This is a genomic window from Leptospira biflexa serovar Patoc strain 'Patoc 1 (Paris)', assembly GCF_000017685.1.
GTDB classification, from domain to species: domain Bacteria; phylum Spirochaetota; class Leptospiria; order Leptospirales; family Leptospiraceae; genus Leptospira_A; species Leptospira_A biflexa.
Map to the genome: position 1 here is coordinate 2061720 of NC_010602.1, position 461373 is coordinate 2523092.

Annotated in this window: 440 protein-coding genes, 4 tRNA genes, 3 pseudogenes and 1 riboswitch (2 of these 448 running past the window's edge); of the genes and pseudogenes, 223 read left to right on the forward strand and 224 right to left on the reverse strand. The window is 37.5% G+C overall.

Annotated elements, in window-relative coordinates:
- Nucleotides 1-828, reverse strand: the start of a protein-coding gene (locus LEPBI_RS09805) for a UbiD family decarboxylase (protein WP_012388955.1). 945 nt of this gene lie to the left of the window's left edge; 828 of the gene's 1773 nt are visible here — the first part of the coding sequence; it begins with the start codon at nt 826-828; its stop codon lies off the left edge, out of view.
- 44 nt (nt 829-872) lie between these two features.
- On the opposite strand from LEPBI_RS09805, the gene LEPBI_RS09810 reads away from it, so the two are divergent.
- Nucleotides 873-2426, forward strand: coding sequence for a phosphatase domain-containing protein (locus LEPBI_RS09810; RefSeq protein ID WP_420804600.1), 1554 nt, complete (start codon nt 873-875; stop codon nt 2424-2426).
- A 25-nt stretch (nt 2427-2451) separates the two neighbouring features.
- Here the strand turns inward: LEPBI_RS09810 and LEPBI_RS09815 are convergent, their stop codons facing one another.
- Nucleotides 2452-3924 (reverse strand): acyltransferase family protein, encoded by a 1473-nt coding sequence (locus tag LEPBI_RS09815; protein WP_012388957.1) that lies wholly within the window; start codon nt 3922-3924, stop codon nt 2452-2454.
- A 109-nt stretch (nt 3925-4033) separates the two neighbouring features.
- Between LEPBI_RS09815 and LEPBI_RS09820 the strand changes: the two genes are divergently transcribed.
- Entirely contained in the window at nt 4034-5626 is a 1593-nt protein-coding gene (locus LEPBI_RS09820; RefSeq protein WP_012388958.1) for an LA_3751/LA_3752 family putative glycosyltransferase, read from the forward strand.
- A gap of 5 nt (nt 5627-5631) precedes the next feature.
- Nucleotides 5632-7140, forward strand: coding sequence for an LA_3751/LA_3752 family putative glycosyltransferase (locus tag LEPBI_RS09825; RefSeq protein ID WP_012388959.1), 1509 nt, complete (start codon nt 5632-5634; stop codon nt 7138-7140).
- Between the two features lie 287 nt (nt 7141-7427).
- Here LEPBI_RS09825 and LEPBI_RS09830 read toward each other — a convergent pair whose 3' ends face one another.
- The 53 genes and pseudogenes from LEPBI_RS09830 to LEPBI_RS10080 all read right to left on the reverse strand — a co-directional run bounded on the left by LEPBI_RS09830 (nt 7428) and on the right by LEPBI_RS10080 (nt 60775).
- Nucleotides 7428-8933, reverse strand: a complete 1506-nt coding sequence (locus LEPBI_RS09830) for a hypothetical protein (RefSeq protein WP_012476299.1) — start codon at nt 8931-8933, stop codon at nt 7428-7430.
- A 179-nt stretch (nt 8934-9112) separates the two neighbouring features.
- Nucleotides 9113-10102 (reverse strand): glycosyltransferase family 2 protein, encoded by a 990-nt coding sequence (locus LEPBI_RS09835; protein WP_012388963.1) that lies wholly within the window; start codon nt 10100-10102, stop codon nt 9113-9115.
- A 98-nt stretch (nt 10103-10200) separates the two neighbouring features.
- Nucleotides 10201-10938 carry a hypothetical protein gene (locus LEPBI_RS19225; protein ID WP_226992742.1) on the reverse strand — a complete coding sequence of 246 codons (738 nt, stop codon included), beginning with the start codon at nt 10936-10938 and terminating at the stop codon, nt 10201-10203.
- 662 nt (nt 10939-11600) lie between these two features.
- Nucleotides 11601-13136 (reverse strand): LA_3751/LA_3752 family putative glycosyltransferase, encoded by a 1536-nt coding sequence (locus LEPBI_RS09845; protein ID WP_012388965.1) that lies wholly within the window; start codon nt 13134-13136, stop codon nt 11601-11603.
- Between the two features lie 2 nt (nt 13137-13138).
- Nucleotides 13139-14278 (reverse strand): glycosyltransferase family 2 protein, encoded by a 1140-nt coding sequence (locus LEPBI_RS09850; protein ID WP_012388966.1) that lies wholly within the window; start codon nt 14276-14278, stop codon nt 13139-13141.
- A complete protein-coding gene (locus tag LEPBI_RS09855; protein WP_012388967.1) occupies nt 14275-16221 on the reverse strand; it encodes an O-antigen ligase family protein in 1947 nt (648 codons plus the stop codon). Before LEPBI_RS09855 ends, LEPBI_RS09850 begins: the two co-directional genes overlap by 4 nt.
- A 4-nt stretch (nt 16222-16225) precedes the next feature.
- Nucleotides 16226-17020 carry a glycosyltransferase family 2 protein gene (locus LEPBI_RS09860; RefSeq protein ID WP_012476300.1) on the reverse strand — a complete coding sequence of 265 codons (795 nt, stop codon included), beginning with the start codon at nt 17018-17020 and terminating at the stop codon, nt 16226-16228.
- Between the two features lie 70 nt (nt 17021-17090).
- Entirely contained in the window at nt 17091-17855 is a 765-nt protein-coding gene (locus LEPBI_RS09865; RefSeq protein WP_012388969.1) for a glycosyltransferase family 2 protein, read from the reverse strand.
- 54 nt (nt 17856-17909) lie between these two features.
- Nucleotides 17910-19034: a UDP-galactopyranose mutase gene (gene glf, locus LEPBI_RS09870; RefSeq protein WP_012388970.1), complete on the reverse strand. Its 1125-nt coding sequence runs from the start codon at nt 19032-19034 to the stop codon at nt 17910-17912.
- Entirely contained in the window at nt 19031-19960 is a 930-nt protein-coding gene (locus tag LEPBI_RS09875) for a glycosyltransferase family 2 protein (protein WP_012388971.1), read from the reverse strand. Before LEPBI_RS09875 ends, glf begins: the two co-directional genes overlap by 4 nt.
- A complete protein-coding gene (locus LEPBI_RS09880) occupies nt 19950-21170 on the reverse strand; it encodes a glycosyltransferase family 4 protein (RefSeq protein ID WP_012388972.1) in 1221 nt (406 codons plus the stop codon). The genes LEPBI_RS09875 and LEPBI_RS09880 overlap by 11 nt, the downstream gene beginning before the upstream one ends.
- A complete protein-coding gene (locus LEPBI_RS09885; protein WP_012476301.1) occupies nt 21154-22458 on the reverse strand; it encodes a glycosyltransferase family 4 protein in 1305 nt (434 codons plus the stop codon). The genes LEPBI_RS09880 and LEPBI_RS09885 overlap by 17 nt, the downstream gene beginning before the upstream one ends.
- Nucleotides 22442-22669, reverse strand: a complete 228-nt coding sequence (locus LEPBI_RS09890) for a hypothetical protein (protein ID WP_012388974.1) — start codon at nt 22667-22669, stop codon at nt 22442-22444. Before LEPBI_RS09890 ends, LEPBI_RS09885 begins: the two co-directional genes overlap by 17 nt.
- Before the next feature lie 7 nt (nt 22670-22676).
- Entirely contained in the window at nt 22677-23588 is a 912-nt protein-coding gene (locus LEPBI_RS09895) for a glycosyltransferase family 2 protein (protein WP_012388975.1), read from the reverse strand.
- Nucleotides 23589-23594: 6 nt separating this feature from the next.
- Complete coding sequence (locus LEPBI_RS09900; RefSeq protein ID WP_226992743.1) at nt 23595-24773, reverse strand: hypothetical protein; 1179 nt, start codon at nt 24771-24773, stop codon at nt 23595-23597.
- Between the two features lie 101 nt (nt 24774-24874).
- A complete protein-coding gene (locus tag LEPBI_RS09905; RefSeq protein WP_012388977.1) occupies nt 24875-25861 on the reverse strand; it encodes a phosphoglycerate dehydrogenase in 987 nt (328 codons plus the stop codon).
- A gap of 41 nt (nt 25862-25902) precedes the next feature.
- Nucleotides 25903-26943: an alginate O-acetyltransferase AlgX-related protein gene (locus tag LEPBI_RS09910; protein ID WP_012388978.1), complete on the reverse strand. Its 1041-nt coding sequence runs from the start codon at nt 26941-26943 to the stop codon at nt 25903-25905.
- The gene (locus LEPBI_RS19465) at nt 26943-27494 is read right to left on the reverse strand and encodes an MBOAT family O-acyltransferase (protein ID WP_081431664.1); all 552 of its coding nucleotides are present in this window, start codon (nt 27492-27494) and stop codon (nt 26943-26945) included. The genes LEPBI_RS09910 and LEPBI_RS19465 overlap by 1 nt, the downstream gene beginning before the upstream one ends.
- Nucleotides 27440-28315 carry an MBOAT family O-acyltransferase gene (locus tag LEPBI_RS19385; protein ID WP_012388980.1) on the reverse strand — a complete coding sequence of 292 codons (876 nt, stop codon included), beginning with the start codon at nt 28313-28315 and terminating at the stop codon, nt 27440-27442. The genes LEPBI_RS19465 and LEPBI_RS19385 overlap by 55 nt, the downstream gene beginning before the upstream one ends.
- A gap of 58 nt (nt 28316-28373) precedes the next feature.
- Nucleotides 28374-29339, reverse strand: coding sequence for a glycosyltransferase (locus tag LEPBI_RS09920; RefSeq protein WP_012388981.1), 966 nt, complete (start codon nt 29337-29339; stop codon nt 28374-28376).
- Nucleotides 29326-30537, reverse strand: a complete 1212-nt coding sequence (locus tag LEPBI_RS09925; protein ID WP_012388982.1) for a glycosyltransferase family 4 protein — start codon at nt 30535-30537, stop codon at nt 29326-29328. The genes LEPBI_RS09920 and LEPBI_RS09925 overlap by 14 nt, the downstream gene beginning before the upstream one ends.
- 6 nt (nt 30538-30543) lie before the next feature.
- Nucleotides 30544-31905 carry a hypothetical protein gene (locus tag LEPBI_RS09930; RefSeq protein ID WP_226992744.1) on the reverse strand — a complete coding sequence of 454 codons (1362 nt, stop codon included), beginning with the start codon at nt 31903-31905 and terminating at the stop codon, nt 30544-30546.
- A 75-nt stretch (nt 31906-31980) separates the two neighbouring features.
- The gene (locus LEPBI_RS09935; RefSeq protein ID WP_012388984.1) at nt 31981-33093 is read right to left on the reverse strand and encodes a DegT/DnrJ/EryC1/StrS family aminotransferase; all 1113 of its coding nucleotides are present in this window, start codon (nt 33091-33093) and stop codon (nt 31981-31983) included.
- Nucleotides 33086-33520: a sugar 3,4-ketoisomerase gene (locus LEPBI_RS09940; protein ID WP_012388985.1), complete on the reverse strand. Its 435-nt coding sequence runs from the start codon at nt 33518-33520 to the stop codon at nt 33086-33088. The genes LEPBI_RS09935 and LEPBI_RS09940 overlap by 8 nt, the downstream gene beginning before the upstream one ends.
- An 8-nt stretch (nt 33521-33528) precedes the next feature.
- The gene (locus tag LEPBI_RS09945) at nt 33529-34221 is read right to left on the reverse strand and encodes a class I SAM-dependent methyltransferase (RefSeq protein ID WP_012388986.1); all 693 of its coding nucleotides are present in this window, start codon (nt 34219-34221) and stop codon (nt 33529-33531) included.
- Nucleotides 34218-35009 carry a methyltransferase, TIGR04325 family gene (locus LEPBI_RS19470; RefSeq protein ID WP_420804601.1) on the reverse strand — a complete coding sequence of 264 codons (792 nt, stop codon included), beginning with the start codon at nt 35007-35009 and terminating at the stop codon, nt 34218-34220. The genes LEPBI_RS09945 and LEPBI_RS19470 overlap by 4 nt, the downstream gene beginning before the upstream one ends.
- A pseudogene (locus LEPBI_RS19475) lies at nt 34995-35930 on the reverse strand (glycosyltransferase family 2 protein); the annotation flags it as partial. The pseudogene LEPBI_RS19475 and the gene LEPBI_RS19470, both read right to left, overlap by 15 nt.
- 38 nt (nt 35931-35968) lie before the next feature.
- Nucleotides 35969-36646 carry an FkbM family methyltransferase gene (locus LEPBI_RS09955; RefSeq protein WP_012388988.1) on the reverse strand — a complete coding sequence of 226 codons (678 nt, stop codon included), beginning with the start codon at nt 36644-36646 and terminating at the stop codon, nt 35969-35971.
- A gap of 27 nt (nt 36647-36673) precedes the next feature.
- Nucleotides 36674-37954 (reverse strand): ABC transporter ATP-binding protein, encoded by a 1281-nt coding sequence (locus tag LEPBI_RS09960; RefSeq protein ID WP_012388989.1) that lies wholly within the window; start codon nt 37952-37954, stop codon nt 36674-36676.
- Between the two features lie 31 nt (nt 37955-37985).
- The gene (locus LEPBI_RS09965; protein ID WP_012388990.1) at nt 37986-38861 is read right to left on the reverse strand and encodes an ABC transporter permease; all 876 of its coding nucleotides are present in this window, start codon (nt 38859-38861) and stop codon (nt 37986-37988) included.
- A 77-nt stretch (nt 38862-38938) separates the two neighbouring features.
- Nucleotides 38939-39934 carry an acyltransferase gene (locus LEPBI_RS09970; RefSeq protein ID WP_012388991.1) on the reverse strand — a complete coding sequence of 332 codons (996 nt, stop codon included), beginning with the start codon at nt 39932-39934 and terminating at the stop codon, nt 38939-38941.
- Entirely contained in the window at nt 39931-40863 is a 933-nt protein-coding gene (locus LEPBI_RS09975; RefSeq protein WP_226992746.1) for a phytanoyl-CoA dioxygenase family protein, read from the reverse strand. The genes LEPBI_RS09970 and LEPBI_RS09975 overlap by 4 nt, the downstream gene beginning before the upstream one ends.
- 157 nt (nt 40864-41020) lie before the next feature.
- The gene (locus LEPBI_RS09980; RefSeq protein ID WP_012388993.1) at nt 41021-42772 is read right to left on the reverse strand and encodes a capsular polysaccharide synthesis protein; all 1752 of its coding nucleotides are present in this window, start codon (nt 42770-42772) and stop codon (nt 41021-41023) included.
- 65 nt (nt 42773-42837) lie between these two features.
- Complete coding sequence (locus LEPBI_RS09985) at nt 42838-43383, reverse strand: GNAT family N-acetyltransferase (protein WP_012388994.1); 546 nt, start codon at nt 43381-43383, stop codon at nt 42838-42840.
- Nucleotides 43380-44369, reverse strand: a complete 990-nt coding sequence (locus LEPBI_RS09990; protein ID WP_226992747.1) for a CDP-glycerol glycerophosphotransferase family protein — start codon at nt 44367-44369, stop codon at nt 43380-43382. Before LEPBI_RS09990 ends, LEPBI_RS09985 begins: the two co-directional genes overlap by 4 nt.
- Before the next feature lie 11 nt (nt 44370-44380).
- Nucleotides 44381-45655, reverse strand: coding sequence for a DegT/DnrJ/EryC1/StrS family aminotransferase (locus LEPBI_RS09995; RefSeq protein ID WP_012388996.1), 1275 nt, complete (start codon nt 45653-45655; stop codon nt 44381-44383).
- The gene (locus tag LEPBI_RS10000; protein WP_012388997.1) at nt 45656-46648 is read right to left on the reverse strand and encodes a Gfo/Idh/MocA family protein; all 993 of its coding nucleotides are present in this window, start codon (nt 46646-46648) and stop codon (nt 45656-45658) included.
- The gene (locus LEPBI_RS10005) at nt 46645-47394 is read right to left on the reverse strand and encodes a cytidylyltransferase domain-containing protein (protein WP_012388998.1); all 750 of its coding nucleotides are present in this window, start codon (nt 47392-47394) and stop codon (nt 46645-46647) included. Before LEPBI_RS10005 ends, LEPBI_RS10000 begins: the two co-directional genes overlap by 4 nt.
- Nucleotides 47395-47397: 3 nt before the next feature.
- On the reverse strand, nt 47398-48444 hold the full coding sequence (gene pseI, locus LEPBI_RS10010; protein ID WP_012388999.1) for a pseudaminic acid synthase: 1047 nt from the start codon (nt 48442-48444) through the stop codon (nt 47398-47400).
- Nucleotides 48441-49121: a formyl transferase gene (locus tag LEPBI_RS10015; protein WP_012389000.1), complete on the reverse strand. Its 681-nt coding sequence runs from the start codon at nt 49119-49121 to the stop codon at nt 48441-48443. The genes pseI and LEPBI_RS10015 overlap by 4 nt, the downstream gene beginning before the upstream one ends.
- Before the next feature lie 5 nt (nt 49122-49126).
- On the reverse strand, nt 49127-49822 hold the full coding sequence (locus tag LEPBI_RS10020) for a PIG-L deacetylase family protein (protein WP_012476302.1): 696 nt from the start codon (nt 49820-49822) through the stop codon (nt 49127-49129).
- Nucleotides 49815-50276 carry a GNAT family N-acetyltransferase gene (locus LEPBI_RS10025; RefSeq protein WP_012389002.1) on the reverse strand — a complete coding sequence of 154 codons (462 nt, stop codon included), beginning with the start codon at nt 50274-50276 and terminating at the stop codon, nt 49815-49817. The genes LEPBI_RS10020 and LEPBI_RS10025 overlap by 8 nt, the downstream gene beginning before the upstream one ends.
- Before the next feature lie 27 nt (nt 50277-50303).
- Nucleotides 50304-50765, reverse strand: a complete 462-nt coding sequence (locus LEPBI_RS10030) for a hypothetical protein (RefSeq protein WP_012389003.1) — start codon at nt 50763-50765, stop codon at nt 50304-50306.
- Between the two features lie 167 nt (nt 50766-50932).
- On the reverse strand, nt 50933-51847 hold the full coding sequence (locus tag LEPBI_RS10035) for a glycosyl transferase (RefSeq protein ID WP_012389004.1): 915 nt from the start codon (nt 51845-51847) through the stop codon (nt 50933-50935).
- On the reverse strand, nt 51844-53871 hold the full coding sequence (locus LEPBI_RS10040; protein ID WP_012389005.1) for an aminotransferase class III-fold pyridoxal phosphate-dependent enzyme: 2028 nt from the start codon (nt 53869-53871) through the stop codon (nt 51844-51846). The genes LEPBI_RS10035 and LEPBI_RS10040 overlap by 4 nt, the downstream gene beginning before the upstream one ends.
- 50 nt (nt 53872-53921) lie before the next feature.
- Nucleotides 53922-54473 carry a GNAT family N-acetyltransferase gene (locus LEPBI_RS10045; protein ID WP_012389006.1) on the reverse strand — a complete coding sequence of 184 codons (552 nt, stop codon included), beginning with the start codon at nt 54471-54473 and terminating at the stop codon, nt 53922-53924.
- Nucleotides 54470-55369, reverse strand: coding sequence for an aldo/keto reductase (locus tag LEPBI_RS10050; protein WP_338033408.1), 900 nt, complete (start codon nt 55367-55369; stop codon nt 54470-54472). The genes LEPBI_RS10045 and LEPBI_RS10050 overlap by 4 nt, the downstream gene beginning before the upstream one ends.
- Complete coding sequence (gene pseC / locus LEPBI_RS10055; protein ID WP_012389008.1) at nt 55354-56514, reverse strand: UDP-4-amino-4,6-dideoxy-N-acetyl-beta-L-altrosamine transaminase; 1161 nt, start codon at nt 56512-56514, stop codon at nt 55354-55356. The genes LEPBI_RS10050 and pseC overlap by 16 nt, the downstream gene beginning before the upstream one ends.
- Nucleotides 56515-56516: 2 nt before the next feature.
- Nucleotides 56517-57524 (reverse strand): UDP-N-acetylglucosamine 4,6-dehydratase (inverting), encoded by a 1008-nt coding sequence (gene pseB, locus LEPBI_RS10060; protein WP_012389009.1) that lies wholly within the window; start codon nt 57522-57524, stop codon nt 56517-56519.
- An 11-nt stretch (nt 57525-57535) separates the two neighbouring features.
- Nucleotides 57536-58492, reverse strand: a complete 957-nt coding sequence (gene fcl, locus LEPBI_RS10065) for a GDP-L-fucose synthase (RefSeq protein ID WP_012389010.1) — start codon at nt 58490-58492, stop codon at nt 57536-57538.
- 40 nt (nt 58493-58532) lie between these two features.
- Entirely contained in the window at nt 58533-59555 is a 1023-nt protein-coding gene (gene rfbB, locus LEPBI_RS10070; protein ID WP_012389011.1) for a dTDP-glucose 4,6-dehydratase, read from the reverse strand.
- On the reverse strand, nt 59556-60440 hold the full coding sequence (rfbA, locus tag LEPBI_RS10075) for a glucose-1-phosphate thymidylyltransferase RfbA (RefSeq protein WP_012389012.1): 885 nt from the start codon (nt 60438-60440) through the stop codon (nt 59556-59558).
- Entirely contained in the window at nt 60437-60775 is a 339-nt protein-coding gene (locus LEPBI_RS10080; RefSeq protein ID WP_012389013.1) for a MarR family EPS-associated transcriptional regulator, read from the reverse strand. Before LEPBI_RS10080 ends, rfbA begins: the two co-directional genes overlap by 4 nt.
- A gap of 187 nt (nt 60776-60962) precedes the next feature.
- On the opposite strand from LEPBI_RS10080, the gene LEPBI_RS10085 reads away from it, so the two are divergent.
- The 3 genes from LEPBI_RS10085 to LEPBI_RS10095 are packed head-to-tail and all read left to right on the forward strand — an operon-like array spanning nt 60963 to nt 64379.
- Nucleotides 60963-63017 (forward strand): acyltransferase family protein, encoded by a 2055-nt coding sequence (locus LEPBI_RS10085; RefSeq protein WP_012476303.1) that lies wholly within the window; start codon nt 60963-60965, stop codon nt 63015-63017.
- 58 nt (nt 63018-63075) lie between these two features.
- Nucleotides 63076-64188 carry a lysophospholipid acyltransferase family protein gene (locus LEPBI_RS10090; protein WP_041769856.1) on the forward strand — a complete coding sequence of 371 codons (1113 nt, stop codon included), beginning with the start codon at nt 63076-63078 and terminating at the stop codon, nt 64186-64188.
- Nucleotides 64185-64379: a hypothetical protein gene (locus LEPBI_RS10095; protein WP_012389016.1), complete on the forward strand. Its 195-nt coding sequence runs from the start codon at nt 64185-64187 to the stop codon at nt 64377-64379. The genes LEPBI_RS10090 and LEPBI_RS10095 overlap by 4 nt, the downstream gene beginning before the upstream one ends.
- A 40-nt stretch (nt 64380-64419) precedes the next feature.
- Here the strand turns inward: LEPBI_RS10095 and LEPBI_RS10100 are convergent, their stop codons facing one another.
- Nucleotides 64420-65277, reverse strand: coding sequence for a TrmH family RNA methyltransferase (locus LEPBI_RS10100; protein WP_012389017.1), 858 nt, complete (start codon nt 65275-65277; stop codon nt 64420-64422).
- Between the two features lie 27 nt (nt 65278-65304).
- Nucleotides 65305-67323, reverse strand: a complete 2019-nt coding sequence (locus tag LEPBI_RS10105; protein ID WP_012389018.1) for an oxidoreductase — start codon at nt 67321-67323, stop codon at nt 65305-65307.
- Between the two features lie 79 nt (nt 67324-67402).
- Here LEPBI_RS10105 and LEPBI_RS10110 point away from each other — a divergent pair, with 79 nt between their 5' ends.
- Complete coding sequence (locus tag LEPBI_RS10110) at nt 67403-67819, forward strand: response regulator (protein ID WP_012389019.1); 417 nt, start codon at nt 67403-67405, stop codon at nt 67817-67819.
- Here the strand turns inward: LEPBI_RS10110 and LEPBI_RS10115 are convergent.
- Complete coding sequence (locus LEPBI_RS10115) at nt 67816-70485, reverse strand: PAS domain S-box protein (RefSeq protein WP_012476304.1); 2670 nt, start codon at nt 70483-70485, stop codon at nt 67816-67818. The two genes, LEPBI_RS10110 and LEPBI_RS10115, sit on opposite strands and share 4 nt — an antisense overlap.
- 21 nt (nt 70486-70506) lie before the next feature.
- The gene (locus LEPBI_RS10120) at nt 70507-71265 is read right to left on the reverse strand and encodes an SDR family NAD(P)-dependent oxidoreductase (RefSeq protein WP_012389021.1); all 759 of its coding nucleotides are present in this window, start codon (nt 71263-71265) and stop codon (nt 70507-70509) included.
- 134 nt (nt 71266-71399) lie between these two features.
- Here LEPBI_RS10120 and LEPBI_RS10125 point away from each other — a divergent pair, with 134 nt between their 5' ends.
- The 13 genes from LEPBI_RS10125 (at nt 71400) to lpxB (ending at nt 90350) form a co-directional block, all read left to right on the forward strand.
- Nucleotides 71400-73712, forward strand: coding sequence for a PP2C family protein-serine/threonine phosphatase (locus LEPBI_RS10125; RefSeq protein ID WP_012476305.1), 2313 nt, complete (start codon nt 71400-71402; stop codon nt 73710-73712).
- A gap of 37 nt (nt 73713-73749) precedes the next feature.
- Nucleotides 73750-75159, forward strand: coding sequence for an Lcl C-terminal domain-containing protein (locus LEPBI_RS10130; RefSeq protein ID WP_012389023.1), 1410 nt, complete (start codon nt 73750-73752; stop codon nt 75157-75159).
- 3 nt (nt 75160-75162) lie between these two features.
- A complete protein-coding gene (locus LEPBI_RS10135; protein ID WP_012389024.1) occupies nt 75163-75861 on the forward strand; it encodes a hypothetical protein in 699 nt (232 codons plus the stop codon).
- Nucleotides 75862-76126: 265 nt separating this feature from the next.
- A complete protein-coding gene (locus LEPBI_RS10140; RefSeq protein WP_012476306.1) occupies nt 76127-79291 on the forward strand; it encodes a hypothetical protein in 3165 nt (1054 codons plus the stop codon).
- Between the two features lie 178 nt (nt 79292-79469).
- The gene (locus tag LEPBI_RS10145) at nt 79470-80741 is read left to right on the forward strand and encodes a Vgb family protein (RefSeq protein WP_012389026.1); all 1272 of its coding nucleotides are present in this window, start codon (nt 79470-79472) and stop codon (nt 80739-80741) included.
- Nucleotides 80742-80829: 88 nt separating this feature from the next.
- On the forward strand, nt 80830-82737 hold the full coding sequence (locus tag LEPBI_RS10150; protein WP_226992748.1) for a sensor histidine kinase: 1908 nt from the start codon (nt 80830-80832) through the stop codon (nt 82735-82737).
- Between the two features lie 160 nt (nt 82738-82897).
- Nucleotides 82898-84067, forward strand: coding sequence for an ADP-forming succinate--CoA ligase subunit beta (gene sucC, locus LEPBI_RS10155; protein WP_012476307.1), 1170 nt, complete (start codon nt 82898-82900; stop codon nt 84065-84067).
- Nucleotides 84068-84079: 12 nt separating this feature from the next.
- Complete coding sequence (sucD, locus tag LEPBI_RS10160; protein ID WP_012389029.1) at nt 84080-84970, forward strand: succinate--CoA ligase subunit alpha; 891 nt, start codon at nt 84080-84082, stop codon at nt 84968-84970.
- Between the two features lie 58 nt (nt 84971-85028).
- Entirely contained in the window at nt 85029-86570 is a 1542-nt protein-coding gene (locus LEPBI_RS10165; protein ID WP_012389030.1) for a TolC family protein, read from the forward strand.
- A 21-nt stretch (nt 86571-86591) separates the two neighbouring features.
- On the forward strand, nt 86592-88046 hold the full coding sequence (locus LEPBI_RS10170; protein WP_012389031.1) for an SH3 domain-containing protein: 1455 nt from the start codon (nt 86592-86594) through the stop codon (nt 88044-88046).
- A 10-nt stretch (nt 88047-88056) separates the two neighbouring features.
- On the forward strand, nt 88057-88287 hold the full coding sequence (locus LEPBI_RS10175) for an FmdB family zinc ribbon protein (protein ID WP_012389032.1): 231 nt from the start codon (nt 88057-88059) through the stop codon (nt 88285-88287).
- 13 nt (nt 88288-88300) lie between these two features.
- Nucleotides 88301-89167 (forward strand): LpxI family protein, encoded by an 867-nt coding sequence (locus LEPBI_RS10180; RefSeq protein ID WP_012389033.1) that lies wholly within the window; start codon nt 88301-88303, stop codon nt 89165-89167.
- The gene (gene lpxB / locus LEPBI_RS10185; RefSeq protein ID WP_012476308.1) at nt 89136-90350 is read left to right on the forward strand and encodes a lipid-A-disaccharide synthase; all 1215 of its coding nucleotides are present in this window, start codon (nt 89136-89138) and stop codon (nt 90348-90350) included. Before LEPBI_RS10180 ends, lpxB begins: the two co-directional genes overlap by 32 nt.
- Here lpxB and LEPBI_RS10190 read toward each other — a convergent pair.
- From LEPBI_RS10190 to LEPBI_RS10210, 5 genes are all read right to left on the reverse strand, one after another.
- A complete protein-coding gene (locus LEPBI_RS10190) occupies nt 90333-90695 on the reverse strand; it encodes a hypothetical protein (protein WP_041769857.1) in 363 nt (120 codons plus the stop codon). The genes lpxB and LEPBI_RS10190 overlap by 18 nt on opposite strands.
- Nucleotides 90680-92863, reverse strand: coding sequence for an LIC_12586 family protein (locus LEPBI_RS10195; RefSeq protein WP_012389036.1), 2184 nt, complete (start codon nt 92861-92863; stop codon nt 90680-90682). The genes LEPBI_RS10190 and LEPBI_RS10195 overlap by 16 nt, the downstream gene beginning before the upstream one ends.
- Nucleotides 92864-92869: 6 nt before the next feature.
- Complete coding sequence (locus LEPBI_RS10200; RefSeq protein ID WP_012389037.1) at nt 92870-93559, reverse strand: tetratricopeptide repeat protein; 690 nt, start codon at nt 93557-93559, stop codon at nt 92870-92872.
- Entirely contained in the window at nt 93559-95574 is a 2016-nt protein-coding gene (locus tag LEPBI_RS10205) for an ATP-dependent helicase (RefSeq protein WP_012476309.1), read from the reverse strand. Before LEPBI_RS10205 ends, LEPBI_RS10200 begins: the two co-directional genes overlap by 1 nt.
- Nucleotides 95575-95642: 68 nt before the next feature.
- On the reverse strand, nt 95643-96239 hold the full coding sequence (locus LEPBI_RS10210; RefSeq protein ID WP_012389039.1) for a glutathione S-transferase family protein: 597 nt from the start codon (nt 96237-96239) through the stop codon (nt 95643-95645).
- Nucleotides 96240-96371: 132 nt separating this feature from the next.
- On the opposite strand from LEPBI_RS10210, the gene LEPBI_RS10215 reads away from it, so the two are divergent.
- The 5 genes from LEPBI_RS10215 (at nt 96372) to LEPBI_RS10235 (ending at nt 100416) form a co-directional block, all read left to right on the forward strand.
- A complete protein-coding gene (locus LEPBI_RS10215) occupies nt 96372-96914 on the forward strand; it encodes an NUDIX hydrolase (protein WP_012389040.1) in 543 nt (180 codons plus the stop codon).
- A gap of 190 nt (nt 96915-97104) precedes the next feature.
- Nucleotides 97105-97893: a FecR family protein gene (locus LEPBI_RS10220; protein ID WP_012389041.1), complete on the forward strand. Its 789-nt coding sequence runs from the start codon at nt 97105-97107 to the stop codon at nt 97891-97893.
- A gap of 7 nt (nt 97894-97900) precedes the next feature.
- Entirely contained in the window at nt 97901-98884 is a 984-nt protein-coding gene (locus LEPBI_RS10225) for an LBF_2017 N-terminal domain-containing protein (RefSeq protein ID WP_012389042.1), read from the forward strand.
- A gap of 61 nt (nt 98885-98945) precedes the next feature.
- Nucleotides 98946-100187, forward strand: coding sequence for an MFS transporter (locus tag LEPBI_RS10230; RefSeq protein ID WP_012389043.1), 1242 nt, complete (start codon nt 98946-98948; stop codon nt 100185-100187).
- A 43-nt stretch (nt 100188-100230) separates the two neighbouring features.
- Nucleotides 100231-100416 (forward strand): hypothetical protein, encoded by a 186-nt coding sequence (locus LEPBI_RS10235; RefSeq protein ID WP_012389044.1) that lies wholly within the window; start codon nt 100231-100233, stop codon nt 100414-100416.
- Here the strand turns inward: LEPBI_RS10235 and LEPBI_RS10240 are convergent, their stop codons facing one another.
- From LEPBI_RS10240 to uvrC, 4 genes are read right to left on the reverse strand one after another with little or no spacing between them, the layout of a single operon-like run.
- Nucleotides 100417-102051, reverse strand: coding sequence for a phospholipase D-like domain-containing protein (locus LEPBI_RS10240; protein ID WP_012389045.1), 1635 nt, complete (start codon nt 102049-102051; stop codon nt 100417-100419). It lies immediately after the preceding gene.
- The gene (locus LEPBI_RS10245; protein WP_012389046.1) at nt 102048-103475 is read right to left on the reverse strand and encodes an LA_2168 family protein; all 1428 of its coding nucleotides are present in this window, start codon (nt 103473-103475) and stop codon (nt 102048-102050) included. The genes LEPBI_RS10240 and LEPBI_RS10245 overlap by 4 nt, the downstream gene beginning before the upstream one ends.
- On the reverse strand, nt 103472-106297 hold the full coding sequence (locus LEPBI_RS10250; protein WP_012389047.1) for an LIC11755 family lipoprotein: 2826 nt from the start codon (nt 106295-106297) through the stop codon (nt 103472-103474). Before LEPBI_RS10250 ends, LEPBI_RS10245 begins: the two co-directional genes overlap by 4 nt.
- Before the next feature lie 33 nt (nt 106298-106330).
- On the reverse strand, nt 106331-108175 hold the full coding sequence (gene uvrC, locus LEPBI_RS10255; RefSeq protein WP_012389048.1) for an excinuclease ABC subunit UvrC: 1845 nt from the start codon (nt 108173-108175) through the stop codon (nt 106331-106333).
- Nucleotides 108176-108249: 74 nt separating this feature from the next.
- On the opposite strand from uvrC, the gene LEPBI_RS10260 reads away from it, so the two are divergent.
- Nucleotides 108250-110745 (forward strand): methyl-accepting chemotaxis protein, encoded by a 2496-nt coding sequence (locus LEPBI_RS10260; RefSeq protein ID WP_041769858.1) that lies wholly within the window; start codon nt 108250-108252, stop codon nt 110743-110745.
- Nucleotides 110738-111268, forward strand: coding sequence for a signal peptidase I (lepB, locus tag LEPBI_RS10265; RefSeq protein WP_012389050.1), 531 nt, complete (start codon nt 110738-110740; stop codon nt 111266-111268). The genes LEPBI_RS10260 and lepB overlap by 8 nt, the downstream gene beginning before the upstream one ends.
- On the opposite strand, the gene LEPBI_RS10270 is transcribed toward lepB, so the two are convergent.
- Nucleotides 111242-112942, reverse strand: a complete 1701-nt coding sequence (locus LEPBI_RS10270) for a GAF domain-containing sensor histidine kinase (RefSeq protein WP_012389051.1) — start codon at nt 112940-112942, stop codon at nt 111242-111244. The two genes, lepB and LEPBI_RS10270, sit on opposite strands and share 27 nt — an antisense overlap.
- A 190-nt stretch (nt 112943-113132) precedes the next feature.
- Between LEPBI_RS10270 and gap the strand changes: the two genes are divergently transcribed.
- The 7 genes from gap to LEPBI_RS10305 are packed head-to-tail and all read left to right on the forward strand — an operon-like array spanning nt 113133 to nt 119210.
- Nucleotides 113133-114140, forward strand: a complete 1008-nt coding sequence (gene gap, locus LEPBI_RS10275) for a type I glyceraldehyde-3-phosphate dehydrogenase (protein ID WP_012389052.1) — start codon at nt 113133-113135, stop codon at nt 114138-114140.
- Between the two features lies 1 nt (nt 114141).
- On the forward strand, nt 114142-115332 hold the full coding sequence (locus tag LEPBI_RS10280; protein ID WP_012389053.1) for a phosphoglycerate kinase: 1191 nt from the start codon (nt 114142-114144) through the stop codon (nt 115330-115332).
- A 1-nt stretch (nt 115333) separates the two neighbouring features.
- The gene (gene tpiA / locus LEPBI_RS10285; protein ID WP_012389054.1) at nt 115334-116083 is read left to right on the forward strand and encodes a triose-phosphate isomerase; all 750 of its coding nucleotides are present in this window, start codon (nt 115334-115336) and stop codon (nt 116081-116083) included.
- 9 nt (nt 116084-116092) lie between these two features.
- Nucleotides 116093-116425, forward strand: coding sequence for a preprotein translocase subunit SecG (secG, locus tag LEPBI_RS10290; protein ID WP_012389055.1), 333 nt, complete (start codon nt 116093-116095; stop codon nt 116423-116425).
- The gene (locus LEPBI_RS10295) at nt 116385-117053 is read left to right on the forward strand and encodes an LIC_12096 family protein (RefSeq protein WP_012476310.1); all 669 of its coding nucleotides are present in this window, start codon (nt 116385-116387) and stop codon (nt 117051-117053) included. The genes secG and LEPBI_RS10295 overlap by 41 nt, the downstream gene beginning before the upstream one ends.
- Before the next feature lies 1 nt (nt 117054).
- Nucleotides 117055-118209: an LIC_12097 family sensor histidine kinase gene (locus LEPBI_RS10300; protein ID WP_012389057.1), complete on the forward strand. Its 1155-nt coding sequence runs from the start codon at nt 117055-117057 to the stop codon at nt 118207-118209.
- Nucleotides 118206-119210 carry a response regulator transcription factor gene (locus tag LEPBI_RS10305; RefSeq protein WP_012389058.1) on the forward strand — a complete coding sequence of 335 codons (1005 nt, stop codon included), beginning with the start codon at nt 118206-118208 and terminating at the stop codon, nt 119208-119210. The genes LEPBI_RS10300 and LEPBI_RS10305 overlap by 4 nt, the downstream gene beginning before the upstream one ends.
- Before the next feature lie 8 nt (nt 119211-119218).
- On the opposite strand, the gene LEPBI_RS10310 is transcribed toward LEPBI_RS10305, so the two are convergent.
- The 14 genes from LEPBI_RS10310 to rpsF all read right to left on the reverse strand — a co-directional run bounded on the left by LEPBI_RS10310 (nt 119219) and on the right by rpsF (nt 132866).
- Nucleotides 119219-120286, reverse strand: coding sequence for a hypothetical protein (locus LEPBI_RS10310; RefSeq protein ID WP_012389059.1), 1068 nt, complete (start codon nt 120284-120286; stop codon nt 119219-119221).
- 2 nt (nt 120287-120288) lie between these two features.
- Nucleotides 120289-121542 (reverse strand): nicotinamide-nucleotide amidohydrolase family protein, encoded by a 1254-nt coding sequence (locus tag LEPBI_RS10315; RefSeq protein WP_012389060.1) that lies wholly within the window; start codon nt 121540-121542, stop codon nt 120289-120291.
- Nucleotides 121539-123323 carry an arginine--tRNA ligase gene (argS, locus tag LEPBI_RS10320; protein ID WP_012389061.1) on the reverse strand — a complete coding sequence of 595 codons (1785 nt, stop codon included), beginning with the start codon at nt 123321-123323 and terminating at the stop codon, nt 121539-121541. Before argS ends, LEPBI_RS10315 begins: the two co-directional genes overlap by 4 nt.
- A complete protein-coding gene (locus LEPBI_RS10325) occupies nt 123320-123580 on the reverse strand; it encodes a hypothetical protein (protein WP_012389062.1) in 261 nt (86 codons plus the stop codon). Before LEPBI_RS10325 ends, argS begins: the two co-directional genes overlap by 4 nt.
- The gene (gene recO, locus LEPBI_RS10330; protein WP_012389063.1) at nt 123577-124326 is read right to left on the reverse strand and encodes a DNA repair protein RecO; all 750 of its coding nucleotides are present in this window, start codon (nt 124324-124326) and stop codon (nt 123577-123579) included. Before recO ends, LEPBI_RS10325 begins: the two co-directional genes overlap by 4 nt.
- On the reverse strand, nt 124327-124791 hold the full coding sequence (gene ybeY / locus LEPBI_RS10335; RefSeq protein ID WP_012389064.1) for an rRNA maturation RNase YbeY: 465 nt from the start codon (nt 124789-124791) through the stop codon (nt 124327-124329). It abuts the gene before it with no gap.
- Nucleotides 124788-127154: an HD family phosphohydrolase gene (locus tag LEPBI_RS10340; RefSeq protein ID WP_012389065.1), complete on the reverse strand. Its 2367-nt coding sequence runs from the start codon at nt 127152-127154 to the stop codon at nt 124788-124790. Before LEPBI_RS10340 ends, ybeY begins: the two co-directional genes overlap by 4 nt.
- Nucleotides 127151-128158, reverse strand: a complete 1008-nt coding sequence (locus LEPBI_RS10345) for a PhoH family protein (protein WP_012389066.1) — start codon at nt 128156-128158, stop codon at nt 127151-127153. The genes LEPBI_RS10340 and LEPBI_RS10345 overlap by 4 nt, the downstream gene beginning before the upstream one ends.
- A gap of 1 nt (nt 128159) precedes the next feature.
- Nucleotides 128160-129965, reverse strand: coding sequence for an aspartate--tRNA ligase (gene aspS, locus LEPBI_RS10350; RefSeq protein ID WP_012389067.1), 1806 nt, complete (start codon nt 129963-129965; stop codon nt 128160-128162).
- A 12-nt stretch (nt 129966-129977) separates the two neighbouring features.
- On the reverse strand, nt 129978-131321 hold the full coding sequence (dnaB, locus tag LEPBI_RS10355) for a replicative DNA helicase (RefSeq protein ID WP_012389068.1): 1344 nt from the start codon (nt 131319-131321) through the stop codon (nt 129978-129980).
- 21 nt (nt 131322-131342) lie between these two features.
- Nucleotides 131343-131789, reverse strand: a complete 447-nt coding sequence (rplI, locus tag LEPBI_RS10360) for a 50S ribosomal protein L9 (RefSeq protein ID WP_012389069.1) — start codon at nt 131787-131789, stop codon at nt 131343-131345.
- Between the two features lie 8 nt (nt 131790-131797).
- Nucleotides 131798-132082: a 30S ribosomal protein S18 gene (gene rpsR, locus LEPBI_RS10365; protein ID WP_012389070.1), complete on the reverse strand. Its 285-nt coding sequence runs from the start codon at nt 132080-132082 to the stop codon at nt 131798-131800.
- Nucleotides 132083-132154: 72 nt separating this feature from the next.
- Nucleotides 132155-132598: a single-stranded DNA-binding protein gene (locus LEPBI_RS10370; protein ID WP_012389071.1), complete on the reverse strand. Its 444-nt coding sequence runs from the start codon at nt 132596-132598 to the stop codon at nt 132155-132157.
- Nucleotides 132591-132866 carry a 30S ribosomal protein S6 gene (rpsF, locus tag LEPBI_RS10375; RefSeq protein ID WP_012389072.1) on the reverse strand — a complete coding sequence of 92 codons (276 nt, stop codon included), beginning with the start codon at nt 132864-132866 and terminating at the stop codon, nt 132591-132593. The genes LEPBI_RS10370 and rpsF overlap by 8 nt, the downstream gene beginning before the upstream one ends.
- A 92-nt stretch (nt 132867-132958) precedes the next feature.
- Here rpsF and LEPBI_RS10380 point away from each other — a divergent pair, with 92 nt between their 5' ends.
- On the forward strand, nt 132959-133741 hold the full coding sequence (locus tag LEPBI_RS10380; protein WP_012389073.1) for a hypothetical protein: 783 nt from the start codon (nt 132959-132961) through the stop codon (nt 133739-133741).
- Here LEPBI_RS10380 and LEPBI_RS10385 read toward each other — a convergent pair.
- From LEPBI_RS10385 to LEPBI_RS10395, 3 genes are read right to left on the reverse strand one after another with little or no spacing between them, the layout of a single operon-like run.
- Entirely contained in the window at nt 133696-134838 is a 1143-nt protein-coding gene (locus tag LEPBI_RS10385) for a CapA family protein (protein WP_012389074.1), read from the reverse strand. The genes LEPBI_RS10380 and LEPBI_RS10385 overlap by 46 nt on opposite strands.
- A gap of 3 nt (nt 134839-134841) precedes the next feature.
- Nucleotides 134842-135630 (reverse strand): hypothetical protein, encoded by a 789-nt coding sequence (locus tag LEPBI_RS10390; RefSeq protein ID WP_012389075.1) that lies wholly within the window; start codon nt 135628-135630, stop codon nt 134842-134844.
- On the reverse strand, nt 135627-137621 hold the full coding sequence (locus tag LEPBI_RS10395) for a tetratricopeptide repeat protein (protein WP_012476311.1): 1995 nt from the start codon (nt 137619-137621) through the stop codon (nt 135627-135629). The genes LEPBI_RS10390 and LEPBI_RS10395 overlap by 4 nt, the downstream gene beginning before the upstream one ends.
- A 38-nt stretch (nt 137622-137659) precedes the next feature.
- On the opposite strand from LEPBI_RS10395, the gene LEPBI_RS10400 reads away from it, so the two are divergent.
- Genes LEPBI_RS10400 through LEPBI_RS10425 form a run of 6 tightly spaced genes read left to right on the forward strand, consistent with a single transcriptional unit; the run spans nt 137660 to nt 143527 of the window.
- Nucleotides 137660-138916, forward strand: a complete 1257-nt coding sequence (locus tag LEPBI_RS10400) for a hypothetical protein (RefSeq protein ID WP_012389077.1) — start codon at nt 137660-137662, stop codon at nt 138914-138916.
- On the forward strand, nt 138894-140024 hold the full coding sequence (locus LEPBI_RS10405) for a cysteine desulfurase family protein (protein WP_012389078.1): 1131 nt from the start codon (nt 138894-138896) through the stop codon (nt 140022-140024). The genes LEPBI_RS10400 and LEPBI_RS10405 overlap by 23 nt, the downstream gene beginning before the upstream one ends.
- A gap of 7 nt (nt 140025-140031) precedes the next feature.
- Nucleotides 140032-141387: a CHAT domain-containing protein gene (locus tag LEPBI_RS10410; RefSeq protein WP_012389079.1), complete on the forward strand. Its 1356-nt coding sequence runs from the start codon at nt 140032-140034 to the stop codon at nt 141385-141387.
- Nucleotides 141384-142412 (forward strand): hypothetical protein, encoded by a 1029-nt coding sequence (locus LEPBI_RS10415; RefSeq protein ID WP_012389080.1) that lies wholly within the window; start codon nt 141384-141386, stop codon nt 142410-142412. The genes LEPBI_RS10410 and LEPBI_RS10415 overlap by 4 nt, the downstream gene beginning before the upstream one ends.
- Nucleotides 142409-142978, forward strand: a complete 570-nt coding sequence (locus tag LEPBI_RS10420; RefSeq protein WP_012389081.1) for an RNA polymerase sigma factor — start codon at nt 142409-142411, stop codon at nt 142976-142978. Before LEPBI_RS10415 ends, LEPBI_RS10420 begins: the two co-directional genes overlap by 4 nt.
- Nucleotides 142979-142996: 18 nt before the next feature.
- A complete protein-coding gene (locus tag LEPBI_RS10425) occupies nt 142997-143527 on the forward strand; it encodes a hypothetical protein (protein WP_012389082.1) in 531 nt (176 codons plus the stop codon).
- A gap of 139 nt (nt 143528-143666) precedes the next feature.
- Here the strand turns inward: LEPBI_RS10425 and ychF are convergent, their stop codons facing one another.
- Genes ychF through LEPBI_RS10455 form a run of 6 tightly spaced genes read right to left on the reverse strand, consistent with a single transcriptional unit; the run spans nt 143667 to nt 148709 of the window.
- Nucleotides 143667-144764 carry a redox-regulated ATPase YchF gene (ychF, locus tag LEPBI_RS10430; RefSeq protein WP_012389083.1) on the reverse strand — a complete coding sequence of 366 codons (1098 nt, stop codon included), beginning with the start codon at nt 144762-144764 and terminating at the stop codon, nt 143667-143669.
- 48 nt (nt 144765-144812) lie between these two features.
- On the reverse strand, nt 144813-145304 hold the full coding sequence (locus LEPBI_RS10435) for a hypothetical protein (RefSeq protein WP_012389084.1): 492 nt from the start codon (nt 145302-145304) through the stop codon (nt 144813-144815).
- Nucleotides 145301-145996 (reverse strand): pseudouridine synthase family protein, encoded by a 696-nt coding sequence (locus tag LEPBI_RS10440; protein ID WP_012389085.1) that lies wholly within the window; start codon nt 145994-145996, stop codon nt 145301-145303. The genes LEPBI_RS10435 and LEPBI_RS10440 overlap by 4 nt, the downstream gene beginning before the upstream one ends.
- Complete coding sequence (locus LEPBI_RS10445) at nt 145980-146855, reverse strand: DUF2797 domain-containing protein (protein WP_012389086.1); 876 nt, start codon at nt 146853-146855, stop codon at nt 145980-145982. The genes LEPBI_RS10440 and LEPBI_RS10445 overlap by 17 nt, the downstream gene beginning before the upstream one ends.
- A 3-nt stretch (nt 146856-146858) precedes the next feature.
- Nucleotides 146859-147455, reverse strand: coding sequence for an LIC_11883 family protein (locus LEPBI_RS10450; protein ID WP_012389087.1), 597 nt, complete (start codon nt 147453-147455; stop codon nt 146859-146861).
- Between the two features lie 9 nt (nt 147456-147464).
- On the reverse strand, nt 147465-148709 hold the full coding sequence (locus LEPBI_RS10455; protein ID WP_012476313.1) for an exo-beta-N-acetylmuramidase NamZ family protein: 1245 nt from the start codon (nt 148707-148709) through the stop codon (nt 147465-147467).
- Between the two features lie 51 nt (nt 148710-148760).
- Here LEPBI_RS10455 and LEPBI_RS10460 point away from each other — a divergent pair, with 51 nt between their 5' ends.
- A complete protein-coding gene (locus LEPBI_RS10460; RefSeq protein ID WP_012389089.1) occupies nt 148761-149987 on the forward strand; it encodes a lipoprotein LipL46 in 1227 nt (408 codons plus the stop codon).
- Between the two features lie 18 nt (nt 149988-150005).
- On the opposite strand, the gene LEPBI_RS10465 is transcribed toward LEPBI_RS10460, so the two are convergent.
- Genes LEPBI_RS10465 through LEPBI_RS10475 form a run of 3 tightly spaced genes read right to left on the reverse strand, consistent with a single transcriptional unit; the run spans nt 150006 to nt 152246 of the window.
- Nucleotides 150006-150365 (reverse strand): response regulator, encoded by a 360-nt coding sequence (locus LEPBI_RS10465; protein ID WP_012389090.1) that lies wholly within the window; start codon nt 150363-150365, stop codon nt 150006-150008.
- Between the two features lie 3 nt (nt 150366-150368).
- Nucleotides 150369-151643 carry a GAF domain-containing sensor histidine kinase gene (locus LEPBI_RS10470; RefSeq protein WP_012389091.1) on the reverse strand — a complete coding sequence of 425 codons (1275 nt, stop codon included), beginning with the start codon at nt 151641-151643 and terminating at the stop codon, nt 150369-150371.
- A gap of 45 nt (nt 151644-151688) precedes the next feature.
- On the reverse strand, nt 151689-152246 hold the full coding sequence (locus tag LEPBI_RS10475; protein WP_041770016.1) for a rhodanese-like domain-containing protein: 558 nt from the start codon (nt 152244-152246) through the stop codon (nt 151689-151691).
- Between the two features lie 105 nt (nt 152247-152351).
- On the opposite strand from LEPBI_RS10475, the gene LEPBI_RS10480 reads away from it, so the two are divergent.
- Complete coding sequence (locus tag LEPBI_RS10480; RefSeq protein ID WP_041769860.1) at nt 152352-152864, forward strand: peptidylprolyl isomerase; 513 nt, start codon at nt 152352-152354, stop codon at nt 152862-152864.
- A gap of 297 nt (nt 152865-153161) precedes the next feature.
- On the opposite strand, the gene LEPBI_RS10485 is transcribed toward LEPBI_RS10480, so the two are convergent.
- Both LEPBI_RS10485 and LEPBI_RS10490 read right to left on the reverse strand, forming a co-directional pair.
- Entirely contained in the window at nt 153162-154979 is a 1818-nt protein-coding gene (locus LEPBI_RS10485; protein WP_012389095.1) for a monovalent cation:proton antiporter-2 (CPA2) family protein, read from the reverse strand.
- Entirely contained in the window at nt 154972-155574 is a 603-nt protein-coding gene (locus LEPBI_RS10490; RefSeq protein ID WP_226992751.1) for an NAD(P)H-dependent oxidoreductase, read from the reverse strand. Before LEPBI_RS10490 ends, LEPBI_RS10485 begins: the two co-directional genes overlap by 8 nt.
- A gap of 36 nt (nt 155575-155610) precedes the next feature.
- Here LEPBI_RS10490 and LEPBI_RS10495 point away from each other — a divergent pair, with 36 nt between their 5' ends.
- The gene (locus tag LEPBI_RS10495) at nt 155611-157215 is read left to right on the forward strand and encodes a DedA family protein (protein ID WP_012389097.1); all 1605 of its coding nucleotides are present in this window, start codon (nt 155611-155613) and stop codon (nt 157213-157215) included.
- Here the strand turns inward: LEPBI_RS10495 and LEPBI_RS10500 are convergent.
- Genes LEPBI_RS10500 through LEPBI_RS10510 form a run of 3 tightly spaced genes read right to left on the reverse strand, consistent with a single transcriptional unit; the run spans nt 157190 to nt 159742 of the window.
- On the reverse strand, nt 157190-157597 hold the full coding sequence (locus LEPBI_RS10500; protein ID WP_012389098.1) for a hypothetical protein: 408 nt from the start codon (nt 157595-157597) through the stop codon (nt 157190-157192). The genes LEPBI_RS10495 and LEPBI_RS10500 overlap by 26 nt on opposite strands.
- The gene (locus LEPBI_RS10505; RefSeq protein ID WP_012476314.1) at nt 157597-158466 is read right to left on the reverse strand and encodes an alpha/beta fold hydrolase; all 870 of its coding nucleotides are present in this window, start codon (nt 158464-158466) and stop codon (nt 157597-157599) included. Before LEPBI_RS10505 ends, LEPBI_RS10500 begins: the two co-directional genes overlap by 1 nt.
- A complete protein-coding gene (locus LEPBI_RS10510) occupies nt 158450-159742 on the reverse strand; it encodes an adenylate/guanylate cyclase domain-containing protein (protein WP_012389100.1) in 1293 nt (430 codons plus the stop codon). Before LEPBI_RS10510 ends, LEPBI_RS10505 begins: the two co-directional genes overlap by 17 nt.
- 162 nt (nt 159743-159904) lie before the next feature.
- On the opposite strand from LEPBI_RS10510, the gene LEPBI_RS10515 reads away from it, so the two are divergent.
- The 3 genes from LEPBI_RS10515 to LEPBI_RS10525 all read left to right on the forward strand — a co-directional run bounded on the left by LEPBI_RS10515 (nt 159905) and on the right by LEPBI_RS10525 (nt 162283).
- Nucleotides 159905-160783 carry an LA_0442/LA_0875 N-terminal domain-containing protein gene (locus LEPBI_RS10515; RefSeq protein ID WP_012389101.1) on the forward strand — a complete coding sequence of 293 codons (879 nt, stop codon included), beginning with the start codon at nt 159905-159907 and terminating at the stop codon, nt 160781-160783.
- Nucleotides 160784-160785: 2 nt separating this feature from the next.
- Nucleotides 160786-161793 carry a hypothetical protein gene (locus LEPBI_RS10520; RefSeq protein ID WP_012389102.1) on the forward strand — a complete coding sequence of 336 codons (1008 nt, stop codon included), beginning with the start codon at nt 160786-160788 and terminating at the stop codon, nt 161791-161793.
- 112 nt (nt 161794-161905) lie between these two features.
- The gene (locus LEPBI_RS10525; RefSeq protein ID WP_226992752.1) at nt 161906-162283 is read left to right on the forward strand and encodes a tetratricopeptide repeat protein; all 378 of its coding nucleotides are present in this window, start codon (nt 161906-161908) and stop codon (nt 162281-162283) included.
- A gap of 70 nt (nt 162284-162353) precedes the next feature.
- On the opposite strand, the gene LEPBI_RS10530 is transcribed toward LEPBI_RS10525, so the two are convergent.
- From LEPBI_RS10530 to LEPBI_RS19140, 10 genes are all read right to left on the reverse strand, one after another.
- The gene (locus LEPBI_RS10530) at nt 162354-163202 is read right to left on the reverse strand and encodes a flagellin N-terminal helical domain-containing protein (RefSeq protein ID WP_012389104.1); all 849 of its coding nucleotides are present in this window, start codon (nt 163200-163202) and stop codon (nt 162354-162356) included.
- A gap of 174 nt (nt 163203-163376) precedes the next feature.
- Complete coding sequence (locus tag LEPBI_RS10535) at nt 163377-164222, reverse strand: flagellin N-terminal helical domain-containing protein (protein ID WP_012389105.1); 846 nt, start codon at nt 164220-164222, stop codon at nt 163377-163379.
- A gap of 330 nt (nt 164223-164552) precedes the next feature.
- Nucleotides 164553-165380, reverse strand: coding sequence for an LIC_10740 family protein (locus LEPBI_RS10540; RefSeq protein ID WP_041769861.1), 828 nt, complete (start codon nt 165378-165380; stop codon nt 164553-164555).
- Nucleotides 165355-166467: an N-acetylmuramoyl-L-alanine amidase family protein gene (locus tag LEPBI_RS10545; protein WP_012476315.1), complete on the reverse strand. Its 1113-nt coding sequence runs from the start codon at nt 166465-166467 to the stop codon at nt 165355-165357. Before LEPBI_RS10545 ends, LEPBI_RS10540 begins: the two co-directional genes overlap by 26 nt.
- Nucleotides 166431-168020, reverse strand: a complete 1590-nt coding sequence (locus LEPBI_RS10550) for a DEAD/DEAH box helicase (RefSeq protein ID WP_012389108.1) — start codon at nt 168018-168020, stop codon at nt 166431-166433. The genes LEPBI_RS10545 and LEPBI_RS10550 overlap by 37 nt, the downstream gene beginning before the upstream one ends.
- Before the next feature lie 8 nt (nt 168021-168028).
- The gene (locus LEPBI_RS10555; RefSeq protein ID WP_012389109.1) at nt 168029-168853 is read right to left on the reverse strand and encodes a class I SAM-dependent methyltransferase; all 825 of its coding nucleotides are present in this window, start codon (nt 168851-168853) and stop codon (nt 168029-168031) included.
- On the reverse strand, nt 168850-170952 hold the full coding sequence (locus tag LEPBI_RS10560) for a tetratricopeptide repeat protein (protein WP_012389110.1): 2103 nt from the start codon (nt 170950-170952) through the stop codon (nt 168850-168852). Before LEPBI_RS10560 ends, LEPBI_RS10555 begins: the two co-directional genes overlap by 4 nt.
- An 8-nt stretch (nt 170953-170960) precedes the next feature.
- Nucleotides 170961-171383 carry a transcription antitermination factor NusB gene (gene nusB / locus LEPBI_RS10565; protein WP_012389111.1) on the reverse strand — a complete coding sequence of 141 codons (423 nt, stop codon included), beginning with the start codon at nt 171381-171383 and terminating at the stop codon, nt 170961-170963.
- On the reverse strand, nt 171380-171847 hold the full coding sequence (gene ribH, locus LEPBI_RS10570; protein WP_012389112.1) for a 6,7-dimethyl-8-ribityllumazine synthase: 468 nt from the start codon (nt 171845-171847) through the stop codon (nt 171380-171382). Before ribH ends, nusB begins: the two co-directional genes overlap by 4 nt.
- A gap of 23 nt (nt 171848-171870) precedes the next feature.
- Nucleotides 171871-172023: a hypothetical protein gene (locus LEPBI_RS19140; protein ID WP_012389113.1), complete on the reverse strand. Its 153-nt coding sequence runs from the start codon at nt 172021-172023 to the stop codon at nt 171871-171873.
- 105 nt (nt 172024-172128) lie between these two features.
- Between LEPBI_RS19140 and LEPBI_RS10575 the strand changes: the two genes are divergently transcribed.
- Complete coding sequence (locus LEPBI_RS10575) at nt 172129-172566, forward strand: SET domain-containing protein (RefSeq protein WP_012389114.1); 438 nt, start codon at nt 172129-172131, stop codon at nt 172564-172566.
- 106 nt (nt 172567-172672) lie between these two features.
- On the opposite strand, the gene LEPBI_RS10580 is transcribed toward LEPBI_RS10575, so the two are convergent.
- The 3 genes from LEPBI_RS10580 to LEPBI_RS10590 form a co-directional block, all read right to left on the reverse strand.
- A complete protein-coding gene (locus LEPBI_RS10580) occupies nt 172673-172879 on the reverse strand; it encodes a hypothetical protein (protein ID WP_012389115.1) in 207 nt (68 codons plus the stop codon).
- A gap of 67 nt (nt 172880-172946) precedes the next feature.
- Nucleotides 172947-174533, reverse strand: coding sequence for a glycoside hydrolase family 57 protein (locus LEPBI_RS10585; protein WP_012389116.1), 1587 nt, complete (start codon nt 174531-174533; stop codon nt 172947-172949).
- A complete protein-coding gene (locus LEPBI_RS10590) occupies nt 174530-175336 on the reverse strand; it encodes a hypothetical protein (protein WP_012389117.1) in 807 nt (268 codons plus the stop codon). The genes LEPBI_RS10585 and LEPBI_RS10590 overlap by 4 nt, the downstream gene beginning before the upstream one ends.
- Nucleotides 175337-175413: 77 nt before the next feature.
- On the opposite strand from LEPBI_RS10590, the gene hpf reads away from it, so the two are divergent.
- The 3 genes from hpf to LEPBI_RS19240 all read left to right on the forward strand — a co-directional run bounded on the left by hpf (nt 175414) and on the right by LEPBI_RS19240 (nt 176581).
- Nucleotides 175414-175701 carry a ribosome hibernation-promoting factor, HPF/YfiA family gene (hpf, locus tag LEPBI_RS10595; RefSeq protein ID WP_012389118.1) on the forward strand — a complete coding sequence of 96 codons (288 nt, stop codon included), beginning with the start codon at nt 175414-175416 and terminating at the stop codon, nt 175699-175701.
- A gap of 6 nt (nt 175702-175707) precedes the next feature.
- Complete coding sequence (locus tag LEPBI_RS19235; RefSeq protein ID WP_012389119.1) at nt 175708-175932, forward strand: hypothetical protein; 225 nt, start codon at nt 175708-175710, stop codon at nt 175930-175932.
- 181 nt (nt 175933-176113) lie between these two features.
- A complete protein-coding gene (locus LEPBI_RS19240; protein ID WP_012389120.1) occupies nt 176114-176581 on the forward strand; it encodes a hypothetical protein in 468 nt (155 codons plus the stop codon).
- Nucleotides 176582-176646: 65 nt separating this feature from the next.
- Here LEPBI_RS19240 and LEPBI_RS10605 read toward each other — a convergent pair whose 3' ends face one another.
- The 4 genes from LEPBI_RS10605 to LEPBI_RS10620 are packed head-to-tail and all read right to left on the reverse strand — an operon-like array spanning nt 176647 to nt 180134.
- Nucleotides 176647-177201 (reverse strand): LIMLP_12425 family protein, encoded by a 555-nt coding sequence (locus LEPBI_RS10605; RefSeq protein WP_012389121.1) that lies wholly within the window; start codon nt 177199-177201, stop codon nt 176647-176649.
- A gap of 4 nt (nt 177202-177205) precedes the next feature.
- Entirely contained in the window at nt 177206-177811 is a 606-nt protein-coding gene (locus LEPBI_RS10610) for an RNA polymerase sigma factor (protein WP_012476317.1), read from the reverse strand.
- Between the two features lie 60 nt (nt 177812-177871).
- Nucleotides 177872-179716, reverse strand: a complete 1845-nt coding sequence (gene mutL, locus LEPBI_RS10615) for a DNA mismatch repair endonuclease MutL (RefSeq protein WP_012389123.1) — start codon at nt 179714-179716, stop codon at nt 177872-177874.
- Nucleotides 179717-179759: 43 nt separating this feature from the next.
- Complete coding sequence (locus LEPBI_RS10620; RefSeq protein ID WP_012389124.1) at nt 179760-180134, reverse strand: Fur family transcriptional regulator; 375 nt, start codon at nt 180132-180134, stop codon at nt 179760-179762.
- Nucleotides 180135-180240: 106 nt separating this feature from the next.
- Between LEPBI_RS10620 and LEPBI_RS10625 the strand changes: the two genes are divergently transcribed.
- From LEPBI_RS10625 to LEPBI_RS10635, 3 genes are read left to right on the forward strand one after another with little or no spacing between them, the layout of a single operon-like run.
- Complete coding sequence (locus tag LEPBI_RS10625; protein WP_012389125.1) at nt 180241-180720, forward strand: flavin reductase family protein; 480 nt, start codon at nt 180241-180243, stop codon at nt 180718-180720.
- Nucleotides 180721-180730: 10 nt separating this feature from the next.
- Nucleotides 180731-182977: a phosphoribosylformylglycinamidine synthase subunit PurL gene (gene purL, locus LEPBI_RS10630; protein ID WP_012389126.1), complete on the forward strand. Its 2247-nt coding sequence runs from the start codon at nt 180731-180733 to the stop codon at nt 182975-182977.
- Nucleotides 182978-183009: 32 nt separating this feature from the next.
- Entirely contained in the window at nt 183010-184296 is a 1287-nt protein-coding gene (locus LEPBI_RS10635; protein ID WP_012389127.1) for a hypothetical protein, read from the forward strand.
- Here the strand turns inward: LEPBI_RS10635 and LEPBI_RS10640 are convergent.
- Nucleotides 184284-184850, reverse strand: coding sequence for a penicillin-binding protein activator LpoB (locus LEPBI_RS10640; protein ID WP_012389128.1), 567 nt, complete (start codon nt 184848-184850; stop codon nt 184284-184286). The two genes, LEPBI_RS10635 and LEPBI_RS10640, sit on opposite strands and share 13 nt — an antisense overlap.
- 416 nt (nt 184851-185266) lie before the next feature.
- On the opposite strand from LEPBI_RS10640, the gene LEPBI_RS10650 reads away from it, so the two are divergent.
- The 28 genes from LEPBI_RS10650 (at nt 185267) to LEPBI_RS10790 (ending at nt 213072) form a co-directional block, all read left to right on the forward strand.
- Entirely contained in the window at nt 185267-185644 is a 378-nt protein-coding gene (locus tag LEPBI_RS10650; protein WP_041769863.1) for a hypothetical protein, read from the forward strand.
- Between the two features lie 737 nt (nt 185645-186381).
- The gene (locus tag LEPBI_RS10655; RefSeq protein ID WP_012389130.1) at nt 186382-186993 is read left to right on the forward strand and encodes a hypothetical protein; all 612 of its coding nucleotides are present in this window, start codon (nt 186382-186384) and stop codon (nt 186991-186993) included.
- Between the two features lies 1 nt (nt 186994).
- On the forward strand, nt 186995-187264 hold the full coding sequence (locus LEPBI_RS10660; RefSeq protein WP_012389131.1) for a DUF8156 family protein: 270 nt from the start codon (nt 186995-186997) through the stop codon (nt 187262-187264).
- 36 nt (nt 187265-187300) lie between these two features.
- Nucleotides 187301-189964 (forward strand): DNA polymerase domain-containing protein, encoded by a 2664-nt coding sequence (locus LEPBI_RS10665; RefSeq protein WP_012389132.1) that lies wholly within the window; start codon nt 187301-187303, stop codon nt 189962-189964.
- A 417-nt stretch (nt 189965-190381) separates the two neighbouring features.
- Nucleotides 190382-191062: a hypothetical protein gene (locus LEPBI_RS10670; RefSeq protein WP_012389133.1), complete on the forward strand. Its 681-nt coding sequence runs from the start codon at nt 190382-190384 to the stop codon at nt 191060-191062.
- A 200-nt stretch (nt 191063-191262) separates the two neighbouring features.
- Nucleotides 191263-191724 carry a hypothetical protein gene (locus LEPBI_RS10675; RefSeq protein ID WP_226992753.1) on the forward strand — a complete coding sequence of 154 codons (462 nt, stop codon included), beginning with the start codon at nt 191263-191265 and terminating at the stop codon, nt 191722-191724.
- Nucleotides 191725-192099: 375 nt separating this feature from the next.
- On the forward strand, nt 192100-192492 hold the full coding sequence (locus tag LEPBI_RS10680; RefSeq protein ID WP_012389135.1) for a VOC family protein: 393 nt from the start codon (nt 192100-192102) through the stop codon (nt 192490-192492).
- Between the two features lie 73 nt (nt 192493-192565).
- Nucleotides 192566-192916, forward strand: a complete 351-nt coding sequence (locus LEPBI_RS10685) for a DUF1801 domain-containing protein (RefSeq protein WP_012389136.1) — start codon at nt 192566-192568, stop codon at nt 192914-192916.
- A 275-nt stretch (nt 192917-193191) separates the two neighbouring features.
- A complete protein-coding gene (locus LEPBI_RS10690) occupies nt 193192-193635 on the forward strand; it encodes a DUF4262 domain-containing protein (RefSeq protein WP_012389137.1) in 444 nt (147 codons plus the stop codon).
- A 645-nt stretch (nt 193636-194280) separates the two neighbouring features.
- Entirely contained in the window at nt 194281-195657 is a 1377-nt protein-coding gene (locus tag LEPBI_RS10700) for an ATP-dependent nuclease (protein WP_012389139.1), read from the forward strand.
- Between the two features lie 18 nt (nt 195658-195675).
- Nucleotides 195676-195942 carry a hypothetical protein gene (locus LEPBI_RS10705; protein WP_012389140.1) on the forward strand — a complete coding sequence of 89 codons (267 nt, stop codon included), beginning with the start codon at nt 195676-195678 and terminating at the stop codon, nt 195940-195942.
- 212 nt (nt 195943-196154) lie between these two features.
- Entirely contained in the window at nt 196155-196901 is a 747-nt protein-coding gene (locus tag LEPBI_RS10710) for a hypothetical protein (RefSeq protein ID WP_012389141.1), read from the forward strand.
- 712 nt (nt 196902-197613) lie between these two features.
- Nucleotides 197614-198222, forward strand: coding sequence for a hypothetical protein (locus tag LEPBI_RS10715; protein WP_012389142.1), 609 nt, complete (start codon nt 197614-197616; stop codon nt 198220-198222).
- A gap of 220 nt (nt 198223-198442) precedes the next feature.
- Nucleotides 198443-199276, forward strand: coding sequence for a hypothetical protein (locus tag LEPBI_RS10720; RefSeq protein WP_012389143.1), 834 nt, complete (start codon nt 198443-198445; stop codon nt 199274-199276).
- Nucleotides 199277-199952: 676 nt separating this feature from the next.
- Nucleotides 199953-201416, forward strand: coding sequence for an ATP-dependent nuclease (locus LEPBI_RS10725; RefSeq protein WP_012389144.1), 1464 nt, complete (start codon nt 199953-199955; stop codon nt 201414-201416).
- Nucleotides 201417-201595: 179 nt separating this feature from the next.
- Nucleotides 201596-202264 carry a hypothetical protein gene (locus tag LEPBI_RS10730; protein ID WP_012389145.1) on the forward strand — a complete coding sequence of 223 codons (669 nt, stop codon included), beginning with the start codon at nt 201596-201598 and terminating at the stop codon, nt 202262-202264.
- 285 nt (nt 202265-202549) lie between these two features.
- Complete coding sequence (locus LEPBI_RS10735) at nt 202550-203260, forward strand: SH3 domain-containing protein (protein WP_012389146.1); 711 nt, start codon at nt 202550-202552, stop codon at nt 203258-203260.
- A 353-nt stretch (nt 203261-203613) separates the two neighbouring features.
- On the forward strand, nt 203614-204117 hold the full coding sequence (locus LEPBI_RS10740; RefSeq protein WP_226992754.1) for a hypothetical protein: 504 nt from the start codon (nt 203614-203616) through the stop codon (nt 204115-204117).
- Nucleotides 204107-204748 carry a hypothetical protein gene (locus LEPBI_RS10745; RefSeq protein WP_012389148.1) on the forward strand — a complete coding sequence of 214 codons (642 nt, stop codon included), beginning with the start codon at nt 204107-204109 and terminating at the stop codon, nt 204746-204748. The genes LEPBI_RS10740 and LEPBI_RS10745 overlap by 11 nt, the downstream gene beginning before the upstream one ends.
- 223 nt (nt 204749-204971) lie before the next feature.
- Nucleotides 204972-205700 (forward strand): hypothetical protein, encoded by a 729-nt coding sequence (locus LEPBI_RS10750; RefSeq protein WP_012389149.1) that lies wholly within the window; start codon nt 204972-204974, stop codon nt 205698-205700.
- Nucleotides 205701-205921: 221 nt separating this feature from the next.
- Nucleotides 205922-206284, forward strand: a complete 363-nt coding sequence (locus LEPBI_RS10755; RefSeq protein ID WP_012389150.1) for a nuclear transport factor 2 family protein — start codon at nt 205922-205924, stop codon at nt 206282-206284.
- A 6-nt stretch (nt 206285-206290) separates the two neighbouring features.
- Nucleotides 206291-206785: a hypothetical protein gene (locus tag LEPBI_RS10760; RefSeq protein WP_012389151.1), complete on the forward strand. Its 495-nt coding sequence runs from the start codon at nt 206291-206293 to the stop codon at nt 206783-206785.
- Between the two features lie 736 nt (nt 206786-207521).
- Nucleotides 207522-208175, forward strand: coding sequence for a hypothetical protein (locus LEPBI_RS10765; RefSeq protein ID WP_012389152.1), 654 nt, complete (start codon nt 207522-207524; stop codon nt 208173-208175).
- A gap of 8 nt (nt 208176-208183) precedes the next feature.
- On the forward strand, nt 208184-208576 hold the full coding sequence (locus LEPBI_RS10770) for a hypothetical protein (protein WP_226992755.1): 393 nt from the start codon (nt 208184-208186) through the stop codon (nt 208574-208576).
- Between the two features lie 195 nt (nt 208577-208771).
- On the forward strand, nt 208772-209563 hold the full coding sequence (locus tag LEPBI_RS10775) for a class I SAM-dependent methyltransferase (RefSeq protein WP_012389154.1): 792 nt from the start codon (nt 208772-208774) through the stop codon (nt 209561-209563).
- 200 nt (nt 209564-209763) lie between these two features.
- A complete protein-coding gene (locus tag LEPBI_RS10780) occupies nt 209764-210849 on the forward strand; it encodes a TFIIB-type zinc ribbon-containing protein (RefSeq protein WP_012389155.1) in 1086 nt (361 codons plus the stop codon).
- 217 nt (nt 210850-211066) lie between these two features.
- Nucleotides 211067-212275, forward strand: coding sequence for an adenylate/guanylate cyclase domain-containing protein (locus LEPBI_RS10785; RefSeq protein WP_012389156.1), 1209 nt, complete (start codon nt 211067-211069; stop codon nt 212273-212275).
- 206 nt (nt 212276-212481) lie between these two features.
- On the forward strand, nt 212482-213072 hold the full coding sequence (locus LEPBI_RS10790; RefSeq protein WP_012476320.1) for an LBF_2127 family putative lipoprotein: 591 nt from the start codon (nt 212482-212484) through the stop codon (nt 213070-213072).
- Between the two features lie 484 nt (nt 213073-213556).
- Here the strand turns inward: LEPBI_RS10790 and LEPBI_RS19360 are convergent, their stop codons facing one another.
- Nucleotides 213557-213760, reverse strand: coding sequence for a GDCCVxC domain-containing (seleno)protein (locus LEPBI_RS19360; RefSeq protein WP_081431666.1), 204 nt, complete (start codon nt 213758-213760; stop codon nt 213557-213559).
- Nucleotides 213751-214380: a mercuric transport protein MerTP gene (merTP, locus tag LEPBI_RS10800; protein WP_012476322.1), complete on the reverse strand. Its 630-nt coding sequence runs from the start codon at nt 214378-214380 to the stop codon at nt 213751-213753. The genes LEPBI_RS19360 and merTP (LEPBI_RS10800) overlap by 10 nt, the downstream gene beginning before the upstream one ends.
- 103 nt (nt 214381-214483) lie before the next feature.
- Here merTP (LEPBI_RS10800) and LEPBI_RS10805 point away from each other — a divergent pair, with 103 nt between their 5' ends.
- The 37 genes from LEPBI_RS10805 (at nt 214484) to LEPBI_RS11015 (ending at nt 251039) form a co-directional block, all read left to right on the forward strand.
- Nucleotides 214484-214867: a MerR family transcriptional regulator gene (locus tag LEPBI_RS10805; RefSeq protein ID WP_012389160.1), complete on the forward strand. Its 384-nt coding sequence runs from the start codon at nt 214484-214486 to the stop codon at nt 214865-214867.
- Between the two features lie 257 nt (nt 214868-215124).
- Nucleotides 215125-215892, forward strand: coding sequence for a hypothetical protein (locus LEPBI_RS10810; protein ID WP_012389161.1), 768 nt, complete (start codon nt 215125-215127; stop codon nt 215890-215892).
- A gap of 208 nt (nt 215893-216100) precedes the next feature.
- On the forward strand, nt 216101-217828 hold the full coding sequence (locus tag LEPBI_RS10815; RefSeq protein ID WP_012389162.1) for a DUF4209 domain-containing protein: 1728 nt from the start codon (nt 216101-216103) through the stop codon (nt 217826-217828).
- Nucleotides 217829-219388: 1560 nt separating this feature from the next.
- Entirely contained in the window at nt 219389-220357 is a 969-nt protein-coding gene (locus LEPBI_RS10825) for a hypothetical protein (RefSeq protein WP_012389164.1), read from the forward strand.
- A 292-nt stretch (nt 220358-220649) separates the two neighbouring features.
- Nucleotides 220650-221042: a hypothetical protein gene (locus LEPBI_RS10830; RefSeq protein ID WP_226992756.1), complete on the forward strand. Its 393-nt coding sequence runs from the start codon at nt 220650-220652 to the stop codon at nt 221040-221042.
- Between the two features lie 554 nt (nt 221043-221596).
- Nucleotides 221597-222286, forward strand: coding sequence for a hypothetical protein (locus LEPBI_RS10835; protein ID WP_012389167.1), 690 nt, complete (start codon nt 221597-221599; stop codon nt 222284-222286).
- 758 nt (nt 222287-223044) lie between these two features.
- The gene (locus LEPBI_RS10840) at nt 223045-223317 is read left to right on the forward strand and encodes a type II toxin-antitoxin system HigB family toxin (protein ID WP_002987690.1); all 273 of its coding nucleotides are present in this window, start codon (nt 223045-223047) and stop codon (nt 223315-223317) included.
- Complete coding sequence (locus tag LEPBI_RS10845; RefSeq protein ID WP_002987684.1) at nt 223314-223715, forward strand: helix-turn-helix domain-containing protein; 402 nt, start codon at nt 223314-223316, stop codon at nt 223713-223715. The genes LEPBI_RS10840 and LEPBI_RS10845 overlap by 4 nt, the downstream gene beginning before the upstream one ends.
- A 212-nt stretch (nt 223716-223927) precedes the next feature.
- Nucleotides 223928-224512, forward strand: a complete 585-nt coding sequence (locus LEPBI_RS10850; protein WP_012389169.1) for a hypothetical protein — start codon at nt 223928-223930, stop codon at nt 224510-224512.
- Between the two features lie 131 nt (nt 224513-224643).
- Entirely contained in the window at nt 224644-225081 is a 438-nt protein-coding gene (locus tag LEPBI_RS10855) for a hypothetical protein (protein WP_226992757.1), read from the forward strand.
- Between the two features lie 292 nt (nt 225082-225373).
- Entirely contained in the window at nt 225374-225604 is a 231-nt protein-coding gene (locus tag LEPBI_RS10860; protein WP_012389171.1) for a UPF0175 family protein, read from the forward strand.
- Nucleotides 225597-226055, forward strand: coding sequence for a PIN domain-containing protein (locus LEPBI_RS10865; RefSeq protein WP_012389172.1), 459 nt, complete (start codon nt 225597-225599; stop codon nt 226053-226055). The genes LEPBI_RS10860 and LEPBI_RS10865 overlap by 8 nt, the downstream gene beginning before the upstream one ends.
- 688 nt (nt 226056-226743) lie before the next feature.
- Nucleotides 226744-227340, forward strand: coding sequence for a DUF559 domain-containing protein (locus LEPBI_RS10870; protein WP_012389173.1), 597 nt, complete (start codon nt 226744-226746; stop codon nt 227338-227340).
- 29 nt (nt 227341-227369) lie between these two features.
- Nucleotides 227370-227663, forward strand: a complete 294-nt coding sequence (locus LEPBI_RS10875; protein WP_226992758.1) for an HNH endonuclease — start codon at nt 227370-227372, stop codon at nt 227661-227663.
- 195 nt (nt 227664-227858) lie between these two features.
- Nucleotides 227859-228767 carry a DUF3800 domain-containing protein gene (locus LEPBI_RS10880; protein ID WP_012389174.1) on the forward strand — a complete coding sequence of 303 codons (909 nt, stop codon included), beginning with the start codon at nt 227859-227861 and terminating at the stop codon, nt 228765-228767.
- Nucleotides 228768-228971: 204 nt separating this feature from the next.
- Nucleotides 228972-230222 (forward strand): ATP-binding protein, encoded by a 1251-nt coding sequence (locus LEPBI_RS10885; RefSeq protein ID WP_012389175.1) that lies wholly within the window; start codon nt 228972-228974, stop codon nt 230220-230222.
- A gap of 681 nt (nt 230223-230903) precedes the next feature.
- On the forward strand, nt 230904-231707 hold the full coding sequence (locus LEPBI_RS10890; RefSeq protein WP_012389176.1) for an NADase-type glycan-binding domain-containing protein: 804 nt from the start codon (nt 230904-230906) through the stop codon (nt 231705-231707).
- Nucleotides 231708-232071: 364 nt separating this feature from the next.
- Nucleotides 232072-232371: a hypothetical protein gene (locus tag LEPBI_RS10895; RefSeq protein ID WP_012389177.1), complete on the forward strand. Its 300-nt coding sequence runs from the start codon at nt 232072-232074 to the stop codon at nt 232369-232371.
- 1078 nt (nt 232372-233449) lie between these two features.
- On the forward strand, nt 233450-233932 hold the full coding sequence (locus LEPBI_RS10900; RefSeq protein WP_002983863.1) for a hypothetical protein: 483 nt from the start codon (nt 233450-233452) through the stop codon (nt 233930-233932).
- A gap of 674 nt (nt 233933-234606) precedes the next feature.
- The gene (locus tag LEPBI_RS10910) at nt 234607-235452 is read left to right on the forward strand and encodes a DUF5677 domain-containing protein (RefSeq protein ID WP_012389178.1); all 846 of its coding nucleotides are present in this window, start codon (nt 234607-234609) and stop codon (nt 235450-235452) included.
- A 199-nt stretch (nt 235453-235651) separates the two neighbouring features.
- A complete protein-coding gene (locus LEPBI_RS10915) occupies nt 235652-236104 on the forward strand; it encodes a hypothetical protein (RefSeq protein WP_012389179.1) in 453 nt (150 codons plus the stop codon).
- Between the two features lie 330 nt (nt 236105-236434).
- Nucleotides 236435-237910 carry a hypothetical protein gene (locus LEPBI_RS10920; RefSeq protein WP_012389180.1) on the forward strand — a complete coding sequence of 492 codons (1476 nt, stop codon included), beginning with the start codon at nt 236435-236437 and terminating at the stop codon, nt 237908-237910.
- Nucleotides 237911-238121: 211 nt separating this feature from the next.
- Nucleotides 238122-238874: a hypothetical protein gene (locus LEPBI_RS10925; protein WP_012389181.1), complete on the forward strand. Its 753-nt coding sequence runs from the start codon at nt 238122-238124 to the stop codon at nt 238872-238874.
- 200 nt (nt 238875-239074) lie between these two features.
- Nucleotides 239075-239713, forward strand: coding sequence for a hypothetical protein (locus LEPBI_RS10930; protein WP_012389182.1), 639 nt, complete (start codon nt 239075-239077; stop codon nt 239711-239713).
- A gap of 243 nt (nt 239714-239956) precedes the next feature.
- Nucleotides 239957-240340, forward strand: coding sequence for a type II toxin-antitoxin system RelE/ParE family toxin (locus tag LEPBI_RS10935; RefSeq protein ID WP_012389183.1), 384 nt, complete (start codon nt 239957-239959; stop codon nt 240338-240340).
- Nucleotides 240337-240618: a helix-turn-helix domain-containing protein gene (locus LEPBI_RS10940; RefSeq protein WP_012389184.1), complete on the forward strand. Its 282-nt coding sequence runs from the start codon at nt 240337-240339 to the stop codon at nt 240616-240618. Before LEPBI_RS10935 ends, LEPBI_RS10940 begins: the two co-directional genes overlap by 4 nt.
- Nucleotides 240619-240825: 207 nt before the next feature.
- Nucleotides 240826-241188 carry a nuclear transport factor 2 family protein gene (locus LEPBI_RS10945; protein ID WP_012389185.1) on the forward strand — a complete coding sequence of 121 codons (363 nt, stop codon included), beginning with the start codon at nt 240826-240828 and terminating at the stop codon, nt 241186-241188.
- Nucleotides 241189-241194: 6 nt separating this feature from the next.
- Nucleotides 241195-241689 (forward strand): hypothetical protein, encoded by a 495-nt coding sequence (locus LEPBI_RS10950; protein WP_012389186.1) that lies wholly within the window; start codon nt 241195-241197, stop codon nt 241687-241689.
- A 1116-nt stretch (nt 241690-242805) separates the two neighbouring features.
- Entirely contained in the window at nt 242806-243462 is a 657-nt protein-coding gene (locus tag LEPBI_RS10960; RefSeq protein WP_012389188.1) for an HAD-IA family hydrolase, read from the forward strand.
- A gap of 188 nt (nt 243463-243650) precedes the next feature.
- A complete protein-coding gene (locus LEPBI_RS10965; RefSeq protein WP_012389189.1) occupies nt 243651-245063 on the forward strand; it encodes an ATP-binding protein in 1413 nt (470 codons plus the stop codon).
- Nucleotides 245064-245558: 495 nt separating this feature from the next.
- On the forward strand, nt 245559-245972 hold the full coding sequence (locus LEPBI_RS10975; protein ID WP_012476324.1) for a hypothetical protein: 414 nt from the start codon (nt 245559-245561) through the stop codon (nt 245970-245972).
- 345 nt (nt 245973-246317) lie between these two features.
- Entirely contained in the window at nt 246318-246692 is a 375-nt protein-coding gene (locus tag LEPBI_RS10980; RefSeq protein WP_012389191.1) for an SMI1/KNR4 family protein, read from the forward strand.
- Between the two features lie 428 nt (nt 246693-247120).
- On the forward strand, nt 247121-247333 hold the full coding sequence (locus LEPBI_RS10985) for a hypothetical protein (RefSeq protein WP_041770020.1): 213 nt from the start codon (nt 247121-247123) through the stop codon (nt 247331-247333).
- On the forward strand, nt 247333-247710 hold the full coding sequence (locus LEPBI_RS10990; RefSeq protein WP_012389193.1) for a PIN domain-containing protein: 378 nt from the start codon (nt 247333-247335) through the stop codon (nt 247708-247710). The genes LEPBI_RS10985 and LEPBI_RS10990 overlap by 1 nt, the downstream gene beginning before the upstream one ends.
- Nucleotides 247711-249387: 1677 nt before the next feature.
- On the forward strand, nt 249388-250110 hold the full coding sequence (locus LEPBI_RS11005) for a hypothetical protein (protein ID WP_012389194.1): 723 nt from the start codon (nt 249388-249390) through the stop codon (nt 250108-250110).
- Nucleotides 250111-250402: 292 nt separating this feature from the next.
- Nucleotides 250403-250684 carry a type II toxin-antitoxin system RelE/ParE family toxin gene (locus LEPBI_RS11010; RefSeq protein ID WP_012389195.1) on the forward strand — a complete coding sequence of 94 codons (282 nt, stop codon included), beginning with the start codon at nt 250403-250405 and terminating at the stop codon, nt 250682-250684.
- A gap of 13 nt (nt 250685-250697) precedes the next feature.
- Complete coding sequence (locus LEPBI_RS11015; RefSeq protein ID WP_012389196.1) at nt 250698-251039, forward strand: HigA family addiction module antitoxin; 342 nt, start codon at nt 250698-250700, stop codon at nt 251037-251039.
- 224 nt (nt 251040-251263) lie between these two features.
- Here LEPBI_RS11015 and LEPBI_RS19365 read toward each other — a convergent pair whose 3' ends face one another.
- A complete protein-coding gene (locus tag LEPBI_RS19365) occupies nt 251264-251467 on the reverse strand; it encodes a GDCCVxC domain-containing (seleno)protein (RefSeq protein ID WP_081431666.1) in 204 nt (67 codons plus the stop codon).
- Nucleotides 251458-252087 carry a mercuric transport protein MerTP gene (gene merTP / locus LEPBI_RS11020; protein WP_012476322.1) on the reverse strand — a complete coding sequence of 210 codons (630 nt, stop codon included), beginning with the start codon at nt 252085-252087 and terminating at the stop codon, nt 251458-251460. The genes LEPBI_RS19365 and merTP (LEPBI_RS11020) overlap by 10 nt, the downstream gene beginning before the upstream one ends.
- Before the next feature lie 103 nt (nt 252088-252190).
- Here merTP (LEPBI_RS11020) and LEPBI_RS11025 point away from each other — a divergent pair, with 103 nt between their 5' ends.
- The 29 genes from LEPBI_RS11025 (at nt 252191) to LEPBI_RS11190 (ending at nt 274303) form a co-directional block, all read left to right on the forward strand.
- Nucleotides 252191-252574, forward strand: a complete 384-nt coding sequence (locus LEPBI_RS11025; RefSeq protein WP_012389160.1) for a MerR family transcriptional regulator — start codon at nt 252191-252193, stop codon at nt 252572-252574.
- 2053 nt (nt 252575-254627) lie between these two features.
- Nucleotides 254628-255293: a hypothetical protein gene (locus LEPBI_RS11035; protein ID WP_012389200.1), complete on the forward strand. Its 666-nt coding sequence runs from the start codon at nt 254628-254630 to the stop codon at nt 255291-255293.
- A 291-nt stretch (nt 255294-255584) separates the two neighbouring features.
- Complete coding sequence (locus tag LEPBI_RS11040) at nt 255585-255833, forward strand: DUF6364 family protein (RefSeq protein WP_012389201.1); 249 nt, start codon at nt 255585-255587, stop codon at nt 255831-255833.
- On the forward strand, nt 255830-256249 hold the full coding sequence (locus LEPBI_RS11045; protein ID WP_012389202.1) for a type II toxin-antitoxin system VapC family toxin: 420 nt from the start codon (nt 255830-255832) through the stop codon (nt 256247-256249). Before LEPBI_RS11040 ends, LEPBI_RS11045 begins: the two co-directional genes overlap by 4 nt.
- Before the next feature lie 224 nt (nt 256250-256473).
- Nucleotides 256474-257430, forward strand: coding sequence for a zincin-like metallopeptidase domain-containing protein (locus LEPBI_RS11050; RefSeq protein WP_012389203.1), 957 nt, complete (start codon nt 256474-256476; stop codon nt 257428-257430).
- 202 nt (nt 257431-257632) lie between these two features.
- Nucleotides 257633-258310: a YdcF family protein gene (locus LEPBI_RS11055; protein WP_012389204.1), complete on the forward strand. Its 678-nt coding sequence runs from the start codon at nt 257633-257635 to the stop codon at nt 258308-258310.
- A 509-nt stretch (nt 258311-258819) separates the two neighbouring features.
- Entirely contained in the window at nt 258820-259032 is a 213-nt protein-coding gene (locus LEPBI_RS11060) for an AbrB/MazE/SpoVT family DNA-binding domain-containing protein (protein ID WP_012389205.1), read from the forward strand.
- The gene (locus tag LEPBI_RS11065; RefSeq protein ID WP_012389206.1) at nt 259033-259431 is read left to right on the forward strand and encodes a type II toxin-antitoxin system death-on-curing family toxin; all 399 of its coding nucleotides are present in this window, start codon (nt 259033-259035) and stop codon (nt 259429-259431) included.
- 195 nt (nt 259432-259626) lie between these two features.
- Nucleotides 259627-260505, forward strand: a complete 879-nt coding sequence (locus LEPBI_RS11070) for a hypothetical protein (RefSeq protein ID WP_012389207.1) — start codon at nt 259627-259629, stop codon at nt 260503-260505.
- A gap of 1167 nt (nt 260506-261672) precedes the next feature.
- A complete protein-coding gene (locus tag LEPBI_RS11080; protein WP_012389209.1) occupies nt 261673-261918 on the forward strand; it encodes a CopG family ribbon-helix-helix protein in 246 nt (81 codons plus the stop codon).
- Complete coding sequence (locus tag LEPBI_RS11085) at nt 261918-262334, forward strand: putative toxin-antitoxin system toxin component, PIN family (protein WP_012389210.1); 417 nt, start codon at nt 261918-261920, stop codon at nt 262332-262334. Before LEPBI_RS11080 ends, LEPBI_RS11085 begins: the two co-directional genes overlap by 1 nt.
- 282 nt (nt 262335-262616) lie before the next feature.
- Nucleotides 262617-262847, forward strand: a complete 231-nt coding sequence (gene vapB / locus LEPBI_RS11090; protein WP_012389211.1) for a type II toxin-antitoxin system antitoxin VapB — start codon at nt 262617-262619, stop codon at nt 262845-262847.
- Entirely contained in the window at nt 262847-263245 is a 399-nt protein-coding gene (gene vapC, locus LEPBI_RS11095; RefSeq protein ID WP_012389212.1) for a type II toxin-antitoxin system tRNA(fMet)-specific endonuclease VapC, read from the forward strand. Before vapB ends, vapC begins: the two co-directional genes overlap by 1 nt.
- Before the next feature lie 270 nt (nt 263246-263515).
- Nucleotides 263516-263893 (forward strand): type II toxin-antitoxin system RelE/ParE family toxin, encoded by a 378-nt coding sequence (locus LEPBI_RS11100; RefSeq protein WP_012389213.1) that lies wholly within the window; start codon nt 263516-263518, stop codon nt 263891-263893.
- The gene (locus LEPBI_RS11105) at nt 263859-264176 is read left to right on the forward strand and encodes a helix-turn-helix domain-containing protein (protein ID WP_012476326.1); all 318 of its coding nucleotides are present in this window, start codon (nt 263859-263861) and stop codon (nt 264174-264176) included. The genes LEPBI_RS11100 and LEPBI_RS11105 overlap by 35 nt, the downstream gene beginning before the upstream one ends.
- Nucleotides 264177-264386: 210 nt before the next feature.
- Nucleotides 264387-265052, forward strand: coding sequence for a GDSL-type esterase/lipase family protein (locus LEPBI_RS11110; RefSeq protein WP_012389215.1), 666 nt, complete (start codon nt 264387-264389; stop codon nt 265050-265052).
- Between the two features lie 455 nt (nt 265053-265507).
- Nucleotides 265508-266035, forward strand: coding sequence for a hypothetical protein (locus LEPBI_RS11115; RefSeq protein ID WP_012389217.1), 528 nt, complete (start codon nt 265508-265510; stop codon nt 266033-266035).
- Nucleotides 266036-267444: 1409 nt separating this feature from the next.
- Complete coding sequence (locus LEPBI_RS11125) at nt 267445-267726, forward strand: type II toxin-antitoxin system RelE/ParE family toxin (protein ID WP_012476327.1); 282 nt, start codon at nt 267445-267447, stop codon at nt 267724-267726.
- A gap of 11 nt (nt 267727-267737) precedes the next feature.
- Nucleotides 267738-268043 carry a HigA family addiction module antitoxin gene (locus tag LEPBI_RS11130; RefSeq protein WP_012389218.1) on the forward strand — a complete coding sequence of 102 codons (306 nt, stop codon included), beginning with the start codon at nt 267738-267740 and terminating at the stop codon, nt 268041-268043.
- A gap of 197 nt (nt 268044-268240) precedes the next feature.
- Nucleotides 268241-268609 carry a hypothetical protein gene (locus LEPBI_RS11135; protein ID WP_012476328.1) on the forward strand — a complete coding sequence of 123 codons (369 nt, stop codon included), beginning with the start codon at nt 268241-268243 and terminating at the stop codon, nt 268607-268609.
- A gap of 176 nt (nt 268610-268785) precedes the next feature.
- Nucleotides 268786-269247 (forward strand): hypothetical protein, encoded by a 462-nt coding sequence (locus LEPBI_RS11140; protein ID WP_226992759.1) that lies wholly within the window; start codon nt 268786-268788, stop codon nt 269245-269247.
- A 274-nt stretch (nt 269248-269521) separates the two neighbouring features.
- Nucleotides 269522-269821 (forward strand): type II toxin-antitoxin system HigB family toxin, encoded by a 300-nt coding sequence (locus LEPBI_RS11145; protein ID WP_012476329.1) that lies wholly within the window; start codon nt 269522-269524, stop codon nt 269819-269821.
- Nucleotides 269822-270226, forward strand: a complete 405-nt coding sequence (locus tag LEPBI_RS11150) for a helix-turn-helix domain-containing protein (RefSeq protein WP_004787073.1) — start codon at nt 269822-269824, stop codon at nt 270224-270226.
- 545 nt (nt 270227-270771) lie between these two features.
- Nucleotides 270772-271164 (forward strand): MerR family transcriptional regulator, encoded by a 393-nt coding sequence (locus tag LEPBI_RS11160; protein WP_012389221.1) that lies wholly within the window; start codon nt 270772-270774, stop codon nt 271162-271164.
- Complete coding sequence (locus LEPBI_RS11165; RefSeq protein WP_187148054.1) at nt 271149-271505, forward strand: YnfA family protein; 357 nt, start codon at nt 271149-271151, stop codon at nt 271503-271505. Before LEPBI_RS11160 ends, LEPBI_RS11165 begins: the two co-directional genes overlap by 16 nt.
- 299 nt (nt 271506-271804) lie before the next feature.
- Nucleotides 271805-272251, forward strand: a complete 447-nt coding sequence (locus tag LEPBI_RS19245; protein ID WP_041769868.1) for a helix-turn-helix domain-containing protein — start codon at nt 271805-271807, stop codon at nt 272249-272251.
- 245 nt (nt 272252-272496) lie between these two features.
- Nucleotides 272497-272751 (forward strand): hypothetical protein, encoded by a 255-nt coding sequence (locus tag LEPBI_RS11175; protein WP_012389224.1) that lies wholly within the window; start codon nt 272497-272499, stop codon nt 272749-272751.
- Between the two features lie 419 nt (nt 272752-273170).
- On the forward strand, nt 273171-273620 hold the full coding sequence (locus tag LEPBI_RS11185; RefSeq protein WP_012389226.1) for a hypothetical protein: 450 nt from the start codon (nt 273171-273173) through the stop codon (nt 273618-273620).
- Between the two features lie 92 nt (nt 273621-273712).
- Nucleotides 273713-274303: a DJ-1/PfpI family protein gene (locus LEPBI_RS11190; protein WP_012389227.1), complete on the forward strand. Its 591-nt coding sequence runs from the start codon at nt 273713-273715 to the stop codon at nt 274301-274303.
- A gap of 429 nt (nt 274304-274732) precedes the next feature.
- Here the strand turns inward: LEPBI_RS11190 and LEPBI_RS11195 are convergent, their stop codons facing one another.
- Nucleotides 274733-275326 (reverse strand): glutathione S-transferase family protein, encoded by a 594-nt coding sequence (locus LEPBI_RS11195; protein ID WP_012389228.1) that lies wholly within the window; start codon nt 275324-275326, stop codon nt 274733-274735.
- A gap of 406 nt (nt 275327-275732) precedes the next feature.
- Here LEPBI_RS11195 and LEPBI_RS11200 point away from each other — a divergent pair, with 406 nt between their 5' ends.
- From LEPBI_RS11200 to LEPBI_RS11210, 3 genes are all read left to right on the forward strand, one after another.
- Nucleotides 275733-276059, forward strand: a complete 327-nt coding sequence (locus LEPBI_RS11200) for a DMT family transporter (RefSeq protein WP_012389229.1) — start codon at nt 275733-275735, stop codon at nt 276057-276059.
- A 24-nt stretch (nt 276060-276083) separates the two neighbouring features.
- Nucleotides 276084-276587, forward strand: coding sequence for a MepB family protein (locus tag LEPBI_RS11205; protein WP_012389230.1), 504 nt, complete (start codon nt 276084-276086; stop codon nt 276585-276587).
- Nucleotides 276588-276813: 226 nt separating this feature from the next.
- Nucleotides 276814-277647 (forward strand): acyl-CoA thioesterase, encoded by an 834-nt coding sequence (locus LEPBI_RS11210; protein WP_012389231.1) that lies wholly within the window; start codon nt 276814-276816, stop codon nt 277645-277647.
- Here the strand turns inward: LEPBI_RS11210 and LEPBI_RS11215 are convergent.
- Nucleotides 277637-278368 carry a pseudouridine synthase gene (locus LEPBI_RS11215; RefSeq protein ID WP_012389232.1) on the reverse strand — a complete coding sequence of 244 codons (732 nt, stop codon included), beginning with the start codon at nt 278366-278368 and terminating at the stop codon, nt 277637-277639. The two genes, LEPBI_RS11210 and LEPBI_RS11215, sit on opposite strands and share 11 nt — an antisense overlap.
- 115 nt (nt 278369-278483) lie before the next feature.
- Here LEPBI_RS11215 and LEPBI_RS11220 point away from each other — a divergent pair, with 115 nt between their 5' ends.
- Genes LEPBI_RS11220 through LEPBI_RS11240 form a run of 5 tightly spaced genes read left to right on the forward strand, consistent with a single transcriptional unit; the run spans nt 278484 to nt 284001 of the window.
- Nucleotides 278484-280286, forward strand: a complete 1803-nt coding sequence (locus tag LEPBI_RS11220; protein ID WP_012389233.1) for an ABC transporter ATP-binding protein — start codon at nt 278484-278486, stop codon at nt 280284-280286.
- A 60-nt stretch (nt 280287-280346) separates the two neighbouring features.
- Nucleotides 280347-281471, forward strand: coding sequence for a methyl-accepting chemotaxis protein (locus LEPBI_RS11225; protein WP_012389234.1), 1125 nt, complete (start codon nt 280347-280349; stop codon nt 281469-281471).
- A 15-nt stretch (nt 281472-281486) separates the two neighbouring features.
- The gene (locus tag LEPBI_RS11230) at nt 281487-281744 is read left to right on the forward strand and encodes a hypothetical protein (protein WP_012389235.1); all 258 of its coding nucleotides are present in this window, start codon (nt 281487-281489) and stop codon (nt 281742-281744) included.
- A 9-nt stretch (nt 281745-281753) separates the two neighbouring features.
- Complete coding sequence (locus LEPBI_RS11235; protein ID WP_012389236.1) at nt 281754-282434, forward strand: hypothetical protein; 681 nt, start codon at nt 281754-281756, stop codon at nt 282432-282434.
- A gap of 46 nt (nt 282435-282480) precedes the next feature.
- On the forward strand, nt 282481-284001 hold the full coding sequence (locus tag LEPBI_RS11240) for an SDR family oxidoreductase (protein ID WP_012389237.1): 1521 nt from the start codon (nt 282481-282483) through the stop codon (nt 283999-284001).
- Nucleotides 284002-284117: 116 nt separating this feature from the next.
- On the opposite strand, the gene LEPBI_RS11245 is transcribed toward LEPBI_RS11240, so the two are convergent.
- Nucleotides 284118-284618 carry a DinB family protein gene (locus LEPBI_RS11245; RefSeq protein WP_012389238.1) on the reverse strand — a complete coding sequence of 167 codons (501 nt, stop codon included), beginning with the start codon at nt 284616-284618 and terminating at the stop codon, nt 284118-284120.
- 239 nt (nt 284619-284857) lie between these two features.
- Between LEPBI_RS11245 and LEPBI_RS11250 the strand changes: the two genes are divergently transcribed.
- From LEPBI_RS11250 to LEPBI_RS11265, 4 genes are all read left to right on the forward strand, one after another.
- The gene (locus LEPBI_RS11250; RefSeq protein WP_338033411.1) at nt 284858-286468 is read left to right on the forward strand and encodes an ArnT family glycosyltransferase; all 1611 of its coding nucleotides are present in this window, start codon (nt 284858-284860) and stop codon (nt 286466-286468) included.
- Entirely contained in the window at nt 286465-286779 is a 315-nt protein-coding gene (locus LEPBI_RS11255) for a hypothetical protein (RefSeq protein ID WP_012389240.1), read from the forward strand. The genes LEPBI_RS11250 and LEPBI_RS11255 overlap by 4 nt, the downstream gene beginning before the upstream one ends.
- 25 nt (nt 286780-286804) lie before the next feature.
- Nucleotides 286805-287563: a polyprenol monophosphomannose synthase gene (locus LEPBI_RS11260; protein ID WP_012389241.1), complete on the forward strand. Its 759-nt coding sequence runs from the start codon at nt 286805-286807 to the stop codon at nt 287561-287563.
- A gap of 66 nt (nt 287564-287629) precedes the next feature.
- On the forward strand, nt 287630-287977 hold the full coding sequence (locus LEPBI_RS11265; RefSeq protein WP_012389242.1) for an STAS domain-containing protein: 348 nt from the start codon (nt 287630-287632) through the stop codon (nt 287975-287977).
- Here LEPBI_RS11265 and LEPBI_RS19250 read toward each other — a convergent pair.
- Together LEPBI_RS19250 and LEPBI_RS11270 are read right to left on the reverse strand one after the other, a co-directional pair.
- On the reverse strand, nt 287966-288202 hold the full coding sequence (locus LEPBI_RS19250) for an alpha-glucosidase C-terminal domain-containing protein (RefSeq protein ID WP_264365794.1): 237 nt from the start codon (nt 288200-288202) through the stop codon (nt 287966-287968). The two genes, LEPBI_RS11265 and LEPBI_RS19250, sit on opposite strands and share 12 nt — an antisense overlap.
- Complete coding sequence (locus LEPBI_RS11270) at nt 288159-289610, reverse strand: alpha-glucosidase (RefSeq protein ID WP_012389244.1); 1452 nt, start codon at nt 289608-289610, stop codon at nt 288159-288161. Before LEPBI_RS11270 ends, LEPBI_RS19250 begins: the two co-directional genes overlap by 44 nt.
- An 81-nt stretch (nt 289611-289691) precedes the next feature.
- Between LEPBI_RS11270 and speD the strand changes: the two genes are divergently transcribed.
- Nucleotides 289692-290453 carry an adenosylmethionine decarboxylase gene (gene speD, locus LEPBI_RS11275; RefSeq protein WP_012389245.1) on the forward strand — a complete coding sequence of 254 codons (762 nt, stop codon included), beginning with the start codon at nt 289692-289694 and terminating at the stop codon, nt 290451-290453.
- Here speD and LEPBI_RS11280 read toward each other — a convergent pair.
- Both LEPBI_RS11280 and LEPBI_RS11285 read right to left on the reverse strand, forming a co-directional pair.
- A complete protein-coding gene (locus LEPBI_RS11280) occupies nt 290450-291022 on the reverse strand; it encodes a thioredoxin domain-containing protein (protein WP_012476330.1) in 573 nt (190 codons plus the stop codon). The two genes, speD and LEPBI_RS11280, sit on opposite strands and share 4 nt — an antisense overlap.
- Nucleotides 291009-292538 (reverse strand): methyl-accepting chemotaxis protein, encoded by a 1530-nt coding sequence (locus LEPBI_RS11285; protein WP_187148055.1) that lies wholly within the window; start codon nt 292536-292538, stop codon nt 291009-291011. Before LEPBI_RS11285 ends, LEPBI_RS11280 begins: the two co-directional genes overlap by 14 nt.
- Before the next feature lie 283 nt (nt 292539-292821).
- Between LEPBI_RS11285 and LEPBI_RS11290 the strand changes: the two genes are divergently transcribed.
- From LEPBI_RS11290 to ileS, 3 genes are all read left to right on the forward strand, one after another.
- Nucleotides 292822-294996: a hypothetical protein gene (locus LEPBI_RS11290; RefSeq protein WP_012389248.1), complete on the forward strand. Its 2175-nt coding sequence runs from the start codon at nt 292822-292824 to the stop codon at nt 294994-294996.
- Nucleotides 294997-295009: 13 nt separating this feature from the next.
- Entirely contained in the window at nt 295010-295639 is a 630-nt protein-coding gene (locus LEPBI_RS11295; protein ID WP_012389249.1) for a leucine-rich repeat domain-containing protein, read from the forward strand.
- Nucleotides 295640-295700: 61 nt separating this feature from the next.
- Nucleotides 295701-298448: an isoleucine--tRNA ligase gene (gene ileS, locus LEPBI_RS11300; protein WP_012389250.1), complete on the forward strand. Its 2748-nt coding sequence runs from the start codon at nt 295701-295703 to the stop codon at nt 298446-298448.
- Nucleotides 298449-298601: 153 nt separating this feature from the next.
- Here the strand turns inward: ileS and murJ are convergent, their stop codons facing one another.
- The 4 genes from murJ to lipB are packed head-to-tail and all read right to left on the reverse strand — an operon-like array spanning nt 298602 to nt 302814.
- Nucleotides 298602-300230 (reverse strand): murein biosynthesis integral membrane protein MurJ, encoded by a 1629-nt coding sequence (gene murJ / locus LEPBI_RS11305; RefSeq protein ID WP_012389251.1) that lies wholly within the window; start codon nt 300228-300230, stop codon nt 298602-298604.
- An 11-nt stretch (nt 300231-300241) separates the two neighbouring features.
- A complete protein-coding gene (locus tag LEPBI_RS11310) occupies nt 300242-301111 on the reverse strand; it encodes an STAS domain-containing protein (RefSeq protein ID WP_012389252.1) in 870 nt (289 codons plus the stop codon).
- A 3-nt stretch (nt 301112-301114) separates the two neighbouring features.
- The gene (locus tag LEPBI_RS11315) at nt 301115-302101 is read right to left on the reverse strand and encodes an LIC_12071 family protein (RefSeq protein WP_012389253.1); all 987 of its coding nucleotides are present in this window, start codon (nt 302099-302101) and stop codon (nt 301115-301117) included.
- 56 nt (nt 302102-302157) lie between these two features.
- Complete coding sequence (lipB, locus tag LEPBI_RS11320) at nt 302158-302814, reverse strand: lipoyl(octanoyl) transferase LipB (RefSeq protein WP_012476331.1); 657 nt, start codon at nt 302812-302814, stop codon at nt 302158-302160.
- On the opposite strand from lipB, the gene LEPBI_RS11325 reads away from it, so the two are divergent.
- The 3 genes from LEPBI_RS11325 (at nt 302797) to LEPBI_RS11335 (ending at nt 304603) form a co-directional block, all read left to right on the forward strand.
- On the forward strand, nt 302797-303330 hold the full coding sequence (locus tag LEPBI_RS11325; RefSeq protein ID WP_012476332.1) for a type II toxin-antitoxin system antitoxin SocA domain-containing protein: 534 nt from the start codon (nt 302797-302799) through the stop codon (nt 303328-303330). The two genes, lipB and LEPBI_RS11325, sit on opposite strands and share 18 nt — an antisense overlap.
- Nucleotides 303327-303683: an aspartate 1-decarboxylase gene (panD, locus tag LEPBI_RS11330; RefSeq protein ID WP_012389256.1), complete on the forward strand. Its 357-nt coding sequence runs from the start codon at nt 303327-303329 to the stop codon at nt 303681-303683. The genes LEPBI_RS11325 and panD overlap by 4 nt, the downstream gene beginning before the upstream one ends.
- Nucleotides 303684-303748: 65 nt before the next feature.
- Nucleotides 303749-304603: a hypothetical protein gene (locus LEPBI_RS11335; protein ID WP_012389257.1), complete on the forward strand. Its 855-nt coding sequence runs from the start codon at nt 303749-303751 to the stop codon at nt 304601-304603.
- A gap of 294 nt (nt 304604-304897) precedes the next feature.
- Here LEPBI_RS11335 and LEPBI_RS18940 read toward each other — a convergent pair whose 3' ends face one another.
- Complete coding sequence (locus tag LEPBI_RS18940; RefSeq protein ID WP_012389258.1) at nt 304898-305110, reverse strand: hypothetical protein; 213 nt, start codon at nt 305108-305110, stop codon at nt 304898-304900.
- Nucleotides 305111-305195: 85 nt separating this feature from the next.
- Between LEPBI_RS18940 and LEPBI_RS11345 the strand changes: the two genes are divergently transcribed.
- The 4 genes from LEPBI_RS11345 to LEPBI_RS11360 all read left to right on the forward strand — a co-directional run bounded on the left by LEPBI_RS11345 (nt 305196) and on the right by LEPBI_RS11360 (nt 309743).
- Nucleotides 305196-306005, forward strand: a complete 810-nt coding sequence (locus LEPBI_RS11345; RefSeq protein ID WP_041769871.1) for a hypothetical protein — start codon at nt 305196-305198, stop codon at nt 306003-306005.
- A 72-nt stretch (nt 306006-306077) separates the two neighbouring features.
- Nucleotides 306078-306389, forward strand: coding sequence for a thioredoxin (gene trxA / locus LEPBI_RS11350; RefSeq protein ID WP_012389260.1), 312 nt, complete (start codon nt 306078-306080; stop codon nt 306387-306389).
- An 18-nt stretch (nt 306390-306407) separates the two neighbouring features.
- Complete coding sequence (locus tag LEPBI_RS11355) at nt 306408-308561, forward strand: cAMP/cGMP-dependent 3',5'-cyclic-AMP/GMP phosphodiesterase (RefSeq protein ID WP_012389261.1); 2154 nt, start codon at nt 306408-306410, stop codon at nt 308559-308561.
- Between the two features lie 51 nt (nt 308562-308612).
- Nucleotides 308613-309743 (forward strand): acyl-CoA dehydrogenase family protein, encoded by a 1131-nt coding sequence (locus LEPBI_RS11360; RefSeq protein WP_012389262.1) that lies wholly within the window; start codon nt 308613-308615, stop codon nt 309741-309743.
- A gap of 212 nt (nt 309744-309955) precedes the next feature.
- On the opposite strand, the gene thiC is transcribed toward LEPBI_RS11360, so the two are convergent.
- The 3 genes from thiC to LEPBI_RS11375 all read right to left on the reverse strand — a co-directional run bounded on the left by thiC (nt 309956) and on the right by LEPBI_RS11375 (nt 313913).
- Nucleotides 309956-311503, reverse strand: coding sequence for a phosphomethylpyrimidine synthase ThiC (thiC, locus tag LEPBI_RS11365; RefSeq protein WP_012476333.1), 1548 nt, complete (start codon nt 311501-311503; stop codon nt 309956-309958).
- A 118-nt stretch (nt 311504-311621) separates the two neighbouring features.
- A riboswitch (TPP riboswitch) is annotated at nt 311622-311734 on the reverse strand.
- Nucleotides 311735-311800: 66 nt separating this feature from the next.
- Nucleotides 311801-313309, reverse strand: a complete 1509-nt coding sequence (locus LEPBI_RS11370; protein ID WP_012389264.1) for a hypothetical protein — start codon at nt 313307-313309, stop codon at nt 311801-311803.
- 232 nt (nt 313310-313541) lie between these two features.
- Complete coding sequence (locus LEPBI_RS11375; RefSeq protein ID WP_012389265.1) at nt 313542-313913, reverse strand: PilZ domain-containing protein; 372 nt, start codon at nt 313911-313913, stop codon at nt 313542-313544.
- Nucleotides 313914-314022: 109 nt separating this feature from the next.
- On the opposite strand from LEPBI_RS11375, the gene LEPBI_RS11380 reads away from it, so the two are divergent.
- Together LEPBI_RS11380 and LEPBI_RS11385 are read left to right on the forward strand one after the other, a co-directional pair.
- Nucleotides 314023-315180 (forward strand): Lsa36 family surface (lipo)protein, encoded by a 1158-nt coding sequence (locus LEPBI_RS11380; RefSeq protein ID WP_012476334.1) that lies wholly within the window; start codon nt 314023-314025, stop codon nt 315178-315180.
- Nucleotides 315181-315301: 121 nt separating this feature from the next.
- A complete protein-coding gene (locus tag LEPBI_RS11385) occupies nt 315302-315925 on the forward strand; it encodes a hypothetical protein (RefSeq protein WP_012389267.1) in 624 nt (207 codons plus the stop codon).
- Here LEPBI_RS11385 and LEPBI_RS11390 read toward each other — a convergent pair.
- From LEPBI_RS11390 to LEPBI_RS11410, 5 genes are all read right to left on the reverse strand, one after another.
- Nucleotides 315922-317202, reverse strand: a complete 1281-nt coding sequence (locus tag LEPBI_RS11390) for an MFS transporter (protein WP_012389268.1) — start codon at nt 317200-317202, stop codon at nt 315922-315924. The two genes, LEPBI_RS11385 and LEPBI_RS11390, sit on opposite strands and share 4 nt — an antisense overlap.
- Nucleotides 317203-317282: 80 nt before the next feature.
- Nucleotides 317283-317651, reverse strand: a complete 369-nt coding sequence (locus tag LEPBI_RS11395; RefSeq protein WP_012389269.1) for a phasin-related domain-containing protein — start codon at nt 317649-317651, stop codon at nt 317283-317285.
- A gap of 129 nt (nt 317652-317780) precedes the next feature.
- Nucleotides 317781-318356 (reverse strand): bifunctional nuclease family protein, encoded by a 576-nt coding sequence (locus LEPBI_RS11400; protein WP_012389270.1) that lies wholly within the window; start codon nt 318354-318356, stop codon nt 317781-317783.
- A 26-nt stretch (nt 318357-318382) separates the two neighbouring features.
- Nucleotides 318383-318456, reverse strand: a tRNA-Ile gene (locus tag LEPBI_RS11405).
- A 61-nt stretch (nt 318457-318517) separates the two neighbouring features.
- Nucleotides 318518-319000, reverse strand: a complete 483-nt coding sequence (locus LEPBI_RS11410; protein WP_041770024.1) for a hypothetical protein — start codon at nt 318998-319000, stop codon at nt 318518-318520.
- A 3-nt stretch (nt 319001-319003) separates the two neighbouring features.
- On the opposite strand from LEPBI_RS11410, the gene hemW reads away from it, so the two are divergent.
- The 4 genes from hemW (at nt 319004) to LEPBI_RS11430 (ending at nt 320921) form a co-directional block, all read left to right on the forward strand.
- Nucleotides 319004-320176 (forward strand): radical SAM family heme chaperone HemW, encoded by a 1173-nt coding sequence (gene hemW, locus LEPBI_RS11415; protein ID WP_012476337.1) that lies wholly within the window; start codon nt 319004-319006, stop codon nt 320174-320176.
- A 79-nt stretch (nt 320177-320255) separates the two neighbouring features.
- Nucleotides 320256-320329: transfer RNA gene (locus tag LEPBI_RS11420), tRNA-Ile, on the forward strand.
- Nucleotides 320330-320340: 11 nt separating this feature from the next.
- Nucleotides 320341-320413: transfer RNA gene (locus LEPBI_RS11425), tRNA-Ala, on the forward strand.
- Between the two features lie 76 nt (nt 320414-320489).
- On the forward strand, nt 320490-320921 hold the full coding sequence (locus tag LEPBI_RS11430; protein WP_012389272.1) for a CBS domain-containing protein: 432 nt from the start codon (nt 320490-320492) through the stop codon (nt 320919-320921).
- Here the strand turns inward: LEPBI_RS11430 and LEPBI_RS11435 are convergent.
- On the reverse strand, nt 320918-321676 hold the full coding sequence (locus tag LEPBI_RS11435) for a ribonuclease H-like domain-containing protein (protein WP_012476338.1): 759 nt from the start codon (nt 321674-321676) through the stop codon (nt 320918-320920). The two genes, LEPBI_RS11430 and LEPBI_RS11435, sit on opposite strands and share 4 nt — an antisense overlap.
- On the reverse strand, nt 321658-322746 hold the full coding sequence (locus tag LEPBI_RS11440; RefSeq protein WP_012389274.1) for a pyridoxal phosphate-dependent aminotransferase: 1089 nt from the start codon (nt 322744-322746) through the stop codon (nt 321658-321660). Before LEPBI_RS11440 ends, LEPBI_RS11435 begins: the two co-directional genes overlap by 19 nt.
- Before the next feature lie 46 nt (nt 322747-322792).
- On the opposite strand from LEPBI_RS11440, the gene LEPBI_RS11445 reads away from it, so the two are divergent.
- From LEPBI_RS11445 to LEPBI_RS11460, 4 genes are read left to right on the forward strand one after another with little or no spacing between them, the layout of a single operon-like run.
- Nucleotides 322793-324547 (forward strand): phospho-sugar mutase, encoded by a 1755-nt coding sequence (locus LEPBI_RS11445; protein WP_012389275.1) that lies wholly within the window; start codon nt 322793-322795, stop codon nt 324545-324547.
- Nucleotides 324544-325761 carry an aspartate aminotransferase family protein gene (locus LEPBI_RS11450; RefSeq protein ID WP_012389276.1) on the forward strand — a complete coding sequence of 406 codons (1218 nt, stop codon included), beginning with the start codon at nt 324544-324546 and terminating at the stop codon, nt 325759-325761. Before LEPBI_RS11445 ends, LEPBI_RS11450 begins: the two co-directional genes overlap by 4 nt.
- On the forward strand, nt 325758-326837 hold the full coding sequence (leuB, locus tag LEPBI_RS11455; protein ID WP_012389277.1) for a 3-isopropylmalate dehydrogenase: 1080 nt from the start codon (nt 325758-325760) through the stop codon (nt 326835-326837). Before LEPBI_RS11450 ends, leuB begins: the two co-directional genes overlap by 4 nt.
- A 12-nt stretch (nt 326838-326849) precedes the next feature.
- The gene (locus LEPBI_RS11460) at nt 326850-327260 is read left to right on the forward strand and encodes a response regulator (protein WP_012389278.1); all 411 of its coding nucleotides are present in this window, start codon (nt 326850-326852) and stop codon (nt 327258-327260) included.
- Here the strand turns inward: LEPBI_RS11460 and LEPBI_RS11465 are convergent.
- Genes LEPBI_RS11465 through LEPBI_RS11480 form a run of 4 tightly spaced genes read right to left on the reverse strand, consistent with a single transcriptional unit; the run spans nt 327241 to nt 332504 of the window.
- Nucleotides 327241-327996 (reverse strand): purine nucleoside phosphorylase YfiH/LACC1 family protein, encoded by a 756-nt coding sequence (locus tag LEPBI_RS11465; RefSeq protein ID WP_012389279.1) that lies wholly within the window; start codon nt 327994-327996, stop codon nt 327241-327243. The two genes, LEPBI_RS11460 and LEPBI_RS11465, sit on opposite strands and share 20 nt — an antisense overlap.
- Nucleotides 327993-329561 carry a hypothetical protein gene (locus tag LEPBI_RS11470; protein ID WP_012389280.1) on the reverse strand — a complete coding sequence of 523 codons (1569 nt, stop codon included), beginning with the start codon at nt 329559-329561 and terminating at the stop codon, nt 327993-327995. Before LEPBI_RS11470 ends, LEPBI_RS11465 begins: the two co-directional genes overlap by 4 nt.
- A gap of 3 nt (nt 329562-329564) precedes the next feature.
- Complete coding sequence (locus LEPBI_RS11475; RefSeq protein WP_226992934.1) at nt 329565-330626, reverse strand: hypothetical protein; 1062 nt, start codon at nt 330624-330626, stop codon at nt 329565-329567.
- Nucleotides 330627-330656: 30 nt separating this feature from the next.
- A complete protein-coding gene (locus LEPBI_RS11480) occupies nt 330657-332504 on the reverse strand; it encodes an extracellular solute-binding protein (protein WP_012389282.1) in 1848 nt (615 codons plus the stop codon).
- Between LEPBI_RS11480 and LEPBI_RS11485 the strand changes: the two genes are divergently transcribed.
- Nucleotides 332496-333887, forward strand: a complete 1392-nt coding sequence (locus LEPBI_RS11485; protein ID WP_012389283.1) for an alpha-amylase family protein — start codon at nt 332496-332498, stop codon at nt 333885-333887. The genes LEPBI_RS11480 and LEPBI_RS11485 overlap by 9 nt on opposite strands.
- Here the strand turns inward: LEPBI_RS11485 and LEPBI_RS11490 are convergent.
- From LEPBI_RS11490 to LEPBI_RS11520, 7 genes and pseudogenes are all read right to left on the reverse strand, one after another.
- A pseudogene (locus tag LEPBI_RS11490) lies at nt 333877-335931 on the reverse strand (RelA/SpoT family protein). The gene LEPBI_RS11485 and the pseudogene LEPBI_RS11490 overlap by 11 nt on opposite strands.
- Entirely contained in the window at nt 335931-336794 is an 864-nt protein-coding gene (gene nadC / locus LEPBI_RS11495) for a carboxylating nicotinate-nucleotide diphosphorylase (RefSeq protein ID WP_012389284.1), read from the reverse strand. Before nadC ends, LEPBI_RS11490 begins: the two are co-directional and overlap by 1 nt.
- Before the next feature lie 72 nt (nt 336795-336866).
- Nucleotides 336867-338264 carry a lipoprotein LipL71 gene (locus LEPBI_RS11500; protein ID WP_012389285.1) on the reverse strand — a complete coding sequence of 466 codons (1398 nt, stop codon included), beginning with the start codon at nt 338262-338264 and terminating at the stop codon, nt 336867-336869.
- A 66-nt stretch (nt 338265-338330) separates the two neighbouring features.
- Nucleotides 338331-338666 (reverse strand): STAS domain-containing protein, encoded by a 336-nt coding sequence (locus LEPBI_RS11505; protein WP_002975418.1) that lies wholly within the window; start codon nt 338664-338666, stop codon nt 338331-338333.
- A gap of 93 nt (nt 338667-338759) precedes the next feature.
- Complete coding sequence (gene tgt, locus LEPBI_RS11510) at nt 338760-339875, reverse strand: tRNA guanosine(34) transglycosylase Tgt (RefSeq protein ID WP_012389286.1); 1116 nt, start codon at nt 339873-339875, stop codon at nt 338760-338762.
- On the reverse strand, nt 339875-340312 hold the full coding sequence (locus tag LEPBI_RS11515; protein ID WP_049756727.1) for a Fur family transcriptional regulator: 438 nt from the start codon (nt 340310-340312) through the stop codon (nt 339875-339877). The genes tgt and LEPBI_RS11515 overlap by 1 nt, the downstream gene beginning before the upstream one ends.
- Before the next feature lie 67 nt (nt 340313-340379).
- The gene (locus tag LEPBI_RS11520; RefSeq protein ID WP_012389288.1) at nt 340380-340931 is read right to left on the reverse strand and encodes an LPS assembly lipoprotein LptE; all 552 of its coding nucleotides are present in this window, start codon (nt 340929-340931) and stop codon (nt 340380-340382) included.
- A 124-nt stretch (nt 340932-341055) separates the two neighbouring features.
- On the opposite strand from LEPBI_RS11520, the gene LEPBI_RS11525 reads away from it, so the two are divergent.
- Nucleotides 341056-342870: a M23 family metallopeptidase gene (locus LEPBI_RS11525; RefSeq protein WP_012389289.1), complete on the forward strand. Its 1815-nt coding sequence runs from the start codon at nt 341056-341058 to the stop codon at nt 342868-342870.
- On the opposite strand, the gene greA is transcribed toward LEPBI_RS11525, so the two are convergent.
- The 5 genes from greA to LEPBI_RS11550 all read right to left on the reverse strand — a co-directional run bounded on the left by greA (nt 342843) and on the right by LEPBI_RS11550 (nt 348405).
- Complete coding sequence (gene greA / locus LEPBI_RS11530) at nt 342843-345608, reverse strand: transcription elongation factor GreA (protein WP_012389290.1); 2766 nt, start codon at nt 345606-345608, stop codon at nt 342843-342845. The two genes, LEPBI_RS11525 and greA, sit on opposite strands and share 28 nt — an antisense overlap.
- A 204-nt stretch (nt 345609-345812) precedes the next feature.
- Complete coding sequence (gene flaA1 / locus LEPBI_RS11535) at nt 345813-346799, reverse strand: flagellar filament outer layer protein FlaA1 (RefSeq protein ID WP_012389291.1); 987 nt, start codon at nt 346797-346799, stop codon at nt 345813-345815.
- 16 nt (nt 346800-346815) lie between these two features.
- A complete protein-coding gene (gene flaA2, locus LEPBI_RS11540) occupies nt 346816-347532 on the reverse strand; it encodes a flagellar filament outer layer protein FlaA2 (RefSeq protein WP_012476342.1) in 717 nt (238 codons plus the stop codon).
- An 11-nt stretch (nt 347533-347543) separates the two neighbouring features.
- Nucleotides 347544-347780: a PurA ssDNA and RNA-binding domain protein gene (locus LEPBI_RS11545; RefSeq protein WP_015678642.1), complete on the reverse strand. Its 237-nt coding sequence runs from the start codon at nt 347778-347780 to the stop codon at nt 347544-347546.
- Nucleotides 347781-347934: 154 nt separating this feature from the next.
- Complete coding sequence (locus LEPBI_RS11550) at nt 347935-348405, reverse strand: cyclic nucleotide-binding domain-containing protein (RefSeq protein WP_012389294.1); 471 nt, start codon at nt 348403-348405, stop codon at nt 347935-347937.
- Between the two features lie 189 nt (nt 348406-348594).
- Between LEPBI_RS11550 and LEPBI_RS11555 the strand changes: the two genes are divergently transcribed.
- Nucleotides 348595-349215, forward strand: a complete 621-nt coding sequence (locus tag LEPBI_RS11555; RefSeq protein ID WP_012389295.1) for a response regulator transcription factor — start codon at nt 348595-348597, stop codon at nt 349213-349215.
- Between the two features lie 3 nt (nt 349216-349218).
- Here the strand turns inward: LEPBI_RS11555 and LEPBI_RS11560 are convergent, their stop codons facing one another.
- Nucleotides 349219-351630, reverse strand: coding sequence for a hybrid sensor histidine kinase/response regulator (locus LEPBI_RS11560; protein WP_012389296.1), 2412 nt, complete (start codon nt 351628-351630; stop codon nt 349219-349221).
- Between the two features lie 180 nt (nt 351631-351810).
- On the opposite strand from LEPBI_RS11560, the gene LEPBI_RS11565 reads away from it, so the two are divergent.
- The 5 genes from LEPBI_RS11565 to LEPBI_RS11585 all read left to right on the forward strand — a co-directional run bounded on the left by LEPBI_RS11565 (nt 351811) and on the right by LEPBI_RS11585 (nt 356395).
- A complete protein-coding gene (locus LEPBI_RS11565) occupies nt 351811-353394 on the forward strand; it encodes a helicase HerA-like domain-containing protein (protein ID WP_012389297.1) in 1584 nt (527 codons plus the stop codon).
- A 138-nt stretch (nt 353395-353532) separates the two neighbouring features.
- Nucleotides 353533-353823, forward strand: a complete 291-nt coding sequence (locus LEPBI_RS11570) for a co-chaperone GroES (protein ID WP_012389298.1) — start codon at nt 353533-353535, stop codon at nt 353821-353823.
- A gap of 22 nt (nt 353824-353845) precedes the next feature.
- Nucleotides 353846-355495, forward strand: coding sequence for a chaperonin GroEL (groL, locus tag LEPBI_RS11575; RefSeq protein ID WP_012389299.1), 1650 nt, complete (start codon nt 353846-353848; stop codon nt 355493-355495).
- A 239-nt stretch (nt 355496-355734) separates the two neighbouring features.
- Nucleotides 355735-356013, forward strand: a complete 279-nt coding sequence (locus LEPBI_RS11580; protein ID WP_041770027.1) for a FitA-like ribbon-helix-helix domain-containing protein — start codon at nt 355735-355737, stop codon at nt 356011-356013.
- Nucleotides 355997-356395 carry a type II toxin-antitoxin system VapC family toxin gene (locus LEPBI_RS11585; RefSeq protein WP_012476343.1) on the forward strand — a complete coding sequence of 133 codons (399 nt, stop codon included), beginning with the start codon at nt 355997-355999 and terminating at the stop codon, nt 356393-356395. Before LEPBI_RS11580 ends, LEPBI_RS11585 begins: the two co-directional genes overlap by 17 nt.
- A gap of 99 nt (nt 356396-356494) precedes the next feature.
- Here LEPBI_RS11585 and LEPBI_RS11590 read toward each other — a convergent pair whose 3' ends face one another.
- Genes LEPBI_RS11590 through LEPBI_RS11610 form a run of 5 tightly spaced genes read right to left on the reverse strand, consistent with a single transcriptional unit; the run spans nt 356495 to nt 359776 of the window.
- Nucleotides 356495-356827 (reverse strand): peptide chain release factor family protein, encoded by a 333-nt coding sequence (locus LEPBI_RS11590; protein WP_012389302.1) that lies wholly within the window; start codon nt 356825-356827, stop codon nt 356495-356497.
- A 43-nt stretch (nt 356828-356870) separates the two neighbouring features.
- Entirely contained in the window at nt 356871-357563 is a 693-nt protein-coding gene (locus LEPBI_RS11595; protein ID WP_012389303.1) for a hypothetical protein, read from the reverse strand.
- Between the two features lie 47 nt (nt 357564-357610).
- Nucleotides 357611-358663: an Mrp/NBP35 family ATP-binding protein gene (locus LEPBI_RS11600; RefSeq protein WP_012389304.1), complete on the reverse strand. Its 1053-nt coding sequence runs from the start codon at nt 358661-358663 to the stop codon at nt 357611-357613.
- A gap of 10 nt (nt 358664-358673) precedes the next feature.
- On the reverse strand, nt 358674-359537 hold the full coding sequence (locus tag LEPBI_RS11605) for a metallophosphoesterase family protein (protein WP_012389305.1): 864 nt from the start codon (nt 359535-359537) through the stop codon (nt 358674-358676).
- A complete protein-coding gene (locus tag LEPBI_RS11610) occupies nt 359534-359776 on the reverse strand; it encodes a biotin/lipoyl-containing protein (RefSeq protein WP_041769872.1) in 243 nt (80 codons plus the stop codon). The genes LEPBI_RS11605 and LEPBI_RS11610 overlap by 4 nt, the downstream gene beginning before the upstream one ends.
- Before the next feature lie 89 nt (nt 359777-359865).
- Between LEPBI_RS11610 and LEPBI_RS11615 the strand changes: the two genes are divergently transcribed.
- Nucleotides 359866-360702, forward strand: coding sequence for a hypothetical protein (locus LEPBI_RS11615; RefSeq protein ID WP_012389307.1), 837 nt, complete (start codon nt 359866-359868; stop codon nt 360700-360702).
- On the forward strand, nt 360699-362564 hold the full coding sequence (locus tag LEPBI_RS11620; protein WP_012389308.1) for a chorismate-binding protein: 1866 nt from the start codon (nt 360699-360701) through the stop codon (nt 362562-362564). The genes LEPBI_RS11615 and LEPBI_RS11620 overlap by 4 nt, the downstream gene beginning before the upstream one ends.
- On the opposite strand, the gene hslU is transcribed toward LEPBI_RS11620, so the two are convergent.
- Genes hslU through xerD form a run of 4 tightly spaced genes read right to left on the reverse strand, consistent with a single transcriptional unit; the run spans nt 362554 to nt 365893 of the window.
- Entirely contained in the window at nt 362554-363972 is a 1419-nt protein-coding gene (gene hslU / locus LEPBI_RS11625) for an ATP-dependent protease ATPase subunit HslU (protein WP_012389309.1), read from the reverse strand. The two genes, LEPBI_RS11620 and hslU, sit on opposite strands and share 11 nt — an antisense overlap.
- A 1-nt stretch (nt 363973) precedes the next feature.
- A complete protein-coding gene (gene hslV, locus LEPBI_RS11630) occupies nt 363974-364507 on the reverse strand; it encodes an ATP-dependent protease subunit HslV (protein ID WP_012389310.1) in 534 nt (177 codons plus the stop codon).
- Between the two features lie 46 nt (nt 364508-364553).
- Nucleotides 364554-364985, reverse strand: a complete 432-nt coding sequence (locus LEPBI_RS11635) for an ATP-binding protein (protein WP_012389311.1) — start codon at nt 364983-364985, stop codon at nt 364554-364556.
- Nucleotides 364985-365893, reverse strand: a complete 909-nt coding sequence (gene xerD / locus LEPBI_RS11640) for a site-specific tyrosine recombinase XerD (protein ID WP_012389312.1) — start codon at nt 365891-365893, stop codon at nt 364985-364987. The genes LEPBI_RS11635 and xerD overlap by 1 nt, the downstream gene beginning before the upstream one ends.
- Before the next feature lie 97 nt (nt 365894-365990).
- On the opposite strand from xerD, the gene LEPBI_RS11645 reads away from it, so the two are divergent.
- Together LEPBI_RS11645 and trxB are read left to right on the forward strand one after the other, a co-directional pair.
- Entirely contained in the window at nt 365991-366512 is a 522-nt protein-coding gene (locus tag LEPBI_RS11645; RefSeq protein WP_012389313.1) for a tetratricopeptide repeat protein, read from the forward strand.
- 60 nt (nt 366513-366572) lie between these two features.
- Nucleotides 366573-367514, forward strand: coding sequence for a thioredoxin-disulfide reductase (gene trxB / locus LEPBI_RS11650; RefSeq protein WP_012389314.1), 942 nt, complete (start codon nt 366573-366575; stop codon nt 367512-367514).
- 136 nt (nt 367515-367650) lie between these two features.
- Here trxB and LEPBI_RS11655 read toward each other — a convergent pair whose 3' ends face one another.
- The 3 genes from LEPBI_RS11655 to ilvB all read right to left on the reverse strand — a co-directional run bounded on the left by LEPBI_RS11655 (nt 367651) and on the right by ilvB (nt 371641).
- On the reverse strand, nt 367651-369387 hold the full coding sequence (locus LEPBI_RS11655; RefSeq protein ID WP_012476346.1) for a hypothetical protein: 1737 nt from the start codon (nt 369385-369387) through the stop codon (nt 367651-367653).
- A gap of 62 nt (nt 369388-369449) precedes the next feature.
- Nucleotides 369450-369938 carry an acetolactate synthase small subunit gene (gene ilvN / locus LEPBI_RS11660; protein WP_012389316.1) on the reverse strand — a complete coding sequence of 163 codons (489 nt, stop codon included), beginning with the start codon at nt 369936-369938 and terminating at the stop codon, nt 369450-369452.
- Nucleotides 369935-371641, reverse strand: coding sequence for a biosynthetic-type acetolactate synthase large subunit (ilvB, locus tag LEPBI_RS11665; protein WP_012476347.1), 1707 nt, complete (start codon nt 371639-371641; stop codon nt 369935-369937). Before ilvB ends, ilvN begins: the two co-directional genes overlap by 4 nt.
- A gap of 111 nt (nt 371642-371752) precedes the next feature.
- Between ilvB and LEPBI_RS11670 the strand changes: the two genes are divergently transcribed.
- Nucleotides 371753-372859 (forward strand): tetratricopeptide repeat protein, encoded by a 1107-nt coding sequence (locus LEPBI_RS11670; RefSeq protein ID WP_041770029.1) that lies wholly within the window; start codon nt 371753-371755, stop codon nt 372857-372859.
- Nucleotides 372860-373095: 236 nt separating this feature from the next.
- Here the strand turns inward: LEPBI_RS11670 and LEPBI_RS11675 are convergent, their stop codons facing one another.
- Both LEPBI_RS11675 and LEPBI_RS11680 read right to left on the reverse strand, forming a co-directional pair.
- Nucleotides 373096-374274, reverse strand: coding sequence for an MFS transporter (locus LEPBI_RS11675; protein ID WP_012389319.1), 1179 nt, complete (start codon nt 374272-374274; stop codon nt 373096-373098).
- Between the two features lie 176 nt (nt 374275-374450).
- Nucleotides 374451-376130: a P83/100 family protein gene (locus tag LEPBI_RS11680; protein WP_012389320.1), complete on the reverse strand. Its 1680-nt coding sequence runs from the start codon at nt 376128-376130 to the stop codon at nt 374451-374453.
- Between the two features lie 122 nt (nt 376131-376252).
- Here LEPBI_RS11680 and serC point away from each other — a divergent pair, with 122 nt between their 5' ends.
- Genes serC through LEPBI_RS11700 form a run of 4 tightly spaced genes read left to right on the forward strand, consistent with a single transcriptional unit; the run spans nt 376253 to nt 380076 of the window.
- On the forward strand, nt 376253-377350 hold the full coding sequence (gene serC, locus LEPBI_RS11685) for a 3-phosphoserine/phosphohydroxythreonine transaminase (protein WP_012389321.1): 1098 nt from the start codon (nt 376253-376255) through the stop codon (nt 377348-377350).
- Nucleotides 377343-377981, forward strand: coding sequence for a hypothetical protein (locus LEPBI_RS11690; protein WP_012389322.1), 639 nt, complete (start codon nt 377343-377345; stop codon nt 377979-377981). Before serC ends, LEPBI_RS11690 begins: the two co-directional genes overlap by 8 nt.
- The gene (gene rpiB, locus LEPBI_RS11695; RefSeq protein ID WP_012389323.1) at nt 377978-378415 is read left to right on the forward strand and encodes a ribose 5-phosphate isomerase B; all 438 of its coding nucleotides are present in this window, start codon (nt 377978-377980) and stop codon (nt 378413-378415) included. The genes LEPBI_RS11690 and rpiB overlap by 4 nt, the downstream gene beginning before the upstream one ends.
- Nucleotides 378346-380076 (forward strand): hypothetical protein, encoded by a 1731-nt coding sequence (locus LEPBI_RS11700; protein WP_012476348.1) that lies wholly within the window; start codon nt 378346-378348, stop codon nt 380074-380076. The genes rpiB and LEPBI_RS11700 overlap by 70 nt, the downstream gene beginning before the upstream one ends.
- Here LEPBI_RS11700 and LEPBI_RS11705 read toward each other — a convergent pair.
- From LEPBI_RS11705 to LEPBI_RS11720, 4 genes are read right to left on the reverse strand one after another with little or no spacing between them, the layout of a single operon-like run.
- Complete coding sequence (locus LEPBI_RS11705; protein ID WP_012389325.1) at nt 380041-380430, reverse strand: hypothetical protein; 390 nt, start codon at nt 380428-380430, stop codon at nt 380041-380043. The two genes, LEPBI_RS11700 and LEPBI_RS11705, sit on opposite strands and share 36 nt — an antisense overlap.
- Nucleotides 380427-380618, reverse strand: coding sequence for a ribbon-helix-helix domain-containing protein (locus tag LEPBI_RS11710; protein ID WP_012389326.1), 192 nt, complete (start codon nt 380616-380618; stop codon nt 380427-380429). Before LEPBI_RS11710 ends, LEPBI_RS11705 begins: the two co-directional genes overlap by 4 nt.
- Nucleotides 380618-381226, reverse strand: coding sequence for a hypothetical protein (locus LEPBI_RS11715; protein ID WP_012476349.1), 609 nt, complete (start codon nt 381224-381226; stop codon nt 380618-380620). The genes LEPBI_RS11710 and LEPBI_RS11715 overlap by 1 nt, the downstream gene beginning before the upstream one ends.
- Nucleotides 381198-383969 carry a hypothetical protein gene (locus tag LEPBI_RS11720; RefSeq protein WP_012476350.1) on the reverse strand — a complete coding sequence of 924 codons (2772 nt, stop codon included), beginning with the start codon at nt 383967-383969 and terminating at the stop codon, nt 381198-381200. Before LEPBI_RS11720 ends, LEPBI_RS11715 begins: the two co-directional genes overlap by 29 nt.
- Before the next feature lie 51 nt (nt 383970-384020).
- Here LEPBI_RS11720 and LEPBI_RS11725 point away from each other — a divergent pair, with 51 nt between their 5' ends.
- Nucleotides 384021-384995, forward strand: coding sequence for an alkaline phosphatase family protein (locus LEPBI_RS11725; protein ID WP_012389329.1), 975 nt, complete (start codon nt 384021-384023; stop codon nt 384993-384995).
- On the opposite strand, the gene LEPBI_RS11730 is transcribed toward LEPBI_RS11725, so the two are convergent.
- Entirely contained in the window at nt 384992-386161 is a 1170-nt protein-coding gene (locus LEPBI_RS11730; RefSeq protein ID WP_012389330.1) for a tetratricopeptide repeat protein, read from the reverse strand. The genes LEPBI_RS11725 and LEPBI_RS11730 overlap by 4 nt on opposite strands.
- A complete protein-coding gene (locus tag LEPBI_RS11735) occupies nt 386158-387843 on the reverse strand; it encodes a tetratricopeptide repeat protein (protein ID WP_012389331.1) in 1686 nt (561 codons plus the stop codon). The genes LEPBI_RS11730 and LEPBI_RS11735 overlap by 4 nt, the downstream gene beginning before the upstream one ends.
- A gap of 80 nt (nt 387844-387923) precedes the next feature.
- Between LEPBI_RS11735 and LEPBI_RS11740 the strand changes: the two genes are divergently transcribed.
- The 7 genes from LEPBI_RS11740 (at nt 387924) to LEPBI_RS11770 (ending at nt 394442) form a co-directional block, all read left to right on the forward strand.
- Entirely contained in the window at nt 387924-388583 is a 660-nt protein-coding gene (locus LEPBI_RS11740; RefSeq protein WP_012476351.1) for a class I SAM-dependent methyltransferase, read from the forward strand.
- Nucleotides 388584-388625: 42 nt separating this feature from the next.
- Complete coding sequence (locus tag LEPBI_RS11745; protein ID WP_012389333.1) at nt 388626-389909, forward strand: UvrD-helicase domain-containing protein; 1284 nt, start codon at nt 388626-388628, stop codon at nt 389907-389909.
- A 14-nt stretch (nt 389910-389923) separates the two neighbouring features.
- Nucleotides 389924-389997, forward strand: a tRNA-Val gene (locus LEPBI_RS11750).
- Nucleotides 389998-390108: 111 nt separating this feature from the next.
- Nucleotides 390109-390789, forward strand: a complete 681-nt coding sequence (locus tag LEPBI_RS11755) for a DUF6989 domain-containing protein (RefSeq protein WP_012476352.1) — start codon at nt 390109-390111, stop codon at nt 390787-390789.
- A 28-nt stretch (nt 390790-390817) separates the two neighbouring features.
- Nucleotides 390818-391729: a hypothetical protein gene (locus LEPBI_RS11760; protein ID WP_226992762.1), complete on the forward strand. Its 912-nt coding sequence runs from the start codon at nt 390818-390820 to the stop codon at nt 391727-391729.
- A 42-nt stretch (nt 391730-391771) separates the two neighbouring features.
- Nucleotides 391772-393022 (forward strand): LA_2490 family SGNH/GDSL-type esterase, encoded by a 1251-nt coding sequence (locus tag LEPBI_RS11765; RefSeq protein WP_012389336.1) that lies wholly within the window; start codon nt 391772-391774, stop codon nt 393020-393022.
- The gene (locus LEPBI_RS11770) at nt 393012-394442 is read left to right on the forward strand and encodes an MBOAT family O-acyltransferase (RefSeq protein ID WP_012389337.1); all 1431 of its coding nucleotides are present in this window, start codon (nt 393012-393014) and stop codon (nt 394440-394442) included. Before LEPBI_RS11765 ends, LEPBI_RS11770 begins: the two co-directional genes overlap by 11 nt.
- A gap of 136 nt (nt 394443-394578) precedes the next feature.
- Here the strand turns inward: LEPBI_RS11770 and LEPBI_RS11775 are convergent, their stop codons facing one another.
- From LEPBI_RS11775 to LEPBI_RS11870, 20 genes and pseudogenes are all read right to left on the reverse strand, one after another.
- A complete protein-coding gene (locus LEPBI_RS11775; RefSeq protein WP_041770032.1) occupies nt 394579-395169 on the reverse strand; it encodes a LemA family protein in 591 nt (196 codons plus the stop codon).
- 54 nt (nt 395170-395223) lie between these two features.
- On the reverse strand, nt 395224-396381 hold the full coding sequence (locus tag LEPBI_RS11780; RefSeq protein WP_012389339.1) for a DUF1343 domain-containing protein: 1158 nt from the start codon (nt 396379-396381) through the stop codon (nt 395224-395226).
- Nucleotides 396378-397271 (reverse strand): prephenate dehydrogenase, encoded by an 894-nt coding sequence (locus LEPBI_RS11785; protein ID WP_012389340.1) that lies wholly within the window; start codon nt 397269-397271, stop codon nt 396378-396380. Before LEPBI_RS11785 ends, LEPBI_RS11780 begins: the two co-directional genes overlap by 4 nt.
- On the reverse strand, nt 397268-398359 hold the full coding sequence (pheA, locus tag LEPBI_RS11790) for a prephenate dehydratase (protein WP_012389341.1): 1092 nt from the start codon (nt 398357-398359) through the stop codon (nt 397268-397270). The genes LEPBI_RS11785 and pheA overlap by 4 nt, the downstream gene beginning before the upstream one ends.
- Nucleotides 398352-398990, reverse strand: coding sequence for an SMC-Scp complex subunit ScpB (gene scpB / locus LEPBI_RS11795; RefSeq protein WP_012389342.1), 639 nt, complete (start codon nt 398988-398990; stop codon nt 398352-398354). The genes pheA and scpB overlap by 8 nt, the downstream gene beginning before the upstream one ends.
- A 6-nt stretch (nt 398991-398996) precedes the next feature.
- Nucleotides 398997-399740 (reverse strand): segregation and condensation protein A, encoded by a 744-nt coding sequence (locus LEPBI_RS11800; RefSeq protein ID WP_012389343.1) that lies wholly within the window; start codon nt 399738-399740, stop codon nt 398997-398999.
- Nucleotides 399741-399743: 3 nt separating this feature from the next.
- A complete protein-coding gene (locus LEPBI_RS11805; RefSeq protein ID WP_002975323.1) occupies nt 399744-400106 on the reverse strand; it encodes a response regulator in 363 nt (120 codons plus the stop codon).
- 1 nt (nt 400107) lies between these two features.
- A complete protein-coding gene (locus LEPBI_RS11810) occupies nt 400108-401175 on the reverse strand; it encodes a protein-glutamate methylesterase/protein-glutamine glutaminase (protein ID WP_012389344.1) in 1068 nt (355 codons plus the stop codon).
- Nucleotides 401172-404402, reverse strand: a complete 3231-nt coding sequence (locus tag LEPBI_RS11815) for a chemotaxis protein CheW (RefSeq protein WP_012389345.1) — start codon at nt 404400-404402, stop codon at nt 401172-401174. Before LEPBI_RS11815 ends, LEPBI_RS11810 begins: the two co-directional genes overlap by 4 nt.
- A gap of 18 nt (nt 404403-404420) precedes the next feature.
- Complete coding sequence (locus LEPBI_RS11820) at nt 404421-404924, reverse strand: chemotaxis protein CheW (protein WP_012389346.1); 504 nt, start codon at nt 404922-404924, stop codon at nt 404421-404423.
- A gap of 36 nt (nt 404925-404960) precedes the next feature.
- A complete protein-coding gene (locus LEPBI_RS11825) occupies nt 404961-405545 on the reverse strand; it encodes a 5-formyltetrahydrofolate cyclo-ligase (RefSeq protein WP_012389347.1) in 585 nt (194 codons plus the stop codon).
- Nucleotides 405542-405859: a cell division protein ZapA gene (locus LEPBI_RS11830; protein WP_012389348.1), complete on the reverse strand. Its 318-nt coding sequence runs from the start codon at nt 405857-405859 to the stop codon at nt 405542-405544. The genes LEPBI_RS11825 and LEPBI_RS11830 overlap by 4 nt, the downstream gene beginning before the upstream one ends.
- Before the next feature lie 5 nt (nt 405860-405864).
- Nucleotides 405865-406511 (reverse strand): annotated as a pseudogene (locus LEPBI_RS11835) (hypothetical protein).
- 57 nt (nt 406512-406568) lie between these two features.
- A complete protein-coding gene (gene rplT, locus LEPBI_RS11840; RefSeq protein WP_002975326.1) occupies nt 406569-406922 on the reverse strand; it encodes a 50S ribosomal protein L20 in 354 nt (117 codons plus the stop codon).
- A 3-nt stretch (nt 406923-406925) separates the two neighbouring features.
- A complete protein-coding gene (gene rpmI, locus LEPBI_RS11845; protein ID WP_002975302.1) occupies nt 406926-407126 on the reverse strand; it encodes a 50S ribosomal protein L35 in 201 nt (66 codons plus the stop codon).
- Between the two features lie 8 nt (nt 407127-407134).
- On the reverse strand, nt 407135-407698 hold the full coding sequence (gene infC / locus LEPBI_RS11850) for a translation initiation factor IF-3 (RefSeq protein ID WP_012389351.1): 564 nt from the start codon (nt 407696-407698) through the stop codon (nt 407135-407137).
- An 89-nt stretch (nt 407699-407787) separates the two neighbouring features.
- Nucleotides 407788-408675: a hypothetical protein gene (locus tag LEPBI_RS11855; protein WP_226992763.1), complete on the reverse strand. Its 888-nt coding sequence runs from the start codon at nt 408673-408675 to the stop codon at nt 407788-407790.
- A 45-nt stretch (nt 408676-408720) separates the two neighbouring features.
- Complete coding sequence (thrS, locus tag LEPBI_RS11860; protein WP_012389353.1) at nt 408721-410637, reverse strand: threonine--tRNA ligase; 1917 nt, start codon at nt 410635-410637, stop codon at nt 408721-408723.
- A gap of 49 nt (nt 410638-410686) precedes the next feature.
- On the reverse strand, nt 410687-411280 hold the full coding sequence (locus LEPBI_RS11865) for a TetR/AcrR family transcriptional regulator (protein WP_012389354.1): 594 nt from the start codon (nt 411278-411280) through the stop codon (nt 410687-410689).
- Complete coding sequence (locus LEPBI_RS11870) at nt 411265-412155, reverse strand: alpha/beta fold hydrolase (RefSeq protein WP_143708650.1); 891 nt, start codon at nt 412153-412155, stop codon at nt 411265-411267. The genes LEPBI_RS11865 and LEPBI_RS11870 overlap by 16 nt, the downstream gene beginning before the upstream one ends.
- Nucleotides 412156-412362: 207 nt before the next feature.
- Here LEPBI_RS11870 and LEPBI_RS11875 point away from each other — a divergent pair, with 207 nt between their 5' ends.
- Nucleotides 412363-414063 carry an ABC transporter ATP-binding protein/permease gene (locus LEPBI_RS11875; RefSeq protein WP_012389356.1) on the forward strand — a complete coding sequence of 567 codons (1701 nt, stop codon included), beginning with the start codon at nt 412363-412365 and terminating at the stop codon, nt 414061-414063.
- Nucleotides 414063-417341, forward strand: coding sequence for a GH36-type glycosyl hydrolase domain-containing protein (locus tag LEPBI_RS11880; protein ID WP_226992765.1), 3279 nt, complete (start codon nt 414063-414065; stop codon nt 417339-417341). The genes LEPBI_RS11875 and LEPBI_RS11880 overlap by 1 nt, the downstream gene beginning before the upstream one ends.
- A 63-nt stretch (nt 417342-417404) precedes the next feature.
- Here LEPBI_RS11880 and LEPBI_RS11885 read toward each other — a convergent pair whose 3' ends face one another.
- Nucleotides 417405-417749 (reverse strand): P-II family nitrogen regulator, encoded by a 345-nt coding sequence (locus LEPBI_RS11885; RefSeq protein ID WP_012389358.1) that lies wholly within the window; start codon nt 417747-417749, stop codon nt 417405-417407.
- A 20-nt stretch (nt 417750-417769) separates the two neighbouring features.
- On the reverse strand, nt 417770-419158 hold the full coding sequence (locus tag LEPBI_RS11890; RefSeq protein WP_012476355.1) for an ammonium transporter: 1389 nt from the start codon (nt 419156-419158) through the stop codon (nt 417770-417772).
- 362 nt (nt 419159-419520) lie between these two features.
- Between LEPBI_RS11890 and LEPBI_RS11895 the strand changes: the two genes are divergently transcribed.
- From LEPBI_RS11895 to LEPBI_RS11905, 3 genes are read left to right on the forward strand one after another with little or no spacing between them, the layout of a single operon-like run.
- The gene (locus LEPBI_RS11895) at nt 419521-420939 is read left to right on the forward strand and encodes a cryptochrome/DNA photolyase family protein (RefSeq protein ID WP_041770033.1); all 1419 of its coding nucleotides are present in this window, start codon (nt 419521-419523) and stop codon (nt 420937-420939) included.
- Nucleotides 420936-421220: an ATP-dependent Clp protease adaptor ClpS gene (locus tag LEPBI_RS11900; protein ID WP_012389361.1), complete on the forward strand. Its 285-nt coding sequence runs from the start codon at nt 420936-420938 to the stop codon at nt 421218-421220. Before LEPBI_RS11895 ends, LEPBI_RS11900 begins: the two co-directional genes overlap by 4 nt.
- The gene (locus LEPBI_RS11905) at nt 421217-421942 is read left to right on the forward strand and encodes a DNA alkylation repair protein (RefSeq protein WP_012389362.1); all 726 of its coding nucleotides are present in this window, start codon (nt 421217-421219) and stop codon (nt 421940-421942) included. Before LEPBI_RS11900 ends, LEPBI_RS11905 begins: the two co-directional genes overlap by 4 nt.
- On the opposite strand, the gene LEPBI_RS11910 is transcribed toward LEPBI_RS11905, so the two are convergent.
- Nucleotides 421939-423993 (reverse strand): adenylate/guanylate cyclase domain-containing protein, encoded by a 2055-nt coding sequence (locus LEPBI_RS11910; RefSeq protein ID WP_012389363.1) that lies wholly within the window; start codon nt 423991-423993, stop codon nt 421939-421941. The two genes, LEPBI_RS11905 and LEPBI_RS11910, sit on opposite strands and share 4 nt — an antisense overlap.
- A 46-nt stretch (nt 423994-424039) precedes the next feature.
- On the opposite strand from LEPBI_RS11910, the gene LEPBI_RS11915 reads away from it, so the two are divergent.
- The 3 genes from LEPBI_RS11915 to LEPBI_RS11925 all read left to right on the forward strand — a co-directional run bounded on the left by LEPBI_RS11915 (nt 424040) and on the right by LEPBI_RS11925 (nt 427443).
- Nucleotides 424040-425359: a class I SAM-dependent RNA methyltransferase gene (locus tag LEPBI_RS11915; protein ID WP_012389364.1), complete on the forward strand. Its 1320-nt coding sequence runs from the start codon at nt 424040-424042 to the stop codon at nt 425357-425359.
- Between the two features lie 50 nt (nt 425360-425409).
- A complete protein-coding gene (locus LEPBI_RS11920) occupies nt 425410-426537 on the forward strand; it encodes a SpoIID/LytB domain-containing protein (protein ID WP_012389365.1) in 1128 nt (375 codons plus the stop codon).
- Between the two features lie 63 nt (nt 426538-426600).
- A complete protein-coding gene (locus tag LEPBI_RS11925) occupies nt 426601-427443 on the forward strand; it encodes an HDOD domain-containing protein (RefSeq protein ID WP_012389366.1) in 843 nt (280 codons plus the stop codon).
- Between the two features lie 6 nt (nt 427444-427449).
- Here LEPBI_RS11925 and LEPBI_RS11930 read toward each other — a convergent pair whose 3' ends face one another.
- From LEPBI_RS11930 to LEPBI_RS11960, 7 genes are read right to left on the reverse strand one after another with little or no spacing between them, the layout of a single operon-like run.
- Nucleotides 427450-428682 (reverse strand): adenylate/guanylate cyclase domain-containing protein, encoded by a 1233-nt coding sequence (locus LEPBI_RS11930; protein WP_012389367.1) that lies wholly within the window; start codon nt 428680-428682, stop codon nt 427450-427452.
- A gap of 5 nt (nt 428683-428687) precedes the next feature.
- On the reverse strand, nt 428688-429509 hold the full coding sequence (locus LEPBI_RS11935) for an NADH-quinone oxidoreductase subunit B family protein (RefSeq protein WP_012389368.1): 822 nt from the start codon (nt 429507-429509) through the stop codon (nt 428688-428690).
- Entirely contained in the window at nt 429506-430933 is a 1428-nt protein-coding gene (locus LEPBI_RS11940) for a hydrogenase large subunit (RefSeq protein WP_012389369.1), read from the reverse strand. Before LEPBI_RS11940 ends, LEPBI_RS11935 begins: the two co-directional genes overlap by 4 nt.
- Nucleotides 430930-432138: a proton-conducting transporter transmembrane domain-containing protein gene (locus LEPBI_RS11945; protein WP_012389370.1), complete on the reverse strand. Its 1209-nt coding sequence runs from the start codon at nt 432136-432138 to the stop codon at nt 430930-430932. The genes LEPBI_RS11940 and LEPBI_RS11945 overlap by 4 nt, the downstream gene beginning before the upstream one ends.
- Entirely contained in the window at nt 432135-432746 is a 612-nt protein-coding gene (locus LEPBI_RS11950; protein WP_012389371.1) for a formate hydrogenase, read from the reverse strand. Before LEPBI_RS11950 ends, LEPBI_RS11945 begins: the two co-directional genes overlap by 4 nt.
- 9 nt (nt 432747-432755) lie before the next feature.
- Complete coding sequence (locus LEPBI_RS11955; RefSeq protein WP_012389372.1) at nt 432756-433634, reverse strand: respiratory chain complex I subunit 1 family protein; 879 nt, start codon at nt 433632-433634, stop codon at nt 432756-432758.
- A gap of 8 nt (nt 433635-433642) precedes the next feature.
- Nucleotides 433643-435379: a proton-conducting transporter transmembrane domain-containing protein gene (locus LEPBI_RS11960; protein ID WP_012389373.1), complete on the reverse strand. Its 1737-nt coding sequence runs from the start codon at nt 435377-435379 to the stop codon at nt 433643-433645.
- A 377-nt stretch (nt 435380-435756) separates the two neighbouring features.
- On the opposite strand from LEPBI_RS11960, the gene LEPBI_RS11970 reads away from it, so the two are divergent.
- The 3 genes from LEPBI_RS11970 (at nt 435757) to LEPBI_RS11980 (ending at nt 439867) form a co-directional block, all read left to right on the forward strand.
- Nucleotides 435757-436461, forward strand: coding sequence for an ABC transporter ATP-binding protein (locus LEPBI_RS11970; RefSeq protein ID WP_012389374.1), 705 nt, complete (start codon nt 435757-435759; stop codon nt 436459-436461).
- A 656-nt stretch (nt 436462-437117) separates the two neighbouring features.
- Nucleotides 437118-438929 (forward strand): ABC transporter permease, encoded by a 1812-nt coding sequence (locus LEPBI_RS11975; RefSeq protein ID WP_226992766.1) that lies wholly within the window; start codon nt 437118-437120, stop codon nt 438927-438929.
- Nucleotides 438930-438967: 38 nt separating this feature from the next.
- Nucleotides 438968-439867, forward strand: coding sequence for a hypothetical protein (locus tag LEPBI_RS11980; RefSeq protein ID WP_012389376.1), 900 nt, complete (start codon nt 438968-438970; stop codon nt 439865-439867).
- A 21-nt stretch (nt 439868-439888) separates the two neighbouring features.
- Here the strand turns inward: LEPBI_RS11980 and LEPBI_RS11985 are convergent, their stop codons facing one another.
- The gene (locus LEPBI_RS11985; RefSeq protein WP_012389377.1) at nt 439889-440641 is read right to left on the reverse strand and encodes a hypothetical protein; all 753 of its coding nucleotides are present in this window, start codon (nt 440639-440641) and stop codon (nt 439889-439891) included.
- On the reverse strand, nt 440641-441198 hold the full coding sequence (gene pyrE, locus LEPBI_RS11990) for an orotate phosphoribosyltransferase (RefSeq protein ID WP_012389378.1): 558 nt from the start codon (nt 441196-441198) through the stop codon (nt 440641-440643). Before pyrE ends, LEPBI_RS11985 begins: the two co-directional genes overlap by 1 nt.
- Before the next feature lie 420 nt (nt 441199-441618).
- On the opposite strand from pyrE, the gene LEPBI_RS11995 reads away from it, so the two are divergent.
- Nucleotides 441619-442287 (forward strand): TetR/AcrR family transcriptional regulator, encoded by a 669-nt coding sequence (locus LEPBI_RS11995; protein ID WP_012389379.1) that lies wholly within the window; start codon nt 441619-441621, stop codon nt 442285-442287.
- Here the strand turns inward: LEPBI_RS11995 and LEPBI_RS12000 are convergent, their stop codons facing one another.
- Nucleotides 442288-443274 (reverse strand): cytochrome-c peroxidase, encoded by a 987-nt coding sequence (locus LEPBI_RS12000; RefSeq protein WP_012389380.1) that lies wholly within the window; start codon nt 443272-443274, stop codon nt 442288-442290.
- A gap of 293 nt (nt 443275-443567) precedes the next feature.
- Between LEPBI_RS12000 and LEPBI_RS12005 the strand changes: the two genes are divergently transcribed.
- On the forward strand, nt 443568-443915 hold the full coding sequence (locus LEPBI_RS12005; RefSeq protein ID WP_041769874.1) for an LEPBI_I2431 family sigma-54 regulated protein: 348 nt from the start codon (nt 443568-443570) through the stop codon (nt 443913-443915).
- Nucleotides 443916-443996: 81 nt separating this feature from the next.
- Entirely contained in the window at nt 443997-444929 is a 933-nt protein-coding gene (locus tag LEPBI_RS12010; protein ID WP_012389382.1) for an ornithine carbamoyltransferase, read from the forward strand.
- 116 nt (nt 444930-445045) lie between these two features.
- Here the strand turns inward: LEPBI_RS12010 and LEPBI_RS12015 are convergent, their stop codons facing one another.
- Nucleotides 445046-445510, reverse strand: a complete 465-nt coding sequence (locus tag LEPBI_RS12015; protein WP_012389383.1) for a globin domain-containing protein — start codon at nt 445508-445510, stop codon at nt 445046-445048.
- 261 nt (nt 445511-445771) lie between these two features.
- Between LEPBI_RS12015 and LEPBI_RS12020 the strand changes: the two genes are divergently transcribed.
- Entirely contained in the window at nt 445772-446764 is a 993-nt protein-coding gene (locus LEPBI_RS12020) for an HpcH/HpaI aldolase/citrate lyase family protein (RefSeq protein WP_012389385.1), read from the forward strand.
- A 57-nt stretch (nt 446765-446821) separates the two neighbouring features.
- Here the strand turns inward: LEPBI_RS12020 and LEPBI_RS12025 are convergent, their stop codons facing one another.
- The 9 genes from LEPBI_RS12025 to xerA all read right to left on the reverse strand — a co-directional run bounded on the left by LEPBI_RS12025 (nt 446822) and on the right by xerA (nt 458953).
- Entirely contained in the window at nt 446822-448894 is a 2073-nt protein-coding gene (locus tag LEPBI_RS12025) for a methyl-accepting chemotaxis protein (RefSeq protein ID WP_012389386.1), read from the reverse strand.
- Nucleotides 448895-449051: 157 nt separating this feature from the next.
- Nucleotides 449052-450191, reverse strand: coding sequence for a FecR family protein (locus LEPBI_RS12030; protein WP_012476357.1), 1140 nt, complete (start codon nt 450189-450191; stop codon nt 449052-449054).
- A gap of 74 nt (nt 450192-450265) precedes the next feature.
- Complete coding sequence (locus LEPBI_RS12035; protein ID WP_226992767.1) at nt 450266-450874, reverse strand: hypothetical protein; 609 nt, start codon at nt 450872-450874, stop codon at nt 450266-450268.
- A gap of 99 nt (nt 450875-450973) precedes the next feature.
- Nucleotides 450974-452236, reverse strand: a complete 1263-nt coding sequence (locus LEPBI_RS12040; protein ID WP_012389389.1) for a chloride channel protein — start codon at nt 452234-452236, stop codon at nt 450974-450976.
- A gap of 269 nt (nt 452237-452505) precedes the next feature.
- The gene (locus LEPBI_RS12045; RefSeq protein WP_226992768.1) at nt 452506-453087 is read right to left on the reverse strand and encodes a 1-acyl-sn-glycerol-3-phosphate acyltransferase; all 582 of its coding nucleotides are present in this window, start codon (nt 453085-453087) and stop codon (nt 452506-452508) included.
- Between the two features lie 262 nt (nt 453088-453349).
- The gene (locus tag LEPBI_RS12050) at nt 453350-455506 is read right to left on the reverse strand and encodes a PAS domain S-box protein (RefSeq protein ID WP_012389392.1); all 2157 of its coding nucleotides are present in this window, start codon (nt 455504-455506) and stop codon (nt 453350-453352) included.
- Between the two features lie 142 nt (nt 455507-455648).
- Nucleotides 455649-457094, reverse strand: a complete 1446-nt coding sequence (locus LEPBI_RS12055) for a nitrilase-related carbon-nitrogen hydrolase (protein WP_012389393.1) — start codon at nt 457092-457094, stop codon at nt 455649-455651.
- The gene (locus tag LEPBI_RS12060; protein WP_012389394.1) at nt 457091-457804 is read right to left on the reverse strand and encodes a TetR/AcrR family transcriptional regulator; all 714 of its coding nucleotides are present in this window, start codon (nt 457802-457804) and stop codon (nt 457091-457093) included. Before LEPBI_RS12060 ends, LEPBI_RS12055 begins: the two co-directional genes overlap by 4 nt.
- Before the next feature lie 213 nt (nt 457805-458017).
- Nucleotides 458018-458953 carry a site-specific tyrosine recombinase/integron integrase gene (gene xerA, locus LEPBI_RS12065; protein ID WP_012389395.1) on the reverse strand — a complete coding sequence of 312 codons (936 nt, stop codon included), beginning with the start codon at nt 458951-458953 and terminating at the stop codon, nt 458018-458020.
- Nucleotides 458954-459250: 297 nt separating this feature from the next.
- Between xerA and recA the strand changes: the two genes are divergently transcribed.
- Complete coding sequence (gene recA, locus LEPBI_RS12070; protein WP_012389396.1) at nt 459251-460414, forward strand: recombinase RecA; 1164 nt, start codon at nt 459251-459253, stop codon at nt 460412-460414.
- A 179-nt stretch (nt 460415-460593) separates the two neighbouring features.
- A protein-coding gene (locus LEPBI_RS12075) for a hypothetical protein (protein ID WP_012389397.1) crosses the window boundary here: on the forward strand, nt 460594-461373 show its 5' portion. The gene runs 270 nt beyond the window's last position; the window shows 780 of its 1050 coding nt (coding positions 1-780); the start codon lies at nt 460594-460596; its stop codon lies off the right edge, out of view.

Below are 461373 nucleotides of genomic sequence, written 5' to 3' on the forward strand. Positions count from 1 at the left end.
GGGACCTTCTGGTCTTCGTAATTTAGGAGGGATGGTCCCAATGAGAGCAAAATCTGCATCGGCAACAATGGGATACGGAGATACCAATTTGTCCCGTTTCATCCGGAGTTTTTCTCCCATCAAAAAAGAAGCAAAGACAAGTTCTGGGATCTCTTCTGGGAGTGGTGCCACTGCGGCTATCGTGAGTGCTGGTGGACCGCCGATATACACATGGGCTTGGAGCGCTTGTCCTTGTTTTTCCGCTTCATAGTAATGGAACCCACCCCCTCTATGGATTTGGATGTGCATTCCGACAGTCTTTTCACCAAACAACTGCACACGGTACATTCCCAAATTGCCATTGCCTGATTCGGGATGCTCCGTATACACAAGTGGCAGGGTGACAAAGGGACCACCATCTTTTGGCCAAGAGACAAGCTGTGGGAGCTCTTCCACACGCGAAACGGAACCTTGGAGTATGGGAGCACGGCGGACTTGTTTTAAACCCACTTGGAAGGGCAAAAGGCCGAGAGATCGTTCTTTCCAGAGTTTGGAAAGACGAGGAGGAAACATTTCTTTGGCAAGTTTGGCAAGCCTTGCTATCGTTTGGACTGGTTTCGGGCCAAAGGCAAGATGGATTCGTTTTTCAGATCCATAGAGGTTGGTTGCTACGGGAAATTTTGTGCCTTTGACATTTGTGAAAAGCAGTGCTGGTCCTTTTTTGGCGACCACTCGCCTTTGGATTTCTGCAAGTTCCAGATACGGATCCACCAGGTCAGAAATGACATGGAGTTCCCCCTCCTTTTGCAAAAGTTGTACAAAATCATTCGTAGATCGTAGTGATGCCATAAAAAGGAATAGACGGCTCCTTATTTTCTTAGACGCTTAGGGGCATAAATTCTATGTCCCAAGAACCAAATACTTCACAACCTATCATTACCGATATCAAAAGAATTGCAGTCTGTGGCGGATCACTTGGAAGAGAACGAAGGTCCTATGTACGTGGACAGGTGGTCGATGTAGGGATCACCGATCTCATGAAAGCAGATGGCCTTTGGGATTTAGTCACTGGTTTATTCATAGGTGAAGAGACAAAAATTACACCCTTTCTCGATTTTTCACTGGCTCCAGTCCGAAAACCAATTCTGAAACTCGAAGTCTATGATTCTACAGGCAAATTGATTTATACATCAGGGAAAATCAAAGCGGACGAAGATGGTTTTTTTTCCTGTGAAATCCGAGACAAACTACCCGTTGGTTTTCATGATTTCCAAGTGATCCTCGAAGGGTTAGATAGTTTTCGGCAATACTCAAAAGACTTGGCTCACCTCAATGCGACCGAAAATTCAATCCTTGGAAAAACAACCATTGTGGGAAAAGGGAAACTTCGAATTTTACCTGAGGATTACCAAGGGATCGTCACAACATCTGATATCGACCAAACGTATCTTGCCACAGACATCCACTCCGGAAAAGGAAAGTTCACGGCCTTATTTGAAACACCAAACCAAAAACAGGCATTGCCTGGAATGCCTGAATTGTACCGAGAATTACGAATCGCACTCGAAAATGCACCACTCGCTTTCATTTCAGCAAGCCCACATTTTTTTAGACGCACGATGCTTGCAACCATTGCCAAGGACAATATCCAAATTGAATCCCTCCATCTAAAGTATTTAGAAGGAACCATCAAAGGTGTATTCGATAAAGTGATCGATACCATTTTTAATCCTTTAGAATTCTTTCAAAATGGATTCAAACCTGCATGGTCACGGACTAAAAAATTCCTTGGTGCATCCTACCAAAGTTTATTCGACCAAATGTCCTACAAACTTTCCATCCTACTTTATGATCGAATTTATTTACCGACCCAAGCAAAAGAAATTTTACTCGGTGATAATACGGAATCTGATTATATGATTTTTACACTCTACCAATTGATTTGTATGGGAAAACTTTCTGGAGATGAACTGGAAGAATACTTATATAAATTAAACTTTTTAGGACGAGACGCCATCACAAGAGATGCGGCAAAAAAAATTCGTTTGTATTCGGAAGAAATCCTTCGCATCCATGGACCAAAGAACCCAGTGGTACTCAGTCTCATCAATCGAACAACCCACGGTCCAAATGAATCGGATATGTTACAAAAAGTAAAGGAAGCTTTACCTGAGGGTTGTTACGAAAAGGAATTTGGGACAAAACAAGCATTTTATGGAACTGAGGGAGCGATTGGAATGGCAATCATACTAGAAAAATATGGATTCCTTGATTCCAACCAAATCCTAACAGTGATTGCAGGTATGATTGGTAAAGTTCTGGAAGGCAAATTAGTCGACGAAACATATTTGATGAAACAACTCGAAGAATTAACGCTCCCGAAAGATACAGAAGGAACAAGAGCCAAAATCAAAGAAAGTTTGACAGCAGCATTCCAGAAGGAATAAACTTGGACGGACTTTTTTTAATTGCTTAACTATCTTGAAAACGATGTAGGTATTGATAAAAAAACAATCTCTTATATTTCCAGAGAGAAACTGCATTAAATCCAACTGGAAGAATCAATATAAAATTCAGAATCAAATTGGAAACTGGTGAATTTGGAACAAAGTCAACGGAAATCATTTGTTTTAAAATAAGATAAGGTAAAAACGAAATAAAGGTTAGCAAAACTGAAACTAACTTCCGCTCTTTTATGTTCCCCTTCACGTAATAAAATGTATTGGTGGAAATATCAAATCGAGCCTGCGTCCACTCTCTAATCTTTAAAAAAGGTTTTTCAATGAGTAAATAACTTACAAGTGCAATCAAAGCAGAAATGAAAAGGCTTAATGCAGATGCTTTCAAAAGTTGATTGAAACCATTGGCATCTCGATTTAGGTGGTTGAGTAAATTCAACATCACAGTGGTATTGACAAGCATGTGAACCAAATAGATCCCATAACTAAGTTTACCAATAAACACAAGAACTGGATTGGCTAAAAACCAAGCAATCTTCGAGAAAAAACCACCCACAGCACCATATACTACTACAAACGCAAATAGTGAATAAAAGCTAATTCGAAAAACGGTAAAATAAATTTTGGATTCCCAGAATTCCAATGTCGAAAGGTAACAAAAAATAAAAAACAAAACTGCAAAAACGAAATAGAACTTCGATTTTGCATTTGGAAGTTCTTTCGAAATTTTTCCCGAACGCCATAACTCCATTAATAGAATACCATAAACAAAAGGCTCAAAATGTGTATGAATCGGGTGAAACAAATGCATAACCGATTCATCAAATCCATTGATTGGTACATATAGATGATAATAGAAACGAATGAAGTTTGGTAATATGAGTAATAGAATTAGAAACGAATATTTTTGACGTGATGTGGACAAGGCCTTTGTATAAAACAAAAATGCAAACGGCATCGCCAAATAAAATTGTTCTTCCATGGAGAGGGACCAACCATGAACCATGATCCGCTTTGGAAAATAATTTGAAATGTAAGCAAAATCTGTCCACCAATAGGATAACTTTACTTTTAAATCAGCGAGACCTCCCGCAAATTCTCCTGTTACTCCGTGTGCTTCCGTTTTTTTTAAGATACCTGCCATAATCAAAATCGTGATCGAAAGAATCACATAAAAAGCAGGAAAGATTCTAAGAGATCGTTTGATTACAAAATTTTTCCAACTAACAAAAAAACTAGCTCGTTCCAATTCTCTAGAAAAAGACGTTGATACTAAAAAAGCACTGATCACGAAAAAAAGACTCATCAGAAATTCAACATTCTGAGCATTCGGCAGATAATCGCTGTAATGCTTTGGAAAAGCATCAATCGAAAATGCAAAACAATGGAATAATATTACGAAGTAACAACTTAAAGCCCGAATGCCGTATAATTCATTAATTTCTTTTTTGTTTTTCTTAAATATTTCTAGAAAATATTCTTTCATAATCTCACTGTTTTGGAAATACTGTTTTTGAGATTCTATATAAAGCAATCTATTTTTACTTGATTCAAAGGATTAAGAATCTGGATCAGAAAGGAAAGGCTAAATCTAAATGGTGATCATGCGAAAACTTTCAACTTATCAATCTTGGATCAAATGGATCTTTTTTTTAAGTTTCGTTTTTTTATCCATTCAGTATACATCTCCACAATATTCCTACTTTCAAGATAGCCACGATAAACTAATTCAAACCTATTCCATTTGGAAAAATCATTTCCTATCCGACGCTCTGTATTATCCCGCGAAAGTTTTTGATTCAAATTATGAATACATCCACCTCACCAAAAACTTATTTCTAAAAATTGACGAAAGACTCGTGAGTGCGTTTCCGATTCAGTTTGCCTATTTGATGGCACCTTTTTTATTCGTCTTTCCGCTTTCTAGTTTGGTTTATACATCTCTTTTATTCTTAATATTATCTTTTTTCCTATTAAGAAGGTATTACCAGTTTTCATTTTTGTTATTGTGGATTAGTTTCTTCGGTACTTTCCTTTGGCCACTTAGTTGGGAATATTCCGAACTACCTGCAATATTTGCTTTTTCAGTATTTTGCCTTTTACCAATTCTAAAACGAAAAAAAGAAACTATCTTCCAATTGTTAGGTGGAATTGGACTCTCTTGGATCGTGATGGTTCGCCTAGATACCCTTCCATTCTTTCTCCTATTTTTTTTGAGTTACTTTTATTTCATTTGGAAAGATAAAAACCGAAATGGATTCTTTAAGGAAATTTTATCCTTAAAAATTCTCATATTTTCCGGCATCATCGGGATCTTATTTCAATTTTTAATTAATACTATTCTTGTTCACCATTTTCTTGGATCGAGATACTTGGCAAACATGAATGGATTTTCGGTGGAAATGTCCACTAGACTTCAATGGTTTCAAAGCCTACTCTTTTATGGTGAGAAAAAAATTGGATTCTTTGTATATTTACCAATCACTGTATTTCTTCTAATTTTTTATGGGATCAAATTTAACAAAATCAATAGAACAAAAAAATCTTTGTTTCTATCAATGACTATGACAATATTTCTAATTCCATTCCTTGCCCCAAACGACGGATTTAACAATTGGGGACCGCGTTATTTCACAGTATTATTGATACCGTATCTACTCTTATTAAAACCAATTTTGTCGATCGTTTTCAAAAAAAGAAAATGGATATATTCAATTTTCTTCTCTCTCTTATTCCTATATTCGGGTACGTTAGGATTGATCGGTGCAAAAATTCAAAAATCGAAAACAAATTTAATCAAAAAATTCCAATCCGTCACAAATACGATCAAACCAGATATTATCGTATTCACCGACTATCTAAATTTATATTCAATGGGAAGCGATTACATCAAACTTATGGCAATTGTTTCCTACACAACAGAATCCAATACAAAGCTCATCCATAGTATTAGTGAAATGATGCCAAATAAAAAAATAGCCTTCGTTGACTGGCACCCTTCTATTTTAACTCAAGAAATCAGAAGAACAATGAATGCAGAAAAATTAAAAGGTGGATTTCCCATTTCAGATTGGAACTCTGATCTGCTAGAAAACACACTTAAAAATTTTACCTTCGATTACCAGAGAATCGACATTCAAACTTACCGTATTTGGTTGGGAACTATTGCTGAGAAGGAATCGAAGTGAATCACATGAATAGAAAAGATTTCAATTTATTGTTTATCTTCTTTGTATCAATTTTATGTCTACAATTGTTTCTTTCGGCTAAAAACAGTTTTATATCCGATTCATTGGCAAAAGCCTTTCAAATTGAATCTGCAAAAACACTCAAGTCAGACATTATTTATCCAGCAAACTTGTTAGATGCTGAAAAAAATCATCATCCAGTATTATTTATAATCAAAAATAAAGAAGAATTAAAATCGGTATTTTCCCAAACATTTGCATCGATTTATGCGTTTATTTTTTATTTTATACCCGTTCAATTAATGTTATTTTTTAATGGTTTCTTTCTTTTGCTAAGTGCGTATACTCTAAATCGATATGCAAATATTTCTATAAAAGTAAGTCTCCTTCTTTTTGTTTGCTCCATTGTTCTCACTCAGGTAATTGATTTATCCGAGGTTCCCTTTACTCTGTTCTATGTTAGTTTTTGTTATGCTATATGGACAAAATCAATACAACAAAAGAATGAATTTCTCACTGCAATCACGCTCTTATTATTTGTTTTAGGAAGTTTTCTACGTTTAGAAATTCTTCTGTTATCAAGTTTAGTATTTTTAAATTCCATGATTCAAACTTCATTAGACAAAAGTTTCAAAAATGGATTCCTTTATCTAATCTCCTACACTCTTGCAATTTCTATATTCCTTATTTGGAATTATCATGAATTTGGCCACCCTTTTGGTATCCGATATTTATTCAACTATAGCACTGGAAGTAACTTAACTCTGATATCAAGAGTTTCCAATTTGTTTCATATCCTATTTTCAGGTAACCCTACCTTAGGTTTTAAATTTGGATTCTTTTTATTTTCTCCTTATTTTATCTATCTTTGTATAAAATATTGGAAACAGATGTACCCCAAAAAAGAGAATTATATTATATCATTTCATTTTATTGTTTTTTTAATTTATCCCATACTAGTTGGTCTTTCCGCTCCGAATGACGGTATCACCATTACTGGAAGATATGCCCTTTTTACAATTATCCCTGGTATTTTCATTCTCAATCATTTTTGGGATAAAATCAAATCAGACAAATTTTTTCTTACTCTTTTGTTATTTTCATTTTTCCTTAATATCTTTGTTTTAAAAATTTCAAAAGAAAGTTTCAAAATGATTAAAAAAACGAACAAAATTTATGAGTCTTTCAAAGCCGACTTATGGATTTTTTATGATCAGAATATTAGTGGTACAGCAGGAGTGCATTTACTCACGCAAAAAAGTTTATCATTTCAAGAATTCTCAGATATTGAAAAAAGAAAACAATTACTTGAGGTATTGAAAAAAAATCAAATCAAGTCCGTTTATACCTTTGATTTTTCAAAAACAGTTCCAAATTCCTTTATGAATTTAAAAAGAGAGATTGAATTATCTAACGTGGATTTTGTTAAATTTTGGGAGTTGGAAGGATATACATGTCATTCTTACCAAGAAGTTGCCTTTATTGGCTACCGGCAGTGCTCACTTAAAGAATAAGATGGTTTTTGAAATATACAGATAATATCAATTTTAGCCAACGCTTATCAAGATGGAATCACTCACTGTAGGTTGTAGGTTTTCATTATTTGAGTGACCAATTTTTCACTTGGTGAACGAAGTTTCCATAATACCAGAAAATATTCTTTAATTGTCTCATCAAGAATCATATCCGATAATGTTCGCCACTCTTCATTAGAAATAGTTTTTTTCAAAATAGATATAAATCGATAAACGTTTCTAGCTACAGGAAGGCAATATTTCTTATCCTCATTACATAATATAAATTAAGTTTTTAATTGTTGATAAGATAAATCTTTTACAAATTGATCATAGATTTTCCTATCTAATGTATTTGCATTCTGTTCCATACTACGATTTAAATAAATACCAGAGTGGATCTTACCACCATCGGGACATCTCGCAATTGGAATCTCTTCCGAATTCTCATATACCAAACGATAATCCTTTAATAACATGCGATCATTCATCAGATCTGAATAAACACAGTTCCAAGGGAAATGAATTTCCAAAATCTCGGGCTTTTGCAAAGAGATGTAACTCTTAATTAATTTCGAATCATTTTTATTTCTGGCTAAAAATTGATTCCCTAGATATCCTAAGTCCAACACATTTAATTTCTTTTCAAAGCTCATCACATCTAAGTCAGCAATCGCAACTAAAGGTAATTGAATTTCAGTTTGTTTCGAAATGGACAAAATCGTTTCTTTTCTATCTTCAAATATTTTCGCACTACAACAAAGATCGTACGATTTCAATTTGTAGTTTTTGTATGATATAAAACATGTTAGAAGAAAAACCAAAATAAAAATAAATTTCTTTTGTTTAAATATTGAACCTATACTTGCAATAAATAACACACTCGAGATAGCTAACATCCAAGTCATAGGCCTTGCTGGATCGAGTCTGAAATTACCAATGAGAAATGGATGAAAAATTCCTGGTAACAGGAAAGCGAAAGATAAATAGAAAAAATTCAATTCCCGATTACTTCTTCTGAAAAACAAAAACAGTCCCAAATTTATTGGAATAAGTAACAATAAATTTTGTTTAAATCCTATTTTGAATATTTCCCAATTTTTGATTAAACTGGGATTAAAAGTGAATAGATGATTTAGATTTTCCAATAGAGATAAATCTTGTGCTGTAGATGTATTAGGAAATATTTTCCCAAAATATAGAGATCGTATTACAAAAAATATTACCCAAAGGATAATAGCCATAAGAACGGGGTATATCTTTCGCACTGAGCTTCTTTGTCGATACAGGATGACAAAGAAAATAATAAATACAAATGAAAGATGATAGACACTTTCGATTCTTACTATGCTCGCAAAGAATAAAAGAATTGAATTTTTTGCAAGAGACAACTCTTTACCTTCAACTAAGCCGAATAAGATCAGTAGACAAAGGAGATAAAAGAAATGAAGCCAAGGGTTCTCCATTCCAGAAGAATGCCATGTTAAAAAAGTATAGGAAATAGAAAGCAAAACGGAACATAAAAAAACTAAAAATAGAACGAATGAATCTGATTCAGAAAGTATAGTTTTGAATATATAGTAAATGACGAAACCGAATAGAAAAGTTGTAAACCACCATTGAATGATAAAAAAATCAGAATAATGCATTGGAATGGTTTGATATACCAATGCAAACAACAGAAACTCAAACGGAGAAGAAAAACCCTCTTCGATCTCGCCACTTGGATTCACACCAATGAATCCAAAATCGATCCAATTTTTTTGCATGACTAAGCGTAATGATTCCATCATCTCGATTCAAATAAAAACTCTCAGGATAAAAACTGAGTCCTATTTTAAATACAATGATTGTAATAAAACCTGATATGGTGGGAAATAAAAATTTCTTAAACCATACTGCAGAATTTATTCTTTTGAAAAGACTCATATTTTATTTATTTAACTTTCTTATCTGATGAAAATTTATGATGTTAACGCTTCTGTTTCTGTTGTGATTTTACAAATTCTACAACATACAAAGGCCGACCTTTGGATTCCTCGAAAATTCTAGCTACGTACTCGCCTAGAATCCCTATGGAAATTAAAATTGAACCGCCGATGAGGCAGATAAGTGTCACAATTGTGGCCCAACCTGGATTGTAAACAATTGGCATATGAAGTATAAAATGTTGAAAAGCACGGTAGAGAGCATACATACCGACCGCAAAGCCAATGAAGGCCACAAAAATACCCAGACCTAAACTAAACCTCAAGGGAAGTGGTGAAAACGATACAGCAGCATTCATAGCCAACTTTAACATTTTTTGAAGCGGATATTTTGTTTCTCCAGCTACACGAGGATCACGCTTATAATAAACTGGAATTTGTGGAAATCCAATCCAAGCGTTCATTCCCCGTAGAAATCGATGATTTTCTCTTAGGCCATTCAAAGCATCCAAACATCTCCTCGAAATCAATCGGAAGTCTCCTGAATCTAATGGTAAATCCTTATGAACCAAAACCTTCATGAGTCGATAAAAAATCCATGCTGTTATTTTCTTAAACCAAGACTCACCAGAGCGAGTTAGTCTTTGTCCATAAACCACATCATATCCATCTTGGAAACGGTTTAACATTTCGAGAATTACTTCTGGTGGATCCTGTAAATCAGCATCCATGATCACAACGGCATCCCCTTTTGCATAATCCATACCCGCCGTCACTGCGATTTGATGACCAAAATTCCGAGAAAGACTCACAATTTTCACCCTGGAATCTTTATTTGCCCAATCAACCAATTCAAAAATCGTATGGTCGCTACTGCCATCATTGACTAAGATTAGTTCCACTTTTGAAGGTAACTTAGGTAAGAATGAATCTAATCGTTCTCTCAAAATGGGAAGAACCGATTCCTCATTATAACAAGGAATAATAATCGAAAGTAGTTTCGGGAAATTGCGTTTTTCTAAATAATATTTCATTTTCTTTCTTAATCTACTTGAGTAACCTTATTTATAACTTATACTTTAATATTTAAATCCATTTCATAGGTATGCTTCGCTAATTAAAGAATTCATATTTAATATTTGATAAATTCTTCGATGCTAAAACCATACAAAGCAGTCTCTTTTTGCTTTTTCCACAGATCGGAGTTCTCAAAACTTTTTCCGTTTCCGCCCATAAATCTTTTTACTACACAAGTCTCTTTCTGTTGCAAATCAACATTATTTCCGAGTATAGTCGGTGTTAACCGCTGATTGCCTTGCCAATTCAAGTAGAGCGAGATATATTCAGGTGTTGCATCGGAAAAGACAACCGGACCGGCACAATGCTCAATGAGATAAGAAGTTGTACCTCGCCAGTCCTCTTTGAATTGAATGTAGAAATTCTTCTTAAAATCGATAAAGGAAAGACTTAAAAATAGAATTAATCCCAAAAGAATTTTTTTATTCTGAATTTGATTTCTTAAATTTTCACTGGCAAATAAATACACCAATGGTAATGTTACAATCCAATTTCTGTTAGTTGCAATTGGTTTAATATAAGAAAATAAAGTTGTAGAAACTACAATCAAAATGGCTACAAATAGTGACAATTCACCAAATGTTAAATAAAATTTTTGTTTATGATTTCTTTTGGTTTGAATCGATCCAACCAGCGAATAGATGAAAAAGAGCACAGGCAAAAGTGCTGTCAGGAAAAAATATTTTTTTGAAGTATATAAGAACAGAGATCCATATGTTAATAATAATACGATCCCAGGAGGATCGATCCAAGAAGCTGTTTGTATCCTAGAAGTAATGAATAACTGAAACAAAAATGGCAAATAAAAGCAAAAAGATATAAACCCAAGAAAAAATATTACCTTGGAAATTGGATCTTTATGATAGAAATAATAAACAAAACAAACAAAATACAAACTTCCAATGAATATAAATCCGAATAAATGAACATAAGAAATCGTTACGGAAAGGACACTTAATATGCACAAATGCATAATCTTCTTTGGTTCCGAAATCAATTTCTCAAAAAATATCAAAATCAATGAAGATAAACATAAAAGTAGGCTATATGATCGAACTTCTTGGGCATAATATATTGCGCCTGGTGACAAAGAGAACAAACAAAGAAACAAAAATCGTTTCTTTGAATCCCAAGCGCGAGTGAAAATACCTATCAGTATTAAGTTGAATATGGATATGATTGCAGGAAATAATTTAATTGTAATCTCACTCATTCCTGGGATGAGTCGAATCCAAAGTCGAAGTAAAATTTGAAATAAAGGAGGATGAGGATCATCTGCCAAATAAACCCAAAATTCAGACCAATTCTGAATCGAAGATGCATATACAGAATATAATTCATCTGTCCATAAACTTTGTCGATCAATAGAAAAGAGTCGTAAAAAAATGCCAATTGAAATCAATAAGTAGGTTAAAATTTCTATCTTCCAATTTTTTATGCGTTCCCTCTCGATTTTCACCTTTTCTTCTCCAAAAGAAAACCTTGGAAATGTGCAATTTTATGCTCAGAAGTTACCTGATATTCGTTAGGTTTTAATTGGAAATTGATATCAAACTTTTCCTTCCAAATTTTGCTTGGGAATTCATCATTCACCAATCGATTGCCTTCCCATTGTAAAAAAAGAACACTGATTTTTTTGTCTTTCAGAATCTCTTCTAATTTTAGCCAATCTCCATTTGAATAAACAGCAACTTGTGGATATGTAATGTAAGTATCACCCATTAGATAAGATAAAGACAAACCTCTATGAACAATTAAATCTGGTTTAACTTTTTGAATTTCAGATACCATTTCATGATACAACTTAGAAGAAGATGACCACTGTTTTGTGGCTCTTGTATCAGATTTGTAAGAAAAATAGAGAAAAGGTAAAATGACAAAAAATGATACAAGTTTTGGAGAATGTTTCAACAGAGTGAGAACTGTAGCGATTAAGATTAAATAAACTCCACTTTCATAATATCGCATACCAAAAATATCAACACCTGCTCGGTACGGGGAAAGAATCGGAAGTAAAATGATAAAAAATAGTCCTGCGATGAAAAATGGAAAGAGCTCTTCTGATTTCTTTTTCCAAATGAGAGCCAAAGGTGAAAGAAAAAGGATCGGATAACCTTTAAAAATTCCAATCTTAAATTCATTTCCCCACAAATCAGCAATCCATTCTACAAGATAATTCCTTTTCATATCATCAGATCCGATGTCATTGAAGGTATTCAACCCGCGCATTCCCAAAACGTGACCATAAATCGAATGATTCCAATAGAAAAAGAGAACTTGCAGTAAAATTGCCAAACAAATATACGGTATCAATTGTTTTAGTAATTCTAACTTATGATTGGATAAAAGATACGAAGCACTCAAAAAAAACAAAAGAGTAATCGTCGATTCAGGACGTAATTGAAAATTAAGAACAACACAGAGTGCCAATAATAATCCAAAAAAAGCATTCGCTTTGGTTTGAAATTTCAAATAGGAATAAACGGAAACTAATAGGAAAAAATTTGTAAGCGTTAGTTCCGAATAGTCCAAAGCAGATAAAAAAATTGGAGAGAAACATTGTATTAGAATTGATGCAATTAAAATAATGGACGAACGGTTTTCAAATTCCTGAATGATCTTATCTAAAATTAAAAAATTTAGAAAAAAGAAAAATATTGGAATGTAGGTGAGACTCAGATTTGAAAACAAAAAACCAAAGATCTTTTGAATCCAAACAAATAAAACAGGATATTGGAATACACATTTCCCATTTTCTAAAAAAAATGCCCACGGGTATCCTATAGGAATCATTTCCAAAGGAAAACCTAATTTTTTTGCAGGGAAATAACAACTTTCCGGGCTGTTTCCTTCGATTACACCAATGACTTGGTAGTATTTTATTTGTGGATCACTCGAAATAAAAACAGAAGCATCATTCCACTTCAATCGAAAGAAAACCGGAACTAAAATGATTAGAAAATAAATGAAATAACGATAATAAAATTTCACATTTAATCTCTTTTGATAATATGAGCAGTAAGAGCCTGTAAACTGAAAATCAACAATGTAAGGCTTATATTGGAAGCTACAATAAATTCACGTTCAAAATTAATAAAAACAAACCCCGATTTATACCACTGAAAAATTAACCAAACAAGCGTTAACCCAATGATTGCAAATCCAGTGATCAATACAAAAAAAAGTCGATCCTCTTCCATTGCTAGAATATTTTGGTATAGCTTACTTACCCTTGGTTGTTTAGTTGCAATCAGGAGTCCAGTTCCCCAAAGACTTAAACCTAATATGGTCAAAAAAGAAAATAAGATCATTGAATGAATTCCGTACAAATTGAATCCAGCGATGGATATCACACCCTGAGCGAAAAAACCGATCAATAATTGGAGCCAAAAAAACGCAAAAAAAACAAAACCAACCCTTTCAAATAAATGCGGTCCATAAAATAAAATACGGAGTAAATGTCTCATTCCATCTCTCCATGTTTTCAAATGAGGGATTCTTCCTTCTTTATCAGGAGAAAGAGAAACGGGAACATGCGCCATTTTTGCATCATGAATTAATGCTTTGATTAACAATTCTGATGCAAATTCCATACCTTTACTTTTGATTTCCCAAGAAAGATATTTTTCTTTCTTAAAACATCGAAATCCAGAATTACTATCACGAATTTTAGTTTTTTTCGCATAAAGTAAATTGATGATCCAATTGATCACTGGCGTTCCCAAATAACGATGTAAAAAAGGCATTGCTCCATTATAAATGGTGCCATCCAAACGAGACCCAATCACCATATCATAATCACCAGATACAAGTTTGTTGATCAACAATGGAGCTTCCAAAAAATCATAAGTGTCATCCGCATCTGCAAAAACTACGATTTCACCTTTTGCATTACGAATTCCAGAATCCAATGCGGCACCATATCCCCTGTCTTTTGCAGGAACAACCCTTGCTCCAAATTGCTTAGCGATACTTACAGATTTATCGGTACTTCCATTATCAGAAACGAGGATTTCAATCTCGTAGACCTTTGAATTCTCTTTTTTAACTTGCACCAATTTCTTTAAAACGTAAGGTAACGTTAGTTCTTCATTAAGACAAGGAATGACAATCGTTACAGTAGTTTTTTTCATAATTCGCCTCGTTTATATATAGCAAAAGGATCATACATATCCAAAAAAAATTCGAAATAAGGTTTTAATTCCGGGAAATATCGATTCCCAGTTTGGAACTGATTTAATTTTGAATAACAAATAGCTGGATAAGACTGCAGATCAAAACAATATCTTAATAGTTTTAACTTTGATTCAAAGTTTTGTTCAATTGCATAATGATAAAAAAACAGTTTATTACCAAAAAAGATATTTTCGGCAAATGACATCGGAGTGTTCACCTGTGTTTGATTTAATTCTTCTTTTTTGGAAATATAATATTCGAAATTATTCGGTGTGACCAATTTTGCGTATTTCAAAGTATAATGATCAATGTAAGCAAATCGAACCGAAACAATTGTTAAGAAAATCAAAACAAAACCAATAATCATTTTAGGGAGTAAATTATAATTATTGCTTCTGAATATTTCTTGATTCTTTTCCGGAACTTTATATAAAACGAGAAGACTAATTAGTAAAAATAAATTGGATATCTCGAGACTGTTAAAATCATAAAATTCATGAATCAACCAAACAAAAAAAATTAGAGTGAGCATTAAATTATTTTTTAATGCCTTTTTAAGGCTCGTTCCTTTTCTCAGAAAACTAAAACAAAGAATCGATAAAAAAGTAATACTCCCCACAATCCCAAATGATCCGAAAAATTGAATATATAAGTTGTGTGCCAATGGAAAACTTGCAAAATTATATATGTAATCTTTAATATAGTATAAAGAGCCCGAATCAAAACCAGATGTTATCACAAAAGGGATTTTGTTTTCTGGATACATTCCAAAACCGAAAAGGGGGTTTGACTGAATCGTAGCTAAAATATAATATTTCCAAATCGAGAATCGAACAGAAGTGGAACCAAGGCTTAGTATCGATTTTTCTGAATAAAATAAAAAATACGCACCGATTCCCAAAACCAGAAAGACTATCAAATAGGAAACTAGCCGTTTATTTTTAGGCTTTTGGATTAAAAAAATCACCAAAAGTAAAAATAAGAGAAAAGATCCAATTGAATTTCGAGATACCGTAATTCCGAACCAGATTAAAGAAGCTAATAAAACGAGAACGTAAAATCCTCGCTCCAATCGACTCTGATTCGTTTCAAACCAGAGCATCATTGAAATCATGATCATTAAAAGTGAATTAGAAGCAAGTAAACTTACAGGAATTAAATAAATTTCCTCATGATATGAAGTAACTTGGAAATTCGGATCTTTAAAAATCCCAAAATAGATAGAAAGAGAATTTAGTAGAAAAAATAGGAGTATTGCTTTCAAAAGATAAATCACTTGCGATCTATCCCATTTTTTAATGACACAATAAAATAAAAATGCCTCTAAAAGTAATACAGCTCTTTGTAAAGCAAAGTCATCCCACCAATCTCTTACTATGATCGCAAAAATTACGAGAATCGATAAAAGAAAAATTGTTTTTGAATTCTTTAGATCCAAATTTTTTGGATCTCTCATCGTTAAAAAAAGTGCAATAGCGATCGGAATCGAGGGATATGCCATAAAATCCACAAAGGAAATGACAGGCACAACAGCCAAAAAGGGTGCAAGAATCAAAAAAGTTTCTGTTGATACGAAATGAAAAGAAAAAAGTAAAAACAGAATCCAGGTCAGCGCAATTATTTTGATTCCAAGTTTTTGAGGAAAAAGTTGGATGGGATCATACTCTGCGATCTTAAGAAAAACAAAACTAAGTAATAAAACAGTGAGGAATAAGGTCCAAAATGGAAAGGGATTCTCTTTGAATGATTTCCATCGAATTGCCGTGTATAAAATAAATGAAAAAATGCTAATTCCAAGGATATCAATCCGGAAATTTTTTTGATTCGTATAAGATTGGAATAAAAAAGAAATTCCAAACAATAGAAACGCATCAATTAAAAAAGGGAAAAACCTTTTCATTGGTTTATAACCAATTGGCTGTCTTCGGAATGTACTTTTCTGGAAGAGTTTTTTTGAAAAAATCTCTCTTATTTGCAAAGATGTTGAAATGGATAATATGCCGAATTGCTGCAATCCCATCCTTCCAAGTTATTTTTTTTCCTTCTAAATAATTTCTCGGATAGTAAGAAATAGGAAATTCTTGTACACGAATCTTGAGCCTTGCCACTTTAGCTGTGATTTCAGGTTCGAATCCAAATCGTTTCGATTCTAAAATTATATTTTTAAGAATATCGGCACGGAAAACTTTATAACATGTTTCCATATCTGTTAAGTATAGACCACTTAAAAAATTAGATAGTATGGTTAGAATCCGATTGATTAGATAATGAAAGGTTCGATGCACTTGTCTTCCATCTTTCTTAAATCGGGACCCGAATACTACATCCGCTTTTTCCTTCGCAATGGGTTCAATGAGCACTGGAATTTCTTCCATGTCATATTCGAAATCAGCATCCTGAATGATGAGAATGTCACCGGTGGCCTCGTCAATCCCACGGTGCAGGGCAGCGCCCTTACCTTGGTTCTTTTCCTGTGCCAGGATTTTGAATTCAGATCGAAATTTGAAATTCTGAAGGATTATAAGAGATTGGTCTCTCGAAGCATCATCGATAAAAACCAGTTCTTTGGAGGTGGGTAATGTTAGAGAATCAATCTTTTGAAGAAACTCCTCCAAATGAGCTGATTCGTTGTAAACAGGAATGATGAGAGAGGTTTTGACTGTTTTTTTTGAACTACCGAGATTCCGTCTGGCGACCATAACTAATATCTAAGAATACTAGATTGGAAAGGAAGTCAAGCGCCAATTCGTTCAGAATCGTGAGTCCACATTACGATTTGATACGATATTTGCGAAGTCCTAATAGTCCGTGGATGATCGTAAGTAACAATGCGTAAAAAATATTAAGGTTCTCACGATTTCGCAACATTTTGAAATGTGCAATCATCACTTTTTTCTTGTTAGATGTTGCGGCACCCCTTCTCACTCTATATCGAGCAAGAATTTCAGAATTGGCAAAGGCGACTCGACCATCGCGTAATATATCCAACCAAAGTGCATAGTCATCTCGCAGGCTTTTGAGAGACGGATCAAAGTATTTTTTTCCCACTGTGGGAATATGGTAAATTGCTGTCAGCAAACCAACCCGATTATAATGTAATAAATTTCTATATGAAAATGACTTTTGTTCAACTAAAAATGGTTCGCAGAACTCAAATCCATTTTCGTCAATAATTCGATAGGATGAGAAAGAGAAAGAAGATTTGTTCTCCTCCATAAATGGGATCATTTTATCTAAAAAATTAGATTCCCATAAATCATCTGCATCCAAAAAAGCAATGTATTCGCCACTTGCAAGTTCAATCCCTTGATTCCGTGTATCTGCAGAGCCAGAATTTTTTTCTTTGGGAATCACACGGATTCTTTTGTCTTTCTTTGCAATGTTTTTTGCCACATCTAAAGTATGATCCTTAGAACAGTCATCAATGATCAATAGTTCCCAATCTTTGTACGACTGGCTTAATAACGAATTTACAGATTCTTCCAAATAAGAGGCTGCATTGTACGCAGGCATGATGACTGACACTTTAGGCATGATGAATGATTCCTAATCCAGATTTGAATCAGTCGACAAAAAGAAAAGTCTGATTTAAGACTGACCCTCTTTTGCTAAAAATTTTTCGGCTGAATCGAGAGCTTCTTCGATAATATGATGCATGTCTAAATAACGATAAGTTGCAAGTCGTCCAAGGAAAGTGACATTGGTCAATTTTTGAACTTCTGACTCATATTGTTTCAATATTTCCATATCTTCTTCCAAACGTTTTGGATAGTAAGGAATATCTTCTGCATCCGTTTCCTTACTATACTCCTCAAAGTAAATTGTTGCTTTATGATCTTCCCAAGGGGTAAAATGTTTATGCTCGTGCACTCTTGTATAGGGAACTTCTTCCTCCGCATAATTGATGACAGCGTTTCCTTGGAAATCTCCATCTGCTCTGTACTCTTTGAAATATACAGTCCGATAACCTAACCGTCCGAAACGAAATGAAAAGTAGGCGTCAATCGGTCCTGTATAAAAAATGTGATGATACTCGGAATTTTTATCTTTTTCTCCCGAAAAGTGATTCCCTAATTTTACCTGTACATTCGCGTGCTCTAACATCTTTTGGATGATTGCAGTGTAACCTTCTTTCGGAATTCCCTGGAATACATCATTATAATAATTGTCGTCATAATTAAATCGAACAGGCAAACGTTTCAATATGGAAGCGGGCAAATTCCGAGGTTCAGTCCCCCACTGTTTCTTCGTATATCCATAAAAGAAGGCTTTGTATAACTTTTCTCCTACAAACTTTTTTGCTTGTTCTTCGAATGTTTTGGGATCAGTAATGGATACATCACCTTGAGATTCGATCCACTTTTTAGCTTCTGCAGGTCCGAATGATTTTCCATAAAATTGATTGATTGTATGTAAGTTAATCGGCAAGGAATATACTTCGCCTTTATAAATCGATTTGACGCGATTCACAAATGGTCGAAATGAACCAAATGAGTTTACGTAGTTCCAAACTTTTTCATTGCTTGTATGAAATATATGCGGTCCGTACTTATGTACCATCACATTCGTTACCGAATCACGTTCAGTAAAACAATTACCACCAATGTGATTTCTTTCATCCACAACTTCGATTTGATATTTTCCTGTTTTTGCGAGTGTATTTGCTACGACAGCACCAGAAAAACCTGCTCCGACTATTAATACTTTTTTCATAAAACCCGTTTTGGTAATAAACTTAGAATCAAAAACACAATCCTTTTGAACATTTTGATTCCAATCGATTTATAATAATAAAATATCTTCATCAGACCAGAGGTAGATTCATAACTTACTTTTTTTCCTAAAAAAAGTATTATCATCTTCCATTGAGAATCTGAAAGTTTCATAGAAATTAATTTTTCTAAAAACGTTTCTCTTGGTAATTTCCCTTCATGGAAAACTAATCTAGCTTCACGTGCAAATTCCAAATCAGAATGTAGAAAATGAGCCATGATGGACTCTAATTCAGAGACTCCTTTTCCAACATTTTTAGTAGACAAGCCACCTAAGGAGTAATGCACAATTGAATCTTGGATTTTTTTCCCAATGTAACCTTTCTGAATCACGCGAAACATAAAATCTACATCAGCAGAATATCTATAATCCGTGTTAAATCCTTTTAACTTGGTATAAATTTCTTTTTTACACAAATACGCTTGGTGATTGGAAGGATTCCCAATCAAAAAATCAAAATCTGTAAGGGTTTTTGGTTTCCAACGCTTCAATCCAAAAAACATTTTGGCCTCGCCACATACATAATCTACTTTTGAATCCAATGTGGATAAAACTAATTTTTCAAGTGCAAGTGGGTGTAAAAAATAATCATCGGCATTTAAAAACAAAATCCATTTTCCATTGGCTAACGGCAAAGCTCGATTCATGGCATCGTATACGCCCGTATCCTTTCCTGAAAAGAACCGAATTTGATCTCCGAAAGTTTTAATTTTATCGACTGTGTGGTCAGAACTCAAACCATCCCATACCAATACTTCAAAGTTAACATTTTTTTGGATTAAGGCGGAACGGATCGTTCGAACAATTGTGTCTTCAGCATTGCGAACAACTGTTATGATGGATACTAAAGGTTTCTTATTTTGCATTTGATTGTGTTAAGGATTCATACAACTGTATATGTTCATCGGCACATTGATCCCAGGAAAAATGCTTCACTCGATTGAACCCATTTTCGATCAGTTTCTCTTTAACTTGATTTTCACTCAATATTTCTATAATTTTGTTTTTTAAATCCATTGGATCCTTTGGATCAAAATAAATAGCAGCTTCACAAGCCACCTCTCGAAAGACATCAATGTGACTACATAGAACAGGGCAACCTACAGACATAGACTCAAGTAAAGGAATTCCAAATCCTTCATAAAGCGAAGGGTAAATAAAAATGGAAGCATTTCGATAGTAAGAAGCTAGTTGGGAATCGGAAAGAATCGGTTTCCAGTGAACATAACTAGAAAGACCAAGTCGATCAATCAATTTCCGTTCCCAATATGAAAAGTTTCCTCCACCCACACATAACAAATTTACCTGTCTAGGATTCTCTTCTTGCAACAAAGAAAATGCATTGAGTAATACTGAGAAATTTTTGTAATCGGATCGATTGCCAACAAACAATAAATAATCTTTGAATGGCAAATTAGATTCTACAACCTTTTCCGTAGATAAATCACCGGCTAAATAGATAACCGATACTTTATTCATTGAAATTGATGGATACAAACGCAAAAGGTCTGCCTTTGTAGTATTAGAAATACAGATGATATGATCCGCAAGCTCACACAAAGATTTTCTGTTCTTTAATATAAAATTCGACCTTCCATAATATTCAGGAAACAATTCATGGACACAGTCATACACTGTCAGAACCATTTTTGTTTTGCTATTTCTTACGGAATCTTCAAAATAAAATTGAAAATACGTTGGATGGAATACTGTAAATTCGTTACTTAAGAGCTCATGACAAACTCTTTCATTCAATTGATCAATTTGTTTACGTAAACTGAATTTATAAATGCCTCGCTCTCGTTTTAATAGAAATTCAGGCATAGGATATCCAAAAAAAGTATATAATTTTTGGATGACTAGAAAAACGCTATAGAGGGTGAAGAAACCAGGAAGATTGATTTGTCTATCTGTCGAATGATCGATTAAAATCCCTTTTGAATATTCTTCAATTCCTACAGATGTTTGCAATTCTATATTTTTTTCCTTTAATCGACGAACTACTTCGATAAAAATTTTGGAAATACCACCGAATTTGTTTTGAAAAAAAATTTGATGGTCAATGATTATTTTCATACAATCTCTGATACACTTGTTTCGTTAGCGAAGCAGTTTTTTCCCAAGTAAATTCCCCTACTCGCTCTAACGAACGATGTGCCATCTCTTCTCTTAGTGCTTTATTTTCTATATAGTTTTCCATTCCGCGAGAAATTTCTGTTATATCATGAGGACTGGCATACATACCTGTGTCCCCCACTACCTCCGGTAAGGAGGAAGTGTTGGAAACTAAAACTGGCACGCCGCATTGCATCGCTTCAAGTGGTGGCAAACCAAAACCTTCGTAAAATGACATATATACAAAAAATTGGGAGCCGGTATAAATAGAGGCTAATAATTCATCCGATACAAATCCTACAAAAACGATTCGACTCTGCTCTTCTTTTGAAAGGTCTCCCAGTAAATTTTCTTTTTCCGGTCCCCAACCTTTTCCACCAATTAATACCAATTTTAAATCTGGATTCTTTGGTAAACACTTCATTGCAAAAAAAGCCTGGATCGTATTCTTTAAATTTTTTCGAGGTTCCAAAGTGGCAACGCTTAGTATGTATCGTCCTCGTTTTAATCCAAACTTTGTTAATACATCGATTATCTTTTGGTCAAATGTCTCCTTAAAAAAGATTTTCGACGCTGCCAGTGGGGTGACAAAAATTTGATTTTCTTTTATCGAATCCGAACATAACAGAATGTCTTTTTTACTATATTCTGAAATTGTAATCACAGAATCAGTTTTTTTTAAATCGCGAATGAGTTTCCAAACAACTTCATCTTGATTGCCTTGAAAGTATTCTGGATACTGAAGGGAAATCACATCGTAAATTGAAATGATCTTTCTGATGTTTGATTTTAATATATAACTTGGTATCGGCAAAAACGTACTATGAAAGATACATTCTATAGATAACAAATTGGTAGGAATCGGGCGAAGATACTCATTCAATCCCAATAGAAAAAGCAATGGATCTACTAATAAACAAAATATCGATTTAAGCCATTTCGATAGAAGCGGAAAATTTCTCCAATCCAGTCGATTTAAGAACCATTGGTAGTATTTAAATAAAAAATCCTTTCTGGGAGAAGGATCTTTGGGGAATAACAATTTACGTTCCTCAAGGTGGATACCATGATTCTTTAAATATTCTCGCACATCACAAATATTACCATGTATTGAACTTAAGTGAAGTTCCACAGATGGATCTTTCAATAACTGAAACAAAACATTCTCAATCACACGGAAGATACCTGTTTTTGCTTTATTACTTTTTATAGACCAAGCAAGGACAGAGATATCATAAATAATTTTCAAGTTGTTTGAACTCTTTTTCAGAACTTTGGTTGTCTGCTTGTGACTTCAGATATGAGAAATCGGCTAATTCGTGTATCAAATAAGCTTTCTTAGTGTGTTCATTATAACAAATAGCACGATTGATTTGATGACCTGTCAGTTCAAATATCTGAACCAACACTTCACCATAAGGAAGATGCGCTATTTTTTTTATGTATTCTTTGTTTTCCATAGCTTTATTATAAAAAATATTTTAGATAATAATAATAGAACCTAACGACAAGTTTCAACAGAAAAGAATGTTTCATTTTTGGAAACCGGTCCTTCATTAAATATTGAGAATAGTGAAACAACCAATGATCGGATGTTTTTCCTACCACACTCTTCTGCATTTGAACAATTTCACGATGTACATTTAAATTTTGACTGGTTTTTGTATTTTCATGGATTCGAGTGCATGCAAGAACCTCTGGCAAAAATATAAATGAATTTGTTTGCGATATTCTTAACCAATATTCGTAGTCCATACAATAACCAAGTGATTCATTGAGATAACCAACTTTATTAAGAACTTCTGATTTTAAAAAGACAGTTGGTTGGCAGATGATACAATAATCGATCAAACGTTCATTAGAAAACGATTCAACAGGATAAAACTCAAGGAATCGATCTTCCTTATCGATATGCAAACCTACTCCATACAAAGCTAAACTGTCATTTTCTATTAGAGCAGTGAATGCTTTGTTTATGGCTGACGGTAAATAGATATCATCCGAATTCAACCATGCGATGATGGAACCATTCGCTAACTTCCAACCTTTATTGATTGCATGAGTTTGCCCATTGTCTTTTTCCGAAAACCAACGATAACTAATCCCAAGGCAATTCGTCAAAAACGCAGTATCTCCAGTCAGCTTTCGAAATATCAGATCTTGGTAGATTCCTCTTTTCTCGGCATTTTGAAGTAGATCAGCATAATACCTAATTCGAGCTACCGAATCGTCTTTTGATCCACCATCCATCACGATCAAATCCAAATAGAATGAACCTTCCTGAGAAAGAATGGAACTTATGGTTCGATCAATAAACTCACCTTGGTTGTAAGATGGTGTGACAATGGATACAATTTGGTTTTTACTGATTTGGCTCATTGGTTGTTATTCAAATGGAAAAAATTGAGGTTTATTCCAATCCCAAATTCTTTCGGGGAATTCGTTTACATCTCCACCTCTGATGTTCCAAAGTTGGGTTCTTTTAGAAAATAAAGCAGATATGTGAATTGACATAGATATTGTTGCTAATATTAAAAAAGTAAGAGTAAACAAATGATTTTTTCGAAATTTCTTCCAAACTAAAGACAAAATCAAAACAAAAAAGGGAATGATATCAGTAAAAAACCTTGGCCCAACGGAATGACCGCCCCACCAATGTGGAAACATAGATATCGCAAGTGAATGTAGAATAATTATAGATACACAGAGGAGAGCAATGAGCTTATATCGGATCGAAATAAAAAATGTAAGAAAAATAATGAGTAAAACAGGTGACCATATAAAAATACCCCTATTCGGACTGAAAAGGTTTCCTAATAAAGCGATTCGAAACACATCCCAATCAAAACTCAACCGATTCGATTGATAATAAGGATGAAAAATTTCTCCGAAAGTGAAATAATTGATAAGAAAAAAAATGCAAAATGAAATTAAAAATGAACTTAAATAGTTTAATCTTTGAACTGGATAAAGATAGAATACAAAAAATGAAATGGAAACCAACGGTATAATATTCGTTGGTCTAACTACATAAGCAAAGACTAATATCACCCCAAGGAAAGTGATACTAACTTTGGTTTGCTTTTTCGATACCAACAATAACAATGCTAGTGAAAGTAACAAAACACTACCAGAATGTTGCCAGAGTGCCCGGCTTCCAGAAGACAACAATGGTGTACCGAGTCCAATCACAAATACCAAGATCGCTGCCATTCGATTCGATAGAAAATGAGTAGATAATTTATACAAAATAGAAAGCGAAAAAAGAATTAATATAGAAGCACATAACTTTTCTAAATGAGCATGATACTTAAAAAAAAGTGCTTCTTTAAAAAATAGATTTAAAACTGAAACAATTGGTGTGATCAATATGCTTATTCCATATGGAAAATAATTAAAATAGTGATTCTCCATGCGAATTGCTGCATAAGATTCCTCAAGTCCATAATTCCTATATTCATCTAAATCAAAATTCCCTTCATTCAATAAGCTTAAACTTGTAGGAATCACCCAATAGGAGTCCAAAGTTACCATTGGACGAGCAACAAAATAGATAACTGACATCAAAACGAATAAAAGAATAAAATAGGAATGTCGAAAAATATTTCTAAGCATTGATGAAGGAAGTAGGTTCGTATAGTAATGTTTATTAAGATTTAAGTTTTTCACTGATGCGAATTCTCGACTTCGAAATATGGTACTTCACTGAGTAAAGGTTGGTTTCGAAAATAACGAATTAACTCTTCTGTTGCCTGAGTTTCCATTTCCAATCGACAATCAAAAGAACAGGATCCCATATGTTGTGTGAGAACTACATTTTCAAGCTCAGTCAGCTTACCTTTGTATGGTTCTTTTTCGTAAACATCAATAGCCATACCTGCAAGATGTCCTTTTTTTAAATACTGATAAACGTCCTCTTCATTTACAATCCCTCCTCTTGCGAAATTGAATAAGTATGCAGCTTGGTTCATCTTTTTCAATTCCGGATTGCTAATTAAATTTCTTGTTTGCGGTGTTAAAGGTACATGGAGACTAACAAGATCAGAACTTTTAAGCAATTTTTGAAAGGAAACTTGTTCGATATCTAAGGCAAGTTTTCTTAACTCAGAGATCTCACTAGTCTTATCAACGATATCATGTATAAAAATCTTTCTGGGTTTAAAACTACTTAATATTCGTACAATTTTTTGACCCACTCTCCCAAATCCAACAATGCCTATTGTCGAGGATTGAATACTCAAACCGACAGGCCGGGACCAACCTTCCCTTCGCAATTCTCGATCAGCATATACCACTTGCCTAGGTAAGGTAACCATCATTCCAACGACTAATTCTGCGACAGCAAGTGTCACAGCATCAGGTGTATAGGATACGCGAATTCCTTTCCCTTTGCACATTTTTAAAGGCACCGAATCCAATCCAATTCCGACACGAGAAATCATTTTTAAATTTCTCGATTCATTTACGAGTAAATCTAAATTTTCAGTACCTGCAATGATTCCATCAGAATCTTTTGCAAATTCTAATATTTCCTCTGCAGTTAGCTTTCTACCAAGTGGATTGATTGTAAAACGAATCCCGCTTTTCCTTAAAAGATCAATAGGTCGCGGATCGTATTTTCCAAAGGGATAGGTAGAGATAAAAATATTCACGATTCTATTCCATCATTATTCTTAAACAATTTTTCGGCTCATCATAAAATCGAAAATACTCTATTATCAAAATTTCCAATATGTCTTTCCAGTGTGATAAAGAGAACAATATCTGGCTTTGAATTTAAAATATTCACCAAAGGATCCATATTCTCATTTTGAACAAAATTAAAGGCATCAACTTTTGTGAACCTTTGGTTGAAAAAAGTGTGCATAGGATAAAAATACGAGTCATGTATGACAACTATATGTAAATCAGCTACTTTTCCTTTTTCATTTTTTTTTGAAATATATAGAAATTCATCGTCCTTCAAGTAATCACCAAGAGAAAGAAAATCACCCAGGTCTTTCCCTTTCGATTGGACCTGCACGAGATCAAAATCTGATTCACGCAATTCACTAAGATTCGGAAAATCTTGCTTGATTATTGAAATAACCTTTTTAGAAGCAATGAAGGCACCATTACTATTCCAATGGGTATCCGTTTTATAATAAACATTTCTTAATGGTTTCGTTAAAAACAATTCTTCATGAAAAAAAATTGTAGGATTTTTTGATTTCCGATATTCTTCATGTATTTTGAAATATTTATCACGTTTGATGGTTGAGAAATCATCAGGCTTTAAATATTCAGGGTAAATATTGAATTTCTCTGGAACCACTGCCGAATAGAATTTGATTCCTTTATGCGTACAAAACTGTCGTAACTTTTCTACACCAATTTTGTGTATTTCAAATTCCTTTTTCTTAAACGAATAATCTCTGCCGTTTGGAGATTGACCCCAAAATATGTATAACCAATCCTCTAAACCACGAACCACCCTTCGTTTTGGACTTGAATCCAGAAGAAACCATACGAAGTAATTGTATTTTTGGATAATCCAATTTCTGGCGGGAAATCTTTTCTCAAAATAAGATTCAATCAAAATAAAACGATTATCAAAATCAGCTTTTACAATTTCATCAATCGTTACTTCATTTGCTTTTTCCGTCGATTGAATGTCTCCAACAATCCCTAATCCCAGATTAATCACAGGAAAGAAGAGCATAAAAAATACAAAATTTAAAAAGATTCTCTTCATTAAAACCTGAAATAGATAAAAGGATTATAATTATTTGCTAACAAACAAATAATCGTTACGATAAAAACAACAACTACAAACATATTCTTTAAAATTGGGATCTCGTTCAATCGACTGTAGAAATTCCAACTTCGGGAAAAAAAGATAGCGATTACTATACACAAAACCCATCTTAAATCAAAGCTTGAAATAATTTGATTCTGCTGTAAGCCGTTCTTGCCAAACATCACCTCAAAAAAATCGAAAGCATCTGTTGTAGTTTCAATTCTAAAGAACACCCATCCTACATTAACTAATCCAAACGTTATGAGTAGCTTCAAAAAAGTTGGAATCAAGTTGAATGCATTACTAAACCGTGTTCTTTCCAAAATGAGAAAAAAACCATGAAAGAGTCCCCAAATTAAAAAATTCCAGCTCGCACCATGCCAGAAACCACAAAAAATAAACACAACCAATAGATTAAAAGATTGTTTATATTGTGATACCCGATTACCGCCTAGCGGAATATATAAATAATCTCGAAACCAAGTAGAGAGGGGGATATATGCCATCGACGCCAAAAATCCTGAAAACTTAACGCGCTATAGGGATGATTGAAATTCTTAGGGAACCTAATCCCAAAGATTAGACCAAGTCCAATCGCCATATCTGAATAACCAGAAAAATCAAAATAGATTTGAAAGCTATAAGAGAAAATGGCTAACCATGCAACTCCAGACCCAAACTCATAAGTGGGTGAATTTAAAACTTCGTCTGCATACAAACCTAAGGTATTCGCTATGACTACCTTCTTCGCGAGTCCCCAAATAAATGTAGTTATACCTTCGATTTTATCATCTAAACTTGAATTAAGTTTATTTAAAGAATGAAAAACCTCAGTATAGCGAACTATCGGCCCTGCAATCAATTGCGGAAAAAATGAAATATAAAAAGAAAATCTTAAGAAACTACGATCGGCAAAAATATCCTTACGGTAGACGTCAACTAAGTATGATATTCCTTGAAAGGTAAAAAAAGATATTCCTAGAGGCAAATGAACTTCCTTAACTTCCAAATTCAATTCGATAAAGGAATTAAGAGATGATAGCAAGAAGTATGAGTATTTAAAATATATGATTAATGAAAGATTGGCTAATATTCCTAATATTAAATAACCTCGACTTCTCTTAGAAACTTCGATCAATTGGGCAAAAAAATAATTAATAAGAATTGAAAAGAAAATGACAACAATATAAACTCGCTCCCCCCAATAATAAAATATAATGCTAGCAAAAAGTAAGGTTAATAACTTATAACGATTCGAAACAACACTGTAAAATAAATATACCAAAGGAAAGAATAAAAACAGAAATAAGGGTGAACTGAATATCATAAGGGACTTAAAGCAACCTGAATTCCTGTATTATATACTCTCAATTGTCTTAGATTGATTAAGGATTCCAATGTTGCTTAGGACTTGAAAGCAAATAAGATGGGTCTACATTAAAATAGTTAATAGCTATCATTAAAATTCGAATCAGAAATCCATCCACATATCTTGAATTAAATCGAATCAAGATCCTTCCTAATTTCCCATTTCCATATCGAATGCATTCATGATACATTGCTCGCATCAATTTCAAAGATATTCTCTTTTGTTTGGATTTCATGAGCGATAAAATTTCGATATACGTTCTCAACCTCCAAGAAGATGTCTTACTTAAAGAATGAATCCTATAATCAGATAGAATATAGTTATCTAAATACTTAAATTCAAATCCTAATGAAAATAATTTTACCCAAAGAAATAGATCCATAATAGACGAATATTGCAAATCCAAAAAAAGGTCTTCTTTGGATTTAGAGCATATCAACGCGGAAGGCTGAGCAATACCGAAATTTTCAAAAATTGAATTTGATGTTACATGTGATGTTGCGTATTCTTTTAAATCAATCCCAGCCTCATTAATATACATTGATTTTCCATAAACTACTGATTTTTCTCTAGAATTCGATAACAATGTTGCTAAAACGTCTTTCGTTCGGAATCTATCATCACTACAAAGCCAATTAAAGTATCGACTTTCATCTAACATTAGTTTAATACCTTTATTGATCGCATCAGTTTGACCAAAATCATTTTCCGATTTCCAAGTAAAAGATACACCTTGGTTTCCCCCAACTGAGTGAAATGTTTTGCCGGAAATTTGAACCACAGAAGGGTATTCCTTTATTTTTTTTTCAAAATTTCCAAGAATTTCTATCGTGTTATCAGTGGAAAGACCATCTATAACTATAAAATCAATAAAAAACGAACCTTCTTGTTCTATTACAGAATTTAGTGTTTCGGAAATAAAAGCACCTTGGTTGAAGGATGGAGTGACAATTGTTATGATAGGTATGTTATTTGGATTCAAAAGAAGATGCCAATAATTGATTATAGATTTTCAGATGTTTTTCACCAGTTTTTTCCCAAGAAAATTGTTTCGATCGCTCTTTTCCTCTAGCAATCATTTTTAGTCGCAACGATTCAGAATTAAATAATCGATCGACAGAATCTCTAATCGATTCAGGATACCATGGATCAAAAGTTACAGCTGCGTCACCAACTACCTCGGGAAATGAACTAGTATTACTACATGCGACTGGACAACCGAGTGACATAGATTCTAAGAGCGGAATTCCAAATCCTTCATACATAGAAGGAAATACAAATACCAAAGCATTTTGGTAAAGTTGTTTTATTTCCGAATCAGATTGAAAAGGAATCTGAAGTGATTTTCCCAAGACATTGGCTTTTTTAAGAGTTTCTTTTTCTTCATGAGTAAATTTACCACCTCCAGCAAAAATTAGATTTACCTTATATTTTTGTATAATGGGAGAAACTCCGTGCACAAAGTTATTGAAATTTTTATAGCCACCCCTTTCTCCAACAAATAGAATATAATTTTTCCAAATCAGATTAGATTCTAAATCAAAAGCCAAATGCAAATTAGAGGCCAAATGAATGACTTCGATTTTATCATTTGGAATACCATAAAACTCCATTAAATCATTTTTGGTTGATTTCGAAATTGCAATGATTCTATCCGCCGCATAACAAAGCGATTTTCGGTTTCGTAAAGCTATATCATCCAGCTTATAATAACCGGGAAAACGTTCGTGAATCAAATCAAAAATTGTGATGACAAATTTATTTGGACCTTTCGAAATTTGATCTAAATAGTAATTATCAAAATACGTTGGATGAAAAACTTTAAATTTTTGATCCAACAATTTCTTAGTAATCAGTTTCTGATTTCTTCTATTTAAAAACCTGATAACCAACTTATTTTGGAGTTTTTTGAATGACTTATATAATGAATAAAGAAATGTCTTTCCTGAAAAACTTTTGCCCGAAAGCCAAGTTTCAATTTCAGGAACTTCCAAAGCATACTTTATTTTAAAAATTGGCTTATAGAAATCCTTTCCAATTAAATTCACATTTTCGGAGGATACAAGTGGTAATTCAAACTCGCTATCATGTTTGCTGAGATAATCCATTACTTCGACAAACAAACGAGAAATTCCACCGTATTTTTGATTTAAAAAAGTTTGAAAATCAAATAGAATCATAAAAACCTACAATCCAAATCTCTTTAGAATTCGCTTTGAAAAACTTAACTTCGAAATTTCGATAGCTGATTCGATCTGACTTATCAGTCTCCAACGGCCATTAAATTTTATATCAATCATTGTCTTCATACTTATAGGCAATTTAAGAAATCCATTGGCAGAATAAAAAGAAAAAGAACTTCCTTTTCTTTTCTGCCAATTTCCTTTTGCAAATTTATTTATATATTTTTCATCTAAATTGCATTCAACTTTTTCATCTTTTAAACTCAAACCAATGATTGAAACAGATTGAAGAACAAATTCTATAGAGCTTCCCCTGGAAGGAACGATGGTAATGCCGGAAATATTTTCACCGTCTTTGCTATATTCATTTAACGAAACTAAAAAAGAAAAATCTTGGAATTCAGCAGAGCAGGGAAAATTAAACTTATGCATTGTCTGCAAACTTTCGTTTCCATTCTTTGTAATATATATATATGTTTCGGAAAGGGAGCCAGATTTAATTGCTTTATAGTTATTTAAAGAGTTAGCAAGATCATTGAGAATTAGACTAACAGTTTCCGATTGAATATGTCTAGATTGAAGTTGGTGAAAATTTTTATTTAGAAATTCAGAATATTTGTTATATATAGATGAATAAATATCTTCATGGATAGAGTAATAATTTGAAAAAAATCTAAGCCTATTCTCAACAATTTTTACGTCATGAAAATGGTAAAATATAACTGAAAATTGTTTATTTGATCTTTTTTCTTTCAAAATGATTTCATGGTTATCTGAAACAAATTCATATTGCTGAACATTCCAAGGAGCAACTCCACCACCAAGGTGTTCTAATACGTGGACTCGATTGAATTCGGTAACCCAATGGTCTAAGTATTTCTGGTCCCCAAACTTTCCATCTTCGAAACGAGAATAACACCATTCAAGACAACGATCCGCCCACCAATGTAATATACGCATCCCATCGACGTCATTTCGAAATAAAACGAACTGAACACAATAAATTCCTGCAGTTTCAGATTGATCATATTCAGGAGAGTAACGATGTTCAGTGATGAGGACAGAAGAATTCTTAGCCTCATCCAATAAAACTTGAGGATTAGAGAAGAAAAATAAATCTGCATCGACATATGTGCAATGCTCTAACTGAAACCGATCAATACAAAAACGAATGATCCAAGGAGTGCATGTCCAGCAGTATTCCCCTTTTGTTCTTTCCTTTTTAACGCGAAGTAATTCGGGAGATTCAAATTCTCCCAAAGAAACCAATTGCACAAAATCTAAATTCAATTTTTCAAGAGATTTATAACATTCATTATCAAATGGAAACACAAAAACCTTTGCCGTAGGATCTTTATCAGCCAAGGATCGGAGCATCGAAACTGCACGAAGCAAGTAGTTCGTATCAAATAATGTACAATAATAATTAATGGACATTAATTAATTTTGCCACCTATTTAAAAGTTCAACAACTCGTTCGATTTCGGATTTTGAATGAATAAAAGAAATTGGCAAACTAAGTTCCGTTTCATGAATTTCTTCTGCAATTGGATAAGAACCAACCACCCTACCCCAATCTCCAGTTTTATAATCGTTTAAAGCTCTCTGTTTATGAGGTGGCACTGGATAGTGAATTTCTGTTTTGATTCCGTTATCCAATAGATAACTTCTTAACTTTTCTCGATGAAAAGATCTGATTGGATAAATATGATGGACTTGATAGATTTTATGATCATCAGGTAGCGGTTTGATAAACATGCTTGACAATCCAGTTTCGTAAATTTGGAAGAGTTCTTTTTTATGCTGATTGATTTTGGAAAGATGTTTTAATTTAACCGAAAGAATTGCTGCTTGAATTTCATCTAGTCTTGAATTCATTCCGACAAATTCATTATAGTATTTTACCGAAGAACCATAGTTTCGAAGTTTTCGTATTTTATCAGCGATATTCGGATCATCTGTTACAACAGCACCTGCATCTCCTAATGCACCTAAGTTTTTTGTGGGATAAAAACTAAAAGCATTTACATGACCAAATGTACCAACATTCTTTTGGTTATATTTGGCCCCATGTGCTTGCGCACAATCCTCAATTAATACTAAATTATTTACATTACAAATTTCTACAATCGGCTCCATGTCACAGGGCCTACCATAAAGATGTACCACCAACACGGCACAAGTATTCTTAGTTATCTTTTCTTTTATTTTTACAGGATCAATATTATAAGTATCCATCGAAGGTTCCACTAAAACTGGCTTAAGTCCGTTTTGAATGATAGATAAAACAGTCGCAATATAAGTATTAGAGGGAACTATTACCTCCATACCCTCTGAGAAATTATAATATTTAAGACTTAACGTCAAAGCATCTAGTCCAGAGGCAACGCCAATACAATATTTGTTACCATTAAATGCTGCAAATTCGGCTTCAAATTTTTCCAATTCCTGACCTAATATGAACCATCCACTCTTTGCTACTCGGATGATTGCCTCATTGATTTCATCTTGAAACGGCGCATTTAGCAGTTTTAAATTTTCATATTCAATCATTTCTTTTTTCGGCAATGTATTTCAAAAATTCATCGTAATGACGGAGATAATCATCTTCATCAAAATAGTCAGAAGCATATACCAACATAATGCAACCAGGGGAAATCGATTCCATGGAATGCCATAATTCTTTTCCTAGTATTACACCAAGATTACTTTCATTCATTAAAATTTTTTGCGTTTTCTCTCCATCGTTTAGATGTAAAACAAAGTTACCACTTAAACAAAAAATAACTTGGACTGTTTCTTTATGTGCGTGATTTCCTCTAGTGACATCAGAAGCATTTTTTTGAATGATATAGTATGTTCTTTTGATCTCGAAAGGAATGTCTCGATTAGATTCGGCAACAGTTAGACTCCCCTCTCTTTGATCCATAAACTGTTTCAAACGAACATAACCGGAATTTTTTACAATGAGTTCATCCATAACAAAATTTATTTTTTCTTCACCAAAAGAATATTGTCTAAGTAAAATCCGTTGTTAGATGGAAGCAGTTTAGACAAAAAAATTGTGATTAGCTGAATCGGAGCAAACACCAAAGGCAAACTTAATCTATAGATTGAGCGCTTCCTGGAAAAATAATAGTATAAATAAGTACAAAACATTTGCCCAAGAGTTAAAATAAAGTTTCCCGTTTTATGTTGTTCTAAAATTTGAAAACCATTTCGCTCCAATAATGCCTTAACTCCAAACGACGAATATCTTGCAAAATCATATGGAACTTCATGTTCATCCCAAACGAAAGGAACAGTAACAATGCCAATTCCTCCTTTTTTAAGGACTCTGTTGATTTCAAGAATGAAATCATCTGGATTAAAAACGTGTTCCAGAACTTCTGTTGCTAAAAAGTAATCAAAGGTATTGGCTTTAAATGGAAAATTCTTTCCATCATAGAAGACATCGGCAACCGGATTTGAAGAATTAATTCCATACGCATAATCCATTCCTACATATTCAGAATCTTTAAAGAAATTCTTATATGGCTTTGTGCCACATCCGATATCAAGTAACTTCCCTTTTTTTATATGAACACTTAATTTCTGGATGTTCAAAAAAAGGAATCTTCTCGTAATAAAGAAAGGATTTAGGAAGATATATTTAAAATTCGGTAAAAAGTCTCTATTCATATTTTTCTCTTAAATATCAATGCCCGATAGATAATTTCAGCGTCGACCAAAGAATAGTGGTCATTTGATTCAAAGGATTCCACCAATTCATATTTATCTGATAAATAATCCAAAAAAGTTTTATAATTAAAAAACCAAGCAGGATACTTTGCAATGTAAATTTCTGGAGGGACAGTCTCAATCGTAATGCGATCAGGTAGATCTTTTATAAAAAAAGGAGTTCGATCAACAATGATTGTTTCAAAATTAAAACTTTTGATTAACGCTAATACTTCATAAGGATTTTTGATATATGGCAAAACGCTCGACAAAATTACTGTTTTTGGCTGCCGATTCTTTACTGCCTCACCTATCGTATGAAAAAAGCGGAGTTCTTTATTTTCGAACTCTAACTTCCCAATGGAGACCATCTTCTCTTGTTCAACGATACTCCATTCTACTAAAGGTAATTTAGATAAAAACTTCCGATTCTGAAAATAACTACTACCAAGTGATCCGCCGAAATCTAAAACCTTTAGCTTCCCTCCATTCAAGGCTGATGCAAATAATAATCCTAATAAAAGTGGCTGCGAATATTCTATGTTATCAAAAATAACCGAATCACGTTCATAAATGGCTTTTCCATCTCGAACTAATTGTAAAGAAACCTTTACTTTATTGATGATTATATCCGAATCGTAACCTGAACAAATTGTCGATGCTTCGTCCCAAGTCGCATAATTACCAGTAAAAGTAATTTCTACCTTTCTCTCTTCATTCCTAAGAAATCCAAAAAGTCTTTTTAGAATTCTCTTCGCGAATCCAAGTAAACGTGCAGCAATTCTAGAAAAACGAGAATCCAAAGTTGGATTTTGCTGTTTAGAAATGGATCGAAAATAATTAACCATCCGATTTCTTGCTTCAAAATTCTCCTCGATAACCTTTGGGAAATCATGATTACTTTTTAACGAAAATTCTTTGCTCAAATAATCATTATCATCGCAGTGGGTACCAGAATTATCTAAACCAATATTTAATATTAAACTTTCTTTTGGATATAAAGTAAGTTTATTTTTTAAAAAAACCGAAGCATGCCAGCGGATTGCCCAACTATTATTTCGACCTAAAATTTGATCAGTCAGCATTTGGAAAAAAGGATACGTATTATCGTAATCAAAACGTGCTACTAAATCTTCGCTAATTAATTGATCTCGCAATTTTTTACCATCCGGTTCAAAATACTGCCAAGCCCTTCGCCAAGTAGCCCATCCCCAACAATCAGCCCCTCTTATAAAGTAAGTATCATCTAACCCAATTGTATTCATTGGGTAACTGTATCCATGGATACTGGCGACCTTTTCTTCCACTTTATACTTTTCTAAACCAGAATTCATAAACCGCAAAAAATACGGACTTACGAGAATATCGTCTTCTAAAACAATGACAGATCCAGTTTGTCCAATTACCTCAGAGACGCCACTTATGATTGATTTAGCAAGGCCATAATTTTCTATTCTTTCAACAATTCGAACTGATTTAAAACCTTTAATCTCTTTTAAATAGGATCTAACTTCATTAACTTTCATTAAATGAGTTTCTGCTTTTGCAAAATCAGAATATATAATTAAATCCGATTCAGAAGCTTCTTCATTCGCGATCAAAGAATCAATCACACGTTTCGTATGATCAGGCCTATTATATACAAATATTATGATAGGAGCGTATTTCATTGGTTAGGATTTTGGCAAAATGAATTATGCATGCTTTTTTAAGTAGAGAAGTTTTTATCTAAGTAAAAACAAGTGCGGGGAGTTTTACAATAAAATGAATATCCGATTTCATTTAATAAAAGATGGATTGGATTTTTAGCAATTGTCTCAAGCTCGAAATTTAAAATTTCTATTAAAATTACTTTCGGTCTAAACTTCTTCCAATCGCCCGATTTCAAAACCGAAATTTCATTCCATTCCACATCAATATTCATAAAATCGATCTCTTTATCCAAAGAGAACTCCTGCAACACACTTGCAAGTGGTCTTACCTTAACCTTTACGCTATCTTTTGACTTATAATTCGTGGTTTCTTCTAAGAACTTAACTCTTTCGGTATCGAAGGTATTCAAAGCAGCTTCTTCAAATCGATAATAAATTAATTCAGATTCTTCTAAACTTATCCCGATATTTAAATTTTTATCCCGCTTTCTGTGAATTTCGAACCTTTTAAATCCATCTGGAGACGGCTCAATATTAATACCAGTCCAACCCAATCCATAAAAATAATTCGTATTAGAAAACCGATACGGGTCATAAGCTCCAATGTCCACAAAATAACCATTTCTTTTATCTCCAAAAAAATCACGGAGAACCATATCCTCTCCTTCTTGGGAATAAGAACGAAAGTAGTTTTCACTTTGAAGTTTATTTACTATTCTTTTAATTAAAAACAAATTAACACCTTTAGCAGAATAAATTAGTTATTTTTCTATCTTCAATTCAAATGGGAGACTCACTAAACCCATATTGTGATGTGGATCCAGTTCGGAAGAAGTGATACTAAGCGCTGGTAAATTTATGTTATTATCAATGACGTCATACCATTTCCTTAGATCCTTATCTCCAATTGCAATGTACATTAAATATTGTCCAACACGAAGAGAATTTTTAGGAATCTTTAAGGAAAAATGGAATGGCTCCCCAACCTTTGGAGAATGTTCTGTCATACATGTTTTATAATTTGTAATCACACTCATTGCCAGAGGTTCGATTAATGCAAAATAAAATGATAGTCCATCACAATGTTCCCGAATATTTAAAGTAAAATCTAAATAAACATCAACTTTTGAATCAAAGCTCCAAGAATGTTGGTTTCCCGTTCGAGGACTCACACTCGTAAACAAAGCATTTCCATTGCTATTCGTGCGACCCAATCGATCATTAATTGCTAAATTTTCTAAATTTGCTTCTTGAAAGAGACCAGTGTATTTTTGAATGCAAACATCAATATCACTATTTTCTTCGACCATTCCATGTTTTAGCAAAATGCCTCGTTTACAAATTGCTTGAAGTGCTTGCATATTGTGACTAACAAAAAGAACTGTTCTTCCTTCGCTGGAAACATTTTGGATTTTACCTAAACATTTCTTTTGAAACTCGGCATCACCGACAGCCAACACTTCATCAACAATCAAAATCTCCGGCTCCAAATGTGCTGCAACAGCAAATCCCAAACGAACCATCATTCCAGAAGAATATCTTTTTACAGGAGTATCTATGTATTTTTCAACTCCGCTAAAGTTTATGATTTCATCAAATTTACTTTTAATCTCTGCCGAGGTCATTCCAAGTATAGCCCCATTCAGAAACACATTCTCGCGACCTGTAAGGTCAGGATGAAATCCAGTTCCAACTTCTAACAATGCAGCAACACGACCTTTAATTTTAACACTACCCTGTGTAGGCGAAGTGACCTGGGATAATATTTTCAAAAGAGTCGATTTTCCAGCACCATTCTTACCGATAATGCCAACAACATCTCCACGTTTTACATCAAAACTAACATTTTTTAACGACCATACGTATTCGCTATCACTAGCAACACTTCGGTCATTAAATTGCCCTACTTGCAAATAAGGATCTTCTTTCCCGCGGAGAAGTTTCCACCATCGGTTTAAATCATGAGCCAAAGAACCTGTGCTTATTTGACCCAATCTGTATTGTTTGGAGATATTATCTATTCGTAAAACTACATCACTCATGAATTTTGTTTCCTAAAACTCAACACTGACTCTAAACAGTATCGATAAATGATCTCTCAACTCGATTGAAAATGATTATTGAAAGAAAAACTAAAACGACGGTAAATCCCAAACTGATTCCGAGATAGACCCAATCAAAAACACCAACTCCGAGAAGGATAAAACGAAAAGCCTCGATCAAACTTGTAACTGGATTTAATAATAAAATTAATTTCATCTTCGGAAAATTATTAGTTACGATCGAAAGAGGAAAAACGATCGGTGAACAATACATCAAGAGTTGTACGCCAAAATTAACCAAAAATTTCAAATCCCGATACTTTGTTGTTAAGGATGAAATAATAATACCAAATCCTAAACCAATAATACCCATCAAAAAAATCAAAAAAGGGATTAAAAGATAGTAAAAACTTATCTTTATCTCTGTCCCTAAAAAGCTATAAAACAACATCACCCCTAATAACAAAACGAACTGCAGAAAAAATTTAACCAAATTTGAAATAGCAATTGATATTGGAACGATTAAGCGAGGAAAATAAACTTTTCCAAATATTGCAGCATTGACCACAAAAGTATCAGAAGTTTTCACTAAAGTATCAGCAAAGTAATTCCAAATTGTAATTCCACTTAAATAAAATAGAAAATTTGGAATACCATCAGTAGCAATTCCTGCTACCACGCCAAATATTACTGCAAAAGTTAAAGAGGTTAAAACTGGTTGAATAAAGAACCATATGGGGCCAAGGATTGTTTGTTTATATACAGAAACTATATCTCTTCTCACGAATAGAAAAAGTAAATCTCTATATCGAATGATTTCACCTAAACGCAAAGAATACCACTTTCTACGTGGTTCTAAAATCAAGTCCCAATCTTCGACAAGCTCAGGAGTATTAATGCTATTCATTTTTATTTGCAACCTTATTCGAACAAATTCGCTGTTAGAGAGTAATGATGAAAAATCAAAATATGATCTTTAAAGGATCATTGTTTTTTGATGGAACATGATCCAACTACAATCATAGACAAAGATTGATCCAGATTCTGATTTGGATCAATCGCAAGAGAAAAATGAATGATAGACTCTTCACTATCCAATCGAAAACTTAGATCCGTAAATTCATCAGATAACTCTTGTTTCGAATCATTATATCTTAACCAAACTTTTCCAGATACAATTTTCTTACAACGAACTACAACTACGTCCCCAGAATCGTGTTTTAATGCAATTGAGAATTGTTTTTTTGTGCCAAGACCATTCAATTCGTGATAACGTTCTCTTTCTGCATCAGAAACTAAAAAACCAGAGTAAAAATAAGGTAAATCAATACTTCGGTTACAGTCTAGTGATGTAGGTGGAATAAAATTTATTCTATTTCTAATTTTTTTTCCAGGAACGCCTGCAACAACAGAATAAGGTAAAACATCCTTTGTTATCACTGCGTTGGCTCCGATAACGCTCCCCTTACCAATTTTCAAGCCATTCATCACAAACACGTTTGCACCTAACCAACAATCATCTTCAATTACCACTGGTTTACTAAGTTGGTTTCTTAACACAGGATCCTTCAAAACTCTACGATCCTGATCTTTAATATTCAACTCAGGGAATTTATCAAAATAATGATTCCCTGAACTAATACTGATGTTTGCTGCAAATGTACAATAACGACCAATGGATACATCTCCAAGTATGGTAGTTCGATCTTGGATAGATGTATAATCGCCTATTTCAATTCGATTACCAGGTCCAATTTCCACGTTACGACCAATATAGACACCTTCACCTAGTAATAACTCGGTGCCATTTGGTATAATTAAATTCGATCCGACACCAATCGAACAACCATTTGAAGAGTAAAAAGTTCCTTCACAAACCAAATGATAACGATTCGATATCTGTTCGAATCTATCGTTCAAAAGCCGATTAAGAATCTTTATAATACGGTGAATAAAGTAACTTCTAATCTTACGAATCATTGATTAACGGAAGTTTCTAAATATTTTCTAAATATTTTCGGGTTTTTAGAAATAAATTCTTTTACTTTCGAATCAGCAAATTTCGTAAACTTCCTCTCAGGATAATTTCCTCCAAATAAATGATCACTAAAAGTTAATTGAAACAGTAATCTAGAGCCATCCACAACATGTTTGCCTTTGTGTAAACCAATTGTATCTTCAATTATTAAAGTACCTCGTTTACCAATAAATTCCCTTACCATATTCTCGGGATATGCTTCCGCAATTTCCTCATCGGTAATACGAGCATATCCTCTCTTTAATAGTTTTTTCGGAATTTTTCCAGGTTTATGGGTTCCCTCAACAAAACAATGTGGTCCGCTGTTTGTATTCACATCCGTAATATAGAAGAAATATTTAATCCATCGAACGTGGTCCATATCAAAATGCCACATTGTCGCAGCCTCATCATTTGGTGTTTTTTCAAAATCTGTTTGCCACCACATTCCTGTAACATTAGATATTGGAGTACAATTCAAATATTCCTGTGCAATTGCAATCAAAGACTTATCAGCCATCAAAGACTGGATTACCGGATCATTAATTAATGTTTCCTCGTTAAAATCATAGTGAATTGCAATTAAATTATTAAAATCGATAACGGTGTTCTTTGCTACCTGTCCCCTACCAGAATACAGAGGACGCGCACTACTCTCGGTAGTCGTTCCGAATTTATATAAATAATCACACACCTCTTCTGTTAGAACGTTCTCAAACACTACATATCCATTTTCGTCCAACTGTTTGACAACTTTCTTCAAATCAAATTTGGACTTAATCGGTACGATCCCGTCAATACTGTCTAACTTAACCTTAGAACTAATCAAACTAACAATTTTGTGGATTATTTGATTAGAACGACCTCTTGTTCGACAAAACAGGTTGATCATACTATGAAATGATTCCAGAGGAGTCCTCATCTCACGATTAACAACACGAAATCCTCTTATCACATTTAAAATGTCCTTAATAAAGAACCAGTCGATTCCGATCAAACGAAACGATTTTACGATTATTAATTTTATCAATTTCATGTCTTCATCCTCATTACTTAATATACCCAAAAATATTATTTCTTAACTTACTAGATAAATTTTCTTTCCAATTTTCACCGAACTGAACTTCACAAATTGAATTCAAAATTTCCTTCACTTCATCTAATTCTTTCTCTGGTGACAACCGCATCCTATCCACTTCCAATATTTCTTCAGTAGGTCTACCGCTAACTACTCGCTCGAACATCAGTTTTCCTTGCTTCGCAACCCTTACTTGTGGCTTTAGAAAATGATCCAATTTTAGTCGCCTCAAAACACGTCTCAAATTTCTCCAAAAAAAACTTTCAAGTAATACCAGCCTATCATCAATGATATCACTCATATCAAATACAGTATCATACATTTCAAAACCTAACCATCGAAAGGTTTTGATAATACGATCAAAGGACCAACCGTCATCTGAGATCAATTTGTCAATTTGTACAAAATATTCAGCTTTACTTTTAGCAACACTGCCAAGATCACTTCTTGGATAAAAAGAATAATCATCAAGATACGATATAAACGGTATTCCCCATACAGCCATATCTCTTCCAGCTGATGACCAGGAAATTAAACCGAAATCAATATGCTCTAATAAATCATAAAAAGAAAGATGATCGCTTGGAAGATTCACTTTAACATTTTTGGGCAAGTTATCAAATATTCTTTTTAGTTCGATATAATGTTTTGATAACACTTGATCTCTTTGATTTGGGAGTTCGCGCGGATGAATTCGTATTATCAAAAAACTTTCTGTCTTTTGTTTATAGAACTCAACAGTTTCCTTGATCCACTCTATTTGATTGGCAAATATTGCTGATTTTTCTAACGGTAATTCGTCAACCAATTGAGCAGATTTTAATTCATCATAGCTACTTGTTGCAAGTAAGGTTATTTTTGCGGTTTCTGGAATTTGAAATAAATCCCTGATTTCTTTAGCAGACTTCCTTGAAGGTTTCCCACCATACAAAAAAGAACTCTGACCTTTTAATATGAAATGCAGAAAATTTTTCACATTAGTTAGAGATTCTTTAGTAGCAGGTAGAAATCTAAATTTCTTTTTCCAAAGGTCATCTCTTTCATAAAAGTGATTAAACGAATTCTTTTTTGCGATATGAATCGTTTTAAGCCTGTTCGACCAATTGGAACCAGCAAAAACAGAAAAACAAGGTATCTGCTGCGCCTCTGCGTGCAAACGTACAACTAAATTTACGGAATAACCTGAACTATAAAAGAAAACAACATCAGGTTTATAACTCTCGATGAGTCGTTTGCCAGCAAAATAAGACCGAAGGCAAGTAATCAAATGTAACCGAACCGCATCCCATGAATCCTCATCGATAACAAATTCAATTTTTTTATGCTGAAGAAAATGATTATATAATGAATACCTTCCAAAACTCAGCCCATCCAACCGAAAATCCATTACGTTTTTAGCAGACAACGAATTCATAATTTCTTCAATCGATTCAAAATCTTCAGTTTGAAGTGTTTCTGCTATTGTTGTGTGGGAAAAATGGAAAAGGTTATCTATTTTTTTATAATTTTCCAAGCATTGAAAGCAGATTTCTTTCTTTTTTGCCTCTTCCAGTGATTCGTCAGCACCGGTCGATTCCATTGGAATACACCAGGAATTCAGTGCCTCTCCACACCCAACATACAATATTTCGGCACCCTGCGCTCGTAATGAATGCAAAACTTGAGCTTCAGGAAATGCATGTGGCCACAAATATGAATGCGGAGCAAAGGCGAGTATTTTCATAGCTTAAATTTTTAAACTACTCCAATCAATGTGATAAAACTTTGATTTAAAACGAATCTGTAATCTCAAAGAAACTCATCCCGCAAAACGCCAAACTCAATCATATCTAGGTATATGCCATTTTTATAAATAGCTTTTCTACGAACTCCCTCTTGGGTCATTTTCAATGCTTTCGCTAATTTTATCATTCCCTGATTGTTAGAAAAAGTACCACAATAAATACGATTTAAATTCATATCACTAAAACCATGATTGACGATTAAGTTTCCTGCTTGAACTGCCAACCCCTTGCCCCAATAAGATTTTTCACCGAGAAATATAGCAAATTCTGCCGTTCGGTTAATCCAATTGATACCTTGCAGAGAAATATTACCAATGTGAGTGTGGTTTTTATTCTCGATCATTGCAAAAACCAATTGTTGGTTTGATTTATAAGAATTATCGATATATTCTACCAAAGATTTTTGATTAACCGGAAAAACACCATGCGAATTTCCAAAACAAACTTCAGGATCATTAAACCATTTTAAATAGTTTCCAGCAGCATCTTCAGGTTGTAATCCTCTCAAATATAGTCCATCAGCTGATAAGAATTCATTTGGTAAAATCATTTTGAATCATCCTGGTCATTGAGGTAATTGAGAATAAGATCTTTCATTTGATTTAAATCATAGGCTGGTTCACCAACATTTTTGCCTTCGAAGGGATCATCACACTTAAGGTCGATCAAACACCGAATTACCTTCGCTCCCAATATATTACCTTCTATCAATATATTTGAAAACATACCAACAATAATGTTTGAATAGTATAATAAAGTTAAAGTATGGAACTGATCACCTATGATGACATTCGCTCCGGACTCTTTAATGAATGATAAAAAAGTTTCTTTATCCTGGTTCGGATGCATCTTAATCACAACTACATATTCTGATTGAGATTCTTTTGGTAACGCTCTTAAAAGATTTTGAAAAACACTGTATTCATCAAATCCGTATTCAGATTTTCCATAATGGTCTAAATGATTCGCACGGCTAATTGGATCTGGAGCAAAAAGTATGATTTTTTTGGTATTGGCTATTCCAAGATTTTGTAGAAATGTTTCCCTACTTACTCTAGGAATCCAATTTCGAATGTATTCTTGAAAATAATTTCCAGAAACGATAACATCTGCGTTAGGTATCTCTAACCGAACCATTTTCTCTGCAACTTCATCCAACACACAAATTACATCGGAAAAATAGTAATCCCCTTCCCACTCATATCTAGGCAAAATTCGAGTATAATGATCGATAAAAGAATAGGTTTTTATTTTCCTTTCCTTAAATGCCTTTATAAACTTAACTTCGATTGATGAATTAACTGATGTACCGGTGAATAAAAAATCTGCATCAAATGTATCACCAGTTTTTAACTCATCACCTTCCGTATAAATTGTGACCGGAACATCAAAGTCGGAGAAAAAATCATAACTTCTATCACAAAAAACTTTGTAGTTTTGAAGTTTCTGATTTAACTTCAAAAATGCTAAAACTGGCTTAGCTCCACCTGGATCACTAAATACGAACACCCCTTTGCCACTGAGATTTGGTAACAAAGAAAATTTTTTCATTTAATTAAATTTAATTGATTCCAAACTTTACGAAAGGCTGCAATTAATAAGTTTATTTCTTCATCGTCCAGAGCAAAACCGCCAAAATAAAAACCAATGTAACTCTTATCTTGGAGGTTCTCGGCAATAGGGCAGATTCCTTTTTCATAAGTAACTTTACTTGTCTCACCAGGAGAAATCCATGGAAAACCCGATTTACCATAAGCAATTCTTTTTTGGTACATGGGAAGTAGATGAATATTTAAATAACTCGGCCTTAAACTAGGGATTCCCTCTGCAGTTAAAACCTCAATTAACTTCTCTCGAGTAACACCTAACGAATCAAAATCAACAATCAAACCATACATATAATAAACGTGCGTACATCCTTCTAATGGCACTGGAAGTTTTAATCCTTTTAAATCTTTCAAACCCTCGTTTAAAAGTGCACCAGCACGAATCCGCTGTTCAGCAATTGAAGGTAGTTTTTTTAGTTGTTCAATTCCAATTGCTGACTCAATTTCTCCCAATCTAAAATTAAAACCAATCATATTCGAGATATCAATTTCACCTTTGGGACCGACTACTGCCTCCGCATGATTTCGTATCAATTGCAGTCTTTCTGCAATTTTTGCATCTGCAGTAACACAAACTCCGCCTTCTCCAGTATGGATATGTTTATGGTAATTCAAACTAAACACACCAATATCTGCGTTTGTACCTACTTTTTTTCCCTTATACATTGCTCCCGGAGCTTGTGAGGCATCTTCAATTACTTTTAAACCGAATTCTTTCGCTATTTTCAAAATTTCAGTAAGCTGAGCCGATTGACCAAAAATATCAGGTACAACAATTGCTTTCGTTTTTTTTGTGATCAATGACCTAATTTTTGTTGGATCAATATTAAAATTATCAGGATTGATATCAACAAACACTGGTATTGCATTCCAAACTAAAATAGCAGTGGCAGAAGCACACATAGTCCAAGGACTTACTAAAACCTCGTCAAAAGGTTCTACACCAACGGCTCCTAAGGCGGCTATTAAACCGGATGTTGCTGAATTTACACTTACTGAATACTCTATTCCAAATTCTTTGGACCAGTTGGATTCAAATTCCTTTACTTTCTTACCACCGAAAAAGTCTTCATGCCAAGAACCATAGAATCGAGACAATTCACCAGATTGCAAAACAGATTGAACCGAATCAATTTCCTCTTTTCCAAAGGAAATATATGGTTTTAATTCTTTATTAATAGTTTTTTTGCCACCTAAGTAAGCTAACTTTTCCATTTAATTCATTCCTTCCATATTCGAACATTGAGAGAAAATTTGATCTACTACTAACTGAGTATTTAACGCAGAACTACCGTCTGATTCACAATCAATTTCATTTTCCAAATAATTATACAGTGCATCCATTGTATACCACTGGTATCGATTGAAATCGGTAGTTACAAGCTGACTATTGAATGATTTGATTTTATAATCTTTAAATACAGAACTTGTTTCAACGGGAAAATATTCTATCTTTACTCCACCTTGTTGGTAATTGATGATTCCCTTCTCAGTTAAAAACACAATTTCCTTAACTGAAAAATCATCTTCATTCCCTGCCATAAAGTACGCATCCAATCCGTTTTCAAAATGGAGAAGAAAATCCGGTTCGAGATCTGAATTTCCCAAAACATTTCCAACTTTAAGCACCTTACAATAAGTAGGTTCTCCAAAGAAAAATGATAACAGATTTATGAAATGGGATCCGTTATTCAAAACACCTTTAGAATAAAATACTGAGACTTTTCGAATTCTCCCAAATTCATTTCTATCAAATTTTTTCTTTAATTCTACATGTCCTTTTTCAAAACGACGTATAAAGTTTACAATTAGTAGACATTGTTTTGACTGGGCTTTTTTCACCATTTCATCGGCATCGTATATACTATCAGAAATTGGTTTTTCACAAACAATGGCTTTCGGCCCGAGGTCTATTAATTCATCAAAAATAGATTTGTGCAATTGACTTGGAACACAGATAGATATGACATCTGGATTATATTTTTTTAATTCGGAAACAGTTTCAAAAGCAGGTGATTTGTATTTGGCACTGAATTTCTCCCGAAGACTGCCCAAGGTATCAACACCAGCAACCAAGCGAAATCCATTGTGTTGGAAATAAGCGGATGTATGTGTTAAACAAATATCATTTCGATCAATATCCTGATCGTAATCGAGACCCTGACCGATACTACCAAGCCCTACTACTGCAGCTGAGTATTGTTTCAATTGAGACCTTTTCTCTTTACATCCCGGTTTATATCAAGCCAAGACTCCTTCTCCTTGATTAGCGCAACGATGTCTGCACAAGAAAAATATGGATTTTTTTCATAAAAATATTCTATGATTTTTTTGATTAACTCATAATCAGAAACCTCATCCAAAGTTACCGCAAGTTCTGGCCAATAATCCAAATAAGATGACACTAAATGAACTTGTTTGAACAAATCGGGATTTTGTCTGATATGTCTTGTGACATGTTCCCTATCTAACTTGTCTTCAGTCATACTGAAAGATTTTTTAAGAGTATCTAACGAAAAAACTTGTGTATCCATTCCAATGGGATAGGAACGTACGATTACATTACTTGCATAATCACATGGATTATGTAAATATAATTGTATTGTTTGATCGACCACAGCTGGATCAATAATAGGACAGTCTGCTGTTATTTCGACAATGACATCAGCCTTAGCAGATTCTCCTGCACCTACAACTCTGGACATAACATCATCTTCACTTCCCCGAAAATAAGAAATTCCCTCAATTTTGGCAAAATCGATTAAAACATCATCCGTTTTGTTTATTGTCGTGGCTAAAACAATTTCATCAATTGAAGGAACCATTCTCAACCGTTGCACTAAATAATACAACATTGGCTTATTGAATACTTCCTTTAATACTTTCCCTGGTAATCGAGAGGAAGTCATCCTTGCTTCGATCGTAGCAACTATTTTAGTTTTAGCCTTTTCCATAAATTAATCCAATAACTCCCATTTTACGGCGGTTCCAACGGTAACATCGTGTTTCAGTTTTTTGCCAATCAATTCTTCTGCATACTTCGGAGCCAAGCCATATCCTGGACGTATTCGACGAATATCTCCCTTTTTAACCGTATCCCCGGCTTTCAAATCTTTGATAAAATATAGGGATCTTCTAAATACTAAATTTGCTTCTTCTGCAGGTTTTCGATCATAACCTGCTACACCTAACGCAAGCCATGCGTCCTTTGTTTCGCGGCATAGGGCATATAGTTCTTCAGGGGTGATAGAAAATTCAGAGTCCGGCCCCTTCTCAGATCGATCGATAATGAAGTGTTTTTCGATAACAGTCGCACCTAAAGCAACTGACGTAATGGAAGCCGTATTTGTTAGGGTATGATCAGAAAGGCCAATTTGAACCCCAAATTTCTCTCGCATATCAGGGATCGTTAGCAAATTTGATTGATCTATCGGAGCAGGATAACTGCTGATACAATGTAGCAAAATCAAATCCTTACACCCTCCACTCCTTGCTGCGTCCACCATCTCTAGTATCTCTTGATAATTGGCCATTCCAGTCGACATGATCATAGGCTTTTTTGTAGATGCTATATAACGAATCAGAGGCAAATCAGTTGCTTCAAAAGAAGCAACTTTATAAGCGGGGGCATTCAAATCTTCGAGGAGGTCAACAGCTGTCTCATCAAACGGAGTAGAAAATATTGTGATTCCAATTTTTTTTGCATAATCAAAAATCTCTTTATGCCATTCAAAAGGAGTTTCTGCCCATTTATATAGATCGTATAGTTTATATCCATCCCAAAGACCACCGTGAATCTGGAAGTCTTCTTTATCACAATCAATTGTCATTGTATCAGCAGTATATGTTTGAATTTTGATTGCATCTGCACCAGATTCTTTGGCGAATTTAATAGTTTCCAATGCACGTTCAATCTTACCATTATGATTAGCCGAAAGCTCAGCGATGATATAAGGAGGAAATTCTTTCCCAATTTTTCGTTGATTAATTGTAATTGTATTCATAATTCTTCTTTCAAAATAAAATCTACGTTAGCTGATAGTTTTCCATCAAAGTATTTTGCTTGGTTAAATTTCAGTTGGTACTTTCCAAAATTAATATGCGCATTGGGGTAACCATCAGCATCTAACATCCTTATAAAATCATAAATTTTTTCTAATTCCAATGTTTCAGGCAATTCGCTCTCTTCTGGTTTCCTGCGCTTAAAAATGACTGGCTCTCCTTCTTGTGGAGTCTCCTTCGGTTCATTCGTTACAAATTCAGAAATCATCTTCCAAGTCAAAGCAGAAGTTCGGGTATAAATTTCTTCTGCGGAACCTTTCAAATCTAACGGAAGTTTCATATACACAGGACCTGTATCCAATCCCTTCTCCATCCGAAGTGCTGTTAGGACTGTTTCCTTGTGGCCTCGAATGATTAAATTTTGCAACGGAGATCCACCTCTTCCATACGGTACATCTGTCATATGAAAACAGATACACTCATACTGGTTAAGAATCCGCGGAGGAACTATCCAGCGCCAATGTGGGAAAAAAATGTATCTTGGATTCGAGTCTGCAAGTACAAGATCTAAACTCTCCGGACTATCTACAAATTTCCATTTACCAGGGATTAACTTGGATTCATGTTCGAATAGCTCGCGATTCCACTTTCCCACCGCTGCAACAATATATTCCATCATTTGAATTATCGAATCAACCTACCGACAACAAAGGCTTCTGCAAAGGAATAACCAATATTAGCCCCTCTCCATTTTCCTAAGGCTTCAATTGCTTCAATCGAGCGTGCATGTGGGAAAGGTCTCATTTCTGATTCATAAATGGAAAGGGCATTTTTTTTCTTTTCCATCTGCTGCAAACTAAGTTTATAATAAACATTTGGTTGGAAACTGCCAAAGTTAGGCGAAATTTGCCATTCCGTGCTAGAAGCAACTTCAAAGAAAAAAAGTTCCTCAACTACTTGATTCGGATAAACTCTGCAAGCAGTAACAACTGCATCGTTTGTAATACGGTGGTCGACATTTAAATCATTTCCAAAATGAGTAAAAATTACTGAAGGCCCAATAACATCAATTTTTCGTTCAACTACCTTAATCACATCTAAACGATCAATTGAATCCATTCTGTTGTCTGGGAAATCATAAAGTTCAACAGTTTTAACACCGAGTGAAAGATTTGCCTTGTTTGCATCATTCGATAACGAATTTAATTCCGATAGTTTAGATTCCCTATCACGTTTAATTTCTCTACTAGTAAGGCCTTCAGCAAGAATCAAAACATGTACGTCATGTCCTTCTTCGGCTAAACGAGCCATTGTTCCACCACAACCTAAAACTTCGTCATCGGGGTGAGCTGCGACCACTAAAACCTTCTTTTTATTCATATACGAATTGTAAGTCTCCGTTGCCTAGTTTGGTTTCTTTAAATCCTATATTTTGAAAAACTTTTGCTGATATTAAATTTCCCTCTTTTACTCTAGCGACAACTCTAATTGATTCTTTAAATTGTGATTTAAGATTTGTAATACCTAACCTTACAATGGCATTACCAAAACCATTTCCTCGGTATTTTTTATCAATAGAGTAGTCGATTTCGAAAAATTCTCCATTTTTATCAAACCGAATTTGACCAGCTGCCTCACCATCAACTTCAAATATATAAATTATTGAATCAGGGTTTTGTAACTTTTCAGAAAACCAATTTTTATGCTCCGACCATTCGATTTTTTTGGAATGGAAAGATGCATTTCTTACTTCAGGTTCATTGGCCCATTCGAATATAAGTTTGCAGTCATCTTCGATAGCTGGCCTAACAATTAGATTCAGAAAAATCTCCAATTCGATCTAACTTGCATATATCGGCTATTAACGCAAAAGATAGTAATAAACAAAAAAGAATTTTCCAAGAAGAAAGTTTAATTCAAAGTCATTCAATTCGCTTAGTTTGAAAACAAAACTTTCCATCCCATCATCCATACTAGATTCGCAGATTGCATTGGCTGGCATCACTGCTTGATCGCCCTTCAAAAGAATTCCCTTAAGAAAGAGAGTATCAGGTATTACAATTTTACACTGTTCATAAAAATTAATTCCCGTAAATTGAAGTTCAGCATTATTTTGGTTACTGAAAACGATCGCAGATCTAACACCATCATTCAAACCTTCCTTAAGCCTCCTATCCCCATCTGTTAATCTTTGTCCCTTCTTCCAGAATAGGGTTAATCTATTTACTTCATCAGAATTGAATTCAAATATTTCTGAAAACTTTATACCGAGAAATCCCTCGCCTAGAGTTTGAATTTTTTGTTTTAAAATTTCACGATTCATTTTATTTTCTTAATTCTTTTTATTAATTTTTGCTTTCTGTTTTCGAGCTTTATTACAAATAAAGCATTAGATATTCTTTATAGTTCTTTTTAATTAAATGATACCATTCCGATTTTTATCGGAATTTTTAACGATTACATTTTTTAAATATTTCAATCAACATATTTTCATCGATTTTGAGTAGTTAATAAGTTATGAATTATACCTATAATTTCGACTGGCTGGGTAATTTCTGGGATACCTTGACACTCAAAAAATCCCCGAATATTTCCTAACTGATTTTCAAATGTTTTAATCATCACCATAGGAACACCGCATCGGTCTAATTCATAAGTCGTTTGTCCACCTGCTGTAATTGCAAAATCCATGGTTAACATCAAATCACGCATTTCCAAAGCAGATAAGTTCTTATAGAAAAAAGTTTTTGAATCCGATAAAGAAGCTAAGTTTTTTTCGTTTGAAAATCCCGGCCCGATGATCAAGTGTTTCTCTAATTCGGGAAATTCTTTACAAAGAATATTCAAAAATGCTTCTGAATATAGATTTGGATCCGCTCCCCCTAAAGTAATCAATACCTTAAGAAGAGGAATGTTTCTTTTGGGAATTACAAACTCATCGCGGAATGGTTTCCTTAAAAGAACTTCCTTTTTTCCAGTGAGAACCTTATATTTTGATTTATCGTATTCAATAAATAAACCAGGATAACCAGGATTTAAAATGGTACTCCCAATTGGATAGGGAATCCGATTGTTATCATCAATACAAATCAACTCATCAGATTGTTTCTTTAATTCTTCATAGATAGAAAAAGGAGCTAAGTAAGAATCGATATAAATGACTAAACCTTTACTAGCTTCTTTTATCAAAAAAGAATCCAGTAAACTTCGAAGATTATTTAAATCCTTCCAGTTCTCTTTGTAGATGAGACATGGGTAGAACCAATCAGGAAATGATTCATCTGTATGGAGAACAATCCGAACATCGACATTTCCTTTTTCCAAAAGTATTTCAGCTAGCGCAGTGCATCTTCCTAAATGACCAAGGCCCGTTGTCAAAAGTGCTTCAGAAAAAATTAGAATCAATTGAGCCGTTTAAATCCTGTATGACAAACCGGACCATCAAGTAGGGAAATAACATCACGCCCATTTTCACATTCCCCTATCAGCTTAAATATTGGATCAATGGTTTCAAAATAACCATCAACAACTGTTTGTTTGTGTTCCATACAAACGTAAACGGAATTTGCTGCTAAATATCCTTTTTTCAACATCTCTTGAGTAATCAATGTTTTGTATTCTAAAGTATTTTTGCTATTGATCGTAAATCCAGAAAGGGCTGGCATTCCCCATACTGAAAGATTAACATTATACTTTTTTGCCAAAGCCAACCATCGGTCTCTGATATGGATACCCATATTCGTTATATACTCCCAAGATTTTTCCTTTTCCATAACTTCTAAAGTTTTTAACGCTGCCGTTGGTCCAATACGTTCCGTCCAAAAAGTACTGCTGATAAATGTTGATTGAGCTGACTCCATTACTTCACGCCTCCCAATCACTGCTGTAATCGCATATCCATTTCCTATGGCTTTTCCAAACATTGCAATATCAGGTTCAACTCCGTATATTTTATGAAGTCCACCGAAGTTTTGGCGAAATCCAGATGTACACTCGTCAAATACCAAAACAATGTTTCTGATAGTGGCTAATTTCCTAACTTTTTCAAGAAACTGATCCTCTGGACCATGATTTCTAGATACTTCCATCACGATCACACCGATATCTTGGTTATTTACAAGAGTCTCTAATTCTTGAAATTGGTTGTAATTGAAAGGAAAAACTGTACCTGTTAGGTTCTTAGGAACTCCTTTCGGATCAAGACCTGGCAGTAGGTGGCCAGACAATCCGTCATCCTCCGATAAATTTGCAGAAAGATACCAATCATGCCATCCATGATACCCACAAATAGCTATTTTATCTTTCCCTGATGCCGCGCGAGCAATTCTAATAGCGATTGCATTTGCTTCACCACCAGTTCTTGCAAGCCGAACCATATCTGCCCATGGATGGATCTCAATTAACTTCTCAGCAAGATAAACTTCTTCAGGACAATTGAAGGTGGCCATGTTACCATTCTCAATATTCTTTTTAACAGCCTCATCTACCTCTGGGTGTCCATATCCTAATGTATTAGTTCCAATCCCCATAATAGACATGTCGATGTATTCTTTTCCATCCAAATCCCAAACGGAGCAGCCCTTCGCCTTACTAAAGTAAGAGGGCCATTGGTCAGGTAAAAACATCTCTGATCGTTTCGAAAGTAACATGTTTCCACCAGGAATAATATGTTTTGCCCTTTTCCAAAGCTTTTGTCCCGTCCCCAAATTTTGCCCCTCATTGCGAATGATTTTGTTATTCATTAAAAATAAATCAGGATATTTTGTTTTAAGCTTTAAAACATCTAACCAACTAAAATCTAATTTAGGATGAAAATGGTTAAATATCTTTGAGATCAATTGAAAGTCAGCAGGCTCGTCTACAGTCCAACGTTCTGTTGAATGATCCTCAGAAAAAACTAGATTTGATTTTTTAAACGAATCTGATTCACGAATATAAGGTGTTACGTGTTCGCGTTCTCTATCCAAAGTGGCTTCCCTGTATGCTCTTTCCAAAGCTGCAAAAGAAAAAACTTCTGTATCTAGTCCATCTGGATAAGTAGGAGGATTAATGTTTGAACAATAATCAATGCCACCTTTCAAAAATTCGGAAATTACTTCATCGACAACGTTGGGATCGATGAGTGGACAATCACCAGTGACACGAATCACTACCTCTGCCCCAGCTTCCTTTGCGGCGAAGTAATATCGTTCTAACACATTCTGTTCACTTCCACGATAGACAGTATACCCGAGTTTCTCTACAAGATTCTGAAGAGGGTCATTTTCTTCTTTAGTTGATGTAGCAAGTATTATCTGATTGATTTTTTTGGATTTTGACAATCGAGACAATAAAATCTCAATTAATGGTTTTCCATTTACTTCCTTCATTACCTTTTTCGGTAACCTTGTGGATCCCAATCTTGCCTGGATAATAGCAATTACTTTCATAAATTTCCTGAATCGTATTTAATATAAGTGCACAATCTATTTATTGAAGATTATAAACGTTTGAGTTTATAATCTTCACGGGTAAGCCCAAGAAGCACTCCATCAACATAACTTCCATTTGAATAAAAATGATTTTTTAATAATCCTTCTTGACTAAATCCATTTTTTTCAAACGACCGAATTGAACCGAGATTAGGAGAATAAGCTCCAGCTTTCACCTTGTGCAAATTTAATGTATTAAAGGCAAAATCAACGACTAAAGAAATTGATTCAGAACTATATCCTTTAAACCAGCAATCCTTTTCACCAATAAACAAACTAATATCCGCAAATCGGTGATACCAATTTATTGGTCCAAGTTTAATATTTCCAATATGGCGATTGTTTTCCTTCTCACATATTGCCCAAAGAATCTCATTTGTGCTGCCCTGTTTTGATTTTACAAAATCTGCAATTACATCCTTAGATTGTAGAAGAAATCTTGTTTCTATATATTGATTAATTTCTGGATCGCTTAACCAGGAATAGTAGCGATCTCCAACATCTTGTACCTGAAGATCCCTGAGATAAATTTTATTTCCTGTTGGGTATTTTACACTCATTTGAGTTTCCATTTGGAAGGATTGGTAATACTCTCGTCAAAAATTGCAAATTTAGAATAATCGATTCCTTCGAAATTTTTTCCGGAATGATAGGAATCGATTATTTCTAATAGTTGTGAAATATTGTTAATACCCAATATTGCAAAATCTACTTGCTTAATGGATTTGATAAAATTCAAAGAAGCTTCGAGCATTGTAACGCCCCTACTTCTCAACATTTCCTGACATTCTTGGATATGATTTTTTACTGATTTAAAATAAGCAGGCAATTCAGTGGATGACATTAATGCCAACCCCTGTAAAAATACAGATCGAACATGTATTTCAATATCGATTTCTTTCAACTTTGACAAAAATCCATTTTGCAGAAAGGAATGATCATAAATATTTAATGGAAACTGGATGATTTCAATCGGATATTTTTTTAAAATTTCTTCCGTTTGATTGAGTGAGTAAACAGAAACTCCAACTTTAGTGACTTTGTCTTCTGATTTAAGTGATACTAATTCATCCCATAAATAACCAGAATTTTCTTTTAATAGATCGGAAGAATCATGAAACATCAAACCGTATACTTTATTTAATTTCAAACGACTCAGCGATTCTAAAAAACTTTCACGAATTAATTTTGCGTCATCTTTAGTAAATGCAGTATTCCCAAACTTTCGAGTTTTTGTAATTACATCAAAGCCATTCAGTTCTTTTTGATTTTGACCAAGAACAGATTCGCTATCTCCATATAAATAAGCAGTGTCTAACTTTCGAATTCCTAACTCAAGTGCCTTATTTAAGATTAAATTCACTTCGGCTTGATTTGTTTTTCCCGTTTGGTTCGATACCCCATAATCCATACCGAATTGGACAGTACCTAATCCAATTTTCATGAACCAAGGCATACCTTTAAAGTTTCAACAACTTTATCTTGTTCTGAATCCTTTAAATCAAAATAAACCGGCAAACTAATAGCTGCCGCATAATACTTCTCTGACGCAGGGAATGAACCTATTTTAAAACCTAATGATTGATAATATGGTTGGGTATGTACTGGAATATAGTGAAGTTGGACTCCTATTCCATTTTTTCTTAAATCTGAAAAAACTTCTTTATGGCTTTTTTTACATTTTGACTCATCAATTTGAATCACAAATAGGTGGTAAGAAGAATAGTTTTTAGTTAATACAGTTGGCAACTTTATTGAAAAATCTTTTAGAAGAATATTGTATCTTTCCGCAATCTGATTTCTTCTTAAAACAAATTCATCGAGTCTTTTTAACTGTGACAATCCAAGGGCTGCCTGTAATTCTGTTAACCTGTAATTATAACCTAATTCCAATTGCTGATAATACCATTCGCCATCAGACTCTTTTGTCATTAGATCGGGATTTCTAGTTATCCCATGTGACCTAAGCCGAATCAAAAGATCATATAAATCTTTCCGATTCGTTGTAATGACTCCACCTTCACCCGTTGTAATAATTTTTACAGGGTGAAAACTAAAAACACACAAATCAGAATATTCACAACTACCAACAGGCTTATCATTATACTTTGCTCCTACCGCATGTGAAGCATCCTCGATTATATGAAACCCATATTCTTTTGATAATTGATAGATTTCTTCCATCTCACAGGATTGACCACTAAAATGTACAGGAAGCAAAACATCAGGAACTTTTCGTTTTGCTTTTGCCTCGACTAACTTTTTCCTCAATTCATCGAAAGAGATATTATAGGAATTGGGATCAATATCAACAAAATCAACCTCTGCACCTGTATACAGAACAGAATTGGGGGTTGCAACAAACGTATTCGGAGATGTCCAAGCTAATTTACCCTTACTAAGACCTAAAGCCAAACATGACAAATGAAGAGCAGCAGTTGCATTAGAAACACTAACCGCATATTTTGCATTACAATAACCAGCGATAGCTTTTTCAAAATCTTCGACAACTGGACCTTGCGTTAAAAAATCAGATTTTAAAACTTCAATTACCGAATTTATATCTGCTTCATTTATATTCTGTTTGCCATAAGGAATCATAGTCAAACCAATCCAGCACTTACTTTCGAGGTGATCAGATTACGGATTTCTTCCACACTTAACCATTCGTGATTTTCTCCACTATTATAACGAAAGTTTTCCTTACAAAAATCCCCGTTAAACTTCTTCTTAAAATCTTTGACATCCCATGAAGTTTTAAACGAAGGCAGAATGACAAAATATTTGTCGAACTCTAGCGTACTCAATGCATCCGTTTCCGTAATCATCTCCTCATGTAATTTTTCTCCCGGACGAATTCCAACTATCCTTGTTTCTAATCCAGGAGCCACTGCTTCTGCTACATCTAAGATTCGATAGCTTGGAATTTTAGGTACAAAGATCTCTCCTCCCCACATATTTTGTAGAGCATAGAATACCAAATCCACACCTTCATCTAACGTAATGTTAAAACGAGTCATCTCAGGATGAGTAATTGGCAAGAATCCTTTTTCTTTATGCTTTTGAAAAAAAGGAATCACTGAACCACGTGAACCCATAACATTTCCATAGCGAACCACAGAAAATTTAATATCATGATTTCCCTTATAAAGATTTGCAGCAATAAAGAGTTTATCACTACAAAGCTTAGTGGCACCGTACAAGTTGATAGGAGCTGCTGCTTTATCTGTGGAAAGTGCGACAACATTCTTCACACCTTTTTCAATGCACGATTCAATTAAATTCTGAGCACCCAATACATTTGTTTTGATTGCTTCAAATGGATTATACTCAGCAGCAGGAACTTGTTTTAACGCTGCTGCATGGATTACGGTATCAATCCCTTCCAAAGCATAAAGGAGTCGTGATTTATCTCTGACATCGCCAATAAAAAACCGAATTTGTGGGTATTCATCACTAGGGAACTCCATAGACATCTCATACTGTTTTAACTCATCGCGAGAAAAAACAACTACACGTTTTACATCTGGATATGCTTTGATCAATCTTGTTATAAACCTTTTTCCAAAAGATCCCGTTCCACCAGTTACTAATATCGATTTTACACTCATCTCTTATTCCCTTACCTTTCAATTCCACCATTTTGCAGGAAATCATCATATGCCAATCGAATTCCTTCTCTCAACTCCACTTCGTGTTTCCAACCCATTCTATGTAATTTAGAAACATCCAATAACTTTCTAGGCGTTCCGTCTGGTTTTGTTAAATCAAACGTAAGTTTACCATGATAACCCACTACATCTTTGAGAGTTTCGGCAAGTTCCCGAATGCTCACTTCAATCCCAGATCCAACATTTACATGTTCTCCACCACGAGATTCTTGAAACTCACTGTAGTTTTGCATCAAAAAAACACATGCCCTTGCCATATCATCCGAGTACAAAAACTCGCGAAGTGGATTGCCCGTACCCCAAATGACTACTTCAGGAAGGCCATTCACCTTTGCCTCATGAAACCTACGAAGTAATGCAGGTAAGACGTGCGAATTTTGCGGATGATAATTATCACCGGGTCCATAAAGGTTTGTTGGCATCACTGAAAAAAACTCGGTGCCGTATTGTCTATTGTAACTTTGGCACATCACAATTCCCGCAATTTTTGCCACGGCATATGGCTCATTTGTCGGTTCAAGTTTTCCATCTAACAGTTGACCTTCGTCCATAGGTTGCTTTGCAAATTTAGGGTAAATGCAAGAGGAACCTAAAAAACATAGCTTTTTGCCCTGATATCGATAGGTTGCATCAATAATATTATTTTGGATTTGTAAGTTTGAGAATATAAACTCAGCGGGGTAGGAATTATTTGCATGGATTCCACCGACTTTGGCTGCGGCAAGGAAAACATATTCAGGGCGTTCTTTTTCAAAGAATTGATTCACTTCTAATTGGTTCGTTAAATCAAGTTCACTTCTGGTTCTACCAATCACATTGGTAAATCCTTGTTGTTTTAAGACTCGGACCAATGCGGAGCCTACGAGTCCATTGTGCCCTGCGACATAGATTTTTGAGTTTTTTTTCATACTGAAAACTACTTCATTCCATTCTTCTTTTCAGAGAGTATTAATTCTTATATTTTTTCAAATACCAATCGATGGTTTTGACAATTCCAGTTTCAAATGTTTCTTCCGGAATCCAATTCAGATCTTTTTTCATTTTAGTTGCATCAATCGCATAACGTTTATCATGCCCAGGCCTATCGGACACATACATAATGAGTTCCGAATATGATTTTCCGTTTCCTCTTGGGATTACTTTATCTAAATGATTACAAATGACATTCACAACTTGGTTGTTTGTAAGTTCATTGTTTCCACCGATATTGTATGTCTCACCAAGTTTACCATATAAAATCACCTTTTCTATTCCTTTGACATGATCCATGACAAAAAGCCAGTCTCGTATATTCATTCCCGTTCCATAAATCGGAATGTTCTTGTCCTCTAGTGCGTTTCTAATAATGGTAGGGATCAATTTTTCATTATGTTGTTTTGGTCCATAATTATTGGAACAATTAGTAATGATCATCGGCAAACCATAGGTATGATAATAACTTCTTACAATATGATCTGATGAAGCCTTACTTGCGCTATATGGTGAATTTGGTTGATAAGGTGAGTCTTCTGTGAAAAACCCAGATTCACCTAAAGAACCAAAAACTTCATCTGTCGATATATGAATGAATTTAGCCGCCTCAAATCCTGGTTTTCGTTGGAACGGAGCCGAGAACCAAGTTGAATAGGCCGTCTGCAAAAGCTGAAACGTTCCAATCACATTAGTTTCTAAAAAGATCTTTGGATTTATTATGGAATTATCGACATGACTTTCCGCAGCAAAATGAACAACCAAATCAAACTTGTATGTTTCAAACAATGAGCCGACGAGTTCTGCATCACATATATCACCATTTACAAATGTATGTCGTTTTTCGGAAATAATAGAACTTAAGTTATCCAGATTCCCTGCATACGTAATTTTATCCAAACTGACAACATGAACATGGGGATGTGTTTCCAAAAAGTAAGGAACAAAATTGGATCCAATGAATCCGGCACTCCCTGTCACCAAAACATTCTTGAATTCCATTTATCTCATCACCGAATTCACAATTTCTTGCAGATAGACACCGTACTGATTTTTTTGATTCAGTGTCGCATGTTTTTTTAAAGTTTCCAAACCGATAAAACCTTTACGAAATGCGATTTCTTCTAAACAGGCAATTTTCAAACCTTGTCTTTTTTCAATCACCTCAATGAAATTAGATGCTTCCAACAAACTATCGTAAGTTCCTGTGTCGAGCCAAGCGTACCCCCGCCCCAAAAGTTTACATTTAAGTCGCGATTGTTCTAAATACAATTGGTTGAGAGATGTGATCTCTAGCTCCCCTCTTGGCGATGGAACTACATGTTTTGCCAGTTTGATTACATCCTGCGGATAAAAATACAAACCAACTACAGCGACATTACTTTTAGGCTTCAGAGGTTTTTCTTCTATTGACAAAACATTCATTTCAGAATCCAATTCTGCAACCCCATATCGTTCTGGATCCTTTACCGTATATCCGTATACGACTGCTTTTTGGGACTCTTTTACTTCCAAAATAGTATCAGATAACATCTGAATCAAACCGTCTCCGTAAAAGATATTATCACCTAATACGAGGCATGCGTCATCATTGCCTATAAAATCTTCTCCTAATAAAAAAGCTTGCGCTAGACCATCTGGAGAAGGTTGTATTATGTATTGAATTTTTAAGCCTAAATCGCTTCCATCCCCAAAAAGATCCTCGAATCGTTTCGTATCATTCGGAGTGGATATAATCAATATTTCCCTGATCCCTGCAAGCATGAGGACAGACAATGGATAATAGATCATCGGTTTGTCATACACGGGGAGTAGTTGTTTAACGACTCCCCTGGTGAGTGGATACAATCTTGTTCCAGACCCGCCTGCCAAAATAATCCCTTTCAACCCAAACCCTCCACACTTTCCCCTAACTTTTCCACTTCCGCACGAAGTTCCTCATATTCCCTTTTTTTGATTTCATAAAAATGAAGGGTCATTCTAGCCTTTTCTTCGATGCCTTGTGGTGTGAGTAAATAGGTATACGCGAGTTTATTTTTATTGTTACGAAAGTTATTCATCTTGATAAGGCCTTTGTCTAAAAAGGCTTTCAAAATATAATTCACCTTACCGAGACTTAGTCCGAGAACATCGGATGCATCCCTTTGTGATAAATGGGGATTCTCTTCTAAAAGCTGGAGAAGCTTCAGGTGATGGTCGTTGTATTGGAAATTTTCTTTCATCAGTGATGAGAAACCGAATTTAGGAACCTTAGTTGGCGCCTAGCGTGGCAGTGAAGATCCCCAGGCATAGCTTCGCCCCCTGAGTCCCATTCTTTGTCAAAATGTGTTCATCTTATGAACAAGGTCAAGTAAAATTGTTCAGCTCTTGAACACAAAGAAGTGGATTTCCGCTAAAATCAAGTGGACGATGGATCGATTGCGTCCAGCATCTCCATTACAGATGTATAGGAAGGAAATAGACGGTCTTCGGGCCATCGCAATCATCGCAGTCATTCTCAATCATATCAAACATGAAATGAGTCCGAACGGTTATTTGGGTGTCGATTTATTCTTTGTCATTTCAGGTTATGTCATCACCAAATCACTTTTAGAAAAGGAAACCACCTCTTTCGTTTCCTTTCTCAAACAATTTTGGACAAGAAGAGTCAAACGACTGTTACCTGCTCTCCTCTTCACAGTGGTGGTTTCCGTCACGATCACCTTTCTTTTCTCTTCGCACGAATCCCACCATACAACCATGAGCATCGAAACAGGATTATTTTCCCTTATTGGAATGGGTAACTTATTCCTCGCAAACATGGCGACCGATTATTTTAGTACAACAGCAGAGCTCAATGCATTCACACACACATGGTCACTTGGAGTGGAGGAACAATTTTATCTCTTTTTTCCTATTTTGTTTTGGCTTTTTTTTCACCAAAAAAAACGAGTGATCCCTTTTTTCATCATACTCTCAGCACTCACGTTACTATCGATCTTTGTTTATCGCAATAACTTTGATAAACAACCAATCAAAGCATTTTACTTTGTGCACAATCGTTTTTGGGAATTGAGTTTAGGATCTCTTGTCTTTTTGATTTGTGATGCATTGCAAAACAATTCAAATCAAATTCGAAAACTCTATCAACTGACGGCAAACGTTGTTTTACCTGTCTGCCTTGTCAGTCTTTTATACTTTTTATTGAATCCAAATGCAAAAACTCATCCATCAATCAATGATACACTTCTTGTTTCCCTTTTAACATCTGCCATTTTGTTATTCTCACATGAAACAAATAAGGTCATTGGATTTTTACAATGGAAACCTCTTCAATGGATTGGACTATTATCTTATTCTTTGTATCTTTGGCACTGGCCTGTCATCACCTTCTTTCGATGGACCTATGGTATCACCACAACATTGATTCCACTGATTCTTTTCTTATGTTTTGCTTTCGCGATGATTTCCTATTATTGGATAGAAACTCCAGCTAGAAAAAAGGAATGGAAATGGAAACATTGGAATGCAAACGGAAGATTTTCTCCCGTTTCTATAGGAATCTCAAGCTCAATCATACTCATTCTTTTAATTCGATTAGGGTTGTATCCATTTTATTTAAATGGTAAATTCTTTCTTGGTGAAACAGCCAATTTAGAATCGAAAGGAGTCCATAACCTTCTCCAGCCCGTTTCCTTTGGCGAAGAAATTTGGGATCCCAATCAATGCGTACTCGTAAACAATAAAGATCTGTCGAAACAAATATCGATGAAAACATGCACTTTGGGGAAAAAGTTCAATCACAAACGAAATTCTTTGGTCATTGGAAATTCTTATAGCGTTGCCATGGCACCAATGTTCCAATCGTTGATCGAATCAAACTCTTCTGTAACGATTACCTCGTCCTTAGGAAGCGCACCTACACCGAACCTATCCTTTACAAGCAAATGGGAAAACACGAGCCATTACTATTGGGATCAATTGATTCCAGAACTGATCAAAGAATTAAAGCCAAATGACCATGTGATTATGGTTTTTGATATCAATGGCCTCACGGATGAAGTTGAAAATATAAAATTGTTTCAGGTTGAACTCAACAATTTCATTAGTCAATTGAAAGCAAAAAAAATCAATCTCATCTTACAACATACGATTCCGTTTATGAGAGATTCAAACTGTACGCCCGACATGGCGATCAAACAATGGTGGCACTTTCACTTAGATCCTCCTTGCCACTATTTCTCCAAAGAAGAGACGATATTCAAAAGAAAACCACTCACTACGGCTCTCCAAGAACTACAAAATCGGCATTCCAATTTTTATGTTTTGGATCTATTGGATGTTTTTTGCCCAGATACAGTGTGTCGATTCCAACATCCCAATGGACAATTTTTATACCGTGATGAATTTTCTCACCCAAGTAAGGAAGCAAGTAAACTGGCAAAAGGAACCCTTTTGAAACTTGTAGAATCGATCAAAGAATGACCAGGTTCAAACCAGAATCCAATTGACCAAAACAGCTTTTTGTAAGATACCTACCTCAATGAAGCCTAAAACACATACGATCCCTTATGACTTTCTCATCAAACTTGTAAGTCTCGCGAAAGGCCTCGTATTCCATTCCATTGAAGAAAACTTTCCTGAAAATGAAGAGTTGGAAGCGCCATACCCATCCGCCCTACTATGCAATCATGTATCCGAAGCAGACGTTGTTTCCCTCTCCATGGTCTATCCAAGACTCAATCCAAAAATCAAAATGATCATTCCTGCAAGAGAAGACATTTTAAAACGTGGATTTTTACAGAAAGAATTTCGTGCCAAAGGATTCCTCAAGTGGATTCTAAAATTCATTGATGCAACCAATATCATTCCCATTTTACTGCGATACATTGGGGCGGTTCCCATCAAACGGCCGTTCCGTGACAATGCTAGAGAACTCATTAAAAAAGGAGAACTCCGCGACAAAGTGGATAGTGAATGGACTGATCTTGTGGCCCATATTCGAAAAGGACGTAATTTGTTTATGTTTCCAGAAGGAACCTATAACCATGATGGTTTTTTAAACCAAGTCAAACGAGGTGCCTACTACATCAAATCCAAAATTGACAAACTTCACTTCAATAGTTTTACATTAACCTATGATCACTTATCATACAAAAAAACTAAACTTTATATCAAATATGGTAAACCTTTTGAAATACCAAATGATATGCCGGCTGACCAAGTGGTCAAACTGGTTGCTGAAACATTGGGGAAACATTATACAGTCACTCTTGGAAATTTAACATCCTTCGTATTATTAAAATTGGGAACGGAAACAAAAATTAAAAAACAACAATTGGTTCAATTATTATCCCAGTTCAAACTCCATTTGGAAAAACAATTTCCTGAAATCACGATTGCCTCCGAATTACGCAAAGAAAACTTCCAATCACAATTGGAATTGATTTTTTCAAAATTAAAAAAGGTAAATTTTATCGATTGGGAAGATGAAGTGATCAAAACTAAAGAAATTTTGTATCATATCCCAAAATCGCTCCACAATTTAAAAAAATCAAATATCGTCTTGTACCATAAAAACCAACTCACAGCGCACTTAACAAAATTAGAACAAATTTGGAACCAACTGGCAATGGAAACAGGAGTCAAAACATGAAACACTTCACACCAATTCGGATCCTACTTTTTTCCACCTTATTTTTATTAGGTTGTGGTACCATATCGAGAGGTTGTGCCAAGTACTTTGGTTACGATGAAGTTTGTGTGGACGGGGTCAAATACATCCAATTCACATCGGGAGCGAGTGTGAAATACAACCCTGATGGCAGTATTGCCACTTGCCGTTAGTTCCAATGCAAATGTGTACGACAATCGTCATTTTTATGAATTAATTTCTGTTCCTCGTTACTTCCCATAGTAAAATCGAACCTGCGCAAGAGACGTTCAGGGAGTTGACAACTCCCAACATAGGGATTTTGACGATACGGTCACAGATAGATTGTAGTTGTACGCTCATTCCTTTTTTTTCATTACCAAGAATGAGTAAAATTGGTGTTTGGATGGATACTTCTCTTAGATTTGAATCACCACTTGAATCGCTACCGACTACAACAAGCCCATTCCGTTTTTTCTCCATTTGGACAAATCTTACGAGTGATTCAAATTCATTCACAAACACAAGTTTGGTGTGAAATAGTGTTCCTAAACTGGAACGGATGACCTTCGGATCATACACATCAATTGAATGTCCAATGACAAAAACACAATCCACTTGGAATGCATCAGCAGAACGTAATAAAGATCCGAAATTCCCTAAATCACTGGGCCTATCAAAAAGTAGGTAGAATGGTTTGTTTTGGTTTGATTGCTGTTCCGTTTTTTTGGATTGAATCGTTAACTCTGATTCCTTAATTTTTGCCGTAATGAGTAATTCGGATGGTGTTTCCTTTTCCGAAAGTTCCAAATACAATTCTTCTTTCACTTCAAACTGTTTTGCTTCTTTGTGGAGGGATAAAACTTCTTTTGCCCAACTAGATAAGGGAACATTCTCGCGGTAAAGGATCCGCGTGACCTTCCACCGAGCGGCGAGTAATTGCTTGATGGGCTCTGTTCCTTCTACAAAAACTTCCTTCTCTTGGCTTCGTTTGGTGCGATTCGTCCGGAGGGCCGAAATGATTTGGAATTCAGCATTCCGGACAGAAACTTTCAGTGCTTTCATGGGAACCGAATCAGATTTGTTTCCCATGAAACTGGGTGAGTTTCGAAGTGCAAATTAGCCAATCGAAACAGCAAGCCTTGTCCCTTGGTCAATAGCTCGTTTGGCATCTAGTTCGGAAGCAAGGTCGGCACCACCAATTAAGTGCACAGGGATTTTGGCTTTCTGTAAAGGTTCCAAAAGTGCCCGGTTCGGGTCTTGGCCTGCGCAGACAACCACTGTATCACAAGGGATTTTTTTTGTTTCCCCTTTCACCTCGATGACAACTCCATCTGACTCAATTGCTTTATACGTCACACCGGAGATTTGGTTCACCTTACGGTCTTCCAAAGAGGTTTTATGGATCCAACCTGTGGTTTTACCAAGTGTGGCTCCAAATTTACTATTCGAACGTTTTAACATGGTAACATCTCTTACACCCGTTGGCGTTTCTTTGGAACCAAGGCCACCGTTCTTTTCGATGGAGGTTTGGATCCCCCATTCCTTTAAGTAATTTTCTGTGGTAAATGCATGGCCTGGATCTGTAAGCAAAATACTCACATCAAATCCGATTCCACCTGCTCCCATGACGACTGCCCTTTTTCCAACTGGTTTGCCTTTTAATACAACGTCCACATAACTCAGAACATTCGGTCCATTGATCCCTGGAATTTCAGGAATCCTGGGAATGACTCCTGTTGCAAGTACGACTTCTTCAAAACCTTCTGCGATCAAATCTTCACTCGATACATAAGTATTCAGTTTCACATTCACTTTGAATTTTTTTAACATCGTATCAAAATAGCGAATGGTTTCTTTAAACTCTTCTTTACCAGGAATTCGTCTGGCAATGTTCAATTGACCACCTAATTCGGATTGCGCATCAAACAATGTGACGGAATGCCCACGTTCCGCAAGAGTTTTGGCACAAGACATCCCACCAGGCCCAGCTCCCACTACGGCAACTTTTTTTACATTTTTTGTTTGGGTGATGACAAGTTCCGTTTCATGGCAAGCTCTAGGGTTCACCAAACAACTTGCGGTTTTTCCTTGGAAAATATGATCAAGGCATGCTTGGTTACAAGCGATACAAGTGTTGATCTCTTCTGGTTTACCAGCTTTCGCTTTTTCCACAAAAAAGGAATCCGCAAGGAAAGGACGTGCCATAGAAACCAAATCGGCATCACCACGTGAAAGAACCTCTTCCGCAACTTCAGGAGTATTGATCCGGTTAGAAGTAACTAAGGGAATGTTGACATGTCCCTTCACTTTTGCTGTGACCCAAGTAAAAGCAGCTCTTGGTACCATCATGGCGATGGTTGGAATCCTTGCTTCATGCCAACCAATCCCTGTGTTGATGATGGTTGCTCCCGCTTTTTCAATTTCTTTTGCCAAGTGAAGGACTTCGTCTATATTTCCACCTTCCTCCACTAAGTCTAACATTGACAGACGGTAGATGATGATAAAGTCTGTACCTAATTTTTTTCGAACAGCCTTGATGATTTCAATTGGGAACTTAATTCGATTTTCAAAACTCCCTCCCCAATCATCGATTCGGTTGTTTGTCCTTTTGGCAATGAATTGGTTGATGAGGTAACCTTCGCTCCCCATAATTTCAACCCCATCATATCCAGCTAACTTTGCTAATTCGGAGCAGCGTACAAAATCTTCAATGGTTTTCCAAATTTCCTCTTCTGTGAGAGGGTGTGGTTTGAACATATTGATAGGTGCTCGGACATTGGATGCCCCAACAATTTTATCATGATACCCATACCTTCCTGTATGTAGGATTTGCATGGCAATTTTTCCACCTTCTTTATGGACAGCTTCCGTGACCACTCGGTGGTGGAGAGCCTCCTCTTCCGTGTCCATCACACTACCACCCTTTGCCACACGCCCTGCTTCATTCGGAGCAATGCCTCCTGTGACAATGAGTGCGACACCACCCTTCGCTCTTTCCCCGTAAAATGCGGCCATCCGATCGTAACCATTCGGAGCTTCCTCTAAACCAGTGTGCATGGAACCCATGATGGTTCGGTTTTTGAGTGTGGTGAATCCAAGAGATAAGGGAGAAAGTAATGTGGGATATGCTGTCATAAAGACCCAAGTGTAGAAATTCAGGGAATTTGGCAAGATTTACTTGCAATCTAATAAAGAACGGATATAACTTTGTCCTGTGGAAATTCTCACGGAGAAAAAAAATGGAAAGAAGGGAATCCTCTTTGTAGATGATGAATCCATCATTTTACTCAGTATGAAATCCCAAGTAAAACACCATTTTGGAGAAAAATTTAAGTATCTAACTGCCGAAAATGCAAAAGAAGCATGGGATCTGATTTTAGAATTTGAAGAAGAAGGAAATTCAGTTGCTGTCATCATTTCTGATTGGGCCATGCCTGGAATGAATGGGGATGAATTTTTACGCAAAGTTCACAAAAGGTTTCCTTCGATTGAAAAAGTCATCATCACTGGATTTGCAGATGAAATATTACTGGAAGCCTTAGAAAAAGAAATTGGGCTCATCACTTGTTTGAAAAAACCTTGGGACGAAAAGGAACTGATCACCGCCATCTCACAGGCCATCGAAGTTTAATTCCCTTTTGGCAAGTAAATCAAAAAAATAGTTTCACCAGGTTTGGAAGTAAGTTCAATCCTTCCCGCATGCCGTTTCACAATTTTATTCACAATATCCAGACCAAGCCCACTTCCTTCTCCCGGAGGTTTTGTTGTGAAAAAAGGTTCAAAGATTTTGGAACGAATGTCTGGGTTTATACCTGGACCTGAGTCTTGTAAGGAAACAAGGACTTCTTCCCCACAATCTTTGATCGTGATCACAAGTTTTCCTGTGAAGGACATCGCTTGTAAAGAATTATAAATCAAATTGGTCCAAACATGTAATAGATCATCCGGATAACAATCAATTGGTGGCACTTCATCATAATTTTTGATGAGAGTGATTCCTCTTTTTAATTGATTTTGATAAATGGTTAAAACGGTTTCAATTGTTTCCTGAAGGGATGCTTTGATCTTTTTCCCTGTGGAATCAAAATGGGAAAAGTTTTTTAAAGCATACATGATTTTTGATACACGATCCACAGCAAGTTGGATCGACCGAGTGTTTCGTCTAAATTGGATTTCCAATTCTAAATAATCTAAAAATACTCGAAGATAATGAGACCGAAAGAGAGGTAAATATCTGTCTTCCAATTCTCCAATTCCTAATTCCACCCAAGCTTCTGCAAACTCATCTGCATCCTGAAGGCTACATCCATATTGGATGAGGATCTCTTTGTTTTTCTTTTTCCGAAATCGTTCTTCCTTGCCAGTATAAAACTCAATCGGTTGGTCTAAATTGGATAAAATTGTTTTTAAAATGACTTGTTCTTCCCGAGGAACATTCAATATCGCTTCACGAAACAACTGTGAGGCGATTCCGTATCGTTTTTGCCAATCCATCATATTTTGATTGGAAGCTTTGACAGCTCCAATAGGATTATTGATTTCATGCGCAATCCCCGCAATCAGTTGCCCCAGGGCAGCCAATTTCTCTGATTGGACCAATTGTTCTTGCGTACGTTTTAAATTTTCAAACGCCATCTCCAGCTCAATTTTTTGTTTTTCAATGAGTTTGTTTTTTTCTCTGATTTCAGAATTGATTTGGCGGAGTTCTTCTACTTCTTTTAAGGGACTCAAATCAAAAATACTGTATGCAATGGAATTGGATTGTTTGTATTTAAATCGTTTGATGGAAATAAGTGCAGGGAATACTTCCCCATTTTTTCGTTTGCATAGTATTTCAATGGAATCACTCGAATGATCGGCAATTTTTTCACGAATTTTTTGGAGTGAATCTGGTGTGAGCAGTGAACGAATCTTTAAATTCTTTGTATCCTCAGGTGCATAACCGAATAAGTTTTGAAACGCAAAATTGGAATCCTTTGCTCGTAGAGAATTTTCATCGAAAATCAAAAATGCTTCAGTGGAAAATTGATAAAAAGCACGAAACCTTTCATCGGAAGTGCGTAAGGCCTCTTCTGCAATTTTGGCATCGGTGACATCTAAGATCGTTCCCATCAATCGAAACGGGTTGCCATCTTTGTCTCTTAGTAAATTCCCTCTAGATTCAACCCAGCGTGTACTTCCATCCTTATGAAAAATTCTATGTTGGATGATGTAACCTGATCTTGTTGGATCCTCTTTTAAACGTTGCACTTCCTCTGAAACTTTTTTTAAGTCATCTTCATTGTTCAACTTTAAATACGATTCAATGGTGATCTCTTCCAAATTAGGATCCAATCCATAAATCTCATAGGTTTGAGGTGACCAGTAAATGATCCTTCGTTCAATGTCCCAACTCCATATCCCCATTTTAACTGCATCAAGAGACATGAGAAGTCTTGATTCCGATTCTTTGAGTGCTAAATTGGCTTCAATCTGGTCTGTTCGATTGATCATAGCACCAAACATTCGATAGGCGACTCCATCTTGATCATATAAAAAAATACCGTTGTCTTCGATATAAACATAGTTTCCGTCTTTTCTTCGGTATCGATATTCACAGGAAAACTTTGTTTTATTGGCCATCGACTCATCAAATTGTTGGATGGTTTTTTCTTTGTCTTCGGGGTGGATGAGAACCATCCAAGCTTCATAACCAATGGCATTGTATTCTTCGGGTGTATATCCAGTGATTTCGTAGATCGCTCCTGCCCAATGGTTCACTCCTGTTGCGATCTCTAAATCATAAACCATACTCAAAGAAAGTTCAGTGATGGTGCGGTACTTTGCCTCGCTATCTTCTAATGCCTTTTGTTTTAAAACATTTTCCGTGATATCGGTGATGAGAAACACAAGGGAACGGATTTCACCTGCTTCATTGAAAACGGGTGAACCATTGATAGATAAATACTTTTTAGTGCCTTTCGAATCCTCTATGGCATGCCGAATGTCTGTGACAGGTTGTTTGGTTTTCAGTATGACATTAAACGGTTGGTCTTCTTCTCGCCAAGGCCCACCATCGAGAGAGGTATTTTTCCATTGGGGCGCATCATACGTCCTCGAAAGGATGTCATTCAATTTGATCCCAAGGACCAATTCGGAGGCAGGATTGGCGTAGAGGATTTGTCCTTGTGGGTTGAGTAAGACGATGGCAGTGGAACTGACATCCATGATCGTTTTCAAAAGATCTGCTTCGACATTCAAATGATCGTCTGTCGAAGCTGTTATTTGAGGCAATGATCCTTCCTGAGAAGACTGCATAGTATCCACTATGCAGTATACTTAAGATTTATGCGAATTCAATTTTACTGCTTCCATTTTTTGGTAAATTTTCAAAGGGAAAAATAAAAATCGGTCCAAGATTTGGATGAAACGAAATAAAAAGGAAGGGAAAACCTCTTTTTTGTCGCTTAAGATTCCTTTCACAATTTGTTTTGCTACTGTTTCGGCCGTTTGGCTTGGAAACGGAATAGGGACTTTTTTCCCTGCAGAGTCAAAAAATTGTGTCCTAGTCGCAATCGGGTACACGATCATCGTTCGATTTCCAGGTCTCAATTCACATTGGTAGGCATCAAGAAAGGACCGAACGGCTGCTTTCGTTGCCGAATACATGGCATATCCTGGCAGTGGCAAGTGACTCATGGCAGAGGCAGTCACGACAAAAAGACAAGGAGTGGTCCTTTGCCTGTTCAAAGTCACAAGGGTATATAATGGAGAAAATACATTGGTTCGAAAGATACGATCGATTCGATCCCAATTGGCATCAGGAATGATTTCGTAATAAGCAAATCCTGCGTTGGCAAAAAAGATATCAATGCCACCCAATTTTTTATCTGCATCCTTTATCAGTTTATCTAAGGATTCTGGTTTCGATACATCACATTTATACGGAATTACATTGGGATGAGAAACCACATTTTTTTCGTTTAAGTCACAAGCTAAAATTTTTACATTCCCATGTTTTAACATCTGTAAGACGGTTTCTTTTCCAATACCAGAACCTGCTCCAGTGACTACGATACGTTTATTTTTTAATTCCATTGTTGAAACCTAACGAACTGGACTTCTGTTGAAAGTTTTTTTTAATAAGATATCTAACTTTTTTCCTAATTCAGGAAAAATCTCTTTACGAAGCTAGTATCTTCTCCTATCTATTGTCTTCCTTGGGGATCACAATGAGTCGATTCTTTGATCAATTATTCAAATTTTTACACCGGTTCATTTCTTACAGTTTTGCGATCGTCTTCTTTTCATTACAAGGTGCCTTCTTTGGTGCTTTTTATGCTTACTTTTTTGGATCGGCACTCATTCCTGATTTTTCCATCGAGAACCACCCAGAGGTTGTGTACGTTTTTGTTTTTGCGACTCTCCTTGCAGCGATAGGGCATAGCATCGAATTTGGAATCCTGACCCCACTCGGTTACGGAGGGTTTCGAAATGACTTAAGAAAACTCAATTCATTTCTGAAACCAAATGAAACCATACGCCATAAAGACATCCTTGAATTAGAAAATAATCTAAACACACTCATCCACCTTCCCAAGGAAAATATGTATGCTGCCATTCGTTATGCGGTCATGGTATTTTTTTCCGTTTCGATTACACATCTCATTTGTAGACATCCTCTTTATGAACTTCTTTTGGTTTCAGTTGGATGGCTTTCTGCGGTTTTTGTCTACGGAGGATTTTCCTACATCATTTCTGATTATTTTACAGGAAACAAACGTGTTGAGATCAAAAAAATATTGGCATACCGAGATGTTTCTGTTCACAAGAACTATGGAATCTTAAGCCTAAAAGGAAAGTTTATCTTTTTACTTATCTTAATTCTTTTATCACTTACTGTTTTATCTGTATTTATTTCGTTTGGGAATGCAAGCCTTCTCAAAATCTCAGCCTTCATCGGGATGACATTTGTGGAAGCTGTGATCCTCATTTATATGTTTTTTCAATCCATAAATTTAACCTTAGAACAAATCAATGAATCCGCCAATAGCTTAGCCACAGGAGGTCGAGGTGCCCTCCCCATTCTATCCATTGATAAAGAATTCATTTTGTTTGCTGAAAACTATGAAAAGGCCACAAGAGAAGTAGGAAGGATCAGAGAAAACCTACAAGAATTAGTGGAAGCAAAAACCTCCGAACTTCGAAACAGTTTGGAGACAGTGGAAACTTTAAAAAAACAACAAGATGGTGATTATTTTTTAACGTCACTTCTCATCAAACCACTCAGTTTGAACAAAACTATTGGATCCCACGTCAAAACTGATTTTTTAATCAAACAGAAAAAAACTTTTTTATTCCATGGAAGAGAAAATGAAATTGGTGGTGATATTTGTATCGCTCGAACCATCACACTTCGAGGGAAAGATTATACTTTTTTTCTAAATGCCGATGCTATGGGTAAATCCTTACAAGGAGCCGGAGGAGTCCTTGTGCTAGGGGCTGCCGTTCAGTCCATCTTGGAAAGATCCACTGCAGTTGAATCTGTAAAATTATTGTATGCAGAACGTTGGATCAAAAACGCATACCAAGAACTCCATCATATTTTTGAAAGTTTCGACTGTTCCATGTTAGTTTCAATGGTCATGGGACTCATTGATGATGAAACGGGACTCATGTATTATTTGAATGCCGAACACCCCTGGTCTGTTTTGTATCGAAAAGGAACTGCTGAATTCATTAAAAATAATTCTGAACTTAGAAAATTGGGAACTCCATTTTCGGAAAAATCTTTGGAGATATCCACCTTACAACTCATCCCCGGGGATGTTTTGGTTCTTGGCTCCGATGGTCGGGATGATATTGAATTTGTGACTGAAACCACAGCAAGAAAGATCAATCACGATGAGGAACTTTTCCTTCGCCATGTCGAACGAGGCAATGGTGACCTAAAAGAAATTTACCAATCCATTTTACTGATGGGTGAATTGACCGATGATTTGAGTCTTATGCGAATCGCCTTCAAAGAAAATATACACCAACCGCCGAGAGCGATTCGAAAAGAATCGTATGAATTGATGCGAAAGGCAAAATCACAAATCAAATCAGAAGAATTAGAGGGTGCCAAAAATAGTCTACTCGAAGCAAACCGCATCAATCCAGAAAATCGAGAAATCCAAAGAGCCCTCATCCGACTTCTCGTTCGGATGAAAGAATACCAATTCGCCGCAGAAAAATTAAATACCTACATCGAAGAATACCCTGGGGACACCGATCTGATCTATTTAGCATCGTTCACATACAAACAAACCAAAGAATATGGAAAGGCGATTGATATGGGGGAGAGGATTCGGTTGCGTAACCCGGGCCACTTATCAAATTTAATACAACTTGTACAATTGTACCTCACAATCGGCAATTTGCCCAAAGCCGAAAAAACGCTACAACTAACATTCCTTATTCCCTCCGACACCAATCGCATCGAACAACTCAAATCACAAATCGAAACTTTCCGACAGAAAATTGTTGATGAAATTCCGTCATAAGTAGTTTCATAGAAATCGACCGTTTAGCATCGATTTTATGACACATATCAAATATTGGCCGATTCCACTGATTTTATGTGTCCCTATTCTCTATTCATGCCAAAACTCTGACTTATCCAACGTCTGTGATCCCAAATCCGATTTATACATAGAGAGTTTCCTGTTACGATTTGTTAATTTTGACGAAACACCACACTGTGGTGTTGTCCTAAGAGTTGACCCACCCACTTACCTAATCTGTCCAGCACTTGACCCAAAACTGAATGGGAGTTTTTTTGTGGAATCTTTTGTAACGGATGGTAACCGTCTGAGTTTTTCTAGTAACCCACCTCTCCCTTCTGGAGTGAATTTTTCTTTTTTCGGGGCTTCTTTAGAAGGAACATATACTGGTTGGAAGGCAAATCCAACCGAGTACACCATCACAGCGAGTAATCCGAAAGGAAGTGCTAGTTGTAGCTACAAACCAGCTTGGATGGGAAAACCTCCACTCAAAACCAATATCACAACTTGTTATGACGCAGCAGGAAACCAAGATCCAACTTGCACTTCTGTTCCAGGCCAAGATGGACAGTTACAAAAAGGAACAAATACAAGTTATGTGGGCCCATCACTTGTTTCCGGAGTTGAAATCACATCGGATATAGCGACTGGACTCGTTTGGACAAGTTGCATCCGAGGTAGGACTGGCATCGGTTGCTCGACAGTGGGATCCATCACTTTTACGTATGCTGCTGCGCAGACCGAATGTACAAGCTTAAACTCTGGTTCGGGATTTGCAGACCGAACGGATTGGCGTGTTCCGGAAATTGAGGAATACATTAGCACCTTCGATCATTCAACAGAAAGCCCTTCAATCAATGCAACGTATTTTCCACAAACAGAAAGTTTCAATTATAAATCAAACACATCGAATGCGGCAAGTACGGGAGCTTTTTATCCAACCTTCATCCAATCTTCGATAGGATTTGGGAACTATACTGACGGCCACCATCTGCGATGTGTTGCCACTCCCAAACATCCATTTACCAAACGTTTGGTGGACCAATTGGACGGTACCATTTTGGATTTGGACACATCCCTTGTTTGGCAAAAATGTACAGCGGGGCAACCGAATGTTCCCACTTGTACAGGCGGAACGGATGTTCTCAGTACATGGACAACAGCAATCAATTATTGCCAAACATTGACGCTTTCTGGCAAATCTTGGCGACTACCGAATGCGAATGAATTAAAAAGTATCATCGACTACCGTACGAATTTTGGAACTCCAGGATTTAATTCTGTTTTTTTTTCGAACACGGCATCTTCCGCTTTTTGGTCGTCAAGCCCTGTCCTTGGCACCCCTTCCACCTTAGCATATGCCGTAGATTTTGGAAGCTCGGGAGGAGGACCTGCCTTAAAAACTAGCAACGCAGTCCGCACTCGCTGTGTCACAGACTATCGTTAAAACATGACCCAACCATTGTTCTCAAAGTTTTGGATACGAATTTCTCTCTTCACTTCGGTTCTCTTACCATTCTCTTGCACAACAATTGGTTTCCACCAAACAAAAGTAAGAGAGTCCTTGTCCTATGGAGAACAAGCAACTGTGAGAGTTTGTGTCATCAAAGAAGAAGGAATTGAAGACAAGGATGTCTTTACACTTTTTGAAGCTTGGAATGAAGAACTCAGTTTTTACCAATTAAAGGCAGAACCGAGTATCCTTATGACCATGGAACGTCCAGGGTTTTATGGAACGGACATTTTAGAGTATCTGATTCTATTTAAGATGCCATCACAATGTGACCGTCTCCTGTATTTAAAAGGAAGGACTTGGGGGGATATTCTGTTTGAAGTTTTGACACTGGGGATTTTTGCAGGCGTGGGTGTGAAACTCGAAGTCCAAGGTGCTGTTGAAGCCAAAACAAATACCAAAGGATACATCAAAGCAAAATATATTTCCACCATTCAGCTTTTATTTACGAGTCCAAAATCCACTCTCATCCACGAAGGTTATCACATGCTTGGCTGTGGTCATCAACTGTTCATGAAAGAATGTTACGAAAGAATCCGAGACGTAAAACTATTGTTAACTGATCCAAACAGAGATCCCAATTTTTTTCCAAATATTAATTCCTCAGGAAGGAAAATACTCAAACGACCAATTTAGAATCCGAGACCAAACAAATGTCGACTCTTCAAAACATTTTCTTCTCAATGCATTCTTTCGCAAATAGTGAATCTCTCGGAAACATCAGAGACGTTTTCTTGCAGTAAATTGAACTAAGTTCAAAACGTACGCCTTAAAGGGAATTCCCTAACCTTGGATACACGTGACTCTATTTTTTTATCCCTTGTTTCGAAAATGTTCGACATCGTTAGGTGAACCGACAATTTTTGCGTTTAACAATTCGAAAACGGGAAGTAAAATCAAAGTGAAAAGAATCATTTCGACTTTCGTCATGAGCCAACTTTTGGTCTCATGTATTGCTTTTTTAGATTTTTCTAAAGAAGCAGACAAAAAATTAGAATCACTTGGCCTCGTTGCCACGTCAGCACTCAATGTTGGCTCAGCTACAGCTGGTCCTTCTGGAAAATCCATCACCTCAGATGACGGAAAATTCCAAGTGCTCATCCCACCAGGCGCGATGGATGAAGAAAAAACCTTCTCCATCAGACGGTTTGAAATAACAAACTCTAGTTTGCCAAATGGATACATTCCCACAACCGATGCCTATGAAATCACACCATCGTATCGATTCAAAAAAGATGTTGTGATCACCATCTCACAAAATGTAGAAAAAATTGAAGCTCTCAATTTAGCCAAAAACAAAGCTCAAGGTTTTGTCAATTCTACAACTTCAGATTCCGACAATTCAGGTCGGGTGAGTGGCGGATGGGACGGAAGCCTAACGACTGCTAGTTCTGATAAAATCCAATTCCAATCACGCACCTTCTCGATCTTTGGTGGTGGAACACCTCCTCCTGGAAATGGAGCTCCGAACATTGTAGGGGCTTTCTACGATTTTAAACCAGGCTCTTCTTTTTTACCATTCCGTGTTCGTGCACAAGTGATCGAACCTGATGGGGACGTTATGTCAGTGTATCTCATCACTGGTCCCGTAGGCCAAGGAACAGTCGCCATTCGCATGGTCCCAGAACCAGGCAATTGGTATTCTGCTCTCATTCCGTATGAATCAATGGTACAGGCAGGGATTCAAATCCAAGTATTGGCTGTCGATTCCTATGGAAATAACACAACAAGACCAAGTTCTGATATGTTCTTTTACCCAGTTAGCTCTGGAAACCCAGCCTTCGTCAACAATTACGATACAGACAAAGATAACGATGGTTATTTGGATGCATGGGAAGGTGACAATGGATTCAATCCAAACAATCCATCTTCTCCAAACGCAGCTTTATTTCCAGACTCTGACGGAGATGGGATTCCCAATGTTGCTGACCACACGCCTAACGGTGAAGCCAACCCTCAAATTGATTCCATCTCTGTCATTCCTAACCAAGCAAGAATGTACTTAGATGAAAAAATCACTTTTTCCATTTTGGCATCTTACCTCGGTTCTCCTCGCTATGTGCAGTCGAATTTTGTCACAACGGGAAATGCCCTCAGTGGATCACCTGTGGGGGAATTTTCTGACTCTGTTTTCCAAGCGATTGCACCAGGGATTGCAGGAGTTCAGGTAACAGTTGGTAATTTCCAAGCAACCTCTACAGTGACAGTGGTTGATACGGTTCCTCCAAATAACATCACAACGTTAACAGCAATAGCGATGTCAGCAACACGAGTTCGACTTCGTTGGCAAGCTCCAGGGAATGATGGTCCTTTTGGTAAAGTCAGCGCTTATGAAATCCGAAGGTCAAGTAACAACATCGATACGGATGCAAAATGTTCACAGGCAAGTACCATCTTTCATACCCTAACTCCAAAAAATGCTGGTTCCGTAGAAATTTGGGATGCAAATGGTCACGCACCAAACACCACTTATTACTATTGTATCCGTGCGTATGATCATAATGGAAACCGAAATGAATGGGTATCCTCAAATGTATCGGCAACAACTTACGTTGTAGGTGATACCGTTCGTCCTTCTGATGTTACTACTCTCACGGCCAATGCTTTAACTGATGAAACGGTTCAGCTTTTTTGGACCGCTGTTGGTGATGATGGAACCGTTGGAAACGCATCCTCGTATGAAATTCGAAGGTCAGCCAGTGTGATCAACACGGATGCTGATTGTGACAATAGCCATGAAGTGACAAACTCCATTAGTGCCGTGACAGTTGGAACAAATATCAATTTTCTTGTAACTCAACTCAGTGCCAATACCCAATACTACTTTTGTGTAAGAGCTTACGACGAAGTAGGAAACAAAAGTAGATGGAATGGTACTGTTTCGGCTACTACATTGCTCGGTAACATACCGCCAATAGCGAATGCTGGTCTTGACCAAATGAATGCGATGGTTGGTACACAAGTTAACCTAAATGGCACACAGTCCTATGACCCTGACTCTGGTGTTTGTTCGGCAAATCCGGCTAGTTATGTCTATCAATGGAGTATCATTTCAAAACCACCTTCCTCCAATTTGACCAATGGACAAATTAACAGTGGAAACCAATTGAATGCCTCTTTCACTCCCGATGTACCAGGACAGTATGCCCTTGAATTGAGATTTACGGATTCAAGTTCAACTTGTTTTGGAGGACCAAGAATGGGTTCAGATATTATGCAAGTGACTGCGTATGAATCAGATCTCATTCCGCCAGCACAAGTCACTTCCTTCCTTGGAACTGGTATTTCACAAGACCAAATCCAATTGACATGGTTAAACGTGGGGGATGATGGAATGACTGGGAATATCAATCGATATGAAATTGGTATCTCCATCAATCCGATCACAAACGATACAGAATGCCAAAATGCACCTTGGAAACATTCACCTAACATTAGTAACTTTGTTCCTAATGCACAAGTCTCGGCTGTTATTGGAGGTTTATTCCAAAACACAACATACCACCTTTGTATTATAGGTTTTGATGAAGTAGCCAATCGTGGCCAAGCCAACGTAGGATTATCAGTCACTACTATCGCTGGGACAAGCGGTTGGGGTGAATGGACACAATGGAGCAATTGTTCAGCTAGATGTGGCGCAGGCACTCGAACAAGAACAAGAACGTGTTTAGATCCTATAGCAGGTTGCGGTGGCACAAATACAGAGACTACTGCATGTAATCTTCGCAATTGTTATTCGAATATCTCTGTTGCAAATAATGCAGCAAATGACACATCCCATACTTTGGTTTGCCCAACAAATTATGTAAGAGGACCTAATATGTCCGTACATGTTTATACCGGTCTTTTCAAAAAGCATGTTTCGGATTGGTTTGCTCTTGGTTGTGGATTATACCGAGGTTATACAATCGTTCCAAATGAATCGACTTATACTGTTACCGATATACAGAATGGTGTTAGAATCGATTTTGCCTTACCTCATCCACCTCCTGAAGATTACCCGTGTACTTCAAATGAACTATACACAAATCGGAATACTGCGATTTACTGCTCCGAAGTACCGTAAGTATTTTTTTCCAAGGTTCCCCTCTCGGGAACCTTGGCGAATCTTCATTCTTCTTTAGGAATCTAATCACCCCTCCCCAAATTCGCTACGAAAATTACCGTAAGTCGAACTTTGGGGATTTTTCTAAACTTAATTGCGAATGGGATGAGTTTTCTGGTAGCGTCCATATCAGAACGTTATGCTTCGTTATTTTGCAATTGCATTTTCACTGATCAGTTTTGTTCATTGTTCACAAAAAAATCTCTCTAACATCTGTGATGTGAATTCGGATTCGTTTTTTAGCTCACTCTTATTTCGGATCTCAATCAAAGATCAAAGCAATCACTGCGGATACAAAGTTATCCCGGATAAAATCCCAGCCTGTTCTTTGAGTTATGAAGAGACTCACAAACCAGAAAATTGGGCACAAGTCAAACTAGAGATGGAAACTCAATTTGAACTTGGTGTGAGTGGAACAGAAAGCCTAATCCAATATTCCCTCGACTCAGTGGCGACCGTTCTCGGAACAGGATACCCAGCCTTCCAAGGGGCACTCGGTGCTCCCAATGGAAATGTCTATTTCCTTCCCTACAATGCGCCGAACATTGTCTCAGTAAATCCAATCACAAAGTTGTATGCTCTGCATACAGCTGTTCCTGGCGGAGTCGATTTCATTGGTGGAACCTTAGGACCAAGAGGACTTATCTATCTATCGCCACACCAAAACAATAATTTTTTCCAATACAATACAGCAAACAATCAAATGACGACCATAGGAAATGTGACGATGGCAGGGGCTGCGTATAACGGAGGGGTGTATGCTCCCAATGGAAAAATTTATTTTGTGCCGAGCAATGAAACAGTCATTCGTTATTATGATACCAATACAAATACAATCGGTGCTGTGGCGACGCCAGTCACTGGAGGGATTTTTGCCAATGGAGTCTTAACACCTGAAGGGAAAATTTATTTTATCCCACATGATGCGACTAATATTCATATCTTAGATACGAATACAGAATCGGTCACTGTTCATCCTTTTTCGTTTGGTGGCGCCGCGAGTTATATTTCAGGCATTTATACTCCGAATGGGCGAATTTATATGATCCCATACAACTCATCCACTTTATACTATGTGGATACTAAAAACAATGACTCCGTTGTCAACGCTGGGACCATCCCATCCCCAACAAGTAGTATGTTCAATGGTGTCGTATTATCACCGAATGGGAATTTGTATCCAATTCCTTATAATTATAGTAATTTTATTTCGATCAATCCAACCACGAACCAAATGACTGTCCTCATGGCAAATCCAGGAGTCAGTTCGTATCGGGGTGGGGCGATAGGATTTCGAGGGGAAATTTACCTCTCTCCACATAATTCCGATCGTTTTGATCTACTGGATACAAAAGCAAACGGAAATTTTTGCGATTCCTTACGACTTTCTCCGTATTGGAACAAATTTTAAAGGAAACGATTCTAAAACCAAACGATTTCATTCGTCGAATCAATTCTGAATGTGAAACAATTCTCTTATGAATTGTTTCTGCATAGTTATGAGCCAAACGATCCTTCCATCAGAGTTCTTTTTTACTTTTGCAAACACTCTCCCCTATTCTTTATTTTTATTTGAATCAAAATCCCAAACATTTGCCAAAGACAATCCCTTACATTTTTCGAACATAAAAGCAAAATCACTCCACCATTTGCTCCAAGTTCCAAATAAGACCAATACGATAGGATCCATGTTTCCTTTTTTATTTGAATCGAATCTTCAATTACAAATTCAAAGCGACATACAGAATCAAAAACCGTTTGAATCAGTCATCGCAAAAGAAAAGTTACACTTCTATGGATTTCAAAACCATCCGTATCTTTTGAAACTTACCCAACTAGATTTCAATTTTTATACGATCACCATTGAAGAATTAACGGATGCGGTACTTGCCGAAAAAATCCTAAAACAAAAAGAATCAAAACTCGATCGTTTATTAAAAACAATGATTAATGGTGTGGTTGTAGTGAACAAGGAAGGACAAATTCTCTATGCCAATGATAGTGCTTCCGAAATTTTAGAATTAGAATTGGCGAGTATCGAAAATCGTTATTTTAGTTCCAGAGAATGGAAACAAATTTATGAAGATGGTAGCCCTTATCCCACAGATAAACTTCCGTTAGCCCAAGCTCTTGGAGATCAACTCACTGTTTATAATTGTGAACACGGAATCCTTTCAGAAGAAGGTCATGTCAAATGGCTAAATGTCAATGCAACACCACTCTTTGATGAATACGGTAATTTAGAAGGGGCAACTGCGAGTTTTTTGGACATCACTGAATTAAAAAAAAACCAAACCACCATTGAACAACAAAATAAAAAATTAAAATCTGTCCTTGAGGCAATCGAAAAATCAGCCATTGTCAGTGTCACAAATCCAGATGGGATCATCATCAGGGCAAATTCAAAATTCATCCAAATCACAGGTTTTCCTGAAAATGAAATCATAGGATCTGATCATAAAATATTCAGTTCCGATTACCACAAAAAAGAATTTTGGAAAGGATTATGGAATCAGATCAAACATGGGAAAACATGGGAGGGTATCATCAAAAACAAATCCAAAGATGGGAACTATTTCTGGCTTCAAACCTTTATCCATCCATTATTTAACTCAGAAGAAAAAATTGAAGCCTATCTTTCCATTCGGTTTGATATCACAGAAGAAATTGTGGCATTAGAAAACACAAAACGAATGTTACACTTCACTGGCATTCAAAACAATCGCCTTCAAAACTTTGCATATATCCTCTCCCACAACATCAGGCAACACTCATCAAACTTCACATCCCTCATTCAATTATTAGAAGAATCCAAATCAGAAGTAGATAAAAAAAACATCGTAGAAATGTTACATGCCTCATCAGTGAAATTGGAAGAGACCATTTCCCACTTAAACGATATCATCTCTATCAACCAAACCTTAAATCAACCAATGGAAATTTGTTCATTAAAAAATGAGGTAAACAAAACGCTCTCCATCTTAAGTGGATCCATCGAACATAGAAATATAAAAATCATTACGATCATCCCTGACGAACTCAAAGTCAAAACCATACCAAATTACTTAGAAAGTATTTTACTAAACCTATTATCCAATGCTGTGAAATATGTTCGTTTGAAGGAAGGGGCTTGGATCAAAATCCAAATCGAGGAAAACCAGGACCAAATTCAAATCAAAGTCGAAGACAACGGACTGGGTATCAATTTAGAAAAACATGGAAATAAAATATTTGGTATGTTTAAAACCTTTCATCGAAATGAAGATGCAAGAGGGATTGGACTTTTCATCACAAAGTCCCAAGTGGAAGTGCTTGGAGGTAAAATCACCCTGCAAAGCGAAGAAGGAAAAGGTTCCCTTTTTTCTGTGAGCCTCCCCAAAAATCCAGAAGAAAGCCTCCGGGTTTAGGATGTTAGATTTTTAAGCAATGTTCGTCTACCGATTCTCTTTCGTCCCTCTTTCCTTACTTCCTTTCAATCCGTCTTGACAATCTCACCCAACCCTTGAGGCTTACCCTAGTGATCCGTTGGCGAAGGCCTACGGACGTACCAATGACATAAGGAAATCCATGAAAGTCCACGAATACCAGGCCAAAGAAATCCTACGTAGACACAATGCCAACGTTCCGTTCGGAAAGGTCATCGACGCTGTCGGTGATTTCGAAAAGGCATATAACGAAGTTGTCCAAAAATCACCAGTTGTTGTGGTGAAAGCCCAAATCCACGCAGGTGGACGCGGAAAAGGTGGCGGTGTGAAAGTCGCCAAAACAAAAGACGATGCAAAAGCGGCCGCAGAAAAAATTCTCGGGATGCAACTCATCACTCCGCAAACAGGACCAGAAGGGAAAAAAGTCCTCAAAGTCTATTTAGAACAAGGACTTGAAATTGCAAAGGAATACTACCTTTCTATCCTTCTTGACCGTGCCATTCGTAAAACCATCATCATGGCTTCCACAGAAGGTGGGATGGAAATTGAAGAAGTGGCAGAAACCCACCCTGAAAAAATCATCAAAATCCAAATTGATCCAGGAATTGGTATCCAAGGATCTCAAGTGAGAGAACTTGCGTTTGCTCTCGGGATTCCAACAGAAGCACAAAAATCCTTCACGGCTCTTGTGAACTCAGTTTACAACGCCTACATCAAAGAAGATGCAGCCCTACTTGAGATCAACCCCCTCATCCTCACCAAACAAAACGAAATCATCGCAGGGGACTGCAAGATGGACTTGGATGAAAACGCACTTTACCGTCATCCAGACAACGAAGCACTTCGAGATATTACAGAAGAAGATCCATACGAAGTCAAAGCCAAAGAATACAACCTCAACTATGTTAAGTTAGATGGAAACATCGGTTGTATGGTCAACGGTGCAGGTCTTGCCATGGCAACCATGGACATCGTTAAGTTAGCTGGTGCTGAACCTGCAAACTTTTTGGATGTTGGAGGTGGAGCAAACCCAACAACCGTGGAAAATGGTTTCAGACTCATTCTTTCTGATCCAAACGTAAAAGGAATTTTTGTGAACGTATTTGGTGGAATCGTACGATGTGACCGCGTTGCGGTTGGTATCATCGAAGCGACCAAAAAAGTGAACGTATCCGTTCCAGTTGTGGTTCGTTTGAAAGGAACGAACGCAGAAGAAGGGAAAAAAATCCTGAACGAATCTGGGATGAACATTGTGGGAGTCGAAGGGCTCCGTGACGCGGCAGACAAAATTGTCTCCCTAATCAAAAAATAGGAAACAGGAAACATGGCTGTATTAGTAGATGAAAATACAAGAGTAGTTGTACAGGGGATCACTGGAAAAGAAGGTTCCTTCCACGCAACACAAATGTTGGAATATGGTACAAAAGTAGTCGCAGGTGTGACTCCAGGAAAGGGTGGCCAAACTTGGACATCGGAATTTGGAAAATCGGCACCAGTTCGTAATACCATTAAAGACGCAATGAAAGAGGACGGAGCAAACGCAGCAGTGATTTTTGTTCCCCCTCCATTCGCAGCAGATGCAATTCTCGAAGGAATCTTCGCTGAGATCCCGCTTGTGGTTTGTATCACAGAAGGAATTCCAACACATGACATGTTAAAAGTGTACAGTGTCTTACGAAATTCCAAAACAAAACTCGTGGGACCAAATTGTCCAGGCGTTATTAACCCTCGTTACAATGTAAAAATGGGGATCATGCCAGGTTTCATCCACACTCCAGGGAACATTGGAATCGTATCTCGTTCTGGAACGTTGACATACGAATCCGTTGCATCCCTAACTGCGGCAGGCCTCGGCCAGTCGACTTGTATTGGGATCGGAGGAGACCCAGTTCCAGGGATGAACCATGTGGAAGCAGTTCGCCTCCTCAATGAAGACCCAGACACTGAGGGCATTGTCATGATCGGCGAGATCGGTGGAACTTCTGAAGAAGAAGCAGCCGCCTACATCAAAGCTCACGTGAAAAAACCAGTCGTTGGTTTTATCGCAGGCCAAACCGCTCCTCCAGGGAAACGAATGGGACACGCAGGTGCCATCATTTCTGGTGGAATGGGAACTGCCACTTCCAAGATTGCAGCCATGCAAGATGCTGGTGTGAGCATTTGTGCTCATATTGGAGAAGTGGGAGAAAAAATGAAGGCAGCCTTTAAAAAATAAGGGCTTTTTTCGAAAAAAAACAACTTTGCAAGGGAAATGAGGAGTCTGAATTAAGAATATGGAACGACGTTCATGGGTTTCTAGTGGATTGATTCTCTTCATTTCCTTCGGTCTTCTCGCAGCCGAATCGGATCCAAAAGGTTTTACCTTAAGTTTGAAGGATGCGGTCCAGTATGCGATCGAAAATAACCGCGAAGTGTTACAAGCACGATTGGAATTGGCGAAAGCTGATTCCAATTTAATGAAGTACGAAGCCAAATATTCTTGGCGAGCCATTTCTCGGGCCGAAATCGACCAAAAGAAATTCCCTTTCAACCAAAACAATATCTTCACGGGAACCAAAACCCAAACCAATACCTACAGTGCAGGGATTGAGAAACTGTTTACGACAGGAACTTATTTCAAATTAGAAGCCAGATCCCAAAGATTTGACTCGAACGCATTTGAAAATCCAAACCAAACTCCGGCAGGCTTTACCGCACTCGGACTTCCTCCCCTCTACACTGACTCTTTGTCTGTGACCATCGCACAAGACCTTCTCAAAAATGCCTTTGGTGCCAACGAAAGGAATATGGAAAAAATCCTCGAAAACCAAACGGAGATCATGCGGGAACAAATGGAAGACCAAGTGGCATCCAAAGTGGTTTCCACTCTTGTGGACTATTGGAATTATTCCGTCAAAGAATCAGGATTCCAAACCTTCGAACAATTATTAAAGAATACAAAAAACGTACGGGACCTCACCATCCGAAAACAAGGTTTAGGCCTATCCGAAAGTTTTGAAGTCAACCAGTGGAATGCCCTACTCTCACAAGTCGAAGGGCAAATGGCACAAGCAACCGCAGAAAAAGAGGAAGCAAGACGAAAACTGATTCGGTCTTTGAACCTTCCTGAGGACACAGTTTTCCAAAAAACGACTCCCCTTTCGGAAGTGTTACCAGAGAAACTTGATTACCAAGCAGACATTGATTACGCATACAAACATAGAGCTGATTTCCGTGCCATCCAACGGAAAAAAGAAAATGCGGAACTCGCCATGAAAATGGCAAAAAACGAAGCCTTACCTTCGTTAAAAGCTGCCGGAACATATGGATACCAAGCACAAAATACGATCAGTCCTCAAAACAATTATTCTGACGGCAGACAAGGTGTGCTCTCTTACCAATACCCTGTGATGCAAGGGTCATTGGATCTCAGTTACCCCATTATGGACAAAGGGGTAAAAGTAGGAATCCGCGATGCGGAAATCCAAAGGCGACAAGTATCCCTCGAAGAAGCAGACCTTGTAAAAGCAGTTTCCGATGACGTCAAAACAAGAATTGATATTTTAAAAGCTTCTTACCGTGTGATGGAAAATGCAAAACGAACCGAAGAAGAATCTAAAAAGTATTACAACGGAGTCCTACGATCATTCCAACAAGGAAGGTTCAATGCACTTGCAGTGAAAAATGCTTTAGACACATTGGTTCAGGATCAACTTTCCCTCGTCAGAGCGAAGGTGGATTACAACATCAATTTACATAGATACTATGTGGCAAAAAATGCATTATTCGAAGAATACGGCGTGGACCGAGCCAAACTCCTTCCTGAAAATCTTTAAGAGAACACCGGGAGGTTCCTTTTGATTCGCTCCCGAGTATTTTTTGCCGTTGGGATTCTATTCTTAATCATCATCTTTTTTACCTATACCTTTGTTGATTTCCGCGAAAGAGACGACAAAGCTTACGATTTTTACCAGTCAGAATCCTATCTAAAAGTATTTAAACTTTATGGTGAATCGGAAATCCCAACGAGTGAATTGGAATTGACCATCCTTTCCCAAGCTCTTTCCCAATTGGAAAAACAATTAAACGGAAAAGACACAGGAAAAGATCTACTGAAATACTTTCAGAAACGAAAGGATACCAAACTGATCGAATGGGAAACCACGAGAGGAACCTACTACCACATCGAAGATCCGTATTTTTCTCATTTGAAAAAACATGGAACAGGTTACAAACGAGCCCTCATCACAAAAATCAATGCGATCTCCAAACCCATTCCCAAATCGGAAGTCACACATTTTTTACTGCTTTTGATTTTGGAAGACCCAAGGGGGATGGAAGAAAGTTTCAGTGAGGCTTTATCCCATTTACTCAGTTTACCCTTTGAGCCCATTGGAGAAATTGAAACTGGATTTTTATTACAAACCTTACATTTTTTATCCCAAGTTTCAGGAACGAATCTTTACCACCAAACAGCAATCATTCGAGGAAAAAACGTCAACTTAAGAAGTGGACCAGGTCGCGAAAACGCAGAAGTAGGAAAGGTTAGCGAACCGGAACCTACAATTTGTTTGGAAGAAGATGGGACAGAAGAAACCATCGCCGGAAACATTGGCCACTGGAAACGTTGTTACTTTCCCAATACCCAAAAAACAGCTTGGATCTTTTCAGGGTTTTTGAAGGAAACCCTTGCAGAAGAAAATTTAATTTCCGAATTTGAAAAACGATTCAAGGCGGTGGACAATGAGATCCGAATCGACTTTGAAGGTTGGGATGGGAAAAAAATCCCCCAAACTTTTTTTGGGAAATACATACCACGAGAATCGATCCGAGTGTATGGAGAAACCGGATTTCCCATTTATGGAAGTTCAGGAAAAGAATCCCCATCGGAAAGGATCTGCAAAAAACTCTCAGGCAATAAAAACTACTTCGAATTTTCCTTTATGCCAACGGATTCAGATACTCCGATCCCCTTTCTCGAAATCCATTTGCAATATAATAATATAGAGCACCTAGCCTATTCCATTTCCTTAGATCACGATTCCATTTGGGTCAATAAAAATCGATATGTCCTCGACGGAGCCAAAAGGAGAGAAAATCTGTCCTTACATATCGAAAATCGAATCGGCGACAAATGGAACGCAAGCCTTTGGAGAAGGAATACTGGCCTCATCCAATCCATCCGTTCCTATCCCCAATCTGAATCGATCCTCGAGGCGGGAAAGTATTCATGGGAGATTTGTCTCCCATTGGTCACAAAGCCGAACCGTGACCATGTTTTATTGTTTGAATTGAGAACAGGAATTCATTAAAGGAGAAACTATGGCTACCTACGATTACCACTGTCACACATGCGGAAAAGACTTTGAACACGTGCAGTCCATGAAGGAAGATACTTTGACCGAATGCCTTTGTGGGGAAAAGGGATCTGTGGAAAGGCGAATCTCGGCAAGTGCCGGAATCATTTTCAAAGGATCTGGTTTTTACGTAACCGATTACAAAAAAGAAAGTGCCCCCGCTACGCCTTCTAAAAGCGAACCAAGCAGCACGTAAAAAAGGAATTTTTTTGGTTTCAAAAGGTAGATTGGCAATCATCGCTGGTGACGGAGAGCTCCCTCACATTGGAATGAAGGAGGCACTTCTTGCAGGCGAGGATCCACTCTTCCTTGGCCTCATCGAATCCGATTTTTCCCCCAGAGGACAGGAGTCTCGTACCATTCCAGTCCACATCACACAAGTGGGGAAAATTTTAAAAACCATCCAAAAGGAAAAGATCTCGCGGATCCTCATGCTTGGGAAAGTGAGAAAGGACCTTCTCTTCCAAAAACTCAAATTTGACCTCAAAGCCCTCTCTATCTTAGCAAGAACCATCAACCGCAATGACTACCCCATTTTCCTTGCCATCGCCGAGGAATTTGAAGCGATGGGGGTGAAAGTGATCTCACAAAAGATCTATCTCAAATCACTACTCCTTCCAGAAGGTCGTTACACTCCTAAAAAATTCTCAACGCAAGAGTTGAAAGACATCATGTTTGGGATGGAATACGCTGAAAAAATGGCCGATTTAGACATTGGCCAAATGGTGGTCGTGAGCGACGAATCCGTGATTGCTGTGGAAGCTGTGGAAGGCACCGATGAAACCATTCGCCGTGGTGGCCTTTACACCAAAAAAAAGGGAGATGCGGTCGTCTGCAAAAGCCCCAAAACAAAACAAGACGAACGATTTGATTTACCCACAATTGGAATTCATACCTTTCAGGTGATGTTAGAAAGTGGATGTAAAACATTATGCATCCGTGAAGGAGAAACCCTTGTGGTCAATCCCAAGGAAGTGATCGAATTTGCCACAAAACACAAATTAAACTTTTGTGTCCTCGGTAAAAATGGAAATAAGGTTCTCAATGGTAGCCAAAAAAAAATCACACCGATCTAATACAAAAAAAAATATCCTAGTCATAGCAGGCGAACATTCCGGAGACCTCATCGGTGCGGATCTTTTGTTAGAACTCAAAATGATCGAACCCGAATTCCATTTTTATGGAGTTGGGGGAGAGGGAATGATCCAAAACGGCCTCGAATCTTTAGAAGAGATGGAAAATTTAAGTGTGATTGGATTTTCAGAAGCGATCAAAAAGTATAGTTTTCTTAAAAAAGTATTCCATCGTTTATTAGAGGAAACGTCACATAGGCCCACTCAACTTGCTGTATTAATTGATTATCCTGGATTTAACCTGCGTCTAGCGGAGGAACTAAAAAAAAGAGGGATCCCAACAGTATTTTATGTTTCCCCGCAGATCTGGGCTTGGAAATTCAAACGAATCTATTTTATCAAAGAACATATCGCTCTCATGCTCACACTGTTTCGATTTGAGGAAGAGATTTACCATGAATACGGTGTGAATGCAAAATTTGTGGGCCACCCCATCACAAAACGAATCCCTGAAAAGTTAAAAAAAGAACCAAACATCCCAGAAAAATTACCAGACCCTCACCACGGTTATACGGTGGGACTATTACCCGGATCGAGAAAGGGAGAGATCCATCGACTCATTGATCCCATCCTTGGGACGGCTGTATTACTCCACGAACAATGTAAGTTAGAAAAGAAAAAAATTGTATTTTTAGTACCGAACATCAATCAAAAAGAAGAAACGTTTTTATTACAAAAAATAGAAGCAATCAAACTTTCCCACCCCGACATCCAAATCCATTACCTATGGAATTCTTCGCTCCGCGTAATGGAAGCCAGTGACCTACTCCTCATTGCCTCTGGGACAGCTACATTAGAAGGATTGTATTTTGAAACACCGATGGTGATTTTATATAAAGTAAGTTTGTTTACATATTTCCTTGGATCACTCCTGATCAAGTCCAAGTTCATTGGTTTAGCCAATATTCTTTGTGGAGAGGAAGTTTGCCGAGAGATCACTCAAAATGAATGTAGGCCAGAATACATAGTGAAGGAAGCTTGGAAAATTCTTTCCAATACAAAATTACGAAACAAAATCAAAGGGATCTTAAGAGAAGCAAAAGAAAGAGAATTGGGAACAATGAACGCATCCAAAAAAGCAGCCAAAGAAATCCAAAATCTAATCAAACTACTTCCTGCGGATTAACCTGACCACTCGATTTTCCCAAGTCCCAATCCAAGATTTGGATTTGATATCGGAATATAGGAAGTATCCTTTCACAGTCTCTTCATCATAGGCTCGGATCCGAATCCCCATAGAATCTAAGTCCAACTCCAAACCTTCATTCCCATCAAATAGGATTTTTTTCCCTTCCAGGTCTAATTGGATTTGGTGGATTCCATTCTCCCATTCCAAAGTCCATTCTCCTTCTACATTTGGTAGACTGGCAATCGTGGGAGCTGTATCGGCAGGATTTGTTTTTTCCTTACACATAAAAAATACGGTCAGTAGAACAAAAATCAGGAGTCCATATTTCATTTGATGACGCATTTGTTCTCCTCTTCTGAAATGTTCAAACTCCCTCTTGTCTCTCCAATCAATCCATACAGAGTCATTTGGTAGTTTCCATTTTTATTATTCCCATACCCTTTTAAATCAATGGTTTCACTACTGACCACCACGTCCGATAGGTAGTCCAAATCCGAATATCGATTCAAAGTGAACTCCAGATTGAATGGTAGTTTTAAAGGTTTTAGATCAAAATTTCCTTTGGAAACCAAATCTCCATCTTTGAAATTGATACCAAATAATTTCAAAGAATAAGACGTCCTCGCATCTTTATGCAACATATAATAATCACTTCCGATGCTATTAAAACTAAAATCCATACTCACATTCGTAGGTTTTAGATCGATCCCACAAACTGTCATCCATGGGTCTGACCATGGGTATTCTTTCAAATTCAGGTTCAAACTGAAGTTCGGAGTTTTACTCGCAAAATAAGAGACCATCGACAATTTAGAATCCGAATTGCCTAATCCTAGGTTCAGACTAAACCTTCCCTCTTTCACACTCAGATTCCCTTTGGATTCCCCAAGGGATTTGGAACCTCTGTAAGGATAAAAATGAGTGATTTGAATGCCTAAGTCAAAATTCATCGATTCTAGGAAGTATTTATAGAGTTTGGTTTGGTAAAAGTATTCCTCAGGGATCAGTTTTTCTTGCCTTTCCCTGATTTCTTCCATTGTGTCTTTTTTCCAATCTTCATACAAGGGTTTCCAATCATTGGCGGTGAGTTCTGTGGATTGAAAGCTGAGTTTTGTTTTGGAAGCCATGGGGTAATAATAGGAACCATCTATTTTTTTCGACCGGCTCCAATCAGCAGAACCATTTCCCAAAAGGTGAGATGGTTTGCCAAAAATTTCTCCATCTAATTTCAAATCCCATTCATTGTTTGGTTTCCATTGGAAGGATAGTTTTCCGTTTTCCAATTGGAATAAAGAAGAATCCAATTTGATTCCACTGCCTGTCACTTCACCAATCAGAGAAAACCATTTGTTTTTTTCGCCTGTTTCTTTTAACTCTAATTTCCCTTGAAGCGCACCAAACAAAGGAAAACGAACTACACCAGAAATGTCTGTAACATGTTCAAAGATATCTTCTAATGCACCAATTTGAAATTCAATCTTACGTGATAGCAATGTCTCTTTTGCCATTTGCGAAAGGACTTGCGACTTGATTTGGAAATCATTTCCGAGGAACTCACGTTCTTCTAATTCTTTTGTAAAATGGAACTTCTCTCTGAATCGAAATCCTTCGAGTAAATAATCCTCAAAAAAAGGTAATAAGATAAACGAATTTTCAAACTCAACTTCTCCATCCATCACAAAACCTGAATTCAAATTCGAAACGATTTTTCCTTCTCCTGATAAAACTGCTGATTGGACATTGGCTCCGAATAGAAAATTTGTGAGAAGGATGGCTTCTTCCGAAGGATAATTTTTCCAAAAGAATTCAAATTGGTAATCTTCTAAATTGGTTTCGGAAAACTCCCCTTCACCTTTGATCCGAGTTGTGTTCGGGACCCAAAACCATCCATTATCATATTTTAAAAAGATTCGTTTGTTTTTCCGAACCAAATCAATGTCCCATCCTTCTTTCCAGTCCACAAGCGTTGCATCGGATTTTTTAACCGTAAGTTTTGCATCATGGAATCGAATGTCTTTGATCCGGCTTGTTTGCGCGTATTCGATCAAACGATTTCGCAAATTTAAGTCTTCATTCAAAACCAAATGAGGACTATAAAAATCAATCCTTTCCACCGTGGGTGAGTCTTTGAAATAACTAGAAAGTCGAAAGGTTACTTTTTTTACCTTCAACATATGGTCGTTAAACGAAAAGTCTTCTTCGTTTGACACAACCAAATCTTCTATGATTAACCCTTCCCTAAGTGAAAAATCAAAGACACCGATATCGACTGCCTTACCTAATTCCTTATTGATGGTTTGGGAAACCACTTTGCGTAGTTTGACGAGCGGGATGCGGTAATTGCGTAGGTAATACTCAAATCCATAGTAGGAAAGGACAAAGAGGAAAAAAACGAAACCAAGTGCTAAAAATGAAAATAGAACCCGTTTGTTTTCACGGATTCTATTCAGTAGCACTTCTAAGTTTTGTTTCCCTTGTAGGAAACGATGAGTCGAAAAGAAACGTTCCAAAAAATCTTAGAGTTTGCCCTCCGGCTGTAATACTTCTAAGCATTCCTTTTGGATGGACTTTAGAGTTTCGTTGTTCGGAAATTCTTCCAGTCCTAGGTTTGCGACTTGTAAGCCTTTTTGGTAAAAACCAGTGTTTTTGTATTCAAATCCCATTTTGAGATAGGTTTTTGCCGCCGTCTCATAATAGAACTCATCCTTTTTCTGGTTTCCTTTCGTGTATGTTTTCGTAAGGGTTGCCAGTGCTGGGTAGTATTCTCTTTCCGCAACGAGTGATTGGACAACGAGTTTTTTCCGTTCCATCAGATTCGTATTTTTATCGAGTTTTTCCGATTGGTTTAAAAACTGAATCGCTTTGCTGTATTCATTTTTGCCAATATAGGCCTTTCCCATTGCCAAATTCCACTCAGACAATTGGACAGGATTTGCCTTTGCTTGGTTGACTTGGTTCAGAGTCACGATCGTTTCTTCATAACGACCTAAATCCAATAATAATTTTCCCTTTTTGATGATGAGTTTATCGCGGGATTCGTCAGATAATGCAGGGGATTTGAGATCAGCATCGATAGCTTCGATTTGGGCCAAATGGGACCCTGTATTGATTTTGGAAACTCCTGTGCGGATGGTTTCCTTGTTTGATGCGCAATTTTCAAATGCCACTACCAACAATAGGAGGGTGAGTGGGAGAATCGATTTCATTAGCCTACCTTTAGTTTGTCTAATTCCTCTAAGAAATTCTTAGTTTCTGTGTCTCTATCCTTCGTTTCCATCGGGAAAAAAAGAACAGCGTCCTGAGACAGCTCGTTTAAAAACCGAGAGGGGGCACTCTCGATTTGCTCCCCAAATTTGCGTCTTGTACGAGCCGAAGTCAAGTACAATTTTCGTCTTGGGCGAGTCATACCCACGTAGAGAAGGCGTCGTTCTTCATCGACCACTTCCCCTTCTTCTTCTATAACACGTGAGTTCGGTAAAATTCCCTCTTCTAGTCCCACTAAAAATACTAAATCGTATTCGAGTCCTTTAGACTGGTGCATCGTGAGAAGTTGCACCCGACGGTCTTCCTCGTCTTCTTTGGGTTCGTCTTCCATAAGGAGAACGAGCCTTTGCAAGAAGTCAAAGATGGTGGCCTTTCCTTCTCTGCCCTCTTCCTCTTCAAAAAAGGACAACATGTTCACAAGTTCACTCAGGTTGTAGATCCGGGCTTTCACCACCTTTTCCTCGGTCTCTTCCATGGAGATTTCCCGTTCAAACCCAATTTGGGTGATCATCTCCCGAAGCACAGGGGCCAATTTCTGCGACATCGCAAACTTTTTTTTGAAGGCATCTACCATTTCGACAAATTGGTAAATTTCTTGTCTGACCTTAGCCTTTACTTCGGGCAAATAATCAGGACTCTCAATCATTTTATGAAAGATTTCATAGAGAGAGAGTTTATGCGTAAATGCCTCTTCTTGGAGTTTTTGCATGGTCCCTGGACCAATCCCACGTTTGGGATAGTTGATGATCCGAAGGAGGGAATAATCATCTTTCGGGTTTGCGACGTACCGAAGATACGAGATACAATCCCTGATTTCCTTTCGGTCAAAAAAATTATACCCACCCACTACCTTGTACGGAATGCTTCGGTTCCGAAGTTCCTCTTCAAAAGGTCGGGATTGGAAGTTCGTTCGAAATAGGATGGCAATCTCTTTCCCTTTGAATTCGTTTTTGATGAGGAGAGTTTGGATCCTTCCTGCCACAAAAATCGCTTCTTCCCTTTCATCTGCCGTTTCATAGTATTCCACGCGTTCGGCGGAAGGGATCCGGCTATAGAGAGTTTTTTCCTTTCGGCCAATGTTGTTTTGGATGAGGGAGTTGGCGGCTTGGATGATAAGGGATGTGGAACGGTAATTTTCGAGAAGCCTCACCACTTTGGCATGAGGGAATTCCCTTTCAAAATTCAAAATGAGTTGTACGTTGGAACCGCGGAAGGCATAGATACTCTGGTCGTCATCCCCCACCACACAAAGGTTATCACTATTGCCACGAAAGAGAGATAAAAATTCATACTGCAATTGGTTCGTGTCTTGGAATTCATCCACTAGGAAGTATTCATGTTTCCTTTGGTAATAGGCAGCAATCTCTGGAAATTCAGCAAGCAGACGTTTCGGAAGTAAAATCAAATCATCAAAGTCAATGGCATTTTTTTCTTTTAAGCCATCCTCATAGAGAGGGAAAATTTCTGCGGCTACAAGGTCAAACTCTCCTGTGAGACCATTATCTTTTGGATGGACTTGTGTGTTTTTGGCATAGGAGATCCGGCGTAAAATTTCCCTGGGAGGGACTTTTTTGGGATCAAGTCGTTTGGACTTTAAAAGGTCGGAAACAAAGGCTTCTTGGTCGGTTCCATTGAAGAGTAAAAAGGTTTCGTTATACCCTAGTTTTCCGATATGTTCTTTTAATATTTTTAAACCTAACGAATGAAAGGTGGAAAGTGTGATCCCTTTCAGTTTTTCCCGAGGGACCATTTTCCGAAGGCGTTCCGCCATCTCTTTGGCACTTTTATTGGTGAAGGAAAGGGCAACAATTTTACTCGCCGGGATTTTGACCCCTTCCACCATATGTGCGATGCGGTTGGTGATGACCCTCGTTTTCCCTGACCCTGCCCCAGCAAAGACAAGAAGAGGGCCTTGGATGGTAGAGACTGCTTCCATTTGTGCCGCATTCAATTTCATAAGGGGTCCAGTAAGGGACATAATCCAGTGAAATCATCTGGGGTCGAGTGAAAAAAGACTCTGGTTGTCTACTTAGGAGCGGTTTCCATCCATGATTTGTTTGGGCCATGGAAATTTAAAAAGTTCACAAAGATTTCTTCTTCAAGGATGGGTAATACCGATCGGAAACGGATCCAATCCAGTGTGGAATAAAGAGCGATTTCAGAAAGTCCGACCTTTCCATCAGAAAAGAAAAAATTCCCACTTAACTCACGTTTGATGTAATCCAAAATGGAACTGATCCGAAGAGCATTTTTAGTTAAGTAAGGTGCGGCATCGGGTTTGATTCCTTCTTTGTTTAAATAAAAGAGAAGGATGGCGTTGTCTAGGGCTTGGTCAATCGCCGTCATAAGATTTGCCTCGCGGTAAAAATGTTCACCCAGTTTCGGGCGAAAGTTCCCACTCCCGTTAGTAGCAAACAGATAATCAGTGATGGTATGGCTATCCCAAATCTTCACATCCTCGGTTTCCAAATAAGGCACTTTCCAAAGTGGATTTTTTTCCCTTAATTCCTTTTGACCATTCTCTGTCATGGTATCCACCATTTGGAAGGGAATTCCCAGTTCCAAACATAAGAAACGAATCCGTCTGACATAGGGCGAAGTGATGCTACCGTATAATTTCATAAGGAAAGGATTTCAAAGGAGGCATTCCGAAGCAAGGAGAAAGATGGTAGGATAGAAAAAAAGGGTGGCAAAGGAAAAAACATGCGATGGAATCGAAACCACATCACTTAACGGAATTCAGGACATATCCCTTTGAAAGAACGAAAAAACTGGAAAGATCATTTCCCCACTCCGATTTATACTTTGGCTTCCTTTGATATCAAACTCCCACGTTCCGAAAAGGAAAAAACCTATTATGTGTTAAAATCAAAAAATTGGGTCAATGTCGTGCCCATCACAAAATCCGGAGACATTCTACTCATCAAACAATACAGGCATGGGATTGGAGAAGAGAGTTTGGAAATCCCTGGTGGCATCGTGGATGAAGATGGCCCCGATGCAGAATTGGATTCGGTCATTCGAGAGTTACGAGAAGAAACAGGTTATGCCACGGATCTTTCAAAGATTCAATTGTTATCGAAGTTTTCAGGAAACCCGGCTATGTTTACAAACTGGTCTTATTCCTATGTAGCAAGAGACGTAGAACCCATTCATGAAGTGGAATTTGATGAAGGGGAAGACATTGAAATTGTTTTAAAATCGCCCAAAGAAGTGAAACAACTGTTACTTGACGGGACCATCCACCACCCCCATATGGCGGCAGCACTTGGGATCTATTTTTTAAATGAGGGTTAGAACCTAACTTTGATTTTGAACAAATTGGTGGAAAGTCCGAGGATCGTCGGTGCCGATCCCAAACAAATCGGCTAAGCTATATGCTTTCTTTAGATCATTCGAATGCATGGATGAAAATCTTTGTTTAGAAAAATCCCCAAGTTTTACGAAATCGCTGGAAATTTAAACTGAAGTTTGAGAGAGTCTATATATGAGAAAGTCCATCGTACACACTATCCTAGTACTTATCATAATCTTTTGCCAATTTCCACTTTTGGCGGAACCGGAAGCGGCATTGGAACCCATCACCATCACCGTCCAAAAGGGAGAAACGCTCTCTCTCATCTCCGAGCGCCATCTCTCTGATCCCAAACGTTGGCCAGAACTTCTCAAATACAATAAAATCCCAAACCCAGATTTGATCAAACCAGGCCTTTCCCTTGTCGTTCCCGTTTTCCTTCGCAAGTCCGTTGTGGGAGTCACTGAATTTGTGATGGGACAAGTGGAATGGAATGGAACCGGTGGCAGGGGCCCTTGGGTTCCTTTAAAACTCGGACAAGAACTCCACCCCAATGACCAAATCAAAACGAGTGGCAAAGGAAAAACAGACATCCACATCAACCAAGTCGGAATGGTTCGTATCCTAAACAATAGCCATTTCGAAGTGAAAGGGGAAATGAAAAAAGGAGGGCCTGTGACCGTTGCCCTTTTTAAAGGAAGTTTGGATGCAAAAGTCACAAAGAGTAACCCACCCACAACCGAACATAAATTCAATATCGTAAGCCCCTCTTCCACAGCGGGTGTTCGCGGAACCGAATTCCGTGTGGAACTCGATGAAAAATTAAGCTCCACAATTTCTTGTTTTGAAGGAGTTGTGGATGTGAATGCACAAGGGAAAACGGTAGAACTCACCCAAGGGATGGCTACCTTTGTGGAAAAAGGAAAGTCTCCCGTACAACCTTATAAAATTCCAGAAGCACCACGAATCAAAGAAGAATAGTAGGGACATGAAACAAAAGCTAACTCTCGTTACAAGTATACTCATTTTATTATTCAGTTCCCTTGAATCCAAACCAAAAAGGGAACTGAGAATTTTAATCGATGCAGACGCAGAAGCAAAATTCGAACTAGAACTTTGGCAAGAAAAACCAAACGAAAACGAAGCATCCATTGCTCCAAAACCTCCAGAAGTGATTCAATTCAAAGGCAATCGGATCACTGTGACACCCAAAGACGATTTTGAATACTTTCGTGTGCGAAGGTTAGGTGAGTACGGCGCAAAAGGATTTTGGACCCAAGTTTTCTCAACCAATGTAGATCCAGGATCTCCTTTATCGGTTCCAAGAGAGTTTGTAACAAAAAAAACTGCTGAACCCAAACCAATTCCCAAAAAAATTGTATCTGTTGTCTCTAACGATAGTTTTCTGATTGTAAAAGAAAAAGAGGAAGGCACTCGTTTTCTAACGAAAGACCATATCACAGTGGCACCCATTGATGATGCTTCGGGAGTTGCGGAAGTGCGTTACCGGATCAATGACGGACAATGGAATTCGACAAAGTCCCTAGCCTCGATCCCCTTTACGGAAGAAGGAGAGTATAAACTATTATACTTTTCTATCGATATGGCAGGAAACAAAGAACCGGTTCAAATTGTAGATTTTATCCGTGATACAAAACCTCCTGAATCTACAGTAGAATGGATTGGAACTCTCACAAAAGGAAAAGGGAATGTCAATTTTTTATCCCCTTCATCCAAAATCAGATTGGTGGCAAAAGACAATCGCAGTGGTCTCAAAGACATTTTGTATTCGACCACTTGCCAATCAGGAACTCAGTCTGAGTTTAAATCATTCACTTCTGATTTGTCCATCGTGGATTTAAAAACAGAATGTAAAGGTTCATTTCAAATCTTTTATTATGCCGTGGACCAGGTTGGAAATCAAGAACCAGTCAAAACATTAAACTTCCAAATGGGAAGTGAATCAAATTAAACTATTTTTTGATTTTGTGAATTGCCCCAATATTCTTTGAGATAACATTGGCTGAATCGAGATGAAAAAAAATCTTTCTTTGGCCATCTTCCAACATAAGGACTTTCGATTTTTTATCGTTGCTCGATTTTTTATGGTACTTGCGATCAATATCCAAGCAACCATCGTGGGTTGGCAAGTATACGAACTCACAGGCAGTGTTCTCGATTTAGGTCTTGTTGGATTATTTGAGGCCATTCCCTCTATTCTTGTCGCATTATATGCAGGCCACCTAGCTGACCTTAGAGATCGCCGTAATATCATTGTCGTCTGTCTTTTCTTTTTATTACTCTGTTCTCTCACTTTATTTGCCTTTACAGGCCCATTGTATTATTTATTAGAAACATACAAAGCCTATCCTATCTTCCTTGTGATTCTTGTTTCAGGAATTGCGCGTGGTTTTATCTCACCTGCCATTTTTAGTTTTGTCACACAACTTGTTCCAAGAGAACATTACCCGCATTCAGCTGCTTGGATGGGAACCTCATTCCAAGCAGGGGCCGTGATTGGACCTGCTCTCGGGGGAATCGTTTATGGAAGTTTGGGTATCGAATGGGCCTATGGATTGGATTCCATTTGTATTGGACTCCCCTTTCTTTTATTCTTTTGGATCCGCAAACAAAGTTTGCCTGAACGAAAGGAAAAAGAAGCTTTAAAGGATAGTTTACTCAAAGGGTTACGATTTGTTTTAAAAAATGAAATCATGTTAGGTGCGATGGCTTTAGATATGTTTGCTGTCTTATTTGGTGGTGCCGTTGCCCTTCTCCCCGTGTTTGCAAAAGACATACTATTTGTCGGATCGGAAGGGCTTGGTTACTTGCGTGCAGCCCCATCCTTTGGTGCCCTACTCATGGCCTACTACCTGACGTATAAACCTCCCTTAGAAAAATCAGGGCGAGTCCTACTTTCCTGTGTATTTGGATTTGGAATTTGTATGTTGGTATTTGGTATCTCAACATCGTTTTATTTATCACTATTTGCCTTATTTTTGTCTGGTGTATTTGATAGTGTTTCGGTGGTTGTCAGGTCCACCATTATGCAGACGATGACGCCAGAAGAGATGCGAGGAAGAGTGAGTGCCATCAATAAAGTGTTCATAGGTTCCTCCAATGAAATTGGGGCTTTTGAATCAGGAGTCTCAGCCAAGTTTTTAGGAACTGTTGGTTCTGTTGTATTTGGAGGCACAATGACAGTTCTCATTGTCATCTTTACTTACAAAATGGCACCGAAACTAAAAGAACTCGAGCTCAAAAACTGGGTTTAAAAATGCTTGGAAATTCTCATTTCCCTGACAGACTGGACAGGCCATGTCCGATCTGATCCACGATTCAAAACTACCTGAAGATAAAAAACACACCCTCATCCTTCTCATTCAAACCATGTTAAATGATGTGAACAAACAAATCACACATTTGGGTATCAATAATTATATGAAATTACAGGAAGACATCGCAAAGATCTTAGTCCCAGTGATCGAAGACAAAATGGAATGACTAGTCGTTAGAACATAACAAATTTTGGTTCTGTTTCGTATGCAATCGATTCAATAAAAACACCATCCATTTAGGAAAACTCCCTTTTTGTTTGGTGTGACAAAATGAAATGGTTCGCTCTTCCGTTTGCACCCACATCCATAGATTTTTACCAACCCGAAAATCGGATCTCGCCATAGCAAAGGAAGAACCATCTAGGATGATGGTTTCTTTTGGGTTCGTTCCATCCCAAATGGAGACCGATACCACTCGTTCACCGTTGGAAAGAGTCACTTTCGTCCCAAAAAAATAACTTTGTAAACTAAGATTCAAATCACTGACCACACTTTCTTCCCATATCGGATCAACTGAATTGGAATTCAAAATAAATCGATTCGCACCCAATGGATCCCGCCATGCAAATCTAAGGCCATCTAAGGATAAAGAAGTTTCATATTGTTTGGATAACGCGTTTGCATTGGAATCAAGGTTTCCATTCATTTGGAAAAGTAAGTTTGTTTCAAATAAAGAATTCTGAAACCTTTGAAAAGAGTAAGCGTGTAAACCGGATTGGTTGTTTGGATTTTCCACTTCGGTAAGAAGAGAAACAGGGATCGCATTGGATCGGATCCGTTCCCACTCCATTAAAAATTCATGAGTCACCAGAGGATGGTCCATTTTGACAAAATATTCTTTGTTTTTATCGCGTGCTGAAACTGAATAATTATAAGATCCGACATAAACATCTTTCTCATCGACTAACATCGTTTTGTGGTGTAACAATCCACCACGATACGATTCGTTTTTAAAAACAAAATCCACATTTCCATCTTCCCAGATCTGTGAAGGTTGGTTTAAATTGCGTCTGAGGAACTCAGCCTCAGGATTCATCGGGACATTATAGATAGCTTGGACAATGACTCCCCTTTTCCATGCTTCCCATATTTTTAAAGTGAAAACTGGATCATAATGAGAATAAATCAAATACCGAATTGAAAACTTTGCTCCATCGATTGCATCTAATAATCTGGATTGGATTTCGAGTCCCGCTTCTGGTGCAAAGAGATACTCTAAACTTCCTAATGGTATTCTACCGAGTGGATTTTTACCAGATAAGGTAAGGATTAAATTTTCGGATTCTTCCGAAGTGAGATTCTGAATCCAATACACATTATGGTCTGTTTCCAATCCATGTGTGGTGAAATTTCCAGTTCCCATAAATAGTCTGATTCGATCAAATAGGAAAATTTTAGTATGATGGATGCCTGTTCCTTCCCAACGATTCACCTGAAATCCAAGTGATTCGACTTCCTCGTAATCTTCCTCTTTGTCACCAAAGATTTGAATGTCTAACCCAGCTCTTTTTTTCGCATATAATTCGGTGATGATTTCATAATCATCTAAAGAATAAACATACAATCGAATCGATTCCTTCGATTTTCGAATTTCGGATAAAATCACTTCTTTTACCTTCCGTTTTGTTTCGAGAGGAATATCCCGACCAGGACTCGAAAAATAAATTTCGCTGATCGGTGGATTGGAGAATAAAAAGGAAGAAAGATCGTAATTGGATTTATGTGTACGGCATTGGATCAAATGGATGCCAATTATGATCCAAACCAGACGTTGGAATTGAATCTTTGTCTTAGAGTTCAAATTTGTAACCTTCCATATACATATCCAAAATTGGAGGTGAGATTGAATGTTTCTGGTAAAAATAATTGAGAGATTCCTACACCTAACTCAAGTCCCGCTTCCTCTTTCAGAGAAACTTCCATCATTCCTTCTGCTAGGAAAAACCTTTCGAATTCTCGTCGATTGACACTGATCCTTCCGTCACTCGGAACGTTTTGTTTATATGGGACAAAATAGTTTCCTATGCATTTCACTACCAATGGAGGGAATTCAAAACTGATCACAAGCTCAGTCAAATAACCAAAGGAACGTCCTTCGATGATGGCAAAGTTCTTTTCATAACCTTTTTCAGTCACTGCCGCGGAAGGAAATACACGAAAGATTTGAGATAAGTAAGGCGTTTGACTAGGATGAGTGCCAAACGAAATGTAACCTTCCTTTACGATCTGGTGTTTTTCATTTGTTTCTGCTCGATCCGATAAAAAATGGGAACTTCTAAATTTAAAACCACCAAATCGAAGTTCGGTTCCTAACTGAATGGCTTCACCAGCGATGGGGATAGATCCAGAGTGAGCCGCTAGTTTTGATCGTGTTCTATCATTGCCTTTCGACCATAAAAAATCAAATTCAAACGAGAAGTGTTCGAAATGGGCACCAAAACCAAAATTTCCGGAGAATAACGAGTCTCCATCTGCAAAACTTTTTTTAGTTTCTGGGGGATGGTCTTTTGTATTTGGACCAAAACTTCCGAGCTCCAAATAATGAAACCCAATTCGAAGTGTCAAAAAGTCACCGTAAATCAATCCAAAACTTTGCCTTCGGTGATGGTTTCGACTAAAGCTTGTAACTTGAGTTTTTGAATTGGTTTCATATTCATCTGATACATAAAGTAAATGCCGGAATTGATCTTTGGAGAATAAAAGGGATCCCGAATAATGGTCCCAAAGGAAAAATTGGACAAGGAAGGATTTCTCTGGTTTTAATTCGAGAAAGAGGCCTTCCCCACCATCAAAAAAAGAGCTGAAACTTTTAGGGGAAAATAAATGTTCCCTTCGCCCCACTCCTAAAAAAAATACTTTGGTCTCGTAACCTAAAAAATGATTTTTCCCTAAATAATAATTTCTGAGTCCTGTCTCGGGACCAGAAGTCAGTTTTATATCCAAATCCCAATGGATTTGGTTCTTTCTGTTTTTATCTTTCAAACCGACAAACAAAGATTCGCTGGAGACTCTGTGAAGGTAGGCCTCTGATTGAAATACCTTTCCCCAGTTTCGTGTATGAAAGTCCCAACCTGGGACGACCAATTGTTTTTGGTTTTGGTTTTCTTTTAAAAATAATTCGTAACCTAAAATCCCAACCTCCCATCCCAAAGAATCAACCGAACTCATAGGTAAAAAAAACAAAAACCCAAAAACAATTGGAGTGATGGAGCGAAGGAAATTCAATTTTCCTCACGATAGATTTCAAAATCTTTTGACTTGGTCCCGTCACTGTTTTTTTTTAACCAGAGGTATTCACCTGAATTCACATACTTTCGAAACGGTGAGGCACTTTCTTTATGCCCAAAAGATGAAATGAGAATGGTCTCCCCATTCACTCTCTTTCTTAACTGAATGGATTCTCCAGAAGAAATTCCATTGCCGATGGTTTGTGTGGAAATGACGGTGAAGAGCCTATCCGATTCTGAATGGAAAATCGGAACATACCAATCACTTCCATCAGGGTCGACAATCCAAGCACAAGTTCCTTGCCAAAGGATCGTATCATTGGTAACAAATCCATATCCATTTTTAGCTTTTGGATTGGTTCCAGGAAATCGAGTTTGGTATGGCACAATTTGATCGGAAGAAGTTTCATCTTCAATGAAATATTGGCTTATGTCTTCCGGATTCATGGAACGATTGCAGATATAAATCCATTCATTCTGCGGTACGTTGGGATTCGGGTAAATCGCCTCGATTTGGACTGGACCCTTTTTTTCTAAGAAACCAATGGGTTCAATCAACATCGGATGAGAAAAATAAGAATAGATTTGTTCTTCCGAATGTTCTAAGATAACACTTGATAGGTTTAGCTGGAAGGAAAGATGGGAAAGGAAATGAATCGGAACATGGAAAATTTGCCTCAAATTTCCATATTGTACTTCCAAAAAAGAATCCAAAATCAAATTAGAATGGTAACTTTCTTCTGGTGTTAATTTTCTAAGTTCCAAACTTCTGTGTTTTTCAGAACCAGGACTCCTCCATAACCCAGGGCAATGGGGAGATGGAAACACTGAGGAAGAAAAATCAATCGGTGAAGTTTCAGGATGGAGAGAACGTGTTTCCCCAAATGATTTTTCATTTAAGGAATCTTCAGACCAACGAGACTCAACGAATGCTGAAGTCACCTGGTCCTTGTAAGTTAGGGAATTAAATTGATCAGAAAAAAAACCGGCTGGTAGATGGTAAAGATTCTCACCATTACAAACACTTGGTCCATAAGCAAAACTTAAAAGTTTGAGTGCTCTTGGTTTCCAATAAAAATATTCTTTTTGGTCCTCAGTTTGGAATGCCCCAATCCCCTCCTCAAGTTCCAAAAATCCAAAATCAAAAAAAGGATACGGATTCTTTGCAAATTCTAAAAGTTTGCTTCCGATCCAATGAATTTCTGTCTTTTGATGTTTTCCTGGACTCAACTGAAAACCAAATACCTGTAAGTTCTCGTCACTATTGGACTTCGGATGAGGAATCTCCAATCCATCGGTGTAGATGGAAATAATGTTTTGGTTTCCTTTTCTTAATAAATGGAAACGATTGGCGTTTGGTTCATAAGGTATCGATTCCTTTGATTTTCGATTTTGGATTACAAAATTCGGGATTTGGAAGGAAACTTTAGGAATGGAAAATGGTTTGACTCTTTCTAAAAAGTTCCAACCTAACCATCGTTCCCTAGTGAAAAGAATGATATCTTCTTGTTTCAGGATCTCTTCTTTGGCAGAGAATGGATAAATGGCTCCATCTAAAATCCAATTGAGAGAAGATACATCACAATCATCACCTTGGTTTTGGAATTCAAAGAAGGCAGGAAGTGGGAAATTGGTTTCCTTATGATTGCCTGGATAAAATTCAGTGAGTTTGATTTGTGTTGGTGTACAACCATTGATTTGTTCTTTGGCAGGTATTTTTTCCAACATGTTGGGAAGACCAGGATTTCCACAAAACGTTTGTTCTGTTTTCCATATGTTCAACTGATCTCTGCAGGAAGTGGAATCAGTTTGGATCGAAAAAAAATTTTCCCCTTGATGGAAAGAAAATGGCAAGTCATCATAAAAAGAATTTCCAAATTGAAATCCTTCCCTTGTACCTAGTTCAGATACAAATGTTTTGGGAATGGGGATCCCTTGGAAACGTGGGTCATCCGAAAAAAGTAAAATTCCATGAGGTAAAATCAATCGGCTTCGTTTTAAAAACTCTTCTGATTGGAAATTTGTGATTTCACCCTCTTTCTCTCTCACGATGGATTTGGCAGAGGGGCATAACACAAAATCATTTGGATTTTGCCATTCCATAAAACGTTGGTACGATGATTCGGAATGGCGGAATAATTCGGAAACGACGGGTGATTCTGTTTCGCATTGAAGAAACCAAGTTTGGTTTTGGGATAAGATGGTTTTCAAAATGGAATCGGGATTCGGGCATGGAAATTGAAATACAAGTATTGGTGTTTTATTTTCCGAAACATCCAAAACATAAGAACGAAAGATAACTTCACATTCGAACTCTTTCGTTTGAACGAAACGGGGATGTGGGATGGCGAAGGTTTGGTAGGTGACAATCCCCGATGACCATATCTGGTTTTTCCATTCTAAAATGGGTGGAAAAGGATCATGGGTCCCTTTCCATTTTCCCAATTCGGAGAGGGATAAATTCCAATCCTTTCCTTTTTCCAAAAAAGGAAGGTATTCCGTTTCCTTGGATTCTAAGTGAGTGAATCCATTTTGGATACGAACCGCACTCTTTTCATCGGTTTTCCAACAGATTCTAAATTTGGCACCTAACTCTTGATTGTATAGTTGGATGGGGATGGAAAAAACACAAAGAATTCCATTTTGGTAATGAGTGAATTCATTGGGTTTATCTGTTTCGATTGGAGTACCGATACTCCCATATTCAAAAAAAAATTCGGGAGTATCTCCCATCTCAGATGGATTCAAAAAAAAAGGATGGTTTCCTTTTGTGTGACAAGACAGAACAAAAACGATAAAAAAAAGTCTGAAAGGATTCACGTTGCCACTCCCAAGTGGTGTGGTGAAAAATCCTTATTTCGGTTCGATTTTTTTTAGGTTTTGTATATTTGTAAAAATTTTTTCAGCTAACACGGGACCAATGCCTTGGACTTTTTCCAATTCTTGTCGTGTCGCATCTGTTACTTTTTTTTTCGCTTGGAAGTACATGAGGATACTTTTCCTTCGGCTCGCACCAATGTCTGGAATATCATCCAAAATGGATTTGAGTGCTTTTTTCTTCCTTTGTAACCTTTGGAAAGTAACACCAAATCTGTGTGCTTCATCTCTTAAATTCCGAAGGAGACGCATCATAGGCGAATGTTGATCGAAACTATAGGGGTGTTTTTCACCTGGGAAATAGATCTCCTCTCGTTTTTTCGCAAGGCCTACCATAGGTATGTGACCCAAGTCCAATGCATTCGCTGCCTCCGCCGCTCGCGACAATTGAGTGAGACCTCCATCAATCACAATGAGATCTGGGAGTGGTTCCTCTTCATTTACAAGATGGCTGAGTCTCCTTGCAATGACTTCATGGATCATTCCTGGGTCATTGATCCCTTCGTAGCCACGCATTTTGTAATGCCGATACCCAGGTTTGTATGGTTTTCCCTCTACAAACATCACACCACTGGCGACAGGCAAACTACCTTGGAAATGAGAGATATCATAACATTCAATGGTCCTTGGCAAAGTCGGAAGGTTTAATTTCTCTTGGAGTTCTTTCATCGCAACCGTTTGGTCACGGAGTTTTGTGGCAAGGATCCTTTCTGTTAAACTAAGATCTGCGTTTTTTTCTGCGAGTCGGAGGAGGGATTTTTTGGGACCCATCTCTGGAAATTTGAGTTTGATGGAAGTGCCAAATTTTTCTAAGATTGCTTCTAAAAAAACATCATAGTTCCCTTTTGCCGATGTGGGCAAATACACAACACTCGGTAAGACAGTCACATTTAAATAATAATCTCTTAGAAAGGAAGTAAAAGCTTCTTCATCATCCGAAAAAGAAAGTCCAGTGAGCGGAAATGATTTTTTCCCTTCGAGTCTCCCTCCTCTGACTTCCAGGATCAAAATTTGGCCTTCATCCTCTCGTTTGCTGATCCCAAGAATGTCTTCATCTCCCCCATCCATACTCACAACTGTTTGTTTCTCTCGGAGTTGGTTGATTTTTTCAATCCTTTGTTTGAGAAATCCTGCCCTTTCATATTCCATTTTGGATGAGGCATCCATCATTGCTTTTTTTAAATCAGCGACAAGTCGTTCCTTTTTCCCTTCTAAAAATCGTAAAATCTCATCCACTAACTCTGAATAGGTATCCTTCGTGACATTCCCTTGGCATGGACCGAGACACCGACCCATATGAAAATTGAGACATGGTCTTTGTGGTTTTGGGAGAGGGAGTTTTAATTTTGTTTTGCGAATGGGAAAAATCCGGTGTATTAGCTCGAGTGTATCTCGTGCGGCTTTCACATCGGTAAAGGGACCAAAGTATCTGTCTCCATTGTCTTTGACCTTTCTTGTCAGAAATACCATCGGATAATCTTCACTTGTGGAAACACATAAGAAGGGATATTTTTTATCGTCTTTTAACCTAACATTAAACTTTGGATTGTATTTTTTAATGAGAGTGGCTTCGAGGAGAAGTGCTTCTTTTTCGGTTCCTGTGGCTATCCAATCTAGGTCATATAATTCGACAAAAAGAGCTCGAGTTTTTCTGTCTTTTTGGTTGGGATTGAGATAGGACCTAACTCGCGATTGGAGTTTGAGTGCTTTACCCACATAAATCACTTGTCCCAGTTCATTTTTCCAAAGATAACAACCAGGTAAACTACCTAAATTTTTAATTTTTTCTTGGATGGTTTTTAGTACAAGTGAGTCTTTCATAAAGAGTTGATTCAGGAATTTTACGTTTACAATTCTTAGACAATCTGTATCCCTATGGTATGGACATACGGAAAATGATCAAATTTATAATTTTTGGTCTTGAAGGTTTTAACTACTTAATTGGATTCCCGATTTTACTGTCATATATTTATTTTTTTACGCAATGGACAACCGAAGAACTTCAAATCATTCTAATTTCCACAGCGATTATCGTCGTCTTTTTACTTAGTTTTTGTATCACATTTTATTGGATTCGGTTTTCAAGCGTTTACCGTATTTTTAATGGAACTGCGACAAATAAGGACAACCACAAAGCTTACTTCTGGCTCGACCATCTCGAAAAGGTATCCATGATTGATATCATCATTCGGTATTCGGTTGGGTATCTATTTGTCCTTGTGGCCCTTCTTGTGTTCCAAAAGTCCATAAATTTTGTCCTTCTCAGTGAACTTGCCATTGGACTTGGAATGACGGTTGCCTTTACGATTTTATTCCAATCGATTTTCATTGGATATGTAGAAACCAAATTCAATACCAAAGGCATTCTTCTTTCCATACGATTGGATAAAAACTCAAGGATCAATACCAGAAGGTTATCACGAAACTTAGGTTTCCAAACTGTCCTTGCCTTTTTAGCGGCGATTCTACTTTTGTTTATCATCAATTATCGTATGAACTTCAAACAAGAGTTAGATCTTGTGAATACAACGATGCAACAATCGGTGATGGATTCGGAATCTTTGATGCGACTGACCCTTGTTGATTTTCGAGACAAATTGACAATTTCCATTTTTACGGAAAACAAACTGAAAGACCAAATCGTAAAACGGAACTTAAATGGAATACGGAATGTTCTAAATGAAATCCAACTAAGAAGTACAAATCATGCCGTGGAAGCATTATTTTATTATAAACCAGAAGATGGAATTTTTATTTCTACCAATGAATATGACAAATCCAAAACAGGTGGGATTTTTTACATTGAGGATGGTGATTTAGCAAGACAAGGGCCACTCCGACATACAAGCATTCGTTCTCGGATTTCAGGAGATATTGTTTCCCCATACACTCTACCTGTTTATGAAAACAACCAGTTCCAAGGTTATGTGGGGGGATTTCTGAATATCGGAAAACTTTCCAGTTTTATCTTAGGCAATTTAAAGATCGGAAATTCAGGAAAAGTTGGGTTTTTTGACGGTGACGGAACCATTGTTTATTTTACCGATAAAAAAGAAATTGGGAACAACGCCAAAACAATGTTAGTCTTTGATACGCCTTACCAAAGTAAGGAGGCTCTTGGATTTGTAGATTCCACAGAAGACGGATCCCAAAAACGAATCTTTTTTGTCAAAAACCCAGAATTCAATTATATCATCTATTGTATTTTTGAAAATGCAGAATTGTATGAAAAAACACTCACTAGCCTACTCATGACTCTTGGGATTTCCATTTTGGTCGTACTCATGATCGGTATTGTCACAGTGCTTGTGATTGAATCTAAACTGAAACCATTGGAACGCATCAAAGTTCGCATCAGTGAGATGGTCAAAGGAAACTTAAAATCAGATTTTTATGATGCCAGTCGGGATGAAATTGGTAGTATGGCCAACGCTATGTTTGAATTCCAAACCAAACTACGCCAAATTGTCAACCAAACTCAAAATGTATCCACAGAACTAACCAATACAAGTTCCGAAATTTATGAATCTATGTTAACACTTTCGGATGCAGCACAAAACCAAGCAGCCAGTAGCGAAGAAATTTCAGCATCCATTGAAGAAATCACAGCAGGCATTGAAAGTGTGGCGCAAAGAACAGAAACACAATCTTTCACATTAGCATCACTTATGAAAAAAATGACTGAGTTAAATCATGCAGTTTCAGAGATCGATAAAAAGTTCCAAATTGCAGATGTCCGAGTGGAAGAAATCACAAAAGATGCGAAAAAAGGAGAATCTTCACTTGGTGAAATGAAACTCTCCATGGACAAAATTTATCAGTCCTCGTCAGAAATGACAAATGTTGTCGAAATCATTCATAATATTTCAGAACAAATCAACTTACTTGCACTGAATGCCGCCATCGAAGCAGCAAGAGCGGGTGCCAGTGGCCGAGGGTTTGCCGTTGTCGCAGATGAAATTTCCAAACTCGCCGATAAAACAGCCAAATCGATCGATGACATTGAAGAACTCATCAAACAGAACGAAGTCGAAATCAACCAAGGCCAAGAAAAAATTGACCAATCCATTTCCATTTTGAGTGAGACCATCACTGGAGTGAATTCAATCAATCAAATGACGAAAGAAATCCGAACTGTGGTACAAAAACAAATTGAGACAAATGAAGAAGTGAATGAAGGTGTCACTCAAATTCGAGAACTTTCGGAAATGATCAGAGAGGCCACAGAAGAACAAAAAACGGCAATGATGGAAATCTCACGTTCGATCGCCGAAATCAATAACCATGCCCAAACCACAGCGATTTCAAGTGATGGCACAAAGTCAAATTCACAAAACATGAACCAACTCACAGAAAGTTTACGTAAAGAGATTAACTATTTCCATGTCTAAACAAAAAAGTAAAGTACCACTCAAAACAAAACTCATCGCCATTCTTTTACCGATGTCCATCGGATTAATGGGTGCGCTGTTTGTGAAATATAAGGTTCTACTTCCCGTTTCAATTTCCAATGCGTATATGGAACCCACATTAAAACAAGGGACAACTGCATACTTTATCAAATGGTTTCGGAAAGGAAATGTAGGAATCGGTGATGTGGTGATCGCAAAGTCTCCGCTTGACCCTAACTCTTATTTCATTGCAAGAATCATCGGTAAACCAGGTGATTCGATCTCCGTGCAAAAACGGATGGTCTTTCGAAATGGCACGGTCCTTGATCCAACTTTATTTCCTGAACCCACCACTCAATCGATTGCACTCATCCCTTCCGGAAAAACGGAACATGATGATATGAAGGAAGTCACCGTACCTGAAAAAAGTTTCTTTTTACTTGCTGACAACCGAGAAATCGGCGTGGACTCAAGAACTCTTGGTCCCATCCCAGAATCATTCCTCTTTGCTGTTTTGTGGTAGAGAACGATTCGAATGATCAATTGGAGATTTTACTGGTAAACCAATCGTAAAGACAGTTTTCCCAGGTATCGATTGGAATGAGATCGAACCAAAATGGCGGTCTACAATTTTACGGCAGATATCGAGCCCAAGCCCACTCCCTTCTCCCAGAGGTTTTGTTGTAAAAAATGGTTCAAAGATTCGGTTCTGGATGAATTCCGGAATTCCTGGTCCATTATCTTCTACCATTATGAATACCTTGTTTCCATCAGTTTTAGTTTGGATCAAAAGTTTCCCTTGAAAGGACATCGCCTGCAGTGCGTTATAGATGAGATTGGTCCATAGATGTAATAATTCTTCTGGGTAACCTTCAATGTAAGGTAGTTCCACAAAATCCTTCTTTAGGATTACATTTTTTTTGAATTGATTTTGGTATAAAGTGAGAACCGTTTCAATGTTTTCTAATACATTCACTTGGATCGGATCTTTCGAAATTTCATAACGTACAAAGTTTTTTAATGCAAATGTCATTTTACTCGCTCGTTCGACAGCAAGTAACATGATATGAAGGGATTGGTATACAGTGATTTCCTCAACTAAAAATTTGAGGATTCCTTCTAAATTCTCTCCGCTAAACAACTGGGGAAACAAATCCAATACATCCAAATCAAATCCAGTATCGATCAGATGAAAGGAAAAAGAATCAGAGATATGTTGGTCCACTAACCAAGCTTCGATTCGTTTTCTTCTTTGCATTCGATCTCGCCCTGAGGTGATTTCGATTCGCGATTTGAGGATTTGAATGCATTCCAAAAATTGTTTCTGGTTTTTGTCATCGGGGAGCAGTACTTTCAATTCTTTTTGGAAAACCGAAAGCTCCGATTCAAATAAAGATTCTTTCAAGTTTTCAGCAGATGCTTGGATGGCGGCGATAGGATTATTGATCTCATGCGCAATCCCTGCTACGAGTTGTCCAAGGCTTGCCATTTTTTCAGAAAGCACTAATTGGTTTTGTGCTTTTTTTAAGGTAGAGATGGTTTGTTCTAATTCTTCATTCGATGTTTTTAATTTTTTCGTTCGTTCTTCGACTAGCCGTTCCAAACTTTCATTGAGTTCCTTTAGTTCATTTTCTCTGGCAATGAGTTCATCATTGATTTCATTTTTCCTTTTGTTACTGATGGTGAGGGCTATTTGATCACCTAACTGACTACAGAATGTGATTTCATCTTCCGTCCATTCATGGATCTTTCCAACATGTTCAAAACAGAGGGTTCCGATTAGCTCTTCTCCCATCCGGATCACTCCATCTAACATAGCCGTGATTCCATTGGGTTTGAGGTAGGATTCAATAAATCCTTTGGTGCGCGGATCGGTATAGGGATCGTTTGCATCCACATATTTTTCTTTCACCAAATATTGGAACTCTTCGCGGAATTCTTTTTCCTTTAAAATGGCTCCCGTTGTATGGGACTCGTTACTCCGTATGTAGGTGGCAATATTTTTGAGTTCATTTTTAGAATCATTAAAGAGCCAAACCCCAACCCGTTCAATTTCCAAAACATCAGAAACTGATTTTGTAATGAACTCTGCCAAGGTTTGGATGTCTCCTGTCCGAGCACACGGATGGGAGGAGACTTGTGCCAAGATATTCTGCTGGAACCTGGCACGTGTGAGCTCGATTGTAAAGCGATCCATGGGAAATTTAGACAGATCGGAGTGGAAAAATCATACAAAGGCAGAGACAGAAGTCACTCCTAAAATTGCGAAAATCTCTGGTTTCCCTTACACCTTCTCCTTTTAAAATGAGTGACATAGACCCCGAACTCGAAATTCTGTAATTAAAAAATCGTTTTATCTCTAGATACGAGCCTTTTAGGAGAAACTCATGGTAAAAATCGCAATTAATGGTTTTGGTCGCATTGGACGACTTGTGCTTCGTTCCGGAATCAAAGATCCCAATTTAGAATTTGTCGCAATCAACGACCTTGTCACCCCAGACAACCTTTCTTATTTATTCAAATATGACTCTACCCATGGTCGTTTCGACGGAGACGTTTCTCACACAGACAACGAAATCATCATCGATGGCAAAAAAGTAAAAACTTTCTCCGAAAGAGACCCTGAAAAACTCCCGTGGAAAGAACTCGGAGTGGACTTTGTCATCGAATCCACAGGGCTTTTCACGGACCGAGTGGGTGCTGAAAAACACATCAAAGCGGGTGCCAAAAAAGTAGTGATCTCCGCTCCTGCCAAAGACAAAGACATCCCTACCTTTGTGATGGGTGTGAACCATGAAAAATATGATTCTGCCAAAGACAATGTTGTCTCGAACGCATCTTGTACCACAAACTGCCTTGCTCCGATCACAAAAGTGGTCCTTGACAATTTTGGAATCGTAGAAGGTCTGATGACAACGATCCATGCGATGACAGCAACCCAACCAACCGTTGACGGACCTTCCAAAAAAGACTTCCGTGGTGGACGTGGGGCAGCTCAAAACATCATCCCTGCCTCCACAGGGGCTGCCAAAGCAGTAGGACTTTGTATCCCAGAAGTGAATGGAAAACTCACTGGGATGAGTTTCCGGGTTCCCACTCCCGACGTATCGGTTGTGGACTTAACCGTTCGCACCGAAAAACCAACTAGCCTCGCTGAAATCAAAAAGAAAATGAAAGAAGCAAGTGAAGGTTCCATGAAAGGAATCCTTGGTTATACGGAAGACATGGTGGTTTCGAACGACTTCCTTGGTGACATTCGTTCTTCTATTTTTGATGCGGATGCTTGTATTGAACTAAGCCCTACTTTTTTCAAACTCGTATCTTGGTATGACAATGAAATGGGATACTCCAACCGAGTCCTCGACCTAGTTCGTTATATGGCAAAAAAAGGCTAAGATGAAATTACCTCTTCTCGAAGAACAAAATCTAAAAGGAAAACGAGTCTTTGTTCGTGTGGATTTCAATGTCCCTGTGGAAAACGGAAAAGCAACGGACAGAACTCGGATTGAAAAAACCCTCCCTACTTTGGAACTTCTGATTTCCAAAGGTGCTAAAATCATTTTGGGAAGCCACTTAGGTCGCCCGAAAGGTGGACCGGAACCGAAGTATTCCATGAAACCGGTGTTTGATGTTCTTTCCGAACTTGTCAAAACCAAAGTGAGTTTCTCGGAATCTGTGATTGGTTCCGATGTGGTGAAAATGACGAATGCGCTTGGGGAAGGTGAAATCCTACTTTTAGAAAACCTTCGGTTCCATAAGGAAGAAGAGGAAAATGTTGCCAGTTTCTGTAAGGAACTGGCAAAACTCGCTGATGTTTATGTCAATGATGCGTTCGGAACGGCACACAGAGCACATGCTTCGACAGAAGGTGTGGCCCACCTACTCCCTGCCTTTGCGGGACTACTCATGCGAAAAGAAATTGAAGTCCTCAGTGGCCTACTCGCAAAACCTGAGCGTCCTTTTGTGGCTATTGTGGGTGGATCCAAAGTCAGTTCCAAATTTGCCATTTTAAAAAACCTCCTCGAGAAGGTAGACCACCTCCTCATTGGTGGGGGTATGGCATACACGTTTTTAAAATCAAGAGCGGTTCCTGTGGGAAAATCCCTTGTGGAACCAGAATTTGAATCCCAAGCCTTCCAACTCATTGACCGAGCTGGGATCCAAGGGGTTGACCTGCAAATTCCAGTGGACCACATCATTGCGGATGCCTTTGATCCCAATGCCAAAACAAAGTCTGTGGACAAAATGGGAATCATCGATGGTTGGATGGGAATGGACATTGGACCAAAGACCATCGACAACTATGTCAAAGCGATAAAAGATGCCAAAACCATTTTATGGAACGGCCCAATGGGTGTCTTTGAAATGGATAAGTTCTCAAAAGGAACCATCGAAATCGCCAAAGCCATCAGTAAATCCAAGGCCAAAACCGTTGTGGGTGGTGGTGATTCCATTGCCGCTGTGAACAAAGCGGGAGTAGCGGACAAAATCACTCATATTTCCACAGGTGGAGGTGCTTCCTTAGAATTTTTGGAAGGACGAACTCTCCCTGGCGTACAATGTTTACTCCCAAAGGAAGAAAAATAAAATGAGAAAGAAGATCATCGCAGGGAATTGGAAAATGAACCTCACGCTAGCGGAGGCAAAAGAAATCACCAAAGGTTTACTCTCGGCTTGTGACTCTTCTTCTTATGAAATCATGGTCTTCCCGAGTGCCCTCCATTTGGAGTCAGTGGCATCCATTGCCCGAGACTCCCAACTCATCGTGGGGGCACAAAATGCCTACCAATCGGGGCTTACCGCCATGACAGGTGAAATCTCCCCAGTCCAGCTGGCAGAACTGGGCATCCAAACCGTTCTTGTGGGCCACTCGGAAAGGAGACAATTCCTCGGAGAAACATCCGAATTTGACAATACCAAAATCTCCTACTTCTTAAAACATGGACTACGAGTTGTCTATTGTGTCGGGGAAACTTGGGCCGAACGAGAAAAAGGAAACACCTTTTCTGTGTTAGAGGACCAAATTGGCAAAGGATTAAAAGGGATCACAAGTGACCTTTTCAAAAACCTCGTGATTGCCTATGAACCAGTTTGGGCCATTGGAACGGGAAAAGTAGCAACTCCCGTAGAAGCGGAAGAAGCGCATGCCTTTATCCGAAAAGAAATTGGCAAATTATTTGTTGGTGCAGACCTTGTGGCGGAGAACATTCAAATTCTTTATGGTGGTTCAGTCAAACCTGACAACATCAAGGAACTTCTCGCCAAACCAAATATTGACGGTGGCCTCGTTGGTGGAGCCAGTCAAAAATTGGATTTATTTTTAGGACTTTTAAAATAAGGATACTTTATGGGATTTTTTGCAGGAACCATTCTCACTCTATTTGTTCTTCTCTCTCTTTTTCTCATCCTACTTGTGATGATCCAAACAGGAAAAGGTGGAAGTGCAGGAATGCTCGGCGGTTCAACCGCAAGCCAATCTGTTTTTGGAGCGTCTACCGCTGATGTGATGACAAAAACAACACGAGTGGCAGCAATTTTGTTTATCGTTTTGTCACTTGCACTTTCGTTTGTGTTTGCGAAAAAAGATGAAGTATTGGTTCCCGATTTAGAACCAAGTTTGGAAGCCCCGGTAGAAACTGATGGAACAACTCCCGAAGTACCGGCACCTAGCACTCCTTAGTCTTTTTTTACTAAATGTCAGTCTTTTCGCTGAGACTGACATTATCGAAAAAGAAAATCGGTTAGACAAAGAAATTCTAAACCTTTACCGAGACATCGCAAAGGCTAGGGATCTTTTGTCTTATGAACAATTGTCATCCTTACCTGCCAATACAACAATTACTTTCATTGGGACCTATCCCAATCGAACAGGCATTCGGATCCGAAAATTCAAAGTGGACCCAGACCCACAAAATAAAAATCGAATCAAACATTCGGAAGAAAAATCCATTTTACTGGAATTCAATGGTTCCGTCTTATCCAAGGTAGAGATCCAAATCACAACGGAAGACACAGAAATTGAACAAAAAACAAAAACCAAAATTACAGATTCCACTCCTCTAGATGATTCCGTAAACGATATGGTGATCCAATTTTCTGGCATTGATGGGAGTGATAGTTTTCCACTTTCTACTTTACGAAATGATTCGATCAAACAAGAACGAAATGATTTTAAAAAAGACTTCTATATCAAATTTTTATTAGATTTTTATAGCCAACTTGCTTCCATTAATGCCCTACAAAAATCAAGTGGCAATCCCAACCAAAAGAAGATGTTCAAACAACTCAACCAATCCTTAGGTTACTAATTTGTCAGAATTTATAAATCATGGAGACTCACATTCGATCGAAAACATCGAAAAGGTCGCAGAAAAAGCGAGAGAACTGGAGGCCATTTATGATGTGGTGCAAGACCCTCTTGTACTCATCGATTCCGACTTTAATATCCAAAGGGCAAATTTAGCCACCATTCGATTCGCAAAAAACAATAAATATGATGAATTATTGGACCGAAAATGTTACGAGGTTTTATACCAACGAACAGACGTTTGCCCATATTGTCCCAAAATCAATGTCAAATCCAAGGACAAAAATCAGTCTTATTCCACACCAATCACCCGTGAAATTTTTTTCCGATCAGAAGATAAAAAACAAACCCTACTTTTGGAATTTTACCCCTACCCCAAACAAGAAGATTTGTTTTGGATGGTGGAAAAAATATCAGATGTCACAAAACAACGAGACAAGGAAGAAGAGTCATTTCGAATGCGTAACCTTGCTTCACTTGGGATTTTAATCTCAGGTATTGCACATGAGTTAAACAATCCTCTAACGGGAATTAGTTTAACATTACAAAATTTAAAAGCAAATTGGCAAAACCAACCTCCCGAACAAATTGAAAAACGTTTGGATATGATTAAAAATGATATATCTCGAGCAGCAATCATTGTCTCCGATATCATTTCATTTGCAAAAACAGACAAAGTCAAAGTCACACTCGGTGATATTGTCGAAACCATTACTCGCGCAAAAGATACGGTCATTCGATTGTATCCTCATTTGAGTAAAAATATAAATTGGCGGATCACTTGTGATCACGAGTACCAATTCCCTTTCCATCCAGGCAAGATGGAGCGCTTATTTATGAACTTATTTCGTAATTCTTTACAAGCATTCGATTATAGACCTGGGGAAATTTCGATTGAGATACGTAAGACAAAAAACTGGCTTCATATTATTATCGAAGACAATGCGGGCGGAATTCCTGACTCCATCATCCAAAAAATTTTTGATCCATTTTTTACTAGTAACAAATCAGGAACAGGAACAGGGCTTGGGCTATCCATTTGCCACTCTATTGTAAAAGAACATGATGGAAACATATCTGTCAAATCAGTAGAACAAAAGACAAGATTCACAATTTCTTTTCCGCTCACAAATGATATTACGGAGCCAAATTCATGAAACAATCCATTTTGATTGTAGAAGACATTCATTCGATACGTGAAGCGATCATGGATCTCTTGAGTACCAAATTTAATGTGTTTGGGGCGGAACATTTTGAAGAAGCCGTTTGGTATTTAACAAATGAAAAAATTGACTTAACCATAACTGATATTCGACTTCCTGGAAAATCAGGAATCGATCTTGTCAAACTCATCCAAAAAGAATTTCCACATGTATTGTATGCTCTCATGACTGCATACAATATCAATGAGTACATCAAATATGCGAAGGACCTTCAAATTTGGAATATCATTCCAAAGTATAGTTTTTTAGACATCCATCTCATTGAGGTGATGGTCCAGAAACTATTATCAAATGACATCTTTGGGATTGAAAAGTATTTTTCAAAAGACTTCCAAGTATACGACCAAAACATCAATAGTGATTTTGAAGACGCTCCAAGTAATGGCATCGTTTACAAACAGATCAAATCGGACCAAGATCGTTCCATTTTATGTGGTAAAATTTCCAAAAATTTAATCCAACTTGGTGCACCAAAGGCCATTCAACAGGTGTTAGAAGAACTCACATCCAATGCGATGATCCGTGCACCTAGGACAAATGAAGGGGAATACAAATACCAATTTGAAATTCCAAGCCATGATATGGTGGTGCCTCTTGACAATATTCAATTGATGCCTGATGATTATTTTTTAATCGGATATGGATCAACCGAAAGTACAATCTTTATAGTGGTTCGGGATCAATTTGGTTCCTTACGTAAGGAAGAGATCTTACATCGATTGGATCGTCATATCAGCATTGATGAATCAACGGGTTTTCCAAAAGGTTTGGAAGACAGCCACGGTCGGGGGCTCTACATCTGCCGTGAAATTTCTGACCAATTGATCTTTAATATCAAACCAGGTGTGTGCACAGAAACAATCGCGATGATCAACAGAGAAGGACGGACTGGATTTAAATCCTTATCCATCTACGAAGTGGATTCTAAATCATAACGATGGGGTTACAATTTTTGGAATTGGACCAAATCCGTTTTTGTTTCCATATAAAATGTAGAATCTTGTTTTCCGGGAAAAAACCGAATCGGTAATTCGGAAGCAGGGATTCTTTTTTTCCGAATGGTCTCCCCTGCTTCATTAAAGAAATGTAATTCATTGTCCAGAGCGGCAACAACAAATGTATCACTCATAAATATTGATTGGTAAACACCAGTTTGTTTGGTTTTGTTTTTTTGCCAGATCAGTTTTCCTTTTTGATAAAAATACAAAGCTTCTGGTGTCTGGATAAAAATTTGCCCCAAGTTTCCAGTGGCTAAATACAATTGGTGCGGGTAATATTGGGTCAAAGGAAACTCTTCCCTATTTTTACCGGCTTCATCCAAAACCAAAATCCAATCTTTATCTTCCACGGAATAATGAACTGATGTAAGTTTACCATCTGGGGAAAGTGATACCGATTTAAAAAATGAATTTTGTTTATCTTTCGATAAATCAAATCCAAAGATTTCATTTCCTTTTTCATCCAAACGATAGATTTCTCCACCAGAAAACAAAACCACAACCCCTTTATTCCTGATATCGAATTGGTAATCTGCTAAAAACCTTCCATTTAACTCTTGCTTACCGATTTGATTACCACTCTCATCCATCAAAAAAACGGTATTATTATCTCCAGATAAATACAAAACAGGAGAGGCAAAATACCCACTCCTTGGATACGAGTTGATCGGTTTTTTCCAATACAATTCACTACTATCAGAATAAAAATTTACCTCATCACCGATTTTTTCGTACAATAAATAACCGTTCCCCAATAAGGGAAAATCGACTAAAAACTTTGGATCCACTTCGGGTTTTGAGTTCGTTTTAAAAGAATAAAACTGTTTGTTGAATTTGTATCCGTTCAAAATTTTCAAAGGATCCTCTCCTAATTTGGGAGAGTTTGTTCCAAATTTTCCTTCTAAATTCCATATCCAAGTTTCTCGTATACTAGGAAGAAATGTGAGATCCACATCCCAACTCAAATAAAACAAAACAAAAAAACCAAGTGAATATAGGATATTTTGAAACATAATTATACGACCTTACCCTTCAATGATTGGTAAATTAAAAATAAAGCAGTGTTACTCGCATTCTCACGAATGGATTCTCGATTTCCAGGAAATAAATACCTATGTACTTTGATTTTCCCATTTGGCTCTTTTAATCCAATACAAACTGTCCCCACAGGTTTTTCTTCACTTCCACCTTCTGGTCCAGCAATGCCTGTAATCGAAACACCAAAGTCTGTTCCCGTTTTCAAACAAAGGCCATCCACCATCGCAAACGCCACCTCATCACTCACAGCACCGAAAGTTTCGATTGTTTCCTTAGGAATCCCAAGTAGGTTGGATTTCATTTCATTGGAATACGTTAAAAAACCACCCATAAAATAAGCACTAGAGCCTGCTCGCTCTGTAAGTTTTTTCCCGAGAAGTCCACCCGTACAACTTTCAACTACTGAGATGGTCCACTTTTCATATAACAATTGTTCATGTACATATTGAAATACATCATCAGAAATTAAATCTGGATATTGTTTTTCTAAACTTTTTAAGATTGTATCAAGCATAACATCATTTGTTGACTGAAAAATACACTTAATATATCCTCGATTTGCCGTAACTCCCCATTCTGTTTCTTTAAAGTATACTTCTCTGTTAGGCTCAATGAATTCGTTTTGAAATAAAGATTCTCCGATATTCCATAACCACTTTGTTTTTTGGATTAAGTTCTCACGTGGATACATTTTTTTTAATTCAGGGACTAACCGGCGTTTGAACATTTCGGTCATCTCCGATGGAACACCAGGCATACAAACCAAGTATGAATTTTCTCCTAAACTTTCGATAAATCCAACGGCTATGCCTACTGAATTATCAAGTGTTTTACATCCCTCTGGAACATTGGTTTGGCGGAATACAGTTGGTAATATATCTTTGTAATCTTTTCCTCTTGCTTCATAAATCTTAGTGAGTCGAATTTTTGCTTTTTCAACTGCATAAGAAGTTTTGCCAGTTAATTTGAGAACCGTTTCCAATGTATAATCATCTTCTGTCGGACCTAGTCCTCCCGTCATTATCGCAAGGACAGGAATTTCTTTTGCGAGACTTTGTAAGGCTTCTAATTCTTTGAAAATTAGATTTGGATCATCAGGTAAAGTGATGATTTTTTTTACCTTCCAACCCAGTTCAAACAATTGGTTGGCAATCCATCCAGAATTTGTATCCACACTCCTACCTGCAGTGAGTTCAGAGCCTGTAGATAGAATGACAATGTAAGGAGTCATGTATTGGATTCGTCTTCTTTTGACATTTTTTCAGGACTTGAAATTCCCAAAAGTTCCAAACCCGAAGCGATGGCTCGTTTGGTGAATAAAATGAGAAAGAGTAATTGTTCCCTTTCTTCCCCTTGTTTTTCTTTAATTCGATTATCCTTGTGAGAATAAAATTTGGTAAATGCTTTACTGAGTGATTGTAGATAATTAGTTAGGCGGTGTGGCTCCAAGTTTGTGGCAGTATCATACACTTCTTCCTGAAATCGAGCCACCCAAAACAAAAGTCGCAACCTCTCTTCCGATTGGAAACAATCTCCGCTGACCACTTTTGGAATACTCCAATCCGCTATTGAAATTTGTAACTCACGAAAAATGGAACAAATCCGCGCATGTGCATATTGGATATAAAATACTGGGTTTTTATCAGACTCATCTTTGGCTAAGTCCAAATCAAAATCGAGAGGAGCATCAGAACTTCTCATTAAGAAAAAATAACGTCCAACATCTTTTCCATTCTTTCCGAGATATGATAACAAATCCCGCATTGTTTGGAAAATTCCCAAACGTTTACTCATCTTAACTTTTTCTTTATTTTCAATGAGATTCACTTGTTGGGCAATGAGAATTAAAAAACTATCGTTTGATTTCCCGAAAGATAACACTGCACCTTTCAAACGAGCAATGTATCCATAATGGTCTGGTCCCCAAATATCAATTAATTTAGTAAATCCACGTTTGTATTTGTCAAAATGATACGCAATGTCTGCCATCAGATACGTTGGCCTGCCATCTTCTCTGCGAATCACTCGGTCTTTGTCATCACCATACTGCGTGGATAAAAAATGTAGTTTGCCATCGATGGTAGATACATCTTCTTTTTTTAAAAGAGTGGGCACATTTTCCACATCTCCTGCTTCGTGTAAACTTCGCTCGCTGAAAAACTGATCAAAATGAACACCAAAAAGTTTTAAATCTTCTTTTTGCCTACTTAAATTGTATTCTACTGCATATTTTGATAGATCATGAATGCACTCATCCCAATTTTTGTTTTGAATCCACTCTTCTACTTGAATTGATTTAGTTTTGTTACTAAGAACTTCCTTCGCGATATCTCTGATATATTCGCCTCGATAACTTTCTTTTGGCAATATACGTTTTTCTATAAGAGTAAAAACAGACTCCTTACTCTCATCTTCTTGGAATGATATTTTTTCCCCTTTCTCTTCGAAGATACGTAGGAGCACGGCAACTCCAAGCAAGTATACTTGGTTACCATAATCATTCACGTAAAACTCTCGTTTGACGGTATGCCCAAGACTTAAAAGTAAATTTGCCAAAGCGTCCCCATAAGCAGCGGATCGTGCCGAAACAATATTCATGGGGCCAGTCGGATTTGCAGAAACAAATTCCAGTAAAATGGATTGTTTCTCATCCGTTTTGGCAAATGTTACCATAGGCGACATGACTTGGTTTGTATATTGGATTAAAAACTGTGAGCGGATGCGGAAATTAATAAAACCTGGAGGAGAAAATGTTACAAATTCAAATAATGTTTCATTTTTGATTTCGGAGAGAACACCTTCTGCAATTTCCTTTGGATTTAATTTTAGAATATTTTTGTTTTCCAACGCAAACGGCGAAGAGTAATCACCAAATTTTTCATCCCGTGAGTATTCGATTCGGATTTTAAATTCTGTCAGTGGAAGGTCTATCTTTTGTTTTGTAAGATAGGATGAGACTGCCGATTCGAGTTCAGTGAGTACAAGATTTTTTAATAATTGATTGGCTTTCATTTTTTTATTTGTATTTCCATTTTTAATTGGTCTGCATTTTCCCATAGTTCAAAACTTTTGATTTTGAATCGTGTGACAAAATTGGGAATGGATTCCTTAGGATCTCGAAGAATCGTTTCGAAATTTTCTTTTTGAGTTTTTATGTTTTTGGAAAAAGATGTTTGTTTGAGGTTTTCCGATTTGAGTAACAATTGGAAAAGAGCAAGGAATACCGAAAAGGTCATCACAAGCAGAATGGTTTTGATGATAAAATTCATAAATCCCCAATCGTTTTATAAAATTCAAAATAAGACTTTAACTCCCTTCCCAATAGAGACCGCAAAAACTGATTGAGGATCATATCCCCTTCTCGGTATTCTGCTTCTTTTGGGAAGATGACCAAGACATTCGAAAATTTCTTAGATAACATTGTATGAAAAAGTTTTAAAACAGGCAAATGATCTTTGGTGATGGGATGGCAATCAGAGCATAAAAATTCACGTGAATCCACAGAAAAATAAGCCTTTGCTTTCGTGAGAACTTCCTCCCCGCAGGTATGACAGTAAAATTCTGTCGGGAAATGGCCCATATGAGTGAGTGCTCGGAGTTTAAAAAAAGGTAATATTTCTTTGCGGAATCCATTCTCATTACTTACCTCCAAACTGCCAGAAAGTAATTGGTATAAAAATGGATGGTTTTCTCCGTCGGGGTATAACTGGGAAGTGAGTTCCGTTAGATACAAAACAAATAAGGTTCCCACATAGTCTTTTTTCAGTTCATCGTATCGTTTGATGAGGTGGATTTCCTTGGTTGATTTCCAATCCTTTTCTACCTGGTCGTAATAATCCACCTCCACAAGACAACCGAGTTCTGTGGATATGATGGCTCTCCGTTTGGATTTACGTATCCCTTTGCTGATAAAATTCATCCGAACTTGGGTCTCTCCAGCCAAACTAATCAGCCTGTCGCTTTCCCCTATATCTTTACTTTGGATGATGATTCCAATTTCTTTTCGAATCGCCATTTATGTTGCAAAAACCAAATCCAAACATTCATCTTCCATTTTTCTCATGAGCAAAGCATCTTCCTCATTTGTCTCATGGTCATATCCAAAGTTATGTAAAATCCCATGTACTAACAATCGATAAAATTCATCAACGAGGCCATGTCCAATTTCCATTGCTTGTTTTTTACAAGTCTCCATTGAAATCACTACTTCACCTAAAATTTGAACAGGGATCGGTGGATGTTCCGAATACAATGGAAAGGATAAAACATCCGTGGTAGCAGGTTTTCCTCTTCTCTCTTCATTAATTTCAGCCATTAGCGAATCATTGACTAGATAAATTGAAAGTTCCAATGAATGTAAAAACTCAGGTGCTAAGAATCGTAATATTTTTTCACAATTGGATATCACAGGATCAGAAAAAATTTCTGATTGGTTTGATTCGTCATTCCAATGAGTGAAAACCGAAAGGGACGGGTTCATCGCTTCGTCTTTTTGGTATTCGCTGACTCTAAGGCCTTTGTATCTTCTGGTTTTGGGTATTTTGGTCTTTGGTGAAGACTGGAAAGTAATACTTCTTTGAAACTTGCTTTGATGATTTCTAAATCTCCGATTGTCAGTCCACTCTCATCCAATTGATTTTCGGCAAGCTTTGAATTGATGATTTTACGAATGAGATCATCCAAACTTTCTTGTGATACTTCATCTAACGAACGAGAGGCGGCTTCCAAAGAATCTGCGATCATCACAATAGCAGTTTCTTTACTTTGTGGTTTTGGACCTGGGTATTGAAAATCTTTTTTATTAATATTTCTACGTGCCGAACTCGAAATTTCTTGTAAGGCCTTATGGTAAAAAAAGGCCATGGTAGATGTCCCATGGTGTTCGGGAATAAAATTGATAATTTCTCGTGGAAGCCTTGCCTTTTTTGCCATCTCAATTCCATCTAACACGTGATCAATGACGGTTTTGGCAGCAAGAGCCGGATTATTTTTATCGATATGTTCTGGTTTTGGGATTAAATGTTGGTTTTCTACAAAAAAGCCAGCATTGGGAATTTTTCCAATGTCATGAAAATACACACCCACACGCACTAGAAGACGATCCAAATTGAGATTTTGTGCAGCTCTTTCGGATAGGGCTGCCACCATAAAGGTATGGGTGTAAGTCGATGGGGCCTTTGTCAAAAGTTGTTGTAATAATGGATGGCCTGTATCGGCCAGTTCGATCAATTTGAATCGAGTGGGAATATTAAAAATATACTCATATAGAGGCAGTAAAAACTGAACGGCCGTGGCACTCGCAAATCCATTCACAAAACACATTACGGTGATGCGAAATAAATTGGAATTGGAAAGATCCTTAAAAAAACCAGTGCCAGTGGAGACAAAAAACTCACGACCATCAAATAAGTAACCTGCTGTCGTCACAAGGATTTGCACAAAGGTGAGTAAAAAACCAGCTTTCAGGAAATCAATTCGTTTGAGCAAACGTCGCCCGTAAATGGAACTCATCACCGCAACAGTAAAGGCCAACATGAATGAGGTAGGATTGTATCTAGACGCAAAGAAGACAGCAAAGGACAAAAAGAAACCGATGGCGATGGAGAGTTGTTCATCATAGACAAAACCGAGTAACAAACAGAGCATCCCCACAGGAACAAACATTCCAAAATAATATACGGTCGACAAATCACTGTCAGTTGCATAGAATACCTTCGACAATAGATAAATCGAAGCGATCACAATCCAAAGTGTAAAAAAGATAATTAAGTTACTCGATAAGTCATTCAATCGATTGGGTCTGTATCGAATTAAATAAAATCCCACTATCACAATGAGAACACATTGTGTGAGAAAAATCGAAATGATAGAGGCAAGATTTGCCCTTGTAGCATATAAATTCATCATGTCCAGTTTTAACTTCACTTCTGGTGTGATGACATCACCTGCTCTTACGATGATTTCATTGGCTTGGATTCGGCTTTTTTGAACTGAAACTGCACTTGCTGCTTTCACCCTCGCATTTTCCGTTTCTTCTGGGTTATAATTGCAGGCAGGATAGGAATACACATAGTACAAACCAATCCTAGATACAGCTTTTAATAGAGAATCGGATACATTTGGTAATTTCTCAGAAGCTAACTTTGATAACACGGCAGTCACAGGTCCGTCTTTATAAATTTGAGATCTAGGGATGACCAAATTTCCGTCAATGATGGTGGTATGGTCTTGGGTTCCAATGTTTCTGATTTTGGCTCCCGTCTTGTCGAGGTCTTTGGCAAAAGGCAAATCTTCTTTGACAATACAATACTTCGAAAAAATCAAATTTGTATACTGTTGGATGAAGTTTTTTAATTTTTCTTTTTTCGGATAATCCAAGATGGCTTGGATTTCTTCGTTTGTACGATTGCGCCATCTAGGAATTCGATCTTTGACCGTTGTCGGATTTGATTTCCCTTCCTGGACAAGGACACGTAAAATTTCTAAATCTTCTGATAAATTGGTATCGATACCTGCGACTAACACACCGAAGTCTTTATCAAAAGCAAAAGGAACATTCGATTTAGCTTTTTGTTTTTCTAAATTTGTTTTTTCAGTATCTTCGTATGAAAACTCTTTGACCGACTGGATGGTTTCAGGGGCAATTTTTCCTTCTGAAAATAAGCCATCGGAGTCGGTGTTGACCTTCGATTGGCCAAAAAAAGGAATCGAAAGAACATAAGTCACAAAAAGTAAAGTCAGACAAACCAAAATGATTTGAATGTTCCGAACCACAGATACTGGCCTAACTTTTGTTAGAAAGTCGGTCACACTCGTCATCGAAGAATCAAAGATTGCTTTCATGGTTTTTTGTTAAATAAACTCTCGTTTTCTTCGAATCGTCGGACAATGGATTCCACAATCGGATGGCGGGTAATGTCTTCCCTTCCGAAAAAAATTGTCTCTATTCCATTCAAATTTCGAAGAGTGTAAACTGTTTTTTCAAGTCCAGACCTGCCATGGGCCAGGTCAATTTGGGTGGCATCCCCAGAAATCGCCATTTTGGAATTTTTTCCGAATCGAGTGAGAAACATTTTGAGTTGCGGGAGCGTACAGTTTTGCGCTTCGTCCAAAATGATAAAGGAATGGGAGAGTGTCCGGCCTCGCATAAAAGCAATGGGAGCAATCTCAATTTTACCCACCTGTAAGTATTCTGTTGTTTTTTCGAAGCCAATACATTCGTGTAACGCATCGTAGATGGGACGAAGGTATGGGTTTACTTTTTGGGTTAAGTCACCTGGTAAAAAACCAAGATTTTCCCCCGCTTCCACTGCAGGCCTTGTGAGAATCAACCTATCCACTTCTCCAGTTTGCATCATTCGACATGCTGTGGCGATGGATAAAAACGTTTTTCCCGTACCGGCAGGACCCATAGCAATGGTGATGTAGTTTTTATGAAGGCTATCCACAAAACTTTCTTGGTTTTTTGTACGGGGGAAAATGGGTTTTCCTTTGAAGGTTACAAAGATTTTATCTTTCGGAGTCCAAGTTTCCCCTTCTTTTTGGAAATCAGATGAACCAGGAGTCGGCCAACCACCACTAGAATCCTTCACTTTGTTCACTAAGTAATCGATATCAAAAAAGGAATACTCAGACTTATCAGGCCTTCGTTTGAAATTTTCTTCTACCTTCTGAAAGGTATCAAGTGCCACTTGGACATGGTCAGGGCTCCCTTGGATGATGAGAGATTTTCCACGCGGGATGAGTTTAACACTCAGTCGACTTTCCCATAACGGGAGTTTGCTGTCACTGATCCCACATACCGTCTGGTAGAGGGATTCTTCCTGAAATGTAAAACTCTCATCCATGTTAGATTGTGACTACCCTAAGTTTGAGTTCTTCTAATTGTTTTGCTTCCACAGGACCTGGCGCTTCACTCATCATACAAGTTCCTTTTTGTGTTTTTGGGAAAGCAATCACATCACGGATGGAAGTCCCACCAGTGAGTAACATCATGATCCGATCCACACCAAAGGCAATCCCACCATGAGGTGGCGCTCCAAACGAGAGTGCATCGAGTAAAAATCCAAACTTGGATTTGGCATCTTCTTCCCCAATTCCAATCGCTTCGAGTACGAGACTTTGGATTTCTGGGTTGTGGATACGAATGGATCCACCACCAATCTCTGTTCCATTCAAAACTAAATCATAAGCTTTCGCCCCAATCGAAGAAAGGTCAACTTCTTTCCCGTCCTTCCAATCTCTTAGTTTCTGAAAGTCTTCTTCCTTCGGAGATGTGAATGGATGATGAAGGAAGGTCCATGATTTGGTTGTTTCATCAATTTCAAACATAGGAAAGTCTACGACCCAATGGAAACTATAAGGGACCTTAGGTGGATCGTATTTTTCGGATAATTTCAAACGTAAGGCACCAAGAGAAGCATTCACAATTTTGGAAGAATCAGCACCAAAAAATACCATATCCCCTTCTTTGGATCCAACGGCTTTGGCAATAGCCTCAAGTGCTTCCGGGGAAAACCGTTTGGTGATGGTGGATTCCAGCCCATTTGCCCCATGTTTCATATAAGCCAGGCCTTTGGCACGGTAGTCGCGGGAAAGCCATGCCGTGAGGTCTTCAATTTCTTTTCTAGAAATCACAGATCCACCTGGAACACAAATCGCTTTGACAACTCCACCACTCGTGATGGCACCCGTAAACACTTGGAAGTCACAAGATTTCACATGTTCTGATACATTCACAAGTTTCATTCCAAAACGAATGTCTGGTTTGTCCGAACCGTATTCTTCCATCGCCACATGATACGGCATGGTCATAAAAGGTGCGTTCACTTCTAACTGGAACACTTTCTTTAAGGCAAACGCCCACATCGCTTCAATCTCACGGCGGATGTCTTCTTCTGTGACAAAGGAAAACTCCATATCGAGTTGTGTGAATTCAGGTTGGCGGTCCGCTCGTAAGTCTTCATCCCGAAAACATTTTACAATTTGGAAGTATCGTTCCATTCCACCAATCATTAGGATCTGCTTAAAAAGTTGCGGGGACTGTGGGAGTGCATAAAACTCACCTGCATTCAAACGAGAAGGCACAAGAAAGTCCCTAGCTCCTTCTGGAGTGGACTTATTTAAAATGGGGGTTTCAATTTCCAAAAATGACTTACTGTCCAAATACTCTCGCAAAGCAAAAGTTAGTTTGTGTCGCAACACTAAACGATCCCGAAGTTCTTCACGTCTCATATCAAGGTAACGATACTTCAAACGGATTTCTTCACCCGATGGATCAAACTCATCTAATGTAAAAGGAGGAGTTTTGGATGAGTTTAAAATTTCGACAGATTCGGCGATTAACTCGTATTTGCCGGTTTCCATCTTTGGATTGATAGAATCAGCATCCCTTAGGGAAAGTTTTCCCTTTACCGCAATTACGAATTCAGAACGAATTTTTTCGACTTTAGAGAAGTCATCGCCTAAGATTTCTTTTCTTGCAACAATTTGTAAGATTCCAGATCGATCACGCAGGTCAATGAAGATCACCCCCCCCTGGTCGCGGTAACGGAAAGCCCATCCAGAAAGGAATAAAGTTTTACCGACAGATGCATCCGATACACTCGTTGCACTAATTCTATTTTTGTATTCTGATGTGACCCACTGATTCAATTGAAAACCTCTTTATAATGGAACGTTATCGAAACGGCTGATCTTCGGATTGAACATCAATGGAAAATCGGCCGTTGCTCCCGCTCTGTTTTTGGCGATGATGATCTCAGCCATCCCCCTTTTATTGGGGTCTAACTCTTCGGGAGGTTTCACCATTTCTTCCCGATAAATAAAACATACAATGTCCGCATCCTGCTCAATGGCACCTGACTCCCGTAAGTCGGAAAGTTGTGGCCTTTGGTCTTTGGAGCGGTTTTCAATGGAACGATTCATCTGCGATAAAGCGATGATGGGACAACCAACTTCCCTTGCCATTTGTTTTAAGCCCCTGGAAATATTGGCAACCTCTTGTTGCCTTCCACCCATAGCGGCTTTTGGGTCACTCATAAGTTGTAAATAATCCACAATCACAAGACCCACTTCTTCAGTGGTACGAAGTTGTCGGAGTCTTGCCGAAAACTCTTGGATCGTCAAATACCCTGAGTCATCAATGTACAAACTTGCAGAAGTGATGTTTCCAATACTGTCTTTCAGTTGTGTCATTTGAGCCGAGGTTAAAGTTCCCGCCTTTAACGCATAAGAATCAATCCTTGCATCCGCACTGATGAGTTTGAGAAGTAATTCGATCCGGCTCATCTCGAGTGAGAAAATAACAACTGTTTTACGTTCTTTTAAGGCGGCATTGGCGGCAATGTTTAAGGCAAATGTAGTTTTACCATTCCCTGGACGTGCAGCAAGGATCATGAGTTCGTGTGACTTAAGACCTGTGGTAGCCATATCAAGTCCCGTAAAATGGGTTTTTAATCCATTGATCCCACCGGTTCCATTTTGACTTGCCGCGACTACATTTTTAATGTAATCAATGAGGGCATTGGCATCGTCTTTGACTTTCCGTAAACCTTTGGATCTCTCTTGGCGAGAGATATCCATCAGTGACTGTTCGATCAAACTAAATACAGAATCGTTTTCACCCGGTTCAATTTTGACTTTATCGATCGCTTGTGAGAGGGCCTCAACATATTTCCGTCTATCGGAAACACGTTTGACACGTCGCACATAATACTCTAACGGCTGAAAGGGGACTGTATCTTTATATAGGGAAGTGATGTATTCCAGATCGCGAGATTCGTCTTTAAAGAGACGTTTTTCTCGCATTTGGTTTGTGACCGTTACTAGGTCGATATTGATCCCTTCATTTATGAGGTCTGTGACCGCTTCGAAGACTCTTCTATGGGTATCCATATAAAAGTCTTCCGGGCTAAGACCTAAGTCTTCCTGCCCGGCTACCCCTCGCATGAGTAAGTAACCGATTAAGTTCTTCTCAGACTCTAATTCCTGAAGGGGGTTAGAATTCATCGAAAAAGTGTTGGTGTTAGACTATGCTTGGCCGACGACTTTTACAATGATCCCAGGAACAACACCTTCTGCCAAACGAACTTTGATTTTAAACTCACCAACAGATTTAATTGGTTCACCTAAGTCTAGTTTGCGTTTGTCGAGTTCCACACCAGTGTTTTTAATTGCGAGAGCAATATCATTCGCTGTTACAGAACCAAAAAGTTTGTCGTTCTCACCCACTTTCACTTTGATTTCGTATGTTTTACCATCGATCGAAGCAGAAAGTTCCTTCATCACTTTCACACGTTTGTCGCGTTTGAGTTCAGCAAGTCTCTTTTGGTGGATGGCGGCTTTTGTGTTTCCATCGTTTGCACGTACGGCAAGTCTTCTTGGAATGAGGAAGTTACGTGCATAACCATCAGCAACTTCTTTTACATCCCCAGCATCACCAAGATTTAATACGTCTTTTTGTAATACAACTTTCATCGTAACTCCTACAGAACTTTAAACGGTAGTAAACCGATGGATCTGGATTTTCTGATTTCACGAGCAAGGGCTCTTTGGTGTTTGCCACAAGTTCCTGTGATCCTTCTTGGAATGATTTTACCACGATTGGTCACAAATCTTTCTAAGATATCAACTCGTTTGTAATCAAGACCTGCAAGTAAGGCTTTGTCAGCACAGAACTTACATACTTTCTTTTTGTATTTTGCGTTTTTACGACCGAACTTACCTTCTCCGTCTTTACCACGGAAACCACCTTTTTCGTCGTCTTCCATCCCGTCCATACTCTCGCGGGAATCTACTCTTGTATCATCAATATTTGTCGTTTCACTCATTGTCATCACCTATCAAAAAGGAATGTCGTCATCGCCGGCTGGATAATCATCATAACCACTACTTACGCCGGAATCATAAGAATTGGAACTGTCAGTACGGTCTCCTGATCCACCACCTTGTCCTTGTCCTTGTCCACCGAGCAATTGCGCGGATTCAACATAAACGCGGATCTTTGAGGCTTTTTTGCCTTCGGGAGTTTCCCATGACTGTTGTTGGAGTCTACCTTCAATCGCTACTTGTTTTCCCTTGCCTGCATATTGTTTTAAAATGTCAGCAAGTCGGCCCCATGCAACACAGTCGAAATAATGAGTTTCCTCTTTTTTTTCGCCGTTAGTCACATAAACTCTGTTATTTGCAATTGAAAAATTGACAACAGAACTTCCGTTCACCGATTTGAATTCCGGGTCACGGGTCATACGACCGATGAGTAGTACTTTGTTTAGATCGTTAGCCATTTGCCCTAATTACGAGGGTTTTTAAGATATTCACATTGAGTTTAAACTCATGTTCAATCTTTGCGACTTCTGTAGGAGATCCAGAACACTTAATGAGTGTAAAATGGCCTTGTTCGTCTTGTCCAACGGGATGCCAGAGTCTTTTAGAACCCCAATCCTCTTCGCCTTGGATCGTGAAGTTGTATTTGGAGAGAAGCTCTTTTACGGCAGACTTCGTCTCTTCTACATTCCCTTCACGAAGAATATTCGTGATTTCGTAGTTTCTCATATTTCTCCTATGGGTATACCTACATAGAAACACTTGTAGGTAGAAGAATTTGTTAGTTTCCACTAGGGTTTTGCCAAGGGGGGCTTGGGTCAATGGAATTTCTTCTTGGTGTAGACAAACCTTTCTATTTCTATGGAATTTCTAACATTTTTATGGGTGAAAAATCAAATTTTCCAGAAGTTTGGGGCCTAGGCCTTGGTCTCTTTTTAGCGCTTTTTGCTGGTTTTTTAAACCACATCACTCCGAAAGAACCGGCTCTTGACAACCACTCTGGATTTGAATCCACTCTCCTCGGCCTGGAAATGGCAGAAACTCCGAAACAAGTCCAAGACCTCATAGGCATCCCAGATACCATTGAATTTTTCCACCTGTCCACAGAATACAGGCAAGTCCATTACCTCGACTTTGGTTTTATTTTTTGTTACCTTGCGTTTTTAACGTATACCGGGCATTATGCGGGACGAAAGGTTCGCCCCATTTTTTTAAAAATCTTTATGGGTATGATTTTACTTCTTGTGATTGCTGGTTTTGCGGACCTAATCGAAAACATTCTCATTCTCAACATTTTAGATGCAAAAACGGTAGAGGAAATGACTCCCTCTTTGGAATACCTAAAACCTACATCCCAACTCAAGTGGTTTTGTTTGTTTTCTTATGTAGCAATCGTTTCCATCTACTTTTGGTTATACGAAAAAGGTTGGATCCTCAGAAGTGCTGCCCTTTTATTCTTTACTGGATTTTTTTTACAGATCTTTTCCATCATCCGAACAAACTTACTGGAACTCAGTTTTCCCTTTTTTGCTTTGGGACTCGTTTGTACCTGGTTCCATTATGGTTTTAGTTTGGCTTTTAGTTCCTTTTCAAAAAAAACATAACCCCTTCCGCCAGAGATTACCAAATCGGTTCCCAATTGTTTGCAGAGGATCGCATACTCTTTTAAAAAATTTTCGGCTTCTTTTGGACCCAGTGGAAAAAAGTAATGATCCCCTGGCATCGATTGGTGTTTCCCAAACACAGGAATCACTTCCACAAACAGAAGTTTGTCTCCATCAAAATGGGTCACAACAGAAATATTGTGTTTTAAGTATTGGTTTTTGGAACCAAAGAAAAAATTACCAAGAGAATAAACAACAATCCCTTTGGGGAACACTTCAATCCCTTGTGGAACGTGAGGATGGTGGCCAATGATTACCTTATAACCTGCGTTAATTAAATATTTTGCCGCATTACGTTCTGTTTCCATTGGTGTCGGGTTGTATTCCACTCCCCAATGAACAGACAAAACATTCACTTGACCTGGTTTTGTTTTTTTGATGATCTTTTCTGCTGTCGCCACACGAAAGTAAGCAGCTCCAGGAGAATTTGTGCCCGAAAAAAGTCGTGTCTCACCTGTATCGGAAAAGGAAAACAAACGAAATTCTGTATTCCCTTTTTTGACTTGGATGGGCAACAAGGCTTGGTCTGTGTTTTTCCCTGCACCTGTATGTAAAATCTTAAATTCATCTAACAAATCTAAGGTTTCAAATAATCCATTTTCCCCAAAGTCCATGGTATGGTTATTCCCTAAAAACACACCATCGATTCCAAGAGACCGTAATACAGTTAGGTCCCTTCTTTCCCCATAAAATACATACGATTTCCTTTGGTCGGCAGCTGGGGTTTTGTGTAAAATTGGTGTTTCTAAATTGATGAAACGATAGTCAAACTGATCCAGGTAACGGAAAAAACTTCGAAACGAAAACATGATATCATCCGATCGCATTGCATCCCGAACTCCCCAATTAAACATAACATCCCCACCAAACCAGAGTTTTATGGAATTTGGATATTGAAGAGTCTCTCCTGATTCTGTTTGGAATTGATACAGAGAGTTTGCCGGTAGTTCTAATCTGTTTTCAGGATCTTCCGGTATGTCTGCCGAAAAAAGAAAAAGGGGGATTAATACTAACGAAACAAAATAAGATGATTTCATTTATTAAAATCGAAATACTTGGGAAGCTACTTCCGTAATTTGAGATTTTTTCAATTTGATTTGAATGAGAACATTTTCCTTTTCTGTATCCAAACTGATCACTTTAGTTGTAATTTCCTTTGGTGGATGGGTTTGTTTTTGATTGGATTTCACAATGGCAATGGCCTTTAATCCTCGTTTATTGCTTGTTAGCTCTAAGCGATCTAAATTTCCATCTTGAAAAAAATATTCATACTCTCCATCCAGTTTGGTGAGGTAAACACGCGAATCATTTGTGTTAAACCTAGCTTTTTGGTTTTGGATTTCATCGATATAGTTTCCCGTTAGATAGGAGTAGATAACAGGAAAGGGAATCGTATATTTTTTGCCAGTATTTGGATCTTGGATGAGGATGTCACCCATAGGTAGAGTTTGAATCTCTTTGGTACTTGTGGGTTTCAGTTGGATTTGGTCTGCGTTTGCAATGAGTTCGGAAAACACCATGCCAAAAAATTGGTCCATTAATTGGATTTTTATCTGTTTGGTATCTTTTGAAAAATATACCTTTCCATCTAAATACACATTTTCCTTTTTCGGAATGAAGGTTTGGATCTGCATCGAAAAATCAGATTTAAAGCTTGGGAAGTTTGGATTTTTTTCTAAAACTTGTTTTAAAAAGGTTTGGGAAGATGTATCTTTTGCAGGTAAATATTTACCTTCCGCCTTCCCTAAAAAATTTGGATCTTCTACTTCCGTCGATTGGCAAGAGACAAACAATACGATCAATACAAGAAATAAAATACGATGGATCATTCCGAAATTTCCTTTTCCACTCTTCTGATTTTTGACACCAAGTTTTTGTTAGACTTCTGTTTGTCTTTTGAAAGTGAAAGTTTATAAAATTGTACAGCATTCACAGGATCGTTTTTGGCCAAATAAACATCACCTAAGTGTTCATATATCACTGGATCTTCAAACCCTCGTTCCAAAGCCAAAGAAGCCGCAAAATTCAAATGTAAAAGAGCTAAATTGAATTCTTTTTTACGATAGTACACCCAACCCAAACTATCTTGATAAGCAGGATTGTCAGGTTCTAAGGCAATTGCTTGGTTTAAAAGTTGTTTTGCTTCTTCAGGATGAATGTCTTTTTCCGCATATAAGTATCCTAAATAGTTCATCGCATTGGAAGCATTTGGATTGAGGGAAATTGTTTTTTTAAGATCCGATTCCGTTTCAGGGAATTGTTTTAATTTATCATACGATGTGGCTCTATAAAAATACAAATTCGGATTGTTTGGTTCTAAACGAATGGCTTCTGAATAGTCTTTGATACTTTCTTGGTATTTTTCCAATTGAAAGTAAGACAATCCTCTCAGATAATAATGAGTAGGACTTGGATTTTCCGAAATTGTTTTCGATAGAATGGCGACAGAAGTTTCTTCTTTCTTTAGATTCCCTTGTAAATACAGATATGCCAATCGAAAACGCAGTCGAAACTTTTTTTCCAAATCAGAGCTCAAATTGATCGCTTCTTTGATGGAAAGGATCGAACGGTTCCATTGTCCCAACATCTCTTGGCAGGCTGAGATTTTTTCCAAATAATTGACTCTTTGTTCGATTTGATTTTGGTTTAACCGATTCATCCCACGGCGTAGGATATTTTCAGCGAGTCCATATTGACGGTATTCATATGCATACTGAGCAGTTTCTGCATTGAGTTGTTCGTATTCTGGATCATTATTTTTTTCAGCAAGTTCCAAAAGAGCCACACGAGGGGAAAGCCTTCCTGGATTTCCTTTGATGAAAGCACGAAGTTTCTCCGATAAGTCTAGGTTTGATCCATTCACCAATTGGTAAAGTAATGGCATAAAACCTTCTTTTGGAATTTTGTTTTCATTCTTTAATGTCAAAAAAAACTGAGGCGCCAAATCACGAGCATTTAGAAAATATATTTCAGCTAACATATGAGAAGCGTCAATATCTCTCGAATTTTTTTCGCGAATTTGTTCCAAATAAAATTTCGACATTTTAAAATCGCCTAACACAAAATATATTTGTGCTAATCGAAATAAAACTTCCATATCGTTTTTATTTACGGAATTGTATTCGTTATATCGTTTGATCGCAATTTTTGCATAATCCAGTTTATAATTCAATTCACCAAGAGATTTGGCAGTTATGTTTTTGTATTTGGAATGGTTGTCTCTTCTTTCAATGACAAACGAAAGTGCCGTATAATACAGAAGTGACTGGTTCCACATCTTTCGTTCAAAATACAAATTCCCAAGTAGGTATAAAAAATCGGGATCATTCGGAAAGGAAACGAGATCGTGTTCCAATACCTCTGTTGCCCGACTTAAATCCTGTTCTCTCAAACGGATCCTCATTTGTAAGATCACAATTTCTTTTGTGACTTCCTTAGAGTTCTGTTTTGCGATTTCGGACCATTCCCATGCTCCCTTTGTATTGGCTAATTCCAAATAATTTTGGGCTTGGATTTCGGCTGATTGGGCCGTGGGGCCTTTTCCTTTTTCCTTTTGGCAATCGTGGTATTTGTCCATAAACGAAACAGAGGTTTCAAACGCAAGTTTGGCTTCTGTGGCTTTCTTTCGATTGTTTGCTTGGTAGCCGTCAATTTGTTCTTGGATGGCCCGAGACAATAGGTATTCACTCGGAACACCAGGCTCCAAGTGAGAACAATCTTTTAGTTTTGGTTTTGGATCTGCCTTGGTCAGAGAAACAGAAAGAAAACATAAGAAAACAAAGAGGAATGGGTGGTTTGGAGTTTTAATTGCTTGAAACATCAGTAGATTCCGGCAAAGATCGGGTACAGGGACAATCCTTGAACCAAATCTTCCGAGAAAATTTAAAATACATTCTGGCCGTTCTCATCGTGTGGGCAATCACTTTCCCATGGATTCTGAGAAACAAGGACACGATCCTTGCCAAAATCACCCTCACCTACAATTCGTTTTTTGGTTACCCCAATCCTAGGATTGCCCACCAACTCATCGCCAAAGGGGATGCCGTTCTCGAGGGCAGAAAGGATAGTGGCACCGATCTATTCCAAACCATTCGCCAGTTTTTCACTGCTGAGGATACAAACAAAGGCACAATCCTTCCCCTAGACCTGGCTCTCATGGAAAAATCTTGTTTGTATTTTCGAAGCAAAGAACATGTGGAAGACCATTTTTTGGAACTCACTTGGCGAGAAAAAGCAAGTGAATGGGGCTCACCCCTATTCCAACGGATGGCCCCCCAAGGGGAACTTCTCCTCGGCCCCCATCCAAAAGAATACTGGAACTCTCACATTGAAGCCGTTTTGACGGCACTCGACTATTACAAACGAGCCCTCCGATTTTCAGGACCGGAGCTCATAGCTCCTAAAAAAATTGAATCGGTGGCTTGGGCCAGTTGCCGTCCGAATGAAATCTTACTCGCTTATAAAACCCATATGGTCGAAACCGAAACCTATGTTTTGAAACAATTAACCGATTTACAAAAAGTACCGAGTGGCCTGAGTGCTGTTCAAAAACGGAGTGTGGTGCTCTCGAGCATCAAACGAAGTGATTTTTCAGAAGTTTCTGCCAACGATTATTTAGAATCCCTTCTCCGCCAAATCCTCCTCACAGGGATGAAGAATTTTTCGCCAAGAGAAATGGATGATGTATACGAAAGGATTTTGTATTTTGTAGGTTCAGATGAAAAGGAATATTTAAAATTTAAATTCAGAAGAGCTGAACTTTATTTCCAATTAGGAAAAGAAGAATCCAATGATTACCAAAAGGCTGCTAATGAATTTAAGGAAGCTTCCAATATCCAACTTGCTTCTGAATTGGAAGACATCAATTTACCGGCACTGCTTGTTCATGAATTTGAATCCAAACTGAAACAAGCGGAAAGTTACCACAAACTCAAAGAAAATAACAAAAGTTTAGTGATTCTCGATTCTTTAAAATCAAAACTTCGTAATGTCGACGAACGAAGCGTTGGTGGAAAAAAAGATGAAATTCTAAAAGCATATCACAATTTAAATCGATCCGTTTTGCGTAAGCTCGGTCGTTACGAAGAAGCAGATGAAATTCCATTCAACGAATGAAATAAAGTATTTTGATTATAATTCAACCCACCCTCCCTATCACGAGATTTTAGAATCTTGTTTAGAAGAGTATTTTGATAGTTTTTACAATCCTTCTGGAATCACTCGTTTTTCCTTAAAAAACCAAGGGAAAATAGAACAAACGAGAAAGTATTTGAGCCAAATCACAGGTGGTAAAGAAAAACAATTTGTTTTTTCTTCCACGGGTACGGAAGCAAACTACGCCCTCATCCAAAGTTTACGAGTGATGCAGCCAACACTCGCTTCCGTCATCGTATCTCCCTTTGAGCATTCAAGTATGTATGCAGCGCTTGGTTCCTATGGATTTGAACCAATCCTAATCCAAACCCATCGATCTGGTGTGATTGATTTAAACCACCTTAAAACTTTATTACAAACACATCCAAGCCCTGTGATTTGTTTGTATGCAGGAAATGAAACGGGTGTCATCCAACCAGCAGAAGAGATTCGATCTCTCACAAAACAATATGGCCAGTTGTTTTTGAGTGATTTGATGCAAGCGTTTTGTAAAATCCCTGTTCCATTCCATTTATTTGACGGTTATACTTTTTCAGGTCATAAAATCGGTGCGGGAATGGGAATTGCTGTCACTTACTTTCCAGAAGAGAACAAAGAGTTTCGTTTGTTTGGTGGAGGGAACCAAGAAAATGAACATAGAGCCGGAACCGAAAATACATTTGCCATTTCTTGTTTTCAAAAAGTGACAGAAATTCAATTGGCAAATCTGGAAGAAAAAAATGTCCGCTTACAAACATTTCAAACCTTATTGGAATCAAACTTGGAATCGTTTGGCTGTGAAATCATTGCAAAAGAGGAAAGGAGACTTCCCAATACAACTTTTCTCATTTTACCGATTCAAACTGTAGATTTTTTTCTACTGGGACTAGAAGAAAAAGGAATGATTGTTTCGACAGGAAGTTCTTGTAAATCAAGGGCAAGGGAAGCATCCAAATCATTATTACATATGGGTTATTCAGAAGAAGAAGCACTTCGAGCGATCCGTATTTCAACCGGTAGTTTTACTAAATTAGAAGATGTAAATTTACTAATAGACCAAATGAACCAATTGATACAAAAATTAATATAGTCACAGTATGAAAATTCGTATCCTATCCAAATACTCCAACCAAGGAATTTCCGATGGTGAATGTTTTTGGGAAGAAAAACAAAACCAATTTGGAACAGTTGAAAAAACCACTCCCTTCTCTGGCCAATTGCTGAAGGAATTCCAAAATGATTGGTCCATTTTTGTGGAAAGAATCCTATCCCAAAATCCCAAAAAAGAAGAATTCCTCGACAAACTGGGGAAAAAATCTGATAGTTTAGAACAAATTGTTTTTGGTAATACCACTCCTTTTTGGCGGATGCCTGGGTTTTCAGGAAAAATTGAATTCCTTGTGGATCCGGAATTTTCACCAATCCCTTGGGAAATTTTGAGAACAAACAATGGTTATCTGTTCCAAAATTCAAATTTCAAACGAGGGATACGGATCCAAAAAAACCAAAAAGAAGTGACTAAAAAAACAAATTCCGCACTCATCATTTGTAATCCTGTGAAACCCAATTTGGAAAACACAGTGAACGAAGAATGTGCCACTCTCTATCCATTATTAGAAAAAAAACTCCCGCTTAGAATCCTAAAACAAAACCACTTAACTAAAATTAGATTCATAGAAGAACTAAACTCAGTGAAATACATTCACTATGCAGGTCACACTGAAAAAAATGGTATTCCAATTCCTGGCAATCAATTCATCTCAATGGACGAAATTGCATCCAGGTCCTTAAGTCATTTGGATTTAGTATTCTTTAATAGTTGTTATTCGTCCTTTGATTCGATCGACCAATCAGGACTCACCACCAGTTTTTTGAAAGCGGGAGCAAAACAAGTGATTGGTTTTTTATACCCTGTGGAAACCAATCTAGCGAAAGAAATTGGAATTTCTTTTTGGAAGTACTTTTTAGAATCCAAAAATACAGAAAAAAGCTTAGAAAAAATTAGAAAACAACTGCAAAAAGGATCTGGAAAAGAAATCATCACCGCCATCAGTTTGGTTCAATTTTCAACGATTGCCCCAAACCCGCTTCCCAAACGAATTTTCCAATTGACTTTTAGTTTGTTGTTACTTTTGTTCTTTTTGATTTTTACAAGAGAATCACCACAAAAAAACGAAGACATCCCACTTGATTTGAAATTTCCTCGAATAGAAGGATTATCTCAAAAACAACTTCCAACATCTCCACAGGAACCAAGATCCAAAGATCCTTTGGTGTTACGGATCCAAAAAATCACAAATCCTGAATTTAGGAAAAATGCATTATTATTTTTGGAAACAAAACACGCATTACTTGACGATTCGCATAAACGGGAGATTTTAGAATCTATTTTTTCAGAAGACTCCTCCGAAGAAAAAATGTATTATGAATTCAAAACAAGGAGTGGTTTTTGAAACATTGGGTATATCTGATTTTGACCTTTCTCTGTTTTGTGCCGAGGGTCAGTGCACAATGGTTTTCGAAACATCCCTCTTTCGATTCCCTTTGGTCTGAATACCAAACCTTCCAAAATTTAAAATCCGAAGCCTATACAAAAGGTCATTTCCCCATTTTGAAAGAGATAGAGGTCAAGGAAAACGAAGAATACGAATATTACTTCCAAATTTGTAAATTCCAAGAAATCCGAGAACTATCGGAAATATTAAAATTAGTATCCTTTTACGATGCCTTACTACAAATCAAACGATGTAGCGAAGCAAACAAAAATGAAATTGTAACAATCGAAAAACACGCAAAAAAGAAAATCTTTGACCTAACTGTTTTTCCAAAACTGGAAATTTTAACATCTGAAATCACAAATGCAGAAATATTAAACTTGGTCCGGAACTTACAACTCGAGTGGGAAAAAACAGTTTATGTATATTCAAATTTCTATAAACCACATGAAGTTTTATTTTTAGGAAAAGAAAGGGAATACACAACCGCAATCAATCGAATTCTATATTCGGAAATGCCCGAATCTAAACGAAAACTTTTATTACTTAGGCTTTTACAAGATATGAAAGCCAATCAAAAAGCCACCTACCAGCTGTTTTACTATTCAAATCAAAATCCTTGGAATTCGGAAGACCTGATTTCAGAAAACATCAAATCAAAATCGTATTATTTGGAAATCGTTTCGCTTTGGAAAAATGATCCTAATATTACAGATACGATCAGTTCCCAACTGAACGAATTGGAAAATTGTTTAGTTTTTCTTCCAAAGGATCAGCTGAAAATTCGAATATTCGGTTTTTTTGGTTTTTTCTCTGACTATGGAAGGTTTTCCAACGAAGACCTAACTCAGTTACAAAGGGAAAACCAAATTAAGTTGCAGTTTATCCGCAAAACGATTTTCCAATCCCATCATTTCCAAAAAAGATTAGAAAACGTATTGATATCTTGCAAAAATTCCGTCGAATCTCAAAAAGAACTATGAGTGATGAGATTAGAAGTTTGATCGATAATTGCCTTCTTGGAAAACGAGAAGCATGGCAAACCCTCATCCAAAAATTCCATCGTCTCATCATCGGAACTTGCGCCCACTATGTACCAAGGGAAGAAGTGGTGGACACTTCTCAATTGGTCTATTTAAAACTCACAGAAAATGACTACCATTTGCTTCGCAAGTTCAAAGGAGAAAGTTTACCTGCCTTCATCATCTATTTGAGTGAAATTTCCAAAAATATCAGCATGTCCCATACAAGGAGCATCCGCCGAACGGAATACAGAGAGGGCATTTCCCTCGATCTGAGTATCGATATTCTAGACGAGAGACAAACGCAAGAAGACGTCTACTTTGAATGGGAAGAGAAACAAGAGTTTTACGACCTCATTGATGCCCTAGACGAACCACACAAAGAAATCCTCATCCTCCGCTTAAAGGGTTACAAATTCAAAGAAATCGCAGAAATTTTAGAAGTTCCCATCGGAACAGTACTAGCTCGGGCCAACCGAGCCAAAGAAAAGTTAAAAAAAATACAAACCAAGGAAATAAAGCCGTAACGGGGGGTAATCAATATTATGGAGACAAAAGATCCGAACCCATTTATGAACCGACTCAAACTCAAAGAAGCCATTTACCTAATGTCCCAGGGAGAGGAAGTGGATCCTACCACTCTAGGAAGGATCTTACAGTCGGTTCTCCCAAACCCAGATTCCAAAATCCGGATCTTCCTTCAATTTTGGAATGAGTCTTGGAAAATTCTCATGAGCGATTGGGAAAACGCCACCCTCCACACCTCTCAATTGGCTCTCCGGGGTCAAGGGTCAAGCGGAGCCTTCCGAGTCCACAGACAAGTCGGAGGAAGGGATTTGGACTTTGTGTTCCAACCCAATGCAGAAAAAAACCAAGTATTTTTGTCGGTAGAAGCATCGAACGCGGAACGATTGTCCGCTAAATTGTTTTTGGACGGAACCCCAGTCGAAACCTTACCCAAACTCGGAACCCAGTCTATGTTCGACTCCCCCATCACTCTCGATTCAAGCCCTGAGCTTGCAATCTTTGAATCTGGGAAAGAAATTGGCCGGTATCATTTTATGTTACAATCGTAGTTTTTTTCCACTCGGTGCAATAAAGGATCCGTTTGGTGCAATTGATACTGTGAGAAATGGTCCCTACCTGTAGGAAACCACTTTCTTTTTCCAAACTAGTTCACACTTAAAGACATCCCGACGAAAGTCGGGATTTTTTTTAAGCATTCACTCGGAAATAAATCACATCCCCATCTTGGACTATGTATTCTTTTCCTTCCACACGGAGTTTCCCTTCGTCTTTGACTTTGGTTGCATCCCCAGTGCGATCCAGGTCTTCATACCGCATCACTTCTGCACGGATGTATCCCTTTTCAAAATCAGAATGGATCACACTGGCAGCAATAGGGCCTGTGCTTCCTTGTTTGGTAGTCCAGGCTCTCACTTCTTCCACACCCGCTGTAAAAAATGTGAGGAGGCCAAGAAGTTGGTAGGAGGCGCGGATCATTCGAGAAAGGCCAGATTCCTTTTCTCCGATCTCTTCCAAAAAGGCCAATTGGTCTTCTTTTTCCAAACCAGAAATTTCTTCTTCAAAACGACCACATAACACAACGACCGGTGCACCTTCTTTTTTTGCAAAATCTGTGATGACTTTTACGAGTGGATTTTCAGTGGATTTGACATCAGAGTCTAAAATATTAGCAACATATAACACTGGTTTAATGGTAATAAGATTAAACTTTTTGGCAATTTTGAGTTCTTCTTCCGAAAGTTCCACGGTGGAGGCTCTGTTTCCTTTTTTTAAGGCTTCTAAAATTTGATCCATAACGGATAAAATTTCTCCTGCCTCTTTATTTCCTGTTTTGGCAGTTTTGGAAACTCGTTGTTGTTGTTTTTCTAAACTATCCAAATCAGCTAAAATCAATTCATAATTGATGACAGTGATGTCTTCGATGGGATCTACTTTTCCATGAACATGCGTTATGTTCTCATCTTGGAAGGCGCGTACCACATGACAAATGGCATCCACTTCGCGGATATGGGATAAAAATTGGTTGCCTAACCCCTCTCCTTGGCTTGCCCCTTTCACAAGGCCTGCAATGTCCACAAATTCAATCATTGTGGGAACGGTTCGTTTTGGTTTATAAATTTCAGCAAGACGATTCAGTCTTTCGTCAGGTACTTCCACAACACCCGTATTTGGTTCAATGGTACAAAAAGGATAGTTGGCAGCCTGCGCGCCTGCTTTCGTGAGTGCATTAAAAATAGTCGACTTACCGACGTTCGGGAGACCTACAATTCCACAATTCAAAGCCATAGGGATAGGATTTTGGAACGAAGCACTAGGACAAGGAAAATTGTTGTCTTAGTTTTGAAATCCGGTTTCCAAATAAACAGAAGTCAGGTAATACACGGAAATCAAAATCACAACAAGGTAAAAAACTAGATAGAATTTCCCTACTGATTTCCAAGGGAATCTGTCATGTAATTGTAAGGTAGAGACAATCCAATCTGGGTTTGGATCAGTTGGTAGTTCTTCTTCCCTACCTGCCTTTCTCCAAACATATTTTTTTTCTTCACCACTCAAAAGGTAAAACGGAGATTCGGAACCCAAATCGAAAACACTGAGTAAAATAGAAGGAATTTCAAAGTATTTAAACCGAATGAGCCCCGAAAATCCAGTGAATATTGCCAAATAATTGATGACCACAATCAATGGACTTGCCGTATAACTGGAGCTAAACAATAGATATAAATATATCACTAAAAAACTAATGGATATCAGTTTGGATATGGTCGTAAGATTTTTATAGAGTTTTTGTTCTTTTAAGAAACGATGGAATTCTTCGTGGTTCATGTATCAAAAGGAAAATTAGAAATGGAGGGCATCCGTCCGATCCAATCTCTAGGCACATCTGTTTGTACCATTTGTTTTTGACCTAAAAAGTCAGTAAAGTAAAAACGAAAGGAATGGAGATACATTCGAGTCTCCGTTTTCTCTTTTTTTCCATACACAGTGTCACCTAAAATGGGAAAACCGAGCGAAGAAAGCATAACGCGGATTTGGTGTCTCCTTCCTGTCAAAATTTTCGCAAATCCAAAAGAAATGGATTCATTGGGATCTGAATGGAGGATGGAAAATTCGGTGATGGCTTTTTTTCCTCCACTTCGGACAAGGTTTACTTGTTTGTTCCCTTCCTTTAAAAAACATTCCATCCTATGTTCCCTCCAACTGGGAATCCCATCACATAAGAATATGTATGTTTTTTCTGCCTCTTTTAACAATAGATCAAGTTCTACGTTTTTGTTTTTGTTTTTTCCAAGGAGCACAATTCCACTCGTACCTAGGTCGAGTCGATTCACCGTGCGAAGTTCTGGAATTTGTAAATGGTTTGATAGTAACCTAGTAAAATCCATCCGACTCGGGTCTTTTGTTTCGTGGACGGGAATTCCTTCTGGTTTTTCAGCTAATAAAAAGTCGTCACACTCATAAAAAATTTGAGTGGTCCAATTTCCTTTCAGTCGGATGGTCCTACGCGGAAAGTTCAACCCAAAGACCACCTAAACTTCGTATGTTGATCACACCGATATCAAATAATAAATATTGGCCTTTGATCCCAACTAGGGTTCCTTCAATCGGAGTTTCTTTTGTGAGTTTGAGTGATTTGATTTTGGATGGATAGGCTTGAATGGGATATTGGATTTCCAGCTCTTTTGTCAGTGGCAACCGACTCCAGTCTAACTTCTGTTTGCTGTCAATAGGTGAAAAAAATTGATTTTTTTCCAAATGGTTTAGAAACTTTTCTGCCTCTTTTTTTAAATCAATCACAGTTGGATCCCCTGAAACCATTTTTTGCCAGGATGTTTTATCGGGTAAAAATTGACTGAGAAAATGTTCTATAATCCCTGCGTCCCTTCTGGAATTCACTTCCAAAATGGGAATGCCAAACCTTGCCCCTTGGTCTACCCAACGGTTTGTGACAGGATTTTCTTTTGTGATCCCTACTTTTAATCCACTCGAATTGGCAAAGTAAACTGTGTGTTTTTTAAAACAATGGGTACTACCCCAGTCTGCATCACGACAAGTTCCTTTATGATGGTGGCAGGTTTCTGGACGTAAAATACAAAGATCATTTTCCGCCAGACTGGAAAAACAAACAAAACAATGACCTTGGTTAAATGACTTTTTTGTTTTTTTACCACAGTGGAGACATCGAATCTCATCCGTAGTTGTTAATGTTATTTTTTTCCCGAGAAAGGTTTCCACGGGTTCCTGGGAAGTGGATTCTGAGATTTGGATTGTTTTTTCTTTTTTATCTTCTATGTAAGTGGCCGATTCCCAAAAATAAGAAACAGGATTGAATCCCTTGTGGGACATCTTTCTCACATAACCTTGGAAATTAGGCATAAATTAAAACGCAAATTCCTTCACTTCTTCAGGAAAGAAGTCACTCCCAACTTTCACAAAATAGAGGTGGGAAAGTTGCGCAGTAGGTTCGTTTTGGTTCCAAACAAAAATCACAATCATGTTTTGGTACAAATAATGTGAAATTTGACCTTTGGGAAAATAAAAAAGAGAGAGTTGGTTTTCTCCTTCTCCTAACAAAATCACATTTCCATTCAGATTCCTGGATTTGTCCTTGGATACTTTGATGCGGATTTTTCCACTCGGATTCATATCTTCAGGGTCCCTTCCTTCTGCAAACTCACCATCACTGATCTCCGATTGTACATTCACTTGGTCTGAGGTTCCAGAAAAGTCCAATAAATTACATGGAAAGTCCCCAGGCATACTTGGAAATCCATCCGAACAGGTGTTATGGTTTGTTTCTTTTTCTTCGAAGCGAGAATACGTTGCCATGACCGTGGAACGAATCGTCGCATAGGCTACTGACTTCAAAACCTTCGCTGTTTTTTGTTTCGGGATCAATTTGATTTTGGTTTCGGATGGATAAACAGCTCCCAAAAAAAATGCAAAATATAATATGAGGATCGATACTAATTTCATATTCTTTCCTTAGTACATTAAGTACGGTTTGATCCGTTTATTTTCGTTTGTTTCTTCACTCAAGTAGGTGTTATGAAACTCAGAGTACGTTTTTCCTTCATTGATTGCCGTTCGAAAATGGTCACTCCCCCACAATTGGTCAACCCAGTGGTTGACTGAACCTTTACTCCACTTAAAATCATTCGGATATGTTTCTTTCATGAGCCGAATGAGTTCGTAAGCAAGTAACATCGGATCATAATCAGGTCTGACTAAATTCATCCGAAGCCCTGAACAGATTTTTCCCTTGTGTGGACCAAAGGTTGGTTTGAAATACACTGTGGAAAAATAATAAGATTTATTTCCAAGTGTGCTGAGTTTTGAAGCGAGTTCTTCCGGGTTTGTCATCCAAGGGGCACCGAAATAAACAAAGGGAGCTTGGGTCCCTCGTCCCACTGATACGTTCACACCTTCTAAGAGCACAAGGGATAAATAATTCCTTGCCGAGTCCACCATTGGTAAGTTAGGTGAAGGAGTGGTCCAAGGGATACCTGTGTCTTCAAAGTACATCCCTCGTTTGTAGCCTTCTACAGGAATCACAACAAGATCCACCGATTCTTTTAAGTATTCTTTGTTATAAAAAATGGCCGACTCACCCGTTGTCATACCTGTGATGAGTAGGGATGGAAATTCTCCGGCAAAATTGAGGTGTTTCGGATTCATTTTTTCACCCATGGGAGGCAAATGCATCGCAACATGGATATGATCCAGAACAATAAGTTTTGTTTTTGTATTTTTGAGTGCATCCATTAGCCGCTTTAATACACTCAAATAAGTGTAACAACGCATTCCTACATCTTGCACATCAAATAAAACATAATCGACTTCCTTGACCAACTCGCGGAGTTCAGAATCTTTGATGCGATAGATATGATACAATGGTCGATTGAAGGTTGAATCCATTGTAACAGGTGTTTGGCTAAACTCTTCTTCTAAACCTAAAAATCCATGTTCCAACCCAATCAAATGTTCTAATCTGATTTTGTGTTTTTCGAAGGAAGAAATGATTTTTTTTGGATTCGTTCCAATGCCTGAGGGATTGGTTGCGAGCATTAATTTTTTTCCCGCCATCGTTGGAAGGACTTTTTCGTAAAAAATGTCCTGAGACAATCGGACATTCGAATCAGAGGGGTGGACACGGAACTGTGGAACCGTGTTCCCTTGGCAGGCGAGGACAAGAAAGCAGAGAGAAAACCTAAAAAAGTAATTGGTCATGTAAGTATATGTTTCTATAATATAGCAAATCTTCAAGGAGAAATGTCCTTCATGCTTCATAGACTTCGAATTGCTCCCTTTACTGGGATTCTAGTCCTTTCCATCTTGGCATGTGCTGGGTCCAATTCCGCGCAAAAAAACCCATCACTCCCAGACAATGTGGTCACAGCCATGGGAGAGGCCCCAATTTACCAAGGAGACTTGGCTCTTGCCCGAAATAAGGCCCTCAAAGATGCCAAACTCAATGCCATCCGGAAATTGGTGGGAGAACAGATCACAGAAAAATCGGGAGTTTCGGATGGGCAATCCCTTGGTTCCAAACTCTACGGAAAAACCGATAGTTTCGTGAAAAAATACGATATCATCAGTGAAGAACAATGGAAATTGGATACCCAAGACATGATCCGACTCAATGTCCGTTGCGAGGTGGAAGCCACAAAACTTTCGACTGCAGTTGATGCTCTCCTAGATGATGTAGGAAATCCCCGAATTGCAGTCCTTGTCCAAACCGTAGTCAATGGAAAGTCCTTCCCCATTGGATCTGCCACTAACATTGCAGAGGCGGAACTCATTGAAAAACTTCGTGCCAAAGGCAATAAGGTGGTGGATAGTTCCCAACTCACAGCCCTTCTCAAAAAAAATCCAAGCCTAGCCAAACTCGACCTCACCTCCGTTGAAGAAGGTAGCCCCCTTCTGACACTCGCACAAGATTCAGGGGCAGAAGTTTTGATCGTGGCAAAAGTGACGACAACCGACCAAAAGCCAGTGGTCCTCCCTGGTGGGAAAAAAACAGATTTTTTAAGTTCGGCGGCGACGGGTCCTTACCGTATCATCCAGTTATGGGGTGATGGAAAGATTTTTGGATCAGGGAGTTTGGAAGGCCGAGGTGCCGACATCACCCAAGAAGTTTCCAGAGAACAAGCCGTCAAAGATTGGGCCAATTTGGTTTCAGTGAAAGTCGGAAAACAAATCAAAGACGAATGGTTCAAACTCACAGAACAAAATACGGTGATTTTAAAATTCAAAGGTCTCGCCTTGGAAGATGCCATCAATTTCAAAAACGATTTGATGGAATACACTTCGGTGAAACAAGTGAATGACCGCAAAACAGAGATGAGTGGGTCGGAATGGGAACTCACTTACCCAGGAAAAGAATCCATGTTTGCGGAAGAATTGATGTACAAAAAAGATTCAAGTTTCCGTTTCTTAAGCAATAAAACGTTAAACATCAACAGTTCCAAACGCGGAGTTGTCGAAATTGAGTTTAAAAACAAGTAAGTAAAACACTTATTGGATCTACTGGCCCGCAGAGAGAAAGGTTCGAATCTCTGTGGGGTCAAATGGTTTTGCAAAATAACGAGCCACTTGTTTTGCTTCGATTGCTTTTTCAATTTCTTTGGTTAGATCGTAACCGGTTAACAAACAATACACCACTTCTGGACGAACCTTTTTCGCTTTTGAAATCAATTCGAGTCCATTCATTTCAGGCATTCTCATATCGGTAATTACATATTGGATTTCTTTTGATTCTTCCAATTCTTCTAAGGCTTCCTCCCCAGAACTTGCAATCAAAACATCAAAATCCTTTCGAAACATTTCTCGGAATAGATGTAAATTCATGACTTCATCATCCACATAAAGTAGTTTTGGTTTCAAAATTTAACCTTCATTCCATTTGGGAAGACGGATCGTAAATTTTGTCCCCTCCCCCCATTCCGATTCCACATCAATTGATGCCGAATGTTCTTTCAAAATTTTATAAGCAATGGATAGACCAAGGCCCACACCTTTGCCTGGTTCTTTTGTGGTAAAAAAAGGAATTTGAATTTGGTTTAGGTGTTCTTTTCGGATCCCAGTTCCTGTATCTTGGATCGTGACCAAAACAAAATCCCCTTCTGACTTTGCAGAAATCAAAAGTTTTCCTCTTTTGTTTTCCATAGACTGAATCGCATTGGTGAGGAGGTTCAGAAAAACCTGGTGGATTTTACCCGAGTTCCCTTGGATGAAAACTGGTTCAGAATCAAATTCTTTTTCGACAGAAATTTTATCTCGGAAAGTATGAAATAAGATCACCAAACAGTTTTCTAACATTTCTTCAATATCAATTTTTTCATCAAAGGAATCACCAGTCCTTGTATATTGGTTTAGGCCCTTGACAATTTTTGTTGTCCGTTCCACTCCCACTTTGATGGCATCTAAATACATTTCTGTTTTTTCCGATTGGATCCCTGTCGATTGAATGAAATCTTTGATGCCATAATAACCACCCGTAATGAAGTTTAATGGGTTATTGATCTCATGAGCAATGCCTGCGGATAAAAGTCCTAAACTTGCCAACTTTTCTGCTTCCACGAGTTGGTCTTGGCGTTCCTTTAGTTCCTCTAATGTTTGTTCTAACTTAAATGTTCGTTCCTTAACCAAAACTTCCAACTCTTCGTTGTATTGTTCTAGTTTTCTTTCGTAATCAAGTCGCTCTAACTCCGCAGCAATCCTACCCGAAAAAATTTGAAACAATGTCAAAGTTTCCTCTTTTTTGGGAATCTTTTGTTCAAACAAACCAACGATCAAACCCAAAATTTCTTGTTTCGAATTGATGAGAGGAGTCCCTATGTACCCATCAATTTTCATATCCACTAACAGATGGTCGTTTGGAAAAAGTTTTTGTACCTCTGTTGGATAATAACAAATTTTATTCTCAAAGACATTGGCACAAGGAGTCCCTTCCAAACTGTAATTAAAATTATCTACGACTTGGCCCTTTGCCACAAGGGAGACAGTCCTCGACTCATAATTTTTTTTATCAAAAAGTCCAATAAATGTATAATCAGCACCGATTACCGTACATAGTTTTTCGGTGAGTCGATTTAAAAATTCATTTCCATAGGTATTGGAAACAGCTTCAATGATCTCTGATAATAATGTTCCTTGTAACATAAAGTTTTAGCGGTTCAGAAAACTAGTACCAAAGATAATCTCCTTTTATTGATTTGCCTTCGGTTCTGTTTCCTTTGGTTCACTAACCAAAGGAAGTTTCGTTTGGTTGACATCAAGTAAAGGTCCCAATTCATAAATATTGGAATATCCATATGCTTTCAGCGAATTGTATGTAGAAAGATTGAGAGATGCCGCGGGACTTTTTGCAGCAAAGGCTTGTTCATTGCCTTCAAAATTATTATTACAATAAATCAATATTTTGGATTTTGGTTCCGGGATCACGGACGCCAAACTATCTTTGGTGAATTCGGTAAATGGCAAATTGATGGCACCTTTGATGTGTAACAATCGATACCTGTTTTCACTCCGAGCGTCAAGGACCACGACTCCTTCTTCGGTCATCATCTTCAAAAATTGATCTTCTGTTAGGCGGTGAGTTTCTCTTTCCCCTTCGGAACGGTTCACAATCTTTTTAAACTCTCCATAATCAATGAGCCGATTGGGAATTGGTTCCAGTTTTGGTTTTTTAGATTGTTTTTGGATGGGTTTTGCCACCAAAGAAAATACAAATAAAAAGATAAAAAACAAAGCGATTCGTTTCATCATAGTACCTCATCCAATCAAACACCAAGTATAATGGGAAAATGATAAGGAACTCAAACCTTTTTTCGACTTGCCAGGGGAAATTGAAGAAATTGAGTGAATGGTATGAGTACTTTACGCGCAGTGATCAAAACAAATAAAGGTGAAATCCGAATCGAACTTTTTCCCGAGAAAACACCAAACACGGTTGCCAATTTTGTGAATTTGGCCCAAAGGAATTTTTATAATGGTTTAAAGTTCCACCGTGTCATCGAAGATTTTATGATCCAAGGTGGTTGTCCCCAAGGAACAGGAACGGGTGGTCCAGGTTATAAGTTTCGCGATGAGTTTGACTCTAGTTTGAAACACAACAAACCAGGGATCCTTTCTATGGCAAATGCAGGCCCTGGCACCAACGGAAGTCAATTTTTTATTACCCATGTTGCAACACCTTGGCTCGATGGAAAACATTCTGTGTTTGGTGCTGTGGTGGATGCAAGTGACCAAGAAGTGGTCAATGCCATTCGCCAGGGAGATAAGATCGAAACCATCACCATCGAAGGCGATCCAACTTCTGTTTTAGAAATTGCAAAACCTTATCTCGAAGAATGGAACCAAATTTTAGATTCTAAAAAATAAAGATTGCCCCATTCCTCTCTGTTTCCAATGTCTAATCATTATGAAAGAGAAAGGAAAACCAATCAAACAAATCAAATTGGCTTCCAGGATGATCTTCACCTTGAAACCAACCAAAATCAAACCGTCCAAAAAGATTTATTCCCGAAAAGGTAAAAACGACCTTTCGGGAATTCTTTCTTACTTTCTTTCTCGCTTTTAATCCAGCTCGAATCTTTTTTCCACTTCATTAAAACAAAATCCGTTTCCGATCTCATGATTTGATTAACGTTCCATCTCACTCCAAGTATCTAATTCTAACTAGTCTTCCTTTCCTAAATCCACAAACATCAATCGTTCCAATTCTAAGTTCCTTTGTTTGGCTAGGCTTATGTATTGCACCCGATCTTTACGCAAAGAAAAAAGTTCTTGGAAGGTTTCATCATCATGGGCCAAGAATAAATTTTTGGCTCGTTCCGCAGTATAGGATCTTGTGCCTAAAATTTTTAATACATCACTTCCTAGTTTCACAGCGGTTTCCCTAGTTTCTCGGTAGATAAAGGAAAGTCCCATCTCCTTTAAATCATAGGCTTCTTCTCTGTCCCCAGCACGTGCAACAATTTTGATATTAGGGTAATGGTGTTTGACATTGCGAATGAGTTCTTGTTGTTTTTCTGGATGGTCAAGGGCCGCCACAAGAATTTTGGCATGTTCCAATCCAACATTTTCCAAAAGTTCCAAACGTGTTGCATCACCAAAGAATACCTTAAACCCAAACCGTCCAAGCATCTCCACTCGATCGGCATCGTAATCTAAAATGGTGATGCCCACACCATTGGATCGTAAAAATCGACCCACCATATTTCCAAATCGACCAAACCCACAGATGATGACGGGGTTTTCTTCTCTTTCAATTGTATTTGTTGTTTGTTTTTTGGGAGCTTTTGATTGAAGGGCTTCAAAGACTGTCTTTTCGTATAACAATAGCAATATGGGAGTAAATGCCATACTCAATGCCACACATGCAACTAGGATCACTACAGTCCCCTTATCAAAGATTCCAAGGCCTTCAGAATAACCAAACAAAACAAAGGAAAATTCACCCACTTGCGATAAGGCAAGTGACATGTATAAATTCTGATCCAAAGGGAGTTTGAATAAAAATCCAAGTGTCAGTAAAACGATGGCTTTCATGAATATGATTCCGAAAACGATGGAGATGATCTTCAAAGGTTCTTCCATTACGACAGGAAGTTCCATGGAAGCACCAACACTTAAAAAAAATAAACCGAGAAGTAATCCTTTGAAGGGTTCGATATTACTCTCCAATTCATGACGAAATTCACTACTGGCAAGCACCACTCCCGCAAGGAAAGTTCCGAGAGCTGCCGAAACACCAACAGCTCCCATAAGTACCGAGATTGCAATGACGAGTAATAAACTTGCTCCCGTAAAAATCTCACGGCTTCCCGATTTTGCAATCAATCGAAAGATGGGACTGAGAACATACCTACCAATCAAAATTATTCCCAAAACGACAAAAAGGACAACGAAAGTTTTTTGGTATCCTGGTAAATGGTCTACGAGTGAATGTCCGTGATCATTTGAGTTTATCTCACCATCACTTAACATTGGGAAAATGGCAAGTATTGGAATCACTGCCATATCTTGGAATAAAAGGATGGAAAAGGATGCTTGTCCTGATACCGATTTCATGAGTCCTTTTTCTTTTAACGTTTGTAATACGATCGCAGTCGAAGACAAAGATAAAATAAATCCAAGGGCAAGCGATGATTTCCAAGAAAATTGAAATCCGATGGAAAACAAAAAGACAAATAGAGTTGTGAGTAAAAGTTGCAAACCTCCAAGTCCAAGTAACCAAAACTTCAATCGCCAAAGTAAGTTGAGCTCTAATTCCAATCCAATGGCAAATAACATCATCACAACACCAAACTCTGCGAAGTGTAAAAGGTCTTTCCCTTCCGTACCCACAAAACCAAATACAAATGGACCGATCACGATCCCTGCCACCAAATAACCAAGCACGGAACCAAGACCCAAACGATTGGCGATTGGAACAATGATGATGGCACTTGTGAGATAGATGATGGCCTGAATGAAAAAATTAACTTCACCCATTGTAAACCTCCTCTAAATGAGAGAGAATGAAATTTCGATAACGGATGGATTCTTTTTGGAACTCCTCTTCTTTCAATTGGAATGTACCTTGGACTAAAAATGGTTTTTGGTATTCCATCTGGCAAAGTTCTGCGGTCCTTTGGAACGGCAAAAGAAACGCATCAATCAAATGACCATGGAATCCATCTTTTTGATAGGCCTTTTCGGAACCTCCAGTGGAAATCGCTTGGATCCATTTTTTACCTTTCAAAGCATTCCCATTTTTACCATAGGCCCAACCATCTTCTAAGACGGCATCGATCCATTGTTTCATGAGCGGTGGACAACTGTACCAATAAAATGGATGTTGGAATAAAATGACATCATGGTTTTGTAAGAGAGTTTGTTCTTCTTTCACATTGATAGTAAAATGAGGGTATAATTCGTATAAATCTCGTAATGTGATATTGTCAGAAACTGGTAAGGAATCTAATAACATTTGATTTGCTTTGGAACGTTCCAGATTTGGATGGACGAGTAAAATGAGAATCTTTGCCATACAAGTGCAAAGAACAAAGGATAAAATGAGAGGCAAACCATAAAATCCTGATTTCAATTGACCATTTTCAAAAAAAAACCAGTTTAGTCATGAGTGAAAAATTTATTTCTCGTTTTATTTTTTTCTACATTTGTCTCAGAAGACATCACCTGCATCACTGCAGGTATTTTTGCGAAAGAAGGGAAACTTTCACTGGTATTAGCCATTCTATTCACTGGATTTGGAATTTTTATCGGTGACCTACTCTTATATCTTGTTGGATATTCTTTCCATACCTATTTGAAACAGTGGAAACGAATCGAGAGATGGGAAAAAAAATTATCCTCTCAAAAAATTTACAAACAATGGAAATCTAATTTCGTATTTTCCATTTTGATCTCACGATTTTTACCAGGAACCAGGTTACCACTTTATCTCTTAAGTGGATACTTTCGAATGCCATTTGTAAATTTTATGATCACAAGTTTCATTGCTGTGACCATTTGGACAACAGCTTTTGTAACACTTGTTTATTTATATGGAAAATGGATTTCATCCTATTTTTTCAATTTTTCGCATTGGTGGGGTTTCATTTCCATCGGTCTTAGTTTTTATCTCATTTTCCAATTGTTTCTACTGATATTGATTCCGGAAAAAAGATCAAAACTATTTTTGCAATGCCAGAAGTTTACCAAATTGGAATTTTGGCCCAGTTATCTTTTTTATTTACCACTCGTTCCATATCTATTCTATCTCATCTTCAAATACCGGGGGATTCGATACCTAACGACAACAAACCCAGGGATCATTGCCTCAGGCATTGCTGGCGAATCCAAATCTGAAATCCTAAATCTAATCCCAAATGAATTTGTTTCCAAATCCTTACTTGTTAGAAATGAGAATCCAAAAAAAATACAAGCGGTCACCAAATGGATGAAACAAAAGAAATTGGACTTCCCCATCATCGCCAAACCAGACAAAGGGGAACGTGGGTTTCTTGTGAAAAAAATTCATTCAATTTCTGAATTGGAACAATTGTTTCAAACATACACAATTGACTGGTTACTACAAGAATGGATGAGAGGCCCCTATGAGGTGGGAATCTTTTATTATCGAAATCCAGATGAACCTCATGGCAACATATTCTCAATCACAGACAAAGTGTTTCCCAAAATTACGGGCGATGGAATTTCCACATTAGAAACATTAATTCAAAACCATCCAAGGTACCGATTCCAATGGGAGTCGCACAAAAAACACAACCAAAGATTTTTACAAAACATCATTCCAAAAGGAAAAACAATTTTCATCGGAACGATTGGGAATCACATCCAAGGATGTATGTTCCAAGACGGCGAACACTTACGAACCTCTAAATTAGAAAAACAATTGATAAGAATCGGAGACAAAACAAAAGGATTCTTTTTTGGAAGGTTTGATATACGTTATTCCCAAAAGAAAGACCTACTGGAAGGGAAAGGTCTCAAGATCATTGAGCTAAATGGAGTGACAAGTGAATCAACCAATTTGTATGATCCGAAGTTTAGTATTAGACAAAGTTATTCCATTTTATTCAGGCAATGGAAACTTATCTTTGAAATTGGATACAAAAATCATTCCCTGGGTATTCCTTTCACTCCATACCAAAAAATATTCCAATTGATCTGTGATCACAATGATTACAGGAAAAAATTCAGTTTGTTGGAAACAAATCTCTGATGTAAGGGATTTTTTTTCTTTCGAAGTACAATAAATAAATGGAAAACAAAAAAACAATGACTGCGAGAAGAAAAAGTAACCCGCCATCATCTTGAACGACAATCCCTAAAAATACGAAGTGAGAGAGAATGGCACCTAACATCAAATTAAACGCCAACAATGCACCAACCCAAACTAATTTTGGAAATAACAAGAATCCAATGCAAATGGTTTCCAATACCGCAAGCCCAATTCGACCCCAAGGTTCCATCCCAAGTATGGTGAAGATATAACGTGACTCCTCAGATCCAGTGTATTTGAAATACAAGGTTTGCCCGATGATGAAAACGATTAAAAACCGTATGACATGAAACAAATAGGTATTACGTAAAATTGATTCCATTAGAATTCCTCACTGAAAATAATATTTTTAATTTCTGAATACCGAGTCCAAGGAATGAAATGGCTTCCATCCTTGATCCTATAATATTTATGATTTCCTTTGTATTGAATCTTTTCCAAAAAATAAATGTGTTCTAAAGGAACAATTCCGTCATCCTCTCCATGGATGGTGATGACAGGAAATTGATTCTCATTGAGGACACTTCCCAAAGTTTCTAATTCCTTCTTTAATTGGAACATCTCTAGATTACTTCGAACCCAAGACCTTGGTAACATCCATTCGATGATATAATTCTTTGCAAAAAAATTATAGAACTTAAGTTCTTCGTATTTTGGGTCCATAGGTGCAGAAATCAAAACCACTTTCCAACTAGGCTGTTTTAACTTAGACAATTGAATTGTCGATTGGAAAGCAACAGGCCCCCCATAGGAATGCCCGATGATTGTTGCATTCTGAAAGGATACATGTTTCTGTTTTAGAAAAAAATGAACCATCTCTACAATCGCATCTGATTGGATTTTTAAACTTGGTTGGAAATTTTCTGAATTGGATTTTCCAAACCCTAACCGATCGGGAACTAACATACAATAATGTTTCCCATAGTCTTCATCTTCCAAGTGCATAGTAAAATCAGAACCACTCCCGGGTGAACCGTGGATCCACACCAATAATTTTGATTTTAATTCGCAATTGTTGGTGAGAACAGACATCATCCCCAATTTCGTAGGGATGGAAATTTGTTTGATTGTTTCCTTTCCTTCTTTTGAAGAGGAACATTGCCACAAGAATACACAAATCAGAATGAATGATCGTAACACTGTAGGAAGATGTGTGATTAGAATTCCAATCCTTTTACGATTCCGTATCATCTGTATAAAATAGTGCTCCTGTTTTATAAAGCCGAAGGAACAATTCATTTGGCTCTTTTGGATTGATTGGACTCACAAACTCAGGCAAAAAACCTTTCACTAAAAACATCTCGATATCGGCTTTATTTTTGATGGAAACAAACCCTCTCGATTCACATTCAAACACCTTTTGCACCTCTTCATACACAACTCTCGAGATGTTCACCTCACCGACCACACCGGAACTTTCCAATCGGCTTGCAGTATTCACTGTATCACCCCAAACGTCATAAGCAAATTTATCACTGCCCACCACTCCCGCTACAAGAGGCCCCATGTGGATTCCCAATCGGATCTCCCAAAACTCTCTCCCTTGTAAGGAATGGATCTCTTTTGGTTCGGCCATATAGGACTGGAAAGCAAGTCCGCATAACACGGCATCGACTGGGTTTGATATGTTTTCATTTGGAATCCCACCAACTGCCATATAAGCATCGCCAATTGTTTTGATTTTTTCCATTCGATACTCTTTACAAATCCGATCGAATGAACGAAAAATTTGATCCAATTCATGGACTAACACTTCCGCATTCATGGTTTCTGCAATTTTTGTAAATCCAACCATATCACAAAACAACACGGATGATTTTTCATATCGTTTTGGAATCACTCGTGCTTCTTTTTTTAATTCATCAGCGATTGGTTCGGGTAGGATATTCAACAATAATGCTTCTGATTTTTTTCGTTCGATGTTTAAATTTCGGCTTAGGATAAAAATCAAAATCCCAGTCAATATTTGCACAAATAAATAATTTCCACCAGCATCCAAGTATCGATCCATCTCACTAACATAGCCAGTTACCCAATCTTTATGAAAGTACTCCAATAGATACAGAGAGGCAGAGATTCCGATGTATAAACTATACACGATCCATACATTGTGATTTCTGATGAGAATGAGGGCAATGACGAGGGATGGGATTAAATAATAATGATTTCCTCCAATCGAACCACCGTTAAAAAACCACATAGAAGCCAAATAAAAGAGAATGGTTAAATTGAAAGGCCAATACAATATAAAATAGATACTTTTGACACGGCTCAAGTAGTACATAACGAGCATTAGGAGTCCAGATCCTACATTCAGTGAGATGAGGATCCTGTAGTTTTCTAAATAAAGAACTCCAAAAACTCCGATTAAGTTTAAAAGGCCATTGATGAGAGAAACTGTATTGAACAACCTATGTTCGAGAGAGTGTTTTTTTGGATCTCCGAGAAAAAAATATACCCAATTCATTGTAATTGGTAAGTATCACTTTGGAAACGAACCAGATTCAACCCTTTTTCTTCATTTGGAATTTGAATCCAAGATTTCATTGATGGAATTTTGGATTGGCTTGCAAGAAACCACCCTTCAATGAATTTGGTGGATTCGTATGTAGTAGTTTAGGAAGACTGATTGAAACTTAATTTAACATTCTATTGTGCCACTTTCCTTTTATTGACCATCACTGGTTCTCTATCGGCTGAAACCGTCATTTTAAAATCAGGGAAATCCTTTTATGGAAGAGTCATTGAACAAAATAGAGAGTTTCTGAAACTAAAAGAGAAAGACGGAATCATTTTACAATTTCCAAGAACTGATATCTTGAAAGTCACTTACAAGGAATTGAATGCCAAAGAAGTGAAAAAAATTGTCGAAGTGGAAATCAAAAAAAACCTATCCTCCGAGAAAACAGAGACTGAATGGAAAGAAACATCGAATTCCAATTTTGAAATAGTCAATGAATCAGAAGACTCGATGAAACATTTATCCCATGGATCTCAGAAAAAAATACGTTGGGGAGTGGTAGGAAGATCCGCGATTTTACCAGGTTTAGGACAATACCACTGGGATGAACCTGTCTGGGGTTCCCTCTATCTGATCTCATTTTTAGGGGCAGCGATCAATTACCATCATGCTTGGAACGAACATATGAATGTGAAATCAGAATACCAGAATGATACTCGGTCGCTACTCTTCTTAAGCTCCGGAAATGCTGGTTTTGCTCTCCATTTCATTGATAAAAACAATTTAGCATCCGATTACAGAACCACTGCCAATTCGTTAAACACAGCCTCAGATATCCTCATCGGAATTTTTCTCATCAATCTCATCGATGCCTTCCTCCCTCGGGAAAACAAAACGAGTTCATCTCCTACTTCTTTGGACAAAAAAGTTGGTCTCCATATCAAGGCGGATATGGTGAATCATGACCAAAACTTTTATCTGGCAAGAGACCAAAGGAATGGAATGACAAGCCTAGAATACAAACTCGGATATACTTGGGCTTTTTAATCATGAATCAAATTCGACGAAACACTTCCCTCATTCTCTGTATCATGATCTCGTTCTCAGTTTTCAATACCAATTGTCGAGTGGATCCAAACCCCAAAGGAAGCCTTTTCGATCCGGGGACCACAGGAGGACTCATCAATTCTTTTGTCCTATACGATGCATTGAGTGGCGGACCAAGTCGAACGTGGACTAGTTTTGTTTCCCCATTTGGGACAATGGATCCGACTGATTCTTTGGTGTTTGACCAACTGACAACAACGACCTATGCGATTTATATTAAAAATACAAACCTAACAACAAGGCTCTATTCAAGTTCGGATGGACTCAATTACTCTCAAGTTGGCAACCAAATCAACAATACCAATACAAATATTTTTGGTGCATTTACGAGTCGGTTTCAATTGTCGAATTATAATACAACAGATTCGGGAGTGAATTGGAATTCCAGCACGATACCTGGCTTTTGTTTGGTGAAATATAATAATACAAGCGCCTATATTTTGGATGGAACTGCTGTAGAAAGAACCATTGATTCTGGGCTTAGCACAAACACGCTCACGAGTTCCCCTGCCTATCCTTCCAGAAATTCGGGAGTGTGTAGCTTTGGGAATGGAAAAGCCTATTTACTCGGAGGAAAAAATGGATCTTCCAATCTGTTTGATTTTTGGGAGTCAACAGATGGAATCAATTGGTCCCTCCTAACGGAAAGAGTTAAACCTACGTCAGGTGGTGGTTTCAATCTTCCATGTAACGTGATCCAGAATGCAAACGATACGAGCATTCTTGGTTTGGTTTACTCTGATGTTACTACCTACAAATTTCACATCATCTTTTCCAACTTAGCCCTATTACAAAGTAATGATGGTCAAACTTGGCAATGTACGAACCCAAATCTAAATTACAATTCTGAATTCAATTCCATTGCAAATCGAGCTGTTTTGATTGGCAATCGTCTCTTTGTCTATGGAATTTCCAGTAGCGGTCCACAAAATGTCTATACTGATTTATAAGGGAAGCCTTCCTTTTGATCAGTATCCAATCCAAATTTTTAATACAATCCATACTCAAATCGGATCAATCTAAAATTGACATATTTTTTCCTATGATCAAAATTTGGTTCCCATGGAAGTAGATGGCAAAAAAGCTTTAGCAGTTTTAGACAAGGCCGAGGAAGCAAAAACAAATGGTGATTTTGAAATGGCCATTTCCTTATACAAAGAATATCTGTCTATGGTAGATCCTTCCTTCACTCATGGTGTTTGGTTTTCCATGGCCGAAATTTTATTTGAAACAAAACAATTGCAAGTATCACTCACCCACTGTGACAAAGCCCTTACCATGATGAAAGATTTTATCCCTGCCTTAGAACTTCGGATCAAAATCCAGAAGGAACTAGGAAACCCAAAAGCAGCTGAAAAAGATCAAACACTCATCGATGAGTTGGACAAAATCGAACAATCCAAATGGGATGATCCCAATCACTACTATCATTATAAATAAAAAAGCCTCTCCCCGAAGTATCCTTCGAGAAGAGGCAACCGTCTTTAAGGCAACTCTTGCCTTCTACAACTTAAGTGTTATTCAAAAGTCGTAGTACAGAATTTGGTCTGAGGCTGGCTTGCGCTAGCATTGCCGTACCGCTTTGCACGAGAATTTGTTTCGTCGTGAGCGCTACCATTTCCTCAGCCATATCTGCGTCCCTAATCCTTGATTCGGATGCTTGCATATTTTCGTATGCACCCATGAGGCCTTTTGCAGTACTTTCGAGCCTATTTTGGTAAGCTCCCATATCTGCCCTCTGCTTCATGATCTTGTTCAAGGCGAAGTCCGCTTTGGCAATCGCTTCGTCAGCTTTTCCAGGTGTCGAGAGTGCAATTTTAATTGCCCCTTCTGACATCTTAAGTGCTTTCGAAGTCATAGTTCCAATGTAGAAACGCTCTCTTTGCCTTGCGTTTGCTCCCATGTGAAACCACATCGATGCTTTTGTTGACTTTCGAGCGAAGTCTCCTTCAAACAGTTTCATTTTATTGAACTCTGCTTGCGAAGCGATTCGATCGATCTCATCCACCAGCGCAGATACTTCTACCTGCACGAGTTGCCTGTCCTCAGGTGTGTAGATTCCGTTCGAAGTCTGGATCGCTAAGGTCCGGATTCGTTGGATGATTTCAGCCGACTGGTCAAGGTAACCCTCTGCAGTCTGGATGAAACTCAGTCCATCTTCCGTATTCCTTTCCGCCTGACGTAAACCACGAATTTGTGTCCGTAGTTTTTCCGAAACAGCAAGACCAGAAGCATCATCACCGGCAAGGTTAATCCTTTGCCCAGTGGAGAGGTTCCTCATGGTCTTATCTACATCCCATTGTGTAAACTTGAGAGCACGATGTGATTGAATCGCACTCATGTTGTGATTGATAATCATTGGCCTACACTCCTTTGTGTTATAACCAAGAACGGTATATGTTTCGTTCTTAGCCGGACAATCCCTGTCCGGTGTCAAGGATGAGCTTTCATTTTGCCACCTGGCAGGGGAAAGCCGGCTGATTATCTCTTACAACTCTTCAGTTACACTAACCACTCACTTTGTTAACGGTTGTTAACGAAGGAGAGAAAGAACTCCTTGTGGACGAACATTCGCCTGAGCCAACATAGCAGTTCCAGATTGAACTAAAATCTGGTTCTTCGTGAAAGCCACAGTTTCTTCTGCCATATCCGCATCACGGATCCTAGACTCGGAGGCTTGGGTATTCTCATAAGCGTTCATGAGCCCTTTTGCAGCATGCTCAAGACGGTTAAAGTAAGCACCTAAGTTTGCCCTTTGTTTGCTAATACGTGTTAACGCAGCATCCAAAGTTCCGATCGCATCATTTGACTTGTCAGCAGTTGACAAAGACAGGAGTTCTCCACTTTGACCTTTTAGATTCAGTGAACGTGCAGTCATTGTTGCAATGAACACTCTTTCTCGTTGGTGCATGTTTGGTCCGATATGGAACCACATAGAGGTTGCTCTAGATCCACGTGCAAAATCACCTTGAAGCAAATTCATTTTATTGAATTCAGCTTGGGAAGCAATTCTATCCACTTCATCGATAAGTTGTGACACTTCGACTTGGATCATTTGTCTGTCTTCTTCAGTATAAATACCGTTAGACGATTGGATTGCAAGTGTTCGAATTCTTTGAATGATATCATTCGATTCTTGCAAAAACCCTTCCGTAGTTTGGATCAGGCTCATACCGTCTTCGGTATTTCTTTCTGCTTGTCTAAGACCATTCACCTGCGTTCTCATTTTTTCCGAAACGGCAAGGCCAGATGCATCATCACCTGCTCGGTTGATGCGCATACCTGAGGAGAGTTTTTCCATATTTTTGGAGACTTCCTCGTTTTGGAACTTGAGTACGCGATGTGAGTTGATCGCGGCTAAATTGTGGTTTATGATCATTTGGTTTCCTCCTTGAAACTTGATCTGGCAAACGAGAGAATCCCTTCTCTCGCTTTTTTTGTGTCTGGCTTTCAGGCCCCATTGGTGCCTAAAATCTCTATTTATTCCCTTAGTATGTCGGTGATCGGATAGAAGAAATTAATTCGATGAAATTAAGTAGTTTTTGAGGAATTTTGGCAGTTTTTGCCGATTTTTAGAGAATTTTGCTTACTTTAGCGTTTTATTTTTTTTTAAAAAATTTCTATTTTTCCCCATACGATCATCGGTATTTCTCCATTTTCCATGAGTACATTTTGAAAAATGGAGAAAAAGATCGGGGAAACCCCAATTTTAGCGAGAGGCGAGTGGGGAAATGGTATCCCATTGGTAAACGGGATTTAAGTTTCCTGAAAATTTATGTTCGATTGTTTTGACGTCTTTGAAGTTTTCAAAAAGCGTAGCATTTAACGCACGTAAGGTTTGTTCCATCGCTTGGATCCTACGTTTATTCAAAACTTCTTCCGATTCCTTGGGCCCTGTCTCCGTTCCACCTGTATAATAGGTGATGGTATCCACAGGTGCGTTGGGATTTTCTTCTTCTGGGTCCAAATTTTCGCCTTCCGATTTCGTGCGAGGGAGTCTATATTTTTCCATAATGGACTCCAGGCGATTGACATTCCAATCCATCACAAGTTTTTCATTTTTACCCATAAACCAGGATTGTTTTAAAGCAAAACGAATATCCAATAGTTTTTTAGGAGAAAAAAGTTTTCCATCTTTTGCCAAAGCTTCCACAGAATCGAAGTAAGGTGGTGATCCAACTTCACCTACGATTTGGTAGATGAGATCACCTATCTCTTCTCGTTTTAAAACCTTCCTTTGGATGGGGATTTGTTCCCCTTCTCCATTGGAAATATAGATGGTAATGGACTCTCTATGATCAATGGAAGGATACGAATACAATTGAAATGGGACAAGGAGTCGGAATGGGTTTTGTTCCGCTAAAATGAAAAAACTGAAAAAGAGAAGTAAACTAAACCAAGAAGCAAATAAAAAAATGAAATCACGAGTGAGTTTGGTTTCTCCGGTTCCAATTCGATAAAACTGAATGGAGATTTTTTTTAAAAACTCCCAATAGTTTTGTAACAATTCTTTAATCTTTTGAAGATGCGTATTCATGAATTCCTTTAATCACACTCCGAGCAATTTTCTTTTGGAAGGATTTGTCGCGGAGACGTTTACTTTCTTCAGGGTTTGTCAGATACCCCATTTCCACAAGTACAGCAGGCATTAGGCTTCCTCGCAAGACGGAAAAATCTGCCTTTTTCACTCCACGAGACGGAATTTCAGGACTCAAACCCTTTTCGTATTGATTGGCCACCGCATCGGCCAGTTTTTTCGAACGCCTTTGGGTCACACTGGAAAGCATTTGGGACTGGATCTGAGACACCACTGGGTTTTTGTTTTTGCCGATGTAACGATTTTCGAGAAGGGCAGTCTCTCGTGCAGCCTCAGTACTCGGACTTTGGGAAAGGTAATACACTTCGAATCCAGCGGCTTTGTCTGAGAGCGAGGCATTACAATGGAAACTAATAAAAATCACATCCCTTGTGTCACGGAGCACTTGGTTTGCAAATTTGGAACGATCTTCCAATTCCACAAACCTGTCATCCTTACGGACCATTTCCACTCGGATTTCAGGGTAGTACTTCCGTAAGTACAAATAAGTATAACGGGCCACTCCAAGACTCACTTCTTTTTCAAAATAACCTGTAGGATCGGAAGTTCCTGGGTCTTTTCCTCCATGGCCCGCATCAATGATGATTGCCTTGACAGCTAAGTTTCGTTTGGGGACAGTCTCCTTCGGCAAAAGTACCCAAAGTTCTCCTTCCTTAAATTGGTACCGAACGTCATAAGAAATCAAATTGAGAAAAACAGCTTCCACCAAATCAAGAGGTAAATACACCTCTTCCTCTTTCTTCAAAATGGCTTTGGGGACTTTTTGAATTTTACCATCCAAAGTATAAAAACTACTACCGATCCGAAAATGGATGGTTCCTTGCGGAGTGAAGATGGCCCCTACTCTTGTGAATTTTTTTAACTTGGTGGAAAGTTCGGGTAAAATGGTTTTGAGATCAGAAAAGGCAACATAATTCCCTTTCCCGTAAAGCGGAAGTTTGGCGACTTCTGCTCCTACGAGACTTGGAAAGAATAAAAGAAAAAGAAAGATTAATCTTTTTTGAAAAAAGAAAGAATTGATTTCCAAATCGATTGTTTCTGTTTTTTCGATTGTTTCACTTCGTTGATGTCGAAGAGATTTCGTCTAGGGTCATTCTTTTGGAATGATTTTTTTTGTTCGTTCTTTCTATTGTGAGGTTTGCCTTTCCCTTCTTTTGGTTGGTGACCATGTTTCAATTCATGGTGGGTCATTTTGGCTGGGTGTTTATGCTCAGGTCCTGTTTGGTGAGGATGGCCACCTGGATGGGACATCTTTGCCGGTGGGTGCCCACCTCCCGTTTTGCCTTTGTGACGATTCCTGTCACCTGACCTGTGTTCGCCACTCCCACGTTCGCCTCTTTCCCCTTGCCTTGGTTTTCCACCACGACCACCTCGTTCGCGGTCTTGGTATTTTTTTTCACCAGGGATCACTTCATCTGCGAAGACAGGAGTGAACTCACCCTTAGGGAATTCCAAATACTCTTCTCGTATCTCCGCGACAGGGATTTTGGAGTTTAGGTATTTTTCAATGCGTTCCAGTTCTGTATAATCGGTTTCGGAACAAAATCCAATGGATTGTCCTTTCCTTCCCGCACGTGCAGTACGACCGATGCGGTGTACATAATTTTCAGCATCTTGTGGTAGGTCGTAATTATAAACCACATCGATATTTTCAATGTCAATCCCACGGGAAGCTACATCGGTTGCGATGAGGTATTTGTATTTCCCTGCTTTAAAATCACGAAGCAGTCGGATTCGTTTTTTCTGGTCAAGTTCGGAAGAAAGACCAGTTGCTGTGATCCCAAAGCGACGAAGGGCCGATACAATTTTAGGGATGTTCATTTTGTAGTTGGTAAAAATGATTCCTAGGCCTTCGATTGGATAGTTTAACAGGGAATTGACGAGGTAAGGGAGTTTTTCTTCTCTTCCTAAGTGGAGTAAAGATTGGTCGATTCTTTCTGTAATGACTTTTTCCGGATTGATATGGACTTCAATCGGATCATTCAAATACTTACTAGCAAGCCTTACCACTTCGTAACTGAGTGTGGCACTAAAGAGAAGGGATTGTTTTCTATTTTTACATTTGTGAAAGATGTATTTCAGGTCTTGGACAAACCCCATATCGAACATTCTGTCCGCTTCATCCAGGATCACCACTTTGATATTTTCCAAAGAGAGACCATGGTTTTTCACAAAATCAATGAGTCGTCCTGGCGTTGCGACAATGATACAAGCTTTGTTGCCAAGTGCCTGTTCTTGGGATTTGTAATCGGTTCCTCCGATGATGGTTGCTACTCCAAGGTCTGTGAACTCGAGTAATTTTTTTGCTTCTTCTGCGATTTGGATCGTAAGTTCTCTTGTCGGTGCAAGGACAAGTGCATAGGGAAGTGCTTCCTCTTCCTCTGCGGAGAGAAGTCTGTGCAGAGTGGGAAGTAAAAAGGCCATTGTTTTTCCAGTTCCGGTTTGGGCAAGACCTGTGAGGTCATTGCCTTCCATGGCGAACGGGATGGATTTGGCTTGGATGGGAGTGAGTTCTACATAGCCGATTTTATCAAGTGCTTTAGAGAGAGACTCGTGAAAGGGTAATTCGTTAAATTTCATATTGGATTTCAGTGTTTTCTTTTTCTGGCAATCAGTTCGATGGTATCACCATAGGCGAATTGGTTTGCATACATTCGGTACAGCCATTCGGGGAATTTGCCACGAGGACTTAAGTCCCGGTAGGAGTGGTACGACATGGGTCTAACATAGTTCACGTCAAAGCCAAGGATTGACAAGAGTTTTTTCAGGGAGTGGACTGAGTAGTCAAAAAAGTGGTCAGAGGGGTGAGTGGAAAACCATTCCTTCGGATTGGTTTGGAAACTTGGCCCGAAACTAGAAGGAACGGCGAGATACAAACACCCACCCGGCACAAGCCAACGTTCCAAACGCCTCCAAATCCCTTCGATGTCTTCTATGTGTTCGATCACAAAAAAAGCCGCAATCGTATCAAAGGAATGTTGCCATTCTTCCTCACGAACACTAAGAACAGATCGCCTTTCCACGTCCAGTCCAAGCGTGGATTTTGCATATTCCACTTCCTTTGGAGAAAGTTCAAGGCCAGAGGTTTTGTAACCTGCCATCCTTGCTTCGTCTAAAAAAAATCCAGCGGCCGAACCAATCTCCAAAAGTTTTTTTTGGGTTGGATCTTTGTCCCCACCTTCTCCCAACTTCTGGAGATTTGTCAATCGGGAGAGCCTACGTTTTGCCATGTCACGTAGGTTTGTTTCATCATCGTAATAAGATTTTTTGTATTGGGACATGTATTCTTCCATGAAGTAACTGTCTCCATATTCCCTTTGTTTTGCGGGCAAATATCGCAAAACATCGGTATGTTGGCAAATCTCGTAATATTCTGGGAATTTACGATGGGGTTTAAAATCAAACAAACTCAATAAAATGTTCTCTTTTTGGATTCCAAAGTTTTTTCGTATTGGGCCCTTGCCGCACGTTTGTTTTCATATGCTTCCGACAAACTGGGGTTTAAGTCGATGGCAGTTTGAAAACTAGAAAGTGCTCGTTTAAATTCCCCATTTTTAAAATAACAAACTCCTAAATAATTATGAGCCTTGGAGGAAATGGTCGGCGTGACATCAGAGCGAGTGATGACAGTTAACTCTTCGATGGCTTTTTCACGGTCCACGAGGGATCCGGAATCGATGAGGATTTTCGATAACACAAGCCTTGATTCCATATCTTCTGGATCAATGTGGGTGGCACGAAACGCTTCTTCTTTTGCTTTTTTGGAAGAACCTACATTCCCACTACTCGCATAACTGAGAGCAAGTTTCCTATGTGCGAGTTTGATTTCTTTTGGATCTTTTGCGTTTTCCAAAACATACACTAACATCTTTTCAGCGGCCTGGTAGTTTTTGGTTTGGATGTACACATCCGCAAGTTTTAGTCTTGCTTCATAGAGTTCCGGTTTCCAAGCGATCGCCTCTTCGTATTCCGAAATCGCTTCGTTATAAAACCGATTTTCTAAATAGTAATCAGCAATCGCAAGCCTCGAGGGAACATGATTTGGATCAAGGGCCTGCGACTTTCGAAGTGATTCAATGGCCATTGTGGGTTTTCCTGCATGTAAATAGGAAAGGCCCAAATTATAATAGGCGGATTGGTTTTTAGGATTTAAGGAAAGGGCCCCTTCAAAGGCAGCGATACTTTCCGAATACCGTTCCATTTCATCTAATATGATCCCCAGGTTGACATAGGCAGTTTCGGAATAGGTATCCCCAGGTGTTAGGCGGATGATCCGGCGAAAAAGACTTTCTGCTTCGACAAGTTCCCCTTTTTTGTAATAGAGTTCGGCAAGAGCAAAAAGGGAATCCACATCCGATGGTTTCAAAAGTAATGCTTTTTTTAAGGCGGTGATGGCCATATTGGTTTGGCCCATGGACAAAAAGGCATCGGCGATATATCGATACACCTCTGGTTCATTCGCATTGGCATCAAGTGCCTTTTGGAAGTACTTGGCCGCCTCTTCTGGAACCTTTTTCTTTAGATACACCAAACCTAAGTTATAATAGGCTTTGGCATCTCCCGTTTTCAAACGGATCACTTCACGAAAGTAATACTCGGCGCGGTCATAATCTTCTCTTTGGTAAAAGATAGTTCCCAGATGGCCGTAAGACAAAACAGCCGTTTGGGAATTGGGGGCAGTTTGCACTACCTTTTGGAATTCAGAAATGGCTTCGGCAAGATTGCCTTGTTTTAAGTAACTGATGGCTAGGTTGTAAGTGAGTGTGACATCACTCGGGGCAAGAGACTGCCCTTCTTTGTAGGCTTCGATGGCACTTTGTGGATCCCCAATTTCTTGGAATAAATTCCCTTGTAAGAGCGCCACTCGGTAATCATTCGGTGCAATTTCTTTGGCACGCTGGGCGGCACGCCTTGCCTCTTCAAATTTCCCTGCATGTTTGAAGGCAAGGGACAAATTATAAAATGCAAAATAGTTTTTGGAATCGTATTGGATGGCTTTTTCCAATCGTTCGATGGCATTGATGTAACGCCCTGCTTCATCATACATCACACCGAGAACTGTTAGGGCAATGGATTTGTCTTCGTCACTCCCTGGTGAGTTTAAAAATTCCTCACAGACAGTCCCCACTCGGTTCACATAACGGTTGTGATAGGCATTGAGGCAGGCCGCCAGTTTCGGATTGACCGAATCATCTGGGAGATAGGGTTTATCGACAAGTAAATTCAGAGCTTTTTTATCTGTGGGTAGGTCTTTTAGGACTTTGGCGATATCTTCGGGGTTTTGTTTTTTTTGTAAATACCACCAGTAGGCGGCCGTTAAAAACCCAAGGATGAGGAGGACAAGAAACGACCAAAACAAAAACGATAAAACTGGTCGCCTTACCGTTGTTTCTGATTCATAGGTCGTCTCTTTTTCTTTTCCCAGGTTCCTTAAGTATGGATCTTCCTGGTAATAACTTGGCTTGGAGGTTTGTTCCTCAATGCGAAAGCGGTTTTTTTGGATGGGATCCATTTTTTATTTTAGTGGGGCTCTTTCGGTAAGATCTCCTTCTTATAGAAGGCATCGAGTAGTCCGTTGATGAATTGCGCTGATTCTTCTGTTTCAAATTCCTTTGTGAGTTCTACCGCTTCATTGATGACAACGGGTGCGGCAAGGAAAGGTTCCTTTTGCAAACTTAGGATCGATAAACGTAAGATACAACGATTGACCACGGAAATACGCGAAAGTTCCCAATTCTCCGAATACTTCTTGATTAGAGTATCGATCGCTTTTCGATTTTCGACCACTCCTTTCACAAGAAAGACAGCATAATCCTTTTCTTCTCTCGTGATTTTTTTGTCATACCAATCGAATTTCATAGCCCGGTCTGGGTCTGTCCCCACCAAATCAATTTGGTAGAGGCACATTAGGGCAAGACTTCGCCCACGGTGTCTGGAACTCATCCGATCTCTTTGAAAAGATTTGCCATTTCAATGGCTGTGGTGGCCGCTTCGTAACCCTTGTTTCCCGCTTTTGTCCCTGCCCTCTCAATGGCTTGTTCAATGGACTCCGTGGTGATGACACCAAAAATCACAGGAACCGATCCGTCTGCTACGGATCCAACTTTGGCGGCTTCCCCGGAAACCAAATCATAATGGGAAGTGGCCCCGCGGATCACTGCCCCTAGGCAAACGATGGCAGAGAATTGGTATTTTTTGGACCCAAGGACTCGTTTGACAGTTTGCGGGAGTTCAAACGCACCTGGGACATAGATCACAGTCACATCGGATTCAGCTACCCCATGTTGTCTGTATGCATCTTTTGCCCCTTTTAATAGGGACTCAGTTATGAATTCATTGAACTTTGAAACGATGACACAATGTTTTTGTCCGTTTCCGATCCTTAAGCCTTCCAATTGCGCTGTCATGTATCCAAGTTCCAAAAGAGGGGTTATTTCGCAAGACGAATGACAAGGGTAATTTTCCCGTCTGGGTTTTCGACCACTTCAAAACCATCTCGTTCCAGTGCTTTTTTGGCTCGGTAAATGGCCAAATTCACAACATTGGTTTTTTCTTCCGTCTGTAATTGTGGTTCCCGTTTCATAGGCCCCCCTATCCCTTTAAACTTCGGAGTGTGACTAGGGCAATCTTGAATGCCAATGGCTTTACAAGGGAGAATTGTTTTCCTCTTATGTCATATAGGTAGAAAATGAAGAAAAAGAAATCTGTTAAGAAGGCCAAAAAAAGAAAACCGGTAGTGTATACCGAGAAAGACTTTATCGTGAAACCTTCCTCAGTCCCGAATATTGGTATGGGACTTTTCACCAAACAAACATTATACAAAGGTGATACTGTTGGTTATTACATGGGTAAAATCATTACCGATGACCAAGCAGAATCCAATAAATACGTAGATTCAAAATACCTATTATGGATCTGTAAGGATTGGTGGATTTATGGGGAAGGTCGCGAATCGAATTACACCCGTTACATCAACCATTCATCCAAACCAAATGCAGAACTCATCACTTCTGTCAGGTGGAAAACAGCTCGATTCAAAGTATTAAAAACCATAAAGGAAGGCGAAGAAATCTTTTTTGATTATGGAAAGGATTATTGGGATAACGTAGACTTCAAACCGAAGTGAGTGAAAAAAACCTGATCCATTTCGTCAAACAAGGAAACGTAGGATACGACAATTGAAACCCATTCTCCGAAAGTGCAAAACTTTAAAGGGAATGGGTTTTTTGTTTTTATAAAATGCCTTGTCCTAACCCAGAAGGTTTTTTGACAACTTGGCCTTTCTCGGTGGCTTCTAACATCTCCACATACCGAATGACGGAATCATCCATTCGATACACCCCTTCATGGGTTTCGCGGTGGCTCCATTGGCAAAACACAAGATTCGCCAAAAGGAAAAGAACCGATAGAACTAAGGGAAAACGGTAAAATTTCGTCATAAACACCCTCCGATCTCCTCCAGTTTCCAAAATCGTCTCTGGAAAGGCAAATTATTTTAGAATCATTCTAGCGAAAATCTTCAAGTCGGATGTCTGGAAAGGCATTGTTTTCGGATTCGGCCGCTTCCAGAACCTGCCAATCGACAGGCCCCGTGAGCATGGCATCCAATGCCAAAAACAGATTGGTATGTACATTGGTGCGGCGGATCGCATAGTCCACCATGGTTCCCGTCTTCATGATAAAGGCCCAGTCACTACTTTGCAAAAGAAGTAACTCACGGCCCATTTGTTTTAAGATGCGGATTTGGTCCTCTGTACCAGACGCAAATTCGTGAACTCGTTTGTGCATCCGAATACTCAGGTCATGGATGAGAGGGTAAATCCAATCATTGGTTTCGTTCAGCCAAACCTCTCCATACCCGTTTTCTCCCCAACTTGACATCTTCATTTCCACAGATTGGACCCGTGGCAGTGCCCTCGCCGCTTCTAAGGGATGAGAGAGTTTGATGGTGTTTTGGTTGAAGTGGATTTTTTTGAATAAAAACTCGATGAACTGTGGACCTTCATACCACCAGTGACCGTATAACTCAGCATCATACGGAGATACTACAACTGACGGCTGTTTGTTTGACTCGAATAAGTGTTCTGCTTGCCTGATCCGATTCCGTAAAAAATCTTCGGCATGGTTTCCTGCCGCCTCCATCGCCCAATCCGGGTGGTAGTATCCTTTGTCGGAAGTTTTTCCCGTGATGCGGAAGTATTTGATACTGGTATTGATGCGAATCCCATTGGAGTTAAGAAAGGGTGAGATTTCCTCCCATGGAAGGTCATGCCCAATGTCACGGTAGTATTCTCTGTATCGAAAATCTCCAGGGTATCCGTCAATGGAACTCCAAACTTGTTTGCTACTTTCCGGATCACGCCCAAAGGCAAACACCCCATACCCCACTTCGACGGGTGCATACACTCCAAACTTAGGCCTTGGGTTGGCGTGTGTGATCCCATGTGTGTCCACAAAGAAGTAACGAAAACCTTCGCGGTCGAGTTCCTCTTCTAATCTTTCCGTGTACCCACATTCGGAAAGCCAGATCCCTTTTGGGTCTCGGCCCCAAATCCTTCGAAAGGTCCTTCGTCCATTTTTCAATTGGGAACGAAAAACAGACGGTTCTGAATCATAGAATGGTAAAAAGGCATGGGTGGCAGGGCTTGTCATGGCTTCCAGTTCCCCAGATTCGATAAATGGTAAAAATAACTGCGTCAAATCACCTTTCGTTTCTTCAAAGATGGATTCGGTATCGATAAAATGTTCCAGGTAACGGGTTGCCAAATAATGAAGGTGAGGATCCAATTTGGTTCTTTTGGTTTCCTGTTTGGCTAAGGATATCAGGTTTTGAATGTACTTTCGAAATTGGTTTTGTAAGTACGGGTCTGTCATCATGAGAGACAGGGTCGGAGTGAAAGACATGGTGATCCGAAACGGAACGGATTCGTTTTTTAAATTCCGAAAGACACGGACAAGTGGGATGTATGTTTCCAGGATGGCTTCATTGAACCAGTTTTCTTCAATAAAAGGAGTGTCATAACCTGGGTGCCTAACAAATGGTAGGTGGGCATGAAGGACAAACACCAAATGCCCTTTGATGGTTGGTTTCATCCGAAAAATCCCTTTCCGGAACCTGATCCATTGGCGAAGGGAAAATTCTCATTGGATTTTGGATTGGGATTCGGACTTGGTTGGGTTCCATCGTTTCTCGGATGTACATAATACCCACTTGGGTTTTCCTCTCGAAAGTAGTACTCACCAGAAGGACTTTTCACAACTTGCCCCTCTTCGATCCATTGGGGATGGATCCATTCCTTGTCCAATCGAAAGGACTCGGTGCCTTGTGGCAGATCCTTTCCTCTTGCATGCAAACAAGGGATTTCCGTTTTCTGAAACGAAACAAAAATCGTACATTGGACCATTCGAACAGGAAACATAAATTTCAAATAATAGGATTCAGTAAAAGGAGGAAGGTCATACCATTCCACTCGGTCACTGCCAAATACATTTTGGTATTCCACTTTCAAACGAAACCTAAGGCCATCTGTATTTTTGGCATCCAATTCAGAGGTGATCCGTTCCAATGTTTGTTTTGAAAATTTCCAAAAAACAAATGTTTCTTTAGGGGAACGGACAAGGACTTTGATTAGGTCATCTGTTGGGAAATTCGGATGTTTTGTGAAATTGGAATCATTGTAAATTTTGGGAAGGGATGGGGAAAACGTGGGAGGCGAGTTTGGAAGAGAACTGTCCACAGCTTGCGACTTCTTTTTTTTCGAAGCAGTCGTCTTTACTTTCTTTTTGGCAGCAGGAGTGTTTGTTATTTTTCGCTTTTTTTCAATCGCGTTTTTTTTCACACCATCCAGTTTCTTTTTTTCTTCTGCCATACCTAAGAGGAGTACGCCTCGAAACATCCCCCTTCAATTCTTTTTTATTTGACGTTAGCTTTTTTTCCAAAATACAATCATTCCATACCAAATTGGGACAAACTATGAAAATCAATTATACTTGGAAACACTTAGACCGATCCGAAGCCGCTGAAAACTATGCGGATGAAAAACTAGAACGAGTGACAAAATTCGTTCAAAAAATTGTTTCGTGCGAAGTTTCCTTTGAAACCATCCATGGGGAAATCCACGCTAACCTCAAGTTAAATGCTGATGGAAACAACTTTAACGCACACAACCAAGACAAAGACATTTACGTTTGTATTGATGGTTTAGAAGACAAAATCATTTCACAAACAAGCAAACACCACGATAAAAAAAGCCAACACTAATCTCTCATGATCCAGAAGTCGGAAGAAGCACTCACCTACCTTGGAAGTGGTGAGTTTCAAACAGCAAAATCGATCTATTCTGTGCTTCTGGATCGAGATCCCGAAGACATATCCACGATCAGTGGATTTTATATCTCCAGTTTTTGGGACCACCGACTGGATCTCATTCTAAAAACCAGAGAAGGAAAAGAACGAGGAAAACTCCTCCTCCAACTTTTTTTCCGACTTTGAATCCGAGATTCGCAAACGTGGATTCCAAAACACTGATAGTTTTTTTGTCACACAAGATTGTATCTTAAAAGAAGCAAGAGACCACCTAAAACTTGCCTACCAATGGGAAGGGTCCAATGCCCTCGACAAAGAGCTATTAGGTGACCTTGCCAGAAGCCTTATCAAAATCCAAGACTATACCATGGCGATCGAAGTCCTTCTTTACGGTGGGAACAAACAATCCCCAGTGCTTTTGTATTATTTGGCAGAATCCCAAGTGATGACAGGGAATGAACGAGATGGGATTGAAAATTACCGCACTGCCTTCTTAAATGACCCGCAACTTTTCCCCCATACCTTGGTGCGTTGGCCACCCATGGTCGACCTCATCCTAAAGGCAAAACGTCTCTCAGAAAAAGAAGAAGAGACAAAGGAACTTGTGCCTGTCCTTGCCTGGAGAGAAGGCCTCTTTCGCTCAGGTCAAAAAAAAGACGAAGCCACGATCCAAATTTGGTATGGTGAATTAAAACGACTCACTGACAGTAAAGAAAGGAGTGGTGGGAGTTTTCGATTGGAAGCAAGGATCGAACAGTTTGCCCTCGCCATCGTTTCCTCTGCCGACGAGATCCGTTCGAGGGATGCCTTTCTCTTTGCCAAAAACTTAGTCTAACAGACGCTTTTCGGCAAAAAAAATTTTGGCTTTTGGAATACAAAAGCCCGATTTGAGATTTCTGTTTAACGTTCTACTGATTCGATGAGAAGGTGGAGTTCTTCCGCGGCCGCATCTCTACCCGTTTTTGAGTAGTAGAGTTCGAGTTCACGAAGTCCATACACAGAACCTGGAGCCGAACGTAAGTGGTCGAGTAAAACACGTTTTTGGTAGGATTCACTTAAATCAATGCTTGTGGGTTCGTATTGGTAGTTGTTTTGTTCAATCACAACTCCCGCAGAATCATTTTTGGTAAAGGTTGTTTCCGATTGGGTTCGGTTCATTAAAACAAACACCAAACTCACTGCCATCACAGCAGAAAAGGAATACTGAACCGTTCGATTTTCGATGAGGTCACGCAAAGAGAAGGAGGATTTGGTCGTGGGTTGATCGATGGAAACCGATTCTAAAAGATTGAGTAACCGGACATCAAAGTCCTTGGACATTCTAGGGAGGATGGTATCTTCCTTTTCTTTTAAGTGTTGGAAAAAGGAACAAATTTTGTTCTCAAGGACCACGGAATCAGTGTCTTCTGGGAAGAGACCTGGGTATTGTGCACGAAACCAATCTTTTAAATTCATAAACCTATTTTTCAAAGAACCCCTCTCCCTTTTCATCTTTCTGGATGAGGTGCTTTAAAAACTCCTTCGCCTTAAAGAGACGGCTCTTCACAGTCCCTACATTACATTCCATGATCTCGGCAATTTCGTTATAAGAAAGATTTTCAAAATAACGAAGTTCGAGCACTTGTTTGTAGGAATCTTCTAAGAGAGCAATCTTACTCATTAGATAACTGGATTCCTCAGAAAGTTCCAATTTTTTTTCATATCCGACACGAGAATCCACAAATTGGTTATCCCCTGAGTCATCCATGGGTTTTTCGCGACCCCGTTTTTTTTTGGCGAGTAAATCCTTGGACTTATTCACCACAATGCGGTAGAGCCAGGTGTAAACACCCGCTTCGGCACGGAAATTTTGAATGGATTTGTAACCAGAAATGAGAGCATCTTGGACAATGTCTTCGGCGTCATCGCCATCTTTGACCATGGAAACTGCTTTTCGGAAAAGTCTCTCTCGGAACGGAGAGACAAGTGTCATGTAGGCAGTCGGATCCCCTGCTTTGATTTTTTGGAGGAGGATTTTTTCCTTCTCACGCAGGGTCATGTTTTTGCCTTCTAAGGGTCTTGACATCAGAACCTAGAATTTCGAAACCGATAAATCAATCAATGTTTTTCGGTATCTGCTGGCAGTTTAGATTCTATGGAACATGGTCTCTAAGTCTTTTCTTGTGAGTTTGATGAGGGTGGGCCGACCATGCGGGCAAAGGGAAGGGTTTTCACAATAGGAAAGCCTTTGTAAGAGTTCGCCAATGATGGGATCAGAGACCTGGTCCCCTTTTTTGATGGCCGACCGACAGGCGACACATTTTGCCATCTCATCATACAACTCTTTCTCTTCTGGGTCCTTGGATTTGAATCGTTCCCAAAGGTCGAGGATGGTTTCTGTTTCTTTCCCTGGATCGATATAAGACGGAACCTCGCGGATGAGGATGGTGCCACCAGAGAATGGTTCGAGTGTGATCCCAAGTTCAGAAAACCGATGTTTTTCTGCGATCATCTCCTCTGCTTCCTCTTTTGTGAGCTCGAGTCGGATGGGTGTGAGTAAACTTTGGGATTTGTAGGCTTTCGATTTTAAATCACGTAGAACCTCTTCGTAACGAATCCGTTCGTGGGCTGTGTGTTGGTCGATGATGTAGAGCCCGTCTTCTGCTTCCGCCAAAATAAAGGTTTCAAAAATCACTCCATAGTGTTTTTTCGGAACAAACAAATTGTGTTTGGTCAGATTGTCACCGAGTAAATGTAAGTTTGTTCCGGCACCAATCCCATCCAAAGAAAAACCGGCCCTTCCCTCAATGGAACTTGGTCCGAGAAGTGGGTTTCCTTCTTCATTTTGACTCCCCCACACGGCTTGTCCTCTGCCCGCCATCCCAAAGCCAAACCCAGGACCTCCCATTGACATACCTTCACCACCAAACTGTGATTTGTCGGCCGATGAATGGTATGGTATGGGCATGGAAAGCCTACGTCTCATTTCTAAAAATTCAACAGGGGTTGAGGTACGTAAAACTTCTGTGATCCCTTGGAATAAGATCCCCGTGATGGTTTCTTCTGATAAAAACCGAACTTCTTTTTTTTGGGGGTGGACATTCACATCCACAAACTCACGAGGCAGATCAAAAAACAAAAAGGCATACGGAAAGGCACCACTTGGTAATAATTCCCCGTAACAACGTTTCAAAATTTGGGCTGAAAATTTGAGTTCCACCGAACGGTTGTTCACGAAAAAAAACTGGCCCATCCGAGAAGATTTGTAAAAATCTGGATGAGAGATAAACCCACGTAAGGTCATTCCATTGCGGCTCGAGTGGACAGGCAAAAGATGGTCCCGAAGGTTTTCACCGTAAATCGAAAGCACCCGTTCCAAAGGTTCTTCTTTTTGGACATGGAACACTTCCTTTCCATTTTGTACATACCGAAACCCGATGGAAGGTTCGCCGAGTGCCATGGTTTGGACTCGGGTTCTGTTTTTTTTCTCTTCCCCCGATTCCGTTTTTAAGAACTTTCGCCTAACAGGCGTATTGTAGAATAAATCTTTGATTTCAATCTTTGTCCCTTGGAAAAATGGAATCTCTTCTTCCGATACCACCTTTCCTTCCTCTACTACCACACGTTGAGCCATGCGGTTTCCTTCTGTCCCTGACTCAATCACAAGCCTTGAAACCGAGGCAATGGACGCAAGTGCCTCCCCCCGAAACCCAAAGGTGAAGAGGTGTTCTAAGTCGTGGAAGGTTTGGATTTTACTTGTGGCATACCGTTTGATGGCAAGAGGCAAATCCTCTTTCGTAATCCCGTGCCCGTCGTCGGAAACAAGGATCCGGCCAAGGCCTGCGCTTTCGGTTGCAATTTCAATCTTCGAAGCACCCGCATCGATGGAATTTTCAATGAGTTCTTTTAGGATGGAATGAGTGGATTCAATGACTTCTCCCGCGGCAATTTGGTTGATGAGGTCGGGAGAGAGGGAATGGATGATGCCCATATAGGGCAAGCTTGGGAGGGGAAACCTCCCTATCCATTACATTTTAGAGGGATTGGCAAGACGAACAGGTGCCACTCACCACAATGTCTATGTGGTCTGCCACAAATCCCATGGCTTTCCAATCCGTATTGGCACTGAGTTGTAAGGCTGGGACATCAAGAACGGTACCACAAGACTTACAAATCAAATGCGAATGGTCATCCAGGAAGGCATCGTAACGAACCGAATCCGATTCAATATTGAGTTTGTTCACTAGATTGTGGTCTACCAAGTATTCCAAGGAATTGTAGACTGTGGCAAAACTGATTTTGTCTGCTTTGTCCCGAACTGACTCAAATACCATTTTTGCGGTTGGATGGTCGTGCCTGTCTTTTAGATCTTGTAAAATCAATTCTCTGTGTTTGGTCAATGCTTTCATGGAGATGCCCTTTCCCTTATGAGACTCGTAAAATTATCAAAGGGTCAAATGGAATTTCGATTTTAGAATCCTTCCAGAAATTGATATTTGTCAATACGGAGTCATTATGCCAGCATCCATCGACCAATTCAAAACCTCTCTTTCCCTATGGGCATCCGGAGTTTCTGTCATCACCTACGGATCTTCTCACCAAAAAGGGGGAGTGACGGTTTCCAGTTTTTCTTCTGTTTCCTTAGAACCACCGTTAGTTTTATTCTGTTTGGCCAAACATTCCAAAGCAAAAGAGGCAATCGAATCGGCAGGAAACTTTGCAGTGAATATTCTTTCTTCCGAACAAAAACAAATTTCCGCTGATTTTGCTTCTGGTTCCCTGGACAAAGCGGTTGTTTTGGAAGGCCTAAACCCAGGGAAACTGTCCACCGGAGCCCCCATTTTGAATGGTTGTTTGGCTTCATTGGATTGCCTTGTGCACCAAATTTTGGATGCTGGCGACCATTGGATCTTCTTAGGCCAAGTGGAAGCAGTGGTCACAAAAGAAGGGTCTCCCCTCCTCTATTTCAATCGCAATTACCGGGAACTCGTTTAAGGAAACACACATGGAAAAAGAGAAAGTCAGTCTGGCAGATGCGAAAGAACACGGACTCACCGAAACTGAATTTGTTGAAATTCAAAAAATCTTAGGAAGGATTCCCAATTCCACTGAACTTGGAATTTTTTCTGCCATGTGGTCAGAACACTGCTCTTATAAAAATTCCATCCTAAAATTAAAAACCCTTCCCACAAAATCTGACAAACTCCTCGCAGGAGCTGGTGAAGAAAATGCGGGAGCCATGGACATCGGAGATGGCCTTGCCGTGGTCTTTAAAATTGAAAGCCACAACCACCCAACAGCTGTAGAACCCTACCAAGGTGCTGCCACAGGCGTTGGTGGGATCATGCGTGATATTTTTACTATGGGAGCGCGACCTATCACTTCTCTCAACTCACTCCGGTTTGGTGATCCAAAAGAACCACGAAATAAATACCTACTCACTCGTGCCGTCAAAGGCATTGGCGATTATGGGAACTCACTTGGGATTGCGGTGGGTGGTGGGGAACTTTTCCTCCATCCAACCTTCACCAAAAATCCACTTGTGAATGCCATGACTGTTGGAATCGCCAAACATGATGAAATGGCTTCTGCTTCCACGAAAGGAAAAGTCGGAAACAAAGTTTATATTGTTGGTGCTACAACTGGCCGTGATGGAATCCATGGAGCAAGTTTCGCCTCCAAAGACCTCACAAAAGAATCCGAAGAAAAACGTTCTGCCGTGCAAGTGGGAGATCCCTTTATGGAAAAACTCCTGATGGAAGCATCGCTTGAGGCCATCCAAAAGAAACTCCTTGTGGGGATCCAAGATATGGGAGCCGCAGGAATTTCTTGTGCAACATCGGAGATGAGTGCCAAAGGGAAAACAGGGATGGATGTGGATCTTGACAAAGTCCCACTCCGCGAAGCGGACATGAATGCCTATGAAATCATGTTATCCGAATCCCAAGAACGGATGCTCGTCATCCCAGAAGTGGGCAAAGAAGGAGAACTTGTTTCCATCTTCCACAAATGGGGGTTAAACGCCGTAGAAATTGGAACTGTCACTGCTGACGGGATCTTACGCATCCGAAAAAACGGAACCCTCAAAGCGGAAATCCCAGCAGAATCCCTTGTTCTCGGTGGTGGTGCCCCAAGGTATGTCCGAGAAGAAAAAAGACCGACTTACCTCGATGAGGTGGTGAAGTTTGATCCAAACAAAATCCCTGACTTAAAACCAGACACTGTCCCTCAAACTTTAAATAGCCTACTCTCTTCCCTCAATATCAGTTCCAGACGACCTCTCTACGAACAGTATGACACTGAAGTGGGACTTGTGAAGGTCGTGGAACCTGGGGAGGACGGAGGTCTTGTCCGGATCCCTGGCACGAAAAAAGGGATTGCGGTCGCAACAGACTGTAACTCACGTTATACATATCTCAATCCTTATGAAGGGGCACAAATTGCTGTTTGTGAATCGGCAAGAAACGTGGCCGCTACGGGCGCCGAACCATACGGCGTTACCAACAACCTCAATTTTGGAAATCCCTACATCCCAGAAAACTATTATGTGTTCAGTGAATGCGTGCGAGGGCTTGGGGATGCTTGTCGTTTCCTTGGACTTCCTGTCACTGGTGGGAACGTATCCTTTTATAATGAATCCCCAGAAGGACCTGTGTTTCCTACACCTACCATTGGTATGGTGGGAGTGATTGACGATGTTGCCAAAGGACTACGTACCTACCCGAGAACAAAGGAAGATGTGAAGTATGCCCTTGTTGGAAATTTCCAACCCACAATCTCAGCTTCTGAGTATTTGTATCGTTCCCAAGGTCTTGATACCGGTGCGATCCCTAACATTTCTTTGGAAAAGGAAAAACAAACCATGGATGCCCTCATCGAGTGCCGGAAAAACGGACTCCTCACTTCCGCCAAAGACCTGTCACTTGGTGGCCTCCTTGTGGCTCTCGCTAAAATTGTCATCGCCGGAAAAAAAGGTGTCGAAGTCAATTTGAATGAACTACAAACAAAGGTTCCAAGGCTTGATGCATTGTGTTTTGGTGAAACAGGTGCTAGTTTTATCGTAAGTTTTTTACCAAACGACGAAACAAAGGTTCGTGAGTCCTTTACGTCAAAGGGTTTGAGTGTTTACACACTGGGATCCTCAAGTGCAAAGGCTTCCCTATCGGTCAAAGGAGATGGGTTCCATTGGGAGTGGACGACCAAATCTTTGGAAGTTGAGTTTGAATCGGGACTCAAATCTTATTTCGAATAGACAAGTTTCAAATCAAGGGAAGGATATGCCAGATGCGTGTCCTTCTCCTCTCTGTTCTCTTTCTTTTTTTCTCCATCCAATGCACAAGCCTCGCCAAACGGAAAGACTATGAAGAATCCCTTCAGTTTTACAAAAAAGTAGAGATTGACAATGCCATCACAAGCTTACCTCGGAACGAACGAAGAGGATTCATTGCTGTATTAGAAAAAGCGCATCTATCTTTCTTAAATGGTGGGACAAAATTTAGTGACCTTGAGTCTTTAGCAGAAGAAAGTAAGGAACGTTTGCGTTTCAGTGCCACTAGATCCTTAAAGTCCTTTTTTTATATGGAATCTGAAGATGGGTATTATGCTTCAGAAGCAGAAATCATCTACCTTCACATTTTACTTGGTCTCTATTATGCTCGCGTGGAAGATTACGAAAAAGCAAAAATCCAAGCAAGGTATGCGGGGAATTTACTGAGTGGAGAATGGAGTGCGGAGGGTCAGTTTGACGATCCCACCTTACGGTTATTACTTGCCTCACTTTGGCTCACCACAGGAGCAAAAGAAGAAGCCATGGTGGATTTCAGAAAGGCAACCCAACTCAAACCTCAATCTCACTCCATTCGTTCGTTTGCAATGGAGATGGTCCCAACTGATGGTGAGTTTATTTTTATCTTCGGTGGCCCAGGTGCGGAACCTGAGATGGAACCTTCTGCGAATCTCAATTTCATCCGTGGACTCCGAAATCTTAAATTTCGCGCCTCTGGAAATCAAAGCACCCTTCTTTTAGTGGATCAATCCAAAACGATGACTTTGAGTTTGGAAAAAGGAACTTTAGGATGGTATGAACGCCATCTCATTCGAGACAATGAAATTTCTGAACTCATCCAAGACTCAAAGTACTTCCAATTGATCTCTGCAACAGCCATCAAAGAAGGAACCAAAGGGACTTTAAAAGTGACAGGGTCCATCCTTGCCAGCGCCACCATCATTGCATTAGGTGCTGGAATGGTGTATGTTGGTGCGGAAGTGAATTCGGAAGACTTAGCAGGGCTTGGAATCATCACAATCATTGCAGGATTTCAGTTGGGGAGTGAATGGGTCAGCGCTTCAGTTCGACAAACAAAAGAGAATATCAAAGAAGACTTGGATATTTCAAACGAATACCGTTATGTCCGATTTTTCCCAGAATATGTTTGGATCGGAAAATCCAAAACAAAACTGAAATCACCGATCCTTACTTCCAACAAAGGTCCAGTGACCTACCACCTTACTCCCGCTATGGGAAAAATCAAAGTTAGATTTGGATTTGTTCCAGATGTTCAGAATCCATAACCTTCGACTCTACTCTTTTTCAAAAAATTAGTTTGTTCTGACCATACAATTTGGTTGGTTTCCAAACTTACAAGAAAAAGTGTCACGGTGATGTATTGAATTTTATTACCTGACTCATAATTCACCACTTCATTGATTTCACCCTTAATTTGGTGGGACGGAGACTTAAACTTACCAACCGCCAAACGGGAATCAGATGACACCATCCCAGTTTTCCCAAATGCAATCTCCTTTGTTGCATCTGCCCGAACGGATGTATCCACAAAAGGCACTTTATCCTTTGTGAGTTGGTTTAAAATTTCATTCGTGATGAGTTTCGTATCAATGTGTTCTGAGGTACTATTTTGTAACGGACTCCACTCAAAATAGCCAGTTTTTAACTCTGTTTTATAATAAACTGATAAAGAATGGCTCATACTTTTTACAGTTTCTTTCACTTCCACAACACCCCACTGTTTCGTGGCCTTTACATTTTCTGGTTTGGTGTATGAAGTTGCCGTAGAACAGCTAACAATAAAAAACGAGAAGAGAAGGAAGAGGAAAGTCTTTTGCATAGGTGTTAGTCTCGTGGGCTTTGGGGGTTTGGCAAGAAATTTGCGGTATTATCCCCGCCCGATTCTGGGTGGGGAACTGGACCCGCCACCCAATGCCTCTCATTTACCACGGAACCTTTTTTTCCGCAAGTTCCTCCTTCGATGTCTCCATTTTTTTAAAAAAAAGTTCACCTTTTTTCCAAAAACCTTTCCCTTGTGATTTCCAATGGCGCCTCCAATCCCGATTGCTACCTTACTCTCTCCCAAACGGAGCGGGCTACTCCGGGGTGCGCCTTCGCTCCCGTCTGCCATAGGCAGACCAAGCCCTTCGTATCCCTGGCGCGGGTCAATTTTATCAATTTCCACATGTTTCGTATTTGTATTTCAAAATATTGTCTTGAAAGTTTCCCATCCTTTGCAAGACTTCTGGATATTATATGGGTAAATTCATTGTTCGTTTCAGTTTGTTCCTCATCCTACTCGTTGTACTTCTAGCGGGTTATACTTGGCTCACTCTCACTTGGAGTTATTCAGAAGGTGACCGTGCAGGTTACATCCAAAAACTTTCCAAAAAGGGTTGGGTCTGCAAAACCTGGGAAGGGGAAATGGCCCTTGTCACGATGCCTGGAACGATGACAGAAAAATTCTACTTCAGCATCCGTGATGAATCCATCACCGAAACTTTGAATGCTTCGATTGGAAAACGTGTGGTGTTAGAATACGAAGAACATATAGGTGTTCCCTTTAGTTGTTTTGCCGAAACTCGTTATTTTGTAACTGGTGTCAAAGCTGTCGGAGAAGTTCCTCCACTTTAACTTTCAAACCAAGGAAAACGACCGCCAAGCACTTGTTCACTCGTGTCGGTCGTTTGCTTCAAATTTTTCCCAAACGGATTCGACCTAGGATTCGTTTGGCTTAAAATTTTGGATCTGGTTCACGGCTTTCCGAACTCAAATCTTTCTCTTTCATTTCCAATGGCGAATGTTGTTTCTTGGTAGAATGAAATCAAAATCGTTTTTCAGACGGCTTGTCACTTTCTTACTTCATTGCAAAATCTGAAAAATAGTCGAATCGAATAGAATTTTCCCATTCCTCCCTTCTTCCATCTCGATTCACTCCTTTCTTATTTGTGGATTCCCTTCCTTAAAACAACCGATCGAAACAATCTTTTCGATCACTTTGATTGGTCGCCGCGGGAAAACTATGGTTGGCCTTACCCAATCGATCCCAAACAATTCCTGATCATTTTTGATGAGGTGGATCAGAAAAAACGAATAGAGCCTAAACTTGCCTTTTGATCAGAAAGTGCGTAGTTGTTTGCCATGCCTCTTCCTCTCTGTTCTGTGTATTTTTACATTCACTGTAATGTTTCCCTTGATCGCAGTGATCCACATCCACCTTCAGTCTCGTTTTTCTTTGCATCGAATCTGGAGAATGACTTCCTAGTTATGTCTCATTATTCCCTCCTTTTTTAGAAATTTTACAGGGAGTGTAAAGAGAAAGGGAAGGAAATTTCACTTTACATATTTTTACTTAACATATAAGTAGTATTATGGACCTTGCGGAACAAACCCATTCTTCCACAAATATCTACGAACCCATTCAAAATTGGAACCAAAAGGACTTGGGACTACTGACGGGAGAACGCGGAATGTACAAACTTGCCCACTATTGGCAGTACGCACTTGTCTGTTCGGGCTTCCAAGTATTCAATTTAGATTGTGCCATCCGCTTTAATCCCTTCACCATCACGGAAGAAACCAGAAAACAAAATTTAGCGCCGGAACCTTTTTTAGAACAAATTCAAATCCAAAGAGCCTTCACACCCTACCAAATCTTAGATGCTCTACAAAACATCTTAAGACAAAAAAAAGAAAATACCATTTACTTTTTGTTAGCTCCATGTAAACAATTCTTAGATGGAGATGTAAAAGATGACGAAGGAATTTATTTATTAAACTTAATGCTAAGCTTCATAGAAAAGTTTCCCAACCAAAATGTTCCTCTCCTTATCATTGAGTCATGGACCTATTCTCATAAAAACTTTAAACTTTTTTTTCCAAAACTTTTACATGTTTCCCAAACCCTATGGGAACTCAAAACAGAAAAAGGACTCTCAAGGATCCGCACAAGAAAAACATCCATCTCAGGATCAGGAGCATAAAATGGGCAGAACCATATCACCTTATTCACGACAAATGTTACAAATCGAAGAAAACCTTTCCGACTTCCGAAGGGCCCTTAGGAAAGCCGACCAAGAAATTTTCGACGACCTCATTCGTATAGCCAAATTACAAGTGCAAGCTGGTGTAATGGCATCACTTCCCTATCCAATTGACTCAATGCTCTTATCTATGATGATTGAATTAAAAAAAGAATTGAACGAATTATCTGAATTAAAAAAGAAACTCTCCAAAGAATTAAATCTTTCGTGAAACAAAAATTTGGAACCAATATAACATCAGATCAAAATGGAAACATACAAAGGTTATCTGTTTGATATCTACCATTCAGAACAAAAAATTTACCTTTGGATCAAATCAGACACTGGTGAATTAAAACTTTTTGTCGATGAATACTTTCCCATCATTTATGCGAATGCGTCACCCTCTATCTTAAAGAAGTTAGTTAAACGATTTTACGAATTAGATGCATTAGCCGAAATACCCAGTTTCACAGAAAAACGACTGTTCTACCAAAACAAAACCATACCAGTTTTAAAACTTGTCATCTCAAAACCACAATTACTTCCAAGAATTACAAACAAACTTTTCAACTTATATGGCAAGTATGACATATACCATTCGGATATCGAAATCACAACAGGATACATGGTTGAAAAAAATATCTACCCACTTGCTTATCTAACAATTGAATATGAAATTCCCCCAAACAAAATAAATCGCATCAAATCCGTCACATCTTTAACCGACATAAACGAGTTAGACTACAACATCCCTGAACTACGAGCCATTTCCCTCTACTTAGAAAAAAGCCACAGGCACCCCTTTCAAGAGAATACATTAATCGTCGAAACTCCCAAAGAAAAATATAATATACCCACAAAAAATGGAATCACACTCATCGAAAAACTAAACCTTATATTACAAAAACATAATCCTGATATCATTTTATCTTCATTTGGTGACCAAGTCATCTTTCCCTATCTCTTTAAAACAGCCCAAGAATGTCACCTAACAACCGAATTCGATAGAGACAAAACAAGTTTGATCCGACGTTCCATCCAAACCCAAGGCACCAGTTTTAACACCTATGGTACCATCGTATTCCGAGCACCGTCCTATCCTTTATTTGGAAGATGGCATATCGATTCCCGGAATAGTTTTGTATACAAAGAAGCAGAACTCATCGGAATCATTGAACTCTCGCGTATCTCCAGATTACCAATCCAAAAAATGGCAAGGGCATCCACAGGAAAAGCACTCACCTACATCGAAGTAGATGTAGCCCTTCGCATGAACTATCTTGTTCCTTGGCAAAAAAGCGCGCTCGAATCAGAAAAATCCGCCTTACAATTATTAAATGCAGATAAGGGCGGACTCGTTTTCCAAGCCGATATCCAAAATGGATTTGTATTAGAAAACGTGGCACAGCTCGATTTCTCTCAAATGTATCCAAACATTATGGTCAAACACAACATCAGTCCAGAAACGATCAATTGTCTATGTTGCGAAGATGACCCAAATGTAGAAAAAGTTCCCTCCCTAGGTTACCGAATTTGCGCAAAACGAAAAGGGATTGTCTCTGAAGCATTGGCACATATCGTCCAAAGAAGGAATCATTACAAAGAACAAAAAAGAAATAACCATCCAAATCTATTAAACATCCAATCAAAACAATCTAGCTTAAAATGGATGTTGGTTACGTCATTTGGTTATTTAGGTTATAGAAATGCAAAATTCGGAAAACTGGAAAGTCATGAAGCAGTTACAGCTTTTGGTAGAGAAAAACTTATCAATGCAAAAGAAGTATCAGAAGAATTCCAATACAAAGTTGTACATGGAATTACCGATAGTATTTTTATCCAAAAAAAGGACACAACACCGATCACCAACGAAGACCTAACATTCCTTTGTTTAGAAATTGAAAAACGCACCAAAATCAAAATGGAAATAGAAGGAATTTATTCTTGGTTATGTTTTCCACCTTCCACCCAAGATGAAAAACTCCCCGTTGCTAACCGATACATGGGACGTTTCATCGATGGGCAGTTCAAGGGTAGAGGGATCATCACAAGAAGAAAAGATTTTCCAAACTTTATAAAAGATGCGCAAAACAAAATGATCCAATGGATGTGCCAATTTAAATCCATTTCGGAAATGCAAAAAAAAGAATCCGAAATTTTGAACCTATTCTTTTATTATGATCAAAAACTAACAACGGGGAATCTCAACTGGAAAGACCTTGTCATCCAAAAATCGACCTCAAAAGAACCAGAAGACTATACCGTAGATGCGCCAAGTACAATCGCTGTCAAAGACCTACTTGCGATGGGTGTCCATGTGCAAGCTGGTGAAAAAATAAAATACATCGTCATCAATCAAAAATCCGATAAAAAAGGAGAAAGATACCTCACACTCGAACGAATGGAGCAAAAAGAAAATCCAAAGAAACAAATAGATGATAAAAACGTCCCATCAAATCCTTCCCTATACCAAAACAGTTCACCAAAATATAAGAAAATTGAAAAAAGAATTGAAACATTAGAACAAAATTCAATCCAAAATGTAACAGAAAACTCAAAAATCAATTCAAAAATCAACCAACGAACAATTGCTAAATACCAAATCCACGAACCACCGAACCAATTCCATATCCAAGAAAATATAGAAAACGAAGCGCATAGTATCACAAATAAAATAAACAAACCGAACGATTTTACATCAGAATGTAGCAATAGTCCGTTCAAATTTACCAACCAAACACCAAAATACGATCAACACTACTATAGATCACTACTAGTAAAGTCTTTTAAAGAAATATGGGTCGGAATCTCTAGTTTCAAAAACTTTGAAATACTAATCAGCAATGAAACATTTTTACCCTTTGCTTTTGAAAAAAGCCAAAACTACTCAAAAAACATCAATAAAACTAATTCCATTTTTATTGCATAAGATGTAAAAAAAAACTAAAAAAATGAAATAACTAACCCCCTCTCCGTTACGAAAAAACACCACCAAACAAAAAAATATTTGAACTCAGGATCTTCGAATCAAGAATCAGATTCACTTTTCGCTCAATGGGAGTGAGGGGGCGAAGCTATGCCTAGCCCCAAAAAACCCGACAAAAAACAAACCAAACAAAATAATTATGTCACATATCCAAAAAAAAACCAACTTACCTCAGTATGCGCACAAAACTAAACATACGCTTATTAAACACTTAAATCATAATATACAAAAAAACAACTATAACCGCCCCAATCTAGATAATTCACAATCCATTTCAAAACAAATTACGGCATAATAAAAACATACAGTTAAATTTCGTTATGCGTAATGCCATAAAACTTTAAATTATTAATAGCTGACATGGAAATAAAACCAACGTTTGATCATTTTCTCATTTATTCTCAAAACTTAGAATCAGATTTTAAAAGATTTAAAGATCGTTTTGACTTTCCAATTATATATCCGATAACAAATTACGGTGTTTTCTCAAGTTGTATGTTTGCCTGTAAAAACTCCATTTTAGAGTTGGTAAACTATGAGAATCCAAAAATTCCAGAAAATTACAAGGGATCGACAATTTGGTTCTCTGGATTTGCATTGAAATCTGACCTAACTATAGATAAAATATTGTCAGGTTTAACAAATTCTAACCTAAAAATATCTGATATTATTATTCAAAATGTAAAAGATAAAGATGGAAACAATATTCCGATTACCAAAATTCTGATGATTAATGAATTATTCAATTTTTTCCAAGTCTTTTATATACAATACTTAAATAGATTTTTAGAAGAAAAATTTATCGAAACTTCTAAAGAAGCAAAATGGGAAATTCTTAGTTTCGAAGTAAATGAAAATCAGTCAGATACAATTAGTGAAAAATTAAAAAATGCCGGTTTTTCTTTTTTCAAAAATGATATTTTTTACGATAACAATAAAATAAAGTTTACATTAAAAAAATCGAATTTCGATTTTCCGATAGTTAGCTCATTTCTATTAAAATCAAACAAAGAAATTGTTGATTTGGTAAAGTTTTTCTAAAAAATATGGCACTACGCATAACATCGGCTAAACACTGCGCTTCGGGTCTGACGCCCTCGCTTGGCCTTCGGCACATTCCTCTCCGTCACACTCCTTGCAACGCAAGGAGATGTGCCGACGCTAACGCCTCCTCCGGAGGCTCAGCTCCGAGGAACGTCGTTTAGCCTCGTTCGTTATGCGTAATAGTGCAAAATTTCATTATGAAAATTAAGAATTTCAAATCAGCAATGCATAATTTTACACATTCATTCCTTAGCATTGATTATACACATAGTGGAAAACTAGCAGTTAATGTGTTGTTAAAACTTAAATCCGAAGAAAATATTTCCATTGTTGAATTTGACTTTATAAATACTATTATTTCACCCAAAATAGCAATAGACGATGATAGTTTGATTCTTTTAAAAGATTATCAAAACTGGTTACCGAAACATTTAAGAAATCATAATTGCGATTACACGCAACTAGAATGTCTAAATATAATTACTCAACTTAACAAGAATAATATATTCAAACCAAAAACTATGGAGAATACATTTCAAATTGAAATAGAATCAGAAACAACTTATAAATTGAAAAATCGAGAAAAACAGTCTTTTAAATTATCTTTAATTGAAATCATAAATGCGAACTATCTTGAGAATGGAATTCCTAATCTGTAAATCTTGTTGATAAGAGAATTTTAAATATAAAGTTCTGTATTTACGCTCTGTCTTACAGATTACGTTTATACAATTTCATTTAAATGAGAAAATATTTGAAGCATTAGCACTACTACGCATAACAGCGACTTACCGCTACGCTTCGGGACAAGCCCTCGCTCGGCCTGCGGCAAATTCCCCTTCTGGCATTCGCCTTGCTTACGCAAGCTACATGCCAGTCCCTAACGTCCCGAAGGGACTCAGGGTCGGGGAACTTCGGCAAGTCTATTCGTTATACGCAATTCAAAAAGCTTTTTTTTTGAGAATCGAGGATTTTTAAATATGTTTACTAATAAACAAACTTACTTAATGTTTTTTTTGTGAAGGAGACCTAATATGATTAAATATGGATACACAATTCTATATGTTGAAAATGTACAGAGAACAATTGATTTTTATGAGAACGCATTTAACTATACTCAAAAATTTATTACGCCAGAAAGTGATTATGCGGAATTGGAGACTGGTGAGACTGTTCTAGCTTTTGCCTCTTATGATGTAGCAAAGTATAATGAAATTGATATTGTAAAATCAGATTCGCACAAAATACCACCAGCGTTTGAATTAACTTTTGTAACAAATGATATAATAAACGACTTAAAAAAAGCAATTGATGCAGGTGCAAAATTAGTAAAAGAACCATCATCTAAGCCTTGGGGACAGATTGTAGCATATGTTCAAGATATAAACGGTTTTTTAATAGAACTATGCACTCCTATTGAAAAATAAAACAAAACTCACCTTTGTTTTACAACTTTAAAATAGGAAAAAAACATAATTTAATAAAATTTAGGAGTAAGTATTGAAAAAATCAAACGATGAAAAAGTTCAGTATTTTCTTGATGAAATCAAAATCAAAAATGAGGGTCAATTTAAAATCCTTCAGAAATTACGTGAATTAGTCTTCAAAGCTCATCCAAAAACCATTGAAAGGATTATGTATGGTGGAATCATGTTTTCATTGAGTGAGGATTTTGGAGGAATATTTTTAAGCAAAAATCATATTTCTTTTGAGTTTGGAAAAGGATTTTTGTTGAAAGACACAAAAAAACTACTGGAAGGAACTGGAAAATTTCGCCGTCACCTTAAACTTTTTTCTATAGAAGATATTAAAAATAAGGATGTCGATTTCTATATAAAACAAATAGGGTAAATAATTAATATCCTGAAAAAAAAGTTAGCTTCAAAATTCATTAAAATCTAACTTATTGAATAAAATCTTATATAGTTTTTGAACTGCGTATAACAGCGCCTTAACGCTTCGCTTCGGCACAAGGCCTCGCTCGGTCTGCGACACATAGGCTTCTGGCACTCCCCTTGCAGTCGCAAGTGTCGTTCCAGTCCCTAACGTCCCGTTCGGGACTCAGGGCCAGCCTACGTCGTTAAGGCTAGTTCGTTATTTGCAATGGCCTAAAAAATTAATTATTTATGGATAAATTGGAAGAGAAAGCTTTATCAGATATTAATGAATATGGATGTCATATTCTACATGTAATGGAGGATGAGGAGAATCCCTGCTTTAGTTACTCAATAGGAATTCAAAAAGTATCGAACCAGTCTGAAATTATCATTACCGGGTTAAAATTTGAACTTACACATAGTATTATTAACAATTATAACAACCAAATCAAGTTAGGTAAAAGTTTCAAAACAGATACCTTTTACAGTGGTTTTTTAGAAAACTTTGATGTTATGTTCAAAAACGTTAACAAGATATACTTTAAAGAATATTTTGGTTGGGCTAGATGGCTATATAAAGGAGATAATTTTAATGCTCTTCAATTAATTTATCCCGATGTAGATGGTATCTGGCCTTGGCAGGAAAATGCCTCTACCGATTTTAAATGGTTTATTCCGAATCTATATGATTGAAATAATAAAACAGATTAATGATAGCTGGAGTTTGACAGGACTTTCGGCCTATCAAATTATACAAATCAATGATTTTGGAAATATAATTATTTAAGATAAAAAAGATCAAATATGACGGATGTGTCCTGAAGACCTAAGCTGTACAATTATTGCAGAAAACTTAACCGAATTTGAAATTCTTAAAAATACAGAAGAGTTCATTATTGATTGGGATATGAATAATCTAATCGAAATTGCATATTCGAAACATGGAGCTTTATCAACTGATAGAAAATATTGCTTAAAATTCAAAGTATTTTGGGCGGTACTTACACGTATGATAATATTGGAAAAGCGAAATTTCTGGAACTGATTTCTGCCTCTGGTAGTTTTGCATTGCAAATTAAAGATCTACCAGACGGAAGCGAAATAAAATTAATTGCAACTGACTAATATTCTATTATTAGGCCACTGCAAATAACAGCGACTTACCGCTACGCTTCGGCACAAGGCCTCGCTCGGCCTTCGGCAAATTCCCCTTCTGGCATTCGCCTTGCCTTCGCAAGCTACATGCCAGTCCCTAACGTCCCGTTGGGACTCAGGGTCGGGGAACTTCGGTAAGTCTAGTTCGTTATGCGATATGATTTAAAATAAAACGGAAAAAATATGATTAAAATAGAACACATTGAAATTTTAAATTTTAGATCAATTGTCTCTGAATCGATAAAATTCGGATGCAAAGAATATAATGTGATCGTAGGGGCAAACAATTCAGGTAAATCCAATATCCTTCGAGCATTAGAGTTATTTTTTAATGGAACAATTGATAGAAAAAAATATTCTTTCGAATTAGATTTCCCGAAAGCAACAAGCATATTAGCTAAGCAGACCACACAAATTTCTATTGAATTCTCATATGATCCAAATAAAGAAAAAAAAATAGATTTGGCCTTAACTGACATAGAAAAAAACACAAAACAGAAAAGATTAAGTAACAACAGGTTACTACTTCGTTTGAGACTAAATAAATCAGGTGAACCACAATGGAATTTTATAGGTAGAGCGGGAAACCTAAATATCAAACAGGAGTTAATAGATAAAATAGTCGATGTGGTTTTAAATTCAGTACGATTTAAATATATACCTATTGGAAGGGATATTTTACATACAATTCAACGAGAAATAAGTGAAGAATTGGTTAGAACAATATTTAGTGGATGGAGCGGAAGTTCTGTAAAATATAGACAAAAAATTAATACCTCTCTTTCAAATCTTATAGATGATCTTAAACCGCAACTTTCAGCGAGCAGCCAATCTATCACCAATTCATTACAACAAGTTTTTTCCGAAATAAAAGAATTAGAACTCAAATTACCATTTGATTCAGTAGAATCGATGCTGACATTTCTAATTCCCGATTTGACAGATCATTACAAAACCTCCTTAGATTCAAAAGGTGCAGGAATTCAAACTAGTAGCTTATTATTCTTTCTTAAATATCTAGCCGACAACCACCCTCAAAGACATAATGCAGTCACCACTTTCATCTGGGCAATTGAAGAACCAGAATCATTCTTACACCCTTTAAAACAAAGAGGTGTCTCTCAAATCTTGAAAGAATTTTCAAGAGAAGTACAAACATTTATATCGACTCACTCAGGAAATTTCGTCAATCAAGAACAGGAAACTCAACTATTGGTAGTTGAAAAAGATTCATCTGCTCCATACTCAACAATTATAAAAAGTAATAAATATGATGATGCGAGGGAATCACTGGGAGTTTCCTTAATCGATTCGATGTTTCTAAAAAAAACAAATATCATTCTAGAAGGTCCCTCGGATGAAATTTTATTTCAAGGATCTTTACTTAAATTACATGAAGGAAAGAAAATTAACTTAAATCCGGAAGACGTTAAATTTTTCACGGGAAATAATTGCAATTCCGCCTGCTTACTATTTGAAGCCTATTACCCATTGACAAAAACTGGAGAAGTAAGAAATATTCTGATAATTGACGGCGATGATGCAGGAAAAAAAGCATAAAACGGCCTTCAAAATCGTATGAAAAATAATGGTATCAATTTAAAAGCAAATCACGATTACTTTATTTTACCAGCTTTCACTGAATCTTTGATATCAGAAAATCTAAAACAAAAAATAATTACAGAAAGACCATCTCAAATAAATTATAGTGAAAACACAAATAAAGATATTATTCATTTTGAACTGCGTGAGGGAAGTAAGATAAAAGCAGCCACACGAATCATCGAGTTATCCAAAATTGAAGATTTGGACGAATTTCAGAATATAATTGAAATGATTCAATAAAAATCACATCGCATAACAGCGCCTTAACGCTTCGCTTCGGGTCAAGCCCTCGCTCGGTCTACGACACATTCCTCTCCGTCACGATTCTCGCTACGCAAGAATACGTGCCGACGCTAACGCCTACTCCGTAGGCTCAGCTCCGAGGAACGTCGTTAAGGCTAGTTCGTTATGCGACATTTATAAATTCAAACTTAAAAAGAAAAGGAACAAAAATGGAAAAGTGTTTTATTATACAGCCATTCGATGGCGGAAAATTCGATAAAAGATATGAAGACATCTTCAAACCAGCAATCTTAAACGCTGGATTAGAACCATATAGAGTTGATCAAGACATAAACTCTATAATACCAATTGACGAAATAAATGACAATATAAGAGATGCTTCAGTCTGTCTTGCCGATATTACAATCGATAATCCGAACGTTTGGTTTGAACTTGGTTTAGCCATTGCTTACGGAAAAGATACAATATTAGTCTGTTCAGAGGAACGTTCGACAAAGTTTCCTTTCGACATTCAACATCGAAATATAATAAAATATAAAAACGAATCAGCAAGTGATTTTGAAAAATTAAAGGAATCAATAGAAAACAAAGTAAAAGCCTTTTCTTCAAGAAAAAACAACATGGCTCAGCTGTCTAAAAACGTAATAAAAGAAACAGAAGGATTGGACTCGAATGAAATAGTAGTTTTAGTCTCTGTAGCAGAAAGTTTTGATCTAGCCGATGATGGACTCTCTACTTATCAAATCAAAAACGAAGCAGAAAAAGCTGGATACACAAAAATTGCAACTACTTTAGCTTTAAAAAAATTAACATCTATTGAATATCTCTCTCCTAAAAACAAGATAGAGGAATATTCAAATGAACCATATACAGTTTACTCAATAACAGACAATGGAATGCAATGGCTTTTAGATAACAAAAGCAAATTAGTATTAAAAACAAATGAATATCAATAAAGCAAAAAAGGTATCAAAATAAACGTCGCATAACAGCAACTAACCGCTTCGCTTCGGGACGAGCCCTCGCTTGGGCTGCGCCACATAGGCTTCTGGCACTCCCCTTGCATCCGCAAGTGTCGTGGCCAGTCCCTAACGTCCCGTTCCGGGACTCAGGGCCAGCCTACGTCGGTTAGTCTAGTTCGTTAATTGCAATGTCCAAAAAGGTTTTAAGAGAATCTTTTTAGTGTAATTTTCGCTGGCTCTTCTTTTCGCGCTTTTAAGAAAGAGAAGAGAAAGACAAAAGAGATTCATTTGAAGAGAAGAAAAGATAAGAAAGCGCTTCAATTCAATATTGTCTTTCTCAAATTTCTATTTGGTACAATTATAAGATCACAGTTCTGTTTAAGAAAGTTTAATTTACTTTTCCAGCGAAATGAATGATTTTAAGAGAAGAGACGCTCGGAATGTTTTGGACTTCTTACTTTCTTACTTACAAGATATACTATTATTGGACACAGCAATTAACATCGGCTAACCACTTCGCTTCGGGTCTTACGCCCTCGCTCGGCCTACGGCACATAGGCTTTCTGTCACTCGTTTGCAGTCGCAAACTACGTGCCAGCCCCAAACGTCCCGGTCCGGGACTCAGGGTCAGCCTACGTCGGTTAGCCTAGTTCGTTATGCGTAATTGCCCAGATAAAATTTATAATAGAAATTTTGGAGATTAAAAATGGGAATTTTCTCAAATATATTTAAAAGCAATAAATCAAAATACAAAACGTATTTCGTAACTGCTCAACTAAATCATTTATTAATGCCATTAGATAGAGGAGATATTTATGAAGATCCGCTCGATGAAGCTTTAAAAACAGTCAAGCTCGGAGAAGTTGACGGTGGTGGCACTATGCAGAAAAAAACTGGCGAGATTGATTTCATCGATGTAGAAATAACTCTTTATAACCTGGAAGAAGGAATTCCGTTTCTTATTAAAAAATTAGAAGAACTTGGTGCTCCGAAATCTTCGATACTTCATATTCAAGACGAATCTAACCCAAAACAGATTGAATTTGGTAAAAAAGAAGGGCTTGCCATTTATCTCGATGGAGTAAATTTACCGAAAGAAGTTTATGAAAATTCTGATATAAACGATTTAATTGAAAAATTGAATAACTGTATCATAAATATGGGTACTATGCAAAGCTATTGGCAAGGTGAAACAGAAACTGCTCTCTATTTCTATGGAGAAAATGCAGAAATGATAAAAAACAATTTTATGCCTATTATAGAAAATTATCCTTTATGCAAAGGTTGTAGAATAGTTACGATCGCACCAAAATAACTTTATCGATCAAGTGGGCAACTACGCATAACAGCGACTTACCGCTACGCTTCGGCACAAGGCCTCGCTCGGCCTCCGGCAAATTCCCCTTCTGGCATTCGCCTTGCTTACGCAAGCTACATGCCAGTCCCTAACGTCCCGTTGGGACTCAGGGTCGGGGAACTTCGGTAAGCCTAGTTCGTTATGCGACATTTATTTAAATTTATCTTGAAGGAAAAAATTGGAATTTGAAATTTCACCAGTTAAACTTTCTCAATTAATTTTCTTAATATTACTAATTAATCAGTTTCAAGTAATTGGTGATTGGAATAAAATTAAGGAATTTTCGAAATTATTAATATTACTAAAATTATCAGATATTTTGATCAGTGCTTTCTTTGAAATATTAAACTTTTGGCCTTTTATATGGCATTTTGATCAAGGTTTTATCCATTCTCTTAATACTATCCTATTTACATGGAATGGATTTTCGCAATTTGAAAAAATCGGCCTTTGGAATGTCCTTTTTACATTCCCTAAATTCAATTTAATTTCGGATTTCTTAAGCATTATTCTTGCAATTAAATATTTTAAATTTAAAACACTGAATGATGATAAAATTAATCAAAATAAATTTATTTATCCGATTTTTGTTTTTGGTTTGATCTTAAACTTTGGATTTATCATTTCAGATTACCAAATTTCTTCTAATTCATCAAATGTAAATATTCCAATCTTAACTAAAGAAATTTTGCAGGAGAATGGATCCACTATAGTCTGGAATTTTCCATTCTTCTATTTTGTATTCTTTGCTTCAGGAATCATTACATATTATTTGTATTCTAAGAAAGGATCTCTTCAAATCAATCTATTTAAATATTCTTTTCTTTCTTATCTCATCTTCCTATTTTTTATTGAATTTCTGAAAAATGAAGTACCTTATTTTACTACTTTTTTAAATAGCTCATTAAAAACAGATGCAAATCCTAGAACTTCATGGACAGGATTTACTTTTTCTCAAATCCAAGCGCTATTTTTTGGAATTGTTGTATTAATCAGAAGTTATAGAAAATAAACGTCGCATAACAGCGACTTACCGCTACGCTTCGGCACAAGGCCTCGCTCGGGCTACGCCAAATTGTCCTCCTGGCATTCGCCTTGCGTTCGCAAGCTACATGCCAGTCCCTAACGTCCCGTCCGGGACTCAGGGTCGGACAACTTCGGTAAGTCTAGTTCGTTAATTGCAATGTCCAAAAAGGATTGAAGAGAATCTTTTTTATGTTATTTTCGCTGGCTCTTTCTTTTCGCGCCTTTAAGAAAGAGAAGAGAAAGACAAAAGAGATTCATTTGAAGAGAAAAAGAGATAAGAAAGCGCTTCAATTCGATACCGTCTTTCTCTAATTTTTAATTGCTACAATAATTAAATCACAGTTCTGTTTAAGTAAGTTTAATTTATTTTTCCAGCGAAATGAATGATTTTAAGAGAAGAGACGCTCGGATTGTTTTGGTCTTCTTACTTTCTTACTTACAAGATATACTATTATTGGACACTGCAATTAACATCGGCTAACCACTTCGCTTCGGGTCTTCGCCCTCGCTCGGCCTACGGCACATAGGCTTTCTGTCACTCGTTTGCAGTCGCAAACTACGTGCCAGCCCCTAACGTCCCGGTCCGGGACTCAGGGTCAGCCTACGTCGGTTAGCCTAGTTCGTTATGCGCAAGCCGGAAAAAAATATTTTAGGAAAAATAAATGACTTCAGAAGTTAACCAAGTTAAAAACCAATTTTCAAGCAATCCTCACCTATGGCCTCAGTTTCTAGAATCAATTAAAATATCTGGGCTACATGGATTTAATGGGGAAGAGATTTATTTCAGATTTCCAATCTGTGCCATTGTAGGCGAAAATGGGATGGGTAAAAGTACCATCCTAAAAAGTTTAGCTTGTGCTTATCAATCAAGTGATGTTACGAATATACCTACTTATTATCCGTCAACTTTTTTTCCGGAAACTAAATGGGATACCTTTCCAAATGTAGAACTCGAATATAAGATTAGAAATGGTACAAACAGTGTGAATTTTAAAGCGAAAAAAAGTCAACGCTGGCGTTTTTCAGGAACAAAAAGAACAAGAAATGTTATTATTTTGGATGTATCTCGAGTACTACCTCTAGATTCCACAAGGGGATATACTCGATTAATAAATACAGCTTTAACAGAAATTAGTTCCAGTCAAATATCGGATGAATATAGAAGCCATCTTTCATACATTTTAAACCGTAATTATACCAATGCCCGATTTAGCAAAACTAATCAAGACGATACTAGAGAAGTTGGTATATTGGCAAGACAATATGGAGAGGTTTCACAATTCCACCAAGGCGCCGGCGAAGATGCTACACTGGATTTAATAAAAGTATTAGATACCATTCCAAATAATTCATTAGTTTTAATTGATGAAGTAGAAGCCTCATTACATCCGAAAGCACAGCGTAGATTGATAGAATTATTAATAAAATTAACGAGAACTAAAAGACTTCAAATTATCGTAACGACACATAGTCCTTACATACTCGCCGAAATACCAGCAGAAGGAAGGTTGCTAGTATTAGATTCGCAAAATAGAAAAGAAATTATTCCAGGAATTTCAGTTAACTTTGCTTTATCCCAAATGGATGAAAACGATCACCCAGATCTATATATTTTTACAGAAGACATGGAAGCTGCTACTATAGTTTACGAGATAATAAAAAAACATGACAATTCATCAACTATTTTACGGAGAGTATTAGCTAAACCAGTTGGTCCTAGTAATGTTGTAGAAATTTTAGGAACATTAAAAGTAGAAGGACGGCTCCCATATATGTCCTTATCAGTATTAGATGCGGATAAACCTACTTCAAATGGATGTATTAAACTTCCGGGTAACTTAGCCCCAGAACGACAAATCTATAAAGATTTAAAATCCAACAATTGGAATGAATTGGAAAATAGATTCAATGTTGGTCCAGGAATTCTATACTCAATATTAGATGAGGCAATTCTCTTACCAAATCATCATGATTGGAATGAATTCGTTGGAAATAAACTAAAAAAAAGCAAGTCCCATGTTTGGGAGATCTTAGTAAATCAATGGGTTAATACTTGCTTAACTCAAAATGAAATTGATAACTTTAATGAATTGATATGTAATGAATTAATTCCAGCCAGCGCATAACAGCGACTTAACGCTACGCTTCGGGACAAGCCCTCGCTCGGGCTACGCCACATTCCTCTTCTGTCACTCGCTTGCATACGCAAGCTACGTGCCAGTCCCTAACGTCCCGTTCTGGACTCAGGGTCGAGGAACGTCGTTAAGTCTAGTTCGTTATACGCAATTTTTGAAAAGGATACAAAATGAAACAAATCATTAGCAAAAAAGATTTAACATATATAATAATCTTTCTAGTCATGGTAAATCTAGTAATATTCACACGTAATTTCTATCAAAATCAAAAAGTTTTTGAAGCGATTGGATTCCTTTCCTCTGTTGTTTCGATAATACTTTCCGTATTAGCTATTATTTATACATTCTTTCAGAATTTCCACTCAAGCACTGCTATAGAACAAATCAATAGCGCTTCTAAAAATTTGTCTGAAATTTCTACAAAAATAAAAGATGCAATGAGCAGTTTTGAAAAAGTTTCTGATAACCTAAACTCAGATCTTGAAATAAAATTTTCTGGAGTAAAGAAAGACTTTGGGGATATAACACGGGATTTAATAAACGATATTTACAAGAAGACCTCCGAAGAAAGAAAAGAACCCGTACATATCATAAAGGCAGACCATAAAAACATAATATTAAATTTAATTAATTATAACAAAAATTATACTTTGAAAAATGTGCTAATCGAAATCGATAAATTTTCAAAGAAAGAACTCATTACAATCACGGATTTAATTATAATTATAAACTCATTAAATATATTTAATGAAGCGGAGAAAGATGTAAATGCCGAGATAAACCTAGGATACTTTTTCTTTTTAATGGATGGATATATTAAGCATATTAGATATTTATGAATTTACTAAAGTAGAAAAAGGATTTAAAATCAAAAAAGGAAACAACGATATTTCAGATATATTAATTTAAAATCAAAAACTGCGTATAACAGCGACTTACCGCTACGCTTCGGCACAAGGCCTCGCTCGGCCTGCGGCAAATTCCCCTTCTGGCATTCGCCTTGCGTTCGCAAGCTCCATGCCAGTCCCTAACGTCCCGTTGGGACTCAGGGTCAGGGAACTTCGGTAAGTCTAGTTCGTTATACGCTATGCTATAAATATAAACAATAAAAATGGATACATACTATGAATAAGAAATATTTAATTATTTTCTTTACTCTAACTACAATACTTTTCTGTAAAAAACCCAATCATAACTCAACTATTAGTAAGGATAAAGAAGAAAGTAAAAATGAATATTCTGAATATAAAAAAAACATCGCTTCAAAATTAATTATAAGAGACAAACCGGATCTTTCTGGAAAACAAATTGGATATCTGAATAAATGTGATCTAGTCAAATTTATATCAGAGGAGGAAAACATCATTAAAATTGATGATTTAGAGTTCCCTTTCTATAAAATACAAACTCTTGATGGAATTACCGGCTATGCATACGGAGGTTATTTATGGGATACTTCCTTAACTCCAGAAAGCGACTTTTATAAATTAAAATATGTTCTTAACAAATCTCCTTTCAATATTCTAGGTAAGTGGAAACAATATCCTGAAGATGAAAAACAGCTTAATTATTATTATATATTCACAAAAGATACTGTAACTTTGGATTATTATTTTCCTCCAGAAGAAGAAACTGACTTCACACCTAGCCAGGATCCACATGAATATGCAAAAGGTCCATATACTTACGATGGTTGTTGTGAAATTAATGTTCCATTGATTAGTGGAAAAATTCTTAAATTTAATGTTGTCAAATTTAAAGGTGAAACTACTCTTATGGCGAATTGTTTTATCTTTGATTCAAAATTAAAGGAAGAATTATCCGATTTGAAATAGCACAGCGTATAACAGCAACTAACCGCTTCGCTTCGGGACGAGCCCTCGCTTGGGCTGCGCCACATAGGCTTCTGGCACTCCCCTTGCCTTCGCAAGTGTCGTTCCAGTCCCTAACGTCCCGTTTCCGGGACTCAGGGCCAGCCTACGTCGGTTAGTCTAGTTCGTTATGCGAAATGTTTTAAAAAAAAATGAAAATGAAAAATATAACAAAATATAAATTTATAATCCTATTCTTTATCTTTTCGAATATATTCAGATGTACCATACCTATCCGAGAAATATACCAAGAGGATCTAGTTTTTCTATTTTCAATTCGTGAATTATCAAATCTTGAACTTATTAAAAAATTTAACTTGAATAAAAACGAAAGTAATTCTATCGATTACTTCTTATTGTCAAGTGCATACAAAGAAGACACAAAAATTGACGAAGCCGGAGGATTCCTGATTGAATTAATAGGAAAAGCTCAAATTAGGAAATTCGGAAGCGAGCAAAATTACAAAAGTGCATTTATAATTGATATATTCAAAACCAAAATAGACTCAAGCTATGCTACTTTTGATTTTCTTGTGGCATTCTCAAAACTTGAAACACTTAATTTTAAAGAAAGACTACAAAAAATAGAATACAAATTTGATTCGAGATTAAACGAGAAGATAATGGAGCGTGTTTTTTTTGAAACCTATAATGAAACGGAAAGGCAAGAATGCATTTTAATGATAAAAAAAGAAATTGAGACAGAATTTTTAGAAAAATATCCAAATGCTATTCCAGATTTTATTTCCCAAAATTTGTATTATACAATATATAATAGGCAGTTACGCTGCTGGTTTCTCAATAAAAAAAATGAACAATAAAAATATTAGTTTATTTATAATAGCGACAATAAGCTTAAATTGTTTCCTTTCATCTATTCGAGAAAAATATTGGGATGATACGGTCTTCATCTATTATTATCGAAGCCTGAGGAATGAAGAATTATATAATAGATATAGAATAAAGAATGATGACAATCTATCAAATAAATACGGAATACTAACTTTAACCAAGAGAAAATTAAAAAAAAATTTAAAAAATGAATCTGACATTTATAATTTTGCAGTTCGCTATTTTGTCAAAAAAACTGTTGTAGAAGAAAATTTCAATGGTAGCATTATTTTAAATACATTCAAGTATGAAAACAAATCGCTTGAAAATTCTACTGATATATTAATAGTGTTTACAAAGTCAGATCCAGAGATACTTTTAAATAATCTCAAACTAAATAATGCAAATCATCTTGCAAATAACAGAACACCTTTGGTATTAAACAAAAATTATTTAGATAATTTGAATTTAGACGACATCAATAATTGTTTAGAATCTATTAAACTAAAAACAAAATCTGAATATAAAGATTCTCAACAAGACCAAGTGCAAGATGGAAAACCACTTTTTTTAGATTTGAAAGTATACGAAAATCAGAGTTCTTGCATTCCAAATTCCTAAATAGCTTTATTATCAAAACCAAGAACAATATAAAAAAACTTCGCATAACAGCAACTTACCGCTACGCTTCGGCACAAGGCCTCGCTCGGCCTCCGGCAAATTCCCTTTCTGTCACTCGTTTGCATCCGCAAACTACGTGCCAGTCCCTAACGTCCCTTCGGGACTCAGGGCCAGGGAACTTCGGTAAGTCTAGTTCGTTATACGCAATAATTTCAAAAAAAAAATGATTAAAAAAATCAGAATATTGACTATACCTATTTTACTTATATTTTCCTCGCCGCTTCTTCCAAATGATGTTGAGAGAAAAAAATATCACTTCCTAATATCCCCTTGGATTATTAATACTACTTTTGAAAAACCATCCAGAGAATTAGACAGTTCTGTTAACTTACAATTTCTATATGGATTAACTAATAATCTCTATCTTGGAGTAACTTATGGAATTGGTAAAAATGGGGATAAAAGTCTAGAGTCTTTTCCATCTAGTTCTTATTTTACCAGTAGAATTTATCAATTTTCTACTTCGAAAAATTCTGAAACTTTTACATTAAATCTTCAATATTTTATTTGGAAATTTGTGTATACAAGTTTCAATATTGGAATCGAAAAAGGCTTTTCTGTCGAAAGAAATAATTTAGCAATTATTCGAGCTAATAATATAACTCCACAACCATTTTCAATGAAAACTATTTTTGACGATAGAACCTTCAGTTCAATTGGAATTGGATTTAGGCATGAATTAAGTTCTTCCATTTTAATTGCATTCGAATATCAACGTGGCTATATTGAAGCTGGAAAAGTTAATCAACATTTTACTTACAATCCTGATTACTATGTTAATAACTTACCTTATATGCTAGAAAATTTTTACTTAAATAACATTCTTAATGATACATCTTTGAAAAATTCGTTATATCAACAATTTTATCTTTCAGCGGGTTTTGCACTTTGATACTATTAATGAAATTACTGCGTATAACAGCGACTTACCGCTACGCTTCGGCACGAGGCCTCGCTCGGCCTACGGCAAATTGTCCTCCTGTCACTCGTTTGCATCCGCAAACTACGCGCCAGTCCCTAACGTCCCGTTCCACGGGACTCAGGGTCGGACAACTTCGGTAAGTCTAGTTCGTTATACGAAATGCCAAAACATCAATACTTTAACAAATAAATATGAACAAAGCAGATAGAATTGAAATAATAGAAAATCAGTTAATAGCATATAATAACAAAGATATTGAAAAATTCCTCACATACTGGGATCAAAATGCCAAAATTTACCTTCATCCAAATACTTTAATCGCAAACGGAATACAGGAAATAAAGGAAAGACATCTAATGCGGTTCCAGGAGCCAGACCTATCTGCGGAGCTTATTTCAAGAAAAGCTTATTCCGAAAAAATTGTAGATTTTGAAATAGTTACAAGGAATTTACCGGAAGGAAAAGCTATACTAGATGTTCTAGCCATTTATGAAATTGAAAATAACTTCATTACAAAAGCTTGGTTCCTCATCGGAGAACCTATTTATATTTAAATTATTATGGAAAATTTTAAAAAATTTCTCAAACAACACGAAATACTATCTGCCTTTATGCAAATATTTCTATTTGCTTTTGAAGTAATTCTAAACTTTTACTCAAGTTTTTACTTCTTTCTAAGAAATGTAATCATTTTAGTTTTAATAGCCTTAGCTACCTACATCATCTTAGACAATGATGCGTATTTAAAAGGATTTACAGATAAAGTTACTTTACCTGAACCAGAAATTGTAAGTGTAAGATGCGATGACCACTCTTCGAATTTAAGTAATTTAGAGTATAGCACAAGAGTTATTACAAGTATTAGAAACTTGGGAGGAGAAGGAAATGTTGTAGTCGAATCAAAAGTTCAACAAGGAAATCAAATGTGGACTAAATCGGAATTACTATTCCTTTCTCCTCAGCAAACAAAGGAAACCCAAATCACTTTTGATGAAACAAGTATTTTCGGTGAACGAATAAAGTGTTCATCTCGCACGTATTCTTATAGTAAATAAGTAACTTGAAATAATATTATTTCAATTCAAAACTGTCAAAAATATAATTATACTAAAACAACTTGGCACTTCGTATAACAGCATGGAAACGCTGCGCTTCGGCACAAGGCCTCGCTTGGGCTACGCCACATTTCCCTTCTGTCACTCGTTTGCATCCGCAAACTCCGTGCCAGTCCCTAACGTCCCGTCGGGACTCAGGGTCGGGAAACGTCGTCTCCACTAGTTCGTTAATTGCAATGTCCAAAAAGGTTTTAAGAGAATCTTTTTAATGTAATTTTCGCTGTTTCTTTCTTTTCGCGTTTTTAAGAAAGAGAAGAGAAAGACAAAAGAGTTTCATTTGAAGAGAAGATAAGAAAAGAAAGCGCTTCATTTCATTATTGTCTTTCTCAAATTTCTATTTGGTACAATTATTAGAGCACAGTTCTGTTTAAGTAAGTTTAATTTACTTTTCCAGCGAAATGAATGATTTTAAGAGAAGAGACGCTCGGATTGTTTTGGTCTTCTTACTTTCTTACTTACACTGGTTACTATTATTGGACACTGCAATTAACATCGGCTAACCACTTCGCTTCGGGTCTTCGCCCTCGCTCGGCCTGCGGCACATAGGCTTTCTGTCACTCGTTTGCAGTTGCAAACTACGTGCCAGCCCCTAACGTCCCTTCAGGGACTCAGGGTCAGCCTACGTCGGTTAGCCTAGTTCGTTATGCGCAACTATTATAATTATAAAGGAGAATATATGAAAATAGAGATAATCGCAAAAGAAGATAAATTTACTGAAATACGTTGTTTATTGGAATTCGACAATAAAAAAGGAAACTTTTCTGGATCAAGAGGAGTAAACATTAGTGATAATATAGTTTCTCTAATAGAGTTGATTGAATCACATGACCCGAAAACAATAAGTTCCGCATCAGCACCTCAATTAAGAGACTACTTATACAAAATTAAAATACCCTATGATTCAACGCCTATTTCAAATATGTACCGTTCATTCGCAGTAATCTCTGTATTTCTTCACTTAAATATCTTGATTGAAATATTAAATGAAAAAGACCCAAAATACAGACAACAAAGATTGAATAATTACCAATATCCGAATAAAGCGTTAAATGATTTTATGTGTTTCGAAAAAACTGGCCATACTGGCGGACAACCTACATTATATGTAATTCATAACGATATCATTGAAAATAATGGTGAGGATCTTGAAATATTATTTGAACACGGATTAATTTTTAAAATAAAAACTGCATTGGTTGAGAATAAAAATTCATTCTTTGTACCTTTTGATATCCCCGATATCCGAAAAATTAACATCCCTGCTAAAGGAACTTGGAATAAAATAATTGAATTTAGAGAGAAATCAATAGAAAGATTCGTATCCAAATGAACTATTGTATGATTTTGTTTCAAAATTTTCTATTGGCCTTCATTATACCAATGGCCTTACCTATACTAAGTGCAGTTTTAGAAAAAGAAGAAAAAAGCAAAAAAGTCATATTAAATGAAGATGGATCAACGTCGTATGAAAAACAATTAAAAATAATTTGGCTTGAAATGCCAGGAGCTTTTTTAGCCAATTCTATCTGGAATGCAACATTAATAATCAAGAAAGAAAATCTTGAAGAAATCTACTTTTGGAACTTTACACTTTTTGTTTTAGTAATCTTCCAAGTTATACAATTTGCACATAGTAAATTAGAACCTAAAAGAAATTACTTCATATTCCATATTATATTAATGGGAGTGATTGTATTTTTTTTAACAATTATCAAATTAATCAAAATATAATAGCTGCGCATAACAGCGCCTTACCGCTACGCTTCGGGACAAGCCCTCGCTCGGGCTGCGCCAAATTCCCCTTCTGGCATTCGCCTTGCGTTCGCAAGCTACATGCCAGTCCCTAACGTCCCGTTGGGACTCAGGGTCGGGGAACTTCGGTAAGTCTAGTTCGTTATGCGTAATAGTTGGAACTCTATATAAAACATGGAAACTTACGATAAAATCGGTTTTAATTATAATAAAACAAGAAACGCTGATCCCAGAATTGCTTCTATTATCGAAAAAAGCCTACACCTAAACGAAAATAACCTTAAGTTATTGGATGTCGGGGCTGGAACCGGAAACTATTCAAAATTCTTCTATTCAAAGGGATATGATGTTACTGCACTTGAGCCTTCAGAGGTTATGATTGCTCAAGCTTTAGAAAACAATAACATTAAATGGATAAAAGGAACTGCTGAACACATCGACATTCAAAATAATTCATTTGATGGTGTTTTTTCTGTTCTCGCTTCCCATCATTTCAATAATCTTCAATTAGCCATTTCGGAAATAAATCGAACGTTAAAATCTAAACATTTTGCCGTCATTTTTACTGCTGATCCTTCCGTTGTTAGCAAAAAATCTTGGCTATATGATTACTTTAAAATTGTTTTTGAAAAAGCTATTTCCAATTACATTAATATTGAAAATTTTAGATCCCTCATTGAATCCACTGCGAATACACATGTTGAAATAATTGATTATCCTCTTCCAGATAATCTTGTGGATAACTTCTTTGCTTCCGGGTGGAAAAACCCTTCACTCTATCTTGATCAAAATTTCATATCTGGAATTTCACCACTTGTTAGTTTAGAAACAAATACATTAAACCAAATTCAAAAAAAACTTGAAAATGATTTAAAGAATGGAACTTGGAATAGTAAATTCGGACGAATTCTAGAAGAAAACTATTTTGATGGCGGCTATAGATTTTTAGTTTGGCAAAAACCTTAACACCAACTACTACGCATAACAGCGACTTACCGCTACGCTTCGGCACAAGGCCTCGCTCGGCCTCCGGCAAATTGTCCTCCTGTCACTCGCCTTGCTTTCGCAAGCTACGTGCCAGTCCCTAACGTCCCGTTCCGGGACTCAGGGTCGGACAACTTCGGTAAGTCTAGTTCGTTATGCGTCATGATTAGAATGGATATAATATGAAATGCCCACGATGCCTAAATAATTTACACTTATTAAAAAATTCAGAAATGAAAACTTACCATTGTATGAGTTGCGATGGAATTTTTATAAATACAAAACAATTAGATAGAATTAAATTCAATTCATTATACTTAAAAATCGATGAAATTAAAAATAATACTGCGAATAGACTTAATCTTAAATGTAGTAATTGTAATAAGCCATTTCTTCAGTTTTCTTACCCTTTCAATGAAAATAATCTAATTTTAGATTACTGCAACAACTGTGAATGTCTATGGCTTGATTATGAAGAAAAATATTTCTTAACTTTAAAAGAGAAAATCGGAGGCTACCTCGACCCAAGTCTCAATTCTAATAAAAAATTTGAATTGAATCAAAATTTTGAGAAAGAACTTATTAAAAGCATTCAAACAAAAAGAAATGATAGCAATCGAAAAATTCTCATCAAATCCAGTTCTTTCAATATTTACAATATCATAACTATTGCTTCTATTTTGATTATAGCGACCTCGCTTATATTTCTACTAAACTCTCAAAATCCTATCGATTCTTTCCAATCTTTGATAAGCAGAAGCGGAGGAAATCGTAGGAGTTATAGGTATTTACCATTAAAAGGCTTTTTCTATCATACGAGCTTTCTAAATCTAATATATACATCTTTCTTTTTTCTAACATTTACTTACTTATTAAGAAAAATTTTTAAACCAGTAGAATTTATTGCGATGATATTTTTGTCTCAGTACCTCGGATTCTTTTTTATTTCCAGGCAAATTGAAATTCAATCCTTATCGGGAAACCTTCCAGCTGTATCTAGTTTAATTGCCTTTTATTCTGCTTACTTTTCTCTCGATACATTTACTATATTTTTCAAAAATAGACTTCAATGGCTTCCCCCAATAATAACTATACTTGTAAATCCTAAAATGTATTTTATCATTTGGTTAATATCTATTTCTATCATTTGTTTAGTAGCTAACCAAAAAGAGATCCTATCTCTCTGCATTGGCGGAGCTATTACTGGAATCTTTTTTGGATATTTAAAATTTAATGATATCTTAGAAAAGTTTATATATTATAAATAATAATCACGACGCATAACAGCGACTTACCGCTACGCTTCGGGACAAGCCCTCGCTCGGCCTTCGGCAAATTGTCCTCCTGGCATTCGCCTTGCGTTCGCAAGCTACATGCCAGTCCCTAACGTCCCTTCGGGACTCAGGGTCGGACAACTTCGGTAAGTCTAGTTCGTTATACGACATGCTTAGATAAGTTAAGTTAGCAAAGAATAAAAGGACTATAATGAACAAACGAGTTTTAAAAGATAACGAACCTACAGTAGTTAATGAACATTTGAAAGTATTAGAAAAGACTCAAATTGGTATTAGCGAACTACAGTCAGGTCTTAATGAAACAAAAAAAGATATTTCTGAAAGCTTTTCTGAATGTGTAATTATGTTTGTGGATCTTGTTGATTCTACATCGTTTAAGCAAAGCCATAATGAATCAGATTGGATCCTTAGACTAAAAATCTTTGTCGATGTAATTTCTGAGTATGCTAATGGATTAGGAGGAAAAGTAGTTAAAGTTATTGGTGACGAAGTAATGATTTCGTTTACTCGCGCAGAACAAAATAACGATGCCTTAAATTTTGCAATGCGTCTCAGTGATATTGAAAATTCTCTTGAACAATTGACAGGATTTCCAACTAAAATTAAGATCGCATTAGATTCTGGCAAAGTTTGTTTTATTAAATATGTTGGACATGAAACACCTGATCCGCAGGGATTACCTGTAGATAGGTGTGCACGTATTTCGAAATACTGTACTCCTAGTTCAATTTTAACTTCAGAATATCAATATTTGAAATTTGATCATAAAGATATCTGGAAATTTGCAGGAAAGCCAGAATTAAAAGGACTAGGACGAGTTTCGATTTATCAGCTCGGAAATCTTTCCATATCTGCTCAAGATACCAAAACGATTAGCCTTCAAGAATATAAATTATTAAAAGAGTCCGAAGCAGAAAACATTCAACTAAAAGAATATAACAAAAAACTCCAAGAGCAAATAAAGTTGTTGGGCAATAGACCTAATCCAGATGCTTCTATTACTGGTGACAATGTTACAGCTTGGGAAAATATCAAGGCAGAAATAGAAGATATAAAAATTCTAATTTCAACTACTCCTGGCTCATCTATTCAGTTTGCAAGATTTCTATTTCTAAATTCCATAAATGAGAAAGAGGAATATAATAAATTTGCGGGAAAATTTTTTGACGAACTAATTCAAGCAAACCTTGTATTTTCTAGGGATAAAAATTCTTGGTATGAACTAAATCAAGAAAATAAACGAAATAAAAAAATCATCGAAAAGTTAGAGGTTCTGGAAGAATACCTGATTGAATACACTAGGGAATTTGGTGAACATGATTCCGATGATCTCTTTGACTATTCAATAAAAGACTCTGAATTTTGGAAAAAATATTTCGGATATAGAGTTGTTGCATAAAGCGTAAGCACGTCGTATAACAGCGACTAACCGCTTCACTTCGGGACTACGCCCTCGTTCGGTCTCCGACACATAGGCTTTTGTCACTCCTCTTGCCTTCGCAAGCGTCGTGCCAATCCCTAACGTCCCTTTCAGGGACTCAGGGCCAGCCTACGTCGGTTAGTCTAGTTCGTTATACGCTATTTTTTTTAATTCAAAACAATATTATGAAAAAATTCATAACCATTTGTCTTATAACTTTGACTTCAACAAGCTGCAATGTTGATATAAGGCAATTGCCTAGCCCGTCGTTAATAAACGATAACCTAGACTCAAATAATAAGAATATTATCAACATCAGAGAGTTCAAAATACTTAATAATGACCTAGCTGAAATTGAAAGTGCATGGAGATACATATTTATTTCATTCCTTAAAAAGGATATTCCTTTGCAAAATAAATATGTTATTAATGAAAATAAGAATGAAAACCAGGATTCCTATTTTCTAGATATCAAAATCCAACCAATTCTTACAGAAAAAAGAAATTATTGGTGGAGTTTACCAATAATATATCCTGTAACAATTTTCTGGCCTATTCATTTTAGAGAAATTTCTTATACAATTAATACAGAATATTCAATTTATAAAAATGAATACCTTATATTTCATGACAAATTTGCGATAAGTGACAGTATTAATACCTACTTCTATGGATTAACCAGAACTTCCATTTTCGAAGAATTTATTGAAATAAGAAACTTAAAGGTCATAGAAAAATGTATTTCAGAAATTTCATTACATCTCTATCAATACTAATTCTTTATTCATGTGTTACCATTCCAGATTTACCCAAAAATGAATCGCCTGAATGTTTAGCTTACTTTTTCGAAACGAGAAACAAGATAAAAGAAATCCAAGGTAGCCAATGGAGAATTTCTACTGGAATTACTTATCTTTCACTTTTTTTGGCATTTGCTACTGGAGTCGATGGATTATTTCCTCTAGTTAGTTTACCTTATATAGCATATATTAAAAATAAAGAAGCTGACGAAATTTACGAAAACTATCAAGAAGATCATTGTAACAAAAAAAACAGCGCATAACAGCGACTTACCGCTACGCTTCGGCTCTAGGCCTCGCTCGGCCTGCGGCAAATTCCCCTTCTGGCATTCGCCTTGCGTTCGCAAGCTACATGCCAGTCCCTAACGTCCCGTCGGGACTCAGGGTCGGGGAACTTCGGTAAGTCTAGTTCGTTATGCGACATTTTCAAAGTCAAATTTTAAATTAATTATTTAAGGAATTAACAACATCCTTCAATTTGTTTCGGAGGACATTTCACTGTTCCAAAAGAACAAAATACACAGCAATCGCCATTCTTAGGCTTCATGTAATACAAACAACTATCACATGTATAAAAATGTTGGCATGCATTTATAGGCATCTCTTCTTTCTTTCTAAACCCGCACTCTGGACAAGTTATAGTTGATAATGTAATTATTTCCATTTTCGTTCACCTTTTATATTTATTACTTTATATCCAACTTTATTCTGTATAATATCCTTAAATTCTTGAATACCGACTTTTCTTTTATCATATACTATTTGTGTAACTCCCTTCTTATAATCCGAAGTTACTTTTAAAACTCCAGTTAATTCCACTAAAGCAGTATTCACACTATATTCGCAACCAACGCATGTCATACCTGATATCACAAATTCGGCAACTACCAAGTGTTCACTTTCTAATTTTCCTTTTACTTCATTTACTGATTTCAAAATTGAACTATAATTTGGAAATAGAAATAAAAACAAACTGAGAATCGTGACAAAAGTTAAGTATATTTTACTGTAAAAAAAACGATTGAAGATACTTCTTTCGCAATCACAATCCAAATCAGATTTTTTGGATTTAGTAATAAGATTATACCATAGTAAACTAAATATTACCATAGATAGTATTATCAAAAATGATCGATAAGGTTCTAACCATGAGAAAGTCGAAGCAATTCCAGAGAATCCTCCAATTACTCCAACAATAGGAGAAACACAGCATAATGAAGAAGATATCGCTAATAAAAAACCAGCACTCACTTGAATCCTAAAATCGTTAAATATCTTGTACATGGCAATTCTCCCGAATATATTTTCCTTGCTATATATATGTGACAACATTCTAGTTTACTAGAAGGCTTACATTTTTTTATTATTCTCAAAAAAAGGTAATTTTATGCATATCGGAGAGTTTTCAAGAATTTGCAAAATATCAAAGGAATCCATTCGATACTATGAAAAAGAAGGACTTTTGAAAGGGTCTAGAAAGGAGAATAATTATCGAGTTTACTCTAAAAAAGATATACGCGTAGTCGAATTGATCAATTCTCTTAAAAATTCTGGATTTACACTTTTTGAAATTAGAAGTTTTTTAAATTTATATGACTCGGATTCCAAATGCAAAGAAGTTCAAATTAAACTAGAAAACAAATTACTTATCATAAAAGACAGAATTTCTGAACTTATTTCTATTCAGGAAAAGCTTAATAAATCTATCCTAGAATGTGAAGACAATCCCAATAAAAAATTCTGCAATATTGTCTCAAGTTCCCATTTATAGCAAATTGAATTAAATTTACATTATTTAATTTTAAAATAATATGTTAGAATCTTGAAAACGTCGCATAACATCGGCTAAACACTGCGCTTCGGGTCTACGCCCTTGCTTGGCCTGCGGCACATTCCTCTCCGTCACGATTCTTGCTACGCAAGAATACGTGCCGACGCTAACGCCTACTCCGTAGGCTCAGCTACGAGGAACGTCGTTTAGCCTAGTTCGTTATGCGTCATTATTAAATTTATAAAAAAGATGAGACAATGAATATTTTAGATGAAATAAAAAATTCAATAAATTCGGTAATCGCAGAAAGGAGTGTAAGTCCACTATTTGGATCTCTTCTCCTTTCATGGTTGACTTGGAATTGGAAAATAATATATATATTATTTGGCCATGGTAATTATTCAGATTATGAAGATAGATTAGAATATATAGAAATTTTTCATTCCGAACCATCAAACTTATATTACTATCCACTGATTTCTACAATAGCTGTTCTATTAATCTATCCGATACTTTCAATTTTAGCATACTGGCTTTGGCTAAAATTCGATATTTTAAAAAAGAAAATTCGAAATCGTGCCGAACGAAATGAATTATTAACTATAGAGGAGTCAGTTAAAGTTAGGATGGAACTGCAAAAATCCCAAGAGATTACAACGAACCTCCTAGTTGAAAAAGAAAGAGTAATTGAACAATTAAAAAAACAATTAGAAATTCAAATTTCAAATTCCATAGAGAAAGAAAAGACAGAAGAAAAAACAAAACCGAAAAACACAAATAATACAAAAGCTAATCTAAAAGAAAAAATTAAATCGAATAAAAAATTGAAAGATTCTATACATTATATATTTGAATGCTATAAAAATAATGTCTCTTACGAAGAAATGAAAAAGAACATAAGTCTTGATACGTTTGAATTCTATAAAGCAAATAATATTCTATCAGAAGGATTAGAAGGTCAAATACTATTAAATTATTTAGGTGAAGAAATATATAAAGAGTATCTAAATGATTTGTTTAACTAAAATAACGACGCATAACAGCGACTTACCGCTACGCTTCGGCACGAGGCCTCGCTCGGCCTACGGCAAATTGTCCTCCTGTCACTCGTTTGCATCCGCAAACTACGCGCCAGTCCCTAACGTCCCGTTCCACGGGACTCAGGGTCGGACAACTTCGGTAAGTCTAGTTCGTTATGCGCAATCGTCGACAAACATTTAACAATAGGCAAAAATGAATATAATTAATTTTCTCAATGATCTGATCGCTGATTCAATAGATCAAATAAATGAAAAAGTATTGGAAAGACTAAAAGAATGCAGCCTAGAGGAAAAATATGAATTAGAAATAATAAAAAATATTACTACTCTCGTCTTAACTCCAGATAACAAAACGCAACTTTATTCACCTAAATTCGTTCTACAAAGTTTTCGCTCTGCTATATTGGAAGATTTTCAGGAAAACGAACTAAATTTTTTAAAAATTATATTGGATCATGTCGAAAATAGAATATTAAAAGCACGTATAGCAGATATTATTTGGATTATATCAAATCCAAGGGAAATAAAATTTGCTATTACTGCAATTGAAAACTATATCGAATTTTGTGAAACATTTGAAGCCATAAATGGTGAAGCATTAAATATTTGGAAACGTTCATTTCAACTAGCGGAATCAACGAACAAACCTGAATTTATAATTAAAATAAAAGAAAATATTTACAAGTTATTTCAATCTACAATATCTGATGCAAATTTCTATCATCTAAAAGCATCCAAAATCCTTCTATCTTCCGAAGAAAATAAAAACAAAATTATCGAAATTTTAAATGCACTAGAAAATATAGCCTACTCCAAACAGCAAGAAAACTATTTTCTATCTATTTCGATTTTAGAAGAAATTTCTTCTTACCATAAATTCAATAAAGACTTAACCAAATTTTCAGACTACCAATTGGAAATTTTTAATATTTATCAAAAAGAAATAAATAAATTAGAAAATAATCAGAATTCATCATATTTTCAAATTCGAACAATCTTAGAATCTTCTATAGCCACACTAAGAAAAATTCCAAGGAAGCAAAGAAAAAGACTTAACGTTGACGAATTACTAAAAAACACATTCCAAGAATATACTGAAGTAAGAATCGAATCTACATCAGAATTAAAATCTATTTCCAATTTCGTTGATTTATCAGAAGTAATAACATCTTGTAGAAATGCAATTTCAAATAAATCCAAGTCTCAGGCATTCAAAATATTCGTTAACATTATAAATTTTCCAAATTTGGATAATCTGGAACGTATTGCTAAATTAAATTTAAAGAAAAACCCATTATTATCTATATTCTCAGAAGAAAATATTGCTAATGATGGAAGAGTAATTTCAAGAGCAAATCGAAATTTAACAAGCGAGATGATACGATTACATCTTGAAAATATAAACTTGAACGTTCAAGCTTATATATTTCCTGCTCTAGGTATACTTAACTTAGAACACAATTATACTGAGATAGATATTTCGAAATATATACACCTATCACCTCTGATCCCATTCGGAAAACACAATATTTTAGCACATGGATTAACCTTTGGTTTCTTAAAAGATTTTTCTACTTCCTTACATATATTAACACCACTGCTTGAAAATATTATTAGGTTTCAACTTCAACTTCATAATGTAAAAACAACCACCTTAGACCCAGAAGGCATTGAAACAGAAGTCGGTTTAAGTAAATTAATGGAAAAGAAAGAAATAATAGATATCTTTGGAAAAGAACTAAAATTTGAAATCGAAGCCTTATTCAGTAGCAATTTAGGTCCAAATCTAAGAAATCAAATTGCACATGGTCTTGCTAATGCATCATTATTAAATTCAACTTATTCAATTTACGGCTGGTGGCTAATACTTAAAATCATAGTAAATAGTAACCCTGAATTTTACCGCGACGACAGCGCATAACAGCGCCTTAACGCTTCGCTTCGGGTCAAGCCCTCGCTCGGTCTGCGACACATTCCTCTCCGTCACGATTCTTGCTACGCAAGAATACGAGCCGACGCTAACGCCTACTCCGTAGGCTCAGCTCCGAGGAACGTCGTTAAGGCTAGTTCGTTATGCGTAATCGCCAAAACATATGAGAAAAATAATAACATTAAAAACAATCTTTACAACGATCCTCCTTTCCTCTATAAATTGTGGTAATTACAATCAAATAAGAAAAGTCAACAAATTAGCTTTCAATTCAAATGAACAATTTGTTCATGAAATATCTCGAATCAGGAAAATTGAGAATAATTTGATTCAAATTTTTGTTCACACTTCAACATCTACAAATTCTTACCCAAAAATAAATTTTGAAGAAAAATGCTTTTATCTAAAATTAGAGGAAAACAATAAAACTCAATTTTATCATTATAATGTAGATAAAATTTACTTAATGGACGAGTGTGATTTCGAATTTATATCCAGGTTATTTTTTTCTAGTATTTCAAAAGAAAGATTTGAAACTTACAAAAATAACTTAAAAGATGAAGTAATTAGACTAAAATTTTTCAATTCATTGAAACCCATTTATTATGAAATCGAATTAGAAGAAAGAAATTTTAAATAAAATCCAGTTTTCAAAATTAATACGAGTACAAAACAAGAAACCAATTCGACCTTTGCACTTTTATTTCCTATAGCAATTACATATGATTTATTAGCAGGAACCTTACATACTATAGGAAAACCGTTTCGTTATTTAACATTATTTAACGGAATATTGGAAAACAATACTTTACCTGCATATAGAAGAGCTATAAATTTCACACTAATTGGAATTTATAAAACCTTTTCTTATTTGGACGAACAATAATAAAACATATTTGCGACTACGCATAACAGCGACTTACCGCTACGCTTCGGGACAAGCCCTCGCTCGGCCTGCGGCAAATTCCCCTTCTGGCATTCGCCTTGCTTACGCAAGCTACATGCCAGTCCCTAACGTCCCGTTGGGACTCAGGGTCGGGGAACTTCGGTAAGTCTAGTTCGTTAATTGCAATGTCCAAAAAGGATTTAAGAGAATCTTTTTTATGTAATTTTCGCTGGTTCTTTCTTTTCGCGCTTCTAAGAAAGAGAAGAGAAAGACAAAAGAGATTCATTTGAAGAGAAGAAAGCGCTTCAATTCAATATTGTCTTTCTCTAATTTCTTTTTGGTACAATTATTAGATCACAGTTCTGTTTAAGAAATTTTAATTTACTTTTCCAGCGAAATGAATGATTTTAAGAGAAGAGACGCTCGGAATGATTTGGACTTCTTACTTTCTTACTTACAAGATATACTATTATTGGACACTGCAATTAACATCGGCTAACCACTTCGCTTCGGGTCTTACGCCCTCGCTCGGCCTACGGCACATAGGCTTTCTGTCACTCGTTTGCAGTCGCAAACTACGTGCCAGCCCCTAACGTCCCGGTCCGGGACTCAGGGTCAGCCTACGTTGATTAGCCTAGTTCGTTAGCCGCAATTTTACAAAAATTATGAATAAAAAAAATATACTTAAATTAAGGAAAGGTGAAAAGCTAATTTACTTTGAGAATGATCTAGAAAAACAAATAAAAGAAAAATACTTTTTCTGTATCACCAAGGATTTAAATTCAGAAATTCCTAGCCTTAATCAAAAATCAAAAATTATAGAATTCGTATTTTACCCATCAAAAATTATTATAAGTAATAGCCTGGAAGCATCATTAAAGTTCAATGATTTCGATGAATTCGACAAATTTCATGCGAATAGAGAATTCGAATTTGGAGAGTATATTTATGTTTCAACCTTAGAATCAATTTCGATATACACAGAACAAAGATTCAAAAGTTACAGTAAAACCGCATTTTTTCTAAAGAATAAAAAGTTCTTATTTGAAAAATGGTATTCGGAAAGCATGATATTTTCAACATCTGAAATTACTATTGAAGATATATTTCTTAAAAACATTCATAAACGCTCATACTCAATCGTATTAATTAAATATTTCCTTTTAAAATCAATTGCACTAACTAAGATTTTCCTTCTACAGCCTTTACTCAGTCCAATTCTATTTATTATCGATCATTTCAAAATTTCCTGGACTTCTTATCGAAAATATAAGATTGCAAGAAACAACGTTATAGAATTACAAAAGGACTTTCAGAAAAACAAAAAGTTTATTTTTGAAGAATCAGAAGTAAAAAATGCGGAAGATTTAATTTCTAAAGCGGTCACTTCAGAAGAGAAATTTGAAAAACTCTATTTAGAAGCTAATAAAACTTTTATTTCAATTTTGTTTACTATTATTACCTTAACTATCTCATACTTTTATTTTCAAAGTGAAATTGCAGAATTAAAAAATATTAATCTTGAGCAATCCAAAGAAATTGAAAAACATAAAAGTGAAAATTTATTAAATAAAATAGAAATAAAAGAACTAAATTCAATGCTTAAAAATCTAAAAGATAATCTACATAAATAAAACTGCGGCTAACAGCGACTTACCGCTACGCTTCGGGACAAGCCCTCGCTCGGGCTACGCCAAATTCCCCTTCTGGCATTCGCCTTGCGTTCGCAAGCTACATGCCAGTCCCTAACGTCCCGGCGGGACTCAGGGTCGGGGAACTTCGGTAAGTCTAGTTCGTTATACGTAATTGCGGAAAATCATTAATAATAAGATTAACGAAAAAAAAATATCAAGAAATTTTCCATAGAAATTTCTAAGTTCAAACATTAGATTGTATAAAATTCAAGTAAGAGTAAAATTCACCAACATGAACCAATTTTTAAATCAAACAATTGTATCGAACAAAATATTTAATTTACTGATACTAGCTTGCCCTATTTATCTAATTATCGCAAATATTGCCTTAAATGATAAAAATGTATTCTCTATAATACTTCCTAACCTCATTCCTTTCTTTATATTTTTAGCAATTCTCTTCAAAATTAAAAATCTAGAAATTGTTTTACAAATATGGTTTGGTTTAATAGCTTTGCTAAGTGTTATTTCGTTTATAATTGTACTTACTAATCTAATAAAAATTGACTTTGAAAATACATTAGTTGATAAAAATACATATATAAGTTTGGCGAGAGATTTACTCAATACCATCATTTTCTTTCCGCTATTTCTTTCGGTTAAAAAGTATATAAAGAAAATTTAAACGACTAAATCTTTATCTTTTACTAAATAATTCAAAAATCATTATGCTATCTAAAATAGAACATATTTCGATTCCAATTCTTATATCAATAATCTTTTTTTTCAATTTCTATTCACTCTAAAGAAAATGAAATTTCACGGAAAAAAAGAATGAAAGACCAATCTACTATGATCCAAATTGTTAAGAGAAAAGAGTGTGTTACAATAATTGTATTAATAAACCAAATTATGCAAATGCGTTTTCTTTTTTCACAACTGCAGTTGATCATCAAATATCTAGCAAAATTCAGTCAGAATGTTTAAAAGAGTGTTCAAATACAATTTGTTACAAAAATGCAATTTAGACTTCCGCAACTACGTATAACAGCGACTTACCGCTACGCTTCGGGACTTCGCCCTCGCTCGGGCTGCGCCAAATTCCCCTTCTGGCATTCGCCTTGCGTTCGCAAGCTACATGCCAGTCCCTAACGTCCCGTCGGGACTCAGGGTCGGGGAACTTCGGTAAGCCTAGTTCGTTATGCGAAATTTTTCAAACTTTAAATACAGAGACAAAAAATGAAATTGCCAATATATTTAACAATCTGCTTTTTTGCTTCATGCAGTTCACTAACTATCATTTCGCCAGGAATTAACTCAAACCATAGATTAAATAAACTTACTGACGTAAAATTTAATGAAGCTGCATTTTACGGCTCTACTTTTTATCAAGCGAATGCATTCTTTATAAATCATCAAAATATTTATGAAATCCTAAACGATCCAAATAATATTGTAGAAAAGAATATTAAAGAAAAATTTGAAAAAAATATCAAAAATAATGATGTTATTCTCATTGCGGAATTCTGTTTCGATAAAGATAAATTTAATTCTAGTATTCTCGATTTCGATCAATACAATTTCAAACTAAACAATACTTCTTTCTCAACGAATTTAGAAGTCTTCTATCTGTATTCTGCTAAAAAGAAGGGAACTTCGTATGCTATCGAACAACCTTTACTTGTATATGATAAGCCACCTAATCAGAAAAATATCATTAAAACTAGTTTTGAATTTATCGCATGCTCAAGGTCAATTCTGAATTTCAAAAATTTAAAATTATCCGAAGGATCTAACAAATTTGAAATAATTACTCCTAGAAGCTCTCAAATCTTCTTTGATTTTAATATTAAAAATGGTATATTTCAGCCTTTTCAAGACGAAGGTGCAGATTTAAAAATCGGAATAAGCCCTTACCCTAAAAACTGAAAAACTTCGCATAACAGCGACTTACCGCTACGCTTCGGCACAAGGCCTCGCTCGGCCTACGGCAAATTCCCCTTCTGGCATTCGCCTTGCTTACGCAAGCTACATGCCAGTCCCTAACGTCCCGTTGGGACTCAGGGTCGGGGAACTTCGGTAAGTCTAGTTCGTTAATTGCAATGTCCAAAAAGGATTTAAGAGAATCTTTTTAATGTAATTTTCGCTGCTTCTTTCTTTCCGCGCTCTTAAGAAAGAGCAGAGAAAGACAAAAGAGATTCATTTGAAGAGAAGAAAAGATTAGAAAGCGCTTCAATGCAATATTGTCTTTCTCTAATTTCTATTTGGTTCAATAATTAAATCGCAGTTCTGTTTTTGAAGGCTTTGTGATCATTTACAGCGAAAAAAATAAAAGAAGAAGAAACTAAAGAGTCTTGGCTTTCTTACCTTTTTACTTACACTGGTTTCTATTATTGGACACTGCAATTAACATCGGCTAACCACTTCGCTTCGGGTCTTCGCCCTCGCTCGGCCTACGGCACATAGGCTTTCTGTCACTCGTTTGCATCCGCAAACTACGTGCCAGTCCCTAACGTCCCCTTCAGGGACTCAGGGTCAGCCTACGTCGGTTAGCCTAGTTCGTTATACGAAATCGCAAAAATGTATGCCTCGGAACATGAGTAACACTTAAATTAATTAAAAAAACCATTGACATATCTCATTTTGAGATATTCTCTGGACTAGTGCATATTATCAGCTGGAAGAAATTGGATGATTTCATTGCAAAACACCCTAATTCTGAATCTTCATTAAAAAGCTGGTTTAAAATCATTAAAAATACACATTTTAAGGACTTTAATGAATTGAAGAAAGTTTTCAATTCCGTGGACCAAGTTGGAAAATTTACAGTTTTTAATATAAGCGGAAATCACTTTCGATTGATTGCTGCTATTCATTTCAATAGGCAAAAAGTTTTTGTAAGAAACATTTTAACACATTCTGAATATGATAAAGGTAAATGGAAAAGGGAAAATTTATGATTCTAGAAATTGAAAAAGTTAAGAATGTTTGGGATGATGTTAAAGATATTCTCTCTGTACCTCATACTGATAAACAATATAAAAAATTAGTTAAGGTTCTTGATGAACTAATTGATGAAGTTGGAAATAATGAAAAACATCAATTAGCTCCGCTTCTTGAAACTGTAGGTAATTTGATTGAAGAATATGAAAATGATCATTTCATACAACCTAATGCTGAACCTATCCAAGTCTTAAAGTTCCTTATGCAAGAAAATAGTTTAACTCAAAAAGATCTAAACATTTTAGGAAGCCAAGGTGTTGTTTCTGAAATCTTAAATGAAAAAAGAGAATTAAATGTACGACAAATCAAAGCTCTTGCGGAAAAATTCAATGTTTCACCATCGGTATTCATTTGATCGTCTAGTTTGCGACTTCGTATAACAGCGGGGAAACGCTTCGCTTCGGCACTTACGGCCTCGCTCGGTCTGCGACACATTTCCCTTCTGTCACTCGTTTGCATCCGCAAACTCCGTGCCAGTCCCTAACGTCCCGTTCCGGGACTCAGGGTCGGGAAACGTCGTCTCCCCTAGTTCGTTATACGACATTTTTAAAAATTAAATAAGAAAATATGATTAAGAAAATAACTATAATATTCGTTGGATTGATGATTCAATCTTGTCTAAGCCAAAAATCATCACTTTTAAATCAGAATTTGAAACCTTCAGATGTAGAACAGAAGGAAGTAAATATCTATATAAGAAAGATCGAGATAGTTAATGAAATTGGGGATTTGAAAAAAATCCAGGAAGAAACATTAAAGACAAATATTAAAATTCTCCTTGAAAATACAAATATCTTCAAATCTGTTAACTATTATTCTGAATTTCCAGTTCCCAGCAATTCGATTCTTTTAGATTTTAAATTTCTAAAATATGAAAATACATTAAAACTAGACCCACTATATATTCCACTTTCAATTGCCACTTTAACTTTATATATCTGGCTTGGAGGTTCTATTGTAAATTTCGATTCAAAAATACAGTTAGAAGTTAATTCTTTTGATAATAATAGAAAATTAATTAAATCCCAAGTATTTGAAGAGGATAATTTCATAAGAGAATATATATACGATCCATGGAGATCTCGACGAATAATCCCAGAGAAAAAAACAAAATTCATTTTGAATTCAGTAATTCAGGTCACTAATTCATGAATTTTATATCAATCATCGCCTTATTGTTTTTTATAACAAATTGTTCAACTATCAGCTATGAAAATAGTCCTAAATTATCCAACAATTTAAATAAATCCACAGTTTCGATTCATATAGGATATTTGTATTACATGGATGGAGAACTATTTGACCATCCTATACAAATTTCTGACGGAATTATTGATGTCCGAAATGACTTTCAACTTATTATGGAAAATCTAAAGTATAACAATAAACTCTCGTACGTAGAAATCGACTCATCTAAATCTCAAAATGAACTAGAAATAAATGTAATTTTCAAAAATAAAATGAATTTTCTTCAAGGTATTTTAAGCGGACTAACTTTAACTTTGATACCTTCTTATTATGATACCGATTTAGAAATTCAAGCTATTCTTTATAATCGAAATTCTGGTAAAAAGTCGAAAAAAGCGATCACCAATGGAAAAATGAGAACATATGTAGGTATTTTTCCTTTGTTTTCCAGAATTTTTTCAGATTCATCGAAAAACAGAGAAATTTTGATTAAAAATCTTTTAGATAACTTATTATCTGATTTAGAAATTTAAAAACGTCGTATAACAGCGACTTACCGCTACGCTTCGGGACAAGCCCTCGCTCGGGCTACGCCAAATTGTCCTTCTGTCACTCGCCTTGCTTACGCAAGCTACGTGCCAGTCCCTACCGTCCCGTTCCGGGACTCAGGGTCGGACAACTTCGGTAAGTCTATTCGTTATGCGAAATTGCTGCAAAACATTAGTTTAAACAAAAAATCAAAACTTTTCTGAAAATCCAAAGGAACCAAAGGGAAAAATAGTTTGATTTCTGATTTCCTACAGGATACTTTAAAATGTAGCAATCATGAAATCACTAAGTTTCCAAGTTCCTGATCAAATAGACCTAAATGAATATGATTTTAAAATGGCTATGGCTGTTAAATTATATGAAACAGGTAAAATTTCTATCGGACAAGCGGCAGATATTGTTAATCTGTCGAAATCTTCGTTAATCGATGTCATGAAAAACTATGGGTCTTCTATTTTATTTGGATACTCTGCCGATGATCTTAAAAATGATCTAGAGAATGCCTGACGTTATCTCTAATACAAGTTGCTTAATTCTTCTTTCAAAAATCCAACAATTTGGTATTTTAAAAAGTTTATACAATTCTGTGATCATTACTGACACAGTAAAAACTGAATTCGGTGAGAATATACCTGACTTTATAAAAATCAAAAATCCTAATCAAGAATTCTCAGTTAAATCTCTTGAACAAATTTTAGATAGCGGGGAAGCGTCCACTATTGCTTTGGCACTAGAATCAAAAAACTCTCTTGTTATATTGGATGATTTGAAGGCTAGAAAAATTGCAAAAAATCTTGGTTTAAAAATAACTGGAACGCTAGGAATTTTAGCAAAAGCGAAAAAACTAGGAATAATAGAAGATTTAGAAAAACAGATTAATGAACTTCAAAAAAAAGGAATCTGGATTTCTGAATCAGTAATAAATGAAATCCTAAAAATAGACAAATCAAATCATTAAAAGCAGCAAATTCGCATAACAGCGCCTTAACGCTTCGCTTCGGCACAAGGCCTCGCTCGGTCTGCGACACATAGGCTTCTGGCACTCCCCTTGCTTAAGCAAGTATCGTTCCAGTCCCTAACGTCCCGTTACCGGGACTCAGGGTCAGCCTACGTCGTTAAGGCTAGTTCGTTAATTGCAATGTCCAAAAAGGATTTAAGAGAATCTTTTTTATGTAATTTTCGCTGGTTCTTTCTTTTCGCGCTTTTAAGAAAGAGAAGAGAAAGACAAAAGAGATTCATTTGAAGAGAAGAAAAGATAAGAAAGTGCTTCATTTCATTATTGTCTTTCTCTACTTTCTATTTGGTACAATTATTAGATCACAGTTCTGTTTAAGTAAGTTTAATTTACTTTTCCAGCGAAATGAATGATTTTAAGAGAAGAGACGCTCGGATTGTTTTGGTCTTCTTACTTTCTTACTTACAAAAAATACTATTATTGGACACTGCAATTAACACCGGCTAACCACTTCGCTTCGGGTCTTCGCCCTCGCTCGGCCTACGGCACATAGGCTTTCTGTCACTCGTTTGCAGTCGCAAACTACGTGCCAGTCCCTAACGTCCCGTTCCGGGACTCAGGGTCAGCCTACGTCGGTTAGCCTAGTTCGTTATATGCAATTGGCCAAAATTAGTTTACTAAATTAAAAAATATGAAAGAGTGGGGATTCCTAAGAGAAACATCAGAATTAGCTAAAGAATCAGGAATTGATAAAGACACCGGTTTACACCGAACTGGTCTTGAAGAATATCTTAAAGTTATTTTTCCTGAAACTCATGACTGGATACATGATAAAACGCTCGGAGAAATCGACGGAATCAAATATAGAAGCAGGCCAGACTATAGAAGCGAATCTTTAAAAATTATTATTGAATTTGATGGACTTCAGCATTATACAAAACCAGATATCATCGAAAAAGATTTTAAAAATACTAATTTATATTCAAGTCTTGGTTATAAAGTAGTGCGGATACCTTACTTTATTCAGCTATCTAATAAAGCTGTAAAAACATTATTTGAAATTAACGTAGAAAAACCTCTGTTTGATGAAAAAATTCCTTCTTTAGGTGTAAAAGGATTGAACACTCCTGCTTACCTTTGTCCCGCTGGATTAAAAAGAATGGCAGATGAGTTCAAAAAATTTCCAGAACAATACATGACAAACATTGAATTTCTTAGGAAGCAAAATGATCCTTTTCGAACAGGCGTACATTTTTTAGAGAGAGAGTATAATCTGACCATTGTTTAGATATGAATAGATGGAAAATTCCAATAGAATTGGAAAACGAAATTAGAAAAAGAGATATATTTTGCGTTTATTGCAATGTCATGATGGATGAGAAAATTCGAAAAGGCCATTCTCGCAAAAATGCTGCCACGTGGGAACACATAATCAATGATGCTACAATAATTAATTTTGACAACATTGCAAGATGCTGTTCAGCTTGCAATTCAAGCAAAGGAACTAAAAAATTAGCCGACTGGATTAACTCAGAATATTGTAAAAAAAATAATATAAATGTAAATACTGTCGCACCAATAATTAAAAAAGCTTTGGGAATATTAAATTAATTAAATGGCCAACTGCATATAACAGCGACTTACCGCTACGCTTCGGCACAAGGCCTCGCTCGGCCTCCGGCAAATTCCCCTTCTGGCATTCGCCTTGCGTTCGCAAGCTACATGCCAGTCCCTAACGTCCCGTTTCCGGGACTCAGGGTCGGGGAACTTCGGTAAGTCTATTCGTTATGCGAAAGCACTAAAAATATGATACTAATATATACAGATGAAACTGGAATTAATTATAAGATAGAAAATAGTCAATTTATTGACGGTCCATATATTATTTATGGAGGGTTATGTTTAAATGATGTTAAATATTTTCATCTAGAGCGACTTTATTTAAATCTTATATTTGAGCATTTTGACATTGCTGACTGGAAAACACAAGAAATCCACGCAACAGACCTTTGGTCTAGAAAAGGATATTTTGAGAAATTTCAAAAAGAACAAATATCAACTTTCTTCGAAGAAGTTTTCCAATTAATTACAAAATTAAATATAAATGTCTTAATTGGTTATCAGTATAAAACGAATACAGACGATAAACTTCTAAAGGAAAAAGAAATAGCAAAATCCATAACTTCATTTTTCCATTTAGCTGAATCTTATTTATCGAAAAATAATGAAACTGGAATTATTGTTTCTGATATTCAAAATAATAGTAAGACTCAGGAAGATAGCATTTTTACGACTATCTTTAAAGAAAAAACAAGCTGGCGCTCTAACCCTTCAGAAACCAGAAATCCATTTATTACAACTAAATATGCATATGAGTCCCGAGCTTGTTTTTTACTCGATAATATACATTATGTAAATAGTAAAGAATCAATTTTTAATCAAGTCGTTGATATTGTTTTATTTGTAATTAGGCGTGTTTTCATTTACCAGGATCTACGAATTACTAATAAAAAAGAGGCAGATATGAAGAAAGTTCCAGTCGATCGAGGAACTTTTCAGCTTTTTTTACAATCAGTCCTTCATTTAGCAGGTTATTCTGAAAGGCAAAATGATATCATTTTTACGACTATTCCTTACATTTCAGATTGGAATGATATAACCTCTATCATTGATGATAATTTTTATATTTCCGGGATTAGAACATCAAATATTTAGCATCAGATAGTGCCTTCGCATAACAGCGACTTACCGCTACGCTTCGGCACAAGGCCTCGCTCGGCCTACGGCAAATTGTCCTCCTGGCATTCGCCTTGCTTACGCAAGCTACATGCCAGTCCCTAACGTCCCGTTACGGGACTCAGGGTCGGACAACTTCGGTAAGTCTAGTTCGTTATACGATATCGCAAAAAAGGAAACACAATGACAAAACAGATAGAAAAAGTATTCACTCCTCGTTCATCGGAAGTAAATTCATCGATGTATATAAGAAGAGAAGAGATTGAAAATGCTTTTAATGAAGCCTTTGAATCAGGAAAACATATTATTGTACATGGCGAGAGCGGAAGCGGTAAATCCTGGCTTTATAAAAACTATTTTCTAAAAAATGATATAGTTTATGAGCCAGCCAACCTGGCTAATGCCTCGCGATTTGGCAGCATTTCAAATGAATTAAAAAATAGTTTAGATAGATTAGAAAAGGCAAAAGTAATTGAATATACTGAAACAAAAGAAGCAGAGGGAAGCCTTTCATTTTGGGGATGGGTAACGTCAAAAGTAAAATTATCTCATAATAAAAAATATACACTTACCTCCAAAGAGCCATATGAAGCAATATTGCAATACATTCACAAACAATCAAAAAAGAAGATTGGTATACTTGTACTAGATAATCTAGAGTCAATCTTAAATTCTGAAAAATTAATGGAAGAATTATCAAATATAATTATACTTCTAGATGATCAAAGATATTCTCAATACAATGTAAAACTTCTACTAGTAGGCACTCCGTCAAATATCAGAGAATATTTTAAACTTCAACAATCTAAAGCAACAATTAATAATAGACTGATAGAAGTACCAGAACTGCCTAGATTCTCCTATATTGAGGTTAATAGTTTGATTCAAAAAGGATTTATCGATTTACTAAATTATTCATTCAACGAATTTACAGATGTTGCTAAACATATTCATTTTGTCACAGATGGTATTCCCGATAAGGTACACGACTATTGTCTAATACTTGCAAAATCGACACCCGATAAAGTAATCAATACTCAAAGTTTAGACATAGCTGATAAAAAATGGCTTTCTCAACATTTATCCGATGCATATCAGACGATAGTTTCATTAATGAATTCAAGAAACACAGAAGTGGGTAGAAGAAATCAAGTATTGTATTCCTTAGGAAAGGTTGAAAATTCTGAATTCAACTACATCGACGTGGAGGAGATAGTTCGAAGTCAATTTCCTGATAATACTCGAGATATTCAACTTGCTATAAATCAGATTCTAAACGAACTTTCTTCGGGAAATAACAATATCCTGAAAAAATCTCAGAAAAAAGATGCCTACTTTTTCACTGATCCAATTTATAAAATGGCAATACGCGCAGTCTTAAAGAAAAAAGAAGATGAAACGGTAGAGAGAATCTATTTTGAGGATGTCAGATAATTAATTTGCGACATCGTATAACAGCGACTTACCGCTACGCTTCGGCACTAGGCCTCGCTCGGGCTGCGCCAAATTGTCCTCCTGTCACTCGTTTGCATCCGCAAACTACGTGCCAGTCCCTAACGTCCCGTTCTCGGGACTCAGGGTCGGACAACTTCGGTAAGTCTAGTTCGTTAATTGCAATGTCCAAAAAGGATTAAAGAGAATCTTTTTAATGTAATTTTCGCTGGTTCTTTCTTTTCGCGCTTTTAAGAAAGAGAAGAGAAAGACAAAAGAGATTCATTTGAAGAGAAGAAAAGATAAGAAAGCGCTTCAATTCAATATTGTCTTTCTCAAATTTCTATTTGGTACAATTATTAGATCACAGTTCTGTTTAAGTAAGTTTAATTTACTTTTCCAGCGAAATGAATGATTTTAAGAGAAGAGACGCTCGGATTGTTTTGGACTTCTTACTTTCTTACTTACAAGATATACTATTATTGGACACTGCAATTAACATCGGCTAACCACTTCGCTTCGGGTCTTACACCCTCGCTCGGCCTTCGGCACATAGGCTTTCTGTCACTCGTTTGCAGTCGCAAACTACGTGCCAGCCCCTAACGTCCCGATCCGGGACTCAGGGTCAGCCTACGTCGGTTAGCCTAGTTCGTTATGCGTCATTAATAAAATTTTGGAATATATATGAAAAAAGAAATCTTTTTAAAAATGCTAGTGATCATCATTTTCATGGCGATCTACCAAAACAATATTTTAAGCCAAGAATATGATGGAATACCCTGTAGTTTTGGAAAAAATCTTAATTTCGATTCAAAAATTCTATCCAAAATAAAAGAAAATAAATCTAGTCTAGAACTACAAGAGCCATTTAGTACTTCAGATCCGGTGCATTATCAAGATTGGGCAAGTTCACAATTAAAAAGTGAATACACCGGAAAGATTAACAAATTAAAATCACCGACTAGCGGAAAATTTGAAATAAACGATCCTTCAGATGTACGAAAAAGCTGTATGTATTCCGCTGCTTCAATTGTTGATAACAATAAAAATACTGCTTGGGCAGAAGGTGTGGAAGGAGATGGTATAGGTGAAATGGTATTTGTTCATCTTGATTTGGATAGAAAATTAAAAATTTGGTCTGGTTTTGGCAAAAATGACAATTTGTTTAAAGCAAACAATCGTCCAGATTTAATCGGAATTCACCTACTTATAGCTAACAAATGTAGCGGAGCACAGGATACTGATATCTATTCTAATTTCACATACGTTGGCTCTTTTGATTATAAACTTGATGACCTTAATGATTATCAAAAACTTGTAATACCGAAAAATCTATTAAAGGAATACAAATCAATAATTAATAAAAATAAAATTTTTTATGATTGTTATAAAAAAAATATTAATTCCTTCCTCATAATAGAGATCAAGAGTGTTTATAAAGGAACTAAATATTCAGATACTCTGATTTCCGAAATAGCATATGATTGATCCTTTAAATATTTAACGACGCATAACAGCGACTTACCGCTACGCTTCGGCACAAGGCCTCGCTCGGCCTACGGCAAATTGTCCTCCTGGCATTCGCCTTGCTTACGCAAGCTACATGCCAGTCCCTAACGTCCCGTTACGGGACTCAGGGTCGGACAACTTCGGTAAGTCTAGTTCGTTATACGCTATGGTTTAAATAAATATAAAATAAAAATGTGGGTTTAAGAAATATTTTAAACTAAACTCCCAGAAAATCATAAAGTGATTAATTCATACTCAAATCAATATTTAGTTAAATTTGCATTCCAAATTAACTTAATTCTTAATTTAGCCAACATAACTAAAATTTAGTTACTAATCTCTCATGATCAAAAAAATCTATTTCATATTTTCTATTCAATTTTTATTTATTCTTTTCTCTTTAAATTTTAGCAAACTTTACCCTGAAAACAAAAAATATCCTATCGATTTTTCAAAATATGAAATAAATGAAACCTATTTTATTGATTGTCCAAAAAAGAAAGAATGTTTTAAAAACTGCTCTAACACAGGATCAGCTATGCCTTATAAAAAATTTGATCAATTTAATACAAATGATCAAATTTTAAGAAATGAATGCACAAGAAAATGTAATGAAATTATTTGCACTGATCAAAATAAATAACTATATTTTCTGTTATTCATAATCGCAATTTATTTTGGAAGATATACCACAGCGTATAACAGCGACTTACCGCTACGCTTCGGCACAAGGCCTCGCTCGGCCTCCGGCAAATTCCCTTTCTGTCACTCGTTTGCATCCGCAAACTACGTGCCAGTCCCTAACGTCCCTTCGGGACTCAGGGCCAGGGAACTTCGGTAAGTCTAGTTCGTTAATTGCAATGTCCAAAAAGGATTGAAGAGAATCTTTTTTATGTTATTTTCGCTGGTTCTTTCTTTTCGCGTTTTTAAGAAAGAGAAGAGAAAGACAAAAGAGTTTCATTTGAAGAGAAGAAAAGATAAGAAAGCGCTTCAATGCAAAATTGTCTTTCTCTAATTTCTATTTGGTTCAATTATTAAATCGCAGTTCTGTTTAAGAAAGTTTAATTTACTTTTCCAGCGAAATGAATGATTTTAAGAGAAGAGACGCTCGGAATGTTTTGGACTTCTTACTTTCTTACTTACAAGATATACTATTATTGGACACTGCAATTAACATCGGCTAACCACTTCGCTTCGGGTCTTACGCCCTCGCTCGGCCTACGGCACATAGGCTTTCTGTCACTCGTTTGCAGTCGCAAACTACGTGCCAGCCCCTAACGTCCCGTTCCGGGACTCAGGGACAGCCTACGTCGGTTAGCCTAGTTCGTTATGCGATATTGTTAGAAAATAAACAGTATTATTAAAGCTAAGTATTCTCCTCAAAAAAAAAATATATTTATTTAAATATATTTTTACCTTTCCAAAAATCTGAAAATTAATTATTTCAATCTTTTCTTTCTCATTGCATTTCAAGTAATTTTCAATAATTCTATTTCTTCCAATGTAAAAACTGATTAAAGAATACTCAAATTGTAAAATATATAATTAAAAGTGGCCATATTTAAAATGTATTGTTAGGAAAAATCAAAATATTTATAATTATCATGAATTTCGGATGAATTTCATTTGAGTCCCAAGTGGAAGTAAACGTTTATTAATAATAAAAAGGCAAACGTAATTGTCCCGATCAGATAAATAACTTCTAAAGGATTAGCCTAAAAATGGAAAAGAAAGAACTAATTAATATATTTGCAAAATTGAATGCCCCAAATCCTAAATTATGGGCAGAAAGCCAAATTGAGGAAGGTATTCCGCAACTAGCTAGATACTTATTTTTAAAAGGAGCTTGGGAAGGAGTCGTACCAGATAATGAAGTATGGATCGACAATATTCTCCAATCTAATAAAAAAGATAATAATCTGCCATATGGTGGGTTAAATATTGCAATTAGAAAAATGCTGGAATGTGGTGTGCCAAAGAAATACATTACTGAATTTGCTAGATGCATAGCCGCGGAAATGATATTTCATATTGGTTATTTGATAGCTGATTCGTCCTCTGTCAAAGGTAATGAATATGTAGATTGGGCATTAGTTCAAATAGATAACGAAGGTAATATTATAGGCCCAATATCCGGATTACATGAGAGCGTATTAGAAACAGATCCGACAGGTAATGAAATGAGACCTGTTAATTTAATTTAAAGAATAAACTCTAACAACATCGCATAACATCGGCTAAACACTGCGCATCGGGTCAAGCCCTCGCTTGGCCTTCGGCACATTCCTCTCCGTCACGATTCTTGCTATGCAAGAATACGTGCCGACGCTAACGCCTGCCCTGCAGGCTCAGCTCCGAGGAACGTCGTTTAGCCTCGTTCGTTAATTGCGATGTCCAAAAAGGATAAAAGAGAATCTTTTTTATGTTATTTTCGCTGGTTCTTTCTATTCGCGTTTTTAAGAAAGAGAAGAGAAAGACAAAAGAGTTTCATTTGAAGAGAAGAAAAGATAAGAAAGTGCTTCATTCAATTACCGTCTTTCTCAAATTTCTATTGGGTCCAATAATTAAATCACAGTTCTGTTATAGTAAGCTTGGTTCTCATTTACAGCGAAAAAATAATGAGATGAAGAAACTGAAGTCTCCTAACTTTCAAACCTTCTTACTTAAACTGATTTCTATTATTGGACACTGCAATTAACATCGGCTAACCACTTCGCTTCGGGTCTTACGCCCTCGCTCGGCCTACGGCACATAGGCTTTCTGTCACTCGTTTGCAGTCGCAAACTACGTGCCAGCCCCTAACGTCCCGGTCCGGGACTCAGGGTCAGCCTACGTTGATTAGCCTAGTTCGTTATGCGACATGGAATAGTCTCAATTTATGAGCATAAAAAATAATTTCGAATCATTATCAATAGCAATTGAAAAAACAAGCAAATTTCACTTGCAGTTATTAACGATTGTAAATAAAGATCTCTTCCTAATTAATAATTATCTTTCAAGATCTAATGAACTATTAGAAATACGGGACGCAATCTATCTAATAAAAAAATGCTCAGATATATATAACACGACAATATCGTTAATTAAAAACAAAGAATTTTACCAATGTAAAATTTTATATAGAAGTTTAATCGAACATTATCTTAAGGCGCAATACATTATATTCAGTTTAGATAAGGATATAAATTTCTCAAGAAACTATCATTTGTATGGGCAAATTGAAGAATTTATAACTTACTTAAAAAACAAAAATATACACAACTTCCTAACGAAATCACCCTTGCTTAATGAATGGGAAGAAGTTTATAAAAACTTTCACGTAATAAATCAATTGAATAAGAATCAAATTCAATCAGAAATACAAAAATTTAATATAAAAACGATTATCAAAAAAATTGCAGAAATATTTGAGTCATTTCCACAAATACATGATCATTTCGAGGTTATTCTCGAAAGTTATGCAAGCTGTTCAATGTTCGTTCATGCAAGTCCAAGCGCCGGAGATTACTTTCAAGATAAAAATAATTATGAAGATGAAGAATTTTTTGATTTGATTAACATGGTAACAATGCCAATTTTAATGATTTTTGATACTTTAAAAACAATTATTATCTATTCTAGAATTAAATATAAAATCCAAACAGAGAGTTTCGATATTCTAAACACCTCACTACATGAAATTGCAGAAAACTTTAAGAACAAAGAGAGTTTTCTATCTGAATAATTTCACGTCGCATAACAGCGACTTAACGCTACGCTTCGGGACAAGCCCTCGCTCGGGCTACGCCACATTCCTCTTCTGTCACTCGCTTGCATATGCAAGCTACGTGCCAGTCCCTAACGTCCCGTTCGGGACTCAGGGTCGAGGAACGTCGTTAAGTCTAGTTCGTTATACGTAATGCCTTAAATTAAAGCAAAAAAAAATGGCTACTGAATCAGAAGAATATAAAGAAAATGATGATCTAGGGTTATACCTTACATTAATTCAAAATGTAAATATGACATTTAACCCAGAAAGGGAATTAGTATTTAATATAGTTAAACCACTTAACTTCAACGACAAACCTTTAAAATGGAATACAGGTAAACTTACTTTTAAAAACATTCACTTTTGCGATTTACAATTTATAAATGAATATAACGAATATCCAGAATTTTACAGAAGTGCAATTTTAAAAGAAAGTAATTTGATTAAGGAAACAGTATCCAAACTAAATCGATTAAATAAGCAAATTAATTCTCCACTAATACATTATTATCTATATACTCTTCAAGGAGATAAGGAAATTGAAATTAACATTTTAAGTGAATCATATGAATTAAAACTAAATTCTGAATCAAAACCTCTGGAAGATTTTAAAGGATTTGATAATTAGAGTCTTTATTACTTTTTAAAAACTATATCCAATTTCTATTCAAACACTAACTTACTTTGAGAAACGAAAAATGATAATATCTAGATTAACAAAATTAATTTTAAATTTCCTTTTCTAGTCAATATAAATAATAGCTGAGATACGGCACTACGTATAACAGCGGGGAAACGCTTCACTTCGGCACTACCGGCCTCGTTCGGGCTGAGCCACATTCCTCTCCGTCACGATTCTTGCCTTCGCAAGATTCGCGCCGACGCTAACGCCTCATTCTGAGGCTCAGCTTCGAGGAACGTCGTCTCCCCTATTTCGTTATGCGAAATCGGAAAATTTATGAAGAAAATATATAACTTTTTAACTGAACAATTAGGCAAAAAATTTCATTTTTCATGGATAAAGGATTATTATCAAAACCAACTTTATTTCAAGAAACATATTAGTTCATTAAATGGATCAAGACCAGGAGAATATCTAAGTTTATCGCACTTTTCCTGCATAGAAATATATCCAAAGACACAGATTAGAGAAGTACTAGCTAAATTTCAATCTATTGCAAATCTTCAACAAATCAAATCTAAAGATTATGGGATTGATTATTCTAAAGACCAATATTGGAATAAGTTAGCAAAAGAATTAGACACAGGTGCTTCATACCAAAGCTACAATAGTCATCTAGACTTTATTCCAAAAATTACGAACTCATTGTTCAAAGAGTTTTCAATAAAAACTGCATCAGAAAATTCTTATTTTTTTAAAATTGAATATATTTTTATTCCAACTCAAGAAACATGCCTTAACTTTAGTTTATTAATAAATAATAACAAATTAACTGAAATTCAATATCCAATCTTTTATATTTTAAACTATCTTGTAGACAAAATTAAAATTGAGCCAATAATACACAATGGATTCCAAACCAAAAAGAAACTTGTTTCCGAATTTAGACATGATCTTAATAATTCTATTTATAAATACATAACAAGTTTTAATCCTGGTCTTACAACAGGATTAGGATTTGGATTTCTAACTTTAGAGCGATATACTTATAGAGAAAACCCTTTAACTGAAGTCTCAAATATTTGTAATCCAAATGGAATGAAATTACCAAATCTGGATTACTACTCGATTTTTGATTCACTATTCAACGAATCAGAAAAAAATTACCAAAAATACTACAGTAGCTCGAATTCATTAAAAAAATATATTACTAATATAAGTTACGGTCTAAACACTAACTCACTTTCTTTACCCATACAAATTATTTCCGAAGAAAATACAGGAATACCAGAGCACGAATTACTTTATCTAACCTATATTACTTATCTTTCTGAAATACTACTTAGGAAAACCCTCGAAATAGAAAACCAATTAATATTCGAAAAACTATCAATAAGGAGGAAAAACCCAAATATAAAAGAAATTTTAGATCTACAGAAAGAACAAAACCTCATAGAACTATTATCGGAAATATTATCGATAGAAGATAATCGGATATCAAAATATAAACACTTTACTGATCAATCATTTGAGACAATTCTAATGTTTGCAAATGGAGACGAAAGAAAGGAAAAGTTGATAAATTCCTACAAATTGCGAATTTCCAAAAGAAAAATTCAACTTCAAATAAAAATTAAAAAAATAAAGAATTTACTAAATACATTTTCTAATAACATTTATACCGAAAGTAATTTCAATTTACAAGAATCTATTCTGACAATTGCCTTCGTAACCCTAATAGTGACAATATTATTCAAAATAATAGATTTTAGGTGCGAAATATATAATTTCATAAAAAAAATATATTACTAGCCAATCCGACTTCGCATAACAGCGACTAACCGCTTCACTTCGGGACTTGCGCCCTCGTTCGGTCTACGACACATAGGCTTTTGTCACTCCTCTTGCCTACGCAAGCGTCGCGCCAATCCCTAACGTCCCCTCCGGGGACTCAGGGCCAGCCTACGTCGGTTAGTCTAATTCGTTATGCGAAATAAAGCAAAATCAACGAAAAGGATAAAATATGCGACTATTATTTATAGTGTTAATCCCCTCTTTCATAATGTTAATAATAAATTATTTTTTAAAAGAATCATATAAAATAGATTATTTAAATACTTTTACAGGGGTTTTAATAGGGGGCTTAATAACTTTTTACACTACATCAACATTTGAAGGATTAAAATATAGATTGAATGAAAAGAATAACTATTTAAAACAGATGGCTAAAATGGATTTAATTCTAAATAATAACTTAAAAAGCTTAATCCACAATCATGGTTCATTTGAACATTTTAACGAAAACCTTCAATTACCCGTTATACAAGAATTATATATATATCCATTTCTATTAGATTCTACTGATTTCTTATCAATTGGTGATTTGGAAGTAATTAAAAAAATTGCAAATTGTTTAATCTATTTTGAACATGTTAGCATAAACATGAATCACCTAAAATATTTTAATTCTAAAATATTACCTATGTTGGAGGAGGCATTAAAATCCAATAATGTAGAAAGAGCTAAATCCATTCAAAATGAATTAGAGAATCGATCATCAAGTATTAGGATAATCATAAAAGATAGTATTAAAAATGCACACAAGGAAGCAATTGAAACTATATCTTTAATACAAACAAAATCCAAGAGAGTGACAATTTCTCGAAAAGAATATTTTATTTTTGGTGAGATATCCAAAGTTTACGAAAAGGATATGGATTTAGAATATTTTAATGAAAGAAAAAGTGTATTGCAAGAAACTTACAAATTAATCTAGCTTTACTTCGCATAACAGCGACTTACCGCTACGCTTCGGCACAAGGCCTCGCTCGGGCTGCGCCAAATTCCCCTTCTGGCATTCGCCTTGCGTTCGCAAGCTACATGCCAGTCCCTAACGTCCCGCCGGGACTCAGGGTCGGGGAACTTCGGTAAGTCTAGTTCGTTATACGACATGCTTAAGAAATCATAGGAGATTTTATGAAATCTAAAATACTAACCAATATTCTCAAATTTTCTTTTATTTTGATTCACCTATTTTGTGTATCAAAGCAGATTCAAAGAATAGATGAGAATACCAATATATTGAATACAAGTAATCAGCCTCTGTTACGATATTATGTTCTCCGGGAATTAAAAAAAGAATCGGAAAATCCTATTGATAACCCAAAAGAAAAAGAAATAATAAATAGTAAAATTAGTAAAATTGATTTTTCTGAATTATCCCATATTGAAACTAAATACAAAACGAGTTTTCCGGACTTACTGTTATTCGATGTTAATACCTCAAATACCATACATACTGAGTATAAAGATTATGGACGCGGAATGGGGCACAAAGTACCAGTTAAACATACTAGACTAGGTGGAAGAATAAATCTCTCAATTTACAATAAAGGAGATAAATATATTGAAGCAATCGAATTTAGAATAAATATACAATACACAGAAGGACCATTCAATGACATAAAACGGACTTCATTGACTCTTTCTCTCTCCACATTTATACCACCTGATTCTGCCAGATATATAACTTCCGACACATACAGCGATTTACCAGAAACGATAATTAACATAGAAGCATTGCCAATCAGAATACTTTATAGCCCTAATAATTAAGCACGTCGTATAACAGCGACTAACCGCTTCACTTCGGGACTGGCGCCCTCGTTCGGTCTACGACACATAGGCTTTTGTCACTCCTCTTGCTTACGCAAGCGTCGTGCCAATCCCTAACGTCCCCTCCGGGGACTCAGGGCCAGCCTACGTCGGTTAGTCTAGTTCGTTATACGACATCTGAAAAAACATATTTTGTATATAAATTAGGGTTGACATTACGTCATTTCTGATGTAACGTGAATTGTGTCAACGAAATGGAAAATTCTTTATTTTACTGAAAAAGAGGATCAACCTTCCGAAATAGAGATTTTTATCAATTCTAAGGATGAAAGGAATCAGGCAAAAATATTCGCTTGGTTAGATAAACTAGCTGAATTAGGTCCAAATCTCCCTCGGCCATACGCAGATCTGTTAATTGACGGAATTCATGAATTAAGAATTAAACTATCAGGATCACAGATTAGAATTCTATATTTCTTTTGTTATAAAGACTATATTATACTTACAAATCAATTCGTTAAAAATACAGATAAAGTTCCCAAAGCTGAAATTAATAAAGCTATTAAAAGAAGAGAAACTTTCTTACAAAAATATACTGAAAAAATCTTAAAGGAGTTAAATTTATGAGATCATTAAAGAATCATTTAGATAATAAGTTAAAAAGTAAATCTTTTAAGGAAAAATTTGAAGAAGAAAAAGAACTCGTTAATATTTCTATTGAGTTACAATCTTTAAGAGAGAAAAAAGGATTATCACAATCTGATCTTGCTAAAAAAGCTCACGTTACTCAACAACAACTTTCAAAAATTGAAAATGGGATCAATTGTAACTTATCTACTTTTTTAAAAGTATGTCATGCTCTAGATCTAGAAATATCAATCAAAAACAGAAAGCTGTCAGCATAGTTTCAGACGTCGTATAACAGCGACTTACCGCTGCGCTTCGGCACAAGGCCTCGCTCGGCCTCCGGCAAATTCCCTTTCTGTCACTCGTTTGCATCCGCAAACTACGTGCCAGTCCCTAACGTCCCTTCGGGACTCAGGGTCAGGGAACTTCGGTAAGTCTAGTTCGTTATACGAAATGCCAAAACATCAATACTCTAACAAATAAATATGAACGAAGCAGATAGAATTGAAATAATAGAAAATCAGTTAATAGCATATAATAACAAAGATATTGAAAAATTCCTCACATACTGGGATCAAAATGCCAAAATTTACCTTCATCCAAATACTTTAATCGCAAACGGAATACAGGAAATAAAAGAAAGACATCTAATGAGGTTCCAGGAACCAGATCTATCGGCGGAGCTTATTTCAAGAAAAACTTATTCCGAAAAAATTGTAGATTTTGAAATAGTTACAAGGAATTTACCGGAAGGAAAAGCTATACTAGATGTTCTAGCCATTTATGAAATTGAAAATAACTTCATTACAAAAGCTTGGTTCCTCATCGGAGAACCCATTTATATTTAAATTATTATGGAAAATCTTAAAAAATTTCTCAAACAACACGAAATACTATCTGCCTTTATGCAAGTATTTCTATTTGCTTTTGAAGTAATTCTAAACTTTTACTCAAGTTTTTACTTCTTTCTACGAAATGTAATAATTTTAGTTTTAATAGCCTTAGCTACCTACATCAGCTTAGACAATGATCCGTATTTAAAAGGATTTACAGATAAAGTTACTTTACCTGAACCAGAAATTGTAAGTGTAAGATGCGATGACCACTCTTCGAATTTAAGTAATTTAGAGTATAGCACAAGAGTTATTACAAGTATTAGAAACTTGGGAGGAGAAGGAAATGTTGTAGTCGAATCAATAGTTCAACAAGGAAATCAAATGTGGCCTAAATCGGAATTACTATTCCTTTCTCCTCAGCAAACAAAGGAAACCCAAATCGCTTTTGATGAAACAAGTATTTTCGGTGAACGAATAAAGTGTTCATCTCGCACGTATTCTTATAGTAAATAAGTACCTTGAAATAATATTATTTCAATTCAAAACTGTCAAAAATATAATTATACTGAAACAACTTGGCACTTCGTATAACAGCATATTACCGCTACGCTTCGGCACAAGGCCTCGCTCGGCCTGCGGCAAATTGCCCTTCTGTCACTCGTTTGCATCCGCAAACTCCGTGCCAGTCCCTAACGTCCCATTCGGGACTCAGGGTCGGGCAACTTCGGTAATACTAGTTCGTTATGCGCAACGGGATGTAATTTTGAATGGAGCTAACAAAAAATAATTTATAAAAAAAATGCAATTTATCTATAATTTTCTAAAAGTACATATAAAATTTCTAAAGATAGTATTCTGTATCATTATCCTATCCTTTTTTGGATGTGATTATGCAAGAATATTTGTTCAAAAATTAACCTTTGAAAACAGTATTACAATAAGATGTTTTGAAGAGTCAATTTTGAATATATCTTCGTTAACATTGGATAATAATTACAGAGAAGAAAAGGGAAATAATACTTTATATTTTATTATAGAATTTAACGAATTAAAAAGTAGAGCCTCTTTTTCGGATAACGTTTTAGAGTTATCTACTATCTCGAAAATAAACGAAGAATTAAAATGTGCGGAAATCAAAGAAATTATTAGGATAAATAAATTGATTGAACATAATATTATTTTAAATTGCAAAAATAAAATTTTAAAATCAGAATACAATAATGACGATTGCTTCAATTAGGAAAAATATATATCTTGTGAGTTAAAAAATAAATGTTTGAATATTAGATAAAAAAATGTAGATTATAGCACAATTTTCTATCTAATAAAATTCCACTATATTTTAGATATTTTAAAGTAATGTTATATAAGCGAAAAAAATAAGTAAATATATAGCGTGTGAAAGAAATGAATTCAAAAAGAATCCCGCAGCGCATAACTGCCGCTAACCACTTCGCTTCGGGACTTGCGCCCTCGCTCGGCCTTCGGCACATAGGCTTTTGTCACTCCTCTTGCATTCGCAAGCCTCGTGCCAATCCCTAACGCCTCCGCACGGAGGCTCAGGGCCAGCCTACGTCGGTTAGCTAGTTCGTTATGCGTAATTTTGCAAAAAAATAGAATATCACAATTATGTTAAAAGCCATCATTTTTGATTATGACGACACATTAGTTCAAACTAGGAAAACTAGATATAAAACTATTTCAAATTTAGCTTTAGAAGAATTTAAATATAAAATTAATGTAAAAGAGATTGATGCAGCTTGGGGCCTACCAGCTGACGATTTTCTAATTAAGCTATTCGGAAAATTTACATCGGATTTAAATTTAATATGGAAACTTTATTTGGAATACTCAATAAAAGACAAAAACGTACCACATGATTCTTCATTTGAATTTATTGAAAAATATCAAAAATTTCTTAATATTGGGATTGTTACTTCATCAAGTGAGAAAGTCGTTTTGAGAGAATTAAATGAATTAAATATAAATTTAGATTATTTCTTTTTCATACAAACCTCTGATTATACAAATGTTCACAAACCTGATCCAAATGTTTTTCTACCTATAAATGAAAAACTTACCTTCAATAATATTCAAAAGAATGAAGTCATTTACATTGGTGATTCACCATCAGACTTTTATTCATCGACAAAATTTGGTTATAATTTCCTTGGAATTGCTCATGATCCGAGGTATAAGGACTTTTTCTTGAACGAAAATATCAATTTCGTTGAGAATTTTAATGATCTGGAAAAATATATTGTAGAAATGCAAAACTACGCATAACAGCGACTAACCGCTTCACTTCGGGACTTGCGCCCTCGTTCGGTCTCCGACACATAGGCTTTTGTCACTCCTCTTGCTTACGCAAGCGTCGTGCCAATCCCTAACGTCCCCTACAGGGACTCAGGGCCAGCCTACGTCGGTTAGTCTAGTTCGTTATGCGCAATAGAATAAATTTAAAGGAAACATAAATGAAAGTTAAAGAAATTTCATTTCAAGAATTTAGGGATTTATCTCTCAGAGATGAATCTCATTTTTATGAAAAAAAGTCCAAACTGATTGCACCAAAAAAATTACAAAAATATGCAGTTTCCTTTGGAAACGCTGACGGTGGTGAATTAATAGTAGGAATAAAAGATAATTCTGACGAACCGAATCCGGAAAAAAGATGGGATGGATTTTCTTCAATAGAAGATTTGAATGGATTATTACAGACATTGTTTAATATTTCTCCAAGTTTAGATCTTAAATATACAATTTTAACATGTCCTTCATTTAAAGGCTATGTTATTCAAATCAATATTGAACGAACAGCTGAGCTACATAAAACATTAGATGGCGAAGTATACCTAAGATCAGGAGCCCAATCAATACATATAAAGGACCCTCAGAAAATTGTAGAACTCTCTTATTCAAAAGGAACAACAACATTTGAGGATCAAACACTACCTGAAATACCCCCTGAACAAATCACCGATGCGGAAGAAATTAAACTGTTTTTAAAATCTTTCTCTCCTAAAACGGATGCACTTGATTTCTGTGTAAATCAAAATTTATTTACATATAAAGAATGGTTTCCGAGAGTAGCTGCCGTATTACTGTTCCTACCTTCACCAGCTTCATTGTTACCCAAAAAATGTAGTGTAAAAATTACTCGATATAATACCAATGAAGAGAAACCAGAAAGAGAACATTTATTAAACCAAGAAACGATTGATGCACCTTTATACAATTGCATCAAAGTCACTGCAAAGAGGATAACTGAAATAATTTCATCAGTTACCGTAATGATTAAAAACTCTTTGGTAAAAATGGATTATCCTCAGGAAGCAATTTGGGAAATCATTGTCAACTCCTTAGTACATAGAGATTACTCAATTTCTGATGACGTACATGTTTTAATCTATAATAACAGAATAGAAATTCTTAGTCCAGGTAAATTACCAGGTTACGTCACAACCTCGAATATTCTTGATGCTCGCTATGCAAGAAATCCAAAAATCGTAAGGACATTACATAGATATCCTGATCCTCCAAATAAGGATATGGGAGAGGGATTGAATACAGCATTTCAAAAAATGAAAGAAAGGGGTCTACAGCCTCCGATAATAACTGAAGTGGGAAATTACGTGAAAGTAACTTTACCCCATTTACCGATGGCAACTCCTGCTGAATCAATACTCAAATATTTAAATAATAATCCTGAAATCACTAACAAGGAAGTTAGAGAATTAACAGGGATTAAATCTGAAAATTTGGTAAAAGCAGAATTTTATAAATTGCGTAAAGCAGGGTTCCTTGAAAGAGTACCTGAAAAAAATTCAAATAAATCTGCTTGGAAATTAACCGAAGCAGGTAGAATTGAAAGTCAAAAATATTCCTAATTCTACTGCGCATAACAACGCCTTAACGCTTCGCTTCGGCACAAGGCCTCGCTCGGTCTGCGACACATAGGCTTCTGGCACTCCCCTTGCTTAAGCAAGTGTCGTTCCAGTCCCTAACGTCCCGTTTCCGGGACTCAGGGTCAGCCTACGTCGTTAAGGCTAGTTCGTTATACGACATTTATTTAAAATTAATTCTAGTTCAAAAAAAATGAAAAAAAAACTAACTCTATTATTTTCAGTCTACTTTATATCATTCGGACTACTTCAAAATTTGTCAGCACAGACTATTGACTTCTCAAAAGAAAAACCAATCCATCCTTATTATGAAACAATGGATGAAAACTATTCGATTGACTGTAAAGAAAAACAACTCTGTATGGAAAACTGCAAAGATTCATTCACTTTGATCTCAAATAAATTCAAAGATAAAAATAATGCTCGATTAGGTTGCTTCGCAGATTGCAGGAAAATCGTTTGTTTTTCAAAAAATAAAAAATGAACATAACTAAACTTACTTTAAATCTTCTAATACCGCTTATATATATCTCATGTAATATCAATCAAGGTATTGACTCTAATGAATTTTATACTGAGGATGAAACAGAAAGAAAAATAGGAGTTGCTGTTTCCCTAAAATCGATACAAATTTTTGGAAATCCGACCACCTTACTCCCATACGAATTTCAGCAAGACCCAAATTGCAAAAGACAATCCTACTTTAAAAAAGAGGAAGTTAACAAATGCGTAAATATTATCCTCGCATCTAATATTCAAACAACAGATATATCGGATTATTTTGGAAAAATTGGAGTTATAGTTAACAAACTATGCAATCTAGAAAGACAAATTTTCTTAGATAATTCGTCAAAAGGGGAAATAAACTTTTGCGGAATAAAGAAAATATTTTAATAATAAATAAACGTCGTATAACATCGGCTAAACACTGCGCTTCGGGACAGGCCCTCGCTTGGCCTTCGGCACATTCCTCTCCGTCACGTCTCTTGCATTCGCAAGATCCGCGCCGACGCTAACGCCTACTCCGTAGGCTCAGCTCCGAGGAACGTCGTTTAGCCTGGTTCGTTATGCGAAATCGCAATATACTTTATATACTTACAAATTTTAATTTGAATAATTTCTAAATTCAACAAAGATAGAAACTTTTTTAGTTTAATTATAAAAATTTAAAATTTCATGAAAACTTTTTAGAAGAATTATAATGCATTAAATTCAAAAAGTTAAAAAAAAAGGCAAACCATGTTTAAAAATCTTAAAGTAGTAAATTTTTTGAATATCGCAAAGGCTTTTGACAAATTAATAATTAAAATAAGCAATACAGAATTCATTCCGTTAGGAGGATTTTTTGAAAATCTCGAAGAGACTGAAAAAATAATGAAAATTACAGATGGAGGTTTTCTACAAGGTATATTTCCTATTGCGATTGATCAAGGCGGCAATTTAATTTGTTATTCTGATGGACAAACTTTAAGCGAAGGAGTCTATTTTTGGGATCATGAACAATATGATCAAAGAGAAAGAGCATACGAATTTATAGCTTCAGATCTCCAAGTTTTGGAAAAGATGTTGGTTGACGAGACTGATGAAGAATATACTTCTTTTATAGAATCATGAAGATAACTGTAATTCGAAACATCTTGGGTTCTGAAAAAGCATTTGTGTTATTAGGCATAGCAAGTAAACAGTTATGTCCGAATCAACAATAAAAATTTTTAATTTGGATTCTTTTTCTGTAATCTATTCAATTTTGATGAAAGATGATATTTTCCTTAAGTTTTATACTAGGCAAATGCGACTTCGCATAACAGCGCCTTAACGCTACGCTTCGGCACTTTCGGCCTCGCTCGGCCTAAAGGCACATTCCTCTCCGGCACGTTCCTTGCCTCCGCAAGTCTCTGTGCCGACGCTAACGCCTGCCTTTGCAGGCTCAGCTTCGAGGAACGTCGGTAAGGCTTTTTCGTTATACGACATGTTTGCAAAACCAATCTTATACTAAAAAATTAAGATTGACAAATACGAAAGAGTATCGTATTTTTTATCGTATGAAAGTAACTGCTATACTACCTGATGATTTAATAACCGAAGTACAAAAATATACTGAAGGAAAAAATATTACTGATTCTTTACAAAAGGCACTCTCCGAATGGGTTAAACTTGCAAAAGTAAAAAAACTAAATGAAAAATTAAGAAAACAACCTTTGCACTTTTCAAGTGAATTTAATGCTGAAAAAATTAGAAGAATTAACAGAACATAATGATTTTAGTTGATACTTCTGTTTGGATTGAATTCTTTCGAGGGAAAGAACCCTATTTTTCAAAGTTAGTTGGGTTGATTGAATCTTCTGATGTAATTGCACACGAAGTTGTTTTTGGCGAACTTTTACAAGGATGTAAGAATAAAAGTGAAATTACCTTCGTTTTGGATTATTGGGAAAGTTTAAATAACATTTTGTCAAATGGATCCTTTATCCAAGCGGGAAAATTATCTTTTGAAAATAAACATTTAGAAAAAGGAATCGGCATTATCGATTCTATTTTGATCTCTGAAACCAAACAAAGAAATTTAAAGCTTTGGACTTTAGATAAAAAAATATTAAAAGTTCTTCAATTACAACATTTATACGAAATATAGCAAACACGGCGTATAACAGCGACTTACCGCTACGCTTCGGCACAAGGCCTCGCTCGGCCTCCGGCAAATTGTCCTCCTGTCACTCGTTTGCATCCGCAAACTACGTGCCAGTCCCTAACGTCCCGTTTCGGGACTCAGGGTCGGACAACTTCGGTAAGTCTAGTTCGTTATGCGTAATGGTCAAATTTCTCACGTTATCTTTAGAGCCAGAGTAATTCTTATATATCAAAAATGATTAAAAATATTTTCCAAATAATAGAAGATAATTTATTACCATGGAAATTTTTTATTCATGAAAGCAAAAAACATGACGCAATAGAATGGATAAAAAAAAGAAGTATTCCATGGAAAATCAAATTCATTAGACTAATGCCATATCTCCCAGAACCACAATGCCTTAATGTTTCGAATACTTTTAAAATATTGAGGTGGTACGGTAAGTATTCAAGGAACCGAGCTTGGGTTCTAGTTTACGCAATTAATCATAAAAAGACTTTGTTTCTTACTATTTTATCACCAATTCGAATAATCTTTTGCGTTGCTTTCTATTTATTTTTCTCACTAGAGAAGGAAGCATTTTTCTTTTCTTTAATTCCATCTATTTACTATTTTGTTTTCTTTCAAAATGAATATTATGACGACGTTAGACCATTCTTGAATAGATTAAGGAAAGAAGTTTAAAAAGAATTATTCAACATCATATTAACTTAATGATACTTATATATAGATAAAATATTTGAAATGAATTATCTATCTCTGAACGGATTCAAAATTTTCCCCTTGGTCTCAAAAATTTCTCTCAAACTCTATTCATTGCTACAAGGAAAGTCAGTATAATCTCAAAAACTAAGTTAAGTCGAAAAAATTCTTGGGCAAAATAAAATTTTATTCTATCTAGAAAAACATAAAAAACTCAAAAAATCAGAGCTTTTTGGTCTCAGTCGAAATAATATTAAAACAAAATAATTGTTATACTTTAGTGGATACAAAGCAGACCACTACGCATAACAGCGACTTAACGCTTCGCTTCGGGACGAGCCCTCGCTCGGTCTGCGACACATTCCCCTTCTGTCACTCGTTTGCATCCGCAAACTCCGTGCCAGTCCCTAACGTCTCTCCGAGACTCAGGGTCGGGGAACGTCGTTAAGTCTAGTTCGTTAATTGCAATGTCCAAAAAGGATTTAAGAGAATCTTTTTTATGTAATTTTCGCTGGTTCTTTCTTTTCGCGCTTTTAAGAAAGAGAAGAGAAAGACAAAAGAGATTCATTTGAAGAGAAGAAAAGATAAGAAAGCGCTTCAATTCAATATTGTCTTTCTCTACTTTCTATTTGGTACAATTATTAGATCACAGTTCTGTTTAAGAAAGTTTAATTTACTTTTCCAGCGAAATGAATGATTTTAAGAGAAGAGACGCTCGGAATGTTTTGGACTTCTTACTTCCTTACTTACAAGATATACTATTATTGGACACTGCAATTAACATCGGCTAACCACTTCGCTTCGGGTCTTACGCCCTCGCTCGGCCTACGGCACATAGGCTTCCTGTCACTCGTTTGCAGTCGCAAACTACGTGCCAGCCCCTAACGTCCCGTTCGGGACTCAGGGTCAGCCTACGTCGGTTAGCCTAGTTCGTTATACGAAATCGCTCAAAATAATTAATTAAAAAAGGAATATCCTATGAAATTGAAAAATGTCTTATTTTTAAGTCTTGCAGTTTACTCAGTATTAAACTGTGGTCATTACAACCAAACAAGGAAAATTACTAGAAAATCTTTCGGTAATGAAAAATTCATTATCAATACCATCCTCGATGTTAAAAGGATTGAAAAAAATAAAATATTAATTATCGCTGACACAACCACTCTTCTTCGAGGTCACATTCAAACTCGACCGCCACAGCCTTCGCTACAAAGATGTTTTCAGCTCGAACTAGAAGAAAACGAACCTAGAGAATATTACCATTACCATATAAAAACCGCATACTTCTCTGACGAATGTGAAACTACTTCCATTGATACATTGGATTTTTTCGAAGTCCATAAAACAGGTTTCTACAATTATAATGAAAATGGAAAAAAAGAAGTAATTAGCCTAAAATTAGATGATGATAACTACTATCAAATTTTTTTAGAAGGAAGAGAGTATAAACAGAACCCCTTTTACATTGTTCATTCTAGGTTACACAAGCAAAATAAATATTCCTATATATTACTCTATACAGCCGCTCTTCCATATGATATTATAGCAGGAACACTCCACTCAATAGGTATGCCTTTTTTATATACCTCTTATTTGTTTGGTTCTCTATCCAACCAAGAACAACCTTTATATAAGAAAAAACCTCTATATTTCCTACTTGGAACTTACAGAACACTTTCTTATTTAGATAAAATTGATTAAAATCCATTAAATTCGCGACTTCGTATAACAGCAACTAACCGCTTCGCTTCGGTACGAGCCCTCGCTTGGGCTGCGCCACATAGGCTTCTGGCACTCCCCTTGCCTGCGCAAGTGTCGTTCCAGTCCCTAACGTCCCGTTCGGGACTCAGGGCCAGCCTACGTCGGTTAGTCTAGTTCGTTATGCGCAATAATTCAATTGTATGCCTCAGGACATGGGTAACAGACAGAAATTTGAGGAGAAAGGTCAAAAAAAGACTTGAAATACTTACCAATACGAGAAGTGTTTTTATAAGTGATAAAATCATTTGCTGATAAAGAAACTCAGGGAATTTGGGAAGGAAAATTTTCGAAAAAACTACCTCCTGAAATTCAGAAAAAAGCGCAGATGAAATTGGGAATGTTGAATAACATTAAGGAAATCAAAGAATTAAAAGTTCCTCCCTCGAATAAATTACACTCCCTTGACGGAGATAGAAAAGGACATTTTTCCATTTCTATAAATGATCAATGGCGAATTTGCTTTGGATTCAACAAAGGTGATACTTTCGATGTCGAAATTGTAGATTATCATTGAATAAGGAGTTAGTATGAAAAAGGAAAATTTTATCAATGTTCATCCAGGAGAGATTCTTACTGAAGAATTCCTAACTCCATTAGAAATTTCGGCTTATCGTTTAGCTAAAGAAACTGGTATTCCAGAGTCCAATATCTCAGAAATAATTAATGGAAAAAGAAGCATCACTGCAGCAATTTCTATAAAATTAGGAAAATTTTTTGAACTTAATCCTATGTTTTGGATTGGTCTTCAAAATGATTATGACATTAGATTGGAATCTCATAAACTCAAATCAAAAATTAAAGAAATTAAATCTTTTCGAGAATTAAGAAAGAAAAATGAAAAAATTAAGAAAGTTAAGCATGTCGCTTGATATTAATAATTGAATTACTGCGCATAACTGACGCTTGCCGTTCCGGGAGGGACGAGCCCTCCCTCCAGGCTCCGCCAAATTCCCCTCCGTCACGTCTCTTGCCTCCGCAAGATCCGCGCCGACGCTAACGCCTGCTCTGCAGGCTCAGCTCCGGTGAACTTCGGCAAGCTAGTTACGTTATGCGACATTTTCAAAGTCAAATTTTAAATTAATTATTTAAGGAATTAACAACATCCTTCAATTTGTTTCGGAGGACATTTCACTGTTCCAAAAGAACAAAATACACAGCAATCGCCATTCTTAGGCTTCATGTAATACAAACAACTATCACATGTATAAAAATGTTGGCATGCATTTATAGGCATCTCTTCTTTCTTTCTAAACCCGCACTCTGGACAAGTTATAGTTGATAATGTAATTATTTCCATTTTCGTTCACCTTTTATATTTATTACTTTATATCCAACTTTATTCTGTATAATATCCTTAAATTCTTGAATACCGACTTTTCTTTTATCATATACTATTTGTGTAACTCCCTTCTTATAATCCGAAGTTACTTTTAAAACTCCAGTTAATTCCACTAAAGCAGTATTCACACTATATTCGCAACCAACGCATGTCATACCTGATATCACAAATTCGGCAACTACCAAGTGTTCACTTTCTAATTTTCCTTTTACTTCATTTACTGATTTCAAAATTGAACTATAATTTGGAAATAGAAATAAAAACAAACTGAGAATCGTGACAAAAGTTAAGTATATTTTACTGTAAAAAAAACGATTGAAGATACTTCTTTCGCAATCACAATCCAAATCAGATTTTTTGGATTTAGTAATAAGATTATACCATAGTAAACTAAATATTACCATAGATAGTATTATCAAAAATGATCGATAAGGTTCTAACCATGAGAAAGTCGAAGCAATTCCAGAGAATCCTCCAATTACTCCAACAATAGGAGAAACACAGCATAATGAAGAAGATATCGCTAATAAAAAACCAGCACTCACTTGAATCCTAAAATCGTTAAATATCTTGTACATGGCAATTCTCCCGAATATATTTTCCTTGCTATATATATGTGACAACATTCTAGTTTACTAGAAGGCTTACATTTTTTTATTATTCTCAAAAAAAGGTAATTTTATGCATATCGGAGAGTTTTCAAGAATTTGCAAAATATCAAAGGAATCCATTCGATACTATGAAAAAGAAGGACTTTTGAAAGGGTCTAGAAAGGAGAATAATTATCGAGTTTACTCTAAAAAAGATATACGCGTAGTCGAATTGATCAATTCTCTTAAAAATTCTGGATTTACACTTTTTGAAATTAGAAGTTTTTTAAATTTATATGACTCGGATTCCAAATGCAAAGAAGTTCAAATTAAACTAGAAAACAAATTACTTATCATAAAAGACAGAATTTCTGAACTTATTTCTATTCAGGAAAAGCTTAATAAATCTATCCTAGAATGTGAAGACAATCCCAATAAAAAATTCTGCAATATTGTCTCAAGTTCCCATTTATAGCAAATTGAATTAAATTTACATTATTTAATTTTAAAATAATATGTTAGAATCTTGAAAACGTCGCATAACATCGGCTAAACACTTCGCTTCGGGTCTTCGCCCTCGCTTGGCCTTCGGCACATTCCTCTCCGTCACGATTCTTGCTATGCAAGAATACGTGCCGACGCTAACGCCTCTTCCAGAGGCTCAGCTCCGAGGAACGTCGTTTAGCCTCGTTCGTTATGCGACATTATTTAAATTTATTTAAAACAATTGAAATTAGATAAATAAAAAAGACAAATACGGAGATTTAAGCTATAAAAATATGTATAAAAAACTTACATACCTTCTAATATTCATTTCAATCTTCTTCATTAGATGTAAAGCTCAACTACAAGAAAACTGCGAATCAAATATAAAAGAAAAAATTATCCTTGATTGTAATTCAGAAGAATACGAAAAAGATAACAGAATTTGTATTATCGATTTAATGTCTTACAATTTATGCAAGCAAAACAATGCCAAAAAATATTCGAACAAAATTGAATTCTAATAAAATGCAGATTAAAACCAGCTCATCGATGTATATTTTTTATAAATAAAATTAGTCCAATGAGGTTCAATTTGTTAAAAAAAATCAAACCATTTCTTATTATTTTACTTATCATCTTCAGCTGTATTCCAAACGGACAATCAAGGTAAAATCAATGCAAACGTAGATATGGTCATGGGTATATTAACAATGCCTTAAGAGAAAGAAATAGCTTGTGTTCAATTTTTTTCCAGCAAATTAGCGATGCATCAGAAACAAGAACATCAGGGATAGAAAAACTGCACTTGTCGCAATGCATATTAGCTCAAGTATATTTAAACAAATGCGAAAATCGAACAACATTACGACTAGGGTATGATGACATCAAATAATTACCCAATATAAATAAAAAAGGACTTTACCAAACAATTTACTACAACAGTAAATAACGTCGCATAACAGCGGGGAAACGCTTCGCTTCGGCACGAGGCCTCGCTTGGGCTGTGCCACATTCCTCTCCGTCACGCTTCTCGCTCCGCAAGAAGGCGCGCCGACGCTAACGCCTCTCCGAGGCTCAGCTACGAGGAACGTCGTCTCCCCTAGTTCGTTATGCGTAATAGTGTGAAATTTAAATCAATAATCAAATCAAATGAATTTAAGCAAAGATAAAACATTAAAAATCATTTTGGCGATAGAATATATCTTTAAAGATCGAGCTGGCGACGAATTGCCTCTATGGGATTTGATCGAATTAATTAAGAAAATTCCTGTATGTAGCGATCTATCTTCACTTGAAATTGAAGAAGTTATTCAGAATTATCTAATCAGTGGGTTTCTACAAAGCGAACCAAGACTACCACTCAATGAAGATACACTATTATCGAAGACGAATACGCATCCGTCATTATCAATTTCGAATGATCACGACAAGGTTATTTACTTACCATAAGTGCATCTTTCCTATTTAATATTAAAGTCTTTAGTTATAAAAAGCTTCAGACGGGATCATCAAAATTAAACTTTTATAAATTTACATTTATTTTAATCTTAACTTTTAAGAAAGATTTATTGATTATAGTTTTTATTAGTTTCATAAATACACTATGTCATATTAAAGAAATAGATATCTGCATTGAACGCGCCTTTGGTTTAAAGAAAATTCGAAGAATTCACAAAGAAAATAGAGTACAAAAGAAAAACCAATTAATGTAATTTTGACTTCCGAAATGTATTTGTGGTATAAATCAGCAGACTGAAAATCATTTATTTTAAAATCGTAATTATCAAAGATCTTCTCAAATTTAAATACGATCGATTTCATACTATACTACACTACTACGCATAACAGCGACTAACCGCTTCACTTCGGGACTTGCGCCCTCGTTCGGTCTCCGACACATAGGCTTTTGTCACTCCTCTTGCTTACGCAAGCGTCGTGCCAATCCCTAACGTCCCCTACAGGGACTCAGGGCCAGCCTACGTCGGTTAGCCTAGTTCGTTATGCGAAATGTCTCAGAAATATTGCTACCCTAAAAAAACAGAATGATTAAGAAAATATCTCTAAAAAGTATTTTTATCTCTCTTTTTTTGGCAATCACACAAGTAGGCTGCTTATACATAGTTCCAAAAGATCATATCAAATACATTTTCTTAAATAATCTAAAACCCAAAAGAAAGAATACTACTATTATATATAAATACAATTATCTAAATTTCTATAACCGAAATCCTTATATAAAGACTGATGACTTTTCAAATCGATTAAATGATTGTATACGAAAGTCTTTTGAAACCAAATTTCAATTTGCCAATTTAACTATTTTAGATTCCGATTTTTCTTCAATCCCTGATATTGAAAAATCTTATGATGATCAAAATATAATTTTTCTGCATATTATGACGAATGAAAGAATGAATAATGATTTTTCTATTAAATTTCTGAAATTCTTAAATATTATTTCATTCGGAGCAATTCCATATTGGAAAAATATAACTTTTACTATCCAAATCAATTCATCGATATTTCTAAATTCTAATGATTTTAATTTTCAATATTCATTTATTGAATGCGGTGGGTGGCTTACGATTCCAGTCTTATTTTTCTACGAAAATTATTGGGAATTAAAGAATAAATATCATAATTCTCCATTTCCTGAAATAGAATACATGATAACTGACTCTTTATCAAAAATACCTTTGAAAATTTGAGACACTTCGCATAACAGCAACTAACCGCTTCGCTTCGGGACGAGCCCTCGCTTGGGCTGCGCCACATAGGCTTCTGGCACTCCCCTTGCAGTCGCAAGTGTCGTTCCAGTCCCTAACGTCCCGTTCGGGACTCAGGGTCAGCCTACGTCGGTTAGTCTAGTTCGTTATGCGCAAGAGACAAAATCTCTTCGAAAATAAGAAGAAAAGACTAAAAAATGCATTATTTAGAGAAAAGTAAAGATTGACATCTACGTAACTAGAATTCATCATTATACGTATAGGTGTTTTTATATGAATACTAAACTTACACTATCTCTTGATGACAAAATAATAAAACAAGCAAAGGAATTTGCTAAGCAGAGAAATAAAAGTTTATCTAAACTGATAGAAGACTATCTAGGAGGAATTTCTTCAAAAATCCCATCTAATGAAGAAAATCTTCCACCTGTGACAAAAAAATTAGCAGGAATACTAAAAGGTAAAAAAGAAATTGATATTAAGAATGATATAGCTCATTTTCTTGAAAAGAAATACAAATGATTCAGAATGTTTACCTAGATTCTGATGTTATTATCGACTATCTATATGCAAGAGAACCTTTCTTTCAAGAATCTGTAGAACTGATTTCACTAATAGAAAATAAAAAAATTAAGGGATATATTTCTTCACTAATTATTTGGAATATTTTCTATATTCTGGCAAAGTATACAAATGAGAAATCTGCTAGAGGATTAATTAAAGAATTCAAAACTATTATAGAAATAATTCCAATTGATGAAAAAATAATCGATCTTGGATTAAATTCTACAATAAAAGATTTTGAAGATTCAATTCAATACTTTGCAGCAAAATCAAAAAAGATTAAATACATTATCACTAGAAATAAAAAAGATTATCCCAATGGAGAAATTAAACCTTTAAGTCCGAAAGAATTTCTTACAATTTTTAAAGAATAAGATTGGGAATCCTTTTTCGACTTGTCTCCAGCGCATAACAGCATGGAAACGCTGCGCTTCGGCACAAGGCCTCGCTTGGGCTACGCCACATTTCCCTTCTGTCACTCGTTTGCATCCGCAAACTCCGTGCCAGTCCCTAACGTCCCGTTGGGACTCAGGGTCGGGAAACGTCGTCTCCACTAGTTCGTTATGCGATATTGCAAAATTAACTTAACTCTAATCACATGAATCAAAAAATTAAAATCGAAGAAATAGTTTCAGAATTAACATTTGAATTAATTAATACGTTGAAAACAAAATCTTTAAAAAAATGGACGCAACCGTGGTTAAAAAATGGATTCCACACAAATGTAAAAACAAAAAATAAATACAATTTTTGGAACTCTAAAATCTTAAATAAAGCATTGGAGAAAAATAATTACAAGTATCCTATTTGGGGATCTATTAAGCAATGGAATCTATTAGGACATTCAATCAAGAAAGGTGAAAAATCTAATGCAAAAATAATTGTTCCGATTTCTGAAAAATTAGGAAGAGAAAATGGAACACCAAATTCAGAAAATAATAAAAGCGAGAAAGAAGAACAAGCAAATGATGAAATTAAATATAAATTTCGAACATCTCCTTTATTCAATATTGAACAAACAAATGCTGATTTAAATTTATTCACGAATTTAATCGGGCCTATCCCCTTAAATCAATCTAATAAAATAATAAAATTTATTAAATCAATAAAGCATAACTCAATAATATCGCATGCTATCGAAAATCCGATTTATTCTATTGCACTCGATCAAATCCAACTTCCGTCTCAAAGTTTTTTTAAAACCGAAGAAGACTTTTACATAACTTACCTTCACGAACTCGGACATTGGACAAATCATTTTACTAGATTAAATAGAAAACCAAATATTAAAGTTAAAGAATTTGAAGCAAAATTAGCCTTCGAAGAAATAACTGCCGAAATTTGTTCCGCTCTTTTAGGAACAGCTTTTGGATTTGAAAGAGACCTTCAACACCCTGAATACATTCTAGATTGGATAAATAAATTGGAAAAATACCCTTTTGCAATTTATCAAGCGGGATCTTGTGCTCAATCCGCGGCTCAATATCTTTGTATACAAGCAGGTGAACATGCCCCAACAAGTTGGCCAATACGCTCCAATTCTGATGACTGGTAAAGCTAAAATCGAATAAAAGCAACATCGCATAACAGCGACTTACCGCTACACTTCGGCACAAGGCCTCGCTCGGGCTACGCCAAATTGTCCTCCTGGCATTCGCCTTGCGTTCGCAAGCTACATGCCAGTCCCTAACGTCCCGTCCGGGACTCAGGGTCGGACAACTTCGGTAAGTCTAGTTCGTTAAGCGCAATTACTTAAAATGCTTCTTGAGAATCACAAAAAAATAACTGAAAAAGATTTAGAATCTGCAAACTTAATATGGAATTTTCTTTCTATTCGGGATACGATTCAAAAATCAGATCTAATAATTGTCTTGTGTAGTCATGATTTGAGAATTGCGAAATATGCTGTTGATCTTTATAAACAAGGTTTAGCCAAATATATACTCTTTTCAGGTGGTTTAAATTTCTTTACCAAACATATTTTTCCTAATTCAGAAGCTGAAGCTTTTGCAAATTTAGCAATCTCTGAAAATATTCCAAAAGAATTTATAATTATAGAAAATAAATCCTCCAATACAGGGGAAAATATTCAATTTTCTAAACAACTTCTTTATTCTTTGAATCTAAAATTCGAAAATATCATCGCTATCCAGAAACCTTCAATGACTTTAAGAATTAAGCTTGCATTAGATAAACAGTGGCCTGATGGAAATTTTTCTATTGCTTCACCAAACTATAGTCTTTTTGATGCTACGCATTCACATATTAACCTTTTTATGATTATTAATGAAATCGTTGGTGATCTACAAAGGATCATTGAATATCCGAAATTAGGTTTTCAATCTGATACGATTATTCCAGATAAAATAATTTTAGCTTACAGTCAATTAATTGAAAATGGCTATAATTTACATTTAAACAAATCAAGTTTTTGAATTTTGAATTTATGTTAATATAAAAGATATTCTGCTAACCTTCATTTTTTTAAAAAAAATTTCTTAATCCGAAAAAACGAAGAGTTGAAAAACTAAAAGAAACTACTATTGTTTTAGATTAGAATTTTATACGAAATAAGCTTTTGCAAATAAGTAACTGCGCTTAACAGCAGCTAACCGCTTCGCTTCGGGACAAGCCCTCGCTCGGTCTGTGACACATAGGCTTCTGGCACTCCCCTTGCCTGCGCAAGTGTCGTGACCAGTCCCTAACGTCCCGTTACCGGGACTCAGGGCCAGCCCACGTCGGTTAGCCTAGTTCGTTATACGACATAGCCAAAAAATCGATTCTGAATATAAAAATGTAGTTAAGAGATCAAAGATAATCATTTCAAATCACTCATAAAATCTAATTTCTGTAGAATTTTACTAATTTTCTCAATTCAAAATAATTCATTTTTTGATTGAAATTGATTATACAATGTTATTACATTGTTAATACAGGATTAAATATGTTAAAAAAACTTGTACAACACGGAAACAGCTCCGCTTTAGTTATTGAGAAACCTATTCTTGAACTACTAAAAATTGATCAAAATTCTACACTCGAAGTTACCACTGATGGTAAATCTTTAATTATCAAACCAATTGAGAAGAATTTAGCTAAGTCTTTAGAAAAGATTAATAAATCACACAGTAAAACACTCAAAAAACTAGCCCAATAAATGCTCGATGATATTATTTTCCTCTCCATTGAGGACGTAATTCTAATACATAAAAACCAAATTGAAATGTATGGTGGAGCAGCCAATATTCGTGATTATGGACTCTTAGAATCTGCCATTAATCAACCAATGACTACATTTGATGGTGTAAGTTTACATCCTTCATTATTCGATAAAGCTGCAGCATACTTATATTACTTATGCAAAAATCATCCCTTTTTGGACGGGAACAAAAGAGTGGCCTTAGCATCTTCACTGGTATTTCTCGATATTAATGGATATGATATTCTTGATCCAAATGAAATTCTCTATGACTTCGTTATTGGAGTTGCAGAGGGAAAATACAAAATAGAAGAGATTAAGAATACTTTAGAATCTCTAGCTAAACTTAATATTTAAAAATAGGCTACGTCGTATAACAGCGACTTACCGCTACGCTTCGGGACAAGCCCTCGCTCGGCCTACGGCAAATTGTCCTCCTGGCATTCGCCTTGCTTACGCAAGCTACATGCCAGTCCCTAACGTCCCGTTTCCGGGACTCAGGGTCGGACAACTTCGGTAAGTCTAGTTCGTTATACGCAAGCGATAGAAACTATGATTAAAAAACACTCACTATTATATGTATTATCAATTTCTTCTTTCCTTTTAGGATTCCTCTTTCTATTTTCATTGTTCTTACAACTTAGGGAAACTGGGTTTAGTTACTCTCCATTTGAAATTAATTTGGATGATAGCAATAAAATAGCTTCAACTATCCAGGGAATTACAGGTACGATTTGGTTATTTACAACAATTTCTCTACTTTTCCTTACAACTGATATTCAAAAAAAAGAATTTAAAAATACATCAGAAGCATTAAATCGCCAAAACCAAGATAGTCATTTCTTCAGTTTGATAAACACATTTCTTCACATAAGATCAAATATTGAATTCTCGATAAATTTACCAATAACAACTGACACAGGGAAATATTATGATTTAATTCAAAATCAATATAAAGGAAGCAAATATTTCACACACGTATTCTTTTGGTATCATATGTTCTACGAATATATGGACCCTAGAATTACAGACGAAGATAGAAAAAAAAAGCATAAGGAAAGTTTACAAGATATCTTCAGAATACCAGATTCAACATTCGATATATTAATCAAAAGTGGAATTCTCATTGAGGACGAAATGGTGTTTACTAATTTTACTTTTTCAACATTCTATACTTTAATTTCATTTGAATTAGATAGCTACTTAAATTTCCTAAAAGTACTTATTTTATTTTCGTTGAATAGTATAGATCAGAAATTATTCATCAGTCATTTAAAATCTTTACTATCTCCTTATGAAATAAATCTACTTTTCTATTATTCATTATCCCAAAAAGAATTTTTGAACCATCTCAAATCAACTTCCTTTTTTCAAAACATAAATGAAAATCTATTGATTAAAAAAGAGCATATGAGGTTCTTCACAGAATAACTATCGCCAGCGTATAACAGCAACTAACCGCTTCGCTTCGGGACGCGCCCTCGCTTGGGCTGCGCCACATAGGCTTCTGGCACTCCCCTTGCATTCGCAAGTGTCGTTCCAGTCCCTAACGTCCCGTTGGGACTCAGGGCCAGCCTACGTCGGTTAGCCTAGTTCGTTATGCGAAATAATGTAAATAGAACGTTAACTAAAGAATATGTAAAGGAATATGGTCAAATAAAATAGTAACAGAGAAATATATGTCTAAAACCATCAACAGAATCTTTAATAACCAACTTTTTTATTTTACCGTTTTTGCATTCTTATCGTCTCAAATTCTAAATTTAATTTTTGGAAAAGGAGATTCACTTATTCTAACTCTATTGTATTTAATATTGTTTGTTCTCCAAATATATTTTTTATTATTACTTATTTTTGAATTAACAAAACCAGTTCAAAATAACTATAACGTTGATTTTAAATCATTTTCTTTATATATCGTTGCAATTTCTATTATTTTTGGATTTCTCGGCAGTTCTATGACAATAATAAATGCTATATATGCCGAATTGATATTCTCCATATATACTTCCGCGATATTTCTATTACTTACAAAAATACCATATCTTTTCATATTAGTTTCATATATTTCTGCTCGAAATTTTCAATCTATGAATCTACATTTGACGTTAATTTTAAATGAACCTAAATTAAGAACATATTTTATATTTATGATCTTAATCGAATTCACTCCTTTAATTTTTCTAATATTGGAATTATATTTTTCTCCGATTATTACGGCTCTTACTAATTTTTCGATATACTTTCTTTCCGGAATTTTGATGTTAATTATCATAGAAAAACTACAATCAATTTCAAGGAATCAACGAACTTATCGTTAAAATACATTACTTCGCATAACAGCAACTAACCGCTTCGCTTCGGGACGAGCCCTCGCTCGGTCTGCGACACATAGGCTTCTGGCACTCCCCTTGCATTCGCAAGTGTCGTTCCAGTCCCTAACGTCCCGTTCGGGACTCAGGGCCAGCCTACGTCGGTAAGTCTAGTTCGTTATGCGAACATTGCGGGGAAGAGTCGCCACATCCGTGTGGCGTTTTTAAGAATTACAAAAAAATATACATTTGACATATATACAAATATTGTATATTCTGGAAAATTATGAATCAGACTGTTAACATCTCTTTCGAAAAGGCTCTTTTAAAAGAAATTGATAAAATTGCAAAAAGAGAACACAGATCCAGATCTGAATTAATCCGGGAAGCAGCGAGAGCTTACATTGAGAAAAAATCTAAGTGGCAAGCTATCTTTGATTTCGGTGTTAAATCTTCTGAAAAATCGAATCTTACTGAAAATGATATTTTCGCAGAAATTAAAAATGTTAGAAGAAGTAAAAAAGCTTCTTAATGTTAAAAGTTCTATTAGATACAAATATTTATATTTCCGCAATTTTGTTTAATGGTAAACCCAAAGTTGTTTTACAAGATTTAATAGATGAGATTTTTATTGGATTTATCTCAAATGAAATTATCGATGAAATAGAGGAAACTTTATCAAAACCTAAATTCAAACTTCCAAATGATTTTATCCAGTATACAATTTCTGAAATCAGAAGTTCCACCACAATTATCAAAAATAAACCACTGAAAGAATATCTGAATTTAAGAGATCGAGATGATTTTCACATTCTTGAAACTGCTTTTTCCGCAGATGTTGATTTTTTAATCACTGGTGATAAAGACCTTCTAGCTTTAGAAAAAATAAAAGAATTCAGAATCATAACTCCAGACGAGTATTTGAGAATAAAAGAGGAACTAAGTTAAGATTGCGACATCCGTGTCGCTCCCCGCAACGTCGCATAACACCGACTTACCGCTACGCTTCGGGACTAGCCCTCGCTCGGCCTCCGGCAAATTCCCTTTCTGTCACTCGTTTGCATCCGCAAACTACGTGCCAGTCCCTAACGTCCCTTCGGGACTCAGGGTCAGGGAACTTCGGTAAGTCTAGTTCGTTATACGACATGGCGAAAAGGCATTACTCAGAAATGCAAAAATAAGAATTAAAAAGAGTTGACTTGATATATACCAAGATACATACTTTTATATATGCAAACAGCAAAAATTTTTGTCAATGGTAGAAGCCAAGCAGTCAGAATTCCAAAAGAATTTCAATTTAAAGGTGAGGAAGTTTTTATACATAAAGTTGGAGAAGCTGTTGTTCTTGTTCCAAAAAATAAAGCATGGAATACGTTTTTAGATGGATTAAATGGTTTTACAGATGATTTTCTAAGTGACGGAAGGATTGATTTAACGGAATCAGAAAGAGAACAATTTTAATGTATCTAATTGATACAAATATTTGCATTTACCTTATTAAAAAGAAAAATATTAAACTCTTACAGAAATTTCAAAAGAATTATAGTAAAGGCATTTTTATTTCTTCACTCACTTTAGCTGAACTAGAATTTGGGGTAGAAAATAGTGAACATAAAGAGAAAAATAGAATTTCTTTAATTGAATTTCTTACTATTTTTGAAGTTTTAAGCTTCGAGCAAAAAGACACTTTTGCATTCGGGAAAATTAAAAGCGATTTAAGAAAATCAGGAAAAATGATTGGAACTATGGATGCATTATTAGCAGCCCAATCAGTTTCACGAAACCTTATTTTTGTTACAAATAACACAAAAGAATTCGAAAGAATTAACAACTTGAAAATTGAGGATTGGACTATTTAATCTCGCCACGTCGTATAACAGCGCATTAACGTTCCGGGAAGGTCTTGCGCCTTCCCTCCAGGCTTCGCCACATTGGTCTCCGTCACACTCCTTGCAAGGCAAGGAGATGTGCCGACGGTAACGCCTCCTACGGAGGCTCACCTTCGACCAACGTCGTTAATGCTAGTTCGTTATACGACATGTGGCAAAAGTCATTGAAACCAAATAATTTCAGTAAAAGGAAATAAAAAAAGTATTGATATTGTAACGTTTTACCGTTACACCTGAAAAGTGAAAGAATTTACAGCTTATATAGGCGAAAAATTCACTATTGAATGGTATTCTGACGAAAAAGAAAAATCCGATGTTCTAGACTATTTCAATGAACTACCGGATGATTTAAAAATTAGAACTTTGGTTTTGTTCAAAAAATTTGCTGATATTGGAGAAATCAAAGATAAAACTAAATTCAATTTTGAAGGTGATTCTATATTCGCTTTCAAACCTATTCCACACAGATTCCTTTGCTTTTTTGTTAAAGGAAAGAAAATTATAATAACTAACGCTTTTGTCAAAAAAACTGATAAATTGCCAAAAAACGAAAAAATTAGAGCTATCAAAAGAAGGGAAGATTATGAAACAAGAAGTAAAAAAGGCATCTACTACTAAATCTACATTTGATCGTTTGATGAAAAATAAATCCTTCAAAGCTAAATTTGATAAGGAATATGATGCTCTCAATCTTTCTGAAACTTTAATTGAATTAATGGAATCTCAAAAAGTTTCTGTAAGAGAACTTTCTAAAAAAGCAAATGTTTCTAGCACTGTAATTCAAGAAATTAGAAGTGGTAAACAAGACAACCCTACACTACTTGTTCTTTCCAAATTAATCCACACTTTAGGTGGAGAAATTGTTATCAAGAAGGGAAAGAAAACCTTAGCTAGTGTCTAAGCCACACGTCGTATAACAGCGACTTACCGCTTCGCTTCGGCACTAGGCCTCGCTCGGCCTACGGCAAATTGTCCTCCTGGCATTCGCCTTGCTTACGCAAGCTACATGCCAGTCCCTAACGTCCCTACGGGACTCAGGGTCGGACAACTTCGGTAAGTCTAGTTCGTTATGCGACATTCGTCGGAATAAATTTTAAAAACAGAGGAAAATATGAAAGAAGATATTAAGAAAATCTTATTTGCCGTTCTACTAGTTATCTATTGCAACATAACTAGATTAACTGCACAAAACTTAAAGCCTATTCTAATTCGTCCATTCGGTGATTCTATCACTTATGGTGTTGGCTTTTCTGATTGGGGAACTTGTTACATTTCACAAATTAACCAGCAACTTTGTATGCCACCTGCAATGGCTGGAGGTGGATATAGAGGATGGTTGACTTTACTTGCTACTCAAGGTTTAGGGTTATATTTTACTACAGAAGGTTACCAAAGCGGGGGATCGTATTATTTACAATGGCTTACTAATACTCAAACTCATGATGGTTATCCTGGATATCGTACTGACCAGCTAATTCAATTCTCTACCTTCGCAAGTTTTTCTAACTTTACTTTAATACATGCTGGTACAAATGACATTCTACAGAACAAGTCTTACGAAACCGCTGCTAATAACCTATTTAGTATTATTAATAACGTTCTAGCGACTAATACAAATACTACAGTCGTCGTTGCAAAAATAATTCAAATTTCCTCTATCAATCAAGTGTATTCTAATCTAAATTCGCAAATACAATTATACAATACTCTAATTGATAGCAAATTTAACGCTTTACAAACAGATTTAAAAGCTAGAGTCAGGATCGTAAATATGTAAAATCTCTTAAATGATCAAAATGATTACTCACCTGATGGTATTCATCCAAATGCTAGCGGCTATTTTAAAATGGCTTGTAATTGGATGGCGGGAATTAACAATTCAAACCCTTCTGGACCTTGTAGTGGATTAAACTTCGAAAAGTTAAAACTGGATATGAATTCAAAAGGTTTTGACGACAATGCTTATAAATCACCAAATGTTAAAATTGAAAAACTAATAAAAGGTGAACTGTAGCTCCTCACTCTAACTCCGAACGTCGCATAACAGCAACTAACCGCTTCGCTTCGGGACGAGCCCTCGCTTGGGCTGCACCACATAGGCTTCTGGCACTCCCCTTGCCGTCGCAAGTGTCGTGGCCAGTCCCTAACGTCCCGTTCGGGACTCAGGGCCAGCCTACGTCGGTTAGTCTAGTTCGTTAGTCGCAATCGCTCAAATTAATATTTAAAAGCATAATGTCTAAAAAAAAATTCATCGGAAAACTATTAGAATTTAAATATTCCGACAAAAAGGAAGTTTTTAAAGGAATCGTCTTAGATTATAATAATGATTGGACTTTTCTGTTATATAATCCAGTCGATTACGTAGCAGACGGATTCTTAATTCTCAAAAATTTACAGTCATTACGCTTTTCAAAGAATACCAATGACAATATGAATGAAAAAATTTTAAAAATTAAAATCGATAGTTTGGGTATTCCCATTGATTTACCACTGCTTAAAATTGAAGATATTCTAAAATATATTTCTGAAAAATATGGAATTTTAGAAGTTCAAACTGATGCACTCAGTAAAAGTTATTTGGGAAAATTCAAGAAACTAGAAAATAATTGTATTATATTGAAAAATCTGACACCAAAAGCGAAATGGAATGGTAATACTAAGTTGATCGAAAATAAAATTAGAATAATTAAATTTGATAACGATTACATAAATTCAATAAAGTTGATTTTGAAAATAAAAACAAATAAATTCAATTTTTAAAATTCAAAATTCAAAAGAAGATTAAATCTGATTTAAATTTATAAAGGATTAGAATTCAAATTGGCTACAAATATTAATCTTTTATATTCGCGACTGCGACTAACAGCGCCTTACCGCTACGCTTCGGCTCAAGGCCTCGCTCGGCCTGCGGCAAATTCCCCTTCTGGCATTCGCCTTGCTTACGCAAGCTACATGCCAGTCCCTAACGTCCCGGCGGGACTCAGGGTCGGGGAACTTCGGTAAGCCTAGTTCGTTATGCGTAATGGTCAAATTTCTCACGTTATCTTTAGAGCCAGAGTAATTCTTATATATCAAAAATGATTAAAAATATTTTCCAAATAATAGAAGATAATTTATTACCATGGAAATTTTTTATTCATGAAAGCAAAAAACATGACGCAATAGAATGGATAAAAAAAAGAAGTATTCCATGGAAAATCAAATTCATTAGACTAATGCCATATCTCCCAGAACCACAATGCCTTAATGTTTCGAATACTTTTAAAATATTGAGGTGGTACGGTAAGTATTCAAGGAACCGAGCTTGGGTTCTAGTTTACGCAATTAATCATAAAAAGACTTTGTTTCTTACTATTTTATCACCAATTCGAATAATCTTTTGCGTTGCTTTCTATTTATTTTTCTCACTAGAGAAGGAAGCATTTTTCTTTTCTTTAATTCCATCTATTTACTATTTTGTTTTCTTTCAAAATGAATATTATGACGACGTTAGACCATTCTTGAATAGATTAAGGAAAGAAGTTTAAAAAGAATTATTCAACATCATATTAACTTAATGATACTTATATATAGATAAAATATTTGAAATGAATTATCTATCTCTGAACGGATTCAAAATTTTCCCCTTGGTCTCAAAAATTTCTCTCAAACTCTATTCATTGCTACAAGGAAAGTCAGTATAATCTCAAAAACTAAGTTAAGTCGAAAAAATTCTTGGGCAAAATAAAATTTTATTCTATCTAGAAAAACATAAAAAACTCAAAAAATCAGAGCTTTTTGGTCTCAGTCGAAATAATATTAAAACAAAATAATTGTTATACTTTAGTGGATACAAAGCAGACCACTACGCATAACAGCGACTTAACGCTTCGCTTCGGGACGAGCCCTCGCTCGGTCTGCGACACATTCCCCTTCTGTCACTCGTTTGCATCCGCAAACTCCGTGCCAGTCCCTAACGTCTCTCCGAGACTCAGGGTCGGGGAACGTCGTTAAGTCTAGTTCGTTATGCGAAATGCTTGGAAATAAACTTTTGAATCCCAACTCAGTTTGAAAAAAATATTGGAAATCCAAAAAAATCTGCTCTTATGGAAACTTCATTGAATTAGAAAATCTCGGAATTCCCTGTAATAGTACTTGACGCTAGTATCTCAATACACCAGTATTGGCTAGTGATAAAATCCTTCAGAGACAAAGAAACTGAAGCTATTTGGAATGGTGCTCTATCTAAAAAATTCCCTAAGGATATTCAAAGAACCGCTAGAAGGAAAATGATACATATCGATAGTGCTAAAAATCTAGAAGATTTAAAAACACCACCGGGAAACAGACTTCATCAACTTACTGATGACCGAGCTGGACAACATTCAATAAGTATCAATATGAAATATAGAATCTGTTTTCATTGGAATAACGGTTCTGTCGAAAATGTTGAAATTGTAGATTATCATTAAGGAGATTCTGTATGAATAAAGAACTTATGAACATTCATCCTGGCGAAATTCTCTTAGAAGACTTTCTTAAACCTATGGAATTATCCGCTTATAAACTTGCACAAAGTACTCTTATTGATCAAAAAAGAATTAGTGAAATTATTCATGGAAAAAGAGCAATTACTGCTGATACGGCTCTGAGATTCTCTAAATTCTTCGGAAATTCTCCTGAGTTCTGGCTCTCTATTCAAGCTCATTATGATCTAGAAATCAAGCAATTTGAATTGAAAAACGAGTTAAGAGCAATTAAGAAATACAAAGAACTCAAAGCCAGTTAAATCCAAGCACGTCGCATAACAGCGACTTACCGCTACGCTTCGGGACAAGCCCTCGCTCGGCCTTCGGCAAATTGTCCTCCTGGCATTCGCCTTGCGTTCGCAAGCTACATGCCAGTCCCTAACGTCCCTTCGGGACTCAGGGTCGGACAACTTCGGTAAGTCTAGTTCGTTATGCGAAATTTTAGAAATTAAATTATATGAAGTTTATAATTAATCTAGTTATTCAATTAATATTCATGACGGCTGCACTTGCTGATAGTCAAAATGAATACATTGTGACAGCTAAAGATGGGATAATACTTCGTGAGTCATCCTCAATAAGTTCAAAAAGGATCACGAATATTCCATTTGGTAGTATTGTCTTTAGGGTAAGCTCTTTTGAACAAAATGATGAAAATTTACATAAAAAAAAACTGATTCCATTCAAAATTATTATGAATTATATAATAATGAAAAGTCCTGGTATAAAATTAAATATAATGATTTGGAAGGTTATGTATATTCATACTATCTTATCCAAAATACAGAAAAATATAGAACTCATTTTCTCTACAAATATGAATTAAATGATTTTAAAATTACGAGAGACTTCATACCGTCTATCGATGATCAATAAAGACCTAATTTTTCATTATATACGAGGGTATTTAAAGGAAAAAATAATATTTTAAATTTAAAATCTCCTTTAGTTGTAAACGAAACAGCATTTATCGAAGACGATTCTATGGTTTTCTCATATCCTATGGATTGGGAAGAATACCATTCTCTCGAAGGAGGGTTCACCCCTTTATATTTTGTACGATTTCACAGATTAAATTTAAACAACAAGAAAGATAACAAACCATTACTTGTAATTAACATTACAAAAGTAAACATTGAGACATCTCTTCCGAAGCAAATCGATATTTTCTATGAGAATAATAATAAAAAATCAAAAATAAATTTTGATTTCTCTGAAAAAGAAATCAAAATTCAAATTAATAATAAAAAATATTACAATGAACATTTAAGTAAGAAACTAAATTGTTTAATTGAATTTAATTATTTTGAAACATCTACATCGGACGAAGAAGTATCAAAAAAAAGAAATTTAGTGTACTTCAATTTTGAATCTCAAATTAATTTCTGGAAAAACGATAAAATTACCATAGAAGTGTGCAATCAGCCACTTAAAATCGATTTCAAATTAAATTCTATAAACTAAAACTTCGCATAACAGCGACTTACCGCTACGCTTCGGCACAAGGCCTCGCTCGGGCTACGCCAAATTCCCCTTCTGGCATTCGCCTTGCGTTCGCAAGCTACATGCCAGTCCCTAACGTCCCGGCGGGACTCAGGGTCGGGGAACTTCGGTAAGTCTAGTTCGTTATGCGAAAATTTTCGGGCGCTTTTATTTTAATAAATTGCGAGCGTCCATGCTCGCTAAAAAGGTAAAAAAAGTTGTTGTTACCAATTCGGGAACATGTGCTTATTGATTTGTGAGGGTTATTTCTAGAAAAATACTGAGAGATTTCTACTCTATTACCAAATACTCCGACTCCAAAATTCCGATAGAAGTTTGGTTTAAAGAAACTTCGAAAGCTTTCTGGAAATCTCCCTCAGATGTTAAGGAAAAAAACAGAAATGCTAGTTTCCTTAAGGATAATAGAATCGTTTTCAATATACATGGAAATAAATACAGATTGATTGTGAAGGTTCACTATAATCTACAAACTGTATTTATAAGGTTTATCGGTACTCACGAACAATATGACAAAATCAACGCTGAGGTGATTTAAATGAACATTAAACCTATTAAAAATCAAAAAGATCACTTAGATGCACTTTCTGAGATAGAAAAACTCTGGGATGCTAAGAAAAATACACCCGAATACGACAAATTAGATATTTTAATTACCTTAGTTGATGCTTACGAAACTAAACACTACCCTATTGATGATCCGGATCCAATTGAAGCTTTAAAATCGGTTATGGATGACATGAACATGAAAAGTGTTGATTTGGGAAATCTCATCGGCGGGCGAAGTCGTGCCACTGAAATCTTAAATCGAAAGAGAAAGCTTACTTTAGAAATGATTAGAAAAATTAATCAAAATCTAGGAATTCCTACAGACATTCTTGTAAAAGAATATAAAGTCAAAACTTCTAAGACAGGAAGAAAAAGAACGCCGTCCGTGGCGTAATTACTTCTTTAAGCCCGAAAACTTCGCATAACAGCGACTTACCGCTTCGCATCGGGACTTCGCCCTCGCTCGGCCTGCGGCAAATTTCTCTCCGTCACGCTTTCTTGCTCTCGCAAAAAGCGCGCCGACGCTATCGCCTACTACGTAGGCTCAGCTACGAGAAACGTCGTCTCCACTAGTTCGTTATGCGAAATAAACCAAAATCTATTTTGAATTCGCAGGATTACAGGAACAATCGACTGAACAAGCATGTGGTTTCTTCTTGATTTTCCATACAATTAGTAGAATTAAACTCAACGCGAGGAAAACTAATCCTATTTTTTCACTCCATTCAAATAAAAAGCTAAATCCAGCTAATCCACTTAAACCTATTATTAAAGGTGCAAGACAACATAACCCGCAAAGACCTATTCCTAGCATTGATAAGTTTCCAGACCATTTTAATAATGGATTCATATTTATGAACATTTTAGACCTCTATCTAATTTTTTATCAGTCTAAACCGTGGAGTTAACTCCATTGTCAATAGGGGTTTCGAAAAAAATATGTTAATTGGTGAAATTGTTAAAAAAACAGGGATTTCCAGAGATACTATTCGATTCTATGAAAAGGAGGGACTCTTCAAAAACTGCCTTATTATTCGTAAAGACAACAATTATAAAGAATATTCTTCCGATGTGTTAGAACAACTGCAACTAATTCATACACTCAGAAAATTGAATTTTTCTTTATCTGAAATAAACAATTTAACTAGAATCAGAAATCCCAATCTTCTCGACTGTAATGATCTTTCAAAGTCCCTTAACAAAAATATAGAAATTATTGATGCACAAATTAATTCTCTTTTAAAACTGAAGGAAGATTTGATGAAAGTTGAATCAGCTTGTTCACCTAATTGCAATTTTATTGATAAAAAACCTTCATGCTTAAGTTGTTAAATTCAGAATTATTCCTTATTTACCTAAAACCAACTCTCATTTTCATTTTAGCTGGACTATGCGAAATTGGTGGCGGTTATCTAGTTTGGCTTTGGATTCGCGAAAATAAATCGATAGGTATTGGTTTATTAGGATTTATTATTTTAGGATTCTATGGTTTAGTAGCTACATGGCAACCTGCAAACTTTGCAAGAACATATGCAACATATGGTGGAACCTTTATAGTCATGTCATTGGCGTGGGCATGGAAATTTGACGATTTTATTCCAAATAAATTTGATCTAATTGGATCAGCCATTGCTTTGATCGGCGTAATGATTATCTTTTTTGCTCCGAGATAAAATAGGTAAACCTGGTTTACGTCGTATAACAGCGACTTACCGCTACGCTTCGGCACTTGCGGCCTCGCTCGGTCTGCGACACATAGGCTTCTGGCACTCCCCTTGCAGTCGCAAGTGTCGTTCCAGTCCCTAACGTCCCGTTCGGGACTCAGGGCCAGCCTACTTCGGTAAGCCTAGTTCGTTATACGACATAGGTTAATGTATGCCTCAGGACATGGGTAACACTTTTGTAGCAAGACATAGGTAACACTTTCTGGTTTCTAGTCCCTTTAGATCACCTTTATAGGAGGGCTTTGGGGATGCCTTGGAAGGAGTTTAATATCGTGGATTTAAGATTTCAATTTGTTCTGGATAGCTTCCAGATTGGCGGAAATTTTACTGAACTCTGTGCTCAGTATGGAATTTCTACTCAGTGTGGATATAAGTGGAAAGAAAGGTTCATTAAAGAAGGAAAAGAGGGACTTTTCGATAAAAAGAAAACTCCTAAGAATTCCCCGGCTAAAATCGCGGAAGAAACCATTCTTGAGATCATCAAAATCAAAAATCATAGAAAGTTTTGGGGTGCTAAGAAAATCTTAGAAACTTATAAGAAGACTTTTCCAAATAGAAAAGCTCCTAAAAGATCTACCATTGAACGTATTCTTAAGAATGTGGGACTACAAGACACTAAGAGAAAAAAAAGACCCTCTAACTCGGGACAAAGAATCTCTATGCCTGAGAATGCGACTAGACCTAACCATGTTTAGACTGTCGACTTCAAAGTATGGTGGTATACTCCAGCCAGAGAGAAAGTAAATCCTCTCACCTTCAGAGATGACTTCTCCAAATACATTCTTTCCATCAAAACTCTTAAGAAAGGTGATATCGCTTCCGTTAAAGCTGAATTTATAAGTTTATTCTCTATCCATGGACTACCTGATGTTATTCGCTCTGACAATGGTCCACCTTTTTCTTCTATGCAATCTCTTTGGGGACTCACTAAGCTCTCAATATGAAAACTACAGAACAAATCTATGTTAAATCTGAAAAGATTTTTGATCCTAATGCTGACCTTCTTATCTCTTATCCTTTTGGATTCAAACAAAGACATGTCAACAATAAAGGATACATCAACTGGAACGGACATCTCATTATGGTCGGAAATCCATTTAACGGTTTTAATGTCGGTATTAAAAAGGAAATTGATTCCGTTTCTATCTGGTTCGGAAATAATAAGTTAGGTTATCTCGATCAAAATTTATTCTAGATTAATCCTGATTCAATTCATACAAAGTTCATAAACCAAGAAAGGTTACTAAAAAGTGTTACCCTTCTCCTGAAGTTTAACCGTTTCCCATCTCTTGAAGTCATACCCAGAAATATTGATGCAATCAGCAAGAAAGTAGAACATTATTCCATAAAGGCAATGTCAAGTAATCTAACAGTTGTATTTTATGGATTAAATCATCCTTATTCTAATGGACTCAAAATTCCAAAGTTTGAATTTGTTCTTTCAGTAATATTCAATAATGGATTGGAACTATTAAAAATATTAGAAATCGATTGGTTTCAATTCTTGAAATTCAAGATATGGCATAAAACAATGAGAGCTTGGAATCATTCCATTACAAAAGAGTTAATTTCGATAGCAAAAAAAATCTTTACCAAAAACGAGGAAGTCTAAAAATGAATGAAACACTTACTATACTTAAATCTACAAGTTTTACAATTCTATCTGCAACTGTAATCTTAGTAATTTCACAATTCCTGAATAATTTTCTTTTTGCTGCTCTCAAAGAATACCAAACCATAAAGGGGAAAATTAGTTATACTCTCATATATACGGGTAACCTATATGGAATAGCAAACGCTAAGTCTAAAAAAAATGATATTACCCAAACAGTGAATGATGGAGCGATCGAACTTCGGAAATTGGCTTGTAGTTTAATTGAAATCCATCAGACAATTCCATTTAAGCAATTATTAACAATTTTACATATTGTTCCCAGTGTAGAGAAAATTAAAAAGGTATCAGGCAATATTATTGGACTTTCAAATTTGCTTTTTGAAGACGATCCATGGGATGACATGAATGAGAAATATATCGAAATAAAAGATTTACTTAATATCCTTTAGAACCGTCCTATAACAACAACTAAACGCTATACTTCGGGACTTACACCCTTGTTCGGTCTACGACATACTAAAAAGGTTTTAAGAGGAAAAAAATGAAAAAAATAAATGTAGGGATACTTGTTTTCAATAATATTGAATTACTAGATTTTACAGGTCCATATGAAGTATTTTCTGTATGCAAAGATCAATCCGATAACTTACTTTTCAATACTTTCTTAATCGGGAAGAACACTGATGTCCTAAATTCTGTCAATGGCCTTAAATACCTTCCTGATTTCGCGATTTTTAATCACCCAAGTTTGGAAATCCTAATTATACCCGGCGGAATTGGAACAAAGGAAATCATGTTTGATAATGAAATTATCAATTGGATTGAACAACTATTTCCAAATTTAAGTTACATCATCACAGTATGTACTGGAGTTCGAGTACTATCCTCTACAAAGTTTATGAACAATTTGGAATACACCACTCATCACGATTGTTTCGAAGAACTAGAAAAAATTTGTACCCAAGGTAATTTAAACAGAAACACACGGTATACTACTGAAGGTAAAATTCTAACTTCTGGAGGCATTTCTGCTGGAATTGACCTATCTCTCCATGTTTTAGAAAAATATTTTGGTAATGAAATAAAAAACAAAACTATGGAATACATGGAATATGGTAACTGGAAAAGCTAACTTTTTTATAACCAAATCACGTCACATAACAGCGACTTACCGTTATGCTTCGGCACTAGGCCTCGCTCGGCCTCCGGTAGATTTGTTAAAATGCAAGAAACCATAAAACTAGAGTTAATCTTCATGATATCAATAATATAGTTTGAACAATTCGGAGATGACAACAAGCTTTACTTTAACAAATAGAATTCAATTGAAAATTATCCTAAAGTAGACCAACAAGAATATAGACCTTATTATGTAGTCTTATATTTCCGATTCCGATGTATTGGAATTGCAAAATTTTCGTAAAAAAATGAATAAAAGCAAACACATTAATTTTAATAACGATTCCCGCCATTAAACAAAATTTTGATTCAATAAAAATAAGTTTTTCGTGAATTCATCATGTTTCAAATTCATTGGAATGTATTGTTAACACGCAAGCTTTTATTGTGTAAATTGTACATACCCAGGAAGGTGTTCAACCCGACTCATCCAATTCACTATATTCGTATATTTACTTAGATCAATATTTCCTTGGTGGCTCAAAGCCAGATATGGATATATAGCAATATCAGCTATACTAACCTCCTGATTCACCAACCAATCTCTACTGGAAAGCATGTTATCCAATATTGATAGAATTTGATCAGTAGTTGATACCGCTTCCTCTAAATCGATTTTTCGGCCAAGTAAGTAATGCATTCGTAATAAGGCAGGTCCTCGAGCAACTTCATTAGTAGCAATCGATAACCAAGATACAATTTCAGCCATATCACTCGGTTCAATTGGGAACCAATGTTCTTTACCGTATTTTCTTGCTAAATAAACTAATATTGCTTGGCTATCGCGAAGGATAATTGAACCATCTTTCAGAACAGGCACTTGTCCAAATGGATTCAACTCTAAAAATTGTTCAGACTTATGCTCTTTATCAATTGGATTTATAAATCGGCTTTCAAATTTTAGATCCAAAAGCGACAACATCAACTTGATTTTATAGCAATTTCCAGATGTTTTAAATTCATAAAATTCGATCATTATCAAATTTATACTTAGTTCTCTAGTGCATTGGCAATGTTTTTTTTGTTTCAAAAAGAAACAAAAACGATTTCCGTTTTTTGCAATCAAAACACATATGAATCAAACTCTTGTTATGCATCAATGTTGGAGAATTGAATTTTCTTTTTGAAATTGTTATTTCTCAATTAAGTAATGATTTTTACGAATTCGACGAATTATTTTGTCCAATACTTATGTTAATGTAATCCAATCTTCTTTTTTAAAATGGCTTAATAATCTTTTTTGAGCATTGTCAATATTTGTTTTCTAGAATTATCTGAATTTTAGTGCAAAAAAATAATAGTATATTATTTCAAATATTCAAACCTTTGAGAACGAGCTTCAACTAATGAGACTAGGAAATTATATCAGGTAGGGTGCGAACATGAATTGGTTTCTTCTGGTTGTTGCAGGTCTATTCGAAGTTTTATTTGCGTTTTGTTTAGGCAAAGCAAAAGAAACAACAGGAAATGAAACGTATTTTTGGTACAGTGGTTTTTTGATTTCACTACTGATCAGTATGGGTTTACTCATTAAAGTGACCCAAAATTTACCAATTGGAACCAGTTATGCAGTTTGGACAGGAATTGGAGCTGTCGGGACAGTTCTCGTTGGTATCCTCTTCTTCAAAGAACCATTAGAATTTTGGCGAGTTTTTTTCCTTTCAACTCTAGTATTGTCAATTGTTGGAATAAAATTTGTATCTCATTAAATTTAAATTTGTAAATTAACATCTGTGATCAAAAACAAAATCCCTATTCAGCTCCAAAGCGCACAGACCTACTTATTTGATCCTTTGAATATTTGTATCACAGAGTTTCAATTAGAAATCGAAAGTGCCGATTACAATGCATGCAGATTTCAGTGCAGTAAAAAGGTTGTCATCTTTAGAAAGGCTAAGGTGACACCGAAAAAAATTGGACAATTTGTTACATTATGGAAAAGAAGTAGCGAAGGTCCGATAGAACCTTTCAAAACAGAAGACGCAATTGATTTATACCTCATCGAAGTTTCAGATAAAAATCGAATTGGTTTTTTTGCATTCTCCAAACAGATATTAAGCGAAAAAGGAATTCTCACTGGAAAATATGAAGGAAAACGAGGTTTCCGTGTATACCCAGCTTGGGACAAACCAACGAATAAACAAGGATTATCAACGCAAAAGTGGCAACTTCCGTTTTTTATCGAAGGTCTAGTAAATCAAAAGAACCCAAAAATGATTCCCCAATTGCAAAACTGATTTTAAAGTCAGTTGAAATTTTAATCTCCAACGAGAATCTAACTTTCCATTTATGAAACTAGCCGAAGTTAGAATGTATGTCCGAACTACACATTGATTAACGGAATGTAGGGCAACTGGTTCACTATTGAAATAGGAACAATTTAGAAATTCCTTTCTTATTGTGAATGAAACAAACATTCCGATTTTTTCTTTACCAATTCAATGCGATAGAAAGAAAGGAGGAATGAACCGAATTTTTCATAAAACCTTAACTACGCGGCATTTCGATTTAGATTGGAATCGACATGTGACAAGTAGAACTTATGAAAAATTTGGTTATGATGCAAGATGTGAATTACTCAAAGAATTTGGATATTCCATAGAACATCTATTAAACAATGGAATCATAATTTTACCAAATAGTTCTAACGTTCTATTTTTAAACCAACAATTCGTAAATTCCGAGATCCAAGTAGAGACGGAAGTATATCGACTTCCAAATTTATCATTATTGTGGAAACAATCCATGATCGGTAACGATGGTAAAAAAGCATGTGAAATCGAATCCATTTCTACATTGATCCAAAATGGATCCCCTCTTCTCGTTAGCGCAATCCCAGAAATACAAAATTTACCACAACATCAGTTTACCATCCATCCGAAACCAATCCAACAAAATACAATTGAACATACTTATTATATTCCCTATAGTGATATGAATTGTTTTTGGATACTACCTGCAGATTCAATTTGGAAAATTTTTGAAGAAGGAAGATTTTTGTTTTTTAAAGAAATTGTAGATCTAGATTTAATTAAAGAAACAGACTCGACTACTTTTTTTATGGGAGGTGAAATTCAAATTTACGAAGAACCATTACCAGGTTCACAAATCAAACTTCTAAGTTGGATTGAAAGTTTTCAAAAAATCAGATTTTATTTCCGGCAGGATATTATTGACAATCAAGGGAAATTATTAGCCAGCATGAAAGACGAACAGCTGTTTGTTTCCTTGTCAAATTCTAAACCGAAGAGAGCACCTTCCGCTTTTTTTGAAAAAATTGAAAGATTTATTGAATGACTGGAATTTTCGTCTTTAGAATTTTTTCTTCAGCCTCTGTTAACTCGCGATAACTCCCCACCTCCAAATCCCTATCTAATTCTAAATTCCCCATTTTGACACGTTTTAAATATTGGACTTCTTTGCCTAAACTTTGAAACATTCTACGTATTTGACGATATTTTCCTTCTCTTAGCCAAACGGTTGCTATATGAGGATTTGATGGATCAGGGATTGCCAATCGAGCTGGTAAGGTTTTATAACCGTCATCCAAAGTAATTCCAGATTCAAATTGACTGATATCAAAAGCGGTTACTGGTGCAGAAATTTCGGCATAGTATTCTTTTTCTACGAAATGTTTTGGCGAAGTATAATAATGTGCCAAAGTTCCATCTGTTGTAAAAAGTAATAATCCTTCCGTTTCTTTATCTAACCTTCCTATCGGAAATAAATTCATATTCCTATGCCTTTCACTTAGATAATCCATGACTGTCTTTTCTCGCGGATCTTCTGTAGCCGTGATACAATCTGGTGCTTTATTCATCATGAAATAATAAAACTCTTTACGGTTCAAAGTTTCATCATAATAAACCACAATATCCGTTAAGGTAATTTTATATCCAGGGTCTTTTACTACAAGCCCGTTGACCTTAACATTCCCTTGGTAAATTTCCTTTTTTACATCGGAGCGGGTTCCAAACCCATAGTTTCCAAGAACTTTATCCAATCTTTCCTTAGCCATATACGATTCACATAGAAACTAGGGTATTAAAATTCGGAAAGTGGATTTCATTGTTTTCCCCAGATTTTTATAAAAAAAGCTATCGAATGAATCAGACAAAAACAATCTAACCAGTATGTTTGGTACTTTTTTTCGTATCGTTCAATCATCTAAAATTGCATTTCAATTAGCTTACAGAAGTTCTCCGATTCTGACATTACTCATTTCGATTTTGACTGTTTTAAACGGATTGTTTCCGTCCACTTTAGTTTGGATCGGAAAAATCATTATCGATTCTATTTTGATCTCAGAAATTAGTTCAGAGAATTGGATCGAGTTACTAAAATCAGAGACTGCGATTTATGTGTATTTAGAAGGTATCATCACCATTATTTTTTTTGGTTCACAGAAATTTTACTTTTTATGCACAACATTACTTCGAATCAAACTTGGGCAAGAAGTGAATGAACGAATTTTATCCAAAGCTATCACTTTAGAACTTTCTCAATTTGAAAATTCAGAGACGTACGATCAGATGACACAAGCAAGGTCGGAAGCATCTTCCAAACCTCTTTCTATGGTGAATCGTTTTTTTACCATTGCACAATCTTCAATCACAATCATCAGTTTTTTTGGATTACTTGTAAAATTATCACCCGTCGCATCAATCATTTTGGTCATTGCTGCAATCCCTACCTTCATTGCGGAAACGAGATTCTCAAATCATAGTTTTCGACTATTTCGCTGGAAAGCAAAAGAAACAAGAGAACAGGTATACCTTGAAACTTTAATGGCGAGAGAGGACAACGCTAAAGAAATATTATTGTTCAACTTGGGAAAAGAATTTTTAAATCGTTACAAACACAATTTTCTAAAAATCTATTCCGAAGACAAAAAACTAACCATCAAAAAGAGTGTTGTAAGTTTCTTTTTGGGCTTAATCAGCCAATTCGCGTTTTATGGATCTTATGTATGGATTGTGAGCCTTGCGTTACAAAAAAAAATCACCTTAGGTGAAATGACAATGTATTTAGTGATCTTTCGGCAAGGACAGACAACATTTGCCAATGCACTTTCTGCCTTTGGAGGAATTTATGAAGATCATTTGTACATCGAAAATCTTATGGAGTTTTTAACTCTACCAATTGTAAAAAAAATTGGAACTTATAAAAATATAAAAAACAAATCTGGAATCATATTTGATCAAGTCTCATTTTTATATCCAGGATCAACCAAGGATTCATTAACTGATGTTAGCTTTGAATTAAAAGCAGGAGAAAAACTGGCTATTGTAGGTGAAAATGGATCCGGAAAAACAACATTAATCAAATTATTAACAAGATTGTATACTCCTTCATCTGGTTCGATTTATCTAGATGGGGTAAATCTTTCTGATTGGGAAGAAGAAACCTTAAAGGAACGATTTGGTGTGATCTTTCAAAACTTTGTCCAATACCAATTCATAGTTGGTGATAATATTGGAATGGGAAATGTCAAACAAGTCCAATCGGAGCAACAATGGATCAGTGCTGCCAAATTAGGAATGGCACATGATTTCGTGACTCGTTTGGACTTAGGATACCAAACACGACTAGGGAAGTGGTTCAAAGATGGACGGGAACTATCAGGTGGCCAATGGCAAAAAATTGCACTATCAAGAGCCTTCATGAGAACAAAGGCAGATATTTTGATTTTGGATGAACCCACCTCAGCAATCGATGCCGAAGCGGAAATGAAGGTATTTGAACATTTCCGAGAACACACAATGGGCAAAACAGTCATATTAATATCACATCGATTTTCTACGGTTCGAATGGCTGACAAAATACTCGTTTTAGAACAAGGCAAAAAAACTGAATGGGGTGATCACGAAACATTACTTTCCAAAAAGGGAAAATACGAGAAACTATTTCGATTGCAACAAGCTGGATATCAATAAGGATCAATTGAACTCCGATATTCAATATAGACCAAAATCTGATTTAGGGATGGCGATGGAATGGATGATAATTATTCAAATTCGGGGATGCGAAAGCTCAAAGAACTAATAGATTCCTTTGGTGAAAGATCAAAAGAAATTGGTTCTGTTGCTTCGTCCATCCAACAAGTTGCCAAACAGACCAACTTACTCGCATTAAATGCCTCAATTGAAGCAGCAAGAGCTGGTGAACATGGTAGAGGTTTTGAAATTGTCGCAAACGAAGTCACTAAATTATCATTTCAAACTTCAGAAGCCACTAAAAAAATATCTGAAATTTTATCCAGGATCAATTTAGAAAATTCAGAAGCCAATGCAGACGTATTGGAAATGGAAAAACAATCCATCATAGAATATGCAGAATTATGGACAAATAATATAGCCAAAGAGCTTGAATCAAAATTTTATATCATGGCTACATCTTTATATGGGCTCAAATTTTTAATCCAAAGTTTGGTTCATGCCAATATTGGTATGAAACGAGAACACCTACTTTTAATTTTACAAGAATATCTCATTCAAAATGAACAACAGTTAGCTTACGCAATCTGCTGCGAACCCAATGTAATAGATGAAAAAGACCACGAATATGCTGGGAAAGAAGGACATGACCCCAATGGAAGGTTTGTGCCTTACTGCCATCGACACACAGGAAGAATTTCCATTGAACCATTACAAGGGTACGACGTTCCAGGAGAAAATGGATGGTATATTTTACCACGTGACCTTGGAGAAGATGTAATGATGGAACCTTACGATTATCCAATTGAAGGAAAAACGGTAAAGATGACAAGTCTTATGACAAATTTATTCCTTCATTCAAAATTTGCAGGAATTTTAGGAGCAGACTTTTCACTGGAACAATTACAAAAGGAATTATCTCCCAAAAGATTATTTGGAATGGGGACAACTTCTCTTGTGACCTTCGAAGGCAATTTTGCATCTCATCCTGAGATTGAAAAATTAGGAACGAAAGTTGACGGGCTTTCAGCTGATGGAATGGATGCGATCCAAAAAGGAGAAAGTTATACTCATGTTGACACAAATCAAATCGTCCGAATCTTAAAACCAGTCCGAATTGGCCAGAGCAAACGACCATGGAGTATCCTTGTAGAATTTAATATTATTGCTGTTTTGAAAAAGTAATTCGTCTAAAGGATAATGGATAAAGCACAAGAAGAACAATTGGAATCTCAGATTGTCACTTTGTATCAAGAGAAAGATGAACTCGAAGCTGAACTTGGTACTTCAGATATTGATTCGATCATATTGGAATTTGAATCTTTAAGTAAAGAGTTGGAATATCTTTATTCCTTTAAAGAAAACTATCGAAAGGTGAATACGAAGTTAATTCAGATAGAAAACATTGAATCCGCTTACATTCCAAATCACAGATTCCATAACAATCTCAACCAATAAGGAATTCATATGGAACTACTATTTATCAAAGAAAAACTCACAGGCCAATCTTTTGTTAGAACTGTATCCGAAAACATTGATGATTGGATGGTTGGATTCGCCCAAAACGAAAACAACAAAGAAAACATCCATTTGTGGTTCGATTCCGTCATAAACCAATTTTTACATATATTGGATGATGTGGAAGACAAGGAAGAATTAAGTGTTCTCCTTTTTTCGAAATATGTAGAACTCAAATGTTATTGGAAACAACTCAACACACAAATTCAATATCAAAATTTTAATCGCGGAGACGCAAATCCTGAACTGATCATCAAGGCTTCGCTCATCACTTATATCCTGATTGCTTTAGAGCCACTCATTCACGAAGAAGATTTAAATGAGATTCAAGAATTTTTAACAAAACCGATCCGTGAACTCATTTTGGAAGAATCATCACCTGAAAACAATCAAAATCATCCAGAAGATTCACAAGTTTATTTATTGGAACAACAACTACATGCTCTTTATTACGACAAAGAGAAATTGTTTCGTCACCTCCGTTGCAATGATACCAAAGAAGTGGTTGTTTTAATTCAGAATATGAGAGAGCAAGTAAAAAGTCTCCAGTTAGAAATGGAAGATTCCTGTGTTTTGGATGGCCATATTCGTTTTACAGGAAAACGTAAAATCAGAATTCAAAAAACCTGATTCCAAAGAGAGTTGCTTACCCCAATGTTCCTAAAATTCTGGTTTTATGGACGTGGATTCTTTAATTCGAGATTTAAAATCTTTATTGGAAGCACCAAAAGATCTCGTTACCATCCCAGAAGAAAAACGTCTTGAGCTCATCATTCTTTGTGGCAAAATTTCGAGACCTGATCGAAACGAAGTTCGGAAACGAAACCGTACGGTTCGAATTGAAAAAAAACAGGTCTTAAAAACCCAAGAAAAACAAAAGACGGCACTAACCGGAATTAGACGGGCGAGAGAATCGACCGTCTTTAAAGCCCCACTCCAAATTTCCAATACTGCCGGTTGGTCCTGGGACAATGCAACCGAATTATCTCAACCCAAACCATGTTATATCTGCAAAACTCCTTTCACCAAACTTCATTTTTTTTATGATTCGATGTGTCCAAATTGCGCAGAGCTCAATTATTCCAAACGATACCAAACTGCTGACTTAAAAGGGACGGTTGCCGTCATCACGGGCTCCCGTTTGAAAATTGGCTACCAAGCAACTCTGTTACTCTTACGAGCTGGGGCACGTGTCATCGCGACAACAAGATTTCCCATTGATTCTGCCATTCGATTCTCAAAAGAATCAGATTATCCGCTATGGAAAGATCGTTTGCAAATATTTGGATTGGATTTACGGCACACACCTAGTGTTGAAATCTTTTGTAAATTTTTAGATAACCATTTGGAGCGATTAGACATTCTCATCAATAATGCAGCACAAACAGTGCGAAGGCCACCAGGTTTTTATGCACATTTACTGGAAACAGAAAAAACCACAATCTCCGATTTACCTGCCGAAGTTCAGAAATTACTCAGTTTTTACCAGCATTGTAAAAACGAATTGGATTCCTATCGTTCCGATGCAGAGATGAAAGATGCCGCTACAGCTCTCGCTGTTAGCTGGAACCATAAAACACCAGGAGTTGGGATTCGTTCTTCGGCCGCACTTTCACAAATCCCTTACTCACATGACAATTCCCATGAACTCGAAGTTGTGTTTCCGGAAGGGAAATTGGATGCCGATCTACAACAAGTAGACCTTCGCAAAACGAATAGTTGGCGATTGAAACTTGGAGAAATCAATACATCCGAAATGTTGGAAGTGCAACTTGTGAATGCAGTCGCTCCATTTGTGTTATGCAATCGATTGGTCGGTCTGATGAGAAAAGATCATACTGGTAAAAAACACATCATCAATGTATCTGCAATGGAAGGAAAATTCCATAGATTTAAAAAAGAAGACAGACACCCTCATACCAATATGGCAAAAGCTGCGCTGAACATGATGACTCATACCTCAGCGGAGGATTTTGCAAAAGATGGAATTTTTATGAATGCCGTGGATACAGGTTGGGTCACTGACGAAGATCCAATCGAACTTGCCAAACGTAAACAGGATCTCCATGACTTCCAACCTCCTCTTGATATTGTTGATGGTGCCGCTAGAGTCGTGGATCCATTGTTTGATGGGGTGAACACAGGCAAACATTGGATTGGAAAATTTTTAAAAGATTATTTCCCAATCGATTGGTAAACTCACATTGCCTAACCAAAAACTTTCTGACGAAAAAATCATTATCAGTTTCCATTAGATTCTCTGACCGAAAAGAAATCCTTCCCCACTATCCAGACAATCCATACGATTTAAGCTCATTTCAAAAATTGATTTGCGTATAACGTTGCAGGCGAATAACCAAAACCTTGGGGCACAGTAAATCCAAAGGCCTTTAAGAGGAAGGCAATGATCGCAAAATGATGCACAGTATGAGAAACTAAAAATAATAGCTCTCTTTCCACCGAGGATGTCACAATTGGTTTTGGTTCCTCAGGATTGTAATTTTGAGAAATGGTGACGGCACCGAGAGGGATTTCATTTTTTTCAAAAATAGAAATTAAATTTTGTAATGAAGAGATTGTTAACAATCGATTGGTTTCAAGAGATTGGTCTCGTTTTCTTTTGTCGTAATCAATGTAACCATCACCTGCACCTTCCAAAAACAAAAGGTAATGTTCGATGATGTGTCGAAAATGTTCCCCAACGGAGGAAGCAGAATCCTTGGGTTTTAATTGGTATAAATCATCAGACAATGCCGTAAGTAAACGAATCCCTTGTTTTAACAGGATTTCATTGTCGCGGAACCAAAAGGACATCTAACTTTATTTAGACCAAATACTTTCGTTCTTGGAAACATCATTTTGGGTAAAAATCCAAAAAAAATCCAATTAAAAACAGTCTTTTGGAAAGATTCAAAAAATTAATTGAAAGGGATTCCATTTTGATGAGATTTCCGTTCATACAGAAAGACAACCTTCCGGATTCATTTTGGGCATTTTTTAGATTATTATATTGACTGACTAGTCAGTATCTTCGCTTATGGTAATTGGTGCCAATGATGCTTTATCCATTCCTACTTTTATTACCTTTCATTTTTGGAACCATACTTGGTATCCCGGATGCCCCATTCCCACAAGGGGATGAAATCATGCACATTCGTTCCATACGGGAAAGTTTATCGTCAGGCAGTTACTTAATTCCGAGTTTATCTGGGTTACCAAATCCTTATAAACCTCCCCTTCTTTTTTGGATGGGAATGGCATCAGATAAAATTTTCGGAATGAGTTACACATCGGAACGACTGGTATCTCTTTTATTTGGAATTGCTACTATGTTCTTACTTTACCGTTTGGTATTCCAAATCAGGAAATCCAAAACAGATGCTTTACTCACGATCATTCTCTTTGGTTTTTCCTTTTTATCCTTGAAATTTTTTGGACTCCTGATGATGGAAGGAGCCATGGTTTTCTTTTTGCTCTACTATTTTTATTCGTTCTATTTTTATAAAAAAACAAAACAGTCTCACTATATTATACTAGGTAGTTTACTTACAGGGATTGGTTATTTATTAAAAGGTCCGATCCTTCACGTTTATATTATTTTGTTTTTGCTCAGTTACTTTTATGTGAAGGTCGTTCGTTTCCAGAAGGGAAAACTATCGCTTCGCCTGAAAGAAATTGTAAATGAAAAATTAATAGTTTTTTCATTTGGATTGACCCTTATCATTCCGATCCTTTGGATTTTATTTTTGTATTTTACGATTCCTGCTGGCAAAGATTTGCTTCGTTTCTTTTTCATTACCGAAAATATCGGCAAGTTCTATTCTGCAAACCAATCAGGCGTTCGAATTTGGTTTGGTTGGATCTTATATACAATTCCATTCACCATCCCATTCCTACAACTCATTGGAAGTAGCATTTCAAAACAAAAACAAACAAAACACCAAAGTTATGTGATGACTTTTTTAGTATTTTTCCTTTTGGTTACAAGTGTACACCTCCTCCCAAACAGAAAAGATCCTTATTACGTCACTCCATTTATTTGTTTCATATTTTTAATACCCTCAATGAGAAATCTCAGCTGGGAATCTCTTTTGATGACAAAAACGAATCAGATTACAAATGTTATCGTTTATTTTATCCTCACTTTTCTTGCGATCATATTAAGATTACCGTATCTATTTATCTTTTCGTTATTAGGAATCGTAGTTTTATCGAGTGCTCGTTATTTTTTCCAAAGCAAAAACAACCAATGGAGAGCTGTTTTTTATTCTCAAATTCTGATCTTACCTCTGATCATCTTCTTTTTGTTAAAACCTATGTCTGATCCTGACTTACGGGATCTCACAGAAGAAGTCGAAGGAAATTCTATATGTGTTGTGGCAGAAAATCCATGGACTGCCATGGATGTCCAAAACAAATTAGTGAATTCTAAAGTACAATTTGCACTCCCATTGACAATCGCTGAGAATTGTTCCCATACCGAATACTTAATCAATTTTGTCGGAACGGAAATACCTAAAGAATTCAGTAAACGCGCCACTTGGTTTCATTGGAAACAACACTTACAAATGAATCCCCAATTATTGATTTCTGCCATTCTCAAGATGGACAAATCAAAATTCCAAACTGAAATTTCATTATGGAAACGAGGTGAACTCAAATGAAGAAGTATGGAATCCTCATTTTACTTTTGTTCTCTGTGACGGTTTGGGATTTATCCAAAAACAACTTTCCAAAATTTGGACAAAAAGTAACAAAAACGGAAGCACCAAAATGCCAATACATGTGCGAGAAAATTCAAAATTGCCTTAGCGAGGATCAAAAAAAATTACAAGATCCGAAACTTGTCCAGTTTGCTTGCGAAATTCTCTGCACAAAACAATACCAATTATTCGATGGGTGTTCTCAATCCATTCTTACGTCCTGCCAATCGGGTGAAATCTGCATTAAAAATTTAACAAAGGGGCTTTTTTAATTTTTAAAAAGTTGAATGACCAGTCATGAAAGATAAAACAAGTATTATACTCCCCACCTACAACGAAGCAGGTAATATCAAAAACTGCGTTGAAACAATCTCAAATATACTAGAAAAAAATAGTTTAAACTTTGAAATCATCATCGTAGATGATAATTCACCTGATGGGACATTCGAAGTAGCCAAAGTGTTAGCAAAATATGACAATCGAATCAAACCATTTGTCAGGACGACCGAAAAAGGTTTGAGTTCTGCTGTTACGTATGGATATGAAAAAGCATCTGGTGAACATTATGTCGTAGTGGATGCTGATTTTCAACATGACTATTCAAAAATCCCAGATGTCATTCGATTGCTGAAGGATAATGATATTGTTGTGGCGACTCGTAGGAGCCAAGATGGCGGTTATGGTAATTTTCCCATCTTACGAAAGTTAGCGAGTCTTTTTGCAACTAAAATTTCTGAGTGGTTATTTCCAGTAAAAATTTCTGATCCCATGAGTGGTTTTTTTGGAATTCGAAAATCCATTTATTTTGATACAAAAGACAAACTGCACCCACGTGGTTATAAGATCCTTTTTGAAATTTTGGGTGTGGTGAAAACGGAAAAAATTGCAGAAATTGGTTATACGTTTGGACTTCGTACATGGGGCCATTCCAAACTTGATTCAGGTGTGATCTTTTATTTCCTTTGGGACTTGATTTCAATCAAATGGTATCAATGGAAACAATCTCACCAATATTTTTTTGGATCCAAAAGAACAAAATCCCATATCCATCCCTAGTGGAACTTGAGAGTCTCTTAAAAAAAAACGTAAAGAATGTTTTTATTTTAAGGTTTATTTTTTATCATGAACCCTAAGGTATTTCGATTGGATTCCGTAGATCTTAATGTGAGGATCAAAATGGTTACGGAATTAACAACAGAAAAAAGTTACCTGATCGAAAGCAATCGTTTGGATTTGTATTCAGCGCAAGGATTGGAGGAAGAGATGACAAAACTCTTTCAGAAAGGAATGAGCGTTATCTACATTGATTTTTCGAATGTAGAAGAAGTTTCCTCAGCAGTTCTTGGTTTATTTTTATACAAAAAAGTAATGTTCCAAAAACAAGGAGTGCGGCTTTTTTTGATCAATGTAAAACCGCAGATCCAAAAGATTTTAAAAATCTTACATTTAAGTGGTCACTTACTTCCTTGACGATTTTTGAGAAACGAGTTCAACAATTGCACCTGAATGGGCAGGTAACGTTACTCCATCTCCTTCCCATATAGCCCCACCAAATACATACAAATCGTTTCCTTTTCCTAAGGAGGTCAAACGCACTTCTTTTGTTCCAAAGTTTAAAAACACACGTAACGTGTTTTCTTTCAGACTACGTTCAAAACACAGAACATCGTCTTTCTCTGTTGGAATTGTTCTCAAACTTCCCTCTCTGATCACCTTCCATTTTTTTCGTAGTTGGAATAGAGTTTGGTAATGTTTCCATAATGAGTCTGAATGTTTTTTTTTGTTCCAATACTGTATTCTTTGGATTGATGGATCCGATCGGTAACCAAGGTACACCCGTTGTGAATCCACCATATTTCGAATCATCCCATAACATTGGCAGACGACAATTGTCACGATTGATATAAATCCCAAGTAAATTACTTAAAAATAAAGGAACAAATGAATTCATTTTCGCAATTGGATCTTTGCCCTTAAAATTGGAAATTTTTCCTTCTCTCAGTCCTATTTCTTCACCATAATAAACGATCGGAACTCCCCTTGCCATAAACTGAAAACAGGCTAATAGTTTTGCTTTCCTTTGGTCTCCACCTAACCGATCTATATAACGCCTCTGGTCATGATTTCCTAATACATAGGTAGGTGTGTAAGGACTCGGAAATATGGTTTCATTTTTTTCCAGTAGATTTCGAAAGAACTTTGATTTGTATTGAAAATGGATCAGTTCAAATTGGAATACTAAATTGAGACCATCTAATTTTTCTCCTAAAAATGATTTGAGTATAGTGTCAGATCCACTCACTTCACCGATGAGGAAAGGTTTTTGTTTGTATTTAGAAATGTGTTTTCGAACTTCTTTGGCAAACGTAAAAGATTCCGATAAGTTTAAGTTGTATTTCTTTTTTTGAAAAAAAGCCTCATCGTGGTTATCTGGTGTTGGGAAAAAACGTAAACTAAATGGATTGTCGCGAAAACTTTCATCTTTATAAATTGAATTGAAGATATCAAGACGAAATCCATCCACGCCTTTTTGTAACCAAAAGTCTAGAACTTTCAACATAGTTTGTTTGACTTTAGGATTTCGATAATTTAGGTCTGGTTGGAAGGATAAAAAATTGCTGTAATAGTATTCTTCTGTCTGTGGATCGTAATTCCATCCTGATTTGCCTACCATGGAGATCCAATTATTGGGTGGTTTTTTTGTACCCTTTCTCCAAATGTAAAAATCACGTTTCGGATTTGAAGTAGAGGACTTAGATTCCAAAAACCAAGGGTGTTTGTCTGAAGTGTGGTTCATCACCATATCGAGGACCACTTTCATCTTTCGTTTGTGGATTTCTTTGATGAGCCGTTCAGTGTCCGCCATCGTGCCAAACCTTGGATCTATGGTTGTGTAATCCGAAATATCATAACCAAAGTCCTCACCTGGACTTCGGTAAAAAGGAGAAAACCAAATGGTTTCAACTCCTAATTCTTGAATCTCGTCCAAACGCCCAAGGATTCCCGCTAAATCACCGATCCCATCCCCGTTCGAATCCTGAAATGACCAAGGGTAAATCTGGTAAATTGAAGTTTGTTTCCACCATTCCATCTTGTTTTCCATGACTTTTCTATCACCCCTTTGTTATTTCAGTTGCTTCTTACCTAATCACCGAATTTCTGTTCTTTATACAAGCAGGTAGCAATGGATAAAGAAAAAATCAAACTTTCCGGTTTCAATAATCTGACAAAAGTTTTGAGTTTTAACCTCTACGATTTTTGCATCACTCTCGATGACGAACAAAAAGGTAGGTATGTTAGTTATATCCACGACAAGTACAATGCGAGTAAAATTACAGAGATTTCAAAAGAGATCGTAAAAAGAATTGATGCCAATATACTATCAGTTTCCGCTCAGGATTACGATCCGGTAGGTGCTTCTGCTATGGTTCTTATGAGCGATGTGAAAGGTGGTGGAAATCCCATCCCATCGACGCAGGTCAGCATGCACCTAGACAAATCACACATCACTGTACACACCTATCCCGATGCGGCCGATCCTGACGGGATTTGTTCTTTCCGCGTGGACATTGACATTTCAACCTGTGGAGAAATCATTCCACTTGATTCCATAAATTATTTGTTTGAAGCCTTCGAATGTGATGTGGTCTATATTGATTATGTAGTGCGAGGTTACACTCGACTTGCCGATGGAAGGAAAATTTATAACGACCATCACTTCAATTCTATCCTCGATTTCATCAAACCAGAAATCAAAAGGAATTATACATTTTTGTCCGACATCAACATGCCACAAGATAATACTTGGCAGACAAAGATGATGATAAAAGAACTAGGTCCTGAAAACTATTTACTCAATCCAGAAGATATCTCGCATCCAGATGTTCAGAACAAAATGAAATTACTTAGAGAAGAGATGAAAGAAGTATATCATATGATCCACTAAAGGATCATTTTTGCATTGGAGCTGATTGCTTTTTGGATTTGTTTCCAATCTTTGTCTTCGAGTTTCGGGAGTGCAAATATTTCTGTGCGATGTGGTGGGATGAGAAAAAATTGAGTCCCATGTTCATCTCTTTGTTTTAAAATAGGATGTTCAGGCAAATAGGCACCTAACCTCCGATACATTTGAATTTCTTCATTGGTTTCAGGACGAAGTGCTTGTATGGACAAGCTAGTCTCGTAATAGGCTAAATAACTTTTAATTGCTTCTTCTGTTTCCTTTGGGTCGGTCACTAAAAAATAAAACGTAAAACTAGTATCAGGGAAACGCATTCGAAACTGGCGAAGAGATTCTAGAGCCATAGGGCATTTTTTCCCACAACCAACTAACCCTGGATAAATCACAATCCAATGGGATTTTGGAACAGACAAAAAACGTTTCTGGCAAACTTCGCAGGGAATGTTACGATATTTACCTGATACCGAATGTAAAAATACACTAAGACCAATCAAAAGTAAAAAAACAAAAAACCAAAGGAAGGTCTGTTTCCATCCTAGATTAAGGATTTTCATGATCAATCATGGCAGAAAGAGTTTCCACTGACTCTTTTAAATTTTCAAAAATCACATTCCCTTTGTCGATAAACGAAATCATTCCCGAGCTCGTATTTAAATTGGTTTGTGTTTTTAAATTTAAATCCATTATGGAATTTGAAATTTCTACCATACTCGTAGATTGTTCTTTGCTCGAAAGTTGCATCTCTTGAGCGATTTGATCCAAAGTTGTGAGAGCATCTTCTTGTTTTTCGAAAGCAGATAGGGTCCCTGATATTTTTTCCGTTAACTCACCCATCCCTACTTCGGAGGATAAAATGGATTTCACAAACCCTTGGACAGTTTGGTTGATTTGGTTGGACTGTTTGAAGCTAATTTGAATGGCCGACTTAATTTTACCTGAAATTGTTGAAATGTTCTTTGTCGCTTCTGCAGTAGAATCGGCTAGTTTTGAAATCTCAGATGCAACCACTGCGAATCCACGGCCGGCATCCCCAGCCCGTGCTGCTTCTATGGAAGCATTTAACGAGAGTAAGTTTACCTTTTCGGCAATGTCTGAAATCAAATCCAATATTTCTTCCATCTTTTCGGAATCATCGACTGCGACTTCCATGGATTGGTAAAGTGTCGAAAATTCCGATTCCGTTTTTTTGACACTTTCTGCTGATTCTTGGATTTTACTTCGCATCACCTCTAATGATTTCACAAACCCTTCGTTCAAGTTGAATAAGTTTCTGTTTAACTCTTCCACTGTTTTAACTTCTTTGATTTGTCGATTGCTACCTTCCAAAATCAATTGGCTGGAAGCAGTGGTTTCTTCTGTCGCAGCGGAGATGGCTTCGATGGATGATGATTGGTTTTGAAAGGAGGACTCAAATTCTTTGACAGCGACTGCAATTTGATTCGAATTTTCTAAATAGGCCTTAGTCCCTTGGGAAACTTCGTCGATGGCAGCGGTAACTCCAGCCATCACGGTTTCTAAATTGGTTTGGGTTTCAATTTGGAGTCTGAGATCAAGGACGGACCTGTAGGAGAAGAAAATTAGAATCCCTGTTTCCATCACAACGAATAATGCATGAGTAAATACTATATCAAGCCCTGTTCCATAACTATACACAATTATTTTTGTCTCAAAAAACACGACACCAAATTCTTGCAGGTAATTACCAACTAAGTGATGTATGGCGATGGTTAAGGCAGCCACCAATAAAACTCGCCAATCCTCATATACAAACAAAATGGCAAGTGCACTGAAAACATGAAAATGCATCTCAATGCGACCAAATTGTGCTTGGATGAGTAAGGCACTGAAGAGCATTAACGCCGCTCCATTCCATGCTCGTAAGAAAAAACTTCCACGGAAGAAACGATAAAACAAAAACGAGAGCGATGATATGATCACAGCGGAAACAGTGACAACAAGGGTTGCACCGTAACCGAGAGAGAGCAATAAAACCAGAGGAATGTGAGCAAAAATTGCGCAAACAAAAAATGTATCAACTTTTTTTTGGCGTTCTAATAGAACCGCTGCCAATCTTAAATCCATATACTATGAGACGTAGGAATGTGTAAAAATACCAGTCAATAAATTTAGAATGGAAACTTGTTTTCAATCTAACCCATTTAATTATATTCTACATCCGTGTATGTCCCTAAACACATAGGATTTTTTCCCAGACAATCTACGGATCGGAAGGTAACTATGGTTTTTAGGGCAAACGTGGACTAGAAATTCTATTCTTTTCCAGTCAATCCATCTACTTTCTCTCTTGCTCTTGGGAAAATCTCCTGTAAACTTGTGACTTAGCAGGTACATTTTGGAACCATTCTCAGATTTTGGAGAAACAGAAAGCCCACTCACAGGCAGTGTTTCCGAACCATCATATTTTATCTCATTACCCAAAAACATTGCGAGTTATTCCCTCACCTCTCAGGCCATATTAGAAGAATTAAGAGTGCGCCACAGACGACTTGAGATGCATGGGAGTGCAGAAATCACCCCCACTCTTTTTCTCACATTGGATTCCATTCCAGAACTTTTATCCAAACAAGTGCAATTGACAGAAGCACATAAAACCAATCTTGCCATTAAAGAAGCATTAAGGGAGTTAGCAGGTCTTACAGAATACAACAAAGATCCTGTAGTCTATTTTTATCCCTTTATCTTACTTGTGGACCAAAAACTGATTTTTCGTTTGAGTATGATCTCTCCGCAATCCAAAGAAAAAACAGATGTGGTACCGTTTCGCCGTTCGTGCTTTAAGTATAGCATTGATTTGGTGGATCTGTTACTCAAGAATCGATCCACTCGAGATTTAAATTTAGAGGAAGAAAATCCAGGTTCACTCTTACTTCGTACTGACGCCAAAGGAGTGGTTTATTTTTTCCCAACCAAACTTAGTTTTGAATCCGAATTAGAATCCATCCTTCGTTCGAGTATGGAGCCATTTGGTCCGCTACCAGTTAAGGACTTTATTGTCGATGTGGTCACTCGTGGCAAAGAAACTGCAAGACTAGTCGAGATTGTTCCAGGTTACCATTTTGTTTTGCCAAATGGTTCCCACCATCCCGAATACGCCAAACATTTTGTTGTGCAACTCGATGGACTTAGGTCTTATGCTTTTCCATATCTCAAACGATATGCAAATCAAAATAAATATGTAGGTTTCTTAGAGAAATTAACTGAGTTAGAATCAAAACTTCCGATAAAATCTAATGATCTACTAAATCTAAACCCTTCACTTTTACAAGAATTGACTGCTTTACTTGGTGAATTCCCCTTTGATCAGTTCACAAGTGAAGAATCCATTCGCGTCAAAAATGGGATCCAAGAGAGTCTCATCATCTTAAACAAACTGTCCCGTTTCCTCTCCGAACAAAAGAAAGAAGACGCAGAAGATGAATTATTTTCTTTGATTCAAAACTTAAGCACGAAGATTGAAGATAATACGAAAAACACTCTCACTCTCACCAAACTGAATTTAAACGCGGAATTAAAGCCTCTTAACTTAAACTCAGAACCCGAGAAAAAAAGAGTAATGGAAAGAATTGTGAAAACCCTTTCTGATACATATGGATGTTTGGAAATGAAAGAGGAAAACTTCCACGTATTCTTTGCACTCGACCAAAAATATCTTTCAAAAGTAGAAGAAAACACATTCAAACTCGCAAAATCGAATCATGAATATCGAAACGAACTTCCGATCCTCGACCAAATCAGAAACATTTTAATGAATCGATCGGATGTATCCATTGACAAAGAGGAACCTAACACATCTAAAATCATAGATGAGAACGTAGACAACTTCTCTGTTATTCCGAAAGAACCTAGAGTGTCGTTTTCATCCTTACAGGAAAAATTCCATATCCCAATCGGTGTGTTCAGTTTCTTAACCATCGCATCCGTTGTCACAGTTGTCTCACTTCTCATTGGTTCCCTTGAGTTTATAGTAAGTGGATTCCTAGTTAGTTTTTTTATGGGGCTCATTCTTGGTTATTTGTATCGAAAGGATGGAAAACCTAAACAAAACTTTGAAAAACAAAAACAAGAAACTCCCAAAGAAAACAGATCACTGAACATCGCGAAGGTGGCTGAAAGTTTCATTTATCCTAAAAAATTCAATAGTATTGCTGAAAAAGTTTATGATTACAAACGATTGCGCAATCATATCGAAGATTGTGTGGAAGACATCAAATTCCAATTATCACCAGCAGATAAAAATAAAGACTCAAATAAAATTGTTGCTGAAATTGAACATGCCATTTTACAAATTTCTGTTGTGATGAAAATCCCAGAAGCCATCCAATTAAAGAATCGATCTAAGGAACTCATTCTCTCCAAATCAGATTTTCGAACCATTTTATTCCGAACACAACTTGCCGAATACTACCGTAAGGAAGCAAGTTTGTATAAATCGGACAGGGACCAGATGGACTACATCCAGTTTATCATCCGAGAATTAGAATTTGGCTATAACAAATATTTAAAGTGAAAATTCTGGCTGTATGAAGTCATTTGGTATTCCCGTTTATGGTTTGTTTTTATTCCTTTCATTCACAATTGGATGTAATAAGGAAGTGGTAAATGCAGAAATTTGGTTTGAGGAACACAAAACCGAAAGGGTTCTCAATCTTTCCAATAAAGAAATCGGAAAGTTACCAACTTCCATCGGAAACTTAAACAAAGTCGAAGAACTCACTCTACAATACGATTCCCTCGAGTCACTTCCACGAGAGATTGGAAATTTAAAACAATTAAAAATCTTAAATCTATTTGGAAATCCTTTGAAGTCCTTACCCGAAGAAATTGGAAATTTGGAAAACCTGGAAGTATTACTCCTTGGTCGCACTGACTTAAAAGAAATTCCACCTTCCCTCGCCCGTTTAAAACAATTAAAAACACTGGCTCTTGACGAAACCAAAGTGCAACTAACAGAGGCCGACGTAGAGGTGATCGCAAACCTTCCAAAACTTGAAATCCTTGATCTCAGTTTGATGCGCGAATACAAAACCCTTCCCAAAAACCTAGCAAAATTATCGTTTCTCAAACAACTCATCTTTCAAAAAACGCTTTTGGAAAAAGCAGATGTGGTGAGACTCCGAGACGAATTGCCCAAGGTCCGAGTGAAACTATAAGAGTTTCGAAGAATTTTTTTCCGTTTTCTCTTTGGCCTAGAGTACAAACATTGGTCTTACTATGGCCAAACCAGAAACGGAAAATCCTTATTCTAAAACAGTCCTCCTTCCGGAGACCAGTTTTCCCATGAAAGCCGACCTGGCAAAACGTGAGCCAGGCCAAATCAAAGTTTGGAAAGACCAAAAGGTCTTCCTAAACATGAAGGAAATTCGTAAATCCAAACCAAGTTTCGTTTTGCATGATGGGCCACCCTATGCAAATGGAAACTTCCATGTGGGTCACTCCCTCAATAAAATTTTAAAAGACATCATCATAAAATCAAAAACACTTTCTGGTTACCAAACAGATATGATCCCAGGTTGGGATTGCCATGGACTTCCGATCGAAGTACAAGTGTTAAAGAATCTTGGGAAAGAAGCAAGAAACACAGGGCCAAGTGAATTACGAAAAAAATGCCGAGAATACGCTGCAGAATTTGTTGGCAAACAAGGTGAAGACTTAAACAGATTCCTTTGTTTTTGGGATGAAAACAATAAATATCTTACCATGGCTCCTGAATTTGAAGCAAGGATTGTCGAAGTCTTTGGTTCTCTTTTTGCAAAGGGTTATATCTACAAAGGAAAAAAACCGGTGTATTGGTGCATTGATTTAGCCACAGCACATGCAGAAGCAGAGATTGAATACCAAAACCATGTTTCGCCTTCCATCTATGTCAAGTTTGCTGTCAAAGGGGAAACCGATACCCATTGCCTTATCTGGACAACAACTCCATGGACTCTGCCTGCAAACCTTGCGATCTGTTTCAATGAAGAACTACCTTATTCACTCTTTCAATCGGATGCACATGGTAGGCTCATACTTGCCGATGGATTAAAAGAAGCAGTAGAACAAAAAACAGGGATCACTCTTACAAAAATAAAATCCCTTTCCAATGCCGACCTAAAACAAATGGTATTCCTCCATCCATTCCTCGATCGTGAGTCCATTCCTCTTTTTGGAAACCATGTCACACTTGATGCAGGAACGGGTTGTGTGCACACAGCACCAGGGCATGGAACAGATGACTACCGCGTGGGAACTGCGGCAGGCCTACCTACCTTATCACCTGTTGATGATTACGGCCGTTATACGGACGAATTTGAAATGATGAAAGGAATTAAAATCTGGGATGCTAATCCAAAAATTGTAGAATTACTACGTGAAAAAAATGCACTCGTTCATTTTTCGGAATTCACCCACTCCTACCCACATAGTTGGAGGAGTAAAAAACCTTTGATTTTTCGAGCCACACCACAATGGTTTTTTTCCATTGATCATAATGGACTTAGGGATGAGTCTTTAAAAGCCATCGACAAAGTCCAATGGATCCCAGATTGGGGGATCACAAGGATTCGATCGATGGTGGAGTCAAGACCTGACTGGTGTTTGTCGCGCCAAAGGAATTGGGGAGTTCCCATCCCTTCCTTTACTTGTAAGTCGTGTGGATTGACTCATTTAGACGACAAAACCATCCAACACTTCATCCAAATTGTGAAAAAGGAAGGAATTGAAGTATGGTATGAAAAAGAGGCAAAGGATTTATTACCTGCGGATACGAAGTGTTCAAACTGTGGATCGGAAGATCTAAAACAAGACAAAGATATATTGGATGTATGGTTTGATTCTGGAGTTTCCAGCTTTGCGGTGTTTGGTGATTCAATAGGGAAAGAGCCTGCTGATCTTTACCTAGAGGGATCTGACCAACATAGAGGTTGGTTCCAATCATCCTTATGGCCCTCCATGGCAATCCGAAAAACACCACCCTACAAGTCGGTGCTCACACACGGTTATGTGTTAGATGAGAAAGGCCATGCCATGTCCAAATCCCTCGGCAATGTGATCAATCCGACAACCGATATCATCAATCAATACGGAGCTGATATCCTACGCCTTTGGGTGAGCACACAAGATTTTCGTGATGATGTGAAAATCGGAAAAGATTCGATCAAAACGGTTTCGGAAGCTTATCGTAAAATTCGTAATACTTTTCGGTATTTACTTGGGAATACAAGTGCAGAAACCCTCACTTGGAATTTAAAAAAAGAAGAACTGGATACCATTGACAAATACTACCTACACAAACTGGCAAAACTGAATGACGAGGTAAAGAAGTTATACGACACCTACCAGTTCCACCAAGTGTATCATAAGATTCTTGGATTTTGTACGGTAGATTTGTCACAAGACTACTTCGAAATCATCCGGGATCGAATGTATTGTGATGCCAAAGAATCCAAAACAAGAAGGTCATCAGAATATACACTAGCTGTGATATTAGAAGTCCTTTCTAAACTTTTAGCACCCATCCTTTCTTTTACGACTGAAGAAGTATGGACAAGTTTTGGGAAAAAAGATTCGGTTTTTTATTCTGACTTTTCTGACCTGACAGAGTGGTTGGATGAAAGTTTAGAATCCAAAATGAAACCTGTTTTTGAAACGAAGGAAGATGTTCAAAAAGCATTGGAAGAAGCAAGAAAACTTGGAAAACTCGGGAAATCATTAGAAGCAGAAGTTGTGATCGATGGCAAAAAAGATTCACTCCCCTTTTCTTCCGAAGAACTGGCGTTATTCTTCGTTGTCTCCCATGTTCATTTTGAAACAAATGGAATCCAAGAAGTGTTCTCTGAATGGAAGGGAGAATCTGGTTCCATCCAAATTCGAAAACCAAAACATTTCGAATGCCCTCGTTGTTGGCGCCATGTTTCCGAAACAGAAGGAAAACTCTGCAAACGCTGTGATGAGGTAGTTTCAAAATTATCACCAAACTAAGGTGAAATCAAATTTAACCAGTTTGAAGATTTGAATTCCCGGACCCGAAACAAGGGTAAGGTTGGATCAAAAGATAACAAAATGGGCAATGGAACTGAGAGAGAAGCAGAGACTCTTTTACTTCACTCAAGGATCATTGCCTAAGTTTTATATTTAGGATTTAGACTTTTGTTTCCATTTTCTTAAAAACCTACCAAGAATGATCTCGGATTCAGAAAGCCCAGTGTAGGTTGCAATTCCAAAGTATAAAATGATCGCCGGTACGATGGAAAGAACAAGACTCAATCGACTGAGATTGGCATAACCAAGACCAAGGGAACTTACTCCAATACTGTGTAAGTTTGGCTTCACTACCCATTCAGAGAATACAAGCCAAAAGAAAAGTCCAAAGAGTGCTGGCACCATCTTCAACACACGTTTCCCAACGGTGGCAAAAGGAATTGTCACTTGGTGTGCTTTTAAATAAAATAATAACAAAGAAGATGTGACAACGGCACTGAGTGCAGATGCGAGGGCGATCGCAGAATGTTTGAGAAACACCATAAGTCCGATGCTAACCATCACACTCAAAAGAAAAGAAATCAATTGGATACGAAGTGGAGTTTTCGTATCGGAAAAGGCATAATAAGAAGAAACCAATACCTTATTGATGCTATAAAAAGGAATGGCCAATGAGTAAAATACAAGTGGAAAAAAGGCAGTGAGGGTTGCTAAATGGTCCCACCTTCCCCCATAATAAATGGAATCGAGAACTGTTTCTCCAAGTACCGCCAAACCAATGCTTGCAGGTAATGTCAAAAAGAATGCAAATGACAATACATCAGCAATTTCTTTCGGAATATTTTCTTCTCTTCCTTCGCGCAAATCTTTTAGAAGGGAAGGGAGAATTGTTGTAGCAAGTGCCACTCCAATGATCCCAGTCGGAAGTTGGACCAATCTTTGTGCATAATCCAGACTCACAACCGCACCAAGCCCTGGATTTTGATTTTGGATGTAGTTTGCAAGAAAGATATCTACAAGAAGTCCTATTTGATAAAAACTCCCACCAAGGGCTGCAGGTAACATGAGTTTAAAAATCTTTTTGATCGCAGGGTGTTTGAAATCCAACCGAAAGATAGGACCAAAACCATTTCGGTAAACATACCAACCTTGCACAAGGAGTTGTAATACCCCACCTGAAACGATTCCATACGCGAGTAAAAAAACTCGTTCTTTGATTTCATGATAAAAAGGGAAAACAAATATAAATACAATCAAATAACTAAAGTTAAGGATAATGGGAGACAAAGAAGGAACAAAATATTTGTGATGGGAGTTTGAGATCGACATAAAAATCGAAGACAAACTTGCCGTCATGATGAGAAAAAACAAAACTAATGAAAGTTCTACGACCAAGTTTCCATATTCAGGAGTTCCACCAACTAGAGTTGGTAAAAACTGAGCGACAAAAAACCAAAAAATAGCAACGAATACAGACAAACAGAGAAAAAGAAAACTTAAGACGGTTCCCGACATCACTCGAGCTTCCATTACACCCATCTTCTCATATTCCGAAAAAATCGGCATAAAGGATTGGCTTAAGGTTCCTTCCGCAAGTAAATTGCGAAACATATTGGGAAGTCGGTAAGCAACACTAAATGCTGAGGCAACCATTCCTGTTCCAAAACTAACAGCCATAAAATGGTCACGAATGAGGCCTAAAATTCTAGATAAAAAGGTATAGAAGGATAAAGCAAGGGACCGTTTCGTACTCGACCCATTCCCTCGATCTTGGTTTGTCATAAAACCAGGATTTAGATTGGATTTAATTTTTCAAGAAAACGGATGGAACCATTTGGACTCAATTGGAACTGAGTTTTACAATTGGGACATTCATGTTTTCCAAATTTAAACAATCGTAACCGAGTGCCACAAACTTCACATTGGATGATCCTTTCCACCGTTTCCAATTGTTTGGTTTTCGATTGGATATAACTGGGAATTTGGGCCAATTTGGTTTCTGGTTCCTTCCCTGATTTGTAAAGAGAAAACCTTCTTTCCAGTTCTGTATGTAAGGAATCTTTGATTTCCAATCTAAGTTGGTTTAATTTTTCTTCGAGTACTGTTTCCATGGGAGATGGAGAGGATTTGGATGAAGTCGTTTCATCCTGGATGGATTCCAAACGAGAAATTGGTTCTTTCTCTTGTGAAACTTTCCCTTCCCCTTTCGACTTTCCTGTAAAATAAAATCGAATTTGATTTTCTTCCGATCGTTTCTCCAATCCTTTCTCTTTTACGATTGGTTCTGCACCTTCTTTTCGAACTACAGTTTCTTCTGATTTTTTCGTTGCGACATCTACTTGTAATAAAAAGGATTCTGCAGAATGATGATTTCGAAAGATAGGAAGTTTATCAAAAAGACCAACTAGTTTTAAAACGTCTTCCACTTCCGATTTGAATCCATAAATGGCATATACCGCATTCGACTTCACAATCTGTTTGTGAATTTTAATCAGGATACTGATTCCATTGGAAGTGATATAATCCAAAGCTCCCATTTGGAATAAAAACTTTCGATACCCTTTGTTCAGTTGTGACTCAAAGTAACGATAAAAATCTTCTGCACTGGTTCCGTCCAAACCACCTTTTAATTGAATGGAAAATACTTTGTCTAATGATTCCATAATTTATCCTAAGAAAATTGCATCTTGAATTGTCTGTTCATTTGGATCAGTTTTGATTTGATTCACCACTGGGCCGCCTGGTAAAACTTCCACATCAGGAGATGTCACATTCATATTGGTTTCTTTGTGATCCATCTCTACTTCTAAAACACTCACTGGTTCACCTTCTTTATCCGAAGTTTCCAAGGTTTTTTTCTGTAAAATGGGTAACGACTCACCTGTCTCAGGTTGGAGGAGCTGGTCTTTTGTCACAAACAATGTATAGGCGACAAATGCTCCTGTTAGGAGCAAACTCACTACAAAAGCAATGAGTGCGTAGTTCACTACCATCCACTCTGCAAGTTTCCATTGGTTTTCAAATAATAAACCTAAGTTCCCTCGTTCATAAACAAGGACAATGAGACCAGAAACATCCAATGTTCCCGGTTTGTACAAGGGCGAGGTCAATCGTACAGTGTTTGATTTTGCTAGTGGAAGATACGAAAGAACCCACTCAAATCCTTGGCGAACCTTTGGGTCCCGTTTGGAATTTAGAATTGGGTTTTCACCATTTTCAGGTTCCGACCACTCCCATTTTTTCATCCGAATCCCTTTGCGAAAGAAGGTCGATTTTGAAAGTTCCTCATCTGGTTTTCTTTTTCTTAGTTCTTCTAAGGTATAAATAGAATCTGTAGAAACAAGTAAGGTGGCATCTGGTGCATACAAACTGATCTTTAAAAAACGAAATTCTTCCGGATCTTTTTTGGACTCGTCCACATACCGATGGAAGGTCTTATCCAATTCAAGATAACCTTCTGGATTTAATCTTTGTTCGGCTGATTTTGCCAAAGCCAAACTCAAATCACGTGCCCTATGGTCAGAAATGAACTGCTCTTGGATGAGAGCATTTTGTAAGGACTCATAAAACGTCCAAACCACTCCACTGAGAGCAAGGGTTTCCGAGAGGATAAAAAAGAGTAGAAACGATAGAAAAAAACGTGAATATTTCATGGATCCCCCTTTTACTTTTCGGCCAAATCCGAAGAAATGCCGTAAGAAATTCGAATTTAAGGGAGAAGTGAGAGGAAGTGGCGGGAGAATTGCAAAACAAATTCCTTTCGTTTTTCCCTGAATCCCTCCGAAAGTCCAAGTGCTTCAAGGGATATCATATCACTGGCACGTGCCCCACATGGATTGATCAAAGAAAAAGTACCAAGAGTATTGATCCCATTCAAAGCAAAACCAAAACTTGTAAAATAAGATTTGGCATACACACCTTCCGAGATGAGTTTTTTATTTGTCCCTTCCGTGTACAAACCTGGTGCTTTCGGATTTTCCACCAAGGTAAGGCCCCAAGTTCTTTTCACTGCTACCACCAAACTCTCGTTTAAGTTTCGTAAAAAATCCCCCAAACTCAAATTTCGTTTTTTCAGATCGATGTGGAGGTAACCTACGATTTGGCCTGGTTCGTGGGCTGTAAAGTCCCCACCGCGCGGGAGTGTGACAAGGTGAACTCCCAATGTTTCAAGTCTCTCCTTAGAAACCAAAAGATTTTCCGCTTTCGCGCCTATGCCTCCTGTCAAACATGGACTGTGTTCTAAAAAGAGCATGGATTCCCTTCGATTTTTCCTGGAATTTTCCTGGAAATCCAAGTATCTTTGGTAGGGTACAATCGAAGGAAAGAGATAGGAAGGTAGTCCTTTTTGATGGAGAAACTTTGTCATGCGATCCTTTGGATCCTCGAAAAATCACCGAATGGCCGAGCCCGCTTGGATTTAGCGAAGCTCCTTTACTATTCGGATGGTGTCCATTTCCAAAAACATGCGGAAATGATCACACGAGGAGACTATATCCACTTAGAAGACTCACCTTACCCCGTCAAACTGAACGAAGCACTTTTGTATTTAAAAGAAAAAGGCCATATCGACGTACTCCCAAAAATAGAAGGGAACGGAATCCAAGGTTTTACCCTGCGATTTGCGAGACCCCTAGATGGGCTCATTTTATCGCGGGAAGAAAAACGAGTGATGATGAAAGTGGTCGAAGCCTTCCGAGGGCGTGTGGTTGACGAAAACCGCCATTACCCCAACCTTTATGAAAATTATGTCGTCACACCCTTATTTGATGCCATCCCGTTTTCAGTGGACAGGATCAACACGAAAATCCATGTCCTTGTCCAAAAAAGCCTTTTGAATCTATCGGGCAAAATGTTTAGAGTTTTATTTGAGAGGTCAGAATGATCATCACTGTTTGCAAAGGCAAAATCCATAGAGCCGTCGTCACTGAGGCAGAACTCCACTACGAAGGTAGCCTCACCGTTGACCAGGACCTAATGGACATGGCGGGTATGAAACCCTATGAACAAGTGAGTGTGGTGAACGTCAATAACGGTGCCAGATTCGAAACTTACCTCATCGTAGGAGAACGAGGTTCCGGGACGATTTGCCTGAACGGTGCGGCCGCAAGACTCGGGATGAAAGGTGACAAAGTCATCATCATCACCTACGGCCAGGTGGAAGAAAAGGATCTCCCAAACGATTACCAACCGAAAGTTGTCTTCGTGGACGAGAACAATCGGCCGAAAAAAGCCTAAATTCCCTAATTTTTCTGGGGCATTTCTTCGATACTAACTGTATAAACCAAATTGGTAGTCGGAACATGAACAAAACAATATTCGCTCTTTCATTCACCCTTCTCAGTTTTGCGCTATTTGCACAAGAATCTGGGAATCCGCAAGGGACACAAGTTTCCGCAGCTTCTTCCAAAGACAACCGGGATCTATACCCTCTCTCCATGTATGACGCAAGGATTCGTTTAAAAAACGTAACCTTCGTTAGACGACATGCAGATACAGGAAAAGGTGAATTTTTAGATGTCCAAGTGGAAATAGAATCTCGAGTTCCAGAAGACCACGAATATTCGATTTTTGTTTTAGCAGGTTTTGAAGGAGATCGAGTGAATAAAGATGAAAGAAAACTCGTTCCGTATCCTGCTTGGCGTAAAGCTGACCCTGAAAAAGACGAAAGAACATTATACTTCTCGAATATCATGCCAACTCCATTCACTGCAAAAGAAATTTGGGGTGAAGAAACTTACGCTAAGAAAAAAGAAGAAATGGAAAAACGTCACTATGCAGGATTTGAAGCGGCAATGCCAGAACCTACATTCACTGAAGTTGTGGATTACCTATGCAAAAACAATGCAAAAGCTCTCCCCTTTACATTGTTTGGTGAAACTGGTCCAAGTAAAGAAAAACAAGTGATTTATAATTACGTAGGTCAAACTGCGGATGAAAAAAAACGCCAAGTGCATGAAACTCTTCCGAAACATACCTATACGATTTATAATAATAAATACAAAACAACCATCACAAGCCACCACTACACTCAGTATCGACCCAATTTTTTAAGTTTCAACAAAGTGGCAATTCTTGTGTTTGATACAAAAAAACCGACTAACAGTTTATTATTCCGTAAGTTCATCGATATCTCTGACTTAAAAATCACTTACTAAAAGACAAACCTCGTCTCATCCAAGGCCAATCATTGGTCTTGGATCCATTTCCCATTCTATCCTTTCACCTCTTTTCCAATCTTACCCTTCACCCACTGTTTCCAATCTCATTCACTTAACCCTTTTCAAACCAAAACAATTGAGGATGTTACCAAACGGAAACTTTATTAGAATCAAATGGGAATCGAGGTTCTGCAAAGAATGAAAAAGAGAGAAGTGATGAATGGGGTAATGAAATGCGACGGCAAATCAGTTTACGCCATCCTAAATCATAAAAATTTGGGAGAATTTGGATTAGTGGTCTGTTCCTTCCGGGCGAATGGGAGGGAATTGTTCCGAAGCTCGGACCCTCCACTCATCTTCTGGGTGGTTCAGATGCAACCAGCCATTGGCAAAATCCCAACGACCGTCCAAATCCAAAAAATCCCAGAAAATCGCCTGGTTCATGTATTTGTAGGTATCGAGTAAATCGAGGAGGTCCCTGTATTTCCGCGGAGAATTTTCCATTCTATTCCAGTTTCGGTAAACTCGGGTCCAGGTCGACGTTTTTTATGGACAAAACCAGGTCTTTCTGCCGAAAATGATACCAGACATGGCCATCACGAAGGAAAAAAAAGCTGACTTCAATGACAAACTGGTAGATTTCAAAAACTACCTAGAAGAGTTAAAAAAAGAAGCCAATATCTTCAAAGTCCAAGCTAAAAAAAGTAAGGAGATGGAACCTTATTTTAATATCTCTCTTGCTATCAATTCCATCAAAACCATTAACACCTGTATTGTGATCAATGAACTCTCTACAGCCATTCTTGAGATCAATAATAACAACTACTTAGAAACTGCTAGAAAAGAAATTTATAACTGCATCTCTTATATTGAAAAAACAGTTGGGAACAATATTGACGGTTCTCTTTCGGAAAACAAAGAACTTCTGGCAAAAATTGAAAGGTTCACACCCACCCAAAGGTTAAACCTCATCAAGGGACTCCAACAAGCGATGAAAAAAACCATTACTGCTTTTGGAACCAATTCCAAGTGGAAATGGTCTTGGCCCGATATCAATTTCCGAGTGGCCGCTTGCACCAAAAATCTTTTTGATTTCATCGCGTATGAAAAAGAACAAGATTTAGAGAATCCTTATTATTATATCCGAAAGGAACACTTCAACCTCATCATCGAACTTGCCAACCAAGCGGCCCAGGATTATAGGTCAAAATTCGAAATGTCAACACAAGATTCCACAGATTTGAAACATTCTGTGGAAATGTTAGAGATGAACCGTAAAATATTCCAAATTACGGGCGAAAACGAAGATTTGGAAAAAACAAAAACTCTCATCGAGTCCTTCCAACAAAAGATCACCGACCTCGAATCTGACGAGAAAAAGAAAAAAAAGAAACAATAATCGACGTTTTTCCCTAGAATCCCCAGTCTAGTTTATAGAAAGGTTATACGTTTCAAAAGGAGATTTCGAAATATGGCACTTACAGAAATCAATGACGCCAATTTCAAAGCAGAAACTGCAAATGGCGTGGTTTTAGTAGATTGTTGGGCAGAATGGTGTGGACCTTGTAGAATGGTAGCCCCTGTTCTTGACGAACTTTCGCAAGAAATGGCGGATATCAAAATTACAAAACTAAACGTTGATTTCAACCAGAAGACAGCGCAGGAGCTCGGTATCCAATCCATCCCTACCCTTCTTCTCTATAAAGATGGAGTTTTAGTTGATAAAGCAATTGGTGCTTTACCAAAACCGCAAATTAAAAAATTTATAGAAAATCACAAGTAGGAAATAAATTATCCCCTAATGGTCAGTTCCGAACCGAATGGTTTTACAGCGCTCCCTAGAGGGGGATATTTAGTCGATACTTCAGAAGGGTACATCCAGTTCGGATCCCCTCCTGAAACCATAAAGGACACCATGGGGTTAGAAAAACAAACCCCTTTGGTGTTTGTCCTCCCCAATAAATTTTTCCATGTGGAAAAAGGTATCTCAATTGCCGAATTAGAATTCCCCATTTATTTTAATTTTTTCTTTCGTGGTGGCAAAAAGACCTTTATCGTTTGTTCCCCTGAACAGAAAGAACAGCTAACCATTGTTCTTGGGGAATCCCTTATGGGACCTCAGGAAGTGAATCTTTCTTCCGAATTTATCGACGGTGCGGATAGTTTTGGTTTTCCTGATATCAAGGCCGAAATGGCATACTTCCGTAGTTACAAATCGATGGAAGAAGTGGTCGAGTTCGTTTTATTCGATGAGTCCCACAAAGCCAAGTTTGGTGGAATCACCATCGAACAACTTCCCTCCAATGAATTCCTCGTTGTGGACGGCGAAAAAAAAATCAAAATCCCTGGTGAAGTGGACTTCCATGTCAAATATGATATTGGAAAACGTTTGGAGGAGCCCTTCCAACCACCACTGATTGGGATCACTTGTCTTGGTCCTTCTCACGGGTTTGACCCGTCAGACAATACATCGGGTTTTATCATTTGGTTGAATGGACAAGGGATCATGGTGGACCCACCAGTGAACTCAACGGAATGGTTACGAGAGTCGAATGTAAACCCAAAGTTTATCAACTCTATCATCCTCACCCACTGCCATGCGGACCATGATGCAGGAACCTTCCAAAAAATCTTAGAAGAATCCAAAATCACAATCTATGCAACAGCAACTGTGATGGAATCTTTCCTTAAAAAATATTGTAGTCTTACAAAGATCCCACGAAAAGAAATCACTGATTTATTCGATTTTATCCCAGTGGTGATTGGAAGGCCCACCATCATCAATGGTGGGGAATTTTATTTCCACTATGCCATTCATTCCATCCCTTCCGTTGGGTTTGAATTTTTTTTCCAAGACCAATCCTTTTATTATACCTCTGACCACTTAAATGACCCCGAAGCCTTCGAGGACATGTACAAAAAAGGTGTCTTACCGGAAACACGGTATCAATTCCTCAAAGATTTTCCTTGGGATCGTAAAATCATCTACCATGAAGCCGGTGTTCCGCCACTCCATACCAAAATCAGTTACCTGGCTTCCCTCCCAGAAGAAGTACAAAAACGGATCACAGTCTATCATATCGCCGCAAAAGATATGCCCAAAGGAAACCACCTAACACTCGCTAAGTTTGGAATTGAAAATACACTCTATCCTAAGATCACTCCTCCCAAACACCAAGAGGCCTTCCAACTCTTAGAAATTTTATCTCAAATTGATATTTTCTCAGGATTTCCGATTGAGAAGGCAAAAGAGTTTTTACAAATCGTAAAAGAAGAACGTTTCCGTCGCGGGGAACAGATCCTCAAAAAAGGAACCCACGGGGACAGATTTTTCATCATTGCTTCTGGGAATGTCCGTTTTGAGGGACTTTCGAGTGACCACTCTGCCGTGAAACGATACGGCACTTACGAGTACTTCGGGGAAGCATCTCTCATTTTGGATACGGTGCGACAAGCTGATGTGTATGCAGAGACAGATGTCCTTGCTCTCACCATCGAAAAAACACGTTTTTTCCAGTTCATCCGTGGTTCCAAACTCCATGAAAACTTAATCAAACTGAATAGCATCCGAGAAACCAATACCTGGAAAACACTCACCGAGTCCCAAACCTTTCGTGGCCTCACAAGTTACCAAGTCACCCAACTTGAGCTCATCTTAAAACTAGAAACAGTGAAAAAAGAAGCCGTCCTCATTGAAGAGAGCCAAACCTTTCAAAATGCCTACATCGTCAGGTCAGGGACCGTTGTTGTGATGCAAAACCACAAAACCATCCGAGAACTGGGTCCCGGGGATTTTGTGGGGGAAATTTATTCTCTCACGAAAGGCCTTCCTTCGCATTTCAGTTTCATTGCTTGGCCAGGGACAGAACTCTATGTGCTTTCCCAAGAAGACGCCATCCAGTACATCAAGAAAAATCCTGGTGTCTATATGAAGCTGAACACTGTTTATAATTGACCTCATTTCGCCATTTCTGTAACATTTCCATATCAAGGAGTCACAAATTTTATGGAGCGTATCCTCCCCTTTACTGAAGAACACCAACAATTCCGCGAGATGGCTCGGAAATTTTTTGAAACAGAAGTCAAACCACACCACGAGGAATGGGAAAAAAACCACATAGTCCCAAAGGAAGTCTGGAGGAAGGCAGGCGACAACGGACTGCTTTGTCCCGATGTACCGGCGGAATACGGTGGCTCTGGGGCTGACTTTCTTTACAACATCATCATCATCGAAGAATCCTCACGGGTTGGAAATAGCGGCTTTTTTATCTCCCTCCACAATGACGTGATTGCACCGTACATTTCGACCTATGCAAACGACGAACAAAAGAAACGTTGGTTGCCAAAATGTGCTTCAGGCGAATCCATACTCGCGGTTGCCATGACTGAACCAGGAGCTGGCTCCGATTTAAAATCCCTTCGAACCAGTGCCGTCGATAAGGGAGATCATTTTGTGGTGAACGGACAAAAGACGTTCATTTCGAACGGACAATTGGCTGATCTCATCATCACAGCCGTGAAACATGATAACGGAACCATCTCACTTCTGATGATCGAAGAAGGGATGAAGGGATTTGAAAGAGGTCGTAACCTCGATAAAATCGGACTCAAAGCCCAAGATACTTCTGAATTGTATTTCAATGATGTGATTGTTCCCAAAACCAACCTCATTGGTAAACAAGGACAAGGGTTTCGTTACCTGATGCAAAAACTAGCACAGGAACGTTTGGTGCTCGCGGTAGCAGCCGTGGAAGCAACAAGGCTTGTACAAACCATCACCCTCCAGTACATCAAAGAAAGAAAAGCATTCGGCCAAAAGATTGGATCTTTCCAAAACACAAAGTTCAAAATGGCAGAGATGGCAACTGAACTTGAAATGGCACAAGTTTTTTGTGACAAAGTGGTCATGGAACACATGAAAGGTGAGAACACAACTGCCGAAGCTTCCATGTGCAAATGGTATGCGACTGAGATGCAAAAACGCCATACCGATGAGTGCCTACAATTCTTTGGTGGCTATGGTTATATGATGGAGTATCCAATTGCAAGAGCTTATCTCGATGCAAGGATCCAAACCATCTATGCGGGAACCACTGAGATCATGAAAGAAATCATTGGTAGAAGCTTAGGCCTCTAAGGATCTAATTGATTTAAGTCTATCCCTTTCTGTATTCTTTGGCATATGGAAAGTTCTGAAAAACTTTTCTTTTGGTTCTAATGAAGCGAAAACCAGGCAAAACTTTGCCTGGTTTTTTTATGGTTTCACTCGATTTGGCACCCTAGTCGACCAAATATGAAAAAGCAAATGGTTTCCCTTTGCCTCTTGCACTGCTCCACCCAATGATCAATCTATCCCTTTCCTTCCTCTCCTCTTTCCTTTGAACCAACTTCTCCGCTGACACCAACGGTATCTTTCCGTAAGTCGGATGTGAGTCGCATCGAACAAAAATGAGGCCCACACATCGAACAGAAATGTGCCTTTTTCATTCCATCCTGCGGGAGGGACTCGTCGTGGTATGACCTTGCCAGTTCAGGATCGAGTGAGAGTGCAAACTGGTCTTCCCAACGAAATTCAAACCGAGCTTTGCTCAGCAAATCATCTCGTTCCTTCGCACCTGGGTGGCCCTTGGCAAGGTCTGCGGCATGAGCTGCAATTTTATAAGCAATCACTCCATCCTTCACATCTTGTTTATTGGGAAGACCCAAATGTTCTTTCGGTGTCACATAACAGAGCATAGCGGTTCCGTACCAAGCAATCATGGCAGCACCAATGGCAGAGGTGATATGGTCATAACCAGGAGCGATGTCTGTGACAAGGGGACCAAGAGTATAAAACGGTGCTTCCATACAGATCTCTTCTTGTAACTTTACATTTTCTTGGATGAGGTGCATGGGAACGTGGCCTGGTCCCTCTACCATCACTTGGATGTCAAAGGCCCAAGCACGTTTTGTGAGTTCCCCTAAGGTTTTGAGTTCTGCAAATTGTGCCGCGTCATTGGCATCATTGATACAACCTGGCCTTAGCCCATCACCTAACGAGTAAGAAACTCCATATTTTTGCATGACTTTTGAGATTTCATCAAAATGTTCATACAAAAAGTTTTCTTTTTTATGATGGTTACACCACTTCGCCAAAATGGAACCACCCCTCGAAACAATGCCTGTGATTCGATTTTCTGTGAGCCGGACATAGTCACGTAACACCCCTGCATGGATGGTAAAATAATCCACACCTTGTTCTGCCTGCTCTTCCAAGGTTTCGAGGAATACTCCAATATTTAAATCTTCTACTTTACCCTTTACCTTTTCCAAGGTTTGGTACAAAGGAACAGTTCCAATGGGAACTGGCGAATTCCGAATGATCCATTCCCTTGTTTCGTGGATATTCTTGCCAGTGGAGAGGTCCATCACGGTATCGGCACCCCAATGTAAGGCCCAACGTAGTTTTTCCACTTCATCATCAATCGAAGACAGAATGGCCGAATTTCCAATATTGGCATTGATTTTCACTAGAAACTTTTTTCCAATGATCATGGGTTCCAATTCCAAATGGCGTTTGTTAGATGGAATGATGGCACGACCAATTTTGACTTCATTCAATACAAATTCAGGACTCATACCTTCACGTTTGGCAACATATAACATCTCTTCTGTGATGATGTTTCTTTTTGCATAATAGAGTTGGGAAACATTTTGATCTCCCCTACTTTCCCTAACATCAACCCAAGGTTTTCTCAGTTTCGGGATCCCTTGTTTGTAATCATACGTTTCTTCATGGATACAATACATCCCTTCTGTGCGGTAGGTTTTGTATTCGGTTCCATCCGACAAAGGAATGGTCGTTTCTGGTGTAAACATTTCCTTTATAGGCGAATGGTTTGAATGGTTTTGAGACATGAGACTTCCTTGGCCGGAATCACTCATCGCTGGTTTGGATGGAAAGGAAAAGAAGTATAACCAATGTTAATGTCGACTAAAACCATTTCGAATGAACATGGCCACTGACGCAAACTAAGGAATATTTTTCCCGTTTCCCTTCGCAAGCATTACCAAGATCAGGTTCAAAAAGGGTATTTCTCAGCCGAATTTTTGGAAAACCAAAAACCTTAGGCACCCCTAACGGTTATCTCTCAATTGATTTGGTCACAAAATTTTGACAATCTTTTATTCAGAATGAGGAAGGAAGCTCCATCATTATGTTTTATTTTTTCTTGGTAAGTATTTCGCCTTCATCTGGTTGTATTTGACTTTGGACAAAATACTTTTTTCCCATTCCAAGGGGAATTCATCTCCGATCAAAAAACGAAACAAACGATATAAAAACGAAACTTGTTTCCAATACACGATGTTTTTTGCTTGGTTATAAATTGTTTTGAATTTTCGATTCGTGATAAAGTTTTTTTTGACATTGGGGTATTTCTCCATCAATGTCTCAAATATATACAAAGTGTGATCCCCCTCATAATGATGTTCGATGATTTTTTCCATCACAATGTTTGCCGAAGAGATGTCTTTGGATAGGAACACCCAATAAAAATTTGAATTGTAATAGTATTCACAAAACATCACATCATCTGATTTTTGTAATTCCAAGATCACACGATCATTCCCCGTGTACATAGCTTGGTCGATCAGTAAAAAGCGACTGATAAAATTATCACCCATTTTCAACATCGTATATAAAATTTCAAAATGTTGTTTGGCTTCTTTCTCTGCTTTTTCCTCAGAGATTTTTTCTGCCTTTATTGAAAGTAAGTGGTATATTTTCACAAATTCTAAAATGGGAAAATTTTCATAGGAAAGAGTGGATTGAATGGTTTCTAAAAATGTAATTTGTGGAAGATAAGATTTATTCCTAAGTACATCAATATTACTATGAGAAATACTTTGTTTCATCTCTTGGAAATTAACATTTAAACTTGGCTCCATCGTAAGGATGGTCGGTATGATTGTTCCTTCAAAAAAAGGAGCAAATTCCAATTCTTTTTGGATGACGTCGGTTGTGTCGTAGTACACCCATCCAAGCGTTGGCAAAAAGAAATAAATTTCAGAATTGATGAATCCATCTTCCAAATAATGAACCAACTCATCACGAAATTCTAATTTGGTTTGGAATGGCGTCTCATACTCATATAACAATGATTTTATGATAGAATTTGGGGGAGAGTTCAGCTGGTCGACGGGTATTTGTAATAAATCTGCTGTTTGAATTTGGAAGTTATCGACTAAAAAATTTTGTAAATTCACGAATGACCTGGCGGCGATCGCATTATAAGCAAAAGCATATTTTTCTTCGACACGCTCCCCCGAATACGAAACAATTGCCAGCTCCACTTGTATTGGTTCCAAAAGAGAATGATAGGCAGGAAGATCATTGGCAGATGGTTCCTCTTCTTTCCTCGTAAGATAATAAATTGGCATAGCCAAATCTTGATCCAACAAATTTTGAATGAGCGTGACCATTCCTTTTCCATATACTTTTAATTCATTTTCTCGGAGTGTTTCGGAATTCAGCTGGAAGGCAAAATAACTTTGATTGAGATCAGGAACACATAACTTTCGTAAGCTTGCCAATATTTTGGCGGCTTGGTCAGTTAACATCAATTCTCGTTTGTGAGAATCAAACAAACTGTCCAAAAACATGGGTGTGTAAATTTTAAATTGGTCTAATCTGGAAACTCCCGAAAGCCGAAACATTGTCATAATTCCACCTACAATCCACAGGGACTATGGGTGGGCCCAGGGAATCTGAACCCAATATAGATAGAATCATTCTAAGAATCAATTGTAATTTCAGTATATAAGTAAAAACGAATGATCGTATATACTCATTTGAATTTGGCTTTTCCAGGAATCCTTGATCCCAGTAAACCGATAGATCGATTCCAACAGAACCAATTTCCACTTCCAAAAAAAAATAAGAACGAACTTCTGTTTAGTTTAACACACGTCCTTGCCGTACCATTCGGTTGACATAGACTTGTAGGTCTTGTTTGCCTTTGGGTCCAATCGCTGTAAACTGAACACCGTATACTCCTAACTCTTTGGATTTTTTCCCAATTTGTTTGATCACACCCTTGGCTAAAAAATCTGCCAAATCCCCTGGTAAGGCGACAAGGATTTCAACGGTTTCATTCATATCCCATTCATCAAAATGATTGGGAGCCACAATCCCTACTCCACCCAAACTGATATCACTAGCATACAAAACGTCAAGGAGCGAAGTTCCCATCAAATGGATCTCGACGGGTTCATTTTCTAGGGGTTTGACACGGACATGTTTCCGTTTTTCTTGGATGGGGGCCATAGTGGAAAATTGGCACGGATTTCTTGGGTTGTAAACTAGGAAATTCTAGGTCCTTCAGTTGTTAAGAAATCGTAGACCAAACTCCGATATTTGGTATGATAGGGGCTTCATGAGAATTCGTACAATCACATTCATCGTTTTTTTGGGCTCTTTTTTATTATCCCCTAGCCGAATGGAAGCAGGTGTCACTTGTACGGGAGATGCTTGTAGCATTTTGCCTGCATCCATTCAATCTCAAATCAATAACCTCGACCAAGCCCTCCAATTGCAATATACCGACAAAGTTCTCGCGACCATGTCAGAAGCATCAGTGGTTTCTAATATCAATTCGTCACTCATGGGACCAGGCCTTGTGAACCGTTTCCAGGTTGGCCTTGGAGTGGGACTTGCAGGACAACAAAAAGAAGATATCAATGTCGTGTACCAAAACTTAAGTTTTCAAAAATTGCCAAATGTGGGTGCCTCTGTTGCACCTAACTTTGTTGTGGCGGTAAACTTAGGTTGGCTTATGGGTGGTGGACCCTCTGATACAGAACCTGAACTCAAAACATTTCTCCACAGATTCAATTTATACCTCCATGGATTTAAATTTAATTTTTCCCAAGGTGATGTACAAAAAGCCATCGAAGCTCAAAACAAAAACGTAGATTTGGGGGGAGACATCACTACAGGTGGTTTCACACTCCGTTATCATTTGATTGAAAATTACTCAGATGGAATTGGCCTTTTTGAATTCTCTGGAATCTCAATGGGGCTTGGCCTACATTACCAAAGACAAGCCATCGATGTTACCTACAATGATAACAAATCACAATCACTCACCTTAGGCCCAGCGGTAGGAACCTGGGGTGGTGCTACGACTTTCAATTATACAAGCACAGTCACAAGTGTTCCCATTGACCTTCGAACAGGCTTTCGGTTATTTTATTTCTTTACGCTCTTTGCCGGTGGTGGAACCTCCATGAACTTCGGTAGTTCTTCCTTGAACCTAAGTCGGTCTGGTCCCCTCGTCCTTGCCTTAGATTCCAGTGCCATCTCCGCATCTCTATCACCTGAGATTGCCGCTTTGATTCCCGCTTCCGCTTTGGGTCAAACTCGATCAGGGACACTAGCGATGGACATCAGTGGGAAAGCACAGGCGCCAAACACCACGAACTTCCTGATCGCTGGTGTGGAGGTCAATGCCCTGATCACTAAAATCACGGTGGAAGCAGTGGTGGCCCAAAACGTTCAATCCGTGATGGTTGGGGCAAAATTTACCTTTTAACTCTCCTTTTGGCATTCTTTTTGCAACTTCATAAGCAGTGAAGTTTTGGAACCAGTGCAGGGTCTTCCTGACACGTACTGTTTAGGTTCTGAACAAATTGCGAACGTTTTAGGAGAAATTTATGGCCCAAGTCATGCAAGAAATCAAAAAACCCATCCTACATATCTCTTGTGTCCCAAGAAAAGACACAACTCTCCTAAAAATCTCTCTCTCCCAAGATGATTTGGGGATATTGTACCGGGTGACTTCCGTCCTTTTTAATCATAGGTGGGATATTTTGGAAGCAGTTGCAGAAACGGCCAGTGACGGACATGTGCAAGATTTATTTGTCATTCGAAGTTGGGACAATGCAGAAATGACAGAAAGTTTATTATCTCAAATCCGATCCGATCTGTATTCTTTGTTTTATGAAGGCAAGTCGGTTGCGATGTATCTGCGTGAAAATGCAAAAGAAGAAATCCTCGTTCGTAAGATTGGAGATTCGGAAGCATCGCTCAAACTGTATAACCCCATCTCTTCGGACTTTACAGTGATGGATTTGCGAATGAAGGACACACCTGGGATTTTATTCCAAATCACGGAAGCCTTGTACCATTTGGGCATTGATATCATTAGCTTCACAGCCAATAGTTTTGATGGAAAAATTCGAGATAGTTTCCTTGTCCGCACTTCCCTCACGGGAGAGAAGTTGGACGAAAAATTGATGTTCCCGATGCTTCGAGCAAAATTGGAATCCTTCCTTTAAGTCGATCTTTGTTTTTGAAACGTAAGTAAAATGGTAAACCCACAAAGTAGGACAAATGAAATGAAAAACGCTAAGATCGGTCCTTTCTGAAAGTATAACAGCGAAAAGACGACGGGAGACACGGCTCTCCCGAGGGATCCAAAACTACGGAATAATCCGAGAGACCTACCTAAATCTCCTTTTCCACTTTCTAGGGAGGCAAAGGAACTGAGTCCTGGATTCACAAGAGCACTTCCGAAGGCCAAAAAGAATAAAGAGACAAACAATCCAAAAAACTTGGAACCGATTAGCACAAGGAGTGCCATCCCAAAAACAACAACCACTCCCCCAAATAATGAAATTGTTTTTTCAGATATTTTTCCTGACAATCGTCTGACTACACCACCTTGTACAAGTATGATGACGATTCCAATGTACAAAAATGTGAATCCAATTTCTTTGGGAGAAAACTGAAAGGTATCAGATAGAAAAAAATTCACAACAAATTCGAATCCTGAAAAACTTAAAACAAACAAAAGATTGAGTAACGAAATTCGAACCAAATTCCTTGATTCAATTTTTTTTAAGGATAAAAAAGGATGGATCTCTTTTTCAGGAACTGATTCCGGTTTGTTAGCTGGTAAAAACAAGTATACAAGCACCATGGAAACAAGAGAAACAAGGATCGCAAAAAATGCGGAAGCAGGAAAAACCACAACACTTCCCTCTTTGTAAAACGAATCGAGGAAGTTCCATTGGGAACTAATCCCACCAAGGAGTGGACCCATCACAAACCCAAGTCCAATCCCGGCACCTAAAAGTCCCATCCCTGCCGCTCTCGATTTTTCATCGGTTTGGTCGGCCATGGCCGCAGAGGCAACTGATAAATTCCCACCCATGAGACCAGTGATGACGCGACTCAAAACAAACATCCAAAACTGCGATGAAAATAACCATAAAAGGTATCCTAATGTGTTTCCAAGAGTTGTGAAGACTAAGATCGCACGTCGACCAAAAATATCAGATAATCTTCCCCATACTGGTGCAGCTAAAAATTGTAAAAAACTATAAATACTCCCTAAAATTCCACCAAACAATACAAAGGTGTATTTGGTATCCCCACCAAAGGACAAAAGATTAGCTGCAGAATAAAATGTGCGAAAGAACACATCATCTCCTTTTGCCAAAAAAAATTCTAATGTTTTAGGAAAAAGAGGAAACAAAAGGGAAAATCCCATCATATCAGTAAAAACGATTAAAAATAAAATGAATTGGATTTTTTTAGGAGACTGACTCATCAGAGCTACTCTCTGAAATCAAATAAAAAAAGCCACAGAAAACTCTGTGGCTTTTTATGATTTTCATCAATTTATTCTGATTAGGATTTTGATTTAGCTTTGTCTATGAGAACCTTTAATTCATCTAACGTTTGTTTTAACTTTTCTTTTACTTGAGGAGGAATTGCAGTGTCAATCTGTTGGTAAATTGATTGGTAGTTTGTTTGTAACTTTGCTACAATTTCATCATAACTTGCGTTAGTTTTTCCAATCGCACCTTGTGCATCTGCAATGGTTTTACTAAGAAGGTCACGGATTTTTTGAGTTTCAGCGGACTTGTCAAGTTCCCCTTTTGATTTAAGCTCAGTATAAACTTTTTCTAAGTCAACGATCGAAGATTTTAATTTTTCTTCTCCAGAACGAAACAAAGCGATTCCAGCGTTAACAACATCCATTACCAATTTTTCCATACAACATACCTACTGAAGGGAGAATCCCTTGATTTTGGATTCTAAGTGTAAAAAGAAGAAATGGGGATTACAATAAAAAAATTCTAGATCGTTCGTTTTCTATGAGACATAGTTAGAGTGAGAAGTATTCTAACTGTTTTCGATGAGTTTTTTGATTTGGTCACGGATCTTTGCGGCCGTTTCATAATCTTCAGTTTTGAGTGCATTTTCCAATGTCTCTTCCAAAATCTGAAGATTGGATTTGGGAAGGGCTTGGATTTTTTTTTCAGAAGAGATATTCTCACCTTGGATTTCATCTTCTTTCATGATGATCCCAGTCTCATCTAACACGGATTTAGCGATAAAAATAGGGGCATTCGCTCTAAGGGCTAATGCGATGGAATCAGAAGGCCTTGCATCGAGAGTGATGATTTCCTCATCCTTTCTCAACTGGATTTTTGCATAAAATGTGCTGTCTACAATCTCTTCGATTGTGATTTTTAAAACAGTAGCACCAAGGGATGTTAACATATACAACATCAAATCATGGGTCATAGGACGCGGAGGTTTTGTGCCATCGATGACTGTGGTGATGGAATGGGTTTCGAGTGGTCCAATGAAGATGGGAACCACACGTTTGTCTTCCGAATCCTTTGGGCGTAGGAAGACGGCAAAACCAACATTGGTCAGGCTGATATCAGAAATTTTTACTTCATAAAACTCCATACAATATCGTTCCCTTTCCTGATTTGTGGGCCCAGAAGGGCTCGAACCTTCGACCCGCAGATTATGAGTCTGCTGCTCTAACCAACTGAGCTATAGGCCCCACTGACTTCCAATCTTTCGAGGAAATAAGTGGAGACAAGCACAAAACAAGTGACTGGTCATTAAAGCGAAAGAAACAGGTTGGATTCAAAAAAATCACTCAAATCTTTACGATCCGTTTTCCATTGGATCCAAATCCAGAGATAGGGTTTCCGATCCATTTGAATCCAAACTTGGTTCCGCAAGGCATTTTGGTTTCGGATTTGGTCGGCTTGGTAGATTTGGAAATTTTGGTTATTGATGGCTTTTTGAAATTGTTTCGGTGAAAGCCCTTTTTGGAAGACTGAGTCCACCCATAGGTTTTTGTCTGTGATGGGTTCACTCCAAGGCAAGATCCGAACAACCATAAAGAATCCATCCCGTTTGGCCGGATAGACGGTGAGTTTTTTTTGTAAGTTGGATTCCATTTTGAAAACAACAGGTTCAGGGAATGAAAAAGAAAATGATTCCCATACAAAGTTTTGGTTTGGTTCTATGAGTGTCTGTGAAAGGATCGTATGTGTGAGTCCCATCCAAACCAAAATAAAACAAAACAATCGTTTCATCACATGAAAGAGTTTTCGAAAGATTCCATCTGGCAAGTCAGAAATTCCACTTTAGGAGTGTATGTACACTTTCCTTATTGTTTGAAAAAATGTGATTATTGTGATTTTTATTCCGAAGGGATCGGTAGCGGACCAGCTAACGACGAATCGACGCTCTTTTCTGCATACCAAAGTGAAGTGTCAGAACGTATCTCCCATTTTCCCAAATTAAGGGAGAGGACAGTGGACACTGTTTTTTTTGGTGGAGGAACTCCTTCCAAAGCATCCACGAAACTTTGGAAACAGTTCCTAGAATTCCTCAGGTCGGAATTTTCATTTGCAGATGACACAGAAATCTCGATAGAAGTGAACCCAGAAGACCTAAGCCCCGATTTACTTGATGAATATGCAAAAATTGGCATCAACCGTGTGAATGTAGGTGTACAAACTCTCCATCCGGAAGGACTTTCATTTCTCGGTCGCCATTATGATAAAGGTAAATACACTTCCTTAGTCACGACCCTCACCCATTCTCCGATCCAACGTGTGGGAATCGATTTGATGTATGGAATCCCAGGACTCAAGTCTTCTGATTTTTACCGAGACCTAGATCAATTCCTAAGTGCAGGATTACCCCATTTGAGTTTGTATTCCCTTACTTTAGAAAAAGGAACCAAGTATTCACGTGATGTGAGTGATAGTATCAAAAGGGAACCAGAAGAAATCACACAAGCGGAAATACTTGTCACCTTACCGGAATTAATGGAGAAATTTGGATATAGGTGGTATGAAGTATCCAATTATGCAAAACCTGGATATGAATCCAAACACAACCTAAAGTATTGGACCTATGAACCTTATCTTGGCATTGGCCCTGGTGCTCATGGAATGATTGAAGGACATCGATACGGAAACCCTAGGAACGCCAATCTTTACCAAAAAAAACAAACTGAAGCGAAGTATGAGCCTGCAACGCCTAGTTCAGAACTAAGCCTCACTTTGTTTCGACTTTTTTCCCCGTTTCGGTATTTGGAATTTATTGAAACTCACTTGGAAAAAAACTCTCAATCGAAATACATCCAAACAATTCAGTCTTGGGAAAAAAGAGGACTTTGTGATCTATCCGATGGAGTTTTCCAATGGAGAAAAGAAGCATTACTTTTGTTAGATGATCTAATCCTTGAAATTTCCGATTGAATTTTCCTCTTTCCTTTGCAAAATAATCCTAAAAAAAGATTGCCCAGAGACCCCACTCGAAAAATACTGTTCGTATCCCGGGCCTGTAGCTCAGTTGGTTAGAGCACTCGCTTGATAAGCGAGGGGTCACAAGTTCAAGTCTTGTCAGGCCCAAAGAAAGAAACGGGGCGTTAGCTCAGCTGGGAGAGCATCTGATTTGCATTCAGAAGGTCATCGGTTCGATCCCGATACGCTCCAAAAACCCGTTTTCTCACTCCTCCCTCTTTAAAAATTTCTTGCCTTCTCTCGTTTTTTCCGTTACACAAAGAATGCCATGTCCGTAAAAGAAATTCTCAAAGACAAAGCCTCCTCCGTTCTTTCCATCGAAGAAGATCGAAATGTATTGGAAGCAACGCAAATGATGGTGGGTGCCAAAGTGGGTTCACTCATTGTGACCTTCCAAGGAAAACTAGTCGGAATCTTTACGGAAAGAGACCTCATGCGAGTGGTGGCAAAAGACCACAACAAACTCGACCAAATCAAATTGAAAGATGTGATGACCACCCAACTGACGGTTGCAGGACCGGAAGAAGATGTAGATGATATTTTGAACAATATGATCACAAAACGATTCCGTCATATGCCTGTCCTTGATGGTGACAAGATCATTGGACTCATTTCGATCGGTGATGCCGTCAAAACCAAATTAAACAAAACACAAGCGGAGATGAATATACTCAGAGAGTATATGTACGGCCCACACTAAAACAATCGATTTTCTGTTAAGAGACCAATTGTTTTCTCAAGAACTAGTTTTAAGTTCTTCGTATCTTCTTTGTTATATGCAATTAGTTTTTTCAGAGCATCTTGATTGTTTGTCCTTTGGTATTCATACCAAAGGAGAGGTGCTTCCCTTCCATCCATTCCAGCAATCTCTTCTGGGCGAATGAGACCCAGTTGGATTTCCGATTTTTTTAAACCCCCTTTAATCCCTATCGAATGCAAGAGATTCATGAGATCTAGTTGTGGATTTTTCACTCGGTAACGGAATTCTCTTTCTAAAAAGGGAATATCAAAACGCCGTCCATTATAGGTCACAATGATATCGTCGGGCGCAATGGAATCAAATAAAAACTCTAAGTCCTTTCCTCGTTCAAATGTACGGATGGATTCATTTTGAAACAAACTCACAACGGTTGTGACTGATGATTCGGAAATTCCAGTTGTTTCGATATCCAAAAAACAAAATCGTTCTGGGAAATGTTGCCATAGCCTCCAATATTCCAAACTCGGTAATTCATCTGTGAAAAAGGAAAAGTTGGTTTCTTGGAATTCCTTTTCTAAAATTTCATACCGCTCTTCTAATATAGAGAGAGAGGGAAGATGTGGATCATTTTTTGTTTTTTGATACTGCAATAAAGAAGTCCAATCATACACTCCTATGGCGATTAATTGTTTTTCTTTTTTATCCCCAATGCCTGGAAATAATTGAAGGCTTTGTCTTAAATAAGATCCAAACATTCTTTCCACCTTCGTAGTCCTTCCTGGAATCTATCTTCTTTTTCTCCAAATCCAATCCGAAGGAAACCCTCCATTTCAAAATTAGATCCAGGTAGTACAAACACACCAGTACGGGCAAAAAGTTTGTCCGCATACTCTTCAGATGAGATTCCTTTTTGTAATTCCAACCAACCCACAAGCCCACCTTTGGGAGGGACAAACGATTTTGTTTTGGGTAAGTCCATACATACAGAGGTGAAATGATCAATATTGTTTTGCACTCGTTTTTGAATGTCGGGTAAGAACTCCTCTTTTCCTTGGAGTAACCCAAGTGCAATCCTTTCGGAGATGGGATTTACGGTATGTGTCAAATAATCTTTGAAGGACCGAGCTCGTCTGATGAATTCCTGATCTGCTATGAGCCATCCCACCCTAAGACCCGTTACACCAAAACATTTGGTAAACGATCCTGTCCCATAAAATCGTTGTTTCGGGTTCACACCCGTTTTTCCCATCCCCCCACCCGAAGGCAAAAAACGGTAGTGTTCATCAAAGAGGACTGTTTTTTTTCTTTTGCGAAATTGTTCGAGAAGACTTTCCCATTCCGTAGATGAGAAGGTTTGCCCCGTCGGGTTGTGAGGGTGGTTGATCACATAAAGATCCGCTTCGATGGATTGCCAGGTGGTGGCTTGGAACGCAGATTCGTAAGGCACTGGGATGATATCTGCCCCGAGCATCCTAGGAATCTCATACAAGGCTTGGAAGGCAGGCCAAACTAGGGCCAATTTTTTCCCTGGAGCCACAAGGAGGTGGAATGCTAAGTAAAGAGCTTCTCCCGTTCCCGTTGTGACAAGCACTTCGTCGGGATTTACCCCAGGGTAAAGATTGGCAATGGCACTTCTTAAGGCAAAAGAACCTTGGTTCGGTGCATCGTTCATTGGAATTTGGGAAAGATCTTTCCATGTGAGACCACAAAGAGAGAGCATCTCTTCCATGGTAAAATGGGATAACCCACTCTCACCTAAATTGCAAAATGCCTCTAATCGGAATCGTTCCAGGCGGTCTTCGATGAAAAATTCTCTCGGTTCCAAAATTGATTTCCATTCAACTTAGCTTCAAAAGATTAGTATGTAAGCTATGTTGAAACCAGAAGACAATATCCTATCTTGGACGAAATCACCTTTTTCTACAGAAATCCAATCCGAGGCCAAAAAGGCTTACGAAGATTGGCAAAAAGGAATCACCTCGGATCTCGTCGATTCATACGCACATCCTTTGAGTTTTGGGACAGGTGGGATCCGAGGGAAAATTGGTTATGGCATCGGCAAAATGAACCTCTATACAGTCGGCCGAGCTGCACTTGGTTTTTTAAGTTATCTGCGTGACACAAAAAAGTCTCCATCAATCGTGATTGCCTACGACTCACGGAGGATGTCCAAAGAATTTGCAGAACTCTCTGCTGGCATTGGTGCTACACTCGGTGTCAAAGTGTATTTATTTCCAAAAGTCACACCCACACCTCTACTCTCCTATGCCATTCGTTATTTCGAAGCCAGTGGTGGGATTGTCATCACGGCTTCACACAACCCCCCAGAATACAACGGTTTCAAAGCCTATCTGGCTGATGGTGGACAACTTGTCCCTCCAGATGACTCACTCATCATCCAAAGGATCAGCGGGATAGAAGATTGGACTAGTATTCCGATGATCTCCAAAACAGATAAAGTATACAAAAAATTTGTGAAAACCGTCGGTCCAGATTGTTTCCAAAATTATTTAAAAGAATTAAAAAAAGCAGGGATCCAGTCCCAAGCAAAACCAAAAACACGAAACAATCTAAAAATCGTTTATTCTCCGTTACACGGCACTGGTGGAGAGTATATGAAGGAGATGTTTCAGTATTTCGGATACAAATCTGTATTTTTAGTACCAGAACAGAAAAAACCAGATGGCGAATTCCCAACAGTCAAATACCCTAACCCAGAAGAAAAAGAAGCCCTCGCCTTATGTGAGTTTCATGCCAAAAAGAAAAAAGCAGAAGTTTTCATCGCCACAGACCCTGATGCAGATAGACTCGGTGTAGGTGTTCGTAAACCCGATGGAGAATATGAATACTTAAATGGAAACCAAATTGGTTCTATTATGGCCGCATATCTTTCCGAAAGAAAAAAACAAAAGGGAAAAGTGTATCATTTGGTCAAAACCATCGTGACAACGGACTTACAAGAAGCCATTGCCAAAAAAAATGGAATCAAAATTAAAAATGTCCTCACTGGTTTTAAATACATTGCAGAAGAAATGAAACAAATTGAATCCAAAAAAAACAACTTGTTTCTGTTTGGTGGTGAAGAATCTTATGGATACTTACCCGTTCCCTTCGTTCGTGATAAGGATTCCTTATCGAGTGCCCTTCTCTTCATTGAAATATTAGCAGAAAAAACGGACCTACTCACTTATCTCAATGAAATTTATCTGAAATACGGACTCTATCGTGAAAGCCTGTATTCCTTAACCTTAGAAGGAAGTTCGGGTCAGGAAAAAATCAAACAATCTATTGAGTCCTTACGAACCAAAAACTTAATTGGAAAACTGATAGGTGGCAGAAAGGTCATTTCTGTCCTTGATTATGAAACACAAAAAGCAGATGGAAAAGGAAAATCCTCTGTCTTCAAAGGAATGCCTAAATCCAATGTCATCCAAGTGGAATTGGAAGGAAATGCCAAACTGACCATCCGGCCTTCCGGGACAGAACCAAAAGTAAAAGTATACTCTTCTTTTGCTTCGCGAAAAAAACCGAAAAAATCTTCAGAGATCCCTAGTTTATGGAAAACTTTGGGAGATGAGATTGTTTCCGCAGAAACTGAATTTTTACAACTAGCAGGCCTACTATGAGTTCCGAAACAAAAACCAAATTCGAAAGTATCAAAAATCTTTCTGACAAATACCTACTCAATACTTATAACAGATATCCAATCGCCTTCTCCTATGGTGTAGGTGAAATGATATTTGACCAAGATAACAATGGTTATATTGATTTTCTTGCAGGCATCGCAGTGTCAAACCTTGGCCATGGTGAAGCCGATCTAATTGAAGCTCTTCGAAACCAAATGGATAAAATCCTTCATTCTTCCAATTTATATTATTCGGAAGAACAAGCAAAACTTGCAGAAGTTATCATTGAAAATAGTATCCCAGGAAAAGTTTTTTTATGCAACTCAGGAACAGAAGCCAACGAAGCTGCATTTAAACTCATGCGCCGACATGGGATCAACCAAAACATTGAAAAACCAGTTATTTTAGCGCTCCAATCCAGTTTTCATGGTAGAACCTTATCGGCGATGTCGATGACTGGAAACGAATCGGTGAGGTCAGGATTTGGAGAACTCGCAGCTGACATTCATTTTGTGGAAGCAAATAACGAAGATTCTCTCATCCAAGCCTTTGAACAATACGGAGGTTCCGTTGCTGGTATCATTATGGAACTTATTATCGGCGAAGGTGGAGTGATCCCACTCTCTCATTCCTTTGTGAATTTGGCTCGTAAACTTACAGAAGAAACCAACTCACTGCTTGTCTTTGATGAAATCCAAACGGGAATGGGAAGAACAGGAAAGATGTTTTGTTTTGAACATTACGGAATGTATCCAGATGCGTTCACTCTTGCCAAAGCATTGGGATCGGGATTTCCAATAGGTGCTCTTGTTGTCTCCAAAGAATATGAATCCGTATTGGAACGAGGGATGCATGGTTCCACATTTGGTGGAAACCACTTGGCCTGTGTAGCCGCTTACGAGACATTTAAGATCATACTTTCAAGAAACCTTCTCGACCATGTTTCTACCATCTCAGAACAAATGTTCCATCGATTGAAACAAATCATGGAATCCACAGGCAAAATCAAAGAAGTCCGCGGGCGAGGGCTTCATATTGGTGTGGAGTTGTATTCGGAATCAAGACCAGTTGTTGAAGAATGTTTGAAACGTGGCCTTGTTGTCAATAGTACAGCTGGAAAAGTCATTCGTATCATACCTCCACTCATCTTGAGCATTGAAAAAGCAACAGAAGGGTTGGATATTTTAGAATCAGTTTTAAAGGAAATGAAATGAAAAAAGTTGCAGTTCTTGCCGGTGATGGTATCGGTCCGGAAGTTATGGAAGTGGCCCTACAGGTAGTAGGGAAAGCATTAGGAAACAAACGTAGCGAATTTACCTTTGAACACGCGCTAGTTGGTGGGGCAGCCATTGATGCCACTGGATTTCCACTCCCTGAGGAAACTTTAAAACTTTGTGAATCGGCAAGTGCTATCTTTTTTGGATCTGTTGGTGGACCTAAATGGGAAACCCTTCCTCCGGATAGGCAACCAGAACGAGGAGCTTTGCTTCCCCTTCGCAAACACTTTGATTTATTTGCCAACCTCCGCCCCGCGATCATTTATCCAGAATTAAAAAAAGCAAGTCCTATCCGAGGAGACATCATCGGAGATGGATTGGATATTTTGATCCTGAGAGAACTTACGTCTGGAATCTATTTTGGAAAACCAAAAGGTAGAGAAGGAAGTGGGCCCGAAGAATTTGCTTATGACACCATGCGTTATTCAAGAAGAGAAATCGAACGTATTGCAAGAACTGCATTTGATGCCGCTAGGAAACGAAATAAAAAAGTAACGAGTATTGATAAAGCAAACGTTTTAACCACTTCTGTATTATGGAGAGAGGTAGTGGTGGAACTTCATAAAAAAGAATACTCAGATTGTGTATTGGAACATCTGTATGTGGACAATGCAGCCATGCAGCTCATCGTCAAACCGAAACAATTTGATGTCATGTTATGTGAAAACATGTTTGGAGACATTCTTTCCGATGAGGCTTCCATCATCACCGGTTCCATTGGAATGTTACCATCCGCGTCTCTTTCGGAATCTGGATTCGGTTTGTATGAACCTTCTGGTGGTTCGGCTCCCGATATCGCTGGGAAAGGAATTGCAAACCCCATTGCCCAAATTCTTTCAGGAGCTCTGATGTTACGATATTCCTTTGGAATGGAAGCTGAGGCAGTTTCGATCGAAAATGCCATTCGTACCGTTTTAAAGAAAGGATTTCGCACTGGGGATATTGCCGAAGAAGGCACAACTGTTCTTGGAACCAAAGAAATTGGTGTTGAAATCGAAAAGGCACTTGGATAAGGTACGTAGAACATGCAAGCAGGCATAGGACCCACAGGCAGACCTTATCAAATTCTCATTGCTGAGAATTCCAAATTCCAGTCCAAACAACTCCAACAGATTTTGGAATCGGAAGGTTTTAAAATCATTGGAATTGCAGAAACGGGGAAAGAACTTCTCAAGATGTACAAGGAAAATCGCCAACAAATTGACCTTGTCACCATCGAAATCTTTTTACCAGAGGTAGATGGGTTTGCTGCATTTTGGGATATGAAAGAAATGGGTGTTTTGCCAAGGATTCTTTTCATCTCAGAAGAGAACACACCATCTGTCATCAAAGCCCTCCTTGAAAATGGTGCGATGGATTATATCGTAAAACCCATCAAACGGGAAAAAATCTTAGAAAAAATCAAAGAAACTCTGATTAAGATTCCCAAAGTATAAAGTTCAAATTCCGACCCTCTTCTTTTGCTCTATGGCTAAAGAACTGAGGGGACTGGAAAACTTCTATTTTTGAATTCTTTAAGAGCATCACTTCACCAAACCGACGTTTGATTCTATTTTCAATGGCTTGTCCGACATCTAAATGATACTTTCCTTTTCCCTTTGGCTCGCATACATCTTCACCCAATCCAATAAAAAACTGAGCGACGTCCTCACCCACTTCGTAATGATCTTTTTGGATATAGGGACCAAGTTCTATCTGCAATTCATCTAATTGAAATCCTTCTTTTAGGATTAACTCGATCATCTTTTCCGCGATTCCAAGTTTTGTTCCTTTCCAACCGGAATGGATGACTGCGACAAACGGTCGTTTCACGGAGTAAATAAAAACAGGAACACAATCGGCAGTCCTTACGACTAAAATTTGCTTTTTTTGGAAAGTATAGAGTCCATCCCCTTCCATCTTTTCTTCCTTAGCTTGGGAAAGGGTGTCACTTTCGATAGGATGGATCGTGTCTCCGTGCACTTGGTGCAAACAATGTATGGTTCCATCGACCTCGGGGTATTTCAAATGGAAAGTCTCGGTAGTATAACGAAACCAATCCTCAGGAGATTTCAGATCGTTGTCTGTTTTTTTTAGTTCAGGATTATTTCCAAAAAAACGAATGATCCCATCTTCTTTTCCAATCGTTCCGAAAACCACCTTACCATAATGAAGCGTAATTTCTCGATTCATTTGAGATTGGATTTTCCAAAATACTTTGGTGAATTCAGATCCCAATTGGATGTTTGGAACCGTAAAAAAAGTGAGTCACAATTCCAATCTTTTCTTTGGCATAGTGGATTCATTTTTCTCGGATCATAGTTCCATAGATAAAACCGGAGTGGAACTTCTCGCCAAGTATACGTAATAAAAGGTAAATCCAATTCAGGCAAACGATTGTCGAGTAGGATTTCGATATTACGAATGTTTAGATCTTCATACGTGAGTTGGGATTCGTGACCGATCCTTCCTCTCACTAAAATTTGTTTTTTTGCATAGAGTTTGTCTGTCAAACCGGACTCTGCCTCAAACGCAAAGTTTGGCATCAAATAATAGATAAAATGGGCTTGAGCACCAAAAAAAGCAACATTGAATTCTTTTAATGAGCCTTCATCATACCCACTGACATTCATTAAATGTTTATCATAAAACATTCGTTCTTCTACAATTCCATGCCAATCTGCAATTCGATTTCCAGCCACTTTCAAAGGATCGGAATGAATTGCTGAAGCAAGGATATAAAACAAAGAAAACAAAATCGAGTTTTTGGTAAAAAACCTATAGAAACTATTATTTTGATTGGATTCAATTTGAGATTGTTCTGTCCAATATAACAATCTTTGAAATGCAAAATAGGAAAGTATTGGCAAAACAGGAACCCAGAAACGATTTCCCATAAAGTCTCCACCAACATAAAACACATAAAATATATAAAACAAAAGGGAAGACAGAAGAAACCTCATATCTTTTTTTTCACGAAACGTATTGAATATTTGAATTCCGGAAAGTAAAAACACAAAAGGATATAGCGGATATGATTTGATTAGATAAAAAAAGTAATAAATCCCTTGTGAAAAATAACTTCCCTTATTGCCTTTTGCATAGAAGGTGTTTGGAAAAATATCATCGTAATAAAAAAAACGAAACCCGAGGAAACATAAAAATAAAAATCCAAATAACATTGGCCTCAAAAATTGTTTGTTTCGAAACCAATCAAAAGAAACAAGAGATAAAAACAGTGCACCTTCTGGTCTTACTAGTGATGCCAATAACAAGACGACAAATACATGGTCATTTCGTTTTTCCCAAAGAATAAAACCGAAACTGATTAAAAATGTAAAAATGGAAGTTTCCAATCCAGAACTGGCAAAAATATAAAAATGAAACAACAAAGATAAGTGAACTACGAGTATTGGGTAAAGTTTCCCCAACGAACGATTGTTCTCTTCAACGAAAAACAAAACAAGTAAGGCAAAATAAAAGAAAATACCAGTATACACCGACAAAATTTGCGGTTTTAGACCAAGTCCATATCCGAATGATAAATAAACTGTCCAAAGGAAATTTGTATATCCTTCTACCCTTTCTCCCACATTAAAAACAAATCCATTCCCTTCCCATAAATTTCTGGCATACACAAAACTAATGTAAGCATCATCACAAATCCATCTCCATTGGACGGCTTGGTAAAGAGCAATCCCAATACATAAAAAGGCCAATCCATAAAATGAGAAAAAATTACGTTTCAAAAAAGGCATTTATTAATCCAATTCAAATGATTTAATGAACTCTTCGATGATTTTGATATGATCCATCTCTGGAGTTGGATTTTCTTCGGAAGGTTCGTATAAATAATCATCAAACACATGAAAGTCAAAAATTTTTAGTTCAAAGTCTGGTAATGTGATGATGATGTTTTCTGCATGAATATCAAAAATTAGTTTTTCTTCTTCTGCTAAGTATTTGGTGACTTCAATGACTCGGTTAAAGTCGACAGCTATTTTTTTAAGTTTCGATCTCGAAATGACCCCAAATCGATGCGAATCAAAATTCAATTTCCACTTAGGGAAAAGTTTATCCAAAATTGGATTTTGATCTAATTTTTCATTTCGAATGGTAAATTCCTTTAAGTGTTTCCCAGCAAGTAGTGGTTGTTGGTCGCAAGGAGTGAGTGTAACGTTTGGAATTCCAAAGGGATTTTTACGGAAGCGCAATCCCATAAAAAAACGAGTGGGCACCACCAAATCCGGGATCAGTGATTTTAGTTTCCAATAATGCAATCGTTCTAAGCCCAAACGTTTAAACTTAAAATCAATTTCATCCTTTTTGGAATCTCGAAGGGTTTGTTTCTTTAAAAAATCCCTTAATTCAATTTCTTCTGGTTTTAAAAATCGAGATATATCTCTCCCCACTTCTTTGTATAACGAACCAAATATTACATCCGAAGGTAATTTCGATTTTCCAACTTTCACCACTTGGTTCCAAGGTAGTTTATAAACGAATTTATAAGAACCTCGCCCAATGTAACCTTCAGACGATATCGGCATAAAATTATCTAAAAACTCACGCTTGTAACGATACGTCATACGAAAGACATGTGAAACGGGGAAAAATTTTTCGTATAGGTTTCGTATGAATCCAGATTTTCTAAGGACTTCATCCACTGGTAAATCTTCCAGTGGAATTGGTTCTTCATTTTTGTTAGGATCAACAAACAGTTCTTTGTCGAGCCCCTTCTCCAAAAGGTCCAAAAATTGGGGAATTTTTCCCCAATTTGGATATTGATTCCATAAATTTGAGATCTTATCTCGAATTCCTTTGATTGGACCTTTTTTATCAGACACTTCTAAATTTTATTTCCAACGCACAATGGCTTCATAATCGATAAATTTTTCTTTCTTAGAAAGAACTTCCGTTAATTTTTGATCCTTTTCTTCATCATACCACCAATAGTCGGAAGAAAAACTTTCATCACCATATTTACCGAGGGGTAATGATGGCATTCCATACTTTTGCCAATACAACAAACGAGTGCTAGGAAGATGCCAAAGTAATACGTAAGGGTATTCTTTGTACACAATCCGATCAATTTGTTTTAAAATTTCATTGCGTTTAGCGACAGAAAACTCGGTTTTTTGTTTTTCAATGAGTTTGTCAACTTCTGGAATTTTAAGTCCAGGTAGATTCGGTTGACCTTCTTCGTCTGCATACTTAGACAACCACTGAGATTCCGGATCTTTAAAAATTCCAGACCCCCAAGCAGCCCAAGTCATATCAAAATCATATTTGTCTACTCGTTCACTCCAAGCCGCCAAATCTAAAGTATCAATCGATGCACGAATCCCTACTTCCTTTGCATTTTCTAAAAATACAGTAAAATACTTTTCTGTTTTTTTATCTCGATCTAAAATTGAGAATTGGAAAGGTTTTCCATCTTTTTCCAAGATACCTTCTGCGTTTGGCTTCCAACCTGCTTCTGCAAGTAGTTTCCTTGCTTTTTGAATGTCAAACTCGGTTGGTTGGTTTGGATTTTTTTCACCACCTAGATAAAAATCAGGATAATAACTATTTGTTGGATCATACTCACCATATGCAAGTTTATCGATCATAAGTTTGCGATTCACAAGTAGATTCATCGCTTCTCTCACACGTTTATCAGAGAAAATGGGTCTCCTTGAATTCATGGCCCAACCCTGGAATCCAATCGGTTTTAAGTTGAAGATTCGTTGTTTGGCGATCCAATTTTTATCGAATGCTTCCCCTTTGGCTTCTTCTACCCAAACAAAAGCTGAGTAAACTGGATATATATCTATATCACCTTTTTTGAATGCTTGCAGAGCAACTGCTTCTTCGTTATATACCTTATACACAATTTGATCAAAGTTATTCCTTCCTTCGTTAAAAGGATATGCTCTTTGCCACCAATCACCTCTTCGTTCCAATTTGATGTATCGATTCTTTTTGACTTCTGTGATTTTATAAGGTCCCGAAACAACAGGGAATTCCATATTTTCTTTATTAAAATCTTTCCCTTCAAAATGATGTTTCGGTAAGATAAAAATAGATGAGGCAATATCATTAAAATTATTCCAATGTACTTCTTTTGCTTCAAAAACAACAGTGAGATCATCCAATTTCACGGGTTTCAAAAAACGAGAGAGTGAAATACGGAATACAGCTGTCCCATTTTTGGGATTCATAATTGTATCGTATGTAAAGATCACATCATCTGCAGTGACAGGTTTCCCATCTGACCAACGTGCATTGGCATCCAAATAAAAGGTGAATTTCTTTTTATCAGGGGAAATTTTCCAATCTTTTGCTAAATGGGGAATGGTTTCCAAAGTGAGCGGATGGTAGGCGGTAAGCGGTTCATATAAACTTGTAAAGATACGTGCTGTGGTAGTGAATTGGTCTAAGTAGTAATTGAGAGACTTTGGAAATTGGTGAGAATAAATTCGGATCCTCCCCCCTTTTTTTGCTTTTGGGTCGGCCACCGGATTTTTTTGCTGCAGAATTTTTGGAATGGAGTTAACCTCTCCTTCCCAAGGAAGTTCGACCACACGACTCATAGACTCTTTTGTGTCTTCTTCGGAACAATTGAGAACCAAAAGGATTGGTAAAAGAGCCGTAATACTTACCAAAACAAACTTGATTACTTGGGAACGAACCATATGGTATTGAACTAATTTATGAAACATCCCTTCCATCAATTCCATTTGTACGAGATAGGCTCAAGGCTTTTTTGTGGAAAAAAAGGGAAACCGATTCACGAACTTTGGATTGAATTACAAAAAAATACTCTTTTCAATTGGGCCGATGAAATTTGGCTCATGGGAGTTTGGAAAAACAGTCCTAGTTCCCAAAACATTGCAAGGTCGATGCCGGAACTACAAATTGAATACCAGAAAGTAAAATCTTCGGCAAATCCAGACGATGTATACGGATCACCTTATTCCATTTATGACTATGTTCCTGATCCGCTGGTCTCACACTCTTTTGACCTAACTGAAATATATACCTGGTTCCAATCCAAAAACAAAAAACTGATTTTAGATTTTGTACCAAATCACATGGCAATCGATAGTCCGATCATATCGAAATTTCCCAATTTGTTTTTGAAAGCAAAGGGCAACGAGGAAGCTAAAAATACCTTTTTACATTCCAACGGAATTCGTTATGTTCATGGAAAGGATCCCTACTATGATGGGTGGACTGATACCATTCAATGGGATTTCTCCAATCCAGAAGTGGAAACATTCCATATCCATCTTTTGAAAAATATCGCAAAACAATGCGATGGTGTTCGATGTGATATGGCAATGTTACCTTTACCAGAAGTTTTTGATAAAACCCATGGAATCAAATCAGTTTATGATTGGAAAAAAATAATCCATGCAGTGAAAGAAGAATATCCAAACTTTAAATTTTATGCAGAAGTCTACTGGGGATTGGAAGATTCGCTTCAATCTCTTGGATTCGATGCCACTTATGATAAATTTTTTTACGATTCTTTAAAACACAAAAATCTGAACCAAGTGTTTGAATTGATGCAATACCAAACACACTCATCTCACATTCGTTTTTTGGAAAATCATGATGAGGACAGAGCCAACCACACATTTGGGGAACAAACAAATACATACTTTGGTTTGTTATGCGCAAACCCAGGAATCATCCTCGTATTCGATGGACAAGAGCTTGGCTTTCATAAAAAAATCCCTGTTCAGATGATTGGCACTTTTGAAGAAACTCCTGATCCAAAGGTTTCAACTTTTTTTAACAGGGCACTTTCAGTAATGAACAATCGAGAGAAAAGGATTGAATACGGAGAAATCAACTATTCCGAATTCAATTTCCTTCCCATCTTTGCACGTGTTTTGCATTCGAAAAACCAAACGGAATTATTTATTTGGAATTTTCAACAAGTTATGATTTCAGGATGGATTCCCTTCCAAGAAGGAATCTCATTCCAAAAAGAACTGAGGGACATCGTGAGCGGTGAAAGTTATTCCCAAGAAAAAAATGAGAAGGGTCTATATTACAAATTAAATCCCAACCAATTACAATGGTTTATTTTTTGACCCTTTCTGCAAAGACTACACCTTGGATCATTCTTAAATTTTCTAAAATCTCTTTTAGCTGGTCCAAATGATCCACTTCTAACATAAATTTGGCGGTCAGTGTTCCATTCGGATGAGAGGAAGCACCTGCCTCCAGGATATTCGTTTCGTTACTCGAAATCGATTCCACCATCGATAAATAGATCCCTTGTACATCTTTTGCACGGACTTCAATTTGAATGGGGATTGGTTCCCCTGGTCCTTCCCAACGAACAGGAATGGTTTTCATCCACTCCAATTGTTTTGTGGCAGTAGTGCAGTCCTTTTTATGAACACTCACCCCTCTCCCACGAGTGATAAACCCTATGATTTCGTCCCCAGGAATGGGCGTACAACAGGAAGCAACGCGGACGGGTACATCATTCCAACCAGCAACCGAGATTCCAAATTCCTTTGTCTCTTCTTGGTTTGTATTCGGTTTGGTTGCTTTTTTAATTTTAACCTTTTTAATTTCTTTGATCGTATTTTCATCAAATGATGGATTGGATGCTTCTAATACAGAACCAATGGTTTCTTTTTGGGAATCTTCTTGCAGTTTACGGAAATAAGCACGTAACTTCTGTCTGGCGCCTGATGTTTTGACAATCCGAAGCCAAATGGGGGATGGTTTGGAATTTTTTTCGGTGATGATCTCAACTTGGTCTCCAGATTTTAACTCTGTACGGAGTGTCACCATACGGCCATTGACTTTACCACCCCTTGCATGTAATCCAACATCAGTGTGGATACGAAAGGCATAATCTAATACAGTGGCACCTTTTGGCATTTCAATGATCTCACCTTTCGGAGTGAATACAAAAATCTCATCCTCATGCAGGTCATATTGTAATTCTTCCATGAACTCTTTCGAATCCAAACTTGGGTCCTGCCAAGATTTGAGAATTTCTAACCACTTCATACGGAAGGCATTTTCCACACCATTTTGTAAGATCACCGAAGATCGAGTCAGGTTGGTTGATTCTTTATAAGCCCAATGTGCGGCCACTCCATTCTCTGCGATGGCATTCATTTCTTTTGTACGAATTTGTACTTCCATTGGCCTTCCATCCGGGCCAAAAACCGTAGTATGAAGGGATTGGTATAAATTGGTTTTAGGTGTGGCAATATAATCTTTAAACCTTCCTGGGATCGGAGTCCACAAGGTATGCACAATCCCAAGTACGCCATAACAATCTTTGATTTCATTTGCGATGATACGCACAGCACGTAAGTCAAAGATTTCAGAGAATGATTTTTCCTTTGTGACCATTTTACGATAAATCGAATAAAAATGTTTTGCTCGGCCATCAATTCTTGCATCAATATTTATTTCAGCTAACCTTTATTTTAGGATAATTTTTATTTTTTCAATGTATTCATCTCGTTCCGATTTTTTTGCTGAAACTCTTTTTTTAATTTCTTGGTATTCGTCTGGATGTAAGGACTGAAAGGCCAAATCTTCCAATTCAAATTTCACTTTATAAACCCCAAGTCTTCCTGCAATTGGTGCATAAAGTGATAATACTTCTTTTGCGATCCGTTTTTGTTTTTCTTCCGGTTGGAATTTTAAGGTTCTGACATTATGAGTTTTGTCAGCAAGTTTGATGAGCATCACACGCACATCTTTGATGGTAGCAAGTAACATTTTACGAATGTTTTCTGCGGCTTCTGTTTCTTTTGATTGTGATTTGATTTCGGAAATTTTTGTGACACCTTCGACAAGGGCCGCAATATCTTCTCCAAACTCTCGGGCCATATCTTCTTTGGTATAACTTGTATCTTCCACTACATCGTGAAGAAGCCCTGCGGCAATCGCCCTTTCATCGAGTCCTAATTCATCTAAGACCGAGGCGACATTCATTGGATGGATGATGTAAGGTTCACCTGAAAGCCTTTTTTGGCCTTCGTGCATTTTGTCTGCAATATGATATGCTTTTTGAATCAGTTGTGCTTTTTCAGGACCAAGTCTTTTTTGGACAGCGTCAAATAACTCCTGTTTGTCTTTTATATCCTGATACAGTCCCATTACTTTATATCCAAACTAATGTCTAAAAATTTAACCGTATGTGTGAGATAACCCATACTCACTCCAATCCCATCAAACTTGGACAAAAAGTTTAATTTTTCAGGTGTGATCCCACCTGAACATTCGATCCGAATCATTGGAGCTGTTTCCTTTAAGATTTGAATCGCTTTTTCGGTATCTGTATCTGAAAAATTATCGAGTAAAATGATATCAGGTTTGGCAAGGATCGCGTCATTCAATTGAAAAATCCCATCAATCTCCAATTCAATTTTTTTGCCGGGATTTTTTTCTCGTACTAATTGTACGGCAGTTTGGATGGAACCAGCACGCGCAATATGATTGTCTTTTAACATTGCCATCTCGGACAAATTCAATCGGTGGTTGGCACCTCCTCCCATATACACCGCATACTTGGCTAGTTTTCGGTAACCAGGAAGTGTTTTCCTTGTATCAAGAATGAGTAGGTTTGGAAACTGTTTTGCTACTTTATTGGCGTTCGTTGCAATCCCGGAAAGGTATTGGATAAAATTCAGTAAAATTCGTTCCATTTTAAGAATCCCAACAAGGGATCCCTTTAATTCCCCTACCACTGTTCCTTTGGAAAGTGTCGCTCCATCGGATAAGATTCCATTCCAAGTGACATCTGCTTTGGTTTTTTGGATGAGACAGGGAATGACCGCCGTTCCACACAAAATCCCTTCTTCTTTAGCCAGTAAAACTGCCGTGCAGGTTTCTTCTTTGGCAAACAATGTGTCGGTTGTGATATCCCCTGCTGGTAAATCCTCATCCAGTGCCATTTGCACAAGGGTTTCGAAGTCTTTTTCTGAGATTTCAGTGACGGGAGAAGTATAGCCTCGGTTCATATAGGTCCTATGGTTTAGACAAAAAAAAAGCTGCCTTTACGACAGCTTTTCTTCGTTTCACCTAAGTCTTGTTTATTCCTTAGGTGCTTTTCCAATTTTTCCCGTTTTTGGTGGGATATTGAGTTTTTGTTTTGGATAAATTAGATTTTTGTTACGAATCGTTTTACGGTTCGCTTCAAAAATACGTGGCCAAAGTTTTGCGTCACTGTAGATATCTTCACGATCAGCAATTCTCCAAAGGCAATCTGCTGGATTCGATTTTTCTACGGTGTATCGTTTCCAACCACCAGACAATTCTTCTACTTGAGAAGAAGAAGCTTTTGGTTCCTTCGAATCTGCAGTTGTTTCATCAGTTTCTACAGTTTTGCGATCTTTTTTCGCAACGTTATTTTTCCCTTTTAGAGTTTCGATTTGGTCGATCGAAATTTCTGCCAAACGAATCGCTTCCTCGGATTGAGTGATGGAATCTTCAAACTTATCTTGTTCAAGTAAGTTACCAGATGCTTGTAAGGATTCGTTGGAAGCTCCTAAGTTTTCTTGGGTGCTTGCATAGGATTCTTTTGCATTGGATTTCAGATACGTATCAGCATTCAATTCGCCAAAACGAAGATTTGCATCTTCCACCACTTCTCGAGCTTGCGCATTGCGATTTTTAGCGTGGTCTTTGATGGAATCTTGTAAAAGAGAAGCAGATGCCAATCGAGCCGTTTTGATTTTTTCGTCTGCTGATTTTAATTTACCAGCTTGGATGTCTTCTCGTGCTGATGCCACTCTCGCTTTTTCTTCATCAATGGCAGGGTTACCCGCTTTTGAATACGATGCTGCTTTGTCGAGTAATGCATCCACTTCATCTGCTGATTTCACAAGAGCACCACCTGATTTTTCAAGTGCTACTTTTTTAGCTTCAGAGCTGATCTTAGATGCTTCTTGGAATTGGTTGTGGGCATCTTCATATTCTTGTAATGCAACAGTTCGTTTTAATTCTTTGGCGGACTCATCTTTGTCTTCGCGTAAGTATGATGCAAGGCTTGCATCTGCTTGGGCTAATTTCGTTTCCCCAGCATCTCTTGCGGCCACAGCTTTTTTGTATTCTTCAGGAGTGTATTCAGAGGCATACGCTTCATCAGCCGCATCAATGGCAGCAACTGCTTCCTCACGAGATTTGGCAGCTAACTTAGGCAATGTTTTTTCCAAAGCATCATAAGCTTTGGAAATTGCATAATCCGCACTCTTCTTGGATTCAGATGCTTTTTCTTCTGCCGCAAACTCATTTGCAGAAACTAAGTTTTTTTTAGCTTCGCTAAATTCTTCCGGGGCATACTCTTCTGCAGAAAGCCTTTCTGCTCGCTCCACTTGCGACTTTGCCAGAGCTAATTCTTTGAGTGGTAGTTCTTGGGCGCAGTTCACAAAGCCTGCAGAGAACAATACCAAAGCGGAGAGAAAGACTGATGTCTTTTTCTTTTTTAACATAACAAACTCCTTAATGTTTGGTAGGGGGGTATAAAAAAGAGAGAAGCGCAAAATACGCTTCCTCTTCTATTTGAAAGCAGTGACTGCTTCGTCTTCGCTATCGAAAATTTCAAAAAATGAAGTCAACTTAGTGAGTTCAAATACCTTACGAACAGAACCTGCTACGTTGATGATTTTTAAACCACCTTGGTATTTTTTCAGGTTGGACAAACTTGAAATTAAAGCTCCAATTCCGGAAGAGTCGATGTAAGATACCTTCTCGAGATTGATGACGATGCAATACTTTTGTTCTTCGATCAATTTGGCGATTACATCCTTGATCTCAGGCGCGTTATAAAGGTCGATTTCCCCGTTAATATCGAGTACTACGATTTTATCTTTTTCCCTTCTGGTGATTTCCATGTGTGTCTAGAGACTCCTCAATGAAGCTACAATCAATGTAGAAATGACGGTACAATTGCATTCAAAAAAAATGGGTACGTCAACCTAATAATTTTAGCTACCAAACAAATTTTTCCAATGGTCATAAAAACCCTGAAAATTGCCTATTTCTATGGACTTTCGCATCTTTTCCATGAAGCTCTGCATAAAAAATAAATTATGGTAGGTAGATAAGGAAAAGGCTGTTAATTCCTTTACTTTATGTAAGTGGCGAATGTAACCGAGACTATATGTTTTGCATACCTTACATTCACATTGTGGGTCAATTGGTGAATCACTCAGGCGATGGGATTCATTTCGCAGATTGATCTTGCCTTTTGATGTGAAAACTTGGCCATTCCGAGCATTCCTTGTGGGCAAAACACAATCGAACATATCGATTCCGTTTTTCACACCTTCCAGGATATCGACGACCGTTCCCACTCCCATAAGGTATCTCGGTCTCGATTTGTCCAAATGAGGGGCCATACATTCTAAAATGCGAATGTATTCAGGCCTTGGTTCGCCCACACTTAAGCCCCCAATGGCAATTCCTGGAAAATCAATTTTTTGTAATGTTTCCAAACTCCGAAGACGAAGGGTTTCATTCACTCCACCTTGCACAATCGGAAATACATTTTGCCCACCTGGATTTTCCATCCAATACGCAAATGATTCCTTAGCCCAACGGTGCGTCCGATCTAAGGCAAGTTCCAATCGTTTGGTATCACTCCCATAAGGGGCACAATCATCTAGTACCATCATGATGTCAGACCCGATGGACCTTTGCATATCGATCACAGAGGCAGGTGTAAATTTATGATGGCTTCCATCAATATGCGATTGGAAACGAACCCCATCGTCTTCAAATTTAAAGAGGCTTGCCAGGCTAAAGACCTGGAACCCACCCGAATCGGTGAGTAATGCCTTTTTGTAGGACATAAAATTTTTTAAGCCCTGAAAATGATCGAAGACTTCTTTGCCTGGTTTTAGATAGAGATGGTAGGTATTGGCAAGGATGAGGTTGTAACCCAGTTCATCGATATCTTCAGAAGTGAGAGACTTAATGCTACCACGAGTGCCCACTGGCATAAAGATCGGAGTTTGGATTTGGATGCCATTCAGATCTAAAGTGCCAGTCCTCGCATAAGAACCTGTATCGTAAATACCTTCTTTAAAAATAGAAGACACTATTTTTTGTTTTTATGTTCGCAAGTTGCAAAGTTTGTACAATTGCCAAAAATATTCAAACTATGGCCTGTGATGGTAAAACCATTTTCCGAAGCGGCTTTGTTTTGTAATTCTTCGATCCTTTCATCGATGAATTCTACGGTCCTACCACATTGCATACAAATGATATGATCATGGTGTTCATGCCCAATGATATGTTCGTAGTATTTATAATCTTTTCCAAAATCGTGTTCTTCGAGAAGTCCCGCTTCCACCATAATGGCCAAAATTCGATAAATGGTCGCTTTAGAAATTCGGTCTTTATTGTCTTTCAGTTCGTCGAGCAAACCTTCTGCAGTAAAATGATTATGAGAAGAAAAAATCTTTTGCGCAACTAACAAACGTTGGTTTGTAATTTTTAAACCTTTTTCTTTGAGATACTCCTCAAAGGCGAGCATTTCTTTTTTAGTGTCTTCGGAGGAAATTGGATCGTTTTGCAAGGGTTAAATCTCCTAAATTCGTAACTTAATTCAATACACCAGAAATGGAATAATACCAAGCTCTTTCTGCTTCTTCTGCAATTCTCAGAGCCATCACCCTTAGGAGGCGATTTTGTGCTTCGAGTTCTGATTCGCGAAACCCAATTTGAGTCGAATAATGGACTCTGCCAGGGATTTCACTGCGCTCCATCGGAATTTTGACTCCTGTTTCCGCTTCGATGATTTCGACTCGAGTGACGACAAACAATTCCGATGTAATGTGTTGGTCTGCCAAATCCATCAAATCACCTACTTGTTGGTAGTGGACAATTTCTGCATACAAACGGTATTTCGCGAGAGTTTTTTCTCGAGTGGTGATAAACCTTCCCCTCCGGTCGATCTCTTCCATGATCATTTGGGTGAGTCGGGTATGCATCCCTGGGGAATAGGTATTGTTCCTCACATTTTGGATGTAGAGCAGTCGTTTGGAATCAGGGACGGGAACTCCATCAATTTTGGGAGGTCGACCAGGTTCTTTTGAAAAAAAAGCACATCCAGAAACGACGAGCGAGAATAAGAATACAACACCTGGCTTCATATGAATTTGTTCCCTGTCATACTAGGTCCTAAGTCTAGATTGTCAAGGGAATCGAAATGAAAGAGAATTTCCTTTTCGGAAAGGAAAGGCATGACAAAGGAAGAGGGAAGTTTCTACTTTTCCCATGCGGTTGGCAAAGATTTGTTTTCCCTTCGTTTCCCTACTCCTATTCCCAACAATGGTAACTGGGGATTCGAAAATTCCAGAAATCCCTCACTCCGAGGTTGGATTCCCTTTGCCTTATTATTCACCTGTTTCCGGTACATTTGCGGAAATCAGAAATCACAATTTGCATCTGGGCTCAGACTTCAAATCTTATGGGTTAAACGGGCACAATATCCTTGCCACCTTTGATGGTTATGTGGAAGAAATTAGTTATTCGAAAACGGGTTATGGACTTTCCTTAAACCTATACAATCCAAAATACAAAATCAAATCCAAATACGCCCACTTACACTCCTTTGGCGGAACTCTGACCGAATTAGAATTACTACGTAGAGCCCTTCTTTTGATGGGAGATCCGACTGGATTCCAGTTGAAACTACCACCAGGTATGTTTACGACAAAAAAAGGGAATGCCATCGGCAAAACGGGTGAGACAGGTTCTGGGCCCCCTCACCTCCACTTAGAATTTCGGTCAGAAAAAGGGAATATCAATCCACTCTACTTTTCAGAAATCCACCAGAAGGATGTAACCCCTCCCACCATTTTGTCCATGTTTTTGGAAGGTGACGATTTAGAAAGTCCCCTCCTCTTTTCAGCCAAAGAAATTGGAAAGGGAAAATTTGAACTATATACCGAAATGGGAGATAAATTCACTTCCATCCAACTAACAGGAAAAGTACGAATCCGAATGAGTGGTTATGATAAAATACGTTCCCGTAACAAAAACAATGTGTATGGAATGGATTTAGTTGTGAACGGAAACTCAGTTTTTACTAGGAATTTTGACTTTTTATCCTTTGAAGACAAATCCCAAAAACACCAATTTTACGATATCAACCGATCTTCCTTATCACCACCTGTTTATTTTTATCATATGTATGAACAACCGAAACTCTTCAAAGACGAAGGATATTCGATAGACCTAAACCAATTCCCCAAAAAAGACAAAATCCAAATCCAAGCATCACTACGAGATGCAACTGGCAACAAGTCTTTCGTTTCTTTTGAAATCATCCATGAACCATCTCCAAAAGATTTCAGAATCAAACAGACTTCTAAAAAAACAGGAAATAAATACAGATCAGTTGATGGACTCGTCACAATCGATTTAACAAAAGCAGAAGTATCGGGCGACGGAAGTTTACTCATCTCGGAAGTTTTAGAAAAAGACATTCCATTTAAAATTCCAAAAGGCCTTCCTCTGAAGGGTAAAATATTTAAGTTAGATACAAAACGTATGAGTTGGAAGGGAGAAGGACTCGGCGAACTGAATTTAGGAGTCACACCTTCCATTAAAGAGTCACTTTATTTTTTTGATTCTTCCATTGGAAAATTCCAAGGAATCCAACCCAAACGAAAATCCAATGGTTTTAGTTTCAAACTCACAAAACTGGGATACCTGATGGTTTTGGGTGACGAAACTCCCCCGACCGTTTTCCCGATGACGTCAATTGCGCGCTACATCGAACTACCAGAAGTGCGAAATCATTGTATGGAAGAAAAATATTATGGATTATCCGATGTGGGCAGCGGTTTTAAAACCAATGTAGAACTGTTAGTCGATGGACAGACGTATCCTTATGAATATGATCCGGATCGGAGTGCAATCCGTGTTCTCATTCCCAAAAGCCTACAAAAAGAAAGGCCTTATCTTCTTTTGGAAGTTAAGGCCTCTGATTTTGCCGGAAATAGTTCCGAACCGTTTGTGGATCTAATTTCTACAAATGGTTGGAAGGAAGACCTTCTTCAGGCTTCCTGTCCAGTCATTGAGTAACGGGCAATATCCAAAACTTCGTAAACTGTTTCTGTAGAACCAAAGACAAGTGTTGCTTCGTTTCCTGTGTGTTTTCCAAGTAAGGATTTTGCGAGCGGTGATTGGTAAGAGATGATATTTTTTTCAGTATCAGCATCCCATGCACCTAAGATCGAGTAAGTGACAGACTCACCAGTTTGTTTGTTTTTCAAACGCACAGTGGTTCCGATCCCTACTTTTTCTGTTTTGACATCACTTAAATCTAAAATTCGAGCACTTTTGAGTTCAGCTTCTAAACGTTTGATGGCCGCTTGGAGCTGTGCTTGTTTTTCCATCGCCGCTTTGTATTCTGCGTTTTCACGTAAGTCCCCTTTTTCTTGGGCCTCACCGATATCACGAGAGTTTTCCGCCATTTCCACATTCACTAAATGTTCAAATTCAAGTTTTTTAGCATTAAACGCGCGTCTTGTGACAAGCACCACATCGTGTGGAAGATTTGCCAATGGATCATCGTCTGCATCTTCTTCAGAGTCATACTCGTCCCAAACAATATTTGGTTTCAGTTCGTTGATAAGAGCATACAATTGGTCTTTTTCTAAGTCTGTCACATAAGGGACTTCTTTGAAAAGAGCAAATAGTTTCCGAACATACTCATCATCCGCATTGGTTAAAATGTCGCGGAGAAGACTATTGTCTTTTCCGAACAAAATGTCCATCGCTTGGTTTTTGAGTTTAGTTCCTTTGTCTTCAATTTTGGCAAGTGGTTTTAAGATTCGGAACACTCGCAGTACGAGGTCTTCTTCACTGACTTTTAGCCAATCAAATTTCCAGGTATGAGAAAGAATGGATTTTGCCACCCAAAGGAAAACTTCAGGGTTTTCTTTGGATTTGTTACAAACCGTTTCGAAAAACAAATTGAGTTCTGCATACTTTTCATCAGCAACCAAGTTTTGGAAAACAGACCTGTTTACCTTCACTGGCACTTCAAAAAGAAGTCCGATGAGGATATTGATCGCTTCTGGGTGGTGCGATCGAATCAGGTCTTTGAAACCTTTTTTGATATCCGTGTTTTCCAATGCCTTTGAAATTTTGAGAGCATCCTCTTTTGTTAGAGTTTGGATTAGGGTTTTTAATTCAGGTTCTCTGATTTTATGCGAAAATTCTTCTGTTGGCCACGCCTTTCCTGCTTCTTCCAAGTATAGATAAGCAGAAATTTTACGAATGATGTCACGAGCCGATTCTTCTTCCACATAATGAGAGATAAAAAACTCACCCGCTTCCGCAGCTTCATCAGAATCGCGCACTGCTTCCATTGCGATTTCTAATTTTTTATTCGCATCATTACTAGCTTGGAATTTTTGAGTGAGGGTTTCAGAGTGAGTGATTGGTTTTTCGTGGTATACCACTTCATCCTTTTTCTTCGGATTCATTCCAATGTTCGCTTCTTTTTTCAGAACCGATTTTACCTTTGCCCACCACTTAGACCATTCCTCTTGTTTCAGGAAGGTTCCAATGAGTTCGTTCTTCATGTCACCGATGATCATTCGGTTGTCGTAAGATTTCAGAAGTTGTTTTAAGAACTCAGGTAAGTTCTCAGCAAACATAGTATTGATACCTTGTCTGTCTTCAAAGTGTTGCACCCAAATATGGTCTTTCTTGAGAGGCTTCAAGGAAGTGATTGCCATTTGGATGGAAAGTTTGTGGTCTTTCTTTTCTTCAAAATCAACAAAGATAGAATCTCCCGTTTGAGAGATGGATGTGATTTTACCCACACCCCAGTTTCTATGCATCACATAGTTACCAGTATCAAACACGATGTTTCGTTCAAAGTTTGTGATACAAAGTTTGACCGGTTTACGGTTGTTACCAAGTTCACTCATCTTGAGGAAATCTTCCAAAAGTGAATGGGCTACATATTTTTGTTTGTAAGAACGGATGAGTTCGTTTCTTGCTTTTTGTGAAGCAGGCTCGTGTTCTAATATTTTCTTTAGAAAATAGATGACATGATCCCAATCTTCCATTGCTTTGAATGGTTCTACAATTGGGTATAATAGACCGACTAACCGAGTTTTTTCTCTTTGTCCAAGTAAGATCCGTTCAATTTTATCGAAGAAGGAAACATCTTCATAATTGTTTTGAACGATGGTAGGCCAAATCTCTTCCATCGGAACGTATTCTTTATTTTTTGCATACATCTCAACGGCAAGTTTGAGATAAGACATCGCTTTCGGTTTGTCTTCTTCCATAATGGAGAATCCGTACTTCTTTGCGATCTCTGGGTTTTTGCGGTCTTGTTTGGCTAATTTTTCAAGTACAACTTTGAGTTCTTTGTTTTTCTTGAGTTTATCGAGAGCTTCCGCTTTCACACGAAGCGCAAGTCTATGGTCACCAAAACGTAAAATAGAATCAGTTATGTATTCAATGATCGTCCATTTCGCATGAGCTTTGAAAGAATCCAAAATGTTCTTCACCAAATTCGCATCTCCCATGGAATCTTCCATGAAAGATATGATCATTAACATGTATTTGGCGGAGATTGACTCAGGGTGTTCTTTGAAATGGTCTTCAATTTTTTGTTTAGCTTCCGCTAGACGATTTTCTGCCTTGTATGCATCAATGACATCGTCAAAGATTTTGAATTTAGAAACGGGAACCGTTCCTGCATCAGCACGAACATAAATTTCCTCATTAAATAGAGGTGTGAGTTTGTCGTTGTCGGCAATTTTGTTTGATTTGTCTTCGGTAATAGTCTCAGGCATGAAAAGAATCTCCCTCTTCGTATTTCCAATAAAGGGTGTTCATAGTTCCTATAAAGTTGTTACGGTAAATTTAGCGATGAATCCGCGAAAAGAACAGTCCTAGGGTTCATTTTCCAGGTCCGTTCGATTCTGTAAAGCCAAAAAACCCAGCCGATTGGCTGGGTTTTCCTGGTCCAAGTAGATTCCCTTGGAGTGAATAGGGATCTATTTGTTTTGGGAAGATCCGTTGCTTCCCCCACAATCGCGCACTTTGGCACTAGTGGAGATCGCTCCAGACTTCTGGAGCATTTGCTCCAATTTCACTTTGTTTTTGCAATCTTCTTCATCAAAGTCGAGGTTTGCTCCATCAAAGTGAACTTCGAAAGTATCCGCAAGGACTCTGAGTTCATCAAAGAAGAGATACACTGTTTCTGGTCCCGTACTTGTTCTGGAACGGATTTTGAATTGTTTGAAAATCAAATTCCTTGTCGCAGGGAAAGCATTGGCTTCTTGCGGAATCCCTGGAGGGATGAGAATATGGAGTGGTCTCCATCCGACAAAGTCAAGTGATCCAAAAGGGAAGATATGGCTATTGCCATTATAATCTTCTAACCAACCTTCTAAATCATACTCGTTCCCACGGCCAAGGACCCAAACAGAAATGGCTTTTACGTTTCCTGGAGCTTCAATTCCATACACTTTTTCCATTTTCTTTTTGTTGTCTGCATCGATGTACGAACGAGCTCTGGTGACTTCATACTCAGGAGCACGAGGTGGGCGAATGGTCACAACGTTGTTACCAGGAAATGTGAATTGGAATTTGACCGCCAAAACTTTTGCATTCCCTGCATCTACGTTTTTCACATCCCCAGGTTTTCCTGGAACCAGTTTCACTTCTCTACTCACAAGAGGAGATTTTGCTGGGTCATTCAGAACAGGAGAATATTTATTGTTTTCATCAAACTTCATATCCCCAGATCCATCTTTGTTCACGCCGTCTTTGTCAGTGAACACTTCCCAACCAAATGGTGCCGAAGATACTGGATTGTCCCAAGATTCAATGGTAATGGCTTTGAGTTCTAGAGCTCCAATGTCATTTCCCACAGGTGTTGCCACGCCGTTGGAGACTTTGTATTGTGCCTCTGCAAAACCAATGAGGGCTACCGAGGTGAGCGCTAATAAAGTTAGGATTTTTGTTTTTTTGTTTTCCATTGTTCCCTTCTCCCGCTTACCAATTGTCCTTAATTTCAGAACCAGGGTATTTTGCCTCGGATCTGTCTGTTCTCACTTGTAAATCATCTACATAAAAGTAGAAGTCCCCTGCTACTTCGTGGACATCGGATGTCACAAAGAGGGAAACAAAGTGTAGGTTTTTATCCAAGAGAGCAAATCTCGTACTTTGAGGGATGAATCCAGGAACAGTTGCTGTCAACTTTCTCCATCCAAAAAAATCCAAGCGACCCAAACGGATATTATGTGTTACGTCTTTATAATCTCTGAATTTAGCAAATAAGGTGTGTCTGTATTTACGTCCGAGGACCCATACAGAAATTTGTCTTACTTTTCCTTTGATGATGTATTCATGCGGAGGGTATAATTCCACACGATCCAGCCCTTTAGCAGCAAAATGTGTTTTGACTCCTAAAATATGGTTTTTTTCGATTTTGTCCCCACCATCTTCTGGTACGGTTTTTTCATCGAATACATCTTTGATGAGCCCACGTTGCACAAGTTTTAAAGTCCTTGTTTCACCGAGTGGAGTGGTTGCTTTGACTCTCCAATCCTCAGCCTCTTCAAAATCATCTAAAACGATTTTTCTTAGAGGGCTATCCTCATCATTTGCAGTGTTAGCTGTATTTTGTCCGCCAGTATCTGCCTGTGCGTACAACATTCCTATTGAAAGGAAGAGGCCTAACAACAGTTTGGTCATTCCTAATTTCCCCATGAAACTCACTCCTAAAAGGCTCCTAACTCCGGGTCTTTCGTATTCTCATTATCGGCTATCCGGCTTTTAAATTGATGCAAGATTTCGATCATTCGATCGATTCCTTCCGCCGGAAGAAAGATCGAGGATTTTTTACTATTCGACCATTCCGATACTTTCAGGTAAAATCCAGCCTGGTTTTTCTTCAAATCCACCAAGAAAGTCTTGTTTTGTGTTACGATCTTCTCGGTTAGGATTTCGGGGTCCACCATGCATTCCTTCTCCCTGCCTACGGTAATAGTATCGGATTGTGAAACCCATTCCTTAGCTGTAATAGGAAGAAACTGAGGAATGGAAAAGGTTTTTTCGAATGTGTGCGATAAAAATTACTAATTTAGTAAAATTTTGTCTCTTGCGCTGGCTTTAGGCAAAACGTTTTCGCAGTTCCCTTGCATACGCTAGATCGTGTGTTAACTTTCTGAGGCGGCGGATGTAGTAATGGGTGACTTCTTTGTAAAATTTCAGCTCCATTTCTTTGTTTTTGGAGAACATATCATGCAAATCGGCATACCGAAGTTCGTAGAGTTCGGAGTTTTCCTTGGCTTCGACTTTGGCAGATCGTTTTTCGTCATCAAAAAAAGGCAATTCCCCAAAGTGATCCCCTTCTCCGAGGGTGATGAGGTTCACATCGTCCCCGTGGCTTGTGGAAGTGGAAATTTGAAGGGTTCCGTACTTGACGATGTACATGGATTCGGCTTCCTCTCCCATGTCGTACAAAACATTTCTAGGAGGCAGGTGGACTTCCCGAATCTTTTCAGCTATATGTAATAGTTCATCTTGGTTTAACTTTTGGAAGAGATATATTTTTTTGAGACTCTCTACTTTAGTATTCATTCATTCTCCTAGGATCTTTTGAACATGGGGGAAACTTTCTGATTTTGCAAGAGAAAATTAAGTAGAAAAACTCATGATTTTTTCTGGACAAATGAAACGGAATAGTACTAATATTGCCAGTTCTCCTCGTCTACTAGGGGGAAACGCTAGGAAGAAATCAGCTTCTTAGATCCAGATAAAGGGAAATTTATGACACCGAAAAAGAAGGTATTACTCGTTGAAGACCACGCAGTGACCAGGGTCGGCGTGAAACATGTGGTCAATGCTTCGAATGATTTTGAAGTGGTGGGAGAAGCCGAACATTCCTCTCAAATTGCAAACCTCCTCCAAGAAACGAGACCCGATTTTGTCCTGCTCGACCTTCGCATTCCTGGGGAAAACGTCCTCAATATGGTGAAAGATTGGAAAAAAGACCTGCCACAACTCAAAGTGGTCACCCTCACCATGCTCGATGAACAACCCATTGTCCATTCGGCCATTGAAGCGGGAGTGGATGGGTATCTTCTGAAGAGTGATGACTTGAGTAGCCTCACTCGGAACCTGAATGAGATTGCCTCTGGGAAAACGGTGTATTCCAAAAACCTAAAACTCAGCTTCAATCGAAAACCACAGGATGGTAAGGTTGCCAACAAAAAGGAAAAACAAATCCTCACTCTCCTCGGACAAGGCAAAACCTACCAAGAAATTGGAACCGACATTGGGCTTTCCAAACGAACGGTAGAATACCATGTCGGACGTTTGAAAGACAGATTCAATGCGAAAACCGTTGCGGAACTCATTGGTCGCGCCAAAGAACAAATGTTAATCTAAACCTCAAAGGTCGAGCAGTCTCTTCACAAGTTCGACCATCTTTTGATCGGGGGATGTTTTTGTTAAAAAAGCATCTCCCCCAAGATCGATCACTTCTGTTTCTAATTTATAACCTGTGTTTGGATCTGTATGAGAACTCGATACGAGCATAGAACGAATTTCTTCCATTTCGGAATTAGAATACAAATCCCTTAAAAAATCGATCCCTGTTTTATCCGGCATGGAAAAGTCCACGATGATGAGATCAGGTTTTAACCTTGAGACTGAATACAAGGCGTGATCTGGGTATTCCTCTTCCCAAATGATACAAGGGATGTCTTTTAAGACCTTTCGGATTTGTTTGCGGTAACCTGGGTTGTCGTCGAGGATGAGGACAATTTTTTCAAAATTGGGAAGGAGGAGCTCAACCGATGTTCCTTTCTCTTCCTCTGATTGGACAAGAAGACTTGCCCCATGTCGTTCTGCCACTTCGCGACAAAACGCTAAGCCAACCCCGGCTCCCATTTCGTCCGCTGTACCTTTGCGTACAAACAAAAATCCTTCTTCTAACACATGTTCGGTCCAGTATTTCGGCATCCCAATCCCAGTGTCTGTCACCTTGAGGCTCCAATACTTATTCGATTCGGTGAGTGAAACTTCGACTGTTGCCGACTCTTTTGTGAACTTAACTGCATTCGTAAGTAGGTTCCAGATCAAATGTTCAATGAGATTAGGGTCTCCAATCCCAATGGAGGATTCCTCCATTTGCGTCAGGATGGTGATGTTTTTAGGTTTTGCCATTTCCTGTACTCGTTCAATGAGTTGGTCTGTGATTTGACGGAAGTCAAAAAGTTGGTAATCAGGAAATACAGCTGCATTTTGAAATCGTGAGTATTTGATGAGTTCTTCCACCATACTGAGAATGTTTTTGAGACCAGTGGATGCTTCGCCAAGCACTTGTTTGGCTCTTTCTGGAGAAAGGGAGGGTGGTGATTCTGTGAGTAAATTGACAACGGACGAGATTCCAAAAAGGGGAGAACGAATGTCGTGAGAGACGATGGAGATAAATTTATCTTTTAATTCCCCTGTTTTTTCAGCCTTTTCTTTTTCTTTTTTAAGCTCTAAGGTTTTCCATTCTACTTCTTTGCGTAAATTTAAGGTAAGGTATTCTGCCGTTTCCCAGGTATGCGCATTTTGTTTGGAAATCACAATGGCAAGGCACATACAAAAGATTCCAAATCCTAAATCAGTGATGAGAGGTAGGTCCCATCGTTTGAAAAAAACAACTGAATCGTAAATGGTTGCAGATAAGATCACAAATGTACCAAACGTGATGAATGCTCCCACATAACGTGTTTCTCTTTGGAAAGTAGACCTTACCGCGGCAATAAAGGCTAAAATTAAAATCACAACCATGTAAGCTTGGCTAAACACAAGTAATTTTGTGTACACAGCGTACGGTGACGTGAGTATGATGAGAATCTCAAGTAGGATGGGAACGAGCAAATACCGTTTGAATTTGTTTGGAACCAAATGTGGTTGGACATGGAAAAAGAAAAGTAAACTGAAGATTTGGATCCCACAAAAAGCTAAATATTCCAAACGAATTTGAAACATCTCAAGAAAGTCACTTCCCACAAACCAGTCTCTGGAAACTCGTTCGAATAATAAAATGCGAACAAGCCATGAAAAACAAAGCAGTGCAAACCAAAGAGGGGATTTGTCCTTTCTACGATGGATGTATAAGAATAAATGTGTGATGGCGAGCACAAGAAAGGCTCCAAAGAAAAATGATTTTTTCCTTTCTTTGAAACGAAGGTAAAGGATCGTTTTTCCTACTTCACCGAGAATTGGTGAATAGTAAGGACCACCTCGAGAGTACAAATAGTTTGAAATTTGTAAGTAAAGGACAGTGTCGTTTGTCGCACGAAACGAACGTCCTGTTTCTAAATAATACCCAATGGAATCTTCTTTGATTTTAGAAACTTTGCCTGCCGATCCAAGTAGGACGAGTCCACGTTCGGGATTGGAATAGTACAATCTGTACGCAGATGATGCCTCTCGTAAATAAACCATGAGGTTCATCGGCTCCTTTACCTTTAATTGTAAGCGGTAGGTCACATAACCATGGGCGGGAAGGTTTTGGTTCACCCAATAGGCAGGGACAGCCAGCGGAACAGGTGTTTTCTTTTCGAGTGCTTGGAACTCGGCTTCTGTTTCTGGCAATTCTCCTGGGAAGGCATGCCATTCACCTGCCAAAGGGAATGGGTCCAAGGTTTTTGGATCTTCCCCGGTCAGGTCCAAAATTCCATTTTGGATGGTTTTGGCAGAAGCCAAAGAAGGGATACTCCGGTTGCAATGGGCCAATGGCAAAAAAAGGAAAACGATGACTAAAAGGGAGAATGTGTTTGCTCTGAGAATCCGTTCCACATCCAAATCTTAAAAAGAAATTGGAAAAACTCAAATCTTATTAGGAGTTCTACGAGAAATTTCGGGGAAATGGCAGAACGAACCAAAGGATCACTTGGAAATGCCGAGCGCATTGCCCACTCTCCGCTTAGAAAACATTGACTTAGTGGGGAATGAAAATGAACTAGTGGAGTTTCGAGGGAACCAATGGCCAAACAATCCGATGCATTTACAAAAAAAATCCAGGAAGGATACCCAAGTGACGGGTCCCTTTTTTTAGGATGTGGAAAATTTGATGGGGACACTTTCCCTGAAGCCAAGGTCCAAATCCCCCTCTCCACCTTAAACCGACATGGTCTGATCGCCGGTGCCACGGGAACAGGAAAAACCAAAACCTTACAACTCCTCACAGAATCCCTTTCCGATGCGGGTGTGCCCGTTGTCCTTATGGACATCAAAGGAGACCTTTCTGGTCTTGCGGCAGAAGGCGAATCCAATGAAAAAATCGAAGAACGAACCAAGATCCTTGGTTCGGAATGGAATCCCACAACCTACCCCGTTGAATTTTTATCCATCTCCAAAGAACCAGGGGTCAAACTCCGTGCAACAGTTGCCGAGTTTGGTCCGATTTTACTTTCTCGGATTTTGGAACTCAATGAAACACAAGGCAGTGTGGTTTCCCTTGTCTTTAAATACTGTGATGATTTGGGGCTTCCCATCCTTGACCTCAAGGATTTCAAAAAAGCACTCCAATACATCAATGACGAAGGCAAAGAGGAACTAGAAAAAGAATACGGCACTGTTTCCTCTCAAAGTGTTTCGATCATCTTACGAAAGTTAATGGATCTGGAAAGCCAAGGCGGGGAGGATTTTTTTGGTGAACCTTCGTTTGATGTGGATGACCTTATCCAAACAGAATCTAAAAAAGGGAAAATTTCCATTGTCAGGCTCACAGACATTCAAACCAAACCACGTCTTTTTTCTACATTTATGTTGTCTCTCCTCACAGAGATTTATGCGAATTTTCCAGAAGAAGGTGATTTGGAGAAACCAAAACTAGTATTATTCATCGATGAAGCCCACTTGGTCTTTGATGAAGCTTCCAGTGATTTGTTAAAACAATTGGAAACAATGGTACGCCTCATCCGTTCCAAAGGTGTGGGAATTATTTTTTGTACACAATCGCCAACCGATTTACCAAAGGAAATTTTAGGCCAATTGGGACTCAAAGTCCAACATGCCCTCCGCGCCTTCACAGCAAACGACCGCAAGGCGATCAAAACCGCTTCCGAAAATTATCCAGAAACGGATTTTTATGATACCAAAGAAGTGATCACAGAACTTGGGATTGGGGAGGCATTCATCACAGCCCTAAATACCAAAGGATCTCCCACTCCCCTCGTCCACACCTTTCTCTGTCCTCCCAAGTCTCGTATGGGAACTCTCACAACAAAGGAACTCGAAGGTTTGGTTGGAAAATCGGAACTAGTGAAAAAATACGAAACCACCCTCGATCGGGAAAGTGCTCACGAAATGCTCACTAAAAAGATGGAAACCATTGCCGACGAGACGGAATCGGCAGAAGAGGAAACGGGATCCAAAAAACCCAAATCCAAACGTGCCAAAGAAAAAGAAGACCCCAGTTTTGTGGAAACCCTCTCCAAAAACCCCCTCGCCAGAGAAGTAGGAAGGACCGTTGCCAAGGAAGTGACTCGGGGCCTACTCGGGATGCTCGGTGTCACCCCCAAGCGCGGCTCAAAACGCAAAAAAACAGGGCTTTTCGGGTTCTAATTTCATTTTAGCACTCTTTGATTGAAAGTGCTTGACGAATCCTTCCTCCAATCATTCTATGGTACTTGAGTTTAGCACTCTTTTTGAAATGGTGCTAAACTTAGTATTAATCAGTAGAATGCATACAAGGAGTCACTCATGGCGTCAATTAAACCTTTAGGCGACCGAGTCGTCGTCGAGCCTAAGAATGAGTCGGAAGAAAAAATCGGATCCATCATCGTCCCAGACACGGCCAAAGAAAAACCACAAGAAGGCAAAGTCATCGCTGCGGGACAAGGCCGTTACGAAGACGGTAAACTCGTTCCTTTAGAAGTAAAGGTTGGGGATACAGTTCTATACGGAAAGTATTCTGGAACAGAAATCAAACAAGGCGGAAAAGATTTACTCATTATCCGTGAAAGCGACATCCTCGGTGTCGTAACAAACTAATCATAAAAGGGAATCATTAACCATGGCTAAAACAATCGAATTTGATGAAACAGCACGTAGAAAACTTCTTAGCGGAGTGAACAAACTCGCTAACGCAGTGAAGGTGACACTTGGACCAAAAGGTCGTAACGTAGTCATCGACAAAAAATTTGGATCTCCTACCATCACAAAAGACGGTGTTACAGTTGCGAAAGAAATCGAACTAGAAGATGCAATTGAAAACATGGGCGCTCAAATGGTGAAAGAAGTTTCTACCAAAACGAACGACATCGCCGGAGACGGAACAACCACTGCAACCATCCTTGCACAAGCCATCATCAACGAAGGTTTGAAAAACGTAACTGCGGGTGCAAACCCAATGGCACTCAAACACGGAATTGACAAAGCAGTTGTTGTCGCTGTGGAAGAAATCAAAAAACACGCAATCAAAATCAATAGCAAAGCAGAATACGCAAACGTTGCAACGATCTCTGCAAACAATGATCCTGAAATCGGTAACCTCATTGCACAAGCTTTTGACAAAGTAGGTAAAGAAGGTGTGATCACTGTGGATGAAGCAAAATCCATCGAGACTACTCTTGATATCGTAGAGGGTATGCAATTTGATCGTGGATACGTATCACCTTATATGGTAACTGATCCAGAAGCAATGATCGCAACTTTCAACGATCCATTCATCTTAATTTACGACAAAAAAATTGCTTCGATGAAAGACCTTCTCCCAGTGCTTGAAAAAATTGCACAGGCGGGTAGACCACTTGTCATCATCGCAGAAGAAGTGGAAGGCGAAGCTCTTGCAACAATCGTTGTGAACACACTTCGTAAAACCATCCAATGTGTGGCTGTAAAAGCTCCAGGGTTTGGTGATAGAAGAAAAGCAATGCTTGAAGACATCGCAATCCTCACTGGTGGACAAGTGATTTCTGAAGACCTCGGAATGAAACTCGAAAACGCTGATGTGAAGATGCTCGGTCGCGCGAAAAAAGTGGTCGTAGACAAAGAAAACACAACCATCATCGAAGGTGCTGGTGCTTCTAAAGACATCCAAGGCCGAGTGAACCAAATCAAAAAACAAATCGAAGATACAACTTCTGATTACGATCGTGAAAAACTCCAAGAACGCCTTGCAAAACTTGCTGGTGGTGTGGCTGTGATCCACGTTGGTGCTGCAACGGAAGTAGAAATGAAAGAGAAAAAAGCTCGTGTCGAAGATGCTCTTTCTGCAACTCGTGCGGCAGTGGAAGAAGGAATTGTACCTGGTGGTGGACTCACACTACTTCGTGCACAAGATGCAGTGAAAGCTCTTAAACTAGTTGGTGACGAACAAACTGGTGCGAACATCATCTTACGTGCATTAGAAGAACCTATCCGTATGATCACTTCTAATGCTGGTCTTGAAGGATCTGTGATTGTTGAACAAGCTCGTGCCCGTAAAGGAAACGAAGGCTTCAACGCACTCACTATGGTTTGGGAAGACTTAATCAAAGCTGGTGTGGTTGACCCTGCGAAAGTGGTTCGTTCTGCCCTTCAAAATGCAGCTTCTATTGGAGCGATGATCCTCACCACTGAAGTGACCATTACAGACAAACCTGAGCCGAAAGATGCTTCTGGTGCTGGAATGGGCGGCATGGGAGGAATGGGTGGTATGGGAGGAATGGGAGGCATGATGTAAATCATCCCCCTCATTTTTTCTTTGGTCTCTTTGGTGATCCAAACAGGCCAAACACCGAAAAGGTCTCGTGAGTCACATCCGAGGCCTTTTTTTATGGGTGAAGAGCCAAACAAATTCCATAAGGGGAATGGAAAAGTCAGGAAAATGATTCTCCGATATGCGACTTGTTTTTAAACTTAATCCTGGAAAATTGCATGAAATATGCTTGCATACTCATGAATCACCATTATATTTTAAAAATGGCAAATCTACAAGTCAGAGACATAGATAACAGACTTTATGAATCTTTAAAAAGAAGAGCTGAATTAGAGCATCGCTCAGTAAGTCAAGAAGTTGTCATGATGATCGAAAATCATTTAAAAAGAGACAACCTGGAAAGTGAATTACAAACTCGAGAGTTTCTTAAGCTTACTAACTCTTGGCATGACAACAAAGATGCAAAAGATATAATTTCAGACATTCGATCTTCAAGATCAAGAAATAATCAATCTAGGACAACAGATGAGTTATTTGATTGATACAGATATAATATTATACAGCCTAAAAGGGAATGAAAAAGTTCAAAACAATCTTATCGAGAAGAAAAATATTTCGAAGGTCATTTCTGTAATTACTTATGGCGAACTAATATTTGGTGCGAAGAAATCAAAAAGTAGAGAGAAAAATCTGGCGACTGTATATAGAATTGGAGAACTTTTTCCTGTCATTGAATTGACGAAAGGAATTGTTGAAACCTTTGGAGAAGTAAAGGCTACAGTACAGAAAAAAGGAAATACAGTTGACGATTTCGATCTTCTAATCGGTTCAACTGCTTTATTTTTAAATTATACCTTAGTTACTAATAATGAAAAACATTTCTCATTGATTCCTGATTTAAAAATTGAGAACTGGAGTAAATAACCTACTTTTCTAATTAAAAAAACATCGCATAACAGCGCCTTTCTGCTAACTTACCAAACATTTGATGGATTGGACCAAATTTTGAGAACTCACTCTGATTCAATCTTCGGTTTCGCCATTTTCGATACTCGTTTCTTTATATTTCTCCACTGAACGTTTCTTTTGTTTGGCTTTTTGTTTTCGGATGGCACCAAGTTTCTGTCGGAAGCTTTCGGGTCTCTGTTCTTTCTCTAGTTCCAAACAAAGTAGATCACGGGCTTTGTAACGGTTGAGCCCTTGGCTGCGGTAAATACTACACTTCACTTGTTTGCCAGTAGGAAGGTGGAGTAACACAACAGCGGTTGCCACCTTATTGACGTTTTGTCCCCCTTTCCCACTCGCCTTCACAAATTGTTCTTTTAGATCAGACTCGCGGATGCCAAGTGCCTCCATTCGTTTTTTGATGGAGGCGTTTTTTTCAATAGAGACTGGAAAGTTAAGTGGCAGTGGATTCAATTTCTAAAATGCGTTTCCGCAAATCAGAAGCCGTTTCGTAATTTTCGATTTGGATCGCATTGAACTTTTGGATGTAAAGGCCAACAAGTTCATCCCCTACTTTTCCTGGAACCGACAACGCTTTTTTGAAATTATCAATGTCAAGTGTGGGGTGGTTGTTATGGAAGTAGTCCACAATTCGTTCCATCTTAAGCCTTGTGGCTTCACGAGCAATCCCAGAGGTATTGCGGAATTCAATCGATAGATTGGCTAAGGTTTCGAGTGGTTCGCTCACTTGGTCAATTTGGTCGTTTAAGTTTTGGTTTTGCGTTTTCTTTTCTTTTGCCTTACAAAATTCCACATACCGCATTACCATGGAATTGAATTGTTCCATTCGTTCTTGGATGTATTGGTTCGCCTGTTCCTTGTTTTCTGGCATCTGAAAGTCAGGAAGTTGCACCACATCATACAAATGGATATTGTCCGAGAGGATTTTCATGAGTTCCTCTTTGGAAGGAAGTGCCACGGGTGGAAATGTCACCACAGGGTAGTTGTCTCCTATTTTTAAGAAACTCACCACTACATTAGAGGCTATGATTTTCCCACCTGGAGCAATCGGATTTTCTCCGAATACATGGCAGTATGCGATTAAATTCCCTGTTGGATTTGGTTTGGAACCGCGTTCAAAATTCATAGTGTATCCTTTAGACTAAGAAAAGCCAGAGAAGAAACAAGTGATTTTTACTCTTCCCAATTCGCAATTTGTTCTTCTAAATTCTTTGCGATCAAAAAATATGCCTCTTTCAAAGGAGAGTCTTTTGCGTCAAGTAAGGCTGGTTTCCCCGATTCTCCCGAACTCATGACATCAAGTGTGAGAGGGACTGCTCCCAGTTCCGGGACTCCGACTTGTTTGGAAAGTTTTTCCCCTCCCCCTTTGGAAAAAACATCGGTGACATGCCCACATTTCGGACAAGCAAAGCCACTCATGTTTTCCACAATCCCGAGGATGGGAACTTTCACTTGTTTGAACATCGCAGCAGCACGACCTGCATCGAGTACTGCCACTTCTTGTGGAGTGGTGACAATCACAGCACCATCAAGGTCAATGAGTTGGGCAAGAGAGAGTTGGACGTCTCCTGTTCCTGGTGGTAGGTCAATGAAAAGGTAATCTAGTTCCCCCCAAACCACATCGTATAAGAACTGTTCGATGGCTTTCCCAAGCATTGGTCCACGCCAAACAACAGGTTGGTCTTCTGTCACAAGGAAGGAAAAGGAAATGAGTTTGATTCCATGTTTTTCGATTGGATAAATTTTATCTTCTTCGGATTTTAATGCCACTCGGCCATTGATCCCAAACATCTTTCCGAGGGAAGGTCCATAGATATCGGCATCTAAGATTCCCACTTTTTTGCCACTCATTGCAAGGGTACTCGCTAAGTTCGCAGTGACAGTGGACTTACCGACCCCACCTTTTCCCGAACCAACAGCGATGACTTTTTTCACACCAAAGATTCGGTTCCCATCTTCCATTTTGAGGTTTTGGTCGACTTCAAATTTAATCTTAACTTTCCCAGCACCTTCGATTTTGGAGATGAGTTGTCTTGTTTGTGCTTCAAGTCCAATTTGCAAACGACGATCTGCATTGGGAGTTTTGATGAGGATTTCAATTCCATCATCAGTTGGTGTGACTTGTGCTACCATTCCGAGACTCACAATGTCTTTTTTGAGTTCCGGGTGTTTCACTTGCATGAGTTGCCGTTGGATGGAGGTTAAATCAATTTTATCATTTGCCATGGTATGTCCTTTAGACAACTCCCTCAGTCTCTTCGTAAAGAATGGGATTTGTCTCTGTGAATTTGTTTTCTGAATATATAAAACGACGGTAATGGGTTTGTTTCCCTAGTTCGATCAAATGGAACCCACACTCATGTTTAGAATCTGATAACCGAGTACTCGATGCAGAGTTCACAATCGTAAAGGGAGTTTCTTTGCCGGGAAGTTTCACCCAGTTGGTATGTGTATGTCCATGTAGGTACAATTCGGGAGGATTGGTTTGTAAACCATTCACTACTTCTTTTCTGTTGGACAATCGATGCGATGCTGATTCCACTTCTGCATTTGGATTCCAAAGAGGATGGTGTCCCACAAGGACATAAGGTTCGTTTGCTAACCCTACTGTTTTTTCCACCACTTCCTTTGCCACATACCCATTGGCTGTGATCCTTGGAATGGCTAGATTGGAATCCCAACCTACAAAAAGTTTACCCGCAATGCGTTTGGTGCGTAGGTAAAAATTTGGGTCTTTTGATTCCCCCATCCATTCTTCAAATGCTTTTTCGAAGAGTGGGTTTGGACCCATGGCCCGTTTTTGGTAACGGTCATGGTTCCCTGGAATTAAGAACGTTTTGTCCGTAAGAATCGGTTTTAAGATCTCTTTTGCATTTTGAAACTCACTCGGGTGTGAAACATTGGTTAGGTCACCCGAAATCACAAGTGCATCATATTCTAAATTTTGAATTGTGTCCACCATCGCAGCGATGAGAACCACTGGATGTTTTGACTTTCTCCTCACATGGTAATTGAGGTATCCGACGATTGCTTTTCCTCGAAGTGAAAAAAGTGAAAGTTTCTTCGGGAAATGTAAATCGGAGATATGAAGGATTTTCATTCGTTAATGTCCATAATTCCGAGGATATCTCCTTTTTTCACTACCGATCCTTGTTCGATTAGGATTTTTTTTAATGTCCCAGCATAGGGGGATTCGACTGGAAAAGCAGCTTTATCCGTGACAAGTTCGATCACTTCGTCCCCTTCTTTCACCATTTGGCCTTCTTTGCATAACCAACGAACCAGTTCAATTTTTTCAGTATCACCTAAATCAGGAGTTTTTAGAAGGAATTCTTTCATAAACAAACAAACCTGCTCACTCGGTAGGAAAACTGGTTTACAAAACCTTGTTTTCCCGTTTTTTTAACATAAAAGTTTAGCGAACCTCAATGGCAAACGAGAAAATCAAATACAAAGGCACAGAAATCCTTCAAAACTTAGACCGACTCATCCAAAAGGATTATTTCCATTTTGAACTGAAAGGTCTGACAAAATCTACACGAGACATCGTAAACGAAGTGGTCCAAGGAATCTTAAACCGAGTGGGAGCCAATCCTCTCACTTCCTTTCACCTCTTCAGTGGCCTTATGGAAGCATTACTGAATGCAGTCAAAGCCAATACACGATTTGTGATTTTCCAAGATGAACTCTTAAACAAACTAAAAGCCCAAGGCCAAACACCTGAGGAAGAAGCAGAAGAGTTACTCGATATCATTCTCGAAACTGAACCACTCCGGGATGCCATGCAACGTTACATTGTGCCCAATAAAATCAAAAAAGTGGTACAAAAAATCCTCACTCTTTCTGACAAAAAACGAACTAAAAAACATAATCTTTCTGAAGAAGAAAAAGACTTCCTAACTATTGTTAGAGAAAAAGTCAAAAAGTATGATCTAAAAATTTCAATGAAAATTGAAATTCGTCCTACTTCAGTTTACATCCGGATTCGTAATGATTCCCCCATTATGGGTATGGACCTAAACCGCATCCGTAAAAGTAGAGAGCGCCATGCAGAACTTGCCAAACAAGGCAATAGTGCAGAATTCTTTCGTCCCGACTTTTTAGATGAAAAGGAAAGTGCTGGTTTTGGAATTGCTATGATTGACGAAGGGTTTTATAATTTAGGCCTTGATCCCTTGGATTGTTTTGACATCCAAACCAGTAAAAAAACAACCACTGTGTATCTAAATTACCCTCTAGATGCACTTCAAAAAATGGAGTTTTGATTCCCATCAAATCCATTACTTGGAAATCCTTTGAAGAGAACTACCGAAAAACTGGCGGCCTTCTCTTCGAGGATACCCTCTCCGAACCAGGGTTTACCATCTCTGAGCACTACTCCTCTCCGAAAAAAGAAATTTATCTCAAATACGATAAAAACCAAAACACAATGGAAGAGATAAAGAACATCTTCCGATCCTTGGACGAAGCTAGAAAAAATGGGTTGTATCCCTGTGGTATCCTTTACTTTGAATTAGGTTATCATTTCATTGAAGGACTAAATCTTACCACATCTCCCTTAGAAGAAGGAACTCCACTCCTCCACGTCACGCTCTTTGAAAAAAAACAAACCTATCAATACCAAAACCCAGATCCAAAGTTTTTTTCATCCTTTTTCATTTCCAATATTTTCCCAAAGTGGACTGAAGCAGATTACATCAAAAAGTGGAATCAAACATATGAGTATTTAAAGTTAGGTGAGAGTTATGAATTAAATTTATGTTTTCCTGTGGGATTTAATGTCACAGGGGATAATTTTTCACTCTACCAAAGTTTAAAGGCAAAACAAAAAACAAAATATTCCGTTTATTATCCCTATGATCAGAATGAAAAATTAATTTTATCTTTATCACCGGAATTGTTCTTTGAGGTGAAGGACCAAACCATACAAACCGAACCCATGAAAGGAACGATACCGAGAGGGAAGACAAAGGAAGAAGACCAAAAAAACTTTTTACACTTACAAACTTCTGAAAAAGAGAAAGCGGAAAATGTAATGATCACCGATTTGTATCGGAATGATTTAGGTAGGATCGCAAAACAAGGTACTGTGAATGTAGATGGATTGTTCTCCATTATAGGACTTGGAACGGTTTGGCAAATGGTATCAAAAGTACGAGCAGAATTGAAAAATGCATTTGAATGGAACCATGTTTTATCTGCCCTGTTTCCATCCGGATCTGTGATTGGTGCCCCAAAACAAAGGTCATTTGAACTTCTTAGAACTTTAGAAGGAAACAATCGAGGTGTGTATACTGGTTCATTTTTTACCTCAGAAGAAACAAATGGTTCTCCTTACATACGTGCCAGTGTCACGATCCGCACTTTGGATTTAACAAAACGGGAAAATATAACCACTGGGGTGTATGGAATTGGAAGTGGTGTGACCGTTCTCTCCCAAGCAAACGAAGAATACAAAGAATGCCTCTCCAAACTGAAAATTTTAACCAATCTCCACCAACCAAAGTTTGAAATCCTCGAAACACTACTCCTGATCAATGGATCCATTTTTTTAAAAGAACTTCATTTGATGAGGATGGAAACCACTGCCCATCGATTTGGTTTCCCTTTTTCCAAAGAAAAACTAGAACTTTGTCTAAGTCATCTAATCAATAAACAAAAGGGACGAATACGCGTTCGATTATTACTCAGCGAAGAGGGAGAGTTTCAGTATGAAACAAATCCAATTCAAAAAAGGTCTGGCCGCCAATCCATTCGATTGGGTCTCTGTCGGGAACCGATTGATTCCGACGATGTATTTTTATACCACAAAACCACAAACCGAAGTGTTTATGAGAAACACTTAGAGCTCTGCAAGACCATGGGAGTGGATGATTGTATTCTCTTCGATAGAGAAGGGAGAGTGCTTGAGACATGCATCCGTAATTTGTTTTACAAACTCAATGGAGAGTGGTACACGCCGAATTTAGAAACGGGAGGCCTTCCTGGAGTCTTTCGGGAAAAATTACTCCGTAAAAATTGGATCAAGGAAAAAATCACAACAATGGATGATCTAAATCATGCATCCATTGTTCTCGTTGGAAACTCCGTTCGAGGATTCGAACGGGTAACTCTTGTTACAGAATGAATCGACTTAAGTCTTTGTCCTCAATGATCCCTTTTAGTTTACCTGAAACATAGTCCTGATTGATCACCACATGTTTTTGATCATCTGGCAAATCAGGTGCATCAAAACTTGTGTCTTCCAATAATTTTTCCATGATGGTATTGAGCCTTCTTGCTCCAATGTTTTCATTTTTTTCATTCATTTGGAAGGCAAGTTTTGCAATTTCGGCAATCCCATCTTTTGTGTATTCAATCTTCACACCTTCAGTGGCTAGTAAGGCTTCGTATTGTTTGGTGAGAGAGGATTTAGGAGTGGTTAAAATTTGAATGAAGTCTGCCTCTGTTAGTGTTTCCAATTCCACACGAATGGGAAACCTTCCTTGTAATTCAGGGATGAGGTCAGAAGGTTTTGTCATGTGAAAGGCACCAGCCGCAATGAAAAGGATATGATCGGTTTTGATGGGACCCAGTTTTGTATTCACAGTGGATCCTTCCACGATGGGAAGTAAATCACGTTGTACCCCTTCTCTAGAAACATCTGCCCCTTGGCGCCCTTCTCTCCCGGCAATTTTATCAATCTCATCGAGAAAAATAATCCCCATCTCTTCCACTCGGCGTACTGCTTCCGATTGGATTTTATCAGAATCGATGAGTTTTTCTGCCTCTGCTTCGAGTAATATTTTTTCTGCATCAGAGACTTTCACCTTTCGTTTGCCAGATTTTTTTGGCATGAGATCCCCAAGAAGGTTTTGGATTTGGTTGTCCATCTCCTCCATATTTCCAGCACCAAACACCTGCAACATAGGCATTCCCGTTTGAGCCGAAGGTTTTGGGATATCAATTTCAATTTCTTGTTCGGAAAGGATTCCTTTTCTTAGTTTTTCTCTGAACTTCTCTCTGGATTCTTTGTAACTTTGGAACCTTTCTTTTTCTTCTGGGTTTAGATCTTCTTCTTTTTTGTGAAAGATTGGGGGAAGGATGGCATCGAGAATGATCTCTTCTGCTCTCTCTTCTGCCTTATCCTTCACTCGATCGCGAAATTCCGACTTCACTAAATTGAGAGCACCCATTGCCAAATCTCGCACCATGGATTCCACATCACGACCGACATAACCAACTTCAGTGTATTTGGTTGCTTCCACTTTGATAAAAGGTGCACCACATAACTTAGACAAACGGCGAGCAATTTCTGTTTTTCCAACTCCCGTTGGTCCAATCATGATGATGTTTTTGGGATAAATTTCTTCTCGTAAGGATTCATTTAACTTTCTTCGTCTCGAACGATTTCTAAGTGCTACAGCCACAGCCCGTTTGGCTTTGGTTTGACCGATGATGTGTTCATCCAAACGCTCTACAATTTGGCGTGGCGTGAGTTCGTTTAGATCCTCACCTTGGGTTGCGACTTCTGCAAGTATTGTTTTGAAACTCATCTTATAATTCCTCTATCACCAAATTATGATTTGTATAAATACAAATGTCAGCCGTAATGTTCATTGCCTTTGTTATGATTTCTTTTGGATCTAAATCTGTATTTTCCACTAGGGCTCTTGCGGCACTCAGTGCAAAATTGCCACCAGAACCAATCGCAAGCACTCCATCATCGGGAGAAATCACATCGCCTGTCCCTGAAATGAGAAAGGATTCGTTTGCATCACAGACGATGAGGAGTGCCTCAAGCCTTCGTAACATCCGGTCCATCCTCCATTCGCGGGCAAGTTCCACCGCCGCACGAGAAACTGATCCGCCATGTTCGATTAATTTTTTTTCAAAAAGTTCAAAAAGAGTAAATGCATCGGCAGCGCTCCCTGCAAATCCTGCGATCACCTTACCATTGTAAAGGCGACGGACTTTTTTTGCTGTGTGTTTCATGACGGTATTTCCCATCGAAACTTGGCCATCCCCTCCAACTGCGATTTTTCCGTTTTTACGTACGGATAGGATGGTGGTTGCGTGAATTGTTTCCATAAGGATAAATTTCCAAATGAGGAAGCTTTGTCGAGAAAAATGGAGGTTACTTTCTTTTGATGAGGACCATCTGGTTTCCAATCTCGAAGGATTGGTCTAAAAAATAATAATCGGTGAGTTCGCGGATCATAAAAAGACCAATGCCATGTTCTCTGTAATCACTCAAATCAAAACTACGTAGGTCTTTTGGTTCTACTTTTAGGCCGTAATCCCTGAGTTTAATTTCGACTCTGTCTTTATCAAATTGGATTTCAATGAAAATGGGTTTATTTGTCTGACCAGAATAGGCATGCCGAATGATATTGGTGATGGCTTCACCAATCACAAGTTTTAAGTCCATGGAATCAAATAATGAAAATCCATGTTCTAAACATAGATGGAAAAAATAATTGCGAGTGTGGGAAATAAATCTGGGGTTTGAAGGAATTTGGATACGGACTACTTTGCCGTAGTCCGCATGTTTTGAAGGGTTTACCATTATCCTCTCGGATGGAATTTCTTATGAACTTCCTTCAGAGTTTTATTTGCCATATGGGTATAAATCTGTGTCGTCGAAATATCGATATGGCCGAGAAGCTCTTGCACTGATTTGAGATCTGCATGGTTTTCCAATAGATGAGTTGCAAATGAGTGACGAAGAGTGTGTGGTGTGACTTTTTTCTTAATTTTGGTTCGTTTGATGTAATGGTTTAGGAGTCTCCAAACCGACTTACGGTTGATATACGACCCTTTCTTCGATACAAATACAAAATCACATGTTCTTTTTTTGAGGATTTCTGTCCGGCTTTCCACCAAATATCGTTTTAGGATTTCCAATGACTTTTCACCAAAAGGAACGAGGCGTTGTCTTCCTCCCTTTCCTTCTACTGTGATTGTCATATTTTCCATATCGATATCAGTCATTTTCAAATTACATGCTTCTGAGATCCGAAGTCCTGAAGAGTAAAGGAGTTCAAAGATACATTTGTCACGAAGTTCGTACAAATTGTCCTCTTTGATATTGCGAAATAATTCTTCGATTTCTGCCTGTGTAAGGTAATCAGGGATTGTCCTTGCGACTTCAGGAGTTTCAATTTTTTCCGTTGGATTGGAATCGAGGCGTTTTTCGTCTCTTAGGTATTTGTAAAACTGACGGATTGCCACAACTTCTCGTGCAAGTGTTTTTGCTGAGATTTTACGTTCTCTCTCTTCTTCAAGAAAACGCATGATGTCATTGGCTTTTACTTCTAAGAAGTTGATATGTTCTTTTTCCAAAAAGATGGCGAACTTGTTGAGATCGTATCCGTAGGAATAAATCGAATTATCGCTTAGTCCTTTTTCTACGGACAGGTACTCTTGGAATGTTTGTAAAAGCTGATTTTGAGAAACTGGCAATTTGGAACCCATCTTTACTCTCTTATGTTACTTAAAGAGTCGGACAAAAAGCTTAAAGAGACTTATTATTTTTTTTGCCACAAATGACTATGTCAGGAAAAAAGGAGAAGTGTCAGATCGAATCACTCCCTTTTTTTTACTCATCCTTTCTTTTTTGTTAGTCGTTAATTGCGGCCGAAAAGAACGAACTCTTTTTGAAGAAGGGAAAAAATGGGAAATGGTCGGCGAAAAAACCAAAGCCCTCTATTATTACGAACTTTCTCTCCGAGAAAATCCAGAATATGATCCCGTCCTCAAACGAATGGGACTCCTCCTAGCAGACAGCGTCGAATCCATTGCCACTGCCATTTTTTATTTGGAAAATTACCACAGGCAAAAAAAAGACGATACAGAAGTGCAAAGAGAACTCTTCCGCCTCTATCTTACCACAGGGTATGAAAAAGAAGCACTGGAAATTTTGGAAGAAATTCGGTTCCAGGGAAAAAAAGAAACCTTGGAATTTTTTGAAGCCAGTTATCTCTGTCTTACGAGAGGGGGGAAACAAAAAGAATACCTCCAAAGTTTAGAAAAAAGCCCACTTTCCGGAGACCCTTATTACGCTCCTTGGGTTCGGGCTTGTGAAACAAAATAAACGAGATTGATTTAGACCGAGTCTAAGAAATAACGAACTAGATACAGGATAGGAGACATTATGAACCACAAAGTTGTCATCATTGGATCAGGACCAGCAGGTCATACGGCAGCCATCTACGCGGCAAGGGCCAATTTAAACCCAGTGATGTATGAAGGATTTATGGCGGGCGGAGTTGCCGCAGGGGGACAACTCACAACCACAACCGAAGTGGAAAATTTTCCAGGTTTCCCAGAAGGAATCGATGGAACCAAACTCACCCAACTCTTCCGAGAACAATCGGCAAAATACGGAACGACCATCCACACCCAAACCATCACCAAAGTGGATTTTTCCAAACGACCTTTTACCATTTGGTCTGATGACGAAGAAATCAAAGCAGATTCCATCATCATTGCAACTGGAGCGACCGCCAAACGAATGTTTGTAAAGGGTGAAGATGTGTTTTGGCAACGCGGGATTTCTGCTTGTGCGGTTTGTGATGGTGCCCTACCCATTTACCGAAACAAAGCATTGGCTGTTGTTGGTGGTGGTGACTCGGCTGTAGAAGAAGCAAACCATCTCACGAAATTTGCATCCAAAGTGTATTTGGTCGTGAGACGTGACCAACTCAGAGCTTCCCAAATCATGCAAAAACGAGCGATGGAACACCCAAAAATCGAAATCCTTTGGAACCAAACCGTGGTAGAAGCGAAAGGGGGAGCCGGTGGCCTCACATCGATTGTCCTTGAAAGCACAAAGGACAAAACCCAAAAAGACTTAGAAGTGGGCGGACTCTTTTATGCGATAGGGCATGTTCCGAACACTGAAATCTTTAAGGGTCAATTGAACTTAGATGAAACAGGTTACATCATCACAAAACCAGGAACCACTCAAACCAATGTGGAAGGTGTGTTTGCGGCAGGTGATGTACAGGACAAAGTGTACAGGCAAGCCATCACTGCAGCCGGCAGTGGTTGTATGGCTGCACTCGAAGCCGAACGATGGCTCGAAGGCCATTAGAAAATCAGAAGAAACTTCCATCTTGGCATTAAGAAACCAGTTTGGTGGTAGATCCACTGGCTGGCTTTTTTTAGACCAACAAAAACAATTCTCTTTAAAAATACCCAGAATCGAACCATGATCCTGCCAACACAATTCAGTCAGAATACTGGGCAGTCTCTCTGTTTTGAAAGATCACGGAACTTCCGTTTGGTGCTACGTACTGTTTTTTCCCATCTTCCCATTCCACAATGGTAAAATTAGAACCACGGAAAACAATTTGGTTTCCAGGGAATACATTGGCTTCCCAACCCTCTCCATACCAACGGTAATTGCCTTTTTTCCAAAGGAAAAAGTAGGATTTGCCGGGGCCTAAAAAATCCCCTTCCCGTTTGCCTGAATAATCTTCCACGTTTGCCGTAAAGATACGGGATAAGTTAGGAATTTCATCGTAGGATTTGATCTCTTTTGCTGATTCTTTCAGTGAAAACCCTTTTTCCAAAAAGACTTTGAATTCGGTAGGGAATTTTGGATCCATGACCGTCATTCCCATCATAGAAAGTGGTTTTGCAAATTTTAAGATACCAATTTCATCCGTTTCAAATTGTTTGATACTATCCTTTAAGAGAGTGTCTGGATTTTTCCCTGTGATTTTTTGTAAGGCAAGGATGGAACCAAGTCCCAAACAAGTTTCCTTTTGATAAGCAATGATCGAATCCTTTCCATATACATCATGTAAATGTTTTGCAAGAATGGCACCCATTGTATACGGAAGATTGTCTTTGTATTTGGCATCTAATAATGATTTAAAACTTTTGGGAACTTTGTTTTCTCTGATTAACTTTTCAATTTCCGTGTACAACCAAATTTTTTTGCGATCATTAAACCTTGATTCGATGTAAGTTGGAAATCCTTCTTCAAACCATGGATCCACAATTTCTTCCGTGGGAGCTTTTCCTGTTTCCGCAATGGTCTTCATACAAGATACTTGTTCGATATTTCTTGTTAGTTTTTGGAGTACCATACTGAAATTGACCCGACGGAGAGAATCAGCATCAAACTTTGGATTGCCTGTTTTTTCTGGCATCGAATCGCCACAACAGACCACGAGGGCATCCTTTCCACCTAACCCCAATTCCCCTTGGTGGGCACCTGGAAGGTCAAATCCAACATATTCTTTTGCAGAAGAATGGTCATCAAAAAGAAGAACGGGAATTTTTCCACGGTTTTCAAAACCGAATTCATATTTCAAATAAGAAAATAGGAATTTGGTTTTTCCTTCATCACCAAACGCTCGTAAGAACTCATTCCATTTATCGGAACCATAAAAAATGAGATTCTCAACTTCCAACTTTGGTTTTCCAAATTTGGTTTCATCCACTAAAAGGAAGTTTTGGAAATCGAGCGGTTTCTGGTAGATTGTATCGTATTCTTTTCTATTGGCGATCCAATACTTTGTGATTTTGGTATTGTCTGGGTAGTTCCAAACGAGAGTCGGTGAACATCCGTTACAGTTAGGTGGTGCAGGAGCATACACAAATCCAATCCCAGTAGGAAAATCCAATTTAAAAATCCCTGTTGGCCATTCGGTAAAGACACTACCATCAGCTCGTTTCCATTGGTAATGGTTTTTGGCCCATTGGTATACTTCTCCACCATCGGGACCTGAGTAGTATCCTGGAGCGGCATCCAAAAAACCTAACTTTAAATCTTCTAATTTTGGTTCTTGGAGTTTTTCCGATTGGAAAAAAGTTTTGGGAGCTGATTCCCCAAAATCAAAATACAAAACGTCTGCCCCACTCCCACGTTTTAAGGGAACAGGTTTTCTTTCGGCATCAGAATAGACTAAAGATGCAACCAGTAAGGATGCGATGATGGTGAAAAAACGTTTCATGGGAACCAAACTCAGTTTTGTTCCCAAGTATGCTTTGTTTTTAGACCACTGTCAAGAGGATTCTAAACAGTGTTTTGGTTACGATAGGCGATGGCAATTTGACCAGTGCGAGAGATCTCACGAATTCCAAATGGTTTTAAGACCGTGATGATATTTGTCACCTGACGGGAATTTCCTGAAAATTCTATGAGAAGAGAGTCTTCTGTCATTTCTAAAATTTTGACATCAAAACCATTACAAATCGTGAGCGCTTCACTTCGGTTGTTTTCCGTGATGGAAAATGAGACAAGCACAAGTTCCCTTTGGACAGAACTCGCATAGGCCATGTCTTGCACCCGAAGCACATCGGGGAGTTTGAGGAGTTGGTTTTTCACTTGTCCCACAACAAAATCATCCCCGTTCAGAACAATTGTCATCGAAGATACTTCTGCGTTGTCTGTGACTCCGACAGCAATCGAATCAATGTTATACCCACGTCTTGTAAAAAGTCCAGAGACATGGCTCATCACGCCTGGATGATTATTGACTAAGATACTGAGTGTATGTTTCATTTTTTCAATTTCCCCAAGTCTTTGAATTCTATGAGGTCTTGTTGTGATTTTCCGGCAGGGATCATAGGGAATACTTTTTCTTCCGCAGGGATCATAACTTCAATGAGGGCTGATCCGCTGTCTTTTAAGAAAAACTCCACTCCCTTCTCGATTTCAGACTTTTTTTCAATCCGCATCGCTGGGATGTCATAGGCTTCGGCAAGTTTTACAAAGTTTGGATTATAAGTCCATTGGGATTCACTGAATCGTTCTTCATAAAAGAGTTCCTGCCACTGGCGAACCATTCCAAGAAAGTTATTATTAAACAGTAAAATTTTGACACCTAACTTAGATTGAGCGATTGTTGCTAGTTCTTGGATACACATTTGGAAAGAACCATCTCCTGTGACACAAATCACAGTTTTGTCTGGGTTTCCAAATTTGGCACCAATGGCCGCAGGGAGTCCATACCCCATCGTACCAAGTCCACCAGACGTAAGCCAAGTGTTTGGTTTATCAAAGAGATAATACTGTGCTGCCCACATTTGGTGTTGGCCAACGTCGGTTGATACAATGGCCTCTCCCTTGGTTTTTGCATATACCTTTTGTAAAAAATCTTGGGGTTTGATTGTGTCACCACTGTTATCGAAATCAAGTGGATGATTTTTTTTGAGTGATTGGATATTTTGAATCCACTCACTGCGATCTCCACTTTTCACAAATGGTAGGATTTCACGAATGGCATCTTTTAAGTCCCCATGTAAGATATGATCTACATTGATTCGTTTGTTGAACTCAGCGGCATCAATGTCAATATGGGCCCGCACAGCACTTGGCGCAAAGTCTTGGTATTTGGCAACGCGGTCATCAAACCTAGCACCTAAGTTTAGGATATAATCACATTCTAACACGGCTTTGTTGGCATAAGCCGTTCCGTGCATCCCAAGCATTCCGACAGACAAGGGATGGGTTCCAGGAAAGGCACCAAGACCCATAAGTGTTGTGGTAACAGGTGCATTTGCTTTTTCTGCAAGGGCTTTGATTTCGGCCGAGGCAAAGGAATTGATCGCTCCCCCACCGACATAAAGTAACGGGCGTTTGGCTCCGTTCAGAGCATCTGCAAATTCTTGTGGGTCCCCTTTCACCTTTGGTCTTTCATAATGGTGAGGGGCAATTTTTAGGCTTTGCGCTTTTCGAACTGTTGTTTTTCCCAGTTGCACATCTTTTGGAAAATCAAGGAGGACTGGGCCTGGTCTTCCTCCCATGGCGATTTTGATGGCTTCTTCAAAATGACGGGCAAGATCATCTGCTTTTTTGATAAGGGCATTGTATTTTGTGATGGGGATTGTGATCCCAAAGATATCGGCTTCTTGGAAGGCGTCTGTGCCTATGGCATCGGTTGCGACTTGGCCTGTGATCGCAAGTATGGGAACAGAATCCATTTTGGCATCCGTAAGGCCAGTGATCAAATTCGTTGCCCCTGGGCCCGAAGTGGCAATACAAACACCTAACTTACCTGTGGAACGTGCATACCCTTCTGCCATATGGATGGCACCTTGTTCATGGCGGACAAGGATGTGTTTTATTTTTTTGCTATGATAGAGTTCGTCGTAGAAAGGGAGGATGGCTCCACCTGGGTATCCAAAGACGATTTCCACACCCGCTTCTTCCAATAATTCGACCATAAGCCGGCCGCCAGTAATCGCTTCGGTTGTCGATGTCATTCGTTTCCCCCCTATTGTCATTTCTGCAAAAAAGAGCCTGTTGTCAATGTTCTCACGTTTTTGAGTCGATTTTTACTGTCTAAAAAGGAATGCTGAAAAATGGAACCTTATATGGAAAATGCCGAGATTGAAAAAACACAAGAAGATGAAAAATTCACAAAAATAAAAGCTCTTGCAAAAGAAGCCTATCGTTTTCTCGATCAAGGTCGCTTCAAAGAAGCAAAAGAACGATTAGACATATTACTTGATGAAGATCCTTCCAATACCTATGGGCTTGTTGGTCTTGGTGATTATTATGCCAAAACAAAACAACCTGAACAAGCCATCCAATACTATCGAAAATGTTTGAGCGGAGATACCACAAATAAGTTTTCTCTTATGGGACTGATGAATGCTTACCGTGACCTCAATAGTTTAAAACGAATCATTGAAGTGGCAGAAGAGTTTCACCACATAACCATCACAGACGCAAGTATCTTATCACGTGTTGCCGATGCTCATCGCAAATTAAAGAACTTCAAAGAATCTGAAGTGTATTATATGGAAGCGCTCCAAATCAATCCTAACGACCAATATGTCATTGTGGGACTTGGCCATTTGTACTTTGCCTGCCAACGGTATGCCGATGCCATTTTATGGTGGGAAAAACTCCTCGGTAGCCAACCAAATAATATTAAAATTCTCACAGAGATTGGAAATAGTTACCGCAAAATCAAAGATTTTGACAAAGCAATCCTTTACTATGAAAGAGCAAAAGACCTTGATCCAAAAAACTTTTTTGCATTGTACGGACTTGCTGAATCCTATCGTGGGAAAAAGGACTTTAAAACCGCCATCACGTATTGGGAAAAAATTCTCGAATCCGACCCCGATAACAAACTCATTATCAACCGTTATGCGGATTCACTCAGAGGTCTTGGGAATTATGACAAAGCGCTTGAGTGTTTTAATAAAATCCTTGCCAGTGGTGATGACTACTTTGCTCTCCTCGGGAAAGCGGCCGCATTACGTCTGATTGGTGATTTAGAAAAAGCAGAAGAAATTTATTTGGGACTTCTTTCCAAATCTCCGAATGACCCAAGGCCAGCGTTGGAACTTTCTGATCTTTGGGACATTATGGGGAAAAAACCCCAAGCCATCAAACTTCTCGAAGATTTAGCAAAGAAAAATCCTTCTAATGAAGCGATTCGGGAAAGGATTGAATATTTAAAAGATTAATATCTAAAACTGATTCGAATCAAACTTGGAAATGAAGAGAGAAGAGTATTCTTTGATGAAGCCTTTTGAAAATATCTTACGATTCTATTTAGCAAAATCGAAGATGTTTTCAAGTTTTCACCAACGCTCTCTTTTATTCATTTTAGCAATTTCATTTCTCGTTTTAATTTAGATAGTCGCATCTAGAACAAATTCCTCTTTCAAAACGATGACTTAAACAAACATCGTTTAAACAATTAATTCAAATTTTTTTCTTCGATTTTTGAAAAGAAGAAATAAATCAACACTAGAAGTGCGATCACTCCTGTTACAAAAAAGGTAACAGGGGCTCCAAACAAAAACCAAATCCAACCTGCAATCAGACTTGCAAAAAACAGGGAAACACTTTGTAACCCAGAGAAAAATCCAATCGCAGTTCCCACTTCCTCTTTCGGGACAAGGTTACTAATCCAAGCTTTTGAGATCCCTTCTGTTGCACTTGCATAGATCCCGTATAAAAAAAAGGCTATGACCACCCATTCAAGTTTTTGTGCAAATCCCATAAGGAAATAAACCAAAACAAAAAGGAATAACCCAAATAAAAACATCTTTTTAAAACCAACCTTGTCTGCCAAAATTCCTAATGGATACGCAAAGATTGCATACACCAAATTATAAAAGATATAAATACCAATGACATAACTGTCACCGAGTCCAACCTCTTTGGCTTTTAAAATCAAAAACACATCAGAGCTATTCCAAAATGCAAAAACGATGAGACCAAACACTAACTTCCGATAATTGGGATTGGATTCCTTCCAATAGGAAAGGTAGGAAAACAATGTTAGTGAATTCGTGAGTTTTTTCTCTTTTGTTATCGTTTCTTTCAATAGAAAAGTGAGACCAACGGAAATTAATCCTGGTACAACTGCCAGATAAAATAATAAAACATAATGGTTGGGGTAGACTACCAAAAAGACGAGTGCGATACTTGGACCCAAAACAGCGCCTAAGGTATCAAAGGAACGGTGAAATCCAAAAATTTGCGCTTTTGTAGTAGATGTTGCTTCTTCTGATAAAAGGGCATCCCTTGCACCAGTGCGAACACCTTTACCCATCCGATCTAATGTGCGAGCAAAAAGTACAATCCCTGGCAATTGACTCATTACTAACAAAGGTTTGGAGATCGAACTAAGAAAGTAACCAAGTCGCACAAAAGGAACCCTCCTCCCATGCAAATCAGATAGATTACCAAAATATCCCTTACTATAGCCTGCAATCAACTCGGCAATTCCTTCCAAAAATCCAATGAATATTACCGAATACTCAATCGACCGAAGGTAAATCGGAAGAATCGGATATAACATCTCACTTGCGATATCTGTAAATAGACTGACAAGGGAAAGGATCAAAACGGTTTTAGAAATTGTTTTCATTGGATCGAGAGACCATAGTCCAAACTGATCTTAGGTGGGGGTAAAAATACCACTCTTTCTAATGGGCAGAACAATGGTTTAGTGGGACAACATCTTTTTGAAAACAAGGGATCATTTGAATAAGAATCCACCGCCCAACTTCTGAACGGTGGTTGAGTCCGAGAAACCACCGCCCCTTACGGAGCGATAGTTTTCAGTAAACTTAAGTCTTCTTTTTTGAAGACTTTGATTGTGGTTTTGTCCCCTTCTTTCGGTTTTCCAGTGACATAGATTTTATCCCCAAAGAATGTGAGTTCCGAGTTTTCTTCAACTGGCTCTTCTGTCCTTTTTTCAAAGGTTAGGTCTGATTTAAATCGTGCGACATGGTATTTGTCTTTTACCTTTTCAATCACGTAGATTTTATCTTCCCGATTGATCATCGGTGTTCGCCAGAAAATATCTGCCGATTCACTTGTTTTTTTCACGCCTAATTTGTCTGGATCAAGTAAGACCAATTTGTGTTTTCGGGTTTCGATTTTTTCTCCATCGTAACCTAATACAAGTACCCCTTGGTTTGCAATTTCCTTAAATTCCTTTGAACAGATGTTATTGTAAGGACTTTTGAATAAAGCATCATCTTTTGCTGGATCAATGGCCCAAAGTTCGTTGGAATAATGTCCATCCGTATCATATTTAATGAACTTCATAAAAAGGATTTTGTTATTCACAACATTATCACTTTGTTCTTCTTTTTTCTTGAGTTCTTCTTTGGTTTGCGCGAGTTCCGTTTTTAATTCTTCGACTTTGGCCTCAACCTTTTGGACCGCATCTTCTTTTTTCGCACCATCACCTGAGGTAGTCGTTCCAGTCCTTGCCTCTTCTTTTTTGGCAATTTGTTCTTCTTTTTTACTCAACTCTTCTTTTTTGGCTTCAACTGCCTGAGTCTTTTGATCAGTTTCTTTTTTGTCTTGTTCGATCTTTTTGATTTCTTCTGCTTTTTTATCGATTTCGGTTTTGTTTTTCACCGGATCTTTTTTCAGTTCATTTAAGCTTGCGACTGCTTCTGCTTCTTGTTTTTTCAGAGCATCCTTTTTGTCTTGGAGTTCTTTTCCTTCTTTGGACACTTCGTCTTTTTTATCTTGCAATACCTTCTTTTCTTCTTTCAGTTTATCGGTTTGCAACTTGTCCATTTTTTTGGCTTCGTCTTCCATCTTTTGTTTGGTGGCCGGATCTTTTTCTTTATCCTTCACCGTACGATTCACATCTTTTTCCAACTCATCCGTGGTAACATCTTTTCCACTGTCTTTTAAGATGTTCCCTTCGATGGGAATGATGATTTGAGTTTTGCCTGGCCAATTTTTATAAACAGTATCAATCCCTAGTTTATCAGGGGATGTAGCAGCTGTTACGCCCGCGGTGTATTTTTTTCCAAAAAATTTCGCGTCTTTACGATGTGTGGCATTGTAATAGAGAATGTACTGCGCCAATGTCTCTGCATTGCCAGCTTTGTATTGGAAAGATGTTTCGATGTAAGAGGCAAGGATCCTCGCAATGGAATTGACGTGATCAAAACTTTGAGTTTCCGAGAGAGAAAGGATGTCTGCACCCAATTTCCCATCAGGACCTGGGAGGATACGCTCAATTTTGACACCATCGACACTGGCCGTATTTTCCTTGGACAGAGTTTCAGCGAGTTTTTTACCAGTTTCAGTATTCTCTTGGATGATGTCATCAGAGGCCTTCCGTAAGGAACGGTTGATGAATTCAATTTTTTTGGCACCCTTGATTTCGGATTCACCGAGAGGGGCTTTGGATTGGGCTGTCAGAGAAAAACCGACAACAATTAGGCATAAGATGATGGAACGAGAGATTCTCATTGTTTCCTCACGAAATTAGGTTTCAGATGCCCACAAGATTAACAACCTTTCCGATTCTGCAAAGCAAGTTTTCGAATAAAAATCTATTTACCAGGGGGGAGATTTTAAAATTCTGTGGGAGAATGCCTACGTTTACACACAGAATCTACAATTTTAATGCAGGTCCCGCCATGTTACCCACCGAGGTCATGGAGGAAGCGAAGAGTGAGTTCCTCAATTTTAGGGGAACTGGTATGTCTGTCATGGAAATGAGCCACAGAGAAAAACATTTCCAATCCATTTTGGACGAATCCATCTCAGACCTTCGGGAACTTTTAAATTTACCATCTCGTTATGCGGTAGTTTATTTCCCTGGTGGAGCCACATTACAATTTTCTGCCATCCCTTTTAATTATTTATCATCTGGAGATTCTTGTGACTTTGCCCTAACAGGCGTTTGGGCAAAGAAAGCCTTTGAAGAAGCAAAAAAATTCTATCCCAATGTAAAATCAATTTTTAATGGAGCAGATTCCAAGTATATGGAACTTCCCACCATCACTGATGAATCAGTCAACGATGGAGCCAAATATATGTACATCACTTCCAATAACACCATTTATGGAACAAGGTACAAAACATTTCCGAAACTAAAAAAAGCGCCACTGATTGCTGATATGACAAGTGAACTTCTCAGTCGGAAGCTACCGATCGAAGATTTTTCAGTGATTTTTGCTGGGGCTCAAAAAAACATAGGCCCCTCAGGCCTAACTCTTGTGATTTATGATAAGGAAAAATTACCCGAGGTTTCCCATCCCATTCCCAATTTGATGAACTTTGCTTTGATGGAAAAAAATGGATCTCTTTACAATACACCTCCCACTTACTCAATCTACATTGCGGGTTTGGTTTTTAAATACCTAAAACGGAAAGGTGGATTAGCGGTGATGGAGGAAACAAACGAAAGAAAGGCAAAAAAATTGTATGATGCCATTGATTCTTCCTCTCTTTTTTATGCACCAGTACCTGTACCATTCCGTTCCGCAATGAATGTTGTCTTCCGTAGCCATAATGATGGTTTGGATTCAAAATTTTTGTCTCTTGCCGAAGAACAAGGATTTGCTGGTTTGAAAGGATATAGAGAAGTAGGTGGGTTTAGAGCCAGTATCTACAATGCGATGCCAGAAGAAGGTGTGGATGCTCTCATTTCATTTATGAAAGAATTTGAAAGGTCCAATGGTTAAACCATCGTTTCCATTCCTAATTGGCTTAATTGTCACAGGGATTCATTCTCATTCTGTTTGGATCCCAGAAGGTAACTTTGCTTGGGAAGTTGCGAACAAATGTTATATGGTCTTAAAAACGGAGATCCCACCCAAAGCCATAAGTCCTGATGTACAAAATTTGGACCGGGCCAAAATGGCAGCTTATGGAAGGGAATCAGCGGAATTACGACTCTCTTCTCTGGATTGTATCCGAGAAAATATCCAAACCACAGATTCAGATTCAAATTTAGCAGAGATGCTAAAACCCTCCCTACTCTCTGGATTCCAATTGGAAGAATCTTTTTTCCTATCGGAATGGAGGATTTTACTTACTGATAATCGGCCATACCCTCTCACACCAAGTGAAATAGGACTCGCTAAACAATGGTTAGAATCACGAAATGAGATCAAACAAGAGATTTTTTCGCTCACTTTAGAATACCTATCAGAAAAAAATCACATTTCCAAACGAGAACGGTATCTAGACTTATTGACTGGATATTATGGAAGTATGCTCCGAGAAAGGGATAAATTTTTGCTCTCCCTCTCCGTGGAAAGTTATGCGTCATACACCGAAGCCCTAAAACTAAGAAAGGAAAAATCCGAATGAAAGAAAAAATTGGAATCGCCACTGATCATGGAGGATTTGCTCTGAAAGAATTCCTCAGGAAAAGTCTCGAGGAAACGTATGAAATGGTCGATTACGGTACTAAGAGCGAAGAGTCCGTCGACTACCCAACCATCATTGGAGATGCCTGCCGAAAGGTACTCTCAAATGAAGTCCCACGACTCATCGCTCTCTGCGGAACGGGCATTGGAGCTTCCATTGCGGCGAACCGAATGAAAGGCATTCGAGCGGCCCTTTGCCATGATGAGTTTACGGCAGAAATGTCGAGACGCCATAACAATGCCAATGTGTTGGTTTTAGGGGGAAGAGTTCTTGGAACGGATTTAGCTCTGAGAATTGTGAAAAAATGGATCGAAACAGATTTCGAAGGTGGACGCCACCAAAAACGATTGGGTCTTATCGAAGAACAGTCTTAATCTCTCTTTGTTTCCTTTTTGGTGGCTCCTCTCTTTTATCATGGGAAGTTCCCAAAAAGGAAACCCTCAACCTTAGCCTTTGGAAAAAAATTGGCGTCGTAGAGCACAAAGAACCTGGTAAAAAAAATACCCTCAAACCCAAGGAAAATACTCCCAATACAGGAGAATTGTTTTTTGATTTTGAAGGGGAACCAAGTGAACCATACCTTTCCGAATCAGGAATTCCCTTCCCTTCCAAATCCATATCCGTTGTTTCTTCTTCTTATTTAGAGGATCGTAACACTCATTTTTTTGGAAAAAAATCCGCATACTTTTCGGGTAGAAGGAATCAAATCCACCTTTCCGTCTCTGGAAATTCGCTTTTTGGCACCCACCCAGATCCGTTTAGCATTTCCATTCCCTTATACATTGGGGAACAAGGAGCAAGTTCTGTCATTTTGGACCGCACCGTTTATGTGAAAGGTAAAAAATACGGCATTTCACTCGAGTTAAACGATGGAAAACCAACTCTTTACGTGAATCACTTATTACAAAAAACAGAATTTAGAACTGTTAGTTTTGTATTAGAGTCCCCTGTAAAAATCAAACGAAAGACCTGGGAAGTAATCTCCATATATTTTGATACGCTAAATCATCGTTATGTGCTATATCAAAATGGAATCGAAACGGCAGAGTATGAAAATAAACAAGCAGATACCATTGGTTTTGGATTTCCAGAAAATGATTCTACACCACTCATTCTTGGAAAATCCTATTACGGAAATTTAGATGGTTTCCATATTCATAAAGGCGAACCTGAAATCTCTTATACCAAATTTGAATCTGTTCGATATGACGATGATACAAAAATTGGTTATATGGAGGGAAGCACTGCCATCTCTCCTATCTTAGAAACTAAATATAGTAATTCTACCTTACAACAAATCCAATGGAAAATTGATGAACCCAAGGATACGATGATTACATTGTACTTTCGTGGTTCCAATCAAAAATTCAATGAATCAAGTTCTCTCGCTTGGACAAGAGTTCATTCCTTCACGAACGATTTACCCAAACATCGATTTAAGTATTACCAATGGAAGGTTTGGTTTCGGCCTGATCCAACGGGAAGAACAGTTCCCAATTTACAAACACTTAGCTTTGATTATATCGAACAATCTCCACCCGATGTCCCTACTCTTTTTCGATTGGATCCAAACACATCCAAAAACAAAATGGTTTGTTTTCTCTGGAATTCCAATCACGAAAAGGAAGTTCAGAACGGTGGAGGTTATATCATCCATTATGGTTTACTTCCCAATCGAATGGTTGGTTCCGTTTTCGTAAAAAAAGACAAAGAACACCAACTGAAAAAAATTGATGGTAATGAAGAAGGTAGTGGATTTCGCAACAAACGTTTTTGTGTAGATGAAGACACATTAGTGACAAATATTTACATTCCAGAAGGGCAACTAGAGTCTCCCTCTGACAGAAATTTGGCAGACCAAGTGGACATCTCCAAAAAAGAAAAAAGAGGGCTATTATTCCAACCGGGTCTCACCTATTACTTTAGAATTTCAGCTTACAACCGTTATTTGAATGAATGGGATTCGAAAGACCAAAGAAGCCCACTTTCTGCCCCAATTTCATTTAGTTTCCCCAAAGAAATTTCTGACCTTTAGCAGGTGGTGCATCACCATATCCTCTTTTGAATTTTGGTAAAATAAATCCATTCCTTGGTTGAGGGCGATCACTTGCTCTAAACCAAGCCCTTCACCCAGTAATAAGTCTGACCGAATCTCTTCCATTGATAGATCAAAAATGGAATCAACCAAATCTTCAACATTCCTTAGGATCATAGTTTTTTTTTCGGTGTCGATGGTACCTAATTTGGAAAATAACAGATGAATTGTATAGGTTGATGTATAAAATCGAGTATTGGAATCGATGGAATCCAGAAGTAAGTTCTTAATGTTTTCTTTTCCTTCGGAATGAATGAGAGAATATAAAAAATTGGAAGATAAATATACTTTCAAGGAAGGATCTCCGTGAGATTCTGGATCGCCTTCCTTCTGAGTAATTCCGATTTTTGGATGATTTCATTTTTTAACGCCAAACGAATCAGTTCTCCTTGTGAAATCCCCCTTCGTGTGGCTTCGTTCTTTAACAAAATTTGTTCTTCTTCAGAAAGTAAAATCTGAAATCGTTTGTCTATTTTTGCCATTAGTCTTCTTCTTCCAATTCCTTTTCGGCTTTTTCATATTTTCGCCAATACAAACTCGCATCCTTCCATTGACCGAGCGATTCATATAATGATGCCACATTATAATAGGACTCCGTTAATCGATAATCCAGTTTCACTGCTTTCAAAAATAGTTTGATCGACTTTTCTTTGTTATCCGAAAACCATTCGCTAAATGCCCAAAGATAATACCAACGACCTAAATTCGGATCCCTTGGCCTCACTTTCTCCAAATGTAAAACATTTTCTTGGAAAAGTTTAGAAGCTAAATTATAGTTTTTTTGAATGATTTTTGCTTTATTAATTCGATCTTCGGCAGGCTCATTTGGTTTTGGAACTGACAAATCGTTTCGATACAAAAGTGCTTTTGCATACAATAACTTAAAATACAGTTCGTTTTGACTCAGCTCTAAATAACGTTCCAAATAAGGAATGGAACTTGTTTCTTCATCAACTTTGTGCAAACCATAAATTTGTTTTTTTAAGGCGCTGGTTTCTTCTTTTTTTTTACTTCCGCCTGCAAACAAAAAACTGGCAGATACCAAATAAACAAAAAAGAATTTAGAAATATAAATAATAGTTTTGTCCATCTTCTGGAAATTTCATCGATTTGAGTTCATGCGAGAATGGCAATTCTTGTAGTTTTTGAACCACATTTAAATACAAATCTTTCGCCGAGACAATTAACATTAAATTTGGTGAGGTTTCAATCAACCGATCTTTACTTTCCAAATAAGATTGGATCGAATCAATAAAGTGTTTTTTGCTTCGTTCCCATTCAGGTGATGGATGAAATTCTGGCCAGTGGATTCGTAGTACAAAAACAGAACGTTTGCCACCAAAAGTAGCTTGCATGAAAGAACGAATCATCCAGGACAAACTATCTTTCAAAAACTCAGGTTTCCTTTCTTCCTTTTCCACGAGCACGTGTAATGCAGGAATTACTTGTTTCAATTTCTCTTGGATCATTCGTTTGTGCGAATCCAAAAATTTGTTTCTTTCTTCTTTATTTAAAAGTACAAGAAAAATTCCAGGAAAACCAAGGGTTTCCATTTGAAATGCAATGATAGATTCCGTTTGTAACAAAATTTCCCAAGAAAACTTCTTGGAAATGAAACGATCTAGACGGACATTTTCATCCATTTCCAAAGTAGCAAATCCAGTTTCATCAAATTTGAGATAAGGATCATGGTGTAAAAAAATCAGATTCGAACGAGTGTTATAGTCAAGGCCAGAAGAGATTTGATTATGAAACGAACCAAGTGAATCATTCAAAAACAAATAAGAAAATCGAGGTGAACCTAATCTGGAAATGAAATTTTTTGTATAACCAACGATTCCATCATAAGAGATTTCATTCTCTCGGTAGATTTTATCAAGTAAACTGTATTCGAATCGTTTTTCTTCTGGAATGGCAGCGAAGGTATTTTCAGGAATTAAAAATTGTTTTGTTGGAAGTGTTTCTTCACGTTTTGTCACATTGGAAACAAGTCTTTCTAACTCTGGATTAAAAATCGTTTCTCGTTTTTTTTGGACTGCATCCAAAACGGCAACACGTTTCCAAGCAGCAGGTGGTAAAATTTTAAAACTCGTTTTTTTCACAGGAATTTGATTCTTTATAATGGGTTCTGTTTTAGTTTCAATTCCTTCTTTTGTATTTTCACTTTTTTTTATCAATACTTCCGATTCGTGAAACTCCGCATGATCCAAAAGGGATTCCCCTAACATGGATGTTGTTACCCACTTTCGTTTTAGATTTGCCCATAAAACAAGTAGAACCCATGGACCAATAAACACAAAACCAAAACTTAACAAGTATGGTGGAAAGGCAGAGTAACGATATACAGATAATCCTGACACAATTCCTGGTTTTCCTTTCTCTTTATCCAAATAGTAAGAATGGAACTTATGATGTAAAAACCCAACTGATTCTTTTTTAGAATCGGTATGCCTCAATTTAGAAAGATGGGTTCCGTTCCAATGTCGCGGGTTAAATAATACTTGTTCCTTACTTTGATTGTCTGACAATTTTACATCCACAAATGGAAAATAAAACTCATCCTTGTCTTTTTCTTTTTTAGCATATAATAAATTAGGATTGAGGACCGTTAACAACACTGTTCCCAAAGTATGATTCTGATTTTGGATTGGGATAAGATAGACTAAATCCATTTCAGATTCGATTAAAATGGATTTCGGATTTTCTTTCATTTTTTTTAGAATTTGGAAAATTTCGGTTCCAAAACGATTTTGGATGTTTCGATCAGTTTCTCCCATTTTCCATTCATACAATTCAGAAAGAATGGCTTCATTGATTCCAAATCCATTCGCATCACTTTGATAATTAGATTTTATATTTTTTTCTAGGCCGATTAACGTTTTATCAATTTGTTCTAAACGATGTTTTGTCCAAGGTTTATAATATCGATAGTCAGGGAATAACTCCCAACTTTTTTGATAAAAAACAAGGAGGATCAAGTAAACGATGATTGGGATGACAATCCGTTTTTTGAAATGAAAACCATCTGAATGTACAACCATCCAAACAAAACGAATGTAAAATAATCCAGTAAAGGTTAATAAAAACAAAATAAAACAACCAAACCGAATTTCTTCAATTTCAGTATCAGTTTGTTTGAGTAAATAAATAGAAAATTGATCTTTTTTTTCTAAGAGTAATTTTGAAAATTCACCATCCAATTGCCAAGTGATCTCCTCTCCTTCCTTACCTTGGAAAAGTCCCAATAATTCTTTACTTTCGCGATCCCCGGATAGAATGGATTCATCATTAGTATAGATAATTTTTTGAGCATTAGGTTGGAAGACCCAAAATAAATATCCGTATTCTAAATTTGGATTTTGAATGAAACTTGGTGCATAAGTAAATTTCGGAAATACCAAAAAGAATTTACCTGTGATATCACGATACACATAATTCCCGTTAGATAATACCTTTATCCTGCCTTCCAATAATCCAGATGGATCTTGTCTCAGTTCTTCTTGAAAAATTTCTGGGGTTTCATTTGTACTATGAATGAGCCTTAAGGAATCATCATAGAGTCTGACATATTCTAATTGTAAGGCCTTCTGGATTTGAGTGGTAACATTTTTTGCCCGGTATGGTAATTCGGAAGCTCGGAAATAGTACTCAATTGTATTTAAATACTCTTTTGTTCTGTTTTCATCATACCTTTCTAAGGCTGTGATCAAATTGGTTTTTTTTTGGATCGGCTGAATCCAGACAAAGTAACCATACAAAATCAATGTCACCAGTAAGGAAACGGAAAGGAGACCAAAAAGAATAGACAGGTTTCCGAAATTTCGTTTCATCATTCTTATTATCGGGTTGTCACTAGGCAAAAACCAATCGGTCTAAGGAAAGGAATGATTTTTTATGTATTTTTGGATGGTGTTGGGATCACCGATTATGACCCAAAAACCAATCCCTTTAGCCGTTTTGCCAAAGGATTTTTAGCACCTGTAGGTGGTGTTTCCAAATCCGATATCGATCTACCCATAAATCCAAGAGAAATCCATTACCTAAAAACAGATGCTCACATGGGTGTGCCAGGCCTTCCCCAATCCGCAACAGGCCAAACAGCACTCTGGACGGGTGTTCCTGGTCCAAAAGTCCTTGGCCGCCACGTCAGTGGATTTCCGACAATCACCTTACGAAAAATCATCGCAAAATACTCACTCATCAAAGTTTTAAGTGAACACGGAATCCTCTGTGATTTTTTAAACTGTTTTTCTCCACCTTACCTGAAACATGTGGAAGAAAAACCAAAGCTGGTATCTGCGTCCACACTTGTGCAATTGGCAAGTGGCAGGCCCTTAAAAAATTTTGAAGACCTTCGTGAGGAACGTGGCCTTTATATGGACCTCACACACGAAATCATGGGCACTCTTGGAATTGATATGTTAAAAGAGGGAGACCCACTCCTAGAACGAAGAGATCCGTATCTTTTAGGAACCAAATGTTTTGATCGATTTTCTCATTACCAACTTAGTTTGTATGAATATTTTATAACGGATAAAGTGGGACACGCAATGGATTGGGAAAAAGCAGAGAAAGTGATTCAAAACTTAGAATCATTTTTTAAAGGACTTTTGACAACCATTGACCCAACAAAGGATTTACTCATTGTCTCAAGTGATCATGGCAATATGGAAGACCTTAGTCAAAAGAATCACACGGAAAACCCGGCGGCCACCATCCTGTATGGAAAGGATGCTGACCGCTTCGCAGAAAATATACATTCGTTAGCTGATATTGTACCGGAAATTTATAAAACTTTCGGATTAGAGGAAGCTCTTTACAATACCCACACGAATGAGTTTCTAATGGAAACCAACTAAAATTCTAAATCATTCCCCGATTCTGGTTTCTGTGAAAACGAATTGGGTTTGTTAGAATTAGAATCTGACGATACATCCGAATCATCTAAATCATTGTGGTCAGTGAACTGATCTAGTGATTCTTTTTTCCATGCAATCGCCTTGTCGGTAATCTGGTTTTTAGGGTATTTGTCTACAATCGTCTGAAAGATACCTGCTGCTTTTTCAAATTTCCCTTGTCTGAAATAAATTGTTCCCTTTTTGTAAAGAGATGCTTGGTCGAGGGAATAATCACTGTTATTCAAAACTTTATTGATATAAGTAAGAGATTCGGTTTGTTTCCCTAAAGCATCGTAAGAGAGAGCTATGTAATATAATGCTTCTTCCTCTTTTTTGGGACTTGGATTCACTGATAACGACTTTTGAAATAGTTCAATCGACTTAAAATATTGTTTTTTGGTAAAACTCTCTTTTGCATCTTTGAAAACTGAATCTTTATACTCACCGACTACTTTTTCATCAGCACCCGCAAGTCCATCTTGTGTTTCAATGTATTCATCAAAAACATCAAATGAAGCCCAATCTTTTCCTAACTTACGTAATGTCCTTCCCCAACCAATTCGAGATTCTGTATGGTTTGGATCTTCTTGTAAGGCCAATACATAATTCTTACGGGCAGTTTCATACTGAGCGATTTTATAATAATGATCACCTAAAGCCATAAATGACTTTGATCTAAGTTTATTATCGGAACTGGATTGTAATACAGACTCTAAGTGCGCTTTCCCTTCGGATTCATTTCCAATTTTTAAGAGTAAATTTCCAAGAGAATAACTGAGTTTATCTTTTTCTTCCGGTTTCCAATTTGAGTTTTTTTTAAGATCTTTGTATATATCAAGTGCAGGGTAAAAATCTGAATTTTTTTCAAGTGCTCTTGCTTGGTTGTATTTGATTTGAAACTCGAATTTTTCCAAACCACGTTTTCCCGCTAACTCAGAAAAAATAGCAATCGCCTTTTCTTTGCTATGTGAGTTGGTTTGTTTTAAATACTCTTCTCCTTCTGCAATTCTTTCCAAAACCAATTGAGATTGGTCTTCTTTCGCAGAAATATTGGTTTGGTAATAGGCAGTGGATAGGCCAGCTACAATGAATAACAAACCTGCTAAGGAAACGATCACTCGACTCATAAATTACCTCTACCCGCTTGACTCAGGGTTTGATTCGTCCAAAATTCAACTCTTGACGGAGAATAGGATTTGGTTTCCTTTTTCAAAAAACACTTTAAAGCCTTTTTGGTATCACCAGTTTTTAAAGCACTCACACCCAGGAAAAACATCGCTTTCCCTCTTAAGTAAGAATTTGTTTCATACTTTAAATATTCTTCTAATCGATATACTGCGGTTTCAAATTTCTTTTGGATGACAGTTTCTTTAATGATACGATTGAGTTCTGTCTGACCTAAATCATAAGTAACAGTTGCAGAAGTTTCTTGTTTGAAATCATTTACAGGTTCTAAGTTTTCCTTAGGAGGAGCGATTTCTGTAGGAGTGACAACATGTTCATTTTTATAAATTTCTGGTTTTTCTGGATCTTTTTTCGGTTTTGATTCCGCTACAATGTTTTCTTCTTCTTTAGGAAGGTTGTCCTTCGTAAAATCATACTTAAAGTAAGATACATTTTCTTTTAAATTATAATCTTCAGGAACAGAACTTGATTTGGCAGTCACTCCAAAATACAAATCATCAATCTCTTTTAATTCTTTGATAAAAAAATTAGTTTTAGGATGGACAACGGTTGCTACTTTCACCACCGTACCTTGGTTAAAGGAAGAAGCGCCTTGGTTCAAGGGTTTGACGGAAGCGTAAAGAGTATAGATAGTACTTTCATCTGCTGCTTCAGGACTGAGCCAACTAATCACGGCTCCCTTACCGACTCGTTCGTAACCAAGCCCTCGAACATGCAAGGCACCTGATAAATTTGGAGTTGGTTCATTGGAGGCAACTTCTGGGTTATCTTTTTTAGGACTCTCTTCGACAATCACCTCGGCATTTGTTTTATCCGTTTGTTTGACATAAAAAACTCGCAGAGTTGATTTTTTATCCTCTAAAGGAAGAGATTCCTCTCCTCCTAATTGTTTCACAGAAACTCCATAATAGAGAGTTTGCGATTTACTTAAGTCTTGGTCTAAAAAAGAATTTGTTGGGTGAGTGAGTTCCGAAAGTTTTTCAGCTTTTTGCATCAATGGAAGACTTGTGAGTGGAGAATTCGAACGGTAAATTGTATAAATTGTCCTTCCCGCAATGGCTCCCGCCGGTGGAGTCCAATTCAGTCGAATGAATCTTTTTTCAATATTCGCAGTGATGCCAGAAACTCCACCAACCATTGATTGGATATTCGTATCTTGTGGAAAGGCTGGAAAATCTGGATTTTGTCCCACAACAGGTGTTCCATTTTCTTCTGCAATGGTTACAGGAATGATGGTAAAGTTTTGATTGGCAAAGAGTTTGACTTCCCGTTTTCGAACATCCGACACCATCACAACTGCGTAATAATAGGTTCCTGGCTTTAAATTATAATCAAAGTAAACACGTGTGGCATTGGGACCGGAAGCTTTATAACGGCCAAGTGAATCTGCAATGTAAAGTTTATCCGGGCTATCGATCAAAACATTTGATCTGGCAACGATGATTTCTCCCTCTTGTTTGGGTGAATCCCAATCAATGCGGATCGATTTTTTATCCGGCAATAAACTGGCATGGATTGCTTTGGCAATCGATGGATAACGACTTTCCTCAAATCCGGAGTCTGCCCATACCGGGAAGTAAGAAAGTAGCAGTACAACCGTGAAGAGGTGAATCGAGAACTTCATACTTAGATTTTCGGTGGTTCTCTCCCTCGAATTGAATTTTTCGTTTGTACTTTCCTCTCTTTTCTGGAAGAATTGTCATTATGTCCGAAACGGAATACTACCGTTCCCAAACTTACCAGGAATATCTGTTATCAAGCCACAGAAGAGAGGTTTGTCCTCCGGAGGATGTGTATGCATTTTTCAATTGGAAAGGACTTACCAATTTAGTTGATTTTGGGAGTGGACTTGGATTTTATTTCCAGGACTTTCGCAAATGGTTTCCTCATGTTTGGATTTGGGCTGCGGAATGCCAACAAGAGATCATTGATCGAATCCTCCGTCGCAAACTCATGGAAGGGATTGAACAACTCACACCATTTTACATGGACCAATCCGACCACCCGCTCCTACCCGAATGGGTACCCGTGCCAGAAATCATTTTTGCTTCTTTATCTTTGTCTACTTTTCCAAACCCAGGACTTGCGATGGACGGACTCATTCGTTCGATGAAGGCGGGCGGACGGTTATTTATCATCGATTGGTCAAAAACCGAATCAGGTTTTGGTCCCAAAATCAATGAAAAAATATCCATGGATAAAATGAAATTCTTAGCCGAAGAATACAAACTCGAAGTGACAAAATCAGGGAGGATCTCCGAACATTTTTACGCACTGGAAGTTCGAGCCAGTTCCAATTTTATTTATGGTTATTATGACCTCAAAGAAGAGGAAGATGAAGATACGGCTGTGTTTAAAATGTAATTTTTAAAGAACCAAAGATACAATCCTCCACCTTACCAATGTATGTGGAGTGAAGAACAATCGAAAATCATTCATAGCACAGAGCCTGTCATCCAAGTCATTGCTGGTGCTGGCTCTGGAAAAACTGCGACTATGATTGGTCTTTTGGAAAGAAGAGAAAAAAACGAAACCATCCTTCCCGAAGAGACTCTTGTTGTCACATTTACGAAAAAAGCCACACATGAATTTAAGGAAAGATGTCAAAAAAAAAGTCTTTCCAATTCCTATCACATTTCCACCTTTCATTCGTTTTGTTACGATTCCTTAAAACAATTTGACCGAAATAAAAACTGGAAAAATTACAAACTACTCGGAGAATCAAAAAAATGGGAAATCACAAAATATTTGTTATCTCCTTACAGAGATTTGATCGGCGGGATTCCCTTTTCCATTTTATTAAAAAAAGATGGCGCCTATTTCAAATCCATTTCGGAAGAGATTTATGTTTCTTTTCGATCAAGTTTTCATCATTGGAAGGAAAAAAATCATTATTTTGAATTCGATGATTTAATCCAAAATTTTTTAGAGTTTTTACATTCGAATCATTCATCTCTTATCAAAAAAAAATGGAAGTCTCTCATCATTGACGAATTCCAAGATACTGATGAAATCCAATTGGAAATCATCAAACAAATGGAATTTGATCGAATCACAGTTGTAGGAGATGATTGGCAAGCTATCTATGGGTTCAGAGGGGCCACACCCAAACCTTTTTTAGAATTCCCAATCCATTTTCCAAATGCTGTTCAATTTAAACTTTCAACTAACTACCGCTCCACTCATAAAATCATTCAAAAAAGTTTATTACCAATCCATCAAAACAAAGAAAAAATCCCAAAACAAACGATCTCTCACAGACATGAAAAAGGATTTTTCCATTTAGAACGAAGTTTCAAAAAGGAACCCCAACTAAAATCTTTATGGAAACAATTCCAGTCACTTGATCCCAATTTGGTGATACTCACTCGGAGCAATTTTCGAAAAGCGGAGTGGATCCAAGCGGGAGTTCCTCTCTCACAAGTGATGACCATCCACAGTGCCAAAGGTTTGGAATTCAAAACTGTCCTAGTCGACCTAAGCAAAGGCTGGAGTGAAGACCAAAATTTAGTAGATACGGAGGAGGAAAGGAGGATTCTCTATGTGGCCCTATCGAGAGCCAAAGACAATTTGATCGTTCTCATCAATGCAACTTCGGATCCAAAAAGTCTATGTGACCGATTCAGTGAGGATTTTTCCGTTTGGAATCGATTCAGAAATCGTACTTTACGGTGGACTAGACTCTGGTGAAGTGGTTTTACCTTGGGGGATTAGCTCAGTTGGTTAGAGCGCTACCTTGACATGGTAGAGGTCACTGGTTCGAACCCAGTATCTCCCAAGACCATTTTCTGGAATTTTAGATCCCTACTCACAGAAAACTTACAAAATTCTCACCGCCAAACAAAGTTTCGACTTGCCAAACCTTTCGAATCTTTTCCAATTCGAAGCGATGAAACCTAAGTTCCTTGCTGAAGAATTTTTACTCGCTTTGTACTTTTTTGTATTTAGCATCCTTTCGGGAATCGTGTTCTTTTACTCTCCCCTTGAAGCGGGAGTGAAGATAGTGAGTCTCACCGCCTTCTTCCATGTCAGTTTCGTAGCCATTTGTATATTTTTCCATTGGCACACACCTTATCGGATTTGGAAATTTTTAGTCCCCTTATCGGTCTTTATGGTATTTCCAGATTGGTTTTTATCAGCCGTATTACAGACATTAGTTTTTCCTGAGGATGGATTTTTAAAAATTGGCACTGTTGCTGGTTATATGGCGGGGCTTTGGGTCATACCATTATTTATCTGTGTTTACACAGGGATCAAATTAGAAGAACGATCCGTTTCAATCATTGGCACAGGGATTTGGGTGGGACTCGTCAGTTTAATAATTTTTGGAACTTCCGAAGCCACCATGTGGATTTTAGGTTCCTGGTATGCGCAAAATGTAAAGATGTGGGGACATGTCGCTTATTATGTGCTTTTACCTGAAATGATTTTAGGAATCACGGCTTACCTTGCATACCAAGGATTCTCTTATTCCGCATATGTATTCCAGATTGCGATTGGTTTTCTTGTGATGATCCTTTATATAGGAAACTTATCTTTCTTTTATCTTCTCATTGAAAAAATACTTTAGATACTTAATCGACACATTCTTTTGTTTGTTGTTACTTCTCTTTTTGGGAGAAGTAACCCTTCGTTTTCTGACAACCAAACCTGCAGAAGAAATTCGTTACAAAAACATCCATTGTCTAAAGGGTTTCAGTGAAATTCGGTTATGTCCAGATGTGGACGAGGTTTTCACTCGGGCCGATGGAAAGTCTTGGGACATTTTAACCAATAACACTCGAGAAAGGATTTTATCCAAAACACAATTCCTCAATAGCCCCACCAAAGTATGGTTAATCGGTGATTCAATGTCGATGGGTTATGGATTGCCAACAAAAGAGACCATCGCTTTTGTTTTGGAAAACAAATTCAAATTGAAAGTGAGAGTCCTTGCTGTTGATGCCATCGGTACAAATGGCATTTTATCTTTGTATCTTCATTCCTACGAGAATACGAAACAAGAAGACCTACCCACTCATGTCTATTGGATATGGAACCCATCGGATTTCATTGATGATGAAAGAGAAAAAACTGGATTCAAAAAAATCATCTATCCCCTACATTTTTATCTTACAAGAAACCTACTACTCTATCAATACTTAATTCCTTCCCCAAAATCCAATGTATATACAAATGGGGTTCCGTATTTGTATCCAAATTCCCACATCACATACACCAACTTAAACCAATTCTTCACGAAAGGAATGCAGAACAAAGAACGATTGACGGTGTTATTCTCTTGGGGAATGGCTCCGAATGGCCTACCCGATACGAATGATCCCAATTATGATCGGGCCAACGAATTCTTTCAAAAACATGGGATCAGAAACCTAGACCTTCGAATAAAAACGGAAGACCAGTTTGCAAAAGGAAAAAAAATCTATATCCCGAACGACGGACATCCCGATCGTGATTTAGCGGAAATTTTTGCAGAAGCCATTGCGGACGACTACCAGAAACACAAATAGAAATGCTTGATTCCTATCCCCTTTTCTAAAGTTTAGAAGGATATGGTCCAAAACTGGAAACGATGGGGAGCCATTGTCCTATTTTTCCCGTTCGTTATTTTATCCTTGGAAGTGATCTTCCGTCTTGCCAATCCGCCTGCTCTTCGTTATTACCGCGATGTCAAACTTTTACATGCCTACCATCCTGAGTATGGTGTGACACTTGCTCCCAACGAACGACGATTTGTCCGCCATTATGCTGACCTTTGGCAAGGACAATTCACTACCAATTCCTTTGGACTCAGAGGACAAAACGAACCGAATCCAAACCTACCGAAACTTGTTTGTTTGGGAGATAGTCTCGTGATGGGATTTGGTGTTTCTGACGAAGATACCTTTTGTTCGATATTAGATGGGTATGAGGAGAACGGCACCACCTACCAAAGTTTGAATTTTGGTGTGGATGCATACGGATCCCTTGGGTCTTACAAACGATTGAAAGACCTGTCTGGGAAAATTGACAAAATTAAAAAGGTCTTATTTTTTATCTCTCCCAATGACTTTACGATGCCAAACGAATTACGAGCACAAGGGATTTTACCCGATGATGAAAATGATGCTCTCCATGAAAATGACCTGGAATGGAAAAACAAATTTCGTATTCAATTTGAACTGACGCGTGTTTCCTACCTTTTACAAGCATTAAAACTTGCTTATGAACAAACGAAAGTGAAATGGGCGCAAACAAAATACATTTTACAAATGGATTCTGAACAAATCGCCAAAGCTCCATTAGAGTATTTGCACGATGCATTTTTTGTTCCTGTCAAAAAAATACAATGTGAAGATACGGAACACTTTGTCTGTCCAACTCCTATCCCCAATTTACAGATTCAATGTTCCGATACGCCAATCAATCCAAATGACTTGGAACCACTTCCCGAAACCACAACGAGAGCTTATGATCTCATGATCCAATTTGCGAAAGAAAAAGGCTTTGAGTTCATTCCTGTCATTTTACCCATGCAGATCGAGGAAGTGTATTGTCGCCAATTGGGAAAATACAATCCTTTAGGCAATTATGCGCTTAGGGCGAAAAAGTATCTGGATTCAAAATCTGTGAAAACCTTAGAAATTTTACCTTATACAAATACAATGTGTGGTCGCGAATTTACAATTCATGGAAAAACAAAAAAAGCAGGGATCCAAGACTATTACATACCTGGAGATGGCCACCTAACGAAATTAGGAAATCTTTGGGCAGCTGAATCCATTCGTTCCGCTTTGAAGGAAAAAAAACCAAATGCTTTTTAATTCCGTACATTATTTAATTTTTGCTCCAATTGTTATCTTTATATATTTTTTAATCCCCAAACGATTCCAAGGTTTGTGGTTATTTGCTGTTAGTTTGTATTTCTATGCGATCTTTCGCATACCATTTCTAATATTACTCGTTTTTTCTTTTGTGATCACAAAACTTGCAGTCGATTACATGGAAGAAACAAATTCAAAATCCAAAAAAATCTTTTGGCTGAATGTTGCCGTTTGGAGTAATTTAAGTTTATTATTTGTATTTAAGTATTTGGATTTTACGATTACGGTTTGGAACCAAACGTTTTCCTTCACTGCATGTGATCCAGAATTTGTACAAAAATCGGGAATCCTCCTCCCAATGGGGATTAGTTTTTTTACCTTACAAGCAGTCTCCTATGCAGTTGATGTTTATAAAGGAGTTGTAGTAAGAGCCAAATCCATTTTCCATTTTGGATTATTTTTATCTTTTTTCCCACAACTTGTGGCAGGACCAATCCTTCGTGCCAGTGATGTTTTACATCAGTTTTTGGATTCCAAAGACTTTACAAAGGAAAATCTAAAACAAGGTTTGAAACAACTCTTTTGGGGAATCTTTAAAAAAACATTTATCGCCGACCCTGTTTCCTATGTGATTGATCCCATTTACGCCAGTCCCACTGAATACAATTGGATAGGTATGTGGATCGCAGCCATATTATTTGCTGTGCAGATTTACTGTGATTTTTCTGGGTACTCTGATATCGCCATTGGAACCGCAAGGATCCTTGGATTTCAAATTCCAAAAAACTTTGATCGTCCTTTTCTTTCGGGAACACTCAGTGAACTCTGGAGGCGGTGGCATATTTCCTTTAGCTCGTGGTTACGTGATTATGTTTACATCACCCTAGGTGGAAACCGCCGGGGTGAGGTGTTAGCGTATGTGAATCTTTTTATCACTACTTTTGTTTCGGGCATTTGGCATGGGGCCGATTGGACCTTTGTACTTTGGGGAACCCTCCACTCGACAATGATGGTGGTAGAAAAATTTGTGTTTAAATTTGAAACCATGCGAAACGCGTGGAATCGAGTGCCACGGTATTTACAACCTTTGTATCCAGTCGGAGTTTTTGTTTTGTCATGTTTTTTCTTTCGTGCGAAAGCAACACAAGAAGTACCAACTGGTATGGGGATCACAAACATCATGTTAGAAAGGGCTTTTACTGGTGCGAGTGGTCAATTCCCTCAGATGAGTTTCAGTTTGGTCGTGCTTGTGGGTTTTTTGTTTTTTGTTGATATCATGCAGGATAAAAAGGAGGACCGATTTGCCATCATCACGGACAATTTGTATTTCCTCATCCCAACTTGTATTTTACTCTACGTGACTTCCTTTATCATTTACAGTGTGACTGTATCGAGTCCCTTTCTCTACTTCCAATTCTAAATAAAAAAACCGGCAATTGTTTGCCGGTTTCCATTCTTGGTTTTGCCATCCTTAAGAAAAATAGTTCCATGGACTTTCATGTAAGCCATGTTTGGTGGGTCTACTTACCCACTCACTTTGGATCAGAAATTTATATTTAAAATTCTACTTTTGGTGCGTTTTCAATGGTCTTTTGGTCTTCCACTGTAAACGTTGCTTTTGCTTCATATCCAAATGCCTTTGCAGTGAGCACAGCTGGGAACTTTCGAATGTATACATTGAACTCTTTTGTGGCTTTGATGAAACGATTTCTTGCCACAGTGATTCGGTTTTCTGTACCTTCCAATTGGGCCATTAAATCAGAAAAATGTTGGTCCGACTTGAGTTGTGGGTAGTTTTCCTGGATCATGAGTAATCTTGACAATGCGGATCCAAGTTGGCCTTGTGCTTGGTCAAATTGTTTTAAACTTTCAGGATTGTTAACGAGTTCTGGAGTTGCTTGGATGGATCCAATTTTGGCTCTTGCTTCTGCAATTCCTTTCATGATGTCTTTTTCTTGGTTGGCAAATCCTTTGACGGCAGAAACTAAATTGGGAACTAAGTCAGCCCTTCTTTTGTATTGGTTGAGAACTTCTGCCCAAGAGGCAGTGACTTCCTCATCCAACTCTTGGATATGGTTGTACCCACAATTGGTAAATAGAGTAGTCATTAGGGAAAATAGGATGATGGTTCGAAACAGTTTTGTCATGGTCATTGTATACCTACTCTTTAGTCGGTCTGCAACACCATTTTGTTAAAAAATTTAGTACCGGTAAGGTTTTATTGCCTTAGACCATCGAGTTTCATTTTCTTTCAGGTACATTTCCAAATCAGATTCCGTATGGTTTCCGTACAAATAGTCGAGTAAGTAAGGATCACCCACAAGGAGTTCAATGGCTGGCCGATCCGAACGAAACTCATACACACCTTTTAAAAATGCAAACTGATCAGGAAACAACTCACGGAGTTGTTTGAGAAAAAATAAAACAAAGTACAAAGAATGGAATTGTTTCGGTCTTAAAACCATGAGCTGGTAACCCTCACAAATCGTACCAACATATTTATGGAAGGTAGGTAAAAAACGTAAGTTACGCAGTCGGAACGAATCTTTTTGATGATTCGATAATCGTTTTTCAAGTTCGAGTTTTGCAGAACCAAGTAGATAGGGAGCACCAAAGGTTTCAAATGGTTTTGTGGTTCCCCTGCCTTCCGAAAGATTGGTTCCTTCGAGTAAACACATTCCTGGATACACAAAACAAGTGTTTTGCGTCGGAATATTAGGCGAAGGTGGTACCCATTCGAAAGATGAATTTTTTTTCTGGTGGTAAACACCGATTGGCACGACCACGACATCTACATTCAAGTGGAAAGTATCATTATAATAAGTGAGTAGGCCCCCGGGTGTGAGCCCATGTCGGTGTAATACGGTTTTCACTCCCACAAACGATTGATAGGTATCCACTAATGGAGTTCCCTCTACCTTTGTTCCTATGGGATTTGGAGAATCGATGACCAAAAAAATTGGAGCCTTACCTGTTTCTTTTTTGATTTTAGAAATTTCTTCTAAAATATAATACGCAGTCGTTAAAAATGTGTAATATCTGGATCCAACATCTTTGATATCAATGATGACAACATCTAAGTTTTGTAAACTTTCCCTCGGAGGAACCAAACTAATTTCTTCTTTGCCATACAAATTAATAATTTGTTTATCCCCAAAAAGATACTGCAACTCATCTCCGCTCACCTGGTCTTGCAACTCAGCAAACAACCCATGTTCTGGTAAAAAAATGGTTTTGAGATTAAAAATTTCAGAATAAGTTTGGAAGTGATACTTTCCGTTGTAACCAAAAGCACTTTGGTTGGTTAAAATGGCCGCCTGACAACCGCTCAGTTTTGTAATATTTTTTAAAAACTTCATTTTGATTTTTGTATGGTTTCTTTTTGTTTGAGTGCAAGTTCCCAAATAGAATGAATTTTGGATTCATCGAGAGTCATATCATCGATCAATAGTTCTCGAAAGTTTGTAAGTTCGGAGATAAATTCGTCGATTGAGTTTTTTAAAAATGATTTGTTCTCTTCAAAAATAGAAGTCCACATTTCGGCATTGGAGCCAGCGATCCTTGACATATCACGAAACCCACCACCTGTGATCGGTTTTGGAATGGATGACACTTGTTCCATAGTGGTTTTGTTTTTCCCAGCCACATTGACAAGTAGAGTCGAAATTACATGAGGTAAATGGGAAACATAAGCCAAGGTTTCATCATGGACCTTTGCATCCATTTGGATCGTCCAAGATCCAATCGTTTCCCAAAACACTTTCACGGCATCAAAAGTAGTTTGGCGGGCATGTTTTGGTTTTGTCAAAATACATAGTTTATCTTGGTAGAGCCCATTCAGTGCCGCAAGGGGACCCGTTTGTTCTGAACCACACATAGGATGCGTGGAGATATAGTTGTGTTCCAAATCTTCGAAGTGTTGGTCCACAGAGTCGACAATCGATTGTTTTGTGGAACCCAAATCCATAAAGATAGTAGATCCTGTCTTCGGTAGACTTGGAATCAGATTTAATACTGACGCGACAGGTGTACTAAAAACGACAAGATCATAGAGTTCAAAATTGATCTTTTGATTTTCCTCTAATGTCAAAACTTGATCTGCTAATTTTTTTTCAAGGATGGACTCTTTACTTTTTTTTGAGCGAACCACTGCATGAATTTTTGTTTTGGGGTACTTGTCTCGGATGGCAAGAGAAAGTGATCCACCCATAAGCCCCATTCCGTAAATGAGGACCTTCTGAAGATTCATGTCGGAAAGGATCCTGCAGTTGGATAAGAACCGAGGACTTTTAATGCCTTACATTGTGATTTGATGGACTCAAGAAGGAATTTGATTTTTGGATCTGATTTATGACCAATGAAATCAATGAAAAAATGGTATTCCCATAAATTACGTTTGAGTGGTCTAGATTCAATTTTGGTTAAGTTCACAGAAGCATCATTAAAAGTTTTTAATATTTGAAATAATGATCCAGTTTGGTTGGGAATAGAAAAAACGATAGATGTTTTATCCTCTTTGGTTTGAGGCGATTCGGTTTTACCAATCACCAAAAACCGAGTGGTATTCCCTGAATAATCTTCAATGCCTTCCGCAATCACCCCTAAGTTATAAATTTCTCCAGCAATTTTTGATGCAATTGCGAGACCATCTTTTCGTTCTGATACTAATTTCGCAGCCATCGCAGTGGAAGATGTATCCACAACCTCTGCATTTGGTAAGTTCGCTGAGATCCAGTTACGGCATTGTTCATTTCCAATCCGTATTCCATAAATCTTTTTCACGGAAGCTAAATTTGTTTCAAATCCAAGTAAAGAAAAAGAGATCCTTTGGTATAACTCTGAATAGACGAAGAGATCTGTTTCCAAAAACATATCCAGAGTGGAACTCACCTGCCCTTCCGTCGAATTTTCAACTGGGACAACACCATAATCTAATTTTTCTTCTTCTACCATACGAAATACATCCGGTATGGAAGTTTGAGGAACAGCTTCTATGGAAGTTCCAAATTTGGATCTTAGCGCCGAATGAGAAAAACTACCTTCTGGCCCCAAAAAACCTATCCTTAACGGGTGTTCTAAGGCGATGGTGCCAGACATCATTTCACGATAAATAGCTCGGATCACAGAAGAAGGAAGTGGTCCTCCGGAAAGTTTTGTTACCTTTTCATACACATCTTTTTCACGATCAGGTCGGTAAATTGGTCCACCCGATTCTTTTTTCACCCTACCAATTTCCTGTGCAAAACCAGCTCGTTTTTGAATCAAATCTATGATTTGAGTATCGAGGGAATCGATATCAGATCGGAGTTTATTTAATTCTTCTTCCGCATTACTCATTGATTTTCTCTTCTTTTAATTCTTCTGGTAAAGAATCTAAATCAAAGTCAGGATTCATTTCTGTCTCATCAGTGACAATAATGGAATCAGGTGAAAAATCCTCAAATTTGAGTTCTTTTACTTCAACAGGTGTAGGTAGGTCTGTGAGTTTACTCAAACCAAAATGTAATAAAAATTCGTTGGTAGTTCCATACAATGTGGGGCGACCCGGCACTTCTTTTTGTCCCACTGCTTTCACCAATTTTTTAGACATGAGACTTGCGACCATTGCTCTAGAGGAGACTCCACGGATTTCGTCTAACTCGGTCAATGTGATGGGTTGTTTGTAAGCAATGATAGCAAGAGTATCTAAGGTCCCTCGAGAGAGAGTTTCCCTCTTTTTATCTTTGAAAATATGAGATAGGATTTCGCTATATTTTTGGTTGGTGATGAATTGGTATCCGCCTGCGATTTCACGCAGTAAAAAACCACCTTCTCTTTCTTGGTAATCAAGTATCAATTCATCCAATAGTTCTCGTGCTTCTGTTTTTTCAATTCCACAAGACTTCGCAAGAGCAGATAATTTGATTGGATCTGAAGACAAAAAGAGAAGTGCCTCAAGAAGGCCCTTTGTATAGTTTCTTTCTTCCAAATTGATCTAAACCTTGACTATTTTGATTTCTCCGAAAACTGCGTGTTGGATCACTTTGCAAACCCGGATTTTAACAACTTCTAATACAGCAAGGAAGGCTGCGACGATTTCTTTTTTTTCTGGTTTGTCATTTTCAAACAAATCCATAAAATGAATTTCGCCCGTTTTTTCTAATAAATTCTGGAGGTAAGCCATTTTATCTTCTACGGAATACTGGGAAACCCCTTCGTAAATTGGGATTTGTTCCTCTTCCTCATTGGAACTTTCCTGTTCCAAAATAGAATTAAAGGCAGAAATCAAGTCCACAAGACTGACATCAAGCCAAACTTCCGTTTCATCTAAAACTTGGTTGGTTTCCCTGGTAAACATCCCGGCGGTCAATCTGTCCAGTTCTGCCAAACGTTGGCCTGCCATTTGGAATTTTTTATGTTCCAATAGTTTATCCACAAGTTCTTTCGGGAGAGGTGGCTCATAGTCTTCTTCTTCAAAACCTGGGTCAGGGAGAAGTGCCTTCGATTTTAAATACACCAAATGGGCGGCCATCACAGCAAACTCAGAGGTAAGCTCGATGGACAAGGATTGACTTGTTCTCAAAAATTGAATGAAATCGGATGTGATACGCGAAAGGGAGACTTCAAAAATATCAACCTTATAACTATCAATCAGAGACCATAAAACCGTTAAAGGTCCTTCAGTCAATCCACCGTCCTGATTTTGCCACCGGACGATGAACTCCGGCGTTTGGGACACGATTTATAAACCTAGTGCTTTAGCAGCTGCTTGTTGCAATCTTTCCGGAGGAAATGGTTTCACAACAAAATCCTTTACACCCATTTTGATTGCCTTAGCTAAAAGGTCTTCTTGTCCAAGTGCAGTCACCATTATGATCTTTGCCGAAGCATCAAATTTAATGATTTCCTTTGTTGCTTCAATCCCATCTTTTTCGCGCATGGTAATGTCCATCGTGACCAAGTCTGGTTTGAGGTTTTTGTATTGTTCAACCGCAATATTACCATTCTCTGCTTCACCTACGATTTCGTGACCCGCTCCAACTAACGCATCTTTAACGAGCGTTCTCATGAATTTTGCATCATCTACAACCAAAATTCTTGCCATTTTAATTCCCTCTCGACTTTAATAATTCTATCATTTTCGGTACTAATTCTTCAACAGGGAGAACAAAATCGATCCCCCCTAGTTCTACTGCAACGCGGTTCATCCCATACACTACAGAAGTTGCTTCATTCTGAGCTAAGGTAATACCACCTTTCGCGTGTATGTTGGATATTGCGTGTGATCTATCTTTTCCCATACCAGTCATGATCATGGACAAAAGGTGATCTGCTCCATATGACTCCACCAAACTATCAAATAAAACCTCTATGGAAGGTCGATGTCCATTGACTTGTTCGGAATGAGTCAGCTCAATGAAACGATCTTTTCCTTTTGAGACGACCTTCATTTGGTAATCACCGGGGGCAATGTAAGCGGTTCCGGAATTCACCAAATCACCCTGTTCTGCTTCTTTCACTTGTATTTTAGACAGAGTATTCAATCTATCAGCAAAAGCCTTCGTAAATCCTGCTGGCATATGTTGCACAACAAAAATAGGCTTTGGAAAATCAGCTGGAATCCCTGCAAAAACGGTTTGTAACGCTTTTGGTCCTCCCGTAGAGGTACCAATACCGATAGCATCTACTTGGATCGGTTTTTGAAAACTTTTATTTATCTGGCGGTCGGTTCGTTCGGGACGAAGGATCGGCTCCAAACTTACCAGTTTCGAATCAGAGAACCCTTTGATTTTTAAGGATAAAACAGCGGCAATGTCTTCTGGGGAAAATTGGTTCCCACTCGATGGTTTTGGGATAAAATCAACGGCACCAAGCTCCAAAGCCTTAAAGGTAGCATCTGCCCCATGTTGGGTGAGAACGGAAAGCATGATGACGTGGCTCGGAAGTTTCTTTTTTTTAATTTCAGCGAGTGCCGTAAGACCGTCCATGATCGGCATTTCAATGTCTAAGACAATAAAATCGGGTTTTAGTTTTTCTGCGAGATCGATGCAGTCCATGCCCGTTTTGCCTGTGGCTATGACGGAAATTTCCTCTTTTTTGGTGAGGGCATCACTTAAAATATTCCTCACAAGAAGTGAGTCATCGATGATCACAACAGTCGGTTTTTTGTTCATGATTTATGAATCAACTCAACTAACTCGTCGAAATCTGGTAAAAATACTAAAACACCAATTAGGTTACTACCTTGGTGATTGAACTCAGTGTGCATGGACAAAAACTTTGTCCTTTCTGGTTTTACGATGTCGACTACTTCCATAAAACTTCCAGTGATCATCTCTGGGACAGATGGTAAAATTTCCTTTTTTAGTTTGTTGGAAAGCGAATTCATCACACTCGAACAAACTATATTGGAAATTTCGGACAATACAGACATCATATCATCAGACAATTTATGATTGTTGCCATCTGCATATTTGGCTTCTTCCGATCCGAGCAGTTCTTTCGCAATTTCTGAACCGTTTTCTTCCGAAAACATCATCAGTAAATTTCCATTTAAATCCCCAGTCATTCGGATTTTCATTCCAAAAAACTGATCCATGGAATACCGAAATTCTTTTGCCAAACCATCTCGGTCGGTTAATTTAATTTCTGGGATAAATAATTCGACTTCTTTGCCAACTAACTGAGACAAAACGACACCCGCATTCATCATACCCGTATTGACAATGTTTTCCAATTTTTTGATATCTTTGGAAGACATGATTTGATTGATCTCATCAGAATTCAGTGCAGCTACTTGGTTTAACCTTTCTTCTTTCTGCTCAACAAATCCTTTGATGATTTCTGCTGCCTGTTCCCTTTCCGTCTGTTTTACGTTGTCAATTTTGGCAACATCAGCCAATCGATGGATTTCATCCGTTTTATGATCCAGGACAAGTGTCGCTGTTGTTGTTTCCGTCGTTGTCGAATGGTCTTCAGAATGTCCATTCACTGTGGTTTCTTTTTTGGAAACTTCTGTTGTAATTTTTTGATTGGTAACAGGTTCTTCTGTGTACACTTCTTCTTTTGGCACAATGATATGTTTTTCGATTTTGTGTTTTTCTTTTTTGGTACGAGATTTGTCTTTTGCTCGTAACTCAATCAATTTCGCGTTATATCGATTGGTTGGATGGTTTGATTTAAATATATATTCAGAATCAGACATCTCAAGGGAACGAATCGTTGAGGAACGTTTCATCATCTCACCTGACACGAGTTTGTCTGTCCAATCCACTTTGTCTGCTGCGATTTCGACAAGTCCAGGGATATCCAATACCAAAATGATGGTTCCGTCTCCCATGATCGTGGCACCTGTTAAACCTTGTACGTCCTTAAAATTTTTACCTAAAGATTTGATGACCGTTTCGTGTTTTCCAATGAGGTCATCCACCATAAAACCTAGTTTGCGAGTTTTGTAGTTTACGATGACAACTGGAACTTCCAACATTTCTTGTTTGTCAGCAAGTCCCAATATACGATTCAAACGGTAGATAGGTAAAACCTCTCCTCGTAAATTGATGATTTCGTGGCCTTCCAAAGTGGTGATTTGGTCCAAATTGACCTTGATGGTTTCGGATACTTCTGATAATGGGAAGGCATACACCTCTTCTTCCATGATCACAAGGATCGAAGGAATGATGGCAAGTGCTTGTGGGAAAGATAGGGTAAAGGATGATCCTTTTCCTTCTTCTGAATGGATGATGATTTTTCCTTTGAATTCTTCGATGAGTTTGTTTACCACATTCATCCCAACCCCTCGACCAGAGATGTCAGAGATTTTGTCTGCTGTGGAAAAACCAGGAGCAAAAATAAACTGAAAGATATCGGATTCAGAAAGGTTTTGTGAATCGGCTTCTGTGACTAACCCACGTTCGATGGCTTTTTGTAGGATTTTATTTTTACTCAGTCCCTTACCATCATCGCGAATTTCCACAAGGATATTGGAACCACCTTGGTAGGCATTGAGTTCGACAGTTCCCTCTTCCGACTTTCCTGCTAGTTTTCGTTCTTCAGGAGATTCAATTCCATGGTCCACAGAATTCCGAATGAGATGGATGAGTGGTTCTCCAATGGCATCAATGACCTTTTTATCAAGTTCTGTATTCTCACCACGTAAGACCAAATTGACCTGTTTTCCAGTCTCGAGTGATAAATCCCGAATGAGTCTCGTGAATCGATTGAACACCGATCCAATCGGAACCATTCGGATGTTCATGATTCCTGTTTGTAAGTCTTTCGAAATCCGATTGATTTGGTCAATTTTCCCTTTGAGTTCATTAAATAGAGAGTCTTCACCGAACTGAGCCACCAAATCATCATAGATCTTTTGGAAACCTGAGTTTGTGATGACAAGTTCCCCCACATTGTTCATGAGTTGGTCGAGTTTGTCTGAGGAAACTTTGATGGTTCGCATCACAACCTTGGAATCGGTAACTGCTTTATCAAAATTGGCAGACCCTTTGGTTGGAACTTTCTCTTCTGTATCAATTGAACTGGATACTTTCGAATTAGATTCTTTCACAGAACTCTCTGCACGTTTTTCAAGTGCTTCCATTTCTGTCTCGGGGATATTGATTTCTTGGACGGAAAGTGTTTCCACCATATCAATATTACATTGTGTATACAATTCATCTTTTGAATATTTGGTTACTGTAATAAACGAAAGTGCGTAACTACCTTGTCCATTGTCCAAAGCTTCCTCAGTTGGATTGCATTTGATCACAACTCCAGACTGGGTGACTGATTGCAAAATCAATAACAATCGAAGATTTTGCATCGGCGTGTCATTTTTTAAACGTAAATCAACGGAAAATGCAGAGAGTCCGTCTTCTTCCTTGATCGCCATTCTGATTTCAGAAATTTCTTCTTCTGATAAATTGCCAAAAGATTCCGCATGATTCCCAACAACTTGTTTTGTTCCACTCGCTTGTGTCACTGTTTTTGTTGTAGCAGTGGTTGGTCCACCACCTCCAGAAACGGACACTTCATAATCCTGTAATTTTTGGATCATGTCTGTGAAAGGAGTTTCCACCTTCACTCCATTGGCAACTCCTTCTATCACTTGTTTGATCAAATCAAAACATTCGAAGAGTAAGTTTACCAATTTTACATTGATTTCTAAACTCCCTTCTCGGATTTTTTGGAGAAGGTTTTCCATTGTATGAGCTAAGTCAGATAAATTGTATAAACCAACAAAAGCGGATGAACTTTTTAAAGAGTGAGCCGCTCGAAAGATATCATTAATGATTTCTGGATTTTCGTGATCTTTTTCGAGTTTCACCAAATTGGAATTGAGTTCTTCAATTTGATCCTCGGACTCTTCCAGGAAAACTTCTGTGTATTCGCCTAAAATTCCAGCCAATGTCGTATCCCTTTTCCCTTACTTTGTGGATGAAACAAAATCAACGATTTGTTCCAAGTCCAAATTCAAAATCAAATGATCCTCGAATCGTGATACCGATTCAACCATCTTACTATAGTTTAACGACAAGTCATCCGTTGTATAACTGATATAATCCTTTTGGATTTTTACGACTTGTTTGACTTCATCGACTAAAATCCCTATGCGTTTCTCATCTAACATGACAACAACGATTCGCGAAATGGGATGGATGTCTGAATCGGTGGAGTGGAATCTTTTTTTCAAATCCACAATGGGAATGATCTCTCCACGAAGGTTGATCACACCTAATATATAATCATCCACATTGGGTATCCGAGTGATGAGAACAGGTTTTAAAATTTCATGGACAAGAAGCAATCGGATCCCAAAGAATTCCCTTTCAATGGTAAACGTAAGAAATTGTTCAAGGTCTCCCAAATCAGACTCTTGTTCCATTTTGGTCTTTTCAGCAAGGGATGTGAGAAGTTTTTCTTGGTCCATATTCTACCTGGAATCGTGTCAGAATCCTACGTGGATTCAATCGAAAAACGAAAGAATCTGAAATTCCGTAATCATTTTTCCGACTTTTGCATCGTGCTCTTCGTATAAGAATGGGACGGGAAAAAATTTAGAAAAACTAAAGCCAATGGATTTCTTTTGTATCGATTCTGAAGTTAAAATGCGATCATAATACCCACCACCACGTCCGAGTCGGTACCCGTTTTGATGGTAACCAAGGGCTGGTACGAGGATCAAATCCGCTTCTTCTACGGATATCTCCTCATCTCCTAACGGTTCCCACATTCCATAGGCGCCTTTTTCAAACGTGAAAGGCCGGATGAATCGTAGTCCTTTGTCTGTTTCGATTTTTGGAAAGTACCATTTGGCAGAATGGCGGAGTTCAATGAATCCTGTTGGCCTTGGCAAAGGAGAAGATTCCACAACAGGTAAAACATCGACTTCGAAGCGAAGGTCTGGAACATAAGTGATGATTTTGGATTTCCCTTGTAAGAGTGGGAACAATCGTTTCAGAATGCCAGCTTCTAACTCTTCTCTGTCTGTGAGTTTGGCGATATTTGTTTTTAGAATTTCCCTTGCGTCTTTTTTTGCAATTGGATTCAAAAATGATCCCCGATGATCCCCTCTTCCAAGAGAGTTATGATCTTTTTGGTTCTTTCTTCAAGTTCTGGATTTTCGTTTGCTTTCGCTGTGATATCTCGCATTTGGAAAAGTTCGTCGGCAAGGTTTAAGGCACAAAGCACTGCCAATTTGGTTTTTGAGGCATTGGGTAAAACTTTTCCAAGTTCCAATAAGCGAGATTCCACATAATCAGCCACTTCAGAGATATAACCCGAAGAGGCTTCACCAACGATTGTATATGTCTCACCAAATATTTGTTTGGTTATTTTTTGAGATTTTGGGGCAGATTCTGCCATATCTTTTATTTAGGATCGTCTTCTATGATGAGAAAATCATCATCATCGTCGGCATCAAAAACACTGATCGCTTCGTCTTCATCATCAATGATGATATCATCATCCTCATCAATTTCCACAGTAGGAACTTCATCTTCTGATTCCACAATCAGTTCTTCCTTTTCAAAAGAAGCAGAGGCAGGTGTTTTTTCTAACACTTCTTCTGCTTGGAATTCGGATTCGTCTTCATCAAGTAAAATGATTTCATCATCGTCTTCTGTGGTTAAACTAGGGGTGGCAACGGCTGCAGAAGCGGCAACTGGAGCTACATCAGCACTAACGTCCGTTGGAGGGAGCGGTGCTTTCGGAGTGGAACTTCCTGTTGTGGGGAGTCCATCCAATCTTCCGAGGAGTTGGTGCACTTTGGATTCGAGTAAACCTTCTCTCTCTTTGAGTTGGTTTAATTCGTCCGTCGCTTCTTGGAGTTGTGAGCGCAGAGTTTTTAATTCGCGTTCTTTTTCCTCCATTGCGAGCTTCATTTGGTCGTTTTCCGCGCGAAGGGACTCGTTTTCCGTCTCTCTAGGCGTGCGTTTTCTGTTCTTAGGTCTTGGATTAACTCCAAAGCCTTAACAACTTTACTTTCTAGCTCTTCAATGGTTTCTATTTTTAACATGATAACAATCCGATGGAATAGAATAGACGAGCTATTCCATTCCAATCAAGCACTAATTTACTTAGCGACTTTGGTTTTTTCGACGATGGCGTTGAATACTTCTTTGTGGTTGTAGGCAAGATCAGCCAATGTCTTACGGTCTAAATTGATTCCGTGTGTTTTGAGTGCGTGGATGAACTTTGAGTAGGACATTCCGTTTTCTCTCACAGCAGCATTAATACGCGTAATCCAAAGTTTGCGAAATTCGGACTTTTTCTTTCTACGGTCACGGTATGCCCATTGACCTGCTTTCATCACAGCAGACTTTGCTGTTCTGAAAAGTTTAGAACGTCCGCCTCTAAAACCTTTTGCTTTAGCGAGTACTTTTTTTCTACGATTTTTATGAATGGTTCCGTTGACTGCGCGTGGCATCGTTTAACCTCCGTAAGGTAGAAGTTTTTCTACACGGTTATAATCGGTTTCATGGATGACGTGCATTCCACGGCTTTGGTGTTTCATCTTAGGAGATTTTTTCTCTAAGATATGTCTTCGGAACGCACAACCACGTTTGATTTTACCAGATTTGGTAAACTTAAAACGTTTGGCTGCTGCCCTATTTGTCTTCAGCTTATACATAGTTGTTTTTATCCTTTAGGTTTTTCACCAATTGGGTTCATCACGACCACTATCGTCTTTCCGTCGTGTACCGGCATTTTTTCGGGAGAGGCATGCTCTTTTAGGTCCTCGACAAACCGGTTAACAATATTCATTCCAATTTCAGAGTGAACCATCTCTCTGCCTCGGAATCGAAGTGTCACTTTTACCTTATCACCCTTTTGCAAGAATTCTAAAGCATGACGCTTCTTAATCTCGAAGTCATGGTTATCAATCCGCGGGCGGATTTTAATTTCTTTCACCGTGACTACGTGTTGTTTCTTTTTCGCTTCTTTCGTTTTTTTCAGAAGTTCGAATTTGTATTTTCCAAAATCGATCAGCTTACAGACGTGAACATCTTGGTCACCCGAGACTTCCACCAAATCAAGGTTAGCTTCTTTAGCTCTTCTCAGAGCTTCGTCCAGAGTAACGATATCGGACCCTTCGTCAGAGACGAGCCGGATCGATGCTACATTGGTAATTTGTTCGTTAATTCTGATGTGGGCGAATTTATCTTGGTTTGGGTTCCCTCTAGGGTTGGGCCGTTTCTGCATTCAGTCTCCGAAATTTCTTTCAATTTCCAATTTCGGATGAAAATCGAGGCATGCAAGTACATTTCTTATGAATTGCCCTACTTCTCCTACTAAAGCGTACCAGTAGGTCCTTCCCAGACCACATATTCGATGGAAAGGGATTCGGAATCGAGAATTTCAGGCAAAATCGGGACAAGAGAGACGTATTCTCCGTGGTTTCCCATCCCCATACAAGAACCACCATGGCAAATTCTGCCAGATCCATCATAGAGAACATATTGGATGAGGTTGTCCCATTTTGTTTCGTTTGCACTTGGGTCTGTGGATGTGACGAGAGCAAGGAATTGGAATCTTTGGTTTTCCCTCCGTTCCAAACGAAACCGAAGCCGATTTTCTTTGGTGAGGGGTTCTGTTGCATAGAGAAGTTCCCCCTTCCCAGGGTTCCATTTTTGGAAACCATGGATGCCAACGACATGCCCAGCGCGTTTCCATTCTTTTTTGAATTCTTTTTTGTTCGGTTTGGATTGGATTGGTGGTTTTTCTTCCCCCATCCTTGTTTGGATTTCACAACCAGTGACCGTGATGCGCATTGTCACACGCGCGATTTCAGAAACTGGAAAAGGAAATCGACTCCAAAGCCCAGGCACATCATACCGCTCCCAAGCTTGGACACAGTGTTCGGACGTTTGGCAAGATAAAAGACGATCAGCGGCATCATAGAACGCAGCCACCACATAAAGAGAGACTGGTTTTTGTCCTAAGTTTTGGCCACCTGTGATGACAATGTTCGGACAGTCAAAGTGAACATCCCTTCCCAATCCATCCACAAATTGCATCCGACTGACTTTCCAACCCAAAGTCACACCTTCGGTGATGGGTATTTCCATCATTGCAATGGCATCATACGCATCACAGACGTCATACGGTGGGTGTATCGGTAGATCCAGATAAAGAGTTTCTGGTTCCCTTATCGTAGGATATGCTTGGCTCTTGGACACTGGAAGGAATCGTAAAGCCCTACCAGTGTTAGTCAAGAAATTTCTTTAGTTGAGTTCACCTTTGAGTAAAGAAAGAAATCCATCACGTGAAACAGTAGCAGTCGTTTCTTCTCCCATACGGCGATACGAAATACTTCCTGCTTCTTTTTCTTTATCCCCAAGGATGAGAGTGTAACTACTGCGTTTCATGATGGAATCCCTAATTTTGCTTCCAATCTTTTCGTTCCGAACATCCAATTCGACACGGAAACCTTGCATTACTAAATCCTGATACACTTCCTTCGCGTAATCACTATGAGTTTCTGCCACAGTTAAGACACGAATTTGAGTTGGGTTCAGCCACAAAGGAAATTTTCCTTCGAAGTGTTCGATGAGGATTCCAATGAACCTTTCGAGAGATCCATAGATGGCTCTATGGATCATGACTGGTGCATGTTTTTTTCCGTCAGAGGCAGTGAAATCGAGTTCAAATCGGTTCGGCATAGAGAAGTCAATTTGAACCGTTCCGCATTGCCATAACCTTCCGAGTGAATCCTTGATATTGAATTCAATTTTAGGACCATAAAAGGCTCCGTCCCCTTCTTTGATCCCGTATTCAATTCCTTTTTTCTTAAGAGCATCGTGTAAGGCTTGTGTGGCGAGGTTCCAATCTTCGTCGCTACCTTGTGACTTTTCAGGTCTTGTCGCGATGAAGGTTTTGAATTCAGTGAATCCAAACTTTTTGTACACATCAAATGTAAAGTCAATGATGTCTTCTACTTCCGATTCTACTTTATCAAGAGGAGCATAGATGTGGGCATCGTCTTGGGTAAAGGCACGAACACGGAAGAGTCCATGCAAAACCCCAGACATTTCGTGACGATGCACATTCCCGAGTTCCATAAACCGAAGGGGTAGTTCTCTGTAAGAGTGCATATGGTATTTGTAAATCAAACAACATCCAGGACAGTTCATGGGTTTGACGGCAAACTCACTTTCATCGATGTCAGTGAAATACATGTTTTCTTTAAAATTATCCCAGTGCCCGGACTTTTTCCAAAGGCTGGAATTTAAAATGGCGGGAGTTTTGATTTCCTGATACCCACGACGAAAACATTCTTCTCGGATATACGATGCTAGGGTGTTCCATAACACTGTACCTTTTGGATGCCAAAACGGAAAACCAGGTGCCTCATCTTGGAAACTAAACAAATCCAATTCTTTTCCGAGTTTTCGATGGTCCCTTTTTTTCGCCTCTTCGATGAGAAAGATATATTCATCTAACAGTTTTTTGGTGGGGAAGGATACTCCATAAATACGAGTGAGTTGTTTGTTTTTGGAATCGCCTTTCCAATAGGCACCAGAAATTGCTGTGAGTTTGAAGGCTTTGAGTTGGCCTGTTCGCGCCACATGTGGTCCACGGCAAAGGTCATACCACTCCCCTTGTCCGTATAACGAAACTGAGGCGGCATCAAAACCTTGGATGAGTTCTACTTTATAAGGTTCGTTTTCTTTTTTGAATTTTTCTATCGCTTCTTCTTTGGAAAGTTCCCACCGTTTTACGGTTAGGTCTTCTTTCACAATTTTTGCCATTTCGGCTTCAATTTTGGGAAGGTCATCCACTGTGATGACCAAGTCTCCAAAATCGATATCATAAAAGAAAAATCCAGGTCCATTTTCAATGACAGGGCCTACAGTGAGCCTTGCTTCGGGCCATAACCTTTGGACGGCCATTCCGAGTAAGTGGGCAGATGAATGGTGGAATACTTCCTTTCCCTCTTTGTCATCGAAGGTGAGAAATTTGACAGTCGTGTTTTCGGTTGGAACAAAAGATAAATCAACGGTTCGTCCATCGGACAAAACAACGGCAAGAGCTTTCTCTTTTAAGAAAGGCAGTTGGTTTTGGACAAAATCAGAAAATGACTTTCCTGATTCGAGTTCTTTGGAACTTCCATCGGGTAATGTAATTGTAAGTGCTGCCATAAGTGTAATCCCAGGTTTTCGCACGCACATTCTCCCGAAAAGTAAAGTTTTACCAGAGTTTTCCTGTTTCGAGAGATTCTGTTAGTTTCTGAAAACTTTCCTCGATCGACTCCTTTCGTCCGAACCCACCTTCCCGTTCCAGGTCAATGAACCCATGCACAAAGGAACGTATGATTCGAATTTTGTGAATGTTTTCTTTGTCCAAATTTGCCATTTGAAATGCATCAAGTGAGAGTTGTAATATCCGGTCGCCAAGGACTTTTAGTTCTGGATCCAATTCAGTGGAAACGATCACGAGTGGATACATATGTGGGAAATCTTTTGAAAACCCACGATAGGTTTTTAAAAATTGCGAAATGCGACCTGAATTCCCTACGGTCAGTTTTGAAACTGCTTCCAATCGGTCTCCTAACAATCGTAATGCCCTTTTTTTCATTTCTCGAAAGATATCATTGATATCTGTCACATGGTTGTACAAGGATGGTGTACGAATCCCTAAAACTTCGGCAAGAGTTGACAATCGGAAATCGGAAAAACCAACTTTTTGAATGGTATCCCAAGCCAAATCCAATACCAAACTGCGATTGATTTGGGTTTGCCCTTTTTTCGGTCTTCCTAATTTACTTTTTATTTTTTTTGCCATAATGATTGTATGTCTTGGTAAAAACGGTTCGGTTCTTCCACAAAAGGATAATGACCTCCATTTTCGTATAAAAAAACTTGTCCACCAATGGTCGAACGTATCCAATTGGCTTCTTCTTCTGGCGATGAAAAATCTGGATCTTTGAGTCCCATAACGATGATATGATTTCCTTTTGCCTCATTTAATTCAACTTCACATTCTTTTTTTGATGCAAATAACATCGAGCGAATGGCGGCCATCCTTCCCTCTTCTTTTAAATTTGTTTTTAATTCTTTTTTTCGGTCTTCGATATCCTTTGGGGGTTGGATGGGAAAAAGTGATTCGTAAAATGCCACCCAGGCAGCTGGTCCCCAAGGACCACGAAAGGAGAATTGTAATAATGCCTTCAATCCAAATGACAAAGGTTCTTTATCTCGAACAAAAGGTCCAGAAAGAACCAATCCCAAGACTCGTTTTCTTTCTTTTGATTGGATGTAAACGGCAGATGCTGCAGTCATTGAGTTGGCAATCACATATACATCGTTTAAGTTTTTTTTCCTGATAAAGGCCAAAACATCAAATGCCGTTTCTTTTGGACCATAGGAATTAAATTGAACATCTGATTCACCTAATCCACGCAAATCGAATGAATATACATTTCCATCTCTTGCAAGAAGGTTTGCTAATTCAGCGTAACTTTCTTTTCGATCACCAATGCCTGGGAGTAGGATAAAATTCTTTTTTCCTGAACCTATCTGTGTGTAAGCAATTTTACCTCCATCCACTTGGAAAAACAAGGTACTTGGCCTCTTTTCTTTGGGTAAACCTTCTGCCAAAAGGAATAACGGGGAAAAAAGGAGAACTAAAATGGGAAACTTGTGGTAGAGCATATTCATAAATCTAATCATATTAGTTTATTTAACTAACACAATTAGTTTTTTATCAATTTTGTTCGTTTTTTAGTTTTTTTAGTGCGATTCACCGACCAAATCCATAAAAGAATTGGATCAAAGCTGAATGGATCTTTCCAGCCGATGGATATGACTGTAAAATAAACCTTGCCAATTTAAAAATTTTGATTTTAATAATACCCAAATTCATACATGACTATCGAACCAATCAAATACCAACGTGGTAAACATTTACTTACAATCATCCATCAATTATTAAAATCAAAACAAGGACCAACTGCGATCCGTTATAGTATTTATCTACTACTCCTTGTGATTTGTTTTAACCTCTTTAATGTTTTAAATAGTTTTGTGGGAAGGGATTTTATCTCATCCATAGAACAAAAAAACGAGGTAGAGTTCTATCAATTTGCACTTCTTTATGGATTGTTATTTCTTTTATCAGCGGGCATCGGATCCATTTATCGTTTTATGGAAGAAAGGCTTGGAATTTTATGGCGAGAACAATTAACATGGAGACTCACTGGATCCTACTTAAGTGAAAGAACCTACCATAACATTTTAAATCAAAAAGGAATCGAAAACCCAGACCAAAGGATTACAGATGATGTAAAAGCTTTTACGACCACAACATTGTCCTTTCTACTTCTATTCCTTGGAGGAGTCTTTTCGGCCATTTCATTTGCGGGCGTTTTATGGAGTATCAACCCTATTTTATTTTTAGTTGCGGTTCTATATGCTTTGATTGGAACCATATCAACTATTTTTTTAGGCAAAGAACTGATCCGACTCAATTACAATCAATTGGATTTGGAAGCCAACTATCGATCTGACTTACTCCATATCAAACAACATGCAGAATCAATTGCAGTCACTCACAGGGAATTGAGAATGTCAGTGCGACTCAAATCCAAACTAAAAAAACTTGTGACCAATTTTAAAAAATTAATTTCTGTTAATTTGCGATTAAGTTTATTTACGAATAGTTATAATTATTTTATCCAAATCATTCCGATGCTCATCATCGCACCGAGTTACATGAGAGGAGAAATTGAATTTGGTGTGATCACACAAGCAGGTCTTGCATTCACTACATTGCTCAATGCATTTTCACTCATTGTTAGCCAATTCCAATCGATATCTGCATTTACAGCCGTTGTCAAACGAATACAAACTTTGGATACCGCGATGGTTCACTCGGAGAATACAAATAAAAATAAAGAAAAACTAAATTACCATTCCGATGAAATTCAGTTTGAAAATTTTTCTATTTATTCAGGTGATAAATCAAAATTCATCCTTGATCATTTAAATTTAATAATCAAAACCAAAGAAAGGTGGCTTATCACAGCCAACGACGAAGAAACAAAATTAAGTTTTTTTCGTGCTTTGGCAGGAATCAGCAATCATCAAGAAGGGAAAATTTTAAAACCAAGTCGAGATGAAATTTTGTTTTTACCCGAACAACCCTATTTACCACCAGGAAGGCTTCGGAATGTGATTGTTCCCGCATTTTTAGGAAACTCAGTCTCTGATTTTCAAGTGATGAAAGAATTAAAAAATCATAACTTAGATACTTTAGTGAAACGTTTAGGAGGTTTATCTGCATTGAAAGAGTGGGACGATGAACTTTCATTAGCCGAAAAATTTAGAATCTCAACCATCAGAATTCAATTTGCAAAACCTAAGTTTGTCGTAATCGACAGACCCACATCTAGTGTTGGGAAATTTGAAATTTCTAAAATTCTAAAAAAATTCCATAACTTAGGAATCACAAGCATTGTCCTCGCAAAAGGGGAAGAAACCGCACTTGAATATGACTATCATTTAAACCTGACTCATTTTGGTAAATGGTCGGTCAATAGAATGAGTCCATTTTTAAAGGAAGCTTGATGTACATTTTACAAAACAAATCCGGTCTAAAGATTCAATTTTTATCGAACCTTTCTCTCCATTCCATTTTCTTTCAAAACTTATTGGTCAATTTATATTTTGGTAATGAATTAGAGCACAGTGTAGCAAACTTATACCTATGTTTCCATACCGATGGGAATACAAAATCCATACCTCTCTTTTCACCTTTGGGATCTCCCATCGTCAGAACTTCAGAAAAAATAATTTCAATCGAACGGAACGTCGATGGATTCAGAATCAAAATCAAACTTGAATTACATCCGAAACAGAATTGTTGGAAAATAGAAACCAACATTCAAAACTTGAATCCTGAATCGTATGCAGTTTCATTGGTATATACGCAAGATTTTGGACTTTGTGACCCGTCTTCTGCAAGGTTAAACGAAGCATTTGTATCTCACTATATCCATCACGAAGTGATTCTAAATCCCCAATATGGTTATTCCATTTTATCTAGGCAAAATGAATTGGTGAATGGGAAAAATCCAGCTAGTTTTGTTTTTTGTGATCAATACATCTCCACATTTGCAACAGATGGACAAAATATTTATCAGAATGGAAATATAAAACCGTTCTCCAATTCTAATTACCAAGGGGAACATTCGGTAATTGGTCTCTCGACTCCAGAAATTTTGATTTCATCCAGCGAATCTTTTGTTTGTAATTATTATGCGTCTGTCTTTGAAAACTTGGACCAAATTGAATCTTTCATTTTCGATCAATCAATCATTGATTCATGTATAAATGGTTGGGAATCGGATGATGGTCCACTCATAACTAAAGAAAAAACGAATATCAGCCTGTTTCATAAAAATCAAATACTCAATGGGGATCCAATCACAGAAAAAACTCTGAAGGAACTATTTCCCGATCCATTACGTAACGTTGAACGAGGGATAGACGGATCCATTTTGTCATTTTTTATCGAGGAAAAAAGTCATGTATCGTTATTCAAAAAAGAATCGCTTTGTTTAAGATCACAAGGCCAGGTTTTAAGAACTGGAACAAATCTAACACCTAACGAATCTTCTCTAACGACAACCGCTTACTTCAATGGAATCTTCATTTCTCAACTCACACAAGGACATGCAAGCGCCAACCAATTGATTGCAAGAAAAAGTGGAGATTTAGGAACGAACCAATCGAAAGGACTTCGTATCTTTTGCAAAATTTCTGATGAATGGGTACGTTTGGAGAATCCATCTTATTTAAAGTTTCATCCCAATCATTTGGAATGGGTGTATCTTTGGAAAAATCAATCGATCCAAATCAATTTAAGTGCGAATGAAAATGATTCGGTTTCACTCCTCGTTTCACATTCATTTCCCCATCCAATCGAAACCATTTTTGTAATTGCGACGAGTTTAGATGGCGACAATGGAAACCTGCCCATTCCACCTTCGATATCCATTTCAAATCATTCCATTATTGTTTCCCCAAATCCAAAGAGTTTGTGTTTCGAAAGGTTCCAAGGGAAAGGGTTTCGCATTCAAAGTGAGTCAGTTCCCAGTTTTCTGATTTCCGATGATCGAATCCTTTTCGAATCCCAATCATCACAAAACCTTCCCTATCTAACCATCAAGACAAAAATCCAATCCTCACTCTCACTTCAGATTTTTGGAGAATTGGTAACAAATGATGGCATTGGAATATTACCATCTAACCATCAATTAACGATTTGCAATTCTTTCTTAATGGACCAAACAATAACGTTCAATGATCCAGCATTCATAGAAATGGTTGAGATCTTACCTTGGTACAAACAAAATGCGGAAATCCACTACCTAAATCCCAGGGGACTAGAACAATTTTCAGGTGGAGGATGGGGGACAAGAGACGTCTGCCAAGGGGCATTTGAATTCCTTTTGGCATCAGGCAATTTTTGGGCCATACGAGATTTGCTCATACGAGTTTTTAGGGAACAAAATGAAGATGGTGATTGGCCGCAGTGGTTTATGTTATACGAAAAGGATAAACACATTCGAGCCAACGATTCGCATGGTGATATTTTGTATTGGCCAATCCTTTCGGTTTTCACTTATTTGGAACGAACTGGTGACACTTCTCTACTTTCGGAAGTTGGAAACAATCGAAGTATTTTAGAAGGGATTGAACTCACGCTAAAAGAAATTACGAATCGATTCATTCCGAATACAGTATTACCTAAGTATGGAAATGGTGACTGGAATGATTCGATGCAACCGAAAGAAGAAAGTTTTCGTAATGAGGCCGTGAGTCCTTGGACAGCGGAATTACAATCCATTCTCTTTCAAAAAGCAGAATGGTTTTATCAAATGTTAGGAAATAAAGAAAAGGAATCCTATTACGTTTCGATAACTCAGACTTTAAAGAATCAAATCCGAAAGGAATGTATGGATTCGGGGATCATCGCAGGTCTCGTTCATTTTTCACCCAATCATTCAAAACAATTTTTATTACACCCAAACGATCAATTCTCCACCATTCAATACAGTATTTTGCCAATGATTTATGGGATCCTTTCTGATGTATTTACTTTAGAAGAAGCGGAATCTCATTTAACAGTGATCAAAAACCACCTAACAGGTCCCGATGGAGTTCGGTTATTTGACAAACCTGTTCCTTATCAAAATGGGAAGTCAACATTTTTCAAACGTGCCGAAACTGCTAGTTATTTTGGACGGGAAATTGGACTGATGTACACACATGCTCACCTCAGGTATTGCGAAGCACTCGCCCACATGGGTAAATCAGATGAATTTTTTAACCAACTCAATTTGACAAATCCAATTGGAATTACAAAAAGAATTCCCAATTGCCGCATCAGACAAGCAAACTGTTATTATTCGAGCTCCGATGCTGTCTTTTTGAACCGATCTGATGCAAGTTCCAATTATGAAAAACTCATCCAAGGAAAAATCCCCTTGGAAGGTGGTTGGCGAGTGTATTCTAGTGGACCAGGAATTTTTCTAAAATTATTTTATGAATCGTTATTAGGAATCCAAATTTACCACGATGGATTGATTTTGGATCCGATGTTGTCGATTGCATTTCATGGACTGAAAGTTGATTTCGAAATATTTTCTATTCAATTTAGACTGAGTTATGAAATAACATCTAACAAAGGCCTCATCCACTCAGTCACAATGAATGGAAAACCAATCGAAACTCTACGAATGCCAAATCAGTATAGAATGGGTGGTCTCAAACTTTCAAAAGATGACTTATGCAAAGAAAGAAAAGAAGGGACGAATTCATTGGAAATTTTCATTCAATAAAAAAAAACGCACGAGTGGTATCCCACCCGCGCGTTTTCCGATTTTTCCTTTGATAAAGGAATGTTAAATGGCGTTTTTGCCTTTTTCGCCAGTTCTGATTCGAATCACTTCTTCTAATGGAGTGATAAAAATTTTACCATCACCAATTTTACCGTCACCACTTTTTGCTGCTTTTAAGATCGCATCCACTGTTGGTTTTACGAATTCATCGTTGACTGCTATTTCCAATCTTACTTTTCTAAGTAAATTTACAGTGTATTCGTGACCACGGAAAACTTCTGTTTTTCCTTTTTGTTGTCCGTAACCTTGAACATCAGATACTGTCAAACGATAGATTTCGTTTTTGGTTAACTCAGCTTTTACTTCTTCCAACTTATGTGGTTGAATGATTGCAATGATCATTTTCATAATGTTAAACTCCTATTCCCTTAACCACGAACTCGGATATTAAAATCAGGGTAAGCTTCTGCTCCGTGTTCCCCTAGATCCAATCCACTTAATTCTTCTTCTTCACTCACTCGGATTCCACCAGCAAGTTTTAATACAAACCACAATATGAAGGAAACAACAAATGTAAATCCACCGATTGCTAAAATTCCATAAAGTTGTGTTAAGAAAGATGGAACGTCGACTCCAGCAGGAGATCCTTCGTATCCAAAAATGGCAACTGCAAGAGTTCCCCAAATACCACATACTAAGTGAACGGATGTTGCTCCAACAGGGTCATCAATTTTCATTTTATCAAAAAATAATACGGACAGAACCACAAGTACACCTGACACAGCGCCGATGATTGCTGCTGAAGTTGGACTTACGATAGCACAAGGTGCTGTAATCCCAACAAGCCCAGCGAGGGTTCCGTTTAGAATCATACCTAAATCAGGTTTTTTTAAAATGATCCATGCAGTGACAGTAGATGCAAGTGCACCTAATGCAGCAGAGATATTTGTAGTTACGATGACGTGCGCCATAACACTTCCATCACCTACTCCCATCGTTGAACCAGGGTTAAATCCAAACCAACCTAGCCATAGGATGAGTGTTCCGAGCGCCGCAGATGTCATATTGTGACCAAGGATTGGTTTGATACGACCATCTGGTAAAAATTTCCCTTTTCTAGCACCAAGTACGATGGCACCAGCTAGAGCCGCCCATCCACCTACTGAGTGTACTACGGTAGATCCAGCAAAGTCATGAAAACCAAGACCTGCTAACCAACCGCCACCCCATACCCAGTGACCTGTGAAAGGATACATCACAGCTACAAGGATAAATGAGAAAATTAAGAAGGAATGGAATTTAATTCGTTCAGCAACAGCTCCCGATACAATCGTTGCAGCAGTTGCAGCGAATACCAATTGGAAGAAAAATTTTGCAAGAAGAGGAACACCAGTCCAATTCATTGAAGAATAAACACCTTTATAGTCATCCCCAAGTGCAGGTGAGTTATCAAGTCCAGTTAAAAAGAAAACTCCTTCTGTCGCATAATATGGAGTTCCATCACCAAACATCAAACCCCAACCGATTGCCCAATACGAGAATGTAGCGGCAGCAAATACGATGAAGTTTTTTGCTAAAATGTTAACTGTGTTTTTCGATTGTGCAAATCCAGATTCTACTAATGCAAACCCAGCATTCATAAAGAACACCAACATACCTGCAACTAACACCCATAATGTGTCAAGACCTACAGTTAATGTTTGGATTGCTTTTGCTGTTTCTTCTGCTGGGCTCACGACGGTTGCAGCTTCATCTGCAAAAAGGAACATCGGAACGACCAGGAGAAGGAAGGCGATTGATTTGAAATATTGTTTCATATTGCCATGTATCCTTTCCATGTTATTTGCTGAATTAGGATGCAAGATTGGTACCCGCAGGCAAAATTTAGGAATTTTTCCAGGAAAAAAACGAAAGGTTGCTTATAAACCCTCCAAATTGCCCTAAAAGCTATGGGGCGAATGGAATCGAGACCCAATTCCATTCTGATCCAATGCTCATTTTGACTAAATGCGAAACAGATAGCTTAATGAGTAAGCATTTCGCTCCTTCGTTTACTAGACATGAAAAAATTCCAAGGCAAGGAAACCTCAGTCCCCCTCTAATAGGAGTGAAATCCGATCGAATCCGAGTCTGTAATGAAAAACCCATCCAATTAGAAAAATCCTATGTACTTTATTGGATGCAAGCTTACAGGCGTTTTGATGCCAACCACGCTTTTAATCATGCCGTCAACTTAGCGAAAGAATTAAACAAAGAACTAATTGTTTATGAAGGGCTCCGAATGGATTACCCTTGGAATTCCGAACGAATCCATCAGTTTATCCTAGAAGGAATGATAGAGAACCAAACAAGAGCAGACGAACTTGAGATCAAATATTGGCCCTTTGTGGAAACACCAAAAAATCTTGGGAAAGGACTTCTCAAAGAGATTTCAGAGAATGCCTCTGTGGTGGTAACGGATGATTTTCCTTGTTTTATCATTCCGGAACAAACTGAAAAATTAGCCAAAAAAATCCATTGTCAACTTCTCGCCATTGATGGGAACTCCCTCATCCCCTTCTCACGATTTGCAAAACAAGCAAGTGCTGCTCGCATCCTTCGATTATGGATCCACAAAGAACTGAACCGAGAGTTTCCAAAAATGAATACGATCATTTGGAAGAATGAAGATCTTTCAAAACTCAATGGAAAAACAAATCCACCAGAACGAATTGGACTTCCAAAATCAATTGATGGTATTTTAAAACTCATTCCCTTCCAAAATATAGTTTCTCCAGTGAAAGGTGTAAAAGGAGGTAGAAACGAAGCATTACGTTTGTTAAATGATTTTTTGAAACACAAATTAGATTTATATCTTACCAAAAGGTCGGAACCAAACCGACCAGAACTCACAGCAACAAGTGGGCTTTCCCCTTATTTACATTTTGGTTGGATTGGCCTTGATGAAATATTTGTTGCGGTATTAAAACATAGTGCTAAAGGAAAATGGAATCCAGAACGAATGAGTCATGAGAAACCAGGAGATCGAGAACATTTTTATTCTCCATCAGTTTCGGCTAACCATTTTTTGGACGAACTCATTACTTGGCGAGATATTGGGTATTTATTTTTTTGGAAGGACAAACCAAAACAAATCAATTTGAGCCACTTACCTGATTGGGTAAAAACTAATTTTCAAAAACACCAAAATGACCATAGAGAGTATGTTTATACCTTAGAACAATTTGAATCCGCCAAAACCCATGATGAACTTTGGAATGCAGCCCAGACAGAACTGGTCAAAACAGGAAAAATCCATAATTATATGCGAATGTTATGGGGGAAAAAAGTCATCGAATGGTCAAAAACCTATGAGGAAGCATTTTTCATCTTAGAACATCTTAATAACAAGTATGCGTATGATGGTAGGAATCCAAATTCCTACACAGGAATCTTATGGTGTTTTGGACTCTTTGATCGGCCTTGGTTTCCCGAACGAAATGTATTTGGAAATGTACGTTTTATGTCTTCCGATTCAACAAAAAAGAAGTTTAAACTGAATTCCTATTTGGAGTATATTGGTGAACTGAGTGGCAAATCCAACTCACTCTTCCCATGACAGACCCGACAAAACCCATATTTGAAGAAGAAACAAGTTTAAAAACGGATTCGGTTTATTCCTATTTTGTCATTTTATTCAATGATTCAATCCATGAATTTGCCTATGTGGAAGATTGTTTGATGAAATTATGTTTTAAAACCAAACGAGATGCTAAAAAAATTGCGATCGAAGCGCATACCAATGGTAAAGCGATTTGTTTTCAAGGTAGTATGGAAGAATGTGAGACTGTTGCAGAAAATATGACAAACGCCCAACTAACCGTGAGTTTTGGAGTATGAAACAAACAAAAGAATTATTCATCGAAGCATTAAACAAAGAAAAAGATCCTAAAAAAGCGAAATTTTTTCCACGTTTTTTCAAAACAGGACCTGGTGAATATGGAGAAGGTGACCAGTTCCTAGGAGTCACTGTTCCCAAACAAAGAATGATTGCCAAAAAATTTGCACAATCACTTTCATTGGAAGATTTACAATCGCTCATCTCCTCCCCATTTCATGAAGTTCGTTTGGCAACACTCTTCGTTCTGATCCTAAAATTCCAATTTAAAAAAGCCACTGAAGAGGATCAAATGGCGATCGTTCAATTTTATCTTAAAAATACGAAATACATCAATAACTGGGATTTGGTGGATGCTAGTGCCGATAAAATCCTAGGTGAGTATTTTTTTCAAAAAGACAAAACGACGATCCTTAAATTGAAAAACTCGAAGGATTTATGGGAGAATCGTATCATTATTTTAAGTACATTTTATTGGATTCGAAAAGGTCATTTCACCGAAACAATTTCTTTATGTGAGTTTTTTTTGAACCACCCGCATGATCTCATACACAAGGCTACAGGATGGATGTTACGTGAGATTGGAAAACGTGATTTAAACATTTTAATCCAATTTTTGAATGCATACGTAACCAAAATGCCTCGTACTATGCTGCGTTATGCGATAGAAAAACTTCCTCCTTCTGAAAGGAGAAAGTGGTTGGATCTAAAAAAAGAAATTTAATCTCTTGGAAGAACCTTTGTGACAAAGTAAACTTTGACTGGTTCTGATTTTCCTTTTAATGCCAACTCTTTGGTGTCTTCGTATTCGATGTACTTTTCACCACCCGCAGCAAGGAAGGCCGCTTCCGAAACAGCAACTTTGCCAGGAATTCCATGGCTTTCGAGCCTTGCTGCCGTATTCACTGCATCACCGATCACAGTATAATCCATTCTTTTGACAGAACCGATATTTCCAACAATCGCTTCTCCAAAATTGACTCCAATTCGCAATCGAAAGGTCCCGGGCTCTAGACCTAACTCCTTATTGATCTCCTCCATACGTTTTTGCATATCAACCGCACAGGCAATTGCATGGTAGGCATCCAAATCGGTTTGTTTGGGTGCACCCCAGAATGCCATGATGGCATCCCCAATGAATTTGTCCAATGTTGCCGAATAATGGAAAATCAAATCAGACAATGATTCAAAGATTGTATTTAAGTGATTGAGAACAACACTTGGCGGATTTTTTTCTGCAAACGTAGTAAATCCAACAATATCTGAAAATAAAGTTGCGATGTCTTTTTCTTCTCCACCTAACTTGATACTATCGGCAACAATAGTTTCCATCACTGCTGGTGAAAAGTAACGAGACAATCTCTCCTTTTCTTCTTTTTGTTTTTCCACGAGTTTTCTTGAATCAATCATGTTTTTGACAATTGATAAAGCAACAGAGATTGTAAACGCAGCAAAAGCATAATCTTTTACATATGTATGGCTTGGATACCATTCCCATTGCATCTCCACAAACACATCATTTAACATCAGCATAATAAATGCAAAAAATCCAAAGGACACTGTTCCCATGGAAGGAATTTTCCGCCCGAGGAATAATATATAAAATAATGCTCCACCGAGTACGATGGTTAAAAAACTCCAATAATAGAAAAACTTAGATAAAAATAATAAGTTGGGAGAAAATAGAATCACAATTGCGGAAATCAATCCAGCACCATCGATATAACGATTTGTGAGTTTGATCCAACCACTCCGCACATGAGCAAAACGAACAATAAAATTAAATAAAAAATGAACGAGTCCTACCCAGGCCAAATATTCCATTTTTTTAATCCAAAAACCATCAGTGATTATAGAATAAATGATTTGGCTTTGGAATAAGGTGTTCAGCGCCATAAAAATGGAACCTAACGAAAAATAGATGGTAGAATGTTCCTCATTTCGGAACAAAAATTGCCAATACAAATAAAAACATCCAAGTAAAATCGTGAGTACTATGACAAATATTTTCTTAAAATCATTCCAATACTCTGCACGCTCTGAATACCGAAAAGAAGAAAGATAAAACTTATCATGTGATAACCCTGGACTCAAAGGGTATTTTGCATAAACTCGAATGGCAAGCACGTTGGGTTCATCAATTTTAAGTAAATGGTATGGGATTCGATAAAATCGAATTTTATCGCTATATAATGATTTGTCTTCTAACTGAACATTTGTGTCCGTATCCAAATGTAAACCAGTCCCACCGATGAATTTTCCATTCCAATAGACAGCATCCGCTTGGCTGATTTGACCTAAACGAAGGCTTAAGTTTCTCGATTTGAATTTATTCTGAATGTCGTCACTTGTGATGGTGATCTCTGTGCGGTACCAGCCATACCCTTTGTATTTTTCTACATAGTCAAAAAAGCTAGGGAAATACAACTCACCATCACCATCTGTGACTTTGTCCCAACCTGTTTGGATTTGAAATCCTGAGATCCAACCATTCCGCGCTGACTCATCGAGGATGGGTTTGGCATAAACAAATTTGTGAGCTTTGATTTCTCCCGCTTCCTCATCCAAATACAAATCATCTTCAGTATCTTCCGTTACAATTGGCGAATCACCTGGTTTAAAACTCCATTTATGAATTTCATTTCCAAACGATGATTCAGACCTTAAATCTAAGATTTGATTGGTCAAAAGAACCTGTCCTGATACTGGAGAAAGGTTCGAAAGAAAAATGTAAGAGAAAACAAATAGAGAAAAGAGTCTTTTCGAAAAAACCATGTCAGAAATCCTATTCAAAAGAAAAGGAACTGGCAAGTAGAAAACATTGGACAAAGTCAAAGTCGAAGGACTCAATTCCGATTTTTCGGGAATCGTCACCGCACCTAACGGAAAGAAGGTGGACATTTTTTTTGTTCATCCAGGTGATGAACTTGTTGTGGAATATGTCAAACGAAGGCCTCGCCAAAGGTCCTTAAAAATCCATGAAATCATCCGAAATCACAATTGGGATTTAGTAAAATGTAATGTATTTGGAAAATGTGGAGGGTGCACGGGGCAACACATCCCATATGAAACCCAATTAGAATTAAAATTCAAACCAATTCTAGATTCGTTCCAAAGGGATTTAGGAATATCCATAACGCCGACCCCACAATCCAAAACCTATGCCTATCGTTCTCGTATGGACTTTTCTGTTTTCCCAGGTCCTGTGATTGGACAGAGGCAACGAGGAAATTTTCGAAATGTGGTTCCGATCCAAGAATGTTCCATCCAATCTGATTGGGCAAACCAAGCATTACAAAATGTACAGACATTACTTCACAAATTTCCTGAAATCATTTGGGACAGAAGGTCGGAAGAAGGTGGACTCAAATATCTGACAATTCGAAAGGCACAAAATACAGATGATGGGATTCTAATTTTTACCTTCACCGATGGTTATGAAAACCATCCCAGAATGGAAAATTTCCGAACCGAATGTTTGGAATCATTATCGCAGGAATCCATTCTTTTCTGTTACAACCGCCCCAAATCGGAAGTCTCTGCCGTAGGACGAGCTGAAATTTTACGAGGGAAACAAAGTTATACGGAATCTGTTCTTGGACATTTTTTTGAGGTTCCTTTTGATTCCTTTTTCCAACCAAATCCGAATGGATTTTTACCAATTCTAAACTTCATAAAAGATTTAATCCCACAGAACCAAATCAATTTAATTGATTTGTTTTGTGGAAATGGATTCTTTTCTCTGTTATACGGTGATTTGTTCCAACATGTGGAAGGTTATGAGCTGACAGAATCTTCCATTCAAATTGCATCCAATCTTTTTTCGGAAACCTATCCTTCCAAATCACATTCCTTTCAGGTGACCAATTTGTTTCTATCAACGGAAACTCTTTCAAAAAAAGAAAATGCGACTCTCATCCTCGACCCACCAAGAGCAGGTGCAGGAAAACTCGTTAACCATTGGATCCGAGACTTTGGTCCTGAATTTGTATTCTATGTCTCTTGTAATCCCTACTCTCAAAAAGAAGATGTCAGTTCATTTTTATCGGCTTATGAATATGTCGATGGAATTCTCATTGATCCATATCCACATACACCGCATACGGAATCGGTGCTTTTCTTTCGCAGAAAACATAGATAAAATCCCTTTACCGATTTTCTGATTCTTCCGAATAGAATAAGGAGGGAACTATGAAACAACGGACATCGATTTTATTTTTCTGCATCGTCATTTTAGGACAAATCGGTTGTGCGAGTGTAATGGTATCAAACTGGGCACCTGATGAAACCAATTTCAAATCAAGACCAGTGCGTGTGCTCTTGGGTTTTGCAAGTGAAGAAGAAATTTTCAAAACTTCCGGTGAGATCATTGTAAAAGATGCCAATGACTTAACTATCAAAAAAGCCTATGACTTTTTATCCTTAAATCCTACAGCCATCAAAGCTCCAATTTCCATTCAAAGTAATGCAGAATGGATTGAATACAAAGGTGTGAGCTATCGTGGCACGGTTTTACTAAAACCCTTTGATGGAAAAGTTTATATCATTAATTTAGTTCCAGTCGAATTATACCTACTCTCTGTTGTCCCTTCGGAAGTCAGTGCATCATGGCCGAAAGAGGCGCTGAAGGCCCAAGCCATTTGTGCAAGGACCTATGTAGTCAAAGAAATGTTAAACCGAAAAAAGCAAGAATATGATGTAGACACTTCTACCAATACACAAGTTTATAAAGGCAAAAACAAAGAACATAAAAACACAACAGAAGCAGTATTTGAAACCGAAGGATTAATTTTGATCCATAAAGGACAACCCATTCAAAGTTTTTTCCATTCCAACGCGGGTGGGTATACCGAGGACCCGGCGAATGTTTGGGGGAACTCCGTAGAATACTTAAAACCCGTTCCATCAGAATATGATAAAGATGGTGATCAGTATTCTTGGGAAGAAAAATGGAAAACTGATTATGTAAATAACAGCTTACGTGACTTAGGTGTAGGTGAAATCCAAGATATCATTGTCGCAAGTCGGTTCCCAACATCTCGAGTGAATGAATTGGAAATCATTGGAACGTCAGGCAGTAAACGAATCAAAGCCACCGAATTTCGAAAAAAAATTGGGGCCACAAAACTGAAATCCACTCGATTTGGAATTCGAAAAGAAGAGTCGGGCGATTTTTATGTGAAAGGGTTGGGTTCAGGGCATGGAGTGGGAATGTCCCAATGGGGAAGTTTCGCGATGGCAAAAAGCCAATTCAATCACAAAGAAATATTACAACATTACTTCAAAGGAATCGAATTCGCGAGAATCGTCGCCAGATAAAGCGTAGTTTTTGGTTTCCATCGTCAGAAGATTTTAAATTCTGGCGTTAGGTTCAAAAAACGTATGGCAACACTGGAAGAATACCTATCCCAAATCAAAGATCTGACGATTGTTCCGCCAGTCTTACTCTCCGTACTTTCCCTAGACGATGATAATGAAATTTCATTTGGGGAATTAGAGAAAAAAGTCCAATCAGACCAAGTCCTTGTCGCAAGGCTTTTGAAATTGGCGAATTCTCCCTTTTTCTCTCGTGGGAATCCTGTCGCCAATATGAAACAAGTCATCACACGTCTTGGATTCAAAACTGTAAGAAGTATGGTTGCGATGTCGATGACCGATTCGCTCTTTAGCCAAGGGAATTATAAAAAATTTCGAGATGAAGTTTGGGATCATTCCGTTGCGAAAGGGATTTTTGCACAAATCCTCTGTGAAGAAAAAAAGTTCAAAAAAGAAGCAGAACTTGCCATCACATGTGGCCTCATGCAAGACTTAGGGCGCATTGTACTCAATACAATTGATCGAAAGAAGTATGTAGAAGTTTTAACTGAATTCCAAACTTCCGATGTGAGCCTTGTCTCTCTTGAAAAAAAAGCCTTCGGTGTGGATTCATATGAGATGGGGAGTGCCGCTGCCAAACTTTGGAAAATGCCAACGATCATCATCACATCCATTGACGATTTGTCGAAACCAGTCGCAGAACAATCATCACTTGGTCAAATCATAGGATTTGCGGGAGTGATTGCAAAACTTACAGGACATGGCAAACAAGAACCTGGGACTTTAGAAAAATTAGAAGAATACAAAACTTCATTGGGATTCGAAATTGAAGATGTAAAATCTTATCTTGCCGCTAAAGATGAAAAACTGAAAACGAATGAATTGTATCAGTTCTGTAGCACATTATAAAAAATGTTAAATTGGTTTTACACTCAAAATACGATGTAGACCTTCTTTGCCTTTGATTTTCACAGGCTCCAATTCCTCATATCGGTATTTTTTGGAATACTCTTCTGGAAGGTGATTATAAAGTCCTTCGGAAACATAAACATGCATTGGTTTTGCCATCGATTCTAATCGACTTGCCATATTGACTGTGTCTCCCACTGCAGTATACGATAGTTTTTGGAAGGAACCAACATTACCCACAATGACTTTACCTGAAGCAACTCCAATTCCAAGTTGCGGAGTGAATCCATAAATTTGGTTCCACTTCGGTTGCCATAATTCAAATACTTGTACCATTTCCAATGCACAGTCCAATGCATTCTGCCTATGATCATCTTGGAAGACTGGAGCACCAAACAAACACATGATGGAATCTCCAATGTATTTATCGATCATTCCACCATATCCGAGAATTACTTCAGTCATTGCAGTAAAGTACTCATTTAAAAAAGAAATGACTTGTTCAGGTTTCATTTTTTCAGATAAAGATGTATATCCCCGAATATCTGAAAACAAAACTGATACTTCCTGTTCCTTTCCTTTTTGGTCCAAAGATAAAGAATTATTCATTAAACTTTCAACAATGATAGGATCGACGTACATCCCAAAAACGTTCTGCATTTTCTTTTTTTCATTTTCTAAGTTTAATTTTTCTTCGTATTCTTTTTCGAGTTCCTTTTTAAACTTTTTAACCATCGTATTCAGATCTTGAATTTCCGATTGGTTCATACCGTATAGATCTTGAAATCGTTTCATACTATCATCCATTTGAATGGAGACAACTTTCTTGCGATAAATTTCTCGAAACAAATTTCGGAATCGATGTTCTAAGATATTTTTCTTTAACCTTCGTTTGCTGAAGTATTCATTGATCCCCAATTGGAATGCATGGATCGGAAGTTGTTTCCCTTCAGCTTTTGTGAACACAACAACAGGCAACTCCGAAGGACCTGCCATATCCATAATTTTTTCCAGGATATCTTCAGAAGACTCTTCTAATTCTGGAAATTGGATTTCCGTAATCAAAAGATCATATTGGACTTTTTTAATTTCATCGGCACCATTTTCAAACAATGAGCGCCAAGTCAATTCAATGTAATCGCCAAACCACTCGATCAACAATTGGGAAATGGTATCATACGATTTTTTCTGCGGTTCTAAAACCAATACCCGGACAATTTCTTCTTTTTCTAAATCCACGGGCCTTATTTTTCACTCTCTAAAAATTTGTGAAGCGCCTCTTGGAATTGGAAGGAAAATCTTCCGATGAGTAACCGGAAACCTTGCAAAATGACATCTGGCCTAGGGGGATCTCCTGAAATATAGAGGTCGGGCTCCTTTGGAATTTTACCCTTGGGGAAAAGTCCACCACTCACTGCCTCTGTCCCACAGGCAATGAGCGCCCTCGGTTCACTCAAAACATCCCAAGCCGTTTGGAGTGGCCCTTCCATCTGTTCACTGATGGGTCCCGAAAACACGATCGTATCCGCATGTTTGGGACTGGCAACACAACGGATCCCTTCTCGTTCAGAATCAAATACCGAATTGAAAGAAGCATTGAGTTCTGATTCCACAGTATTATTCCCTCCGGCCGCCACCTCTCGGTATAAAAACCCACGTTTTTTCGTTAAATCACGAAACTGCCTTTGATTTTCACTGAGTGTAAAATTAGATTGGGAATTTTTTTCCATTTTTCCATTTTGATAGGAAGTGTAAAATTCCTCGCGGTGTAATGCGATTGTATAAATAAATCCTGAGTTACGAAGTTTACCCTCAGGGCAAACTTCTACACAAATTCCACACTGCAGACATTTTCCATAGTCCAAATCCAAACGATCACTGCCACTCCGTTGGATTGCCTTTGTTGGGCAATTTGATTCACATTCGGAACAAGCCCCGCATCCGTTTTCCATATTTTTTGTTGGAGTCGGAATTCCACGATTGTTCGCATGAACAAAAGAAACCTTATCAAAGTTAAGAACATTTTTTTTTGTAATAAAATTTTTAAATTCAAAAAGAAAATTCATAAATCAAACCCAACATAACTTAAATTAAATGATTTATTGTTTAAAGGAAAATCCGCTACTTGTTCGCCACGTACTGCCAACTCCAAAGCATGCCAATTTAATACAGATGGATCCCTAATATAAGAATTGTTAACTAATCCATTTTCATCAAATTGCAAAGCTACTAGCAATGGCCCTCGCCAGGCTTCGACAGCAGAATAATAAAAACCTGGTTTTGTTCTTTTGGTTAAGATTTCTTGATTGGGAACCTTTACTTTAGGTTCCCAAAGTAAATCCCAATTGATCTCTTCCATTGTTTTCTCTATCCAATCCATTGACTGTTCAATTTCCGAATAACGAATGTACATTCTTGCCCAAACGTCACCATTATAATGATGGTGTTCTTCTTTTAAAGGAAGTGGATTCCAATTAGGGTAATCAAAATTTTCAATTCGTAAATCTTCATTCACTCCAGCCATTCTTGCTACCATACCTACGAATCCAAAATTTTGGACATCCATTTCAGAAATAAATCCACATCCTTGCATTCTCTCCTTCAAAGTCGAAATCGAGAGAGCCCTGAGAATCTGCGGACGAATCTTCTTAATGTATGCATTTTTCAATTGTTTGAACGACTCTTTGGCTTGTTTTGCATTCAATCGATTGTTGAGATATAACCTACCTGGACGAACGACTGATTTTCCGAAGCGATGTCCTGTCCAAGCTTCCATTAGCCCTAATGCGGCACCTCTTTCAGTTACACAAACACCATACAATGGATAATAGCCTATATCTTCAGAGATACCACCCAAATCACCAATATGAACGGCAATTCGCTCCAACTCCAATAAGATCGAACGGAATAATCGAATTTCTTTTGAAACAGGAATCTCGTATAAGTCCTCATATATTTTAGAGAATGCTAATGCATAACCAACGCTTGTATCTCCTGAAATCATTTCAGAATATGGCATGACCTGATTCATCGCCTTATGAAGCAGATGATCTCGAATCCCCCTCTTTTGAAATCCAAGGCGAATTGTTAGATGACGAATTACTTCTCCATCGACTATAAATCGGAAATGTCCAGGCTCAATTATTCCAGCATGAATGGGTCCAACGGCATGAGAGTATTCTCCATCCGAAAAAGGAACTTTAAGTCCATGGTAAAATAAATCCCTTATGATACCCGTCTTTTGATGAAGAGATAAATTTTTGCCTCTTTGGTCTGTTAAAAAGTCATCCTCTTTTATTTCGGAATAATCTTCTGGACCCATGTCTTGTCCAAATGAATGGCGAATCAACCAAATCGGATAATTAGAATCTAATAAAAAATCAATATTACTTTTTTTAGTAATTTGTTCTTCCATCACCAGCTTCTGATTGTCAAAGTGAAACTGATAATAAATTCCATTAAAATTTGTTATACCAGTAATCTTTTTCATATATATTTCGCCATCAAATAATACATACCATATGATCCTACAATGATAGTAGAAACCAAACTAAACCAAAAAAAATAAAATCGAAACTGCAATATATGATAAATATCTTTTTCAAAATTTCGATTCGAAAGTTTAACCATAGGCAAAACTTTATTCAATGCCACAAAAAAGAAAATTGAACCCAAAATTGGAAATATAAAAAGGTAAAATTGTCGATTCAAAACTGAAATTTCAATTATTTTCAAATCTAAAACAAACACAGGAGATAATGGAAAAACAAATGCGATTAACAAAGCCATCAAGTAAACATATAATGCTTTATGACTTAGGTTTGGACCACTCAAAATTTGAGATATATTCCTTTTACCCGCATCCATCCTTAAAATTCCCATCGATAAAAAAACAAGTAGTTTAACTAAAACTGTTGAACTTAATAAAAAGTAAAACACTTCATCTGAAACATCCAACCATAAAAACAAAGTTAACATTCCTGTATGAAAGAGAGCTACTTTCGCAGAGATTCTTCGAATGTCGTCTCTTGATACTAACATCAAGATAGCATAGAGAATCGTCAAAACACCAATAAACAATAACCCATTCGAAGCATTAATCAAATGAGGATTTAATTCTCTTTCTAATTTAACTAATGGCCTAATGGCAAGAACGACACTCACTGGAACAAAGGAAGCAATCAGAGACGAGATTTGACTTGGACTCTCTGCATATGTATCCCCTACCCAAAAGTGATTTGGAACTAAACCCAATTTCCCGCTATAACCATAAATAGTTAACAAGATTCCAGTCTCCACTAATAATCCAGACTGACCAACTAATCCCTGTTTAAGAGAATTAAAATCCAAATTCTCGAGTGGCGTTGATGCAAAGAGAAGGATTACGATTCCTAAAAATGCCAATCCTAGTGCATAGGAATTAATGAGTAAAAATTTCCAACCTACATGAAAAGATCGCTCTGTCCCACTCGAAGAAATGAGTAACGCACCGAATAACGTTGATGCTTCGATCAAAATCCATTTTAACACAATATTCTCTGTAAACCAGGAGTAAAACAATACAGCAAAAAAACATACTTTAAGCAAACTCCATAACCAGATCCTGGTTTGGCCTTTTGTTGGCGCCAATACAGACACTAAAAAAATAATAACAAAAGTTAGAATTCCGGAAAAATAAAAAACATATGTCATCATAATTTTCTTTCCTTAGTATGCATATGAGGCGAGAGCTGTAAAATTCCACCTGAAACAATGACCAATATGGCATCTAAAAATGAACCGAACTCCAAACCGAATGGCAACCCTTTATCCAATACCATTGTTAAAACAAAAATACCATTTTCAAATACACAAAAACCAGCTATCAAGGCTAACCAATTTCGCCTAACAACAAAACACAAAATCCCAACATATACCAATAAAATAACGTAAATTAAGCCTATCTTGTGAACTGGGATTGATAAAAGAGAAACTCCTTCCGTAATTTTTACAGCAAGGACCAATCCAAGCACCATAAAAAGCAGAGTCGCAAGGTATCCAAATCTTGGAGTTGTACTTTCATTCATTTTTGACTTGTTTGCAGTCCAATTAAGAATCCAGGGAGTTAAGAGTGCCTTAAATAAAACAACTAATACAATTAAAGATATAGCATGTTGCCAATCCCCTTCATGGGTTTGTATCACAGGAAAGATTAAAAGTAATCCCTGAAAACTGAGAAATAGAATGATACGACTAAGTCTATTTTCAACTAGGATAACAATTCCTGTGAGTAACAATAATAAATAAATGAAATCATAAATCATAGTTTATCCTTAAGAAAGTTTTACTAATGTTCCTAAAATCAATATCGATATGAATGTAAGTCCCATGAATTCAGGTATCCAAGTCCATTTTCGGCGGACACTGTTTGCTTCCCAAAACCCCATCACGATTGCCAAAAAAATCACCATTGGGAAAATCAAAAACTCAGGATTAACTCCAGTGATCATACCGCTTTTAAAGATTTTGGAATGCTCTAACGCCAGTTTTACTAAAAATGTGAGTAGAGCTGAGAATTTTATGGAACTCGAAAGCTCAAATAGTGCCAAATGTCTTCCTGATGCTTCCAATATCATGGCTTCATGAACCATTGTTAGCTCCAAGTGTGTCCTTGGGTCATCAAAGGGAGGTTTTGCTAATTCAGCAAGTATTGCAATAAACGAAAGTATCAAGAATAAAAATCCGATTAGAAGTCCTTGTGGAGTTTCTGAAATTTCAATGTGAGACTGAGCAGCTAATATCATCAAAATAAAAGTTGGTTCAACCATCACTGATAGTAATATTTCACGACCAGAAGCCATCCCACCAAATGATGTTGCTCCTTCCATAGCAAATCCAATATATGAAAAACGATACATTGCTAAAAAAAATGGAATTAAAATGAAGGGAGCCCATTCAAACAAAATGATACTCCAAATCATGAGTGAAGAGAAAAAAGCCAACCTTGGTGCCAAGTTCGAAATGGATGAAAAGTTATTATGTAAAACTGGATCCTTTAACCAAGATTTATTTATTTCCCAAAAAAACTGGATTAACTTAGGTCCCCTTCTACCTTGCGCAAAGGCTCTTACCTTCCGAACAATCCCTGTTAATAAAAAAGGAAGGCAAAAAAATAATATAACTAAATAAGCAAAATAAACAATCATTTCCATAAAATAACCTAAAAATCGCCCAAAATCAGCAAGGAAAAGATAAAGATCAGAAACATTGATGAGATTGCCAAATATTTACTTATATCCTCATCTTTAGCTTGGTTTGTGGAAGAAACAAAATTTGTTCCGAATGTAAAAACAGAAGTTAACGACTTAATAATTAAATCATCTACAATTGAATCTCCGATTTTATTTACGAAATACCTACCTAATGAATTTTTTAATGGTTTAGAGAAGACTGTTGAAGGAACGGAAAGCTCATGCCCGTTATAACCTCCTCCACAATCCCAACTTTTCTTCTTGAATGTTTGAAATTTCTTTTCATTAAAATAATCATAAAGAATAAATATAAACACTATAATAATTGATATGAATGAAACGATAGAAATCGAATGAAACCATTGAATCAATAATTCATCTGCAAATGGTCTGAGCATTGGTAACTCAACGAAGAATGGCAACAAGAGTGGGAAAATAAAAATAACTAATGCCAAGCTTAAAAGTGAAATATATAACCATCTCTTTTGCGAAACCCCAAAAGGAAGAATTTTCAAATTGTCCATTGGTTTAGATAAAAACATACTCATGTATAATTTTATATGAGTAAATCCTCCAAGGACTATTCCAAAAAATATAAAAATCATTGATGGCAATAAAAATACAGAGCGTCCAATTGGAAGATCCAATATTCTTGCATTAAGATAAAAGTAAGTTGCCTCAGAGACAAACCCAATTGTTCCAGGAAGTACCGCATAACTAAAAGTACCCGCACCAAGTAACAGTGGGGAGATTCCAAGTAATCTACCGATACCTTTCAATTCATCACTTGAATTTGAATTGATCAATCTTGAAACCATTCCAATAGAAAATAATTGGAATGTTTTCGAAAATGAATGATGAAATAAACCTAGAAAGAACAATATCCTGAAAGAATTACTTAAATTCATCAATTCAGCATCAACTGAAAATTGAAACATTCCTGATATAATCAAACATAACCATAAAAAATTCAGTGACTCGATTGAACTATAAGCCAAAGATATTTTTGGATCTTTATGAAAAAAACTGGTAATCCCTCCAAAAAAAATGCCAAGAGCAGCTAATGGAAACAATACTTGATATAACAATGGATCAAATTGATTTGGAAGAACATAACGATAAAACAGCAATAATGGAAAGATTTCCAAGACGCCGGCAAATGAACCAAGCGCATGAGAAGGGCCACCTTCATTTACTTTGGGTATCCAAATGTGAAAACCGGAAAATCCAGATTTAATCAATAAACCTATCAATAATAAGATGACACCTAGAATATCTCCATCAGGTAACATAACCCATGCGGACAAAAATAAGGCAGAAATTCCTGATGCTAACAATAAAGATCCCAAACTTTCGATTTGTTTTTTACCAAAATCGGTTCCTGAATAGATTAGGATTGTAGAAAATGAGGTTATTTCTAACGCAATTGGTAATAATAATGACTTACCCGAAAGGTAACAAATCCCTAATGCGGACCAAAAGATCGCGTATCCTATCGTGACTTTATTTTTCTCCTTTGGCTCGTACGATTGTACCAACATAAATGAAGAAAAGCCAATGTAAGCTTGGATGATCAGACCAACTAATATCGGAAAGTCGACCGATAGTATATCTTCATTCGTGAACAAAAATATGATTAATGGTGCAAGAGCTGCAATTCCTACGACTATCGATCGTATGATCGATTGATTCTTATCTTCTAACATAAACTACCTCAAGATTTAAAATCAAGAAAAGATGGTTATGTAATTACGGGAGGTCCCCTTAGATTTTTAATTTTCAAAAAATTGGAAAATTTATGATGATTTTGTTTAAAGAGTGCAGATGGAACAAATACATTTCCAGAAAAAAGACTGATTATGAAAAATGTAAGGATTGAATCATTTTCATCAAAAGAATCCTCTGAATTTTTCTCTAACTGCAAGAATTCACTCGCTTCAGAGAATTCTGAAACATTCAGGGAGACTTGCGATTTTCCCAGGCACAAAAAACTAAAAATCAGAATAAAAAGAACCCGTATTAGCAATTTGTTTCCCTACAAAATGAGCCTTTCACCTGTCCTATAAAAGGGAAGTTATTTTTCGTGGAAGAGAAAAAAAAAGAAAATCAGCCTAAATTTGCAGTCGATGTAAAAAACCTTAAAAAGACCTATAGACAAGGAAATTTGACAATTCCTATCTTACACGGCATTCATTTTCAAATTCCAAGTCAGAAATTGGTCACTCTTATGGGCCCATCTGGTAGTGGAAAATCAACCTTACTCAATATTTTATCTGCGATTGAAATAGCTGACGAAGGAAGTGTAAAAATTTACGGTAATGAATTGATGGGCGCTTCAGAATTAGAAAAGACTCGATACCGAAGAGAACAAATTGGAATCGTATTTCAGTTTTTCCACCTTTTCCCATACTTAACTGCGAAGGAGAATGCATCGCTCCCACTCCTTCTTTCAGGAAAAAGCAAAAAATATGCTGAAAAAAAATCCTCTGAAATTTTAGATTTGGTAGGTCTTGGCCATCGATTGAATTTTACACCAAAGGAATTGTCTGGAGGTGAAAAACAAAGAGTTTCGATTGCACGAGCTTTAGTCCACGAACCAAAAATAGTGTTTGGCGATGAACCTACGGGAAACTTGGATTCCAAATCTTCAGATGCAGTATTAGATTTATTTAAAAAGTGTGTCTCAGATTTAGGTATAACAGTATTGTTAGTCACCCATAACGAAGAAATTGGAAAATCAGGTGATATAAACTATCACATGCTAGATGGAAAAATATCAATCAAATGATTCATCTTTATTTTCATTTCATTTTTAGTTATTTTAAAAGCCATTTAGGTAAAGTTTTTTTAAATCTATTGAGTGTCAGCCTTGGAATTGCATTATTTGTAAGCACCCAAATCAACGGATGGAAAGCTGAAAAAAGTTTAATTGATCAAACGATAGGATTTAATTCAAGAAATTTTATCGGTCGCTACGTTTTCACCTCGAACTTAACTCCAAACAAACCGGAAAAGACAATTTTAAAAAAAATTAATGACTCGTTACCAAACACGGTAATAGTAGAGCCGGAATTACAAACAAAAGGATACTTCAAAAATGAAGAAAACCAGATCTTTAGTATCCCAACGATTGGAAAAGATCTAATTACCCAATTCAATTTCAATCTTCAAATTAAAAATAACGACCAATTCCCAAAATATATTTTTAGCAAAGCATTACTTTCGAAGCTAAATACAAATGGGTTTCCATTATTGTTTCATCTCTGCAACAAACAAATCAGTATTAATCGAAGCGATATTCTTGAGATTTCAAAAGATGGGTTATTTGTTTTGATGGATATCGAAAGGTTACAGAATATTTGTAACCTTAAGGATAATTTCACATCCATTAATCTGATTCAATCCCAAAATCATTCAACTATTTTGTATGACCTTCCAAAAACAATGACCTTAGAAAATTGGTATTACGAATCCAATGAAGAGATCAAAGAAAGAGCAGGAATTGCGCTTGGATCACTCAAAATTAATTTAACTATTATTTCGTTGGTTTCTGTTTTAATTTCCTTTTTTATGGTCTCAAATATCTATACTGGATTATTTATTTCGAGAAAAATTGAATTCGGAATTTTACTTTCCATAGGAGGGACAAAACTCAACAACTTTTTCCTCTTCCTTATACTTTCCGTGTTCATGGGATTCATAGGTGGTTCAATCGGCGTCTATTTAGGAGTTACGATTTCGAACCAAAACTTAGTAAAAACTGTAAGTACTTTAACAGATACAATGCAAATTGAATCCTACAATGACTACCCTATTGAAATCATTTTATATGGAATTAGTCTGTCAATTTTCGGTTCAATCGTAAGTGCACTATTTAATGCGATAAAGGCATACAATATACTCCCAATTGAGTTATTGCGCGATAGGGATCAGCTTACAACAAATTTCCCGTTTATTTTATCAAAACATGCAATCTTAGTAATTTCACTGTTCCTAATTTTATTAGGATTTTTCATTGGGAATATTAAAATCGAAAAACAAATTTTGCCTGGATTAGCTGGAGTAGGTTTTGTAATTTTTGGTTTTGTAACGTTAAATTATATCTTAATACCTTATATTATAAATGGAATTGAAAAATTAACTAAAAATATAAATTTATCCCCAAGCTTCTATATGGGCATAAAAGAAGTTGGAATGGAATCATGGAAAAACGGACTGATTGTTTCTACAATTATGTTATCAACTTCGCTTGTATTTACTCTATCCACCTTAACCTCAAGTTACCAAACATCGTTAAAACATTGGATCGCAGATGAAAACAAATCAGACTTTTCATTGATCAATGAAGAAAAATTAAATTCTGGTGAACCCGGAGTTCCTATTGATTTATTCGAAACTTTAAAATCGAAAACCATTTTTTTAGATGTAGAACCATTTTATATTAATCCTAAACTCACTTTAAATGGAAAATTTTTCACATTACATGTATTAAATTTTCCGGAATCATTAGATAAGAATAGGATTCTCGTTTCCAAAAATTTATGTTTTCTCGAAAAGATTTGTAAGGGTGATTCAATCACACTTACAACTGAAAAAAAAGGTCCAGTTACTTTGGAAATCCAAGAAGAAAAAGAACATTTTTTTTCTGAAAGAGGGACAATTCTAATGGATTTTCAGCTATTTAAGCAGTTATATACTATTGAATTTCTGAATTCAATCCGACTGACTTTAAAAAAAGATAAAAATTACCATGATGGATATCATCTGATTCACAACATTTCCAAAGAATATGGCCTAATTCACTTAGATCAGATTAAACTAGGAGAACTTTATTTACAAGGTATGGATCAAGTTTTTTCCGTTTTAGATACTCTTAAAATCACGGCCATCGCGATATCAGTATTATCACTTATTACTTCGATTTTTTACTATGTAAAGGAAAAGTCTAGAATTCTTGCTGGATTAAAAGCAATAGGAATGAGTCTCTCGCAGTTATACTTTTTACTTTTTTACCAAATTTTATTTCTCGTAACAACTGGAATTACTTCCGGAATTGTAAATAGTTTAATTTTATCTCCCATTGTAGTCTATGGGATTAATAGAAACGCATTTGGGTGGGACTTGGCCTTTACATTCCCTGTTCACTTTGTAGCAAAACTCCCGATTATAATCCCTATATTCTCAGCATTCATTACAATCATTCCATTTTATTTTGTATCTCGAATGAAAATTTCTAAAGAACTAAACTACGAATAATTCTTTACCAAAAAGATACCATTCCATATTTTTAGAACATGGCAGGAAGCATCAAAGTTTGTTTGGATCTCGCAGACATGATTCGAAAAGAGAATCTAGAATCCCGCGATAAAATCCCAACTTCTGATACTCATCTAAGAATTTGGTCGTCTCAACTTGCTCGTTCAGAAGAAGATATTAGAAAACTTTTAACAGCACTACGCGATGCCCACTTCATTTTTCTTGTCTCGATCGTTTCTCCGGATCCAAACTTATTTGTGTATGGGGAGGATGCTTACGTCTTTGCAGAACCCTTTATATTGAATGAGTTAAAGAAGCATTCTGAAGAAACGTTAGAGAAACTTTATGAAGCTAGTAATTACAAACGAAAGTCTGCATTTCAAATTACTCGAGAATTATTTCCTAAAATCAAAGAATTCAATAATACTCCTCTCGGTCGTGCGATAAATTTATCAGTGATGTTAGAAGAATTTCAACGAATGTTAACTGCCCAGAGTTATGAATATACGGACCAATGGAGAAGAAACAAACTTCAGGAAATCTTTAAAGATGAAGTATTGTTGGCAGAAGAGTTAGCAAATAGTACAAATTTACGTGAAAATGATCCAACTAAACGAGCAGTCGACCAGTTAAAAGAGCAAACTCCCAAAGAAAAAATTGATTCCAATTGGGTTCGAGCAAAAGAAAATTTTTCAACCGAATTTTTGCTAAGAGTACATTTTCGTAAATATGAATTTGATATTGTGAAAAGATTAATTCAAACTGGCAAACTAAAAGAAGAAAAAGACATTAAATATGTAAGAGATACCATTCAATTGATGGAGAGTAGAATGGAACAAGACAATCTCCTCAAAAGATACGCAAATGAAATGATTGAGCTTAGGCGTTATGCCCAAGCAAAATTAAATATGATTCGACAAGGACTGGGAACAAAATAAAAAACGTGTGAAGAAATTGCATTAATCCTTAAACCAACCTACTTTCTCAAGTTGCGAATATACTTGAAAGAAAAATACAACTAAACTTATAAATATCAATCTTCGCTTTAGAGAGTATTTGTTATCGATATGGTTTTCTTTTTCAGGAGAATACAGTAAATATATAATCAAATTAACATTAAAAAACAAACCAAAAAAATCAGGTGAGAGGTAAGGAAGTTTTTCTTTTATCAAAGGAATATAGACTGCGCACAAAATCAGAATGCTCGGGATAAAATACATTGGAGTTTTTAAGTTCCACAACCTATCGTCCGTTAAATCAACCTTTCTTTTGATTCCAGCTATCTTCTCTATTGCAACTACTAGTGCTTCTTGATTATCAATATTGACAATAGGATGAATTTTTTCCTTTGTTTCCAATACAATTCGATCATATCCTCTGAACTTATCTAGAGTCATTTGTTCAAGATCTTTGATTTTAATCGAAGCGCAATTCCCACTTGAATCAAATTGTTTAAGTGAACTCCCATCCAATTCAATTTTTCCGCTAGAAAGGATCTCAATTTGTTTTAAAAAATTTCGGCGTAAAAACCAAAAAAATAGAGCGAGAAGGGGTATGAATATCGTGAAAAATTGCGCTCTTCCTTCTTTCGGGATTTGCAGACTATTATAAATCACAAATAAAACGAATAATACGATGACTGCCCAGGTTCTAATTAGTAGTTTTTTCCGAAATATACCAACATTGTATAAAAATATTTTTTTTTCACTCATTAGAAAAACTCACTTTTGGCAAATATAGATGTCATCGTTACATTCTCTGTCTGCAAATTTTCACTTCCACCCTCTTCTCTATCTAAGATGCATATCCCTTTGGTAACATTTATCCCAACTTCTCTTAAAACTTTTACGGCTTTTAGAGTAGAACCTCCAGTGGTGATGACATCATCAACCACAAGGCAAGTTTTGATATCCTTCCAGAATCCTTCAATTTGTTGGCCTGTTCCATGCCCTTTGGATTCTTTTCTCACAACGAGTGGAAAAACATTCTTCCCTCTCTTTTGATATCCAAGTGAAATTGCATAGGCGATTGGGTCTGCACCAAGTGTCAAACCACCTACTGCTTGGAATTCAATGTTTAATTTCGGAATGATTTCCTCTATGAAACATTCTGCTAAGATGGATAATCTTTCAGGATGAAGCGTGATCTCTTTACAATTAAAATAATGTTGGGATTCCAGACCGCTTGCCAACCGAAACGGTGTCTCGGAATGACGATAGACGTAAGTTTTCATCCATTGGAATAATGCATCGCGGTGTGAATGGGACATATTCTAATTATTTTCCACTGTTTACTATGAATACAAATTTTTAGGCTCGGCTTGAATTCCAAATGGATCGCCTAGCAACCATCAAAAAATCAACACACTTCCAGATTTCTGAAATTAGGTCCATTGGAAAGCCTTCGCAATATCCTCAGATCTGAGAATACAGCCGACCATTCTACGAAATTGGTTTGATTGGTCTGAAAGTTCGCCTGAGTGTATAAAAATAATTGTAGTGACTATAAATTTACACTTCATGTAAAATTTTAGTTGATAGAAATTTACAGTTAATATATATATTTCACAGAGGAATTTTCATCCCTAGCTAAAATCTTCCTCTGCATTGGATTTCAGCCCGGATCCAATCAGGGCAATGAAACCCACTCATGAATCTACAAATAAAAAATCTCCGCGGAGGGTCAAAAAATGGTACCATCTGAGAAAATTGACACCTCACAAGAAACAATGCTGACTCGATTACCACTGAGAATTCGAAAAAAAAAGAAAACAGAAGAAACAATCCTCTTAGTAGCGAAACAACTCTTCCGAGAGAGAGGGTATGCTCGAGTGACGGTTCCTGAAATCGCGGACGAAGCCAATGTTTCGGTCAAAACGGTATTTAACTATTTTGGGTCCAAGGAAGAACTAGCCTTTCGCGAAGAAGTTCAGTTCTGTGACCAACTCATTCTGCATATATTGTCTAGAAAACAAAACCAATCCATTTTCGATGCGTTTCAGAACTTTATATGGACCTTGATCCAGTCAATTGATCCGGACCAATTGATTGAATCGTTGCCTGGGTTTCACCCTTGGATGGATGATCCAGCATTGGAACAACGTTACCTATTGTTATGGGAAAATTACGAGAAACGGATCACAGATGCCTTACAATTGGAATTCGGAAAAAATGAATTTGACCCAGTTTTACGTATGATCGCTTGTCAGATGGTGTCCATATTGAAGACACTTGGTTCTAAAGATTTCAAAGTGTATTTAACCCCGATACCCGGCGCCCTTCGATACCGGGCATTAGAGAAATGGACGCTCAGATCCCTCGACTTGGTATCAGGGATCCGAAATCATCTTTCAAATTGATTAATTCACGCGATTTTTATCAGCAAGGGTCCCTAAAAACAATACTATTTTTTTGATTTCTTCCTCCGAAAGGTTAATTCCCAATTGGTGATACGCCATTTTTTGAACAGCTTCTTCAACAGTAGAAATTTTACCATCATGGAAATATGGACCCGTCAAGGTGATGTTGCGTAAGCTTGGCACTTTGAAGACAAATTTGTCCTCTGGTTTTTTAGTGATTTTAAATAGCCCCAAATCTTCTGTCTTAAATTCATTGACAAGACCTAATTTACGGAAAGAATTCCCGCCAAGTAAATTTCCAGAGTGGCAAGATGTACATCCTGCAGCAAGAAAACTCTTAAAACCCTCTTGTTCTGCCTTTGAAATTGCTTTAAAGTCACCTTTCACAAAATCATCGAAGCGCGACTGCGTCACGAGTGTCCTTTCAAATGCTGCAATAGCTCCTGCAAGATGATCGTATGTGATTGGATTTTGATCATTCGGAAATGCTTCAGCAAAAAGTTTTGGATACTCGGGATCCTCATTGATTCTTTTTAAGACTTCTTTTTCAGACGGCATCGCCATTTCGACTGGATTCAGAATCGGACCTTTGGCTTGAGCTTTCAGATCCGCTGCTCTTCCATCCCAAAATTGGACAAAGTGAAATCCCGCATTGAGTACAGTGGGAGAATTCCTATCTCCATTTTTACCAAATGCTCCAGGAGAAGTCGGAAGGTTGTCTACTCCCGCAGATTTGCCTTCAATATTATGACAGGAATTGCAAGATTGCGTTTCATTCAGAGAAAGTTTCTTCTCAAAATATAGTTTTTTACCAAGTGAAATCAGTTTCTCAGTATCATTCTCTGATCCTGGCATCGTTTCGGGCAATGCACCGATGATTTGTTTTGCTTTTCCTTGGATATCTTTTGTTTCTTCTGAGGGACCACAAAAGACCAATGAAAAGAGCGCTATTGTCATGAAATAAGGTGTAAATTTTTGTTTGAGCATGTCTTTCCTCTATCCGTAATCTAGCCAAAAGCCAGTTTCATGGGCAAGTGAGATTTGATTTTCAACTTTCGAAAAGGGATTGGTACGGAGAGTCACCTTGCAGTGGGGGAATTCATAAAAAGAAGGCATTTCTCCTATTTTCGCAAAATCCATTGCCAATAGAAAAGGCAAACTACGGCAATTACATGGCAGCCAGGTGCTAGATTGGTGGTAAGAGATTTGATCCATAGGTCTTTTTTGTTGGCACGAAATATGCAAGTTAACATTGAAATTCTATCGTAATGGAGCATGGTATGTTAGATACTAGAAGAACGGAACGAATTACATCCTTGGAATGGGATGATTTGGTATTAAAACTTTTTTCAATCAACGAAAAACCAGAGTTTCTTGTGACAAAGATTGGAAATATCTCCGAATTGGGTGTGAGCAGTTGGATCCAACATGAGCTCACTTTGAAGGAACGAGACATTGTCACTGGAATCATTGAAAGTGATTTGACTCGATCCCGTATTTCCTTTCGAGGAAAAATTGCTTGGATGAAAGAATCCGAAGATGGGATTCAATTCGGGATTAAATTTTCAGAAGAGTTAATTCTACCAAATTTTATCATCGCAAGGTCAATGGCAGAATCTGCGGCTTAAAAAAAATGGTTTTCCAAGTTCGAATCGCGGGAGATTCCTCTCGATTTCGTAACAATACAGTCCGATACTTGTATAGAAGATATGTCCCAAGTGAAACATTTAATCTCCTGGAAGGATTGGACCGATGGAGAAATCCAAGAACTCCTAGATTTTGCAGTCTATGTAAAGAAAAATCGAGTGTATTTTTCTGGGCATATGTCTGGCAGATCTCTTGCAATGTTATTTCAAAAAACATCGACAAGAACACGAGTTTCCTTTGAAGCAGGAATGACAGAGCTCGGTGGACACGCCATATTTTTGGATTGGATGGCATCTAATTTTTTACTTTCAGACATTGACTTTGAAGGAAAATACCTTTCGAGTAACGTTGCCATCATTATGGCTCGTCTCAAAAAACATGAAGATTTGCTTGTATTGAAGTCAGGATCTACTGTTCCCGTCATCAATGGTTGCTGTAATTTGTTCCATCCATGCCAGTCATTAGCTGACATACTAACAATAGTTATGGACTCTCCCAATGATTGGAAAAAGAAACAAGTATGTTATATTGGTGTTCACAATAATGTGGCCAACTCGTTGGTGGAAATCACCGCAGCACTAGGTATCCATTTGATTTTAGTAACGCCCATTGCTGCAAAAGAATCCATTGTGGCTGAAGCCATCGATAGAGCACAGAAAAAAGGAACTGTCTCTTGGGAAATGGATGTTCATAAAGCTGTTTCGCATGCAGATTATGTTTATACTGATACTTGGGTTGATATGGAATTTTTTAACGACCCAAAATACCAAAAAGAAAAAGAAGAAAGAATTCAAATGATGATGCCCTACCAAGTGAATGCCGATCTGATGAAACATTCCAAAGCAAAAGTCATGCATGATATGCCAATCCACGCCGGTTATGAGATCACAAGAGAAATGGTAGAAAGCGATCGTTCGATCATTTTTACTCAGGCTGAAAATCGCCTAGATGCACAAAAAGCGGTGATCTTAAAACTTTTAGAAAATCACCAATAGACGAACATCAGGGAAATCTCAAAAAAATTCCTCGTAGAGAAAATGAAGGAGCCATTAACTCATTTTCTGCCACAGTCAATTTACACCTTAAGCATAATTACAGTTCTGGCAAAACTTCAGCGATTCGATTCTGAATCTTCAGGGTATTTTTCCCATGGCGGTTCCTTTCGATTGACCATCCATCCGCTAAACCCATCTAAAAAGTAGAGAAAGTCGATTTTATCATCATGATCAAAATCAAAACCTTGCAGGGCTTCATCGTAACATAAGAACCAAATCGAACGTTCTTTTTCTGAAATAGGAAATGCGAAGTGACGCATCCGCATTCTTGCTGGGCCCCATTTTTCAATGTATCGATTGGGACCACCTAATACCTGTATCATAAAGTCTGCTTGTTTTTCCTTTGCTAACTCAAAGTCCCCTTGGAACATCCAACGAATTTCGGAGACTTGGATCAGGTCATAAAAATCAGAGACCAATTTTCGAATGTTCGCTTCACCCCATTTCTGGTAGAGAAGTTTGATATTCGGATTTGAGGCGGGAGGACCGCCAGGTGGAGTGTAAATTTCGTTTGGTTCCAAATCACGTTCCAGGATTGCGAAAGGGACAGGAAGGGGAAGTCGATTTTTCGACCGGAGCCGGAGGCGGAGCCCGGACTGGCCCGGCCCTTGTTTGCAAGGGTTCGCCCATAGAATTTTACAACGAGTGAATTTTGAAAGACCAGGTAAAATGGCTTACGATGGGATTCTCGGAGTCGATCCACTTCGGTTTTTGCCATTAAATCCTGGACGACAGGCAAAATTCACAAAACTTGGTAAAAAAATCCGAAAAAGGTATACTAAATGGCACTGACTCACCCGCAATCAGCTCTCTTTGCAGGAGAAAAACCTTTCCCTATCATTCCTGCTTGTGAACACTTCGCTGGATCTGAAAAACTCATCACAAAAGCTCTCGAGTTACAAAACAAACTTGGTGGTCTTTTTGATATTACGATGGACTGTGAAGACGGTGCCCAAACAGGGAAAGAAAAAGAACACGCAGAAATGATTGTTCGTATTCAAAACTCAGAACTCAACAAACACAAAATGAGTGGAGTTCGGATTCATGATTATACCAACGAACATTGGAGAGGTGATATTGATATCATCGTTCCAGGTGCAGGGAATGTAATTGCTTACATCACGATTCCAAAACCAACAAAAGCAAGCCAAGTCAAAGAACAAATCACTTACATCCAAGAAACTTGCAAAAAAGCAGGAATCAAAAGAGAAATTCCAATTCACGTTTTGATAGAAACACACGGTGCATTGAATGATGTGTTTGAAATCGCAAGCCTCCCATGGTTACAAGTTTTGGATTTCGGACTCATGGACTTTATCTCAGGTCACCACGGCGCCATTCCTGCTTCTTGCATGAAGTCCCCTGGTCAGTTTGATCACGAACTCCTCAGACGGGCAAAATCAAACATGGTAGCTGCCGCATTGATGAACGGCGTGATCCCTGCACACAACGTAACATTGGATCTAAAAAACACATACCAAACTTACCAAGATGCAAAACGTGCACATGATGAATTCGGTTTCTTACGTATGTGGTCTATTTATCCAGCACAAATCCAATCCATTTTGGATGCAATGGCACCTAACTTTGCAGAAACTCAAACTGCTTGTGATATTTTAATCAAAGCTCAAGATGCAGATTGGGGTCCAATCCAACATGACGGTGACCTTCATGACCGTGCCACTTACAGATACTTCTGGGAATTAGTCCAAAGAGCAAAACTTACAGGTCAAAAACTTCCTGAAGAAGTAGAGAAACGATTTTTTTCAAAATAAGATTTTAAAAATCAATTCTTTCGTATGAATCTAAGGCCCACTCATGTGGGCCTTTTTTTATTTTAATTTGAATTTCTCTACCTGAGTCGATAGATACGAGGCTTGCGAAGCAATTTCAGCGGAAACAATTGTAAGTTGGTCAGACCCTGATGCGACATCTTGTGTTCCATTCGAAATACTAATGATTGTTTTTGAAATTTCTTCTGTGGCCCGCTTTTGTTCAAAGACTGCTTCTTCAATTTGAAGATTTAGATTCGTGAGGAGATTCGAATTTTGAGCAATATCTTTTGCATTGTTTTCTTGCAATAAGACTGAGTTTAACACTCGTTTTGCTGAAGTTTCAAATTCTTTCACACGATTGTTCAAAAGGTTTAAAACTTGTGCGGCTTCCGTCACTTTCCTGTTTCCATTTTCGACAGCTGAATTTGTTGATATTACCAGATCACCAATTTCTTTTACTGAAGTTCCTGTTTGTAAGGCGAGTTTTCCAATTTCTTCTGCCACCACTGCAAATCCTCTTCCAGCATCCCCTGCTCTGGCAGCTTCTATGGCCGCATTTAAGGCGAGTAAATTGGTTTTTTCAGAAATCTCTGTGATGATGTCTAATACTTCGCTGATTCGTTCCGCTTTTTCACCAATGTCTTCCATTGCTTTTGTGGAATCGTTCATCGCCGTTTCACCGACAACAGCGTGTTCTCTCGATTCCGATGCAAACTTGGCAAGGTATTCCATTTCTTTATTGATGTTTTGCACTTCTTCACGAAGGGTTAAAACAGATTGGTCAATTTCTTTCATTTTAAGAACAGCTTCTTCCATTGATTTCCCAACATTGTCTGCGGAAGCCGATAATTCTTCCACTGCAGCCGATGATTCTTCTGCAGCACTTGCTTGCGTTTGGGATATGTCGGATAAATTTTGAGAAGTGGAAGCCATTTGTTGGGATTGGTTTCCCAATTTTTCAACAGTATGTTTGATATCACCAATGATAGACACTAAACTGTTTCTCATTTGATTCATTGAGTCTAACAAACTTCCAATTTCATCTTGGTTGATTTCTTCAGGACTTGTTGCTAAATTTCCACTCGCAATTTGTGATGAAAAAGTGATGGCTTGGGTCAAACGAGTACTGATGAGATTTTTAAATACAAAATTCAAAAAGAATAAAACCACAAAAAGAATTAAAAGTGAGATCGTAATCGAACTGATGACAACTTTTGTGACTTGTTCGGTAAGAATTGAATCGGGGATACTCACTTGTAAGGCCCAAAATTGTGGATCCTTTCCAATATGAAATGGAGTGAAATAATCGGTATATCCATCATGATGAATGGTAAACATTTCTCCTAATTTCAACTTTTCTAAATATATTTTCAGGTGTTCTGGGTTCTGGATTTTTTTTCCAAGTTTGTCCTTATCTTGGCCATACATCACATAAGTTCCGTTATCTGAAATAAAGGAAATGTACCCTTGCCCACGAAACGGTCGGTTGTCTCCGATTTTTTCTTGCAGAGTTCCGATATCTAAGTCAATCCCCGCTGCTCCGAGAAATTTGCCTTTGGGATAAATCGGAACAACAAGAGAAATCATTTGGATTTTTTTACCGCCAGCAATGTATTCATACGGACCAAATACCTTTGCTTTGTTTGTTTTTTTCACTTGGAGGTAAAAATCGCCTGCTCCATTCGGATTATCATAATCAGCTAAAGGCTCAAAATTAATTTTTCCATCAGGTGTGTGGTGCAGGTAAGGAACAAACCTTCCCGATTTATCGTGGCCTGGTTTCCCAACAAAAGCAGCATCTCGTCCTTCATAGGCATTCGGTTCATAACAGAGCCATATTCCAAAGATATTATCATTTCTTTCTAAAATTTCGCGGAGGCTACTCACCATTGCATCACGAGGTGGAGATGCATAAAAGAGTGCAAATCGATACCCACGAATGACTCCCATCATCGCATTCAAATGTTCCTGGATTTGGAAGGACCATTTTTGTGAGGTAATATTTGCGTTTTCTTGGATTTCCGATTTCAGGTCGGTGATCGTTCTATAGATTTGAAACGAGGTTAAAATCGTAAATCCAACAAACAAAATTCCAGCGATAAAAAGAGAAACCCTCTGACGAATGCTCATAGGGGTCGATCTTAGACCTTTTAAAATATTTGTAAATTGTTTCGCGATTGGATCTGGTAATTTTCTTCTCCAGAAATCAGTGGTTTATACTAAATTTTGGAGAAGATACATAATGCCCAATCCTTGCGTAAAAGGATCGGGGTTTCTTTTTCTATGATTACTTTTTTGTTTTCGTTTGCACCTTGAAATTTCTGTATTCTACATATTCGATTTCATCTACTTTCAATTGCATCACACCCTTTGTCGAATGGACAATGAATATATCACCTAATTGTGCAACGACTGCTCCTGATAAAATCTCGCCATTCGACTTATGAATGGTTTCTAAAACACTATAATGTTTTTGGATTTCTTCTTCATTGTCCAAACCCATTTTTTCAGCGTCCGAAGCTATGTTGGAAAGAGCGGTGTTACGTTTGCTTTCATGTTCTTTTTCAATGTTTTCGACGATCTCTTGCGTAACCTCGCTACTAGCACCATTGTTCTCAACTTGTTTTTGAACCAATTCAGGATTGACGGCGACAAGTGTTTCCGCTTCTGCTTTTTCTTGTGGTGTGATCGGACTTTCTGCTTTTGAAATTCCTGTCGAAATATCCGAAAATCCAGCTAATTCATCTTTGGTGAGACTTGATGCTGTCATTTTTGCATTGATGAGGTATACCAATTCATTTAGACTCGGGTTCACTTCTAAGGATTCGCCAGGCTCTAATACCACTTCATTTTCTTCTAATGTTTTGACCAATTGATCATAGTGGTCTTGGGATAGACCATCGTTTAATTCAATGAGTTTGGGACCGGTTTTGAATGCTACGGCAACCGCTCCTTCATAAACCTTTACTTTAGGAACAGATCCCTTTTCGAGTTCAAAGGAAAACACGGTTCCTCTAACACCCGCTACCATTGTGGGAGAAGAGATCGAGAGAGTTTCGTTCGCCTTGAGTTTGACGGATTTGACCAAAAGATTTCCAGCCCAAATATAGATGTCTGTGTTAGGTTTTGACGAGCCGGCAAAATCACGAAACAACACATCGGAATTTTCTTTGATGCGGATGATTTCCCCACGGTATGTCTGTAAGTCGACCTTTCCCAGTTTTGATAAAATTCGATCCCCTGGTTTGACTAAATCACCTAAACTGGCAAACCTTTCCTTACCTTCATTGAGAATTGTCACTTGTCCTTGTAAAAAAGTAACAACAGCCCCTGAAGTATCTTCTTTGGATTCGTTTTGCCAAAACGCAAATTTTTGGCATTGTGATAGAGTAACCGATACGAGGATTAAGAGTAAGATTTTTTTCATATGATTTTCCGAATGTGTTGGTATCCTTTTCAACAGTTCAAAGGAATCACATTCTCAAAAAAGGTAAAACATTTTTAAAAAAAATGGCTGAGTAAGTAGGATTTGCCTAAATTCCAAAGGATATAATACGAAAAGATGACAATTGTTAATGTGAAAGAGAATAAAGTAAGATTATAAATTCGATTTTTTTGGAGTTGCTTCGGTTGCAAGTCCGGTGTCACAGGGCGAACCAATCCGATGAGTATCAAAATATAACCAATAAAACCCATTGTAGGACCGATGAACAATAGTTTACCGCCATAACTATAACTTTCTAGATGGATCTCCTGATCGATCGGATTGGTTCTAAGAGAATCCAAACTACGAAACTCCAAATTGCCAAATGAATACCCGACAGGTGTTCCAAAGACCCGAAGACTAGATCCATCATTCAAATGGATTTCTAAATCCGAGCCAGAATCACCATAGGAACTTGGTCCGGTTCGAATTTGGGAAGCACCTTCCGAATTGTATCCGATCCGAAGAATCTCCGATATGAAAAATTCATCATGGGATCCACCGAGAAAACTTTTACGATCCAATTGGCAATGGTTTTTGGAACAAAGGATGGTCGCGCCGACTCCATTGAGATAAAAGAATAAAATAGGAAGTAACATCAGTAGGACACCTACCAATGGACGCATCCATTGCCGATTTCCAGATTCAGTTTTTGAGTTTAAATCCATCAGATCCTCGGGGATACAAATGATACCATTATTTAAAATGAGAATCGAATGAAAAATTTATAAATCAGAGATTTTTTTACCGATGTCCTTCGAAGATCCAAACCATTTCTTTTTGGTTATGATTTGAGAAGAATAAATACTAACATGGCCTGACATGATGTAAGCAATTTGTGTGGCAATGAAGAATACGACACCCGATTGAAACCCAAATAATTCCATCCCCATCACCGCACAAGCCAATGGTGTATTGGTAGCTCCAGAAAAAACAGAGATAAATCCAACACTGACAAATAAGGTAAGGTGCACTGGGTCTAAAATCGCAAATAAATTTCCAAGCGAAGCTCCAATAAAAAATAATGGTGTCACTTCTCCCCCTTTAAATCCAAAACCGATCGTGATCACTGTCAGTATGAGTTTCCAAAAAAAGGATTCATAGGGCAAAAATCCAGTGAATGCATTTTGAATGGTTTTTACACCAAGTCCAAAATAATCGAGATGAACGCCTGATAAAAAGAAAACAACAAGTATGATCCCACCAACAAAGGGCCGAAAAGGAGGATAAACAATCCAAGTTTGCGAATACTTTGAAATGGAATGAAGGAGCCAGGTAAAAAGTTTTGCAACAAAGCCCGAGGCGATTGCAAGTAAAAAGAGAACTAAAATTAATATACTTTCGAACTCAAAAGTTACATTGGGAAAAACGGAGTGACTCACCTTCCAGTAAAGACATACTTCATGAGAGATCCATGCAATCAAAAGAGATGGTAAAAATAATTTCCATCGATACGCACCAATTTGAATCACTTCAATGGAAAAAATAGCCGCAGCGATTGGAGTGCCAAATACGGCCGAAAACCCAGCACTCATTCCCAATATAATCAATGTTTGTTGTTCTTTTAAACTCAAGCGATAAAACCGAACAATTTGGTGGGCAATGGATCCGCCCATTTGCACTGCCGTCCCTTCTCTACCAGCAGAACCTCCAAAAAAATGAGTCAGAAGTGTCCCAAAGAGAACCAATGGAGCCATTCTGATGGGAATCACAGAACTTGGTGAATGGATTTCTTCTAGAAGGAGGTTATTCCCTTTGCTCGCTTTGGAACCAAATTGATGGTACACCCAACCAATGAAAAACCCGACTAATGGCAAAAAGTATAAAACGTAAGTGTGGCTTTCTCGAAGTTTTGTAACCGAATCAAGAGAGATTAAAAAAAAGGCAGATACACTACCAACCACAATCGCAATACAAATGAGGAACAAAGACCATCGAAAGATAAATTGGAATGAGTCGAAGAATTGCCGTTTGCGTTTTTGATTCATTACTTTCCACTTTCTAAAATGGATTCCAACAAAGATTGAAAATACTAGGTTCTACTGTGGGTATATTCTCAAAAAGTGAAAAAATTCAGTGGGTGTATTTTTTCACTGCGTGTAAAATGATCGCGAAGGAAGGATCGGAATGTTCCATTCTGAATCGTTTTACACTCAGTGTCAATCGCTGTGTATCCAAAAAAGAGAGTTGCCTGTAGCGCGGATCGGCCAACTGAATCTCCAGAGTCAAATTCCTTCCCACGCTGTACAAATCATTTTCAAGTGTTAGTTTTTTCTATCGCTTCCAAAAATTGTTTTTTTTCCTTCATTAAAAATTCAGCTCGAGACAGATAGTCTTCAAACGTCGGATAGTCTTTTGCCAAAATCGAACCGCAAAAATGAAAGTATATTTTTTTAGATTTGGTCAAGTGTTTGTATTTTTCTAAACTAGAATAGCCCATAAATCCACTGACCACAAATACATCTAAGTTTATATGAAACTTATAAGCAATTTTCATCACACCTGTTTGGAAGGGTTTTATATCTTCTGTAAATGTTCGTTCTCCTTCTGGGTATAGGAATATGGATCTCGTTTTTAATACACGAAGAACATCATTTTTGAAGTTGCGAAAATTTGGTCTTTTTTCTGAATAAATGACTGCCTCTACAATGGTTTTGTGCATCATGAGTGGAATGATTTTGTATCTCTGAATGATATCTCCACCTAAGTATGATAAACGAACATCTTTTGAATTCGCTAAATAAGGAAGAGAAACAATTAATGGAACTTCTAAAGAGTTTGTATGATTACAAATTAAAAAACGATTGTGACCATCTGGATTCCATCCTTCAAGCGACACGTCCAAGGTCCTTCCTGTTAATAAGAAAAACGATCGATACCAGAAGTAACCTAAAAAATTGTTGATACGGTTTGACCACAAATCAAGTTTCGTGATTTTAAAAAAATAGGAAAATGTCAATCCTACTGGAAAAAGAATCACTAATACTGGAATAAAATAACATAAAACTACAAAAAATTGAAGTTTGCCCATGGGTGAATGGAAGTAGAAGTGATAAGAAGGTAAACTAATATTCTATTCAAACAAAGAAAAAAAGTATTTGTTATAGTTTCAATTCCAAAATAATCTTTGGTTCATTTTTACGATCGATACTGATTTTACCTTCAATTTGTTCAGTGAGCATTCCGATGAGTTGTAAACCAAATCCTGGTGTGTCTTGAAACGATATTGATTCCGGAATCCCCACTCCATTGTCTGAATACGCTAAGTACAAAATGTTATTATCTTTGGAGATATTTAAATTAATCTTCGGATTCTGAATTTCCAAAAAAGCATGTTTCATGGAATTGGTGATCAATTCATTTAAAATAATGCCTAATGAAGAAAGCAACTTAGCGTTCAATTCGATCGGTTCCTCGAGTATAGAGAGGTTCACTTCCACTTTTTTCGGGAAAATAGATACGATTTCAGAACAAATTGAAGGAAAGTAATTTTGTATGGAGACACTATTGTCGGTTTCAGAATGGTATAGTTTGTCATAGAGAACAATCATACTTTTAATTCTGCCCGCAGCTTCATACAAAATGGTTTGTACTGGCTCATGGTTTTGAGATTTAGCTTGTAACGTGAGCAAGGTGAACAATGAACTCATGTTATTTTTCACACGATGGTGAATCTCTTTTAAAATATTTTCTTTTTCGTGAAGCAACTTCTGAATTTTAGATTCAGATAATGTTCGTACGCTTACGTCCCTTAAAATTACAGTAAATAATGATTCTCCATTTACCGTGATTTGGGAAATAGAAGCTTCGATTGGGAATTCTTCACCATTGGCACGTAAACCACTGATCTCACCCAATGCACCCATTGCCCTTCGGCTAACACCAGTTTTACTAAATTGATCAATATGTTTATCATGTTGGCTTCTGAAATTAATTGGAATCAATTGGTCTAAAGATTTTCCGATGATTGCGTCTGATTCATATCCAAACATTTTTTCGGCTGCACCATTGAACAAAATAATCTTTTTTGTATTATCGATACTGATGATCGCATCCATTGCAGAGTCTATGATTTGCGTTAATTTTGCTTCCGATTCCTTAATTTGATTGAGTGCCTTCAATCGATCAGAAATGTCTCTTGCTACAAAAATATAACCAGTGGGTAAATCAAATTCATCATTTAAGAGTACTAAATTAATTTCTATGTTCCGAACACATCCACCCTTTGCTTCTTGAATCGCTTCACCAATATAACTTCCTTCTAAATTCACTTTCTCAATGATTTCTTGGTTTGTAAAATTGAGATATTTTGTTTTCAAAACTTCCAAAATATTTTCCCCGATGACTTCTTCCGCTTTCCAAAGGAAAATTTTCTCAGCCGCCTTGTTCCAATAATTGATTTTTTGTGTGAAATCAGTGCCTATCACAGCATCCAAAACATTATTGAGCATGTTTGCTTGTTTGGCAATTTGGCTTTGGACATTGTATTCCGCGGTAATATCTCGAAATACAAGTACAACTCCTTTTGTTTCACCATTTAGGTCTTTAATCGGTGATCCTGAATCCGAAATTTGATATTCAGCTCCATCTTTTGAGATGAGTACAGTATGATTTGCTAATGCAACAACAGAATTAGTTTTTAATACAATATCGACAGGATTATCAACTTTGTGCCGAGTTTTTACATTGATGATATTAAACACTTTGTTAATCTCTAGACCAAGCCCATCATCGTGAGACCAACCCGTTAATTTTTCGGCGACAGGATTGATACGTATGACTTTTCCTTCTTTATCGGTAGCAATCACTCCATCTCCTATGGAATGTAAAACGGTTTCTAAATGTTCTTTTTTACTTTTTGTTAATTCGTTTGCCTCAAATAGTTTGAACGCCATTTTAATCGAAGCATCAAGTACAGTGAACCCGGAATTTTTTACTACATATCCATAAGAAGTGATACTCTCTGTTTTTTTGACGATTTCTCTTTCTGTATGTGAAGATAAAAATACGATTGGTATTTCTTTATGATTGAGAATGTGCGTTGCAGTCTCTGTTCCATCTAATCCTTTACCCAAGTCGATATCCATAAGGATCAGATCAAAAGGATTCTCATCTTGCATGACCAGTCGGATTGCATTTTCACCACTGGGAACATGAGTGACTTTATACCCACCTTGCTCCAGTTGATTTTTTTCGTAAAGAGCCAGTATGGCTTCATCTTCGACAAGTAAAATCGATTTATCTGCTACAACTGTCATCCTTCATCCTTTTGGTATTTTGACGAATCAATGAACGCATCGAAATACCGAACTCCAAATCATGGACTAGAGAATTTGAATTACAACCAATAATTTAGAAATTTTCTAATATTCGAAAGTATGGAAATGAGAGAGACTTAGACTATTTTATCCTATTTTTTATGACAAAGTATAGGACCTTCATTCCATAAATGGATAAGTATAGGATTCCAATCCCGACGATCCAATTTCCGAAGAGCGAGTATAAGGTGTTCAATTTCGTAGTCCCAACGGATGTGACTAGAATTCCATCATTTTCTTCAAAATAGTCAAGAGCCCCTTTGGTCCTTCCATACGCATCGAAAACCCCGGAAAGTCCACTCCGAGCCGATCGAACAATGGAAGATCCATTTTCAATTCCGCGAATCACTGCCATCTCTGTATGAAACGGAGAGATTCCCTTCCAGTCCGAAGCAGGGATGAGTGTCATACCTGATCCCAATTTTGCATGAGTTTCTGTCAAACGAAGGCTATCGAAATCATAACAAATAGCCACAGACATTTTTCCAAAATTTGTCTCAAACGCTTCAATTTCAGAATGTTTTTGAGTCACTGGTTCTCCTGGAACCAAAAACTGTTTGAAGTATGTTTGCCGAATCGAACCATCCATTGCGAACCAAACCAATTTGTTGTCGAAATAGAAATCTGCCGATGTCTTTTGAACGATATACGCTGCTACGATTTCGATTTGATTTTCTTTGGCAAGCGAGGAAACCCGATTTAAGAATATTTGTTCCATGTCCTCAAATACAAGAACTGCACCTTCGTTCCAAACGACAACCTTGGCTCCTTCTTTGGCAGCTAATCTAGTTTTATCAATCGTTAGTTGAGTGTTTTTTTGATTTTCACTTGGATCTTTCCATATTGTTTGGATCTCATACTTGGATGTGATTGTTGCTACTTTTATTTGTTTTCCATCAATTGGAAAACTCAACCGAAACGTTCCATAAAAATATAATAGTATAATTAATAACACACTGAAAAGTGAATATTGAATTGTTGGTCGCGTGACTTTTTTTTGATCGATACTTTCACTCAATACCTGTTCTAAACAAATGTTAAAAAGATAGATGATAAAACTGATTCCAGTTGCTCCAAACAGAGAGGCCGATTGTAATAAAATTAAATTTCCGATTTGAGTATTTGCCATCATGCCCCAAACACCTAAATCAGAATCATAGGCTCCTATCCATTCCACAACGGTAAAGAGGAAGGCAAAAAGCAATATGGGAGATACTAATTTTGAATATCGAATTCTAAAATAATTCCATACCCACAATAAAATGGTAAAAATGATTCCTGCCTGTACTCCAGAAAATAAAGCAATCCATATATGGAATGGTTCACTTACAATTCGAAGTGTAGACAAAATTTGGGACACAACTAATGCAAACAGAAGGGATCGATAGGAATGGCCAAGACGTACATAACGCAAAAAAGGTATAATCGCAAACCAAACAAAAATGGGGACATTCCAATTCATTCCCACGAAACCGAACAACACACTTCCGCTCATTAAAAGATAAACTTTGTTAGAAAATGGTTTCATACTTTAACTCCTTTTTTCGAAAATTTTGGAATGGAACCACCAGCACCTAACCAAATGTAATTTAAAGTTTCCAACCAGAGTTTCTCTAAATTTTCATTGAGTTGGAAAGCCAATATAGGTATTCCAAAAAAGCAACTCGCAATTGCTAACGAAAGATGTTTCCAATTTGTATGGTTTGGAAGTTCCTTATTTTTTTTTGAAAGATACATGGCTTTTTCAAGAAGCATTTCAATTCCACCAATAGGTAGTGTTTCGATACCGTTATGGTTTGGGAAAAGTAAAATACGTTCTGCATCTGTTAGTGATTTGAATTGTAGTTTTCTCTTCTTTTTGGCTTGGAACGAAATGATCTCCAATAGGATTTTTGGATTTTTTTTTGATTCATTGGCAGTATATCGAAATAGAGAAAGGATCAATCCATAACCTGACTCAGCCATCCGATTTTTTTTTGCAAATACACTCACCATCAAACTCCAAATCTGGATGTAATGAAGAATCAAATCATCTTTTTCAGGAAAATAATGATAAAACGTGGGCTCCGAAATCTCAGCATATTGGCAAAGTTCGGTGATTTTGATTTCATCATAGGAACGTGATTCCATGAATTCCAATAATCCAAATGTAAGATTTGTTCTCGTTCTTGCAAATTTTCTCTCTTTGAGAGGGAATTTGGCCAAAGGATCAACTGAAACGTTTCCATTTTTAGGCATTCCATTTTCTATAGCTGGCTATTTTTTTATAGTCAACCCTATTTTTTTTAATTAAGACAAGCAGAACTATGAACTTTTTGAAAATTAATTTTTAGAATGAGGGGATTTGTTTGTAAAAAGGAAGATCGTGTGGTAGTAGGAGCGTATTGGGTGGCGGGTTCAGTTCCCCACCCTAATCAGGGCGGGGATCCTATACCCACGCAATTGCCCCACCTACTTCTTTGCGTGAGGATGCGCATTTCGATACACTTCCTTCAACCTATCACGAGACACACTCAAATACACTTGCGTTGATGACAAGGAAGAATGTCCAAGTAACTCTTGTACGGCGCGGATATCAGCTCCTGCATTAAGTAAGTCTGTTGCAAACGTATGTCTAAATTTATGGGGAGTGATGGCTTTTTCCATACCCATCACTGACCTTCTTTCGGATAAAATGTATCGGATGCCACGAGTGGTCAATTTTCCACCTCTTTGATTTAAAAAAATCTCTTCGGGGCCACCATTGCCTCTTTCATCCAAATACTCTTGTAATGCAACTTTTGCTTCGGGACCAATAAAAACAAATCTTTCCTTTCGCCTTTTTCCCATGACTTTAAGGGATGTTAACTCTTCGTTCAAATCACTTAACTTAGCATTGACTAACTCAAATACTCGAAGGCCTGTACTGTATAAAACTTCAACAATTGCTTTATCACGTTTGCCGAGTACTTCTTTTTTTTCGGGGTCTTCATAATCTAAGATATCTTCTGTTTCTATGGGTGTAAAATTTTTAGGTAATCTCTTTTTGGTTTTTGGGAAGCTGACTTGTAAAATAGGATTGGCTCCGATTTTTTCTTCCCGAAATAAAAATTTATAAAAGGTACGTAGAGATGAAAGTTTACGGCTTTGGGTACGTTTGTCCTGTTTTTTGGAAGATTTTAAATCTGCAAAATAGGCTCGAACATCAAGAACATCTACACTCAAAATATCAATCTCTTCCTTTAAGCAAAATTCAAAGAAAAACTTCAAATCCCGCAGGTAAGCGAAAAGAGTATGTTCCGAGTAATTTTTTTCAATCTTGAGATAGGTACGGTAACTGCGAAATAAATCCGCCATCACTTGGGGAAAATGTTCGGGAATTTGGACTTCAAGGACAGGCAGGGTCATACATCCAAACTATCGGCTAAGTTTTCTTTCTCCCTCTCTAAAAAAATACTATACAAGTACTTACATTTTGTTTAGTGTTGAAATCGGAAAAAAAAAGACATAATCCAGAAAAATTCCTCTCCCAACCCTAGTTTGTCCCAGGCCTAAGGCATAATGGAGTCACTTCGGAAGAGAAAAAGAGTGGAATTCGGAAGGGATGGGTTCATCCTTGAGAGAGTCAGATGGATTTTTTGAAACCAACTGGCCAAGTCCCCTACCTAGTCTTTCGGAACACCGACTTAGGAGAACGATTGATTCATGAAAAAAGAGAAAGCTGACAAGGCACTAGAAAAAGAAACAGACCAAAGAAAACAGGCAATTGATGCCGCCCTCGGCCAAATTGAAAAACAATTCGGCAAAGGATCCATCATGCGTCTCGGTGCCGACACACGTATGTCGGAAATGAATGTGGTTTCCACAGGCTCTTTGGACCTTGACATTGCTCTTGGAATCGGTGGATTCCCATCCGGTCGTATCATCGAAATCTACGGACCAGAATCTTCTGGTAAAACGACTCTTACTCTCTCTGCCATAGCGGAGACACAAAAGAAAGGGGGCATTGCAGCCTTCATCGATGCAGAACACGCACTCGATCCATCTTATGCAAAAAAACTCGGAGTCAACGTTGACGATCTCCTCGTTGCGCAACCTGACAATGGTGAGGAAGCTTTGGAAATTTGCGAGTCACTCGTTCGTTCCAATGCCATTGACCTCATTGTCATCGACTCTGTCGCAGCCCTTGTTCCCAAGGCAGAAATCGAAGGGGATATGGGAGACTCTCACATGGGCCTCCAAGCACGACTCATGTCACAAGCCCTCCGTAAACTCACAGGTACCATTTCAAAATCCAGTACCACTGTCATTTTCATCAACCAAATCCGTATGAAAATTGGAGTCATGTTCGGAAGTCCAGAAACCACGACAGGTGGGAATGCTCTCAAATTTTATGCATCCATTCGCCTTGACATCCGCCGTATTGAAACATTGAAAGAAAAAGAAGAACCCGTCGGAAACCGTGTGCGGGTGAAAGTGGTGAAAAACAAATGCGCCCCTCCTTTCCGTCAGGCAGAATTTGATATTATGTATGCCAATGGGATCAACCGTGAAAGTTCACTGATTGATTTAGCCGTTCGCCATGATTTAGTCGCGAAAGCTGGTTCTTGGTATTCTTATAACGGCGAAAAGATAGGCCAAGGGAAAGAACAAGTAAGGAACTTCTTTCTGGAAAATCCAGACATCGCTTTCAAAATTGAAAATCAAGTTCGGGATCTAAATGCGCTTCCCTTGCTTGACCAAGCAAAAATCCAAACCCGAGAAGTGAAATCCATTGAAAGGGATACAAAAGAAACGAAGGAAACAAAATCAAAACAACCAGTGAGTTTCTCGACCGAAGCTGATGGAGACATCGCCGTCGGTGAATAACAAATATAGGCTTTCTTTTTAGGAACCATTGACCGGTTCGGGGTTTCCCGGGCCGGTTTTTTTTTGGAAATTTTCCCAACCATTTGAAAACGAAAAAAGATATAAGAAAATGGAAGGAAACAAATTGTATCCACTAAGTACTTTCGGGTAAATTTAACTTCTTTCCAGATTGCCATTCTATGATTCCAAACTATCTTTTTCTCATCCTACTCTTCGTTTTCCATTGCCAAGTGGTGAGCAACAAATCCAATTTCACACAAAAAGAATCTGACATATTTGCAGAATGGGCAGGTCTTTCAACAAATGATCCAATCCACCAGAAAGAGATGGACCTAAGTTGGAATCAATTGATCTCACGAAGGACACTCATCACGGATTATGTGAATCGGAAAGAACACAATCCACAAGTAAAAACTGTTGTGTATCCATTCAGTGGAATTGATGTTCTGAATTTGTTTTCATTTTATCCAACATGTGAAAACTACATTCTTTTTGGTCTGGAAGATCCGGGATACCCAAGTAAATATAGTGAACTTTCGGAAAAAGAGAAAACCATTGTTAAATTAGGAATTCGCAATTTGTCAAATCACTTAGCGGGAAGGAATTATTTCACTTACCGCAAAATGAAAGAAGAAACAAAGAAAAAAGAATTAAATGGCGCCTACCCTGTTTTTGTCGCTTTTTTAAAACGGATGGGCAAAGAAGTTTTAGATTCAAAAGAGGAATCCATCATTGGACAAGGGATCGAATACAAAGGTTTTCAAATCATTCTCTTTGATCCAATCCTAAAGAAAAGGCAAACACTCACTTACTTTAAAATATTCTTAATTGGCAATGAAGGGTCGCCTGGGGATGGTTTATTTGAATATTTCTCTAATCTAGGAGAGATAGGGATTTTTACAAAATCAGCCGAATATTTATTTCATGGAGAAAAACGAAAATCATTCAGAGACTTACTT

Coding starts and splice junctions, on each gene's coding strand:
- LEPBI_RS09815 (WP_012388957.1), bottom strand. CDS start 3,924: ATGAAAGAATATTTTCTAGAAATATTTAAGAAAAACAAAAAAGAAATT.
- LEPBI_RS09820 (WP_012388958.1), top strand. CDS start 4,034: ATGGTGATCATGCGAAAACTTTCAACTTATCAATCTTGGATCAAATGG.
- LEPBI_RS09825 (WP_012388959.1), top strand. CDS start 5,632: ATGAATAGAAAAGATTTCAATTTATTGTTTATCTTCTTTGTATCAATT.
- LEPBI_RS09830 (WP_012476299.1), bottom strand. CDS start 8,933: ATGATGGAATCATTACGCTTAGTCATGCAAAAAAATTGGATCGATTTT.
- LEPBI_RS09835 (WP_012388963.1), bottom strand. CDS start 10,102: ATGAAATATTATTTAGAAAAACGCAATTTCCCGAAACTACTTTCGATT.
- LEPBI_RS09850 (WP_012388966.1), bottom strand. CDS start 14,278: ATGAAAAAAACTACTGTAACGATTGTCATTCCTTGTCTTAATGAAGAA.
- LEPBI_RS09855 (WP_012388967.1), bottom strand. CDS start 16,221: ATGAAAAGGTTTTTCCCTTTTTTAATTGATGCGTTTCTATTGTTTGGA.
- LEPBI_RS09860 (WP_012476300.1), bottom strand. CDS start 17,020: ATGGTCGCCAGACGGAATCTCGGTAGTTCAAAAAAAACAGTCAAAACC.
- LEPBI_RS09865 (WP_012388969.1), bottom strand. CDS start 17,855: ATGCCTAAAGTGTCAGTCATCATGCCTGCGTACAATGCAGCCTCTTAT.
- glf (WP_012388970.1), bottom strand. CDS start 19,034: ATGAAAAAAGTATTAATAGTCGGAGCAGGTTTTTCTGGTGCTGTCGTA.
- LEPBI_RS09875 (WP_012388971.1), bottom strand. CDS start 19,960: ATGCAAAATAAGAAACCTTTAGTATCCATCATAACAGTTGTTCGCAAT.
- LEPBI_RS09880 (WP_012388972.1), bottom strand. CDS start 21,170: ATGAAAATAATCATTGACCATCAAATTTTTTTTCAAAACAAATTCGGT.
- LEPBI_RS09890 (WP_012388974.1), bottom strand. CDS start 22,669: ATGGAAAACAAAGAATACATAAAAAAAATAGCGCATCTTCCTTATGGT.
- LEPBI_RS09895 (WP_012388975.1), bottom strand. CDS start 23,588: ATGAGCCAAATCAGTAAAAACCAAATTGTATCCATTGTCACACCATCT.
- LEPBI_RS09900 (WP_226992743.1), bottom strand. CDS start 24,773: ATGTCAGTTATCTATTTTGTTGCTCGTCCAATGGTAACTTTGGACTCC.
- LEPBI_RS09910 (WP_012388978.1), bottom strand. CDS start 26,943: ATGAAGAGAATCTTTTTAAATTTTGTATTTTTTATGCTCTTCTTTCCT.
- LEPBI_RS19465 (WP_081431664.1), bottom strand. CDS start 27,494: ATGGCATATATCCCCCTCTCTACTTGGTTTCGAGATTATTTATATATT.
- LEPBI_RS19385 (WP_012388980.1), bottom strand. CDS start 28,315: ATGATATTCAGTTCACCCTTATTTCTGTTTTTATTCTTTCCTTTGGTA.
- LEPBI_RS09925 (WP_012388982.1), bottom strand. CDS start 30,537: ATGATTCTATTTGATTTTCAAACTTTTTTAAATCAAAAATACGGTGGA.
- LEPBI_RS09935 (WP_012388984.1), bottom strand. CDS start 33,093: ATGATTGAATATGAAAATTTAAAACTGCTAAATGCGCCGTTTCAAGAT.
- LEPBI_RS09940 (WP_012388985.1), bottom strand. CDS start 33,520: ATGGATGAACTCATTGTAAAAAATTCCGGTTATGTTCGTTTGAAACAG.
- LEPBI_RS09945 (WP_012388986.1), bottom strand. CDS start 34,221: ATGAATAGAGACTTTTTACCGAATTTTAAATATATCTTCCTAAATCCT.
- LEPBI_RS09960 (WP_012388989.1), bottom strand. CDS start 37,954: ATGAGTGATGTAGTTTTACGAATAGATAATATCTCCAAACAATACAGA.
- LEPBI_RS09965 (WP_012388990.1), bottom strand. CDS start 38,861: ATGAATAGCATTAATACTCCTGAGCTTGTCGAAGATTGGGACTTGATT.
- LEPBI_RS09970 (WP_012388991.1), bottom strand. CDS start 39,934: ATGATTCGTAAGATTAGAAGTTACTTTATTCACCGTATTATAAAGATT.
- LEPBI_RS09975 (WP_226992746.1), bottom strand. CDS start 40,863: ATGATCAACCTGTTTTGTCGAACAAGAGGTCGTTCTAATCAAATAATC.
- LEPBI_RS09980 (WP_012388993.1), bottom strand. CDS start 42,772: ATGAAAATACTCGCCTTTGCTCCGCATTCATATTTGTGGCCACATGCA.
- LEPBI_RS09985 (WP_012388994.1), bottom strand. CDS start 43,383: ATGATTTTACCAAATGAATTCTTATCAGCTGATGGACTATATTTGAGA.
- LEPBI_RS09995 (WP_012388996.1), bottom strand. CDS start 45,655: ATGGAAAAGTTAGCTTACTTAGGTGGCAAAAAAACTATTAATAAAGAA.
- LEPBI_RS10005 (WP_012388998.1), bottom strand. CDS start 47,394: ATGGAAAAGGCTAAAACTAAAATAGTTGCTACGATCGAAGCAAGGATG.
- pseI (WP_012388999.1), bottom strand. CDS start 48,444: ATGAATACAATTACAATTAATCAACGAAAAATTGGGAAAGAATTTCCT.
- LEPBI_RS10015 (WP_012389000.1), bottom strand. CDS start 49,121: ATGATGGAATATATTGTTGCAGCGGTGGGAAAGTGGAATCGCGAGCTA.
- LEPBI_RS10020 (WP_012476302.1), bottom strand. CDS start 49,822: ATGAATAAAAAGAAGGTTTTAGTGGTCGCAGCTCACCCCGATGACGAA.
- LEPBI_RS10030 (WP_012389003.1), bottom strand. CDS start 50,765: ATGAATCGTGAAATTTTAAAACAAAAAATTCAAACTCTAGGCGAGGGA.
- LEPBI_RS10040 (WP_012389005.1), bottom strand. CDS start 53,871: ATGAAAGTAATTGCTATTATCCAGGCAAGATTGGGATCCACAAGGTTA.
- LEPBI_RS10045 (WP_012389006.1), bottom strand. CDS start 54,473: ATGAGTGTAAAATACCCAACAGGAAATAAAATTTATCTCAGGGATCTT.
- LEPBI_RS10050 (WP_338033408.1), bottom strand. CDS start 55,369: ATGCCTTGGTTCATGAAAATTGGATTAGGTACTGTCCAATTCGGTATG.
- pseC (WP_012389008.1), bottom strand. CDS start 56,514: ATGATTCCTTATGGCAAACAGAATATAAATGAAGCAGATATAAATTCG.
- pseB (WP_012389009.1), bottom strand. CDS start 57,524: ATGAGTGTAAAATCGATATTAGTAACTGGTGGAACGGGATCTTTTGGA.
- fcl (WP_012389010.1), bottom strand. CDS start 58,492: ATGAAAAAAAACTCAAAAATCTATGTCGCAGGGCACAATGGACTCGTA.
- rfbB (WP_012389011.1), bottom strand. CDS start 59,555: ATGGAATTCAAGAATGTTTTGGTGACAGGGAGTGCCGGATTCATTGGA.
- LEPBI_RS10080 (WP_012389013.1), bottom strand. CDS start 60,775: ATGAAAGAAAATTTCCAATACAACGACCATCACCTGAAGCTTCTCCAG.
- LEPBI_RS10085 (WP_012476303.1), top strand. CDS start 60,963: ATGGATCGATTGCGTCCAGCATCTCCATTACAGATGTATAGGAAGGAA.
- LEPBI_RS10090 (WP_041769856.1), top strand. CDS start 63,076: ATGAAGCCTAAAACACATACGATCCCTTATGACTTTCTCATCAAACTT.
- LEPBI_RS10095 (WP_012389016.1), top strand. CDS start 64,185: ATGAAACACTTCACACCAATTCGGATCCTACTTTTTTCCACCTTATTT.
- LEPBI_RS10100 (WP_012389017.1), bottom strand. CDS start 65,277: ATGGGAAACAAATCTGATTCGGTTCCCATGAAAGCACTGAAAGTTTCT.
- LEPBI_RS10105 (WP_012389018.1), bottom strand. CDS start 67,323: ATGACAGCATATCCCACATTACTTTCTCCCTTATCTCTTGGATTCACC.
- LEPBI_RS10115 (WP_012476304.1), bottom strand. CDS start 70,485: ATGCAGTCTTCTCAGGAAGGATCATTGCCTCAAATAACAGCTTCGACA.
- LEPBI_RS10120 (WP_012389021.1), bottom strand. CDS start 71,265: ATGGAATTAAAAAATAAACGTATCGTAGTCACTGGAGCAGGTTCTGGT.
- LEPBI_RS10125 (WP_012476305.1), top strand. CDS start 71,400: ATGAGTCGATTCTTTGATCAATTATTCAAATTTTTACACCGGTTCATT.
- LEPBI_RS10130 (WP_012389023.1), top strand. CDS start 73,750: ATGACACATATCAAATATTGGCCGATTCCACTGATTTTATGTGTCCCT.
- LEPBI_RS10135 (WP_012389024.1), top strand. CDS start 75,163: ATGACCCAACCATTGTTCTCAAAGTTTTGGATACGAATTTCTCTCTTC.
- LEPBI_RS10145 (WP_012389026.1), top strand. CDS start 79,470: ATGCTTCGTTATTTTGCAATTGCATTTTCACTGATCAGTTTTGTTCAT.
- LEPBI_RS10150 (WP_226992748.1), top strand. CDS start 80,830: ATGAGCCAAACGATCCTTCCATCAGAGTTCTTTTTTACTTTTGCAAAC.
- sucC (WP_012476307.1), top strand. CDS start 82,898: ATGAAAGTCCACGAATACCAGGCCAAAGAAATCCTACGTAGACACAAT.
- sucD (WP_012389029.1), top strand. CDS start 84,080: ATGGCTGTATTAGTAGATGAAAATACAAGAGTAGTTGTACAGGGGATC.
- LEPBI_RS10165 (WP_012389030.1), top strand. CDS start 85,029: ATGGAACGACGTTCATGGGTTTCTAGTGGATTGATTCTCTTCATTTCC.
- LEPBI_RS10175 (WP_012389032.1), top strand. CDS start 88,057: ATGGCTACCTACGATTACCACTGTCACACATGCGGAAAAGACTTTGAA.
- lpxB (WP_012476308.1), top strand. CDS start 89,136: ATGGTAGCCAAAAAAAAATCACACCGATCTAATACAAAAAAAAATATC.
- LEPBI_RS10190 (WP_041769857.1), bottom strand. CDS start 90,695: ATGCGTCATCAAATGAAATATGGACTCCTGATTTTTGTTCTACTGACC.
- LEPBI_RS10200 (WP_012389037.1), bottom strand. CDS start 93,559: ATGAAATCGATTCTCCCACTCACCCTCCTATTGTTGGTAGTGGCATTT.
- LEPBI_RS10205 (WP_012476309.1), bottom strand. CDS start 95,574: ATGAAATTGAATGCGGCACAAATGGAAGCAGTCTCTACCATCCAAGGC.
- LEPBI_RS10210 (WP_012389039.1), bottom strand. CDS start 96,239: ATGAAATTATACGGTAGCATCACTTCGCCCTATGTCAGACGGATTCGT.
- LEPBI_RS10220 (WP_012389041.1), top strand. CDS start 97,105: ATGAGAAAGTCCATCGTACACACTATCCTAGTACTTATCATAATCTTT.
- LEPBI_RS10225 (WP_012389042.1), top strand. CDS start 97,901: ATGAAACAAAAGCTAACTCTCGTTACAAGTATACTCATTTTATTATTC.
- LEPBI_RS10230 (WP_012389043.1), top strand. CDS start 98,946: ATGAAAAAAAATCTTTCTTTGGCCATCTTCCAACATAAGGACTTTCGA.
- LEPBI_RS10235 (WP_012389044.1), top strand. CDS start 100,231: ATGTCCGATCTGATCCACGATTCAAAACTACCTGAAGATAAAAAACAC.
- uvrC (WP_012389048.1), bottom strand. CDS start 108,175: ATGAAAGACTCACTTGTACTAAAAACCATCCAAGAAAAAATTAAAAAT.
- LEPBI_RS10260 (WP_041769858.1), top strand. CDS start 108,250: ATGATCAAATTTATAATTTTTGGTCTTGAAGGTTTTAACTACTTAATT.
- lepB (WP_012389050.1), top strand. CDS start 110,738: ATGTCTAAACAAAAAAGTAAAGTACCACTCAAAACAAAACTCATCGCC.
- LEPBI_RS10270 (WP_012389051.1), bottom strand. CDS start 112,942: ATGGATCGCTTTACAATCGAGCTCACACGTGCCAGGTTCCAGCAGAAT.
- gap (WP_012389052.1), top strand. CDS start 113,133: ATGGTAAAAATCGCAATTAATGGTTTTGGTCGCATTGGACGACTTGTG.
- LEPBI_RS10280 (WP_012389053.1), top strand. CDS start 114,142: ATGAAATTACCTCTTCTCGAAGAACAAAATCTAAAAGGAAAACGAGTC.
- tpiA (WP_012389054.1), top strand. CDS start 115,334: ATGAGAAAGAAGATCATCGCAGGGAATTGGAAAATGAACCTCACGCTA.
- secG (WP_012389055.1), top strand. CDS start 116,093: ATGGGATTTTTTGCAGGAACCATTCTCACTCTATTTGTTCTTCTCTCT.
- LEPBI_RS10295 (WP_012476310.1), top strand. CDS start 116,385: ATGGAACAACTCCCGAAGTACCGGCACCTAGCACTCCTTAGTCTTTTT.
- LEPBI_RS10305 (WP_012389058.1), top strand. CDS start 118,206: ATGAAACAATCCATTTTGATTGTAGAAGACATTCATTCGATACGTGAA.
- LEPBI_RS10310 (WP_012389059.1), bottom strand. CDS start 120,286: ATGTTTCAAAATATCCTATATTCACTTGGTTTTTTTGTTTTGTTTTAT.
- LEPBI_RS10315 (WP_012389060.1), bottom strand. CDS start 121,542: ATGACTCCTTACATTGTCATTCTATCTACAGGCTCTGAACTCACTGCA.
- argS (WP_012389061.1), bottom strand. CDS start 123,323: ATGAAAGCCAATCAATTATTAAAAAATCTTGTACTCACTGAACTCGAA.
- LEPBI_RS10325 (WP_012389062.1), bottom strand. CDS start 123,580: ATGAATTTTATCATCAAAACCATTCTGCTTGTGATGACCTTTTCGGTA.
- recO (WP_012389063.1), bottom strand. CDS start 124,326: ATGGCGATTCGAAAAGAAATTGGAATCATCATCCAAAGTAAAGATATA.
- ybeY (WP_012389064.1), bottom strand. CDS start 124,791: ATGAACCCGTCCCTTTCGGTTTTCACTCATTGGAATGACGAATCAAAC.
- LEPBI_RS10340 (WP_012389065.1), bottom strand. CDS start 127,154: ATGAAAGCAATCTTTGATTCTTCGATGACGAGTGTGACCGACTTTCTA.
- LEPBI_RS10345 (WP_012389066.1), bottom strand. CDS start 128,158: ATGGATGAGAGTTTTACATTTCAGGAAGAATCCCTCTACCAGACGGTA.
- dnaB (WP_012389068.1), bottom strand. CDS start 131,321: ATGAATTCTAACCCCCTTCAGGAATTAGAGTCTGAGAAGAACTTAATC.
- rplI (WP_012389069.1), bottom strand. CDS start 131,789: ATGAAAGTTGTATTACAAAAAGACGTATTAAATCTTGGTGATGCTGGG.
- rpsR (WP_012389070.1), bottom strand. CDS start 132,082: ATGGAAGACGACGAAAAAGGTGGTTTCCGTGGTAAAGACGGAGAAGGT.
- LEPBI_RS10370 (WP_012389071.1), bottom strand. CDS start 132,598: ATGGCTAACGATCTAAACAAAGTACTACTCATCGGTCGTATGACCCGT.
- rpsF (WP_012389072.1), bottom strand. CDS start 132,866: ATGAGAAACTACGAAATCACGAATATTCTTCGTGAAGGGAATGTAGAA.
- LEPBI_RS10380 (WP_012389073.1), top strand. CDS start 132,959: ATGGAATTTCTTCTTGGTGTAGACAAACCTTTCTATTTCTATGGAATT.
- LEPBI_RS10385 (WP_012389074.1), bottom strand. CDS start 134,838: ATGAAATCATCTTATTTTGTTTCGTTAGTATTAATCCCCCTTTTTCTT.
- LEPBI_RS10390 (WP_012389075.1), bottom strand. CDS start 135,630: ATGATCCATCGTATTTTATTTCTTGTATTGATCGTATTGTTTGTCTCT.
- LEPBI_RS10395 (WP_012476311.1), bottom strand. CDS start 137,621: ATGTTTCAAGCAATTAAAACTCCAAACCACCCATTCCTCTTTGTTTTC.
- LEPBI_RS10405 (WP_012389078.1), top strand. CDS start 138,894: ATGAAATTCCATTCAACGAATGAAATAAAGTATTTTGATTATAATTCA.
- LEPBI_RS10410 (WP_012389079.1), top strand. CDS start 140,032: ATGAAAATTCGTATCCTATCCAAATACTCCAACCAAGGAATTTCCGAT.
- LEPBI_RS10420 (WP_012389081.1), top strand. CDS start 142,409: ATGAGTGATGAGATTAGAAGTTTGATCGATAATTGCCTTCTTGGAAAA.
- LEPBI_RS10425 (WP_012389082.1), top strand. CDS start 142,997: ATGGAGACAAAAGATCCGAACCCATTTATGAACCGACTCAAACTCAAA.
- ychF (WP_012389083.1), bottom strand. CDS start 144,764: ATGGCTTTGAATTGTGGAATTGTAGGTCTCCCGAACGTCGGTAAGTCG.
- LEPBI_RS10435 (WP_012389084.1), bottom strand. CDS start 145,304: ATGAACCACGAAGAATTCCATCGTTTCTTAAAAGAACAAAAACTCTAT.
- LEPBI_RS10445 (WP_012389086.1), bottom strand. CDS start 146,855: ATGCCTAATTTCCAAGGTTATGTGAGAAAGATGTCCCACAAGGGATTC.
- LEPBI_RS10450 (WP_012389087.1), bottom strand. CDS start 147,455: ATGAAATTAGTATCGATCCTCATATTATATTTTGCATTTTTTTTGGGA.
- LEPBI_RS10455 (WP_012476313.1), bottom strand. CDS start 148,709: ATGACCAATTACTTTTTTAGGTTTTCTCTCTGCTTTCTTGTCCTCGCC.
- LEPBI_RS10460 (WP_012389089.1), top strand. CDS start 148,761: ATGCTTCATAGACTTCGAATTGCTCCCTTTACTGGGATTCTAGTCCTT.
- LEPBI_RS10470 (WP_012389091.1), bottom strand. CDS start 151,643: ATGTTACAAGGAACATTATTATCAGAGATCATTGAAGCTGTTTCCAAT.
- LEPBI_RS10475 (WP_041770016.1), bottom strand. CDS start 152,246: ATGAAACGAATCGCTTTGTTTTTTATCTTTTTATTTGTATTTTCTTTG.
- LEPBI_RS10480 (WP_041769860.1), top strand. CDS start 152,352: ATGAGTACTTTACGCGCAGTGATCAAAACAAATAAAGGTGAAATCCGA.
- LEPBI_RS10485 (WP_012389095.1), bottom strand. CDS start 154,979: ATGGGTGAAGTTAATTTTTTCATTCAGGCCATCATCTATCTCACAAGT.
- LEPBI_RS10500 (WP_012389098.1), bottom strand. CDS start 157,597: ATGGAATCAATTTTACGTAATACCTATTTGTTTCATGTCATACGGTTT.
- LEPBI_RS10505 (WP_012476314.1), bottom strand. CDS start 158,466: ATGATACGGAATCGTAAAAGGATTGGAATTCTAATCACACATCTTCCT.
- LEPBI_RS10510 (WP_012389100.1), bottom strand. CDS start 159,742: ATGAATTGGGTATATTTTTTTCTCGGAGATCCAAAAAAACACTCTCTC.
- LEPBI_RS10520 (WP_012389102.1), top strand. CDS start 160,786: ATGAATCAAATTCGACGAAACACTTCCCTCATTCTCTGTATCATGATC.
- LEPBI_RS10525 (WP_226992752.1), top strand. CDS start 161,906: ATGGAAGTAGATGGCAAAAAAGCTTTAGCAGTTTTAGACAAGGCCGAG.
- LEPBI_RS10530 (WP_012389104.1), bottom strand. CDS start 163,202: ATGATTATCAATCACAACATGAGTGCGATTCAATCACATCGTGCTCTC.
- LEPBI_RS10535 (WP_012389105.1), bottom strand. CDS start 164,222: ATGATCATAAACCACAATTTAGCCGCGATCAACTCACATCGCGTACTC.
- LEPBI_RS10540 (WP_041769861.1), bottom strand. CDS start 165,380: ATGAATACGCATCTTCAAAAGATTAAAGAATTGTTACAAAACTATTGG.
- LEPBI_RS10550 (WP_012389108.1), bottom strand. CDS start 168,020: ATGAAATTTAACGAATTACCCTTTCACGAGTCTCTCTCTAAAGCACTT.
- LEPBI_RS10560 (WP_012389110.1), bottom strand. CDS start 170,952: ATGGATCCCATCCAAAAAAACCGCTTTCGCATTGAGGAACAAACCTCC.
- nusB (WP_012389111.1), bottom strand. CDS start 171,383: ATGAGTTCCAGACACCGTGGGCGAAGTCTTGCCCTAATGTGCCTCTAC.
- ribH (WP_012389112.1), bottom strand. CDS start 171,847: ATGACAGCGCAATTGGAAGGCTTAAGGATCGGAAACGGACAAAAACAT.
- LEPBI_RS19140 (WP_012389113.1), bottom strand. CDS start 172,023: ATGAAACGGGAACCACAATTACAGACGGAAGAAAAAACCAATGTTGTG.
- LEPBI_RS10575 (WP_012389114.1), top strand. CDS start 172,129: ATGAAGAAAAAGAAATCTGTTAAGAAGGCCAAAAAAAGAAAACCGGTA.
- LEPBI_RS10580 (WP_012389115.1), bottom strand. CDS start 172,879: ATGACGAAATTTTACCGTTTTCCCTTAGTTCTATCGGTTCTTTTCCTT.
- LEPBI_RS10585 (WP_012389116.1), bottom strand. CDS start 174,533: ATGAAACCAACCATCAAAGGGCATTTGGTGTTTGTCCTTCATGCCCAC.
- LEPBI_RS10590 (WP_012389117.1), bottom strand. CDS start 175,336: ATGTTTCGAGGCGTACTCCTCTTAGGTATGGCAGAAGAAAAAAAGAAA.
- hpf (WP_012389118.1), top strand. CDS start 175,414: ATGAAAATCAATTATACTTGGAAACACTTAGACCGATCCGAAGCCGCT.
- LEPBI_RS19235 (WP_012389119.1), top strand. CDS start 175,708: ATGATCCAGAAGTCGGAAGAAGCACTCACCTACCTTGGAAGTGGTGAG.
- LEPBI_RS19240 (WP_012389120.1), top strand. CDS start 176,114: ATGGCGATCGAAGTCCTTCTTTACGGTGGGAACAAACAATCCCCAGTG.
- LEPBI_RS10605 (WP_012389121.1), bottom strand. CDS start 177,201: ATGAATTTAAAAGATTGGTTTCGTGCACAATACCCAGGTCTCTTCCCA.
- LEPBI_RS10610 (WP_012476317.1), bottom strand. CDS start 177,811: ATGTCAAGACCCTTAGAAGGCAAAAACATGACCCTGCGTGAGAAGGAA.
- mutL (WP_012389123.1), bottom strand. CDS start 179,716: ATGGGCATCATCCATTCCCTCTCTCCCGACCTCATCAACCAAATTGCC.
- LEPBI_RS10620 (WP_012389124.1), bottom strand. CDS start 180,134: ATGAAAGCATTGACCAAACACAGAGAATTGATTTTACAAGATCTAAAA.
- LEPBI_RS10625 (WP_012389125.1), top strand. CDS start 180,241: ATGCCAGCATCCATCGACCAATTCAAAACCTCTCTTTCCCTATGGGCA.
- purL (WP_012389126.1), top strand. CDS start 180,731: ATGGAAAAAGAGAAAGTCAGTCTGGCAGATGCGAAAGAACACGGACTC.
- LEPBI_RS10635 (WP_012389127.1), top strand. CDS start 183,010: ATGCGTGTCCTTCTCCTCTCTGTTCTCTTTCTTTTTTTCTCCATCCAA.
- LEPBI_RS10640 (WP_012389128.1), bottom strand. CDS start 184,850: ATGCAAAAGACTTTCCTCTTCCTTCTCTTCTCGTTTTTTATTGTTAGC.
- LEPBI_RS10650 (WP_041769863.1), top strand. CDS start 185,267: ATGGGTAAATTCATTGTTCGTTTCAGTTTGTTCCTCATCCTACTCGTT.
- LEPBI_RS10655 (WP_012389130.1), top strand. CDS start 186,382: ATGGACCTTGCGGAACAAACCCATTCTTCCACAAATATCTACGAACCC.
- LEPBI_RS10660 (WP_012389131.1), top strand. CDS start 186,995: ATGGGCAGAACCATATCACCTTATTCACGACAAATGTTACAAATCGAA.
- LEPBI_RS10665 (WP_012389132.1), top strand. CDS start 187,301: ATGGAAACATACAAAGGTTATCTGTTTGATATCTACCATTCAGAACAA.
- LEPBI_RS10670 (WP_012389133.1), top strand. CDS start 190,382: ATGGAAATAAAACCAACGTTTGATCATTTTCTCATTTATTCTCAAAAC.
- LEPBI_RS10675 (WP_226992753.1), top strand. CDS start 191,263: ATGAAAATTAAGAATTTCAAATCAGCAATGCATAATTTTACACATTCA.
- LEPBI_RS10680 (WP_012389135.1), top strand. CDS start 192,100: ATGATTAAATATGGATACACAATTCTATATGTTGAAAATGTACAGAGA.
- LEPBI_RS10690 (WP_012389137.1), top strand. CDS start 193,192: ATGGATAAATTGGAAGAGAAAGCTTTATCAGATATTAATGAATATGGA.
- LEPBI_RS10700 (WP_012389139.1), top strand. CDS start 194,281: ATGATTAAAATAGAACACATTGAAATTTTAAATTTTAGATCAATTGTC.
- LEPBI_RS10705 (WP_012389140.1), top strand. CDS start 195,676: ATGAAAAATAATGGTATCAATTTAAAAGCAAATCACGATTACTTTATT.
- LEPBI_RS10710 (WP_012389141.1), top strand. CDS start 196,155: ATGGAAAAGTGTTTTATTATACAGCCATTCGATGGCGGAAAATTCGAT.
- LEPBI_RS10715 (WP_012389142.1), top strand. CDS start 197,614: ATGGGAATTTTCTCAAATATATTTAAAAGCAATAAATCAAAATACAAA.
- LEPBI_RS10725 (WP_012389144.1), top strand. CDS start 199,953: ATGACTTCAGAAGTTAACCAAGTTAAAAACCAATTTTCAAGCAATCCT.
- LEPBI_RS10730 (WP_012389145.1), top strand. CDS start 201,596: ATGAAACAAATCATTAGCAAAAAAGATTTAACATATATAATAATCTTT.
- LEPBI_RS10735 (WP_012389146.1), top strand. CDS start 202,550: ATGAATAAGAAATATTTAATTATTTTCTTTACTCTAACTACAATACTT.
- LEPBI_RS10745 (WP_012389148.1), top strand. CDS start 204,107: ATGAACAATAAAAATATTAGTTTATTTATAATAGCGACAATAAGCTTA.
- LEPBI_RS10750 (WP_012389149.1), top strand. CDS start 204,972: ATGATTAAAAAAATCAGAATATTGACTATACCTATTTTACTTATATTT.
- LEPBI_RS10755 (WP_012389150.1), top strand. CDS start 205,922: ATGAACAAAGCAGATAGAATTGAAATAATAGAAAATCAGTTAATAGCA.
- LEPBI_RS10760 (WP_012389151.1), top strand. CDS start 206,291: ATGGAAAATTTTAAAAAATTTCTCAAACAACACGAAATACTATCTGCC.
- LEPBI_RS10765 (WP_012389152.1), top strand. CDS start 207,522: ATGAAAATAGAGATAATCGCAAAAGAAGATAAATTTACTGAAATACGT.
- LEPBI_RS10770 (WP_226992755.1), top strand. CDS start 208,184: ATGATTTTGTTTCAAAATTTTCTATTGGCCTTCATTATACCAATGGCC.
- LEPBI_RS10775 (WP_012389154.1), top strand. CDS start 208,772: ATGGAAACTTACGATAAAATCGGTTTTAATTATAATAAAACAAGAAAC.
- LEPBI_RS10780 (WP_012389155.1), top strand. CDS start 209,764: ATGAAATGCCCACGATGCCTAAATAATTTACACTTATTAAAAAATTCA.
- LEPBI_RS10785 (WP_012389156.1), top strand. CDS start 211,067: ATGAACAAACGAGTTTTAAAAGATAACGAACCTACAGTAGTTAATGAA.
- LEPBI_RS10790 (WP_012476320.1), top strand. CDS start 212,482: ATGAAAAAATTCATAACCATTTGTCTTATAACTTTGACTTCAACAAGC.
- LEPBI_RS19360 (WP_081431666.1), bottom strand. CDS start 213,760: ATGGAAATAATTACATTATCAACTATAACTTGTCCAGAGTGCGGGTTT.
- merTP (WP_012476322.1), bottom strand. CDS start 214,380: ATGTACAAGATATTTAACGATTTTAGGATTCAAGTGAGTGCTGGTTTT.
- LEPBI_RS10805 (WP_012389160.1), top strand. CDS start 214,484: ATGCATATCGGAGAGTTTTCAAGAATTTGCAAAATATCAAAGGAATCC.
- LEPBI_RS10810 (WP_012389161.1), top strand. CDS start 215,125: ATGAATATTTTAGATGAAATAAAAAATTCAATAAATTCGGTAATCGCA.
- LEPBI_RS10815 (WP_012389162.1), top strand. CDS start 216,101: ATGAATATAATTAATTTTCTCAATGATCTGATCGCTGATTCAATAGAT.
- LEPBI_RS10825 (WP_012389164.1), top strand. CDS start 219,389: ATGAATAAAAAAAATATACTTAAATTAAGGAAAGGTGAAAAGCTAATT.
- LEPBI_RS10830 (WP_226992756.1), top strand. CDS start 220,650: ATGAACCAATTTTTAAATCAAACAATTGTATCGAACAAAATATTTAAT.
- LEPBI_RS10835 (WP_012389167.1), top strand. CDS start 221,597: ATGAAATTGCCAATATATTTAACAATCTGCTTTTTTGCTTCATGCAGT.
- LEPBI_RS10845 (WP_002987684.1), top strand. CDS start 223,314: ATGATTCTAGAAATTGAAAAAGTTAAGAATGTTTGGGATGATGTTAAA.
- LEPBI_RS10850 (WP_012389169.1), top strand. CDS start 223,928: ATGATTAAGAAAATAACTATAATATTCGTTGGATTGATGATTCAATCT.
- LEPBI_RS10855 (WP_226992757.1), top strand. CDS start 224,644: ATGGATGGAGAACTATTTGACCATCCTATACAAATTTCTGACGGAATT.
- LEPBI_RS10860 (WP_012389171.1), top strand. CDS start 225,374: ATGAAATCACTAAGTTTCCAAGTTCCTGATCAAATAGACCTAAATGAA.
- LEPBI_RS10865 (WP_012389172.1), top strand. CDS start 225,597: ATGCCTGACGTTATCTCTAATACAAGTTGCTTAATTCTTCTTTCAAAA.
- LEPBI_RS10870 (WP_012389173.1), top strand. CDS start 226,744: ATGAAAGAGTGGGGATTCCTAAGAGAAACATCAGAATTAGCTAAAGAA.
- LEPBI_RS10880 (WP_012389174.1), top strand. CDS start 227,859: ATGATACTAATATATACAGATGAAACTGGAATTAATTATAAGATAGAA.
- LEPBI_RS10885 (WP_012389175.1), top strand. CDS start 228,972: ATGACAAAACAGATAGAAAAAGTATTCACTCCTCGTTCATCGGAAGTA.
- LEPBI_RS10890 (WP_012389176.1), top strand. CDS start 230,904: ATGAAAAAAGAAATCTTTTTAAAAATGCTAGTGATCATCATTTTCATG.
- LEPBI_RS10895 (WP_012389177.1), top strand. CDS start 232,072: ATGATCAAAAAAATCTATTTCATATTTTCTATTCAATTTTTATTTATT.
- LEPBI_RS10900 (WP_002983863.1), top strand. CDS start 233,450: ATGGAAAAGAAAGAACTAATTAATATATTTGCAAAATTGAATGCCCCA.
- LEPBI_RS10910 (WP_012389178.1), top strand. CDS start 234,607: ATGAGCATAAAAAATAATTTCGAATCATTATCAATAGCAATTGAAAAA.
- LEPBI_RS10915 (WP_012389179.1), top strand. CDS start 235,652: ATGGCTACTGAATCAGAAGAATATAAAGAAAATGATGATCTAGGGTTA.
- LEPBI_RS10920 (WP_012389180.1), top strand. CDS start 236,435: ATGAAGAAAATATATAACTTTTTAACTGAACAATTAGGCAAAAAATTT.
- LEPBI_RS10925 (WP_012389181.1), top strand. CDS start 238,122: ATGCGACTATTATTTATAGTGTTAATCCCCTCTTTCATAATGTTAATA.
- LEPBI_RS10930 (WP_012389182.1), top strand. CDS start 239,075: ATGAAATCTAAAATACTAACCAATATTCTCAAATTTTCTTTTATTTTG.
- LEPBI_RS10940 (WP_012389184.1), top strand. CDS start 240,337: ATGAGATCATTAAAGAATCATTTAGATAATAAGTTAAAAAGTAAATCT.
- LEPBI_RS10945 (WP_012389185.1), top strand. CDS start 240,826: ATGAACGAAGCAGATAGAATTGAAATAATAGAAAATCAGTTAATAGCA.
- LEPBI_RS10950 (WP_012389186.1), top strand. CDS start 241,195: ATGGAAAATCTTAAAAAATTTCTCAAACAACACGAAATACTATCTGCC.
- LEPBI_RS10960 (WP_012389188.1), top strand. CDS start 242,806: ATGTTAAAAGCCATCATTTTTGATTATGACGACACATTAGTTCAAACT.
- LEPBI_RS10965 (WP_012389189.1), top strand. CDS start 243,651: ATGAAAGTTAAAGAAATTTCATTTCAAGAATTTAGGGATTTATCTCTC.
- LEPBI_RS10975 (WP_012476324.1), top strand. CDS start 245,559: ATGAACATAACTAAACTTACTTTAAATCTTCTAATACCGCTTATATAT.
- LEPBI_RS10980 (WP_012389191.1), top strand. CDS start 246,318: ATGTTTAAAAATCTTAAAGTAGTAAATTTTTTGAATATCGCAAAGGCT.
- LEPBI_RS10985 (WP_041770020.1), top strand. CDS start 247,121: ATGAAAGTAACTGCTATACTACCTGATGATTTAATAACCGAAGTACAA.
- LEPBI_RS10990 (WP_012389193.1), top strand. CDS start 247,333: ATGATTTTAGTTGATACTTCTGTTTGGATTGAATTCTTTCGAGGGAAA.
- LEPBI_RS11005 (WP_012389194.1), top strand. CDS start 249,388: ATGAAATTGAAAAATGTCTTATTTTTAAGTCTTGCAGTTTACTCAGTA.
- LEPBI_RS11015 (WP_012389196.1), top strand. CDS start 250,698: ATGAAAAAGGAAAATTTTATCAATGTTCATCCAGGAGAGATTCTTACT.
- LEPBI_RS19365 (WP_081431666.1), bottom strand. CDS start 251,467: ATGGAAATAATTACATTATCAACTATAACTTGTCCAGAGTGCGGGTTT.
- merTP (WP_012476322.1), bottom strand. CDS start 252,087: ATGTACAAGATATTTAACGATTTTAGGATTCAAGTGAGTGCTGGTTTT.
- LEPBI_RS11025 (WP_012389160.1), top strand. CDS start 252,191: ATGCATATCGGAGAGTTTTCAAGAATTTGCAAAATATCAAAGGAATCC.
- LEPBI_RS11035 (WP_012389200.1), top strand. CDS start 254,628: ATGATTAAGAAAATATCTCTAAAAAGTATTTTTATCTCTCTTTTTTTG.
- LEPBI_RS11040 (WP_012389201.1), top strand. CDS start 255,585: ATGAATACTAAACTTACACTATCTCTTGATGACAAAATAATAAAACAA.
- LEPBI_RS11045 (WP_012389202.1), top strand. CDS start 255,830: ATGATTCAGAATGTTTACCTAGATTCTGATGTTATTATCGACTATCTA.
- LEPBI_RS11050 (WP_012389203.1), top strand. CDS start 256,474: ATGAATCAAAAAATTAAAATCGAAGAAATAGTTTCAGAATTAACATTT.
- LEPBI_RS11055 (WP_012389204.1), top strand. CDS start 257,633: ATGCTTCTTGAGAATCACAAAAAAATAACTGAAAAAGATTTAGAATCT.
- LEPBI_RS11060 (WP_012389205.1), top strand. CDS start 258,820: ATGTTAAAAAAACTTGTACAACACGGAAACAGCTCCGCTTTAGTTATT.
- LEPBI_RS11065 (WP_012389206.1), top strand. CDS start 259,033: ATGCTCGATGATATTATTTTCCTCTCCATTGAGGACGTAATTCTAATA.
- LEPBI_RS11070 (WP_012389207.1), top strand. CDS start 259,627: ATGATTAAAAAACACTCACTATTATATGTATTATCAATTTCTTCTTTC.
- LEPBI_RS11080 (WP_012389209.1), top strand. CDS start 261,673: ATGAATCAGACTGTTAACATCTCTTTCGAAAAGGCTCTTTTAAAAGAA.
- LEPBI_RS11085 (WP_012389210.1), top strand. CDS start 261,918: ATGTTAAAAGTTCTATTAGATACAAATATTTATATTTCCGCAATTTTG.
- vapB (WP_012389211.1), top strand. CDS start 262,617: ATGCAAACAGCAAAAATTTTTGTCAATGGTAGAAGCCAAGCAGTCAGA.
- vapC (WP_012389212.1), top strand. CDS start 262,847: ATGTATCTAATTGATACAAATATTTGCATTTACCTTATTAAAAAGAAA.
- LEPBI_RS11105 (WP_012476326.1), top strand. CDS start 263,859: ATGAAACAAGAAGTAAAAAAGGCATCTACTACTAAATCTACATTTGAT.
- LEPBI_RS11110 (WP_012389215.1), top strand. CDS start 264,387: ATGAAAGAAGATATTAAGAAAATCTTATTTGCCGTTCTACTAGTTATC.
- LEPBI_RS11115 (WP_012389217.1), top strand. CDS start 265,508: ATGTCTAAAAAAAAATTCATCGGAAAACTATTAGAATTTAAATATTCC.
- LEPBI_RS11130 (WP_012389218.1), top strand. CDS start 267,738: ATGAATAAAGAACTTATGAACATTCATCCTGGCGAAATTCTCTTAGAA.
- LEPBI_RS11135 (WP_012476328.1), top strand. CDS start 268,241: ATGAAGTTTATAATTAATCTAGTTATTCAATTAATATTCATGACGGCT.
- LEPBI_RS11140 (WP_226992759.1), top strand. CDS start 268,786: ATGGATTGGGAAGAATACCATTCTCTCGAAGGAGGGTTCACCCCTTTA.
- LEPBI_RS11150 (WP_004787073.1), top strand. CDS start 269,822: ATGAACATTAAACCTATTAAAAATCAAAAAGATCACTTAGATGCACTT.
- LEPBI_RS11160 (WP_012389221.1), top strand. CDS start 270,772: ATGTTAATTGGTGAAATTGTTAAAAAAACAGGGATTTCCAGAGATACT.
- LEPBI_RS11165 (WP_187148054.1), top strand. CDS start 271,149: ATGCTTAAGTTGTTAAATTCAGAATTATTCCTTATTTACCTAAAACCA.
- LEPBI_RS19245 (WP_041769868.1), top strand. CDS start 271,805: ATGCCTTGGAAGGAGTTTAATATCGTGGATTTAAGATTTCAATTTGTT.
- LEPBI_RS11175 (WP_012389224.1), top strand. CDS start 272,497: ATGAAAACTACAGAACAAATCTATGTTAAATCTGAAAAGATTTTTGAT.
- LEPBI_RS11185 (WP_012389226.1), top strand. CDS start 273,171: ATGAATGAAACACTTACTATACTTAAATCTACAAGTTTTACAATTCTA.
- LEPBI_RS11190 (WP_012389227.1), top strand. CDS start 273,713: ATGAAAAAAATAAATGTAGGGATACTTGTTTTCAATAATATTGAATTA.
- LEPBI_RS11195 (WP_012389228.1), bottom strand. CDS start 275,326: ATGATCGAATTTTATGAATTTAAAACATCTGGAAATTGCTATAAAATC.
- LEPBI_RS11200 (WP_012389229.1), top strand. CDS start 275,733: ATGAATTGGTTTCTTCTGGTTGTTGCAGGTCTATTCGAAGTTTTATTT.
- LEPBI_RS11210 (WP_012389231.1), top strand. CDS start 276,814: ATGAACCGAATTTTTCATAAAACCTTAACTACGCGGCATTTCGATTTA.
- LEPBI_RS11215 (WP_012389232.1), bottom strand. CDS start 278,368: ATGGCTAAGGAAAGATTGGATAAAGTTCTTGGAAACTATGGGTTTGGA.
- LEPBI_RS11220 (WP_012389233.1), top strand. CDS start 278,484: ATGTTTGGTACTTTTTTTCGTATCGTTCAATCATCTAAAATTGCATTT.
- LEPBI_RS11225 (WP_012389234.1), top strand. CDS start 280,347: ATGGATGATAATTATTCAAATTCGGGGATGCGAAAGCTCAAAGAACTA.
- LEPBI_RS11230 (WP_012389235.1), top strand. CDS start 281,487: ATGGATAAAGCACAAGAAGAACAATTGGAATCTCAGATTGTCACTTTG.
- LEPBI_RS11235 (WP_012389236.1), top strand. CDS start 281,754: ATGGAACTACTATTTATCAAAGAAAAACTCACAGGCCAATCTTTTGTT.
- LEPBI_RS11240 (WP_012389237.1), top strand. CDS start 282,481: ATGGACGTGGATTCTTTAATTCGAGATTTAAAATCTTTATTGGAAGCA.
- LEPBI_RS11245 (WP_012389238.1), bottom strand. CDS start 284,618: ATGTCCTTTTGGTTCCGCGACAATGAAATCCTGTTAAAACAAGGGATT.
- LEPBI_RS11250 (WP_338033411.1), top strand. CDS start 284,858: ATGATGCTTTATCCATTCCTACTTTTATTACCTTTCATTTTTGGAACC.
- LEPBI_RS11255 (WP_012389240.1), top strand. CDS start 286,465: ATGAAGAAGTATGGAATCCTCATTTTACTTTTGTTCTCTGTGACGGTT.
- LEPBI_RS11260 (WP_012389241.1), top strand. CDS start 286,805: ATGAAAGATAAAACAAGTATTATACTCCCCACCTACAACGAAGCAGGT.
- LEPBI_RS11265 (WP_012389242.1), top strand. CDS start 287,630: ATGAACCCTAAGGTATTTCGATTGGATTCCGTAGATCTTAATGTGAGG.
- LEPBI_RS11270 (WP_012389244.1), bottom strand. CDS start 289,610: ATGGAAAACAAGATGGAATGGTGGAAACAAACTTCAATTTACCAGATT.
- speD (WP_012389245.1), top strand. CDS start 289,692: ATGGATAAAGAAAAAATCAAACTTTCCGGTTTCAATAATCTGACAAAA.
- LEPBI_RS11280 (WP_012476330.1), bottom strand. CDS start 291,022: ATGAAAATCCTTAATCTAGGATGGAAACAGACCTTCCTTTGGTTTTTT.
- LEPBI_RS11295 (WP_012389249.1), top strand. CDS start 295,010: ATGAAGTCATTTGGTATTCCCGTTTATGGTTTGTTTTTATTCCTTTCA.
- ileS (WP_012389250.1), top strand. CDS start 295,701: ATGGCCAAACCAGAAACGGAAAATCCTTATTCTAAAACAGTCCTCCTT.
- murJ (WP_012389251.1), bottom strand. CDS start 300,230: ATGACAAACCAAGATCGAGGGAATGGGTCGAGTACGAAACGGTCCCTT.
- LEPBI_RS11310 (WP_012389252.1), bottom strand. CDS start 301,111: ATGGAATCATTAGACAAAGTATTTTCCATTCAATTAAAAGGTGGTTTG.
- LEPBI_RS11315 (WP_012389253.1), bottom strand. CDS start 302,101: ATGAAATATTCACGTTTTTTTCTATCGTTTCTACTCTTTTTTATCCTC.
- LEPBI_RS11325 (WP_012476332.1), top strand. CDS start 302,797: ATGGAGAAACTTTGTCATGCGATCCTTTGGATCCTCGAAAAATCACCG.
- lipB (WP_012476331.1), bottom strand. CDS start 302,814: ATGACAAAGTTTCTCCATCAAAAAGGACTACCTTCCTATCTCTTTCCT.
- panD (WP_012389256.1), top strand. CDS start 303,327: ATGATCATCACTGTTTGCAAAGGCAAAATCCATAGAGCCGTCGTCACT.
- LEPBI_RS11335 (WP_012389257.1), top strand. CDS start 303,749: ATGAACAAAACAATATTCGCTCTTTCATTCACCCTTCTCAGTTTTGCG.
- LEPBI_RS18940 (WP_012389258.1), bottom strand. CDS start 305,110: ATGGAAAATTCTCCGCGGAAATACAGGGACCTCCTCGATTTACTCGAT.
- LEPBI_RS11345 (WP_041769871.1), top strand. CDS start 305,196: ATGGCCATCACGAAGGAAAAAAAAGCTGACTTCAATGACAAACTGGTA.
- trxA (WP_012389260.1), top strand. CDS start 306,078: ATGGCACTTACAGAAATCAATGACGCCAATTTCAAAGCAGAAACTGCA.
- LEPBI_RS11355 (WP_012389261.1), top strand. CDS start 306,408: ATGGTCAGTTCCGAACCGAATGGTTTTACAGCGCTCCCTAGAGGGGGA.
- LEPBI_RS11360 (WP_012389262.1), top strand. CDS start 308,613: ATGGAGCGTATCCTCCCCTTTACTGAAGAACACCAACAATTCCGCGAG.
- thiC (WP_012476333.1), bottom strand. CDS start 311,503: ATGTCTCAAAACCATTCAAACCATTCGCCTATAAAGGAAATGTTTACA.
- LEPBI_RS11370 (WP_012389264.1), bottom strand. CDS start 313,309: ATGACAATGTTTCGGCTTTCGGGAGTTTCCAGATTAGACCAATTTAAA.
- LEPBI_RS11375 (WP_012389265.1), bottom strand. CDS start 313,913: ATGGCCCCCATCCAAGAAAAACGGAAACATGTCCGTGTCAAACCCCTA.
- LEPBI_RS11380 (WP_012476334.1), top strand. CDS start 314,023: ATGAGAATTCGTACAATCACATTCATCGTTTTTTTGGGCTCTTTTTTA.
- LEPBI_RS11385 (WP_012389267.1), top strand. CDS start 315,302: ATGGCCCAAGTCATGCAAGAAATCAAAAAACCCATCCTACATATCTCT.
- LEPBI_RS11390 (WP_012389268.1), bottom strand. CDS start 317,202: ATGAGTCAGTCTCCTAAAAAAATCCAATTCATTTTATTTTTAATCGTT.
- LEPBI_RS11395 (WP_012389269.1), bottom strand. CDS start 317,651: ATGGAAAAATTGGTAATGGATGTTGTTAACGCTGGAATCGCTTTGTTT.
- LEPBI_RS11400 (WP_012389270.1), bottom strand. CDS start 318,356: ATGGAGTTTTATGAAGTAAAAATTTCTGATATCAGCCTGACCAATGTT.
- LEPBI_RS11410 (WP_041770024.1), bottom strand. CDS start 319,000: ATGAAACGATTGTTTTGTTTTATTTTGGTTTGGATGGGACTCACACAT.
- hemW (WP_012476337.1), top strand. CDS start 319,004: ATGAAAGAGTTTTCGAAAGATTCCATCTGGCAAGTCAGAAATTCCACT.
- LEPBI_RS11430 (WP_012389272.1), top strand. CDS start 320,490: ATGTCCGTAAAAGAAATTCTCAAAGACAAAGCCTCCTCCGTTCTTTCC.
- LEPBI_RS11435 (WP_012476338.1), bottom strand. CDS start 321,676: ATGTTTGGATCTTATTTAAGACAAAGCCTTCAATTATTTCCAGGCATT.
- LEPBI_RS11445 (WP_012389275.1), top strand. CDS start 322,793: ATGTTGAAACCAGAAGACAATATCCTATCTTGGACGAAATCACCTTTT.
- LEPBI_RS11450 (WP_012389276.1), top strand. CDS start 324,544: ATGAGTTCCGAAACAAAAACCAAATTCGAAAGTATCAAAAATCTTTCT.
- leuB (WP_012389277.1), top strand. CDS start 325,758: ATGAAAAAAGTTGCAGTTCTTGCCGGTGATGGTATCGGTCCGGAAGTT.
- LEPBI_RS11460 (WP_012389278.1), top strand. CDS start 326,850: ATGCAAGCAGGCATAGGACCCACAGGCAGACCTTATCAAATTCTCATT.
- LEPBI_RS11465 (WP_012389279.1), bottom strand. CDS start 327,996: ATGAATCGAGAAATTACGCTTCATTATGGTAAGGTGGTTTTCGGAACG.
- LEPBI_RS11470 (WP_012389280.1), bottom strand. CDS start 329,561: ATGCCTTTTTTGAAACGTAATTTTTTCTCATTTTATGGATTGGCCTTT.
- LEPBI_RS11485 (WP_012389283.1), top strand. CDS start 332,496: ATGAAACATCCCTTCCATCAATTCCATTTGTACGAGATAGGCTCAAGG.
- LEPBI_RS11480 (WP_012389282.1), bottom strand. CDS start 332,504: ATGTTTCATAAATTAGTTCAATACCATATGGTTCGTTCCCAAGTAATC.
- nadC (WP_012389284.1), bottom strand. CDS start 336,794: ATGAACCGAGGCTATACTTCTCCCGTCACTGAAATCTCAGAAAAAGAC.
- LEPBI_RS11500 (WP_012389285.1), bottom strand. CDS start 338,264: ATGTTAAAAAAGAAAAAGACATCAGTCTTTCTCTCCGCTTTGGTATTG.
- LEPBI_RS11505 (WP_002975418.1), bottom strand. CDS start 338,666: ATGGAAATCACCAGAAGGGAAAAAGATAAAATCGTAGTACTCGATATT.
- LEPBI_RS11515 (WP_049756727.1), bottom strand. CDS start 340,312: ATGCTCGCCTTTGAGGAGTATCTCAAAGAAAAAGGTTTAAAAATTACA.
- LEPBI_RS11520 (WP_012389288.1), bottom strand. CDS start 340,931: ATGAAGCCAGGTGTTGTATTCTTATTCTCGCTCGTCGTTTCTGGATGT.
- LEPBI_RS11525 (WP_012389289.1), top strand. CDS start 341,056: ATGCGGTTGGCAAAGATTTGTTTTCCCTTCGTTTCCCTACTCCTATTC.
- greA (WP_012389290.1), bottom strand. CDS start 345,608: ATGCCTGAGACTATTACCGAAGACAAATCAAACAAAATTGCCGACAAC.
- flaA1 (WP_012389291.1), bottom strand. CDS start 346,799: ATGGAAAACAAAAAAACAAAAATCCTAACTTTATTAGCGCTCACCTCG.
- flaA2 (WP_012476342.1), bottom strand. CDS start 347,532: ATGGGGAAATTAGGAATGACCAAACTGTTGTTAGGCCTCTTCCTTTCA.
- LEPBI_RS11550 (WP_012389294.1), bottom strand. CDS start 348,405: ATGAATACTAAAGTAGAGAGTCTCAAAAAAATATATCTCTTCCAAAAG.
- LEPBI_RS11555 (WP_012389295.1), top strand. CDS start 348,595: ATGACACCGAAAAAGAAGGTATTACTCGTTGAAGACCACGCAGTGACC.
- LEPBI_RS11565 (WP_012389297.1), top strand. CDS start 351,811: ATGGCCAAACAATCCGATGCATTTACAAAAAAAATCCAGGAAGGATAC.
- LEPBI_RS11570 (WP_012389298.1), top strand. CDS start 353,533: ATGGCGTCAATTAAACCTTTAGGCGACCGAGTCGTCGTCGAGCCTAAG.
- groL (WP_012389299.1), top strand. CDS start 353,846: ATGGCTAAAACAATCGAATTTGATGAAACAGCACGTAGAAAACTTCTT.
- LEPBI_RS11580 (WP_041770027.1), top strand. CDS start 355,735: ATGGCAAATCTACAAGTCAGAGACATAGATAACAGACTTTATGAATCT.
- LEPBI_RS11585 (WP_012476343.1), top strand. CDS start 355,997: ATGAGTTATTTGATTGATACAGATATAATATTATACAGCCTAAAAGGG.
- LEPBI_RS11590 (WP_012389302.1), bottom strand. CDS start 356,827: ATGGAGGCACTTGGCATCCGCGAGTCTGATCTAAAAGAACAATTTGTG.
- LEPBI_RS11595 (WP_012389303.1), bottom strand. CDS start 357,563: ATGAATTTTGAACGCGGTTCCAAACCAAATCCAACAGGGAATTTAATC.
- LEPBI_RS11600 (WP_012389304.1), bottom strand. CDS start 358,663: ATGGCAAATGATAAAATTGATTTAACCTCCATCCAACGGCAACTCATG.
- LEPBI_RS11605 (WP_012389305.1), bottom strand. CDS start 359,537: ATGAAAATCCTTCATATCTCCGATTTACATTTCCCGAAGAAACTTTCA.
- LEPBI_RS11610 (WP_041769872.1), bottom strand. CDS start 359,776: ATGAAAGAATTCCTTCTAAAAACTCCTGATTTAGGTGATACTGAAAAA.
- LEPBI_RS11615 (WP_012389307.1), top strand. CDS start 359,866: ATGGCAAACGAGAAAATCAAATACAAAGGCACAGAAATCCTTCAAAAC.
- hslU (WP_012389309.1), bottom strand. CDS start 363,972: ATGAGTTTCAAAACAATACTTGCAGAAGTCGCAACCCAAGGTGAGGAT.
- hslV (WP_012389310.1), bottom strand. CDS start 364,507: ATGGAAACAATTCACGCAACCACCATCCTATCCGTACGTAAAAACGGA.
- LEPBI_RS11635 (WP_012389311.1), bottom strand. CDS start 364,985: ATGGTAAACCCTTCAAAACATGCGGACTACGGCAAAGTAGTCCGTATC.
- xerD (WP_012389312.1), bottom strand. CDS start 365,893: ATGGGTTCCAAATTGCCAGTTTCTCAAAATCAGCTTTTACAAACATTC.
- trxB (WP_012389314.1), top strand. CDS start 366,573: ATGAACCACAAAGTTGTCATCATTGGATCAGGACCAGCAGGTCATACG.
- LEPBI_RS11655 (WP_012476346.1), bottom strand. CDS start 369,387: ATGAAACGTTTTTTCACCATCATCGCATCCTTACTGGTTGCATCTTTA.
- ilvN (WP_012389316.1), bottom strand. CDS start 369,938: ATGAAACATACACTCAGTATCTTAGTCAATAATCATCCAGGCGTGATG.
- ilvB (WP_012476347.1), bottom strand. CDS start 371,641: ATGACATCGACAACCGAAGCGATTACTGGCGGCCGGCTTATGGTCGAA.
- LEPBI_RS11670 (WP_041770029.1), top strand. CDS start 371,753: ATGGAAAATGCCGAGATTGAAAAAACACAAGAAGATGAAAAATTCACA.
- LEPBI_RS11675 (WP_012389319.1), bottom strand. CDS start 374,274: ATGAAAACAATTTCTAAAACCGTTTTGATCCTTTCCCTTGTCAGTCTA.
- LEPBI_RS11680 (WP_012389320.1), bottom strand. CDS start 376,130: ATGAGAATCTCTCGTTCCATCATCTTATGCCTAATTGTTGTCGGTTTT.
- serC (WP_012389321.1), top strand. CDS start 376,253: ATGCCTACGTTTACACACAGAATCTACAATTTTAATGCAGGTCCCGCC.
- LEPBI_RS11690 (WP_012389322.1), top strand. CDS start 377,343: ATGGTTAAACCATCGTTTCCATTCCTAATTGGCTTAATTGTCACAGGG.
- rpiB (WP_012389323.1), top strand. CDS start 377,978: ATGAAAGAAAAAATTGGAATCGCCACTGATCATGGAGGATTTGCTCTG.
- LEPBI_RS11700 (WP_012476348.1), top strand. CDS start 378,346: ATGGATCGAAACAGATTTCGAAGGTGGACGCCACCAAAAACGATTGGG.
- LEPBI_RS11710 (WP_012389326.1), bottom strand. CDS start 380,618: ATGGCAAAAATAGACAAACGATTTCAGATTTTACTTTCTGAAGAAGAA.
- LEPBI_RS11715 (WP_012476349.1), bottom strand. CDS start 381,226: ATGGACAAAACTATTATTTATATTTCTAAATTCTTTTTTGTTTATTTG.
- LEPBI_RS11720 (WP_012476350.1), bottom strand. CDS start 383,969: ATGATGAAACGAAATTTCGGAAACCTGTCTATTCTTTTTGGTCTCCTT.
- LEPBI_RS11725 (WP_012389329.1), top strand. CDS start 384,021: ATGATTTTTTATGTATTTTTGGATGGTGTTGGGATCACCGATTATGAC.
- LEPBI_RS11730 (WP_012389330.1), bottom strand. CDS start 386,161: ATGAGTCGAGTGATCGTTTCCTTAGCAGGTTTGTTATTCATTGTAGCT.
- LEPBI_RS11735 (WP_012389331.1), bottom strand. CDS start 387,843: ATGAAGTTCTCGATTCACCTCTTCACGGTTGTACTGCTACTTTCTTAC.
- LEPBI_RS11740 (WP_012476351.1), top strand. CDS start 387,924: ATGTCCGAAACGGAATACTACCGTTCCCAAACTTACCAGGAATATCTG.
- LEPBI_RS11745 (WP_012389333.1), top strand. CDS start 388,626: ATGTGGAGTGAAGAACAATCGAAAATCATTCATAGCACAGAGCCTGTC.
- LEPBI_RS11755 (WP_012476352.1), top strand. CDS start 390,109: ATGAAACCTAAGTTCCTTGCTGAAGAATTTTTACTCGCTTTGTACTTT.
- LEPBI_RS11765 (WP_012389336.1), top strand. CDS start 391,772: ATGGTCCAAAACTGGAAACGATGGGGAGCCATTGTCCTATTTTTCCCG.
- LEPBI_RS11770 (WP_012389337.1), top strand. CDS start 393,012: ATGCTTTTTAATTCCGTACATTATTTAATTTTTGCTCCAATTGTTATC.
- LEPBI_RS11775 (WP_041770032.1), bottom strand. CDS start 395,169: ATGACAAAACTGTTTCGAACCATCATCCTATTTTCCCTAATGACTACT.
- LEPBI_RS11780 (WP_012389339.1), bottom strand. CDS start 396,381: ATGAAGTTTTTAAAAAATATTACAAAACTGAGCGGTTGTCAGGCGGCC.
- LEPBI_RS11785 (WP_012389340.1), bottom strand. CDS start 397,271: ATGAATCTTCAGAAGGTCCTCATTTACGGAATGGGGCTTATGGGTGGA.
- pheA (WP_012389341.1), bottom strand. CDS start 398,359: ATGAGTAATGCGGAAGAAGAATTAAATAAACTCCGATCTGATATCGAT.
- LEPBI_RS11805 (WP_002975323.1), bottom strand. CDS start 400,106: ATGGCAAGAATTTTGGTTGTAGATGATGCAAAATTCATGAGAACGCTC.
- LEPBI_RS11810 (WP_012389344.1), bottom strand. CDS start 401,175: ATGAACAAAAAACCGACTGTTGTGATCATCGATGACTCACTTCTTGTG.
- LEPBI_RS11820 (WP_012389346.1), bottom strand. CDS start 404,924: ATGGACCAAGAAAAACTTCTCACATCCCTTGCTGAAAAGACCAAAATG.
- LEPBI_RS11830 (WP_012389348.1), bottom strand. CDS start 405,859: ATGGCAGAATCTGCCCCAAAATCTCAAAAAATAACCAAACAAATATTT.
- rplT (WP_002975326.1), bottom strand. CDS start 406,922: ATGCCACGCGCAGTCAACGGAACCATTCATAAAAATCGTAGAAAAAAA.
- rpmI (WP_002975302.1), bottom strand. CDS start 407,126: ATGTATAAGCTGAAGACAAATAGGGCAGCAGCCAAACGTTTTAAGTTT.
- infC (WP_012389351.1), bottom strand. CDS start 407,698: ATGCAGAAACGGCCCAACCCTAGAGGGAACCCAAACCAAGATAAATTC.
- thrS (WP_012389353.1), bottom strand. CDS start 410,637: ATGGCAGCACTTACAATTACATTACCCGATGGAAGTTCCAAAGAACTC.
- LEPBI_RS11865 (WP_012389354.1), bottom strand. CDS start 411,280: ATGGCAAAAAAAATAAAAAGTAAATTAGGAAGACCGAAAAAAGGGCAA.
- LEPBI_RS11870 (WP_143708650.1), bottom strand. CDS start 412,155: ATGAATATGCTCTACCACAAGTTTCCCATTTTAGTTCTCCTTTTTTCC.
- LEPBI_RS11875 (WP_012389356.1), top strand. CDS start 412,363: ATGACTATCGAACCAATCAAATACCAACGTGGTAAACATTTACTTACA.
- LEPBI_RS11880 (WP_226992765.1), top strand. CDS start 414,063: ATGTACATTTTACAAAACAAATCCGGTCTAAAGATTCAATTTTTATCG.
- LEPBI_RS11885 (WP_012389358.1), bottom strand. CDS start 417,749: ATGAAAATGATCATTGCAATCATTCAACCACATAAGTTGGAAGAAGTA.
- LEPBI_RS11890 (WP_012476355.1), bottom strand. CDS start 419,158: ATGAAACAATATTTCAAATCAATCGCCTTCCTTCTCCTGGTCGTTCCG.
- LEPBI_RS11895 (WP_041770033.1), top strand. CDS start 419,521: ATGCAAGCTTACAGGCGTTTTGATGCCAACCACGCTTTTAATCATGCC.
- LEPBI_RS11900 (WP_012389361.1), top strand. CDS start 420,936: ATGACAGACCCGACAAAACCCATATTTGAAGAAGAAACAAGTTTAAAA.
- LEPBI_RS11905 (WP_012389362.1), top strand. CDS start 421,217: ATGAAACAAACAAAAGAATTATTCATCGAAGCATTAAACAAAGAAAAA.
- LEPBI_RS11910 (WP_012389363.1), bottom strand. CDS start 423,993: ATGGTTTTTTCGAAAAGACTCTTTTCTCTATTTGTTTTCTCTTACATT.
- LEPBI_RS11920 (WP_012389365.1), top strand. CDS start 425,410: ATGAAACAACGGACATCGATTTTATTTTTCTGCATCGTCATTTTAGGA.
- LEPBI_RS11925 (WP_012389366.1), top strand. CDS start 426,601: ATGGCAACACTGGAAGAATACCTATCCCAAATCAAAGATCTGACGATT.
- LEPBI_RS11935 (WP_012389368.1), bottom strand. CDS start 429,509: ATGAATTTTCTTTTTGAATTTAAAAATTTTATTACAAAAAAAAATGTT.
- LEPBI_RS11940 (WP_012389369.1), bottom strand. CDS start 430,933: ATGAAAAAGATTACTGGTATAACAAATTTTAATGGAATTTATTATCAG.
- LEPBI_RS11945 (WP_012389370.1), bottom strand. CDS start 432,138: ATGATGACATATGTTTTTTATTTTTCCGGAATTCTAACTTTTGTTATT.
- LEPBI_RS11950 (WP_012389371.1), bottom strand. CDS start 432,746: ATGATTTATGATTTCATTTATTTATTATTGTTACTCACAGGAATTGTT.
- LEPBI_RS11955 (WP_012389372.1), bottom strand. CDS start 433,634: ATGGAAATGATTGTTTATTTTGCTTATTTAGTTATATTATTTTTTTGC.
- LEPBI_RS11960 (WP_012389373.1), bottom strand. CDS start 435,379: ATGTTAGAAGATAAGAATCAATCGATCATACGATCGATAGTCGTAGGA.
- LEPBI_RS11975 (WP_226992766.1), top strand. CDS start 437,118: ATGACCTTAGAAAATTGGTATTACGAATCCAATGAAGAGATCAAAGAA.
- LEPBI_RS11980 (WP_012389376.1), top strand. CDS start 438,968: ATGGCAGGAAGCATCAAAGTTTGTTTGGATCTCGCAGACATGATTCGA.
- LEPBI_RS11985 (WP_012389377.1), bottom strand. CDS start 440,641: ATGAGTGAAAAAAAAATATTTTTATACAATGTTGGTATATTTCGGAAA.
- pyrE (WP_012389378.1), bottom strand. CDS start 441,198: ATGTCCCATTCACACCGCGATGCATTATTCCAATGGATGAAAACTTAC.
- LEPBI_RS11995 (WP_012389379.1), top strand. CDS start 441,619: ATGGTACCATCTGAGAAAATTGACACCTCACAAGAAACAATGCTGACT.
- LEPBI_RS12000 (WP_012389380.1), bottom strand. CDS start 443,274: ATGCTCAAACAAAAATTTACACCTTATTTCATGACAATAGCGCTCTTT.
- LEPBI_RS12005 (WP_041769874.1), top strand. CDS start 443,568: ATGTTAGATACTAGAAGAACGGAACGAATTACATCCTTGGAATGGGAT.
- LEPBI_RS12010 (WP_012389382.1), top strand. CDS start 443,997: ATGTCCCAAGTGAAACATTTAATCTCCTGGAAGGATTGGACCGATGGA.
- LEPBI_RS12020 (WP_012389385.1), top strand. CDS start 445,772: ATGGCACTGACTCACCCGCAATCAGCTCTCTTTGCAGGAGAAAAACCT.
- LEPBI_RS12025 (WP_012389386.1), bottom strand. CDS start 448,894: ATGAGCATTCGTCAGAGGGTTTCTCTTTTTATCGCTGGAATTTTGTTT.
- LEPBI_RS12030 (WP_012476357.1), bottom strand. CDS start 450,191: ATGAAAAAAATCTTACTCTTAATCCTCGTATCGGTTACTCTATCACAA.
- LEPBI_RS12035 (WP_226992767.1), bottom strand. CDS start 450,874: ATGCGTCCATTGGTAGGTGTCCTACTGATGTTACTTCCTATTTTATTC.
- LEPBI_RS12040 (WP_012389389.1), bottom strand. CDS start 452,236: ATGAATCAAAAACGCAAACGGCAATTCTTCGACTCATTCCAATTTATC.
- LEPBI_RS12050 (WP_012389392.1), bottom strand. CDS start 455,506: ATGACAGTTGTAGCAGATAAATCGATTTTACTTGTCGAAGATGAAGCC.
- LEPBI_RS12055 (WP_012389393.1), bottom strand. CDS start 457,094: ATGAAACCATTTTCTAACAAAGTTTATCTTTTAATGAGCGGAAGTGTG.
- LEPBI_RS12060 (WP_012389394.1), bottom strand. CDS start 457,804: ATGCCTAAAAATGGAAACGTTTCAGTTGATCCTTTGGCCAAATTCCCT.
- xerA (WP_012389395.1), bottom strand. CDS start 458,953: ATGACCCTGCCTGTCCTTGAAGTCCAAATTCCCGAACATTTTCCCCAA.
- recA (WP_012389396.1), top strand. CDS start 459,251: ATGAAAAAAGAGAAAGCTGACAAGGCACTAGAAAAAGAAACAGACCAA.